Annotated in this window: 309 protein-coding genes, 1 tRNA gene and 2 pseudogenes (1 of these 312 cut by a window edge); 115 read left to right on the plus strand and 197 right to left on the minus strand. The window is 34.1% G+C overall.

The genetic code is table 11. The features are described 5' to 3' along the window. Together ACM55K_RS07565 and ACM55K_RS07570 are read right to left on the minus strand one after the other, a co-directional pair. Nucleotides 1-256, minus strand: partial view of a CCA tRNA nucleotidyltransferase gene (locus ACM55K_RS07565; RefSeq protein ID WP_416849625.1) — the start only. It extends 1,178 nt beyond the left edge of the window; 256 of the gene's 1,434 nt are visible here — the first part of the coding sequence; it begins with the start codon at nucleotides 254-256; its stop codon lies beyond the left edge, outside the window. 67 nt (nucleotides 257-323) lie between these two features. Beyond that, a complete protein-coding gene (locus ACM55K_RS07570) occupies nucleotides 324-890 on the minus strand; it encodes an L-threonylcarbamoyladenylate synthase (RefSeq protein WP_416849626.1) in 567 nt (188 codons plus the stop codon). A 173-nt stretch (nucleotides 891-1,063) separates the two neighbouring features. Here ACM55K_RS07570 and ACM55K_RS07575 point away from each other — a divergent pair, with 173 nt between their 5' ends. Beyond that, nucleotides 1,064-1,846 carry a DUF5672 family protein gene (locus tag ACM55K_RS07575; RefSeq protein ID WP_416849627.1) on the plus strand — a complete coding sequence of 261 codons (783 nt, stop codon included), beginning with the start codon at nucleotides 1,064-1,066 and terminating at the stop codon, nucleotides 1,844-1,846. A 27-nt stretch (nucleotides 1,847-1,873) separates the two neighbouring features. Then, nucleotides 1,874-2,638 carry a lipopolysaccharide kinase InaA family protein gene (locus ACM55K_RS07580; protein ID WP_416849628.1) on the plus strand — a complete coding sequence of 255 codons (765 nt, stop codon included), beginning with the start codon at nucleotides 1,874-1,876 and terminating at the stop codon, nucleotides 2,636-2,638. A 3-nt stretch (nucleotides 2,639-2,641) separates the two neighbouring features. On the opposite strand, the gene ACM55K_RS07585 is transcribed toward ACM55K_RS07580, so the two are convergent. The 4 genes from ACM55K_RS07585 to ACM55K_RS07600 are packed head-to-tail and all read right to left on the minus strand — an operon-like array spanning nucleotide 2,642 to nucleotide 6,361. Beyond that, complete coding sequence (locus tag ACM55K_RS07585) at nucleotides 2,642-3,412, minus strand: glycosyltransferase family 2 protein (protein ID WP_416849629.1); 771 nt, start codon at nucleotides 3,410-3,412, stop codon at nucleotides 2,642-2,644. Between the two features lie 31 nt (nucleotides 3,413-3,443). Next, a complete protein-coding gene (locus ACM55K_RS07590) occupies nucleotides 3,444-4,508 on the minus strand; it encodes a glycosyltransferase family 9 protein (protein ID WP_416849630.1) in 1,065 nt (354 codons plus the stop codon). 20 nt (nucleotides 4,509-4,528) lie between these two features. Beyond that, entirely contained in the window at nucleotides 4,529-5,509 is a 981-nt protein-coding gene (locus ACM55K_RS07595) for a glycosyltransferase family 2 protein (protein ID WP_416849631.1), read from the minus strand. Nucleotides 5,510-5,545: 36 nt separating this feature from the next. Then, the gene (locus tag ACM55K_RS07600) at nucleotides 5,546-6,361 is read right to left on the minus strand and encodes a 2,3,4,5-tetrahydropyridine-2,6-dicarboxylate N-succinyltransferase (protein WP_039109614.1); all 816 of its coding nucleotides are present in this window, start codon (nucleotides 6,359-6,361) and stop codon (nucleotides 5,546-5,548) included. 146 nt (nucleotides 6,362-6,507) lie between these two features. Between ACM55K_RS07600 and ACM55K_RS07605 the strand changes: the two genes are divergently transcribed. From ACM55K_RS07605 to ACM55K_RS07615, 3 genes are all read left to right on the plus strand, one after another. After that, nucleotides 6,508-7,242 carry a class I SAM-dependent methyltransferase gene (locus ACM55K_RS07605; RefSeq protein WP_416849632.1) on the plus strand — a complete coding sequence of 245 codons (735 nt, stop codon included), beginning with the start codon at nucleotides 6,508-6,510 and terminating at the stop codon, nucleotides 7,240-7,242. Between the two features lie 23 nt (nucleotides 7,243-7,265). Beyond that, entirely contained in the window at nucleotides 7,266-7,682 is a 417-nt protein-coding gene (gene ruvX / locus ACM55K_RS07610; protein ID WP_416849633.1) for a Holliday junction resolvase RuvX, read from the plus strand. Between the two features lie 120 nt (nucleotides 7,683-7,802). After that, on the plus strand, nucleotides 7,803-9,299 hold the full coding sequence (locus ACM55K_RS07615; protein ID WP_416849634.1) for a malate:quinone oxidoreductase: 1,497 nt from the start codon (nucleotides 7,803-7,805) through the stop codon (nucleotides 9,297-9,299). A 67-nt stretch (nucleotides 9,300-9,366) separates the two neighbouring features. On the opposite strand, the gene ACM55K_RS07620 is transcribed toward ACM55K_RS07615, so the two are convergent. Beyond that, a complete protein-coding gene (locus ACM55K_RS07620) occupies nucleotides 9,367-11,580 on the minus strand; it encodes an FUSC family protein (protein WP_416849635.1) in 2,214 nt (737 codons plus the stop codon). A gap of 193 nt (nucleotides 11,581-11,773) precedes the next feature. On the opposite strand from ACM55K_RS07620, the gene def reads away from it, so the two are divergent. The 3 genes from def to mazG all read left to right on the plus strand — a co-directional run bounded on the left by def (nucleotide 11,774) and on the right by mazG (nucleotide 13,809). Then, on the plus strand, nucleotides 11,774-12,361 hold the full coding sequence (gene def / locus ACM55K_RS07625) for a peptide deformylase (RefSeq protein ID WP_416849636.1): 588 nt from the start codon (nucleotides 11,774-11,776) through the stop codon (nucleotides 12,359-12,361). A 92-nt stretch (nucleotides 12,362-12,453) separates the two neighbouring features. Next, complete coding sequence (locus ACM55K_RS07630) at nucleotides 12,454-12,954, plus strand: DUF5606 family protein (protein ID WP_416849637.1); 501 nt, start codon at nucleotides 12,454-12,456, stop codon at nucleotides 12,952-12,954. Between the two features lie 81 nt (nucleotides 12,955-13,035). Beyond that, nucleotides 13,036-13,809: a nucleoside triphosphate pyrophosphohydrolase gene (mazG, locus tag ACM55K_RS07635; protein WP_416849638.1), complete on the plus strand. Its 774-nt coding sequence runs from the start codon at nucleotides 13,036-13,038 to the stop codon at nucleotides 13,807-13,809. 132 nt (nucleotides 13,810-13,941) lie between these two features. Here mazG and ACM55K_RS07640 read toward each other — a convergent pair whose 3' ends face one another. Then, entirely contained in the window at nucleotides 13,942-14,622 is a 681-nt protein-coding gene (locus ACM55K_RS07640; protein WP_416849639.1) for a Crp/Fnr family transcriptional regulator, read from the minus strand. Nucleotides 14,623-14,732: 110 nt separating this feature from the next. Between ACM55K_RS07640 and ACM55K_RS07645 the strand changes: the two genes are divergently transcribed. The 8 genes from ACM55K_RS07645 to ACM55K_RS07680 all read left to right on the plus strand — a co-directional run bounded on the left by ACM55K_RS07645 (nucleotide 14,733) and on the right by ACM55K_RS07680 (nucleotide 23,456). Then, nucleotides 14,733-17,138 carry a heavy metal translocating P-type ATPase gene (locus tag ACM55K_RS07645; protein WP_416849640.1) on the plus strand — a complete coding sequence of 802 codons (2,406 nt, stop codon included), beginning with the start codon at nucleotides 14,733-14,735 and terminating at the stop codon, nucleotides 17,136-17,138. Nucleotides 17,139-17,255: 117 nt separating this feature from the next. Next, entirely contained in the window at nucleotides 17,256-17,447 is a 192-nt protein-coding gene (gene ccoS / locus ACM55K_RS07650; RefSeq protein ID WP_416849641.1) for a cbb3-type cytochrome oxidase assembly protein CcoS, read from the plus strand. 2 nt (nucleotides 17,448-17,449) lie between these two features. Continuing rightward, complete coding sequence (ccoN, locus tag ACM55K_RS07655; RefSeq protein WP_416849642.1) at nucleotides 17,450-19,639, plus strand: cytochrome-c oxidase, cbb3-type subunit I; 2,190 nt, start codon at nucleotides 17,450-17,452, stop codon at nucleotides 19,637-19,639. A 5-nt stretch (nucleotides 19,640-19,644) separates the two neighbouring features. After that, nucleotides 19,645-19,815 (plus strand): CcoQ/FixQ family Cbb3-type cytochrome c oxidase assembly chaperone, encoded by a 171-nt coding sequence (locus ACM55K_RS07660; RefSeq protein WP_416849643.1) that lies wholly within the window; start codon nucleotides 19,645-19,647, stop codon nucleotides 19,813-19,815. A gap of 27 nt (nucleotides 19,816-19,842) precedes the next feature. Continuing rightward, nucleotides 19,843-20,763, plus strand: coding sequence for a cbb3-type cytochrome c oxidase N-terminal domain-containing protein (locus ACM55K_RS07665; RefSeq protein WP_416849644.1), 921 nt, complete (start codon nucleotides 19,843-19,845; stop codon nucleotides 20,761-20,763). A 74-nt stretch (nucleotides 20,764-20,837) separates the two neighbouring features. Then, a complete protein-coding gene (gene ccoG / locus ACM55K_RS07670) occupies nucleotides 20,838-22,256 on the plus strand; it encodes a cytochrome c oxidase accessory protein CcoG (RefSeq protein ID WP_416849645.1) in 1,419 nt (472 codons plus the stop codon). 39 nt (nucleotides 22,257-22,295) lie between these two features. Beyond that, nucleotides 22,296-22,745 (plus strand): FixH family protein, encoded by a 450-nt coding sequence (locus tag ACM55K_RS07675; protein ID WP_416849646.1) that lies wholly within the window; start codon nucleotides 22,296-22,298, stop codon nucleotides 22,743-22,745. Nucleotides 22,746-22,754: 9 nt separating this feature from the next. Beyond that, nucleotides 22,755-23,456, plus strand: coding sequence for a sulfite exporter TauE/SafE family protein (locus ACM55K_RS07680; RefSeq protein WP_416849647.1), 702 nt, complete (start codon nucleotides 22,755-22,757; stop codon nucleotides 23,454-23,456). A gap of 294 nt (nucleotides 23,457-23,750) precedes the next feature. Here the strand turns inward: ACM55K_RS07680 and hemN are convergent, their stop codons facing one another. From hemN to ACM55K_RS07720, 8 genes are all read right to left on the minus strand, one after another. Continuing rightward, on the minus strand, nucleotides 23,751-25,115 hold the full coding sequence (gene hemN / locus ACM55K_RS07685) for an oxygen-independent coproporphyrinogen III oxidase (RefSeq protein ID WP_416849648.1): 1,365 nt from the start codon (nucleotides 25,113-25,115) through the stop codon (nucleotides 23,751-23,753). A 137-nt stretch (nucleotides 25,116-25,252) separates the two neighbouring features. After that, on the minus strand, nucleotides 25,253-25,726 hold the full coding sequence (locus tag ACM55K_RS07690; protein WP_416849649.1) for a hypothetical protein: 474 nt from the start codon (nucleotides 25,724-25,726) through the stop codon (nucleotides 25,253-25,255). A gap of 115 nt (nucleotides 25,727-25,841) precedes the next feature. After that, nucleotides 25,842-26,189: a hypothetical protein gene (locus ACM55K_RS07695; protein ID WP_416849650.1), complete on the minus strand. Its 348-nt coding sequence runs from the start codon at nucleotides 26,187-26,189 to the stop codon at nucleotides 25,842-25,844. A 144-nt stretch (nucleotides 26,190-26,333) separates the two neighbouring features. Beyond that, the gene (locus ACM55K_RS07700) at nucleotides 26,334-28,355 is read right to left on the minus strand and encodes a DUF349 domain-containing protein (protein WP_416849651.1); all 2,022 of its coding nucleotides are present in this window, start codon (nucleotides 28,353-28,355) and stop codon (nucleotides 26,334-26,336) included. 325 nt (nucleotides 28,356-28,680) lie between these two features. Next, a complete protein-coding gene (locus ACM55K_RS07705) occupies nucleotides 28,681-29,430 on the minus strand; it encodes a shikimate dehydrogenase family protein (RefSeq protein WP_416849652.1) in 750 nt (249 codons plus the stop codon). Further along, on the minus strand, nucleotides 29,430-30,824 hold the full coding sequence (locus tag ACM55K_RS07710; RefSeq protein WP_416849653.1) for a tetratricopeptide repeat protein: 1,395 nt from the start codon (nucleotides 30,822-30,824) through the stop codon (nucleotides 29,430-29,432). The genes ACM55K_RS07705 and ACM55K_RS07710 overlap by 1 nt, the downstream gene beginning before the upstream one ends. Before the next feature lie 225 nt (nucleotides 30,825-31,049). Next, nucleotides 31,050-32,237: an aspartate aminotransferase family protein gene (locus ACM55K_RS07715; RefSeq protein WP_416849654.1), complete on the minus strand. Its 1,188-nt coding sequence runs from the start codon at nucleotides 32,235-32,237 to the stop codon at nucleotides 31,050-31,052. Nucleotides 32,238-32,328: 91 nt separating this feature from the next. Next, nucleotides 32,329-33,960, minus strand: coding sequence for an OstA-like protein (locus ACM55K_RS07720; protein WP_416849655.1), 1,632 nt, complete (start codon nucleotides 33,958-33,960; stop codon nucleotides 32,329-32,331). 274 nt (nucleotides 33,961-34,234) lie between these two features. Between ACM55K_RS07720 and ACM55K_RS07725 the strand changes: the two genes are divergently transcribed. Further along, on the plus strand, nucleotides 34,235-36,103 hold the full coding sequence (locus ACM55K_RS07725) for an alpha-amylase family protein (protein ID WP_416849656.1): 1,869 nt from the start codon (nucleotides 34,235-34,237) through the stop codon (nucleotides 36,101-36,103). A gap of 122 nt (nucleotides 36,104-36,225) precedes the next feature. Here the strand turns inward: ACM55K_RS07725 and ACM55K_RS07730 are convergent, their stop codons facing one another. The 7 genes from ACM55K_RS07730 to rsfS all read right to left on the minus strand — a co-directional run bounded on the left by ACM55K_RS07730 (nucleotide 36,226) and on the right by rsfS (nucleotide 41,838). Further along, the gene (locus ACM55K_RS07730) at nucleotides 36,226-36,996 is read right to left on the minus strand and encodes a superoxide dismutase (protein WP_416849657.1); all 771 of its coding nucleotides are present in this window, start codon (nucleotides 36,994-36,996) and stop codon (nucleotides 36,226-36,228) included. 8 nt (nucleotides 36,997-37,004) lie between these two features. After that, entirely contained in the window at nucleotides 37,005-37,274 is a 270-nt protein-coding gene (locus ACM55K_RS07735) for an acyl-CoA-binding protein (RefSeq protein WP_416849658.1), read from the minus strand. Continuing rightward, complete coding sequence (locus tag ACM55K_RS07740) at nucleotides 37,274-37,927, minus strand: phosphatidylserine decarboxylase family protein (protein WP_416849659.1); 654 nt, start codon at nucleotides 37,925-37,927, stop codon at nucleotides 37,274-37,276. The genes ACM55K_RS07735 and ACM55K_RS07740 overlap by 1 nt, the downstream gene beginning before the upstream one ends. Continuing rightward, nucleotides 37,917-38,807, minus strand: coding sequence for a phosphatidate cytidylyltransferase (locus ACM55K_RS07745; RefSeq protein ID WP_416849660.1), 891 nt, complete (start codon nucleotides 38,805-38,807; stop codon nucleotides 37,917-37,919). Before ACM55K_RS07745 ends, ACM55K_RS07740 begins: the two co-directional genes overlap by 11 nt. A 1-nt stretch (nucleotide 38,808) precedes the next feature. Continuing rightward, nucleotides 38,809-39,411 (minus strand): lactate utilization protein B/C, encoded by a 603-nt coding sequence (locus ACM55K_RS07750; protein ID WP_416849661.1) that lies wholly within the window; start codon nucleotides 39,409-39,411, stop codon nucleotides 38,809-38,811. Between the two features lie 114 nt (nucleotides 39,412-39,525). Beyond that, nucleotides 39,526-41,451: an ATP-dependent zinc metalloprotease FtsH gene (ftsH, locus tag ACM55K_RS07755; protein ID WP_416849662.1), complete on the minus strand. Its 1,926-nt coding sequence runs from the start codon at nucleotides 41,449-41,451 to the stop codon at nucleotides 39,526-39,528. A 15-nt stretch (nucleotides 41,452-41,466) separates the two neighbouring features. Beyond that, entirely contained in the window at nucleotides 41,467-41,838 is a 372-nt protein-coding gene (gene rsfS / locus ACM55K_RS07760) for a ribosome silencing factor (RefSeq protein WP_039109645.1), read from the minus strand. A 97-nt stretch (nucleotides 41,839-41,935) separates the two neighbouring features. On the opposite strand from rsfS, the gene ACM55K_RS07765 reads away from it, so the two are divergent. Then, nucleotides 41,936-42,664 carry a biotin--[acetyl-CoA-carboxylase] ligase gene (locus ACM55K_RS07765; protein WP_416849663.1) on the plus strand — a complete coding sequence of 243 codons (729 nt, stop codon included), beginning with the start codon at nucleotides 41,936-41,938 and terminating at the stop codon, nucleotides 42,662-42,664. A gap of 90 nt (nucleotides 42,665-42,754) precedes the next feature. Here the strand turns inward: ACM55K_RS07765 and ACM55K_RS07770 are convergent, their stop codons facing one another. Together ACM55K_RS07770 and pyrE are read right to left on the minus strand one after the other, a co-directional pair. Continuing rightward, a complete protein-coding gene (locus tag ACM55K_RS07770; RefSeq protein ID WP_416849664.1) occupies nucleotides 42,755-43,147 on the minus strand; it encodes an SRPBCC family protein in 393 nt (130 codons plus the stop codon). Between the two features lie 29 nt (nucleotides 43,148-43,176). Next, nucleotides 43,177-43,824: an orotate phosphoribosyltransferase gene (gene pyrE / locus ACM55K_RS07775; protein ID WP_416849665.1), complete on the minus strand. Its 648-nt coding sequence runs from the start codon at nucleotides 43,822-43,824 to the stop codon at nucleotides 43,177-43,179. Between the two features lie 7 nt (nucleotides 43,825-43,831). Here pyrE and ACM55K_RS07780 point away from each other — a divergent pair, with 7 nt between their 5' ends. Both ACM55K_RS07780 and ACM55K_RS07785 read left to right on the plus strand, forming a co-directional pair. Then, on the plus strand, nucleotides 43,832-44,437 hold the full coding sequence (locus ACM55K_RS07780) for an NUDIX hydrolase (protein WP_416849666.1): 606 nt from the start codon (nucleotides 43,832-43,834) through the stop codon (nucleotides 44,435-44,437). Between the two features lie 367 nt (nucleotides 44,438-44,804). After that, on the plus strand, nucleotides 44,805-46,151 hold the full coding sequence (locus tag ACM55K_RS07785) for a DEAD/DEAH box helicase (protein WP_416849667.1): 1,347 nt from the start codon (nucleotides 44,805-44,807) through the stop codon (nucleotides 46,149-46,151). 131 nt (nucleotides 46,152-46,282) lie between these two features. Here the strand turns inward: ACM55K_RS07785 and ACM55K_RS07790 are convergent, their stop codons facing one another. The 6 genes from ACM55K_RS07790 to ACM55K_RS07815 all read right to left on the minus strand — a co-directional run bounded on the left by ACM55K_RS07790 (nucleotide 46,283) and on the right by ACM55K_RS07815 (nucleotide 49,719). After that, nucleotides 46,283-46,861, minus strand: coding sequence for a PhnA domain-containing protein (locus tag ACM55K_RS07790; RefSeq protein WP_416849668.1), 579 nt, complete (start codon nucleotides 46,859-46,861; stop codon nucleotides 46,283-46,285). A 79-nt stretch (nucleotides 46,862-46,940) separates the two neighbouring features. Further along, nucleotides 46,941-47,396, minus strand: a complete 456-nt coding sequence (gene coaD, locus ACM55K_RS07795) for a pantetheine-phosphate adenylyltransferase (protein ID WP_035673314.1) — start codon at nucleotides 47,394-47,396, stop codon at nucleotides 46,941-46,943. 2 nt (nucleotides 47,397-47,398) lie between these two features. Continuing rightward, nucleotides 47,399-48,013 (minus strand): zinc ribbon domain-containing protein, encoded by a 615-nt coding sequence (locus ACM55K_RS07800; RefSeq protein ID WP_416849669.1) that lies wholly within the window; start codon nucleotides 48,011-48,013, stop codon nucleotides 47,399-47,401. Nucleotides 48,014-48,143: 130 nt separating this feature from the next. Continuing rightward, nucleotides 48,144-48,485 carry a DUF5615 family PIN-like protein gene (locus ACM55K_RS07805; protein WP_416849670.1) on the minus strand — a complete coding sequence of 114 codons (342 nt, stop codon included), beginning with the start codon at nucleotides 48,483-48,485 and terminating at the stop codon, nucleotides 48,144-48,146. Next, nucleotides 48,482-48,706 carry a DUF433 domain-containing protein gene (locus ACM55K_RS07810; RefSeq protein WP_416849671.1) on the minus strand — a complete coding sequence of 75 codons (225 nt, stop codon included), beginning with the start codon at nucleotides 48,704-48,706 and terminating at the stop codon, nucleotides 48,482-48,484. Before ACM55K_RS07810 ends, ACM55K_RS07805 begins: the two co-directional genes overlap by 4 nt. A gap of 38 nt (nucleotides 48,707-48,744) precedes the next feature. After that, nucleotides 48,745-49,719, minus strand: a complete 975-nt coding sequence (locus ACM55K_RS07815) for a D-alanine--D-alanine ligase (protein WP_416849672.1) — start codon at nucleotides 49,717-49,719, stop codon at nucleotides 48,745-48,747. A gap of 119 nt (nucleotides 49,720-49,838) precedes the next feature. Between ACM55K_RS07815 and ACM55K_RS07820 the strand changes: the two genes are divergently transcribed. Then, complete coding sequence (locus ACM55K_RS07820; RefSeq protein ID WP_416849673.1) at nucleotides 49,839-50,462, plus strand: PASTA domain-containing protein; 624 nt, start codon at nucleotides 49,839-49,841, stop codon at nucleotides 50,460-50,462. Next, entirely contained in the window at nucleotides 50,452-51,498 is a 1,047-nt protein-coding gene (locus ACM55K_RS07825; RefSeq protein ID WP_416849674.1) for an RluA family pseudouridine synthase, read from the plus strand. The genes ACM55K_RS07820 and ACM55K_RS07825 overlap by 11 nt, the downstream gene beginning before the upstream one ends. A 206-nt stretch (nucleotides 51,499-51,704) precedes the next feature. On the opposite strand, the gene ACM55K_RS07830 is transcribed toward ACM55K_RS07825, so the two are convergent. Further along, a complete protein-coding gene (locus tag ACM55K_RS07830) occupies nucleotides 51,705-52,511 on the minus strand; it encodes a transglutaminase domain-containing protein (protein WP_416849675.1) in 807 nt (268 codons plus the stop codon). Nucleotides 52,512-52,737: 226 nt separating this feature from the next. After that, a complete protein-coding gene (locus ACM55K_RS07835) occupies nucleotides 52,738-54,159 on the minus strand; it encodes an adenosine deaminase (protein ID WP_416849676.1) in 1,422 nt (473 codons plus the stop codon). 321 nt (nucleotides 54,160-54,480) lie between these two features. Between ACM55K_RS07835 and ACM55K_RS07840 the strand changes: the two genes are divergently transcribed. Beyond that, entirely contained in the window at nucleotides 54,481-56,004 is a 1,524-nt protein-coding gene (locus tag ACM55K_RS07840) for a SulP family inorganic anion transporter (protein WP_416849677.1), read from the plus strand. A gap of 40 nt (nucleotides 56,005-56,044) precedes the next feature. Here ACM55K_RS07840 and ACM55K_RS07845 read toward each other — a convergent pair whose 3' ends face one another. Beyond that, nucleotides 56,045-57,295 carry an ATP-binding cassette domain-containing protein gene (locus ACM55K_RS07845; RefSeq protein WP_416849678.1) on the minus strand — a complete coding sequence of 417 codons (1,251 nt, stop codon included), beginning with the start codon at nucleotides 57,293-57,295 and terminating at the stop codon, nucleotides 56,045-56,047. Between the two features lie 179 nt (nucleotides 57,296-57,474). Continuing rightward, complete coding sequence (locus ACM55K_RS07850; protein WP_416849679.1) at nucleotides 57,475-58,005, minus strand: GNAT family N-acetyltransferase; 531 nt, start codon at nucleotides 58,003-58,005, stop codon at nucleotides 57,475-57,477. Between the two features lie 174 nt (nucleotides 58,006-58,179). On the opposite strand from ACM55K_RS07850, the gene yaaA reads away from it, so the two are divergent. Then, nucleotides 58,180-58,938, plus strand: coding sequence for a peroxide stress protein YaaA (gene yaaA, locus ACM55K_RS07855; RefSeq protein ID WP_416849680.1), 759 nt, complete (start codon nucleotides 58,180-58,182; stop codon nucleotides 58,936-58,938). 34 nt (nucleotides 58,939-58,972) lie between these two features. Here yaaA and ACM55K_RS07860 read toward each other — a convergent pair whose 3' ends face one another. From ACM55K_RS07860 to ACM55K_RS07880, 5 genes are all read right to left on the minus strand, one after another. Continuing rightward, a complete protein-coding gene (locus tag ACM55K_RS07860; protein WP_416849682.1) occupies nucleotides 58,973-60,559 on the minus strand; it encodes an MDR family MFS transporter in 1,587 nt (528 codons plus the stop codon). 1 nt (nucleotide 60,560) lies between these two features. Next, a complete protein-coding gene (locus tag ACM55K_RS07865) occupies nucleotides 60,561-61,640 on the minus strand; it encodes an HlyD family secretion protein (RefSeq protein ID WP_416849683.1) in 1,080 nt (359 codons plus the stop codon). An 11-nt stretch (nucleotides 61,641-61,651) separates the two neighbouring features. After that, nucleotides 61,652-62,977 (minus strand): TolC family protein, encoded by a 1,326-nt coding sequence (locus ACM55K_RS07870; protein WP_416849684.1) that lies wholly within the window; start codon nucleotides 62,975-62,977, stop codon nucleotides 61,652-61,654. After that, a complete protein-coding gene (locus tag ACM55K_RS07875; RefSeq protein ID WP_416849685.1) occupies nucleotides 62,967-63,599 on the minus strand; it encodes a TetR/AcrR family transcriptional regulator in 633 nt (210 codons plus the stop codon). Before ACM55K_RS07875 ends, ACM55K_RS07870 begins: the two co-directional genes overlap by 11 nt. Before the next feature lie 150 nt (nucleotides 63,600-63,749). Further along, nucleotides 63,750-66,482, minus strand: coding sequence for a family 78 glycoside hydrolase catalytic domain (locus tag ACM55K_RS07880; RefSeq protein ID WP_416849686.1), 2,733 nt, complete (start codon nucleotides 66,480-66,482; stop codon nucleotides 63,750-63,752). Between the two features lie 350 nt (nucleotides 66,483-66,832). Between ACM55K_RS07880 and ACM55K_RS07885 the strand changes: the two genes are divergently transcribed. Continuing rightward, entirely contained in the window at nucleotides 66,833-67,390 is a 558-nt protein-coding gene (locus ACM55K_RS07885; RefSeq protein ID WP_315177322.1) for a DUF4494 domain-containing protein, read from the plus strand. Between the two features lie 119 nt (nucleotides 67,391-67,509). On the opposite strand, the gene ACM55K_RS07890 is transcribed toward ACM55K_RS07885, so the two are convergent. The 18 genes from ACM55K_RS07890 to ACM55K_RS07975 form a co-directional block, all read right to left on the minus strand. Beyond that, a complete protein-coding gene (locus ACM55K_RS07890) occupies nucleotides 67,510-68,025 on the minus strand; it encodes a GNAT family N-acetyltransferase (protein ID WP_416849687.1) in 516 nt (171 codons plus the stop codon). A 454-nt stretch (nucleotides 68,026-68,479) separates the two neighbouring features. After that, nucleotides 68,480-68,833 carry a hypothetical protein gene (locus tag ACM55K_RS07895; RefSeq protein WP_416849688.1) on the minus strand — a complete coding sequence of 118 codons (354 nt, stop codon included), beginning with the start codon at nucleotides 68,831-68,833 and terminating at the stop codon, nucleotides 68,480-68,482. A gap of 4 nt (nucleotides 68,834-68,837) precedes the next feature. Beyond that, on the minus strand, nucleotides 68,838-69,608 hold the full coding sequence (locus tag ACM55K_RS07900) for a TIR domain-containing protein (protein ID WP_416849689.1): 771 nt from the start codon (nucleotides 69,606-69,608) through the stop codon (nucleotides 68,838-68,840). A gap of 243 nt (nucleotides 69,609-69,851) precedes the next feature. Then, complete coding sequence (gene trpA, locus ACM55K_RS07905; protein ID WP_416849690.1) at nucleotides 69,852-70,613, minus strand: tryptophan synthase subunit alpha; 762 nt, start codon at nucleotides 70,611-70,613, stop codon at nucleotides 69,852-69,854. Nucleotides 70,614-70,670: 57 nt separating this feature from the next. Continuing rightward, entirely contained in the window at nucleotides 70,671-70,919 is a 249-nt protein-coding gene (locus ACM55K_RS07910; protein WP_416849691.1) for a hypothetical protein, read from the minus strand. Continuing rightward, nucleotides 70,894-71,211, minus strand: a complete 318-nt coding sequence (locus tag ACM55K_RS07915) for a gamma-glutamylcyclotransferase family protein (RefSeq protein ID WP_416849692.1) — start codon at nucleotides 71,209-71,211, stop codon at nucleotides 70,894-70,896. The genes ACM55K_RS07910 and ACM55K_RS07915 overlap by 26 nt, the downstream gene beginning before the upstream one ends. A gap of 142 nt (nucleotides 71,212-71,353) precedes the next feature. Then, entirely contained in the window at nucleotides 71,354-72,535 is a 1,182-nt protein-coding gene (trpB, locus tag ACM55K_RS07920) for a tryptophan synthase subunit beta (protein WP_416849693.1), read from the minus strand. A 58-nt stretch (nucleotides 72,536-72,593) separates the two neighbouring features. Then, complete coding sequence (locus ACM55K_RS07925) at nucleotides 72,594-73,229, minus strand: phosphoribosylanthranilate isomerase (RefSeq protein ID WP_416849694.1); 636 nt, start codon at nucleotides 73,227-73,229, stop codon at nucleotides 72,594-72,596. 50 nt (nucleotides 73,230-73,279) lie between these two features. After that, a complete protein-coding gene (gene trpC / locus ACM55K_RS07930) occupies nucleotides 73,280-74,059 on the minus strand; it encodes an indole-3-glycerol phosphate synthase TrpC (protein WP_416849695.1) in 780 nt (259 codons plus the stop codon). Between the two features lie 58 nt (nucleotides 74,060-74,117). Then, entirely contained in the window at nucleotides 74,118-74,486 is a 369-nt protein-coding gene (locus ACM55K_RS07935) for a four helix bundle protein (RefSeq protein WP_416849696.1), read from the minus strand. A 47-nt stretch (nucleotides 74,487-74,533) separates the two neighbouring features. Continuing rightward, a complete protein-coding gene (trpD, locus tag ACM55K_RS07940) occupies nucleotides 74,534-75,526 on the minus strand; it encodes an anthranilate phosphoribosyltransferase (protein ID WP_416849697.1) in 993 nt (330 codons plus the stop codon). Nucleotides 75,527-75,646: 120 nt separating this feature from the next. Beyond that, a complete protein-coding gene (locus tag ACM55K_RS07945; protein WP_416849698.1) occupies nucleotides 75,647-76,213 on the minus strand; it encodes an anthranilate synthase component II in 567 nt (188 codons plus the stop codon). 94 nt (nucleotides 76,214-76,307) lie between these two features. Continuing rightward, nucleotides 76,308-77,708 (minus strand): anthranilate synthase component I family protein, encoded by a 1,401-nt coding sequence (locus tag ACM55K_RS07950; RefSeq protein WP_416849699.1) that lies wholly within the window; start codon nucleotides 77,706-77,708, stop codon nucleotides 76,308-76,310. 273 nt (nucleotides 77,709-77,981) lie between these two features. Next, nucleotides 77,982-78,548: a YceI family protein gene (locus ACM55K_RS07955; protein WP_416849700.1), complete on the minus strand. Its 567-nt coding sequence runs from the start codon at nucleotides 78,546-78,548 to the stop codon at nucleotides 77,982-77,984. 297 nt (nucleotides 78,549-78,845) lie between these two features. Beyond that, nucleotides 78,846-80,123, minus strand: a complete 1,278-nt coding sequence (locus ACM55K_RS07960; RefSeq protein ID WP_416849701.1) for a hypothetical protein — start codon at nucleotides 80,121-80,123, stop codon at nucleotides 78,846-78,848. A 221-nt stretch (nucleotides 80,124-80,344) separates the two neighbouring features. Beyond that, on the minus strand, nucleotides 80,345-80,911 hold the full coding sequence (locus ACM55K_RS07965) for a YceI family protein (protein WP_416849702.1): 567 nt from the start codon (nucleotides 80,909-80,911) through the stop codon (nucleotides 80,345-80,347). 27 nt (nucleotides 80,912-80,938) lie between these two features. Beyond that, entirely contained in the window at nucleotides 80,939-81,571 is a 633-nt protein-coding gene (locus ACM55K_RS07970) for an NAD(P)H-dependent oxidoreductase (RefSeq protein WP_416849703.1), read from the minus strand. A gap of 13 nt (nucleotides 81,572-81,584) precedes the next feature. Beyond that, entirely contained in the window at nucleotides 81,585-82,037 is a 453-nt protein-coding gene (locus ACM55K_RS07975) for a MarR family winged helix-turn-helix transcriptional regulator (RefSeq protein WP_416849704.1), read from the minus strand. A 510-nt stretch (nucleotides 82,038-82,547) separates the two neighbouring features. On the opposite strand from ACM55K_RS07975, the gene ACM55K_RS07980 reads away from it, so the two are divergent. The 4 genes from ACM55K_RS07980 (at nucleotide 82,548) to ACM55K_RS07995 (ending at nucleotide 96,991) form a co-directional block, all read left to right on the plus strand. Next, on the plus strand, nucleotides 82,548-84,701 hold the full coding sequence (locus tag ACM55K_RS07980) for a catalase (RefSeq protein ID WP_416849706.1): 2,154 nt from the start codon (nucleotides 82,548-82,550) through the stop codon (nucleotides 84,699-84,701). Nucleotides 84,702-84,943: 242 nt separating this feature from the next. Then, nucleotides 84,944-90,991 (plus strand): PAS domain S-box protein, encoded by a 6,048-nt coding sequence (locus tag ACM55K_RS07985; RefSeq protein ID WP_416849707.1) that lies wholly within the window; start codon nucleotides 84,944-84,946, stop codon nucleotides 90,989-90,991. Between the two features lie 449 nt (nucleotides 90,992-91,440). Next, nucleotides 91,441-94,758: a chemotaxis protein CheB gene (locus ACM55K_RS07990; RefSeq protein WP_416849708.1), complete on the plus strand. Its 3,318-nt coding sequence runs from the start codon at nucleotides 91,441-91,443 to the stop codon at nucleotides 94,756-94,758. 88 nt (nucleotides 94,759-94,846) lie between these two features. Then, nucleotides 94,847-96,991 carry an ATP-binding protein gene (locus tag ACM55K_RS07995; protein WP_416849709.1) on the plus strand — a complete coding sequence of 715 codons (2,145 nt, stop codon included), beginning with the start codon at nucleotides 94,847-94,849 and terminating at the stop codon, nucleotides 96,989-96,991. Nucleotides 96,992-97,050: 59 nt separating this feature from the next. Here the strand turns inward: ACM55K_RS07995 and ACM55K_RS08000 are convergent, their stop codons facing one another. The 13 genes from ACM55K_RS08000 to ACM55K_RS08060 form a co-directional block, all read right to left on the minus strand. Beyond that, the gene (locus ACM55K_RS08000) at nucleotides 97,051-97,422 is read right to left on the minus strand and encodes an LOG family protein (protein WP_416849710.1); all 372 of its coding nucleotides are present in this window, start codon (nucleotides 97,420-97,422) and stop codon (nucleotides 97,051-97,053) included. Continuing rightward, nucleotides 97,308-97,799, minus strand: a complete 492-nt coding sequence (locus ACM55K_RS08005; protein WP_416849711.1) for an LOG family protein — start codon at nucleotides 97,797-97,799, stop codon at nucleotides 97,308-97,310. The genes ACM55K_RS08000 and ACM55K_RS08005 overlap by 115 nt, the downstream gene beginning before the upstream one ends. Before the next feature lie 12 nt (nucleotides 97,800-97,811). Further along, a complete protein-coding gene (locus ACM55K_RS08010) occupies nucleotides 97,812-98,936 on the minus strand; it encodes an ABC transporter permease (RefSeq protein WP_416849712.1) in 1,125 nt (374 codons plus the stop codon). Nucleotides 98,937-98,977: 41 nt separating this feature from the next. After that, the gene (locus ACM55K_RS08015; RefSeq protein ID WP_416849713.1) at nucleotides 98,978-100,084 is read right to left on the minus strand and encodes an ABC transporter permease; all 1,107 of its coding nucleotides are present in this window, start codon (nucleotides 100,082-100,084) and stop codon (nucleotides 98,978-98,980) included. A 17-nt stretch (nucleotides 100,085-100,101) separates the two neighbouring features. After that, nucleotides 100,102-100,836: an ABC transporter ATP-binding protein gene (locus ACM55K_RS08020; protein WP_416849714.1), complete on the minus strand. Its 735-nt coding sequence runs from the start codon at nucleotides 100,834-100,836 to the stop codon at nucleotides 100,102-100,104. A gap of 43 nt (nucleotides 100,837-100,879) precedes the next feature. Beyond that, a complete protein-coding gene (locus ACM55K_RS08025) occupies nucleotides 100,880-101,776 on the minus strand; it encodes an ABC transporter ATP-binding protein (protein ID WP_416849715.1) in 897 nt (298 codons plus the stop codon). After that, nucleotides 101,776-102,066 (minus strand): cupin domain-containing protein, encoded by a 291-nt coding sequence (locus ACM55K_RS08030; RefSeq protein WP_416849716.1) that lies wholly within the window; start codon nucleotides 102,064-102,066, stop codon nucleotides 101,776-101,778. The genes ACM55K_RS08025 and ACM55K_RS08030 overlap by 1 nt, the downstream gene beginning before the upstream one ends. 13 nt (nucleotides 102,067-102,079) lie before the next feature. Then, nucleotides 102,080-102,955 (minus strand): HlyD family secretion protein, encoded by an 876-nt coding sequence (locus ACM55K_RS08035; protein ID WP_416849717.1) that lies wholly within the window; start codon nucleotides 102,953-102,955, stop codon nucleotides 102,080-102,082. Nucleotides 102,956-103,050: 95 nt separating this feature from the next. Further along, complete coding sequence (locus ACM55K_RS08040; protein ID WP_416849719.1) at nucleotides 103,051-104,301, minus strand: TolC family protein; 1,251 nt, start codon at nucleotides 104,299-104,301, stop codon at nucleotides 103,051-103,053. Continuing rightward, complete coding sequence (locus ACM55K_RS08045; RefSeq protein WP_416849720.1) at nucleotides 104,298-104,891, minus strand: TetR/AcrR family transcriptional regulator; 594 nt, start codon at nucleotides 104,889-104,891, stop codon at nucleotides 104,298-104,300. The genes ACM55K_RS08040 and ACM55K_RS08045 overlap by 4 nt, the downstream gene beginning before the upstream one ends. Nucleotides 104,892-105,162: 271 nt before the next feature. Next, nucleotides 105,163-105,480, minus strand: coding sequence for a thioredoxin (gene trxA / locus ACM55K_RS08050; protein WP_416849932.1), 318 nt, complete (start codon nucleotides 105,478-105,480; stop codon nucleotides 105,163-105,165). A gap of 13 nt (nucleotides 105,481-105,493) precedes the next feature. Beyond that, nucleotides 105,494-106,132 carry a methyltransferase gene (locus tag ACM55K_RS08055; protein WP_416849721.1) on the minus strand — a complete coding sequence of 213 codons (639 nt, stop codon included), beginning with the start codon at nucleotides 106,130-106,132 and terminating at the stop codon, nucleotides 105,494-105,496. A gap of 5 nt (nucleotides 106,133-106,137) precedes the next feature. After that, a complete protein-coding gene (locus ACM55K_RS08060; RefSeq protein ID WP_416849722.1) occupies nucleotides 106,138-107,553 on the minus strand; it encodes an MBL fold metallo-hydrolase in 1,416 nt (471 codons plus the stop codon). Nucleotides 107,554-107,777: 224 nt separating this feature from the next. On the opposite strand from ACM55K_RS08060, the gene ACM55K_RS08065 reads away from it, so the two are divergent. Together ACM55K_RS08065 and cydB are read left to right on the plus strand one after the other, a co-directional pair. Continuing rightward, a complete protein-coding gene (locus tag ACM55K_RS08065) occupies nucleotides 107,778-109,109 on the plus strand; it encodes a cytochrome ubiquinol oxidase subunit I (protein WP_416849723.1) in 1,332 nt (443 codons plus the stop codon). A gap of 3 nt (nucleotides 109,110-109,112) precedes the next feature. After that, on the plus strand, nucleotides 109,113-110,189 hold the full coding sequence (gene cydB / locus ACM55K_RS08070) for a cytochrome d ubiquinol oxidase subunit II (RefSeq protein ID WP_416849725.1): 1,077 nt from the start codon (nucleotides 109,113-109,115) through the stop codon (nucleotides 110,187-110,189). Between the two features lie 57 nt (nucleotides 110,190-110,246). Here the strand turns inward: cydB and ACM55K_RS08075 are convergent, their stop codons facing one another. Beyond that, nucleotides 110,247-111,035 carry a sulfite exporter TauE/SafE family protein gene (locus ACM55K_RS08075; RefSeq protein ID WP_416849726.1) on the minus strand — a complete coding sequence of 263 codons (789 nt, stop codon included), beginning with the start codon at nucleotides 111,033-111,035 and terminating at the stop codon, nucleotides 110,247-110,249. 71 nt (nucleotides 111,036-111,106) lie between these two features. Next, nucleotides 111,107-111,733, minus strand: coding sequence for a Crp/Fnr family transcriptional regulator (locus ACM55K_RS08080; protein ID WP_416849728.1), 627 nt, complete (start codon nucleotides 111,731-111,733; stop codon nucleotides 111,107-111,109). Nucleotides 111,734-112,028: 295 nt separating this feature from the next. Here ACM55K_RS08080 and ACM55K_RS08085 point away from each other — a divergent pair, with 295 nt between their 5' ends. The 4 genes from ACM55K_RS08085 to ACM55K_RS08100 all read left to right on the plus strand — a co-directional run bounded on the left by ACM55K_RS08085 (nucleotide 112,029) and on the right by ACM55K_RS08100 (nucleotide 121,344). Beyond that, nucleotides 112,029-112,340: a rhodanese-like domain-containing protein gene (locus ACM55K_RS08085; RefSeq protein WP_416849729.1), complete on the plus strand. Its 312-nt coding sequence runs from the start codon at nucleotides 112,029-112,031 to the stop codon at nucleotides 112,338-112,340. Between the two features lie 60 nt (nucleotides 112,341-112,400). Continuing rightward, nucleotides 112,401-113,981 (plus strand): NADP-dependent glyceraldehyde-3-phosphate dehydrogenase, encoded by a 1,581-nt coding sequence (locus tag ACM55K_RS08090; RefSeq protein WP_416849730.1) that lies wholly within the window; start codon nucleotides 112,401-112,403, stop codon nucleotides 113,979-113,981. Between the two features lie 249 nt (nucleotides 113,982-114,230). Continuing rightward, nucleotides 114,231-120,338 (plus strand): PKD domain-containing protein, encoded by a 6,108-nt coding sequence (locus ACM55K_RS08095; RefSeq protein ID WP_416849731.1) that lies wholly within the window; start codon nucleotides 114,231-114,233, stop codon nucleotides 120,336-120,338. A gap of 10 nt (nucleotides 120,339-120,348) precedes the next feature. Next, on the plus strand, nucleotides 120,349-121,344 hold the full coding sequence (locus tag ACM55K_RS08100; protein ID WP_416849732.1) for a PorP/SprF family type IX secretion system membrane protein: 996 nt from the start codon (nucleotides 120,349-120,351) through the stop codon (nucleotides 121,342-121,344). Nucleotides 121,345-121,452: 108 nt separating this feature from the next. On the opposite strand, the gene ACM55K_RS08105 is transcribed toward ACM55K_RS08100, so the two are convergent. After that, nucleotides 121,453-122,361 (minus strand): DUF6268 family outer membrane beta-barrel protein, encoded by a 909-nt coding sequence (locus tag ACM55K_RS08105; protein ID WP_416849733.1) that lies wholly within the window; start codon nucleotides 122,359-122,361, stop codon nucleotides 121,453-121,455. Between the two features lie 283 nt (nucleotides 122,362-122,644). Here ACM55K_RS08105 and ACM55K_RS08110 point away from each other — a divergent pair, with 283 nt between their 5' ends. From ACM55K_RS08110 to ACM55K_RS08130, 5 genes are all read left to right on the plus strand, one after another. Further along, nucleotides 122,645-123,364 (plus strand): hypothetical protein, encoded by a 720-nt coding sequence (locus ACM55K_RS08110; protein WP_416849734.1) that lies wholly within the window; start codon nucleotides 122,645-122,647, stop codon nucleotides 123,362-123,364. Between the two features lie 327 nt (nucleotides 123,365-123,691). Further along, complete coding sequence (locus tag ACM55K_RS08115; protein WP_416849735.1) at nucleotides 123,692-124,504, plus strand: PH domain-containing protein; 813 nt, start codon at nucleotides 123,692-123,694, stop codon at nucleotides 124,502-124,504. Nucleotides 124,505-124,659: 155 nt separating this feature from the next. Then, complete coding sequence (locus ACM55K_RS08120; protein ID WP_416849736.1) at nucleotides 124,660-125,115, plus strand: hypothetical protein; 456 nt, start codon at nucleotides 124,660-124,662, stop codon at nucleotides 125,113-125,115. A 241-nt stretch (nucleotides 125,116-125,356) separates the two neighbouring features. Further along, nucleotides 125,357-126,025 (plus strand): potassium channel family protein, encoded by a 669-nt coding sequence (locus tag ACM55K_RS08125; RefSeq protein WP_416849737.1) that lies wholly within the window; start codon nucleotides 125,357-125,359, stop codon nucleotides 126,023-126,025. A gap of 182 nt (nucleotides 126,026-126,207) precedes the next feature. Then, on the plus strand, nucleotides 126,208-126,663 hold the full coding sequence (locus ACM55K_RS08130) for a hypothetical protein (protein WP_416849738.1): 456 nt from the start codon (nucleotides 126,208-126,210) through the stop codon (nucleotides 126,661-126,663). Nucleotides 126,664-127,220: 557 nt separating this feature from the next. Here ACM55K_RS08130 and ACM55K_RS08135 read toward each other — a convergent pair. Genes ACM55K_RS08135 through ACM55K_RS08155 form a run of 5 tightly spaced genes read right to left on the minus strand, consistent with a single transcriptional unit; the run spans nucleotide 127,221 to nucleotide 137,124 of the window. Next, nucleotides 127,221-129,029 carry an alpha/beta hydrolase fold domain-containing protein gene (locus ACM55K_RS08135; protein WP_416849739.1) on the minus strand — a complete coding sequence of 603 codons (1,809 nt, stop codon included), beginning with the start codon at nucleotides 129,027-129,029 and terminating at the stop codon, nucleotides 127,221-127,223. Then, the gene (locus ACM55K_RS08140) at nucleotides 129,010-131,988 is read right to left on the minus strand and encodes a glycoside hydrolase family 2 protein (RefSeq protein ID WP_416849740.1); all 2,979 of its coding nucleotides are present in this window, start codon (nucleotides 131,986-131,988) and stop codon (nucleotides 129,010-129,012) included. Before ACM55K_RS08140 ends, ACM55K_RS08135 begins: the two co-directional genes overlap by 20 nt. Beyond that, entirely contained in the window at nucleotides 131,988-133,112 is a 1,125-nt protein-coding gene (locus ACM55K_RS08145) for a glycoside hydrolase family 88/105 protein (protein ID WP_416849741.1), read from the minus strand. The genes ACM55K_RS08140 and ACM55K_RS08145 overlap by 1 nt, the downstream gene beginning before the upstream one ends. 22 nt (nucleotides 133,113-133,134) lie before the next feature. Further along, entirely contained in the window at nucleotides 133,135-135,873 is a 2,739-nt protein-coding gene (locus tag ACM55K_RS08150; protein ID WP_416849742.1) for a glycosyl hydrolase, read from the minus strand. 3 nt (nucleotides 135,874-135,876) lie between these two features. Then, complete coding sequence (locus ACM55K_RS08155; protein ID WP_416849743.1) at nucleotides 135,877-137,124, minus strand: oligogalacturonate lyase family protein; 1,248 nt, start codon at nucleotides 137,122-137,124, stop codon at nucleotides 135,877-135,879. A gap of 981 nt (nucleotides 137,125-138,105) precedes the next feature. Between ACM55K_RS08155 and ACM55K_RS08160 the strand changes: the two genes are divergently transcribed. The 19 genes from ACM55K_RS08160 to ACM55K_RS08250 all read left to right on the plus strand — a co-directional run bounded on the left by ACM55K_RS08160 (nucleotide 138,106) and on the right by ACM55K_RS08250 (nucleotide 174,542). Continuing rightward, nucleotides 138,106-141,222, plus strand: coding sequence for a SusC/RagA family TonB-linked outer membrane protein (locus ACM55K_RS08160; RefSeq protein ID WP_416849744.1), 3,117 nt, complete (start codon nucleotides 138,106-138,108; stop codon nucleotides 141,220-141,222). 26 nt (nucleotides 141,223-141,248) lie between these two features. Beyond that, nucleotides 141,249-143,192 (plus strand): RagB/SusD family nutrient uptake outer membrane protein, encoded by a 1,944-nt coding sequence (locus ACM55K_RS08165; RefSeq protein ID WP_416849745.1) that lies wholly within the window; start codon nucleotides 141,249-141,251, stop codon nucleotides 143,190-143,192. A 678-nt stretch (nucleotides 143,193-143,870) separates the two neighbouring features. Next, nucleotides 143,871-147,011 (plus strand): SusC/RagA family TonB-linked outer membrane protein, encoded by a 3,141-nt coding sequence (locus ACM55K_RS08170; protein WP_416849746.1) that lies wholly within the window; start codon nucleotides 143,871-143,873, stop codon nucleotides 147,009-147,011. A gap of 7 nt (nucleotides 147,012-147,018) precedes the next feature. Continuing rightward, nucleotides 147,019-148,533 carry a RagB/SusD family nutrient uptake outer membrane protein gene (locus ACM55K_RS08175; protein ID WP_416849747.1) on the plus strand — a complete coding sequence of 505 codons (1,515 nt, stop codon included), beginning with the start codon at nucleotides 147,019-147,021 and terminating at the stop codon, nucleotides 148,531-148,533. A gap of 176 nt (nucleotides 148,534-148,709) precedes the next feature. Further along, nucleotides 148,710-150,242, plus strand: a complete 1,533-nt coding sequence (locus ACM55K_RS08180; RefSeq protein WP_416849748.1) for a sialate O-acetylesterase — start codon at nucleotides 148,710-148,712, stop codon at nucleotides 150,240-150,242. Nucleotides 150,243-150,284: 42 nt separating this feature from the next. Beyond that, entirely contained in the window at nucleotides 150,285-151,355 is a 1,071-nt protein-coding gene (locus ACM55K_RS08185; protein ID WP_416849749.1) for a glycoside hydrolase family protein, read from the plus strand. A 260-nt stretch (nucleotides 151,356-151,615) separates the two neighbouring features. After that, entirely contained in the window at nucleotides 151,616-153,757 is a 2,142-nt protein-coding gene (locus tag ACM55K_RS08190; protein WP_416849750.1) for a hypothetical protein, read from the plus strand. 649 nt (nucleotides 153,758-154,406) lie between these two features. Beyond that, nucleotides 154,407-159,179 (plus strand): rhamnogalacturonan lyase family protein, encoded by a 4,773-nt coding sequence (locus ACM55K_RS08195; RefSeq protein ID WP_416849751.1) that lies wholly within the window; start codon nucleotides 154,407-154,409, stop codon nucleotides 159,177-159,179. 278 nt (nucleotides 159,180-159,457) lie between these two features. Beyond that, nucleotides 159,458-160,720: a sulfatase-like hydrolase/transferase gene (locus ACM55K_RS08200; RefSeq protein ID WP_416849752.1), complete on the plus strand. Its 1,263-nt coding sequence runs from the start codon at nucleotides 159,458-159,460 to the stop codon at nucleotides 160,718-160,720. An 18-nt stretch (nucleotides 160,721-160,738) separates the two neighbouring features. Beyond that, on the plus strand, nucleotides 160,739-161,761 hold the full coding sequence (locus tag ACM55K_RS08205; protein ID WP_416849753.1) for a family 43 glycosylhydrolase: 1,023 nt from the start codon (nucleotides 160,739-160,741) through the stop codon (nucleotides 161,759-161,761). Beyond that, nucleotides 161,751-162,077: an L-rhamnose mutarotase gene (gene rhaM, locus ACM55K_RS08210; RefSeq protein WP_416849754.1), complete on the plus strand. Its 327-nt coding sequence runs from the start codon at nucleotides 161,751-161,753 to the stop codon at nucleotides 162,075-162,077. The genes ACM55K_RS08205 and rhaM overlap by 11 nt, the downstream gene beginning before the upstream one ends. Nucleotides 162,078-162,317: 240 nt before the next feature. Further along, nucleotides 162,318-164,750 carry a DUF4982 domain-containing protein gene (locus ACM55K_RS08215; protein WP_416849756.1) on the plus strand — a complete coding sequence of 811 codons (2,433 nt, stop codon included), beginning with the start codon at nucleotides 162,318-162,320 and terminating at the stop codon, nucleotides 164,748-164,750. A 326-nt stretch (nucleotides 164,751-165,076) separates the two neighbouring features. Continuing rightward, nucleotides 165,077-166,471, plus strand: coding sequence for a glycoside hydrolase family 28 protein (locus tag ACM55K_RS08220; RefSeq protein WP_416849757.1), 1,395 nt, complete (start codon nucleotides 165,077-165,079; stop codon nucleotides 166,469-166,471). A 14-nt stretch (nucleotides 166,472-166,485) separates the two neighbouring features. Next, entirely contained in the window at nucleotides 166,486-167,598 is a 1,113-nt protein-coding gene (locus ACM55K_RS08225; RefSeq protein ID WP_416849758.1) for a PKD domain-containing protein, read from the plus strand. Between the two features lie 29 nt (nucleotides 167,599-167,627). Beyond that, nucleotides 167,628-168,920, plus strand: a complete 1,293-nt coding sequence (locus tag ACM55K_RS08230; protein WP_416849759.1) for a DUF4861 domain-containing protein — start codon at nucleotides 167,628-167,630, stop codon at nucleotides 168,918-168,920. Between the two features lie 29 nt (nucleotides 168,921-168,949). After that, entirely contained in the window at nucleotides 168,950-170,311 is a 1,362-nt protein-coding gene (locus ACM55K_RS08235) for a glycoside hydrolase family 88/105 protein (protein WP_416849760.1), read from the plus strand. Continuing rightward, entirely contained in the window at nucleotides 170,308-171,648 is a 1,341-nt protein-coding gene (locus ACM55K_RS08240) for a TolB-like translocation protein (RefSeq protein ID WP_416849761.1), read from the plus strand. Before ACM55K_RS08235 ends, ACM55K_RS08240 begins: the two co-directional genes overlap by 4 nt. A gap of 45 nt (nucleotides 171,649-171,693) precedes the next feature. Then, entirely contained in the window at nucleotides 171,694-173,022 is a 1,329-nt protein-coding gene (locus tag ACM55K_RS08245) for a rhamnogalacturonidase (protein WP_416849762.1), read from the plus strand. Between the two features lie 80 nt (nucleotides 173,023-173,102). Continuing rightward, nucleotides 173,103-174,542, plus strand: coding sequence for a family 43 glycosylhydrolase (locus ACM55K_RS08250; RefSeq protein ID WP_416849763.1), 1,440 nt, complete (start codon nucleotides 173,103-173,105; stop codon nucleotides 174,540-174,542). A 125-nt stretch (nucleotides 174,543-174,667) separates the two neighbouring features. Here the strand turns inward: ACM55K_RS08250 and ACM55K_RS08255 are convergent, their stop codons facing one another. The 6 genes from ACM55K_RS08255 to ACM55K_RS08280 all read right to left on the minus strand — a co-directional run bounded on the left by ACM55K_RS08255 (nucleotide 174,668) and on the right by ACM55K_RS08280 (nucleotide 187,401). Further along, on the minus strand, nucleotides 174,668-177,559 hold the full coding sequence (locus ACM55K_RS08255; RefSeq protein WP_416849764.1) for a glycosyl hydrolase 115 family protein: 2,892 nt from the start codon (nucleotides 177,557-177,559) through the stop codon (nucleotides 174,668-174,670). A 47-nt stretch (nucleotides 177,560-177,606) separates the two neighbouring features. Further along, nucleotides 177,607-179,715, minus strand: a complete 2,109-nt coding sequence (locus ACM55K_RS08260; RefSeq protein ID WP_416849765.1) for a beta-galactosidase — start codon at nucleotides 179,713-179,715, stop codon at nucleotides 177,607-177,609. Nucleotides 179,716-180,222: 507 nt separating this feature from the next. Beyond that, nucleotides 180,223-181,563, minus strand: a complete 1,341-nt coding sequence (locus ACM55K_RS08265) for a right-handed parallel beta-helix repeat-containing protein (protein WP_416849766.1) — start codon at nucleotides 181,561-181,563, stop codon at nucleotides 180,223-180,225. Nucleotides 181,564-181,667: 104 nt separating this feature from the next. Further along, nucleotides 181,668-183,179, minus strand: a complete 1,512-nt coding sequence (locus ACM55K_RS08270) for a rhamnogalacturonan acetylesterase (RefSeq protein ID WP_416849767.1) — start codon at nucleotides 183,177-183,179, stop codon at nucleotides 181,668-181,670. An 18-nt stretch (nucleotides 183,180-183,197) separates the two neighbouring features. Next, nucleotides 183,198-186,065, minus strand: coding sequence for a glycoside hydrolase family 2 protein (locus ACM55K_RS08275; protein ID WP_416849768.1), 2,868 nt, complete (start codon nucleotides 186,063-186,065; stop codon nucleotides 183,198-183,200). A gap of 22 nt (nucleotides 186,066-186,087) precedes the next feature. Beyond that, nucleotides 186,088-187,401 carry a rhamnogalacturonan acetylesterase gene (locus ACM55K_RS08280; RefSeq protein ID WP_416849769.1) on the minus strand — a complete coding sequence of 438 codons (1,314 nt, stop codon included), beginning with the start codon at nucleotides 187,399-187,401 and terminating at the stop codon, nucleotides 186,088-186,090. A gap of 265 nt (nucleotides 187,402-187,666) precedes the next feature. Between ACM55K_RS08280 and ACM55K_RS08285 the strand changes: the two genes are divergently transcribed. The 3 genes from ACM55K_RS08285 to ACM55K_RS08295 all read left to right on the plus strand — a co-directional run bounded on the left by ACM55K_RS08285 (nucleotide 187,667) and on the right by ACM55K_RS08295 (nucleotide 194,674). Continuing rightward, nucleotides 187,667-189,142: a glycoside hydrolase family 28 protein gene (locus ACM55K_RS08285; RefSeq protein WP_416849770.1), complete on the plus strand. Its 1,476-nt coding sequence runs from the start codon at nucleotides 187,667-187,669 to the stop codon at nucleotides 189,140-189,142. A 28-nt stretch (nucleotides 189,143-189,170) separates the two neighbouring features. Continuing rightward, on the plus strand, nucleotides 189,171-192,773 hold the full coding sequence (locus ACM55K_RS08290; protein ID WP_416849771.1) for a DUF4450 domain-containing protein: 3,603 nt from the start codon (nucleotides 189,171-189,173) through the stop codon (nucleotides 192,771-192,773). 98 nt (nucleotides 192,774-192,871) lie between these two features. Continuing rightward, the gene (locus ACM55K_RS08295; RefSeq protein WP_416849772.1) at nucleotides 192,872-194,674 is read left to right on the plus strand and encodes a rhamnogalacturonan lyase; all 1,803 of its coding nucleotides are present in this window, start codon (nucleotides 192,872-192,874) and stop codon (nucleotides 194,672-194,674) included. A gap of 155 nt (nucleotides 194,675-194,829) precedes the next feature. Here ACM55K_RS08295 and ACM55K_RS08300 read toward each other — a convergent pair whose 3' ends face one another. Next, a complete protein-coding gene (locus tag ACM55K_RS08300; protein WP_416849933.1) occupies nucleotides 194,830-195,870 on the minus strand; it encodes a GntR family transcriptional regulator in 1,041 nt (346 codons plus the stop codon). A 732-nt stretch (nucleotides 195,871-196,602) separates the two neighbouring features. Here ACM55K_RS08300 and rhaT point away from each other — a divergent pair. The 9 genes from rhaT to fbp all read left to right on the plus strand — a co-directional run bounded on the left by rhaT (nucleotide 196,603) and on the right by fbp (nucleotide 208,013). Continuing rightward, nucleotides 196,603-197,652 carry an L-rhamnose/proton symporter RhaT gene (gene rhaT, locus ACM55K_RS08305; RefSeq protein WP_416849773.1) on the plus strand — a complete coding sequence of 350 codons (1,050 nt, stop codon included), beginning with the start codon at nucleotides 196,603-196,605 and terminating at the stop codon, nucleotides 197,650-197,652. A 52-nt stretch (nucleotides 197,653-197,704) separates the two neighbouring features. Then, entirely contained in the window at nucleotides 197,705-199,846 is a 2,142-nt protein-coding gene (locus ACM55K_RS08310; RefSeq protein ID WP_416849774.1) for a bifunctional aldolase/short-chain dehydrogenase, read from the plus strand. 177 nt (nucleotides 199,847-200,023) lie between these two features. Then, nucleotides 200,024-201,298, plus strand: coding sequence for a sugar isomerase (locus tag ACM55K_RS08315; protein ID WP_416849775.1), 1,275 nt, complete (start codon nucleotides 200,024-200,026; stop codon nucleotides 201,296-201,298). 13 nt (nucleotides 201,299-201,311) lie between these two features. After that, complete coding sequence (locus tag ACM55K_RS08320; protein ID WP_416849776.1) at nucleotides 201,312-202,673, plus strand: FGGY-family carbohydrate kinase; 1,362 nt, start codon at nucleotides 201,312-201,314, stop codon at nucleotides 202,671-202,673. 1 nt (nucleotide 202,674) lies between these two features. Next, the gene (locus ACM55K_RS08325; protein ID WP_416849777.1) at nucleotides 202,675-203,427 is read left to right on the plus strand and encodes a (Fe-S)-binding protein; all 753 of its coding nucleotides are present in this window, start codon (nucleotides 202,675-202,677) and stop codon (nucleotides 203,425-203,427) included. A gap of 34 nt (nucleotides 203,428-203,461) precedes the next feature. Beyond that, nucleotides 203,462-204,832, plus strand: a complete 1,371-nt coding sequence (locus ACM55K_RS08330; protein WP_416849778.1) for a glycoside hydrolase family 28 protein — start codon at nucleotides 203,462-203,464, stop codon at nucleotides 204,830-204,832. 70 nt (nucleotides 204,833-204,902) lie between these two features. Continuing rightward, the gene (locus ACM55K_RS08335) at nucleotides 204,903-206,303 is read left to right on the plus strand and encodes a lactate utilization protein B (protein ID WP_416849779.1); all 1,401 of its coding nucleotides are present in this window, start codon (nucleotides 204,903-204,905) and stop codon (nucleotides 206,301-206,303) included. Then, on the plus strand, nucleotides 206,296-206,883 hold the full coding sequence (locus ACM55K_RS08340) for a LutC/YkgG family protein (RefSeq protein WP_416849780.1): 588 nt from the start codon (nucleotides 206,296-206,298) through the stop codon (nucleotides 206,881-206,883). Before ACM55K_RS08335 ends, ACM55K_RS08340 begins: the two co-directional genes overlap by 8 nt. Nucleotides 206,884-207,005: 122 nt before the next feature. Then, entirely contained in the window at nucleotides 207,006-208,013 is a 1,008-nt protein-coding gene (gene fbp / locus ACM55K_RS08345) for a class 1 fructose-bisphosphatase (protein WP_416849781.1), read from the plus strand. Between the two features lie 222 nt (nucleotides 208,014-208,235). Here fbp and nagB read toward each other — a convergent pair whose 3' ends face one another. The 18 genes from nagB to ACM55K_RS08435 all read right to left on the minus strand — a co-directional run bounded on the left by nagB (nucleotide 208,236) and on the right by ACM55K_RS08435 (nucleotide 235,245). Beyond that, nucleotides 208,236-210,173 (minus strand): glucosamine-6-phosphate deaminase, encoded by a 1,938-nt coding sequence (gene nagB / locus ACM55K_RS08350; protein WP_416849782.1) that lies wholly within the window; start codon nucleotides 210,171-210,173, stop codon nucleotides 208,236-208,238. Between the two features lie 51 nt (nucleotides 210,174-210,224). Further along, entirely contained in the window at nucleotides 210,225-211,346 is a 1,122-nt protein-coding gene (gene nagA / locus ACM55K_RS08355) for an N-acetylglucosamine-6-phosphate deacetylase (RefSeq protein ID WP_416849783.1), read from the minus strand. Beyond that, nucleotides 211,343-212,581, minus strand: coding sequence for an AGE family epimerase/isomerase (locus ACM55K_RS08360; RefSeq protein ID WP_416849784.1), 1,239 nt, complete (start codon nucleotides 212,579-212,581; stop codon nucleotides 211,343-211,345). Before ACM55K_RS08360 ends, nagA begins: the two co-directional genes overlap by 4 nt. A 121-nt stretch (nucleotides 212,582-212,702) precedes the next feature. Beyond that, entirely contained in the window at nucleotides 212,703-214,799 is a 2,097-nt protein-coding gene (locus ACM55K_RS08365; RefSeq protein WP_416849785.1) for a GDSL-type esterase/lipase family protein, read from the minus strand. A 136-nt stretch (nucleotides 214,800-214,935) separates the two neighbouring features. Beyond that, a complete protein-coding gene (locus ACM55K_RS08370; protein WP_416849786.1) occupies nucleotides 214,936-216,180 on the minus strand; it encodes an MFS transporter in 1,245 nt (414 codons plus the stop codon). Nucleotides 216,181-216,266: 86 nt separating this feature from the next. Next, nucleotides 216,267-217,439 (minus strand): galactose oxidase, encoded by a 1,173-nt coding sequence (locus tag ACM55K_RS08375; RefSeq protein WP_416849787.1) that lies wholly within the window; start codon nucleotides 217,437-217,439, stop codon nucleotides 216,267-216,269. 30 nt (nucleotides 217,440-217,469) lie between these two features. After that, the gene (locus ACM55K_RS08380) at nucleotides 217,470-218,390 is read right to left on the minus strand and encodes a dihydrodipicolinate synthase family protein (RefSeq protein ID WP_416849788.1); all 921 of its coding nucleotides are present in this window, start codon (nucleotides 218,388-218,390) and stop codon (nucleotides 217,470-217,472) included. A gap of 80 nt (nucleotides 218,391-218,470) precedes the next feature. Then, a complete protein-coding gene (locus tag ACM55K_RS08385) occupies nucleotides 218,471-219,922 on the minus strand; it encodes a RagB/SusD family nutrient uptake outer membrane protein (protein ID WP_416849789.1) in 1,452 nt (483 codons plus the stop codon). A gap of 18 nt (nucleotides 219,923-219,940) precedes the next feature. Beyond that, a complete protein-coding gene (locus tag ACM55K_RS08390; protein WP_416849790.1) occupies nucleotides 219,941-223,390 on the minus strand; it encodes a SusC/RagA family TonB-linked outer membrane protein in 3,450 nt (1,149 codons plus the stop codon). 551 nt (nucleotides 223,391-223,941) lie between these two features. Beyond that, nucleotides 223,942-225,174: an ROK family transcriptional regulator gene (locus ACM55K_RS08395; protein WP_416849791.1), complete on the minus strand. Its 1,233-nt coding sequence runs from the start codon at nucleotides 225,172-225,174 to the stop codon at nucleotides 223,942-223,944. 129 nt (nucleotides 225,175-225,303) lie between these two features. Continuing rightward, nucleotides 225,304-226,548: an RNA polymerase sigma factor gene (locus tag ACM55K_RS08400; protein ID WP_416849792.1), complete on the minus strand. Its 1,245-nt coding sequence runs from the start codon at nucleotides 226,546-226,548 to the stop codon at nucleotides 225,304-225,306. Between the two features lie 63 nt (nucleotides 226,549-226,611). Next, nucleotides 226,612-226,950 (minus strand): YciI family protein, encoded by a 339-nt coding sequence (locus ACM55K_RS08405; protein WP_416846514.1) that lies wholly within the window; start codon nucleotides 226,948-226,950, stop codon nucleotides 226,612-226,614. A gap of 109 nt (nucleotides 226,951-227,059) precedes the next feature. Beyond that, the gene (locus tag ACM55K_RS08410) at nucleotides 227,060-227,509 is read right to left on the minus strand and encodes a carboxymuconolactone decarboxylase family protein (protein ID WP_416849793.1); all 450 of its coding nucleotides are present in this window, start codon (nucleotides 227,507-227,509) and stop codon (nucleotides 227,060-227,062) included. A 195-nt stretch (nucleotides 227,510-227,704) separates the two neighbouring features. Beyond that, nucleotides 227,705-228,121, minus strand: a complete 417-nt coding sequence (locus tag ACM55K_RS08415) for a (R)-mandelonitrile lyase (RefSeq protein ID WP_416849794.1) — start codon at nucleotides 228,119-228,121, stop codon at nucleotides 227,705-227,707. A gap of 6 nt (nucleotides 228,122-228,127) precedes the next feature. Continuing rightward, nucleotides 228,128-229,186 carry an NAD(P)-dependent alcohol dehydrogenase gene (locus ACM55K_RS08420; RefSeq protein ID WP_416849795.1) on the minus strand — a complete coding sequence of 353 codons (1,059 nt, stop codon included), beginning with the start codon at nucleotides 229,184-229,186 and terminating at the stop codon, nucleotides 228,128-228,130. A gap of 309 nt (nucleotides 229,187-229,495) precedes the next feature. Then, a complete protein-coding gene (locus tag ACM55K_RS08425) occupies nucleotides 229,496-230,578 on the minus strand; it encodes an efflux RND transporter periplasmic adaptor subunit (RefSeq protein WP_416849796.1) in 1,083 nt (360 codons plus the stop codon). Beyond that, nucleotides 230,568-233,852, minus strand: a complete 3,285-nt coding sequence (locus ACM55K_RS08430; protein WP_416849797.1) for an efflux RND transporter permease subunit — start codon at nucleotides 233,850-233,852, stop codon at nucleotides 230,568-230,570. The genes ACM55K_RS08425 and ACM55K_RS08430 overlap by 11 nt, the downstream gene beginning before the upstream one ends. 10 nt (nucleotides 233,853-233,862) lie before the next feature. Then, nucleotides 233,863-235,245 (minus strand): TolC family protein, encoded by a 1,383-nt coding sequence (locus ACM55K_RS08435; RefSeq protein WP_416849798.1) that lies wholly within the window; start codon nucleotides 235,243-235,245, stop codon nucleotides 233,863-233,865. A 164-nt stretch (nucleotides 235,246-235,409) separates the two neighbouring features. On the opposite strand from ACM55K_RS08435, the gene ACM55K_RS08440 reads away from it, so the two are divergent. From ACM55K_RS08440 to ACM55K_RS08465, 6 genes are all read left to right on the plus strand, one after another. Next, a complete protein-coding gene (locus ACM55K_RS08440; protein WP_416849799.1) occupies nucleotides 235,410-236,447 on the plus strand; it encodes a sensor histidine kinase in 1,038 nt (345 codons plus the stop codon). Further along, nucleotides 236,447-237,154, plus strand: a complete 708-nt coding sequence (locus tag ACM55K_RS08445) for a LytR/AlgR family response regulator transcription factor (protein ID WP_416849800.1) — start codon at nucleotides 236,447-236,449, stop codon at nucleotides 237,152-237,154. The genes ACM55K_RS08440 and ACM55K_RS08445 overlap by 1 nt, the downstream gene beginning before the upstream one ends. Before the next feature lie 171 nt (nucleotides 237,155-237,325). Then, on the plus strand, nucleotides 237,326-237,721 hold the full coding sequence (locus ACM55K_RS08450) for a hypothetical protein (RefSeq protein WP_416849801.1): 396 nt from the start codon (nucleotides 237,326-237,328) through the stop codon (nucleotides 237,719-237,721). A 170-nt stretch (nucleotides 237,722-237,891) separates the two neighbouring features. After that, nucleotides 237,892-238,974, plus strand: coding sequence for an efflux RND transporter periplasmic adaptor subunit (locus ACM55K_RS08455; protein WP_416849802.1), 1,083 nt, complete (start codon nucleotides 237,892-237,894; stop codon nucleotides 238,972-238,974). 116 nt (nucleotides 238,975-239,090) lie between these two features. Continuing rightward, entirely contained in the window at nucleotides 239,091-242,261 is a 3,171-nt protein-coding gene (locus ACM55K_RS08460) for an efflux RND transporter permease subunit (protein WP_416849803.1), read from the plus strand. Then, nucleotides 242,254-243,684 (plus strand): TolC family protein, encoded by a 1,431-nt coding sequence (locus tag ACM55K_RS08465; protein ID WP_416849804.1) that lies wholly within the window; start codon nucleotides 242,254-242,256, stop codon nucleotides 243,682-243,684. Before ACM55K_RS08460 ends, ACM55K_RS08465 begins: the two co-directional genes overlap by 8 nt. 110 nt (nucleotides 243,685-243,794) lie before the next feature. Here the strand turns inward: ACM55K_RS08465 and ACM55K_RS08470 are convergent, their stop codons facing one another. From ACM55K_RS08470 to ACM55K_RS08505, 8 genes are all read right to left on the minus strand, one after another. Then, nucleotides 243,795-244,901: an NADH:flavin oxidoreductase gene (locus ACM55K_RS08470; RefSeq protein ID WP_416849805.1), complete on the minus strand. Its 1,107-nt coding sequence runs from the start codon at nucleotides 244,899-244,901 to the stop codon at nucleotides 243,795-243,797. A gap of 86 nt (nucleotides 244,902-244,987) precedes the next feature. Continuing rightward, nucleotides 244,988-246,406: a TolC family protein gene (locus ACM55K_RS08475; RefSeq protein WP_416849806.1), complete on the minus strand. Its 1,419-nt coding sequence runs from the start codon at nucleotides 246,404-246,406 to the stop codon at nucleotides 244,988-244,990. 129 nt (nucleotides 246,407-246,535) lie between these two features. After that, nucleotides 246,536-249,703, minus strand: coding sequence for an efflux RND transporter permease subunit (locus ACM55K_RS08480; protein ID WP_416849807.1), 3,168 nt, complete (start codon nucleotides 249,701-249,703; stop codon nucleotides 246,536-246,538). Nucleotides 249,704-249,713: 10 nt separating this feature from the next. Further along, nucleotides 249,714-250,931: an efflux RND transporter periplasmic adaptor subunit gene (locus tag ACM55K_RS08485; protein WP_416849808.1), complete on the minus strand. Its 1,218-nt coding sequence runs from the start codon at nucleotides 250,929-250,931 to the stop codon at nucleotides 249,714-249,716. Between the two features lie 201 nt (nucleotides 250,932-251,132). Next, complete coding sequence (locus tag ACM55K_RS08490) at nucleotides 251,133-251,726, minus strand: TetR/AcrR family transcriptional regulator (RefSeq protein WP_416849809.1); 594 nt, start codon at nucleotides 251,724-251,726, stop codon at nucleotides 251,133-251,135. Between the two features lie 574 nt (nucleotides 251,727-252,300). Continuing rightward, entirely contained in the window at nucleotides 252,301-253,377 is a 1,077-nt protein-coding gene (locus ACM55K_RS08495; protein ID WP_416849810.1) for an alpha/beta hydrolase, read from the minus strand. 29 nt (nucleotides 253,378-253,406) lie between these two features. Beyond that, nucleotides 253,407-253,982 (minus strand): sugar O-acetyltransferase, encoded by a 576-nt coding sequence (locus ACM55K_RS08500; RefSeq protein WP_416849811.1) that lies wholly within the window; start codon nucleotides 253,980-253,982, stop codon nucleotides 253,407-253,409. Between the two features lie 84 nt (nucleotides 253,983-254,066). Then, the gene (locus ACM55K_RS08505; protein WP_416849812.1) at nucleotides 254,067-254,942 is read right to left on the minus strand and encodes a helix-turn-helix domain-containing protein; all 876 of its coding nucleotides are present in this window, start codon (nucleotides 254,940-254,942) and stop codon (nucleotides 254,067-254,069) included. Between the two features lie 694 nt (nucleotides 254,943-255,636). On the opposite strand from ACM55K_RS08505, the gene ACM55K_RS08510 reads away from it, so the two are divergent. From ACM55K_RS08510 to ACM55K_RS08555, 10 genes are all read left to right on the plus strand, one after another. After that, complete coding sequence (locus ACM55K_RS08510) at nucleotides 255,637-256,665, plus strand: rod shape-determining protein (protein WP_416849813.1); 1,029 nt, start codon at nucleotides 255,637-255,639, stop codon at nucleotides 256,663-256,665. Nucleotides 256,666-256,987: 322 nt separating this feature from the next. Next, complete coding sequence (locus tag ACM55K_RS08515) at nucleotides 256,988-258,316, plus strand: phage integrase SAM-like domain-containing protein (protein ID WP_416849814.1); 1,329 nt, start codon at nucleotides 256,988-256,990, stop codon at nucleotides 258,314-258,316. An 84-nt stretch (nucleotides 258,317-258,400) separates the two neighbouring features. Continuing rightward, entirely contained in the window at nucleotides 258,401-259,639 is a 1,239-nt protein-coding gene (locus tag ACM55K_RS08520; protein WP_416849815.1) for a hypothetical protein, read from the plus strand. Nucleotides 259,640-259,730: 91 nt separating this feature from the next. Next, entirely contained in the window at nucleotides 259,731-260,018 is a 288-nt protein-coding gene (locus ACM55K_RS08525; protein WP_416849816.1) for a helix-turn-helix domain-containing protein, read from the plus strand. A 4-nt stretch (nucleotides 260,019-260,022) separates the two neighbouring features. Further along, nucleotides 260,023-261,636: a DNA primase family protein gene (locus tag ACM55K_RS08530; RefSeq protein ID WP_416849817.1), complete on the plus strand. Its 1,614-nt coding sequence runs from the start codon at nucleotides 260,023-260,025 to the stop codon at nucleotides 261,634-261,636. Beyond that, nucleotides 261,636-262,715, plus strand: a complete 1,080-nt coding sequence (locus tag ACM55K_RS08535; RefSeq protein ID WP_416849818.1) for a DUF6371 domain-containing protein — start codon at nucleotides 261,636-261,638, stop codon at nucleotides 262,713-262,715. The genes ACM55K_RS08530 and ACM55K_RS08535 overlap by 1 nt, the downstream gene beginning before the upstream one ends. Before the next feature lie 190 nt (nucleotides 262,716-262,905). Beyond that, nucleotides 262,906-263,313, plus strand: a complete 408-nt coding sequence (locus tag ACM55K_RS08540; RefSeq protein ID WP_416849819.1) for a hypothetical protein — start codon at nucleotides 262,906-262,908, stop codon at nucleotides 263,311-263,313. A 130-nt stretch (nucleotides 263,314-263,443) separates the two neighbouring features. Then, a complete protein-coding gene (locus ACM55K_RS08545; protein ID WP_416849820.1) occupies nucleotides 263,444-264,460 on the plus strand; it encodes a type I restriction enzyme HsdR N-terminal domain-containing protein in 1,017 nt (338 codons plus the stop codon). A 170-nt stretch (nucleotides 264,461-264,630) separates the two neighbouring features. Further along, the gene (locus ACM55K_RS08550; protein WP_416849821.1) at nucleotides 264,631-264,945 is read left to right on the plus strand and encodes a hypothetical protein; all 315 of its coding nucleotides are present in this window, start codon (nucleotides 264,631-264,633) and stop codon (nucleotides 264,943-264,945) included. Between the two features lies 1 nt (nucleotide 264,946). Then, a complete protein-coding gene (locus ACM55K_RS08555; protein ID WP_416849822.1) occupies nucleotides 264,947-265,198 on the plus strand; it encodes a hypothetical protein in 252 nt (83 codons plus the stop codon). A gap of 169 nt (nucleotides 265,199-265,367) precedes the next feature. Here ACM55K_RS08555 and ACM55K_RS08560 read toward each other — a convergent pair. Further along, nucleotides 265,368-265,441: transfer RNA gene (locus tag ACM55K_RS08560), tRNA-Arg, on the minus strand. Nucleotides 265,442-265,544: 103 nt separating this feature from the next. On the opposite strand from ACM55K_RS08560, the pseudogene ACM55K_RS08565 reads away from it, so the two are divergent. After that, nucleotides 265,545-266,056 (plus strand): annotated as a pseudogene (locus ACM55K_RS08565) (adenine phosphoribosyltransferase). Here ACM55K_RS08565 and ACM55K_RS08570 read toward each other — a convergent pair. The 4 genes from ACM55K_RS08570 to ACM55K_RS08585 form a co-directional block, all read right to left on the minus strand. After that, a complete protein-coding gene (locus tag ACM55K_RS08570) occupies nucleotides 266,053-266,193 on the minus strand; it encodes an SsrA-binding protein (protein ID WP_416836875.1) in 141 nt (46 codons plus the stop codon). The pseudogene ACM55K_RS08565 and the gene ACM55K_RS08570 sit on opposite strands and share 4 nt — an antisense overlap. Before the next feature lie 80 nt (nucleotides 266,194-266,273). After that, the gene (locus tag ACM55K_RS08575; RefSeq protein ID WP_416849823.1) at nucleotides 266,274-268,058 is read right to left on the minus strand and encodes a M56 family metallopeptidase; all 1,785 of its coding nucleotides are present in this window, start codon (nucleotides 268,056-268,058) and stop codon (nucleotides 266,274-266,276) included. Nucleotides 268,059-268,129: 71 nt separating this feature from the next. Then, nucleotides 268,130-268,498: a BlaI/MecI/CopY family transcriptional regulator gene (locus ACM55K_RS08580; RefSeq protein WP_416849824.1), complete on the minus strand. Its 369-nt coding sequence runs from the start codon at nucleotides 268,496-268,498 to the stop codon at nucleotides 268,130-268,132. 298 nt (nucleotides 268,499-268,796) lie between these two features. After that, nucleotides 268,797-270,014 carry an MFS transporter gene (locus ACM55K_RS08585; RefSeq protein ID WP_416849825.1) on the minus strand — a complete coding sequence of 406 codons (1,218 nt, stop codon included), beginning with the start codon at nucleotides 270,012-270,014 and terminating at the stop codon, nucleotides 268,797-268,799. A 96-nt stretch (nucleotides 270,015-270,110) separates the two neighbouring features. On the opposite strand from ACM55K_RS08585, the gene ACM55K_RS08590 reads away from it, so the two are divergent. The 5 genes from ACM55K_RS08590 to ACM55K_RS08610 are packed head-to-tail and all read left to right on the plus strand — an operon-like array spanning nucleotide 270,111 to nucleotide 273,734. Then, nucleotides 270,111-270,713: a DUF1684 domain-containing protein gene (locus ACM55K_RS08590; protein ID WP_416849826.1), complete on the plus strand. Its 603-nt coding sequence runs from the start codon at nucleotides 270,111-270,113 to the stop codon at nucleotides 270,711-270,713. Further along, a complete protein-coding gene (locus tag ACM55K_RS08595; protein ID WP_416849827.1) occupies nucleotides 270,713-271,357 on the plus strand; it encodes a TatD family hydrolase in 645 nt (214 codons plus the stop codon). The genes ACM55K_RS08590 and ACM55K_RS08595 overlap by 1 nt, the downstream gene beginning before the upstream one ends. A gap of 37 nt (nucleotides 271,358-271,394) precedes the next feature. Next, complete coding sequence (locus tag ACM55K_RS08600; protein WP_416849828.1) at nucleotides 271,395-272,111, plus strand: tRNA threonylcarbamoyladenosine dehydratase; 717 nt, start codon at nucleotides 271,395-271,397, stop codon at nucleotides 272,109-272,111. Between the two features lie 49 nt (nucleotides 272,112-272,160). Next, on the plus strand, nucleotides 272,161-272,835 hold the full coding sequence (locus tag ACM55K_RS08605) for an HAD family hydrolase (RefSeq protein WP_416849829.1): 675 nt from the start codon (nucleotides 272,161-272,163) through the stop codon (nucleotides 272,833-272,835). A 53-nt stretch (nucleotides 272,836-272,888) separates the two neighbouring features. Beyond that, entirely contained in the window at nucleotides 272,889-273,734 is an 846-nt protein-coding gene (locus ACM55K_RS08610) for a DUF2911 domain-containing protein (RefSeq protein WP_416849830.1), read from the plus strand. Nucleotides 273,735-273,798: 64 nt separating this feature from the next. Here ACM55K_RS08610 and ACM55K_RS08615 read toward each other — a convergent pair whose 3' ends face one another. The 11 genes from ACM55K_RS08615 to ACM55K_RS08665 all read right to left on the minus strand — a co-directional run bounded on the left by ACM55K_RS08615 (nucleotide 273,799) and on the right by ACM55K_RS08665 (nucleotide 284,942). Beyond that, on the minus strand, nucleotides 273,799-275,526 hold the full coding sequence (locus tag ACM55K_RS08615; protein WP_416849831.1) for a sodium:solute symporter family protein: 1,728 nt from the start codon (nucleotides 275,524-275,526) through the stop codon (nucleotides 273,799-273,801). 123 nt (nucleotides 275,527-275,649) lie between these two features. Beyond that, nucleotides 275,650-278,181 carry a PIG-L family deacetylase gene (locus ACM55K_RS08620; RefSeq protein ID WP_416849832.1) on the minus strand — a complete coding sequence of 844 codons (2,532 nt, stop codon included), beginning with the start codon at nucleotides 278,179-278,181 and terminating at the stop codon, nucleotides 275,650-275,652. A 317-nt stretch (nucleotides 278,182-278,498) separates the two neighbouring features. Beyond that, a complete protein-coding gene (locus ACM55K_RS08625) occupies nucleotides 278,499-278,624 on the minus strand; it encodes a hypothetical protein (RefSeq protein WP_416849833.1) in 126 nt (41 codons plus the stop codon). 126 nt (nucleotides 278,625-278,750) lie between these two features. Then, nucleotides 278,751-279,422: an NAD(P)H-binding protein gene (locus ACM55K_RS08630; RefSeq protein WP_416849834.1), complete on the minus strand. Its 672-nt coding sequence runs from the start codon at nucleotides 279,420-279,422 to the stop codon at nucleotides 278,751-278,753. 3 nt (nucleotides 279,423-279,425) lie between these two features. Next, nucleotides 279,426-280,064: a flavodoxin gene (locus ACM55K_RS08635; RefSeq protein ID WP_416849835.1), complete on the minus strand. Its 639-nt coding sequence runs from the start codon at nucleotides 280,062-280,064 to the stop codon at nucleotides 279,426-279,428. Beyond that, on the minus strand, nucleotides 280,061-281,161 hold the full coding sequence (locus tag ACM55K_RS08640) for an aldo/keto reductase (RefSeq protein ID WP_416849836.1): 1,101 nt from the start codon (nucleotides 281,159-281,161) through the stop codon (nucleotides 280,061-280,063). Before ACM55K_RS08640 ends, ACM55K_RS08635 begins: the two co-directional genes overlap by 4 nt. Nucleotides 281,162-281,183: 22 nt before the next feature. Then, entirely contained in the window at nucleotides 281,184-282,017 is an 834-nt protein-coding gene (locus ACM55K_RS08645) for an SDR family oxidoreductase (RefSeq protein WP_416849837.1), read from the minus strand. 12 nt (nucleotides 282,018-282,029) lie between these two features. After that, nucleotides 282,030-283,010 carry an aldo/keto reductase gene (locus ACM55K_RS08650; RefSeq protein ID WP_416849838.1) on the minus strand — a complete coding sequence of 327 codons (981 nt, stop codon included), beginning with the start codon at nucleotides 283,008-283,010 and terminating at the stop codon, nucleotides 282,030-282,032. A gap of 27 nt (nucleotides 283,011-283,037) precedes the next feature. Continuing rightward, complete coding sequence (locus ACM55K_RS08655) at nucleotides 283,038-283,463, minus strand: nuclear transport factor 2 family protein (RefSeq protein ID WP_416849839.1); 426 nt, start codon at nucleotides 283,461-283,463, stop codon at nucleotides 283,038-283,040. Nucleotides 283,464-283,488: 25 nt separating this feature from the next. Then, the gene (locus ACM55K_RS08660; RefSeq protein WP_416849840.1) at nucleotides 283,489-283,920 is read right to left on the minus strand and encodes a nuclear transport factor 2 family protein; all 432 of its coding nucleotides are present in this window, start codon (nucleotides 283,918-283,920) and stop codon (nucleotides 283,489-283,491) included. 35 nt (nucleotides 283,921-283,955) lie between these two features. Beyond that, nucleotides 283,956-284,942 (minus strand): aldo/keto reductase, encoded by a 987-nt coding sequence (locus tag ACM55K_RS08665; RefSeq protein WP_416849841.1) that lies wholly within the window; start codon nucleotides 284,940-284,942, stop codon nucleotides 283,956-283,958. Nucleotides 284,943-285,128: 186 nt separating this feature from the next. Here ACM55K_RS08665 and ACM55K_RS08670 point away from each other — a divergent pair, with 186 nt between their 5' ends. After that, a complete protein-coding gene (locus ACM55K_RS08670) occupies nucleotides 285,129-286,025 on the plus strand; it encodes a helix-turn-helix domain-containing protein (RefSeq protein WP_416849842.1) in 897 nt (298 codons plus the stop codon). Between the two features lie 238 nt (nucleotides 286,026-286,263). On the opposite strand, the gene ACM55K_RS08675 is transcribed toward ACM55K_RS08670, so the two are convergent. The 11 genes from ACM55K_RS08675 to ACM55K_RS08725 all read right to left on the minus strand — a co-directional run bounded on the left by ACM55K_RS08675 (nucleotide 286,264) and on the right by ACM55K_RS08725 (nucleotide 295,374). After that, nucleotides 286,264-286,815 carry a hypothetical protein gene (locus ACM55K_RS08675; RefSeq protein ID WP_416849843.1) on the minus strand — a complete coding sequence of 184 codons (552 nt, stop codon included), beginning with the start codon at nucleotides 286,813-286,815 and terminating at the stop codon, nucleotides 286,264-286,266. Between the two features lie 179 nt (nucleotides 286,816-286,994). Further along, entirely contained in the window at nucleotides 286,995-287,312 is a 318-nt protein-coding gene (locus tag ACM55K_RS08680; RefSeq protein WP_416849844.1) for a hypothetical protein, read from the minus strand. Nucleotides 287,313-287,554: 242 nt separating this feature from the next. Continuing rightward, entirely contained in the window at nucleotides 287,555-288,067 is a 513-nt protein-coding gene (locus ACM55K_RS08685) for a hypothetical protein (protein WP_416849845.1), read from the minus strand. 174 nt (nucleotides 288,068-288,241) lie between these two features. Next, entirely contained in the window at nucleotides 288,242-288,559 is a 318-nt protein-coding gene (locus ACM55K_RS08690; RefSeq protein WP_416849846.1) for a hypothetical protein, read from the minus strand. Between the two features lie 166 nt (nucleotides 288,560-288,725). Then, nucleotides 288,726-290,396, minus strand: a complete 1,671-nt coding sequence (locus ACM55K_RS08695; protein ID WP_416849847.1) for a BamA/TamA family outer membrane protein — start codon at nucleotides 290,394-290,396, stop codon at nucleotides 288,726-288,728. Between the two features lie 195 nt (nucleotides 290,397-290,591). Then, nucleotides 290,592-291,791 (minus strand): AI-2E family transporter, encoded by a 1,200-nt coding sequence (locus tag ACM55K_RS08700; protein ID WP_416849848.1) that lies wholly within the window; start codon nucleotides 291,789-291,791, stop codon nucleotides 290,592-290,594. A gap of 183 nt (nucleotides 291,792-291,974) precedes the next feature. Further along, complete coding sequence (locus ACM55K_RS08705; protein WP_416849934.1) at nucleotides 291,975-292,505, minus strand: mechanosensitive ion channel domain-containing protein; 531 nt, start codon at nucleotides 292,503-292,505, stop codon at nucleotides 291,975-291,977. Between the two features lie 12 nt (nucleotides 292,506-292,517). Beyond that, entirely contained in the window at nucleotides 292,518-293,102 is a 585-nt protein-coding gene (locus ACM55K_RS08710) for a Maf-like protein (protein ID WP_416849849.1), read from the minus strand. Further along, nucleotides 293,095-294,015: a geranylgeranylglycerol-phosphate geranylgeranyltransferase gene (locus ACM55K_RS08715; RefSeq protein WP_416849851.1), complete on the minus strand. Its 921-nt coding sequence runs from the start codon at nucleotides 294,013-294,015 to the stop codon at nucleotides 293,095-293,097. Before ACM55K_RS08715 ends, ACM55K_RS08710 begins: the two co-directional genes overlap by 8 nt. A 74-nt stretch (nucleotides 294,016-294,089) precedes the next feature. After that, the gene (locus ACM55K_RS08720; protein ID WP_416849852.1) at nucleotides 294,090-294,617 is read right to left on the minus strand and encodes a KdsC family phosphatase; all 528 of its coding nucleotides are present in this window, start codon (nucleotides 294,615-294,617) and stop codon (nucleotides 294,090-294,092) included. Beyond that, nucleotides 294,601-295,374 carry a Rossmann-like and DUF2520 domain-containing protein gene (locus tag ACM55K_RS08725; RefSeq protein WP_416849853.1) on the minus strand — a complete coding sequence of 258 codons (774 nt, stop codon included), beginning with the start codon at nucleotides 295,372-295,374 and terminating at the stop codon, nucleotides 294,601-294,603. Before ACM55K_RS08725 ends, ACM55K_RS08720 begins: the two co-directional genes overlap by 17 nt. A 199-nt stretch (nucleotides 295,375-295,573) precedes the next feature. Between ACM55K_RS08725 and ACM55K_RS08730 the strand changes: the two genes are divergently transcribed. Then, nucleotides 295,574-298,717: a cytochrome c biogenesis protein CcsA gene (locus ACM55K_RS08730; RefSeq protein ID WP_416849854.1), complete on the plus strand. Its 3,144-nt coding sequence runs from the start codon at nucleotides 295,574-295,576 to the stop codon at nucleotides 298,715-298,717. Nucleotides 298,718-298,816: 99 nt separating this feature from the next. Here ACM55K_RS08730 and ACM55K_RS08735 read toward each other — a convergent pair whose 3' ends face one another. Next, on the minus strand, nucleotides 298,817-299,551 hold the full coding sequence (locus ACM55K_RS08735) for a helix-turn-helix domain-containing protein (protein WP_416849855.1): 735 nt from the start codon (nucleotides 299,549-299,551) through the stop codon (nucleotides 298,817-298,819). A gap of 1,721 nt (nucleotides 299,552-301,272) precedes the next feature. Here ACM55K_RS08735 and ACM55K_RS08740 point away from each other — a divergent pair. The 6 genes from ACM55K_RS08740 to ACM55K_RS08765 all read left to right on the plus strand — a co-directional run bounded on the left by ACM55K_RS08740 (nucleotide 301,273) and on the right by ACM55K_RS08765 (nucleotide 314,047). After that, on the plus strand, nucleotides 301,273-301,755 hold the full coding sequence (locus tag ACM55K_RS08740) for a T9SS type A sorting domain-containing protein (protein WP_416849856.1): 483 nt from the start codon (nucleotides 301,273-301,275) through the stop codon (nucleotides 301,753-301,755). Continuing rightward, the gene (locus ACM55K_RS08745; protein ID WP_416849857.1) at nucleotides 301,752-302,372 is read left to right on the plus strand and encodes a hypothetical protein; all 621 of its coding nucleotides are present in this window, start codon (nucleotides 301,752-301,754) and stop codon (nucleotides 302,370-302,372) included. The genes ACM55K_RS08740 and ACM55K_RS08745 overlap by 4 nt, the downstream gene beginning before the upstream one ends. 2 nt (nucleotides 302,373-302,374) lie before the next feature. Continuing rightward, on the plus strand, nucleotides 302,375-307,663 hold the full coding sequence (locus ACM55K_RS08750; protein WP_416849858.1) for a beta strand repeat-containing protein: 5,289 nt from the start codon (nucleotides 302,375-302,377) through the stop codon (nucleotides 307,661-307,663). A 183-nt stretch (nucleotides 307,664-307,846) separates the two neighbouring features. Continuing rightward, nucleotides 307,847-309,649 (plus strand): Lcl C-terminal domain-containing protein, encoded by a 1,803-nt coding sequence (locus ACM55K_RS08755; RefSeq protein WP_416849859.1) that lies wholly within the window; start codon nucleotides 307,847-307,849, stop codon nucleotides 309,647-309,649. A 92-nt stretch (nucleotides 309,650-309,741) separates the two neighbouring features. Beyond that, nucleotides 309,742-311,022, plus strand: a complete 1,281-nt coding sequence (locus ACM55K_RS08760) for an OmpA family protein (RefSeq protein ID WP_416849860.1) — start codon at nucleotides 309,742-309,744, stop codon at nucleotides 311,020-311,022. 277 nt (nucleotides 311,023-311,299) lie between these two features. Beyond that, complete coding sequence (locus ACM55K_RS08765) at nucleotides 311,300-314,047, plus strand: fibrinogen-like YCDxxxxGGGW domain-containing protein (protein ID WP_416849861.1); 2,748 nt, start codon at nucleotides 311,300-311,302, stop codon at nucleotides 314,045-314,047. Nucleotides 314,048-314,376: 329 nt separating this feature from the next. Here ACM55K_RS08765 and ACM55K_RS08770 read toward each other — a convergent pair whose 3' ends face one another. Together ACM55K_RS08770 and ACM55K_RS08775 are read right to left on the minus strand one after the other, a co-directional pair. Then, a complete protein-coding gene (locus ACM55K_RS08770; protein ID WP_416849862.1) occupies nucleotides 314,377-315,162 on the minus strand; it encodes an anti-sigma factor in 786 nt (261 codons plus the stop codon). Then, nucleotides 315,162-315,692: an RNA polymerase sigma factor gene (locus ACM55K_RS08775; protein WP_416849863.1), complete on the minus strand. Its 531-nt coding sequence runs from the start codon at nucleotides 315,690-315,692 to the stop codon at nucleotides 315,162-315,164. The genes ACM55K_RS08770 and ACM55K_RS08775 overlap by 1 nt, the downstream gene beginning before the upstream one ends. Before the next feature lie 240 nt (nucleotides 315,693-315,932). Here ACM55K_RS08775 and ACM55K_RS08780 point away from each other — a divergent pair. The 4 genes and pseudogenes from ACM55K_RS08780 (at nucleotide 315,933) to ACM55K_RS08795 (ending at nucleotide 321,592) form a co-directional block, all read left to right on the plus strand. Next, nucleotides 315,933-317,162 (plus strand): annotated as a pseudogene (locus ACM55K_RS08780) (DUF4331 family protein). A gap of 94 nt (nucleotides 317,163-317,256) precedes the next feature. After that, a complete protein-coding gene (locus ACM55K_RS08785; protein WP_416849864.1) occupies nucleotides 317,257-318,552 on the plus strand; it encodes a tetratricopeptide repeat protein in 1,296 nt (431 codons plus the stop codon). Between the two features lie 8 nt (nucleotides 318,553-318,560). Further along, nucleotides 318,561-320,774: a TonB-dependent receptor gene (locus ACM55K_RS08790; protein ID WP_416849865.1), complete on the plus strand. Its 2,214-nt coding sequence runs from the start codon at nucleotides 318,561-318,563 to the stop codon at nucleotides 320,772-320,774. A gap of 230 nt (nucleotides 320,775-321,004) precedes the next feature. After that, nucleotides 321,005-321,592, plus strand: a complete 588-nt coding sequence (locus tag ACM55K_RS08795; RefSeq protein WP_416849866.1) for a glutathione peroxidase — start codon at nucleotides 321,005-321,007, stop codon at nucleotides 321,590-321,592. Nucleotides 321,593-321,655: 63 nt separating this feature from the next. On the opposite strand, the gene ACM55K_RS08800 is transcribed toward ACM55K_RS08795, so the two are convergent. Next, entirely contained in the window at nucleotides 321,656-322,606 is a 951-nt protein-coding gene (locus ACM55K_RS08800) for a tRNA dihydrouridine synthase (RefSeq protein ID WP_416849867.1), read from the minus strand. 87 nt (nucleotides 322,607-322,693) lie between these two features. Next, nucleotides 322,694-323,191 carry a GNAT family N-acetyltransferase gene (locus ACM55K_RS08805; RefSeq protein WP_416849868.1) on the minus strand — a complete coding sequence of 166 codons (498 nt, stop codon included), beginning with the start codon at nucleotides 323,189-323,191 and terminating at the stop codon, nucleotides 322,694-322,696. Between the two features lie 94 nt (nucleotides 323,192-323,285). On the opposite strand from ACM55K_RS08805, the gene menD reads away from it, so the two are divergent. From menD to ACM55K_RS08855, 10 genes are all read left to right on the plus strand, one after another. Further along, nucleotides 323,286-324,947, plus strand: a complete 1,662-nt coding sequence (gene menD, locus ACM55K_RS08810) for a 2-succinyl-5-enolpyruvyl-6-hydroxy-3-cyclohexene-1-carboxylic-acid synthase (RefSeq protein WP_416849869.1) — start codon at nucleotides 323,286-323,288, stop codon at nucleotides 324,945-324,947. An 88-nt stretch (nucleotides 324,948-325,035) separates the two neighbouring features. Further along, complete coding sequence (locus ACM55K_RS08815) at nucleotides 325,036-325,377, plus strand: DUF2853 family protein (RefSeq protein ID WP_416849870.1); 342 nt, start codon at nucleotides 325,036-325,038, stop codon at nucleotides 325,375-325,377. 110 nt (nucleotides 325,378-325,487) lie between these two features. Continuing rightward, nucleotides 325,488-326,342 (plus strand): CvfB family protein, encoded by an 855-nt coding sequence (locus ACM55K_RS08820; RefSeq protein ID WP_416849871.1) that lies wholly within the window; start codon nucleotides 325,488-325,490, stop codon nucleotides 326,340-326,342. Nucleotides 326,343-327,071: 729 nt separating this feature from the next. Then, nucleotides 327,072-327,902, plus strand: a complete 831-nt coding sequence (locus tag ACM55K_RS08825) for a 1,4-dihydroxy-2-naphthoyl-CoA synthase (RefSeq protein ID WP_039107299.1) — start codon at nucleotides 327,072-327,074, stop codon at nucleotides 327,900-327,902. Nucleotides 327,903-327,986: 84 nt separating this feature from the next. After that, on the plus strand, nucleotides 327,987-328,502 hold the full coding sequence (locus ACM55K_RS08830; RefSeq protein ID WP_416849872.1) for a PH domain-containing protein: 516 nt from the start codon (nucleotides 327,987-327,989) through the stop codon (nucleotides 328,500-328,502). Beyond that, a complete protein-coding gene (locus ACM55K_RS08835; protein WP_416849873.1) occupies nucleotides 328,502-330,016 on the plus strand; it encodes a PH domain-containing protein in 1,515 nt (504 codons plus the stop codon). The genes ACM55K_RS08830 and ACM55K_RS08835 overlap by 1 nt, the downstream gene beginning before the upstream one ends. Nucleotides 330,017-330,087: 71 nt before the next feature. Continuing rightward, a complete protein-coding gene (gene menA, locus ACM55K_RS08840) occupies nucleotides 330,088-331,038 on the plus strand; it encodes a 1,4-dihydroxy-2-naphthoate octaprenyltransferase (RefSeq protein WP_416849874.1) in 951 nt (316 codons plus the stop codon). 33 nt (nucleotides 331,039-331,071) lie between these two features. Continuing rightward, nucleotides 331,072-331,749 (plus strand): metal-dependent hydrolase, encoded by a 678-nt coding sequence (locus ACM55K_RS08845; protein ID WP_416849875.1) that lies wholly within the window; start codon nucleotides 331,072-331,074, stop codon nucleotides 331,747-331,749. A 134-nt stretch (nucleotides 331,750-331,883) separates the two neighbouring features. Continuing rightward, on the plus strand, nucleotides 331,884-333,092 hold the full coding sequence (locus ACM55K_RS08850; RefSeq protein ID WP_416849876.1) for a tetratricopeptide repeat protein: 1,209 nt from the start codon (nucleotides 331,884-331,886) through the stop codon (nucleotides 333,090-333,092). A 144-nt stretch (nucleotides 333,093-333,236) separates the two neighbouring features. Next, nucleotides 333,237-334,283, plus strand: coding sequence for an o-succinylbenzoate synthase (locus ACM55K_RS08855; RefSeq protein ID WP_416849877.1), 1,047 nt, complete (start codon nucleotides 333,237-333,239; stop codon nucleotides 334,281-334,283). Nucleotide 334,284: 1 nt separating this feature from the next. On the opposite strand, the gene ACM55K_RS08860 is transcribed toward ACM55K_RS08855, so the two are convergent. The 53 genes from ACM55K_RS08860 to uvrA form a co-directional block, all read right to left on the minus strand. Continuing rightward, the gene (locus tag ACM55K_RS08860; protein WP_416849878.1) at nucleotides 334,285-335,373 is read right to left on the minus strand and encodes an AI-2E family transporter; all 1,089 of its coding nucleotides are present in this window, start codon (nucleotides 335,371-335,373) and stop codon (nucleotides 334,285-334,287) included. A 125-nt stretch (nucleotides 335,374-335,498) separates the two neighbouring features. Next, the gene (locus ACM55K_RS08865; RefSeq protein WP_416849879.1) at nucleotides 335,499-335,945 is read right to left on the minus strand and encodes a DUF1572 family protein; all 447 of its coding nucleotides are present in this window, start codon (nucleotides 335,943-335,945) and stop codon (nucleotides 335,499-335,501) included. Further along, nucleotides 335,935-336,414, minus strand: coding sequence for a nuclear transport factor 2 family protein (locus ACM55K_RS08870; protein WP_416849880.1), 480 nt, complete (start codon nucleotides 336,412-336,414; stop codon nucleotides 335,935-335,937). Before ACM55K_RS08870 ends, ACM55K_RS08865 begins: the two co-directional genes overlap by 11 nt. Before the next feature lie 242 nt (nucleotides 336,415-336,656). After that, on the minus strand, nucleotides 336,657-338,690 hold the full coding sequence (locus ACM55K_RS08875) for an OmpA family protein (protein ID WP_416849882.1): 2,034 nt from the start codon (nucleotides 338,688-338,690) through the stop codon (nucleotides 336,657-336,659). Nucleotides 338,691-338,695: 5 nt separating this feature from the next. Next, on the minus strand, nucleotides 338,696-340,387 hold the full coding sequence (locus ACM55K_RS08880) for an Ig-like domain-containing protein (protein ID WP_416849883.1): 1,692 nt from the start codon (nucleotides 340,385-340,387) through the stop codon (nucleotides 338,696-338,698). Between the two features lie 475 nt (nucleotides 340,388-340,862). Then, nucleotides 340,863-341,744 (minus strand): diguanylate cyclase, encoded by an 882-nt coding sequence (locus ACM55K_RS08885; RefSeq protein WP_416849884.1) that lies wholly within the window; start codon nucleotides 341,742-341,744, stop codon nucleotides 340,863-340,865. A gap of 188 nt (nucleotides 341,745-341,932) precedes the next feature. Beyond that, on the minus strand, nucleotides 341,933-342,271 hold the full coding sequence (locus tag ACM55K_RS08890; protein ID WP_416849885.1) for a hypothetical protein: 339 nt from the start codon (nucleotides 342,269-342,271) through the stop codon (nucleotides 341,933-341,935). Nucleotide 342,272: 1 nt separating this feature from the next. Beyond that, nucleotides 342,273-342,620, minus strand: a complete 348-nt coding sequence (locus ACM55K_RS08895) for a hypothetical protein (protein WP_416849886.1) — start codon at nucleotides 342,618-342,620, stop codon at nucleotides 342,273-342,275. 53 nt (nucleotides 342,621-342,673) lie between these two features. Further along, entirely contained in the window at nucleotides 342,674-343,006 is a 333-nt protein-coding gene (locus ACM55K_RS08900; protein ID WP_416849887.1) for a YtxH domain-containing protein, read from the minus strand. 58 nt (nucleotides 343,007-343,064) lie between these two features. Next, entirely contained in the window at nucleotides 343,065-343,217 is a 153-nt protein-coding gene (locus ACM55K_RS08905; protein WP_416849888.1) for a lmo0937 family membrane protein, read from the minus strand. A 150-nt stretch (nucleotides 343,218-343,367) separates the two neighbouring features. Beyond that, complete coding sequence (locus tag ACM55K_RS08910; protein WP_416849889.1) at nucleotides 343,368-344,006, minus strand: porin family protein; 639 nt, start codon at nucleotides 344,004-344,006, stop codon at nucleotides 343,368-343,370. 213 nt (nucleotides 344,007-344,219) lie between these two features. Beyond that, nucleotides 344,220-344,684 (minus strand): sll1863 family stress response protein, encoded by a 465-nt coding sequence (locus tag ACM55K_RS08915; protein WP_416849890.1) that lies wholly within the window; start codon nucleotides 344,682-344,684, stop codon nucleotides 344,220-344,222. A 158-nt stretch (nucleotides 344,685-344,842) separates the two neighbouring features. After that, nucleotides 344,843-345,025 carry a CsbD family protein gene (locus ACM55K_RS08920; protein ID WP_416849891.1) on the minus strand — a complete coding sequence of 61 codons (183 nt, stop codon included), beginning with the start codon at nucleotides 345,023-345,025 and terminating at the stop codon, nucleotides 344,843-344,845. A 205-nt stretch (nucleotides 345,026-345,230) separates the two neighbouring features. Continuing rightward, a complete protein-coding gene (locus tag ACM55K_RS08925) occupies nucleotides 345,231-345,623 on the minus strand; it encodes a low affinity iron permease family protein (protein WP_416849892.1) in 393 nt (130 codons plus the stop codon). 77 nt (nucleotides 345,624-345,700) lie between these two features. Then, nucleotides 345,701-345,922, minus strand: coding sequence for a hypothetical protein (locus ACM55K_RS08930; RefSeq protein ID WP_416849893.1), 222 nt, complete (start codon nucleotides 345,920-345,922; stop codon nucleotides 345,701-345,703). Nucleotides 345,923-346,094: 172 nt separating this feature from the next. Beyond that, nucleotides 346,095-346,862: a DUF4382 domain-containing protein gene (locus ACM55K_RS08935; protein ID WP_416849894.1), complete on the minus strand. Its 768-nt coding sequence runs from the start codon at nucleotides 346,860-346,862 to the stop codon at nucleotides 346,095-346,097. A gap of 138 nt (nucleotides 346,863-347,000) precedes the next feature. Further along, nucleotides 347,001-347,672, minus strand: coding sequence for a ferredoxin reductase domain-containing protein (locus ACM55K_RS08940; protein WP_416849895.1), 672 nt, complete (start codon nucleotides 347,670-347,672; stop codon nucleotides 347,001-347,003). A gap of 36 nt (nucleotides 347,673-347,708) precedes the next feature. Next, nucleotides 347,709-348,599, minus strand: coding sequence for an MlaD family protein (locus tag ACM55K_RS08945; protein ID WP_416849896.1), 891 nt, complete (start codon nucleotides 348,597-348,599; stop codon nucleotides 347,709-347,711). A gap of 31 nt (nucleotides 348,600-348,630) precedes the next feature. Then, nucleotides 348,631-349,407: an ABC transporter ATP-binding protein gene (locus tag ACM55K_RS08950; RefSeq protein WP_416849897.1), complete on the minus strand. Its 777-nt coding sequence runs from the start codon at nucleotides 349,405-349,407 to the stop codon at nucleotides 348,631-348,633. Nucleotides 349,408-349,409: 2 nt separating this feature from the next. Next, entirely contained in the window at nucleotides 349,410-350,168 is a 759-nt protein-coding gene (locus tag ACM55K_RS08955; RefSeq protein ID WP_416849898.1) for an MlaE family ABC transporter permease, read from the minus strand. Nucleotides 350,169-350,441: 273 nt separating this feature from the next. Beyond that, nucleotides 350,442-350,912, minus strand: a complete 471-nt coding sequence (locus ACM55K_RS08960) for a PA2169 family four-helix-bundle protein (protein WP_416849899.1) — start codon at nucleotides 350,910-350,912, stop codon at nucleotides 350,442-350,444. Between the two features lie 135 nt (nucleotides 350,913-351,047). Then, entirely contained in the window at nucleotides 351,048-351,260 is a 213-nt protein-coding gene (locus ACM55K_RS08965; RefSeq protein ID WP_416849900.1) for a hypothetical protein, read from the minus strand. Between the two features lie 52 nt (nucleotides 351,261-351,312). Continuing rightward, nucleotides 351,313-351,696, minus strand: coding sequence for a hypothetical protein (locus ACM55K_RS08970; RefSeq protein ID WP_416849901.1), 384 nt, complete (start codon nucleotides 351,694-351,696; stop codon nucleotides 351,313-351,315). 146 nt (nucleotides 351,697-351,842) lie between these two features. Beyond that, the gene (locus ACM55K_RS08975) at nucleotides 351,843-354,245 is read right to left on the minus strand and encodes a glycosyltransferase (protein WP_416849902.1); all 2,403 of its coding nucleotides are present in this window, start codon (nucleotides 354,243-354,245) and stop codon (nucleotides 351,843-351,845) included. Next, nucleotides 354,238-355,281: a glycoside hydrolase family 130 protein gene (locus ACM55K_RS08980; protein ID WP_416849903.1), complete on the minus strand. Its 1,044-nt coding sequence runs from the start codon at nucleotides 355,279-355,281 to the stop codon at nucleotides 354,238-354,240. Before ACM55K_RS08980 ends, ACM55K_RS08975 begins: the two co-directional genes overlap by 8 nt. A 271-nt stretch (nucleotides 355,282-355,552) precedes the next feature. Further along, on the minus strand, nucleotides 355,553-356,926 hold the full coding sequence (locus ACM55K_RS08985; protein WP_416849904.1) for an OmpA family protein: 1,374 nt from the start codon (nucleotides 356,924-356,926) through the stop codon (nucleotides 355,553-355,555). Nucleotides 356,927-357,171: 245 nt separating this feature from the next. Further along, on the minus strand, nucleotides 357,172-357,339 hold the full coding sequence (locus tag ACM55K_RS08990; RefSeq protein ID WP_416849905.1) for a hypothetical protein: 168 nt from the start codon (nucleotides 357,337-357,339) through the stop codon (nucleotides 357,172-357,174). A 30-nt stretch (nucleotides 357,340-357,369) separates the two neighbouring features. Then, nucleotides 357,370-357,843: a Dps family protein gene (locus ACM55K_RS08995; RefSeq protein WP_416849906.1), complete on the minus strand. Its 474-nt coding sequence runs from the start codon at nucleotides 357,841-357,843 to the stop codon at nucleotides 357,370-357,372. A 338-nt stretch (nucleotides 357,844-358,181) separates the two neighbouring features. Continuing rightward, complete coding sequence (locus ACM55K_RS09000) at nucleotides 358,182-359,243, minus strand: class I fructose-bisphosphate aldolase (protein ID WP_416849907.1); 1,062 nt, start codon at nucleotides 359,241-359,243, stop codon at nucleotides 358,182-358,184. A gap of 60 nt (nucleotides 359,244-359,303) precedes the next feature. After that, the gene (locus ACM55K_RS09005) at nucleotides 359,304-360,392 is read right to left on the minus strand and encodes an alkene reductase (RefSeq protein WP_416849908.1); all 1,089 of its coding nucleotides are present in this window, start codon (nucleotides 360,390-360,392) and stop codon (nucleotides 359,304-359,306) included. 634 nt (nucleotides 360,393-361,026) lie between these two features. Next, the gene (locus ACM55K_RS09010) at nucleotides 361,027-361,362 is read right to left on the minus strand and encodes a DUF892 family protein (RefSeq protein WP_416849909.1); all 336 of its coding nucleotides are present in this window, start codon (nucleotides 361,360-361,362) and stop codon (nucleotides 361,027-361,029) included. A gap of 287 nt (nucleotides 361,363-361,649) precedes the next feature. After that, on the minus strand, nucleotides 361,650-361,937 hold the full coding sequence (locus ACM55K_RS09015; RefSeq protein WP_416849910.1) for a hypothetical protein: 288 nt from the start codon (nucleotides 361,935-361,937) through the stop codon (nucleotides 361,650-361,652). A 24-nt stretch (nucleotides 361,938-361,961) separates the two neighbouring features. Next, nucleotides 361,962-362,954, minus strand: coding sequence for a 2-hydroxyacid dehydrogenase (locus ACM55K_RS09020; protein WP_416849911.1), 993 nt, complete (start codon nucleotides 362,952-362,954; stop codon nucleotides 361,962-361,964). Nucleotides 362,955-363,529: 575 nt separating this feature from the next. Further along, nucleotides 363,530-363,724: a hypothetical protein gene (locus ACM55K_RS09025; RefSeq protein WP_416843371.1), complete on the minus strand. Its 195-nt coding sequence runs from the start codon at nucleotides 363,722-363,724 to the stop codon at nucleotides 363,530-363,532. A 111-nt stretch (nucleotides 363,725-363,835) separates the two neighbouring features. Then, complete coding sequence (locus ACM55K_RS09030) at nucleotides 363,836-364,021, minus strand: Thivi_2564 family membrane protein (protein WP_416849912.1); 186 nt, start codon at nucleotides 364,019-364,021, stop codon at nucleotides 363,836-363,838. A gap of 340 nt (nucleotides 364,022-364,361) precedes the next feature. Further along, nucleotides 364,362-364,814 (minus strand): ferritin-like domain-containing protein, encoded by a 453-nt coding sequence (locus tag ACM55K_RS09035; RefSeq protein WP_416849913.1) that lies wholly within the window; start codon nucleotides 364,812-364,814, stop codon nucleotides 364,362-364,364. 333 nt (nucleotides 364,815-365,147) lie between these two features. Beyond that, the gene (locus ACM55K_RS09040) at nucleotides 365,148-365,981 is read right to left on the minus strand and encodes an ice-binding protein (protein ID WP_416849914.1); all 834 of its coding nucleotides are present in this window, start codon (nucleotides 365,979-365,981) and stop codon (nucleotides 365,148-365,150) included. Nucleotides 365,982-366,205: 224 nt separating this feature from the next. Then, nucleotides 366,206-370,384 carry a CheR family methyltransferase gene (locus tag ACM55K_RS09045; RefSeq protein ID WP_416849915.1) on the minus strand — a complete coding sequence of 1,393 codons (4,179 nt, stop codon included), beginning with the start codon at nucleotides 370,382-370,384 and terminating at the stop codon, nucleotides 366,206-366,208. A 206-nt stretch (nucleotides 370,385-370,590) separates the two neighbouring features. After that, nucleotides 370,591-373,041 carry a response regulator gene (locus ACM55K_RS09050; RefSeq protein ID WP_416849916.1) on the minus strand — a complete coding sequence of 817 codons (2,451 nt, stop codon included), beginning with the start codon at nucleotides 373,039-373,041 and terminating at the stop codon, nucleotides 370,591-370,593. A 94-nt stretch (nucleotides 373,042-373,135) separates the two neighbouring features. Then, on the minus strand, nucleotides 373,136-376,996 hold the full coding sequence (locus ACM55K_RS09055; RefSeq protein ID WP_416849917.1) for a response regulator: 3,861 nt from the start codon (nucleotides 376,994-376,996) through the stop codon (nucleotides 373,136-373,138). Between the two features lie 5 nt (nucleotides 376,997-377,001). Then, on the minus strand, nucleotides 377,002-377,574 hold the full coding sequence (locus ACM55K_RS09060) for a chemotaxis protein CheB (protein ID WP_416849918.1): 573 nt from the start codon (nucleotides 377,572-377,574) through the stop codon (nucleotides 377,002-377,004). A gap of 2 nt (nucleotides 377,575-377,576) precedes the next feature. Next, entirely contained in the window at nucleotides 377,577-378,401 is an 825-nt protein-coding gene (locus tag ACM55K_RS09065; RefSeq protein WP_416849919.1) for a CheR family methyltransferase, read from the minus strand. 93 nt (nucleotides 378,402-378,494) lie between these two features. Beyond that, complete coding sequence (locus ACM55K_RS09070) at nucleotides 378,495-378,932, minus strand: response regulator (protein WP_416849920.1); 438 nt, start codon at nucleotides 378,930-378,932, stop codon at nucleotides 378,495-378,497. After that, the gene (locus tag ACM55K_RS09075; RefSeq protein WP_416849921.1) at nucleotides 378,932-382,198 is read right to left on the minus strand and encodes a PAS domain S-box protein; all 3,267 of its coding nucleotides are present in this window, start codon (nucleotides 382,196-382,198) and stop codon (nucleotides 378,932-378,934) included. The genes ACM55K_RS09070 and ACM55K_RS09075 overlap by 1 nt, the downstream gene beginning before the upstream one ends. A 16-nt stretch (nucleotides 382,199-382,214) precedes the next feature. Next, nucleotides 382,215-382,769 (minus strand): helix-turn-helix domain-containing protein, encoded by a 555-nt coding sequence (locus ACM55K_RS09080; RefSeq protein WP_416849935.1) that lies wholly within the window; start codon nucleotides 382,767-382,769, stop codon nucleotides 382,215-382,217. Between the two features lie 411 nt (nucleotides 382,770-383,180). Continuing rightward, nucleotides 383,181-383,708, minus strand: coding sequence for a hypothetical protein (locus ACM55K_RS09085; RefSeq protein WP_416849922.1), 528 nt, complete (start codon nucleotides 383,706-383,708; stop codon nucleotides 383,181-383,183). Nucleotides 383,709-383,731: 23 nt separating this feature from the next. Beyond that, a complete protein-coding gene (locus ACM55K_RS09090) occupies nucleotides 383,732-384,205 on the minus strand; it encodes a hypothetical protein (RefSeq protein WP_416849923.1) in 474 nt (157 codons plus the stop codon). A 3-nt stretch (nucleotides 384,206-384,208) separates the two neighbouring features. Beyond that, nucleotides 384,209-384,886: a peptidoglycan DD-metalloendopeptidase family protein gene (locus tag ACM55K_RS09095; protein ID WP_416849924.1), complete on the minus strand. Its 678-nt coding sequence runs from the start codon at nucleotides 384,884-384,886 to the stop codon at nucleotides 384,209-384,211. 100 nt (nucleotides 384,887-384,986) lie between these two features. Further along, nucleotides 384,987-385,250, minus strand: coding sequence for a hypothetical protein (locus ACM55K_RS09100; protein WP_416849925.1), 264 nt, complete (start codon nucleotides 385,248-385,250; stop codon nucleotides 384,987-384,989). A 141-nt stretch (nucleotides 385,251-385,391) separates the two neighbouring features. Further along, nucleotides 385,392-387,800 carry an alpha-ketoacid dehydrogenase subunit alpha/beta gene (locus ACM55K_RS09105; RefSeq protein ID WP_416849926.1) on the minus strand — a complete coding sequence of 803 codons (2,409 nt, stop codon included), beginning with the start codon at nucleotides 387,798-387,800 and terminating at the stop codon, nucleotides 385,392-385,394. Nucleotides 387,801-387,985: 185 nt separating this feature from the next. After that, entirely contained in the window at nucleotides 387,986-390,733 is a 2,748-nt protein-coding gene (locus ACM55K_RS09110; protein ID WP_416849936.1) for a gluzincin family metallopeptidase, read from the minus strand. Nucleotides 390,734-390,920: 187 nt separating this feature from the next. Further along, a complete protein-coding gene (locus ACM55K_RS09115; protein WP_416849927.1) occupies nucleotides 390,921-391,649 on the minus strand; it encodes an LOG family protein in 729 nt (242 codons plus the stop codon). Between the two features lie 142 nt (nucleotides 391,650-391,791). Then, on the minus strand, nucleotides 391,792-394,623 hold the full coding sequence (uvrA, locus tag ACM55K_RS09120) for an excinuclease ABC subunit UvrA (protein WP_416849928.1): 2,832 nt from the start codon (nucleotides 394,621-394,623) through the stop codon (nucleotides 391,792-391,794). Between the last annotated feature and the right edge of the window lie 616 nt (nucleotides 394,624-395,239).

Here is a 395,239-nt window from a genome sequence, read left to right on the forward strand (position 1 = left end):
ACATCGCTGTTCCATAGGTTTTGAAAACCTGAACTTTTGGTTTTTTTGGAAGTAATTGGGAAACTTTCAAAGCCAATTCGATTCCACTGCCAACGGCAACAATATCAATATCTTTTTTGAAATCTCTATTCAAAAGCAAATCTCTCACAAAGCCACCAATTACATAACTTTCAATGTTAAGTTCTTGGGAAGCTTGAGAAATGACTTCGAAAATTTTATTATTTAGGGCTTCTTTATAGGAAGTTTTGATGCTCATCTTAAAAATGTTTAAAGTCTATAGTCTAAAGTTGCTAAACTGAAAACTGAAAACTGAATACTGCAAACTATTTACGGATCACTTTTACCTGCGAATCATTCGTCAATTTTATAATTGTTGAAGATTTTGCGGTGATTTTTTCGCGATGCAAATTTACAACATAGTCGACGCCTTTTATAATTTCGGGGCTGATTTCTTTGAAACTTTTTGGAGTAGGTTGTCCAGAAATATTTGCTGATGTTGAAACCAATGGTTTTTTCATCTTTTCCATTAATTTGAAGCAAAAAGGTTCTTTCACGATACGGATTCCTAAAGTGTTATCTGGCGCAATTAAATTAGGAGCCACATTTCTTGGTTTGTCTAAGACTAATGTCGTAGGATTTTCGGATAAATCAATGATTTGCCAAGCGACTTCTGGGATATCTTTGAAAACGTTATACATCATTTTTTCACCATTCATCAAAACAATCATGCTTTGGGTTTCGGCTCTTTGTTTGAGTTTATATATTTTGGCGACAGCCTCAGGATTTGTAGCATCACAACCAATTCCCCAAACGGTATCGGTAGGATAGAGGATTATTCCGCCGTTTTGTATTACTTCGTAGGCTTTCTGGATTTCTTCTGTTGTGTTCATAAAATGGATTGTCAATGTAATTTCTGATGCAAAAATAGTTATTCTAGCCGTTATAAGCCTTAAATAAAAATTACAATAATTATAGTTTTATTAATTATAAGATTATTTTTGCCTCTTTGATATCCATTACCTCAAGGATTGTTTGAGGTTTAAGTCTCAATAAATTTATTAAAATGGAAAAATCAATAAAAATACTCATTCCAATATGCAAGTCTTATTTTGGAGAATTAGAAGAAAAATCTTTTTTGCAGTGTATGAAGCTGCTCAATAGATATGATATTTGTTTGGTTCAGCCAGAAGGTTTGGATACTTCATTTATTACTGAAAAGTATAATACCATTGCAGTTGAGTGTTTTGAAAAAAAGTATTTTGATAGTATCGCAGGATATAATGAATTGCTTTTGACATTCTCTTTTTATGAAAGATTTATTGACTCAGAATTTATTTTGATATACCAATTAGATGCTTTTGTTTTTAAGGATGAGCTTAGTGAATGGTGTGAAAAAGGGTATGATTATATTGGAGCTCCATGGATTGCCACACTGGAAAATTCTATTGGGTTAAAAGTTTTTAATACAATTGCTAGAAAGTTCAGATCAAAAAAGAAAAATGAGCGGGAAAAGATTTTTTTTAAAGTTGGAAACGGAGGTTTTTCTTTGCGCAGAACGGCTTCTCATTATTCAATTGCTCAACAACAAGAGGGTTTTATTTTTGACTTTTTAAATGCAAAAGAGCACCCTATTTATGCAATTGAAGATGTTTTTTGGTCTATAAAAGTACCAGAACTATATCCTGATTTTAAGATTCCAGATTATATGGAGGCTTTAAATTTTGCTATGGATCGTAAGCCTAAATTAGCTTTAAAGTTAAATAATAACAAACTTCCTTTTGGTTGTCATGGGATAAATAAGTCGAAAGTTATAGACTTTTGGAAACCCTATTTGAACTTATACTAATACACTTATAACTATAATACTGCTGCTATGATTGAAACCTTCCAATTTTCTAAACCTTCCAAAAACGAACAAGAGATTCATTCCTTGATAGAAAGTTTCAGTCATTCAGGAACTGTTTTTGGAGATGGTAAACGTAATGTAATCAAATTATTTGTACTTGACAACAGAACGATTAATGTGAAATCTTTCAAAATACCACATTTAATTAATAAAGTGGCCTATAAATATTTTAGAAAATCTAAAGCCAGACGCTCCTTTGAATATGCAACTATTTTGTTGGAGAAAAAAATTGGTACACCAAAACCGATAGCTTATTTTGAAAAAAATAATTGGCTGGGTTTGAACGATAGTTATTATGTGAGCGAACATCTCAAAACCGAGTTAACTTTTAGAGAATTGGTGCTTGACCCAGATTATCCAGATCATGAAAATATATTGAGACAGTTTACAAAGTTTACTTTTGATTTACATGAAAAAGGAATCGAGTTTCTAGACCACTCACCAGGAAATACTTTGATTAAAAAAGGTTCTCAAAATCAGTATGAATTTTTCTTAGTAGATTTAAACAGAATGAATTTTCATGAGATTATGGATTTCAATTCTCGCATGAAAAATTTTCATAGGCTTACGCCAAAAATAGAAATGTTGGCCGTAATGAGTGATGAATATGCTAAACTTTACAATAAAGAATATGATGAAGTTTTTAGTAAAATGTGTTTTTATACTAATGATTTTCAAGTAAAATTTCATAAAAAAATCGCCCGGAAAAAGAAACTGTTATTTTGGCGATAGAGATTATTTTTTATTCCAAAGTTGTTCTAGCTCTTGATATCTTATATGAATGCAATACGCATTTAGATAACAAATAATCACTCCTTTTTTTCCATCAAGAAACCCAAAACGGACAAAATAATTATATAAATAATTATAGGCTGGATGAAAAAGGTGAAGTAAATAGTAAGGTTTTTGTTTTTTGATATACTTCTCTTGAGCTTTAAGCTTTCCGTAACGAATTATTTTTGATTTATAGGATTCATAATTTGTATAGGAATAATGAATGAGTTTATTTTTAAGGATGCCAATTTTTCCATCTACTTTTAATTTCTCATGAATCAGTCTGTCTGATGTATATTCAGCAAGCTTTTTATGGAAAAGCCTAAATATTTTATCGTTTTGATTTCCGCTGAAACGCAATACTTTGTTCTCAAACATAAAAGTTCTGCGAAATAGAAATGCAGCGTATGTTTCATTACTTTTTACAGTAATTAAAATTTCATTTTTTAATTCAGGAGTTAATCTTTCATCCGCATCCAGAAATAAAATCCAATCATTTTTTGCATGTGAAACAGCAAAATTTCTCTGAGAAGAATAATTTTCAAACCTGTTTTGAATGAATTTTACGTTTTCAAATGATTTACAAATAACTTCAGTATTATCTGTGCTGAATGAATCTACAACAATAATTTCGTCAGCAAAATCCAAATCAGCCAAAAGTGCTTTCATTTGATTCTCCTCGTTTAATGTAATTATTAAAACTGAAATGTTAGTATTGTGATTGTATTTCATTAATTTTTGGCTGTTTTACAAAAATATAGCATTATTTCAAATGTGTTTCTAAAAAAGCATTTAATGCAGGGAAAATCAACTCAGGAGTGAATTCCTTATAAAATAAAACGGTTTCTTTTTTTATTGTTTTAGCCGTTTTACCTTCAAATAAATTCGGCTTGAACTCTCTTAAATGTAGCGAAACATGATTAATTCCATCTTCAAAAGTAGCCCATCCTTTTTTATCAATCCAGGGTGAAAAAATAATGAATGAGGGTTTTTCTAATGCTTTTGCCATATTTATTGCCCCACCATCGTTGCCAATTATCATGTCACAATGATTCATTATGGCAATAAACTCTCTGATATTTTTTCCTAAAACAGAGAAATAAATCTTCTGTTTGGTGCTTTCTTTACATTTATTGTAAATCGTTTTTGCGTCTTCAATTTGCTTTGGAAAATAATTAAAAAGAATGTTTACGTCATCTTTATTTGCAATGAAATCTACTAATTGCGACATGTATTCCAGCGGATAGGTTTTATCTGGACTGCTTCCAATTATGCTGAACATAATCGTTTTTTTGGATTGGTCTATTCCATGGGATTCAAAAAGAGAAGTAGCAAAATCATTCTCTTCTTTCATGACATAAATTCTGGGAAATGTTTCTAATTCAATATCCAGATGCAAAGGATTTAGCAATGCTAATCGCTGTTCGATTATTAAACCTAAATTCGCATTGGTCGTTTTTTTTCTAATTACAGTATCCGTATAAAGAAAGTCTCTCCCTTTTTTCCAATACGATATTTTTTGTTTTGCACCCGAAAATAATACGACAAGCCAGCTTTCTAATTTGGAATACGCATCAATAACAATGTCATATTTTTCAGCTCGAATGGATTTCAATAATTTAAAATATTCCCATTTGCTTTTTTGATGCTTTTCCTTGAAAAGGAGGAGATTATCAAAACTTGTATTTCCTTGTAAAACTGCAATGGTAGATTCGTAAACCATATAATCAATTTGCGCTTTTGGATAGGCTTTGCGCAAATTATCGCATAATATGGAACTTACTAAAACATCTCCAATCATTTTTTGTTGAATTACAAGTATTTTCATTCGAAGTAAATTTGAAAAAATTATGCTTTTATTTTCAAGTAATTCATTGCACGAGGACTAATCCAGGTTTGTTTTTGTATTGCATTGAAATAATAAATGGATAGGTTTTTCAGCATCAACCGATTCACTTTTAATTTTGGAATAAAAAATAAAAATAAGCTTAAAAGGGACAAAATTATTTTCTCACTAAGTACTCCTAAGATTAATAAACTATGTAAATAGAGTTGTATTGCTGCTGGGAATTGATTGTTGATGTAAACGTGTTTAGAAATAATAACTTCTGTTTTTGTGAGTGCTTTTGTCTTTACGTTTAATCGGGATGCACCTCCGTGTTGATGAAAAATAGTAGCTTTTCGGGTAACGGCAACTTTTCCTCCTTTATCAGAAACCTTTTTGCAAAGATCAACATCTTCAAAATACAACCAATAATCTTCGTTCCAACCTTTAATTTTGTTAAACCAATCCCTGCTTATAAAAATGACCGCTCCGGTAACCCAATCTGGGTAAAATAAATTATCAGTATTGTTAAAACGTTTCTCCAGATTTGCTTTGTTCCGTTTTCTAAAAAGAGATCTTGAGATTCCGAAAAAGCGTCCTAGAGCCGGAAATAAATTATTTTGTTTGTAAAAAACAGCGTTTTCATTTATTTGCAAACAAGATAAAATTCCAATTTCAGGATGTGAAACAGCCGTTTGTAAAAGGGTTTTTAGGGCTTCAAAAGTAAGTTTTGTATCTGGATTTAAAAAAAGGAAATGGTTTCCCGTAGCAATGCTTGCACCAAAGTTGCAACCATTTGAGAAACCATTATTACCAGAATTTTCTATAAATGTAAACTTGGAATATTTTTGTTTAAACACATCAAATTGTCCGTCATTAGAAAAATTATCAACAATGATAACTTCGAATGAGACTGTTTTCGAAATGATTACATCAATAGATTCTAAACATTCGTCTAAGGCTTTCCAACCACGGTAATTGACAATAATTATTGAAATATCCAATAGGTCTTTTTATAAAGATTTTTAAACGAAAGCGGATTATACCGCTACGTCATATTCGCGCAAAGCATTGTTCAATGATGTTTTTAAATCAGTTGAAGGTTTACGGGTTCCAATAATTAAAGCGCAAGGCACTTGGAACTCACCAGCTGCGAATTTTTTAGTATAACTTCCAGGAATTACAACGGAACGTGCAGGAACATATCCTTTCATTTCAACTGGAGTGTCACCGGTTACATCGATAATTTTTGTAGAGGCAGTCAAACAAACATTGGCACCAAGAACTGCTTCTTTCCCAACATGTACCCCTTCTACAACAATACAACGAGAACCTACAAAAGCACCGTCTTCAATGATTACCGGTGCAGCTTGTAATGGTTCTAAAACACCACCAATACCTACACCACCACTTAAGTGTACGTTTTTACCAATTTGAGCACAGCTTCCTACGGTTGCCCACGTGTCCACCATAGTTCCTTCGTCAACATAAGCACCAATGTTTACATAACTTGGCATCAAAATAACGCCACTTGAAATATAAGCGCCGTAACGAGCTACTGCGTTAGGAACTACACGAATTCCTTTTTCAGCGTATCCTCTTTTTAATAACATTTTGTCATGGTATTCGAAAATGCCAGATTCCCATGTTTCCATTTTTTGAATAGGGAAATACATCACTACCGCTTTCTTAACCCATTCGTTTACTTGCCATCCCTCGCCAACTGGCTCGGCAACACGTAATTTTCCGGTGTCTAATAATTCAATAACTGCTCTGATAGCATCAGTTGTTGTTGTTTCTTGTAACAAAGCACGGTTTTCCCAAGCTTGTTCTATAATAGTTTGTAATGGATTCATTTTAATTAGATTTTTGACAAAGATATGTTTTTTACCGAAAAAGCAAAAAGGTTAATTGATTTGAAAATGTTATAGATTTAACTTGCTTTGTGTTTAATGTTTTTTAAATGTTGTAAATTTGATAAATAAATGAAAATCTTTAGAATATGAAAGATAATTTCTCCAAACAAGCTTCTGAATATTCAAAATTTAGACCGCAATATCCAGATGAATTGATTGATTATTTGGTTTCATTTGTCAAAAATAAATCGGTCGCGCTTGATATTGCAACTGGAAATGGGCAAGTGGCACAAAAACTTTCTAGATTTTTTGAAACGGTTTATGCAATTGATATTAGTCAGAATCAATTGGATAATGCAATTCCTTCGGATAATATAATTTATAAAGTGGCAGCTGCTGAAAACACCTTTTTTAAAAATAAGGAATTTGATTTGATAACTGTGGCGCAAGCGGTTCATTGGTTTGATTTTGATTCGTTTTATAAAGAAATCTACAGAATTTTAAAACCAGAGGGGATCTTTGCTATTTTAGGATATGGATTGTTTTATACCAATACAGATTCGGATAAAATATTACGAAATTTTTATCACAATATAGTAGGTGCTTATTGGGATGCCGAGCGAAAATACTTGGATGAAAATTATAAAACGATTCCATTCCCATTTGATGAAATTGTTGCTAAACCTTTCGAAAATCATTTTACTTGGACGTTTGAAGAACTTATCGGGTATCTAGAAACTTGGTCAGCGACACAACATTATATTTCGAAAAATAATAAAAATCCTTTGGACTTGATTTATGATGACTTGAAAATTTCTTGGCAAAGGAATGATAGGAAAGTGACATTTCCCTTGTTGCTAAGAATTGGGAAATTAAAATAGTTACCTTTGAAAAAAATAAACAAATGCCAAGAATACTCTCCATAGATTACGGACAGAAACGAACAGGAATAGCCGTTACCGATGAAATGCAAATTATAGCTTCTGGATTAACAACCATTCCATCTGAAACAGCAATTGCTTTTTTGAAGGATTATTTTGCCAAAGAGAAAGTAGAAGCAGTGCTTATTGGTGAACCCAAACAAATGAATGGCGAACCCTCAGAAAGCGCTTCCATCATTAAAGGATTTGTAACACATTTCACGAATCATTTTCCGGATATGAAAGTCATTCGGGTAGATGAACGGTTTACTTCAAAAATGGCTTTCCAAACCATGATTGACAGTGGTTTGAACAAAAAACAGCGTCAAAATAAAGCACTGATTGATGAGATTTCGGCAACGATAATGCTTCAGGATTATTTGACTCGAAAAATATTTTAAAATTATTATTCCTAAGACGTTAAAAAGGCTGCGATATTTTCGTGATTTCCTACTTTTTAATAATAATTTGTTATAATTTTTATGGTTATATAAAGTATCTTTGCGCTTTAAAATTTTGTTATGCCTGATACAACCATTCGTTCAAATAGTGATGTAGTTCTTATAGGAGCTGGAATAATGAGCGCCACACTTGGCTTAATCCTCAAAGAATTACAACCAGATATAAAAATTGAAATTTACGAAAGATTAGATATTGCTGCTGCCGAAAGTTCTGACGCATGGAATAATGCAGGAACCGGACATTCTGCTTTTTGTGAGCTTAATTATACTCCTGAAAGTGAAGATGGAAGTATTAGTCCTAAAAAAGCAATTAGTATTGCGGAATCTTTCGAAGTTTCTCGTCAGTTTTGGGCTTATTTAGTCCAACAGAAAAAAGTTTCATCTCCTGAAAATTTTATAAAAAGTATTCCACACATGAGTTTTGTTTGGGGTGATAAAAATGTGGAGTATCTTAAAAAAAGATACGAAGCTTTACATGTTAATCCGCTTTTTAAAGAAATGCTTTTTAGTACTGATTTTTCTAAGTTAAAGGAATGGATGCCTTTAGTTATGGAAGGTAGAAATGAATCTGAGAAAGTTGCTGCAACTTCTATGGCAATTGGAACGGATGTAAATTTTGGAGAATTGACCAGAAGCATGTTGAATTATTTAACTCAATTAGATGGTGTTACCATGCATTTTCACCACGAAGTTCAAAAATTGAAACAGCGTGAGGATAAATCTTGGAGAATAAAAATTACAGATTTGGCTACAGGCCAAAAAAGAAAAGCATATACCAAGTTTGTTTTTATAGGAGCTGGTGGTGGTTCTTTACCATTATTAGAAAAAGCAGATGTTCCTGAAGGAAAAGGTTTTGGAGGTTTCCCGGTAAGCGGACAATGGCTGAAATGTACTAATCCTGAAGTGATTGCAAAACATCAGGCCAAAGTATATGGTAAAGCTAGTGTGGGCGCTCCACCTATGTCTGTACCACATATTGATTCCCGAATGATAAATGGAGAAAAAGCATTGCTTTTTGGACCTTTTGCAGGTTTTTCTACTCGATTTTTAAAAAATGGATCGTATTCAGATTTGCCATTGTCTATAAAGCCAGACAATATTATTCCTATGATTGCTGCTGGTATTAAAAATATTCCACTTACAAAATATTTGATTGAGCAAGTACGTCAATCACCTAAAGATAGAATTAATGCGTTAAGAGAATATGTTCCTGGTGCAAGATCTAAAGACTGGAAATTAGAAAGAGCAGGACAACGTGTACAAGTTATAAAGAAAGACGAAAAGGAAGGTGGAATATTAGAATTTGGTACTGAAGTAATCACAACAGCTGATGGTTCATTATCTGTTTTGCTTGGTGCTTCTCCAGGTGCTTCAACTGCAGTTTCGATTATGATTGATTTAATAGGAAGATGTTTTAAAGAAGAATTTGAAACTCCGGAATGGCAGGAAAAATTAAAAAGAATGATTCCTTCTTATGGACAGGAATTGAATAAGAATCCAACATTATTAGCCGAAATCAGAAAAGATACTGCTGAAATTCTAAAACTGAATAATTAGACATTTTTAAATAATATAAAAAGCGCTGGTTTTTAGATATACGATCTAATTCCAGCGCTTTTTGATTTTAGGAATCCATTAATTCTTTTGTTGTCTTGAGAATGTTTTCGGATAAATTCGTTAACCAGATTAGCTGTTCTATAACTAATTGTGCTTCCTGCATTTTCAATTGAAATGCTTCCTCATCTATTGGAATACCTTCTTTTAATTCTTTTTCTCGAATGTTTTTTAACTCGGTAAAACGCATTGCTAAATCTTCTTTTGGCAGATTTTCTTTTATATCTAAATCATTTTCTTTCAAAAGTGCAATGGCATTATCCATATTTTTAATAACGGTATCTACCACAACATTAAACGCCTCAGAAGCCGATGTCGTTTTGTGTGATTGAATATAAGTCCCCAAGGATGCTGAAGAGGAAAGTAGGGAATGATTGAGTATGGCTAGTTTATATACTTGTGGTAGTTGTTTTTGTTTTGATTTGGGTTCTTGAACCATTCTTTGAAAAGAGGCCATTAAATTGCCTATTTCGATAAAAGCATTCTTTCTGGCTAATCGGTATGAAGTGGAAATAGTCCCCTTCTTATTATATAAAATAGAGATTTCCTTCAAGTAATTTTCATTTGCTTTTATGGATTTTTCCAAATAAATGGGAATGTTTAAAAACTCCCATGATGGCCATAAAAAATGATTGGCAAGAAAAGCCAGAGCAGCACCAACGATGGTATCTAAAATTCTATATTGAATTACATCACTAATATTCGGAGTCAATATTCCATAAATGAAAACGATATACATCGTCACAAATGTTGCGCTGACTTTATAATTTGTTTGTGTAAAGGAGAATCCTAAAAGCATGCAAAGAATAGAAAAAACACTTATTACAATACTATTATGTATGAATGTAAGAACTCCAAATGCAATTAATCCGCCTAAAATAGTACCAAAAATTCGATGAAAGGAACGTTGTTTGGTTAAACCATATCCAGGTCGCATAATTACGATGATAGTCAATAAAATCCAGTATACGTTGTGAAAAGGCAGCACATTACCAATGATAAAGCCAATCAGAATAGTGATGGTTAATCGTAGTGAATGTCTGAAAATAGTAGAAGAGAAACTGAGATTTTGAATCAGCGTACTTAAAGGATAATATTGTGGCGTTAGAAATTTTTCCAAGTCTTTGTCTTTTCCTTTAAAATCGAGTGAATTGATAGCTAGCGTAAAAGCACGTTCTACAATTTTTATTTTTTCAACCTGTTTTTCGGCATATTGAAGCATAGTTGTCAGCATAAAAACACCTTCGGAAGCGGTCCCTTTTCCTAAATCATTTTCGTATTCCGTTATTGCAAGTTGTAAGGCATTCAAATCACCTAGTAAATTATGTTTAGAAACATATTTGGTTCGGTTTTGTACACTTTTATATACTTGCTTTAAACTTGCTGCAAGATTGTAAGCTAAGCTTTGATATGTTAGCAACACCTTTGGATGATCGTCAAATTTTTGATGCAGCTTATCATGGTCGAAAGAAGTAGATAAGGCCAGTTCTAAAATTTCTATCAACGAAATAAAAACAATAAGCATCTTGCGATTTTGATTAGAAGATCCGGAGGTAGTATGACTACTAATTAGCACTTCTCTAATGTTTTCCCGAATGGTATTGAGTTCTACCTGTAGATGCAGTTGTTTTTCAATAATTGCTTTTCTATCAGCGTCAATTGTCCATAAATCACCTCTTAGTTTTAAATACTTTGCCGTGAGTTTGATACACTCGGCAATTTGTAATTCGATATAACGATGAGGGCTTACATAATGAAAAATAAGCGAGATTAGGAGGTAAAACAAACCACCAGCCAAAATTAATCCTGAATATTCAATCATTTCCCAGCCGGTATGCAAATGTGCAAATGCTAATGAAACTGCAAGTAGTGCCGAGAAAGAAACTGCAGTAGCTCTTTTTTCATACACAGAAAGCATGGATAATAAGAAAATCAACAGGGCTAAAAAAGGATAAAAGATCCAAGAATAGGGATGCAGAGTATTCACTAACAAATTGAGACCAGCAACGAGAAAAGCCGTAACCAGAACACCATTTATTTTATGTTTTAAGCTACTTGGAATATCGCTTGGATAGGTAAAAAAGGCCCCTAGTGCTATTGTAAATCCCATTTCAAAATTCCCAAGAAAAGAAAACAACAAAACAGGTATAACGGCTGCTATTGTTACTTTTAATGCATTATTGAAATAGGTGCTGTCGGTAAATTTTCGGATTCTGTAAATCATATAATTGGATTACAAACAAAGGTAAGAATTGTATGAATTATTCAAAGGATAAATAGCTGTGTTTTGGACATAAATGTAAAATAACACTAATTATCAATTCAGGATTAATCATTGTCTATTTTTTTACTATTTTTGCACACTGAATTAATGGAAGCATATTCAGTTTTAGTAGATAATACTTAATACAACAATAATGATTTTACCAATTATAGGATATGGTGATCCTGTTTTGAGAAAAGTTGGGGAAGTTCTTTCACCGGAACATCCAAACTTGAAAGAAATAATTGCCAATATGTACGAAACGATGTATAATGCCTATGGTGTGGGACTTGCTGCACCGCAAATAGGATTAGCAGTTCGTTTATTTGTAATCGATACGACTCCTTTTAGTGAAGATGAAGATTTAGAAGATTCTAAACAAAAAGAATTGAAAGGTTTCAAAAAAACTTTTATCAATGCAAAAATGATAAAAGAAGAGGGGCCAGAATGGAGTTTTAATGAAGGATGTCTGAGTATTCCAGATGTTCGTGAAGATGTGTATAGAAATCCAACTATAACTATTGAGTATTGCGAAGAGGATTTTGTTATGAAAACCGAAGTTTTCGAAGGATTAATCGCCAGAGTAATTCAACACGAATACGATCACATTGAAGGGGTTTTGTTTACTGATAAAATTTCGACATTAAAAAAACGGTTGATTCAAAAGAAACTCAAAAATATCTTGGAAGGGAAAACATTCCAAGAGTACCGAATGAAATTTTTCGCCAAAAAAGGAAGGTAAATTTCCATTTATAGCTTTACCTTGGTATGGTTCTTGGTCTTAAAAGAAAAAATAAATAAGTCAAATTCTTAATAAATAATTTACAAAAAAACATGAATTTAGAAAAAATATTATCCATTTCTGGGAAACCGGGTTTATACATTTTGAGAGTACAAACACGCACTGGGTTTGTTGCAGAATCGTTAGTGGACGGAAAAAAAATCACAGTGAATTTAAAAAGTAATGTGAGCTTATTGTCGGAGATTTCGGTTTATACTTATGAAGGCGAAAAACCATTATCTGATGTCATGCAAAAAATTGCAGATAAAGAAAATAAAGGACAAGCGATTTCACATAAAGAGGATAATGCTAAATTAACGGCTTATTTTAAAGAAATTCTACCTGATTATGATGAAGAAAGAGTATATCCATCTGATATCAAGAAAATTTTAAATTGGTATAATATGCTTCAGGCAAAAGGGTTGGTTACTGATGAAGTAGCGGTTGCAACAGAAGAAGCACCAGCTGCTGAAGAACTTGTTGCTGTTACTGAAGAAACTCCAATAGCGGAAGTGAAAGCTCCGGCAAAAAAAGCAAAAGCTACAAAAGAGTAGTTTCTATTTTAATATATTATTTAATCCTGTTCAGCTATTTTCCTGAACAGGATTTTTTATTTTTACAAAAAATCATTTTTTATGAATTCAAGACAAAACCAACTGCAAGCTTTCGAAAGACTATTAGATATTATGGATGATTTGCGTAAAAAATGTCCTTGGGACAAAAAGCAAACCATGCAGACTTTACGGCATCTTACTATAGAAGAGACCTACGAATTAGGCGACGCTATTTTAGATAATGATTTGAACGAAGTCAAAAAAGAATTAGGGGATTTGTTATTGCATATTGTTTTCTATGCCAAAATAGGAAGCGAAACCAACGATTTTGATATGGCAGATGTATGCAATGAAATTTGTGAAAAGTTAATTCACCGTCATCCACATATTTACAGTGATGTTATTGTAAAAGATGAAGAAGAGGTGAAGCAAAACTGGGAAAAACTAAAACTGAAAGAAGGTAAAAAGTCCGTTCTTGAAGGTGTTCCAAAAAGTTTACCTGCATTAGTAAAAGCCAGTCGAATTCAAGATAAAGTTAAAGGAGTAGGGTTTGATTGGGAAGAATCCCATCAGGTTTGGGACAAAGTTCAAGAGGAATTGGAAGAATTGCAAGTTGAAGTTGAAGCTGGAGATCAAGATAAAATTGAAGCTGAATTTGGAGATGTTTTATTTTCGATGATCAATTATGCCCGATTTCTTAATATAAATCCCGAAGATGCTTTGGAACGAACCAATAAAAAATTTATTAAGCGCTTTCAATATTTAGAAAGTAAAGCGGGAGAATTAGGAAAACCATTGATGGATATGACTTTGGCTGAAATGGATGTTTTTTGGGAAGAAGCGAAGAAACTTTAAGCAGTAGTCAGTCTCAGTATTCAGTAAAAGAGATAATAGTTTTAGTTTTTATATTTTCGATCTTTGGAGGAGGAGGGTTGGAGTAAGGTTTATTTATTTTCTAAAGAATTTATAGTAAACGTGTTAGAGAACCTACTCTGCTAATTTTTTTAGGGCATTCATTTCTTTTAAAATAATCTTTTTACCAGTCAATTCAATCAATCCTAGTTTATTAAAATCTGATAGTAATCGAATACAGCTTTCGGTGGCAGTACCAATCATACTGGCTAATTCGTCTCTTGAAAGTTGGACTTTTAAGGAGTTGTCTTCATTTTTTCCGAAAGTATCGTGTAAATAAAGTAGTGTTTCTGCTAATCTTTCTTTGACTGTTTTTTGTGCCAAATTGACCATATGATCATCGGCTTCTTTTAGATCACCGCAAATAGTTTTCATCACATTCATCGAAAACTGATTGTTTTTGTCAAAGTATCCCATCACTTCCGACTTTGGAATAAAACAAACCTCCATGTCTTCAAGAGCTACTGCACTTAGATTTACAGGCTCGTCACTGATCATGGAACGTTGCCCTAATAACTCTCCTTTTGTAACTAGCTTAACAATGTGGTCTTTACCGTTTGGACTCAGTTTTGTGAGCTTGCAAATACCATCCTTAACGCAATAGATACCATTGACGTTTTCTCCTTCTTCAAAAATCACTTCACCTTTTTTAATAGTGTGAGATGTTTTGCAGTCAGAAAGTTTTAGTAATTCGTCTTTAGTAAGTGCTTTCAAAGAGCTAAATTCTCTAACGATACATTGTTCGCATTTGCTCATCTTGTTTGTTCTTTTATTGGTATTACAAAACTAACTCTTTAATATGATAAATGTCATATTTTTAACGTATTCAATTTGTCACCTTTGTTCAAGGTAAAATGAGCAAAGTTATGGACACACAAAACTGTTTCCATTGTGGGTTAGATGTTATAAAAGAAGATGAAATTATTTTTGATGCCAAAAAATTTTGTTGCAATGGTTGTAAAACCGTGTACGAAATTTTTAGCCTCAATGATTTGACTTGTTATTATGATTTTGAAAAATCCCCTGGAGCAACCCCGCAAGACATTAATGGTAAATATGATTTTTTAGATAATGAAAATATCGTTTCAAAACTTTTGGAATTCCAAGAAAATTCAACCGCTATTATTTCACTTAATATTCCTCATATTCATTGCAGTTCGTGTATTTGGATTCTGGAAAATCTACAGCGTCTTCAAAAAGGAATAAGTACTTCTCAGGTTAATTTTCCTGAAAAGAGCGTTCGCATCACTTTCAATCCAGAAGAAGTCTCAATAAAAACGATTGTTTATTTATTGGGTTCCATTGGTTATGAACCCTATATCAGTCTCGAAAATTATGAAACTGGTACAAGCAATATCGATAGAAGTTTAACCTATAAATTAGGTGTTGCATTCTTTTGTTTTGGGAATATCATGCTGCTTTCATTTCCCGAATATTTTGAGGTTAAGGAATTTTGGTTAGACCAATACCGTGATTTTTTCAGAGGTGCGATTTTTGCTTTGTCATTGCCAAGTTTCTTCTATTCGGCTAGTGGTTATTATGTTTCGGCTTACAAAAGTATCAAATCTAAAATGCTCAATATCGATATTCCCATTGCTTTGGGAATTATTGTCATGTTTGTGCGAAGCACATTCGATATCTTAATGGATTACGGTTCTGGTTTTTTTGACAGTTTAACAGGATTGATTTTCTTTATGCTTTTGGGTAAAATGTTCCAAATCAAAACCTATAGTTTTTTGAGTTTCGAAAGGGATTTTAAATCTTATTTTCCAATAGCAGTTACCAAAATTAATACAGATGCTTCGGAAGAAAGTGTCGCTGTTTACGAAATTGAAAAAGGAGACCGATTACTCATTAGAAACCAAGAACTCATCCCTGTTGACGGTATTTTAATCTCAGAGAAAGCTGAAATAGATTATAGTTTTGTAACTGGAGAAGCGATTCCTATTACCAAACAATCAGGCGATAAAGTATTTGCAGGCGGAAAACAAATAGGTAAAGTGATAGAGATGGAAGTCTTACATTCGGTTTCGCAAAGCTATTTGACGCAATTGTGGAGTAATGATGTGTTCCAAAAAAATGTAGAACAAAAACACAAAACGATAACAGACAGAATTTCTCGTTATTTTACTCCGATACTTTTATTAATTGCTTTTGCGGGATTTGGATATTGGATTTTTATTGACGCAAATATCGCTTTCAATGTGTTTACGGCGGTATTGATTGTTGCCTGTCCATGCGCTTTGGCATTGACAGCACCATTCACTTTTGGGAATGTATTACGAATTTTAGGGAAGCAGAAATTCTATCTCAAAAACGCTTTAGTTATTGAACAATTGGCTAAAGTCGACACTATTGTTTTTGACAAAACGGGAACAATTACAACCAATAAAAAATCGAATATATCTTATGAGGGTGCTGTTCTTTCTGATGAAAATTTGTTGTTGATTAAAAATGTACTTCGGGCTTCAAATCATCCATTGAGCAGAATGTTATATGATTATTTGCCAGTTCCGATTTTACAAAACAAAGTGACAAAGGAAACCAAAAAGTTAAAAGTTGATGCTTTTGAGGAAATTACAGGAAAGGGAATTCAGGCTCAAATTTTTGGATACCAAATTCAAATTGGTTCAGCAGCTTTTGTAGAAAAAACAGAAGAAAAGAACATTCAGCAAACTTCGGTTCATATAAAGATTAACGGTGTTTATTACGGAAAATTCATTTTCAATAATCAATACAGAGAAGGGTTAGGGGAGCTTTTCAAAAATTTAAGCAGTAAATATCAAATTAAGGTTTTGTCTGGTGATAATGAAGGAGAACGGTCAACTCTGGAAAAACTTTTGCCGAAAGGCACTGAATTAATTTTCAATCAAAAACCGGAAGAAAAATTAGAATTCATTAAAAAATTACAACAAAAAGGTAAAAATGTGATGATGGTTGGTGACGGATTGAATGATGCTGGAGCTTTGGCACAAAGTAACGTTGGAATTTCAATTTCAGAAAACGTCAATGTTTTTTCACCGGCATGTGATGCCATTTTAGATGCCAATGAATTTCAAAAACTGAATTATTTTTTAAAACTATCAAAGAAATCCATTACTACTATTAAAATGAGTTTTACATTATCATTATTGTATAATGTGGTGGGATTATCATTTGCTATTACCGGAAATTTATTGCCTTTGGTTGCAGCCATTATAATGCCTTTGAGTACCATAACGATTGTTAGTTTTGTGACGATAATGAGCAATTATTATGCGAGGAATAAATAGAATTAGGTAAGCTTTAAAAATGAGAGTCCGGTAATTTTAGCCTAAAAGAGTAAGTATGATAAATGTCATACTTTTTAAGAAAACAGCAATGTAATTTTGTTTAACACAAATTAAGGTATGAGTGTCATTTATTTATTAATCTCCATCAGTATAGTCGTAGCTCTTGTTTTTTTTATTGCATTTATTTTTGCAGTAAAAACAGGACAATATGACGATGATTACACACCGTCGGTCAGAATGCTTTTTGACGACGAAATTAAGAAAGTACCCCAAAAGGAAATACAAACAATAGAAGAAAAACAAATTTAATTATGGAAATGCAACAGTTTTATTATGACAACAAAATTGTAAAAAAATTCATTTACGCAACCATTGTCTTTGGAGTGGTAGGAATGTTAGTTGGGCTTACTTTAGCCTTTATGTTTCTTTTCCCCAATATAACCGATGGAATTTCGTGGTTGAGTTATGGTCGATTAAGACCTTTACATACTAATGCCGTTATTTTTGCTTTTGTAGGAAATGCTATGTTTGCAGGGATTTATTACTCTTTGCAAAGATTGCTGAAAGCCAGGATGTTTAGTGATTTTTTGAGTAATCTGAATTTTTGGGGTTGGCAATTAATTATTGTTGCCGCAGCCATTTCCTTACCAATGGGTTATAGTTCTTCCAAAGAATATGCCGAACTGGAATGGCCTATAGATATAGCAATAGCATTAATTTGGGTTGTTTTTGGAATTAATATGATTGGAACTATCCTGAAACGTAGAGAGCGTCATTTGTATGTTGCGATTTGGTTTTACTTGGCGACATTCGTTACTGTTGCAGTTTTGCATATTTTCAATAGTTTATCATTACCGGTTTCTGCTATGAAAAGTTATTCTGTTTATGCGGGAGTTCAAGATGCTTTAGTTCAATGGTGGTACGGTCATAATGCGGTTGCGTTTTTCTTGACTACGCCTTTCTTAGGATTGATGTATTATTTTGTTCCAAAAGCGGCTAATCGTCCTGTATATTCTTATAGATTATCGATTGTTCACTTTTGGTCATTAATATTTTTGTATATCTGGGCTGGACCACATCATTTATTGTATTCAGCATTGCCTAACTGGGCACAAAATTTAGGCGTTGCTTTTTCAATAATGTTGATTGCGCCATCTTGGGGCGGAATGATAAACGGACTTTTAACGTTGAGAGGAGTTTGGGACAAAGTACGTGTAGATCCAGTTTTGAAATTCTTTGTTGTAGCGATTACAGGTTACGGAATGGCTACTTTTGAAGGTCCAATGTTGTCTTTGAAAAATGTAAATGCAATTGCGCATTACACGGATTGGATTATTGCTCACGTTCACGTTGGTGCATTGGCTTGGAATGGATTTATGGCTTTTGGTATGATTTATTGGTTGGTTCCTAGAATGACCAAAAGTAGTTTGTACTCTCTTAAATTGGCTAATTTTCACTTTTGGATTGGGACTTTAGGGATCATATTATATACGATTCCCATGTATGTTGCCGGATTTTTACAGGCTTCTATGTGGAAACAGTTTAACCCCGACGGAACTTTAACCTATGGTAACTTCCTGGAAACAGTAACTCAAATCATGCCAATGTATTGGATGAGAGCTATTGGTGGAACTCTTTACTTAACTGGAATGTTTGTTTTAGTTTATAATATTATTCAAACAGTAAGAGCAGGTTCTAAAATTGAAGATGAATTAGCCGAAGCTCCTGAATTATTGAAAATTAGTGCAGGAAGAGTAAAAGGAGAGAAATTTCACCCTTGGTTAGAAAGAAAACCTATCCAATTGACAATTTTAGCTACAATAGCAATTTTAATTGGTGGTGTGATTCAAATTGTACCAACGATTATGGTTAAATCCAATATTCCAACAATTGCAAGCGTAAAACCATATTCTCCATTAGAACTCGAAGGACGCGATTTATACATTCGTGAAGGTTGCGTGGGTTGTCATTCGCAGTCTGTCCGTCCGTTCCGTAGTGAAGTGGAACGTTATGGACCACAATCTAAAGCAGGAGAATACGTGTATGACCATCCATTCCTTTGGGGTTCAAAACGTACAGGCCCGGATTTATTAAGAGTGGGAGCAAAATACAATGACAATTGGCATTTTAACCATTTTTGGAGTCCTCAAAGTATATCTGCCGGATCAATTATGCCGGGTTATAAATGGCTTTTTGATAATAAACCAATGGATATTTCTTTAACCAAAAAGAAAATGGAAGCCATGGTTACATTGGGCGTACCTTATACAAAAGCTCAGGTTGCAAGTGGTTTGGATGATTTAAGAAAACAAGCTATTGCAATTGAAGAAAACTTGAAAAACGACCCTGACTTTGTCAAAAGTTATAATGAAAGCAAGAAAAAAGCAGCAGCCAGAGGAGAAAAATTTGTTCCAATGAACGAAAGGGAAATCGTTGCCTTGATTGCTTATATGCAAAGACTTGGAACCGATATTAAAGTAAAAGATTTAGCTAAAAAATAAAAGTCATGTTCGAACAAATAAAACACAATATGGAAACTATCGACGGAGTTGCGATATATCCAATCGTATCGTTATTAATTTTCTTCTTCTTTTTTGTAGGACTTGGTATGTGGGTTTTCTCATATAAAAAAGAGAAGATTAATGAATTGAGCCAAATTCCTTTGAACGACAATTAAATAGTATAATTTTTTAAAATTTAGAAAATGAAAAAATTAATTCCAGCATATGTTAGAGTCCCAGTTATTTTCTTTGCTGTATTTGGGGCAATGGAATATTTTATTGACTCCGGAGATAAACCGGCATTTATAAAATTCCCAATGGTTTCCGTCTTTTTGTTTGTGTTTCTTTTCCTTTTGATAGCAATAGAAATTACAATGAGCGCCGTTGATAATATTACCTATCAATTGTTATCAGAGGAACAAAAACTAAAATTAGAGGAAGTTAATTCTTTGGGTCTAAAAGAAAAAGAATGGTTTAAAAATCTGATGAAAAGTTTAACAAATACAGTACCATTAGAAAATGAAGGCGAATTATTGTTAGAGCATGATTATGATGGAATCAAGGAATTAGACAATAATTTACCGCCTTGGTGGGTATATTCATTTTATGCCTGTATTGCTTTTGCCTTAATTTATATGGTTCGATTTGAATTATTAGGAGCAGACAATCAAGAAATGGAACTTAAAAAAGAGGTTGCTCAAGCCAAAATTGATATTGCCGAATATATGAAAACTGCTCCGGATTTAATGGATGAAAAAACAGTTGTTTTATTGACGGAACCCGCTGATTTAGCGGCTGGAAAAGAAATTTTCACAACGAATTGCGCAGCTTGTCACAGAGCGGATGCCGGAGGACAGATAGGACCTAATTTAACTGATGCAAATTGGATTTTGGGCGGTGGAATTAAAAATCTATTCCACACCATTACAAATGGAGGCCGTGATGGAAAAGGAATGATTGCCTGGAAAGGTACATTAAAACCAAAAGAGATTCAGCATGTTGCAAGTTATATATTGTCTTTGCAAGGGAGCAATCCTAAAGATCCAAAAGCACCCGATGGCGAAGTTTGGGTAGATGAGAATGCACCTAAAACGGTTGCATTAAGCACTGAAGTTAAAAAATAATAGGTAGTCTGTTAACTATGTCAAAGGCTAAAACTTTGACGTAGTTTTTAGATTAAATATTTAAAAATAAAAAAATGTCAAAATTACCAGACGAAGCTTTTAGAGATACCATCGGAACGATTGATGAAGAAGGGAACCGAAAATTTATTTTCCCTAAAAAACCCTCAGGTAAATTTTATGAATATAGAAAGTGGGTCAGTTACTTTTTGTTGACTGTACTTGTCGCGAATCCTTTTATAAAGATTAATGGCAATCAGTTCATGATGTTCAATATATTGGAAAGGAGATTTAATATTTTCGGATTTCCATTTTGGCCTCAGGATATTTATCTTTTCGTTCTTTTTATGATTGTTGGCATCGTTTTCGTCATCCTTTTTACGGTAATTTTTGGACGTATATTTTGCGGATGGATTTGTCCGCAGACTATCTTTTTAGAAATGGTTTTCCGAAGAATTGAATATTGGATTGAAGGCGATCGTGGTGCCCAAATTCGCTTGGAAAAACAAGAATGGAATGCGGAAAAAATCAGGAAAAAAGGAATTAAGTGGTCGATATTTTTAATTATTTCTTTTTTTATTGCCAATGTCTTTCTGGCCTATCTGATCAGCAGCGACAAGTTATTTTTAATGATTGAGGAAGGACCGGAAAACCATGTAAGTACTTTGGTTTCTTTATTGATTTTTACAGGAGTTTTCTATTTTATTTTTGCATGGTTTAGAGAACAGGTTTGCATTATCGCTTGCCCTTACGGAAGATTGCAGGGCGTTTTATTAGACGATAAATCAATAAATGTTGCGTATGATTTTGTTCGCGGTGAAAAAGAAGTTGGCAGGGCTAAATTTAATAAACAAGAGGACAGAGCTGCAACAGGAAAAGGAGATTGTATTGATTGTAAACAATGTGTGAACGTTTGTCCTACCGGAATTGATATTCGAAACGGGACGCAAATGGAATGTATTAATTGTACCGCTTGTATTGATGAATGCGATACCATTATGGACAGGGTGGGTTTGCCAAAAGGACTGATCCGTTATGCTTCGGAAGATGAAATCGAGAAAAAAGTGAAGTTCAAGTTCACACCCAGAATGAAAGGCTATTCCGCTGTATTGTTTATTTTGACAGGGATTTTAATAGGATTATTGTTTTTACGTACGGATGTAGAAGCCAGTATTTTGAGATTGCCAGGACAATTGTTTCAACACAAAGGGGATAATATTAGTAATATCTATACTTTTAAAATTATCAATAAGACCAACAATGATTTTAATGACATTCATTTCAAATTAGTTGGCATAAAAGGAACTTTAAAAGTTGTGGGAAAACAAGATATCAAAATCCCAAAACAAGGAATGGACAATGGGACTTTGTTTATAGAAATCAATCAGAATTTATTGGAAAGTGATAAAACTAAATTAAAAATTGATGTTTATAATGGACTGAAAAAAATTGAAACCAGCACAACCAGTTTTTTAAGTCCGAGAAGTTTTGATTAGCAGATCCGTTTTTTAGATTAAATATATAAATAAAATAATATGAAAATTAACTGGGGAACGGGAATCGTCATTGCTTTTGGGTTGTTTATAACCTTCATTTTATATTTTGTTTTTACGGTGCAATCCGATTCAAAATATGACAACGAGTTGGTTGTGGAAGAGTATTACAAACATGATGCTCATTTTGGAGATGAAATGATACGCATTCAAAACGCGCAAAATTTGGTTCAAAAACCATTAGTAAATGTTACTTCAGATGGAATCACAATTGTATTTCCTAATGTGTTTGTTCCAAAAGATATTAAAGGAAAAGTATCCCTTTACAGGCCGTCGAACAAAAAATTAGATTTTGAAACTCCAATTTCGTTATCTGATTTTACTTTGCTCATACCTAAAAAAAGTTTGTCAGGCGGTCGTTGGGATATTAATATGGAATGGCAATATGAGGGAAAATCATATTTAACCAAAGAAACGATATACATAAATTAGATTTAAACAATGCTTTACACGGCTTTCATTTTCGGTTTAATAAGTAGCTTTCACTGCATTGGAATGTGTGGTCCTATTGCTATGATGTTACCCGTGGACAGGTATAATCAGGCCAAAAAAGTTACTCAAATAATTACATATCATTTAGGAAGAGTAACGGCGTACGCCACGATTGGTTTTGTTTTTGGGCTACTTGGAAAAGGGCTTTTCATGGCCGGTTTGCAACAGAAACTTTCCATATTCATAGGTATAGCCATCATCATTGTGGTTTTGACTCCTGAGAAAATTTTTGCTAAATATAATTTTTCAAAACCAGTTTTTAAATTGATCTCTAAAATTAAAACAATTTTAGGAAATCAGTTTAAAAACAAGAGTTACCAATCATTGTTTACTATTGGTTTACTCAACGGGTTTTTACCTTGCGGAATGGTCTACGTTGCTTTATTTGGCGCCATTGCCATGCAGAACGAAGGCCTGGGAGTTTTGTACATGATATTATTCGGATTAGGAACTATTCCTATGATGAGCAGTGTCGTGTATATTAATTCATTTTTGACTATCCCTGTTCGAAACAGAATCCAAAAAGCAATTCCTTATGTTGCGATAGTTATTGGTGTTTTATTTATTTTGAGAGGATTGGGATTGGGGATTCCTTATATTTCGCCATCCAATATGAGTTTGTTTGTACAGGCGAACCCTAATTGTCATTAATTTTTAAATAATAACCTGAATTCGATTATTATTTTGCCACTAATAAATTGTATATCATTAATTTGCGGTTAACTTGTTTTCCTGCAAGGTCATTTTTTGACCTTGTAGGTATGTAAATCTAAAAAATGATACCTACAAGGTTTTGGAAATCTTGCAGGTATGAAAATTAATACTTTAATAATCGAACTCAGGTTAATAGTACATAAAAAAGCACGCTGAAAGTCCTGCTGTCTTGACGCAAATATCGTGTTTAACTTTTTAATGTTATTTTAAAAAATAATGTTAATCTAATCCCTAGATTGTCATCGAAAACAATTCGGTTTCTGGAGCTTTTCTTTTTAAACGCAAATCAAATGCCATACAGATATTACGAACATAAGGTTTGCCTTTTTCTGTAACCTGAATAGTATTGTCATTTATAATTACTAATCCATCTTGTTCCATTTCTTTTAACTGAATTAAAACTTCAGGAATTTCATTAAAATAACCAGCGTTATTTTCCCAGAAAGTTTCAAATTGGCACATTAAATTTAGAATATGTTTCCTGATGATGAGGTCTTCATCAGTCAATAAATGGCCTCTGAAAAGAGGTAATTTATTCCATTCTAGGATTTGATAATAATCTTCCAAATTTTTTACATTTTGAGCAAAACTAAACCAACTGTCACTGATGGAAGAAACACCCAATCCGATCATCAATTTTGTTTTTGAGGAGCTGTATCCCATGAAATTTCGATGCAGTTTCCCATTTTGAAAAGCTTCAAATAAACTGTCCGTTTTTAAAGCAAAATGATCCATTCCTATTTCATGGTATCCATTTTCATGCAATAATTTTTTGCCCGTTTCATACAGCATTCGCTTTTTATCATCTTTTGGAATGTCTTCGTCATTAAATCCGCGTTGCCCGTTCCCTTTAATCCAAGGTACGTGCGCGTAACTATAAAACGCCAATCGATCGGGCTGCAATGATTTTGTTTTCTCAATAGTATCGATTATATCTTCAATTTCCTGAAACGGCAAACCAAAAATGATATCATGACCAATCGAAGTATATCCAATTTCTCTGGCCCAGAACGTAACTTTTGCCACATTGTGAAAAGGCTGTTCTCTGTGAATTGCTTTTTGAACTTTTTCAGAATAATCCTGAACGCCAAAACTCACTCTTCTAAAACCTAAATCGTATAGTTTTTGTAAATGCTCATGTGAGGTATTGTTTGGATGGCCTTCAAAACTAAATTCATAGTCTTTGGCTTTATTAGCATGACTAAAAATGCCATTTATTAAATCTTCCAAATTTTTAGGCGAGAAAAATGTGGGAGTTCCACCGCCTAAATGAATTTCTTTGATGGTTGGTTTTGCTCCGAGCATTTTACAATATAAAGTCCATTCTTTCAAAACAGCATCTATATATGGATTTTCAACAGCATGATTTTTTGTAATACGCTTGTTACAGCCACAAAAAGTACATAAGCTTTCGCAAAAAGGCAAATGGATATACAAACTGATTCCTTCGGAATTATTACTTGCTGTAAATGATTTTTTTAAAGTTTCGGTCCAAATTTCATACGAAAAATCAGTTTCATCCCAATAAGGAACTGTTGGGTAACTGGTATATCTGGGGCCTGGAACATTGTATTTTTGAATTAAGGAGTTTTTCATGGCAAATCATTTATCAGTATTCAAAAGTAGCATTACTCCTAAATATTTAAAATGATAATTATCATATTAAAAAACAAGCATAAAAAAAAAGAGACTGTCTTTTTAAAACAATCTCTTTCAGTGAATAATGAGTAAATTTAGGAAATACAATCGGTAATAATTTTTGTCCATTTTTGTGCCATTACATGGTCTTCGTACAAACAAACCTGATCTATTATTTCGTTTTCAATAGTGTAGAATTGAACTAATTCTTTTTTATGGGCTTCTTTGTATCCAAATTCAAATTCGATTTTTATGATTTTAGCAGAATTGTTTTCCGTTGTAGCAACCAGTTTGCAAGACGCAATATCATTTAAATTAACAAAAGTGACTACTTCTTCTGGAGCGTTAAAATCCATTAAAAGGAAGCCTTTGTTTTTTTCGTCTAACGCCAATACTTTTTTGTTTTGTGTTTCAGTCAATTCAAAATTTGAATGATTATTACGACTGTATTTCTTCTTTATCTCCTTGATTTTATTTTTGTTAATGACATTAGAGCGAAATACAAAGAATAGTGGAATGCCTATTAAGATTGTTATTATAAGGCCTATTATAGTTACGGATGTATCCATTTTTTTATTTTTTTGAGTTATTTGTAAAGCATGATAAATTCGATTGAAAACCAAATGGAATCCATTCAAAAAAGAAAGATAAGTGTATCTCTAATTACGGAATCAGCGCTTTAAATCACCAAAAATAATGGAAAGGAAAGAGTAGGAGCGAAACCATTTCACATCGATTGATGTCTTGTTTCGCATGACGAGAAAAGATTTTTAGGACTTTAAAATCCGGGATTGCAACTAGAAAATTTTCAAGATATTTTGCAATTGTATAATCGATGGTTTTATAATGGAATCCAACTATATTGTTTGCATGGGTTTGAATAAAAACCGAAGAATGAATCGAGTCAGGAGAAAAGGAAGAACTGGTTTTTTCTATTTTAATTTTTTCAATAGGTGATTGGTTTGCATTAAAAGCAAATAATAAAACTATTGAAAGTCCAATAAAAATAACTGTTTTCCGAATCCAATTCATTTGGCAAATTTAAAATTAACAGCCGACTGTAGGTAGTTTTTTCTGATAAATGAAAGTTAAATTTTTAAATTCGGAACCTCTTTTGCATAAAAAAACCTCGTACTATTTAAGAACGAGGTTTGTAATTTTAAAAATTGCTGAAAATTATTCTATTTTCAAATTTCTCAATTGTTTTAGTTTTTCTTTCCAAACATCAAGACTTTCTTTGTGAATAGCTATGTTTTTACGAACTTCTAATACAATGGAATTTTCTTTTTTTGCATTTCTTGTGTTGGTGAAAAACTGAATGTTATTCTCTAGTTGGAAAATTTCATTCTGCACTTCCTCAATTTTACGCATCAGGAATATCTTTTCGTTATCCAATTTGCGAATATCGTTGCTTTCTGATAAGTTGTCCATTCTATTGGCAAAACGAATCATATCAGTGTCCTTTTTACTCAAACTTAATTTTTCAAAAAGGGCATCTAAAATTTTATTGAATTTTCCTTCGATATGTCTTCTTGGAAAAGGAACTTTTCCAAAGTTTTTCCAAGTTTCAATATGTAATTTTATGGAATCTAAATCCGTTTTATGATCGCCGGTCAATTGGAATTCTCTCAACGTTTCTAAATAAGCTTTTTTATTATCAAAAGCTTCTACTTCTTCGCCATTTTCCTCATTCTTTTGCTCTTTTAATTTGTCAAAATAATGATTACAAGCATCTTTGAACTCTTTCCAAATTTTATCGGAATATTTTCTAGGGACATGTCCTATTTGTTTCCACTCATCCTGAATTTGCTTCATGATAGGTGTAGTCGCAGCGAAATCAGTGCTTTCCTGTAGTTCTTTGGCTTTAGCAACAAGAACTGTTTTTTTGCTTAAATTATCGTTTTGATCTTTCTTAATGTCTTTATAAAATGAATTTTTGAAAGAATTAAAATTTCTAACGGCAGTTTTAAAACTTGCCCAAGTTTCTTCATTTACATCCGATGGGACTTTTCCGGCTGAAAAGAAAGCAGTTCTTAAGGCTTCTATTTTTTCTATTTGAGTCAGCCATTGCGAATGAGCATTTACTTTTTCGGTCGCTAAAACTTCAATTTTGGCGATAATTTCTTTTTTCTTTTCTAAATTTTCAAGTTCTGTTCCTCTTTGATTTTCAAACAAAACTTCACGTTTATCATGCATTTGCTTAGTCAAATCACTAAACTTGTTCCAGATTTCATCACGATGTTCTCTAGAAACAGGTCCAATATCTTCTTTCCAGATTCTATGTAAATCTTGTAATTCTCGGAACGCTTTATTAACATCGGCTTCTTTTACCAATTCTTCAACGCGCGCTACAATTTTTTGTTTTTGTTCTAGATTATGTTTGAAATCCAAGTCTCTAGCTTCTCGGTCAAGATGCAAATAATCATAGAAATTTTCCACATGAAAATGGAAATTATTCCAAACGTGATTGTATTTATCTTTCGGAATTGGTCCCGCATTTTTCCATCGTTCTCTTAAATCATTAAAATGTTTTAAGGTGTCTTTGATGTTTTCCTGTGGATTGATTAACTCTTTTAATTCCTCAACAATAGCCAAACGATTTTCCAAATTGGTTTTTAAATTCGTTTGTAAACTCTTGAAATGTGTATTTTTAGTATCTCTAAAAAGAGAATAATATTTGTCAAATTGGGTTTTTAACGGAGAATGATATTGAAATTCTTCATTTAGATCTTGATTTTCAGCGAGAAATTCCTCTTTTTTCTCTTCAAGAAGATGATTGTATTTTGCTAAGAATGCTTTTTTTATCTCTTCGATATGATCCTTTGCTGACATCACTTTCTCACTGGTAACTAAACTTTTAAGTTCTTCAACCAATGCCTCAAGAGACAATGTATCATAATCCTGCATCGGAATATCGTGACGCTCCTTCAACGTGTCATCTTCGCTTTCTTCAGCATTAGCTTCCGTAATTGCGTTTAATACCGATTGGTTTTCAGTTTCTATAGTAGGTTCATCATGTGTCAACTCTTCCCCTGTTAGGGTTACAACATTTTCGTCAATAGAATGAACAGCTACGCTATCGTTATTTTCGTCAATTGTTTCAGTTTCCATAATAGTATCTGATTGATTTAATTCAAGTGAATTATTTTCTAAACTTCCATCTGCTTCCAGCAGGTTATCATTCTTTTCTTCTAACATTTTTTCAATGTATAAGGTTTTTATTTTTTGTATCGAACACGAAAGATAGTGAAGGAGCATGAAATTACAAAATAAATCCTTTATTTAGAGTCGTTTTATGTTAAAATTTTCTTTTTTTTGAAGCAATTTCCTGCTATTCGCTGTATCTTTTTTATCCGCCGAAAAAGCTGATAAAAAAGGATGCCGCTGTTATCAGGGCTAGGGTTTTGGGAATTAATCAGGATTTTTTTATTTACTGCAGTTCAATGTTTTAAACAAAAAGCCACTCTTTTCAAATGGCTTTTTTACTTACATAAGTGCGTGTACGAAAAATGAGGTTTTTCTATTATTTATTCCAAATCTTCCAGGCTTTCTCCGCTTGAAAAATAAGCATATCCAGTCCGTTTTTTATTTGGGCACCTTGTTGTTTGGCTTTTTTAAGAAATTGAGTTTCGGCTGGATTGTAAATCAAATCATAAGCAATATGCTTATCCGTGAAAAATTCATACGGGATTAATGGAAATGCATCCACATTAGGGCTCGTTCCTACCGGAGTAGAATTTATTATGATTTGGTAATTATCAAATGTCGTCGCATTGATTCGGTCATAATCGATAGCATTTTCTTTGGCTTCCCTGGAAACAAATGTGTATGGAATATCCAGTTCATCTAACGCAAAAGCAACCCCTTTAGAAGCGCCTCCTGTTCCTAAAATCAAGGCTTTTTTGTGGTGTGGCTGCAATAAGGGTTGTAATGATTTTTTGAAACCATAATAGTCCGTATTGTATCCTTTCAATTTTCCTTTTTTAGTAATTTTAATCGTATTAACAGCGCCAATTTGTGCTGCGTTTTTAGATAATTTATCGAGAAATGGGATTACTGTTTCCTTGTACGGAATGGTAACATTCAATCCTTTTAAATCCGAAGTGTTTTTAATTACCTCAGGAAAAGAGGATATTTCAGGAATATCAAAATTCTCATAGGTACAACCTGTGAAGTTTTCGTTATTGAATTTATCTGTAAAATATCCTTTTGAAAAAGAATAATTAATGTTGCGTCCTAATAAACCAAAGCGTTTTCTAACTATGTCAACCATTATTTTTTATATTTTGCTATGTAATTTTGTACCATTTTCTTTGTCCAAACAACAGGGAATAAATCTTCTAAAAGAATATAGTTGTCAAAATTCAATCGCAAAGCATTACTTAAATGGAATTTTGCTTTAGTGTTTTGTCCAATCATAAAATACAATCCAGCCAAACGGTATTCTACTTCATTCTCTTCCGGAAAATATTCAGAGGCTTGTAATAAAGTTTGAATAGCACTTTCGAATTCGCCTAAAAACTGAAGAATATCTACCCAAAATAACCAAGTGTCTAACCCGTAATCACCAAATTCTACCGCTTTTCTATAGCCAAGTTCGGCTTCTTCAAAGAAGTTCATTTGTTTGTTGATGGTTGCAAAGCGTTTCCAATACAAACGATTTTGGTTGTCAATTGCTAAAGCTTTGTTGACAAAAAACAACGCTTTTTGGTAATTTTTTTGACGTACGTAAAAGTCAGTTATGGCAATCCATCCTTTATCTAAAAGGGGGTCTTCATGAACGGTTTGATTGAAATATTTTAATGCTAAAACTTTGTTTCCTAATTTTTCATAACATTTACCCATTCGAAGTAATGCATAGGATGTCGCATCATCTAATTCGATGGTTCTGCTGTAACTTTCGATGGCTTCGGCGTATTTTTTTAAACGTTCGTAAGCTTTGGCTTTCTCCATGAAAGCACCAAGGAATTCATCATCGATTAAAGTAGCATAATCAAAGGCGCGAATCGCATTTTCATATTCTTTTACACCGTAATGCAAACGACCTAGTTGATGCCAGGCGATTTCGCTATATGGATTTTGGTCAATGTATTTATTCAAATAGGCAATAGCCTCTTGATTCTGATCTAAAAATTCAAAACAATACACAACGTTGTATAATGCGGATTGGTCTTCCAGATCTTCTTCCAGACACTTGATAAAGCTTTCTTTGGCCATTTCAAGATTATCCATAAAAAGATATTCCATGCCTATTAAATTATAAACATCGGCGTAATCATCAGTGTATTGTAATGCTATTTTCAACATTTCTACGGCCTTCTCATGCTGGTCTCTTTTAGAACAGATGTTGGCTTTTTGAATGTAAATTTCTTCATTGGTTGGTTCAATGGCGTACAACTCATTCAATAGCTTTTCGGCTAATTCGAGTTTATCATCATACACAAGCATTTCCACTTGGACTAGTTTTAGTCCGGTAGATTTTGGATGTTGTTCCAATGCCAGTTTGAGTGCTTTTTTTGCCAAAGCGGCCTTACCCATATCGAGATAATGAAGAATAATTTCTTCAAATTCTTCGGAGTCAAAAAAGAGAACTTTGTTGGTTTTCAACATGGACTCAAATTTAGACAATGATAAGTTATAGTCTTCTTCTTCGTTGCTTAATTGCATACTGTGTGTTTTTAATTTGGCCTAAATAAATTTAGGGAATCGTGCGTGTACTGTGAGGGAAAGTTAGAATTGTTGTGAACAATTTAATTAACAAAAAAAGCTTTGGTTTAAACTGATGCCATAGCCCCGATAAGAGTAGAAATCCTTTTACTTTTTTTCTTTAAAAAAGTAAAATATTGCAACGGATAGCGGGAAATAGCTCCCAATTGCGATATTTTAAAATAATTAATTCTTGTTCAAAATTTCATCCATTACTTCAAGCATGATGCTACAACCTTCTCGTATTTCTTCTTCAGAAATGGTTAGCGGAGGTGTTATTCTGATGGCACATCCTTCAAATAATAACCAAAATAAAATGAGTCCTTTGTCTTGACATTTGAGAATCACTTCGTTTGTTATATCGGCACTTTCTGTCATTGCGGCCAGCATTAATCCTTTTCCTCTTATTTCTACTATCAAAGGATGTACCAAAAGTGTTCTGAATAGCTTTTCTTTCTCCATTGCTTCGGGCATGAGATTGGTCTCAGTAATTTCCTGCAAAGTCGCCAAACAAGCTGACGCAATGACAGGGTGACCTCCAAAAGTCGTGATATGTCCCAGTTTAGGATTATCGCTCAACAAATCCATCATGGCAGATGAAGCGGTAAAAGCACCTACAGGCATGCCGCCGCCCATTCCTTTTCCCATTACCACAATATCTGGAACGACATCGTAATTTTGGAATCCAAATAGTTTTCCTGTTCTCCCAAAACCCGGTTGGATTTCGTCGAGAATCATAATCGCACCCACTTCAGTGCAGCGTTTGCGCACTTTTTTAAGAAAATCATTGTGTGGCTGAATAAAACCGGCGCCACCTTGAATGGTTTCCAGAATTATTCCTGCGGTTTTGGTCGTTATTTTTTGTAAATCTTCTTCGTTGTTGAACGTGATAAAATCAACATCAGGAATCAATGGGCGAAAAATTCTTTTGCGCTCTTCAAATCCCATTACACTCATGGAACCCATAGTATTTCCATGATAGGCGTTGTGACACGAAATTAATTGGCTTCTTCCCGTGGTTCGTCTGGCGAGTTTTAAGGCACCTTCAATAGCTTCTGTTCCTGAATTGACCAAATAGGTTTTGTCTAAAGGCGCTGGCAGGAGTGAGGCTAATAGTTTGCAATACTGAACTGCGGGACTTTGGGAATATTCGCCATAGACCATGACGTGTGAATATTTGTCTAACTGATCTTTGATGGCTTGATTGACTCTAGGATGCTGATGCCCTAATGCGCAAGCGGAAACTCCCGCCACAAAATCCAAGTATTTTTTATTATTGGAATCGTAAATATACGAACCTACTGCATGTGATACTTCCATACCCAATGGATACGGGGATGTCTGTGCTTGATATTTTAGGAAATCGTTATTCACGGTTATTTGTTTAATCGTTTAATTGTTTATTCGTTTTGTGAATTGTTACCTGAAACCTGTTATCTGGAATCTGAATAACTGCGAATGACTACTATTTTTTACCCTTTTTCTTATCATAGTTCAATGTTTCCTTTCGGATTTTTATTGGAACATCTTTCTTTGCTTCTTCGGCTTTAGTTGCTTTGGCTATTTTATCGTTGTCTTCATTTTCTTCCGGAGGAAAAATATCGTCTTTGGATTTTATTCTTTCGTCACCACGCCAGACCAAACCCCGAAGTTTTCGTGCGTTTTCAGGCAAATCTTTTTCGGGAAAAATATCGCCATCTACTTGCTTAAAAAAGGTGATGGTTTCTATTGTTTTTTTGTCAAAAATAATATTGATTTTACTACTCACATTTTTGTTGATTCCAATGAGTTCTTTGGCGTCGTTCCGCATATAATAAATCACTTCCGTGTTTTTTATGATGTCTACATCATGCAAATTTCCTTCTTCAAATTTCCCAAAGAGATTTTGTCCTTTTACCTGATTATAGCCCGTTCCCAGCGTATCTTTCGAGACTAGAAAAGTATTATTCAGGACTTTAAGCGAATCAAGCGCTTTGGTGTTGTTATTTCCAATAAGATGCATGATATCACCTGTAATCTGGTTTTCACCATTCCAAAGTATTGGATTTCCTATCAGTTTTGTCAAGGCTGTTTTGGAGCTCGAATGTATCGAATCACATTTGCCACTCATATCCGTTTTATAAAAGCGAACATTGTTGAAAGCCCGAATAATTCGGTTTCCTTCTTTACCGGTAACCATTAGTTTTTTTCCATGAATGTAAACCGAGTCATTTTCGACAAAGTTTACCGCCACAGCTCTTTTGGTGACAAACATAGAATCCTGATTTTTATATATTTCGGCGTAATTTCCTTTAACAATTCCGCGATTGATGGAATCCGTTATTTTTACATTCCGAGTTGCCGATGCAAATTCCCTGTTCCTGTCATAGTACAAGCTGTCTCCTTTTATAACCCGATCATCGTATCTAATATACGATTTATTAAGAAAATGCGCCAGATTTTTTTTGGTGTCATAAAATCCTTTTTCGGTATAAATATAATTGGCTTTACTGGTAACTGTCGAAGGCCCTAAAAGATAGGAATGTCCTGAATTACTGAAATAATCCAAATGATTTGTTTTTATTACATACGTTGGATTCGTAATAGTAACTGCCGTAATAAATTGGAATTTTTTTTGAGCTACATAATACCTTCCTGATTTGCTTTTTAAAGTATTATCCTTATTTACGATTGTTCCGGGTGAATTATAAAATACCTCCTGTGTGTTTCTGTCAAAATTGATGGTGTCTGTAGCCAATGTCGCATCCGGGGAACTCATCACTGCATTTCCAGTAGCCAATGCTTTTTTTACATTTCCGTTATATTCAGCATATTTACTGTTTAAAAATAAAGTGTCTCCTTGAACTAATTGAACATTTCCAAATGCCTTAATGTAATTTTCCTTTTGAAAATAGTAGGCTTTATTACAGGTCAAAACTACTCCGTCATGATTTACACGTACATTTCCGGTAAGTAAAAAAGCATCCGGCATTTCAACTTGATTTACATCTGCGAAATCGGAATGTTCGACAATAATTTTTTTGGGAGCTTGCGCCAAAACCAAATTAGTACAAAGTAAGAGTAAACAACAACGAATGAAAAATAGCGTTTTCTTCAAGGGATTTATTTTTTGTCAAATTTATGAAAAAGGAGACAATCCTAATCCATATTAGGATTTATTTATACTTACATGATATGACGCCGAAAACCACTGGTGTTTACTTTTAAAGTTATCAACAAATAATGATACTCTTTCGAGGTAGTGTGCTTTATTAAAAAGGAATTCATTTTAATTTCAAATGATAGCGGCATCTTTATTCTAAAAAATATTAAATTTAAAAATTGATTTATAAATCACAAAAAAAGACAAAAATCAGCATAAATAATTTTGTATGATAAAAAAAATAACTATTGTTGCAGGAATGAGCGTGGTGCTTTTGGCGACGGCTTGTAAAACGAAAGATTTAAAAATGAACGCAGCACAGAAAGAGATTGTCTCAAACAAAAAAGAAGTTGTATATCAGGTTTTTACACGGTTATTCGGAAATAAAAACACCAATAATAAACCTTGGGGAACTCTTGAGGAAAATGGGGTTGGAAAGTTTGATGATTTTACCGATGCCGCATTACGGGAGATAAAGGATTTAGGGGTTACTCATATTTGGTACACAGGTGTCCCACATCATGCTTTGATACGGGACTATACAGCAATCGGAATTTCTAACGATGATCCAGATGTAGTCAAAGGCAGAGCAGGTTCTCCTTATGCCGTAAAAGATTATTACAATGTGAATCCTGATTTGGCAGTGAATCCAGCCAATCGATTACAAGAATTTGAGGCTTTGATTGCTAGAACCCAAAAAGCGGGATTAAAAGTGATTATAGATATTGTTCCCAATCATATTGCTCGTAAATACGAAGGGAAGAATAATCCTAAAGGAGTTAAAGATTTTGGTGCCAATGATGACGTAACTGTCGAATACAAAAGAGATAATAACTTTTATTATATTCCAAATGCCCGCTTTGAAGTACCTGATACTGATAAACCATTAAACGGAGAAAAAAATCCGCTTGTCGATGGGAAATTTGAAGAATATCCTGCAAAATGGACTGGTAACGGCTCTCGTTTGGCAAAACCAGATCGTAATGATTGGTATGAAACGGTAAAAGTGAATTACGGAATTCGTCCTGATGGTTCGAAAGATTTTCCAGAACTTCCTGCTGGTTTTGATGCAAAATCATACAAAGAGCATTTTGATTTTTGGAAAGGAAAGGATGTTCCGGATTCTTGGAAAAAATTCAGAGATATTGCATTGTTTTGGACTGCCAAGGGGGTTGATGGCTTTCGATACGATATGGCCGAAATGGTGCCTTATGAGTTCTGGAGTTATATGAATTCAGCTATTAAAGTTAAAAATCCAGATGCTTTTTTATTGGCGGAAGTCTATAATCCGAATGAGTATAGAAATTATATTCGTTTGGGTAAAATGGATTATTTATACGATAAGGTAGAAATCTATGATAAATTAAAAGATGTAATTCGAGGCAAGTCATTGCCAGATGGATTATCGGACATACAAAACGGTATGGCTGATATTGAGCATCATATGTTGCATTTTCTGGATAATCATGATGAACAACGTTTAGCAAGTCCAGAATTTGCAGGAACGCCAGAAAAAGGAAAACCTTTAATGGTAGTTTCAACCACAATAAGCACTTCGCCAACTATGATTTATTTTGGTCAGGAAGTAGGAGAGGCAGGAAATGAAAACGGAGGTTTTGGTACGCATTCCAGAACTTCAATTTTTGATTATATAGGGGTTCCTAGTCACCAGCGCTGGATGAACGGAGGGAAATTTGACGGGGGTCAATCGACGAAAAGCGAAAAAGACTTGCGTGATTTTTACAAAAGATTGCTAAATTTTTCTCTTAAAAGTTCGGCCTTGATGGGTAAATACCAAGAAATTCAATCGGTTAATCGTCATGAAACTAAAGGGTATGATTCAGGGATTTATGCTTTCACTCGTTGGTCAGATACTCAAAAATTAATAGTAGTGACTAATTTCTCGTGGCTTACCACTAGCAATTTCGAATTAAAAATTCCTTCGGATATTATTCAAAAATGGAATTTGAAAGACGGAAATTATACAGTAACGGATCAGTTGTATAATAAGAGTTCCGTTCAGTTACAGGTTTTAAATGGGGAAGGAAAAGCCCATATTACAATTGCTCCATCAGAATCGTTTATTTATCAATTATAGAAAATAAAATAGCCAAATCATAGTTAGTTTTATTAAGATTTTAAAATGCCGAGAATGTTTTTAAAAACAAAAAATGCTGATATAAACATATCAGCATTTTTTTATAATTAAATTTTAGAATATTATTTTTTTATAGCTGCATCATAATTTTCAGTTACTTTTTTCCAATTGATTACATTAAAAAAAGCATCGATATAATTTTTTCTTTTGTATTGATAATCGAAATAATAAGCGTGTTCCCAAACATCTAAAGCTAATATTGGTGTTCCTGGGATAAGTGCATTTTTCATCAAAGGATTGTCTTGGTTTTGAGTACTTGTCACTTGGAGTTTACCAGTTCTATCAACCACAAGCCATACCCAACCCGAACCAAATTGTTTTGTAGCTTCATCTTTGAATAAAGTCACAAAATTTTCAAATGAACCAAAATCGTTTGTAATCGCTTCGGCTAAAATATCTGTGGGCTTTCCACCGGCTTTAGGAGCCATAATTTGCCAGTATAAAGTATGATTGTAATAACCACCAGCATTGTTTCTTGTATTGATATCATTCAAATCTAGCTTTGCTAATACTTCCTCAATCGTAAGGTTTTCTAATAAAGTTCCGGCTACAGCCAGATTCAAGTTGTTAGTGTAGGTCAAATAATGTTTAGAATAATGCATTTCTAGCGTGATAGCCGAAATATTTGGTGCTAAAGCATCATAAGAATAGGGTAGTTTTTCCAGTTGAAAAGAACCTTCATTAGCCTTTATGTCATCAGGAATTCCTACTGATATTTTTTCTTGAGCTGTTGGTAGAGGAACTTCCACAACTTCAGTGAGTTTTTTGTTATTGCAAGAGAGTAAAAGGGTTACTAATACTAAACAAGGGATACAAAAATTAAACTTTTTCATGAGTTACATTATTTTTTTACAATAGAATTGATGATTTCGATATACTGTTCTTTAGCTTCATCTGTAGTAAGATGACTTATTTGCATCCAAGCATTTATTTTGAAAGCATCTCTTAAATGATAATTTGAGGTTTGTTTTAGATCTAAAGTTCCCAGAGAAGCCTGTTTATAAAAGGCATAAAGCCTTAGCTGAACATCTTGTGGTAAAGATGCTTGAGTCATTTCAGAAGCTATTTCAACTGCTTCTTGAAATCGGATATCTAAATCTTTTTCAATCATTATCCTTTTGTAGCAATAATTGTTTTTCCTCCAATTGCTTTTTGATTAAGAACTACATTTATGGGTGTTCCTAAAGGTAAAAATATATCTACTCTTGAACCAAATTTTATAAAACCGGCATCAGTTCCCTGAATAACTTGCATTCCTTCTTCGGCATAGTTTACAATTCTTCGGGCTAAAGCGCCCGCAATTTGTCGGTATAGAATGGCACCGAATGTTTTATTTTCAATGACTACTGTTGTTCTTTCGTTTTCTTCGCTTGCTTTTGGATGCCAAGCCACTAAGAATTTCCCAGGATGGTATTTACTGAATTTTACAATTCCGCTTAGTCCATAACGCGTTACATGTACATTTATTGGAGACATGAAAATCGAAATTTGCAAACGTTTGTCTTTGAAATATTCTCCTTCATATATTTCTTCAATAACTACTACTTTTCCATCAACTGGAGCAAGTATTACATTATCATTAAGTATGGCAGTTCTTTTTGGATTTCTAAAAAACTGTAAAATGATAATCAAAAGTAAAAAGGCACTTAATTGAATTAACATTTTAAGCCAATTGGTGTCAATAAATTTGTCGGACAATAAAAGGACTACAGCAGTAAAAATAGTACCTAATAAAATTGTTGGGGTTCCTTCTTTATGAAACATAGTTTAAGATTTGGTAAAATAAAAATATAATTGGTGCTACAAATATAACACTATCTAATCGATCTAGAATGCCTCCATGGCCTGGCATGATACTTCCGCTGTCTTTTACACCAGCTATACGTTTGAATTTGGATTCAATTAAATCTCCGATGGTGCCTACAATTCCAACAATTACAGCTATTGAGGTCCAAATTAAGATAGATCTGTCACTAAATTGAGGTTTGGCTCGGATATAGTATTTTGATATTAAATAACCCGCTAAAACCGCAAAAACGATTCCGCCGAAGAATCCTTCTATAGTTTTTTTAGGTGAAATTTTTTCGAATAATTTGGTTCGACCTATAGATTTCCCTACAATGTAGGCAAAGGTGTCATTAGTCCAGATTAAGATAAATAAACCAATTATAATTTTAGGATTATAGTCATTTATTCCAAATGAAATTTTAGTTATAAATACAAATGGTAGTATAATATACCCTAATAAATACAAGTATTTTGATGAAGTACTTATTTTTTGAATATTATCATAAAACAAGAAAAGGATGCATTTTATGGATACCACCAATGCTACCACCAATAAAACTACGTCTAATTGTTGTATGTTTATCGAAATTTCTAAATCAGTATTGAATATCTGATTGATAGTATCTGTAGTAATTTTATTGTAATGGGTTACTAAAGTTACTATAGTATATAAAACTGTTCCGAAAAGAATTGGAAATAATTTATGTATTTGAATTAAATTGCAAAATTCATAAACTGTAATTATAAGAAAGATTCCAAATAGAATAAAAAAGCTTTCCGTTGAATATAAAATAGAAGCGAGTAATAATATGATATAAATGGCTCCTGATATACCTCGTTTTAGAGTTTCATTCATTTTAAAGATCTTCTAAAAGCAATAAATATAGATTTTTTGCCGAACTTCCGTATTGTGTAAAATCTTCCTCTTTCGCTTTTTCGAAATATTTTATTGTAGTTATATTGGTAGGGTAATCGGTTTGGTATTTCTTTTTTATAGCACTTAGCCCGTCACTTTTAGCATCAAGGATCTGACTTGTATATGCTAAAATGATGATATTTGCAGGTAATTCGTTTGGTTTGTTTTGTTTAATCTGTTTTGAAGAGAATAATATAGATCCTTCTTCAGCAATTAAATTTTCACAACTTGCAAGAATAAATTTTGGATTTTTAGGTTTGTCATAATTAAGCTTATTGTCATCCAGCATCCCAAAAAGAGCAGGCTCATAACATAAAACTTCACTTTCAAACCAGTCATTTTCCTCAAGTATGTTTTCGAATTGTTCTTTTACTTCTTCAGAGTTCTCACAATATAAAAATTTACCACCATTTTTTTTAAAATTGTAGATAAATTTTTCATCTATAGAGGTAGCTTTACCAGCAAAGGATTTATTAAATTCACTTTCTTTATCTTCCTCAGAAGCCGGATTGCTAGAACCAAAAATTTTTCTAAAAAGACTCATATTTTTGTAAACTACTTAATTTATTATTTGAAAACGTCCAAAGATAAAAAAATCTTAATTCAAAAAAGGTTTTTGAATTAAGATTTTAAAAATAATTAAATAATATGTGTGTTTTTAGGAGACTACTTCCTCAAGATTTTTGTCAAAAGTTCTTTTTCCAAAAATAGCTTCTAAATCATCTTTGAAAATAACTTCTTTTTCTATTAGAATATTTGCAAGTTGATCTAGTTTGTCTTTATTTTCTTCTAATATTTCAATAGCTCTTTGGTACTGACTTTCAATAAGTAATGAAATTTCTTCGTCAATTACTCTAGCTGTTTCTTCAGAATATGGTTTTGAAAAACTGTATTCACTTTGTCCGGTTGAATCATAATAAGTAACATTACCTATTTTTTCATTCAAACCATAAATGGTAACCATCGCACGAGCTTGTTTAGTTACTTTTTCTAAATCACTTAATGCACCTGTTGAAATTCTGTTGAAAGTTACTTTTTCTGCAGCTCTTCCGCCCATAGTAGCGCACATTTCGTCTAGCATTTGATCAGGACGAACAATTAATCGTTCTTCCGGTAAATACCATGCTGCACCTAAACTTTGCCCTCTAGGAACAATAGTTACTTTTATTAACGGAGCTGCATGTTCAAGCATCCAACTTACCGTTGCGTGACCAGCTTCATGGATTGCAATTGCTTTCTTTTCTTCTGGAGTTACAATTTTATTTTTCTTTTCAAGACCACCTACAATTCTATCAACTGCATCAAGGAAATCTTGTTTGTCAACTGCTGTTTTGTTATGTCTTGCTGCAATCAAAGCGGCTTCATTACATACGTTGGCAATATCAGCACCAGAAAAACCTGGAGTTTGTTTAGCTAAAAAGTCAGTATCTAATCCTTCTATTTTTTTCAAAGGAGCTAAGTGTACTTTAAAAATTTCGGCACGCTCACGAATATCTGGTAAATCAACAAAAATTTGTCTGTCAAAACGACCCGCACGCATTAACGCTTTGTCAAGAACATCAGCTCTATTTGTTGCTGCCAATACAATTACATTTGAATTGGTTCCAAAACCATCCATTTCTGTAAGTAATTGGTTTAGTGTGTTTTCACGTTCGTCATTTCCACCTGACATATTGCTTTTTCCTCTGGCTCTACCTACAGCATCAATCTCATCAATGAAAATGATAGCTGGAGATTTTTCTTTGGCTTGTTTGAATAAGTCACGGACACGTGAAGCACCTACACCCACAAACATTTCGACAAAATCAGAACCTGATAAAGAGAAGAACGGTACTTGCGCTTCACCGGCAACGGCTTTAGCTAGTAACGTTTTTCCTGTTCCTGGAGGCCCTACGAGTAAAGCTCCTTTTGGAATTTTACCTCCAAGATTGGTGTACTTTTCAGGGTTTTTCAAGAATTCTACAATTTCTTGTATTTCTTCTTTCGCTCCTTCAAGACCAGCTACATCCTTGAATGTGGTTTTGATATCGGTTTTTTCGTCAAAAAGTTTCGCTTTAGATTTTCCAATATTGAAAATTTGTCCGCCGCCGCCGCCGCCGCCGCCTGACATTTTTCTCATGATAAAAATCCAAACACCTATAATGATGATGATTGGCAATAAACTGATTAAGATATCAGACCAATTATTTTTTGGCAAGAAGTTAAAATCTTTTAATTTTCCTTCAACAACAGCTTTTTCAAGTTTAGTTTGAAATATTTGATCATTACCAATATCGAATGAATAATGAGGACCTTTGTTAGGTCTGTCAAAAACATCTTTGGCAACTTTTTTGTTTGCAGGATCTTTCAAAGCTGCTGCGTTAAGATATACTTCAGCCTCAGTTTTATTGTAAACGATAACTTTTTCAATTTGACCTTTTTCTAAATAATTATTAAATTTAGAAGAAGTTAATTGAGCTGGTTCGCTTAAAGTTGAACCTCCAGTTATGAAACTTATAAACAAGAAAATTAAAAGAATTGCTGTATAAATTAACCAAGGACTTATTTTAAATTTATTCGAATTTGGATTATTCTCTTTAGCCATTAGAAGTTTGTTTCTTTAGTATTTATTTTCGATTGTAGTGATTTTTGCATCACCCCAAAGACTCTCAATGTTGTAATATTCTCGGATGTGTTTTTGAAAAACATGAACCACGATATTTACATAATCCATAAGAACCCATTCTGCATTATCAGTCCCTTCAACATGCCAAGGCTTGTCTTTTAATTCTTTTGAAACTGTTTTTTGGATAGAGTTTACAATTGCGTTAACTTGCGTGTTTGAATTTCCATTGCAGATGATGAAATAGTCGCAAACTGCCGTGTCTATTTCTCTTAAATCAAGAATATCAATATCATTTCCTTTTACCTCTTCTATTCCTTTAATGATGTTCGCTAATAGCACGTCATTGTTTATAGTCTTTTTCGCCATGAATTATTTTTATATATAAGTTTGTAAAGTTACCATTTTTTGTGATTATTTTTGAACCTTAACATAATATTAAATTCTGTTTCACAAAAAAACGTATATGAAAGTTATCAAACTCGATGCCATAGATTCTACAAATGAATTCCTAAAAGGGTTATCGAACAAACAAGAACTAGAAAATTTTACTGTTGTTACTGCAGAAAGCCAAACAAAAGGCAAAGGACAAATGGGTGCTGTTTGGGCCTCTGAGGCTAGTAAGAACTTAATAATGAGTGTTTTGGTTAAAGATTTTTTATCAAATATTTGTCAGGTATACAATCTAAATATTGCAGTCTCTTTTGCTGTTATTACCGTTTTAGAATCCTATAAGATTCCCGATCTTAGTATAAAATGGCCAAACGACATAATGTCATACAATAAAAAAATAGGTGGCATTTTGATAGAAAATAGTATCAAAAGTGACGGAACGATTATTTCTATAGTAGGTTTAGGCCTAAATGTAAATCAAACTGATTTCGAAAATTTACCTAAAGCATCATCCTTAGCGGCTGTTTGTAATAAACAATTTGATAAGGAGGAGTTGCTTTTTTCTATTATGGATAAGATTGAATCTAATATAAAATTATGGAAACAAGAATCGGATTTTTTATGGTCCAATTATACTCAAAGACTATTTAAAAAAGGAATTCCAATGCCTTTTTCAGATCAGAATAATCAAAATTTCATGGGAATTATCCAAGGTATTTCTCCTATTGGAAAACTTCAGGTTCTTTTGGAAGATGATAGTATTTGTGAATTTGACATCAAGGAAATTCAGATGTTGTATTAATCTTGATTAAACTAAAGCCTTTCAAAGAATTAAATAAAAAAACCTTTCAGTTTGCACTAAAAGGTCCTTGTATATTTTGAAAACTGGTTTTTATAATTTAACCATGTTAATAGCCAATGTTTCGATAAATTTTCCAATAGGACCTTTTATCATCATAGCCATCATTGGATTAAAATCTCCTTCAAAATCGAGTTTTACATCGCTTGAATTATCTGAAACAGCATCAATATTTGCGATTAAAGTAAAAGGAAGTTTATCACTTGCAGCACCCAAAACAATTTTGTTTGGCGCTACTTTTTCTTTCATTTTCAATTTTATTTCCGGCATGCCTTTCAATCCAAAAATGAATGCATCGTCACCAATAATTTCGAATTTAGCAATACTTTCCGGCATTAATTTTTCGAAATTTTTAACGTCACTCAATAGATCAAATAATTCTTGAGCTGATTTTGGAACAGTAACTTTTGGACTTTGTAAGTTCATAGTTTCGCGGATTTGTATTTTTAAATTTTTTAAACTTCAATATTCCAAGTTGACGGACTCACGTTCCATTCTCTCAAGGTTTGTTCCTCTTCTTCAGTAATATATTTTTTGGCAACAGCCAAATTCAACAAATTTTGATAATTACTAAGGGTAAACAAATCAATATTTGCAGCTTTGAAATTTTGGTCTGCAACATCAAACCCATAAGTAAATATCGCTGCCATACCTTTTATGTTTGCTCCTGCCGCGCGTAAAGCCTCAACGGCAAGTAAACTACTGTTTCCAGTACTGATCAAGTCTTCTACAACGACAACATTCTGTCCTTTTTGTAAAAAACCTTCTACTTGGTTTAATCTTCCGTGTTTTTTTGCTTCTGGGCGAACATAAACAAATGGTAACCCTAAACTCTCGGCTACGAGCATCCCAATTCCTATTGCTCCTGTGGCAACTCCGGCAATAACATCGGGTTTGCCAAATTGTTTTTCAATATTTTTGGCAAACTCATCCCGAACATAATTTCTTATGGCTGGAAATGAGAGTATTAATCGGTTATCACAGTAAATAGGAGATTTCCATCCAGAAGCCCATGTAAAAGGATTTCCTGGATTCAATTTAATTGCATTTATTTGCAAAAGCAATTCGGCTGTTTTTTCGGCTGTTTCTTTATTAAAAATCATAGTACAAATGTATAAAGTTTTTGTTAACGACAAACCACTTTTTTTGACAAATCACATCTCCAAGGAGACTGATTTTCAGCTTTTTTTATTAGAAAGTATTGACATAGAGCAACTTATAGTAAAAATATTTCAAAATAAAATTCAAAAAGCGTACTTATATCATCCTGATGAAAGGGAGATTATGAAGACTTTGAAAGCAAAAATTCCTGTTAACAAAGCAGGAGGCGGCTTAGTTTACAATAAAAAGGGGGAGGTTTTATTCATTTTCAGAAACGGAAAATGGGATTTACCTAAAGGCGGAATCGAAAAAGGAGAAGAAATTGAAGCCACAGCCATGCGGGAAGTAGAGGAGGAGACTGGCGTAAATGGTCTGACAATATCCCATAAACTTCAAAAAACGTATCATATTTTTAGACGCAATGGAAAATATAAACTAAAAATCACACATTGGTTCGAAATGCAATCTGATTTTGAAGGTACCCCACAAGGACAATTAGAAGAAGGAATCGAAAAAGTGGCTTGGATGAATCCGGAACAAATTAAGGAAGCTTTAAAAAATTCCTACGAGAACATTAAGTTATTGTTTGAAGAAGAAAAGAGTCTTCATTCGTAAATTAATGCCATTTTGGGCGTGCCACCAGTAATAAAAAGGGGCTAATCATCGTAAAATGCTGATTAGCCCCTTTTTTTACTGCTGTCAGGCTATCCGCAGCACATGGTGCTTAGCTTTTATCCTTCACGCAGGCAGCTGTGTTCATTATTCAGTTTGTAGCTGTAATATACTGCGTACTTTGTCTTGTAGATTATTTTTTTTCGTTTTACTTCTTTATCAAATTAGTATCATAAAATCGCTTCTGAAACTCTGGGATTCTCCTCTGTCAAACTGATCACCGACGACTGACGACTAAAAACTGAATATTTTTTACTTTAGTACGGACAGTTCGCGAACTGTCCCTTCATTTTTTAATTACCTTTGCAAAATGAATAAGAAACACCATTCCAACAATATACTTTTGAATTTAGGCATCGAAAGCCTGAATGAAATGCAGGAAGTAGCGCAAGATGCTATCTTGAATGATAATAATGTTTTATTGCTTTCTCCAACAGGTTCCGGGAAAACCTTGGCTTTTTTGTTGCCGGTTTTAGAAATGTTACAACCCGAAATCCAATCGGTTCAATGTTTAATTCTGGTTCCATCTCGTGAATTAGGTTTGCAAATTGAGCAGGTTTGGAAAAAAATGGGAACCGATTATAAAGTAAATGTATGCTACGGCGGACATTCCATTGATACCGAAATTAAGAATTTAAGCAATCCACCAGCAGTTTTAATAGGAACGCCGGGAAGAATTGCAGATCACATCGACAGAGGAACTTTCCGAGTGGATAAAATCCAAACGTTGATTCTGGATGAATTTGACAAATCATTGCAATTGGGTTTCCATGAGCAAATGTCATTTATCATTGGGAAATTAACCAAACTGAATAAACGTGTTTTGGTTTCAGCCACTTCCGATATTGAGATTCCAAGATATACAAGAGTAGTAAATCCAACAATTTTGGATTTCATTCCAGAAAACGTGCAAGAAACGAATCTTTCCATGAAAATGGTCGTTTCTAAAGAGAAAGACAAAATAGGAAGTTTGTTTAATTTGATTTGTTCGTTGAAATCGCAATCGGCAATTGTTTTTTGTAATCATCGTGATGCTGCAGAACGCATTAGTGACACGTTGAACGAAAAAGGGATTTATGCCACGTATTATCATGGCGGAATGGATCAGGATGAAAGAGAACGGGCTTTAATTCAGTTTAGAAATGGAAGTGTGAGCTATTTAATCACCACTGATTTAGCTGCTCGTGGACTTGATATCCCCGAAATGAATCACGTAATTCATTATCATTTGCCATCCAAAGAAGACGAATTCACCCATAGAAACGGTCGTACCGCACGTATGTTGGCTTCTGGAACGGCGTATATCATTGCTCATGAAAGTGAGAAAAAAATGGATTACATCGATTACGGTATGGAAGCTTTGAAAATCGAAAATTCGACTTCATTGCCAAAACCACCTGAATTTCAAACGATTTACATCAGTGGTGGAAAGAAAAATAAACTGAATAAAATTGACATCGTAGGTTTCTTTTCCCAAAAAGGAAAATTAGAAAAAGGCGATTTAGGATTGATTGAAGTGAAAGATTTTATCTCTTTTGCGGCAGTGAAATTCAATAGAGTAAAAGATTTATTGCACGCCATTAAAGACGAAAAAATGAAAGGCAAAAAGTTTAAAATTGAAGTAGCCAGAAAAGTGATTAAGAAAGAAGAGGAGTAATTAGTGTTCAGTTTTTAGTGAGCAGTAAAAAATTTTAACAATAAAAAAATAGTTAATAGTAAATCAAATTTACTATTAACTATTTTTTGCTATGATGAAGTCACTGACCACTAAAAACTGGCTACTGATGACTATATCTTTTTCACGTATTGTGTAATAATTACAATCTGTTGGCCATCAACTTTTCCTTCAATGTATTCCGCATTTTCGTGGTCTAGTCTAATGTTACGAACTGCAGTTCCTTGTTTGGCCACCATGCTTGAACCTTTTACTTTCAAATCTTTGATTAAAACTACAGAATCTCCATGCTCTAAGATTACTCCGTTACTGTCACGGTGAATCACTTTGTTTTCATCGTCTTCACCTTCGCCTGTAGCTTGCGCCCATGCTAAAGTATCCTCATCTAAATACATTTGGTCCAATAATTCTTGAGGCCAACCTGCCGAACGAAGACGACTTAACATTCTCCATGCTACCACTTGTACTGGAATATGTTCACTCCACATGCTGTCATTCAAACATCTCCAATGGTTTAAATCTACATTGTCCGGGTTTTCAATTTGATCAATACAGGTATTACAAGCTAAAATACTTTCGTCAATTCCACCTTTTTTGGTAGGTAAAACTTGATATACTTTTAAGTTTTCAGTTGCAGCACAAAGTTCACATTTCGATTCGCTGCGTTTATTTAATTCTCTTTCTATACTCATGTCTAATGGCTTTTATTTTCGGCGAAAATACGGCTAAATAGCGCTTTTCACAAATTTATATCTTTTGTTTCGGAAAGTATTATTTAACCCTAACCGCATCAGGAACTAGCATTTCGTACTGTCCTCCATTACGGATTACATCTCTCACAATACTGGAACTAATATACGAAGTTCGTGCTGCAGTCAATAAAAATACGGTTTCAATTTTTGATAAGCGTCTGTTGGTATGAGCAATAGCTTTTTCAAATTCGAAATCAGCGGGATTACGCAAGCCACGCAGGATGAAATCAGCTTTAATTTTATGGCATAAATCAATGGTTAAACCTTCATAGGTAATCACCGAAACTTTAGGTTCGTTTTTGAATGTTTCTTCGATAAATCGTTTTCTTTCTTCGAGTGTAAACATGTATTTTTTTTCGGCATTGACACCAATGGCAATAACGATTTCATCAAATAAAGAAATGCTTCTTTTGATGATGTCTTCATGACCTAAAGTGATTGGGTCAAATGAACCTGGGAATATGGCTTTTCTCATTTTTATTTTCTTGTTATAGAAAAGATCTCCTCTTTTTGATGAAGATCTAATATATCTTTTTTTGAATAATTTGCTTTTCTATCGGTATAGTTCTCAGGTTTATCTATCTCATCAACTTCGTAAGGCATATATGCATTGTAATCATTTTGAGTTACATAAACACTATCTCTAGTTACTTTATCAATACGCATTGTTGAATAATAACCATTTGAAAATTTTAAATTATAAACATCTCCAAAAGTTGGATTTTGAACAAAGACTTTTGTTTTATCGTTTGTCTGAATATAGGTATAAATCCAAAAAATAATAAATCCAGCAAGAATGATAAGTCCAGAAAACATCCAAATAGGTGTTTTTAGTATATTGATTTCCTTTTCATTTTTAAGTTTTGTTTTAATCTTTTCAGGTAAATCCTTATATTCAAATATTTCTTTACAATGGTTACATTGTGCATTTATAATTTTGCCAACTGGAAATATTGGAATTAATGTGATATGTATGTATCGAGAATATATGCTGTAAAGTATAGAAGTTTTTGATTCACATTTTGGACATTTGAAATCTACAATTTCCCCGTTTTTTATTTTTGAATTTCTAGTTCCAATAAGTATCATCATGAATAGACAAAATTAAGATATTAAAGTAAATTCTATTATTTTTTGTCATTCCGAAGGAAGGAGGAATCTCATTGTGTTGTTTTTCTCCTTCGTCGAAATATCAATTTTATGCTGAAATAGTGTCCTTAAATTATTTAATTTCTAAACAAGCAATTTCGGAATAAACAGCGGAACTAATAAAATCTTTAATAATTGAATTTCTAGAGTTTATAATATCTGCCAGAAAATCAGTTTTTGTATTACCAAAACGCAACCAAATTATTTTTGGCGGATGACCTTTAAAATTTGATAAGTCAAAAAAATCGGCATCAAAAGTTACAATAGTAAATTTGTTTTCTTTGGCATATTTCCATATTTCAACATCTGAATAATTTTCAATTCCAAGTTGTCTGACTTGTTTTGCTTCAGGGAAATTTGCTTCAATCTTAGCGATTATTCTAAAAGAAATGTTTTGGTCAAACAATAAACTCACGATGCAATTTGAATTTTATGTTCCCTATCTGCAGCATAGGCTAAACAAGCTTTGATTTGATTGTCGTTAAGTTCCGGAAAGTCTTCAATGATTTCATTTGTTGTCATTCCATTTGCTAGCCAATTCAAAACATCAAAAACTGTAATTCGGGTACCAATTATTGTTGGTTTACCAAAACGAACTTCGGAATTTATTGCTATATATTGTTTATAATCAATCATAATGATTTTGTTTTATACAAAGTTAACGAAATAATAAGTTATTCAGGCAACGCCAATTCTATCGCATTCGTAAACAAATCTTCTAAAGAAATTCCGGCTGCTTTGGCTTGTTGCGGAATCAAACTTTCGGTGGTTAGACCTGGAATAGTGTTCATTTCCAGCATGTGTGGTTCACCATCTACAATGATGAATTCGCTTCTGGAGAAACCTTTCATTTTTAGGACATCGTAGGCGCGTTTGGCTATTTCGTTTACTTTTCGAGTCATTTCATCTGAGATTCTTGCCGGCGTAATTTCTTGGGATTTACCCAAATATTTGGCTTCATAATCGAAGAAATCATTATCAGAAACGATTTCAGTTATTGGTAAAATAATTACTTTTCCTTTGTAATTGATGACTCCTACAGAAACTTCGATTCCATCAAGGAAACTTTCTATGATGATTTCATTGTCTTCTTTGTACGCCATTTCGATTGCGATTGGCAATTCGGCGGCAGTTTTAACTTTGGAAATTCCAAAACTGGAACCCGCTTTATTGGGTTTTACAAAACATGGTAATCCTACTTTAGTTACAATTTCTTCGGTATTGATAATGTCCCCTTTGTTTAAGTAATAGGAAATGGCCGTTTTTATTCCGTATGGTTTTAAAACCGACAATAAATCACGTTTGTTGAACGTTAAAGCCGCTTGATAATAATCGCAAGATGTTTGTGGAATTTGCAACAATTCGAAATAAGCTTGCATTAATCCATCTTCGCCCGGAGTTCCGTGAATGGCATTGAAAACGCAATCGAAAGAGATTTTAGTTCCGTTTATTGTTACTGAAAAATCATTTTTATCGATGGGGAATTCGGCATCATTAGCATCAACATAAACCCATTTTTCTTTAAAAATATGGATTCGGAATCCGTTGTATTTAGTTTTGTCAAGAAATTGATATACGACGTTTCCGCTAATAAGTGAGATTTTGTATTCGCTGGAATATCCGCCCATGATGATGGCAATGTTTTTCATTTTATACGTTTAATCGGTTAAACGTTTAATCGATTAACCGATTAAACGTATTCTAAACAAAATTATCATTTTTTTTGAAACGAAATAGCTTTATCTTTGCCGCATATAAAAATAAATTTATGACTTTACGTAAGTATCTTACAAGCCGTGTCTTTTTTGGGCAAGTATTCATTGCTCTTGCCATTATTGCCGTTTTGGGCTATTTGTTTATGCATTGGTTGACGTTTACAACGGATCATGGTCATGAAATTGCTGTTCCGGATTTGCGCAAGCTAACTGAGGAACAAGTAGAGGATAAGTTGGATGAATTGGATTTAGACTATGTGCTTTTGGACAGTGTGGATTTTAGAAATGATTTCCCTAAGTTTAGTGTGGTGGAGCAAGATCCATTGCCAGGAACGAAAGTAAAAGTAGGTAGAAAGGTTTATATAAAAATCAACGCTTCGGGATTTTCGTCTGTACGAATTCCTGATTTGATTGAAAAAACATATCGTGAAGCAGTCCCAACATTGAAAGCTTTAGGCCTTGAAGAAGGAACTATTACTTACGTTCCAAATCTTGGAAAAGATATGGTACTGGAAATGCGTTACAAGGGCAGAAACCTGAAAGTAGGGGACAGAGTATTGAAATCATCCAAAATTGATTTGGTTTTAGGAGACGGAAAAATGAGTTATGAAGAGGAAAGTGCAGCAGTAGACAGTCTTGCAACACAGTTAGAACCAACACCAGCAGATGAACAATAATATCGATACAATAGATTTAGAAGAAGAGTTATTTGAACACTTTAGATTTGAAGTTCCTAAAGGGCAAGCGCCTTTGCGAATTGATAAATATCTGATGGGTTTGATTCAAAATGCAACTCGGAATAAAATACAGACCGCTGCAACAGAAGGAAATATTTTTGTAAACGACGCCACAGTGAAGTCAAATTACAAAGTAAAAGCCAATGATGTGGTTCGTGTTATGCTTACGCATCCTCCTTATGAAAACCATATTAATCCGGAGAATATTCCGCTTGATATTGTTTATGAAGATGATGCATTGTTATTGATAAACAAATTGCCAGGAATGGTGGTGCATCCCGGTCACGGGAATTATACAGGAACTTTAGTGCATGCTTTGGCCTATCATTTTGATAATTTGCCAATGAATAGCAGCGAACGTCCTGGACTTGTGCATAGAATTGATAAAGACACATCTGGTTTATTGGTTATTGCCAAAACAGAAGTAGCAATGACGCATCTTGCTAAACAATTTGAAGCAAAAACTTCCGAAAGAGAATATGTTGCTTTGGTTTGGGGAAATGTAGTCGAAGAACAAGGGACGATTGAAGGAAACTTGGCGCGTCACCTGAAAGATCGCATGCAAATGGCGGTTTTTGCTGATCCGGAAATAGGGAAACCTGCTGTGACACATTATAAAGTGTTGGAGCGTTTTGGTTACGTGACTTTGATTTCGTGCCAGTTGGAAACAGGAAGAACACACCAAATTAGAGCGCATTTAAAACACATAGGACATCCACTTTTTAATGACGAGCGTTATGGCGGTCATTTGATCCTAAAAGGAACTACGTTTACCAAATATAAGCAATTTATAGAAAACTGTTTCAAAGCCTTGCCAAGACAGGCTTTACACGCCAAAACTTTGGGTTTTGTACATCCTACAACCGGCGAGATGATGCGTTTTGATACGGAACTTCCGCAGGATTTTCAGAATTGTATCGAAAAATGGCGAGGGTACTCGAAATCCCATAGCAGTGATGAAGAAGAAGAAAATTAAAAATATGAAAGCCCCGATTTGGGGCTTTTTTTGTGGGGTTTATGTGCTTCGGGCATGCGGATTATAGTTTGTAACTAAAGTTTTATCGCTCTTTTTTTGCAGGGCGTAATGCATCGTTCTTCGTTCAATCGTTTCGATGTTATACAATCGACTTGGATTTGTAAATAAATTTGTAAATAAATTTGTATTTTCAAATGTAGTCAAATTTACAGTTTTGAAAATTTATTTATATTTGGAAACTCAAAAGCATAGCTTTTTCCAAGAAGAAATAGTAATCCATGAACAATAGACTCCGGTAGAAAGTTTAGTTTATTTAAATAGGAGTCGTATGTTTTATTGCAATAATTAGTGATTAAAAAAGGAGAAGAATTAGAAGTTATATAAATATCCGTTATCCTTTTACAATCAGGTACGGTATTTTCGTTAAAACACGAGAAGGTTACTTTTTCATTTTCATTTTTTAGAGTAACTAAATCAAAAATGGACAATGGAATCGTTGGATTTATAGGATAGAAAAGTAGTGATTTGGAAACATCAATTATAAACCATTTTTGCAATTCTTTGGAATATACTTCGTTAAATGCATGACCGCCTTTAAGACTGGGGTCATTTGAAATTACTTTCAGTCCCCATTCTTTTACTTTTAAATCATTAATCACACAAAAATTATTGAAGACTTGCGAAAAATCACTGCAAACCCCTCCTTCTCCGTTCATCATTTTTCTTAAAGCGATTTCTGATGATTTCCCTAATCCAGCTCCGCCTTTTATGTTGTTTCTAAGCCAAATAGCTATTTTTTTTGCTTTATCAATATCACTTAAGGCGACTTTTATTTTTTCGAAAATTAAAGGATTTAACTCAAAATAAATTTCAGGAATATCGGCTGTTTTATTAATGTTGTTGTAGCAAAAATTTTCTACACGATCAACAGATGCGTTTTTAGATAATAATCTAAATCGTACTTCGTATAGTAAAGGATGCCTTCTTAAATACCAAATTATAGATCTACTCATTATTCAATAATTTATCCTGTTTTTAAACAATTAAAATAAAGAAATGAAATGTAAAAAAATGATTTTTTGTAATTGTAAATATATAGTAGTTAAGTAGGTATATCAAATATAGTGAAATTAACTATTTAAAAAATATTTTTTCGGGTTAACCGTTTAAGACTGAATAAAAAGCTCCAAATGGGACTTTTGAATTTGTTTTTAAATGAATTCTAACGAGTTCCGAAAATTATTTTTTTAGAGGATAATTTGCTTCGAAAGTTTTAAATCGAGTGTCGAGATTTTTAAGTAATTGTTTTTTTACAGAAGTGTCTTTTATAAAACTATACTTGATGCTATTGTAAACAAACTGTTTAATATTAGCGTAAGTTATGTCTTTGTATCTTTTTGCTAATAGCACATATTGCTCTGTCATATTGGTTCTTAATATTCCAGCATCATCGGTGCTGATGACAATTGGAACGCCAAATTCTTTATACAATGTCAACGGATGGCGGTTTTCTTTTACTTTTAAAATGAATTCATTACTCACCAGATTTATTTCGATAGGAATTGTTTTTTTAGCCATGTACCGCAATAAATCATAAGAATTTTGTTCATACGCCATGTCCACACCATGACCAATACGGTTTGCTCCGGCAATATAAACAGCAGCATTGATATGCCAAGTCAGGTCTTCCGGCTGTACTAATCCCAGAGTAAGTTCACCGGCATGTAGCGTGTATTTTACATTTGGATAACGAGAATGGCAATATTTAAACATCACCATATGCAGCCAATAATCTTTCATGGATGTTTCGCCATCTTCCGGAGAAACAATGTTTACTCCAGCCATAAGCGGACTGTTATCTGCCGAGATAAAAGCAATGACCAGATTTTTAAATAAATCTACAGGTTCCATGAAACGCAATACAAAATTTTGATAACGCATTGTGAAATGGGCATCATCAATTTTAAGGTCATTGTGAAGATTCGTTACAAAGTTAGTATTGAAATCATTGGCGTAAGATGCAGCATCTTTTAGTAATAATGCATTGTAAACGGAATCCAGCGATTTTATAATTGCTTTTTCATCTTTTACTTTTGCTAATTGTCGCAATCGGGTATTGAATTGGGTCAAATCATCCGTGTTCATAGCACAAGGAATCGTAGCTAATTGCGTTTCAATATAACTCACATTCTCAGTAATGGCTCTGTTTTTTAGTTCCAATACTCCTTTTCCAAAATTACCTCTGATTGCTGGCTCAAACTTCATAAAAGATTCAAAAAACAACTTGTCTGATGGATAATCCACATAATTGTAATCTTTCACAGACCATTTTTGCATGATTTTTTGTTTATAGACAGCTAGTTCCCCACGACTTTTCAGTGTAGAAAATTGTTCCCAGTTTCCAGTGGATGGTTTTTCTTTTTGCACTTGCATGGTTTCGGTATTGAGATAAAGATTATCTGCAATGGCTCGTTCTAATAGTGGTTCTGCATAAATCGATCCAGAATAGTGGTGGTGTAAATCGCCGCCTTTAGGCATTTGAGAAAAGAAAGCGGTTAATTTGGCTTCATTATTTCTAATCTTTTCAAAATACTCGTTAGTAGATTGTGAGTAACCGATATTTAAAAGAGCAGAAAAGAGTAAAGTATAAAGTAATTTCATATTGTAATTTCAATTGAATGGTTTGTATATTGATCTTTGCTAAATCGTCAAAAATGAATTTAGCTTATAAAGTAAGAAGTTTAATAAGCATTTTAAACGAAGATTTATTTTTTTCAAATTTAAGCAATTCCGTTTTCTATTTTATGCATCGAATAAAAAGTTTTACTTTTGCCATTCGATAGAAAAGTATTTTGCCATACTTTGGTTTAGTCTTTTATACTGATTTATTTATACAATTTCGTATTGTGGGTATTGACTTCTTTCGGGATTTTAATTTCATGAATCCTGATGCTAACATTTTACACACCTAGTAAACAACCCATGAAGAAATATTTTGATTTTACGCAAGCTGTAAATTATAAAACTGAAATTTTAGCGGGTTTAACCGTGGCCATGACCATGATTCCTGAATCACTGTCTTTTGCTATATTAGCTGGTTTTCCACCTTTGTCAGGTTTATATGCCGCTTTTATTATGGGTTTGGTTACCGCAATATTAGGAGGTAGACCAGGAATGATTTCCGGAGGAGCAGGGGCAACGGTGATTGTATTAATTGCCTTGATGAAATCAAACGGTTTAGAATATGTTTTTGTAGCAGTTGCTTTAGCGGGAATTTTGCAAATTTTAGTTGGTGTTTTTAAACTTGGGAAATTCATACGTTTGGTACCACAACCGGTAATGTTTGGGTTTGTCAATGGCTTAGCGGTTATTATTTTCATGTCGCAGTTGGAACAATTCAAAAAGGTAGTCAATGGTCAAAGTGAATGGCTTTCCGGTGGCCAAATGTTGATTATGCTTGGTTTAGTCGCATTGACAATCGGAATCGTTGTGTTTTTGCCAAAAATTACTAAAGCTGTTCCGGCATCATTAGCAGCAATTATAGTAATTTTTGTATTGGTGTTTTTCTTAGATATTGAAACCAAAACAGTCAGAGATATTGCTTCAGTAAGTGGTGGTTTTCCACCATTCCACATTCCGAATATTCCAATGAATTTTGAAACTTTGCAACTGATATTTCCTTATGCTTTGATCATGGCATCGGTAGGATTGACGGAAGGTTTATTGACATTGAATTTAGTCGATGAAATCACCGAAACAAAAGGAAATGGAAACAAGGAATGCATCGCACAAGGAAGTGCAAATATCCTAAATGGGTTTTTCTTCGGAATGGGCGGTTGTCCCATGATTGCGCAAACATTAGTGAATCTTTCCGCAGGATCCAGAGCCCGTTTATCAGGAATTATTGCTGCGTTGACAATATTGATGATTATTTTATTTGGTGCTCCAATAATTGAGCAATTACCCATGGCTGCTTTGGTTGGCGTCATGATTATGGTTGCTATTGGAACATTTGAATGGGCTAGTTTTCGCATCATCAATAAAATGCCAAAGCATGATGTTTTTGTTGGCGTGGTTGTGGCGTTAATTACTATTTTATTACATAATTTGGCTTTGGCAGTTTTAATTGGAGTTATTATTTCTGCTTTGGTTTTTGCTTGGGAAAGTGCCAAAAGAATTCGTGCCAAGAAATATATTGATGAAAAAGGAGTGAAGCATTATGAAATATATGGACCTTTATTTTTTGCATCTACAGCAGTATTTACCGAAAAATTTGATATTTCAAATGATCCAAACGAGGTAATTATTGATTTTAAAGAAAGTAAAATTACCGATATGAGTGCTATTGATGCCGTCAACAAAATCACGGAGCGTTATGCCAAACTGAATAAAACAGTTCATCTCCGTCATTTAAGCCCTGATTGTCGTCAGCTATTAAAAAATGCTAATGAAGTTATTGAAGTTAATATTATTGAAGACCCAACTTATCAAGTGGTTAGTGAATAATTTAGAATAAAAATAGATTTCGGTATCTATTCAAGGCCATTTAATTAAGCTCCGAATGGAATTTTATTTTACCAATTGATCCTGTTTCCGTTGGAATTAATTCAAAAACCGAAGTTGGTTTCAGTGCAGGTTCGATTCGATGTGAAACATAGATAATCGTCATATTGGTTTCTTGCATTAAGATATTGATGAGGTGTATTACCAAGGCTACATTTTCATCGTCTAAACCTTCCACCGGTTCGTCTAAAATGACTAATGGGGGGTGTTTTAGAACGGCACGAACAATTAGCGCCACTCTTTGTTGACCAATAGAAAGTTGATTAAACATTTTATTCTTTAAATGGCTCATCTGAATTACCTCAAGCCATTGGGCTACAATTTGTTTTTGTAAATTGGTTGGTTCGGTGTATAATCCGATAGTATCAAAAAAGCCAGACAAAATCATTTGTTCTAAACTATTATTTCTTTGGAATAATTCCATCATTGCCGTGGAGAAAATACCAATTTGTTTTTTGATTTCCCAAACACTTTCACCGCTACCTTTTTTTCTTCCAAAAAGATATAATTCTTGTCCAAATCCTTTCGGGTTGTCCCCTGTAATCATAGATAAGAGCGTACTTTTTCCAGAACCGTTTGGCCCAATAAGTTGCCAAAACTCCCCTTGTTTGATAGTCCAGGAAATTCTGTCTACAATTTTTCGATCCTCATAACTCACGGAAATTCCATTCATTTTTATAAGAACACTTTCGTTATAATCAAAAGGTTTTAAAGATTTAGGTATTTCAGGCTTTACTGATATTTTTTGATTGGTTTCAGTTGCATTGATTTTGTTTAAAGCAAAAGAATTATCAATTATATGCCCATTATTTTGAATAAAAGGAAGTAAATCAGTGGCACGGTTTACCAATTGTATGATGCGAACAGAAGCCGATAATTTCTCAAGTGAATTAAATAATGTTACTCGGGAGGATTGATCTAAATGATCAAACGGATTATCAAAAATAATATAATCTGGATTTTGATTGATACAATAGCGCAAAAATTCCTTTTTTTGTTCGCCAGAGGAAAAAGTACGTAGTTTTCTGTTTGATTCCGGAGCGGCTTCCACAATATCATATCGATTTTCTTTTTCGATGAATTTTTCAATAGCAATATCCGAAAAAAGAATTCCTTTCAGTTCATTAAAAGTAGTTAATTCTCCCTTGGCTTCTCCTGAAATCAAGGTTTCAATAAAGATTTTTTTATTTACCTGATTCGATAAAAGGATGTTCCAATGTGTGTTTTTGTACATTTTTAAATAAGTAATTTGTGGTGCTAACATGCATGTGCAAAATTAAACGTATCCTTTTTCAAACACAAATTTTATAGCTTTTATATCCTACTACTTTCAGTATTATTCAAATCAATAAAGGTTTTCTTTTAAATTTTCCACGAGCTAAAATTGAATTACTGATAAAGAAGTATTGCTTATCAATGTTTTTTATTCAATATAAGCTGCATCAATAAGTCGGTTTGTTCTTCATTTCCTAATATGAAAACATGTTTGTCAAATTCGACAAAACCATTTTTCGAATAGAATCTTAGCGCTCGGTGATTTTCTTCCCAGACACCAAGCCAAATGTAATCAACACCCGTTTCTTGTCCAATTTTTTTTACTTTGTCAATTAATAATTGACCCACATTCTTTCCGTGAAATGCTTGTGAAACATAAATTCGATGTACTTCCAAAGCATTTTTATTAATGGTTTCGGTTTGGGCGTCGCCAAAATTTATTTTCAAATAACCAAGTATTTCGTTGCCTGAAGTGGCCAGATAAAACCGGGAATTTGCATTGTTTAATTCAGAAGCTACTTGTTCTGAATTAAAATTTTCCGCTACATAATTAGCAATATTTTCGGGTGTATTTACCGCGGCAAAAGTTTCCATAAAAGTTTGGGTAGCTATCTTTTGTATTGCTTCAAGATCGGATAACGTTGCTTTTCTGATTTCTATTGGATTCATAATAGTAAATGCTCTTTTGGTTTTTTTCAAAAGTCAAAAATACACAAAAATTTTTGGTGGCAATTTTCATTTTCTATTATACTATTAAACAAATCAATTCATAGATTCTTACTTTGTTGTTTTCAATTTGTACTTTTGAAACAATTAATAAAAGAACTTGAAAGAGTATAGTATATGAAAATTGTTATATCACCGGCCAAATCCTTAAATTTTGAAAAAGAGTTGCCCACACCACTTCACACGGAACCCCATTTTTTAAAAGAATCGCGACAAGTTAATAAAGTTTTAAAAGAAAAAAAGCCTGCTCAGTTGTCTGATTTAATGAGTATTTCGGATAAACTCGCTGATTTAAACTGGAAACGCAACCAAGAATGGAAAACACCTTTCACAACAGAAAATGCTCGTCCGGCAGTTTTTACTTTTGACGGAGATGTATATACTGGATTAGATGCTTATTCGATTCCGATAGAAAAATTAGAAACATTACAAGATAGTTTGAGAATATTATCCGGTTTGTATGGCCTGTTGAAACCATTGGATTTGATACAAGCGTATCGATTGGAAATGGGAACAAAATTACCTATTGGCGAAAGCAAAAACCTATATGAATTTTGGAAAGCAACGGTTACAAAAGCATTAAATAAAGAACTTAAAAAAGGAGAATTGTTTATCAATTTAGCCAGTACCGAATATTTTTCGGTGATTGATGTTAAAGCCTTGAAAGTTCCTGTAATTACTCCTGAATTCAAAGATTATAAAAATGGAAAACTAAAAATAATCAGTTTCTTTGCCAAGAAGGCGAGAGGAATGATGGTGCGTTATATCATTGATACCAATGCAAAAACAATTGATGATCTACAAGGTTTCAATTATGAAGGCTATCAATTTGATGCTAATTTATCAAAAGGAAATCATTTGGTTTTTACGCGATAGTGTAGAGATGCGATTTATCGCGTCTCTACAAATATTAATGCATTGCATCTGCAGGATTTATTTTGTTCTTTCCTTTTTTAATTAAAAAAACAATAGGAATACAACATAAAAACATAATTCCAAGGTAAAGAAATATATCCATGTAAGATAAAACGGTACTTTGTTTCATGACTGAATAATCAATGACTTGATACGCTTTTTTCAAAGATTCGTTAGTCGAAAATCCTTTGGACATAAAACCTTTTTGCAACATCATTACACGTTGTTGTACTTCTAATCTGCTTCCGTCTAAATGGGAAACCAAATTTACCCGATGTTCCTGACTGAATCTAGTGATGAAAGTAGTGATAATGGCAATTCCGAATGAACCTCCAAGTTGTCGCATCATTCCGGTGAAAGCAGCTCCTTCACCAATGTTTTTTCCTTTTAATGTGGAAAGAGAAAGTGTCGTTATAGGTACAAAAAGCAATCCTAATCCAATTCCTCTTAAAATCAATCCCCAATAAAGATGTTCCACTCCAGTACTTGGTGTCATACTATTATGCATCATCAGCGTAAAGAAAAAGAATATTAAAAATCCAATACCTACCATATACCCTTGAGGAACGCCTCTTTGAATTAATTTACCAATAATAGGCATCATAATAGCGGTGGTAATGGAACCTGGAATAAGCAATAAACCAGCATCTGTGGCGGTCCACCCTAAAATGGATTGCGTGTAAATTGGAATAATTAAAGTGGAACCATAAAGTCCAAACCCTAAAATGAAGCACATTACTGTTCCAATTCGTAGATTTCCATCTTTTAGAACACTTAGATTTACAATAGGATGTTTATACGTTAATTCTCTCCATATAAATAAAATCAAACCAAAAACTGATACAACACTTAAAAATGTAATTACTTTATTGTTGAACCAATCATCTTGTTGACCATGTTCTAAAACAAACTGTAAAGAACCAATGAAAGCCGTCAAAAGAAAAATTCCCAACCAATCGACTTGTTTAGCTTTTAATTTTTCACCAAATTTAGGGCTTCTTACAAAACTCAATGCCAAAATAGTGGCAATGATTCCAAGGGGAATATTGATGTAGAAAATATAAGGCCAGGAAAAATTATCAACAAGATAACCTCCTAATGGTGGACCCAAAGTAGGTCCCACAATTACACCCATTCCATAAATAGCCTGAGCCATACCACGTTTTGCAACTGGATAACTTTCGGTTATGATTGTTTGTGCTGTAACTAATAGAGCACCACCACCCAGACCTTGTATAAATCTAAAAGCGATAAGTTCCCATATATTATTGGCATTACCACATAAAAAGGACGAGATCGTAAAAATAATGATGGAAGTCACAAAATAATTTCGTCTTCCAAATTGTTGTGAAAGCCAGCTCGTCATTGGAATTACAATAACATTTGCAATAGCATAAGCAGTAATAACCCAGGCAACATCATTTAATGTAGCACCAAGACTTCCTCTCATGTTCGTTAAAGCTACATTGACAATAGTAGTATCTACGATTTCCAACAGTGCACAAAGTACCGCTGTAATCGTAATTAGAACTCGTCTGTAACCGTATTCTACTAAATCATCTTCTACTTTTACTTGTGCCATTTTAGTTTAAATGTACGTCAACATCAACATTCATTCCCGGTCGTAATAATTTTATTTTTTCAACATCGTTAGATGCATTCAAGTTAATTTTTACAGGTAATCTTTGAATGGTTTTTACAAAGTTACCAGTAGCATTATCCGGAGGCAATATAGAAAAACGAGAACCCGTTGCAGGAGAAAATGAAGTTAATGTCCCTTCAAAATCATAATCAGGATAAGCATCTACTTTAATAGTTACTTTTTGTCCAATAATCATTTTGTTCAATTGTGTTTCTTTGAAATTAGCAATTATCCAAGCATTAGAATTATTGATAATATAAAAAAGAGATTGCCCCGGTTGTACCAATTGTCCTGGTTGGATATCAATTTTTGAAACTTGACCATCGATAGCCGCGGTAACAGCAGTATAGGATAAATTTAATTTTGCAGCTTCAAGCATCGCTTCTGCTCTTTTTATATTGGCTGCAGCAACTTCAGTTTGTTTACCTGAAACTTTAGATTTGGCTACAATAACTGATTTTTGATAGGAGCTTGCTTTTTCTTGCTGTTGCAAAATACGGATTTGACTCTCCGCTTCTTGTTTTGCTGCTAAAGCTTGCTCATATTGTTGTTTCGTTATCGAATGATTTTTATATAAATTTTCATAACGATTGTAATCACTGGTGATTCTGCCTAATCTAATTTTTGCAGTTTCGATATTGCCACCTGCTGATTGTACATTAGCATCAGAGACAGAAATGTTAGCCAAAGCGCTACCGATATCAGCTTTTGAAACTTCAAAATTCCCTTCAGCAGCTAATAGTGCAGCACTTGCTTCATCAATTTTTAATTGATAATCTCTTTTGTCAATCGTAAAAAGCGTATCGCCTTTCTTTACAAAATCATTGTCTTTTATGTATACTTTGTCCACATATCCCGAAACTTTTGGGATAATTGGATTCATGTTTTTTTCTATCTGCGCATCATCGGTTTCTTCGTGGGATAAGGAATGCATGTATTTATATGTTCCATAAGTTCCGCCTAATACGATCAAAGTCACTAGGATAATAATAAATTTTGTATTTGTTTTTTTCTTTTCCATGTGATTGGTGATTATATTTTTGAAAGATTGAATGATTGTGATAATTGTCCGGTAACAGAAAGCAATTCGTAGTATTTCTGTATGATATTTGCTTTAGCTAATGCTTTATTGATTTTTGAACCCAATTGTTCTACATCGGCTTCTAATAAATCATTAGTGTCTGAAAGTCCGTTGTCGTACTTGTCTTTTATGATTCTGTAATTCTCTGTTGATTGTTCTACAGCTTGAACATAAACTTCATTTTGTTTTAATGCCAAATCATAGTCTTCTATCGCTTTTTGAACTTGCATTTTGATATAATCCGTAAGTACTGCTTGCGAATTTTGTACTTCTAATGATTTGCTCTCGGCTAGTTTTACCATAGTTCCATTTTTAAGAATAGAGCTTATATCATAAGAAATACCAACACCAAAATTCATTGCGTTTTGAACTGTTATTACATTTTTTAAGTCTAATGCAGTATAACCGCCAATAAGGGAAATAGCAGGATAATAGGCACTTTTTGCCATTTTTATATTAGCCTTGCTCGCTTTTTCCTGAAATCGAATCGCTTCTAAATCTTTACGATTTTGTAATGCGGGCTCCTCATTAGTAGGGATGTTATCCATTTGAAAATTAGCAAAATCACTTTCTCTAATTTCTAATTTGGTTTCAACTGGTAGTTTTAAAAGTGTCACTAAATAGAAATTTACAACATTCAAATTGTTGTTTTCTTCGTCTATTGATAATTGAATTTTTGAAACTTGTAATTGTGATTTTAGTAAATCGTTTCTTGGAATAACACCGTTTTTTTCCAAATCGCTAAAATCAACGACACGTTGCTGTGCACTTTTCTGATTTTCTTTGAGTAGTTCAATCGTTTTTTGCGATTTGTATAAATTAGCGTAGCTATTGATCACTTTCATCGCAATTTCTTCTTTTGTTTGGGAAGCTGTTGCATTTTCAGCCTGATATAAATTCTCAGAAAACTTTATGCCATTTTGGATTTTAAAACCTGCAAAAACGGGTACGTTGGCATTAACTTGACCAATCATCAATTGATCTACAACAGGCATCGGTTCCGCATTACTGCTTTTATTAATTTTTAAATTTACTGAAGCCTTCGCCAATCTTTGATATTGTCCCGAAACTTTTAAATCAGGATATTGACTGTTTTTTACCGATTGTAATTCGTATTTTTTAGTCGCCACTTTGGTATTGGCTAAACTAATTTCATTACTTTTTAACCAAGCCATATGAATGGCTTCATCGAGAGTAAGACTCGTTTTTTCTTGTGCTTCTACTGAAGAAATTCCTATAAAGAAAATCCCAAAGAGCATTAATTGACTAACTTTCATATATTAGAAGGGCTTTTATAGTTTGTTGGATGTGCTTTGTCAAATTGGTTCTTATGTAATTATTATATAGATCCTCGGTTTTCAAATTCAGTAAATTTTGAAAGAACGGTTTATTCATATGAAAATGAAAAAAAGTTCCCAGTATTGTCGGTGTTATCAGCGGAATTATGATGTCTTTTCTAAAAACGCCTTTCGTTTGGCCTTCTACGATTATAGCTTCAAGGGATTTTAGATTTCCTTTTTTTAATTCGATAAAGGATTCAAAATTTAAATCTCGTTTGTTTGTGGCAAATTCAAAATGTATAATTCTATAAATTCCTTTATTACAATTGATTCTATTGATATACAGCTCGATTAATTTATTGATTTTTTCAATAGGTTCGAGGTTTTCTTGTATTAATGAATCTAGTTGAGATTTTAAATCGGAAGTTCTATATAAAATCAGGGATTCGAGCAAACGTTCTTTGGATCCAAAATAATAGGAAACCATCGCAATGTTGATTTTTGCTTCTTTTGAGATGTTTCTGATTGAAGTACCATCAAAACCTTGTTCAGCAAATAGCGTTTCCGCTACCTGAAGTATCTTAATTTGTTTTTCGTTAAAATCAGTATTCAATCCCATACATTTTAAATATGGAACAAAATTAAACAACTGTTTAATTTAAACGGTTGTTTAATTTTATTTTAACAATATATTAACATTTATAAAAGTGGACTACAACCGTTGAATAACCTTTTTTTTATACAAAGGTGTTAGCCACTGGCATTCCAATTATCTTTCGAAAATATGTTCTCCTGATCCAATATTGTCTAAATAGATATAGTCTCCTTCTTCAATACCATTGGTTTCTTTTTTGTCGAATTGTATTGTGGTGCCGTTTTTGCCACATTTTGGAACATATACTTTGGCGGTTACATTATCGGGTATCGTTATTTTCAAAATATAACCCTTGTCGTTTTTATTCCAAGCAACAGCGATGTCGCCCTTATCCGTTGGATATATCCCTTTGGCATAGCTCAGTTTATTGCCAAACCACAAAGGTTTAATTTGAATCTTTTCGTGTTGTGGGCTTAATGCCTTTATGCCTAAAATGTAATTTTGCATAGCCAATAGGCCGGAGGCGCCCCAAGGATGCGACATACTCTGATTGGTTACATTAGCATCCCATGATTCCCATGTGACTGTTCCTCCCAAGGAAACGGTTTTTGCCCAACCATCCCATGTGGTGTTGGTATATAAATCGATTAAATGTTCTCCTTCATCGGACTGACCAAGCGATTCGGGTAACCAACGCAGACAAACCATTCCGACGCTCATCTTTCGTTTTTTTATTTCGTTAACGACTTGTTTTTTATTTTCTTCGGGTACAATATTTAAGGCTAACGGAAGAATGTTGGCATGCTGCGAAACATGTGAACTGGGTGTTTGATCGCTATGTAATCCATCAATATAAACACCGTCTTTATTTAGCAGCAGCGTATTCATCGCTTTTTTGATAGCGTTGGCTTTGGTTCTGTATTTCTCTTTGTCATTTGTGTTTCCTAATACATCAGCAATTTTTGAAATAATTTCGAAATTCGCAAAGGCATACGCATCGATAACGGTTCTGGATTCAACGGTCATGTCATAACCATAGCGCATCACTTCTGGCCAATCGATAATTCCATACTCATATGGACCTTTTCCTCCTTTTAATTTATAAATTAATCCGGTAGCATCATTTTTATAGGTATCCACATAGTCGGCAATTTTTTTCAATCGGACATAATTCGATTGAAGAAATTCCAAATTCCCTGTTTGCATGTAGTAATCCCAAATCCAAACTAGGTACGATTGGGTAAAGTCAGGGATATCTCTGCCACCATCAACATTAGGATATACCGCGTTTAAACGGCCATCAGGCCAATATTGATCCTGCGAATCGAGGAATTCATTCAATACTCGCATGTTCATGGTTCGGTCGTACATGACGCTCATGTTGGGTACTGCCTGTGACCAGCCATCACTCAAAAAAGCCCCTTTTTCACGGGTTGGCGTATCTACAAAACCTTCTTGCGCACCAACAGTCAGGGAATGCTTCATCAACTCCCATACGTTGTTGAGCATAGAATCAGAAGATTCAAATGACGAGCGGCTCGGATCAAGTTCGAAATGTCTCGAAATGAAACTTACATTTTCTTTGGTCAGTACATTGGTTGAATTGTCGACTTGTAAATACCGTAATCCCAAATACACAAAAGGATTGAAAACGGCAGCAGTGCCATTATGAATAAAATGAAATGCTAAGTTGGTGGACTGATTGAGTTTAGTCGAAACGGTACGGTCGTCATTCAAAACAAATCCGCCCATCATATGAATGGTATCTCCGGCTTTACCACCATCAAAACGTATTTTGAAGCTGCCCGCATATATTTTTCCCAGATCAATAATATATTTCCCATTTCCCATATCTTTTACGGCAACGGGTTTAATTTCTTTTTCAATAACCCTTGTCAAATCAGATCTTAAAGTGCCTGTCCAAGGAGCTACTGGTTGTTTTCCTATTTCAGATGCATTAGTCCAGCTGGTATCGTTAAAGTTTTTCGCATTCCATTGCGGGATGATTTTTTGGCTATCAAATTTTTCTATTCGTCCGATTCCTTCGCCATTGCGTTGCGGCTGGTCGGTAATCCATTGTGCTGCCTGAACTTGTTTCCAAGATTTATCGGTGCCAATCATCATTTTAGTTCCATCGTCATATTCTATAATTACCTTTAAAAGCAATCCACGGGCACCTGTGGCACGACCCTGACCTCCGCCATACCAATGGGTCAAACAACCAATTAAATTCTCCTTATTTGCAGATACAAACGAACTAATATCCCAAGCATTGTAGTAGCTGTACTGCGGGTAATGCATGTTAAATCCTTTTCCAACAAATTTTCCATTGATATACAACTCATAACTATGACAAGCCGAAATATAGGCTATGGCACTTTTTATGGTTTTCTTCGGGAGGCTAACTTTTTTTCGGAAATAAGTATAATCGTCGCTGTCTTTTGAGTCTCTTTTTATCCAAAATGCCCCTGACCAATCGCTATTAGTTAACAATCCTGTTTCAAAAGTGGCTCTTGCAGCGTACGAACTGACATTCCCATCTTTATCCCAAGTGCGGACTTTCCAGTAATATTGAGTTGCTGGTGCCAATGGTTTTCCTTTGTAATAAACATAGTTTTGCATTCTGGAAATTGTTTTCCCGCTATCCCATACATCTCCTTTATTCATGTTAAGATTCGAAGGATTGGAAGAAACGATAATCTGATAGGCAGATTGAATTTCATTAGTGTCCGGATCAGTTACAGACCAACCAAAATAAGGTTTGTCATTAGTTCCTATCGGATTGTGTTTATCAAAACTTCTTAAATTAAATGGTGCATTCGGATTGGAGGCAAATCCCTGTAAAAAGGTAAAGTTCAGCAGCAGCACTATAATCGCATAGCGTGCTATCGATATTTTTTTATTCATAGTTTGTTAATTATACTAAATAACGGAAATTGGTTTGAAGGTAACTTGTTTATAGGTAGGACAAAAAGCATACTTTATTTTTCTCAAAAATATATAAAAATAGCTGCAAATAATCAAAAGGACTATATATTTTATGAGTTGAATCTTGCTTTAAAATTAAATAAGAACGTATAATAATGTTTCTTATTTAATTTTATGGGAATCCAAATCTATTCAAAGGAAAATAATGACTCAAAAAGATAAAAAAGAGCAATAGGAGAATCCATCTGAAATTGTGAATATCTATTTTATAAATTGTGAATTTATTTTCCCTTTAAAATCTATCTTTGACATCCTTAAAAAAAAAAGAGATGAGCACAATTTGGTATGAATGCAAAGTAAAATATAGAAAAACAGATGAAACTGGAGGACAAAAGATTACAACAGAACCTTACTTGGTAGATGCGTTGTCTTATACAGAAGCGGAATCCAGAATTAATGAAGAGATGTCGGCTTATATCAGTGAAGAATTTAAAATCACGAATATTAAAGTGGCCAATTATGCTGAGATTCATCCTTTCGAAAATGCGGACCGTTGGTTTAGATCAAAAGTTTCATTATTAGCGTATGACGAAGAAAGTGGTAAAGAACGCAAGACCAATATGTATTTATTAGTGCAAGCTAACGATGTAAAAGAAGCTTATGATAATACCACCAGTGTAATGAAAGGCACGATGGGCGACTACACGATACCAGCTATTTCGGAATCTCCTATTATGGATGTTTTTCCTTATTTCAGTGGGGAAGAAGGGGAACTTGAACAATTAGAAAGATTCAATGCGCTCAAAGGTTCTAAACCGGAAGCAGCTGTAGAAATAGTGGATCATATGGAATTTGAAACGGCTCCTGAAGAAGAAGCTGCAGTTTAAGATAAGTTGTTTTTAAAAAATTCACCGCAAATTCGCAAATTATCGAAACAGTTGCTAGCTGTTTTTATTTGCGAATTTGCGGTTTTTTAATTTTAACCCTAAGTTTTTCATAATCTGAATTAGTCCTGTTTCGCTAAGACTTTCTCGTATGCTTTTCTGGAGCTTCCTCTAAAATATACTTCGCCACAGTACGTATAACCCGAACTTTCAAAAATTTTCATCATGGCGATGTTGTCAAAATTGGTGTCTGCTTTTATGCTGTAGATGTTGTTGCTTAGCGTAAAATCTTCTATGTGTTTGAGTATCATTTTAGCCAAGCCTTTACCCAAATACTTTTCAGAAATGGCTACGCGGTGCAGTACTACAAAATCATCATTCGTTAGCCAGTTTCCTTCAATTTTTTCGTAAGCCGGTTCGTCATTTATTAGTACCGCACTATAACCGATGATAGTTTCTCCATTAACTAATACAAATCCTTCTCCTTTTTCAATATCTTTTTGTACGATTTCTGGATTTGGATAACCGTCTTGCCATTGGGTACTACCGTCTTCTTTTCTTCGCAGTATAGCTTGTTGTAGTATTCCCCATATTGGAACTATTTCAGATAGTTCCGCTTTTCGAAAGTGATAATTCATTATTGTAATTTAAGTTTTTCTTGGTTAATTAGTATGCTTTAAAAGTACAAAACAAACTTTAAATTTTGCAAATTCAAATTACAGGATGTATTTATTTTTTAGAAGAGTATTTTCAATCTCGCTTTCCACATTATATGTTGTGAATGCTAGCGCGAGCGTCCCGCTCGTGAACACTAACTAAAAGTAAATAACTATAAATTTGTAATAGGCACGAGCGGGACTCTCGCGCTAGAGGGGGGTAATGCGTTTGTTTTAAAAGTACAAAACAAACTTTAAATTTTGAACAAACCATATTGTATGATGTATTTATTTTTTAAAAGAATATGTTGCTGAGTAGAAGTGTTTGTTGTTTATGCTGCTATTGCTAGCGCGAGCGTCCCGCTCGTGAACACTAACAAAAATAACTATAAATTTGTAATAGGCACGAGCGGGACGCTCGCGCTAGCGGAGGCTATTATTCACTATCTAACAAACTAATATTCTCATCGATTTCTCTATTAGAATGTTTGTCAAACTTTTCAGTGATAACAACATGAAATCTTTTAAACAATTCAAAGAATTCATCCTTTGTTATATCAAAATCGAATTCAACAATATATGGTTTGATTTCAGTTGTTTTTAACTTGTCTCTGCATATTATTGAAGCGGTAAAAAAGTCGCTATATCCAGAATAAAAGCTTGCGCCAAAGCTTTCATATCTTTCTGTGTCAACACCTCTTTCTGTTAAGAATTTATCTAAATCTGTGTGGTCACTAATGTCTGCTGCTGAAGTGCCTATGTAATCGTTATATTGAACGTCTGCTTTCATTTCTTTATTTTTTAATTGTAAATTCTCTTCTTAAAGTTGCTAGAACATCTCCAAAAACTTCTTTTATATTTCCTTTTTTAAAACGTAATTGTTGAATTCCATTGAGATTTGTAAATTCTTCAGTTTCATCTTCCAATAATACAATTGCTCTGCTAAATCCTAGCTTACCTTGAAATAGACCTATTTCGTGAATTACATTTGGTCTAGCTTTTAACTTTCCATTTTCATCTGAATCTTCTCCAGTCATAACTAATATAGCGAAAGAACTTTTTGCAGCCATTTCTTCTAAAATATCTCTAATTGTATGCCCAGCTCTTGCACCTGTTTCATATGCTTCAATTTTATAATCATGTTTATCCGAAAGATGATCTTTTAAATCTCTCCATTGTGTACTTCTACCATGACCAATAAAAATCACAGGTGCTTTGGACTTTGTCGATTTTACAATTGAGCTTTCATAATTTTTTTCAAATACTTCAAAAATATTTTCTATCTCTCCTCTTGTTTTCGCTTGAACTGTGATATTGGTGCTTTCATCTTTGTAGTAGTATGCATCAATTTCAATTTCAGAATTTGACTTACTCACAGATGAACTATTATGTTCTTTTCTATACTCTGCAAAAAATTCCCTTTCATCATCAAATTCCCAAGCTTCATTATCTCTTTTCAGCCTAAAGGATTTTTTAATTTTATCTCCAGTTATGTTTTTATCAAAGACTTCTTTAATCACATCTGCTGAAAAATATGCATTTTCATATATTTTTGATTTTTCCATTGTTAAAGGTTAGTTTTTATTAAGAGATATAAAATAGTTTCTGCTAACTAGTATATAGGAGCCATAAAGTGGCTCCAATCTACCGGTTTTTGGTTGGTCTTGTGCCATAAAATGGCTTTTTGTTATTGTAAATATATAAATAAATTATTACAAATAATTTAATGTTTTTATAAAGTGTGAGTATAAAAAAACGGCGTTTAAAGTTCATTTAAACGCCGTTTGATATTATATAAAAGAAGTTGTTTATCGAATCGCTTTCACAAACTCTTCAATTTTTCCTGTTCCGTTTTCGGTTAAATGCTGAATGAATGCACTTCCTATAATCGCTCCTTTGGCAAATTGCGTGGCTTGATTAAAGGTTTCCGCATTGTTGATTCCAAAGCCAATAACTTGAGGATTTTTTAGATTCATTGCGGCAATACGTTTGAAATAATCTTCTTGGATGCTTCCAAAACCAGATTGTGATCCTGTAACACTGGCAGAACTCACCATATAAATGAATCCATCAGAAACGCTGTCAATAAAATGGATGCGCTCGTCAGAAGTTTGTGGCGTAATCAAGAATATATTCTTCAATCCGTATTTTTCGAAAGTAGCTTTGTATTCATCCGCATACACATCAACGGGAAGATCAGGAATAATTAATCCGTCGATACCAATCTCCGCACATTTCTTGCAGAAATTCTCCACTCCGTATTGCAACATCGGGTTGAAATAGCCCATAATCACTAACGGAATAGATACCGTTTTACGAATGTCCTTTAATTGGTCAAACAAAATTTGTGTCGTCATTCCGTTATGCAACGCTTGTGTCGAACTCGCTTGAATCGTTGGTCCATCAGCCAATGGATCGCTGAACGGCAACCCTATTTCAATCATATCGATACCGCTTTTTTCTAAATCCTGAATGATTTGTACGGTATCATTTAGGTTAGGATATCCCGCAGAGAAATAAATGGAAAGTATCTTTTTGTCTTCTTGTAATTTTTGATTTATTCTGTTCATTGTTTTATTTTTTGTCTTAACAGGTTTTTAAAAGCTGTTAGGTATATTAGTACGTTTTTATTTAATTATCTGACTTGCCCAATTATCATTTTGATTTTCCACAAGTAATAATCCAGAATCTGAATCATTCATTTGAGAAACCAATTCTCCTTTATTATTCCAAAAAGCACTTTTTCCGTCAGAAAGATATCCCCAAAATTCACCATCATTTTCATTTCTATTATTTATTCCTGCAAGGTTTTCAAAACCTTGTAGGTGTATGTTTTTATATTTACAATTATTAATTTTCCATATAAATCCATGCAACTATTCCAGATTTCAATGTTATTTGAACTCTTTTATACGCATTAGATTCGAATTGATCTGCTTTAGTCAGATCTTCACTGGAAACAGTAAAAACAATACCATTTATTTCATCCAAAGGATTTTCGCTTGGTGTTGCTACAAAATAATCTGCCATTCCAAATTCTTCTTCTATTTTTAGATCTTTTAGTTTATAGCCTTTGAGTTGGTCTAGTGTTCCAGTCAATAGCTTGTTAAAAACCTGTATTTGAATTTTTTTAGACTGTAATGTTCCGTAAGAGAATATATGTTCCATAATACTATTTTTTCTCGTTATTTATTTGCGTTAGGGATAGGAACGGCATCCTTTTTTGTGGTTTTTTCTACCACAAAAAAGATATAGTGTACAGCCCGACCCGACTTTTTTTTGGGAGGGTAACGCCCAAATTATTCTTCTATTATAATTTAAAATAATCGATATACGTATTCAAATCTTTGTCACCACGACCGGAAAGATTGATAACTACAATGTCCTGTGGTTTGAATTTCATTTCGTCTAGAACGGCAAAGGCATGCGCACTTTCAATAGCTGGAATAAGTCCTTCCATTTGTGATAGTTTTAATCCCCATTGCATGGCTTGGTCATCGGTAATCGAGATGAATTGCGCTCTGCCAGTAGCGAATAAATTAGCGTGCATAGGACCTACACCCGGATAATCCAGTCCTGCCGAAATGGAATATGGCTCGGTGATTTGGCCATCAGGAGTTTGCATCAACAAGGTTTTACTGCCGTGAATCACGCCTACTTTCCCTAATGCTGATGTTGCGGCACTTTCGCCTGAATCGACTCCTAATCCTGCTGCTTCGACCGCAATAATAGTCACGTCTTCGTTATCCAGAAAATGATAATACGCACCGGCAGCATTGCTACCACCACCTACACAGGCAATCACATAATCAGGGTTTTCACGGCCTTCTTTTTCTAATAATTGTTCTTTGATTTCTTTAGAAATGACACTTTGGAAACGCGCCACCATATCCGGATAAGGATGCGGACCCACGACAGAACCGATGATATAATAGGTGTCAACGGGGTTGTTAATCCAGTCGCGAATGGCTTCGTTTGTGGCATCTTTTAAGGTTCTTGAACCCGAAAGCGCCGGACGCACTTCGGCACCCAACATTTTCATACGAGCTACATTTGGCGCTTGACGTTTGATGTCAATTTCACCCATATAAACGATGCATTCCAGTCCCATTAACGCACAAACGGTTGCTGTTGCAACGCCATGTTGACCAGCACCGGTTTCGGCAATGATTCGTTTTTTACCCAAACGTTTGGCTAACAAAATTTGTCCAATGGTGTTGTTCACTTTGTGCGCGCCAGTGTGACATAAATCTTCTCTTTTTAAGTAGATTTTAGTGTTGTATTGTTCTGATAGCCGTTTTGCAAAATAAAGAGGCGTAGGGCGACCTACATAATCTTTAAGCAGTGCATCAAATTCAGCCTGAAATTCTGGTTCAGCTGTGATTTTTAAATAATTTTGACGTAATTCTTCCACATTTGGATATAACATTTCAGGAATGAAGGCGCCTCCAAATTCTCCGTAATAGCCTTTTTCGTTGACGTTGTATGACATAATTTTATTTTTTTTATTTATAGATATGCTGTACAGACGCGATTTATCGCGTCTCTATTTATTTATCTTTATTGGACGAGACGCGATAAATCGCGTCTGTACATAATTGTATGTTTTTTAATCCGGGTTCTATTTCAAATTTACTGTTTACATCAATGGCGTAAAGGGGTAAATTGGTTTTCGAAATTTCATTTACGTCCTCCATTTCATTAATTCCGATTCCGCCACTCAAGAAAAACGGTTTGCTTGACGGATAGTTTTCTAATACTTTCCAGTCGAATGTGGTTCCGTTTCCGCCGGGTAATTTTCCTTTGGTATCAAAAAGAAAATAATCACAAACGGCTTCAAATGGTTTTAATACCTCAAAATTAAATGCTTCATCAACAGAGAATACTTTTATAATTTCAATTTTACGATCCATTTCATCCTTTAAATCCAAACAAAATGCAACCGATTCCTGTCCGTGCAATTGAACGGCCTGCAAATCGTATTTTGCTATTTTTTCAAGAATCTCATCTTGTGAGGCATTTACAAAAACCCCCACTTTCTTTATTGATTTTGGTAAATCTGGAATACTATCCTCAAAATATCGAGCTGATTTCTCCCAGAATATAAAGCCCATATAATCGGGTAGGAGCGAAGCTACTTCGAGTATATTTTCGGGATATTTCATGCCGCAGATTTTGAGTTTCATATCGTTTTTTATTTATTCCTGTTAGGGTTTTAAACCCTAACAGGAATGTTTTATAGTTGGCTAATAAATTCCGTTGCAGCTTTACCGGCATTGTCCGTTTTCATAAAGTTTTCTCCAATTAAAAATCCTTTATATCCGTAGGGCTTTAATTCATTAATCGCTTCAATAGATGAAATTCCGCTTTCGGAAACTTTTATAAAATCATTCGGAATTTGCGCTGCCAATTGCTTGCTGAAATCCAAACTTACCTCAAATGTTTTTAGGTTTCTATTGTTCACACCAATCATATCCAATGTTGGCATAATCGATTTTTCCAGTTCTTCCTGATTGTGGACTTCCAGTAATACTTCCAATCCTAAACTTTTAGCAAATTCAGATAATGATTTGATTTCGTCTCTCGTTAAAACCGCTGCAATTAGCAAAATTAAATCGGCTCCATGTGCTTTGGCTTCCAATATTTGGTATTCATCAACAATGAATTCTTTTCTCAATAATGGAATGTTGACTGTGGCTCTTGCCAAAAGTAAATCGTCTAACGAACCACCAAAATATTTTCCATCCGTCAATACCGAAATTCCACAAGCACCAGCATTTTCATAGCCTTTCGTTACTTCTTCAACCGTAAAACTATAATTTATTTCTGCTTTGGAAGGCGAACGGCGTTTGTGTTCAGCAATAATTCCGGAGGTGCTGTTTCTTAAATTATCGCTCAAAGAAATAGTCTTTTTTTCAAAGAAAACCGAAGCTTCCAATTGTGAAACAGGAATGATGGATTTCTTGAGAATAACTTCTCTTTTTTTGTCAACTATAATTTTATCGAGTATGTTCATTTATTTTAATTTAAAGATTGAAAAATTTAAAGATTGAAAAATTCCAATCTGAATAAAATTAGTCTTTGATTTTAGTACTTAAGTATTTAATAAAATTGGATAAGTTTTGAGATATCTCTATGCTTATTTTATAGCTTTCTTCAATTTCTGTTTGAGAACAAAAGCCAAGTTCCCGAGACAATATTAGCATACTTCTAACTTCTGCGCAACTTCCCTTTGAGATTTTCAAATATCTAATGAGTTGTTTGTTGTTATTATATTCAGAACCTTCGGCAATATTATTGGTTATTGAAATAACTGCTCTTTTTATTTGGTCTTTAAAACCAAATTCTTTTTCAAAAGATGAATTGCTTACTAATTTAAAAATTAATTGTGCTAAATTAATTCCCTTTTTATAAACTTCAAATTCTTCGAAAGACTTAGTCATAATCTTTTAATTTTCAATCATTCAATTTTTTAATCATTCAATTTTTTTTACTTGCTTAAATCTTGCAATGTTTTCAAAGCTACAAGTCCTTTACCAGAAAATAAACTTTCTTTTGCTATTTGAAATCCTTCTAAAGGAGAACATTTTGTAACGGTCGCAATTGCCATTGCAGCATTGGCACAAACCACATTATTTTGGGCTTCGGTTCCTTTTCCTGAAATGATATTCGTAAATATTTGAGCGGATTCTTCGATGGTTTTCCCACCTTCAATTTCGCTTTGCAATAAAAGACGAACACCAAAATCTTCCGGATTTAGCATTCCTTCCATTGAACTGGTAATCGTTTTTGTAGGTCCTGTCAAGGAAACTTCGTCATAGCCGTCAAGCGAATGCAAGATGGTAAAATTCACATTGGTATTTTGGTACAAATATGCATACATTCTGGCCATTTCTAAATTAAAAACACCGACCAATTGATTTTTTGGAAAAGATGGATTTACCATTGGTCCTAACATATTGAAGAAGGTTTTTACTGCTAATTCTTTTCGAATTGGTCCCACATTTTTCATAGCCGGGTGAAATAACGGAGCGTGTAAAACACAAATTCCGGCTTTATCGATACATTTTTCCAAGAAATCAGTGTCATTACTGAACTTGATTCCCATTTTTTCCATCACATTACTAGAACCAGAAATAGAAGAAACACCATAATTCCCGTGTTTTGCCACTTTTATTCCTGCTCCCGCAGCCACAAATGAAGCCAAGGTTGAAATATTAAAAGTGTCTTTGCCATCACCGCCGGTACCACATAAATCGATGGTATTGTAGGCTGATAAATCCACGCGGATGCACAATTCCAACAACGCTTCACGAAAACCGGCAAGCTCTTCTATGCTAATGCTTCGCATCATATAAACGGTAAGGAAAGAAGCAATCTGACTGGTATTATAACTTCCGTTGGAAATATTTACCAATACGTTTTTTGCTTCTTCTTGCGAAAGTATTTCGTGATTGATTAATCTGTTTAATATATTTTTCATTTTATATTTATATTTTTTTTGCCGCTAAGGCTCAAAGACGCAAAGTTTAGTATTGAATATTGTTATTTAAATTCAGTCGACTGATTACTGCTCCCGAAGCTTCGAGATGAACACTGAATACTATGATTTCACCCAATTCTCCAATATCTTTTTTCCATTTGGAGTTAACACACTTTCCGGATGAAATTGTACACCGCGAACATCGTACGTTTTGTGGCGCAACGACATCACTTGTCCATTTTCATCGAATGAAGTCGCTTCCAGAACATCAGGCAAATTGGTGTCAACCACCCAAGAATGATAGCGTCCCACTTCAAATTCGTTACCTAATCCCTCGAATAAAAGCTCATCATCAACCACGGTTTTTACCATCGTTGCTACACCATGATATACTTTATCTAAATTCGAAAGCGTTCCTCCATAAACTTCCCCTATGGCTTGTTGGCCTAAGCATACACCAAAGATACTTTTTGTTGGGCCGTATTTTTTAATGACTTCTTTCAATAATCCTGCTTCGTCTGGAATTCCGGGTCCGGGAGAAAGAAGAATTTTATCGAAAACTGCAATTTCATCAATATCAAATTCATCGTTTCTGTAAACGGTTACTTCGCAATCTAAATCTTCGAGATAATGTACCAAATTATAAGTGAAACTATCGTAATTGTCTATTACTAGTATTTTTTTCATTTTTTTTTATTGAAAAATTGAAAGATTTAAAGATTGAAAAATTCTTGCGTTTCAGCAATCTTTAAATTCTTAAATTATTGAATCTTTAAATTATTTATATTGTCTCGGCTAAATCCAAAGCGGCATTCAACGCTCTCAATTTATTATATACTTCCTGCATTTCGCTTTCTTCATCGGAACTGGCTATAATTCCCGCTCCGGCCTGACAATGCAATTGATGATTTTTACTCAGGAAAGTACGAATCATAATAGCATGATTAAAATTACCTTCGAAATCCATAAACCCGATAGCGCCACCATAAAAAGTCCTATTCGTTTTTTCATAATCTTCGATCAGTTGCATCGCTCTGTGTTTTGGCGCACCGCTTAATGTTCCTGCCGGAAAAGTATCTGCTACGACTTGCATCGTTGTTGCGCTTGGGTGCAAATGCCCTGTCACTTTTGAAACTAAGTGAATAACATGCGAAAAAAATTGCACTTCTCTATATTTTTCAACATTAACATTATGACCATTTCTGCTCAAATCATTTCTGGCTAAATCCACCAACATGACATGCTCGCTATTTTCTTTTTTATCAACCGATAATGCTTTGGCGAGGATGGCATCTTTTTCGTCATCACCAGTTCTTTTAAAAGTTCCTGCGATAGGATGAATTTCTGCTTTACGGTCTTTTACAATAATTTGGGCTTCTGGCGAAGAACCAAATATTTTGAAATCCCCGTAATCAAAAAAGAATAAATAGGGGGAAGGATTGATGCTTCGCAGCGCGCGATATACATTAAATTCATCGCCTTTAAAGCCTTGGGTAAACCTTCTGGATAAAACTAATTGGAATACATCACCACGAAAACAATGCTTTTTGGCCAAAGCCACATTATGTTTGAATTCGTCGTCTGTCAAATTAGAAAAGCCATCTCCTTCTTTAGAGAATTTATAAGAAGCAATATTTCGGGATTGTAATAATTGTTCGATTTCTGAAATATTGTTTCTTCCGTCTAAACTGTGACAGAAAATGTAAGCTTCATTTTTGAAATGATTGATGGCAATAATATTTTGGTACACTGCATAATAAACATCAGGAATAGAAATGCTATTGTCTTTTTTGGCAATCGTTACTTTTTCGAAATAACGAACAGCATCGTACGAAATGTAACCAAACAAACCATTATTGATGAATTTGAAATTATTCTTTTCGGATTTGAACTGATGCGAAAATTCTTGAATTACCTGCGGAATATCGGTAGTTTTATCAATATTAATTTTTTCAAAACTGCCATCAGGAAAAGTCTTGTAGATAATTTCATTTTCTATTTTTATAGAAGCAATCGGATTGCAACAGATATAAGAAAAACTGTTGTCATTACCATGATAATCACTACTTTCCAGTAATAAACTATTTGGAAATTTATCACGAATTTTGAGATACACACTTACTGGAGTAATAGTATCTGCAAGGATTTGCTTGTAATTTGTATTTAGTATAAAAGGTTTCAATTTGTATGTTTTTTAGTGTTGTGTGATAGTGATAAAATGGGCACAAAAAAAAGGCCTGTCGTGATGACAAGCCTTTTATATTTATAGTTTAATAATACTATAGGAAGCTTAGTTCACGACGATTGACGTAAATTGTTCCACCACCAAGTATTGTTTATTTTTGTTTTCATCATTTTTTTCTTGTTACAAATATATAAATGAATTTCGATTATTCAAAAATAAAAAACCAAAAAAAATATTAAATTTCACGATTTTTTGTTAAATAAATTTTGTCTAAAACACTAAATCAATATTTAATTCAAATTCATCGTAAATTGTTTTGTCTCCCAAATCATCAAAATAACTTCCGGAGCCGTATTTTATATCATATTTTGTTCGGTCAATTTTCAAAGCTGCTGTTGCTGTATTTCCTTTTACAATAAAATCAAATTTTACGGGATTAGTAACTCCTTTTATCGTTAAGTCAGCAGTGACAGCATAAATATTATTGCCTTTATCTCCAATGCTTTTAAAAACCAAATTTGAGGTATTGTATTCATCAACACCAAAAAATTCATCTGATTTCAAATGGCCCTCCAGTTTTATTTTTGACTTTCCTGTTTGATCTGTATTTATTAGTGATTTCATATCCGAAGTGAAATTTCCTCCAACCACTTTATTATTTTTGAAAATAATGTATCCGTCTTTTAGTTTTACTGTTCCTTCATGTTGACCAGTTACCTTTTTTCCAACCCAATTAATTTTACTTTTAGTGACATCAATTTTATTGGTTTGTCCTTCTACTTTGATAAGTGTAAAAACGAGTATTAGAACGAGACTAATTTTTTTTAAATTTTTCATAATGATATTTTTAAGTTAAAAGTCAAAGTTGAATAATAAAATAGTGATCCAAATTTATTTATTCAAAATCAAAGTTACAAAATCAATTTCAAGTTTAAATAGTTGATAAGCTATATCTTAGTTAATTTTCATAATGATTTTAAGATGTGGAATTATAAATTAAATGCATTCCAATAACACAATATTTAAGGGACTTTTAAAGTTGGTTTATTAAAAATTCATTTGATTGCAAAAAGAAATCCCAGCAAGATTTGTTGGGATTTATAAGAATTAAAAAATTGAACTCTAAAAAGACGTTTAATTTCTGAGGGTTATATTAGCATTTGCTTTTAGTCTAAAATCAGGTGCTTTTTTAATATTTGATTCTATGAATAGATCGGAGTTATTGATTTTAGAATACTCCAGAGAAAAAGAATCATTAGCATACCAATTCATTATTTCGATATTATTTGTTGCTACCTCACTTTGGATTTTATCCATGCAATTGTTAATGAGTAAATTATGAAGGTTTATTTTTGCTAAATTTTCTGAAAAAGCACCTATTTTTCCATCTAACAAGGCACAAAGTTTAAAACCTGAAATAACACTGTTACGGAGGCTAAAATAGCTTTTGTCTTTAATGTAAACAGCTTCTTTAACTAAGCCTTGATTGTTATCTTCTAGGTTTGCCAAAGTTATATTTGTGGCAATTATTTTGGTTAGTTTTTTAGACAGGTCAGTGTTTTCAATTTTATCGAAAGAATCTATTTCAAAACATCGAGAACCGGAAATATCAGAAGAAAACGGATAACGAATAGCAATACTGTTACTCATATTACATTGCGCACCTTGTGTAAAATCAAAATCGTCATCAGTTGCTCTGTATGAAATGAGATTTTCAAAATTTATGTCTCCACCATAACACTCAAAGGAATCATCATTGGAGAAGCTGATTTGAATAAAATTAAATTCAGTTTTTCGGCCGACACCAGCTAATGACAATCCGTTAAGTTCTTTCAACGCATTTAGTTTTCTTCCTGAGAATTCGATACGAACATATTTTAATATTCCTGAATTGCTATCTTGATTTTCTCCTCCATAATGGCTAAGTGTGGGGTCTAAATTAAAATCTAAAAAACCAACCCCTCCAATTTTATTTATAGGAGCTTCTCCAAGTAGGATGATACCTCCCCAATCTCCGGGTTTTCTGGATGAAATTTCTCTATTAGAAGTGAAAATTATAGGATCTGTTTCTTCGCCTTCTGCCATAATTTTTGAGCCTTTTGTTATTACGAGTGTACCACATGTTTCAACATCTCCTCTTATAACTGTTCCCGGTTCAATAGTCAATACCGAATTATTAGTGATGTAAACAACTCCAATTAATCGATACGTGTTTTTTTTATACAGCTTAAGATTGGTATCTATTATACCAGTTAAAATATTTGTTGCTTCAGGATATTCTTCAGAAGCAGGTTTAAAATTTGTCCAGTTTTTCATCCAATTAGTTTCACCAATGGTTCCTTTTATTTGTTGTCCATTTATGGACAGGTTGCATAGTAGGCTAATGAATATAACAAATAGGGCTTTTTTCATAATTAAAGTTTTTTGAGGTCAAGTCTTTTGATAGGTATGTTTTTATTTCAAAATTACTTCGGATGTGTTAAGGAATTTATGCCTGTATGTTATTTGATTGTTACTATAAGTTATGGGATAAAGAATTTGTATTTTGTCTGTAAGAGTATTTTTCATTTTTATTATAAAAAGAAACCCCAACAGTTTCCTGTTGGGGTTTTAGTATATTTTAAAAAAAAATATTAGAATTTCAATGCTACAGCTAATTCAAAATCATCAGAAATTGCTTTGTCTCCAATGCTACTGAAGATACTTGCAGAATTATATTTGATATCATATTTTGTTCTGTCCACTTTAAATGTAGTTGCAGCAGTATTTTTTGTTGTTGCAAGATCAAAAGTAATAGGATTAGTTATTCCTTTTATTGTTAAATCACCAGTTACAGTGTAAACATTTGGCGCTTTTACTGCTATTTTTTTGAAAACTAATGTTGCAGTTGGAAATTTTTCAGTTCCAAAGAAATCTTCTGATTTCAAGTGACCGTTTAATTTTCCTTGGTATTCACCTTGAAGGTCTGTTGCAGTCAATGATGTCATGTCAACAACAAAAGTTCCACCTGCTAATTTTTTTCCTTTGAAAACTAATGTACCTGATTTAAGGTTAACAGTTCCGTTGTGTTGTCCGGTTACTTTTTTCCCAACCCAGCTGATTGAACTGTTTGCAGCATCTACTTTTTTAGTTTGTGCTGAAATTGATACTGTAGATAAAACTACTACTAATGCTAATGCAATTGATTTTAAATTTTTCATGTGTTTAAATTTGATTTTAATTAATAATTATAGTGTAATAAATAATTCTTCGTTTGATTTTCTAACTTTTTTGTAATGTTGAGTTGCGTCCTCTTCATGTCTGTACCCTAATGTTGCAATCAATGTTGCGTTCAGGCCTAGTTTGTCTAATCCTAATATTTCATTTACTTGTGCAGGAATGAAACCTTCCATTGGAGTAGCATCAATTTTTAGTTCAGCAGCTGCATTCAATAAATTTCCTAAGGCTAAATAGGTTTGTTTTGCTGTCCAAATGTTTTTAACTTCAGTTTCTAATATAGAAATTTTAGATTTCATAAAATCGCCATAACCAGACAAAGCTTCAATTGGAGTATTTCTTGTTTCACTAATGTTTTTCAAATAACTATCAATTGTTGTGTTGTCAACGTTAGTTTCATTTGCAAAAATGATTAGGTGAGAAGCCTCAACAATTTGAGATTGTCCCCAAGCCGCTGGCTGAAGTAGGGCTCTTAATTCTGGATTTTCAACGATTATTACTTTATAAGGTTGTAATCCGTAAGAAGATGAACTCAAACGAATGGCTTCTTTTAAAATATTTAAATCTTCGGTTGTTATTTTTTTGGAAGCATCAAATTTCTTTGTAGCATATCTCCAGTTTTGATTTTCTAAAAAAGTATTCATAATTTTAATGTATTTAATTTCTGTATTTTTCTAATAAATAATTTAATTGTTCTAATTCTTCGCTGTTTAATTTTTTCGAAAATAATAGTTCGTGTGCTATTACTTTAGGATCTAATTCAGTTAAAATGTCTAATCCTTTTTGCGTAATTTGAACTTCAATTTTTCTTCTGTTTTCTGGGCAAACATTTCGTGTAACAAATTTTTTTAATAATAATTTATCTACTAATCGAGTGGTGTTACTAGTTCGGGCTAACATACGTTCCTGTATTAAACACATATTTGCCGGATTCCCTTTTTGACCTCTTAATATTCGTAGTACATTATATTGCTCTCCGGATATGTCATATGGCTTCAATATTTCATTGAAATTATCTGTGATAACATTTTGAGTATATAAAATGTTCAGCGTAATTTTTTTTGAAATGTCCAATGCTATTGTACTTTTAATTTCATCTTCAATTTTCATGCCTTTATCTTTCTCATTTGTCGATACAAATGTAACACTTTTTATATTTGTATATACAAATGTACGTTATTTTTATGTTAAAATAATTTTAAGGAACAGTAAAAGATTTATTTTTAGATTTTAAATCATTGACAATCAATTATTTGCTTTTATTTTTAGAAAATAAAATTTCATCTGTTTTTTAGATTTATACTGACTATTGAAAATATTTAAATCTGTTTTTTTGAGTGATTTGTCAAAATTTATGCCGCTAAATCTTTGAAGTTGAAAATATAACGTAGATAAAGAGGGTATAATGAATCTGTGCCATTATCCTGTGCCTTAAGTTTTCCTCTCGGAAAGTATTAGAAGATTTGAATAAAAAAATATAATTCACTGTAAATCAAAGTTATATAAATTTAAAATTCAGGAATATTGTAAATTTAAAATACAATTGTGTAAAAAAATTTAGCTTTAATAATGTAAATTTATAAAACGTTAGAACGGGTTACAAATCAAAAAGCTATTAAAATGAAAAACAGCAAGAAAAATTTAGATGATTCTGAAAATCAGAAACAGCAGGATTTGAAATTAAATAAATCCGATGGTACGAATCAGTTTATGACTACGGACCAGGGTTTAAAAATCAATGATGATACTAATTCCCTTAAAGCTGGCGAACGCGGACCTTCGTTATTGGAAGATTTTATCTTAAGAGAAAAAATCACCCATTTTGACCACGAAAGAATTCCGGAAAGAATTGTACATGCACGAGGTTCAGCCGCACATGGTTATTTTCAGGTTTATGAATCGATGGAGAAATATACTAAAGCGGGATTTCTTCAGGATCCTAGTGTCAAAACTCCCGTTTTTACCCGATTTTCAACTGTAGCAGGGTCAAGAGGCTCAACAGATTTGGCACGTGATATAAGAGGATTTGCAGTAAAATTTTATACAGAAGAAGGCAATTATGATTTAGTGGGAAATAATGTACCTGTATTTTTTATTCAGGATGCCATTAAATTTCCGGATTTAATCCATGCCGTAAAACCGGAACCGAATAATGAAATGCCACAGGCAGCTTCAGCCCATGATACTTTTTGGGATTTTATTTCCTTAATGCCAGAATCGATGCATGTCATTATGTGGGTGATGTCGGACCGGGCAATCCCGAGAAGTTTGCGAATGATGGAAGGTTTTGGTGTGCATACTTTTCGTTTTATAAATAAAAAAAACGAATCTCATTTTGTGAAATTTCATTGGAAGCCAAAATTAGGAACACATGCGGTAGTCTGGGATGAAGCTCAGAAAATATCAGGGAAAAATTCAGATTTCCACCGTCAGGATCTTTGGGAAGCTATAGAAAATGGAAATTATCCGGAATGGGAATTAGGCGTTCAAATTATTCCTGAAGCTGATGAGCATAAATTCGAATTTGATTTATTAGATCCAACTAAATTAATTCCTGAAGAGTTGGTTCCTGTTACCATAATTGGAAAAATGGTGCTAAACCGCAATCCTGATAATTTCTTTGCTGAAACGGAACAAGTCGCTTTTCACCCTGGGCATATTGTTCCGGGAATCGATTTTACAAACGATCCTTTGTTGCAAGGGCGTTTATTTTCTTATACCGACACACAATTATCGCGTTTAGGAAGTCCAAATTTTCATGAAATCCCTATTAATAGAACAATTGCACCAATGCATAATAACCAACGTGATGGCCACATGCGTCAGGAAATTAATGTTGGTCGGGTGAGCTATCACCCCAATTCTCTTGGTGGAGGTTGTCCTTTTCAGACCAAAATTGATGAAGGAGGTTTTACCAGTTTCAATGAAAGGATTGATGCCCAAAAAGTGCGTGACCGCAGCGAAAGTTTCTCGGATCATTTTAGTCAGGCTACCTTATTTTTTAATAGCCAAACCCAGATTGAAAAAAATCATATTATAAAAGCATTGCGTTTTGAATTAGGTAAATTAGAAACTCTTGCCATTAAAACCCGCATGTTGGGTTTATTATCGCAAATTGATAAAACCTTAGCAAATAAAGTAGCCCAAGGTTTAGGTCTGAAAGTTCCTGCTACTCCGGAAAAACCGATGAATCATGGTATTGGAGCGAATGCTGACAAACAAAAGTATGAACCAAAAAAAGTTATACAAAGCGTGACATCTTCGGATGCCTTGAGTATGCTTAAAAATAAAACATTGTCCAACACAATTGCCACTAGACAAGTTGCTTTTTTATGCTCAGAGGGAGTTCACCAAGCCTCCGTTAATGCAATGAAAACTGCATTGGAAAAAGCAGGTGCTACTGTAAAAGTTATCGCACCTCATTTAGGAATTATAAAAACAAGTGAAGGGAATGAACTTGCTGTTGATCAGAGTTTCTTAATCGCCTCATCTGTTTTATTTGATGCGGTTTACATTCCGGGCGGAAAAAATGCTGGTTTTTTGAATTCTAATGCAGAAGCAATAGAATTTATCAATGAAGCCTACAAGCATTGTAAAGTAGTAGGTGCCGATGAATTTGAAATATTGAGTAAAACTAATATCGATGTAAAATCAGATAAAAATGCAGAGCAAGGGATTGTAATAAATTCAAAAACTACCGATAAAAATTTCACAAATGCTTTTATAGATGCTATGGGACAGCACCGTTTCTGGAACCGTGAAGCAGAACTGTAAATCTATTTGTTACATCATAGTCTATTAAAAAGACTAATTAATTTAAAATAGAATTATTTGCATAAAAGAAAGCCGAAACATTTGTTTCGGCTTTCTTAGGTTTGTAAAGTGACTCTAATCTATGCGAACTGACGAAAATTATCATCAAAAACTAATTACACCCAACGGGTAAATAGATTTAATTTGTTAGGGTATTTTTATTACATTTAAGAAATCTAATAATATTGATTAATATTTGAATTATGAGCATGAAAGAAGCAAAACCTACATATACCGATCTGCTCAATAAATTAAAAGATAAGAAGTTAGAAATAGATCGATTGGTAAAACAAGAAGAATCATTAGCTAGTTTCAAGTTTTTTATTGAAGAGTCTAATGATTTAGTATGTATTGTGGGAATTGATGCTTTTTTCAAACAGATAAATCCCGCTTTTGTTGCAACATTAGGATATTCAAAAGAAGAGTTACTTAATAATTCTTTACTACATCTTTTACATCCTGATGATCTTGAAAGATCGTTAAAAGAGATTGAAAAACTTTCTACGGGTGTGCCCTCAATAAATTATGAGAATAGATTCCTGAAAAAAAATGGCGAATTTGTTACTATTCAATGGACTGCAAACAGTATTTCTTCTGGAAATATTTATGCAATAGGAAAAGATATTTCAGAGATAAGGAATACTCAAGAAAAATTAATTAAAAGTGAAAACTTATTAAACCATGCACAAAAAAATGCAAAAATGGGTACTTGGGAATTCAATTTTAGAACTAAAGAAATAATTTGGTCTAATGAATTGTATGCTATTTTTGAAATTGAAAAAAAGAACGATCAAGATTTATTCCAAGAATATTTAAAGAATTTTTCTAAACAAGATAAAACGTTATTTCAAGAAAAAATAACACAATTAATGGTTGATAAAAAACCTTTTGAAATCGAACAAAGTGCCACTTTTTTTAATAAAAAAGTAAAGTGGTTTAACCAAACTATTTTTCCGCTATTAGATGATAATGATAATGTATTTGGAATCAGGGGTAATACTCAAGATTTTACTTTAAAAAAACAAATAGAGGTTGCAGTTAAAGCTAAAGAAAAAGCAGAAGTTGATTATAAACTAAAAGTGATTGAAGAAGAAAGCAATGCTAAGTTTAAAAATTATATAGAATGTGCACCAGATGGAGTTTTTGTATTAGATGAAAAAGGGCATTACCTGGACGTAAACCCTGCAGCAACCCTGTTAACTGGTTATTCTAAAGAGGAACTATTAACGATGAAGTTTGGTGATTTGTCTTCTGTAGAATCACTAGAAGAATACTTTAAGGAATTCCGAAATCTTTTGAATAATGGAATTGCAAAAAAAGAAATTAAAGCGATTCATAAAAAAGGAGAAATTAGATGGTGGTCAGTTGAAGCGGTAAAACTTTCAGAAAATAGATTTTTGGGTTTTGCAAAAGATATTACTGAAAGTAAAAAGACAAAAGACAAAATTGCCCAAAATGAAAAGCGTTTTCGTGCCATGTTGGAAAACAATGATGCAGTTGTTTCTTTAATTGATGAAAATTTAAATACTATTTTCCGCAGTTCTTCGGCAGCACGAATTACCGGATGGACTCATGAAGAATTTGAGAAAATTTCTGTCCAGGAATACATACATCCAGATGAAGTAGAATGTATCCAACAAATAATGAAAAAAGCTTTGGCTAATCCTGGATTCCCTTTTCCTGTTTCGCTAAGGGTAAGACATAAAGGAGGATATTATATCTGGATGGAAGGTGTTATCAATAATATGTTACACGATCCTGAAATAAGAGGTGTTATAACTAATTTAAGAGATGTTACCGAAAGAAGAAAATCAGAAGAAATACTGAGTGTTGAAAGAGATAAGTTTATTAAAATTGCAGCAACTTCCCCAGGTCTAATTTATTCGATGCGTCAAAATAAAGATGGGTCTTTATGCTACCCTTATGCCAGTAATGCTGTTGAAGAAATTTATGGATTTACTTATGAAGAAATTGAATATGATGCCAATACCGTTTTTTCATTGATTCACCCTGATGATTTAGATTATGTTATGCAAAGCATTTTTGAAACAAAGTCTGAGTTAGTTCCTCTTCAAGGAAAATACCGTTACCTGCACCCAAAAAAAGGGTTGGTTTGGCACGAAATGAACTCTTTGCCAGTAGTTGAACCAGAAGGAACTGTGATTTGTCATGGAATAATTACTGATATCACCGAAAGGGTTGTGGCTGAACAAAAACTTATTAAAGCGAATCGGCTCTATTTATTTATTAGCCAGATAAACCAAATGATTGTTCGTACAACTGATGAAGAAACTCTTTTTAAGGAGACTTGCGCTATTGCGGTAAGCTTAGGAAAGTTTAAGTTGGCATGGATTGGTATGATTGATTCAGAAACTAAAAAAGTAGTTCCTGTAATGTTTGCAGGAGAAGATCAGGGTTACCTTTCGACAATTAAAACCATTTCAATGGAGTATATACCACCAGAAGGTAGAGGTCCAACTGCAACAGCTATTAAAGAAGGGAAGAGCGTTATTTGCAATGATATTGAAAATGATTTGCGAATGCTGCTATGGAGAGAAGAAGCCTTAAAACGAGAGTATTTTTCTTTAATGGCGATTCCAATAATAAAATTTGGTGAGGTAATTGGAGCTATTACTTTTTATGCCAATGAAAAGGACTTTTTCGATGCAGAGGAAATCGCATTATTAGAAGAAGCAACGGGTGATGTAGCTTTTGCGTTGGAGGTTTTTGAGAAAGAAGCTTTGCGCAAAAGTGCAGAAGAGGCCGTTTTTGAAAGTGAAGTGCGCTATCATACACTTACTGAAGTATCTCCGGCAGGTATTTTTCGTACTGATGCAAATGGACTCACTACCTATGTTAATCCCCGCTGGTGTCAAATTTCGGGGTTATCTTATGAGGAGGCTTTAGGAAACGGTTGGCTTACGGCTGTTCATAATGATGATAAAAAACTATTGTTTAGTGGATGGGAAAATGCAACTTATAATCAGGAAATTTCCTTGTCAGAATATCGTTTTGTTCAGCCAAACGGTTCGGTTTCATGGGTTATGGGACAAGCAATTCCCGAAAGAAATGTAAAAAATCAGATTGTGGGTTATGTAGGTACAATTACTGAAATTACAGAACGTAAAATTGCGGGAGATATAATTTTAAAAGAAAAACAGCTTTCAGAAACAATAATCAATAATCTTCCAGGTGTTTTTTATCTCTATGACGAATTTGGGAAGTTTGTGAAATGGAACAAAAATTTTGAAGATGTAACGGGTTACAATAAAGAGGAGATAGCCCAAATGACTCCACTTGATTTTTTTGATAAAGAAGAAAAGGAAAAGGTTAGAATTAGGATAAAGACTGTATTAGAAAATAAAGCAAAACAAGTTGAAAATAAATTGCCAGGAATAGAAATTGAATTTTATACCAAATTGAAAAATAAAATTCCTTACTATATTAATTCACTTGCCTTAGAATATGAAGGTGGAAAATGCGTATTAGGAATGGGCTTAGATTTAACTGAAATCAAAAAAGCAGAGGAACAAATTAAAAATGCCAATGAACGATTTGAGAGAATTTCGGTTGCGACAAATGATGCTATAGCTGAAGTAGATTTAGTTACTGGCCAAAGTTGGAATAATAAAGCATTTATAGAGCTTTTCAATTTTGGTAATAGTAGTGAATCAAAGACAATCAATAATAAACAAATATGGCGCTCTAGACTTCACCCTGATGATAGGGAAAGAGTTATTAATAAGCTTGAAGAAACCTATGCGGGTACTACTGAAATATGGTCAGACGAATTTCGTTTTCAAAAAGGGGATGGTACTTACGGATACTTTTATGACCGTGCTGTTATCATTAGGGATCAATCAGGAATAGCATCACGTTTTATTAGTTCTATGACTGAAATTACAGAATTGAGAAATATAAAAGAGCAGCTTGTTAATAGTGAAGAAAAATACCGCATCCTAATAGAGCAAGCTTCGGATGCTATTTTTATTAATGATGTTTCAGGGAATTTACTAGAGGTGAACGATAGTGCCAGTATAATGCTTGGTTATACGAAAGAAGAACTTTGTACAAAAAAAATAACAGATTTATATACCGTTGATGAGCTTTTATTGAGACCCATAATGATCAAAGAATTGCTTGGTGGTCAGCAAACTCTTATTGAGCGTAATATGTTACATCGGGATCAATCGTTGATTTCTGTAGAAATTACTGCCAAAATGCTTGTTGATAAACGTATTGTAGCAATAGTAAGAGATGTAAGCAAACGTAAAAAAATAGAAGACGAGTTTAAAAAAATGCATAAAAAACTGGAGGCTGTATTAGAAGCGATTCCTGATTTAATGTTTGAAGTTGATGTCGACGGCAGAATTTATAATTATCATTCTCGTAGAGATGATTTATTAGCATTGCCTGCAGAACTGTTTCTAGGTAAAACATTTTCGGAAGTATTGCCAGCAGATGCTGCAAATTTAGGATTGTCAGCAATACAAGAAGCTGCTGAAAAAGGGTTTTCTACAGGGAGACAATATTCTTTGCAATTACCGGATGGTTTACATTGGTTTGAACTTTCAATAGCACCTATGCAGGAAAGTGAAGAACATGAGATACATTTCATTTGTTTATCACGTGATATTACCAGTGCCAAAGAATCAGATTACGCGCTCCTAAAAAGTGAGGAAAGATACCGCGGTTTGTTAAATAATCTTGATGCAGGTGTAGTCGTTCATGCTCCGGATACATCCATTATGGTTAGCAATCAAAAAGCGTCAGAATTATTAGGATTGACTGACAGCCAAATGAAAGGAAAAACAGTAATTGATTCAGCTTGGAAATTTTTGAATGAAGACAATTCTGTTATGCCGATTGAAAAATATCCAGTAAACCAAATTGTAGCTAATAAACAAGCAATCAAAAATTTTAGATTAGGCGTAAATAGACCTAAAACGAATGATATAGTTTGGCTCTTAATTAATGGCTTTCCCGAAATTGATTCCAATGGTGAAATATTTGAAATCGTAATCAGTTTCATTGATGTTACAGAACAAAAACTGACGGAAATGGAGTTGGTTAAAGCTAAAGAACAGGCTGAAGCCGCAAACAAGGCCAAGACTGATTTTCTTGCTAATATGAGTCATGAAATCAGGACTCCATTAAACGGAATAATTGGTTTTACTCATTTATTGATGAAGTCAGATCTGAAGAAAAACCAAGCAGAATACATGACCACAGTCAACGAGTCTGCAACTTCATTGATGGAAATTGTCAATGATGTTTTAGATTTTTCTAAAATAGAATCTGGAAAATTAGAGCTGGATATTGAAGAAATAAATCTTTTTAAATTAACGAATCAGGTTATTGATTTGTTTAAATATCAAGCCAATCAAAAAAAGATAGATTTAACGCTCCATATAGATGAAAACGTTCCACAATATATTCTTGCGGATTCTGTTCGATTAAAACAAGTAATAGTAAATCTATTGAGTAACGCCATAAAGTTCACCAATTTTGGAGAAATACGGCTGGATATCAATGAAATAGCGCAAGAAAATAAAAAATGGTCAAACATAAAGTTTTCAGTAAAAGATACCGGAATAGGTATAAAAGGAGGTAACAATGAAAAAATATTTAATTCTTTTGTGCAAGAAGATAATTCTACGAATCGAAAATTCGGAGGTACTGGATTAGGTTTGGCTATTTCAAATCAGCTTTTAGCACTGATGGACAGTAAATTACAATTAATTAGTAAATATGGTGATGGAAGCGATTTTTTCTTTAGCATTAGATTTAAAAAGTCAAAACACAAGAAAAATATAGAACTACTACCTAGTGATATAATTAATGAGAATGCAATTATTTCCACCGAAGTTCTAAGTGATAAAAAGATTTTAATAGTTGAGGATAATAAAATTAATATGCTTTTAGCAAAAACACTAGTGAAGAGGATAGTGTCTAATTGCACTATTTTTGAAGCTAAAGATGGAAATGAGGCTATTGAACACTATATAAAAGAGCAACCGGATGTCATTTTGATGGACATTCAAATGCCAAATAAAAATGGATATGAAGCAACTGATGAAATCAGGAAATTAAAAGATTCTGAAAACATTCCAATAATTGCAATAACTGCCGGAATAATGGTTGGTGATAAAGAAAAATGTTTTCAAGCAGGAATGGACGATTATCTGCCAAAGCCAATTATTCAAGCTGACTTAGAAAAAATACTGCATAAATGGTTGCTTAAAAAATAATTTTATTTTTGAAATTGAAAAAAGTGTTTATTAATTTAAACACTTTTTTTGTTTTAAAGAAGTACAGTAACTCGTTTTGTTTGATGCGTATTGAATTTAATTTATTTGTTAAAAATGTTTATTTTCACTAAATTTAACATTAATTACAGGTGAAATCAGTTAGATGTTTAATTAACAATAATAAAGTGTTGGATTTAATGTTGATAAGCTATTTTTAGTAGTATTGAATTAAATTTTATTATTTGAAAAAAGCTAATCAATTGTTAAAAAACACTTATTTCTTTGCGAAAGAGTAAACATATTTTTACCTTTTTTCCTTTCGTAAAAGCAATTAAAGCAGCAATAACATATTAATTTAGCAATATGATTATTGCTGAAATAAAAAAAATAATTGTGCATGAAGAAATACGACTCAACAAATAAAAGATATAGAAAATTCTAATTTAGTGATGATAAACAAAAATCAAATCAGTCGGGAGGAAGACAAAGTTTTAGATTTGAAACCAGATTCAATCTTGTCTGTAACTGATAATGATGATTTTCCTGTTATTGGTATTGGAGCTTCGGCAGGAGGATTGGAGGCATTAGAATTATTTTTTAAAAATATGCCTAATAACAGCGGTATGGCATTTGTTGTTATTCAACATCTGGATCCTACACATATTGGAATAATGCCTGAGCTATTGCAAAGAATGACACAAATGATAGTGCTACAAGCTACAGACGCTCTTAAAGTAAAACCAAATCACATATATGTAATTCCGCCAAATAAAAGTTTATCAATTTTAAAAGGACGATTGCATTTATTTGCTCCTGTTGAATCTCGTGGCTTACGCTTACCGGTGGATGTTTTTTTTAGATCTTTGGCGTTAGACCGAATGGAAAAAAGTATAGGAATCATTCTTTCCGGAATGGGATCCGATGGCAGTTTAGGCTTAAAATCCATTAAAGAAAAAAATGGAATTGTACTTATTCAAGAACCTACTTCGGCAAAGTTTGATAGTATGCCACGCAATGCAATCGAAGCTGTTATTCCAGATATAGTTGCTCCCGCAGAGGAATTACCCGCTAAACTGCTTGCCTTACTCAAATATTTCCCTGAAATAAACATGGATTCTGAAGTCCTTGTTAAAAGTAAAAGCAGTATTGATAAAATTATAATCTTACTTAGAGAACAGTCGGGACATGATTTTTCGATGTATAAAAAAAACACTTTAATACGACGTATTGAAAGGAGAAAAGCAATACATCAAATAGATAAAATACAAACCTATGTTCGTTTTTTGCAAGAAAATCCAAAAGAGGTTGAATTACTTTTCAAAGAATTATTAATTGGTGTTACCAGTTTTTTTAGAGATACTGCCGTTTGGGAAAAACTCAAAGAGGAAATTATTCCTAATTTATTGAAAGATTTGCCGGATGAATATACAGTTAGAGCATGGGTTCCAGCTTGTTCAACAGGAGAAGAGGCGTATTCCTTGGCTATAGTTTTTGAGGAAGCTCTTGCCAAAATTGGAAAAAAGAAAAATATCAAATTTCAGATTTTTGCCACTGATCTAGATCTTGTGGCGGTAGAGAAAGCCAGAAAAGGCATTTTTTTATCTAACATTATAAAAGATATATCTCCGGAGCGAATCAGTAAGTATTTTTATACTGAAAAAACGGGTTACCGTGTGAATACATCCATTCGCGAAATGATAGTATTTGCTCCTCATAACGTCATAAAAGACCCTCCATTTACAAAGCTAGATTTATTGACTTGCCGAAATATGTTAATATATATGGAGCCACAGTTGCAAAATAAATTGATAATGTTATTTAATTATAGTCTTAATCCAGACGGGATAATGGTATTGGGAACTGCAGAAACCGTTGGAAGCAATATCAAAGGATTTGAAGTAATTGATTCCAAATTAAAAATTTTTAAACGTACTTCAAAATCAGTTGTTCCTGAATTTACTAATTTCCCAAGTTCTTTTTCCCAAATTAAAAGATTAACTACCGATATTATGAAAGAAACTAAAGTTGTGGAAAACATACAAATCCTTGCAGATCAAATTTTACTTCAACGTTTTTCACCGGCAAGTATATTAGTTAATAATAGAGGAGACATTATTTATATTACCGGAAGAACCGGAAAATATCTAGAGCCTGTAGCTGGTAAAGCAAACTGGAATATACATGCGATGGCTCGTGAAGGTTTGAGAAATGAATTACCTGTCGCTTTCCGTAGAGCATTGCAAAGCTTTGATCCTGTAAAAATTGAAAATGTAAAAATAGTTGAAAACGGGAGTAAATATTTTGTAAATTTAACACTCCAACAAATCGAAAGTCCAGATGCTTTAAAAGGGATGATTATGTTGGTATTCAGTGATGTACCGGAAAATGAAGAATCAGATGATAACATATTAAAACAAAAAAAACAAAGTGTTTCCAGAAAACAAAAAGAACTAGAAGCTGAACTGATGCGTTGTAATGAAGATTTAAACAGTACTCGAGAAGAGATGCAAACCTCCCAAGAGGAACTGAAATCGACTAATGAGGAGCTACAGTCAACTAATGAGGAACTGCAGTCCACTAATGAAGAATTAACTACTTCCAAAGAAGAATTGCAAAGTCTAAATGAAGAATTGCAAACGGTTAATGCAGAACTTCAAAGTAAGTTAGTTGATTTTGAACAGGCTAACAACGACATGAAAAACCTGCTCAATAGCACTGAAATAGCTACTCTTTTTCTGGATAAGGGATTGAATATTCGCAGATTTACAGATCCGGTAACTAAAATATTTAAATTAAGGGCAGCTGATACAGGAAGACCTTTTACCGATTTAGTTTGTGATTTGAAATATCCTGAAATGGAAAGTAATGCTCTTGAAGTTATTAAAACGCTCACATCTATTCAAAAGGAAGTGGAGACAAATGATGGCAGATATTACTATGTTAGAATAATGCCCTATCGCACTCTGGACGATCGTATTGATGGAATTGTGATAACTTTTACTGATATTACAACAGCAAAACAGGCAGAAGAATCCCTTAAAATGGAAAACCGATATCGTCGTCTCTTTGAATCTGCAAAGGATGGAATTCTAATTCTGAATTCAGACACAGGAATGATTATGGATGTAAATCCCTATTTGGTTGAAATGTTAGGCTATTCATATGATCAATTTATCGAAAAATCTATTTGGGAAATTGGTTCTTTGAAAGATATAGTTGCCAATAAAGATAAATTTTTAGAACTGCAAAAAAAGGAATTTGTTCGATATGAAAATTTACCGCTTGAAACGGCAAATGGAAGAAAAATAAATGTAGAGTTTGTAAGTAACGTATATTTAGTAAATGATAAAAAGGTGGTACAATGTATTATACGGGATATTTCTGATCGAGTAGAGGCTCAAGATGCATTAGTCTTTTCAGAAACACGTTATAATCATCTTTTTAAATCAGTCAAGGATGGAGTTTTATTTTTGGATCCCAAAACAGGAATAATAACTGCCTTAAATCCATTTTTGATAGATTTATTAGGTCTCACCAAAGAAAATTTTGTAGGGAAAGAAATTTGGAAAATTATTTTCTTTAAAAATATTATTCCAAATATGGAAAAGATTGAAGAATTAAATCAGAAAGAAATGGTTCATTTTCAGCATATCGAAATTGAAACAGCTGAGGCAAAAAAAATAAACATTGAGTTTATCAGCACAATGTATTTTATAGGAAGTCATAAGGTGATTCAATGCTTTATCCATGAAATCCCGAATCGCTAAGTAAAAAGTAAATTCAAATAAGAGTAGAACATATATAATTCCCCAATCATATCTTCAAAAAAGACAATATTTAACACAGGCGGAAATTATGAAAAAAACTAAAAATAAATCAGAAGCCATGATAATTCTTCGGGAAAAAGCGGAAGAATTACAAAAAAATCAACAGTTAAAGTTAGACTCTAATCTTTCTGAAGCCGATACGTTGAAACTTATTCATGAATTTGAAGTTCATCAAATAGAACTTGAAATGCAAAATGAAGAACTTATTCATGCGAAAGAACAGGCCGAAGTTGCTACTGAAAAGTACACGAATTTATATGATTTTGCTCCGTCTGGCTATTTTACACTAACAAAAACAGGAAAAGTTACAGCACTTAATTTAACGGGGTCCCAAATGTTAGGCAAAGAAAGATCGCGATTAATGGAGAGCCAGTTCGGATTTTTTGTCACCAATGATACAAAGCCAATTTTTAATCTTTTTTTAGAGAAGGTATTTAATAGTAATGTTAAAGAATGTTGTGAGGTTAAGTTATTGTTAGACAATAATACTATAACGAATGTTTATCTCACGGGTATAGTTACTCAGGATAGAGAAGAGGTACTTATTTCAGTTGTGGATATCACATCATTAAAATTAGCTGAAATGGCACTTAGCGAAAGTGAGGAAAGATATCGCGGATTATTAAATAATATTGATGTTGGTATTATTGTTCATGCTTCAGACACTTCTATTATTTTATCTAATCCTAAAGCGTCAGAATTGATTGGTTTAAGTACCAATCAAATGAAAGGGAAAATAGCAATTAATCCAGTATGGAGATTTGTAAATGAAAATTATGAAGCTTTACCAATTGAAAATTATCCTGTAAACCAAATTATTAGCCATAAAAAACCAATCAAAAATTTTATCATGGGGATTAAAAGACCGGATAATACTAGAACAATATGGCTTTTATTAAATGGATTTCCCGTTTTTGATTATCATGGTGAAATAACGGAAGTAATTACCAGTTTTATTGAGATTACGGAAATGAAAATGTTGGAAATAGAATTGACAAAAGCAAAAGATCAAGCCGAAGCTGCGAATAAAGCGAAGTCAAGTTTCCTTACTAATATGAGTCATGAAATTAGAACTCCATTAAACGGAATAATTGGTTTTACTGAATTGTTAATGAAATCAAATCTTGATAAAAATCAGTTAGAATATATGAATACCGTAAATGAATCGGCAACGATATTAGCTGAAATTGTAAATAATATTTTAGATTTTTCAAAAATAGAATCAGGAAAATTAGAACTAAATATCGAAGAATTAAATCTCTTTGAACTTGCACGCCAAGTTGTTGATCTTTTCAAATATCAGGCATCTTTAAAAAATATAGAATTAGTTTTAAATATTGATAAAAACGTCCCGCATTATGTCTTTGGGGATTCCATACGATTGAAACAGATTCTAGTAAATTTAATTGGTAATGCATTAAAATTTACAAAATCGGGTCAAATTATATTAGACATTTATAATAAATCTAACTCAGGAGTTAATACTGCTAACTTACATTTTTCAGTAAAAGATACCGGTATTGGTATAAAACTACAAAATCAAGATAAAATATTCCAGTCTTTTGTTCAAGAGGATAATTCTATAACACGTCTGTTTGGGGGAACTGGCTTAGGATTAGCAATTTCAAATCAACTTTTAAGTTTGATGAACAGCAAATTAGAGTTAATAAGTAATTACGGACACGGAAGTGATTTTTTCTTTACCATTGAACTTAAAAAATCGAAACATTTGATAGAGCCAAGTCATAGTGAAAGTAATCTAAAAGAGGAAGATGAAATTATACCTACTGAAATTTTAAATCCCATCAAAATATTAATTGTTGAGGATAATAAGATTAATATGCTTTTGATAAAAACACTTCTTAAAGCTATAATTCCTAATTGTATAATTGTAGAAACTTCGGATGGAATTGGGGCAATAAAACTGTGTAAAAAAGAGCAACTGGACCTCATTTTAATGGATATACAAATGCCAATAAAAAATGGATATGAAACAACAGCCGAAATCAGAAAATTACAAAAAGCTAAAAACATTCCTATTATTGCCTTAACTGCCGGAATAATGATAGGAGAAAAAGAAAAATGTTTTGAGTCAGGGATGAATGATTACATTGCGAAGCCTATTGTTAAATCAAATCTAGAACTAATTCTGCATAAATGGTTGGATAAATAATTTTTAAATCTATTGCCGAAACCAAATGAAGATGAAAAAAAATTAGCTATGAGTTATATTCATCTTTTTCTTCTTTCCCCAAACCACCATTTGGATTTATAGGGTTGCTTTTTTAAAACAAATTGTTTAATGGTATGTTTTTTTATGTGCGCTATTAATTCATCTACGGAATCAGTTACAAATATAAGCTTCATATCTTCCGGACTGATACTTTCATTTTCTGACATCATTTGGATATGGTGAATTAGCTCTTCGTGATATTTTTTATCAAAAATTACTATCGGAAAATTATTTATTATTTTATTCTGAATGAGTGTTAAAGCTTCAAATAATTCATCCAAAGTGCAATTACTCCAGGCATAACAACAAATGCATAAGAGTATTTTATTAGAATTACTTTCCGTACAAAAAAGTAGGGGATATAAATCCATTTGTGTAAATAAGGGTTTGGTTTTTGTTCAACACTTAGGACAATATTGCAACCTACGGAGTAGCCGCCGGCTTCATAAGAGCCTTTATTTGCCGCTTCCATTATTCCGGGACCTCCACCTGTCATTACTGTAAATCCTAGTTTGGCTAATTTTGCTCCAATTTTTACTGCATCTTGATAATGAGTTGTTTCCGGACCAAAGCGAGCAGAGCCAAAGACGGTTACACAAGTACCAATAGAATGCATTTTACGAAATGCATTAACGAAGTTATAAAGGACTTTACATAAGAAAACTAAGTTTTTAAATCGTGATAATGGTTCCCTTACAAACAAAGATTCGGATTTTGAAAGCCTGTAGTATTGAGGAAATTTTTTCATAATGACATAAAGTTAATTAACTTTTTTATAACTCCAAACAGCTAAACCATTTAAAATAAAAGCATAAATAATAATGACAAAAAATTGAAATGAAATATCTGAAAAAGTAGCGCCTTTGAGCATTACCATTCTAATAATTTCCACAAAATACCGAATGGGGTTAAACAAAGTTACATTTTGAGCCCATTGCGGCATACTTTCTATAGGTGTAAATAAACCGCTCATTAAGATGAAAATCACTGTGAAAAACCATGCAATAAACATGGCTTGCTGTTGGGTTTCCGTATGGTTTGATATGAATAATCCGATCCCCAGAATAACAAATAAATATACTGATGTGAACAAATATATCAATCCAATATTGCCTAAAATGGGAACATTAAAAATCAGTTTTGCAATGAGTAATCCCACAGTTAAAATCACTAATCCCAATATCCAAAAAGGAAATAATTTTCCAATGATAAACTGGTATTTTTTTATGGGGGTAACGTTGATTTGTTCCAGGGTTCCCATTTCTTTTTCCCGAACAATATTCATAGATGACAGAAATAACGTAAGCATTGTAATCAAAAGAACCAAAATTCCAGGTACCATAAAGGTTTTATAATTCAAGGTGTTGTTGTACCAAAATGAAGGTATTGTAACAATATTTTGAGGTTGTACAAAAGTGGCATCGTTGTATTGAAACAGTTTAGTTTGTATGTTTTGATTGAATGCAGTGATGATTTGGGTGATATACACATTTTCAATTCCGGCCGAAGCGCCGTCGATGGCATTGATGCTTACGGAAAGACTTGATTTTTTTTCTTTGATGAGGTTGCGTTCAAAATGGTTTGGAATTTCGAGAATGATGTCTACTTTTCCTTTTTGCATTTCGAGATTGGCTTCGGTTTTTGAAGTAAAGCTTTGGACTACTTTAAAATAATTGGAAGCTTGGAACTTAGAAATTAATTCTCGTGAAGCAGCCGAGTGGTCGTTGTCGACATAGGAAAATTGGATGTTTTTTACTTCAAAACTGGCCGCGTTAGATAATATCAATAATTGAAGCAAGGGCAAAATAAATATAATGGGAAGCATTGCTTTATTTCTAAAGATTTGCCTGAACTCCTTTTGGATGATGAATAGTATTGTTTTCAATTTTATGGTATTAAGATTTTTGAATTAAGTATTAAGACAAATTATTCTAACCTTATTTTATATTGTCTAATACTTAATGCGATGAAAAACACGGTCATTCCCAGTAAAATCAAGGTTTCTTTCCAAATCACCGCAATCGATGCACCTTTGAGCATGATGGCTTTGATGATGATGATAAACCACTTCGCAGGAATGATATTACTGATGATTTGCATTGCCTTGGGCATACTGGAAATTGGGAAAATAAATCCTGAAAGGATAATGACGGGTAACATCAATCCCATCAGGGAAATCATCATGGCGGTTTGTTGCGAATTTGAAATGGTTGAAATCAATATTCCCAATGACAGTGCCGAAATAATGAACAAGATACTTTCGAAAGCCAATAAAAACAAGCTTCCTTCAATGGGCATTTTGAATACAAAAAAGCCTAAAAGCAATATAATTGTGGTATTGATAATCGAGAGAAAAATGTACGGAAATACTTTGCCAATAATCACCTGAAAGGGTCTTAGAGGCGAAACCAAAAGGACTTCCATGGTGCCTAGTTCTTTTTCCCGTGTGATGGAAATTGAGGTCATCATGGCGGAAACGAGCATCAGAATGATGGTCATGACGCCAGGAACAAAATTGAACACACTTTTCAATTCGGGATTGTAATACAATTGGGTCTGCGTTTGTATTTGGTAACTGGACGGGTTGTTTTTATTGATTTCCTGCGTGTGATTTTGCAAAATAGCATTGACGTAATTCGTAATGGTATTGGCAATATTGGGATCAGTTGCATCCGTTATTACCTGAACTTTGGCTTGTTTTTTAGTTTGGAGGTTTTTTATAAAATGATTTTCAAAAACGAGCACTGCTTTTACTTTTCCTTTTTTGAAAACGGATTCTATTTGGCTTTCACTGCTGATTTCCTGTTCTATATTAAAGTACTGAGAAGCATTGATTTTGTTGATTATTTTTTGTGTTTCAGCATCTTTTGATTGGTCCAAAATGGCAATATTCACATTGTTGATTTCATTGGTAATTGCAAAGCCAAACAACATAATTTGGGCAATGGGCATTCCAAAAAGGATAAACATGGAGCGTTTATCACGAAATATGTGATAGAATTCTTTTGTGACAAAACCGATGAATCTTTTCATTTTAAAACTTTTAGTTTTTACTCCACATTCCTCGCTAATTTTAAAAACACATCATTCATAGACGCTACATTATACTGTTTTTTTAAGTTTTTTGGAGAATCCAATGCTTCGATTCTGCCTTCAACCATGATGGAAACGCGATCACAATATTCGGCTTCATCCATATAATGTGTGGTTACAAAAATGGTGGTTCCTTTGTGGGCTTCGGCATAAATCATTTCCCAGAATTGTCTTCTTGTTATGGGATCTACACCACCCGTTGGCTCATCCAGAAATACTATTTTTGGCTCGTGCAATAGAGCAACCGAAAACGACAATTTCTGTTTCCATCCCAATGGCAGTGCGCCAACCAACTTATCGGCCATTTCTTCGAGTCCTAATTTACGAATCAATTCAGCTGTCTTTTCTTTAATTTGAATTCGGCTTAAGCCATAAATTCCACCAAAAAAAGTGATATTTTCCTTGATAGTTAAATCATCGTACATCGAAAATTTTTGACTCATGTAGCCAATGCTTTTCTTCACCATTTCGGATTGCGTTTTCACATCGAAACCAGCAACTAAAGCGTCGCCGGAAGTCGGTTTCGAAATCCCGATAAGCATTTTCATAGCGGTGGTTTTTCCGGCGCCATTGGCTCCCAGAAAACCAAAAATTTCTCCTTTATTTACGTCGAAAGAAATACTGTTGACCGCGGTGAAACTGCCAAATGTTTTGGTGAGATTTTGTACGCTTATGATTTTTTCCTGGTTCATATTGTCATTGTGAGGCACGAAGCAATCGCATTATTTTTTAATCTTATAAATCCATAAATACGTCTTCGATTGTTGGATTTGAAATGTGAATTTCTATTTCAGCATGATTTTTACTTTGAAGATAATTCAGCAATTCAGCGCTATTAAAATCTTCTTTTTTATCGATATAATGGATGTATTCTCCAAAGGCGAAAACGCTGTATTGACTTGGATAATGCTGTAAATCCTGAATGAGTTGATACGTATTTTTGGCTCGAACATCATAAATAGTTTTATCATAGTTGCTGATGATATTTTCGGGACTGTCTATTTTTAGGATTTTCCCTTTTTGGATTAGCGCAATTCTGTCACACAAAGAGGCTTCATCCATATAGGGAGTAGAAACCAGAATTGTGATTCCTTTTTGTTGCAACCGCTTGAGCATTTCCCAAAATTCTTTTCTTGAAACAGGGTCAACGCCCGTGGTGGGTTCATCCAGAAAAAGCACTTTTGGTTTGTGAATTAAAGCGCAGCACAAAGCTAATTTCTGTTTCATTCCTCCCGAAAGCGCACCCGCTCTTCGCTTTTTGAAAGGCTCAATCTGAATATAAATATCCTTGATTAAATCGTAATTTTCTTCAATTGTTGTTCCGAAAATAGTCGCGAAAAAGGTCAAATTTTCCTCAACTGACAAATCTTGATATAAGGAAAACTTTCCGGGCATATAACCCACCGAATTTCGAATCGATTTATAGTCTTTCACAACATCAAAACCTGCTACAGTTGCCGAACCTTCATTGGCTAGTAAAAGCGTTGTCAGAATCCTGAAAATAGTTGTTTTTCCTGCGCCGTCCGGTCCAATTAATCCAAATAATTCCCCTTCTTTTACTTCAAAAAAAATTCCTTCAACAGCTTTAATTTTATTGTAGGATTTGGATATATTTTGGACTTGGATACTCATTATTTAATCAGTATAAAATTGCTGTCTTCTTTAGCGTCTACCCAATGTTTCACATTAGCTTCGATATGTACATAATCACCGGTTAGTAATCCTATTGATTTTCCTTTTTCATCGTGAAAAACGGCATTTCCATTGACACAAACTAGCAGTGCCGGAACTTTTGTAATATGTTCTTTTAGCTGTTCGCCTGCTGCAATCTGCAAGGAAATCACTTTTCCTTCTTCTGTTGAAAAAAGTACGTTTGTTTGAACAGGTTTATTTTCTGTATGCAAGTTTTTTAAGTTCATCATTTTGTTTTTTAAATTATTTAATCCACATTTCGGCTGGCATTCCTATTTTTAGACTTCCGTCATTTTTAACTTTTACTTTCATGGCATAAACGAGATTGGCTCGTTCTTCTTTTGTTTGAATGATTTTTGGTGTAAACTCTGCTGATGAAGCAATCCAGGAAATAATTCCGGGATACGATTTCATGTCTTTTTGGGAATCTATTTTCACAGTAACATTTTGTCCGACTTTTATTTGAGCCAACTGGGTTTCACTCACATAAACGCGCAAAGTCATTTCAGAAATATCGGCAATTTTATAAAGTGGTTTTCCAAAAGAGGTCACTTCATTTGGTTCCGAATATTTGGCCAAAACCGTTCCTTTTATCGGATTGATGATTTTGCTTTTCTGAATTTGATCCTTAATTTTTTCGATTTGAACATCAATCGATTGTACTTCGTTTACGATGGGCGCATTTTGAGTTCCTACACTTTTTATTTGTTCATTCAGCACATTTACTTTTCCAATAATTTCATCCACTTGGCGTTTGGTTGCAGCGTTTTCGGCAAACATATTTTGAATTCTTTTTTGCTCAATCAAAGTAGTTTTTAGCTGTTCTCTCAATACATTGGTTTGGGATAAAACGTTTTTAGATTTTGAAAAAACCGTACTCTTAGAAGCTGCCAATTGTTGTTTGCCAAAATACAATTGGGTTGTATCAATCAATCCTACTTGAGTATTGGGTTCGAGTACATCGCCTTCTTCCAATTTTAAAAAGTCAATTTTCCCATTGGCTTCCGCCGAAATCGTAACTTCGGTTGCTTCAAAATTTCCGTAGCCATCTGCTTTTTCATTGTTTTTAGTACAAGAAATTAGACTGGTAAGGATTAAGAATGTAACTATTGTTTTCATATTTTTTTATTAAAGATTTTAAATCATAAATTTTTAAATGATAACGAGAGTTCCGAACCATTTAAAATTTAAAATTCACCATTTAAAAATTAATTTTAATACCCTTTATTAACTTGATAATTCGCTTTGGCCAAAGCCAACTGAATTTCATGTAATTTTTGATTGTTTTTTGCTTCGTATAAATTGGTTAGTTCTACCAAATATTCGGAGGAAGTGATAACGCCATTTCGCAATTGAGCATCCGATGATTTGACCACATATTCCCGTAAAGTGATAATTTCAGAATCAGTTTTAATTATTTCTTCCGATTTTTTTATTTCATTTTCCATCTCCTGCACTTGCAAATTGTTGTTCAGTAAAAACGTTTCTTTTTCGGTTGTTATAATGTTTTCTGAAATGGAAAGTACTTGTTTTTCGATTTTCGATTTGTCCCAGTCAAAAACATTCCAGTTCGCTTTTAAGCCTACCATATAAAAGGTTTGGAACGAATTGTCTAGCATATTCAATCCAGGATTTCCATAACCGGCCTGACCAAATGCATTTACTTTTGGTAAATTGTTTTTTGAAATTGCTTCTTTTGAAACTTCTATTTGTTCGTTTTGCAAATCGAATAATTTCAATTCTGGACGATTATTATTTTTTGTGAAATCTGTAGCAATATTTGGTTTTTGCAAAGTGGTATTTTCATCTAGTTGAGAAAAAATCAGCGTGGATAAATTATCCAGCATTCTTTTTTTGTCAAATTGAATTTCGGTGAGTTGTTGTTTTATTTTTAAATTTTCGGCTTCCAAAACTTTCTCCGATGCGGGAAGAATAGCGCCAAATTTCACTCCTGTTTTTACCTCTTTGATTTTAGAATTCAGTTGTTCCTGTTTCGAAATCAAAATAGCTTTTCGTTCCTGCAATGACAAAACCGAGAAATACAAGTGATTGATTTTGGTTTTAATCTGGTACAGATTCACTTCAACTTGTTGCTGTTGCGTTTTGGTTTGTGCGGCTTTGAGTTTTGTATTTGTATCAATCATGCCGCCATTGTAAAGCAATTGATTCACATCCAAAGTTGCGCGATATTGGTCTTTATTTAATGGAGTTACATTAGGCATCACAATTGGTAATCCTGTCACATCAGATTGATAAGTTGCTTGAGCGTTCAAGTCAATTTTAGGTAGTTTTCCTTTGTTGAGCGCATCAATTTCATAAATTGATTTTTGTTGCAGAAGTTCTGTCTGTTTGTACAATGGATAGTTCTTATTTGCCAAAGCATAACAATCCTCTAGCGAAACTATTTGTTGTGCATTAGTATAAAAAACGATTAGTAAAAAAATGGGGATTAGAATTCGTTTCATCTTTTTATCGAATTAATAATTTGTTCCGCAATACTGGTTTTTCGTTCTTCCATCAACTGATTAAATTCTGAATCGGATAGTTGTAAAATTCCTTTGACCATCATTTGTGCTGCAAACGGAAAAACGGTCATCGAAAAAATATCCAATAATAGTTGTTTTGGAGAAATGGGTTTTATTATTCCCGCTGCAATCTCTTTTTCGATTTGGGAAATCAACAGGTTAGGGTTGGGTCTGTTTTCATGATTTAAAAAAGACATCACAAATTCCGGATTATTGTTCATTTCCTGAATGACAAATTGAGGGAGATATGGATTGTCAATGACAAATGAAATATAGTTAGCCGTGAATTTTCGTATTTTATCAAAAACTGTCTCATCCGAATTAAAAATGGCATTGATTTGTGGTGCTAATTGTCCAAAAGCATTCATGAAAACGGCTTTAAAAAGCAATTGCTTGTTTTTAAAACAGTAATGTAGCATAGCTTTATTTATTCCGGCTTCATCTGCGATTTCCTGCATTCTGGCGCCGGCAAACCCTTTTTGCTGAAATACAATCCTCGCGGCGTTGAATATTTTTTCTTCAGTTGTCATATTGGGTTTAACTATACGGTTTAACCATTTGGTTAACAAAGATAACAAAAAAAAGTATCTCATATTGAGATACTTAAAAAATTATTTTTTAGTTGTATTTTACAAACATTCTAAGGAGTAATTTACCCATTAAACTGCTAAATACTCTGTATTTAATGGTTTTGCCGTGATGTTGCATGTTCCTGAAGCGCAACCTATATAGTAATAAACAAATAGCCAGCCAGAGCTCCAACAACTATCCCTAATCCAGTGATGAGGATTGCTTTTCTAGTTATGCATTACTTTTTTCTATAATAGTTTTAATTATTTCTTCTTTAGTCAATACGCCTGATTGTCTCCAGAGTTGTTTTCCGTTTTGAAATAAAATCATAGTTGGAACGCCACGTACTTGGTATTGACTAGAAATTTGTTGGTTTTTATCCACATCAATTTTGATGATTGAAACACGGTCTCCTAAACTGTCTTTCACTTCTCTTAAAATGGGGCTCAGCATTTTGCATGGTCCACACCATGTTGCAAAAAAGTCTATTAAAACGGGCTTTTCTGATTTGATAATAGTATCGAAATTACTCATCTTTATTGTATTTATTGTTTGGGTCTTACTAACTTATTTTTTTTAATTCGAAAAATAATTCCGAATTCGCTCTTGGTGCAATCGAATTTAGACTTAAATCCATTTTTAAAAATTCAAAATCTATTGCGAAAAGCTTTTCGTATTCCTCTTTGTTTCCGCCAAAAGGAGGGCTTACTTCAAATGTTCTATTAAATAATAATCCTGCCAATTTTCCTTCATCAGCCAAAAGTTGATGCATTTTATAAACGTATTTTTGACGTAGGGTAGGAGGCAAAGCACAGAAAAAAGTCTGTTCAATAATCAAATCGTATTTCCCCTGATGTTCAAAAAAATCACCTAATATGATTTGGATATTGGAATTGTTTTTGAACTTCTCTTTTAAATCAGCAACCGGTGTTGGCGCAATATCTATAACGGTAATATTCGTAAAATCGTGTTCCAAAAGATATTCCGCTTCATAGCTGTTCCCACAACCGGGAATCAAAATAGCGATGTTTTTATTTTCTAATGTATCTATATAGGTTTGTAAAGGAGGGGATATTTTACCTAAATCCCAACCCGTGGCTTTGGTTTTGTATTGGGATTCCCAATACGCTGCATCAAGCTGTTTTTCACACGAAGTTACACAACATTTTACATCTTCCATAATTTGTTTTTTTGATAGCATTTCTTTTATTTCAAAACTTTGCTTTGGCAAACGAAATCTGTTTTTGGCAAATTTGTTTTTGCAATAGCATTGAACCCCCCTTCAATTTCAGTAAAATTTCTAAAACCGCGTGCTTCTAATATGGAAGCGGCAATCATGCTGCGATAACCGCCGGCACAATGCAAATAAAAATGTTCTTTTGGATTAATATCTTTAATCCAATCATTGATAGTTGTTAATGGCTTGCTAAAGGCTTCTTCAACATGTTCCGCACAATATTCACTTTCTTTACGGATATCGATTACTTTGCTTTCACCAATTTTCACTTCTTTGGCAAATTGTTCGGCTGTAATTCTATTTACGGTGTCAATTTCTTTTCCCGCTTTTGCCCAAGAATCAAAACCACCATCAAGATGACCTATTAAGTTATCAAAACCCACACGACTCAAACGCGTAACGGTTTCTTCTTCTTGTCCTTCTTCGGAAACGATTAGAATTGGTTGTTTGACGTCGGCAACTAAAGCACCAACCCAGGGAGCAAAATCGCCATCAATTCCAATATTTATAGATTGAGGAATAAATCCTTTGGCAAAATCAGTGTTTTTTCTGGTGTCTAAAATTAAGGCACCAGTTTCTTCGGCAGCAGCTTCAAATTCAGTTACCGATAAAGCGCGCATTCCCAAGTGTAATACATTCTCGAAACTTTCATATCCTTTTTTATTCATGGCTACATTCATTCCAAAATAGGCTGGAGGCGGCAATAAACCTTCGGTTACTTCCTGTACAAATTCGGCTTCAGTCATATCCGCTCTTAAAGCATAATTAGTTGCTTTTTGGTTGCCAATGGTTGAAACGGTTTCTTTACTCATGTTTTTACCGCAAGCACTTCCTGCACCGTGAGCCGGATATACAATAACATCATCAGCCAAAATCATCACTTTGTCTCTTAACGAATGAAATAATATAGCGGCTAATTGTTCCTGAGTCATGTGTGCCGCTTTTTGGGCTAAATCCGGTCTTCCGACATCACCAATAAATAAGGTGTCACCAGAGAAAATAGCATGATCTTTACCGTTTTCATCAGTCAATAAAAAGGTCGTGCTTTCCATCGTATGTCCGGGTGTGTGTAATGCTTTTATTTTGATGTTTCCAATGGTGAATTCCTGACCATCTGTAGCAGAAACGCATTCAAATTCACATTTTGCATTTGGACCATAAACAATTGGGGCGCCAGTTTCTCTGCTTAAATCAACATGTCCGGAGACAAAATCAGCATGAAAATGGGTTTCAAAAATGTATTTCAGTTTTACCTGATCGCGTTCCAGTCGGTCTAAATAAGGTTGAATTTCACGAAGCGGATCAATTATAGCGGCTTCACCATTTGAAGTAATGTAGTAAGCGCCTTGTGCTAAACAACCCGTATATATCTGTTCAATTTGCATGATTACAATTTTTTTATTTCTGTACAAATGTACTTCTGTTTTTAAGAAAAATTGGTGACTAAAGTTACACAACTTTTTTTAATTTCAAGAAAAAAGACGCCAATAGTATTCGCTGCATTTCTATATTAAAATCTACTAAATTGAAGAGAATAAAGTTGGTTTCTGTAAAAGAAATGTTACTTATAATGGGTAAATTTGCAAAACCGCTGATAAAATATATTTGAATGGAAGAAATGCTTTTTTACGACCGAATGCAATTTGCATTTACGATTACCTTTCACTACTTGTTTCCTCAATTGACAATGGGACTTTCCTTAATTATTATTTATTTCAAATGGAAGTTTTTGCGTACCCAAAACGAACAGTACAATCAGGCTACCCATTTTTGGATGAAAATCTTCGCACTTAATTTTGCGATGGGCGTGGTAACAGGAATTCCGATGGAGTTTCAGTTTGGAACCAATTGGGCCAAGTTTTCTGAATTAACCGGAGGAATCATTGGACAAACGTTGGCCATGGAAGGCATGTTTTCTTTCTTTTTGGAATCATCTTTTTTAGGTTTGTTTTTATTTGGAGAAAAATTAATTGGACATAAATGGCATTTTGTCACCGGATTACTCATTTTTATAGGTTCCTGGGCTAGCGGATTTTTAATCATTGCCACGCATTCCTGGATGCAATATCCGGTCGGTTATGAAATTTTGGCCAATGGTAAATTTGTCCTGAATAACTTTGCCGCGCTTTTTACAAACCCTTGGTTGTGGCCTTCCTATTTTCACAATCAGGCAGCTTCAATGGTAACCAGTTCTTTTGTTGTGGCAGGGATTGGCGCTTTTTATATTTTGAGTAAAAAGAATGTGGCTTTTGGGAAATTATTTGTGAAAACGGGAGTTATTTTTGGATTGGCTTCAAGCCTTATCGTTGCAGTTCCCACCGGAGATTTATTAGCCAAGAATGTCGTAAAATACCAACCCGTTACTTTTGCGGCTATGGAAGGAATATTTCACAGTGAAAAAGAGGGTTCCGAAATTGTTTTGATTGGTCAACCTGACGTAAAAGATAAAAAACTGGACAATAAAATTGCTGTGCCAAATATTTTGAGTTTTTTGACTTATGGGAACTGGCATGAAGAAATTAAAGGGTTAGATCAATTTAAAGAAGAAAATCATCCTACTAATATTTCAGGATTGTATTACGCTTATCATATTATGGTGGGGCTCGGAACGGTTTTCATCGGATTGATGGGTTTTGCGGTTTTTCAGCTCATTCGAAAGAAATTATTCGAAACCAAATGGATTTTGTGGTCGCTACTTTTTATGCTCCCATTTCCCTATATCGCGAATACAACAGGATGGTACACCGCTGAATTAGGAAGACAGCCTTGGTTAGTCTATAATTTATTACGCACTGCCGAAGGGGCTTCTCCAACAGTTTCCTCCGGAAATACGTTGTTTACCTTGCTTGGATTTATAGGATTGTATCTCTTATTAGGCATGTTGTTTCTACTCTTGGTAGGTAAAATTATAAATAAAGGACCTCAAACAGAAAATAAATAAAGTATGGAATTCTTTTGGTATGTAGTTTTAATGGGAATTTTGGCCGTTTATATTGTACTGGATGGTTATGATTTTGGAGCGGGAATTATTCATTTGTTTTTTGCGAAAACAGAGAAAGATAAAAAAGCAATAACCAGCGCCATTGGTCCTTTTTGGGATGCCAATGAAGTATGGTTAATTGCTGCCGGCGGTGTTTTGTTTTTTGCTTTTCCTACATTGTACGCTTCTTCGTTCAGTGGTTTTTATTTGCCTTTGATGATGATTTTATGGTTGCTCATTTTTAGAGCCGTAGGTTTGGAATTGCGTGGTCAAATTCATCATCCCATGTGGGAAGTTATTTGGGATAAAGCCTTTGGGATTGCGAGTTTATTATTAGCGATATTTTTTGGCGTGGCTTTGGGGAATATTGTTCGCGGTGTAAATCTGGGAATGGTAGAAAATAGTGTTTCAACTCAGGAAGCTCATTTTTTCTTTTTGCCTTTGTGGAATCCAACTTTTAGTCCAAAAGCGGATCAATTGGGAATTATAGATTGGTTTACCTTATTTTTAGGCGTGGTTAGTGCCGTTACGCTGACGATTCATGGTGCCAATTGGATTATTTATAAAACGAATTCTTCCTTGAATGCAAAATTAAAAGAGGTGGTTTTTAAACTCAATTTTGTGTTATTGGGATTGGTAATTATTTCATTATTAATTTGGCACAGAATCGAACCCAAACCGTTTCACAACTTTGTTGAAAATCCATTTCTTTGGATATTTCCATTGATTGCATTTATAGGCATTTTTGGTTTGTTTAAAGTAAAAACATTTAAAAAAGACGGACTTGGATTCTTGTTTTCAAGTATGTTTCTCGTAGGAGGATTTGCGGCAACAACGGCTTCTATTTTTCCGAATGTCTTGCCTTCGACCAATGCAGTAAATCCGTCATTGACTATTTACAATACTGCTGCAGGAGAATATGGATTATCAGTAGGCGTGTATTGGTTTGTTATCGCTTTACCTTTAGTTATTGTGTACTTCATAATTCAGTATAAAGTTTTTAGCGGTAAAATGGACGACATCGGGTATGGCGAACATTAGCATTATATTCAAATTAAAAAACAAAAAAGTATTCCAACTCGGGATACTTTTTTGTTTTTAATGAAAGAAAATCTCTTTAGTAATGATGTAAATTCCCATCACTAATACAAACCAGCCAAAGATTGGTTTTAGTTTAGCACCGTCAATTTTTTTCGAAAGTTTGATTCCTATGATCATTCCTAAAAACGCTATGACAGTAATCCCCAGTAAAAAAGGATAATTTATAGGTGTGCCAATGTATAAATCACCTCCAAAACCAATGGAGGAGTTGATGAAAATAATGAGTAAAGAGGTACCAACGGCTTGTTTCATTGGCAAATTAGCAAAAAACAATAAAGCTGGTATGATTAAAAATCCACCACCAGCACCTAGAAAACCAGTTACAATTCCAACTATAAATCCAATGATTCCCAGTTGTGTGTAGTTTGTTTTTGGAGTGCCTGTTACCGGTTTTGTTTTGCGTATCATGGATATAGCGGCGGCCATCATCAATATTGCAAAAACAATCATAATCAGAAAACTTTTTGATACTTGGTAAGATGCAATGGAGAATAGGGTTGCCGCTATTTTTGGAAAAATAACTTCCCTGATTATAAGTATCGAAAAAACCGATGGAATAGCGAAGTATAGCGCGGATTTAATTTTAAGATTCCCCATTTTATAATGGCTAATACATCCAAATAAAGCGGTAACTCCCACGATGAATAACGAATAACTGGTAGCTAATTCTGGTTCGATCTTAAATAAGTAAACTAAAATGGGAATGGTTAGAATTGATCCGCCGCCACCTATTAAACCTAATGAAAGTCCTATGATAATTGATGCAAAATAGCCTAAATATTCCATTTTATAATTTTTATTGCAAAGGTTGTCTGTAAATTTTAGACAAACAGTAACATTTATCACATTAGGAAGATTTATTTCAAAAGTTCAATGTTATTGCGCTGTAAATTGACCAATCCTCGTTGTTCCATTTTTTTTAGTAAACGGGAAATGACTTCTCTTGATGTATTCAGTTCGGATGCGATTTCCTGATGGGAAAGTTTTAAATGGTTGCAGCCACAAGCATCGGCATGGCGTTTTAGATAAAATTCTAAGCGCTCATCCATTGCTCTAAAAGCGATACTGTCAACAACTTCCAGCACTTCCTCAAATCGACTTCGATAAGTATCAATTACAAATTCATACCAACTGCGGTGTTGCATCATCCATTTATCCATCAGCGGTAAAGGAATCATTATCAATTCTACGTCCTCAACAACTTTGGCCAAGATTTGGCTTTTTGCATTCTTTGTAGCGCAAATCATGGAAATGGCACACGCTTGACCGGGTTGTAAATAATACATGAAAAATTCACCACCATTTTCATCTTCGCGGTAAATCTTAATCTTGCCACTGATAACCAAAACGGTGTTTTTTATGTACTGTCCGGTTCGCATAATAATATCGCCCGCTTTGAAGGATTGAACAGTAGCATTGGCATCAATATCTTTGACTAATTCAGAAGAAAATGAAGGGAATAGTTTCTTTATAGGATCAAGCATTTTGGAATTATTTTAAATTTTGGCAACAGTTATATTGTAAAAGTAGTCTAAAAACTCAAAAGATTATTGCAATTCTAGTATTGAAAAAAGAGATTGATTCCTCAATTATCAGGTGTTGTGCTTTATGTATTTCCGATGGATTTAATAGACTATTTTTCGCAAAAATAAACGCCGAATTTATAGTTTATTGATAGTTAATGTTTTGCGAAAACGTTTTCTTTAGAATATTATCTAATTAACAAAAGGGAGGTTTATTGTTTGGTAAAATCTTCGTATTTTTACAAAAAAAGATACTATGAATTTAACACAAGAAGATTGGGTTGCTCAATTCGAAGCTGATGAAAATGCAGTAATACTTGACGTGAGAACCGAAGACGAAACGAATGATGGAATTATAGCTAATGCCATACTTATTGATATTCACAAGGGACAGGGTTTTATAGACGAAATAGAGGCTTTGGACAAAAGTAAAAATTATTACGTGTATTGCCGTTCCGGTATGAGAAGTGCAAAAGCTTGTGAAATCATGAACGAACTGGGTTTTGAAAACACCTACAACTTATTAGGAGGAATTATAGAATGGGATGGCGAAGTCGTTGCACCATAAAACTATGCAGGCAAGCACCTCTTTTTATTAAATTTTAAATTAAAATACAACCAAGCTATAATGAGTTTTATACCAGAAGAATTTCAAATTAATACGTTACTAAATCAGGATACTTATTTAATTAATGGGGAATTAAATAAATGGACCGGTCAAACCACTCCAGTTTTTTCTACGATTTCATCTACTGAAAAATACGAACCTACCATCTTGGGTTCTATTCCATTTATGGGAGAAGCAGAGGCTATGGAAGCTGTTGAAGCGGCATCTGCGGCTTACAATAACGGACAAGGTTTATGGCCTACAATGAAAGTTGTGGATCGTATTAAATGCATGGAAAATTTTGTTGCCCAAATGAAAACAACTCGAACAGAAGTTGTTAAACTTTTGATGTGGGAAATTGGAAAATCATTGGGTGATTCTGAAAAAGAATTTGACAGGACTGTAGAGTATATCTATGACACTATTGAAAGTTACAAAGAATTAAACGCACGTAGTGCTCATTTTTCTAAAGTACAAGGGATAAATGCCATGGTTCGTAGAGGACCGCTTGGTGTTGTATTGTGTCTAGGACCATACAATTATCCATTGAATGAAACTTTTTCGTTGCTTATTCCTGCCTTAATTATGGGGAATCCTGTAATTTTTAAGCCAGCTAAACATGGCGTTTTATTACTTTCTCCTTTGTTAGAAGCTTTTAGAAGCAGTTTTCCAAAAGGAGCTATCAATATTGTGTACGGTAGAGGACGTGAAGTGGCTTCACCGATCATGAAATCCGGAAAAGTTGATATTTTGGCTTTGATAGGAAACAGTAAATCAGCGATTGCTTTGCAAGATCAACATCCAAACAAAAATAGATTGCGTTTGGTATTAGGTTTAGAAGCAAAAAATCCTGCGATAATCCTTCCGGATGCCGATTTAGATTTGGCTATCCAAGAATGTATTGCTGGATCTTTATCTTTCAACGGACAACGTTGTACTGCTTTGAAGGTATTATATGTGCATGAATCAATAGCGGACGAATTCAACAGACGATTTGCTGCCAAAGTGGATGCATTAACTTTTGGAAATCCATGGGACAAATCAGTATTTCTTACTCCTTTACCAGAAAAAGAAAAACCGGCTTATATCCAGGAATTAATAGATGATGCTACCACTAAAGGAGCAAAAGTTATTAATGCAAAAGGAGGAGAGCATTCTGATAATTATATCTTTCCAGCAGTTTTGTTTCCTATAAACAAGGAAATGCGTGTGTATCATGAAGAGCAATTTGGTCCGGTTGTGCCTATTATTTCTTTCAAAGACATTCAAGAACCATTGAATGATATGGCCGAGTCTAATTACGGACAACAAGTAAGTTTGTTTGGAAAAGATATCAAAACCATTGCGCCGCTTATCGATACTTTAGTGAATCTTGTTTGTAGAGTAAACTTGAATAGTTCTTGCCAAAGAGGACCGGATGTTTTCCCATTTACAGGAAGAAAAGATTCAGCGGTTGGGACTTTGAGTATTCACGATGCATTGCGTTCGTTCTCGATCAGAACTTTTGTTGCTTCGAAGGACAATGACTATAACAATGCAATTTTGCAAGAGTTATTGAACAGTAAAGAATCCAATTTTATTAATACGGACTATATTTTGTAAGTATTAAATAGTTAAAATTGAAGCCGTTTCGTTTTTTCGAGGCGGCTTTTTTTTATGAGATTCGGATATTGAATTCTGGTTTTATTTTCCGTAAATTAAATATGGAGTTGTATTTTTTAAAATAATGACAAAAATAACACAGCTTTACGGGAAACCGCAACATAAAGGAAAAACATTACATTATATTTGTTAAATTTTATTTTACCGGATGACAATGATGGTAATCGTTGACTAATTTAATACGCAATTATGAAACACCTTTACAAGATTATTTTTCTTTTTGTCTTGATAATTTCAGGTAATAATTTAAATGCTAAAAGCAATTACCCACATGTAGGTATCGATAAAATAATAGTAGCGGAGAGTGCCAATAATTTAGTATTACCAACTGCTACAATAACCACGAATGCAACTTCAGTTTGTACTAATGGAACCCAACCTGTAATAACTTTTACAGGAATAGGAGGGACTGCTCCTTATACGTTTACGTATAAAATAAATGGTGGGCCTGATATAATTACTTCTCAATCGACAGGAGATATTTTAACATTGAATGTGCCAACGTCTACTGTAGGAAGTTTTGTATATACATTAGTTAGTGTCAAGGACTCTACTAATTCAACTCAAGCCCAAACTGGATCAGTAACGATACAGGTTAATGCTTTGCCAGTTGTAGATTTTACGTTTACCAATGACAATTCTTGTTCGGGAACAGCTGTTCAGTTTAATTCTAATGTTTCTGGATTTGGTACTTATACTTATGCTTGGGATTTTGGAGATGGTTTTACATCTACAAGTCAGAATCCAAGTCATTCATTTATCTCATTGGGTTGTAGTACAGCTCCATTTACAGTAAAATTAATTGTAACAGACATCAGTGGAGGCTGTTCAATTTCCATCTCACATAATGTGACAGTAAAACAAAAACCAGATATTAATTTTAAAGATAATAACAGTTCATTCTCTCCATTTAGCAACTGTCAAAATGCTTCAGCATTAAATCCTACATACACTATATCCGTTGGAAATAGTTCTGTTTCGAGTTCCTGTATTACTTCTTACACTATAGATTGGGGAGACGGGAATTCGACTTTAAATTTTACTGCTTTTCCACAAACACATGCTTACCCTCAATTGGGAGCCTATAATATGATTATCACAGCTTTAGGGACTAACGGATGCAGTAATTCTAAGACTTATGTTGTTAAGAATGTTACAAATCCCTCTGGTGGAATTGTAAGTCCGGGTAGTACAACTAATCTATGTGCTCCAACAGTAAATATTGATTTTGCAATTTCAGCTTGGGGAAATAATTCTATTGGAACTGTTTATGACATAGATTATGGCGATAATTCGGCAATTGTGCATCTTACCCAAAGTCAATTAGAAAGTTCTTTGCAATATAACGCCGCAAATCCTTCCGCATCAGCTAATTATTTGATTCCACATTCATACACAACTACAAGCTGTCCAGGTAGTGAATTTATAGTTAAATTAACGGTTACGAATGCTTGTGGTTTTACAACAGCTACTGTGTCAAATATTAGTGTATTTGTAAAACCAGTTGCAAATTTTACAGTACCAGCAAACGTTTGTTCGAATGCAAGTGTCTTGTTTACAAATACTACAATATCTGGTTTTAATCAGAATTGCAATCAAGATTCTATTTATACTTGGAATTTTGGAGATGGTTCTCCTGAACAACAATCGGTTAAAAATAGCAATCATACATATACAACCCCTGGAAATTATACTGTAACACTAACAGCTGAAGGCTATTGCGGTAAATCCACCAAAACCCAACCAATTTGTGTCGAGACTCCACTAGTTCCACAATTTACCATAGACGTAAATTCAGGTTGTACACCATTAGGGGTAACTACAAACAACACCACTAATCTTGTTGGTTCCTGTGCCCCGCCAACTTATCAATGGAATGTTGCTTATGCTGGTGGTTTTTGCGGAATTAGTCCAGCGGTTTGGAGTTATACAAGCGGAACGGCAACTTCAGCAAGTCCTTCTTTCAATTTTGTAACTCCGGGAACTTATAGTATCAGTGTAACTATCACAAATTCCTGCGGCTCTGTAGTTTCTCCTGCTCAAATCATAACTGTAAAAAAGCCTCCAACAGTCATCATAAATACTATTCCAAATGCTTGTGGGACAGCAGCTATTTCACCAACGGCTGTAGTACAAGGATGCGCACCTGTTTCTAGTGTATTAACCTATGCTTGGAGTTTTCCTGGCGGTACTCCAGCAACTGCAACCGCTGCTATTCCGGGAACAATTACTTATAATACTTCTGGAAATTATACGGTTTCATTAACAGTAACTAATGAATGTGGTATTTCTGCAACAGCCATCAAAACATTTTCGGTCAGTACAACACCAACTTTAACAAATACATCCTTAACCGAAACTATTTGTTCCGGTTCACAAACGACTTTAGTAAACTTAACGGCTGATACTGTTGGAACTACTTTTTCTTGGACTGCAACAGCAACTTCAGGAATCACTGGTTTTACGGCTTCAGGGACTACGAATACAATTCCTGTACAAACCATTTCAACAACAAATACTACAGTAGGAACAGTCACTTATGCCATTACTCCCCTATTAAATGGATGTTCAGGAGCAGTTGTAAATTATGTTGTTACAGTAAACCCCGCACCAAATATTACAACCCAGCCCGCTTCAAATACGATTTGCCAAAATGGAACACTTAATGTATTAGCTGTAGTTTTAAATACTTCAACAGGAATACCTACGTACCAATGGTATTCAAATATAAGTAATAATACAACTACGGGAACACCACTTTTTGGAGAAACAAACACTACTTATGCGCCGCCAAGTACAACAATTGGAACAATTTATTATTATTGTATTATTACATTGGGTGGTTCTGGAGGTTGTTCCAGCATTACTTCTGCTGTAGCAAATATTACAATTACTGCAGGTGCAACAATTACTTTACAGCCAACAGCATCACAAAATCTCTGTGTTGGAAGTACTATAAGCCCGCCATTAAAAGTAAGTTATTCTGGCGGAACAGGAATTCCGAGTTACCAATGGTTTTCAAACACAACCAATGCAAATAGTAGTGGAGCCCTAATTTCTGGAGCTACTAATTCAAGTTACACACCAACGGTTTTCTCCGTTGCAGGAGTAAATTATTTCTATGCAGTTATAACATTATCAGGAAGCGGATGCGGTCCAATAGCAAGTAATCCAGCAGAAATTAAAGTTGTTGCCGACCCAATTGTTACTTCACAACCATTGCCAACCCAAACTTTATGTCAAAATGTTGCTCCAACAGATTTATCTATGACTGCCTCTGGAGACAGTAGTGTTGGAGCATTATCTTACCAATGGTTTTCCAATGGAACAAACTCAAATAGCGGAGGAACTATATTGCCAGGAGCAACAAATACTACTTTTACGCCGCCTACAACAGCAATAGGAACAATTTATTATTACTGTGAAATTTCACAAAGTGGCTTGGGCTGTAATGCCAAAAGTAATGTAGCTGCCGTTATTATAAATCTTGCGTCCACAATTACTTTGCAACCCTCCTCAAGTACGTTATGTTTAGGAGGAACACCAACACTTTTAAAAGTAGCTTACAGTAATGGAGTTGGTACACCACAATACCAATGGTATTCTAATGCAACTAATTCTACAATAGGAAGCACTTCAATTTCAGGAGCGACAACTGATAGTTTCAATCCGCCCGCTGTAACAGTTGGAACAACGTATTATTATTGCATTATTACATTGTCTACTGGAGGATGTTCTGTTTTAACATCCGCAATTGCAGCGGTTAAAATCAATCAAAATCCTGTAATTGCAAGTAAAAATGCAGTAGTATGCAGTGGCACAGCTTTTACGGTAGCTCCTGATAATTCAAGTGGTGATATCGTGCCAGCCGGAACCACCTACACTTGGGCAACTCCTGTAATAAATCCTTCGAATGCTGTTAATGGCGCTTTTGCGGTAGCGATTCCTCAAAATAATATCAGCCAAACGTTGATTAATACAACAACTAATCCGGCAACGGTTACTTATACCGTTACTCCAACTTCAGGAACTTGCGTTGGAACTAATTTTACAATTGTTGTAACTGTCAATCCATCGATAAGCCCAAATAGTATCGTAACAAATAGTACTTGTTTCGGTATTAATAATGGTTCAATACAAACTAATTTAACGGGAGGAATTCCTTTTACTACTGGCGCACCATACGTAGTTTCATGGGTGGGACCAAACGGATTTACATCGAATGCACTAAGTATTTCTAACCTGTCGCCGGGAGATTATACACTTTCAGTTTTAGATAATGGAGGTTGTCCTTTTTCAAAAATTTATAAAATTACAGAACCTGATGTCATCGTTATTACTACCGATTTAGAAAAGGATATTACCTGTTTTGGTAATGCCAATGGAGCGATAGCAATTACAATAACCGGGGGCACTTTAAATTATAAATATACTTGGATTAAAGATAATTTGCCCTTTGCAACCACTGAAGATTTATCGAATTTAAGTCCGGGCGTCTATGCTGTTTCGGTTTCGGATACTAATAATTGTGGGCCAGTAACAACCACTTTCACAATTACTGAGCCGCCTGTTTTAGTTTTAAATTTAGTAAGTCAGACCAATGTTTTATGTTTTGGAACTGCAACTGGAGCGATCGATATTAATGTAGTGGGAGGAACACCAATCCAGATTTCTCCTGGCGTTTTTGATTATAATTATGCTTGGACGGGACCAAATGGATTTACAAGTTCCAATAAAAATCTTAGGGCTATTTTCGCTGGGACGTACGATTTGACTGTAACGGATAATTCAGGCTGTGCCAAAAAGCTATCGGTTCTTGTAACACAATCTTCAGAAATTATAATAAAGGCAACCACTACTGTAATCAACTGTTATGGTGATAATAATGCATCAATTAGCTTAGTTGTTTCCGGTGGAATTGCACCTTATAAAATCGCATGGAGCACTTTAGCAACTGGATTATTTCAAAACAATCTTTCGGCAGGAAATTATCTGATTACAGTTACTGATGCTTTGAATTGTGTTAATACGCTAAATGTCAACATACCCGAAGCGCCCATTTTTACCATCAATCCGGTAGTGAAACAAATTTCTTGTTTTGGAATGAATGATGGTAGTATCAATCTAAATTTAGTAGGAGGAATTGCTCCACTAAAACTGGTATGGAGTGATGGAAGTACAGCAGGTTTGACTAGAAATAATCTAGGCCCCGGTTCTTATACTGTTACCATAACCGACAGCAAACCGTGTATTATAAACAGAACTTTTATAATATTGGAGCCTCAAAAATTAGTGCTTTCGGCAAATGTTACCCATGCATTCGACTGTAATGATACTAATAGTGGCGCTATCAATCTGCTAGTTGCCGGTGGGACGCCACCTTTCACGTACACTTGGTCAAACGGAGCTACAACCGAAGATTTAACTACTATTCCCGCAGGAAATTATTTAGTTACAGTCACTGACAGCAGAGATTGTTCAAAAACGGCTCAATATGTTATCAACAGGCAACCACCAATAGTAATTGGAGTGGAAACAAAAACCGATTTTAACTGTGAAACTAAATCGGTCAAACAAACTTTTGTGGCGCAAGTTTCAGGTGGAGTTCCTCCTTATCAACTGACTTGGTCCAGCGGAACGGTAAGCGGAGTCAATAACGAAATGATGAACACGAATCAAAACGGAACTGTTATTCTTGGCGTTACGGATAATTTGGGTTGTAGTGCAAATTATACGTTCAATGTGGCTATTCCAAAATTAGGTACGCCTTCCTTCACAACCAGTTCGTATTCGTATGCTACGTTTGGTACTTTTTCAATTAGTGATCCAATACAATTCACCAATACATCTACGGCAGATTATAGCAGTACTGCTTGGGATTTTGGTGACGGAAGTGTTTCCAGTGAAGAAAATCCAACTCATACTTTTGTCAAAGAAGGAAGTTATGTCGTGACACAGACCGTTACCTATCCTTTTGGATGTATTTATACGCATTTTGTAACATTGCTTATTGACAAAGGGTATAAAATGGTAATCCCAAATGGGTTCACTCCCAATGGAGACGGAATTAATGAAACTTTTAAACCGGTTTTTGTTGGATTAAAATCACTTCAACTCGATGTGTACGATACTTGGGGAGAATTAATATATTCTGAAAAAGGAGAGACCTTACAAGGATGGGATGGGAGAATAAAAGAAAGAGAATCGGAAAATGGGAATTATTATTACAAAGTAAAGGGAACCACTTTTTATGGAAAAATAATAAATGGAAATGGTCCTTTTACACTAATCAAATAAGAATAGCATAATGAAAATAAAAATAGCAACTTTTATAATTTTGTTTGTTTTTTCTTTAACGGTTAAGGCACAAGATCCCATTTTTACACAGTATTTCATGGTTCCCGAAACGTTGAATCCTGGATTTACAGGATTCCTCGAAACGACTAACGCTGGAATATTGCACAGAACGCAATGGCCTGATTTGAATTTTAGAGTCGATTCAGATTTTGGTTTTATAAATACTTGGTTAGAAAATGCCAACAGCGGAATAGGGGTAAATGTTTTGAATCACAGGGAAAAATTCACGAATTATAATTTCACTCAGGTTAATTTTAATTATGCGTATCGGGTTCAATTAAATGATGATTGGTTTTTTAGGCCTGCAATCGAAATGGGTTTTGGAAACAAATCTTATGGTTTTCAGAATATTGTTTTAGAAGACCAAATCAATATTGGACAAGGAACCATAAACACATCCAGTGTAGATCCACTTTTACTAAATGAAAAAGTAACTTTCTTTGATTTTTCGGCAGGAATGCTGTTTAACAATGAAGAAGCATGGTTTGGACTTTCTCTAAAACACATTAATAAACCTAATATCTCATTTTCAAACACCGGAAATGTGCCGTTAGGGATGTTTTTCTCTGCCAATGCAGGATATGAATTCTTACTGGGAGATTATATTGACATTACCTATTTTCCTTATGAAACCAAAATGCTTTTAACGTCTAATTATATGCATCAAGGACTATACAGCCGATTTGATTTAGGAACCGGGCTTGTTTTTAAGAAGTTTTTCTTCGGGGTTAGTGCAGCTACAAATCCAGGGAAGAAAGCGGATAACAGTCATTTCTTGACTTCGGTAAATGCCTTTGGAGGATTGCAATACGAACATTTTAAATTTGGTTATTCCCATGATTTTAGCACATCAAAAATAGGTCAGACAGGTGGAATTTATGAACTCTCCGTAACCTACCAATTTGATTTGAAAGTAAAATGTTTCGGTTGTCCCAATTATTATTAAGTATTAGGAAATCTATTAGACTGAAAAACCGTCTCGTTTATAATAACGAGACGGTTTTTTATGAATTAGAATCGGTGAAAAGTGTTGTGAAAAAGGTTGAAAAACTAGTTATTTTTTAACCTTACTTAAATCAAAGCGATAAATTGCTTCCATCTTAAAAAGGATAGTATTAGATTTGTTTTCGAGTAATTTTGTACGGTTATCACCAAATTTTAATGCCAGAATTTGTAAATCAAGTTTTTGGTCGATTGGATATACTCTAAATTGGTTTAAAGAATATCCCATTTTTAGGCGTAAGAGTACTTTTTTGTCGAGCACGCTTCGTTGTACGTACGAAGAAAAATCTATCGAATTGTTTTCGACATAATTGGAACGGATATTATCAGTTGTCACTTTGTAACTGTTTCCATGACCCAGAAAATCAACACCTATTTTTGTTTTATCAGTCAAACTATAATTGATATCAGCATCATTTGGCATAAAGAAATTCATTTCGAAACGCTTATCCGGACTGTGATAATAGAGACCAATAATTGGCACCATAGACATACCATACGCTTCACTACTGCCGTAAAGTCCAAAACTATAACCAAAGTTTTCGTTTCTTTTATATTTTAATAAGGCTAGTCCGCCTAAATAAATATCTTCACTGCTCAGATGGATATAATCGGATGCGGCTTTTGGGAGAAATAGATAGATTCCGCTCCAGTGTTCAGAATGGCTTATTCTTAGACCGGCTCTTAAATTTGTGGAATATAAATGACTGTTATTGGAATCAGGAAATAATTGTAAACTGTAGCTGCTGAAATTTACTCCGGTGATAACCGTGTATTTTTCATTTAAAACAACAGGTAAAGTAAGATTCGTTTGAAATGTGGATATGGTGGTGTTAATCGATGAATTTTCAAAAGTAGTTTTTTGGGATTTCCCATAGTTCACGGAAAATAGATCGATGTATTCTTGAGCGTTACATAAAAAAGGTACTATCAAAAATAACAATTGTATTATTTTTTTCATTTTATAAATTTTGATATTATTTTATTAATCCAAAATATTCATTCTTAAAATTAGTATAGCAAACCCTAATCCGCTTTAAACAAAGGGGATAGTGATGATTAATCACCCTAATTATTTGGCGAATATAATGATATTGTGCTTCTGTGAAATTGGTATTTAATGAATTCAGTGAATTTTACAAGTAAACGGGAGATAATTTCGAATCAAAATAAATTGTAACAATCTCATTATCAGTATTTATTGTTATATTTACGTAATAAAAATAACTTAAAAAAATAATAGTATGAGAAACATTAAAAAATTTTTAAAACCAGTTTTGATATTAGTTTTTACCGTTACATTTTTATCTTGTAAAAATAATAAAACTGAGAAAACAGAGCCTGAAGAAGCTAAGGCTATGGATACCACTTCTGCTGTTGCGGTCTTTGAACCTTTTAAAGTGATAGTGATTAAGCATAAAGTGGCTGATTATGAAAAATGGAGAAAAGGATACGACGCACATGATTCTATGCGAATGGCTTATGGCATTACCCATCATATCGTAGGACGAGGAATTGATGATGCGAATATGATTGTGGTAATAAATAAATTTAATGATGTACAAAAAGCAAAAGATTTCAGCGTGCTTCCGAATCTTAAAGACGTAATGAAAAAAGCTGGAGTAACCGGTAAACCTGAATTCTCTTATTATGATGTAATACGGAATGATTCGACCAAAATTGACCAGAAAGATCGATTAATGGTGAGCCACCGTGTAAAAGATTTTGATGCGTGGCTCAAAGTGTATGATGCCGAAGGGACTGCCAAAAGAATGGAAGAAGGACTCATTGATAGAGGAATGGCCCGAAGTATAGATGATCCGAACATGGTGGCTCTGGTATTTGCCGTTACCGATATTAAAAAAGCAAAAGCAAGCATGACCTCTGAAGCAAAGAAAAAACTAATGATGGATGCCGGTGTAGAAGGCGCTCCACAAATGTTCTTTTATAAAATTGTGGATTAGTCTGCACGTTTAAAACATATAAAGAAACCGTCTTGTTCATGGAAATAAGACGGTTTTTTTATGGAGATTTTTTAATAAAAAAGATGGTTTACGGGAAACCGTAAAGTAATGAATAAGTTAAGGTTTAGATTTGTAGGAATAGGATGGTTTGTGGTTAAGTATACATGAATTAGCAAAAGTATAAAGAAGCTTTTTATTACACAAAGTCAGTAATATAATATGGATTGGAGCCATTTTATGACTGGTATAAAATAAGTTAAGCGGTAATTTTATTTCAAAAAAAATATAAAAATAATACACAGAAAACTAACATAAACAAAATATAAAATGGCAAATTGTATAGCTTGCAATAAAAGATTAGGGATGCTTAATACACCAATGTTTAGTAAAGGTCAAACTAAAGATTCTGGAACTATTTGTACTTCGTGTCATATGAGTTTAGCAATGAATAATGCTTCTCATATATCAAACAAAATGAAACAATTTACAAATCAAGAAGTTATTGAAACCCTTCAACAAATTAATTCAACAAAAGAGCAAATAAAAAGCGATAAAAAAGAAGAGTTTGAAAGAAAAGTAGAACAACATAAAAATCAAATTAGCTCCAATAATGAAAGGCTTCAAAAAATCAAATTAACTATCTCTAAATTAAACCCAACTGTTGTTAATAAAATAGAAGTTTCAGAATTACCAACAATATTAATGGAAGATGAAAATATAGAAAAAATAAATTCGGGATTTTTAGATGAAGGTAAAGGTTCAACTGGTAATGGTTTATTAGTAGCAACAAATTATAGAGTTATATTTATAGATAAACCAGTGTTTGGTTTTGGAATAAAAATGGAAGATTTTCCATATGACAAAATTTCATCTGTTTCCGTTGAAACTGGGTTTTTAAAAGGTGTATTGAAAATTATTTGTTCTGGTAATACTGCTAAAATAAATTTAGTAACTGGAGCAAAAGAATTTTCAGAATTTATTAGACAAAAAACAATGGTAAAACCAATCGTTCATCAGCAAGTAAATATTGAACCAGATATATTAGGACAAATTGAAAAACTTGCAGAACTTAAAGAAAAAGGAATTTTGACTGAAGAAGAATTCAATGAGAAAAAAGTAATTTTACTAGCAAAATTATAAAACTACCGCAAACATGTTTGTGGCAATTACTTAGTTTTTTCCTGCGAAAAAGCACACATAACACTATAATTTAGTCTTATGTTTAAAAATCAGATATTAAAGAAACAGGCTCTTTATTGGCAAGTAAAATTTCTCACTAAATAAAAAATATTAAAATGAAAAACTTAATCAAAATATTATTAGTTGCTTTGACATTAGCATCTTGTGTAAACTCTAAAAAAGAAATTATAATTGATGTTTCTAGTATTATTGGGAAAAACAAAACTGAAATCGAAAAAATATTAGGTAAACCTGATAATGTTGAAATGATAAAACCAAGTAACACGCCTTGTTTCAATGTACCTTGTGAAAAAGCGAATTACCAATCTGATAAATTTGAAATTGTATTTATAAATGATAAATCTGATTGGATAACTATAAATAAACTTTCAGAATTTGAAATTAATAATGAAAATATTGAATTATTAGGATTAGAATTAAGCGAGCCAAGCATTATTAATCCTGGAAACGTAACTAGATGGAATAATATTGAAAATGTTAAAGAGATAAGTATTTTCGATAATGGTTCTGGAAAAATGGATTATATTTACATTAAAAGCATAACAGAATAGAATACTAAATATAAAAAATTATATCTAAAATATAATTCCAAAGCATTGTTTTTTAGGTTATTGTTTTTTTTGTAAAGTTTTATGTTCGTTTTGTTTCACAACAAAGTATTGAAATTACTATTTATTGGACTTTCTATTCTTACACTTTTTGGAATATTTAAGGACATAAATACTTCATCTAAAAACTGGAATTAAAAAAGAAAAACAATATAAACCTAAAACATAGAATTCAGAATTGAATATGGAAAATATAAAAACAAGTGGAATTGATGATAAATTAGGCTATTTTAATATTATAATTTTAGTATTAACTATTTATGTTTTAGGAGCCTTATTAGTAGAAACTGTTTTTGTATTACCAACTGAAACATCAAAACTTCTCAATTTTATTGATAAAGTAATTTGCCTGATATTCTTTATAGATTTTACAGTCAGGTTTTTTAAAGCCAAGAATAAATTAAAATTTATGCGTTGGGGTTGGATTGATTTAATTTCAAGTATTCCAGTTGTAAATTATTTTAGAGCGGGAAGGTTATTGCGTTTAATTAGGCTCTTAAGGATTATTAGAGCGTTTCGTTCTTCAAAACAATTATTAAATCACGTTTTCAAAAATAAAGCAAAAGGTGCGTTTACATCAGTTTCTATATTTGCAATTTTATTAATCATATTTTCTGCAATTGCAATTTTGCAAGTAGAAAATACAAAAGAAGGAAATATTAAAAGTGCAGAAGATGCAATTTGGTGGGCTTATGTAACAATTACAACAGTTGGTTATGGAGATAAATATCCTGTAACTACTGAAGGACGGTTAATTGCTGTGATTTTAATGACAGCTGGAGTTGGACTTTTTGGAACATTTACAGCTTATGCTTCCTCCTGGTTTGTTGAAGACAAGGTATCGAAGGAATAAATTCGAGAATAATAAATTGGTTATAATTATAAATTTATTACTGATAAAATCGGTTTCACTCGATTTGGATATCAGTTTTTAATTCAAACTTGTTCTTATGCTAAACCATCAAATGATAATTTATTCCTAAGGCGGAGCAATGTGTGGAAAGGTTCGCAGTAACTTTAGCAAAAAAAACAAATATGAGTTTATCTGATAAAGTTGAAGAAAATAATAATGCTGCCTTAAATCCCGTAACCTCAGAACTGGAAGCTTGGGTTGGAATTTTATATTCTTGTATTTCCGCGGACAATCTAATTAAGGATTCCGAAACAGTATCATTATCCAAATTGTTATATTCTAAAGATAAATTTGTTGGAATTGATATTGCACCTCTTTATGCAAAATCTTATCATTTAAAAACGGAACTTGGACAATTAAAATATATTGCTGCTTGTTGTGAATTAATTAATGAAGCAGATAAAGAAACGGTATTTGCCCTTGCTTTGGAAATTTTACTTTCGGATGGCTTACTAGGGGAAGAAGAAAAAAACGTAATTGAAGTTTTGTCAAACCAACTTAAAATAGATACTGGAATGACCAGTAAAATGATAGAAGTTATCTTCTTGAAAAATAAAGGGAATATTAAAGAAATATAAATAACTGCAGCAAAGATCATTCTTAAAAAGAGATGAAATCCAAAATTACTATTTTTTAGAAATAGCAAGCACAACTCAAAAGAGAATTTCCATGCGGCATTCTCTTTTTCTATTTCATACCCTCTTTATATTAATTTTATTACGTAATTTAGAGTGATAAAATTGCAAACCACAATCCGTGTAAATAATCCATAACGTTGTCTTTAAAATCATTGAATTATCAAAAAGAAAATCAAAATAGCGAAACAAAATATTCATGAAAGACTGCATCGGGAACCGTATTTCACGCATCCCAGATTGAAGTTTATTCCTAATATCGTTGTGAACCTGGTTAGCTTTTTATTTTCCTTAGCCGTAGTGGCTACGTTACTTTATTTTGTTCTGAATTATTTGGTTAAAAAGTTTTACCATTTGGATTAAAAAAGAACTGGGATTTTATCTCTTGAAGGTTTTCATAATCACGTTCCCCAGAAATTTAATCAAATAAGGATAAGTTTTCTTTAAAATAAAGAATTGAAGGCATTAAAAAGCCCTAATAAATAGGGCTTAATAAGAAATTATTGTTTTTTTAATTGTGTAAGCAAAGCTTCCGGAACCTTTAAAACAGTACCGTGACGCGTTCCTAATGGAAAACTGATCTTGTCGGAAATATCCTCCCAGCCATTTGCCGTTTCTTTTACAGCACCATATTTTTTCTGGGTATATTTATCAAAGTAAACTACCCAATTTCCATCTATTTTGACAGCGGTAGGTCCTTCAGCCCAATAATTCCCTGTAATAGAATTACCAGCTTTAGTGTAGGGTCCCGTTAAATGCTTGCTGTAGGCTATTTTTATGTTTTTCTGTATTGGTTTTCGGGTTTCATCCTTTAGATACATAAGAAAGCCCTTATCTTGTTTTAAAATAGTGGCATCTATGACATTAAAACCAGGCTCATAAAGAAGTTTAGTACGAGTGAATTTTTTAAAATCTTTTGTAGTGGTGTAATAAATTCTATGATTGTATCCTTTTTCCTCCTCTGATTGAGTTTCCGTAAATTTTCCTTCAATGGTCGATGCCCAATAGATCATGTATTTATTCGTTTTTTCGTCGAAAGTGATTTCTGGTGCCCAAGTATTACGTGCATTTTTTTCATGGGCCATAACGGGAATAAATTCTTGTTTAGACCAATGAATTAAATCTTTTGAGGAAGCATATCCTATTCCCTTATCCGTCCAACTTACTGTCCAGACCATGTGGTACAATCCATCACCGCCCTTTATAATACAAGGATCTCTCATTAATTTATCTTTCCCTACTTCAGGAGTCAAAAAGGAAGTGTCATTTTTTAAAGTATTCCATTTATACCCATCTTCACTATAAGCTAAATGCAAACCATCTTCGCCATTTCCTTTAAAATAAGAAAAAATATATCCATCTGCTTTTGGAATTAATCCGTTGGCAACTAACCATTTTTCACAAGCTTTTGGCCATTCTTTATTCGTTCCTGAAGTACCTAAACCAAAACCATGTCCGCCATTTTCATACAGATGCATTTCAGTCGGTACCTTGTTTTGTTTTAAAGCCAGATAATAATTGATGCTATTCTCAACAGGAACCGCCTTATCGTCTGTAGCATGCACTAAAAACGCTTTTGGTGTATTGGAATCAACCTGTTTTTCAGTGGAATATTTTGCAACCAATTCACTGTTTGCATTTTTACCCAAAAGACTTTCTTTAGACCCATTATGGGTAATTCCGTCTTCCATAGAAATCACAGGATATATCAGGATGGAAAAATCCGGGCGGGCACTTATATTGTCTTTCGAATCATAAACCTTGTCAGAATAATGTGTGGATAGGGTAGCGGCCAAATGTCCTCCGGCAGAAAATCCCATAATTCCTATTTTACTGGAATCTAAATGCCACTTATCAGCATTGCGACGTAATACTCTTACTGCTTCTTGTGCATCTTGCAAAGGGCCAATGGTTTTGTCTTTCATAATGACATCACTTGGCAATCTGTATTTAAGAACAAAGGCAGAAATCCCAATAGATTGAAACCATTCAGCTACTTTATCGCCTTCTTTTTCATGAGACAAAAGCGCATATCCACCACCTGGACAAATAATTACTGCTGTGTTTTTGGAATTATTATTGTTTGCCAAAAAAACTTTCAAAGTAGGCTCCGTCACTTTTCTAATTCCCGTTATTTTTCCCTGGGAATCTAATCTTGGTTCTTGCTTATAGGCTTCATTATTTATTGCTCCGGGAATCTGGTCCCATAATTTTATTTCTTTGTTTTGCGAAAAAACGGTATTTGTTAATCCGAAAAACAATACCAATCCCCAAAATAATACTTTACTTTTATTCATTATGTTTTTCATAAAATTCTATTTCAACTATACGCAACTGCCCTTTAGCATCTACTGCTGTTTTATCCTTGAATAAATCTAATTCTTTATTTGCCTCGACTTCAATAATTTTGTCAAAAGCATCTTTTTCCGAATTGATTCCTGTTAATTCAATAGTTATTTGTTGTGCTAAAACGGGGTTTAAAGGCAGTGTAATATATCCCAAACTTTGCATAGTATCCCCTTTATACACTTCTTTGCCATCAGCTAAAATCCGAATAGGATAACTTTTAGTTCTCCATCCCGTAAATTTAATCACACATTCATTTAGTACAGAAGGTTTGGCCAAGGTATATACTATTCGGCCCGTACTTATTTTTCCATCATTAGACCATTCTGTCAGTTCATTATCATCATAACTTTTATAAACGTCTTCATTGTTCGACAAAGCAGTGGCATGTGAAATAAAAACAGGATTTCTTTTTATGGTATAAGAAGCCGTTTCAGGAGTTGGTCCTTTTTGTAAATTAGATAACAAATCGGCTCCCGGCAATTGTTTCGAAAGTCCGTTTTCAGTTGAAACTGCAGTTGCATTCCATACAATTTCTGACGATTGTAAGCCTTCAGATTTGGCAGTAACACGTATTGCCCCGGATTTCAGGGTAGATTGTAACATGATTCTATTTACTCCGTTTTCTACAGGCAAGTTCTTTGAAAGAATATAGTTGTCCGGTCCTTGAGCGATTCCTCCTAACCATGTAGCATCTCCAGTAACAGAGAATTCAATCATTGTATTGTTTGTTGGACAACGAATACCGTCTTTATCGACTACTTCCACATCCACCAAAGCAACATCGGCACCATCCGCTAACATTCCGTTCGGGTTGGTGTGTTTAGATAGTTTAATAGCAAATGGTACTCCGGAAGTTGTTTTTGTAGCTTCGCTGAGTATTGCTCCTTTAGCATTATAACTTACTGCTTTTACAGTTCCAGATTCCCATTGAATATTGTCAAAAGTAAAGAGAAAAGAATTGCTTCGTGTTCCAAATCCTTTAGATTTACCATTAACAAAAAGTTCCACTTGGTCTCCTGTTGAAACAACATATTCCTTTTTTGCAGTGGTATTGGTATAATTCCAATGACCTAAAATATGTGTTCGGTTTTTTTCTATATCTACCCAACCATCCCATATCACTTGATGTGTGAAAAAACCATCTTTCGGAATGCGCATCGCATCCACTTCGCCGCTAGTTCTGTAATTTGATTCGCCCCTGTGATGGGTATTGGAATCCGAAAAAATAATATTTACACCTCCGGAGTTTACTCTTTTACCAGTCCCAGGGCGTTCCTTATAATAATCATTCCATCGAACAACATTTTCAATGGCATGTCTATCTTGATTGTGATTGTAATCAGAAGCATTTTGTCCGCGATACAATGGACCTTCGCCTTCTTTATGATAAGGAGGGGAGTATTCATCCCAATATTTACGCAATCCTTCATCTCTGGAATATTCCGTAGCCCACAATGGTTTTTTTGCACTTTTATTGATGTAGAGCATTTCACCTCCGTATTCGGCTTCTTGACTGTCTAACATTTCACGGGAACCAATGGCTCTTCCGCCATAAGGATCATAGGTATTTCTAAGGCTTTTCATTTCTTGCATATGGGGTTCACTGATAACTTCGTTCCCACATTCATAAAAAATAATACTCGGATTATTTCGATTGTAAATAATGGCATCCCGCATCAGATTGACACGATGATTCCATTGCTCGCCTTTAGCGTCTTTTTCGGCATCTCCAGCTGGCATTGCTTGCATTAGTCCAACTCTGTCGCAAGATTCTATATCTTGTTTCCAAGGTGTAACATGCATCCATCGCAGTAAATTACCATTTCCTTCCACGACTAATTGATTGCTAAAATCACTTAACCATGCCGGAACTGACATTCCTATTGCTGGCCACTCATTACTCGTTCGTTGTGCGTAGCCTTTTATTTGTATCACACGGTCATTGAGTACAACTTCACCGTTTTTAAATTCCGTTTTGCGAAATCCAGTTTTAGTTTGTACTTCATCTATAACTTTTCCCTCAACTTTCAAGATGGTTTTTACGGTATATAAATAGCCGTATCCCCAACTCCAAAAATGCAATGATTGTACTTGCTGACTCGCTTTGATTATTTTTGTTTCTCCCGGAGCAATTATTGTTTTTTCTCCAGAAAATTCAGCTACCTTTTTATTTTCCATATCCAATAATTCTACCTGATATGAAAAAGTTTTAGGAGCTGTATATTCGTTTTTTACCTGAGATTCAGCCGTTATTAATGCTGATTTTGTTGGAATATTAATTTGGGAAGCATGAATATAAGTTCCTGTTGTTTCCAAGCTTGAATACAACGGTAAGGTCTGGTATAATTTGTCGGTTATATGTAGAAAAACATTCTTTGGAATCCCTCCATAGTTTGCATTAAAATTGTTGTTATTCCATTGAAAAGTGGATCCCGTTTTTTGTTCTTTGTATTTCCAATCGTTATCAATACGAAGTGCCACCGCATTCTGAAAAGGATACGGTTTTATGAATTCACTAATGTCTAAACCAAATGCCATGACTCCATTTTCATGCATGCCGACCTTTGTTCCATTCACATAAATTACACCACCTTGACGGATGCCTTCAAATTCTAAAAAAATCTTTTTATTAGAAATTCCTTGAGGCAGCTTGAACTTTTTACGGTACCAAACAATCCCTGTAGTTAGATCTTCAATAGATTTTTTAAAAGCCTCATTCTGGTTATAAGCATGTGGAAGCGTAACCGATTCCCAATTTTTATCATTAAAATTGATGTTTTTTGCCTCCACGAAATCTCCTGATTTCAATTTCCAATCTGCGTTAAAATTGTATTTATTTCTAACAAATTCCTGCGAAAATGAAATCGAAACAGTCAATAATAAGAACCAGAAACATAAAGCTTTTAAATATTTATCCATTATTTCATTTTATAAATTTCTGATCCAGCCAATAAGAAACAGCCTAATCCGTAATCTTCAAAATCAGGGATTTTATCATAAGATAGCGGTTGTCCGTCTTTTGGTTCTTTACCAGTAGATTGCAGGAAGCCCAAAAAACCATTTTCATGTAAACTTTCTTTTGTCAAGGCATTCCAAGCTTTTTGAATTACTGGCAAATACGTTTCTTTTTTCAAAATTCCGCTATTAATACCATAAGCGATTCCGTAAACGAATAGTGCTGTGCCTGACGCTTCTTTTTCGCCATAATTAGTTGGGTCATGCAAGCTTACATTCCAGAAGCCATCGGCTCTTTGAATTGGAACTAATGCAGTTGCCATAGCTTTCAAATCTTTTACATATTGTTCTCTGTGAGGTGCATTTTCTGGAATTATGGTCAGCACTTTGGCCAAAGCCGCAATTACCCAGCCATTGCCACGACTCCAATAGCAATCTTCTCCATTAGGTTCTTTATACGGCGGATCAAAATCGGCATCACGCCACCATAAGCCATCTTTAGGATTATAAAGTCCATGGTCTCCATGTTTATTTCTGGAAAACATATACATTTCATACATTTTTTCGAAATAACGATTGTCTTTTTCAAGTACTCCCATTTTTGCAAAAACAGGCATTCCCATTTGTATGGCATCAATCCAAGACCAGTCGTTCAATTGAGGAGTATTAAGCAACATATTGATATTTGCTTTTGTATTCTTCAATTTTTCAGCATCCGGTTCTAAGTTGTATAGATCGATATAGGTTTGAGCTGCACAATAATTGTCAGCATTTCGGGTAGTATTTCCGCTATTAAATCCCCATTTATGAAATTGGGACCAGGAATATGCATAATTATAATAGGCTTCTTTTGGGTAAATTTCATGTAAGGCCATTAATCCTTCATAATACACCCCACGAGTCCAAATATTGCTGGGACGTTCCTTGTTGGTAATTATAGTTTTACCGGTATCTGGCCATTTGTCCATAAAATAGCCATTTGCCAATTGCATTTGTTTCAATACCAAGTTTCTGTCAAATGTTTGTTGTGCCATTGCTGTTCCCGAATATATAAGGGATATAGCGAAAAATAAAAGTATTTTTTTCATTTTTTGGAATCGTTAATTAAAATTAATTGTTTTCTTTTAATGGTGTAATAGTAACTGGACCTAACAATCCTGATGGAGTAGGATCCCATTTCGTGGCATCAAATTTTTTATAATCCTTATCTACCATATTTATCTCGTAAAAAATCTTCCATTCTTCTCCTTTGAGTTCCATATCTCTAACTCTGTTGGCTCCAAGATTAGTGACTTTAACGGTCAATGTATTTTTTCCTTTTTTCAGTTTTCCCAGATTAATTGTAAAAGGTGCCGACCAAGCGGTTCCAATATACGAATTATTCAACCATACTTCGGCACTTTCGCGAACATCTCCAAGATTCAAATTCCAATTGTCCGCTGCTGTATTTGGAGCATCAAATTGTAAAGTATAGGTTGCGGTTCCTGAAAAGGCTTCTGCTTCTGGACTTAATTTTGTCCAGGATTCTAAAGTTGAAACTTTGGCATTCGAAGGTAATTTAGGTCCTCCTTTATCAAAAGACAATTCCCAATTTCCTTTTAAGGCAATGGCATCGGCTGATTTTTGATAATATTTCCATTCCTGTTGTGACGCTTTATCTTCCGTTTTAAGTATAAAAGATTGTCCGGATTCAAGGTGAAGCTTAACCAATGTTGCATCTGATTTTTTTTGAACAATAGCATTACCGTATTCTTTGGTTAACGGATCAAAAATTACCACTTCCTTGTTGCCAATTTTTAACGGAATAAAACCATCGATTGCTTTAGAAGTATGATTAACCAAATAGTAGATTTTTTCTCCGTCAATAGTTCTTCGGATGTATTTTAAACCTGAGTTAACTAGTGTTTCAGGATATACTTGTGCTTCATCTAATGCTTGGAATAGGTCAGCAACAGGTTGAATACTTTTTTTGTTTTCTTCAATTAAAGCAGCTAATTTTTTGTTCTGTTTTTCATATTCATTATAACCGGGAACTGATGATGGAAGCCCTTGGAAAATAATTGCTCCTCCAGCTCTTTTCAAGGCTATTAATTTTTCTAAAGTTGCCATTGGCATTTTATCGCAGGCTGGAACAATCAAAGATTTAAAAGTTCCTCCCGGTAAAACTATTTTTCCGTCTTTAACCTGTGCTTGAGAAATAAAATTATCCGAAATAAAATCTACTCCATAGCCATTCTTCATTAGGTTTTGGGTAGTATCATAAAAAGCAGTTCCTTTTAACCATTCTGAAAGGGAGTGTATTTTAAACTGAAAAAACAAAGTTCCGCCTTGGTACTTGTTCCAAGTATCATAAATAGGCCAATACAATAAGGTTTCATTATCAGATTTGCCCTGTTGAAGCATCGACTGGCAACTGGCAATATAAGAAAATAGGGAAGGAGCATCCTCCCAAGTGGGATCGGTTTCATTAAAATTTGCAGAAGCATAAAACTTCCATCCCGGCCATTTTGCTCGCTCTGGCGAATAAGTAGAACCATGAAGAAAAATATGGTTGACTCCATTAAGCAGCAACTCTTCAGCCTCTGGTTTGCATTGTGACAATGCTATTTTGAAATGATCGCGTAACCAAGTAAAAGTCTCTGAAGAAACCAATGGTTTTCCTGCAATATGCGCTGCTGAGGAAGAAAATTTAAGCATGACAGGATCAGCATCACCTTCTCGAATGTCTTGTTTTTCTCTTCTTAAACCATTAATATCAAAGGGCATAGAACCAAAGGTTTCGCATTCTGGAATATCTGCGGAAGCGTATAAATCAATCAGATTTCCTGGAGATCCATGTGCCTGAAGTCTTGTTTTAAATTTTTTGGTATGCGCCCAATTGGTCCACGGTTTATCAAAACGGTTCAATAATAAATCAGAAAGGGTTTCACGATAATCGCTTTTAATTCGGTTGTCCGTTTCATTATCTGTTTTGCTTAATAGTTTTGGGAGTTGTTTTTTAAGATCATAACCTCTTCTGCTTTCAAATTCTTTCAGGAATTGAGGCGTAAAATCAGTGTCGTATACTTCATAACTATCATTAAAAATCGAACGTACTTTTCCTTCAAATCCTTTGAATGCTTTATCAAAAGGAACCACATAAGCGTTAAGGGCTTCTTCTGAATAATGATCTAAAGTGTAGCCTTTTCCTCCTGGGGCTGCTCGTTTTACCTGCTGTCCTGTTTTTCCGCTAAAAATGGCATACAGCGTATAATCTGTTTTTTTGGCTTTCCATTTCAAGAGTTTTCCCTCCAATTTATCCGTCAGGTCAATATAGGTGCCATCAGCGCCATAACCCACTACATTTAAAAGTTGGGCAGGTACTTTTTCTTTGGTACTGTCAGGTTTGATTTCTTGAATGATTTTTGCTCCTTTTTTTACACTATATTTCTCTACCACTAATTTTGTTGCGGCATAGGGTAAGGTTACTTGAGAACCTCCATAAGGCCAACCCGTACCTAAAACCATATCAACTTGCATGCCAGTACTATCTGCAATATGAATTGTATAATCCAGCATTTCCATCCATTTTGGGGAGAGGTAATCTATAAAATTTCCTTCTTCACCTTTTACACCATAAATAGGAGTTATTTCTACACCACCAATACCGGCCTTGTGTAAATCGATAAGGTTTTTTTTAAGATTAGGCTTGTCAACGGCGCTTCCCATCCACCACCAACGGGCCCATGGCTGATTTGTATTTGTTATTTTTGGCCATGGCGAAACTGCTTTTGTTTGAGCAGAAGATTCATGAGAAAAAAGAATCCCTATTGCAATAAGGATGTAATATTGTTTAAATTTCATGGACATATATTATTGTTTAACTTTATCAATTTCTACGGCATAGATTTGGGAATTCCCTTCAAAATTAGCCCTAAAAATAATCAATTTTCCGTCTGGAGAAAAATGTACATTGGGTTCTAATTTATAATTATGGTTTTTCATGTTCACTAATTTTGTGGAAACCATCTTATCTCCTTTAGGTATGAAGTGGTAAATCCATCGGCCATCTTTGGCATGAGCGACTTGTCCATCGTTGCCACCATCACCGGCAAAGGATTTTAAATTTGGAGCAATGTTGTAATGAATAGACCATTCATCGCGTTGTAATGCGTATCGTTTTTCTGCTCCATTTTTAAGATTTTTTCCTGCAAGATAAAAAGTTTCTCCTCTGGGTATTTGAAGGTCAAACCAAATTGTTTTACCGTCAGGACTGAAAAATTCATGTCCAGCAATTTCCCTTTCAACTGTTCTTTTGTGAATGATTTCCTTATTTTTTGTATCAATATTCACATTCCATATCCTATCCACCTTATGCCAAGGCCCTTCGTGGCAGTACATCAATAATTTAGGATCAGTTGGAGAGAATTGCTCATGGTTCAACCAAGCTTTTTCAGAAAATAATTCTTTTAGGCTTCCATTTGCTACATCAATTGTAATTAAAGTGCGCTCTAACTTTGCATCATATATTCTGTCGAAAAAGTCCTTTTTCTCAGGGTATTTTTTCATTATCTCTTGTTCTTCTTTGGAGGATATAACCCCACCAAGCATAGTTTCATCAGCATTTAAAGTAGTTATTGATCCCATTTTGTCTGTTGGGAATTTAAAGATAAATGTTGTTTTGTGTGTATCAATGTGGGTAGCGAAAATACTGTCATTCATTCGGTAATACACTTTACGTGTTTTGTCACCTACAATTTCGCCACTTTTATTTCCGAATTTATTTGTGATTTGAACAATATTTTTTGTTTTCAAATCTATTGTAAATAATTGCGACCCATTAGGAGTACTTCCGTAAAAAACCATTAACCATCCTTTTTTGTTTTTTGTGGGTAAAAATGGATTGTTGTGAAAATAAAAACTGCTATTGTTTCCTTTTCGGTCAATCAACTTTTCTATTTTGTGTCCAGTCTCTGAATCTATCCAAACGGCAGCCAATGAACTTTCTTTGGAGGTTTCCAAAACTGGAATCTTGCTTTGATTGCTAATAGTATTCTGTTTTTCTTTACAGGAAAAACAAAATAGTATTACAATAGCCAACACTAATTTAAGAGTTCTCATTTGCTATTTAAATAAAAAATTTTAAAGTAAAAATAGAATCTCTCTTTAGAAATGCTATCCTGTTGCATCCTGTGTTTTCGAATATAGCGTCATCAATGTCGTTTAATTCAAATAAATCCATTCAATTTTTCCTTTTCATGACTATTATTTATAAATTTTTAGTTTTAAAAATTCCCAATAACCATGATTTTTTTGGTCTTGTTTCAAAACGGGAAACCTTTGAATTTATTTACTGTTTTCTAAGGTGGGGGAATAGGAAACTGCATCAGGATTTATTTTTGAAATAATATAAAAACGAACAATTGCATTGTGATTTTATCTCTCTAATACTTCCCAAACTTTTTTTTTAGCATTTCAGATGTCGAAATTTCACACAAAAACTTTAAAAATTGTATAATTGTCATATTTACAAATAATAAATTATTATAAATACAAAAAATTAAGTTAAAAATTCAAAATATTGAATTGCAATCGATTACATGCTAAATAAAAATCAATTTTACAAAAAATCATAAAATATTGAAAATAAGCAGGATAGTACAGGATAAGTATAGGGTGACGTATAAATAGTTTTGAATAATTTACTAATTTAAATCTTTAAGAAAACAAAATTAATCTTTTTGATAAGCTTAATCATGTATTCTATGTTGATTACCTGATTTGACTAATGTTATCAAAGGTTTCAGAATTTTTATTAGAAGTGTTTTTTTTTATTGTTTTTTTTGTATTTATAATAATTTATTTGAATTTACTTTGGTGAATTGAAAATTATTATATAGTTTTGTGTAATCGATTACATTTATTTAAAATTGGTATATAAACGTATTTGTTACAAAAACAGCATTAGGCACAGAAAATCAAAACTAATTCAGCATTTTTTTTCTATGATAGTCTAATCATGTACAAATTAGGTAACACTAGATTATCAGCTGTTTTGACAAAACAATTTATTTGAATATTAACTAAACTAAATACTATTTCATGAAAAACAAACTTAAAATTTTGATGAGCACCATCATATGTGTATTATTATACACATCTGGTTATGCTCAAGGAAAAACAATTACGGGGGTAATAAGCGACGCCTCAAAATTCCCTATACCAGGAGTAAACGTCCTTATTAAAGGAACCCAAAAAGGAGTAAGTACCGATTTTGATGGTAAATACAGCATTGCAGTTCCAGATGGAGCTACATTAGTTTTTTCTTATATTGGTTTTAAAGCAAAAGAGCAAACAGTAGGTGCTGCAAGCTCCTATAATATTACTTTAGAATCTGAAAGCGCAACACTAGATGAAGTTGTTGTAGTAGGTTACGGTGTAAAGAAGAAAAAAGATCTTACCGGATCTATTGTAAGTGTAGGTGCTGAAGAAATTGCCTCTAGACCTGTACAAAATGCGGTGCAAGCTATGCAAGGAAAAGCTGCTGGTGTAGATATATCATCTAACGAACGCCCTGGACAAGTAGGAAGTATTACCATACGTGGGGCGCGCTCTATTTCGGCTTCCAATTCACCACTTTATGTTGTTGATGGAATTCCTTTAAATTCAAGACTAGTTACCGATTCAGCAGGAAAAATTAGTGTTGATCCAAATTCGGGTGGGATCGATTTTTTAAACCCTAATGACATTGAAACAATTGACGTGCTAAAAGACGCTTCGGCTACTGCTATTTATGGTTCTCGTGGTGCCAATGGGGTTATCATTGTAACAACCAAAAAAGGTAAAAACGGAAAATTCACTTTAAATTACGATACTTCTATAGTTACAGAAACGATACATGAGAATGCTCCAATGATGACTGCGGGAGAATACATTGACTTTCGTCGTTGGGGAAGACATTACTCAAATCCAACTGCTTTCCCAAAAGGAGATGCGCCAAATATCGTGAATGATAAATTAATTTTCTTGGAATCTGCTGATCCATCAGCATGGGCAAACATCCAAAAAGGATGGGCTGGAGGTACATGGGATGGTTCTAAAGTGGCGACCACCGATTGGACTAAGTTTGTTACTCAAACTGGGATTACGCAACAACACAACGTAAGTGTTAGTGGTGGTACAGAGAAAATGAAAGCGTATGGTTCTTTTGGCTTTTTGGATAATACAGGAACATTAAAAGGTCAAGGTTACAAACGCTACAATGGTACTGCCAGTATTGATATTACACCAACTAAATGGTTCTCTATGGGAGCTAATCTTAATACCAGCTATAGTATAAACGAATTCGGACAATCTAACGTGGGTAGATCTGCCACTACAAGTTCTGGAGGGATATATCAAACAGCTCGTGCTAATCTTCCGTACGCAGTTCCTTACGACAGCAATGGAGTACGTATTGATAATCCAGGAGGAGATACAACTATTAGAACCGTTGTCGACGAAGACAAATTCTCTCAAGACCAACGTATAACATTACGTGCTTTTGGTAGCTTTTATGCGCAGTTAGATTTTGGTTCATTTTCTCACGCACTTGATGGTTTAAAATACCGTGTCAATTTTGGTCCGGATATTACGTCTTACCGCGACGGGGTGTTTTTAGATGGTAAATCAGCGATTCGTTCCGGTACAAGTTTTGCTTCATTGGCAAAAGAACAATCCATTTCTTATACTTTAGACCATTTACTTTTTTACAATAAAACAGTAGGCAACCATAATTTTGGCTTGACTTTATTGCAGAGTCAAACGCAATACCACAATGAAGGAAGTGCCATGTCTGCCAATGACATTAAAAATGTGGCAAACAAATGGAATGCTTTAACTCCTGCAAATGTAACGCTTGCCAGCTATTCTTCTGGCCTTACAGATACTGGATTGTTATCTTATATGGGTAGAGTAAACTATGGCTATGCCGACAAATACTTACTTACGGCATCAGTTCGTCAGGATGAAGCTTCTCAGTTAGCTCCGGGAAACAAAGCGTCGATTTTTCCTAGTGCTTCTGTAGCATGGCGTTTAGATAGAGAGAATTTTTTGAAAGATGCATCTTGGATTAACCAATTAAAACTAAGGGCAGGTTACGGAGAAACCGGAAATGCCGCAGTACCTGCTTACGCTACCCAACCTCCATTAACAGGAATAGTTTACGCAACAGGATCGGGTGTAACAAATAATACCTCTTTAGGTAATTTAGAATTGGGCTGGGAGCAAACGGCACAGTTTAACTATGGTATCGATTTCTCTATGTTTAACAGCAGGTTATCTGGTGCTTTAGAATATTATACAAGTCAAACTACTGATTTATTATTAAGAAGAAGTGTTCCAACGGTTATTGGAGTTACTAATACGTATCAAAACGTAGGGGAAACAAAAGGAAATGGAGTAGAACTTACTTTGAATACTATAAATGTAAGAACGAAAGATTTTGAATGGAGTTCTAGCTTTAGTGGTTCCTACCAAAAAAGCCGTATTGTTTCTTTACAAAATGGTAAATTTGATGACATCAACAACAACTTATTTATCGGACAATCGCAAAATGTGATTTATGGTTTTGAATCAAACGGAATTTGGAAACCAGAGGATGCTGTCGAAATGGCCAAATTCAACGCGTTTGCAACCACTCCTGTGTTTTCATTCGGAAATGCCAGACCGGTAGATCAAAATGGTGACTATAAAATTGATGCTAACAACGACCGTGTGATAATAGGTAGTGCTGATCCAAAATTTATAACAGGATTAACGAATAGTTTTAGTTATAAAAATATCGAATTATCTTTCTTTGTATATGGACGTATGGGATACACTTATAATACAGGAGGAGAAAACGAAGGTGCAAAAGCGAGTCAAAGAGCTATTAATTATTATAATGATAATAATACCAATTCAGAATACCAAAAACCAATCTTTTCGGCAGGTACTGGTGATTCCTTTTTTCCTATTTTAGGGTATCGTAATGGTTCGTTCTTAAAAATACGAAACATCTCTTTAGGGTACAGCTTCACAGAAGAATTGGTAGAGCAAATTGGTGTTTCTAAAATGAGATTTTATATTCAAGCAAGCAATCCAGGTATGATTTTTTCTAAAGTTAAATGGACTGATCTAGACACACAAACGACTGCTTCTAATAGAGGATTTACTTTAGGAATGAATGTACAATTCTAAAATTAAATTTTAATAAAAAATAAATTATGAAAAATTATAAAAAACTATACATCAATTTGATGCTAGTAGCTACATTGGGTCTTAGTACATCCTGCAACCAAGATTACCTGGACGAAGAATTAAATACTGCGTATAGCAAGGATTATTACACCACCGAAGTAGGAATTCAAGCTTTGGCTGTTGGAACTTACTACCAAGTATTTGCAGCAGAATTGAGTAGCGAAGTACCTCTTACGGCAACACAATCAGGTACAGATGAATTTCATGCCGGTGGAGATCCCTCTAACTGGACATGGAACTCGTATTCTACCGGTCTAAAAGCTTTTGTAACAGTATCTAATGCTAACACTGTTGCAGCTAACACTAATTGGGATAATTTGTATATTGGAATTGGTAATGCCAATCAATTAATTGAATCAGCTACAGCAATTGTTTCTACTAATGATGCTATCAAGAAAACAGCATTAGGGGAAGGATACTTTTTGAGAGCTTTCAATTACTTAAAACTTGTGAGCCAATATGGAGGTGTACCTATAAAATTGACTACAAGTTCTACTGTAGAATTAGAATTTACCAGAGCGACTCCAGAAGAAGTCTTGAAACAAGTAATTGCTGATTTTACACAAGCATATAGCTTATTAAGTAATACAGGATCACCTGCTAAAATTACTAAAGATGCGGCTGCCCACTATTTAGCAAAAGCTTATTTAAGTCGTGCCAGCGAAATTAATGACAGTTGGAACTCGACTACAAAAGCTGCTGATTTACTGCAAGTAGTTACCTTGTCAAACCAAGTTATTGCTAGCCATCCATTAGCAGCAAACTTTGGCGATTTATGGAACTATACCACTGCAGATGGTGCAAATGAAAAACTACCGGAATTAATCTTGTCGGCCCAGTTCAATGCCAGTGCTTTGACTTCCGGAGGTAATCAACAACACTTGCATTTTCTTTCGACTTATGACCAGTTACCTCAAATGAGACGTAACCTGGCAGGGGGAAGACCGTTTAGCCGTTTGGCACCTACTTATTTTGTTTTTGATGTATTTGACCAAGTAAATGATTCTCGTTTCTGGAAAAGTTTTCAAACAAAAAGCATCGTCAACAATAAATCAGGAACTTATTATGTAAATGGTGATTTAGGTATTATGTACGTTATCAATAACGCTACGGACACTCGCTTTGCAAAAACTAAAAATACAGATGCTATAATCTATTCAAAAACCGGAAAAACAATTCCAAGTGTTTATGTAGCTTATGCAGCAGACAAAGTTGGCTTAATGGCTGATGTAAGATTTCCATCTTTAAGCAAACATCTGGATGGTAACAGAGTAGATGTAGCTAACACAAAAGGATCTCGTGATATGGTATTAGCGCGTTCGGCAGAAACCTATTTGATGGCCGCTGAAGCAAAAGTGCGTTTGGCTAAATTAGGAACAGCTACTTTTGCAGATGCTCTATCTTACATTAATACAGTTCGTACACGTGCTAATTACAAATCTGGAGAAAATCGTGCTGCTTATACTGATGGTTCAGCTGCATGGACAGTTGCTGGACAAGTAGGGATTCCTATTTCTTTTATTCCAGAAAACTCGTATTACGAATCTAATAACATTGCAACTACAACTGCGGCAACTAACTTAACAATCGCTAGCATTAGTGCCTTGCCTGCAGCGGATCAGGCTGTAATTACAAAACTAGGATACTCTAGTGATTACGACCGAATGCTGTGTCTAATATTGAATGAGCGTACTAGAGAACTTTGTGGAGAGTTTCACCGTTGGGAGGACTTAAGTAGAACTAAAACTTTGGTAGCTAGAGCAAAAGCTTACAATCCTGAAGCAGCTCCAAATGTTCAAGATTTTCATAACCTGCGTCCTATTCCTCAAACTTTTTTAGATGGAATATATGCAAGTGGAAAACCATTGACGGCTACTGAAAAACAAGCAATGCAAAATCCTGGTTATTAATCTAAAGGATCTATTATTAAATATTTTTTTAAGCGCTATAGTTTTTACTATAGCGCTTTTTTTATATGCTTCTTTCTAGATTAAAGGTTAACAAAATCTATTGTCATAACCAAAAATAAAATAGGTGTAAATATTTAACTCTTTTATTAAATATTCTTATTTAATAAAGTTTTTTCCTGTTCTGATAACAACAAATGAGGCAGAAGTGTCTCTTTATAATTCTGAAAAATTGCTGTATGAAAAAGGAAATAAAACAAAATTAACTTCTAGAAGTATTTGTAACTACAGTTGTTTTTAGACTGACTACTAATTAACTTCATAATTATATGTTTAGTATACTATCTATTCAAACTAAACAAAAAAATACTATCCTCAGTAATCTGTTTAATTTTTAAGATAGAAAGTTAATGTATCATGCATTTATATGGTATCAATAAATTATTTTTTTAGGATAAAAATTCCGTTTTTTTTAAAATATGTTTAAAAATTAAAAAAATAAAATAAACTTTTCGCAAACTTTATATTTAAACAATTCAAAATCAATAACTTATGATTTGTAGGAATTATATATAATTCAAATTATAATATTATGTTAAAAAACTACAGGGAGGCACAGGATAGAGGATGTTTTCCTTATGGATATATTTGGATTGAATTAATAATAAAATTTAATGTAATATGAAAAACAAAATTATTCTTTTGATGAGTATAATCATGTGCACTTTGATGTGTACATCAGGTTTTGCTCAGGAAAAAAATGTTACAGGGACAGTTAATGATCCTTCAAATCTTCCTATTCCAGGAGTTAATATATTTGTTAAAGGAACAAAAAAAGGAGTAATTTCTGATATTGATGGGAAATACAGTCTTTCAGTATCTACAGGAGAAACTTTAGTTTTTTCTTTTTTGGGTTTTAAAACAAAAGAGCAAAAAATAGGTAATGCAAATTCCTATAATGTTTCTTTAGAATCTGAAAACGCTAGCTTAAATGAAGTTGTTATTATTGGTTATGGAACACAAAAGAAAAAACTAACGACAGGAGCTATTTCTGGAATTAAAACTGAGAATTTCACGGAGCGACCAATGTCAAGAGTTGATCAAGGTATGATTGGACAAATTGCAGGGGTTAGGGTAAAACAAACTTCAGGTTTGCCTGGACAACCTTTTAGTGTTGAAATTAGAGGTGCAGGATCTATTACTGCTGGAAACGAACCTTTATATGTAGTAGATGGATTTCCTATTTATACAGAGGGATCTAATGGTTCAGGAGGATTTACAAATGGTAGTCCATTAGACAATATGAACCCTAATGATATTGCTTCAGTAGAAGTGTTAAAAGATGCGGCAGCAGCTGCGATTTACGGTTCTAGAGCTTCAAATGGAGTTGTTTTAATTACAACTAAAAAAGGTAAATCAGGAAAAGCAAAATTCTCTTTTAATACTTATTCTGGATTGAATATGGAAGCCAATAGAGTGGATGTGTTAGATTCACAACAATGGATTGATAGAGCAAAAGTTTTTATTGATGCACAATGGTTAGCTTCTGGAATCCCTGGAGCGACAGCTACTCAAACCACCGCACAGAGAACTGCTGCTTATAATGCAGTAAATCCTTCGACTCCGCTTACCCCAAGTAATGCTAGATACCCTACCTATCTTTATGATGATAGATGGGATATGCCAGGTCATCCAGGATTAGATTATATTAATTGGCAAGATAAAGTATTCAGTACAGGAGAATTTCATAATTATCAATTAGCTGTTTCTGGAGCTACCGATGCCGTTAATTATTATGTTTCTGCAAGTTACCAAGATAACGAAGGGTATATGGTTGGCACTGGTTATTCCTTGTTTTCCGCAAGAGCCAATATTGACATCAAATTATCCGATAAATTTAAAATGGGAATTAATTTAGCTCCTTCTTACTCTATTAAAGATGACCCAGGAATAGAAGGAAAAGACAACATATTGCACAAAGCACTTGGTGCAACTCCAGTTTTTGAAAATACACCCAATATTGATGGAGAAAAATATACTGTAAAGTATCTATGGGGAAGCACTACGACAAGTATGCTTAATTTATTGGATAGAAAAGGACAGAACTCTATGTATAGAAACCTTGTTTCCTCTTATGCAACTTATCAGCTTACAGATGGTTTAACACTTAAGAGTACTCTTAATTTTGACAATACTGACAATACTGCTGAAAATTATACGCCAGGTAGTAAATTGACGGATATTCGTGGATCTTATAATACCTATAGAAGACAAAATGCGGTGATTGAAAATACTTTAAATTATATTAAGTCATTCAAAAATCATAATTTCAATGTACTTTTAGGTCAGTCTTTCAACTCTTATAAAATTACAAAATCGACGCTTTCTTCTGGTGCTCTATATACTAATTTTGTTACCGAAACTTTACCTAGTGGATCACTTGGTACTACTACCGCAGAGAAAAATACGTTGCTTTCTTATTTTGCCAGATTGCAGTATAATTATAAAGAAAAATACTTGTTTTCTGCCAGTTATAGACGTGATGGTTCTTCAAAATTTGGATCAGAACAAAGATGGGGTGAATTTCCTTCGTTGTCATTGGGGTGGAGAGTTAAGCAGGAAGGTTTTATGGAGAATGTAGATTGGATTAACGATTTAAAATTGAGAGTGAGTGCAGGTGTGAATGGTAGTAATAATATTCGTAGCTATCCTCAACCAGTACTTGGAAATTATAATTATACCGTTGGAGGAGTTCTTGCTATCGGACAAGGTGTTTCATCAATTGAAAACAAAGCAGTACACTGGGAAGAATCCAAAAGTATTGATTATGGTGTCGATTTTTCGATATTAAAAAATAGAATATCTGGAACATTTGAAGTGTATAGAAAAGAAAACAAAGAATTACTATTAAATGTACCTATTGCAAGTGCCTCTGGATTTAGCAGTTATCTTGATAATATTGGAACTGTTTTAAACCAAGGATGGGAAGCAGAACTAAATACAGTCAATGTTGCCAGTAAAGATTTTCAATGGAAAACTTCCATGAATTTTAGTCATAACGAAAATAAAGTTTTGGAATTAGGATCAGGGCAACAAAAAATTGAAATTGCAGCCAGTGGTCTTAGCGGCGTTCCATTTGTGAAATTAGAAGTAGGAAAACCAATGTATACCCTATTTATGTTAAAACAAGATGGTGTGGTAACTCAAGCTGATATTGATACTGGTGGTACTACTATCGGAGGAAATAAATTAGTGCTTGGTGATCCGAGATATGTAGATCAAAACGGTGATAAAAAAATCACTACTGATGACCGTGTTGATGTTGGGAATCCAATACCAAAATACACTTGGGGAATTACCAATACATTCAAATACAAAGATGTTGATTTGAATATTTTAGTTCAAGGTCAAAATGGCGGTACCGTTTATGGATTAATAGGAAGAGCTATCGATCGTACAGGACAGGCTTCAGTAGAAAATACACTTGATGTTAACCCTGCGGTTAGAGGTAACTGGAGAACTTCTTTTGGATTTCAAGCGAATACGGATTGGTTATATTCTTCAGACTATGTTAGTATCAGAAGTATAACATTGGGTTATGATTTAGCCAAAGCTGTAAAATCGTTGACAAGAATTGACAAAGCAAGATTATACATAACTGGAGAAAACTGGTTTTACTGGAATAAATACAAAGTAGGTTTTAATCCAGACGCAGTAAACACTTCTGCAAGTTCTGATGGTAACTTCTCGCTTCCCGTTGATTATGGAGGAGCTCCAATAGCTAAATCAATAGTTTTAGGACTTAACATTAATTTTAATTAAAATTACGATGAAAAAATATATTTATTTCGCTGCAAATATCTTTATGCTATTTGCTCTCGGATCATGTGAAAATCAACTTGACCAACTTCCATTATCTCAAGCGACTGCCGAGAATTTTTATGCTACGCCAGGTGACTTTGTTCAAGCTAGAAATGCAACTTATTCATGGGCTTTTCACGGTGCTAACGAATATGGTTATGCGAACAGAGTGTTGAATTTAAGTGAAACCAGATCCGACAATTTGTATGCTACTACAACGGCTTCAAGAGAATGGGAAGGTATTAACAGTTTTTACACTTCGATAAGTTCTAATTCTTATATTAAAGAGGCTTATGTAAGTAATTATAAAGCTATCTTTTATGCTAATCAATTACTGGAAAAATTAGATGAAAAAGGAAGTGTTATTCCTCTTCCTGCTGATAGAGTTGTTATGACTGCTGAAGCTCATTTTCTTAGAGCATTCTGTTATTTTGACCTGATAAGATGGTTTGGTCGTGTTCCCTTAATTGATAAAACAGTAACAGCTCAAGAAGCTGGTAAAATAGGAAGAACTCCTGTTGCTGATATATATAATTTAATTTTATCCGACTTACAAATAGCAACAACTGATTTACCAGCTTCTTATTTAGCTGCAGACTATGGAAGGGTAAACAAATTTGCTGCCAAGGCGTTTTTAGGGCTTGTGTACATGACTCGTTCTAGTCCAACTTACGGCATAGACGGATCTACTTTGGGACTTAACGAATGGGCTAAAGGGTATCAGCAATTAAATGATGTAAAAACAAGTGGTTTATATGCTTTTGGAGCTGATTATGCCACCATATTTACAACAGAAGGACTTACTAACAAAGAAAACGTTTTGACTATTCCTTATACTTCAGGAAATGATACAGGTGGTAATTTCGTAATTGAAGTTGGATACGAGCCTTATTTTACATCAATTGGTATATCAGCACAAGGATCTTTGGAAGCCAGACCAATTTCAACTGGACTTGTAAGTAGTTTTGCCACTGCTGACAAAAGAAAAACATTTGGTATTGCTACTAGTTACACCGCTACAGGTCTTGCCTATACGCTTCCTGTTTTCAAGAAATATATAGACAAAACGAGATATGGATTATCTCGAACTGATTGGGGAGTAGATTTTATGGTTATGCGATATACTGATGTATTGATGTTGATGGCCGAATGTACACTTCACGGTGGTGGTGGAACTCAAGCAGACGTTGATGCAATCATGAATCAAGTGAGAACTAGAGCGGGTATCCCTGCAAATGCTGTAAATACAACTTTGAGCCAATTATTTGACGAAAGAAGAAAAGAATTCTTTTCAGAAGGTACAAGATGGTTCGATTTAATAAGATCAGGTAATGCTTTGACTATCATGAATAATTGGAAAACTTTAGAGGATACTCAAAAGAAAATACTTACGATAGATAAAAACTCTTTGCTTTATCCATTTCCATTACAAGAAATATTAGCTGCTCCAGGTCTTTACACACAAAATCCTGGTTATGATTAATTTTTAGTTTTTAGTTAAATAGAAAGCGCTATGATTTTTGATCGTAGCGCTTTTTATCTTTTAGGACAATAGCGTAATTTTTTTGTTTTACAATTATTCCTTGTACAGGGAAGCACAGGATGCTTTTGCTATTCAACTCTTTTATCTTTAATGTTTAGTACTAAAAATTAAATAATATGATTCATTTAAAAAAACTTCTTATAATTCTAATTGTTTTAGGTGCAAAACTGTCTTTGTCGGCTCAAGTTAAATTACCTGCCTTGGTTAGTGATAATATGGTTTTACAACAAAACGCAAAAGTGAATTTATGGGGATGGGCAGCGCCAAATGAAAAAATAAATATTCAATTGGGGTGGCAAAATTCTCCTTTAGAAATTATAACGAATCTGGATGGAACTTGGAAAACAGTAGTTAATACCCCTCAAGGCAGTGAAAAAGCCTATGACATTACTATTGAAGCTACCAATAAAATCATTCTTCACAATGTGCTTATTGGCGAAGTTTGGATTTGTTCAGGACAATCGAATATGTATTTTCCGGTAGGAAAAGAAGAAGGAACTTGGAAAACGGGTGTGAAAAATTACGAAGAAGAAATTGTAAACGCCACCTACCCGAATATTAGAATATTCACTGTATTGACTAAAGCCTCTCAAAAACCATTAAATGATGTTACTGGAAGTTGGGCCGTATGTTCCCCAAACAATGTGAAAACATTTTCTGCTGTCGCCTTTTTTTTTGGAAGGGATTTGTATCAAAATTTAAAAATTCCGATAGGATTGATTTCGTCTTCATGGGGTGGAACAAAGGCCGAAGCCTGGACTTCGCAAAATGTTTTGGAAGAGAATCCAGATTTTTTGTCCATTTTGGAAACCGATGCAAAAAATGAAAAATTATTCCAAGAAAAACTGGAAAACTACTATTTGAATTTAAAAAAAGAACGAATCGCTAACAACAACGATGCATCTAAAAGTGAATTAAAAAAGCCTAAAAAAGAAGAAAACAAAACCTCTTATGTACTTTATAACGCCATGTTACAACCTTTAACGAATTACACTATGAAAGGCGTAATTTGGTATCAGGGAGAAAGCAATGCTGAGCAAGCCTATCTGTATCGCAGCTTGTTTCCGGCAATGGTTAAAAATTGGAGAAGTGATTGGAAACAAGGTGATTTTCCATTTTATTATGTGCAAATTGCTCCCCATAAAGGACAAAATCCAGATATAAGAGAAGCGCAGCTACTTTCCTTAAAAAATATTCCAAATAGTGGAATGGTTGTGACAACAGATGTTGGAAATGCGACAAACATTCACCCAATAGATAAACAAACTGTAGGGAAACGACTAGCCTTGATAGCGCGTGCTAAAAGCTATAATGAGCCAAATTTAGTGTACTCAGGACCTATTTATAACCACATGAAAATCAAAAAAGAACGAGTTCAATTGTTTTTTGATTATGCCAATTCTGGGCTTGTAAAAAACGGAGACGTTTTGAAAGAATTTGAGATTGCAGGAGAAGACCAGTTGTTTTATCCGGCTGATGCCAAAATTGACGGTAAGACCGTTGTAGTTTTTGCTGCAAAAGTAAAAAAACCAGTAGCAATTCGTTTTGCATGGAAAGCGGTGCCGGAACCTAATTTATTCAATAAAGAAAATTTGCCGACTTCCCCTTTCAGGACAGATAATTGGGTAAGTCAAACCGTCAAAAATTAATTATAGATAAGAAGTTTTGTATCAAAATCTAATATATAGGAAATGAACCGAAGAAAATTTATAGTTGGAAATTCCCTCGCTCTTATGAGTTTATGCCTCCCGTTTGCAACTAGAGGTAGTGGTTTTATGAGTGATCCAAACCTTTCTGATTTTGAAAAGAAACTTCAACCAGTTGGTCGTGTATTAGAATTTGAAGATTATTATGTGTGGTGCAACAGTCCTATTGAAGGGCCTGACGGCAAAATTCATGTGTTTTTTTCGCGATGGCCGAAAGCGAAAAGTATGAGTGGATGGATCAATAGTTCCGAAATTGCTCATGCAACAGCCGATAGTCCCGAAGGGCCTTATACTTATGTAAGTACTGTTTTAGCTCCTCGTGGAGAAGGTTTTTGGGATGCAACCACATGCCATAACCCCAGTATTCATTTTGTGGATGGAAAATATGCGCTGTTTTTTATGGGTAATTCCAATGGTAAAATGAATACGAAACGTATTGGATTAGCCACTTCAGATTCACTTTATGGACCTTGGGAAAGACCGGGTAAACCCTTATTATTACCCGGAGAAGAAGGCTCCTGGGATGATTTATTAACCACAAATCCTTCTTTTTTAAAACACCCCAATGGAGAATATTGGCTCTATTATAAATCATTAGATATCGAAAATTATGTCCATCCAAAATTTCCAATTAAAGGAAATAGAAAATATGGATTAGCCATATCTAAATCGCTGCACGGCCCTTATGAAAAATACGTAGGTAATCCAGTGGTCGATTTCTCTACATTGGGAGATAATAAACAATGTGAGGATGCTTTTGTTTGGTACGAAAACAAAAAATTCAAAATGTTAGCTAGAGACATGGGAGTTTTTGGTATGGACAATGGTCTTTATATGGATTCTGACGACGGAATTCATTGGAATAGCCCCTCAATATCCTATCAACCATTGAATAAATATATAAATCAACCCGAAGCACCCAAGCATTTAAACCGTTATGGTCGGGCAGAACGGCCACAATTATTATTTCAAAACGGGAAAGCAACATATTTATTTACAGCTTCTCAAGGGGGAAAATTTGAAACGGCTTCAGGATTTATTTTTAAAATATCCTAAAAAGGCTTTATAAACTGGTACAAATTTTGACAGCAACTGCTAAAGAAATGTTTTCATCTAAGGTATCGTCTAAAGCTAAAATGATAATTATATTTTGTTTTTATAAATATATTATAAACAGGGAAGCACAGGATGCCGCTTTTGTTCAATTCTTTTATCTTTAAACTTTTAGTGCTAAAAATTTCCTTCTTTTTTCCTTACCGATTATTGGCCTGAAAAAAACTTTTTGAATTTTTAATTTATTTACAGAACATAAATATATGAATGCTATTTACACCGTTTTTAAAATGCCATTTTTAATTGTTTTACTACTTTGTTTTCAATTGAATGGACAAGAAAAAATTGATCGAAAACTTTTGGTTTCCAGACATAATATTGAAATTAAAGCGATAGATACGCTGGCTTCATTAAGTGTAGGAAACGGGACTTTTGCGTATACTGTTGATGTTACAGGATTGCAAACTTTTCCTGAAGTGTATCAACATGGTATTCCTTTGGGAACGCAATCAGAATGGGGTTGGGATAGCTACCCGAATACCGGAAATTATAAATTTAGTGAAACGCTAAAGGAGTTTGATCAGTATAATAGAAAAGTTTCTTATGCTGTACAATTAAAAACACCGGGAAGACAAGTGGATGCTGTTAATTATTTTCGTGCTAATCCACATCGATTACAACTGGGAAATTTAGGATTGGAGTTGTATAAAAAAAATGGGGAGAAGGTGAAACCGGAAGACCTCAAGGATATAAAACAAACCTTAAATTTATGGAGTGGTGAAATTGAAAGTCATTTTTCAATAGAAGGAATTCCAGTAACGGTTTGGACGGCCTGTCATCAAAAGGAAGATGTTGTTGGTGCTCGCATACAATCGGATTTAATTAAGAAAGGACAATTAAAAATTCGTCTTAGATTGCCTCAGCCAACTGGTGAATGGGCCGATTTTGGTACGAAATGGAACGATAAAATTAATTACCCAAGCAGTATTTCTTCTAAAAATAAGCAAAAAGCTGTAATTACCCGTAAAATGGATTCTATAACCTATCATATAGGATTATCGTGGGAAGGACAAGCAAAAATAAGCGTAAAAGAAGAAAATTATTATATTTTAACTCCTTCTAAAATGGATTCTTTTTCATTTAGCTGTACGTTTAAAAATCAAAAAATTGAAGCGATTCCATCCTTTTCTGCTGTAGAAAAAAGTAGTGCCACAGGATGGAAGAATTTTTGGCAAAGTGGTGGTGCCATAGATTTTTCAGGAAGTACTGATATTCGGGCTAATGAATTGGAACGCAGAATTATTCTTTCGCAGTACCTTACCAAATTGCAATGTACCGGAGCTATTCCTCCTCAGGAAACAGGCCTGACCTTCAACAGCTGGTATGGTAGACCTCATTTAGAAATGCATTGGTGGCATGGGGTACATTTTGCTTTATGGGGCAGATTGGAATTATTAGAGAAAAGTTTACCATGGTATCAAAAAGTATTTGATAAAGCAGCTAATATCGCTAAAAGACAAGGTTTTGAAGGTGTCAGATGGCAAAAAATGACAGACCCTGATGGAAATGAAGGTCCGTCTTCAATTGGTGCTTTTTTAATTTGGCAACAGCCACATTTTATAACATTCGCAGATTTAATGTACAGAGCGAATCCTACAAAAGAAACCTTAGAAAAATATAAAAAAGAAGTCTTTGCTACTGCAGATTTCATGGCCTCTTTTGCAAATTATAATAAAGAAAAAGACCGATACGAGCTAGGACCGGGTGTGATTCCGGCACAAGAACGCTTCAAAGCAATGGAAACATTTAATCCCACTTATGAATTAGCGTATTGGAATTGGGCGCTGGGTACAGCCATAAAATGGAAAGAACAATTGCACGAAAAAGCACCTTCAAAATGGGGAGCTGTTCTTGAAAAATTATCCGAATTACCAGTACAAGATAATGTCTATTTAGCAACAGAAAGTGCTAAAGATTCGTACACCAATCCAGAGTTTAAAACAGATCATCCTTCTGTTTTAGGAACTTACGGAATGTTACCAGCCACTTCTTTATTGAATAAAGAGATTATGAAAAATACGTTTGATTTAGTCTGGAAAACTTGGTCTTGGGAAAAAACTTGGGGTTGGGATTTTCCTATGACAGCGATGGCAGCAGCACGTTTAGGAATGCCTGATAAAGCGCTTGATGCATTATTTATGAAAGTACAGACGAATACCTATTTAAAAAATGGTCATAATTACCAGGAAGAGCGTTTGCCTCTTTATTTACCTGGGAACGGAGGTTTATTAACCGCTGTTGCAATGATGTGTGCAGGATGGGACGGAAGCACAGGCACAAACCCTGGATTTCCTAAAGATGGCTCTTGGAAGGTAAAATGGGAAAGACTAAAAAAAATGCCCTAAAATTTTGAGCCACATCAATTTGTAAAAAAGTTTAAACTAGAAATAGGAAAGCATCAGGATTTATTTTCAAAATGACATAAAAACAACAAATGATATTATAATTTTCTGCTTTCAGCAATCCACAAACATCCCTAGCTATTTTCGATTCATTTGATCGAAAATGACTAGGGATGTTTATTTATAAATACTCCTGAAAATTAGTTTTTCTGGTATTTTAAAATAAGAAACCGCCTAAAAAACACTTATAATTCTTACTTTGAATAATTTCGTAAATAAGATGTTATAAATTAATATAATTGTCATTATAACAATAAATAAATTAGCAAAAACATATAAAATTAAGTTAAAAATTTAAAATACTGAATTCCAGTCAATTATATTTTAAATAAATGTAAATTTTGCACTTAAAGCTTAATCTTCTGAAAACTAACAGGATAGGGCAGGACACTATTGAATAGACATCCCAATATATTTGAGACAACCAACCCTAATCTCATCACTATGAAATATGTTTATTGAATGCTATGTTGTCCCTTTTACTTATTTATCACCGCAATAAATACTTAAAAATCTACAGGTAACTGTGGCTATCAAAGTCGCAAAAAAACAAATTACATTATTTTTTTAATTCTTAACCATTGATTGTTATATGAAAAAACAACTACTTTTTGGGTTTATACCGTTTCTTTTCAGGAAGATGCTCTTTAGACTTACTTTTTTTACTGTTTTGTGCCTTTTGACTGCACAGACCTCGTTTGCACAGCAATGGAATATTTTGGGCAATGAAACCCAGATAGCATCCGTTGCGGCTACGTACTCTTCCATCACGGTTTTGGATAATATCCCTTATGTAGCGTTCAGAGAAGGCACTATTGCAAAAGTAAAAAAAAGAAATGCTGCTACAGGGGCATGGGAACAGCTGGGTAATGATATTGGTTCCAATCTCTCGTATACAAGAATATATCTTGATAAGGCGAGCAATCTTTTTGTTACCTATGTTGATGCTTCCAATGGAAACAAATTAGCAGTAAAAATTTATAATACTGACACACAGATTTGGGAACCGCTGAACGGCGACAGTAACAACTTATATGTTTCGACTGGTTCGGTTACCAATACCGTGTCTCAATACAGTTCAACACCCCGCAGTTCATTGGCATTCGATTCAGACAACAAGCCCTACATTGCCTTTGGTGATGGTGCGAACCTGACCCCATATGTGAAGAAGTTTGATGGTACCTCTTGGACAACGGTAGGTTCCGCTCCTGTGAATGCTTCCGCAAAAGCTGTAGCAGTAAGCTTGGTAATCGACGAGGCGGATGTGCCTTGGCTTGTCTATTGCAACTTGGCTGCAACTAATTCTACTACCGGGACTATGGCGCTTTACCAATGCAATAGCGGTACATGGAATTATATTACTCCCACCGTAACCGCAGGTATTCGTCATACCAGTATGGCACTCAATTCTTCGGGGAATCTGGCGATTGCCTATTTCAATACGGGCAGCTCTAACAAGGCCAATGTCATTGTTTACAACAAAACAGCCGGAACTTGGAGTGCTGCAACAAACCTTTCTTCTCGGGATGCACCAAGCATCAGCTTAATCAGAGATGTTTCAGGCAACTTGTATTGTTCCTTTATTGATAATGTTAACAGCACCGCTACCTTCTCAGCACGCGTGTTTAAGCAAGCTGCAGGCGCAACTGCTTGGACTGAAATGAAAGATCCTTTAGTAGCACGTGGCATTGACGAGCCTGTAGGTAACCTAACCATTGCCTCAGGAAGTGAATATCCTCTTGTAGTGTACACAAAAAATAATTCAAGTAGCATCAGCACTCCTATTGTCCGAATCTATACACCACCACCACCACCGGCTGTACTTAGCACCTTGGCTGTGACCAATATCACTACCACGTCGGCAGAAACAGGAGGAAACATTACCTCTGATGGTGGATCAGCCATTACGGAAAGAGGAATTGTTTACAACACTAGTGGAAATCCAACAACGGCAAACACCAAGATTGTTTCTGGCTCAGCCGGTTCAGGATCATATACTGTGACTATTCCGGGTCTTAATCCGACAACCTTGTATTACATTAGAGCCTATGCCATTAACAGTGGTGGTATTTCTTATGGTGACAATGTGAGATTAAACACCTTGGTGTTACCTGATGCGGTGGTAACCACTCCGAAGCAAATGGAATTCCTAAATCGTGGAGTAGTTGCGGTGCGTAAATCGAGCAGTCAGGTATTTATTAGCTGGCGCTTGCTGGGTAATGACCCTTCCGGTATTGCTTTTAATATTTACCGAGATAATGTGAAGCTTAATACAGCACCTATCACGACTTCAACAAACTTTCTGGACAATATTGCCGTTAACGGTACCTATACAGTGAAAGTGGTGAACAACAATGTAGAAGGACCAGCTTCAGCTCCTATTTCAGTATGGGCAAATAATCAATTAACGATTCCGTTACAAATTCCTGCCGGAGGAACAACTCCCGATGGTAAAGTCTATACTTACACGGCGAATGACGCCAGTGTGGGTGATGTAGATGGTGATGGAGAGTATGAAATTTTCTTAAAATGGGAGCCTACTGCAAAAAATGACAATGCAGGAGGGTATAGCGGTAACCAAATCTTCGACTGTTATAAGTTGAACGGAACCAAATTATGGCGTATTGACTTAGGTATCAATATGAATGCAGGTCCGCATTTTAATCAATTTATGGTATATGATTTTGATGGAGACGGGAAGGCTGAAATTATACTAAAAACTGCCGACGGCAGTAAGGATGGAGCCGGAGTAGTTATTGGTAATGCCAATGTTGATTACCGCAATACTTCAGGATGGGTGCAACAGGGACCTGAGTTCCTGACTGTTTTCAACGGATTAACCGGTGCTGCTATGGCAACGATCCCTTATCAGCCCGCCAGAGGTAATACTTCGGATTGGGGAGATAATTATGGTAACCGTCAGGATCGTTTTGTATCAGCTGTGGCTTACCTTGATGGTGCCCGTCCAAGCCTGATTGTAGGCCGCGGATATTATGACAAACTGGTACGTGCAGCATATGACTGGCGCAACGGACAACTTACGCTACGCTGGATTTTCGATAGTAAAGACCCGAGTGATCTGGCCAATAATGCAATATCAAGCCAAGGGAATCACCAGATGACTATTGGTGACGTTGATGGAGATGGAAAAGATGAAATTATTAACGGATCAAGTGCTATTAACGATAATGGTAAACGCCTTTGGACTTACGGTCAGGGCCATGGTGATGCGCTGCATATGTCGGACATGGATCCGGATCGTCCGGGGCAGGAGATTTGGCAGTGTCTTGAGTCTCCGGGTCAATACAGTCCGTATGGTATACGACTTAATGATGCCAAAACCGGTGAAATGATTTTTGGTGCACCAACCACAGGGGATGTTGGTCGTGCTTTGGCCGCAGATATTGATCCTAACCACAGAGGATATGAGATGTGGAGCTCTTCTGGGAACCTTTATAATGTTCAGGACGGTGAAATTGGTACAATCAAGCCAACTAACGGTAGTCAGTCCGTTAACGGTGCTGTATGGTGGGATGGCGATTTAGGTCGCGAATTATTGGATGGTACAATCATGGATAAATGGAATCCGGCGACAAAATCACTGAACCGTTTGTTCACTATATATCAGGCTGCACCAGTTTCGTCAAATAACGACACTAAAAAGAATCCTGCTCTTACTGCTGACCTTATGGGCGACTGGAGAGAGGAAATTATTCTTCGCCGCTCAGATAATACAGCGCTAATTCTTTTCACTACTACTATTCCTACAGAAAATCGAATTTATACCTTGATGCATGACCCTCAATATCGTACCGCTATAGCATGGCAAAATTCAGGCTATAATCAGCCACCACACCCAAGTTTTTTTCTGGGTTATGACATGGTTGCAGCGCCAGTGCCTAATATTGAAGTAAAATACATCTCGACACCAGAGGTTATGAACACAACTAAGAGTACACGTGCTGATGGATGTGATACAAAAGTCGATTATGCTACTGAAACTCTAGGTTTTCCTATACCAAATTACACTTATGTTTTCACAGGAGCCACTACAGGTTCTGGAGACGGGACAGGTTCTGGTAGCGTATTCAATAAGGGAATTACAAATGTGACGGTTACAGCGAACAACTCTTCGGGTTCTGTTAACTACAGTTTTGATGTTACTGTAATTGATTCAATCTCTCCCGTTATTTCAGTAGATAACTTAACAGTTGCCACTAATGAGGGATGCACTGCAACAGGAGTAATATTGACACAGCCAAGTATTTCAGATAATTGTACAAATGCTGCTGCATTAATACTAACGAATGATGCACCTGCGTCTTATCCTATTGGTACTACTACCGTTACCTGGACAGTGAAAGATGCGCAGGAAAATGTGGTCACAGCAATCCAAATAGTAACTGTTACAGATAACCAGGGTCCTGTTTTAACGACTCCGGCTGCTCAAGTTCTATGTTACAATGCAACTTACAGCATTCCTGTTCTAATAGCTAATGACAATTGCGGTATAGCTTCAGTTGCCTATAAAATAACAGGAGTAACCGAAAGAAATGGTTCTGGTAGTGATGCAAGCGGAAATTTCAATGTTGGTCTATCCACTATCACTTGGACAGTTACTGATGTTAATGGGAATCAAACAACCGGTAGTACCCCCGTTACGGTAGGCACTCCTTTAACTGCAAGAATCCCTGATGTATATGCTTTAAGCCAAACTATTGTTCAAAAGAATACACTTTATTTGGGTTATGGTCCTACATCATTTACTATAGGTGCTATACAAACAGGCGGTACTTCTCCTTATACATACAGTTGGAATACCGGACAAACATCCTCATCCATCAATGTACATAGTGCCGGTACTTACACCGTAACTGTAACCGATGCAATAGGTTGTACTAGTGAAGCATCAATGGTGATTAATGTGATAGATATTAGCTGTGGTAATAAAAATGATAAAGTTATGATCTGTCATAACGGAGTCGCGATTTGTGTTACTTCTTCTGCTGTTCAGGCTCATCTTAATCATGGTTGCAAACTGGGATCTTGCGCAACAACAGCTAAGACAACTACCACTTCATTGAAGATTGACGGAACAAGCGTTTCAATTGTACCTGAGGTATTGGTTTATCCAAATCCATCAGCAGGACAATTTACAGTGCAACTTAGTGGCTACAAATCGTCAAAAGCGGATGTTATAATTATGAACATGACCGGACAAATTGTAACGCAAAAAGAAATCAAACTAATTGATGGTAAGCAAACAGTCGCATTTAATATATCCAATCATGCTCATGGTATATATCTTTTAAAAGTACTTAGTGTAGATGGGGTAAATACCCTAAAAATCGTGCTTGAAAAGTAATACGATTATTATCTTAATGAGGAGGCTGTCTTTTTAGACAGCCTCTTTTTTTATGCCTAAATCAGTTACCCTATAGCACAGGACAGTATTGAAACAATAAATAAATAAATTTGAAATAAAATACTCATCTTCTTTTCATGAAATGGACTTCCATACACCCCCTTAAAACCTTCTTTTTAAGAACTTCAAAATGTTTGTTTTTAATATGCTTGGTCATCCCATTGGGAGTTTACTCTCAAATAATAAACAAGAAAACTTTAGAAAAAAAGCCCAACATTTTGGTAATCATTGCCGATGATGCAGGCTGGAATGATGTGAACTATAATGGCTCTGAAATACAAACGCCAAACATTAATTCCTTGGCAAAAAAAGGAATTCAACTCAACCGATTTTATACGAGCCCAACCTGTTCTCCATCAAGAGCGTCTCTTTTAACCGGAAAGCCGTCCAGTAGAATCGGAATTGTGGCACCCATTAGCGACAAAAGCAAACTAAGCTTACCCGATTCAATAACGACTCTTCCACAAGCTTTGAAAAAAAAGAATTATGAAACGGCCTTATTCGGCAAATGGCATTTAGGGCTCAATACGTCAAGCGGCCCTAATGTTTTTGGTTTTGATTATTCCTATGGTTTTCTTCATGGACAAATTGATCAATACACCCACAAATACAAGAACGGAGATGCAAGTTGGTATAGAAACGGCACATTTATTACAGAAGAAGGACATACCACCGATTTAGTCACCAAAGAAACGATAGATTGGCTGACGAATAAAAGAGATTCCTCTAAAAATTTCTACATTCAGCTGGCGTACAGTGCACCTCATTTCCCATTGCAGGAAGAAGATAAATGGAAAAAACGGTATTTAAAAACCATCAAAAATAGCTCCCGAAGAGATTATGCCGCTGCCATGACCCATATGGATTATAGTATTGGATTGGTGATGGAAGCCTTAAAAAAAATGAATTTAGAAGACAATACCCTTATCGTTTTTCTAAGCGATAATGGCGCCATGGAAAATTGGGATTCTAAAAATGAATATGGAGGAGTACATGAATCAAATCCTGTACTAGGAAGCAATTTTCCTTTGCGAGATTGGAAAACATCCAATTATGAAGGTGCCATTCGAGTTCCAGCTATTGTGTATTGGAAAAACCATCTGACTCCTAAAAAGAATAGCAACTATATCGCCATCACAGATCTTATGCCTACCTTTCTGACCCTTGCAGGTGCTGAAATACCAAAAGGAGTTGAAGGAGAAAACATATGGCAAACGATTTTCAATTCTAAAACAACAACGCATGACATATACATCAGGGGACACATTCAAGAAAGCCTGATACGCAAACCTTGGAAAATAATTCGGAGCCGTCATGCCGATGATTCTCCTGCATTATTTGAACTTTACAATGTTGAAAAAGACCCAGAAGAAAAACAAAATGTAATTTTGGATAATGCTACAATTGCTGCTCAAATGAAAACAGCACTGGAACAGCAGTTTTTAAAAGACGACAAAAAAGTCAATGCAGATTTAAAATAAAAAAATGACTCCAATAATATGAAGCTTAAAAAATCATTTATCCTATTATTAATGCTGTGTTGCCTCCCTGTTTTTGCTCAAAATAGGGAACAAAAAGAGGAAAATACTATTGCTGACAAACCATTATTTCGGGACACAATTTATGATGGTGCTGCAGACCCTACTATAATTTGGAATAAAAAAGAGAAAAAATGGTTTCTATTTTATACCAATCGCAGAGCTAATATAGGAGGGAACGGTGTAAGCTGGGTTCATGGGACTCCCATTGGCATTGCGGAATCATCCGATGGTACCCATTGGACTTACAAAGCAAATTGCACAATCAATTACAGTATGAAAGATGTAACCTATTGGGCTCCAGAGGTAATTGAGCATAAAGGAAAATACCATATGTACTTAACTATTGTTCCTGGTATTTTCGAAGATTGGTATCATCCCCGTTATATCGTTCACTTAACCAGTAAAAATGGAATAGATTGGAAATTCGAATCCAAGTTAAATCTCGCATCTGAACGTTGTATTGATGCTGCTGTATTTCGTTTACCAAATGGAACTTGGCGCATGTACTACAATAATGAAAACGATGGTAAATCGATATATTATGCGGACAGCAATGATTTATACCATTGGGCTGACAGCGGTAAAAAAGTAGTAAAAGATCGTGGCGAAGGCCCAAAAGTATTTCAATGGAAAAACAAAAACTGGATGATAATCGATGCTTGGAAAGGCTTGGGGGTTTTTTCTTCTAATGATTTTGTAAATTGGACCCGACAAGAGAAAAATATTTTACAAATCCCAGGAACAGGCGAAGATGATAAAGTAATTGGCGGCCATGCAGATGTTATTGTAAAGGGTGACAAAGCGTATATTTTCTACTTTACACATCCTGGACGCACTCCCGAAAATAAAGGAAAAGATACTTTTGAAACCAGACGAAGTTCCATTCAAGTAGCCGAATTAGAATATAACAACGGTGAAATTATATGCAACCGTGACAAACCTGTAACTATTAACCTAAAACCAACAAAAAATGGAAAATAAAATGATTCGCAATGCTTTTAAAATGAAATTAAAACCAGGTTTTGAATTGGAGTATAAAAAAAGACACGACGAAATTTGGCCAGAATTAGAAAGCTTACTTTCTGAAACCGGCATTCAGGATTATAGCATTTTTCTGGATGAAGAAACGCTGATACTTTTTGCTGTTCAAAAAATAAGCGAAGATTTTGATGTGGATTTTTTACCCAACCATCCAATTGTCAAAAAATGGTGGGCGTATATGGGGGATATTATGGAAACAAATCCAGATAATTCGCCAGTTGCTAGTTCGTTAAAAGAAGTTTTTCACATGGATTAACTAAAGTTTTCCCAAGTGTTTTTATTTCAAAAAAGGACAGTAAAATCTAAAGCTACAAAAAGTGTCGATTAGATTTTACTGTCCATTTTTTCAGGGTAGAGTGAAAATTTTCCCTTATAAACGGTTAAAAGGAGCTTGTCTTAAATTAGAAGAAATAAACTTTTCTCTTATATTTGAAATTTTAATATTTAATAAAAATCAAAGGAAATAATCCGTACGATTATTAGACAAATAACAACAATGAATACTATGAAATTTACACTTTTAATATTAACTATTTTACTGATATCTTCCGGTATCCGTGCACAAGAAAGGGTCGTTACTGAACTAACCAAGGGATGGAAATTCTCAAAAGGCACTAACGAAAAGGCTTTCGAAAATGATTTTAATGATTCGAAATGGCAGACTGTAACCGTTCCACATGACTGGGCTATTTACGGTCCTTTCGACAAGCAGGTAGATATTCAAACTACTGCTATTGTCCAAAATGGAGAAAAAGTAGCGACTGAAAAAACAGGTCGAACCGGAGCTTTACCTTACATTGGAGAAGCTTGGTATCGAAATCAGTTTTCAGTACCCAATTTTGATAAAAACAAGAAAGTGCTTATCGTTTTTGAAGGTGCCATGAGCGAACCAAAAGTCTTTGTAAACGGCAAAAAAGTGGGAGAGTGGAATTACGGTTACAATTACTTCTATTTTGATATTACAGATTATGTTGCTGCCAACGGAAAAAACAGTCTGGCTGTTCATTTATCAAATCTTGGATTGTCATCGCGTTGGTATCCTGGAGCTGGTTTGTATAGAAAAGTAAAAATTATAGTTAAAAATAAAGAGAGTATTGATCAATGGGGAACTTTTATTACCACGCCATTTATTTCTTCTGATTTGGCTAAAGTGACGATTAAAACAAAAGTTTCCGGAGAAAACCTTCGCATCATCACCGAAATAAAAGATGCCAAAGGAATTGAAGTAGCGACTAACGAGAATTCGACTCTTTTCGGAAATGAATTCGAACAAAATATTGCCGTTAAAAACCCGCATTTATGGAGTCCGGAAAACCCTTATCTCTATACAGCCACTTCTCAAATATATGTTGGCGATGTCCTGAAAGATGAAACCACCACGCGATTTGGTATTCGAAGCATTAAATACGAAGCAAACAAAGGTTTTAGTTTGAATGGTGAAGTACGCAAATTCAAAGGGGTTTGTTTGCACCACGATTTAGGGCCTATAGGAACTGCAATCAACAAAGCTGCTTTGCGCAGGCAATTGACTATTTTAAAAGATATGGGATGCAATGCCATTCGCAGTTCACACAATATGCCGTCATTGGAACAACTGGAATTGTGTGACGAAATGGGATTTATGTTTCTAGCCGAAAGTTTTGATGAATGGGCTAAGCCAAAAGTAAAAAATGGCTACAATCGTTTTTTTGAAACAGATGCTGAAAAAGACATTGTAAATTTAGTTCAAGCAACCCGCAACCATCCATGTATCGTGATGTGGAGTTCCGGGAATGAAGTTCCGGATCAATGGGGTGCTGAAGGGGTGAAACGAGCGAAGTGGTTGCAGGATATATTTCATCGTGAGGACCCAACCCGACCAGTAACTGTAGGAATGGATCAGGTAAAAGCGACATTGGCATCAGGATTTGGAGCCTTGTTAGACATTCCGGGGCTTAATTATCGCGTTCATTTGTATCAAGAAGCTTTTGAGAAATTTCCGCAAGGCTTTATTTTAGGATCTGAAACGGCATCAACAGTAAGTTCACGCGGCGTCTATAAATTCCCTGTCGTGAAAGCGCAATCCAAACAATATGCTGATTTTCAAAGTTCTTCTTATGATTTAGAATACTGTAGCTGGTCTAATTTACCTGATGATGATTTTGTTCTGCAAGATGACAAGTCTTGGGTAATTGGAGAATTTGTATGGACCGGTTTTGATTATTTAGGCGAACCTACGCCTTATGATGAAAAGTGGCCTTCCCGAAGTTCTTATTTCGGGATTAGTGATTTAGCTGGTTTACCAAAGGACAGATTCTATTTGTACCGAAGCCGTTGGAATACCAATGATAAAACGTTACATATTTTGCCACATTGGAATTGGGAAGGAAGAGAAGGACAAACGACACCCGTATTTGTCTACACGAATTATGAAAGTGCCGAACTTTTTGTGAATGGAAAAAGTATGGGAATTCAAAGAAAAAATAATGCCACTCCACAAAATCGTTACCGATTGATGTGGATGGATGTCAAATACGAACCCGGAACGGTAAAAGTAGTTGCTTTTGACAAACAAGGAAATCGGGTTGCCGAAGAAGAAATTCATACTGCAGAAAAGCCATACCAAATAAAACTCGAAGCTGACAGAACGAACCTGGAAGCGAATGGTGAAGACTTGGCTTTTGTTACGGTTTCTGTAGTAGATAAAAAGGGTAATCCTTGTCCAAATGCTACCCAACAACTCCATTTTAATGTAACCGGAAAAGGAACGTATCGCGCGGCGTGTAATGGAGACGCTACCTCTTTAGAACAGTTTCATTTGCCTACGATGAAACTATTTAGCGGTAAATTAGTTGTTTTGGTTCAGTCCACTTCAAAAGCGGGTGAAATAGAATTAGAAGTTACGGGTAAAGGACTTAAAACTGGAAAAATACCTTTGAAATCAAATTAATTTCGGGTCGCAGTCGCAGTTTAAAAACAAGTTAGGAAACAGTCAACCCCGATTATAAAGAGTGTCCAACAAAATACACTTTTTAAAATCTTTAATTCATCTTTATAACAATCGTTGTATTGCGAATTAATTAATTTTAATCTTCGAAAGTCTGCTATATCTGCGTGCAATTTTTCACACAGATATAGCAGATTTCCGAAGATTTTTTTTTAAACATATTTTAAAAGTTTAATTTATCCTGAACCCTATACTACAGGACAGTATAACTATTTTTATTGAATATATTTGAAAGTTGTCGGAACATTACAATTTAAACGAAAGTACCAATGAATAACAGCTTTAAAAATATATTTTTAGTATTACTTTTAATTAATTTCGGAGCTATATCTGTAAAAGCTCAGAAAGTAGTAACCGTTATTGATGTTACAAAGTACGGCGCTATTGGTAATGGAAAAGCGTTAGATACAAAGGCAATCCAAAAAGCAATTGACGTAGCTGCAAAATTAGGGAATGGCACAAAAGTTTTACTTCCTAGAAACCACCAATATCTTATTAGTACGCTGGTTTTAAAAAGTGACATCGAATTTTATTTAGAAGGAAACGCCCAACTTTTGGTAAGCACTAAAAAAGAAGATTATTCGGTTGAAGGTTCCATAATAGCTAATGATGTTAAAAATCTAAAAATATCAGGAACAGGAAGTATTAATGGACGGGCATTAGAGTTTATGACGCATTACGATACTGTTAAGGAAATTTGGATGCCAAAAGACTGGAGACCAAAACTATTTATTCTTACTAAATGCATAGATTTAGAAATAACGGATATCACTATTGAAAAAGCACCTTCCTGGAGCCTGCACCTTTTGGGTTGCGAAAATGTATTAATCGATGGCGTGAAAATCAAGAATAATCTTGACGTACCTAATTGCGATGGAATTGATCCCGATCATTGCCGAAATGTTGAAATACGCAACTGCGAAATAAGTTGTGGCGATGATGCGATAGTAGTAAAAGCAACACAACAAGAAATTGATTACGGTCCATCTGCGAATATTTGGGTTCACGATTGTAAATTGGAAACTCAGGATTCAGGATTAAAAATAGGAACAGAAACAGCACAAGATATTTACAATGTTGTTTTTGAACGATGTGAAATAAAAACCAGTTGCCGTGGATTGACAATCCAATTGCGTGATGAAGGAGATGTATATAACATCGTTTTTAAAGATATAAATTTTACTTCCCGCTATCATTCTAATCCGTGGTGGGGGCGAGGAGAGGCGATTTCATTAACTGCGATACAGCGTAATCCGGAGACTAAAATTGGAAAAATTCACAATGTTTTAATTGAAAATGTAAAAGGAATAGCCGAAAATAGTATTCGTATCAATGGCACAAAGGAAAGTAGAATCACCGATATCCGCCTTTATAATGTTGACGTTACATTAAACAGATGGACAAAGTATCCCGGTAATGTCTTTGACAACCGCCCTACAAAAGCGTATGATGGTATTGAAACCCATGATACTCCGGGGATTTTTATTCGATATAGCGATCGTGTAGTATTAGAAAACTGCAGCATAGCTTGGGGAAATTCGATTCCGGATTATTTTACAAATGCAATTCAGGCCAATAATGTGACAGGAATCGAACTGATTAATTTTAAAGGAGAATCAGCTAATCCTGCAAAATATAAGGCCATAGATATTCCCAAACTGTAATTAATTTATAAAATATGACTTTAAAATTTAAAAATAAATATTGGTTAAAACGATGCAAAAAATCATTTTTGTCATTGCTGATACTCTTATTTTTTGGAGTTCAGACTTGGTCACAAGAAAACCAAAGTTTTAAAATTTTTCAGTTTCCAGCCAATAAAATCCCTACGGTTGACGGAAATGCAGAAGATTGGAAAATAGTTCCTGAAAGTTATGCTGTTGGAATGGGAGAGTTATGGGATGACAGTGGAAAACAGACTAAAGCAGATCCGAAAAATCTGGATGTGAGTGTGAAAGTGGCTTGGGTAAAAGGATTGAATCGGTTGTATTTTTTATACGAAGCCTACGATAATTATTGGGATTTTTCTTTGACGGGTTTACACAACGATATCTTTGAAATCACTGTAGACGGCGATCAATCCGGAGGTCCATTTATTGATCGTTTTCATCCAAATAAATCATTGACAAATACGATGGATGCCTATTTCTCCTATCATGGCGTTCATGCACAAAACTATCATATTTTTACTCCTTCGGAAGGAAAAGATTGGGCTTTAGCTTGGGGAAGTCAGCCCTGGATAAAAGAATTGCCATATTCCAATGCTGCGACACATTATAATTTTAAACCCGGAGAATCAGGAAAATTGACATTAGAGTTTTGGATAACTCCTTTTGATTATGCAGGAAATGATCCTGAAAGAGCTATTGAATCCATATTGGAAGAAAATAAAAACATAGGACTTTGTTGGGCAATAATTGATTATGATGATGTGAATAAAGAGGCCAATAACGGGTTTTGGAACTTATCAAAAGAACATACCATGTACGGAAATGCCAATTATAGTTTGCCTTTTAAATTAATGCCTCTTGAGGAACAATTCAAAAAAGGAATAGCTGCAAAATGGTCTTTTAATGTGGTTGATATGAATCGAAGAATGGTTGCTTTTATTGATAAATCCGAGGGGGAAATCAAATCGTGGAAATGGGATTTTGGGGATGGAACAACTTCTTCAGAGCAAAACCCAATACATCAATATAAAGAAGCAGGAAAATATATCGTGGTTTTAAATATTGAAGGCCCAAAAGGTAAATCCAGACTTTCCAAAGTTTGGGATGTTGCAGTAAAATAAAAAATAATAGCATAAAATATAGTAATCTAATGAGAAATAAATTCAATTTATGTTTGCCCGCAGCCTTTATGGCGCTACTATTTGTAGGCTGTAAAACGTATAAAAATACTACTGAAACAGGCATAGTATTAACCAATAATTCTAATTTAGAATTAACGGATAAACCAATTTCTATCGCAAGAAATCTTTTGCCAGTTACTAACGGTTTAAATAATTATCCAATATTAGTCTATGAAAATGACACGATCCCTTCTCAAGTTAATGATTTAGATGGCGATGGAAAATGGGATGAACTATTTGTAGTGACCAATTTTTCGGCCAGTGAAAAGAAAAACACACAACTTGTCTGGGTAAAACAAGCACCTAAATTTACGATTAGAACTAGCGCAAGATTTGGAAAAAGAGAAACCGAAAATGAACCTTTACAACCCGCAACCGAAGAAACTGTAAATGCGAATCAAGTCTATAAAAAACTAGGTTTTCAAAAATACCAAACCGATGGTCCTTCTTGGGAAAATGACAAAGTAGGTTTTAGACATTATTTTGACGGTAGAAATTCCAAAGATGTTTTTGGAAAAAAATTACCCGCGATTACTCCGGAAAATGTTGGTATTAACAGTAAAGGAGCCGTAGAAGATAATTATCATGTGATGTATGATTGGGGAAGAGATGTTTTCCCCGTGGGTAGTTCAGCTGGCCTTGGAGGGTACGCGTTACTTGTAGGAAATGAAATTAACAGACTTGGAATTCTTGGAACCGATACTTTGAATAATATCGAAAAGACAACTTTCAAAATTGTGAGCGAAGGACCAGAAAATTCTGTTTTAAGTTATGATTACCACAATTGGAATGCATCGGGAAATAAGTATCAGGTAAAAGAAATTACGTCTATTTGGCCCGGAATGTACGGCTATAAAAACACAATTAGTTTGGATGGACTTAAAGGAAACGAAATGTTACTTATTGCTTTATCAAACATTAACAATCAAAAAGGATTAAAAGTTATAGAAGTTGGAGATTGGGTTTGTCTTATCCAACACGATAATCTAGGCTATAATCGCGAATGGATTATGGGAACAGCAATAATAGTTCCTAAAAAAGGGTACAATGGCTATATGGAAGCACCAAAAAAAGGACAATTAACGGATTCTTATTTGGCGAAATTTAAAATAGAAAACAATGAGCCAATCAGTTATTATGCAGTTGCTGCTTGGGAATTGAGTGCCGATAAAAATTTCAAGGATTCGGACTATTTCAATAATTATGTTATCAACTTAGCCAAACAACTTTCTACCGAAATCACTGTTAAAATCAATAAATAAACCTTATTTCTATTTCTAAAACCGATAGTATGAAACATTCTTTTTCTAAAATCGCAACTCTTTTGTTTACGAGCGTGCTAGTATCAACAGCTACAGTACATGCACAAAAAAACGATGCAACCGCACCACTGCATTTACTTCAACCGGATTACCCAACTCCTTATGGAACTCCTCAAAAAGATAGTATCAAAAAGGTATTGGATAGAGTTTATAAATTTCTGGATGCAAATTCAGCTTCCAAAATTATAAATGCAACCACAAAAGCGGAAATCACGAATTATAAAAAAGGCAATGAAGACATCATGTTTGAGCCAGGTGCTTTTAGACTTACCAGTTACGAATGGGGAGTTACTTATGCGGGAATGCTTTTAGCTTCTAAAGCTACGGGCGAAAAATATTTTGCCGATTATTCCAACAAGCGAATCAAATTAATTGCCGATATCGCCGAAAACTATAAAGAGAAAAATATCAAAGACAAAGACATGATCAAAACCCTGCATCCTGAAGCATTAGATTTTGCAGGAGCACTTTGTGCAGCCTTTATAAAAGCAAAGCAAGATGGACTAAAAGCAAATGTAGATCCGCTGATTAATAATTATATTGACTTCATTAGCAATAAACAATTTAGATTGCAAGATGGAACTTTGGCCAGAAACAGACCTCAAGACAATACGCTTTGGTTAGACGACATGTTCATGAGCGTACCGGCACTTGCCCAAATGGGTAAATATACAGGCGATGTTAAATATTTTGATGATGCCGTAAAACAAGTCAACCAGTTTTCGGGGAGAATGTTTAATAAAGAAAAAGGAATTTACATGCACGGTTGGGTGCAATCTATGGAAGATCATCCCCAATTTCACTGGGGTAGAGCCAATGGTTGGGCAGTGATGACCATGATTGAATTATTGGAAGTTTTGCCAAAAGACCACCCAGGATATGCGGGAGTTTTGGCGCAATTGCAAGCACATATCAAAGGATTGGCAAAATACCAAGACGGAACTGGTTTTTGGCACCAATTATTGGATAGAAATGACACTTATTTAGAAACTTCGGCAACAGCCATTTATACGTATTCAATTGCCAGAGCCATTAATCGTGGTTATATTGATAAAATGACTTATGCACCAGCAGTTCTATTGGCTTGGAATGCAGTAGCTTCAAAAGTCAATGCCAAAGGACAAGTAGAAGGAACTTGTGTAGGGACAGGAATGGGATTTGACCCTGCATTTTATTACTATCGACCAATAAATGTATTTGCAGCTCATGGTTATGGGCCAGTTTTATTGGCTGGATCTGAAGTGATTTTGTTGTTGAAAGACAGCCAATTCGAAATCAACGATAGCTCTATCCAATTAAAAATAGAAGGTAAAAACAACCAACACAAATGAAAATTAAAATCCTTTTAAATACCATTATACTATTCGTTACCGCTACTGTTTTTGGTCAAATTGGTACTCGCTTTCCATCCGAAAAGAAAATAGTTAAAGATCCTGTAACAGGACAAAAATTAATATTCTTGACTACGAAATCGGCTGGGGATTCTAAAACCTATCCCACGCATCCACAGTGGACCTCAGATGGGAAATGGTTGATATTTCGATCAAACCGAGCTAAAGGGGAAGCCATTGCGGTTAATGAAAAATCTGGTGTAATGGTTCAAGTTACTGAAGGTGGTTATAACGGAACGCTGTGCATAGCGCAAAAGTCGATGAAATTGTACTTTATGCGTAAAGGACAAGAAGACAAAATGCAAATCATAGAAGTAAATTTGGGCACTGTATTTGAAGACAGTAAATCGGGGAAAATGAAACCTGTTTCTGCTTACGAAAAAGTTTGTGGCACTACGAATCCAGAAATGGGAGCCTCTGGTGATATGGCATTAGATGCAGATGAAGAAAGGGTTTATTTTAGAATTGGAAAAGAAGAAGCTGCCAAACATTTAGATTCTGGAGTCACTATCGAAAAAAGTTTTGGTCCCCGCAATATGGGCGCAGGGCCTGGAGGGATTGGCAGCATGAATTTGAAAACAGGCGAGTTAAAGCATGTCATTTCGGTTCCTTTTCAAATTGGGCATATCCAATCAAATGTATGGAATCCTGGTGAGATTATTTTTTGCTGGGAAACAGGAGGGAAGTCACCCCAACGTACGTGGACTGTTATGGCAGACGGTACGGGTTTACGCCCTTTGTATCCTGAATCCAATTTTGAATGGGTTACACACGAAGCCGTAATTTCCAAAGACGAAGTAGCCATGGCGATTATGGGACATCGAAAAATTGATATTGAGAAAGATCCCCTTGTGGAAGTTGCTGCGAACGGTGAAATCAAAAATCCTGTCAATCCGGGGCAAGAGAGTAATTGGGGAGCCACGGGAACTAGAGAAAAACCAACAGGTCTTGCCATTGTAAATCTTAGAACCAGAGAGATGATTATTGCCGGACAAACTAAAAGCGGTAGCGGTTTATGGCACGTACATGGTTCAGCTGATGGGCGATGGGCCGTGGGCGATGATTTTTCGCGAAGTTTATATCTAATTGACCGAAAAACTAATGAAATGATGATGCTTACAACGGGGCATAAAGAAACAGCCGCAGATCATTTGCATCCTACTTTTAATAGTGACGGGACAAAAATAGAAATACAATCGGCGATGCTTTCAGAAGACAATCGCACCATGAATATATGCATTGTAAATGTGCCGAAAGACTGGTTGAAACGTAAATAATAGAATTAAATATAATAGTAATAGAATATAATAAATAAGAACATAATGAAAAATATTTTTAGATTGTTAATTTGCCTTATCGGATTTTCGCAAATAACATTTTCGCAAAAAAACAATAAAGATACCTTTCCTGATGGGACTTTAATCCCAAATTGGTTTAAAGATTATACTAAAATTGAATTAAAAAATTTAGGCAAAAAATATAGTATTACTGATTATGGTGTAAGTAATGACAGTACAAAAATTCAAACTCTCGCCATACAGAAGATTATTGACAAGGCATCCGCAAATGGTGGAGGTGTCATTGTGATTCCGAAAGGCGTTTTTCTGAGTGGAGCTTTGTTTTTTAAACCTAAAACAAGTTTATATATTTCTGATAAAGCTACTTTGAAAGGTTCGGATAATATTTCGGATTATCCAATCATGCCTTCACGAATGGAAGGTCAAAATTTAGATTATTTTCCTGCTTTAGTAAATGCCTATGGAGTTGATGGTTTTTCAATTTCAGGCAAAGGAACTCTAAACGGAAATGGTTCAAAGTATTGGGAAGCTTTTTGGGCAAGACGCAAAGAAAATCCAAAATGCACCAATCTAGAAGTTTCAAGACCAAGATTAGTATTTGTTTGGAATTCTAATAATGTGCAACTTCAAGATGTAAAATTGATTAATTCAGGTTTTTGGACCAATCATTTTTATAAATGTAATAATGTAAAAATATTAGATGTTTATATTTTTTCTCCGCACCTAGAAGCTAAAGCCCCAAGTACAGATGCTATCGATATTGATATTTGTTCTAATGTTCTTATAAAAGGCTGTTATATGTCTGTAAATGATGACGCTATAGCATTAAAAGGAGGCAAAGGACCTTATGCAGATCAGGATAAAAATAATGGTCCAAATTCTAATATTATTATTGAAGATTGCCATTTTGGATTTTGTCATTCGGCATTAACAAACGGAAGCGAATCGATACATAATAGAAATGTGATCATGCGTAATTGTCAAATTGACGGAGCTTCAAGATTATTATGGCTTAAAATGAGACCTGATACGCCTCAAAGATATGAGTTTATTAGGGTTGAAAATATAAAAGGAGAAGCTAAAACGTGTCTTGCTGTTTTTGCATGGAAACAATTTTTTGACTTAAAAGGGCGACCAGACGTACCCTTATCATACGGGGATAATATTACGTTAAAGAATATTGATCTTAAATGTGATACTTTTTATGGAGTAGAAAAAGATCCTAACGTTCGTTTAACCAATTTTACATTTGAAAATTTGAATATTGAAGCTACTAATGCGGCTATCGATAAAAGCATAATAAAGGGAGTAACTTTTAAAAATGTTTACATTAACAAAAAACGAATAGAATAATTATCCATGCTATTTATGCTGATGCTACAGGATGCGATAAAAACCGAAAGGAGATTTAGATTTTTTTTAAATTATTAAACATGTTCAAAAATAATTATTCCATTTTTAGATATTTTAGTGAAAAAATAGTGTGTATTATCTTTTTAATCCACTCTTCCTTTTTATTTGCACAACTAACCGGAAAAACGGATGCAATCTATTCTGGAACCCCTTGGTTTGATCAAAATGGAAATGTTGTAAGTGCCCATGGAGCCAATATTATTATGGACAACGGTAAATTCTATCTTTTTGGCGAAGCCCATAGTGATACCAACAATGCTTTTGCCGGTTTTAACTGTTATTCCTCAAAGGATCTTTATAATTGGAAATTTGAACGAGTAGCACTTCCTGTGCAAAATTCGGGTAAATTAGGTCCTAACCGGGTTGGTGAAAGGGTTAAAGTAATGAAAAACCCTAAAACGAAAGAATATATTATGTTTATGCATGCCGATTCGCTTACCTATAAGGATCAGTTTGTGGGCTATGCTACTTCAAAAACAGTTAAAGGCCCTTATAACTTTAAAGGTCCATTGCTTTTTAATGACAAACCTATAAAAAAATGGGATATGGGAGTTTTCCAAGATAAAGATGGTTCCGGATACATACTTATTCACGGGGGTGAAATTTATAAACTTGGTGAAGACTATAAATCTGTTGTTGAACAAGTAAATGCAAATATGACATCAGGATTTGAATCCCCTACCATGTTAAAAAAAGACGGTCTTTATTATCTTATTGGCTCAAACCTTACCAGTTGGGAACGTAACGATAATTATTATTACACCTCTAATTCTATCAGAGGGCCATGGATCTCCAGAGGGCTTATTGCTCCAGAGGGCTCATTAACTTGGAATTCACAATCAACCTTTGTCTTACCAATTGAAGGAACAAAGGACACAACCTATATGTTTATGGGCGACCGATGGTCTTTTCCAAAACAAGCCTCTGCGGCAACCTATGTATGGCAACCTCTTTTAATTTCAGGAACTTCACTTTCTATGCGAACATATCAGGAAGCATGGCAAATAAATGTTTCAACCGGACTTGCATCGCCAATAAAAACTGGTGATAAAATTATAGAAAACACGGATAAACAAATTCTATACAGTGGCAATTGGAAACATCTCAATAATGGAGATGCCATATCTGAGAGCAAATCTAACGAAAAATGCGCTTCGTTTTCAATCAAATTTAGTGGTCAGCAAATCGCTTTATATAGTTATGTTGGTACAGAAAACGGCTATGCACGAATTGTACTATCTGACAAAAAAGGAAAAGTAATAGTAACCTCGTTGATTGACATGTACAGTAAGTCTCCCCTATCAACACAATTATTCCGGTCTCAGCTTTTGAAAAAAGATACCTATACATTAACCGTTTATGTAACCGGGGAAAGATCTAATTGGTCCGATAAAAGAAAATCAAATTATGGCAGTACTGGAGACTTCGTTTCTCTGGATAAGATCATAATTCAAAACTAGACTTTTCCAAAAACAATAAATCAATTTATCCGATAACCATAGAATAGTTGAGACGAAAATAATCAGAGTACCAAACATAAAAAATGAGGCTTTATCGCCTCATTTTTTTATCCTTTAAAATCCATTTATCTAACCGTTTCAGGTAAAATCGAATACGGTACAGGATTATTTTTATTCAAATTGATGTAAAAATAATCCAATGCAACTCCCTCATCAATCATGTAGATTTTTAACGTATTCTTTCCTTTAACAGTTGATTTAATGGCTACTTTTTTAGTTGCTTTATTCGATAATACGTTTTGTTTCCATTCTTCACTTCTTCCAATAGTGGCAAAATCAATTATTTGAATAGGCTCATTATTCCATTGTACCCCAACACGAACACCATGTTCATTCGTTAAAGGAAGTGTAGGTATGGCATGTACAATTAATTCCGGTGCTACGAAAGCATCCGAATTACTCAGATGAATTTGATACTCCAGATAAGGAGCCTCTTTGGTAAGATTGTCTGTTTTTAATGGGCTTGCCGTCAACGGATAGGACTGCATCGCGGCTTTACTATATCCTAAGCCGTCAATTTTTTTCCACTGATACGGTTCTTGATTTTTTATTGCCGTGAAATTTTGAGCATAGATAACGACCCTTTCTTCCATTGCTATGAATGTTTTTTTAGCCACAGCAATACTATTTAAATCGACAGTAAGGTTTACTACTCTTGTTTTATTCCCATAATTAATAGTAAACTGGGCTTTTTGAACTTGCTTTTTGTTCCATTTATTCCAATCAATATTTAATTCTATTCTTTCATTATCGATAGCATTTTTACCTAAAATACCTTTTGTTTTATTGGCTATTAACCAATTAGGAACATTTGATAATTCCCAGGAAATCGTCGCTTCTTTTTTTAGGAAAATATCAATAAAATGAGATACTGATGCATTAGGATGATAAGTAGGCAATGTCAGCTCTGAGGCATCCGTCTTAGCTGAGTTTTCCACCATTAGTCCAACAGGCTCAATTTCACTTTGCGCAACAGGAATTTCGATATTTGCCTTATCAAAAACAGGCAACTTTCTAGGACTCATATCCATCATATGATTCCACTTTCCATCAGCCATTTGATTGTATTTCTGAGTAATTGATTTTATTTCATTGAATGCCTTTTCCGATTTCAAAGCATATTCCTTCGCATTCAGACGGCCTTGTTTGCCATATATATTTGCTTTATCAGCATATAGAAACTTTTTATTCATCAACGAAGCTGCTTTTGCAGGATAATATACCAACTGAAAATAAGGATCTTGCAAGTCTTTTGGTAACTTGTCTTTTAAAATTGTAACCTGATTTTCTAAATTTTGATACTTGTTAATTCGTGTTTGATTTTCATCCCCGAAAAATAACGGATTGTAGGCTGTTTGCTTGGTTTTTGTAGTCGGTTCGGTCTGACTCCAACCCATAAATTCCGGTTTTCTTTCAAAAGCCAAATCAAAATATTCCCATTTTATATCCGCAATTGACTTCCCGTACCTTTTCCCAAAAATCGACGAATAAAAATCAGCCATGTGCGTTTTGACCTTGGTAGGCTTTTCAAAAGAACTGGCATCATAAGCCATGTCCATAAACAATTGTGTTGTATATTCAATAGGCTTTATATCACCTACATTCAGAATCCAAATTTCTTTACAGTTAGCTTGGTAAGCCTTAATCATTTCTTCCCGAATCAATGCAGGATGAACTGAATCCACCCAAAGATAATCGTGAGGTCTTCCCCAGTAAGAAGCGTGATAATAAACCCCGCCGCCTCCGGAACGTTTTTGTTCTTCGGCATTACTCAACCTTCGGATATAGCCGTAGTTATCATCTGTCCAAACTAAGGTAATATCATCTGGAACTTTCAGGCCTTCATCATATAAATCCAAAACTTCTTTATACACAGTAAAGGCTTGTGGCACTTTAGTCGCATCAGGATTGATGTATTTTTCAATTAATTTTCTCTGATCGTCTAAAATATGTGTCAATAGCTCAGCTCCTTCTTTATTATTTTTCACTCCTTCCATTCCGCTATCATGCACCCCACGCATTCCAATTGTGTAAATAGCATCGACATTTTTGCTTTCTTTTACCCGGTCTTCCCAATATTCATGTACCTTTTTTTTATTTGTTACATAATTAAAATGTCCCATTTCTTTTTCCTTCCATTCGTCAACATTGTTACGCAACATCGGTTCTGCATGAGAAGACCCAACAACAATTTGATACCCCTCAGCTATTTTAACATTCCCCGGAATTTTAAAAAAACCGGTCGTTCCTTCGTGCATTGCCGGCCAAATCGTATTGGCTTTCAATCGCAATAATAATTCAAATATTTTGGCATAGGTTTTAGGTCCAATATTCCCCACTTCAGGTTCAAAAGTTTTTGAAGCCCAAGGACGCAATCCCCAATCTTCGTCATTTAAAAAGATTCCTCTGAATTTAACGGATGGCGCTTTGGACTGAAACTCCTTTTGCGTCAGTACCAATTCATTTTGTTTTGCAACAGGTACATCCGCCCACCAATACCAAGGCGAAACCCCGATTCGTTCCGAAATGGCATAAACCCCGTAAGCAGTTCCTCTTGGATTCGTCCCAGTAATAATAAATGCTTTTTTAATCTTGGACGTTGGTTTGTCAATAATCTTGAGAAGATAACTTTCCCATTGCTTTTCGAATCCTTTAAAATCGCTTTTTTTGTTTAAAAAAGATCCGATTAACGCTGATTGAAGCTGTCCAATAACAATTACATTGCCCGATGCAGTTGCACTGTTTTTTGTAACCGATGGTTTAAAACCCGTAATTTTAAAAATATCATCCGATAAAGAGTAGGCCAAGATTGAATCTAATGCTGTGGCATTATCATATAAGATAGTTGCTTTTTGGTCTTTGGTAAACACCTCAAATTTTAATGCAGCATCATTTTGAGCCTTACTTTTTTGAAGGAACAACAAAATGAACAAAAATGATAGAATAGAATTTTTCATATATGATTTAAAAAAATGAAATGTAATGTTTGTATGTTATGCCTAAATTAGTTTTCTTCCACAACTTGAACGCCCCAAGGTTCAATGTCTAATTTTTCGCCTTTCTTGACTTTACGGTCGGAAGTTAACTCTTTTCCGTCAGGGTAATCATAAAGCACTGAATCTGTTTTCGAGGAATAATTATAATAGAAATGCACTTTTTTACCAAAATCATTTATTCCTTGTTTGGTAATTAAAGGCCAATGAATGTTTTGGTCACTGGTTCTAATACCAGCACGTTCTATGGCCGACATCACTATTTTTTCCTGCAAAATATCGGAAGGGCGGCAACCTTCGTAAACCAAAGTTCCTTTTCCAAATTTATTGCTCGTAATGGCAGGATATTTTCCGTAGAAAGGATGGTCATAAAAAGCCAATGGTTGGGCAGTTTCCGGGATAATCAATTCAGCCCATTCCGAAACGGTATTTTCCTTGTCGGCAACACTGAAAGGATTTCCTTTTAGGTTCAGATTTTCGATGTTAGCAAACTCTTGATAGTAGAATCCGCAAGCTTTGCGAAGCGGTCCTGGTGCGACTTCAGTTCTAACCATTGAGTTTTGATCGGTAAATCCACTTTTGAACATCATTACTACTTGGCCGCCCTCTTTTACATAATTGGAAATAGCTGTCAATACAGCATCCGAAGCCACGTATAAAGGGGGAACAATTACCAGTTTATAATCTTTTAAATTTAGATTCGGTTTTTCCGCAAAAACATAGTCCACTGCCACGCTGTTGTTGTACAAAGCACGGTGCAGCTGGTCGGTTTGCGTGCGATAGGCATTGCTACCTTCTTTATAGGGCATAATGTTTAAGGCATGATTAGAATCGTAGCTAAAAAGTATGGCTACTTGTGGCTTGATTTTTAAATTAACTAGATTAGGACCAAATTTTTTAAGTTCTTGTGCCGTCTTTTTCATTTCATCATACACTCGGTTAGGTTCCAAATCGTGTGACAGGATTCCTTTCCAATAGGTTTCCTGCCCGTAATGGATGGAATGCCAATGCCAATAGGCCACCATATTAGCACCAGAACCAATATTGGAATACATGTTAAGGCGTAATTGTCCATCATAAGGAGGATGTTGGTCTTTAGAATCCCATCCTGTGGTTTGTCCCGTGGTTTCGGTAACCAGATAATTGGAATTTTTTACCGAGCGAATATAATCACCAGCCATGGCATATTCGGCTCCTGTGCATTTGTCCTGTACTGGAGGATATTTGTTTAATCCCAGAATATCCATAAATTGACTCGTTTGAGGTTTGTCAATTTCGGGAGTCGTCATAAAACAATGCGTAACAAATTGATCGGGACGCTTGTATTCATCCACAATTTTGGTTTGCCAAGTCAGAAAGTCTGCAATCACTTTCATTTTATATCGTTCCCATTCTAGTTTATAACCTGTATTGGTAGCCCCGTCCCGGTCTGGGAATTCACTCCAATCGTTCATGGCCATTCCCCAGTAATTCAAACCCCATATTTTGTTTAGTGTTTGTACGGTTCCAAATTTATCTTTCAAATAATTGACAAAACCTACCTGAAAATCGTGATTATTGGCACCACGGGTAAGGGTTTCATTGTCCACCTGAAAACCAATCACGGCAGGATGTTTTGCATAACGTTCAGCAATTTTTCGGATAATGCGCTCGGAATAAAACAAGTAAGAGGCATTTGTTAAATCTACATTTTGACGAATACCATAACTGGCTTTTCGACCTCCAGCATATTCAATAAGCATTTCAGGATATTTGAGGGCCATCCACGCAGGAATAGAATAAGTAGGAGTACCAACAATTACTTTTATTCCCGCTTTGTGTAAGCGGTCGATGATTCGATCCATCCATGCAAATTCGAATTTGCCTTCTTGGGGTTCAAAACCACTCCACGAAGATTCGGCCAGACGAACTACGGAAACTCCTGTTTCCTGCATCATTTGTACATCTTTTTCGAGTCGATCAGTAGGCATGTATTCATGGTAATAAGATACGCCGTATAGAACGTTATTGAATTTAATTTGGGCAAAAGAATGTTTCGTTAAACTAAGCATAACCACTAAAAAAAGCAGCTTTATGCTTCTGGAAAACCTTTTTGTAAAAGCAATATATACGTGTTTCATTTTATTGAAATATAAATTATTAAATTATTTTTTGATGGAAATAAGTTATACCGGCCCCAAAAGTCCTGATTTCTGCAAGGAACTTTTGGCATTCAAATTAGTATTCTCTGAGAGATATGATCGTTTATCCAGTAATAATAAGCCCCTGTTTTAACACTATACTGTGGAGCAACAAAACCGTTTTCTATAAAATCACAATTGTCATTCTGTTTATCTTGGGCGAATGTTACAGCTGACAGTACTAGCGTTAATGTAGTTAGGATGATTTTTTTCATAAAAAAGCTTTATTTATTTTTGCCCATACGGGTTACATTAATCTTTTTTAATGTTTGCATTTTTTAAAACTACATTTTTAATAAAATGGGTGTTTTCAATAGGCCCCTTTGATGTTTGCAACTCAATGTTCTCAAAAGTAAAATCTGTCCTTATGAAAAACAACATTGCTTTCTGTCGAAACCGGATTTAGAGAATTAAATGTCCCTTTATTGATTAATGAACTCTTGCATCCTAACGTCCTCCATCAAATTCAAAACTTCCTAAATCTGGTGCTGTTCCTTTAAAAGGGAATCCAATATTGGTTCCTACGTTTATCAATTTACTTGTGGGAGTTAATTTTAAAAAGTTAGTATTGGGCAGGCTTCCATCAGCTTGTCTTGGAGCTGTTAAAAAAGCTTCATCAAGACTTAAAAAATCAGATGAAGTAACGTTTATATTGAGGTCAAAATAATTATTTTTCAAGATGCAACGTGACTTATCAATGTGGGCTAATTCCTTTACTTTAGCTGCAAACCCTAAGTTGTTGACCATTTCGTGATTCCAACCTGGGCCATCAGTACCAAAATCAGTGGGGTTTAATGCCAAGCAGTTCAGCATATCATAGTTTACCCTGTTCTTATAGGCCGTATTATTGTGCCAATAGTTTCCTTCTAAATGATGATTGGCATAAAAACCACCTTGTTTATTTCCAACTGCCAAACAAAAACGTATTATGTTTTTTGGGATTAGGGTGTAATTTGCGATAACATTGTCATAAGGATTTCGCCCTTTGGCATATCCACCTGTTTTAAATCCATTTCCATCACCACGACTTACAAAATCAGAAGAATAACCATTGTAAAAAGCCCAGCAATTTTCTATTAAAACAGCTTCTGCATTATTGATTAAATCGAATCCATCATCACTATTAAACCAAGACCGACAACCCCTGAAAATATTATTTACACTCCCTTTTTTAAGATGTGCACCAAAACCATCCGTGTTTCCTCCTTTTGCTCCTTCTGAAACAGAATCCCAGTTATTGTAGGCATCACAATTTAATATGAGATTATTGGAACCGGACAGCATATAGACTCCAATAGCCATACCGTCGTGCAGTTGCAATCGTTCCAGTGTATTATGGTTGCCTATAACCTCGAAACATTCGGATTGGGTATGTCCCTTTATGGTTACCTGAACACCTGTAATTTCAATGCCTTTAATGTGAATGTTATCTCCTTTGACCAAAAAAGCGACAATACGATAATTGGCGGGTTTGATGTTTTTGTAATCAAACACGGGAGTTTCGTTTGGAAACGCCAAATAGCTAATGCCTTTTTTGTCCAGTTGGGTTACATAAGCATAGGCACGTTGATAGGTCGCTATTTGTTCTTCTCTCATCGTATAAATACCGCCCCTGATGTAAACGGTATCTCCAGCATTGGCCAATTCTTGGGCTCTTTTTACAGTTTCAACGGGTTTGTCTTTACTTCCAATATTGGAATCATTCCCATTTGGAGCAACATAATATTCAGCGGCAAAAGAATAAAAACCACTTAGAAGCAATGTGAGGATTACAATTTTATGTTTCATAAGGTAAAATTTTTTGAATTGTCTCCAGCTTTAGCTGGAGGCAATTCAAATTTTAAAAACAAATTGGCCGGATAGATTATAATGGAGTTAAAACAGAAATCGCACTATTTTTTTGCAGGAATTTCGATGTACTCTTTCAAGGCACATTCTTTTATTTTTTTGAGGCTTTCCGCAACGGTAAGTGCGTTAAGATCTGCACCTTCAAAACCTGTGTGGGTGTGATCTTTTGGGAAAAAGGACTTAACTTTTTCTTTACCTAAATCTTCGTATTTCAAGGCTACTATTTCGTTTAAATCGATATAAAAAGCACCTGTATTTGTTGCCGCTATTTTCGACCATCCTCCATAAGTATCCGCTCTGCGTTCTACTTTGTCGTTTGGCCATTCGTTTCTTGGAGTTTGACTCAAAACGATAGGAATCGCCCCTTTTGCTTTGGCTTCTTTAATAAACGTTTCCATATACCAGCCAAAAGTATGCACGGTTTCAGTTAAACTGTCCCGAACCACTTCTTGGGTTTCATTACCGTTTCCTTTAAGCGAACCCCTGAATTTTTCTTTGTCAATCGCTCCAGCATCGTTATGACCAAATTGGATCATTACAAAATCTCCCGGTTTTAATTGATTTTTTACGGCATCCCATAATCCTTCCTTGGTATAGGTTCTGGTGCTTCTACCCCCACGGGCTTTATTGATAACTTCAATTCTGGTGGTATCGCAATAAGTAGGAAAAGCAACTCCCCAACCCACAGCATTAGGATTGTTACCATTATTAGCCATGGTAGAATCGCCAATTAAATATACTTTTTTCTTTACAGGAAGTACAATTTTAGGATTTTCTAAAATATAATTTTTTAAAGAATTGTCACTTTTTTTCAATTCATTGATAATTACCGAAGCTGAAAGTACCGCTCCTTTTGCCGAAGTATGCGTATGATCTCGTTTATAGAAATAGTTTCCGGTTACTTTTGTTTCACCCAACTTTTCCATTTCAATGGACATCATATCGTTTAATTCGATAAAAGTTACTTTCTCTTGTTCTGCAATTTGTTTGGCCCATAATCCATAGGATTTATTGTTACGAGGCACTTTTCCTTCCTTCCAATCGTTTCTTGGAATCGAAGAACAAATGATAGGAATAGCACCTTTATACTTAGCATCTTTAACTATCTTTCGAATATACCAACCGTAGCTGTGCACGATTTCGTGTTTCTTGGTCAGTATGTTGTCTATTTCCTCTGTTTCTTCGCCAATGCCTTTGATCGTTCCTCTAGCTCTGGAATCATCATTTAAAGGGCCGTCATCATTATGTCCAAATTGAATTAGTACATAATCACCTTTTTTGAGTTTTTTATACACTGCTTCCCACAAGCCTTTGTCCTGAAAAGTTCGGCTGCTGGTTCCTCCTAAAGCATGGTTTTCAAGCTTAACTTTTGAAGTATCCAAAAATTGGCCTATGTAATCTCCCCAGCCCCAAAGTCCACCGCCACCTTTGCCACCGCCATTTTTTACGGTTGAATCGCCTACGGTGTAAATAGTGGGTTTGTCTTGCTTTTTATAAGTAAAATTTAAAAACAATAATGCTAAACAAAGAATCGAAAATATTTTAATCAATTTCATATTTTTAATGTATAAATTTTATTTTTCAGTTAATGCTCTAAAATCGAACCAAAGATTCATTTGGATGCCGTCATCTCCGCTTTTGATACGAATATTGGTTGGCTGACTTTCTGGCCCTTGGTGCTCTAAAGGTTTGAAATCTCTCATTGCTGGAATTTCATACATAAAAGAGATGTCTCCTTCCGGGAATGCTGGCTGAGGATAACTTCCCGGAAAACCGTTTTTAGGCAAATCAGGGGTAAATAATCGTAAAAACAAATTTTCTGATTCGCTAAAAACTTTAAATGATGACGCTCCGGCTTTTAGGTTTGCACCCAATAAATTAGCGTGATATCCTTTGAATTCCGGATAAATCAGATTTTCAAAACTTTCTCCGGTAATGGTCGTATTATAATCTTTCTCCCAAAACCCGTAAGTGGTTCCTTTGATTCTGTTTTTCCAAACATGGTAAGGCCCTCTTCCGAACCATTTGATACCGGTTACCCCTTTTTCAGGGAAACTGAACGTGATTCCGAAAGCACTAATTTTATCTTCAAAAGCGGCACCATCAAATCCACCATTGTTTTCTGAATTTTTCAACGCCACTAATTCCATTTTGAATCTTCCATCAGCTTCCATAATCCATTTTATAGACGACAAACCACCAACATAGGACACTTTACAAACCGCTTTGTCGCCTTCTTGCGAAACCTGCACGTCTTTTAGTTTAGCCTTCATTCCGATGGGACGAGGTCCATTAGTCAATGGAATTACTGAAGTACCGTTTTTAACGCTCAGGATTTCTCCGGTAGTTTTATCTAAAGTAACACTAACACCACTACCTTTTAAAGTAACTTCATTTTCACTTTGGGTTGCTGCCGCTTTTGTTTTAGTTTCTTTAGCTACTAAAAATTTAGCGGCATAAAATTTAGCTTTATGAATAGGCCAGGTCCAGGTGTAGATTTCTTTATTGTATTGATCATAAGCCTTTATAGACAAAACATCGCCTTCATAGAAATTAGCCGGAACTGCAAATTTAATTTTACGGGCTTCACCGGGATCAATACTCGGAATCTCAATTTTACCCGAGCTTATTTCTTTTGCAACTGCATTGGTATAAAGCACGTCTTTATCAGATTTCATTACTTTGTATTCCATTTTACAGGAATTCAAATTACTGAAAAGATAATCGTTCGTAATCAAAAACGATCCATCAAAAGCAGCTGTAACTTGTTTTGGTGCAAATTGAATCGGTGCCCAAACTTCTTTTACGGTATAATAACTGCCTTCTCTTTCTCGATGCGGTCCTAAAATTCCGTCTGCCGCCAAAGAACCTTTAGAATCAAATTTCGCTTCTCCTTTCCAATCCGAACGAAAAACGGCTTCGTCGAGCATTGCCCACATAAATCCTCCGGCAAACAAAGGACTTTGTTTGTAGCGGGTCCAGAAATCTTCCAGTGCTGCTCCGTGTCCGTTGTCGTAGGTACCGTGCATAAATTCCGTTGGAAAAAACACGTTTTCTCCACTATTAAATCGGTGCATTCCCGTTAAATAAGTAGGGTAGTGGTGTGTATCCCAACCATTGAAATCAGCCCATGGGTGAATAACAATTCTTTTTTGAGGATCATTTTCTGCAAAAACTTTATCTACTTCGGTATTCCAACCGCCTTCGTTACCATTGTCCCAAATAATTACCGAGGGATGATTGACATCGCGAGTTACCATTTCGGTAACTAATTTTGTTCCTAATTTTGTATCATAAGAATTTTGCCAACCCGCTAATTCATTCAAAGCAAAAAGACCCAAAGAATCACAAACTTCCAAGAAATGTTCATCTGGCGGATAATGACCACGTACCGCATTCATGTTCATGTCTTTCAGCAATGTGGCATCTAACAAACTAATGCGTTTGCTGGTACTTCGTCCGCCTTCTGGCCAAAAGGAATGACGATTGATTCCTTTCATTATAATTTTGGTGCCGTTTACATAAATTCCGTCTTTCTTTTTGAACTCCAACGTTCTGAAACCAATTCTTTTTTCCACTTTATGAATGGTAATTCCATTTTGTTTCAAGACCAATTCCAAGTCGTATAAATTTGGGGTTTCGGTATTCCAAGGTTTTACGTTTTTCCATTGGGCAGCAATCGTTTCTTTGGTGCTTTTGGCTTTTATTGGAAAGGAAAAAGTTTCGAATTTTTCTCCATCCAAACCTTTTAAAGTGCCTTCGACAGTGGCATTTTTGGCAATATTTTTAAGGTTCATGTCAATAGTGATTGAACCATCCATTTTTGGGTTTACCGCAATATGTTGAATCTGTGTTTTAGGAGAAACCTCTAGCCATACCGGACGATAAATTCCGCCAAACAGCCACCAATCCGCTCTTCGTTCTGCAGCATTTACTGATTTATTGCTCGAATCTTTCCATACGTGAACTTCCAAAATATTTTTGGCACCAAAGTTCAACAGTGAAGTTATATCATACTTGAATTCATAAAAACCGCCTTGATGAATTTCTCCAGCCAACTTTCCGTTTACTTTTACTTCCGTATCGGTCATCGCACCACCAAAAGCGATTACGACATCCTTGCCTTTATAATCGGCGGGAATTTCAAATTCATATTTGTATAAACCTTCTTCTTTGCTGGGTTCTTTTTGGTTCAATTCTTTGTACCATCGACCATAAGTGTATTCTCCAAAACCTTCCAATTCCCATTGCGAAGGAACATTGATTTTGGTCCAAGTCTTACTGTTGTTGCCGCCGGTGCAATAAAAATCCCATTGCACGGGATGTTCAAAGTCTTTTCCGGAAAGATATATTTTGTCGGTTTGTTGTGCAAAACTATCTAGCGCAGAAAATGTAGTAAGCGCAACAATAGCAATGAATAGAACGTTTTTTTTAAGTGACATAATTTGGTTTTTCAAAAGGGATTTAATTACCATCAGGTTTAACAATTTCAAAGCGGGCACTCATGGGCAGTGTCCAAGTCGAAATGTAATTGGGTTGTGTTGGGTTGTAAGCAGGAGTTTCTTTGCGGATGTATTTTTTCAAAGGAAGGTTAAGTTCACGAATTCCTTTAATCACGCAAAGTGCAATTTCGTTAGCCCCAAAACTATTGAAATGGGTGTTGTCCTCCAATGCTTTGTCTTGTCCCGGAAAAGTATTTGCAGGGTATTGCACGAAAGCTTTTCTGGACATTTCATCCCCCCATTTCTCGTACAATTGGGTAGTTATTTGGGTAATGTCGATAAGCGGCACATTCATTTTTTTAGCTACCGCTCGCACCGCATCGGGGAAATCGCCGTGGGTTGGTTTCAAAGTTCCGTCGGTATTAAAAGCTCGGCGTTGTGTTGGAGTAACCAAAACTGCAATTGCTCCCTTTTTTCTGGCTGTTTCAACGTATTCCGTTAAATATTTTGAGTAGGATTCCCAAGCAGTGTTTTCAGGGCCTTTTAGTTTTTCGTCATTATGTGCAAATTCAACAAACAGATAATCGCCTGGCTTTAACAATGCGCTTATTTTTTTTAAACGATTGCTTCCTTTGAAAGAGCTCAAAGCAGAACCTGAAACTGCGTAATTGGCAACTACTACTTTATCATCAAAATAGTTGGTTATATACTGTCCCCATGATGCCCAAGGCTCTACATCTTGGTCTGTAACAGTAGAATCGCCAGCTAAATATACGACGTAGAGATTTTCGTCAGGAATGATTTTAATACTTTGGATAGATACAGTACCTAAAAATTCAAGAGTTAGTTTGTTGTCCCAATTGAATGTGTCTTTTTCTCTGTCTTTAAGACTAATATTGGAGGTAGCATCAATTTTGGCATTTCTAATATTTACATTGAAAATCTTGGTTACTTGGCCTCCTTTTTTTATAGAAAATTGGTTCAGCATCAGCCTTCTGGATTCTGCTTTTATGGTAATATTTGATGCTTTTTCTTTGCTTCCCATAGTTACTTCAATTCTATAATTTCCTTCGGGAACTGCTACTGAAAAGTAAGTTGGTTTTTCTGCAATAAAAGCAGTCGTATTGATTTTTATATTTTGAGCAGTATTAAAATCAAAACCATAACCTCTTTTTGAATCAAAGATCAATTGGGAATCAATGAGCGTTCCTTTCTGAGATTTTTTCTTACTCCCGAAACAAAATAATTGGGTCTTAGCTGAATTTCCAACAGAAGATGGAGTCTTTTCTTTAGAGATGGGGTTTTTATGCTCTTGTAATAAACAAGTTGAATGCATAGAGAAAAGTTCGCTAGGTACATAACATAAAAAAATAACTAATAATAAGCTTCTAATATTTGCCAACGCTTTGAGATTTAATTTTAATAGATTTTCAAAAATAATGGTTACTTTTTAATATAGTATCCTGTACTATGATGAAGAAAAATAATTGTAGAATTACGCTGATGCAGGCATTATAGCTATTTATAAAATCAGGTAGGTACAGGATAGTATACCAATAAAAAACAAAGAACTTGCCTGATAATTACCGAATTAAAACATAATGAGATATATTTTTATTTTTTGGGTATTGTTAGCGAATATTAGTCTCTATTCTTGTGGAGTAAAGAACACGAATAATACAGAAAAAGAAAATGGTACAAGCAGTACTAGTTTGCCTTCTTGGATTAAAAAAGTGGGATCTAAATTAACTGTTTTTAAAAAAAATAGTTATTCTGTAAATGAATTTGGAGCAATTCCAGATGGAAAAACACTAAACACAATAGCGATTCAAAAAGCAATAGATGCCTGTTCAAAAAATGGAGGGGGTGTTGTTACTTTTCAAAAAGGGATTTATTTAACAGGGTCTTTATTTATAAAAGAGGGAATCCATTTTAAAGTTGACAAAGATGTTGAAATTAGAGGAAGTCAGGATATTAAGGATTACAAACAAATAGATACCAGAATCGCAGGAATTGAAATGAAATGGCCAGCTGCCTTAATCAATGTGCTGAACCAACAAAATGTTATGATTGATGGTGAAGGAATAATCAACAGTCAAGGAAAAGTATTTTGGGATTACTACTGGGATCTGCGCAAGCAATATGAACCTAAAGGATTACGTTGGATTGTAGATTATGATGCGCAACGTCCTAGAACTATTTTGATCTCTGATTCTAAAAATATTACATTAAAGAGTCTGAACATCCAACAAGCTGGTTTTTGGACAGTACAAGTGCTATATTCTCAATACATAACCGTTGATGGTATTACAATAAGAAACAACATTGGAGGTCATGGTCCAAGTACTGATGGAATAGACATTGATTCTTCGAAATGGATTTTGGTACAAAATTGTGACATTGATTGCAATGACGATAACTTTTGTCTAAAAGCGGGAAGAGATTGGGATGGACTGAGAGTAAATAAACCTACTGAGTATGTAGTTATTCGAGATTGTATCGCTCGCAAAGGTGCAGGACTATTGACATTAGGCAGTGAAACTTCAGGAAGTATTCGTCATGTATATGCTTCAAATATAACAGGAGACGGAACTAAAAATGGATTGAACATCAAATCAGCTTCTAATAGGGGAGGTACTGTAGAAGATGTGCTTATGGAAAATATAAAAATGGAAAATTGCAACACCTTTATACAAATATCCATGAATTGGAATCCAAGCTATAGCTATTCTAAACTTCCTGATGGATATACTGAAGAAAACTTACCGAAACATTGGAAAAAAATGCTTACCAAAGTAGAACCGGCTTCTAAAGGAATACCACATTTTGAAAACATCACACTTAAAAACATTCATGTAAAAAAAGTGGGTAAGGCCATTAATGTGGAGGGAATGGCGGCATCTACTATTGAAAATATCACTTTGGACAATGTTCATATCGAAGCGGAAACTGCGGGAAAAATTTCTTATAGCTCCAATTGGACTCTGAGAAATGTGTCAATCAAAACAAATGATGGCTCGAAAGTTAGTATAGAAAACGCAACCAATGTAAACTTTTCGGAAACCTATGGGGATTAAAAAAATAAATAGTCAAATTCTAGTTTTCATGCTTTTTCTATCATCAATAGTAACAATTGGTCAGGAAAAAGAGCTTTGGCATGGTGTTTCCCGTAAAATACACTATGCTCCGGAAGGCAATAGTTTTGTGTTAAAAAACGGCTCCCGAAAATTTAATCGAGCACTTTATGGTACCAATTCCGGATTTAGGGTTGAAGCGGGCGATTTACCTGAATTTGCCCTTTACATGCCCGGGATGGGCGGGAACTTCAAACTTGGTTTTGCCAAAGGAGAAAACAGCAAATGGATTACGGAAGCTAAAACGATAGACACTCGGTACACGCTGGGAATCATGTATTATACAATTAAAGATCCCCTTTTAGTAAATGGAGAACTTCATATTGAGCTAGTTGCTTTAAAAGAAGGAGAAGGTTTCGCACTAAAAGTTACCGGAAATAATATTCCAAAAGACGTTTCCTTGATTTGGGCTTTTGGCGGAGCCACTGGAAAAAAGTTTAGCAGAGACGGCGATATTGGTGCTGATCCAGAATCAGTATTCTATTTACAACCCAATTATTGCATCAACAATAAGTATTCTCTAAAAAAGGAAACATTCTTATTGGAATATGGTTCAGAGAGTAACAAGGAAAAAACAGGCAATAATAAAATTCTAATTGGTATACATCCTGATTCCAAAACGCATTTGGCAGCTGCTACTAAACAAAAAACGCCAATCGATCTTTACAATTCAACTCCAGATTCATTAGCTGTTATAACTGGAAAAATAGATGTCATTCCGCAAACGGGGTTGTATTGGATGTTGGAAACCAATATAAATACGAAAAGCAAGAGTCAAAAGGCAATAGCTGATGTTTTTAAGAAATCCGTTGCAGCAACACACCTGTTAGCTAACCGTGTTAAAGTGGTTACACCTGATCCTTACATCAACACTTTGGGAGGAGCATTGTCAATGGCAGCAGATGCCATTTGGGAAAGTCCGGCTTTTCTGCATGGAGCTGTGGCTTGGCGCATGTATTTAAATGCTTGGCGGGGAGCTTATGTGGCAGATCCCTTGGGATGGCACGACAGGGCAAAAACGCATTTTACGAGTTATGGTAATTCACAAGTAACAGAGCCTTTAAGTGGCCCTGTAGTATTTGATACGGTCAGAAATTTAGCGAGACAAAAAGAAGAAATGGGAACGTCGATGTTTAGCAGTGGCTATATCAGCAGACAGCCAAATAAAAACACCGTTGCCCATCATTACGATATGAATTTGGTTTTTATTGATCAATTGTTACGTCATTTTAAATGGACTGGCGACACCGCTTTTATAAAAGAAATGTGGCCTGTAATTCAAAGGCATTTGGCTTGGGAAAAAAGAAATTTCGACGCCAACAACGACGGACTTTATGATGCTTATGCTGCCATTTGGGCGAGTGATGCACTGCAATACAGTGGCGGAGCCGTAACCCATTCTTCGGCTTATAATTATTATGCAAACAAAGAAGTGGCGGCTGTTGCCAAAATTCTAAACCAAGATAATGCTCCTTTTTTGAACGAAGCAAAAAAGATTTCGACTTCCGCCAACGCTCAACTTTGGATACCGAGAAAAGGAATTTTTGCCGAATATAAAGACGCTTTAGGGAATAAACTTTTACATGAGGCTCCCGGAATTTGGAGCATTTACCACACCATCGATTCGGAATTGTCGAATCCATTTCAGGACTATCAAATGCTTCATTATGTAGATTCTAAAATTCCTCATATTCCAATTGCTGCCGAAGGATTGGACAAAAAAGATTTGTACGCCATAAGCACCACCAATTGGCAACCCTACGATTGGTCGCTCAACAATGTGGCTCTTGCGGAACAATTGCATACTTCATTGGCTTTTTGGCAAGGTGGACAATCCGAAAAGGCTTTCAAAATGTGGGAAAGTGCCTTGGTGGACAGCATGTATTTAGGTGCTTCTCCGGGCGGATTTGAGCAGCTTTCGTTTTACGATGCAATGCGTGGCGAACTATACCGTGATTTTGCCGACCCGATTGGAATGACGGCAAGAACCTTGGTCGAGGGACTTTTTGGCATTCAACCCAATGCGCTTGAAAACACCTTGACAATTCATCCCGGATTTCCTGCGCAATGGGATAATGCGGCTTTAGAAATTCCCGATGTTTCCTTTTCGTTTAAAAGAAATAACAACACCGATTCCTACCAAATCAAAACTCATTTTACAGCAAAAATGAACTTAAAATTGGTTGTAAATATTCCTTTCGACAATATTAAATCCGTAATAATTAACGGCGAAAAAACGACTTGGAAAACCAGTTCAGATGCTGTTGGAAACCCTCAATTGATTATTGAAAGTCCTTTTAAGGAGAATTATAACGTAGTTATTACTTGGGAAGGTGAAAAATTGGAACAACCTAAAATAGAAAAATCCTATTGCATTGGCGAAAGCATTCATTTTGAAACTACAAAAGCCAGAATCATTGAAGTTTATGACCCGCAATCTGCTTTAGGTGAAATTTCTAAAACGAATTCCGAACTAAAAGCGAATTTGAAAACCAAAGAGAATGCCACCTTTTTCATAAAATTACAACAAGGAAACACGATTTGGTGGAGTCCAATCAACCTGATTGTTAAACCAGAAATCGAAGCAATAGCCACTCGAATAGAAAACAACAACTTGCTTTTTTCCATAAAAAATAGCAGCGCAAAAAACATCGAAGGCAATTTGGTTTTCAACCCTTTTGGGAAAGAAATTTCACAAAAAGTAAGCTTGCAGAAAGATTCAGAAACTACTATTTCCATTCCGTTTGAAAATTTGGTTTCGGGGACAAATGCTTTGGAATTAAGAACCAATGAAGGAAAAATACTTCCTATTTCGTTTGCCAATTGGGACATTCCTTTGCCAAAAGAAACAAAATTAGAAACGATTTCAATTTCACAAAATTTCAATTCCAAAGTAACCGATATTTTTAAGCAAGAATATTTGTCGCCTAGATCGAAAACTGTCACTCTGCAGCTTCCAAAACAGGGAATAGGGAATTGGTGTTATCCTAATTTGGACGTAAAAATTGATGATTCCGGCTTGCGCCAAAGTGCGAAAAACAACAACCAAATCACAAGTCCGCAAGGCATTTTGTTTCAAACGCCTTCTGATGCTAATTCGAAAAACATTGCTTTTACATCAATGTGGGACAACTTTCCAAAGAGTATTTCTATTCCCATTTCGGGAAAAGCTTCGCACCTGTATTTGATGATGGCGGGAACCACAAACACGATGCAAAGTCGTATGGTGAATGGTGAATTAGTTGTCAATTATACTGATGGAACTTCGGAAATTCTACAGCTTAAAAATCCTGAAAATTGGTGGCCAATAGAACAAGATTATTATTCGGATGGTTTTGCATTTACTACAAATGCTCCAAAACCGCCAAGAGTGTACTTGAAATCAGGAATGATTACCCGAAGTTTTGATGACTTTAAGCCAATAAAAGGATACAGTAATTATGGTATCGACGGTGGTGCTGCAACTATTTTGGATCTTCCATTAGACAGCAGTAAAACACTGGAAAAGCTTACTATAAAAACAATCGCTAACGATGTGGTGATAGGGCTAATGAGCGCTACTCTTATCAGATAATAACAACAAAATAAACAATGATGAATTCTACTAAGAAACGATGTTTACTACTTTTTTTATTCCTTTTAGCAGCACCTGCTGTATTTAGCCAAAGGCAAATGGAAAACCTGGATCGAGGCGTGATTGCCGTAAAAGAAAAAGGCCAGTTTTATATTGGTTGGCGAGTTTTAGGGACAGATCCAGACCATCTGGCTTTTAACCTTTATAGAAAAAGTGGTGTTAAAAATGCTGTACGTGTCAATATCAGTCTCATAACTGGTGCTGCTAATTTGATAGATACCTCCGCTAATCCTCAAGAAGAGAATACTTGGTTTGTAAAAACGGTCATAAATGGTGCAGAAAAAGAAACATTAGGAAGTTTTACCATTGCCTCGAACAGCCCCGATAAACAATATTTGTCTATTCCGATAAAAGAAAAAAAAGGCTACATGCCTAATGATGTTTCTGTTGGCGATCTCAATGGTGATGGTCAGTATGAATTAATAGTTCATTTAACAGGACGAGGCCGAGATAACGCTTCTACAGGAATTACAGATCCGCCCGTTTTTCAGGCTTACACTTTAAATGGTACTTTTCTCTGGGAAATAAATCTTGGTATTAATATCCGTGAAGGAGCACATTACACGCAATTTATGGTCTATGACCTGGATGGCGATGGTATTTCGGAATTTGTGTGTAAAACAGCAGATGGATCCATGGATAGTACCAATAAAATAATTGGGGATGCTTCTAAAGATTGGAGAGATACAAATCCTGAATCCAGAACCTTTGGGAAAATTTTACAAGGACCCGAGTACCTTTCTGTTTTTAATGGAAGAACCGGAAAAATAATAACAACGACGGACTACATACCTGAAAGAGGTAATATTGGTGCTTGGGGCGGAAAAGGCGGAAACGGTAAAAATGATGCTACTGGAAATAGGGTAGACCGTTTTACAGCCTGCGTAGCTTATTTAGATGGCGTGCATCCAAGTGTAATAATGTGCCGCGGCTACTATGGAAGAACCGTTTTGTCTGCTTGGGATTTTAAGGATAATAAATTAACTTCCCGATGGGTATTTGATAGTAAAAACGGTGATAATCCATATTCTGGAATGGGATATCATAACCTTTCCGTAGCTGATGTAGATAATGACGGCAAAGATGAAATTATTTTTGGTTCGATGGTTGTTGATGATAATGGAAAAGGGTTATACACCACTGGTTTTAGGCATGGTGATGCGTTACATGTAAGCGACCTTGATCCGGAGTTACCCGGTTTGGAAGTTTTTGGGGTACACGAAATTGAAGAAGGTACAAAAGGTCCGGGAGTTGCTTTATTTTCAGCAGAGACGGGAAAAGTATTGTTTACCGAAGCTCTAAATGAAGATGTTGGCAGAGGTGTCTCAGATAATATAGATTCAACAAGAGTTGGAGCTCAAATGTGGTGGTCGGGCGCTTCTTCTCTATATGATATTAAAGGAAATAAAATTGGGAAAGTTCCTAGTTCGACTAATTTTTTAATTTATTGGGATGGTGACGCTACCAGAGAGTTGCTCAACTCTAATTATATAGACAAATATGGTAAAGGTCGATTGTTTACTGCTGACGGAGCGGTATCCAATAATGGGAGTAAATCAACACCTGCGCTGTCCGCAGATATTTTTGGAGATTGGAGAGAAGAACTTATTCTGAGAAGTTCAGATAATACGGAATTACGCATTTATTCCACTACTATTCCAACTGACATCAGACAGTATACGCTAATGCATGACCCGCAATACCGAATGAGTATTGCTTGGCAAAATGTTGGTTATAACCAACCGCCACATACCAGTTTTTATATGGGTAAAGGAATGAAGCCTACTCCAAAACCAAACATTGAACTGGTGCCTTTTCCTAAAGCTATAAAAAATAAATAAGCCTTTTTAGTTGATTCAAGGATTTAAGCAGGAGCCATAATTTATTTTTGGAGCTCCTGTTTCAAACATGGAATAGTTTGTTTAAAAAATAAGGAATGTTATTAATTATGCTCTAAACATTGAATCAAATTATGTTTCTCTAGCATAAAAAAAGCTTAAATAGAATTCCTGTCGATGAAGTTGAAAGGTACTTTTATTTTGCCTTTTTCTTTATTGAGAATCATTCTGGAAGCAGTTTCTCCCATTACTTTAAAATCTGTTGAAATAACGGTTATTCCAAGCAGTTCCTTTAGTGGAGTATCATTATAGGAAATAATACCAATGTCTTTTCCCAAAACAAACTCATCATCCCTAAGTTGTTTTACTAAATTGACTAAATCAGATTCTTCAATGGTAATAAATAAATCTCCTTTTTTAAGAATCATATCGTCATAAACCTCATTAAGAATTTCAAAATTTAAAGAATATTCTATGCAAAACTTCTTAAATCCGTGTAAAATTCTTCTTGGATAAGGATATACTGCATTTTCAGGATAAATTAAAATTAATTTTTCATAGGTAACTATTTTCGAAAGTCCTTCCTTTAAAGCATTATAAATATCATTTTCAAAATCTTGATAAATTTCAACAATTTCACCGTCCATTCCAAGCTTAATATTGTCCATAATAATCAGCTTTTCTTTCGGCAGTCTTTTAATAGCCTTAACTACTTCTTCAGTATAGCTGACATGCTTTAAATCGTCTGTTTTAAAATGTGGCATTATAACATAATAATCATAAGCTCCTTTATTTTTATCCAATAAATTCAAAAACAAGGTTTCATCGCAATGATAAATTAATAAATCAGTGTGGGAATTTGCACCTATACTATTGACAAAGGAATTGTAAGTTGTCATTTTATAAGAACTCAACTTATTAATTAAAAATAGAATATTTACTTTCGAAATTAGTTTTGTTCGTGTAATATAATAGCCCTTACCTCTAATGGATGAAATTACTTTTCGCTCCTTTAGAATATTGTATGCTTTTTCTACGGTATCCCTGGAGATATAAAAATCCTCACTAAACATATTAATTGAGGGGATTTTTTGATCTATTTTGAGATTTCCTATAGAAATATTAAAGATGATAGAATCTACAATCTGCTTGTATTTAGGTACTCTCGAATTCTCATCTATCTTAATAAACTTAATCATATCCATGTCAAATAAATTATATCCAAAATAGGCATTAATTTTTTAATTAATTAGGTATTCTATTTAAAAACTAGTTTTTGGGCTAAAAAAATTAAGTATTGCTAATTCTTAATTATTCCCCATTTATGAGTTTTAATTTAATAGGGTAATTTAGGAACTAAATCTTCCACTATTAATCTCTTCGTAAATAATATTTTCTATAAGAAAAAAATAGACCACTATATTTGCGCAATCGATTACACAAATATAGATTTTTAAAATTAAATGGCTATGGGAATATGAGTATTATTTTATTTTTTTTGATTAAATAAACAAATAGTATAAAAAAAGTATTATTAAATTGAGATATTCTAAAGTAATTACATCCTCAACAATTGATTTTTTAAATGTCAATTTGACAAAAAAAACAATTGTTGAGGATGTGATATTTAGTTGAACTATTTTATATAGTTCAAAAAACAACAAACATCAAAATCTTCTAATTCACTGCAATATTTTCTATATAAAAGGGTGTTTATGAGCTTAAGGCAAGAGTTGATATTAAGTTAATTTATCGAATTGTTCGTTTCAAGGTATTAAAAATTGAAAAAAATAGTGTTACATTATTTTGTAAAATTTATTTTTTTAGAATAGATGCTTTATCTACTAAAGGATAGTACAGGACAGTTTTGTTTTAGAGATTCTTTTATTTTACATCACTAGAACTATTAACCCTATAAATTAAAATATTAAATGGAATCATTACTCGGTATTCTTTTTCACTCCATCGGAGGTTTTTCCTCAGGAAGTTTTTATATGCCTTTTAAAAAGGTTAAAGGTTGGGCTTGGGAAAGCTACTGGATTGTTGGTGGATTTTTCTCTTGGTTAATCGTTCCGCCAATTGCGGCTTATTTAACTATTCCGGGTTTTGTAGAAATTATAAGTGCAGCAACTCCATCTATAAAAACAGTTACCTATTCAATGGGTTTAATCTGGGGAATAGGCGGATTAACATACGGACTTGGTGTTCGCTATTTAGGAATGTCGTTAGGAAACTCAATTACCTTAGGTTTTTGTTCTGCTTTTGGAGCATTAGTGCCTTCTATTTATTATAATTTTTATCCAACTGCAGGTAAAGTTTCATTTACCGATATGTTATCTAATACCGGTGGTCAATTAGTATTATTTGGTGTTTTAGTTTGCCTTATAGGAATTGCCTTTTCTGGAAAAGCAGGAATGCTTAAAGAAGCTGATTTTGCTACAGGTCATGAAGATAAAGACAAAGATTTTAGTTTAGTAAAAGGATTAATTATTGCTATTATTTCTGGAATTCTGAGTTCTTTTTTCAATTTCGGAATCGAAGCTGGAAAACCAATGGCGGAAGAAGCTGTTAGGCAAGGTTTCAATCCTTTGTTTCAAAACAATGTTACCTACATCATTATACTTTGGGGTGGATTGACAACTAACTTTATTTGGTGTATGTACCTTAATTTCAAAAATAAAACTTTCGGAGATTATACCAATACGAATACTCCAATTGCTAAGAATACACTTTTCTCAGCCATTGCAGGTACCATGTGGTTTTTGCAATTCTTCTTCTACGGAATGGGCGAAAGTAAATTAGGTAATGGGGCCAGTTCATGGATTTTACACATGGCTACTATTATTTTAACAGCCAACTTTTGGGGATTTTATTTAAAAGAATGGTCTGGTGTATCTAAAAAGACTTTTAATACATTCCTTTTGGGTATTGGTCTGATTCTTCTGTCAATTGTATTGGTAGGCATTGGGAATTCGCTTTAACATTTATAACATTCACTTTCAAACTTTTTATAAACACTTTCAATTTAACACTATGTCAAATATAAATACAAATAACATGACTTTTCAGCACGTAAGCTATCTTTGGGATGACGCAAAAGCTGCAGCATTAGCAGGAGATGAAGTAGCACTTTTCATTTATCGTTCTAATTTATTAGGAGCCGATTTGAGATTAACGAACTATGGAGGTGGAAACACTTCGGTAAAAATTACTGATAAAGATCCATTAACAGGAGCTGATTCTGAAGTAATGTGGATCAAAGGTTCTGGTGGCGACATTGGAACATTAACAAGATCAGGTTGTGCAGCCCTTTATTTAGAAAGACTTCTCAATCTTGAAAATGTATACAGAGGAATCGAATTTGAAGACGAAATGGTGGAGTTATTCAATCACTGTATTTTTGACTTAGCGTCAAAAGCACCTTCTATCGATACGCCTTTACACGGTTTCTTACCTTTCAAACACATTGATCACTTGCATCCTGATGCGGCTATTGCTATTGCTGCTGCAAAAGATGGAGCAAAAATCACCGAAGAGTTATTCAACGGAGAAATTGGTTGGGTGGGATGGCAACGTCCAGGTTTCGACTTAGGTTTACAAATGCGTGCTTGTCTTCAAGAAGCTGAAGCAAAAGGAAAAAAATTAAAAGGTGTAATGTTGGGCTCTCATGGTTTATTTACCTGGGGAGACACCTCTTACGAAAGTTATGTAAATACGCTTGAAGTAACTGAAAAATGTGCTGCCTATTTAGAAAGCAACTACGGAAAAAAACGTCCAGTTTTTGGAGGTCAAAAATTGGAAAGCCTTCCAGAAGATGCTCGTAAATTAAAAGCTGCCAAAGTAGCGCCGATATTACGTGGTTTCTGTTCTTCAGAGCGAAAAATGATTGGACATTATACAGATGATGCCAGAGTGTTGGAATTCATCAATTCGAATGATTTAGAAAAATTAGCTCCTCTTGGAACTTCTTGTCCAGACCATTTCTTGCGTACTAAAATCAGTCCTTTGGTTTTAGAATTAGATCCAAACGAAGATTTATCAGATGTAGAAGCTATCAAAGCAAAATTAACTCCTGCTTTTGAAGCCTACCGTGCGATGTATGCAGAATATTACAATACCTGCAAGAAATCGAATTCACCAGCGATGCGTGACCCAAATCCTGTGGTGATTTTATATCCGGGAGTTGGTATGTTTACTTTCGCAAAAGATAAAACGATGGCGCGTTTAGCATCAGAATATTACATCAATGCGGTAAACGTGATGAAAGGTGCTGAAGCAGTTTCAGAATATACTTCATTGCCGCGTCAAGAAGCTTTTGATATTGAATATTGGTTATTGGAAGAAGCTAAGTTACAACGTATGGCTAAACCAAAAGCCTTGTCAGGAAGAATCGCTTTGATTACAGGTTCTGCAGGAGGAATTGGAAAAGCTATCGCAAAAAGATTTGCAGAAGAAGGCGCTTGTGTTGTCATCAATGACATCAATGAAGAGCGTTTGCAAAGTGCTACTGCTGATTTCATCAAGACTTTTGGAAAGGATGCAATTTCAAGCACTTTATTGAATGTAACAGATGAAAACAGTACTGAAAAAGCATTGGATGCTGCCTGTTTGGCTTTTGGTGGAGCAGATATTATCGTTAATAATGCGGGAATCAGTATCTCAAAATCTATTGCAGAACATACTTTAGAAGAATGGGATAGATTGTATGATATTTTGGTAAAAGGACAATTTATTGTTTCTAAAGCTGGAACTGAAGTAATGCGCAAGCAAGGATTTGGTGGTGATATTGTAAATATCGTATCTAAAAATGCAGTAGTTGCAGGACCAAATAACCCTGGTTATGGTTCAGCTAAAGCTGCGCAAGCGCATTTAACACGTTTGATGGCTGCCGAATTAGGTGCAGATAAAATCCGTGTGAATACGGTAAACCCCGATGCAGTAATCTCTGATTCCAATATTTGGTCAGGTGGTTGGGCAGATGGTCGTGCTAAAGCGTATGGTATTACAGTAGCAGAATTGCCTGCTTACTATGCGAAACGTACGTTATTAAATGAAATTATATTGCCGGATGATATTGCTAATGCTTGTTTTGCATTCGTAGGTGGCTTGTTGAATAAATCAACAGGAAATGCCTTGAATGTTGACGGTGGAGTAGCAATGGGCTTTTATAGATAGGTTTTTAGATGTTTGTTTTTTAGATTGATTTTTCTAACGTCCGTATCTTTCGGGCGTTAGATTTATCTAAATTTGTAATCAAGTTCTTTTATAAAGAACTAAGTTGTTTTTAAAAATATATTGCATCCACAAACTTCTTTTAAAGAAGTTTTTTATTTAATTTTAAAAAAAAATATCATGTTAATTGAATCATACAAAATAGCTTCCCATAATGATGACCTTTTAAAGGCTCATAAAAATAAATTGGTTTTCACAGCATCCGAAATTGCAGAAACCGAAAATATTATCCAAAAATTAATTGATTTCCAAATCGCAATTCCATCTTGGGCTTTAGGCACAGGAGGAACTCGTTTTGGTCGTTTTCCAGGAGGCGGAGAACCACGTTCTTTAGAAGAAAAAATTGAAGATGTAGGTTTGTTACACGCTTTAAACAATGCTTCTGGGGCTATTTCTTTGCATATTCCTTGGGATATACCGACGGATTATCAAGCAATTAAAGTATTAGCTGCACAACACAATTTGAAATTTGATGCAGTTAATTCAAATACATTTCAAGATCAGGCTGATCAGGCACATTCGTATAAATTTGGGTCTTTACAAAACGTAAATAAAGCGGTTCGTAAACAAGCTGTTGACCATAATATTGAAGTAATTCAACAAGGAATTGCTTTAGGTTCTGAATCATTAACGGTTTGGCTTGCTGACGGTTCTTGTTTTCCGGGACAATTGAATTTCCGTAAAGCCTATCAAAATACACTAGAAAGTTTAGAAGAAATTTACGCAGCATTGCCATCAAACTGGAAACTGTATTTAGAATACAAATGTGCGGAACCTAACTTTTATTCTACCACAGTTGCTGATTGGGGACAATCCTATTCTTATGTAAAAAAATTAGGAGATAAAGCCTTCACTTTGGTTGATTTAGGTCACCATTTACCAAATGCCAATATTGAGCAAATTGTTTCTTTATTGCTTATGGAAGAAAAATTAGGTGGTTTCCACTTCAATGATTCTAAATATGGCGATGATGATTTAACTGCTGGTGCCTTAAAACCATACCAATTATTCTTGATTTTCAACGAATTGGTGGAAGGAATGGATGCCAGAGGAATGAATCACGCTAAAGATTTAGGCTGGATGATTGATGCTTCACATAATGTAAAAGATCCGATGGAAGATTTATTGCAATCGGTAGAAGCGATTATGGTTGCTTATGCACAAGCACTTTCAGTTGACCGAAAAGCATTAGAAATTGCACAAAATGAAAATGATGTCGTTACGGCGCAAGAGATTTTACAAAACGCTTTCCGTACGGATGTTCGCGCCTTAGTTGCTGAAGCACGTTTACGCTCTGGAGCTGCATTAAATCCAGTTGGATTATACCGTGATCTTGCAGTGAGAAAAGGGCTTATCAATGAAAGAGGATTTAAAACAGTAGCTACGGGCTTGTAAAAACCAATCAAAAATGAATGTAGTAGCGATTTTTGATATTGGTAAAACAAACAAAAAAGTCTTTCTGTTTAATGAAAACTATCAAATTGTTTGGGAAAGATCAGTGAATCTTCCTGAAACAGTGGATGAAGATGGTTTCCCTTGTGAAGATATTGCAGAACTCAGAAACTGGATCGTTTTTAGGTTGTCAGAAATGCAGGAATTAAAAGAATATATCCTAAAAGCGGTAAATTTTAGTACCTATGGAGCCAGTTTTATTTATGTGGATGAAGAAGGTAATTCTTTAACACCATTGTATAATTATCTAAAACCATATCCCGAAGCGCTAAAAAAGAAGTTTTATGACAAATATAAAGGAGAAGAAAAGTTTGCGTTAAAAACAGCTTCTCCTGTTTTAGGGAGTTTAAATTCCGGAATGCAGATTTACCGTTTGAAAGAGGAAAACCCTGATTTATTTGCGAAAGTGTCTTACTGTTTGCATTTGCCACAATATTTAAGTTCTCTTTTAACTGGAAAATATTTTGCGGATATAACCAGTATTGGATGCCATACTAATCTTTGGAATTTCAAGAAGATGAAGTATCACAAATGGCTTAAGAAAGAAGCTATTGCGGATAAAATTCCGCGTATTCATGATGCGGGACATACTATAAATATAATAGGAGATATAGCCGTTGGAGTAGGATTGCATGATAGTTCTTCGGCAATTATTCCTTATATGATAAATTTCACGGAGCCTTTCGTTTTATTATCTACCGGGACTTGGAGTATTTCTATGAATCCTTTCAATGAGACCCCATTGACTTTTGATGAAATGCAATACGACTGTTTGTGTTATTTGCAATACAAAGAAAAGCCTGTGAAGGCTGCTCGTTTGTTTGCCGGTAATGAGCATGAAGTGCAAACCAAAAAGTTAGCGAGTCATTTTGGATTGCCATTGGATACTTATAAAGAGATTCTTTTTGATAAAAACATCATTTCTAAATTGAGAGAAATTAACCTAAAAAGGTATTCTTCCAGTGAGGATAAATATAAAATTCTTCTGGAATCTCCGTTCGAAAAGAGAAATCTTAGTGATTTTAAAAATTATGAAATTGCGTATCACCAATTGATGTTGGATATCGTTGCACAGCAAATACTTTCAACCCAATTAGTGATTCATAACAGTCCGGTGAAGAAAGTATTTGTGGATGGTGGTTTTAGTAAAAACTCGATTTTTATGAATTTACTGGCAGAAGCTTTCCCAGAAATGGAAGTATATGCTGCTTCTATGGCGCAAGCCAGTGCTTTGGGTGCTGCCTTGGCGATTCATAAAAACTGGAATCCGAAACCGATTCAAAATGATTTGATTGATTTAAAATTTTACAAACATTAATATGAAAATTGGACTTTTTATACCGTGTTATGTGGACCAATTTTACCCAAAAGTGGCTATTGCAACCTATGAATTATTACAGAAATTAGACTGTGATGTTCGTTTTCCAATGAAGCAAACCTGTTGTGGTCAACCAATGGCTAATAGTGGGTACGAACATTTGACAAAAGGTTGTGATACTAATTTTATTGCCAATTTTGCCGAGTTTGATTATATAGTTTGCCCTTCGGGGAGTTGTGTGTTGCATGTCAAAGAACATTTGCATGATGAAAATAATGAAGCATTGGCTTCTAAAATGAGAAAAAGAGTTTTCGAATTAACCGAGTTTATCACCGATATTTTAAAAATCGAAATGATAGAAGGAAATTTTCCTCACAAAGTAGGGATGCATCAAAGTTGCCATGGACAACGTGGATTGAAGCTTTCGCAAATGACGGAGCTGAATGCACCATTTTTCTCTAAACCGGAACAATTATTAAGTAAAATAAAGGGAATAAATCTGGTTTCATTAAGCAGAAAAGATGAATGTTGTGGATTTGGGGGTACTTTTTGTGTAACCGAAGAAGCGATTTCTGTAAAAATGGGACAAGATCGTATAAAAGACCATGAAGACCATCAGGTAGAATACATTACTGGCGGTGACATGTCCTGTTTAATGCACTTAGAAGGTATTTTGAAAAGACAAAAAAGCCCGATAAAAATTATTCACATTGCAGAAATATTAAATTCTTTAACAATGAAAATAAATAGTTAGTAATGAATTTATTAGTTCGAATAAAAACTTCGTAATGAAAAATATAACGCTGGGTCTAGTTTTGTTTCTTTCGCTTATTTTCTTGTCATTCAAGAAAGATAAATTTTCTGTAACTGTAAAAGAAATAATTGTTGAAGCTCCTTTTAAGATGCCAAATATTAAAATTCCAGATTTTACTAATTGTAAAAAAGTGTCAATTGTTGATTTTGGAGCAGTACAAGGGAATAAGGATAAAACATCCCTCGCTATTGCAAAAGCAATTGATAAAGTTAATAAAATAGGAGGAGGAACAGTCATTATCCCTAAAGGCGAGTGGCTAACTGGAAAAATTCACTTTAAAAGTAATGTAAATCTCCATTTGGATAAAGGAGCCATCCTTCTTTTTTCGGAAGATCCAAAGGATTATCTGCCTGCCGTTAACAGCTCTTGGGAAGGATATGAGTGTCTTAATTATTCTCCGTTGATTTATGGGTACCAATGTAAAAATATCGCCATTACGGGTGAAGGAGAATTGAAAGCCAAAATGGATGTTTGGAAAGAGTGGTTCAAACGACCAAAAGGCCACATGGAAAGCTTGAAACGTTTGTACAATTTGGCTTCTTACAATAAACCAATGGAAGAACGACAAATGGTGAATGACAGCGCGAATTTCCGTCCTCAATTTATACAGTTCAATCGTTGCGAAAATATTTTAATGGATGGCGTTTCCATAACCAACAGCCCTTTTTGGACGATTCATCCTTTTCTTTCCAAAAATATTGTGCTTCGAAATCTAAAAGTGTATGCCCATGGCCACAACAATGATGGAGTTGATCCAGAAATGAGCCAGAATATGTTAATTGAGAACTGTGTTTTTGATCAAGGGGATGATGCTATTGCAATTAAATCGGGTAGTAACCAAGATGCTTGGAGATTAAATACTCCTTCCAAAAATATTGTCATTCGAAACTGTGTTGTTAAAAATGGGCATCAGTTAGTGGCACTTGGCAGTGAACTCTCTGGTGGTATCGAAAATGTATTTGTTGATAAATGTCGTGTAGTTGATGGAGCAAAATTAAACCATCTTCTTTTTATAAAAACAAACGAACGAAGAGGTGGATATGTTAAAAATATCTATGTCAGTAATATAGTATCGGGTAAAATTGACCAAGGAATTCTTGGGATCGAAACGGATGTTTTGTATCAATGGCGTGATTTAGTTCCGACTATTGAACGAAGACTTACCCCAATAAATAACATATATCTTGAAAATATTAGCGCTACTAATTCCAAGTTTATTTCTAGAATTTTAGGTCAAAAAGAACTCCCAATAGAAAATGTATTTCTTAAGAATGTGAGAGCGGATAAAATTCAAGCGGATAATTACATACATGAAAATGTATTGAATTTTGTAGATAAGAATTGATAAAAAAAAATTAAATTAGAAGATTTCGGTATAATTATTTATAATTATTCAATTTTCAAACTTATAAAAGATGACTTCAAAAAAAAATATTGAACATAGCGAAGCCGCAGCGATTTTTAATAAAGATGTTAAACGAGTAGATTGGCATGACGAAACCCTATGGTTTGTTCGTGAAAAAAGAGATAAAGCAGCTTTTCAAATTCCAGAATGGGAATTACTCAGAGAAACTGCTTCAGACATAAAAAACAATGTGCTTTCGAATATTCATGATTATTTGCTTGAATTTGAATCGAAAGCCCAGAAAAACGGCGTTATTATTCATTGGGCTGCGGATGCCGATGAACACAATAAAATAGTGCATTCCATAATGGAAAAACATGGCGTGAAGCAGATTGTGAAGTCTAAATCAATGCTTACCGAAGAATGCCATTTGAATGAATATTTATCCGAAAGGGGAATTGATGTAATCGATTCAGATTTAGGGGAACGTATTGTTCAACTTAGAAAAGAACCACCAAGTCATATTGTTTTACCTGCAATTCACCTCAAAAAAGAAGATGTAAGTGAAACTTTCCACGAACACCTTGGAACAGAAAAAGGAAATAACGACCCACAATATTTAACCGAGGCAGCAAGACTACATCTTAGAGATACTTTCCTTACGAGAAAAGTGGCTTTGACGGGAGTTAATTTTGCTATTGCTGAAACCGGTGAAATTGTAGTTTGTACCAATGAAGGAAATGCGGACATGGGCGTGCATCTGGCTGATGTACATATTGCCTGTATGGGTTTTGAAAAAATAATTCCGCAGCGTAAACATTTGAGCGTTTTCCTTAGATTATTGGCAAGAAGTGCAACGGGACAACCGATCACCACTTTTTCAAGCCATTTTAAAACGCCCAGAGACGGGAAAGAAATGCATATTGTTATTGTCGATAATGGCAGAACGACCCAATTAGGCAGAGAGGATTTCAGGAGTTCATTGAAATGCATCCGTTGTGGAGCTTGTATGAATACCTGTCCGGTTTACAGACGAAGTGGAGGACACAGTTATCACAATGCGGTGGCAGGACCTATTGGTTCTATATTGGCACCGAATCTCGATATGAGTAAAAATGCTGATTTACCTTTTGCCAGTACCCTTTGTGGTTCTTGCACTAATGTTTGTCCCGTAAAAATTGATATTCACGATCAATTGTATAAATGGCGTCAGGTATTGGTAAAAGAAGGACATACTCCACTAGGAAAAACGGTCGCAATGAAAGGAATGGCAACCGTTTTGGCTAATCCTATGGTTTTTGATTTTGCTGGAAAAGCTGGACGATTTGTGATGAAAAACATACCGATTTTGGTCAATAATAGCCTTAATCCTTGGTATAAACAAAGAGAAATGCCTGCACCACCCGAAGAATCATTTAGAGAATGGTACAAGAAAAATGCAAAGGAATCTAAAGACAAAAAAAATGAGTAGCAGAACCACTATTTTAGAAAAAATAAAACAAAACCAACCGACGACAACCAGTGAATTACCCGATTTGGATACTTTAGGATTGGAATCTTTTGAGATACTCGATAAATATAAGACGGTTTTGAAAGGAATAGGAGGAGACTTTATAGAAGTTTCTAATTATGATGCCATAATTGCATTTGTCAAAAAAAATTATGCTACCGAAAAAAGAATGATTACCACCATTCCAGAACTTGCAGAACTTGCAATCACTGATTGGTTTAATGATGATCCCCATACTTTAGAAAATGTAGAATTGACTTTGGTTAAAGCTCATTTTGGAGTTGCCGAAAACTCGGCGCTTTGGGTAACGGATGATTTGTTAGGGCAACGCGTGTCGGCATTTATTCCTCAATATTTGGCAATTGTAGTACATAAAAAAGATATTTTGGCAACGATGCATCAGGCTTATGACCGTATTGGAAATCAGGAATATGGTTTTGGTACTTTCATAGCAGGACCTTCAAAAACTGCCGATATTGAACAATCGTTAGTTTTAGGCGCACATGGTGCCAGAGGATTGACGGTGTTTCTTATGGATTAAGTCTTTTGTTTTCTTAATGACGCATTGATTTATGAGCAGAAGGAATTAGAATAAATTTTAATGGTTTTACAATACGAATTTTGTCAAAAATAAAATATTAACCTAATTACTGAAAATTCATCATGGAAGAAAGAAACAAAACCTTAGGAGAATTTATTATCGAAAATCAAAAAGATTTTCAATATTCATCAGGCGAATTATCTCGAATTTTCAACTCTATCCGATTGGCTGCAAAAGTAGTCAGCTATAAGGTGAACAAAGCTGGATTAGTAGATATTATTGGATCAGCAGGGGATAAAAACATACAAGGTGAAGACCAACAAAAATTAGATGTATATGCTAATGAAACGTTTATTCAAACCTTAATAAATAGAGAAATTGTATGCGGTATTGCGTCAGAGGAAAATGATGATTTTATCACCGTAGAAGGGAGCGATAAAAGTAATAATAATAAATATGTTGTTTTGATGGATCCTTTAGATGGATCTTCAAATATAGATGTGAATGTTTCAGTAGGAACTATTTTTTCTGTTTATAGAAGAATATCACCCTTAGGAACGCCGGTTACACTAGAAGATTTTTTACAACCTGGAATCAATCAAGTTGCGGCAGGTTACGTGATTTACGGAACCTCAACTATGATTGTTTATACCACAGGTCATGGCGTAAATGGATTTACTTTAAATCCTGCTATTGGAACTTTTTACCTGTCACATCCCAACATGAAATTTCCAGTCGATGGGTCTATTTATTCAGTAAATGAGGGGAATTATGTTCATTTTCCACAAGGAGTTAAAGACTATATTAAATATTGCCAATTGGAAGAAGAGGATAGACCTTATACCTCAAGATATATTGGGAGTTTAGCTTCAGATATGCATAGAAATATGATTAAAGGAGGTATTTATTTGTATCCAACAAGCTCTGGTGCGGCCAAAGGAAAATTAAGACTGTTATATGAATGCAACCCTATGGCATTTATAGCTGAACAGGCTGGTGGTAAAGCCTCAGACGGAGTTTCCAGAATAATGGAAATTTTACCTACTGCATTGCATGAGAGAACTCCTTTCTTTTGCGGTAGTGCTAATATGGTTGCGAAAGTGGAAGGATTTATTGGTAATGCAGAATAAAACAATCGTTAGTATAGGTACTATGGAGTAAGAAAATAATCTTTTTCATAGATTAATAGTTCAGTAAAAATGTCACTTCCCCTTAAAGGTTGTGACATTTTTTTATTTACTAGGATTTCTTCTAAAAAACTATTGATATAATAGAGAAAACAAAACTCAATTTGGAACCCATTTACTATGGTTCTCAAACTGAGTTTTGTTATTTGAATTTACTATTGTTTTTTAATAATCAAAACGTTTAAAAGCTTCAATAGCTTCATATTCAGCAAGACCTAAATCGTCGTAAATCTTTGCGGTATTTTTGTTGCGATCTTCGGCTCTAACCCAAAATTCTCTGGAGTCGTTTCCTTGAAACATTACCCTGTCTTTTTGGGATTGGTGGTATAAAATAGCATGTCTTTTTAATAAAACTTCATCAGGACTTAAAGGAACAGCCATATCTATTTCATGAATATCCCATTCGTGCCAAGCACCTCTGTACAACCATAACCAACAATCATTCATGTAAGGTTTTGATTTAAGTTGTTTCATTGCTGTAAATATGGCATTCAAACAAACTTCATGAGTACCATGCGGATCTGCCAAATCTCCTGCAGCAAAAACCTGATGTGGTTTTATTTTTGCAATTATGGCTGCAACTATGGCTATATCTTCAGGACCCAATGGGTTTTTCTTTACTCGGCCCGTTTCATAAAAAGGAAGGTCTAAAAAGTGCGTGTTTTCATCTTTTAATCCAATGTATCTTGTTGCGGCATACGATTCGCGACGTCTGATGAGACCTTTTAATTTTCGAACTTCAAGAGAATCAATTTGATTTTCGGTTTTATTATTAATGAAATTGATTACCGCAGGAAAATCAATATTACAATCGGTTTCTCCAATAAAATCATTGCAAACTTCTGCAAATTTCAATGCTTCATCATCTGTAACAGCAATATTTCCAGAAGTTTGATACACTACATGAACATCATGACCTTGTTTTATCAATTTCGAAAAAGTTCCTCCCATAGAAATCACGTCATCATCCGGATGTGGACTAAAAAGGATGATTCTTTTTTTGGAAGGATTGGCTCTTTCAGGTCTATGGGAATCATCTGTATTGGGTTTTCCTCCCGGCCATCCTGTTATGGTATGTTGCAATACATTGAACATATTAATATTCAAATCATAAGCAGAACCTTCTTGTGCCAAAAGATCCGACATTCCGTTATTGTTATAATCCCTGTCGGTTAGTTTTAATATCGATTGTTTTGTTTCTTGGCAAAGCCAAACAATGGCTTTGTTTTTTAATTCTGTTGTCCAAATGCATTCTCCTACCAACCACGGGGTTTCAAATCGGGTTAACTCAGAAGCGGCAGATTGGTCTAAAACAAAAGTAGCGTTGGTATGATTTTGCAAAAATGTAGCAGGAACTTCGGAACTTATTTCCCCTTGAATGGTTCTCTTTATGATGGAAGCTTTATTTTGGCCCCAAGCCATTAATACAATTCTTTTAGATCTCAAGATGGTAGAAACTCCCATCGTAATCGCTCTTTTAGGAACGTTATCAATACCATTAAAATCTGAAGATGCATCTATTCTTGTGATATGATCCAAAGTAATGATTCGGGTTCCTGAATTGATGTGGGATCCCGGTTCATTGAACCCTACGTGTCCCGTACGTCCGATTCCCAATAATTGAAAATCAAGTCCTCCGGCATTTTTAATTTTCATTTCGTAATCAACACAATATTGATTCAGTTCGTCAATCGCTACCGTTCCGTCGGGAACATTTATATTTTCCGGTTTAATATCGATATGATTAAAAAGATGCTGATGCATGAAATAATGATAGCTTTGGTTGTTTTCTTTTGTCATTGGATAGTATTCATCCAAATTGAAAGTCACTACATTACTAAAGCTTAAGCCTTCTTCTTTATACATTCGTACCAATTCTTCATAGACCTTTATAGGAGAAGAACCAGTAGCCAAACCAAGTACACAAGATTTATTTTCGGCTTGTTTGGATCTAATTAATGCCGCTATTTCTTGTGCTACAATTACAGAGGCTTCTGTTGAGTTTTTGAAAATTTCGTTATGAATTTTTTCAAATCTCGTTTCTTCAAATTTACCGGCACTTTTATAGCTGATGTCAGGTTTAATTTCTAAGACACTTTTCATTTTAATTTTTATTTGAGTTAGTTGTGTAGTTGTTTTTTTAATATTGATTGTTTAAATCGGATTATAGTTTACGGTTTCTATCCTTGACAAATTATCATTGAAAGTGACAAAACTTGCCGGGAATCCGGCTTTTATTTTACCCAATTGATTTTCCATCTTAATTGCACTTGCCACTCGGCAAGTCGCCATTTTAATCGCTTCGTCAGCCGAAACATTCAAATGATTGAAAGCATTCTGAACCGCTTCTTTCATCGAAATACTGGCACCGGCTAGATTACCTTCGTCATTTCTGTAAAAACCATTATCGAGATGGGCATCAAAATTTTCCCATTTAAAACTGGAAACTTTACGTCCTAAAAAAGCAGCGTCACTGATTAAAAAGAATTTGTCTTTCTTTAGTTTATATGCTAATCTAGCAGCGGCATAATCACAATGTGCACCATCTAAAATAACAGGAGCATAAACAGATTCATTTTCGAATGTTGCACCAACTAAACCGGGTTCCCGATGCCCAAATTGAGTCATCGCATTAAACAAATGGGTAACCAGATTAATTCCTTTAGAAAAGTAATATTGTGCATCTTTGTAGGTCATCGTCGAATGTCCCGCAGAAATGACGATGTCGCTTTCTAAAAGCATATCCAATTGCTCGTCTGTAAAACATTCCGGTGCAATTGTGATTACTTTTATCACCTCTTTACCATAACGAATAATTTCTTCTAATTCGGAATTGGTAGGCTTACGAACCTGATTAGTACTATGTGCCCCTCGTTTTAGAGGATTCAAAAAAGGACCTTCCAGATGCATTCCCAATACTCCGTTATTGTATTTAGCTTTATAATTGCGAATGGCTTCAATTCCTTGAAGAATGGTTTCTTTGGAAGACGATATCAAGCATGGAAGTACATGAGTGGTACCATATTTCAAACTGGTTTCATAAATATCTTGAATGGTTTCTTCTGTTGGAGTTTGGCTGAAATAAAGTTGCTCTCCACCATTTATTTGGATGTCTATGAAACCAGCAGAAATGTGTTCTCCTTTTAAATCAATGAGAGGAATAGTATTGGGAATTTCTTTTTGAATAGAAATAATTATTCCATTTTCTATAATAATGACATCATTATTTATTTCATCGCCAGTATGTACAATTCCGTTAACAATGGCTTGTTTCATTTTTTATAATTTAAATGTGTTACATCTAGGTTACTACTGACAACATTCTTATTGTCTTCTAAATACTCATTAAGTAGTTGCAAACAATACCATTCCTGTCTTGGCAAGTGAAACGGACCTTTGAACATATTTCCTTTAGCAGTTTGGGCGATGGATCCATCTTTATGTAAATATCCAAACCATTCTCCATTTGCTGCATCATGGAATTTACTGTATGCATAATCATGTACCATTTTGTGCCAAGTTGCATATTTTTCATCGCCTGTCATGGTGTAGGCCAGCAGCGTTGCGATAATCACTTCGTTATGAGGCCACCAAAACTTCATATCCTGCCAGTATTCCTGAACAGGTTTGTCATATACATCACGGAAGTATAAAATTCCACCATGCTTTTTATCCCATCCACGTTCCCACATATAATCGAGCATTTTGCAACCCAATTCAATTAAATGAGGATCGTTATTGCGATATTTCGCTTCATGCAAAATAAACCAAGCTCCTTCAATAGCATGACCGGGATTCAATGTGCGCCCATCAATGTGATCGATAATTGAGCCATCTGGTGCTACTTGTTCCATCACACATTTAATATCATCTTTTACAAAATCGGTTTCAATTTCAGTAATCCAAGTATCAATCCATTCATCACAACGCGGGTCGCCTATATTTTCCCTTAACTGTTGGGCTGTGTTTATCATAATCATAGGAGTGCCAATTCCTTTTGACGGTCGGGTAGCGGTGAATTTAGGTTCTAATAAACTAGATGAAGTTGAATATTCGATGCATTTTCCGAATAAAAAACGCGCTTTTTCGGCAGCAGCCTCATCACCGCTTGCTTTTGCGTAAGCTGACATTGCTATAACCGCAAAGGTTTCCGAAAAATAGTAACGGCGTTTGCGTATGGGTTGTCCGTCGCGTGTTACGTGAAAAAACATTCGTCCATCAGTATCAAAACAGTGGTTGTTTAAAAAATCGATACCTGCCTTAGAACCTGCTAACCATTCTTGTTTTGGTTCGACTGTATTGTAAAGTGTAGCCAATAACCAAGCGGCACGCCCTTGTATCCAAACGGCTTTGTCATCATCAATCAAACTTCCATCTTGATCACGCATTAATAAATAACCCCCAAACTCGGTATCAATAGAACGTGGAAACCAAAATGGTACGGTATCATTTAATAGTTGATTCTGATAAAAATCTTTTAAGCGGAGAAGATCTGTTTTTGAATAGCTCATTTTTTAATATATGTTTTGTAACTAGTATTTTGTACTAGATGTTAATTTAGATGTCATTTAGCCAAAGACATTTGGCTATTTATATGCGTTTGTCTTCCTTACGGAATCTCATTTTTAATTTTCAGTAATTGCGGAGTTCAAGTTTAAAAGTTGAACTTGGAAGTCCTGCTTCATTCACCAAATTGGCTGTAGTAAACGGTTTCCATGCATATAAAACGGTTTTTATTTTTTCTCCTTTCGGGATAACAATTACTACTTTATTTTTCAGGATAGCAGCTTTGCTTTGAATGTGAATTCCCTTGTCATTTACCAATTCAAAACCAATTAGTTCTTTTTTGTCCGAAGTAGTTAATTGTTTTGCAAATGCAAATGAAACTAGAATGTTGTCGCCTTTTTGTATGGCTTTCAAAGCGGAAGGACCATTCGCAATTATAGCTTTTCCATAGGTATAGCGCAAGGCCAAAAGCGCCAAACGATCTGCCACTTCTTTTTTCTTAATTGGATGCACATTTAGAGCATCTCCATAATCCATGCTGACAGCCATACTGCTGTTTGGAATCTTATTTTGCAATCTATTTTGGACATCTCTGAATGCAGGCCAAGTTGGTCGCTCAATACTTGATAATTGCACATAATAGAAGGGTAGGTTCGCACCCCAGGCTTTGCGCCAACTTTCTACCAACATTGGCATGAGATGTTCATACAATTCAACATGGTGTGCATTGCTTTCGCCTTGATACCAAATCACACCCTTTATCGGGAATTTTGTAAAGGCATCCACTCCAGCTTCAAAATTGTAACAGGGATCATACGGATGACGTTGTTTTGCATTGGTAGCTTTTTTTAAATTTAAATTGGCACGTTCTCTGACCCAAGGCATAATAAAATCCGATTTTCGCCAGTTGGTTAATACATCAACTACTTTATCGTCGTGTTCCAATGTATATCTGTCAATCCAGGATTCTATTGGTGATCCGCCAACGGCAACTTGAATTAGACCCACGGGTACATTTTCTTCATGAGCAATATTTTTACCAAAGTAATAGGCAATGGCTGAAAAATCTTTGGCACTTATTGAATCACATACCGACCAACTTCCGGAAAAAAATTGCAGTTGATTGGTTTTCGCCAAAGTGAGAGAATCCCAAGCTATTTCATCAGTATCACGGATCGCTTTGGCATTGAATAACCGAATAGTTGTATTAGCAATTGCTTTTTTTACTTCTGCCGAACCATTTTCTGAGTTTTGAAGTTGAAATGCCATATTCGACTGTCCGGAACAAAACCAAACATCGCCAACCAAAATATTCTTTAAAACAAGGTTTGTTCCTTTAGATTGAATGGTCATTTCGTAAGGTCCGCCCTGAGTCATAGCTGGAAAAGTAATTTTCCATTTTCCGTATTGATTAGCTATGACGGTCTTTTTTTGTTGTTTAAAAGTCACTTCAATTGCATCACCTCCATTAGCCGTTCCATAAACTGGAATGGGTTGATTGCGTTGCAAAACCATATTGTCAGTGAAAACAGCAGCTAATTTTAGTCCACCAAAATCTTGGGTGATGTTTTCATAAACGGTTTTGGCCAGAATAGTTGCTCCTTCTTTCGTTGGATGTAAAGCATCAGGAAAAAGATCGGGACGATGGTATAACTTTTCATGTAAATCAATTAAACCCACTTGATTTGCTTTTGCAATGTTGGGTATATGAGATTGAATTTGCCAAAACCAATCTCTGGTTCCCGATTTAAACCGAGGATGCTCATTAAATATGGGCGTCAATCGACAGATGTAAATTTTTACAGCCGGATTTTGTTTTTTTAAGGTATCTATTAACCAACTGTAATCGGCATCAAATTCGGCATTGTAATTCGGCCAATTTCTAGGATCTGTATCATTTAAACCCAAATGAATAATAGCTATATCAGGTCTGTATGCAATGGCATCGGTGCATTCCTTTGTATTAAAATAGGGTGTGCTTCCTTTTTTCAAAAGTGTTGCTCCGCTATGCCCGAAATTCTTTACCTCATATTGTCCGCCCATCAAGATTTGAAGTTGCGAAGGATAGGATTCATTTGCAGCATCAGATAAGAGATAACCCGCTGTAACGGAATCTCCAATGCAGGCCACTTTGAGGGTTGATTTTTGCGCAACTGATTCAAAATGAAAGGCTATTGAAATGAAAAAGACCACTAAAAATAGATTCCTTTTTATCGTATTCATGTTTTTATTTTTTCAGAAATTATTACAAATAGGCGTAAATTATCCCCAAGGCGGAACACAAGGCTCCGCCTTAAAAGATAAAAAACAAACCCAACTTAAAACAATTATTTGAACTAGTAAACGATACTAATGGATTTTAAGCATCGACAAAATCATTCACTTTTGGACGCAGAAAACTGATTTGGACTACTAATGCAATTATAACAACCCCCGCCATTAAAGCAAAACCGGAACCTAAAGTTCCACTATCCGAGGATTTACCTAAAAGGGAAGTTACTAATGCACCACAACCAACTCCAGTCATATTTAGAATACCATAGGCCGTCGCCCGGTGTTTTGAAGAAACAAATTGACATATAATTGGCATGTTATTGGCATCAAACATTCCGTAACCGATTCCGAAACAAAGCGCGGCACCGACAACATTGAATAATGAATGCCCAAAACCAATTAGCAATAAAGCAGGAATCGTTAAACTCAGGCCAATCGCGCTGGTATAAACTCTGCCTTTTATATTTTTTTGTACCCATTTATCAGATAGAATACCACCAAAAATTACGCCCAATAAGGATGAAAAGGAGATGGCGATGGTTGCTAGCGGACCTGCCTCTTCCATAGGTATTCCTAAGTTTTCTGAAAATAGGGTAGGCAACCAGTTTTTTGTAGCCCAACCCGGTAAACTTATTATGGCAAAATAAAATAAGATAACCCAGAAAGAGATGTTCGTAAATAACAAAGCCATGCCTTTGAAGAGTGAACTTTTTTCTTTTATTGGCATTAAATCGGAATCAATAGTTTTTACTTCGGCAACTTTTTTGTCTCTTAAAAAGAAAACCAAAACGAATGCATAAAAAACACCAACTATTCCAAAATAGTGAAAAGTAGTATGCCAAGAGTAGGCAGCGGCGATAGTAGCTCCAAAACCCCCTAATGCTGAACCCACATAAAGTCCTGTCATATGAATACCAATCGCAAGTGACCTTGTTTTTTGCTGATGGTAATCGGCTATTAGTGATAAACCGGCAGGAATATATAAAGCTTCACTTACTCCCATCAGGGCTCTTAACCAATACACCTCATTGTAAGTTGTTGCATAACCCATAGCATATGTTACAGCTGACCAAACAAATAAACTGCCAACAATTAGCCATTTTCTGTTTAAGTTGTCTGCTATAATTCCGGATATAGGACTCATTAAAGCATAAATCCAAAGAAAAATAGCCATCAAACGTCCAAAGTTCTCACCGGATACTAATTCAGGAATATCTGTTTCCATTGAAGGACGCATCGTTGCCAGCATTTGTCTGTCCATATAGTTTAGCAAGGCTACAAGCCATAACAAGCCTACTACTACCCAAGGATAATACTTTGTGTTTTTCATATTTTGATATACTTTAAAATTTCATTTGTGATTTTACCTTCATTTTTCAATAGGAGAAAATGGGGTTAAATCTATTTTGAGCACAATTATTTTATAGTTCCTAGCCTGACATCAGGGGTACGAATACCTGGTTTTATTTCCCCATTAGACAAAACAATTTTATCGTTCCACATCGTAGCAGTAGTCGTCACATGAGCAAGAAAGGGCAGTTCGCCAATGGTAGACCAGGAATTGGTATGGGTATCGTATAATAAGATTCCTTTGTAAAACCCGTCATGATTCGTGTTCAATAGGTTCTTCTCAGCAGTCAGTTTGGCCTTTTCCTCAGGAGAATTAGTTTGTGCAATTTGGGATAAATACGTTTCGATTTTATGAAAAACGATACCATTATCGCCACCAACGATTAAGATGGAATGATTCCCCACTGCCACACCTGCACCCGCTGAAAAGTTGGTTGTGTTTTCTCCATTGGAAATATTAGCACGACTTTCCCAGATTTGTTTTTTTATGTTAAAAGCAAAAGTGGTGTTGTGCAAATCACTTATTCCTGAAGGTGTTTTGGTTCTGCCACCAATCACATAAATAGTGGTTCCATCCTTGTCTTTCTGAACTACCGCAACTGAATTAGCCAAAGCGATGGGTAATTTTGGTAATGTTTTCCACTCCGGATTACTACTGTTTAAATCAAGACTTACAAATAAATCAGAAGATTTAGTTGCCTCGTCACCGCCAATCGCATACACTACGTTGCCAATATGTGTTAGCGCTATATTGGTAATATGTAATGGAAAATCAGGTAGGGAAGTGGCTTCAACTTCAGTTGTAGCAGCATTCCATTTTAGAATAAAAGCTTTATTCGAAAGTCCATTTTCATTTTCACCCCCTACATATACCACTCCTAAATCAGTTGAAGTTGAACCACAGTAGGCAATAGGCTCTGGTAAGGTGCTGCGTACATTTTTATTCCAATTATAAGTATCGTTGCATTTTTGCAATACATGAATTTCATTTGAATACTGTTTTTTTCCACCTTCCCAAGGCATTTTATCTTGGAAATTGGCACCTCCGGTAACTATTAATACATCGTTACTGATACCATTAATGGCACCCGCAAAACCTAATGATATACTTCCATCAGCATTTTGTAGTTGTGCTGCCATTTTCCATTCCACATGGGTTATAGCTTTTTTTTGAGAAAGGGCGTCAGTTGTCGGCATAATAAGTAAGGAAAGAATTAGAGGAAAAATATATTTGTTCATAGTGCTTTTTTTGAAATAAAACGAACGAAGCTATTTTGATTTGAAATCTTCAAAATTTAGACTTTCCACATCTTTTTTAAACAATTCAAATTGGTCGGCACTCATGTTTTTGACAGGCAATCTAAATTCACCTAAATCAAATCCGACCATTTTCATGTAGGCTTTCCCCACTGAAATTCCGCCGTATTTACCCAATAAACGAATCATGTTGATTGATTTTTGCTGTAAAGCACGCGCTGTAACTAAATCATTGGCATTAAAAGCCGCAATCAAATCATAGTATAATGGAGAAGCATAATTGAATGTACTTCCTACAGCACCTTTGGCTCCTAATACTAATGCTGATAACATATTCTCGTCGCGCCCCCAAAGCATGTCGTATTTACCGTCTTTGTAACTCATGCAACTTTGGTAATCCATAAAATCCTCATGTGTATATTTTACCCCTGCAAAATTTGGAAGCTTTCCGTCTAAGGCTTGGATTAAATCAAACATCGGCACGTTTACTCCTGTCAACACCGGAATGTGGTAGTAATATAAAGGCATATGAGGAACACTTTCACCTACTTTGATGCAGATTTGCGCAAGGGTTTCTGCATTAGCAGGTTTGAAATAAAACGGAGCAGTCAATGAAACGGCATACAAACCAATTTCATAGGCATGTTTAGCCAAATCAATACAATCTGTAAGACAAGTTCCTCCTAAGAATACCATTACTTTAAAATCAGCATCAGTATTGGAACAGTCAGCCCAAGCTTGAGCCACGGCTTTTTTCTCTTCTAAAGTAATAGAAACGCCCTCTCCGGTGGATCCATTAATAAAAGCACCTGTAATTCCGTTTCGTTTTAGAAAAGTATAGTAGGCCGGAATTAGGCTAACATCTAATTTACCATTGCTGTCAAAAGGTGTAAAAGGAGCTGAAATAAGCCCTTGTAAATGTTCAATTTTCATGAGATATCTTTTTATTGTTCTTTTTTTATGCTTTAATTAGACCGGGAATTTGTAAAACTCCCGGCTTAATTTAAATTTCATTATGGATTTTGAGTGATTTTAGGATTAAAGTTAATGGTATTTTGAGATATTGGAAACAATATCTTTTTACCGGCCATAGAAGGCACAAGATTCGTTTTGTTGAAACGAACTAAATCCCACCATGCTTTACCTTCAAAAGCTAATTCTTTCAAACGTTCATTTAAAATGACATCATTATTAGCTGACTGAGAACCATTTGTAAATGAAGAAGAAGCATCGGCTCTTTGCATTACCAGATTCATTTCTGAAGATGGATCTTGGCCTAAAGCATTTTTAATTTCTGCTTTCATCAACAATATATCAGCCCAACGGTAAATAATGATATCGCTTACAAATCTTCTAGTAGCACCATCAACTGTTCCGTTGTATTTTACTAAACCTGTTACTACCGGAGTAGTCCCATTGTATAAAGTTAAATAAGTAGCTGTTTTTCTAGTATCTGTACTGCTAAAGTTGAAACGGGTAATATCCGGTTGTACTCTTGAAATACCTGCATTTCCTGTACCAACTCCCAAGGTTCCAAAAGTTGCCGTCGCTGTTGCTGCTGTTAGCGGTGCAAAGTCACTAGGTCCAACAAACATGAAAGAATTCCAATTATCAGATAGCGCAGACGGTACATCCGCCAAAGAATATCTAACCGCAAAAAGCACTTCAGTATTTCCTTTATTGGTGTAACCAAATACGTCTTTAAAATTTGGTAATAAAGATGGTGCTGTAGGAATAGCGTTAATTGCAGCCAAAGCCGTGTTTAAATCAGTACTTCCACCACCTAATTGTTTTGCGGTCCATAAATTCACATCTGCTTTTAAAGCATAAGTTGATGACAAAGATAATTGTGTTTTATTGTTTGTTACATCAGGATAATTAGCAATAGCCAATTCAATATCAGACTTTATGAATGCAAAAGTTTCTTCAATAGTATTACGCGGAACAATATATTCAGATTGATTCGTGTTTTCGGTTGGTGTAGTTACTATTGGCACACCACCCCAAGAACGGGCCATAATGAAATAAGCCAAAGCACGCATAGAATAGGCTTGTGCCATATATCTTTTTTGCTCATTCACAGTTGTTGGACTAAATTGAATAGTCGGAACATATTTCAAAACCAAATTCGCCTGCTGAATCACCGTGTACAAACCCGCCCAGTCCACATCGATGTTTTGTGCCGTTAGGTTGTTGTTGTAATAATTTGCCAAACTCAGGGGTGATTGAACACCACTGGTTATTTCCGCACTTCTTGCACCTCCCAATAAATAATAATTTTGTTGAGTTTGAGTTCTAAAATTGAAGTACATACCGTTTACACCTGCTTTAGCATCATCTTCTGTTTTCCAAAAACTGGCAGAAGTAATTACGCTTTCAGATTGTAAGTTTAAATCGTCTTGACAGGAACTTACTAATGAAAGTCCGGTGAAAAGTATAGTGTATAAAAGAATTTTATTTTTCATGATATTTATTATTAAAATTTACAAACCAATGTTTAAACCAAGGATGAAGTTTTTTGGAACAGGATAAGTTCCTTTTGCACCTGCATCATTTAATCCAAGACTTGATCCACCATCAATACCTTGTACTTCAGGATTTAAACCGCTGTATTTAGTGAAATAGTGTAAATTGCTTCCTGTTACATATACGCGTACTGATGCTAATCTAATTTTCTCAATGAGTGATTTAGGAATAGTATAGCTCAATGTAATTTCTCTGATGCACAGATAATCTCCACTTTCGTAGTAGCGGCTATTTCCTTGGAACATATTAGTATTATAACCTGCACCACTTGCTTCAGAACGGAATAAGTTGTTTTGGTTGGTTTGATCCGCCCAACGGTAACGTGGCACATTAGTAATATCACCTTCTTTTTGCCAAGATTGTAAGCTTTCGGCCAATAGTCCGTAATTTCCTTGAAATTGACCAACAAAACGTGCTCTGGCCTCGTTATAAATAGTAGCTCCTAAAGAGTAATCTGTTCTTACGGTTAATGAAAATCCTTTGTAACTGGCGTCAAAATTAAAACCTCCTACAAATTTAGGGAACATATTACCCATGAAAGTTCTGTCTCGGCTGTCAATTACACCATTGTTATCTGCATCTAAAAATACGGCATCTCCAGCAAATTTCTTGCCTGTTGGATTCCCACCTGCGGCTGCGGTTTTAGTTACATAATTATCCTGCGTAGTTAAGTTATAAGCATCAGCTTCTGCTTGGGTGGAAAGAATAGACAATTGTTTATGCGCATAAAAATCTCCAATTTTTTGACCTTCTTGTAACCCACCAACATATTTATAAGTTCCGCTGGCTGCATCCCAAATTTCAGTTCCACCAATTCTATTGTTTCCATTTCCATTGAAAGGAAGTTTCTCAATCACGTTAGTATTGTGCGAAACATTAGCACCTACATTAATCTTTAAATCATTTTGATTGTACACATTGGCGTTCAATTCTAATTCAAAACCTTTGCTTCTTAATCCGCCTAAGTTTGTTAGCACTGTAGAAAAACCACTATTAGAAGGCAGTGTAAGATTTGTTAATAAATCAGAAGTCAGTTTATTATAAAAGTCTCCAATTATTCTAATCTTATCATGATTAAACCCTAAATCAAAACCTCCATTTATAGTTTGTGATTGCTCCCATTTCAAACCTGGATTTGCAATTTGAGAGTTTATAATTGCAGATTGTCCATTGTAACTATTGGCAAATCCATTAGCAGAACCAGAATATAATCCTCCAGATTGAAAATCACCCAAAGTACCTAAGTTCCCATTTACACCATAACTTCCACGAAGTTTGAAAGAGGAAATAACTTCTGGCATTACTTTCCAAAACTTCTCTTCATGTGCATTCCAACCTACAGATAATCCTGGAAAAAAACCGTATTTATTATCTGGACCTAAACTGGAAGAACCATCATAACGGAAAGAGGCTGTTGCAAAATACCTGCTTTTGTAATCATAATTTACACGACCAAAAACACTGTTCAGCACTAATCTGGTATTGTTACTATATACAGAAACTGGTATTGGTGATGAATCTAAGGTTTGTGCAAGATCCGAAGGACTTCCTTTTCCAGAAGCATTAAATGCTTTTATGGTTCTGTCGAATTTAGAGGCCCCCAATTTTGCCTGAAAATCACCTACATTATCCAAAGATTTGGCATAAGTAAAGACCCCTTCGTATTGCATTTGTGTTATTTGGTTGCTTAATCGGGTAGCGGTACGCGTGTTATCTACCAAACCATTACTTCCACTTAAAAAAGCTTGTTGAAAAGTATTATCATTTTCATTTTCACTGTATAATGACAATGAAGGGGTAAAGGTTAAATCTTTAGTAATTTTTAAATCGCCATCAACACCCATCTGCAATTTATTATTCTCATTTATCCCTTTTACTTTACCCATTTGGTACAATGGATTTCCATTGATGTTATTTTGGCCAGGTGCTAAAGTTCCGTCCTCCAAATATAATTTTGTAGTAGGGGAGTTTCCTAAATATCTGTTGAAAACAACACTATTGGCAACAACTTGATTGTTACTTGATTTTGAATATAAAACCCGACCGTTAATTGTAAAGTTATCCGCTAATTTCAAAGAAGCATTTAATTTACTTGTAAAACGTTGGTATCCAGTAAATATAGTAACGCCATCTCCTTTTAGATACCCTAAGCTTAAGTCAAAAGTACCGGCATCTCCACCGCCGCTAAAACCTAAAGTATGATTTTGGGTAATTGCATTTTGAAATAAAACATCATTCCAATTTGTGCTTTTATACATAATAGTATTATTAGCATTAAGAGGATCTGCCATTTCTTGCCATCCTTTAGCTTGTAGACCCTGGATAGTGGGTGCATCCAAATTTGATTTCAATAATGTAGCAAAAGGCGTGTTATTTAACAAATTATTTCCAGTACCGGCTGGAGTAGCTCCTGTTAATTGTCCTAATCGTGCAATACCGGTGGTAGTTGAAAGTCCAGCGATTTCGGCAGCGTTATACAAACCTAAACGTTGCAGTCTAATAAAGTCTCCGCCGTCCAAGAAATCATATTTCTTGCCTACTCGGCTATTTTGAGTGGAAACATTATAAGTGATTTTAGTTTTACCTGCTTTACCGGTCGATGTTGTAATAATAATTACACCATTAGAAGCACGGGCTCCGTAGATTGAGGTTGCAGCAGCATCTTTTAATACTTGTAATGAGGCAATGTCAGCAGAGTTAATATCATCAATTTGGGTACGAATAACTCCGTCAACAATATACATAGGAGTTGCACCTGCCGGATTATCAATAGATGTACCTCCACGTACTAAAATATTAGATGCTTTACCAGGTTGTCCTGATGCGGTACGTACCACTAAACCAGTTACATTTCCTTGTAATGCTTGCGTTACGTTTGAGTAAGGAACATTTTCTAACACTTTTTTGTCTAATTTAGAAACTGAAGTACTTAAGGTTCTTCTATTTTGCGAACCATAACCTACTACAATAACTTCATTCATTTGTTGTCCCACCTCTTTTAAAACTATAGTAAGTGGCACATTTCCAATAGTTACTTCTTGCTCTTGAAGACCTATGTAAGAAACAACTAATGTGGTAACATTGTCGGGCACTTCAAATGTGAAATTTCCATCAAAATCTGTTTGTGTTGAAATAGTAGTGCCTTTGGCAATAATATTTACTCCAGGTAACGTCTCTCCTTTTTCATTAGTTACCTTTCCCGTAATTTTCTTTTGGCTTAGGGCTAATTTGGTTGTTTCTTTTGTAACGGTATTGTTTTTTTCAAAAAAAACAGCCGTTCTCAAAGATACTGAAGCTGATGCTTGCACGGTAAAAGCTACTAGAAATAAGGATGTTAATTTCATAGCTTTCCCAAAGTTAGGGGTAAGCCAATAATTTTCAGGCTTGCTTTTTGGTAATAAATACATACTTTTGTAATGGTTAGTTAATAATAATTCTTCCTTCTTGGTTTATTTATTTGTTTTCCAATCACAGTTCTTTTTATTAAGAACCAGCCAGCAATGTTTACAGCATGTGCTGGCTTTTTTTATGGATAACAAACGAATATTTTATAAAAAAGGGCATTCCCAATTTTGTTGTTTTATATGATAGCAATCTTAAAATCGTCACTTATATTTTAAGAACTTCAATTCTTGCTTTAGTTTTTATGGGTAATCTTTACCATTAGAAAAAAAAAAATTTAATAGAAAACATCACAGTCAAAATAGATGCGGAGATTAGTAATCTTAAAAGATAAAATCTCTTTTTTTGTGATAGTAATTTTGTACGGAGTTTTCTCTGGAACTAAAGTATTTTTCTTAATCTTTTGTAGGAGAGAAAGTAAAAAATTAGCGTAAAAGAACAATTTTAAATATATTTTTTCCGTGTTATTTATTATCACGTTGTAAATATATAAATAAATTTAATAAATACAATGTAATTATTAAATTATTTTAATAACTAAAATTTAGAAGTAATTTTAGTTATTTATTAATGGGGATAACATCTTTTCTTTTATAACACAACATGCCCCAATAACACCGGCGCGACGACCTAAAGTCGATTTTTTAAGTTTCATATCCCTGTTCACTAAACCTAATGAATATTTTTTTAATGCAGACTGAATAGGTAAAAGAGTATAATCGCCTAATTGTGCAAAATCACCACCAATCACCAATAAATCAGGATTAAAGATATTGAGTAGAATAGACAAATAACGTCCCATTTTTTCACTCTGCTTTGTAACCAGGTCAACACACAGCGTATCTTCTAGATTAAAGGCTCCGGCAATAATGCTATGATGTTGCAAAGCGGGGGAATTTTCATCAAGAACTACTTTTGATTGTTTTCCTTCTTTTAGAGCTGCCTTGAACTGGTTTACTAAGGACCAACCTGAAATTTCAGTCTCCAGACATCCAAGTTTACCACACTGACACATAATTCCATTATCAAAGATCGTACTGTGACCGAATTCTCCGGAGTAACCGGATTTTCCATAATAAAGTTTACCATCAGTGATCATTCCTATAGCAACACCCCAACTATAATTAACAAATATTATATTTTGTTCGTCATCAACCACACCTTCGCAATATTCACCAAAAGTCATTGCTCTGGTATCATTTTCCAAATGAACCGGTAGGTCTAACTGATCTGAAATGATTTCCGTTAAAGGTCTGTTTTCGCTAAAGAAATAATTATAGCTAAATCCTTCCATCGAATTAATACGGCCTGAAAAGTTGATGCAGGCACCCACAATCATCTTTTTTTCGACAGAACTGTCTTCTATAAATGAATTTATCAAATTGCAAAATTCCAAAAGAGACTCTTGTGTATTTTCTAAAATAAAGGAAGTTCCTAATTCAATACTGACAAATTCGTTTTTAATATTTTGTAATCCGATAGACATACTGGCAATACTGACTTCAACCCCTAAAAAGTAAGCACAAGTTGGATTGATACTATAGAGTGAAGGACGTCTTCCGCCACTATTGGTAATTTTCCCCAGATCTACCACATAGCCTTCTGGCAATAATTCGTTAACGGCTTTAGTTACCGTTGGAACACTAGATTGTAGTTCAGAACTTAATTCTGCTATTGTAGCATTACCGGCAGACAATAATCGTTTTACGATTGCTTGTCTTAGCATATGCCACTTTTGTCCAGAAAGGCTTTTGTCTTTACTACTATCTAATAAATCTTTTAAACTCATTATTATTACTTTTTAAAAAATTGCAATGGGATTGATTTACAAACTTACTATAATTTTTTTTACACAATGGTTTAAATCTTATTTCAACATTAAATTGATTATTTATACACTATGATTGTTCCCAATGGGTTATATTTCATTAGCATTTATACAATCAATATTTTTGAGAATAATTTTCTTATCGGATGCTGATTTGGCCAGGTTTAGTGCTGTTTGAAAATTTTGCAGTGCCTTTTTATTGTCGAAGTCAGTATAGAGATTGCCTAATAAAGAATAGTAAAAATGGTTGTCTTTCAGATTAAGCTTTTCTGCTTCAGCGATTGCTTCTTCTTTTCCCTTTATTTTGGATAAGGCATACGTTCTGTTTAAGGCTACAATAGGAGAGTACTCCAGAATGATCAAATTATTGTATAATTCCAATATATGTTCCCATTTCTCGAGAGTATCTTTTTTTTGCGTGTGCCAATAGGCGATACCTGCCTCTAAGTGGTATTTTGAAAGTGTATTTCCTGTTGAAGACTTGCTTAGGAAATAGGTTCCTCTATCAATTAATTCCTTATTCCAAAGGCTTTCATCCTGGTCCTGATATAAAACAATCTCGTCATTTTCGTTTGTTCTGGCTTCAAACCTGGAGGAGTGAAAGCATATCAATGCCATAAGAGCGTTCGTCTCAGGAAGGTTCGTCGTTTGATTCTGGGTTAATAAATAGGTAAGGCGCATAGCTTCAGTACAAAATTCCTGACGCAAAGTGGTGTTTTGTGAAGTGGAGTAGTAGCCTTCCGAAAAAACTAGGTAAATCGTCTTTAAAACATTGTCCAGTCTATTTTTTACTTCATTAGCGGTTGGCTGCTGAATTTTGATATTTTCCTCTTTCAACTTTTCTTTGGCTCGGTTTATCCTTTTATAGATAACCTCTTTGCTTGTGAGGAATGCATCGGATATTTCATTTATTCCAAAACCGCAAAGCAGATTAAGAGCAAGCGCAATCTGAGCTTCATTAGCATTACAGGGGTTACAGATGGTAAATATCATGGCCAGCTGACTGTCAGCAATGTTTTTGTCGGATAGGTCAATCTCAATTTCTTCTAGATTTATAGCGGAATTGTATTTTATTTCAGTGACAATTTTCTGTTCAAAAACTGAATTTCGTTTGAAATAATTCTTGGTTTTGTTTTTGGCCACCGTGTAAAGCCAGGCTGTTGGGTTTTCGGGTACGCCTTTAATGCTCCATGTTTCCGTAGCGGCAAGAAATGTATCACTAACAATATCTTCGGCAATCTCAATATGCTGAATACCAAATAAACGGCAAAGTACCGAAACAATTTTTTGATATTCTGTTCTAAATAAGCGAGGTATAAGTTCTTTATTGTCCATATAAAGCAAATAAAATGCCTATGTAAAGATACAAAGGCATTTTTAGTTATATGAATACTATTCTTAAATAGCCATTCTGATTTCTACATTTCCGCCAAGTTGAATTATTGGGCAGTCTTTTGCGATATGGACTGCTTCGTCATAATCTTTTACTTTAATTATAATCAAGCCACCAATAGATTCTTTAATTTCAGCGTATGGGCCGTTAGTAATACTTTTGGTATTGGTTACAATTTTTCCTTGTCCATCCCAGCGCTGCAAAGGTCTGGCGAGTTTGTCCTGAGCAGCAAGGCTACCAAACCATTCCTGCCATTGCTTTAAGTGCTGCTGCAATTCCTCTGGAGAAGGCTGAACTTCTTTGGTTGCGTAATCCCTGCGAAAAATTAATAAGAACTCATTCATTTTTTTAAATTTTAAAGTTGCTATTGTTTATATCTTATTTATAATGGACATTTTGTATTAATGTGTAAATACATCCACAATGTATAAAAAAAATCCAATTTTTCATTTATTAAAATTGCCCCACTTTGTAAGTACCAGGAGTATTTGGAAATGCCAGATTGATCCGGTTCCAAGTGTTAATTGAGGTAACAGCAAGAGTAAGGTCAATCATTTCATCATCTGAGAATTCTTTTTTAACCTCATTGTAAATTTCGTCCGGAACAGTACAAGCAGTTAGTGCTTCTGCCCAAGCCAATGCAGCTCTTTCGCGTGGACTGTAATATGGTGCTTCACGCCATGCGCTTAAACCATAAAGGCGTTGTTCTGTTTCCCCTATTGCACGAGCTTCTTTAGCATGCATGTCTAAACAATAAGCACAGCTGTTGATTTGTGATACCCTGAAATCGACTAATTCCAAAAGCTGTTTTTCGATTGAAGATTTTTTTAAATAACCGCTAATTCCAAATAATGTGCTTACCGCTTTTTGTCCTTTTTCGAATACATTAATTCTAGTTTCCATTGTATTAAATTTTAAATGTTATACCCTAATGACAACTGAACTTCCGGAATTGGACAAAATATTTAAAAAAAAATAAAAAAAATAAAAATTGCTATTTTTGAGCGGAGTTTATTACTTCTATGCCGTCTAGTAAAAATAGAAAAGCCCGTAAATCATGATGTTTACAGGCTTTTATATTTTTATTTAAAAATCTTCTTATTGTTTGTAACTGTTGTATTCTGCATCGGTTACTCTTTCCAGCCAATCAATCGAACCTTTTGGAGTAACAGCGGTAATGGCGATATGCGTTAACGCACTATCGGTTGCAGCACCATGCCAATGTTTAACATCAGCTGGTATTTTAATGACATCGCCTCTTTGAATCAATTGAATCGGCTTCCCTTTTTCCTGATAGTAGCCAGTCCCATCGGTTACAATAAGGATTTGACCTCCCGGATGGGTGTGCCAATTGTTTCTGGCTCCCGCTTCAAAAGTTACGTTACCAATTACACTATTAAATTCATTTTCATTTACTAATAATTTAACCCAGGCATTTCCCGTAAAATAATCAGGATTTGCTTTATCACCTTGAGCGAAAATTTGATTTTGCTCGTTTTTATCTTTTGCGTTCATATTTTTCTAGCTTTTAAGTGATGCCATATCAATTACAAAACGGTAGCGAACATCACTTTTGAGCATTCTTTCATACGCTTCGTTGATATCCTGCATTTTAATAACTTCAATTTCAGATACAATATTGTGTTCCCCACAAAAGTCAAGCATTTCCTGAGTTTCGGCAATTCCGCCAATTAAAGAACCTGCCACTGATTTTCTTCCCATTATCATAGGAACCGTATTTAAAATAGGTTCCAAGCCACCCAAATAACCTACTAAAACCAAAGTTCCGTTAGTATTTAAAGTCCCTACATAAGGATTTACATCATGAACATAAGGAACGGTGTCAATAATTAAATCAAATTTTCCGTTTACAGCATTCATTTGATTTTCGTCAGTCGAGATAATTACGGCATCTGCACCCAATTCTAAAGCGTCTTTTTCTTTATTAAGTGATCTGGAAAAAAGGGTAACTTCCGCACCCAAACCTTTGGCTAGTTTTATGGCCATATGTCCTAGTCCGCCTAAACCTACAACAGCAACTTTACTCCCTTTTCCAACTTTCCAGTAGCGAAGTGGTGACCAAGTGGTAATTCCTGCACATAATAAAGGTGCTGTAGCAGCCAAATCAAGATTTGCAGGCACTTTTAAAACGAAGTGTTCGTCTACCACAATTTTTTCCGAATAGCCTCCAAGAGTCATGCCGCCCAAATGCTTATCAGCACTATTGTAAGTCCCTGTAAACCCTGTTGAACAATATTGTTCCAGGTCTTGTTTGCAATTATCGCAGGTCTGGCAAGAATCTACCATGCAGCCTACTGCAGCAAAATCCCCCACTTTTAGTTTAGTAACGTCGTTTCCTACTTTGGTCACTTTTCCCACAATTTCGTGACCAGGAACGGCAGGGTAGGTCGTAAATCCCCAGTCATTTCTGGCAGTGTGTAAATCAGAGTGACAAACACCACAATACAAAATTTCGATTTCAATATCTTTAGCCGTAATGTTTCTGCGTTGAATATCCATTTGTTTTAAAGGGGCATCCACCGAGACTGTCCCGTAAGCTTTTACATTTGTTGTTTCCATTCGAATAAATTTTTAAAATTTGTTATTGTATTTAATTTTTTTTATTTGGGCGTGCCCCTTCGTAAAAACTACGGGTCGTGCTGTACGTTCCCGCTTTTTTTCTTTATCAATTGCCACGGGTTTAAACCCGTGGCAATTGATAAAGAAAAAAGAGCTCCACTGACATCACTCACGCAAAACTAGTTTTACTATTGAATTATATATTTGCTTGGACTCATTTTCCTGCAAGGTCTCTTTTTTTGACCTTGCAGGATTACAAACATTTGTAAATTTATAGAATTAAGCGATTTGTTGTTGAAAGAATAGGAACTAATTGATATCAGAGCCATCCTTAATCTCCTCATTTGATTTGCTAAGCAAAATATCATTTTGTTGTAATGAATCACTAAAAACTTCGATTTGGTCATCAACTTCAAGGCCAAGACTTACTTTGATACGTTGTGCTTTTTTGTTGACTACTTTTATCAAAAAGATACCTTCAGCACTATTCACAACTGCCGATTTAGGGACTACAAAAGTTTCTTTTTTGCTATTAAGTGGCAGGAGCACTTCCGCAACCATTCCAGGAAGTAATTTTCCGTCGGAATTTATCACATCCAATTCGACACGTTCGGAACGCAGTTTGAGGTCTAGCGCTCCAGACATTCTGCTGATTTTAGCCTGGAATGTTTCGCCTCGCAAAGATACTACATTAAAGGTAATCACTTCACCTACTTTGAGATAACCGGTATATGCTTCAGGTACCGATACCGATAAACGAAGTTTCTTTTGGTCTTGTATGGTGAGAAGCGGAACCTGAGCTCCTTGTCCCACATAGGCGCCCGTATTGACATTACGTGCTGTTACTTTGCCATTAAACGGAGCTCGTATCTGCAAATAATTTTGCATTATCTTAATTTCCCTTTGTCCCGCACGAGCCGCTGCTAATTGGGCATAGTCTGAACTTTTTTTGGATAGTGCCAATTCCAAATCATTTTTAGAAATCGTTCCCTCGACTTTACTCGTTTCAAGTAATCGTTGATAAGTGCTGTTGCTGGCTGTATAAATGGCTTCCTGTGAATGCAGGCGGGACTCCGCTGCAGCTAACTGCGAACTGATCTCTGGTGCTTCCAGTTCAATAAGGAGTTGCCCTTGCTTTACATCAGAACCAATATCTACTTTAAGTGTTTTTACATAACTATTCACTTTAGCAAATAAATCCACTTGACTAAAACCAGATAATTCGGCGGGTAAACGCAAGTCGGTGGTCAGTTTTGCTTTTGCCAAAGAAAAGGTTTCCATTTTAGGTTCTATTTCAGCAACAGGGGCTTCTTTTTTATTCGAATTGCAACTGCTTAGAAAAAATAGTGCTACAAAAAATAGCGCGGTCGATTGTAGTATTTTATTTTTCATTTTGTGATTTTAATGATGAGATATAATGGATGCTTTCTTCGTCTTCTGGGTCTAAAGAAATAGATTGTGTACCTGTTTTTTCTTGTGCCCAGGCAAAAATTAAAGGCAATATCAGCAATACGGCAAAGGTCGAAAATAATAATCCGCCAATAACGGCTCTTCCTAATGGAGAAACTTGGTCGCCTCCTTCGCCATGACCAATAGCCATAGGTAACATTCCCGCAATCATAGCCACACTGGTCATAATGATGGGACGAAGACGCAACGCGGCAGCTTCTCGTGCTGATTCTAATGCATTCCCATTTATTTTTCGCAATTGCTCCGCATTGGTAACCAATAAAACAGCATTCGCAATCGAAACTCCAACTGACATGATGATTCCCATATACGATTGTAAGTTGAGGGTAGAACCCGTAATGGTTAGCATTAATAGCGCCCCTAAAACTACCGCAGGAACCGTGGTTAAAATGACTAAAGAAACTTTGAACGATTGAAAATTAGCAGCCAACATTAAGAAGATTACAAAGATGGCAACTAACAATCCGACTTGTAAACTGCTTAATGTTTCGCTCAGTACTTTACTCAAACCAATAGGTTCAATGAATAAACCACGAGGCAATTCGCCCAATGAATTTATCGTTTTAGCAACATCTTTTGTAGCCGTACCTAAATCGGTTTGGTGGATGTTAGCGGTAACTGTAATGTATGGCATAGCTCCTAAATTGTCATTTTCACCGCTTACAAATCCGGGTGTGATTTTGGCGACATCGCTTAAAACAGGACGCAGCGAATTTTTCAATACAGGAATTTCACCCATATCCGTTCTACTTTTCATTTTATTCAAAGGAACTTGTACCTGTACGGCAACTGATAAACCTGTTTTCTCATCTATCCAAGTGTTTTTCTCCGTATATCTGGAAGAAGAAGTGGAAGCAATTAACGAACGCGAAATATCATTCATATCCACACCTAATTCGGCAGCGCGAGTTCGGTCAATATCGATATTCATTGCAGGATAATGAATCGGTTGCCCAATTTGGACATCTCTGAAATACGATATTTTCTGAAGTTTCTCAACAATTTGATTGGCATAGGTTTCATTTCGTTTTTTATCTTTTCCAGCAACTCTAATTTCAATAGGCGTTGGCGATCCTTGGCTCAAGACTTTATCCGTAAGTTCAATAGGTTCAAAAGTGACTTTTACATCAGGAAGAATTTTTTTAATTCGAGCTCTAAGATCATCTTTAAAATCATCCATATCGGCGTCATAATCTTTCAAACTTACTTGAAAAACGGCTTCATGCGAACCTGCCATGAATAAATAGATTGGATTGATGGAGAATAAGGAAGGATGTTGTCCCACATATACCGATGAAATTCCGATATGCTCTTTACCCACCATTTTGTTTAATTCTTTCAGCACTAAAATTACTTTTTCTTCAGTGCGTTCTAAGCGTGTTCCGTCGGGAGCGCGCATTCTAAGTTGAAACTGACTCGAATTTACTTTAGGGAAAACATCTTTTCCAATAAAAGTAATAAACACCAGTGCAAGCAGTGTAATTCCGATAAGATACCCCAAAGTAGCGGCTTTTTTGTAGGGAAAAAGACGGTCTAAGGTTTTCATAAATCGGATTCTGAATCTTTCAAAAGCACCTATTTTTCCATCTCGATTAAAATCATCTCTTTCAATCATTACTTTTTTCTGACTGATCAAGTCTTTTTCAGATTCAGGAGTTAATCCACAAGCATTAAACTCAGCTTCATCATCTGTAATGTTGGGTTCATGTTCTGTTTTTGGATGTTCTTTCATCAACCAATTTGCCATAACGGGCACAAAAGTTTGGGAAAGTAAAAACGAAATTATCATTGAAAAACCAATCGCCAATGCTAAAGGTAAAAACAAGGCTCCAGGAATTCCAACCATTGTAAAAGCGGGTGCAAAAACGGCAAGGATACAAAGTAGAATCAATAATTTTGGTAAAGCAATTTCCTGACAGGCATCCCAAATAGCCAGCGCCTTGGGTTTTCCCATGTCGAGATGTTGGTGAATATTTTCAATGGTTACGGTACTTTCATCCACTAAAATCCCGATTGCCAAAGCCAGTCCGCTCAAGGACATTAAGTTGATGGTTTGCCCGAATAATTTCAAAAATAAAACTCCGGAAATAATCGAAATCGGAATGGTCAAGATAACGATTAATGCCGCACGTCTGTCTCCAAGGAATAATAAAACCATTAATCCCGTTAACACCGCTCCGATAATTCCTTCCGTAACCAAACTTTTAACGGAGTTGATTACATAAACCGATTGGTCAAACTCGTAGGATAATTTTACATCTTCAGGAAGTGTACTTTGAATTTTGGGTAGTTCTGCTTTTAATTTCTGAACTACATCCCAAGTCGAAGCGTCTCCCGCTTTGGCAATACTAATATAAACCGAACGTTTTCCGTTTACCAAAGCATATCCAGCGGTAATATCGGCACCATCTTTTACAGTTGCGACATCACCAAGAGTCAAGTTTTGAATGCTTCCTTTAAACAACGGAATTTTCTCAAAATCTTTAATTTCTTTAATCGTATTATTGGTTGGCGTAATGTAGTTTTTATCCCCAATTCTCACGTTTCCGGAAGGAGCCGTTTGATTATTGAGGCGTATCGCTTCCACAATTTGGTCGGGTGTCATGTTATGGGAACGCAATAGATCAGGATCTACGTTAACCTCAATAGTTCTTGGGCTTCCGCCAAAGGGAGCCGGAGATAATAAACCTGGAATGGAAGTAAAAGAAGCCCGAACATACACGTTTGCCAAATCCTGTAATTCGTTGTTAGACCTAATTTTACTACTTAAAACCAATTGCCCGATCGGTAATGACGAAGCATCAAAACGAATGATAAAAGGCGGTTGTGTACCCGGAGGAAATGCCGCTTGAATCCTATTGGAAAGCGCACTCAATTCGGCAGCTGCTTGCGCCATATTGGTGTTTTCATAATAGGTCAATTTCATAATCATCAACCCTTGAATATTCTTGGTTTCTACTGATTTTACGCCATTGGCAAAAGGAAGAATATTGACATAGTTTTTGGCAAAATAAGCCTCCATTTGGTCCGGAGTGTAACCACCAAAAGGATGTGCAATATAAATTACAGGCAAATTCATTTTAGGGAGAATATCTACCTTAATGTCTTTGATGGCACTAATTCCGAAGAAAAATAAACCAGCAACCAATACCAATATGGAGATGGGTTTGCGGAGTGCAAAACGGATTAAATTCATATGGTTTTAATTAAAATTCATTTATAAATAAGTCAAAATTGCCTGTGGCTGCTACTTTTAGTAAAAAGGATTGCCATACATTATTGTTGACGATATCCCGATCAATTTCGGCACGGTTTAAAGTGAATATAGTTTGTGTCAAATCAGTCAAATTAGTCAACCCATTTTTATATAAAGTCGATTTTTGTAAATACGCTTGAGCTGCCGCATTTACCTGAACAGGCGCTTCGGCATAATTCTCTAGTGTGATTTTGATTTTATCATCGGCAAAATTCAATTGCGATTTCAATTCTCGGTCAGCCTGATTGTACTCTTCTTGCAAAGCTTGTGAAACAAACTTTTGAGCACTCACTTGTTTGCTCATTCTGAACGGAGTAGTTAAATTCCAAGTAATTCCAACTCCAACCAGATAATTGCTGCGATCAGGGTTTACGCCATCTAAATAATTTCTGTTAAAAGACGCCTGATTAGTTCCGTAATCCGAATTAAATCCGGAAGCCCTAGTTTGCAAAACGCCAAATGCGCTCATCGTTGGATAATAAAAACGTTTGTATAATTTGACTTGCTGGTTGCTGTAATCAATCTTCGTTTTATAATATTGAAGTAGCGGATGCAAGCTGTCAGAAGCAATTCCAGTTAATAATTCTTTCGGAATTTGATTTACAAAAATCGTATCGGTTACAAAATCCTGTGGCGCAACGCCCATCAAATCAACTAATTTATTGTTTTGCTCTTTGACGAAATTTTTAGCCAGATTCAGCGCTATTTTGGCTTTCGAAACTTCGGCAGTGGCTAATGTAGAATCCACTCCGGCGAGTAAACCGTTTTTCACTCTTGCTGCAGCTGTTCTTTTGAAAACATTTGCACGATCTAAATTCTTTCGCTGCGAAATCAATAATCGTTGACTCGCCAATAAATTAAGATAAGCAGCAGAGATTTTAATTTGTTGTTGGAATTTTTCCTGTTGCAAATCATTTTCACGGCTTTGAACATCGATTTTGGCCAAATTAATTTTTTCCTGAGTTTTACCAAAAGTAAAAAAGTCCCAATTCATGTTGACTAAATACAAGGCACCAAAAGCAGAATTCCAGTTTTGCTCTGGAAGCGGAAGTCCGGAAGAAGCAACTCCAAGTCCTCCAAAACCGTAAAGTGGTCCATTTTGTCCGTTGACAGTTCCATAATCTTGCTGTGCAGACAAATTAAGATTAGGTAAATAATCGCGGCGAGACTGTTTGAGCGTTTCTCGCGAAGCATTACTGTAATTGCTTTTTGCCCTTATAGAACCATAGTTTTCTAAACCTGTTTTTATAGCTTCTTTTAGAGACAAGGTTTGTGAAAAACCAGTAGCAGCAAAAATCAAGAAAAATAATAAAGTAATTTTTTTGAAATACATAAAATTGGTTGTGTAATATTATCAAACAAAATTATTTCACTTTAACCGATATAAGGCTTCTTAAATGATGTAATACGATTATAAATGACCAATTGAATTTGTCATTTATTGGAAATAAAGACTAAATAATTGTGGTTAATTTGCATACTGTTTAAGTATTAAAAATGAATAAAAAAATTGACAATATAATGGATAACAAATGGTGGCAAGAAATTGCCGTTGTTATCTTTTCATTTACGCTTTTTACCTTAAAAAATGATTGGATGTTATTTAGCTCTTTAGCTTCCATTTTGATGGGTATTTTTCTCTATTTGATTTTGTACATGCACGCTCAATTCAACCGATTTTTACTGTTGCCAATACTATTTAAGGGACAAAAACCATTGGCTTATTTATTTCTGACACTATTGACTGTACTAGTATTTTCGGTAGTTTTATATGAAATAACGACTTTCGAAATGTTTAGTAAATGCCGTTTGTTTCAAAACTCGCATCAGAGAAGTTATGTATACCAATTAGCTAGTGTTTTGGGTACATTGGTGTGTATTTTGAGTCCGATAATAGTTTTTAAATTCTACCGAATTCATAAAAAACAAACAGATGAAACGTTACTGTTTAATCAAATGCAATTGAATGCACTTAAAGGGCAATTGAATCCTCATTTTTTATTCAATACCTTCAATACACTTTACGGAATTAGTTTAGAATTTCCTGAAAGAACACCAGACTTGATTATGAAAGTTTCGCAATTAATGCGGTATCAATTGGAGAGTAATAGTAAACAATGCGTCTCTCTTGAAGATGAACTGGAATTCATAAATAGTTATGTGCAGCTTGAAAAAGAGCGTGTTTCATATCGTTGCGATATTACTTACGATAGTAAAATTGATAATGAAAATGCGTATAAAGTATCTCCGATGCTACTCATTGCTTTTATCGAAAATGCTTTCAAACACGGAACTTGTGCTATCGAAAAATGTTTTGTCAGGATCATTATTACGGTCGAAAACGGTTTGTTGCATTTGCATGTTGTCAATTCAATTCCGAAGAAAAAAACAGGGGTTGTTTCGACTAAAATTGGTTTAAAAAATACCATTGAACGGTTGAAGCTAATTTACGGAGAAGACTATAAATTAGACATTCAAGACGATAAAAATACGTATATTGTTGATTTGAAATTGCAACTTAAAAAGTTTGTATAATGAAAGAACCAAAAAAGTGTATTATTGTTGATGATGAGCCAGCAGCACATTATGTTTTGGCGAATTATATCAAACAAAATCCGCAGTTAGAGTTGGTTTTTCAGGGGTATAATGGCATTGAGGCGATGGATTATCTTCGAGAAAATAAAGTCGATTTGATGTTTTTGGATATCAATATGCCAGAAATTACAGGATTAGAATTACTAAAAATCATTCCAACACATCCTAAAACTATTTTAACAACAGCCTATTCTGAATTTGCTCTCGAAAGTTATGATTTTGGCGTTATTGATTATTTGCTAAAACCCATTTATTTTCCTCGTTTTTTAAAGGCAATTGAACGGTTTTTTTCCACTGAAAACACAATAAAAGGGGAGGAAGTTGCTATCAATTCGGTAAGCGTAAAAGTGGATGGTTATTTTATTGAAATCGAATTAGACCAGCTTCTGTTTGCACAAAGTTTTGGTAATTATGTGAAATTGCATACCATTAAAAGAACCTATTTGGCTTCGATTACCACAAGTGAATTTGAGAAATGCCTTCCAGAAAAAAACTTCCTGCGCATTCATAAATCCTATATCATTGCTTTGGACAAAATTGATGCCTCCGAAAAAGATTTTGTCATTATTAAAAAAGAAAAATTACCAATTGGAATTACGTATCGGAGAGAATTAATCGATAGATTGAAGAATAAAATAATTTTATAAAAAAAGAGAGAAATTTAGAATTTCTCTCTTTTGGGTTTGACTATTTATAAAATATTTCAAATTTCAGATTAATTACTGAAAACGTTTTCGTTGCTTTTACTTGTTAAATCCAACATAATTTCTTCCCCTCCTTTCAATTTTTTCAATTCTTTTATTACTTTTGGCTCCCAAATGAGAGTAGTTGTATTTTTTGTATGTCTGTGTATCCATCTGCTAGGCGGAGGGAGTTATCTTCATGCAGAAACAAATCATAACCACGTTAGCTACTCCTCAACTCCAAATCTTGTTAAAAACCAGCAAGTAAAACTTAAAAATGAAAATCAAGGTAGCATCGTAATTGAGTATACCGACTTAGATTTAGATGAGGAATACTCCAGCGGTGAAGATATTAAAAACGGAGTTTCAAGTAAATTTTTTGCAGGAAAAGATAGTTTGCTTAATAGCTGGTATTTGCCCGTTTCTCAGTTGTCTATTTCAAATTATTACTACAAACGTTTTAAAATCTTCATGCCCTTTTGCGGTAATTCATCTCCTATTTATATCACAAACAGAGTTTTAAGAATCTGATAAATATCCATTGGTTACCAAAGGTGTGTTTATAAATACCTGATGTGGATGTATAGTAACCTTATTCCTTTTGCATGACAGTTTAGGTCTCGCCCTGACAATCTATGCCTTTTCCCATCCAATAAATTTCCGAATTCACTGCGTTAAATCGCGCCAATTTTATTTATACCATGAACAAAAATGCCGTTTTCACAGGCTTTATTGCCCTGTTGTGTCTAATAAGCTGTACAACTAAAAAAGAAGAAAAAGAAGAAGCCGGTAAGTTTACCGTTACCAATGCTGTAAGTATTGATACTTCGTTTACCAAGGAATATGTTTCACAGATTCGTTCTGTGAGAAACATCGAGATTCGGGCTCAAGAAAAAGGATTTTTACAAAATATTTACGTTGATGAGGGGCAATTTGTAAAAGCCGGGCAGTTATTGTTCCGAATTATGCCAAAAATGTATGAAGCAGAATTGCTAAAAGCAAAAGCCGAAGCGAAAGCTGCCGAGATAGAACTGCAAAATGCAAAAACGCTAGCCGATAAAAATATAGTTTCCAAAAGTGAACAATTTATCGCTCAAGCAAAGCTAGAACAAGCAAAAGCCGAAGTGGCATTAGCAAAACTTCATTTATCATTTACTGAAATCAGAGCGCCATTTGCTGGAACGATAGATAGAATTCCAAAGAAATTAGGAAGTCTTATTGAGGAAGGAGAACTACTAACCAGTCTTTCTGATAATAGTAAAATGTTTGCTTATTTTAATGTTTCTGAACCAGAATACCTCGACTATCAAAATAATGTGAAAGGAAGAGGAAATAGTACGGTAAGTTTACTTTTAGCCAACAATCAACCATTGAAATACAAAGGTAAAGTAGAAGTTATCGAAAGTGAATTTGATAGCGAAACAGGTAATATTGCCTTTAGAGCAAGTTTTCCAAACGCTGATAAACTATTGAAAAATGGTGAAACAGGGAAGGTGCTCATGACTGTGCCAGTTAAAAATGCCTTAGTTATTCCGCAGAAAGCGACTTATGAAATTCAAGACAAAAAGTATGTTTTTGTAGTGAACAAAAATAATGTGGTGAATTCAAAAGAAATTACTATTACTGGTGAAATACCTGATTTATATGTGGTAGCCAGCGGTATTACTGAGAATGACAAAATTCTGTTAGAAGGTGTTCAAAAAGTAAAAGATGATGAAAAAATTAAATACGAATACTTAGCACCTCAAAAGGTTATCAATCATTTGCGATTAAAAGCGGAATAAATTCAAGTGGTCAGTTTTCAGTATTTAGTGTTCAGTTATTTGCTGAAACTAAAATAAATATAGTAAGCTGACAACAACAAATTCCAATTTGGTTTAATCATTAAAAAATAAAATAAATGTTTAATAAATTTATTCAAAGACCTGTTCTTTCGATAGTAATATCGCTTATAATAGTCTTTTTGGGAGTCTTGGCCGTAACTAATTTGCCAGTGACACAATTCCCTTCTATTTCGCCACCAAAAGTTAATGTTACAGCTGATTACCCTGGATCGAATGGAGAGCTTATGATCAAATCTGTAATCATTCCATTAGAAAAGGCGCTAAATGGTGTTCCCGGAATGAAATACATGACTTCGGATGCGGGTAATGATGGTGAAGCGAGTATTCAAGTAGTCTTTAATTTGGGTACAGACCCAAATCAGGCTGCGATAAATGTTCAAAATCGTGTCGCTTCGGTAGTTAATAAACTGCCACCATTAGTGGTAAGAGAAGGGGTAAAGATTACTCGTGAAGAATCAAGCATGCTGATGTATGTGAATCTTTATAGTGATGATAAAAATACAGATCAAAAGTTTCTTTACAACTTTGCCGAGATTAATATCCTTTCCGAATTAAAAAGGGTAAATGGAGTAGGGTTTGCAGATGTTTTGGGTACTCGTGAGTACGCAATGAGAATTTGGTTGAAACCAGACAGAATGTTGGCTTATAAAATTTCTACTGATGAGGTGATGGAAGCATTGGCAAATCAGAGTTTGGAAGCATCTCCGGGTAAAACGGGTGAAAGCTCTGGTAAACGATCCCAAGCATTTGAATATGTATTGAAATATTCTGGACGATTTACTACAAAAGAGCAGTACGGAAATGTAGTTTTAAGAGCTAGCGCCGACGGTGAAATTTTGAGATTAAAAGACGTTGCCAATATTGAGTTTGGAAGCTCGATGTACGATATTTATTCGAACCTAAACGGGAAGCCTTCCGCTGCTATTGTATTGAAGCAATCGTACGGTAGTAATGCAAGTCAGGTTATTAAAGATGTAAAGGCAAAATTAGCTGAAATCAAGAAAAATTCTTTCCCGAAAGGAATGGATTACGAAATCAGTTATGACGTTTCTAAATTTTTGGATGCTTCTATCGAAAAAGTAATTCACACGTTGATTGAAGCTTTTATTCTGGTGGGTTTGGTAGTGTTTCTTTTCTTAGGAGATTGGAGATCCACAATTATACCGGCAATTGCAGTACCTGTTTCACTTATCGGAACGTTTGTTTTCATGCAATTCTTTGGAATTACGCTAAACCTTATTACCTTATTTGCACTGGTATTAGCGATTGGCGTCGTGGTCGATGATGCTATTGTCGTTATCGAAGCCGTGCATGCTAAAATGGAAGAAGAGCATCTATCGGCTATAAAAGCTACCAAAAAAGCCATGCATGAAATTGCTGGTGCTATTATAGCAATTACCTTTTTGATGGCTGCAGTATTCGTTCCAGTTGCGTTTATGTCAGGTCCTGTGGGGATATTCTATCGTCAGTTTTCGATCACTATGGCAACTGCAATTATTCTGTCAGGTATTGTAGCGTTAACGCTTACACCTGCGCTTTGTGCTATGATGTTGAAAAACAATCATGGTAAACCTAAAAAGAGAACTCCAGTAAACAGATTTGTAGATGGTTTTAATAATAAGTTTAATACTACGGCTGGGAACTATCAAAATGCTTTGAGTCATATCATAAATAGAAGAACAATTACTTTTATCACGCTTATAGGTTTCTGTATAGGAACATGGATAATAAGCAGCAACGTGCCTTCTGGATTTATCCCAAATGAAGATCAAGGGATGTTTTATGCTATTATTCAAACTCCTCCCGGCTCCTCATTAGAAAGAACTAATAATGTTGCCGAAAAACTTCAGAAAATCGCTGAAACTGTTGATGGTGTTCAATCGGTTTCGGCTTTGGCGGGTTATGAAATTCTTACAGAAGGTACGGGTTCTAACTCGGGTACCTGTTTGATAAACCTTAAAGATTGGAGCGATAGAAAACATTCTGTACAAGAGGTTATGGCAGAATTAGAAGAAAAAACGAAAGACATTCCAGGGGCTAATATTGAATTCTTTCAGCCGCCTGCTGTACCAGGATATGGAGCCGCAGGAGGTTTCGAACTTCGTTTGCTTGATAAAGCGGGTTCAGGGGATTATAAAAAAATGGAAACGGTTAATGCTGAATTCGTAAAAGAATTGAATAAACGTCCGGAACTATCCTCAGTATTTAGCTTCTATAGTGCCAGTTTCCCGCAGTTTATGATGAAAGTTGATAATGATTTGGCACAACAAAAGGGAGTATCCATTGAAAACGCCATGAATACGTTATCTACACTTGTGGGTAGTAATTATGAAATTAGCTTTATTAAGTACGGATTTAATTATAAAGTAATCGTGCAGGCAGCTCCAGAATATAGAGCTTTACCGGAAGATATTTTAAAATTATATGTAAAGAATAACCGTGACGAAATGGTCCCTTTTTCCGCTTTCATGAAGCTGGAAAAAGTATATGGACTTTCGGAAATTACTCGACACAATATGTATAATTCTGCTGAAATTAGTGGAGCCGCAGCCGAAGGATACAGTAGTGGTGAAGCCATTAAAGCGATTCAGGAAGTGGCAGAGAAGAAACTACCCAGAGGTTTTGGTATTGACTGGGCGGGTATTTCTGCCGATGAAGTTGCACAGGGTAATCAAGCCATTTGGATTTTCCTTATTTGTTTAGGTTTTGTTTACTTAGTATTGGCGGCACAATATGAAAGTTTTATTTTGCCATTGTCGGTAATTCTTTCTTTGCCGGCAGGTATTTTTGGAGCGTTTCTTTTATTGAAGTTAACAGGCTTAGAAAATAATATCTATGCTCAGGTTGCGATGGTAATGCTTATTGGTTTGTTGGGTAAAAATGCCGTTTTGATTGTCGAGTTTGCTATCCAAAGGCATGCAGCAGGAAAATCAGTGCTAGAAGCAGCCATGGAAGGTTCTAAAGCGAGGTTTCGTCCTATTTTGATGACTTCATTTGCCTTTATTGCAGGTTTAATTCCTCTGGTGTTTGCATCTGGACCTGGTAAAATTGGTAACAGAACTATTGGTACTGCCGCCGCCGGTGGGATGCTTATAGGAACTATTTGCGGTGTATTTATTATTCCTGGATTGTATTACGTTTTTGGTAGAATCGCAGAAAAATATAAGCTAGTGAAAAAGGAAGAAGAAAATCCATTAACTGAAGAAATTGATAATAATCATGTATAAAATTAAACTACATAAATATATTATCCCGCTAGGCATTTGCTTGGCGGTGGTAAGTTGTACTCCGGCTATTGCACCGTTGACCGCAAGCAAACCGGTTCCTGAATCTTTCGAGAAGAGTACTGATACGACTAACATTTCGACTACGCCTTGGCGTACCTATTTTAAGGATCACAATTTGGTAAATTTGATTGATACAGCCTTGAAAAACAATCAGGAGTTGATGATTACTTTGCAGGAAATTGAGATTGCAAAGAATGATATCCGAATCAGAAAGGGTGCTCTGTTGCCAAAGGTTGGCATTGGAGCGGGAGCAGGAGTTGAAAAAGTAGGAAGGTATACCAGCCAAGGAGCTGGTGATGCTTCTACCGAAATAATGCCCGGTAAGGAAATGCCAGACCCATTGAACGATTTCAAACTCGCGGCGTATGCGAATTGGGAAGTAGATATCTGGAAAAAACTGCGCAATTCCAAGAAAGCAGCAGTGAGCCGATATTTATCAACTGTAGAAGGTAAAAACTTTGTGATTACGAGCCTTATCGCTGAGGTTGCCAGTTCTTATTACGAATTATTGGCTCTAGACAGCCAGTTGGAGATTGTAAGAAAAAATATAGCATTGCAAACTAACGCTTTGGGAATTGTGAAAATTCAGAAAGAAGCCGCAAGAACAACCGAATTGGCAGTTCAAAAATTTCAGGCTGAGGTAATGGCTTCCAAAAGTATGGAGTTTGATATTCTTCAAAATATAAAAGAAACGGAGAATAAAATCAACTTCTTGCTAGGGCAGTATCCGCAGGAAATAAAGAGAGACAAAAGCAATTTTATAAATTTGATGCCATCGATAATCAATTCAGGGATTCCTTCGCAATTGTTGTCCAATCGTCCGGATATTAAACAGGCCGAGCTAGAACTGCAAGCGGCAAAGCTGGATGTAAAAGTGGCCCGTGCAGAATTTTATCCTTCATTAGATATTTCAGCCGCGATAGGATTCAATGCGTTTAAACCATCGTATTTATTTACGTTACCCGAGTCGTTGCTGTATTCGTTAGCCGGAGATATTGCCGCACCAATGATTAACAGAAATGCAATCAAAGCCGAGTATAGTTCTGCCAATTCACGACAAATTCAAGCTTTGTATAACTACGAGCGTACCATTCTAAATGCGTATTTGGAAGTTTCTAGCCAGCTTTCTAAAATCAGCAATCTAGAAAAAAGCTACGATCTAAAATCGCAACAAGTGGCCGCTCTGAACAGGTCTATCGATGTTTCGAATGATTTATTCAAGTCGGCAAGAGTCGATTATTTCGAAGTGCTGATGACGCAACGGGATGCCTTGGAATCTAAACTTGAACTGATAGATACCAAAAAAGAACAACTCAATGCTGCAGTCCATGTTTACAAGGATTTAGGGGGCGGTTGGAAATAAAATAATAGGTTAAACTAAAGAGCCAGTCAATTTTTGACTGGCTCTTTTTTATTGATGCTAACGGTAATTACTGGAAAACTTTCTTGTGAAAATCATTTGGTTTTTAAGTTTTATTCCAATACTAATTCACTTAGAGCTTCTTTGCTAAAGCCTTTAAGTTGGTCATTTTTTCCTGCTTTTATTTTGGCAACCCAGTTCGGATCTGATAAAAGTGGTCTTCCGACAGCCACGAGGTCAAAATCGCCTCGATCTAAACGTCTTGTTAATTCATCCAAAGACGTAGGTTGTGAACTTTCGCCCGCAAAAGCTCCAAAGAAATCTCCAGAAAGCCCAACAGAACCTACTGTAATAGTTGGTTTTCCTGTCAGTTTCTTAGCCCATCCTGCAAAATTAAGATCATTGTCTTCAAATTCTGGTTCCCAAAAACGGCGTTGTGAACAATGTAAAATATCAACTCCAGCATCAATCAAAGGACTTAACCAAGCTTCCATTTCTTGAGGCGTTTTTGCCATTTTGAGAGTGTAATCTGATGGTTTGAATTGAGAAAGTCTCATAATCACTGCAAAATCTTCGCCTACTTGTTTTCTGATTTCTTTAATCACATCTACAGCAAAACGAGTACGTTCAGCCAAGGTTTTACCACCGTAATTATCGGTACGCTGATTTGTTGCCTCCCAGAAAAATTGATCTATCAAATAATCGTGAGCCCCGTGTATTTCTATGCAGTCAAAACCTAATCTTTTGGCATCCGCTGCTGCTTTTCCAAAAGCTATAATGGTATTTTCAATATCATTGGTAGTCATGGTGGTACCATTATTAAAACTAGGTCTGTTTAATCCTGATGGCCCTTCAAAAGGTACTGGTGGCACCCAGCCTGAGTGATGATTGTCCATAATTCCCATGTGCCATATTTGTGGCCCCATCTGTCCGCCTGCTGAGTGAACGCTATCAATTACTTGTTTCCATCCTGTCAAGGATTTATCGCCATAAAAGTGAGGTACATTGGGATCATTTGATGAAGAAGGTCTATTAATTACAGTTCCTTCAGATAATATCAAACCTACTTCCCCTTCAGCTCTTTTTTGATAATAAGCTGCTACTTCATCAGTAGGTACTCCATTTGGAGAGAAAGAGCGCGTCATAGGCGCCATTACAATTCTGTTTTTAAGATTTAGCGTCTTCAAGTTGAAAGGCGCAAATAAACTGTTTGTATTCATAATGTTTTATAGATTAAATTTAATTATTTTGTTCCGTGTTGTAAATGTTTTACCAGTGAATTGGATGCTATTATTTAAAAAAAAGCTTATTTCCAACCTCCGCCTAATGATCGATACAATTCGATATTTGCGATTAATTGTTCCCGCTTGATATTGGCTAATTCCAACTCACTTTGCAATATATTAGCTTGCGCTGTTATTACTTCAAGATAATCGGCCATTCCGGTTTTAAATAACATATTCGAATTTTTTATTGCTTGTTGCAATATTTTTACACGTTCCTGCAGGAAAAAATGTTGTCTTTCCAGCTTTTCAATTTTTACTAAAGCATCGGATACTTCGCTAACAGCGACCAGAACAGATTGTCTAAAATTCAGTACCGTTTTTTCTCTTTCTAATTTAGCAATATTGTATTGGGTTCTTATCTTTTTACTGTTCAGTAGCGGTTGTGTTAATCCACTAAGTGCAGTTCCAAATAATGAAGCAGGAATGTTAAACCAATTGCTTGTTTCAAAAGAATTCAAACCGCCGCTTGCCGTAATTTTTAATGCTGGATATAAATTTGCTTTTGTAATTCCGACATTTGCATTGGCTGTTGCCAAAGCCAATTCGGCGCTTTTCACATCAGGTCTTCGGCTCACTAATGAAGATGGAATTCCTACTTTTAAATTATTGTTAAGCTGAATTGCATTTAGGGTAAGTGTTCTTTCTTTCGAACTTGGAAACGAGCCTGTCAATACACTTAAAGCATTTTCCTGAATGGCAATATTTTGTTCCAATAAAGGAATCAATTGTGCCGCAATTAATTTTTGTGCTTCCGATTGTTGTATGGCCAAAGAAGTAACTTGACCGGCATCATACTTTAATTTAATTATAAAGGTTGTGCTATCGTTTAGTTTTAGATTTTTTCTGGCAATTTCTAATTGGGAATCTAGCATTAAAAGATTATAGTAGCCTTTTGAAATTGTGGAAACGATAGTGGTTTGCAATGCTTTTTTTACTTCTTCTGACTGAAGATATCCTGTGAAAGCTCCTTTTTTCTGACTGCGGATTTTACCCCAGATGTCTGCTTCCCATGAAAGTCCAATACCAGCCGAGTAATCTTCAATGTGATTTTGATTTAAAAACTGATTCAGGTTAATTCCGTTGAAGCTATTTTCGGAAGGACGATTCGTACTCATGTTAACAAAAAGTGATGCTTCAGGAATATTTCCCCACCTTGCCTGAGTTAATCGATATTGTGCGATTTCAATATTTTTAGATGCAATCTGCAAATCATTATTTTTTGCAATAGCACTGTCTATCAGTTTTATGATGTCTTTCTCCGTAAAGAAATTTTTCCATTCCAGATCAGCAATACTTGTAGTATCATTAGAAGTTGATACATTCCTGAAATTTTCAGGAAATGCATCTTTAGGAACTTCAATATCCTTTGAAACTTTACAGGATATGAATGTTGTGATAAAAAGTACTATCGCAACAGATTTGGTTATATAATTTTTCATTTTTTTATTTTTCTTTATTTTTCTGGACAGGAATCTTCTGAAGTTTCAAGAGCCTTTGAAACTTTAAATGATATTAATGTGATGACAACAAAAATTATCATCAGAATTGTGGTTATATAATTTTCCATTTTATATTTCTTTTTCTTCGTTATGAATTACGGCTACTGGTTTTCCAGAAACCTTTTCTTGTAAATGTTGGAATACGATAAATAAAACCGGGATGATTAACAACCCAAGAATTACTCCTGAAATCATTCCACCGGCGGCACCAATACTAATAGAATGATTACCCATTGCAGACGGTCCTGTAGCAGTCATCATCGGGATTAATCCTACTACAAAAGCCAATGATGTCATGATAATGGGACGTAATCTTAGTTTTGCGGCTTCTATAGATGCTCTAACTAATGCCTGGCCTGATTTTCTTCTCTGCAAGGCAAACTCCACAATAAGAATGGCATTTTTTGCCAGTAATCCAATCAACATCACAAGAGCAACTTGCACGTAAATGTTGTTTTCTATACCGGTCAAGCCGATGGCTACAAATACACCAAATATTCCTGCTGGGATAGAGAAGATTACCGCTAAAGGCAAAATGTAACTTTCATACTGTGCTGCAAGCAGGAAGTAAATGAAAATTAGACACAATAGGAAAATTGTTGCCGATTGTCCCCCAGAAGAAATCTCTTCACGCGTTTGTCCTGAAAATTCATAGCTATAACCTGCAGGTAATTGTTGTGCTGCAACTTCCTCGATCGCTTTGATGGCATCTCCGGAACTAAAACCAGGTTTTGGAATCGCATTAATCGAAATTGAATTGAATAAATTATATCTCGATGCCGTTTCTGAACCATAAATACGAGTCAGTTTTACCAAAGTATTGATGGGTACCATTTCGCCTGTTTTGTTTTTTACAAAAACGCGGTCAATTGATGACGGGTCAGCTCTATCAGCAATATCTGCTTGAACAATTACCCTGTAATATTTACCAAAACGATTAAAATCAGATGCCTGGGCGCTACCAAAATAAGCCTGCATAGTTTGCAGAATATCTTTCACATTCACACCCAATTGATCTGCTTTTGCATCATCAATATCCAGTTGTAGTTGCGGATAATCGGCTTTGAAACTGGTAAAGGCTACTGCAATTTCAGGACGCTTCATTAATTCTCCAATAAAATTTTGTGAAATTCCACTGAATTTATCCAGTTTGCCACCCGTTTTATCCTGAAGTACTAAATCCAAAGCTTCCACGTTACTGAAACCAGGAACGGTTGGGAAACTGAATACGAAGAAACTACCACCCGAAATGGCACCCAATTTTCCACGAACCTGATTCATTATTTCATCGATATTTTTGATGTCTCCACGCTCTTCATTTGGCTTAAGCAAAACAAAAACTACTGCCGAAGATGGACTTGTCGAGTTCGTTAATAAATTGAAGCCCGAAATTGCGGTAACGTCTCTTGATGCATCTAATTTACTTAGAATGTTTTCTGCCTCAGTCATTACTTTTTGAGTTCCATCCAAAGATGTTCCTGATGGTGTGTTAACCGCAATTGCAACAAAACCTTGATCTTCGGTAGGTATAAATCCTGAAGGAGTCGTTTTTACCATTAAAATTGTTGCCAAAGTAATTAAGGCTAGACCACCCAAACTGACCCATTTATGGCGAATCAAAAATTTCAAACCACCAATATAACGGTCGGTTAAGGAAGTAAAACTGCTGTTGAATCCGTTGAAGAACTTCTCTTTAAATCCTTTTTTAACTGCTGGATTTGCTCCATCTGCAGCGTGATTGTCTTTTAAGAATAAAGCGGCTAGGGCAGGACTTAAAGTTAACGCATTAACGGCTGATATTACAATCGCAATCGCCATAGTAAAGGCAAATTGACGATAGAAAACCCCTGTAGAACCTTCCATAAAACCAACAGGTAAAAATACCGCTGCCATAACTAAAGTAATCGAAATAATAGCTCCGGTAATTTCGTGCATCGCTTCATGTGTCGCGATTTTTGGCGACAGATGTTTGTGTTCCATTTTTGCATGCACGGCCTCGACAACAACAATTGCATCATCGACCACAATACCAATTGCTAAGATTAAAGCAAACAAGGTCAAAAGATTGATCGAAAATCCGAATAACTGCATGAAGAAAAAGGTACCCAAAATAGCTACAGGAACTGCAATGGCAGGAATTAATGTCGATCTAAAATCCTGCAAGAAGATAAATACAACAATGAAAACCAATATAAAAGCCTCTATCAAAGTATGTTTAACCTGATCAATCGATTGGTCCAAGGAAACTTTTGTACTGTAGAAAATATTGTGTTTGATTCCCGCTGGGAAGTTTTTTGCGGATTTTACCATCAGTTTATTAATCGCAACCTGAATATCATTGGAGTTGGAACCCGCTAACTGAATGATTCCGATTACAACCCCTTTTTTGCCATTCAAACGTGTTAAACTGTTGTAAGAATAAGCGCCAAGTTCGACTCTGGCAACATCTTTTAAACGAAGGATTGAACCATCGGCATTAGCACGTATGGCAATATTTTGATATTCTTCGGGTTTGGTTAATTTGCCTTTGTATTTGATCACGTATTCAAAAACTTCTGTGCTTCTTTCTCCAAATTTACCCGGAGCGGCCTCCAAACTTTTATCCTGGATAGCGGCCATTACTTCATTTGGTGTAACCTGATGCGTAGACATTTGTGCTGGATTTAACCAAACACGCATCGAATAATCTTTTACACCACCAAAAATACTGGCAGAACCCACACCCGGAATACGTTTGATTTCAGGAATAATATTAATTTGAGCATAATTGGCAACAAAAGTCTGGTCGTATTTCGATTCATCCTCGGTGTACATACCGATTGCCATAATAAAACTATTTTGTTGCTTTGCGGTAGTTACACCTTGCTGAACCACCTCAGCAGGCAACTGACTTGTTGCTTGCGCCACCCTATTTTGAACGTTAACGGCTGCTTGATCTGCATTTGTACCCAGTTTAAAGAAAACCGTAATAGCTAGCGTACCGTCGTTACTGGCAGTTGAGCTCATGTAAGTCATGTTTTCCACACCGTTTATAGATTCTTCCAGTGATGGTGCTACCGAACGCAAAACCGTTTCTGCGTTTGCTCCTGGATAAACTGCCGTTACCAAAACCGATGGAGGTGCAATATCAGGAAACTGTTGTAACGGTAGTTTTGTGAGTCCAAGTATACCCAATATCACCAATAATATGGAGATAACGGTAGCCAGTACAGGTCTTTGTATAAATATTTTGAACATTTTCGTAAAATTATTTTTTGTTAATTAATTGGGCAACTTCTATTTTTGCTTTTTCAGGTTGTATCACTTGTCCTTCCTGGAGCTTGTCTATACCGCTTAATACGATTTGGTCACCAGATTTAACACCGTCTTTGATAAGATAGTTTGTACCGCTTTTACCGATAACCGTGATTGGCATTTTGCTCACCTTGTTTCCTTTGTTTAGCGTAAAGACGAAAACTTTATCCTGCATTTCTATTGTGGCCGATTGAGGAACCAAAATGGCATCGTCATGTTGAATACCTAAACGAATTTTTCCTGTATTTCCAGAGCGTAAAGTGCCGTTTTTATTTGGGAAAGTGGCTCTCAAAGTAATGGCTCCGGTATTTTTGTCGAATTGACCGTCGACCATATCAATTTTTCCAAGTTGAGAATAAGCGTTACCATCGGCTAATATTAAAGAAACGGGAGGTAGTTTTTTGATTTTATCACCAATTGTATTTCCGGAATATTGTGCTTTAAAGTTGATGAAATCGGTTTCTCCTAGTGAGAAATAAGCATATACTTCATGAACATCCGAAAGTTTTGTCAATGGTTCAATATCAGATGCAGAAACTAAACTCCCTTGTTTTTTTGGAAGTCTTCCAATGTAACCGCTTACGGGAGCTGTAATTGTGGTGTAACTCAAATTTATTTTTGCAGATTCGACCATTGCTTTGGCTTGCTCAATATTTGAAGCAGCAATTCTGTGAGAAGCTTTTGCCGTTTTTAATTGATAGTCTGAAACTACTTTGTTTTGTACAAGAGGGGTAAGTTTATCAATTTCTAATTGCGCATTAAGCAACGCAGCTTGGGCACCATGAAGATTGGCAAGCGCATTGTTTAATTGTTCGCGGAAAGGACGTTCGTTTATTTTGAATAAAGATTGCCCTTTTGAAACGTAAGCACCTTCATCAATAAAAACTTTGTCAAGATTACCACTTACTTGTGGGCGGATTTCTACATCAACCGTTCCTTGTATTGAAGCAGGATACTCGGCATCTGTAATAGCATTTGTATTTTTAATTGCAAGAACTGGTAGTAATGGGGCAGCGGCAATTGGTGCCTGAGTCTTATCTGCGCATCCTATTACAACTAAGGCAAGAATGATACTGGTTATGATTACATTTTTCATTTTAGTATTGATTTTAATTTGTTGAACATTTGATTTATTTAAATTCGGATTGGGTTTTGTATTATTTTGATTCATGTTTATCTATATTAAATTTTCTAACATCGTTAAGTGAATTGGTATGAAAAGCATATAATTGTTTCTTACAATAGTAAGTCATATAATTGGTATTAAATTATTTATCAGTGTTAAGTAAAAAGGCAAAAAAAACATTTTTTTTGTGATTTCAAATTACTGCATTAAATTATTTATCACTGTTAAGTAAAAATTAAATTTTTTTTATTGTATTGATTTTATGATTCCGCCAATGGCATCTTTTAAAATTTGGGTATTGATTGTTTCTAATATTTCACTTTTATTAATGATATTAATAGAAATTAGACCGTGAATAACGGAAAAAAAAGTAAAATACTTTTGTTTTATTACTTCTTCAGATGGATTTCTATCTTTCATTATTTCGGCAATAACAGCAACAAATAGTTTATAAGGAGCTTCGGCAGCAGAACATCGCTCAGAGCAACAACTCATCTGTACTCCAAACATTACCTGATACATTTCGGTATCGGTAAATGCAAAATCCCAATAGGCCATCCACATAGCTTCAAGTTGTTCTTCTGGATTTTCGTGTTTGTTTCTTGCTTTTTCTAGTTCGATTGCTAATTTAATAAAACCTCTACCAGTTAATTCTTGTAATATAGCTTCTTTATTAGAAAAGTATTCATAGATAATTGGAGCAGTGTATTCTATTTTATCCGCAATTTTTCTCATACTAAGACCTTGCCAACCATCTTCTTTTACAATAGCATAGGCAGCATCCAGAATGTTTTTTCTTGTTTCTTCTTTTTGTCTTAAAATTCGATCTTTGCTTGCCATTTTGATAGAGTATTAAATTGTTTAACACCGTTAGGCAAATGTATGACGATTTTTAGAAATAAAATAATTCTTTCATAGTTTTTTCTTATTGTTATATAAAAAATTTTCAGTTTTAGGGTTTCTAAAAAAAGAAAGAAAAAAAATAGCATCTTAATCTGCCATTTTTAATTTGATAGAAGAATATTCTCTAGAACATCGATGGATTTATAATCGCAAAATGAAAAGTAATAGTAGGGAATAATAATCTTTATATTTTTAAATTACTTCACTTTGACTTCTAATCATTACATTAAATATAATTCTTGATTTCAGTACACTTTTCGATAGAAAACATAAAAAAACAACATCTGTTGCCTCTTGATTTTAGATTCTTGCTAATGTTTAGTAGAGTATTTGTTTGTGAAAAGATTTGAAAAGGATTTATCAGTATTATGTTAGTACTCACTAAACCAGTCTACTGAATAAATTTTCTTCTGGAAGCCTATTCATTGTTATTTTTCATTTGAATTTCATTTTAAATCTACCGTTTTTTAATAGAATGGAAAACAATATTAAACTGTCCCTATCTAATAAATTACTGTAAATATTTTTTAAAGAATATATCCAACTTATCAAATGGAATTAAATCGGTTTTGTCATATAAATCCACGTGACCTGCATTTGGAACATAATACATTTCTTTAGGTTCTGCAGCGCGTTTGTAAGCATCCTCACTAAACTCTTTTGAGTGAGCTTTATCTCCGGTGATTAAAAGCAAAGGACGAGGTGAAATTGTTTCTATATCATTAAAAGGATAAAAATTATTAAATTTTGTATTACTGCTTAAAGTTGGGTGAGTTGTAGTTTTAGGCGACCCATCTTTAGGAATATATTCTCCTCTTGGTGTCCGGTAGAAATCATAAAATTCGCGCTGAATAGGATGCGTGTTTTCGTCCAGTTTATGTACGGTTCCACCCGTATATTTAGTTTCTCCACCAGTAAACTCTATATAACGTTGCTCCACTGCTTCCTCTTGAATCTTCTTTCTCTGCTCAAGAGTTTGAGAATGATTAAGTGCATTGCGACTAGCCGAACCCATATCATACATACTCACAGTTGCTATAGCTTTCATTCTTGGATCGATCTTGGCGGCACTGATAACAAAACTTCCACTGCCACAAACTCCTATGACTCCAATATTATTTCTGTCAACAAATAGACGTGTCCCCAAAAAATCTACTGCCGCACTAAAATCTTCGGCATAAATTTCAGGTGCTACCACATTTCGCGGTTCCCCTGCACTCTCGCCCCAAAAAGATAAGTCAATTGACAAAGTAATAAACCCACGGTCAGCCATATTGGAAGCATAAACGTTAGCACTTTGCTCTTTGACAGCTCCCATAGGATGTCCAACGATTATAGCTGCGTGTTTTGCATTACGGTCTAAATTATTAGGTATAAAAAGATGTCCTGCAACATCCATTTTGTATTGATTTTTAAAAGTAACATCGTACATGGTAACATTATCGTTTACTCTAAAGATGGTATATCCCTTTGGTGATATTTGTTCCATTTTTGTCGTTTTTTCGGTTTGATCTTTTGTTTTTTTCTGTGCGGAAGCACCTCCAAATAACATAATAGATGCAATTGTTAAAATTCCTAGCCTTTTCATTTGTTTATATTTTAATGATTATTTAAATATTAATTTTCTGTAATTGATTTGATGAATTTGGCAGGAATTCCGCCGACAATAGTGTTATCAGGGACATTTTTAGAAACTACTGCTCCTGCAGCCACAATGGAATTTTTACCAATAATTACTCCTGGAAGTATCGTTGCCCCCACCCCAATCCAAGCTCCCTTTTTTATAACTATGGGTTGAGAAATTGTCGCCCTTCTTTCAGCAGGATTTATTGGATGATTGGTTGTAATCAGATTTACTTTTGGGCCAATAAGCACATTGTCTTCAATGGTAATACCACCTCTGTCCATAAAGGTGCAGGCGTGATTTATAAATACATTTTTACCGATGTTAATGTTTTCTCCAAAATCAGTATAGAAAGGTGGAATAATAAAAAATGTGTCATCTACTTCTTTACCTATTAGTTCACTAAAAACAGTATTGACTTCTTGTAAATCATCCGTAACAAGATTGTTTAGCTTTGCGGTAGTACGAATAGCTTTTTGAATAACCTTAAATAATTTTGGATATTCAGGATCATCAAGTTGAATAGTTTCGCCTAATTTTTCTCTTGTGAAAATAGTTGTAGTTTCCATATTTTTTTGCATTTATTACCAATACAAAATTATATTGAAACTTGGTTCGTGGGGTAACAACAATCAAACCTATAGTTAAGAAATTCAAACCAAATCTAAACGGAATTTTTTAGGATTTGTCCCCGTATTTTTCTTGAAAAAGTTATTAAAGTAAGTTGGGTACTCAAAACCTAGGGCATAAGCTATTTCTGCAATATTCCAATCAGTATGTTGCAAAAGCGCTTTAGCTTCGCTAATAATACGTTCAGAAATATGAGTAGTGGTTGATTTTCCTGTTACTCCTTTCACAGCACGATTAAGATAATTTACGTGAAGAGATAATGCGTTAGAATAATCCTGTGCCGTTTTTAACTCTAGTGGTCGTTCATTGGTTTCAATTGGAAATTGTCTTTCCAATAATTCTAAAAAAACCGATGCAATTCGGGATTGAGCATTATTACTATTTATATAATTTTCAGAAGGTTGCATCTTCAATGCCTCGTGAATTATTAAATTAACATAGTTGCGGATTAAATCATCCTTATAAGCATAATCAGTTTGTTGTTCATCTATCATTTTCTGGAAAAGTGTATTTAAAAACTCCCGTTGCGGTTCTGATATTTCCAAAATAGGTGTCCCTCCAATCTTAAATAGGGAAGAATTTTGTAGACTTTCGGAGCGGTCTGATTTTAAAAACTCTTCTGAAAACAAGCAAGTGTAACCTACATAGCTTGTTGAGATTGTCTCCCATGAATAAGGAATGTGTGGGTTGCCAAAAAACAAAATAGTTCCTTCTGCATTAAAACTTTTGTCAGCATAATGAATGATACTCTTTCCAGTAGTGAGACAAATTTTATAAAAATCCTTTCTGCTGTAATTGCGTGTTACATTACCATCACTTTCTATTTGAAAGACATTAAACCCCTTTAGCTTTAATTCATTATTGAACTCTGAAACCGATCGTATATTCTTGCTTTCCATTTAGCAAAATTATAAAAAACAAACCTTCATTCGGAATTATTTTTTTGTTTTTACTTTACTCGCAATATCGAATTAGTTTCGTTTTGGAGAGTTTATTTATGAGGTATGTAAGATTCGAACCCCATAACCTAATCACGGCAGGACGTGTTGAACCAAATATAAAAAAATCAACTTAAATTATAAAATAATGATTATTAATTGTTTACGTAATATTTATGAAATTATACTGATTTAACTCCAATGACAATCTGAAAAATTACAAAATAGAATCTCTTATTAATAATTAGTCAAACGTCTAAAATTCAACATTTTATATTTATAGACCGTCAAAATATACTTGTATATTTTGATGGTTTTGTGACCCTGTCGGGACAATTTCCGAACCTTTTTATGGATGATTTGAGAAAATTGAGTAGAACGTACGTGCCTCATCTGTCACACATACTTCAGACTCTGGGCTTTTGCTTGAAGTATCATTCATCTTTTTCTGCGCTCTTCGACCACCTCAGTTGATACATTTAGATTAATCGCATTATTTAGTGCATCGATCTCGATCTAATTGTTATCTTCCACTAATGCGATCAACTCGCCTTCGATGTAAAGCGAAATTGGGACTTTAATTGCGACATTCGAATTTTCATCTGTATAGAGAATAAAACAGCAACAATAACGTTTTTAAAAACAAAACTATATTATGGGCTTATTTGATTTTATGATAGTGGAAATAGCTATGGATTTAGGGACGGCTAATACTTTAATAATTTATGATGGAAAAATAGTAGTGGATAGTCCTTCTATGGTGGCCAGGGATATTAGAAACGGGAAAATTATTGCCGTAGGTAAAGAGGCCAGTTTAATGCAGGGTAAGACACACGAGAATATTAAAACAATCCGGCCGTTAAAAGACGGGGTTATTGCAGATTTTGATGCTTCAGAGAAAATGATCAGCTGGTTTATAAAAAATATACCTGAAATAAAGAAAAACTTCTTTACTCCCGCACTGCGAATGGTTGTATGTATTCCCAGTGGTATTACCGAGGTAGAAATGAGAGCGGTAAAGGAGTCCTGCGAGCGGGTAAACGGGAAAGAAGTGTATTTAATTCATGAGCCTATGGCTGCTGCTATTGGAATGGGTTTAGATGTGATGGAACCCAAAGGAATTATCGTTGTTGATATTGGAGGAGGGACTACGGAAATTGCGGTTATTGCCCTTGGAGGAATAGTTTGTGACAAATCTATAAAAATTGCTGGGGATGTTTTTACCAATGATATATTGTTTTATATGAGAACGCAGCATAATTTGTATGTTGGAGACGCTTCTGCTGAGAGAATAAAAATTGATGTTGGCGCTGCAATGGAAGAACTTGAGAATGCTCCTGATGATATAACGGTTCGTGGAAGGGATTTGCTTACCGGAAAACCTAAGGAGATCAGAGTTACCTTTAGGGAAATTGCAAGAGCTTTGGATAAATCAATACAGAGAATCGAAGACGCTATTATGGTAACGCTTTCATTGACACCACCAGAACTGGCTGCTGACATTTATAATACGGGCTTGTATCTCGCAGGAGGAGGTGCAATGCTGCGCGGTCTTGATAAAAGGATTTCGCTGAAGACGGATTTGCCAGTCTATATTGCAGAAGATCCTTTAAGAGCCGTGGTTAGAGGTACTGGTACTGTCTTAAAAAATATACCTAAATATAAAAGAGTACTGATAAAATAAGTTCGTTTTTGCATCCGTACAATTGAACTTTTGCACTGATCCAACCAAAGTTTGTTGAATATACTTAAAAAGACATAAAAAAATCCCATTTCGTTAGAAATGGGATTTTAGTTTTGTGACCTTGACTGAACTACAATTGTTGCAATCATTTTAAATCAATTACATTTTAATTATTGCAAATATACCAATAAACATAATACTTACAGAGATTTGTAAAAAATAGATTTATGTAGCAGATTGCTTTAAAATGTAACTAATTGTAGTTAATCGTACGGTTATCGTACAAATTGATTATTTTTGTATTGTTCAAAATATCAATAGTATGGCAACAGTTAATTTTTTATACCGTTCAACAAAAGACAAGGCAAATTTGCAAGTAAGATTACTTTATCGATTCAATGATAAAGATTTTGTCTTTGGAGCAAATACAAAGTTTGAAACCACAAAAGATTACTGGAGCGAGCAACACAAGCAAAGGAAGTTTAAAAAGACAAATGATGTTATTGAATCAAACAAAATTCAAGATATTAAGGCAAAACAAACCCAAGTTGATACTGAACTCAATAAAATTGAAAACCTCATTTTAAATGCGTTCAATCTTGTTAATCCTGATGAAGTAAATAAAGAATGGTTACAAACACAAATTAACCATTATTACAATCCACCACAGGAAGCCGAACCACTACCAAAAGGACTTTTGCAATACTTTGATTATTTTATTGAGTGCAAAAAAAGTGAAATTACAATTGGTACACTAAAAAAGTATAATGTTTCTAAACACTTATTGCAACGGTACGAACTGGAGAAAAAAACACCAATTCAAATAATTGATGTAAATGATAAATTCAAATTAGATTTTGAAAAATATTGCTTAAAGCATAATTATGCACTAAACACCATTTCAAAAGATTTAAGGACTTTAAAAACCGTTTGCAATCACGCAAAACATAACGGAATACAAATAAGCCACCAATTAGAAACAATTAAAACCCCGAACTATAAAACAGAAAAAATATATTTAACCTTTGAGGAACTTCAAAAGATTGAAGAAATTGACAAAAGGCGGTTAAATGATAATTATGACAATGCTAAAGACTGGTTAATTATTAGTTGTTACACAGGGCAAAGAATTTCAGATTTTATGCGTTTTACAAAAGATATGATACGTTATGAGAAAAATAAAGACGGAGTTTTAAAGCCGTTTATTGAATTTACTCAAGTTAAGACTGATAAAATTATGACCGTTGCATTGCATCCGAAAGTGATTGAGATACTGGATAAAAGAAGCGGTAACTTCCCAAAGGTAATTTCGGACCCGAAATATAATTTGTACATAAAGCAAGTTTGCAGAATTGCCAAAATTACCAAAAAGATAAAAGGCAGTAAATTAAATGACCTCAATAAAGAGGAAGACGAAAAGAAAAATAAAAAAGAGGACGTTAAACAATATCGTAAAGAATCGGGAATGTATCCTAAATGGGAATTAATAACCTCGCATATTGGAAGACGTTCATTTGCAACTAACTTTTACGGAACTATTCCCACTACTTATTTAATCAATGTTACAGGGCATAGCACTGAAGCAATGTTTTTAAATTATTTAGGTAAAAGTAACAAGGATTTAGCAATGGAAATAACTAACTATTTTTAGTACTATAAAAATAAATGTTTTATTTTAGGTGCATATTTTACACCTTTAGCACCAACACAGGCAAACACTAAATCTTTTACTCTAATGAAACAAAGTACCAATAGACTGTTTAAGGATTTGGACCAAGTATTTTTGAAAGCTAAATTCACAAGAATTGGTTTTGATTGCGGTAATATTGATGAAATTTACAATAACAATTTAAATATATGGTATTATTTTCAAAGTGATTGCGTTACAAAAAAAGATGGGAATACAGAGGTTAATTCAAAATTAGATACAATTAATAACGTAATACTTTTAAATCCTGAAAATTTTATTTTTTGTAAAACCCAAAAAGGATTTTCTTTAACTGAAGTTAAATTTATTGAAGCTGAAAGAAAAAGTTTATTATTAATTGACGTGGACAAACTTTCATTTTCTGAACAAAATCAGATGCAATTTTATAGCGAATATTTAAGTAAAACATATAATTACATCATAAAGCCACAAGAAGAAGACAAGATTTCTGATACTAATATAATATTAAAAATTGCGAAAGAAATTGAATTTTTCAATCAGAGGATAGCTATTGCTCTTGCTTTACAAGAAAGACAAAATTATTTAATATTGTCAAAAAAACCTTTATTTGATATTGACGCTTTAAAACAATTTCTTATTGAAAATGAGTTAAATGTTTTCGCTAAAACTGAGATTTCTCAACTTTGCAAAAGAATTGATAACATTGAAATTTTAAAAAGTCAACACAATAATTTACCGCAACCATTAAATTTTAATGAGTACAATTATAGCGGAATAAATGGAAAGAATTCAAAAGGTTGTGTTAGTGGTAATTTATTTTATTTTCTTAATATCAGCAAAAAAATAGTGAGAATAAATGAAAAAGAATTTATAGAAAAGTATGATAGCATACCTTTTTTTAATAGTTTAAATGCTGGTACAATTTGGATTAGATGTAGCGAGATAAGAGATTTATTTAATGAAAATATTGAATCTGAACAAATGCTAATCCATAAAACGGAAGAGTTAAAAAAAGAGCTTCATAACGATTATTTTAAAGGCAATGCAATTGAAATTTGGCAAAGTATGTTTAACGAATTTAAAATAACAAAGAGCCAAAGAACCGACATAGATTTTATGTTTCAAGTAATGAAATATAACAATCTTATACACAAACATATTGGTTTCGTAGATATTCAAGACTGGATTAATAAAGAGTATGATATAAACTTCGATAAAATCAAATATACCAATCCAAACTCAAAATCGAACGTAAAAAGAATGAGTACTTACAATCTAATAAACTCTAATAAAAAAAAGGTATAAACCATACCTAAAAAGGTACAAAACATAGTCTTTTAGGGTACAATTCCAAACCAATATTTGCAATGTTATTAACTTAAAAAACATTGTAAAAATGAACACAAATTCAATCTTACTTCAAAATCTAAGTACCGAACAATTGACGGACTTAATCGGAAATGTATTTGATACTAAATTCAAAGACTTTCAAAACACTAAAAACAATCAAACCGAAAATGATGACCTGATGACAAGGGAACAGGTTTTGGAACTATTACAAATTAACGCATCGACTTTATGGCATTGGACAAACAAAGGACGTATTACCGTTTATAAGTTTGCGAATAAATGCTATTACAAGCGAAGTGAGTTAATGGCTACCATAACACCGTTAAAAAAATAGTGTTATGAAAGATACAGGCAACAATGTAAACGACTTAAAAAAGCTAATTACAAAAGATATTGTAAAGCTTACTAATGGTTTAGAAATGCATCAAAAATCAACTGATGACATTTTACACGAACTTTCAAAAAATATCGGAGTAATAGACTTTCAAATATTGGCTTTTCAAAATATTGAGGAATTGAGAGAGACCGATTCGAAATTAAAACTTGAAATATTTGGTAGTATTTCGGATGGCATAGAACCAATTTACACCGATATACAAAGTAATGATTACAAAGCAGTTTTTAAACAATGGCAGAAAGTAGCTAAGGAATTGAGTAAATGTACTTTAAAAAAAGACCATTATTTAATCCTTTGTATTGAGCAACTTCTTAAAATTGCAATTGTAAATAAATGGGGATTGTGCAAAAAAAACGGTTTTATTTATTTGTATAATGGCAGTTATTGGACAGAGATAGACAAAGAAAGGTTTCAATTCTTTTTGGGTAATGTAGCTTTACAAATGGGAGTTGAAAAATTCAAAGGCAAAATTCACACGTTCAAAGAGGAACTATTTAAACAGTTTATGGCTGATGCATATTTGCCAACACCAAACACAAAAAAAGATTGCGTATTAATCAATTTGCAAAACGGAACTTTCGAGATAACACCCACTAAAAGAGGTTTACGGAACTTTGAGCAAAGAGATTTTATTACTCACCAATTGCCTTTTGAATACGAACCTGAAGCAACTGCACCGCTATTTCAAGCGTATTTGGATGAGGTATTGCCCGACAAAGACAAACAAAAAGTATTTGCTGAGTTTTGCGGTTACATTTTTATTAAACCAAGTGTTTTAAAACTTGAAAAAATGTTAATCTTATACGGTACTGGAGCAAATGGCAAAAGTGTATTTTTTGAGATACTTAACGCCCTTTTAGGGACTGAAAACATAAGCAACTATTCATTACAAAGCTTGACTAATGATAACGGTTATTTTCGTGCTAAAATAGGTAATAAGCTTGTAAACTATGCAAGTGAGATAAACGGCAAACTGGAAACCGACATTTTTAAACAAATGGCATCGGGAGAACCAATTGAAGCACGTTTACCGTATGGAGAACCTTTTATATTAAATGAATACGCAAAGTTAATTTTCAATTGTAATGAATTGCCAAAAGACGTAGAGCATACAAACGCATATTTCAGACGGTTTATGATTATTAATTTTGATATAACAATTCCTGAAGAAAAACAGGACAAACAACTACCAAACAAAATAATACAAAACGAATTATCGGGAGTTTTCAACTGGGTTTTACAAGGTTTGGACAGGGTACTGGAACAAAAGAATTTCAGTAAATGTGAAGCAATAGAGAACGCTCGAAGCGATTACGAAAAGCAAAGTGATAGTGTTCAGTTATTCGTTAATGAATATGATTATAAAAAGTCAACAAAGGAATATGTTTTGATTTCAGTATTGTATCCGCAGTATAAAACCTTTTGTATTGAAGACGGTTATAGAGCCGTAGGAAAGACGAAATTTATACAACGACTTAATCATTATAAAATATTTGTAAATCGTTTAAATGTGGGTAATGTGGCTTACATAACTACTGATAGAAGTTTTAATTAATGGAAGTTTTTAAATACACACTGGACAAGGGAAGCAAAAAATTCCTTTGTCCTAATTGCACCAAGAAAACATTTGTTAAGTATATTGAAACTGATACAGGGAATTATTTAACCGATGACTTCGGGAAGTGTGACAGGGAGCAAAACTGTAATTATTACAAAGCACCTCCCAAAGGCAATAAATGTTATTTAGTACCTATTTTATCATTAAAAAGTATTTCAGATAAAGCAACTAAAATAACTGATGCAAACGGAATTATAAATATTATTCCAAAGTCACAGATATTGGAGCAAACAAAAAATGATTGTTGGATTACTGAGTGGTTTTTAAAAAACAGTTCCATTCAATACACATCAAATGAAGTTAAATATTTTTATTCAACCGTATCCAATTTTGTAAATGAAGTTAAAGAAGCGGTACAACCTCAACAGGCAAAATATAATTTTCATTCGTTGGAATTATTGAATGAAATTTATTTTGAAAAGCCACAAATTGACAATTTAACCGAATATTTGAAATTACGGTTTTCTAATGATGAGGTTACTGATGCAATGCAAAATTATTTTATTACAGGTACGAACCATTTTTGGAACAACTCAACAGCATTTTGGCAAATTGATGACAAAGAGAAAATTCACGCTTGTAAAATAATGCAATACGATAGATTTACAGGAAAAAGAATTAAAGAACCTTACAATCACATAAACTGGCTACACAAAGCCACAGAACCTGAATTTAATCTTAATCAATGTTTGTTTGGTTTGCATCGTATTAATGAAGACTATCAAAAAACGATTGCTATTGTTGAGAGTGAAAAGACGGCAATAATAATGAGTATTTTGTTACCACATTACATTTGGATTGCCACAGGGAGCAAAGGTAATTTTAAATTTGAAATGCTTAAACCAATTAAAAAACGAAATATTGTTTCGTATCCTGACAAGGGAGAGTATAACAATTGGTTAAACAAAGCAACAGAATTAAATGCAATAGGTTTTAAAATTGCAGTTAGCGACCTGATAGAGCAAACAGACTTTGAAAACGGTTATGATTTAGCAGATTATTATTTGAATTTGTAATTTTTAAAAGGCGTTCCTTTATGGTTCGCCTTTTTTTTAAATATCACTAAAAGTGGGTATTGTAAAAATCTTTTAAATTAATTAATATTGACAATAAGCGGTAAACTTGCTTTAAATGTGGGAAACCATAAACTAAAGGAATTTTAATGTTTTATTATTGTTTTTTATAAATCAAAATCTTAGCAATAACATGAAAAAATTAACTATTATTTTATTATCGGTAATAAGTTTTATTAGCTGTGAAAAGAAACCGCAATCTATTGAAAAGAAACTACAACCATTTATTGCTGAAAAATCTCAAATCGTCAGTGTAGCAATTGAAGATGTGATTACAACTTTAACGCTTGAAAATAGAACATTACTTATAAATGAATTAGAAAAACCACATAAACACAATGACTTTGTAACGATTGAAACTGTAAATAAAAATTCACCTATCACTATAATATTTGAAAATATTCAAGGTAAGAGTGTTTATACTGGAACGCAAACTATTTACAATAAGAACAATGAAAAAAAGGATTATATTTTCACAACTTTAACCGCATTTCAACTTAAAAAGTTAAAAGAAACTTTCGAATCGGGTTGGAAAGATTAATTTCATTAAAGTTTAATTTGTGAAATTGAAAGAGTAAAATAAAATAACATATCATATCATATCATATCATTTTCGTTTTTAAGTAACTTATTATTTACGATTAGATTTCTAAAACCAAACCAAAAAAATTATGGAAACAAACATTCCTAAACAAGCAGTCAATCAATTAAAAAAATCATTAGATAATTTTAAACTTAATGATGCAATTGAACTAAGTACAAATGAAGCACAAACAAGAAAATTTTTAATTGAACCTTTTTTTGAGATATTAAACTATGTTTCCAATGATTTAATTCCTGAATACAACGCTGATTTTGGAGAGCGTGTTAGTCAAAAAATTGATTATGCTATCGTTTTAAACAAAAAAGATACTATTCTAATTGAAGCTAAAAAGCAAAGTAGTAAATTAACAGATAAGGAAGCTGGACAATTAAACGGATATTTCAATAATACTAAAAATTCGAAAATTGCAGTTTTAACAAATGGTATTGAATATAGATTTTATTCGGACGTTTTAGAACCAAACGTAATTGATGGTAAACCTTTTTTTATTTTCAATTTGAGTAAGTATATAGACAAAGATTTAGATACGCTTATAAAATTTGATAAACGATATATTTTAATAAAAGAGATTATTCAAACTGCGCAGGAATGTGTTTTTATTGAAGATTTTGAAAGTGCATTGTTTAAGGAATTAATAGCACCTACAAAAGACTTATTGAAAATAATACATAGAAATATGAATTTTAAAACTAAGTTTAATGAGGATATACAAGTTAAAATGATAAGCTTAATTAATTCTTCATTATTAAAATCATTATATGATAAGAAAGTTATTGCTGAGGCAAACTCAAACTCGTTAGGTGTTGTAACTACTGAGTTAGAAATTCAAGCATACCACACAATAAGAACTTTGTTAATACAAGACAAAAAAATTCCTAATGAAAGATTAGGTTATAAAGATTTCAAAAGCTTTTTCAATATAGGTATTGACGACAATTCTAAAAAAGTTATTTGTAAATTAGTTTTCAGTGATTCTAAAATGAAAATGATTATTGAAAACAATGAATATATTTTAGAACACATTGACGATGTTTTAAAGCATAAAAAGGAATTGACGAATAGAACACTTGCTTTAGTTGAATAATTAAATTCTAACCAAAAGAAAAAAAAGGCGAACCATAAAGGAACGCCTTTTTTTATTCAAAATAGTCAAACCACAGGCAAGCGGTAAACCTGAACAAAGATAATTATAATTAATAACTATCGAAATATTTTATTACATTTGTTTTACCTATAATAGAAACATTTAGACCAATGGCAACAGGAATAAAAACAGGCGGGAGAACCAAAGGAGTAGTGAATAAAACTACTTCTGAATTAAGAGAGAGGTTTACTTTATTAATTGATAATAATTTTGATAAGCTTCAAACTGATATTGATTTACTCGAGCCAAAAGATAGAATAAGAGTAATTTTAGAACTTGCTAAATTTGTTGTTCCTACTTTAAAGGCAACAGAATTAACCACAGGAAACGAAAACGGATTTAATCCAGTAGTTATAAATTTGGGAAATGGCTTAAGTCCTGATGAGGTACGGAAGATAAGCGCTAAACTTGAAGCAAAGTATTAAAATGATAATAGCAAACATACAGGACTTAAAAGAATTTATACTTAACAATGATTTAAGTAAAAATGATATTCACGAACTAATAAGAACAACTTTAAAAGTTTGGATTAGTGATGAATATAACAAAATAGATTTAATAAATTTGATTGAAGACTTTTACTATAAATATCCAAACATAAAAGACCGTCCATTATTTTTAGATATTCCAAACGATAAAATAAGAATAAAGGATTTTGGATACACTGTATTTAATTAGTTCCTTTGAGTGTAAAAAGTGTAAAATGTGAAGCTAAAACAAAACATTTATTTTTGTTGGAAAACATCACTTTTAAAGAATACTTAAACCACCATACAAAAATCGTACAGATTAATAAATAAAAAATCCTTAAACTACTGATTAACAGTGTGTTTAAGGATTTTTAAAGTGACCTTGACTGGATTCAAACCAGTAACCTCTTGAGCCGTAATCAAGTGCGCTATTCAGTTGCGCCACAAGGCCTTTTTTGCTATTGTAAGAGCTTATTAAAGCGCCTTAATGCGGGTGCAAATATAGGGATAATTGTGTAATTTGCAAGTCTAAATTTATAAAAAAATAAAAAAATATGCCTCTTAAGAATTACATACGTGATATTCAGGGTTTTCCAAAAGAAGGAATTTTATTTAAAGACATTACTCCTTTACTAATTAACCCCGAAGCAAGGAATAAATGCCTTGAAATATTGGTTTCAGCACTTAAAGATAAAAAATAGACAAGGTAATAGGAGTGGAGAGTCGGGGTTTTTTCTTTGGGATGCTCATTGCGCAAGAATTAAATGTTGGTTTTATTCCGGTTCGAAAGCCTAACAAGTTACCATATAAAACTATTTCAGCGACCTATGATTTAGAATATGGAACGGATACTTTAGAAATTCATGTTGACGCGATTCAAAAAGGAGACCGAATTCTAATTCACGATGATGTTTTGGCAACCGGAGGTACAGCAAAAGCAGTATGCGAATTGGTGGAAAGATTGGGAGGTGAAATTGTACAATGCAATTTCTTGATGGAATTGGCTTTCCTAAATGGAAGAGCAAAAATTAAAGGGAATGCGATTTTTGCAGCAATAACATACTAATCTAAAGCCCGTGTGGTTACATAATAGCGATACCCAATAATTGCCATTTGCCATTTCTTGGCTTTAGCCAAATCCAATCGCTGCTTCGTGAAACTAGGAAGAATGACTTTGTTAATTTGAGCTAAGATTTTAAACATATATGATTTTTTTCAAAGATATAAAAAAAGACGGTCTTGATGAATGACCGTCTTTCTTAATGATTTTCAAAAAGATAAAATTAATTATTACTTTTTTCCATGGCTTCTCTGTACTTTTCCATGGCCTCTTCGTATTTAGCCATTTCTTTTTCAAATATTTTTTCGCGTTTAGCCATTACTTCTTCCACTTCTTTTTCATAAGCAGTCATGTCTGGCTCTAAAGATTCCATCTTTTTTTCGAATTCTTTCATTTTTTTCTCAAACTCAGCCATTGCTTTTTTATCTTTTACGTTCGATGGATGTGCAGGTGGCGCAGGTAGTTTTGACATATCAATAGGAGGAGCTACCGGCATTGGTCCTTCAGGAAATTTTGGAGGAGTTGGGGGAGTTGGAATTTCTAAATCACTTGATGTTTCTGTACTAGTTTTAGTTATTATTTTAATGATAGATTTTTTGTCTTTTTTATCTACATCCATACTTTGAATCATCGACGGATCTAATTTTTCCATTGTTTCTTTACTAACTTTCTTACCATTAATATATATATCTGCATTGGTTGAAATAGAACCGACTGATCCATTTGGAGAAGAATTTGCTTTTTTAATTTTTACTTCGTTAAAACTAATCTGAACACTGTCATTGTTTTTTATATTTTCAATATCTTCTCGAGATAAATTACCTAGGTTCTCCTGCTCTGAGGTAGAAAAAGTTTTTTTAGGTTCTCCGAAACCAATTTCGTGATCCGTCTTAAAAAAGCGAATAGGCACTATAGCTTTGTTTCCGTTGAATTCAGTAATTCCAAAATGTCCTTTTGTATCCTTAAATTCTACTTTAATTCCTGTAATTTCATTATTCGAATTTCGTTTTAAATTCGAATATGTAATGGTAACACCTTGCTCTTTCAACGTATTAATATCCTTGTTTATTTCTTCGTCAGAAGTGTTTTTGTCCCAAGTCATAAAAGTAGCATTGGTTGTGTCATTTTTTTTAGATACTTTTTCCTGGGCAATGGTTTTGATTTGGAATAAGAATACAAACGCGACTAATACAGGAATGACTAAAGCATATTTCCAGGAATTCCATTTTTTTGATTGATTTTTGTTTAACATAACGATTCGTTTTTTGATTAATGATTGATAAAAATGATTGGTGATGGCAACACAATTCTCGTGTGTTGTTATTTTTAAAAGCGTGATTTGATAGGCTTTTTTGTCGGATATTTTCTTTGTAGCTTCGTTATCTGCAATGAATTCAAGGTTTTGTAAAATTGCTTTTTTGTACCACCAAATGAATGGATTGAACCAAAATACAATACAGAACAATCTCGAAATCAACACATCAATGGTATGATTTTGTTCGCTGTGTACTTTTTCATGCTCCAAAATATTTTCTAATTCGGAAGCAGTGTATAAAGCCGAATTGTAAACGATCGTATTGAAATAGGAAAATGGCGCTACATTTTCTTTGATATCTATAAATTTAAAATCGGCTTGTTGCTGGATGGTTTTTCCTTTGAGAACAGCATTCAAACTATAAAAATCAAAGGCAAATTTGGCCAGTAAAAGCAGTGTTCCCATTCCGTAAGCAAGAGCTGTAAGCATTGGTAAATAATCTTCAAATGTTTTTTCTTGCGTATAATTTGTAACAGGAATAGTAGACCAATTAATAGGGGTTGCAGCCGGTTCTACCCAGATTATTTTTGTGATAAAAACAAATGGTAAAAGAACTGAAGTGATTAGTCCAGCCAATAAAAACCAGCGATTACTGTTGAAAAAGGTTTCTTTTCTCAGCATAAAAAAATAAGCTAAATAAAATAGGACGATTAGTCCACTGGATTTGATGAGATAAATAAACAGTGCTTCCATACGCTTTATATTATATTTATTTTAGTTTATCACTTTTTTTCTGCTGTTACAAAACTATTCTTCGTAAAGAATTATTTCTCTTCTTCCTGATTTTCAATCATGGTCAGAATCTCCCGTAATTCGGCAGCAGAAATTTTCTCTTCTTTGGCAAAAAAGGAGACCATGTTTTTATACGAACTATTAAAGTAATTGTCGATTGCCGTATTCATGAAACGCTTTCTGTACTCTTCTAAACTAACGATAGGGTAGTATTGATGCGTATTCCCAAAGGCATTGTGAGAAACAAAACCTTTTTCTTCCAGATTGCGCACAATAGTGGAAAGGGTGTTGTAATGAGGCTGCTCTTCGGTAATTTCGGCCATGACTTCTTTTACAAAAGCTTTTTTGAGCTTCCATAAAATGTGCATGATTTCTTCTTCTTTATTGGTTAACTTTTGCATGAGTTTTTTATTTGAATCAAATGTAAAACTATATTTTTAGTTTTACAACTATAAATATAGTTATTTAACTAATTTTTTAGTTTTTAAATGGTGTTGTCTTGTTTTTAACGTTAATTTGGAAAGATAAAAGCGCTGATTTTCAGATGCGTTGTTCTGAAAATGAGTCTGCGTGAAGGATAAGAGCAAGCTACCGAAGTAGCGCGTATAGCCAGACCGCCTTGATAAAAGGGGCAGTACAACCAGCTAGTTAGTTTGCCCGTTTTATCAAGGCGGTCACGCCCAAAGTATTAATATAGAATTATTTTTGTTCTATTTGAACGAGTTTTTGCAGCCAAATACAACCTAAAACGGAGAGAACTCCTAAGCTGCCCATGAAAAACCAGTTGGTCTGGTACCCAAAATGCCCAATAAGTTCGAGTCCAGTTTTGGAACTCGCAATGTGAGCTAAACTAAAACTCATAGTAAACAACGCCATGTAACGCCCTTCATGCCCTTTTGGAGCTCTGCTTAACGCAAAAGAATTGGAGAAAGGAAAGATGAACATTTCCCCAAAAGTGATTATGATGATGCTGATTACTAATATTCCTGCCCAAGTGTTGATCAAAAGGAGATAAAAACTAATGGACATGAGTACGCAACCCCAAAGGATAATTTTGAGTTTTTCTATGCCTTTTCTTTGGCTGAAACTGACAATGGGCATTTCTAAGAAGAAAATTAATAACCCGTTTAGGGATAATAAAAGTCCGCTTTGAAATTCCGTAAGTCCAAATTTCTCATTGTGATACAACGGTAAAGTGGTGAAAAGTTGGAAGAATAACATGGCTGTGGCAAAACATACAAACAGGAATATCCAGAATATTTTGTCTTTAAAAACGGAAGCCGGTATTTCGGTTTCATGATTAATGGTGTTTAAATCAGCGGGTTTTTTTCGTTCTTTTACCAATAATGCAAAAATCAAAATGGAGACAATACACGAGCTTCCATCGATCCAAAAAAGTCCGCTATATCCCAAATTCATGATGATTAAACCTCCCAAAGCCGGTCCGGCAGTTAAACCTAAATTTACCGCTAATCGCACTAAAGTCAATGCTCTGGTACGATTTTCAGGTTTGGCATAGGTGCCAAGGGAAACAAACATTGCGGGACGAAACATATCGGCCACGGTCATGATAACAAACATTCCAATACACAATCCTAAAAAAGTCTGGATGTATTGGACTAAGAATAATAGTATTCCACTGGTAAATAAACTGAAAACCATGATTTTATAAAACCCAATTTTATCAGATAATTTGCCGCCAAGCCAAGAACCCAACATGGATCCAAAACCAAAAGCGACCATAATCCATCCTACTTGTGCATAGGAAAACTGTAAATCTTCTTTCAAATATTTAGACAAAAAGGGCAAAACCATCGTCCCGGCGCGATTGATAAAAGTGATCAAGGTGAGAATCCATACTTCTCTTGTGAATCCTTTAAAATTATTAAGGTAGCGTTGGAAAGCGGTTTGGATCATCTATAAAGTTCTAATTTTGTAAAGGTAGAAAACTTTGTAGCGATACGTCTTTGTAGCATTGTAACTTTTAAACTATTTTTGCTTAAAATTATAAAAATGAGAACGCTATTCGCTTTGTTTTTTTTAGTGCAGTTTAATTTTGGCTTTGGCCAAGAAAAATTTGATGTTTCGGCTGTTGCCAAATTTCAAAAGGACTTAAACACAGAATATGCGGATGCTAAAACGAGTCCTTTGACAACCGAAGATTTGGCTGTATTCAAAGCGTTGGATTTTTACCCGGCTAATGAAAAGTTTTTTGTGATTGCTAAATTTGTAAGAACAAAAAAAGAAAAACCATTTGAGATGAAAACCTCTACGGGCAGAAAACCGTTGTATGTAAAATACGGAGAAGTTCTCTTTACGATTGATGGAAAAGAACTAAAATTGAATGTGTATAAAAACATTGAACTTTCGAAAAAAGCCTCCTATAAAGACTATTTATTTTTACCATTTTCTGATTTGACTTCGGGGAATGAAAGTTATATAGGTGGAAAATATATCGATTTGAGAATACCAAAAGGAGATACAATTGTAATCGATTTCAATACTTCCTATAATCCGTATTGTGCTTATAACCATAAATATTCCTGTCCAAAAGTGCCTTTGGAAAACGATTTGAATATCGAAATAAAAGCAGGAGTTAAAAAATTTCACGACTAATGCAGTACTTTAATTTACATACTCATAAATTTACAAATCAACCGGAATTATTAGAGTTAGTCAATCAATACCCATGGGAATTTGATGCAACGATCCCTTTTTATTCCATTGGAATTCATCCTTGGTTTATTGTTGAAGAGCGTCTTGAATCTGATTTTGCGATAATCGAGCGCCAATTACAAGAACCAGGTTGTCTAGCTATGGGCGAATGCGGACTAGACAAACGAATAGAAGTTCCAATGGAATTGCAACAATTGGTTTTCGAAAAACAGTTGCTTTTGGCACAGAAATACCACAAACCAGTTGTAATTCATTGTGTTGCCGCTTTTCAGGAATTGATTGAGATTACAAAAAAATTAAATATTACCGTTCCAATACTTATTCATGGGTTTTCCAAAAGTGAACAGTTAGCGAAACAGTTATTGGAAAACGGATTTTATATTTCGTTTGGAAAATATTTATTGTTGAATCCCGAGCTGGAAACGGTTTTTAAAAGCATGCCGAATGATCGATTTTTCTTGGAAACGGATACTGCAGAAGAAAGTCTGGCAACCGTTTATGCTTTGGCAGCAAAATACAAGGGTGTTTCGGTGGAAGAAATTCAAAAACAGGTGAATAGTAATTTTGATACTATTTTTAAATAAATAAACAGATAACCAAATTAACGAATAAACTTTTATTATGGCAGAGTGGACAGAAAGAGCCGAACTTTTATTTAAAAAAGAAGGTTTAAATAAATTGCAAAATGCAAATATACTAGTAGTAGGACTTGGTGGTGTGGGTTCCTTTGCAGCCGAATTTTTGGCGAGAGCTGGAGTGGGGAAAATGACAATTGTAGATGGCGATGTAGTCGATATTACCAATATAAACCGACAATTACCTGCCTTGCATTCTACAGTAGGACAACCAAAAGTTACGGTTGTTGGTGATCGATTGATGGATATTAATCCAGAATTGAAATTGACCCGCGTGCAGGAGTTTCTTTCGCCGGAGCGCGCCTTCGAGATTATTTCGGAGGAATTTGATTATGTTTTGGATTGTATTGACAGCGTGACTCCAAAACTGAATTTGATTATTGCAGCCAAAAGAAAAAGAGTAAAAATCATAAGCAGTATGGGTGCTGGCGGTAAGATGGAAGCTTCCAAAGTAAAAGTGACCGATATTACGAATACCGTGAATTGTTTCTTTGCAAAAACAATCAGAAGACGATTGAAAGAAGTGAAAATTGATAAATTGAAAGTGGTATTTTCTTCTGAAATTCAAGATGAATCCAGTTTAAAAATGACCGACGGTTCTAATTTTAAAAAATCATTTTACGGAACGAACAGCTATATGCCGGGATTATTTGGTTTATATGCTGCAGAAACTGTGATTCGATATTTACTTAAAAAAGAGTAGTCAGGTAGCAGATAGCACAAAGCAGATTTTAAAAAAACTAAAAAACAAAATGATACAAACAGTAATTTTCGACATGGATGGTGTAATTGTCGACACAGAACCAGTACACCGCTATGCTTATTTCAAACAATTTGATGAATTGAACATTGCAGTAACCGAAGAATTATACACTTCATTTACAGGAAATTCCACTCGGAATATATTCCAGAAATTGAAAGAAAAATTTAATCTTCAGCATGATGTAGAGGATTTAATTTTGAGAAAAAGAGCTATTTTCAATGATGCTTTTGATAGCAAAGAAGATTTAGAATTATTAGAAGGTGTTGAAAAATTAATAAAAGAATTACACGAAAACGGAATCCAATTAATTTTAGCTTCCTCAGCTTCAAAAGTTACTATCGAGCGTGTTTTTCGTCGCTTTAAACTGCACGAATATTTCACCCATGTTGTGAGTGGAGAAGATTTCCCAAAATCAAAACCGCATCCTGCTATTTTTGAGCATGCTGCGAGTTTATCTATTGCTCCAAAAGAAAACTGTATTGTAATCGAAGACAGCACGAACGGAATTAAAGCTTCAAAAGCTGCCGGGATTTTCTGCGTGGGGTACAATAGTGTTCATTCAAAAGACCAAGATTTATCGGAAGCTGACGTAGTAATCAATCATTTCAATGAATTAGGTTTTGATGAAGTAAAAAACATTGATTCCAAATTAAGTAATAATTAACATTTAAGAATACCTGAATTTGTAAATTTGGAAAACATAAAAAAATCGATACTATGAAAAACATTCTAATTGCATTTGCTATTATCATTGCAAATTTTACCATTGAGGCACAGGTGAAAACACCACAATCGAGTCCTAAAGCTACAGTTACACAAGCAGTAGGTTTAACAGATGTAGAGATTAATTATTCAAGACCAAGTGCAAGAGGAAGAGCTGTTTTTGGTAATTTGGTTCCTTTTGGAAAAGTATGGAGAGCCGGAGCAAATGAAAACACAACGATATCATTTAGCGATGATGTGGTGATTGATGGTAAAACTTTGAAAAAAGGAAAATATGCTTTGTATATCATTCCAAAAATTGAAAGTTGGGATATCATATTTTATTCAACTATTGACAACTGGGGTAATCCAGCGGAGTGGAATGAAGCTAATGTAGCGCTTAAAGCTACTGTTAAACCGGAAACTTTATCCAAAAGTGTTGAAACATTCACGATAGGAATAAGTGGTTTAGATAACAATTTTGCTTTTTTGGAAATGTATTGGGAGAATTCCTATGCCGCGGTAAAATTTGAATTACCTACAGAGAAAAAAGCCATGGCTAACATAGAAAAAGCTTTGGCCGGTCCAGCTGCAGGAGATTATTTCTCTGCAGCACAATATTTATATCAATCTAACGGAGATATAGTTAAAGCGAGAGCTTATGTGGATAAAGCATTAGAATTGAACCAAGACAAACCATTCTTTTATTATCGTTTAAAATCTTTGATTCAAGCCAAACAAGGTGATATAAAAGGGGCTATTGAAACGGCTAAATTATCACTTGCAGCTGCGGAGATTGCTAAAAACCAAGACTATGTAAAAATGAATAAAGATAGTATATCGGAGTGGAGTAAGAAATAATTCATCTTACTGTTTCAAAAAAATTCCGTCTTGAATCTTTCAAGACGGATTTTTTTTTTTTGAACTAACCAATAATTAAGTCTTTTTGCTTTCTGAAAATGGTCCATTGCAATAAGAGCGATATTGCAATCGTTAAAATTGCTCCAATGAAATTGAGCCATAAATAACCCAGTTTTTCTTCTCCACTTGGGTAAATATAAATGGCGAAGTAGTAGATTATAAAAATGGCTAATTGGCTAAAAATGGCGCTGCTGAAAATTGCTTTGGCGTGAACCTTTTTGATATAGAAACCAACCAGAAAAATTCCTAAAACGGTACCGTAAAATATGGAACCAATGATATTTACCAATTGGATTAAATTCTCGAATAACGTTCCGATACAAGCAAAAAGAATGGCAATAATACCCCAAACCAGCGTGAAGAATTTCGTAGCATTGAGATAATGCTTTTCTGATTTTTCTTCTTTTAGATTGCGTTTGTAAATATCTATCGCCGTAGTGGATGCCAATGCATTCAGTCCGGAAGCCGTAGATGACATGGCAGCCGAAATAATTACCGCAAGCAATAAACCAATAAGACCTTTGGGCAAATAATTAAGGATAAAGTGAAAAAACACATAGTCTTTATCGTTGGTTTCACTGTTGCTATCGGCTTTTAGGATAATTTCTTTAGCACGATCTCTCAAATCTTTTTCTTTATTTGATAACGCTACTAATTCTTTTCGAAGAATCGGATTGTCATAATCCTGATTCAGCTGATCGATATACAATAAATTAATTACTTTTTTATCTTCAGATAGTCCATCTAACTTTTTTTCCAGTGTATGATATTCTCCTTTGTACTGGGATTTCTCCACAATTATTTTATTATTGGGATTAAAATTTAAAGGAACCGGATTGAATTGGAAAAACACAAAAACCATTACTCCGGTAAGCAGAATGAAAAATTGCATCGGAACTTTTAAAAGCCCGTTCATTATCAATCCCATTTGGCTTTCACGAACTGATTTTCCTGATAAATAACGTCCCACTTGAGATTGATCAGTACCAAAATATGCTAATGCCAAGAAAAAACCTCCCGTTATTCCGCTCCAAAAAGTATATTTTTCTTCAGGATCAGTTGAAAAACTAACAATATTCATTTTATCATTTGCTCCAGCAATATGCAAGGCATTAGTAAAAGTCATATCATTTGGCAGATAATGTAAAATCAGGAAGAAGGTGATTAACATTCCGGACATGATTACAAACATTTGTTGTTTTTGAGTTACGTTTACTGCTTTCGTTCCTCCAGAAAAGGTATATATAATTACCAATACACCAATAATAATATTCATTATAGTAAGGTTCCAACCCAATATAGCCGACAAAATGATAGCTGGAGCATAAATTGTTAGTCCTGTTCCCAAACCTCTTTGAAACAAGAAAAGTAGTGCTGCAAGCGAGCGCGTTTTTAAATCAAATCGTTCTTCTAAGTATTCATAAGCGGTATAGACTTTGTATTTGTGGTAAATTGGTATAAAAGTGACACAAATTACTACCATGGCAATAGGCAATCCAAAATAGAATTGTACAAATCCCATTCCGTCATGATACGCTTGTCCTGGTGTTGAAAGAAAGGTAATAGCGCTGGCTTGTGTGGCCATAACCGAAAGTCCAACCACATACCACGGCGTTTCATTACCGCCTAAAATAAAATCTTCGACATTTTTACTTCCTTTTGTTTTCCAAGCACCATAAATTACAATAAATAGTAAAGTGGCTATAAGTACGACCCAATCAAATAGTTGCATAATTTAAGAGTATAATTCCATTATTAGATAAAAAATCAAAATATAGATGGCGTTAGCTACAAGAACCCATGTATAGTTTTTTTTCCAAGTTTTTATTTTTTTTGTTTCCATTTTTGGATTATTTTAATTCTTGATTTTTTGGGCAGGAATGGTCACAGGTGATTTTAGCGAAATCATATTTGATAGTAATCTAAAAGCACCCGGAACGCCTTCAGGTAATTCCCTGAACAAACTTAAACCGGTATAAATATAATATCCTTTTCCATAAGGAGCGACTAACAAAGCACCATTTTTTGGGGTTTCTCCTTTATCATTTGATGATAAAATAGGAGTGAATGTTTTATCGAATTCATTAGGATAATACAATCCTTGTTCTTGTTTCCAACCTTCAAAATCTTTTGAAGTGATTTTGTTTGGAAAATTCATGACAGGATGATTAGGTGCTAAAAATCGAACTTCGGCATTTTCTTCGGTAACTCGGTCGCGTGAAATTTTGAGTGAAAACGGAGCAATAGTAGCCAAAGCAATATCATCTGGCGTGTTGTATTGTACCAGCATCGTTTTTCCTTCTTTTACAAAATCCAAAAGAATGCTTTGCTTGTATGCCAATGCTTGAACTGTATTGTAAGCTCGGACTCCGGTCATAATTACATCAAAATCAGCTAATTTTTCAGGCGTTATTTCTTCGGGTTTTAGCAGCGTTACTTTATACCCCATTTGCATTAAGCTTTTAGGAACTTCATCGCCGGCTCCCATGATATAACCAATGCGTTCGTCTTTCGTTTTTAAATCCAGTTTCATGAATTTTGCTTCAGCAGGCTTCAAAACTTGTTGCTTGGTGATATGATTGAAATCGATGATGATTTGGTCTTTATCATATTCTATATTATCAATGACAGCAATACTTTTAGCGACAGCTTCATCGGGTTTATTTGGTGGAGTTACCTCAAAATAAACGATTTGTTCCGTTCCCTTTTTTTCTAAATTAAAAGGAATTAATTTTGGAGAAACCATCCAATTATCTGGCAATTCCAATTTTAAATTACCTTTCACCGCATCTTTTCCAGCTTTGATTTTTACTGCTACGGTTTTGTTTTTGTTATCCTTAAAAAGGGCTACATTGTCCAGAATACTAGTCGTTATCACTGGAACAATATCTAAATAATTATACATTTCCCCTTTTACGCCATCGTTGTATTTATAGACAACGGTTCGTTCAAAAGGAATGTCAATTCCATTGATTTGGATGTTAAAAACTACTTTTACCTCCCGAATAATATCAGGAATCCCAATGTTTTTTTGATCATCTACCGTGTATATTCCTTCATTGCCTTTTTCTTTTAACCAATACGGTTGTGTGTATTCTATGGTTTTAGGCAATTGTAAATCAAGGTTGATGTTTTTTAAAATATTAGTATTTAAAGCTGTATTTTGAGGCGTGCTTTTTTGTTCCGGCAAAGTGGTGACACTCATTAATTGCATCGGAATAGCACTTCTGTTTATGGCCTCAAGTTTTAGTTTTACAATACTGCCGGGAGTAGCTTCCTGATTTTGGGCTACTGCTTCAAGATACAATCCGGAACAAGCAGCAATAATTTCCTTAATCGCAGACGATTTTAATGTAGTCCAATGTTTCTCTTCCAATGCTTGCATCATGGTGTAGGCTTTAGCCAAATTTGAAATACTGGCCGAAGGATTTGTATAATCAAACTGAGAAGCGATGATTGTCAATAATTCTCCGATAGGTTTTCCGCCTTTTACTCGGTTCCAACTCGTGTCAACTCCTTCAAAAATGGAAGATTTATTTTTTAATGGTTCTCCATTTATAAATTCTAAATATTCAGTTTCCTCACCACGACTTCCGGTACTTCCAAAACCCTGCGATTGATGACGACTGCGGCTTAAAGCGGCAATTTCCTGATTTGATTTTCCAATAGCAGGAAAATAAGCGCCTATTTGCATCTCCAATAAATTTGATTTGTCTGCGGCATCAAATTTTTCTTTGCTGCCATAAAACCACCATGAAGTATTAAAAAACTGGCGTTTGGGTTGCCAAGGCTGAACTAATTTTAATTGTTCCGGAAAAATGGTTGGATTATTGGCTAAATCAAAACTTTCTGCGCTTAGCATTGCCGATGCGGTATGATGACCGTGCGTAGTTCCCGGAGAACGATGATCAAACCGATTGATGATTACATCAGGTTGAAATTTTCTAATAGCCCAAACAATATCAGAAAGCACTTTTTGTTTGTCCCAAATTTCTAATGTTTCAGTTGGATTTTTAGAAAAACCAAAGTCATTGGCACGGGAAAAAAATTGTTCACCACCATCTATTTTCCTAGCTTCTATAAGTTCTTGAGTGCGAATTACACCTAATAATTCGCGTAACTGTGGACCTATTAAATTTTGTCCGCCGTCACCACGCGTCAAAGATAAGTAGCCAGTTCTTGCCTTAGTCTCATTTGATAAATAAGAAATTAAGCGGGTGTTTTCATCATCAGGATGAGCGGCTATATAAAGAACTGAGCCTAAAAAATTAAGCTTTTGAATTTGATTATAAATTTCAACAGAATTTAGTTTTGGAGGTTGTTGAGCAATTGTTATTTGAAAACAAAAAAGAAATAATAGAATCGCTTGCAGGTGTTTTTTTTGCATTATTTTAAATTTAATTTGCAATAGCTTCAAATGTAGCAATTAAATAATTTTTTATATTGCTTTAAAGGTGTATTTTTTAGTACTACTCACAATTATCAATTTTTAATTGGCTCACAAATATAAGCAATTCCACTACAAAATTATTTGTGAATTAATTTTTGGCTTTATCAATTTTAAAGTAAAATCCCAAACATTTAAAAATTAATTAAAAGGATTTGGGATTAATAGATGTATATAATTTTTATTTTTTTATAGATGTCCTATCAATTACAAAATGGTATTTTACATCACCTTTTTCTAATCGGTCAAAAGGTTAATTATACTTCTTGAATTTTAATTAATTCAATATCAGCAGTAATATTATATTCAGCACAAAAATCCAGCATTTCTTCTTTTTCAACAATCCCACCTATGTTTGAACCAGCAAAACTTTCTCTGCCCATCACGACATTGAAAGCACAATTTCTAATGGTTCAGGAGATAAACCAACTAATATAGCCGAAGTTCTAATACCATTATTGTAATTGTAATGGCATATACTCCATCTATTTTTTTCCATATACAATCTTTTAAGGTTTACTTATACCCAAATTTTCGTTTTTATGTAATTCCGGATTTTCAACAAGGGTGGCTATAAAAGCGGCAATACTCTTTCTTGAAATGGCTGAACCCTTTTCTGGTTCGCCTTTAAGTGTAATGGCATAATCAATTTCGTTAGTATTGGTAAACCAATCGGGACGTAAAATAGTATAATCCAATCCCGAACTTTCAATCACGTCTGCCAACTTTCTGTAAGGTACTAAAACGGGTTTCAAAGGTGTTTCATAAATACCAATGGAACTGATGGCTATAATTCTTTTCACTCCGGTTTCTTGCATCGCTTTTACAATGTTTTGGGTCATGACTTCCAAGTTTCCTGCAAGGTTTACATATACAATGTCTTGACCTGCAACTGCATTTTTTAGCTTGGTATAATCCATTACATCAGCTTCTACAACCGTACAGTTGGTGGTATCATTTGCTATGCGGCTTTTACTTCTTGCCAATAGTGTTAGGTGTACATCGGATACATTTTTCAACGTATCTATTACATATTTGGCAAGACTACCGCTTGCTCCAATCACTACTACTTTTTTCATGTTTTTATATTTATGGTCAACCACCGATTTGTTTTGGGCATTGGAAAAATTTGAAAACAAACTGATAGCTATTATTAATGAAATAATTAATTTAAATTTCATTTTTTACATTTTTGATTTAATTTTGCTAAGCCATTTTTTTACATCTTGTTGTACCTGCACTTTTTTTTCGCCATGCATCACAAACAAAATTCCATCTCTTTCTATACCGCCTTTTACTGAAAAACCTTCCAGAATTTTACTTTTTTTGCAAAGTTTATTTACAGTTTGAAAACTACTTCCAATGCCATAACCTGCATTCGTGTTAAAAGGAATTACCGTTTTGCCACTTAGATTATATTGGTTTAAAAAACTCTTCATTGGCGGTGGCAACTGCATACCCCAAGTTGGAAAGCCTACAAATACCACATCATATTTTTCAATGTTGTCAATCTTCGTTTTTAATGGCGGTAAATAGCCTGTTTCATTTTCTTTAGATACCTGCTCTACAGTTTCTTTGTAGTCTTCAGGATAAGGCTTTTTTAATTCTATCACCACCAAATCGCCACCTATGTTATGCTGAATCATTTCGGCAACAGCTTTTGTATTGTTGGTTCGGGACAAATACACAATCAGTGTTTTTTTGTCCGTCCCAATTTGCTTTACTTCAACAGAAGCTGTCGTTTCCTGAGCATTGGAACAGGATGATAACAAGCAAAAGGCCATCATCATCATCATCATCATAGTATTTGTTGTCTTTTTCAATATCTTTTTCCTGTTATTTTAATTTCTGAAACGGACTGTGTTAATTGTTTCAACTCTTCAGCAGTAAATTCATAATTTGCTGCCCATAAATTTTCCTGAAGATGTGCTTGTTTCGTAGTGCCTGGTATAGGAACAATCCACGGTTTTTGTGCAAGCAACCACGCCAAAGCTACCTGTGCTGCGGTAAGTCCTCTTTTGTTTCCAAATTCTGCCAATACATCAATCATTGGCCAATTGGCGATTACAGCTTCTGGTGCATAGCGAGGAAGTGATCCACGATTATCGTTTCCAACAGTATATTTTGTTCGTTCATTAATATACCCAGTCAAATATGCTCTGCAAAGCGGACTGTATGGAACAAAACCAATCCCTAATTCTTCACAAACAGGAAAAATATCTTTTTCGGGATCTCTCGACAGTAATGAATATTCTGTTTGAATGGCTGTAAGTTGTTGTATCTCGTGTGCTTTGCGAATGGTAGGTGCGTCGGCTTCACTTAATCCAAAATTCAAAATTTTGCCTTCTTTTATTAAATCTTTTACTGTTCCTGCTACATCTTCAATAGGTACATTGGGATCAACTCTGTGTTGATAAAGTAAATCTATTCTATCTGTTTTCAATCTTTTCAAGGATTGTTCAACAACTTCTCTTATATGCTTTGGTTGACTATTAAGACCTCCTGTAAGTTTTCCGTTTTTTATATCAAAACCGAACTTACTGCACAAAGTTATTTTATCTCTAAAAGGTACGATGGCTTCTCCTACTAATTCTTCGTTTGTAAAAGCTCCATAGGCTTCTGCTGTATCAAAGAAATTTACCCCCATATCATACGCTTTTCTAATTACGTCTACCATAGGTTTTCTTTCTGGTATAAAGCTTCTGTTCCAACTCATTCCCATACAGCCTAAACCAAGAGCAGATACCTCAATGCTGTGATTCCCTGTACCCAATGTTCGTTGTTTAATGGCAATTTTATTTTTCTTTTTGTCAGCTACTGCAGTTTGTGTTTGTGCTAAACCTAATGAAGGTGAAAGCAAAAGCGAACCACTTAATACGGCACCTACTTTCAGAAATTTTCTGCGATCATGATTTTCCATAGTATATTTTTTTAAGTTGTTACTAATTAGGAGCTAATTCACCATACCAATAGGCTGCGGTTACACCGCCATCCATTAAAAAGTCGCTTCCTGTTATAAAGGCACCGTCTCGTCCCATCAACAAAGCGCCCAAAACTCCAACTTCATCAGGTGTTCCGGCTCGACCAGCAGCGGATATTTCGATCATTCGGCGATAGCCAGCACCTAGCGGTCCCTCTAATTCATCTTTTGCAAGAGGTGTAAAGATTATTCCCGGACTAATGGTATTGATTCGGGCACCCCGTTTACCCCAACGCACTGCTTCTGCCTTTACTCGCAGGGAATTTCCTCTTTTGGATAATTGATAGGCGTGGAGTGAATCTTTCACCTGATCAGGTTGAAGCATAGCAAGGGATAACAATTGATCAGTAGGCGTGGTGGCAAGAGCTTTATCTTGTTCTGGCGTAAGTGATGGTAGGCGATGCCCTGATTGTGAAGCTATCACTACACCGGAACCGCCGTCCTCAATGACGTTCCCAAATTCTTCCAATACCAGAGCTGTTCCATATAAATCAACGTGTAGAATTGTTGATGGAGAGGCTTGGGAAGGTGAAACTCCAGCGGCATGAATGAGTCCGGTGATATTTCCAATTGCTGTAGCAGTTTCAACAAGAGCTTGAACCGATTCTCTCGATGATACGTCAACAATTGTAGTGCTCACTACGAAGCCCGCTTCGCTGAGTACTTTTGCAGCTGCATCACTATTTTCTTGGAGAAGATCAGCGAGAAGCAGATGATTTCCTGCTCCAACACGTCTGGCAATTGCCTGGCCAATTGATCCGGCACCAATAACTACTATTACATTTACTTTTTTCATTTTTTTTATTTTTTATTTCCCTACTCTTTGTTGTAAATGAGTAGGATATCTGTCACCCTGAATTTTGGTTTTAGTAAAGGCATCATCAATTGCTTTAATATCACTGGCAGATAAATCAATAGATGTACCTCCAATATTTTCAGTCAATCGATGTGATTTTGTAGTTCCGGGAATGGGAACAATCCATGTTTTTTGTGCCAACAGCCATCCCAATGCAATTTGTGCAGGAGTCGCTTCTTTTTGAGAAGCAATCGTACCTAATAAATCTATTAGTTTTTGATTGGCTTTTCTATTTTCTTCACTAAAACGAGGAACAATATTTCTAAAATCAGTAGGGTCAAATTTTGTATTTTCATTGATGGCACCGGTCAAAAAACCTTTACCTAATGGGCTAAAAGGAACAAAGCCAATTCCTAATTCTTCCAGTGTTGGTAAAATCTCTAATTCAGGTTCTCTCCACCAGATGGAGTATTCGCTTTGTAAAGCGGTCACAGGTTGTACCGCATGGGCTTTACGAATAGATTGAACACCCGCTTCTGAAAGTCCAAAATGTTTTACTTTTCCTTCTTGAATTAGGTCTTTAACTGTACCTGCAACATCCTCCATAGGTACATTATTGTCTACTCTATGTTGGTAAAATAAATCAATCACATCTGTTTTTAGTCGTCTTAATGATTCTTCTGCTACTGCTCTTATACGTTCAGGGCGACTGTCTAGTCCTTTACTTGAATCTCCTTCTTTAAATCCAAACTTGGTAGCAATAACGACCTCTTTACGAAAAGGCGCCAAGGCTTCGCCAACTAATTCTTCATTCTCCTTGCCATAAGCTTCAGCCGTATCAAAAAAGGTAACTCCTTGTTCGTAGGCGCCCCTGATTAATTGTATTGCTTGTTGTTTATCTGTAGCAGGGCCATAACCAAAATTTAAGCCCATACAACCCATTCCAAGAGCTGAAACTTCTAATCCGTTATTTCCTAATATTCGTTTTTGCATGATTTTATGTTTTAATTTGAATAGTTTTTAATAACCTGAAGTGGTATGTAGGTTTACCAACTTCCATTTATCGTTTTTCTTGGTATATACTTCGGTGTAAACTAAATGATACACACTTCCGCCATTTATAGTAAACTTTGCTTTACCTACCAATACCGCTGTATCACGATATACTTTTACTGATGCTTCTTTTTGTTCAATTTTATTGTAAACAAAACTTCCGCTTCTCAATTGGTTCATCCAATCCTTTTTTGTGGTGATATGTCCAGTAATATGGACAAATACCAATTCATCATCAAATAGATTTTCAATGGCATCAAAATCTCCTTCAGTTTTCCAATGGAATTTTTCTAAGGATAAATTGAGGATTTCTTTTTCAGCTCCCGATTGAGCAAAAATAGTAGGGGTAGACATGGCACACATGATACTTATTAGTTTGATTAAAAATTTCATATAATTTCCAATGTAATTTGGACCACTATTGAATAATACTTGCTTTCATAGCCAATACTTGCCAAGGTTTTTTATGATTTACCCTAGTGAAAACTTCAATATATGAAAGACGTAATGCCACTTTTTTACCTGAAATGCTAACTGCAAATTTACCTTTACCTGTAACAATGGCTGTATTACCAGTAACGGTAGCCGCATTTTCCTCTACATCTATACTCTCATGAATAAAATTACCACTTTTTAATCTATTTAGATAGCCATCTTTAAATTGACTGCTTCCATCTGAGCTGAGGACGACGAACTTTTCATGAAAAACGTTTGCTAAAGAATCAATTTTATTGTCTACTTCCCATTGGAAAATTTTTGCAGACAATTTTAATATTTCTTTTTCAGAAGATGTTTGTGAAAAAGATTGAAAGTTGATGAAAAGAACAATAAATAAAAGATAGGTTTTCATATTTATATAATTATTGATTATTATTTTAAAATTCATTATTCAGACATTGAAAGTAAACCTTCATCTAATCTTGCTCCCTGAATTTTTATTTCTGATAATTGATTATCAATGTAGTTAAGGTCTTCAGTAGTTAATACAAGATCAACTGATTTGATGTTGTCATCAATGTACTCTACTTTGTCTATTCCAGGAATTGGTACAATCCAAGGTTTTTGTGCCAGCAACCATGCAAGTGCTATTTGTACAGGTGTTGCATTTTTTTCTTTTGCAATTACTCTCAACATATCGACAACTGGCATATTGGCTTTCATTGCTTCTTTTGTAAATCGAGGGAAACTAGCTCGTAGGTCTGTAGCACTGTCGAATTTAGTATCAGGAGTTATTGTTCCTGTAAGGAAACCTGTTCCCAGTGGTCCCCAAGGCACAAAACCAATTCCTAATTCTTCACATAAGGGTAACACTTCTAATTCTGGTTCTCTTGTCCAAATAGAGTATTGGTTTTGAACAGCAGCAACTGGATGAATGGCATGAGCTTTTCTAATGGTTGAAGCCCCAGCTTCTGAAAGTCCGTAATGAAGAATTTTACCTTCGTTGATTAAATCTTTAAGTGTTCCTACCACATCCTCGATTGGAATAGTAGGATCCACTCTGTGTTGGTAAAATAAATCAATATAATCTGTTTTTAAACTTTTTAAAGAGGTTTCCGCAACCGCTCTAATGTTTTCTGGGCGACTGTCTGTTCCGGTAATAGCTCCATTTTCTAATTTGAAACCAAATTTAGTAGCAATTATTACGTTTTTTCTAAAAGGGACTAATGCTTCTCCAAGAAGTTTTTCGTTTACGTAAGGACCATAACCTTGAGCGGTATCAAAAAAAGTAATGCCTCTTTCTACACCTGCTCTAATAATTTTGACACCTTCACTTTTTTCAACAGCTTTACCTGTTCCAAAGCTTAAGTTCATAACTCCCATTCCTAAAGCGGATACTTCTAATCCGCTATTTCCTAATTTTCTTGTTTTCATTTTTACATGATTTTGTTCAATTCTTTTCAGTAGAATTTTTGATAATACAAAGTTCCTTCAATAGCAGTTTCTATTTGGTATATGGATTACTGTAGTTCTAACCATTATTACTGATTTGAATAATGGAGTTAACGTATTAACAATCTGCGTGCTATATTTGCATAATAAATCTAAAGTTATAGGATTATGGAACAGATCATAAAACTCGAAAAAATTTCTCAATACAATGAACTGAAAGAAATTGAAACTAAACATCCGTTAATAAGTGTTTTTGATAATTCGAAAACAAAGGCACTACCCAATCACAGTCGTCTGCATTTTGGGTTTTATGCTGTTTTTTTAAAAGCTGGAAATTGTGGCGAATTGAGGTATGGACGTAACAGCTATGATTATGATGAAGGAACGCTCGTTTTTGTTGCTCCCGGACAAGTTATAGAAGTTAATAATGAAGAGAATTATCAACCTTCAGGTTTGGCACTTCTTTTTCACCCTGATTTAATAAAAGGAACAGCATTAGGGAGACACATGAGTCACTATTCTTTCTTTTCGTATGAGTCACATGAAGCACTTCATTTGTCTTTAAAAGAACAACAAATTATAAAAGACTTGTTTGGTAAACTGGAATATGAACTAAGTCAATCTATTGATAAGCATAGCAAAAGTATCATAGCGAATAATATTGAGTTGTTGTTAAACTATTGTGTTCGGTTTTATGACAGGCAGTTTATAACCCGAGAGAATATTAATACTGATGTTTTGTCAAAATTTGAAAACTTATTGAATACCTATTTTCAGTCAGAAACACTTCAGGATTTAGGGCTTCCTTCTGTTGGATATTTTGCTGATTGTTTGCATCTTTCTCCTAATTATTTTGGAGATTTAATCAAAAAAGAGACTGGGAAATCAGCTCAGGAACATATGCAATTAAAATTAATAGATGTAGCGAAAGAAAGAATTTTCGATACCGAAAAATCGATAAGCCAAATTGCATCTGAACTAGGTTTTAAATACCCTCAGCATTTTAATCGAATGTTCAAAAAGAATACTGGTTTTACACCAAATGAGTATAGAAGCTTAAATTAAAAATAGTAAACCCCTTAAAATTTGATTGTTTTAAGGGGTTTAATTTAAATCTACTAACCAACTGATAAGTATTTATTGAATTTAGTTTTATAATAGGTAACTAGAGTTAAGATTGCGTTTGTCGATTATTACGTTTGGTTAATAATAGTGTGAATATTCTATTTCAGGACGGGACAATATTATCAAAAAAAAGAGAGAACCAATTTGGCTCTCTCTTTTTTTGATAACTTATAAAGTATTAGTCTCTTCCATGACCATTTCCTCTGCCGTTTCCGTTTCCTCTTCCATTATTATGTCCTTCATTTCCTCTTCGGTTATCATTGTCTCTTCGATTATCGTATTCTCTACGATTATCATTTCCTCTACGATTATCAAATTCTCTACGGTTATCGTTTCCTCTGCGATTGTTGCTATAACCTATGTTTCTTTGTTCTCTACCTTGGTAACCTCTATAATACCTAACTCTATCATTATTGAAGTTTCTGTAAGGTCTTGAACCATGATAATCATTCAATACTACTTTGTAGCCACCGTACAAATCATAATTTCTATATTGTCCTGGTAAATATCTTGATCGGATCCATCTTCCTCCACCAAAATAAATAAATTGAGTGGCTCTTATATCATAATAGGCTTCTACATCCGGCAAATAATAATATTCGGCTTCTGCATATCCTACCGGACCCCAAGAAGGTGGTGAACCTATGTTTAAACTTACTGAAACTTGTGCATGTATTGAACTAGATGCAAAAAGTATTATTCCTACGGCGATTAATTTTAATGTTCTCATTTTTCAAATATTTAATAGATTTATAATTTTATATTTACTCTTTATGGTAATACTTTTTTATAAAACCAACAACTGTGCCAGTATAAAATAATTAACATTTAATTAAAATATTTGCGTCTTTTCCAAAAAAAAAGAGAAGCTAAAATAGCTTCTCTTTTTTTTTTTATTTAGAAATTGGATTATAGTAAAAGAATCAATAAAAGGATAACGATAATGATTGCTCCTACAGATAAATAAACACCATTTCCAGTTGATCTTAACTCAGCATTAATAGCGCGTACTTCTTTACGAAGTGCTTTTTTTTCCGATGATTTCATGGAAGACTTGTCCATTGCTTTGATTTCATCTAAACGAGAAAGCATTTTTTTTACATTTTCAGGAACTTCTTTAGTATTGCTTGTTACTGTAATTGGATTTTTTTCAGCAGCAATAATTGTGGTTGGGATAACAGTTAATGACAATACCATCATCATTAAATAAAAGGTAGCTTTTTTCATCTTGGTTGTGGTTTTATGGTTTAACATTATTGTTATTGTAAATATAAGAAATAATTAATAATAAATTTCATATAATTGAATAGCAGAATTGTATTATTAAAAACTTCAAAAATAAGCATACCAATAATAAGATGCTTGAAGTTAAATTAGAAAAAAAAAATTTAAATCATTTTGTTCGAGTTTATATAAAAAAAGAGAGTCCCAAACTTTTGGGACTCTCTTTTTGATTGCAGGAATTCGGATTAATGTTTTCCATTTCCATGACCACCACCTTGGTTGCCTTTTCCGCCACCTTGATTACCATTACCACCGTGGTTGTCGTTTCCACCGTGCTTGTCATTATTACCCTTATTTTTATATACTTTATTATTCCCTTTTGAACCTATTGATCTTTGAGGTGCACCGTGATATCCTTTATAATATTTTACTTTATGATTTTTAAAGTTACTATAAGGTCTTGAACCATGATAATCGTTTAATACAACTTTATATCCACTATACAAATCATAGTTTCTATATTGTCCAGGCAAGTATCTTGAACGAATCCATCTTCCTCCACCAAAATAAATAAATTGAGTGGCTCTTATATCATAGTATGCTTCTACATCTGGTAAATAATAATAGTCTACGTTAGAATATCCTACAGGACCCCATGATGGTGGTGTACCTATGTTTACGTTTACGGAAACTTGAGCGTGTATTGCACTTGATGCTAAAAGGATTATTCCTACTGCGATTAATTTTAATGTTTTCATTTTTCAAAAATTTAATTAATAATTTATTTAATAGTTACTCTACATGCTACTATTTCTTGTGTAAATTCAACAACTATGCCAATTAATTTCTCTACCATTTAAATAGAGACTTTGTTTTCATAAAAAAAAGAGAAGTGTATAGCTTCTCTTTAAAATTTTATTTTTGAACCCTGATTACAATAAAAGAATCAATAAAAGGATAACGATAATGATTGCTCCTACAGATAAATAAACACCGTTTCCTGTTGATGCTAGTTCAGATTTAATAGCACGTACTTCTTTACGAAGCGCTTTTTTCTCGGATGATTTCATGGAAGATTTGTCCATTGCTTTTATTTCATCTAAACGAGAAAGTAAAACCTTAACTTCTTCAGGTACTTCTTTAGGGTTATTTGATACTGTTGTTGGATTTTTTTCAGCAGCAAAAGTTGTTGTTGGGACTACAGTTAATGACAATACCATCATCATTAAATAGAAAGAAATTTTTTTCATCTTGTTTTTTTAGTATTAGTTAGTCTTTTTTACTACTGTAAAGATAAAAAGATACTTTGAAAATGACTTATACAATTACTGCTTAAAATTATATAATTCACACCTTATCATAAAATATTGAATTTACTGCAATGTATTCTAAAATAGAATATTAAAAGATGCCTTTTTATTTATAAATCACAGTTCTAGGTTTAGCTAATTCAAAATCCTGAAATCCAAAATCGGTGGTTTCAAAGGAATTGGTTTTAAAAACATTTTCGCCAGCACGAGGAATGGAAGGGTAGTAGGATAACGATATTTGGAAAGAACTAAATACTAAATAATCGTTATTAATAATACATCCGATGCTAATTTTAGAATATGCTTTACTTTTACTAATTTCTTTTTTAGCAGTTCCCAGCATTGCAATTGAATAGTTGAAATAAGGATTTACGCGGAATCCCCATAAATCCCAAGGGGAATAAGCCTGAGTTTGTAAAGTCAATACCGCTTTCTTGGTCCCATATTCGGCACTATTAAAACCTGAAATCCCATAATTTTCGTTAATTGTGAGTTGGTCACCAATAGAATTTAAACGGTTTATACCCAAAATAAATTGAGGCTTAATAAACTGTCTTAATTTCCATTTTCCAATAGTAATTAAATTAGTAAAATAATTTGCCTGAAAAGAAAAAGCAGTCTGGTTTGTTTTCGATTTATAAAAAAAGGAACCTAATTCAAAATTAACGCTTAAAAACCCCCATTTATAAAAATTTCCGAATGCAGCTCTACCCCCCAAATAGTAACGCCCAGTACTATTCTTATATTGATAACCTCCAGTAATTCCATAAATTTTCCCAATTGGAACATCCTCTATTATTCCATTTTTAAAAATATATTTGTCTTCCACAAATTTTCGAGAAGTAACACCAATTCCGGTAAGAAAAAATTTTTCTCCGGAATAGAAATCAATTGGATCGTATGCTACTGTAGGACTTTCAATGTATTTTATATTTAAAAATCTTCCGGATAAAATTAGATTGGTAGTTCTGTCGCCTTCCGTGTTTCCTTTAAATAAACGAAAAGCATGTCCTACCCATAAATCTTGCGAATTGTATTTGAAATTTTGGTTAGCATATATCAAATTAAAATCTTGAAGGGTATCTTTTCTAAATTGCTGATCGACATAAATTCCGGCCGCCCATTTTGCAAAAGGGGAATAAAAAGGACGGTCAATATTGATACTTTTTGCATAATAATTATCCAAATCAATATGATATCTCAATGTTGTTTTGATAAATGTATTTTTGATATTGGGAATGATATAGGCGAAATGATACGCATTTTTCCCGTCACTGAACCTGTTTTTGAATTCATTGTCAATTTCATGTCCTGAGCCCAAAAAGTTACGTTCATTCAGTTGGAAACTAACTCTCGAGTTTGAAATGGAGCCTTTTGGTATTATACTCCAAGTGTCTAATACACGAATATAAACGTCAACCGAATCTGGATTATTTTTAATTAATTGAGGCGTTATACTAACTCTGCTTACGAATCTTTGAGTTCTGATTAAACGTTCGGATTCTTTAACTAATAAGGAATCTAAAGGTTCATTTTTTCTTATCAGCAATAAATTCTGGATAGCCAGCCTATTGGTTTTAATGTGAATTCTGTTTCCGCTTCTTTCCGCCCAATTTCGAGGTCCTCTGGTAGTATCAATTTCTGAAAATCCAAAAGGGTCGAGCGTAACGATTTTGATATTTCGGATAGTTCTGCTTTCAAAAGCGAAGTATTTTTTTCGAACTACTTTTTCCTTTTTAACTTTTAAATTAACAGGTCTAAAAATTAACTTATGCATTAACTTAGTGAATTTTCTTTTTTTTGAATAGGTTTGAATATCCTTATATACTTCAGTAGAATCTTTTTTTGGCTTGTTTACCTGTGAAAAAGAAATCTGACAGCAGCAGAAGAGTAAAAAAATTAAAATCAGTTTTTGTTTTTGAAACATGTTAAAAAATTAGCTTTGAAAGATAGATTTTGAAAATTTAAGCAATTAATTTTCAGAACGATTGATATCATTTTCGGTGGTTGTTTCTGTAAACATAGGCACTGTAATATCTGTTTTGATTATGATTTTTTTTGCGGATGTTTCCGAATCAAAAAGAGGTAATTTAATATTGCGCCAAGTATATGTTTTTGGTAAATCATCTCCCATCAAATAACCCCAAGGTTCTAAATATTCTATTCTGTCAAAAATTACTTTAAGAATGGCAATTATGGGAATAGCCAAAAACATTCCTGAAATTCCTGAAATTGCACCGCCTATAATAATCCCAACAATGGAAACAAATGCATTTATTTGTACTTTTGAACTCACAACCAATGGCACTAAAATATTGTTATCAATTAATTGTACAATTATATTGACTACAATTACACCAACAATTATGGATAAGTCGGGTGATCCAGTTAGCGATGCTATTATACTTAAAGCACCTGCAAACAATATTCCAACATAGGGGATTAAATTTAGAATACCCGTAATAATTCCCAATAAAATAGCATACTTAACGCCTATTATCATAAATCCAACCGTTGTTAATATGGAAACCATAATCATTTCTATAATTAAACCAACAATATAACTTTTTACGGCTACTTTTATCTGAGATAAAATATCCTGCAATTTAGGGTGATACTCTTTTTTTATCAATTTAGAAAAGAACAGCATAAAATGGGTTCTGTACAAAAGGATTAAAAAAGTATAAATAGGAATTAAAATCAGGTTTAGGAGCGTATCCGTAAAGGACATTAAGGTCGTTCCTATCATTTCTTTTCCTTTTTCCATTGAATCTTCAGTAGCAGTGTCCAAATATTGTTTTTGTTCCCTGGAACTTATATTGAAATGTTCCCGGATATATTGTTGAATGTTATGAATGTGGATGGAAATGTTTCTTTCTATTTTATTAAAATCATTAGCCATTTCACTAATCTGAATGGATAAAAATGCAAAAAGTCCAATAAAGAGTAAAATAAACAGCAGAACAGTTATCATAACTGCTATGACATGTGGAAAACGGAGTTTATGTCTTATAAAATGGGCAATTGGTCTTAATATTATAGCAAATATAAAAGACAATAAAATTGGAATTAAAATTTCCTGACCGATATAAAAAATATATCCAAAACTAATCAAGCTCAATAAAATAAATGCAAGTTTTGCGTAGAATGGAAGTTTTATGGTATCATTCATATTTTCGTTGTATTTATTATTTATTAAAAATTAAGTATGGAAATTTAAAATTTAACAAGCAAATATGATAGAATAATAAATTTAAACCGTTACATATTTTTAAAAAATAGTTATATAATTTCCACTTAATAAAACTATAAATTTAGCCATAGATAAATAAGAGCAAGGTATTTAAAAGAAAAATTAATCTACGAATTCTTTATCTTCAAAATGGGTTTTTAAAATTGAAATCCCTTTTTGCAAAAGCAAATTATTAGGAAAAATTACCATTTCCCCATCATTGGTTTTTAAGAATACATGAAAAGCACCAATATCTTCAATTTCAGCTTCAATAGGAAAATCTTTATCATGAATTTTTATAACATCACCAATTTTAAAAGGAAACGAAAAGAACAAAATAATGCCTGATGTAATGTTACTCAAAATAGACCATTGGGCAAACATAGCGACGCCTACAACAGTGGTTATTGAGGTAAGTCCAATAAAAATATCTTTGGTCTGAACTCCCCAAATTATGATTAGAGCACTTATTGCCAGTATATTAATGAATAAATGAATGTATTTGATGACTAAATTAGTTCGATGTTCAATAGTCCGACTTGATTTAGCATAGCGTCTTACCAGTTTTGAAGTGATAATACGCAATAAAACGAACAAAATAACTAGTATTCCAGTTGCAATTAGTTCTTTTGTGTATTGTTGAAATAAAATCATATCCATAATTAATTATGCTAATTTACTTAAATATTCATAAACTTTATCAGTTGGCATACCCATAACATTAGCATAAGACCCTTCAATTTTTGTAACACCTATAAAACCAATCCATTCCTGAATTCCATAAGCGCCCGCTTTGTCAAAAGGCTTGTAATTTTCAAGATAATATAAAATGGCTTCGTCGGTTAATTCATTAAACGTAACTTTAGTCAATTCATTAAGAACGGTTGTTTCTAAAGTCGTTTTAAAACAAACCGAGGTAATCACTTCATGGGTAGTATTAGATAATGATTTTAGGATTTCAAAAGCATCCTGCTTATCTTTTGGTTTGCCCAAAGCTTTGTCATTATGCCAAACAATAGTATCACTTGTTATGAGAATATCATTGGGTTGCAATTCGCCTTCAAAAGCGCTGGCTTTCAATTCAGCCAAGTAATTGGTAATTGCTGCAGCTTTTAATTCTGCAGGATAAATTTCTTCAATTTCTTTTAGCTTGATTTCAAAATCCAAATCTAAATCTTTAAAAAATTGTTGGCGTCTTGGAGAACCTGAAGCTAGAATCAGGTTGTATTTTTTTAATTTATTTCTAAGCATTATATTTCATATTTATAGTGATAACTCCAATGGAGATAATTCCGAAAAGAAGAATCCATTTCAGTAGTAAGCTCAATTTGTGAAAGTCATTTTTTGTTTTTGCGCTCCATGTTTTTATCGTAAAATAGAGAAGTGGCCCCGTTACAAAAGTCAATAAATAAACGGTTGTATACGTCAAAAGAAACAAATAATTATAGGTGTAAAAAAGAATTGCTATTAGAGGGATAAAACTTAATGCAAAAACTATTTTTGTGGTTTTGTTAACTCCAATAGCTACCGGTAAAGTATTTATTCCATGATTAGAATCTCCCTTTACATCTTCTAAATCTTTAACGATTTCCCTAATGAAATTAAGAAAGAAAGTAAAAATCGCATAGTCTAAAAGAATAGAAAAAATTACAGCCATTTGTGCCTGATTCCCTTCATAGGTAGCAGGGTATAAATCAAAAATTCCTATGATAACAACGCTGAAAGAAAGTAATAAAGCCACAATTACATTTCCGATGAGAACCATTTGTTTTAAGCTTGTAGCGTAAAGATAAAGTGTAGCGGCTATCAAAATAAAAATAGCGGCAAATCCTGGTTTCTGTATGACATTCGACAAATAAAAACCAATGCCAACACCAACACAATTAAGCGCAACATATATATTGTAAGCCTTTGCTTCAGAAATACTGTTACCAACAATTATGTTGTTGGGTTTGTTATCGTTATCCGTATTTTGGTCAAATATATTATTTATTACATAACCACCCGCTGCGAGTAAAACGGTGGATAGGACTAATAATAAATATTGCCAATCTGCTAATGACAATGGGATATTTTGAAATTTGAAAAAGCCATATCTGAAAACGAGTTGCATAAAGGCAAGCATCAGTAAATTTTGATATCGGATGAGTTTTAAAAAGTTCATTATTAAAAATTAAAAATTTTAGAAAAAAGAATAGTTTATTTTTAGATTAAAATCTAAATTCTGTAATCTAAAATTTAATCATGTTTTCCATCAAAATACGCCATCCATTTTCCTTGTGCTTTCATGACTTGTTCGATTACATCGCGAGCAGCACCTTTTCCACCATTTTTATGTGAAATATACCTTGAAATCGCCTTGATTTCCGGGCTTGCATCTTGTGGACAAGCAGGTAGTCCCACTAATTTCATCACATGATAATCTGGAATATCATCACCCATATACAAAACATGTTCTGGATTTATTTGGTAAACATCCGTATATTCATCGAATGTTTCCACCTTGTTTGGTACTCCTAAATGAATGTCAGTAATTCCAAGATTTCTAAGTCTTACCCGAACACCTTCATTGCTCCCTCCTGAAATAATACAAACATTATAACCGCTATCTACAGCAGCTTTCATAGCATAACCATCACGAATATTCATGGTACGCAGAATTTCTCCTTCGTTGGTTATAAAAACAGAGCTATCGGTAAGTACGCCATCTACGTCAAATATAAACGTAGTAATATCATTCATCATTTCTTTATAACTTTTTGCCATTATGCTGTATGGATTGTGTTAGTGTTTTATAAATTGTTAAGTAATTTTCATTGGATAGAAAAGCTTCATGCGCTTCAATAGTTGCGGTATCATTGCGTTTTGCCGGTCCAGTTTGCGCTTCTTCCGGAGTAAGCACCATTATTTTATCGGCAGTTTCTGCAATTAAAGGTTTTAGAATTTCGAAAGGAACCTGATGCTCCTGGCAAATTTCGCTTCCTATTTCATACAAATGATTTACAAAATTATTGACAAAAACCGCTGCAACATGCAATGCTTTGCGTTGTTCCGAATTGATGGCGGAAACTTTGTCGGAAATTGCTTTTGCCACTTTATCCAATAATTGAAAATCAGTTGCATTTTCGCTTTCTAAACAAATTGGTATGGTTTTAAAATCGACGGCTTTGTTTTTACTGAATGTTTGTAACGGATAAAAAACTCCTTTTCGGTTATTGTCATCCAAAGCATTCAAGGAAACACTTCCAGAAGTATGAACCACTAAACGGTTTTTGAACGGAAGTTGGGAAGAAACATCGGCAATCGCATCATCAGAAACTGCTATGATATACAAATCAGCTTCTGCCAAAGTATTCCAATCATCAGTGATTTTATCATAATCCAGTAAGTGCGATAGATTCGTGGTTTGTCTCGAAAAGACTTGAACCAATTCGATTTCTGATCCCAAATTTTGAGAATCTTGAAATGCCGCAATCAAATGTTGCGCTACATTTCCTGAGCCAATAATAATTACTTTAATCATTTGACAAAATTAGCAAAAAAATATTAAGGGTTTTATTCAATTTTTGAACGGCAAATAAACCGCAATTAGCATTAAAATATGCTTTTTTATCGAAAAATAGAAAGGGGTATTTTTGGATTTAATTAACAATTGTACGAATATAGAAGTCAAGATTTTTAAGTACTTTTGTCGCACTTTTATTAAACGCAATTCCTTACAAATGATTAAAAAAATATTCTCTATTTTGTTTTCTACACGATTAATGGCTATGCTTTTCTTAACATTTGCAATCGCAATGGGTACCGGAACTTTTATCGAAAGCAAATACAATACTGACACTGCAAAAATTTTGGTTTATAATGCTTGGTGGTTTGAAGCCATAATGGTGTTTTTTATGATTAATTTCATTGGAAATATTAAAAGATACCAGCTTTTGAAAAAAGAAAAATGGGCTACTTTATTGCTTCATTTGGCTTTTGTTTTTATCCTTTTCGGAGCCTTCGTAACCCGATATATCAGTTATGAAGGAGTAATGCCCATTCGCGAAGGCGCAGCAGAAAATCAAGTTTTTTCAGATAAAACCTTCCTTACTGTTTTTGTAGATGGGGATTACAAGGGGGAAATGAAACGTAGAGTTTTTGAAAAGCCATTGTTACTTTCGCCGGTTACCAATAATAATTTCACCATTTCAGATAAATTTGCCAATACTAATTTTGAAGTAAAATACAAAAACTTCATCATGGGCGCTAAAGAATACATAAAACCAGATCCAAAAGGTTCTTTATATTTCAAAATTGTAGAAGCGGGAGATGGCGGACGTCATGAACACATGCTCAAAGAAGGTGAAGTTCAAAATATTCATAACGTTTTATTTTCATTGAATAAATATACCGAAGGAGCTATAAATATCAGTATTAAAGGTGATACTAGTACTATTCAAACACCATTTGAAGGTAATTTTATGCGTATGGCTGATAAAATGCAAGGAAAGGTGATTAAAGACGCTGCGCAACCATTAATGATGCGATCCCTATATACTATTGGTGAAATGCGATTTGTATTTCCCGATCCAGCTGTAAAAGGAGTGATTGATTATGAATCTAAAAATGATTTCAAGGCCAAGAATCATGATGATGCTTTGGTTTTAAGTGTGATTGCAGACGGAAAAGAAAAAGAAGTAACAGTTGTTGGTTCTAAAGGTAAAGTTGGAGAATCAAAAACCGTTAAAATAGGGAATATTGATTATACTTTTTTCTACGGAAGCAAAGCTTATGTATTGCCATTCAAGATAAAACTGAATAAATTTATTGCCCAAAAATATCCAGGAACGGAAAAAAGCTATTCTTCGTTTGAAAGCAAAGTTACGGTTCAGGATTCCGCAAACTCATTTGATGCCCGAATTTATATGAATCATGTTTTAGATTACAAACAGTTTCGCTTTTTTCAATCTTCATTCGATCCGGACGAAAAAGGAACGGTTTTATCCGTAAATCATGATTTCTGGGGAACCTGCATAACTTACAGCGGTTATTTTATGTTGTTTTTTGCTATGATGTCGATTATGTTTACCAAATATTCTCGTTTTGCTGATTTGAAAAGAAAACTGGAAATAGTAAAAACGAAGAAGGCTAACCTGCTGACTATTTTGGTTTTGCTATTCAGTTTTAATGGTTTTTCCCAAAGTCATGAGGAGCATCAGCATCAAGTTCCAAACGTGAAACAGATTGATTCTTTGTTGAATAAATACAAAGTTACAGAAGAACATGCGGCTAAATTTGGGCGATTGATTATTCAAGATGGAGGAGGAAGAATGAAGCCTGTTAATACTTTTTCATCTGAATTGCTTCGAAAAGTAAGCCATATGGAAACCTATAAGGGCATGAATTCTGATCAGGTATTGTTGTCTATGACGCAATATGCCAAGGTTTGGATTGAAGTTCCCATCATCTATATAAAAGCTGGAAATGATAGTATCCGTAAAATTATCGGAATTGATAAAGAAGCACAATATGCTCCTTTTATAGCTTTTTTTGACGAAAAAGGAAATTATAAATTGTCACCCTATCTTGATGATGCTTTCAAAACAGCTAATCCAAATCAATTCGAAAAAGATTTTATCGAAACGGATAAGAAGGTAAACCTTATGGAATCGGCGTTAAGCGGAAGAATTTTAAAGATTTTCCCTATTCCGAACGATGCGAATAACAAATGGATTTCCTATTTAGAATTGAATGAATCAGGAATGAAAGGAATGGACGCCACATATACTAAAAGTGTACTGCCATTATATTTTGGAACTTTGACAAATGCAGCTGATACCAAAAATTATAAAACGGCAAACGAATTATTAGAAAGTATAAATGGTTTTCAGAAAAAATTTGGAGCTAAAGTAAGGCCAAGTGAAGACAAAATATCACTGGAAATTGTATATAATAAATCTGATATTTTCAAGAATCTTTTCATAGCTTATTTAACAATTGGCTGTTTGATGCTTGTTTTTACTATACTTAACATTATTTTCGAGAAAAAGATATTGCGTATTGTGATCAATTCCTTTCATGTAATCATTGGAATATTATTTGGTTTGCACACCCTTGGATTAATAGCCCGTTGGTTCATTTCTGGTCACGCACCATGGAGTAATGCTTACGAATCTATAATTTATGTGGCTTGGGCGACGATGTTCTTTGGTTTAGCTTTTGATAGAAAATCAAAACTTACGGTTGCGGCTTCGGCTTTTGTAACTTCTATGATTTTGTTTGCGGCTTTTATGAATTGGATCGATCCAGAAATAGCTAATTTGCAGCCTGTTCTTAATTCATATTGGTTAATGATTCACGTAGCGGTAATTGTTGCGAGCTATGGACCATTTGCATTAGGAATGATTTTAGGTGCTGTTTCTTTATTGTTAATTTTATTTACCAATGAAAAAAACAAAACCAAAATGGATTTGAATATTCAGGAAATCACGTATATCAACGAAATGTCATTGACTATTGGTTTGATTATGCTTACTATTGGAAACTTCCTTGGCGGACAATGGGCTAATGAAAGCTGGGGACGCTATTGGGGTTGGGATCCTAAAGAAACTTGGGCTTTAATTAGTATTATGGTTTATGCCTTTGTGATTCATGCCAGATTTGTTCCTTCTTTACGCGGAAAGTGGGTTTTTAACCTGATGAGTATGTTTGCTTTCGTATCGATTTTATTTACCTATTACGGCGTTAATTTCCACTTAGTAGGATTGCATTCTTACGCAAGTGGTGAAGCGAAATCATTGGATTGGATTTGGTATTCATTAGGAACAATAGCTTTATTTGGAGCTATTTCCTATCCAAAATACAGAAAGTATTATAAGAAATAATAGCTTAGTTAATTACATAAAAAAGGTTCAACTTGAACTGCCCCCAAATAGTGTCTAACTTTTTGGGGGCAGTTCACTTTAAGGTTGGACCTTTTTTTATTAATCAAATTCCACTTTACCCTTTTTATAATATTCTAATGGAGAAACACCTGAAATTTCTTTAAAACTTGTGAAAAATGGATTGTATGAAGTAAATCCAACTTTTTTGGATAAGGATTCTAAAGTGTTATTTTTTAGATAGTTTAATTCGATATACTTCATTGCATCACGAATTCGGATTGCCTTTTTATACTCCGAAAAGGAAATTGTTGAATGGTATTTAAATATATAAGAGATATGACTTTTAGGTATATTTAGTTTACTTGCTAAATCGGAAATTGTCATTTTTGAGTCTCTAAATAATTCATATTCAAAAGATAACTTTTCAATTTCTTCAATATATGTTAAAATATTTGTATCAATTTTCTCTTTTAAAACAAGGTGTTGGGCATTGTTTAAATTGATATTAGGAGCTATTTTCCAAATTTTATTTAAAATTAAATTAGTATTCCTATTTTCATTTATTTTCCTATTAAGAGCATTATAGCCATATAGTATTTCTGGGGAGATTAATATTTTAATTAAAATTAATAGCCAAATAAAAGAGGATATCCATTGATAGCTATGGCCCTTTGTATTTTGATTATAATACACTTCTATAAAAAGTGATGAAAGAACTCTAATTGATACTAATATAAGTGAGATAAATAAAAACAATGTCCATTTACTAATTAATTTTTTTTGGTTTTTAATTGCTTTTATTTCCCCTTTTTTTGTCCAAACATTAATTTTCAATGTCCGATAGGATAAAATATTATAGGACAATACAAAAACAAAAAAAAGAATATAGAGAAAAATTTTTGTGTTTTGTAGAGGGAGTTTTTGATAATTAAGTATACTTCCTAATAGAAAAAAGGATACAGGAAATATAAAATGCAGTAGCTCTTTTGTTTTAAATGCTTTTTTCTTGGTAAATAGATTTTTGAAATACAAGTAACAAATTGGAATTACAACTAATGATAGGTTAGAATATCTAAAGTATATGCTTTTAAATGAAGAATCTGTTATGAAATAGGTTAATCCATTAAAAAAAAAACGCAAAGACATGATAAAGATCAATAAGATCATATAAAAATTCATGATCCTATTTGATTTATAATTTGAGTAAATTAAGATAATTGTCAGTAAGCCAATGAGACCGGTAATGATGAAAAGTAAATTTGTCAGCATTTTAATGATTTAATTTTAAGTTTTAAAAATAAATAATTAAAGCACGAATATCTAATTATTTCTACATTTTAATATTAATAATACGAATCAAGGGTTAAAATAGCAATTGCGAAAATAACTAAATAGAAAGAAATATCTTTCAAGTTATTTGTTTTAAATTCTGGAAATCAGTACATTTAAGGTGTGTTCAAAGCACTTTTAACATATGATTATTCAGCCTAAAGCCGCAAAATTAGTACAAATTTATTCAACAATTTGTGAACAATTTGGAAAAAAATTAAATATACATGTCAGCGATTCAGCAATAAAGAGAAGCAAGATTTAACAGATCGATAAATTATGACAATTTACTTGTTTGCATCAGAAGAGGAACAGCGAATCACGCTAGAGTAAATCCATCAATTCACTGCCGAATATTTGCATTGCTGGTTTCAAAACTCGGCTCTTATTCTACGCTTTCTATTCGCTTGAATCGCTTGTCAGAAACTTTCAGGGAATTAGTAACTAGCTTGATTTGTGATTACTGTCTTGACGATTGTTTTTTAGATCAAAGCCGATTATTACCTGTTCCGAAAAGAGTTCCTGAAAATAGCCAAAGACATTACAGATAAAGAATATTGTTCTACAAAAAGCATGTATTGTTATGGAGTTAAACTTCATGCATTAGCTTTTAGACGAGAAAACAGAATTCCTTTTCCCGAGGAGATAGAAATTACCCCGTATCTGTCAATGATTTAACCGTATTCAAAGAAGTAAGGTCAACCAAAAAAGACAGATTCTTTTTTGGTGATAAAATCTATCAAAATAAAGAGTTTTTCTATGATTTTGAGAAAGAAAAAGCGCTGTAATGATGACGCCTCTTAAAGCAGTAAAAGGAAATACCAAGAAATTAGAAATAGAGATAAAGCTTCAAACGATTTGTATTCAACAGCGGTATTAAGAGTTAGACAAACTATAGAACCCCTTTTTAATTGGTTAATTGAAAAAAACAATATTCAAAGAAAATACATAGTTAGATCCACAAAAGGATTATTAGTACATCTGTTTGGGAAGATAGCAGCTGTATTTATAAACTTAATATTTTAACCTTGATTCGCATTAATAGTTAAAATGAATTTAATTAACATTTAGATTTTGTGTTTATCTCAATATAAATAATTTATTAGATTATTTTTTATTTACTAAAAACTGAAAAGTTCTTACTGATTGTTTCTGTTAGACGTTTAAAGACGAGTTATGCCGATTAAAGATAATAATAATAGTTAATATTGGCTAAAATAAATTTTATGAAGTACTTACTTATATTTTTTACTGTGACTTTTCAAGGGCAAGTATTGCACCATCAAATGCTTTCTTCGCAGGCACAGTCAACAAAAATTCCAGATGGTTTGATAATAAAACAAACTATTGGCCAGCAAAGTTTGACAGGAACTTCCGCGAATAAAAATTATGTAGTAATGCAAGGATTTCAGCAAAGTCTTTGGGGTAAATATATCGCCTCAAATAATATTGATGCAATCGAAGATATTAAAACGTTAACCTATCCTAACCCATTTAGAGAAATTATTAATTTTCAATTTTCAAAACCTGTTGTTGAGATTATATCCATTTCTATTTTTGATATATTGGGGCGTTTGGTTTATGAACAAAAGGAAAAAGTTGACAGTAATATCCTCACTATAAATTTGGCACGATTGCCCACTTCTGAATATCTAGTACGATTAAATACCACCAACCTCAATTATTACACTAAAATTATTAAACAATGATTAAAAACTACCTACTATTCGCTATGGTAATCACGTCCTTTCAGTTATTTTCCCAAGAAGCATATTTTTTGACCGGGAGTAATATTTCTAAGTATTCTTATAAAACTTCTGGTGAGGCTATGACTACACAACTTCAAAGTGGCACGGGTTCAAGTTATGAAATAGGATATTCAAGCCCTTTTAAAAACAAAAAAATATCTTATAATATTAGTATTACATTGAATGATTATAATGCTGTTGCTGGTTCTCCAGCAAATAGTTATAGATGGGAAACTAAATATATTGGAGTTCAAAATGCTTTAAGTTATAATTTTAAGATTTCGAATAATTTTCAATTCAAAGTAAATGGAGGTCTAAATCTTTCTACAATAATTTATGGTAAGCAAAATATAAATGGAGTTGTTTATGATTTGATTAATCAAGATGAGTTTTCAGGAATAGTATTTTCACCATTCATTGGAGCCCATATACGATATAAATTAAATGACTTAGGTTATTTAAGCCTTGGATATGGTTTTTCAAAAAGCCTAAATCCTTTTTATATTTCTCCAGAAAAATTATCATTTTGTACTGATCAAATACTATTCGGTATTCATTTTAATATCAATAAAAAATAATTATGAAAAAGATAACTTTACTTTTACTTTTGTTTGTTTCATCTGCAATTTATTCTCAAACAAACGGGATAACCTACCAAGCACTTATATTAAATCCTAATGGAGAAAAAGTTCCTGGAGCAAACAATACTAGTTCTCCGTTGGCAAATAAAAACATTTGCCTGCAATTTACAATTGTGGATGGTTCATTTCAAACGGAATACCAAGAAACTATAAATGTAAAAACGGATGAATTTGGTATGGTGAATACTATAATCGGTTCTGGAACTCAATCAGGCGGCTATGCCTCAACATTTTCAGATGTATATTGGGATGTAAATAAAAAGAATTTAAAAGTAGCATTAGATGCAAATGGTCAATGCTCGAATTTTATTGAAATTAGTGATCAATTTTTAACTTATGTACCTTTTGCTTTTTCTGCAAAAAACGCTGAAAATGTTACTGGTGTTGTGCCAATTGAAAATGGTGGGACTAATGCCACTACAGTTTTGGGAGCAAAAACTAATTTGAGTCTTGAAAATGTTGATAATACGAGTGATTCAAATAAACCTGTAAGTTTAGCAAACCAAAAAGCCTTAAATTTTAAAGAGGATTCGGTTAATAAAAGTATAGATATAACGATTGATGGCGCTTCGAATGTTAAATATCCAACTGTAAAATCGGTTAAGACATATGTTGATGCAAATTCTTCAATAGGTTCGGCAGCATTAGCTTCTGAAGTGGCTAGAGCCAAAGATGCTGAAAGTGTATTGACTACTAATTTAAATACAGAAATTAGCAGAGCTGTTGGAGCTGAAGCTACTAAAGAAGTTTTAGTCAATAAAAGTTCAAGCGTAATTGTTGATGGAAATTCAGATGTAAAATACCCAACAGTAAGATCGGTTAAGACTTATGTCGATACCAATATGACAGCCGGAGCGAATGCCTTATCGGCAGAAGTTACAAGGGCAATTACTGCTGAAAACAACTTATCTACAGAGCTAACTAGCGAGATTGCCACTCGCGCTGCAGCAGATGCAGAGTTGGTGTTAAATTTAGCCTTAGAAAAGTCAAGAGCAACTATAGCCGAAGGAACTTTGACTACTAATTTAGTTGCAGAAGTAACCCGTGCTACAACTACAGAAGCTACAAAAGAAGTTCTTGTAAATAAAAGTACAAGTGTTACATTCGATGCAACTTCAGATATAAAATATCCTACTGTAAAATCGGTTAAAACCTATGTCGATGCTAATACATTGGCATCAACAAATGCATTGGCAACCGAGAAAAACAGAGCCGCTGTTGCCGAAGAAGCAATTGCTTCAGATTTAGCTACAGAAACTTTAATCCGTGCGCAAGCAGATGCAATATTAACGACAAACATAACATCAGAAACGAGCACACGATCAGCAGTAGATGTTCTATTGACAAATAATTTAAATGCAGAAACCACAAGAGCTACCAATATAGAAGGACTTATAACCACAGCTTTGTCATCAGAAACAACCAACAGAACCAATGCTGATTTATTAAAAGAAAATCTTTCTAATAAAAGTGTTAGTGTGACAACCGATTTTGAATCGGACATTAAATATCCATCAGTAAAATCGGTAAAAACCTATGTAGATGCAAGCACTTCATCAGCTACAACAGCCTTGAATGCAGAAATCACCAGAGCAAGTGGAGCTGAAACGATAATTGCAAATAATTTAGCATTAGAAACAACAAGAGCTACTACAGCCGAAGGAGTAAATGCAGCCGCAATTGCAACCGAAAAAACCAGAGCAATAGCAGCCGAAGGAACCTTAACTACGAGTTTAACATCAGAAACCAGCACACGATCAGCAGCCGATGTTACTTTAACCAATGATTTGGCAGCGGAAAACACAAGAGCTACAAATGCAGAAGGACTTTTAACCACAGCTTTGTCAAATGAAACTACAAGAGCTACAAATGCCGAAGGACTTCTAACCACAGCTTTGTCAACGGAAGTAACCAACAGAAGCAATGCTGATTTATTAAAAGAAAATCTTGCTAATAAAAGTGTTAGTGTGACTACAGATTTTGATTCGGACACTAAATATCCATCGGTAAAATCGGTGAAAACCTATGTAGATGCAAGCACTTCATCAGCTACAACAGCCTTGAATGCAGAAATCACCAGAGCAAGCGGAGCTGAAACGACAATTGCAAATAATTTAGGATTAGAAACAACAAGAGCTACTACAGCCGAAGGAGTAAATGCAGCCGCAATTGCAACCGAAAAAACAAGAGCAATAGCAGCAGAAGGAACCTTGACTACGAATTTAACATCAGAAGCCAGCACACGATCAGCAGCCGATGTTACTTTAACCAATGATTTGGCAGCGGAAACCACAAGAGCTACCAATATAGAAGGACTTATAACCACAGCTTTGTCATCAGAAACAACCAACAGAACCAATGCTGATTTATTAAAAGAAAATCTTTCTAATAAAAGTGTTAGTGTGACAACCGATTTTGAATCGGACATTAAATATCCATCAGTAAAATCGGTAAAAACCTATGTAGATGCAAGCACTTCATCAGCTACAACAGCCTTGAATGCAGAAATCACCAGAGCAAGTGGAGCTGAAACGATAATTGCAAATAATTTAGCAGTAGAAACAACAAGAGCTACTACAGCCGAAGGAGTAAATGCAGCCGCAATTGCAACCGAAAAAACAAGAGCAATAGCAGCCGAAGGAACCTTGACTACGAATTTAACATCAGAAACCAGCACACGATCAGCGGCGGATGTTACTTTAACCAATGATTTGGCAGCGGAAAACACAAGAGCTACAAATGCCGAAGGACTTCTAACCACAGCTTTGTCAACGGAAGTAACCAACAGAACCAATGCTGATTTATTAAAAGAAAAGCTTGCTAATAAAAGTGTTAGTGTGATAACCGATTTTGATTCGGACACTAAATATCCATCAGTAAAATCGGTAAAAACCTATGTAGATGCAAGCACTTCATCAGCTACAACAGCTTTAAGTGCAGAAATCACAAGAGCAACTGCAGCAGAAGGAGTTTTGACTACAAATCTAAATACAGAAGCCGCTACAAGATTGGCCAACGACAATGCTTTAACAACAAGTATTGCAGCAGAAGCTACAACAAGAGGAACAGCTGATACAGTTTTGACAACAGGATTAGCTTCAGAAATAACTAGAGCTACAACAGCAGAAAATACAATCGCTACAAATTTAACGACAGAGAGTACAAGAGCTTTAGCAGCAGAATTATTAAAAGAAAATGCAGCTAACAAAAGTACTGACGGAACATTTACATTAAATTCTGATGTAAAATTTCCATCAGAGAAAGCAATTAAAACTTATGTAGATGCCAAAGTGTTGACAAATTCAACAGCATTAACCACAGAGATAAATAGAGCAAGCGCAGCAGAAGGAGTTTTGACTACAAATCTAAATACAGAAGCCGCTACAAGATTGGCCAACGACAATGCTTTAACGACAAGTATTGCAGCAGAAGCTACAACAAGAGGAACAGCTGATACAGTTTTGACAACTAATTTAGCTGCCGAAGTTACTACTAGGTCAGCAGCCGATGTTACTTTAACCAATAATTTGGCAACAGAACTTGTAACTAGAGCAACTGCAGTGTCAACTTTGACTGCCAATTTAGCAACGGAAACCACAAGAGCTACAAATGCCGAAGGAATTCTAACTACAAATCTTTCATTAGAGACAATTAGAGCAACAGCCGCAGAAGCTACAAAAGAAAATACAGCAAACAAGAGTGTAGATGGTACTTTAGCATCTATTTCAGATGTGAAATTTCCAACAGAGAAAGCAGTAAAAACGTATGTTGATGCCGCAACAGCTGGTACTTCTAATGCATTGACTTTAATTGCAGCGGAAACTTCAAGAGCAACAGCAGCAGAAACAACAATTACTTCGAATTTAAACACAGAGAAATCGAATAGAATTCTAGCAGTTAACACGTTAATAACTAATTTACAAACCGAAGTTGATCGTGCTATAAGTGCAGAAGCCACGAAGGAAGATTTAATAAATAAAAGTACAAGTATTACAGCTGATGCAACATCAAATACTAAATATCCAACAGTTATGTCTGTAAAAACGTATGTGGATAACCAAGTATCAGTTATAAATACCTTGGCAGACGGAAAAGTATATATTGGAAACTCCAGCAATGTAGCTACAGAAGTTACTTTAACGGGAGATGTTACTATAAACAACACAGGAGTGAGTATTATTGGCGCTAGCAAAGTAGTTAGTTTAATGATCAATGATGGAACGATTGTAGATGCCGATGTAAATGCTAGTGCAGCAATAGCAGGTACTAAAATAGCTCCAAATTTTGGTTCACAAAATATTAGTACTACAGGAAACACTACCGTAGGAGGCACATTGGGTGTAACAGGTGTAGTCGCTTTTGCTGCACAACCAATACTTTCTTCTTTAACGGCTTCACTACCGGTATTTACAAACGCATCAAAAGGTTTAGTTTCTAATCCTATTACAGGAACAGGAAATGTAGTTTTATCAGTTTCACCAGAGTTAACAGGAACTCCAACTGCACCAACAGCAACGGTAGGAGCAAATACTACTCAACTGGCAACAACAGCTTTTGTTACAGGAGCTATTACATCATCAAGTGCAAACTTTGTAGATTTAACTACTGTACAAACGGTTTTGGGTGCTAAGACCTTTACTTCTAATTTTACTATTGGAACAGGGCCTCTATCAAATACATCTAGTACACGATTAAACGTAAAAGGCGGTGTTGAATTTGAAGGGATCAAATTTGATTTTCCTGGAGGAACATATAATAATGTACTTTCTTTAAATTGGTATTCGACTGCTTGGAAAATAAGAACCGAAAGAATCGCAGCAGATATAACAGATTTGTCTTTTGCAAGATATAACGGAACAACTGATACGGAGTATATGAAATTATCTCAATTTGGAAACTTAAATGTTGCTGGATCTATGACAGGAACTTCATTCATAAAAACTGGTGGAACTTCTGCTGAATATTTAATGGCTAATGGTACTGTTTCTACAGGTGCTGCAGCGGTTAGAGAAATTGCGGATGAATATACTGCAACTGCAGCGCAACTTAGTTTTACATTAGCACAAACACCTTCAGTAAATAGTAAAGTGAAAATGTATATCAATGGAGTGAGAATTAGTAACACGGCTTATAGTGTAAGTGGAAGTACTTTAACCTATTTACCTGCCAACAATGGAGCATATGCTTTGGTTGGAACCGAAAGAATTCAATTAGACTATTATTACTAAATCTTTCTATAATCATTTGGAGATTCTAAGTAATATCAACTACAAATCTATAGCAACGTATGCTATAGATTTGTTATTTTTAAACAGAACACAATAACAAGATTATCAATTATTTTACACATGTAGGTTCAATAAATGATGTTTAAAGACATTCAGACTAGATATATTCTTAAATAGAAAACTATGAATTCAAAATTACTATTATTATCTTTTTTAATGCTATTATCTGTTGAAGTAAATTACGCACGAAATCCATTTAAATCATCAAATAGCAATTTGGTTGTCTTTAATTCTCCAGCTTTATTAGCGACTTTAACCACTACTGTTTCATCCACTTATACGAGTGCTATACTCGGAGGAAATATTACTAATGATGGAGGAGCAACCGTTACAGAACGAGGGGTTGTGTATAGTTTAATAACTAATCCTACTACTTCTGATACTAAAGTGGTAATTGGTTCCGGAACAGGGGCTTTTTCACAAGCAGTATCTGGACTAACGTCTAGCACTACTTATTATGTTCGTTCTTATGCTATTAATTCACAAGGAACTTCTTATGGCTCAGAATTAAGTTTTACTACTGCAGCATTTTGTGGTGGAGATATAATAGGTTCGGGTTATGGAACCAATCCATTTCCAACTTCTGGTATTGATGGGAATTGGAAAGTAGTTGCTTTACCACAAGGATATACGTATTCAGAAACTTTACCTTATAACGCTTATGTGCCCAAAACAACTTCCTTGGCTCCAGTATATATATATGTGAACGGATATACCGTTTCGGGATCTACTTATTATTGGATCGCTCCTAGGACTGATGCCGCTCAGTTATTGGGATCAGGAGTGTTTTACAACTGGATTGTACAACAAACATTTAATGTTGCACAATCGGGTTTCTATGATTTAAATTTCTCTGGTGCGGGTGATAATGCCATTTCATTTTATATTAATGGTGTAATTGATACAACCAATCCAGTAAAACCAAAAATTACGGGAGGAACTCAAATAGGGGCTAGATTTGACAGTTTTACGTCGGTAGGAACTTTTTCAGGGGTTACCTATTTAAATGCAGGAATAAATACAGCCTCTATGGTAATGGAGGATTGGGGAGGAGCCACAACAGCCTTAATTTCAGGCTCTACATTCACTTGTAATACGAGTTATATAAACGTTTATCCAACACTTTCATCAATAAGTGATGCCACTATTATTGAAGGCTCATTACCTACACCAATTGCATTTACTATTAGCGATCAAGAAACGCCGTTAAATAATTTGACAATAACAGCCAGTTCAAGTAATACTGCATTAATTCCCAATGGCAATATATCCTTACAAGGAAATACGGGAAGCAGAACTATAACACTAACCCCTATTTCAGGAGAGATGGGAACTTCAACCATTACAATCACATTAGATGATAATTCTGGTGGTGTGGTAACAAAATCTTTTGTTGTAACAATGAATCCATTAGTGTTGAATAGATATGGAAAATTAATCGTAGAACCTTTGCAAGCAATTAATGAATATGGCGCTGAAGGTGCTGGTAAAGGACAAAATGTATTTGGAAAAAGTATAGTTAAACCACTTCCTCCTAAAATTGGAGATTTTTATCAGGGGGGTATTATTTTCTTCACTTCAGTTGATGGTTTAGGAATAATACATGGTTTAATAGCCGCAACTGCTGACCAAGGTAGAAGAAATACAACTTGGGGTAATGCAGCTGCTTTGGCCACAGCCTATACCGGTGGCGGATATACGGATTGGAGATTGCCTAATTATGATGATTTGACTAAAATGTATGGTAGAAGAGGAGTAATAGGTACTGGTACTTTTGACACTGCTAGTTTACCTTATGGACTTTATTGGTCCACTCAAACTGCTGGTGATCCAAATTATGGACTTTGTATATCATTTTCCAACGGTGGTGGTGTTCAAGGCTTAAAAAGCTCCAACAATTCAGTTAGAGCAATTAGGTCTTTTTAATTATCAATTTCTATAACATAAAGTAACATTTTCAAACAACTACTAATTTTAGACCTAAAATTACTTGTTATTATTTAAATAAAACACATAAAATGAAATACACATCAGTATCAAGAATTAGTTTTGGATTTATACTTTTCAATATAGGAATAATGTCACTTTCAGCTCAAGAGATAAATCCTGAAATGGTAACTAAAACCGAAGCGCAAGTTAATAAATGGTCTTTTGAGTTTGGCTTTGGTTCAAATATAGCTGTGCGTCCTTTTGGAATAGGTTATAATTCGAGTGCAAATTTTTCAAGTTTGAATCATTTTGATTTCGGATTTCGTTATATGTTGAACTCTAAATTTGGAATAAAATCAGATATAGCCTTTGATGGTATTTCCAATAAATTAGAAGAGGCCTCTTTCTCATATCGTTCCATGCAATACCGAATAGGATTTCAAGGTGTCTTTAATTTAGGAAAAGTATTTGAATTTCAAAATTTTTCTAATTCAATTGGATTGTTGGGACATGCAGGTTTTCAATTCTCAAAATTTAAATCCAAAATAGGAAACGGCAATCAAGAAGCAGTTGTAGATTCCAATAAAGGATTTATAATGGGAATCACGCCTCAAATTAAACTTTCGGAACGAATAGCATTGATAGTTGATTTTTCAGTACTGTCAAATATTGGACAAAACCGTAATTGGGATGGAAGTACTTCTGCTCAAGAGAATAATTTAACCGGTATGTTATACACTACTTCTATAGGTATGACAATTTATTTAGGAAAAAAAGATAGACATTCAGATTGGGCAAATCCAAAAAATGTTCCTGAAGGCGATTCGGTTGCTAACTTACTTTCAACAGAAAATAAAGAGCTAAAAATTAGTGCTGATAAAAAAGAAGAAGTAGTAGATAATTTAAACACACAAAATAATACTCCAAGTGGTTTAATGGGCAATAAAAAAGAAAACAGTATTGACACAAATAATAAGAGAAATCTAGAGGAGTTAGAACCTAAAACAATTGAGGGGAATTATGACTTCAAATCTTTGTTGGAAAACGGATTAGTAAATGTATTTTATGATGTAAATGAAGATAAACCAAACAGTGGCTCAACGAATAGTGTATATAGTATTATTTCATTATTAAAGAAAAATCCATCCGTAAATATAAAATTAGTTGGATACTCTGATAAAAGTGGTAGTGAAGAAGCAAACCAGAAACTTTCTGAAAGTCGTGCAAAAAAGCTTTATGAATTATTAGTGTTGTCAGGAATTTCAGAGTCAAGGCTAAAAATAATTGGTTATGGCGAAGATAGTTCAATACCTTCGGATTCAAAGATTACTTTTCGACTAGCACGAAGAGTTTCGGTGTTATTGGATTAATTTTAGGAATACAATTCAATTTTTTAAATATAAAATAGATGCAATATGATTTCAAGAGAAAATAAATTAATAATGCTTTCAATGAAAAGTGATTGGTAGAAAATTGAGGAGAATTATACAGTTTTAAACGCTAGTTTTATATTTTCTTTAAACCGTGAAACTCCTTTTTTACTTTTTAATCATAAAAAAAATGAAGCGCATTAGCAATCCTATTTAGCAAAAATATAAAACCTACAATACCCTAAAACTAAAATAAATAATCAGTTTAATTTTTTCTATGATGATGAGACATACACTATATATATTATTAATTGTATTTTGCTTTGCAAGCAAGGTATTTTCACAAGCTACAACAGTAAATGTGGCAGGAGCAAGCAGTACACTAACCATAACTAATAATATACAAACTGTAGTAGATCCGTCGCTGACAATAACCGCTGATGGAAATCTTACTGACTTTATAGTGTCAATCTCGGGTAGTTATACTGCTGGTGATGTTTTGTCTTATACAGGAACTTTGCCTTCTGGAATCACTGTTGCGGCTTTTGATGCGACCACTAAAAGTTTGGTCTTTTTAGGAACAACTACAGCTGCTAATTGGCAAGCATTGTTGAGAACAGTTACTATTACAACTGTTTCTGCTACTTGTTTTCAAGAGCAAAGACAGGTAAGTTTTGTAGTAGGAAATAAGTATTACAATAATTTGAATGGTCATTTTTATGAAAAAGTGTCAGGAAATATAAATTGGGCAACTTCACTCGCAAATGCTGAAACAAAATCTTATTTTGGTCGTCTAGGATATTTAGTTACGATGACTTCTATAGCCGAAACTAATTTTATTTGGAAAATCATGCCAGCAGATTCTTGGATGGGTGCCTCAGATGATTATAATTATATTAATGCTGCTACCGGAACAACCACCTATGCAAATCAAGCCGCTTCAGAAGGGCAATGGTATTGGGTTTCTGGTCCAGAAAAAGGCACTAAATTTTCTGTAGGAAATGTCTGGACAACAACGCAACCTGGTCAATTTGCGTATTGGAATCCTGGCGAGCCTAATAATAGTAACGGGGAACATTACGGGGAATTTTATGTAGCCTCTGAAGGTAAGTGGAATGATTTATCTTTCTCAAGTCAAGTTCCTTCATATATCGTAGAATATGGAGGAATGTCTACAGATTATGTAGGTGCCAATGTTGTTTTTACTAGGAATTTAATTCTGTCAGGAGCGCCATCTGGAACTATTACGGGTGGAAATACAACGGTTTGTTCTGGTGCAAACAATACTACATTAACTCTTACAGGATTAGTCGGTGGTACCGTAGTGAAATGGCAATATTCGTATGATGACTTTTTGACTGCTGGTATTGATATTGCTAATACTTCAACCTCTAACACAGTGACTAATATCACTCAAAACACTTATTATAGGGCTGTAGTAAATACTGCAAGTTGCACTGGTTTGACTACATCATCTACAAGAATTAATATAAGCAGTGCCATTTCGGGAAATATTGTAGCAGATAATAATACCATTTGTGTTGATGCTAATGTTAGTTTTATCTTGAATGGATATAGTGGTACTATAACTAAATGGCAAGTTTCAACCAGTAGTACATTTGCAAGTGGCATTACAGATATTGCAAATACCACAGCAGCAATGTCATATCAATTAACTGTAGCGGGCACATATTATTTTAGGGCAGTTATAGTAAACTGTTCCAATACGGTTTATACAGCTGCTTATGCTGTTTCCTGTATTGCAGGTACAGCACCTTCTGGAGGAACAATCTCCAATGCAAGTTTTTGTAACGGCTCCAATTCAGGAATATTAACATTAAGTGGGTACACGGGTACAGTATCAAAATGGCAATATTCTATTGACGGAGGATTTGTTTGGACCGATATTAGCAATACCGCTGCTACTTATAGTTTTTCAGGTATAACCTCTACAAGAAAATTTAGGGTGCTTTTAACCAGCGGCTCTTGTGGTACTGCATGGAGTCCAGTAGGGGTAGTTTCGGTTATTAATCAAGTACCCTCGATAAGTTATTTGGATTCAGGGTTGAAAGATTATCTATTGAACTCACCAATTACAAATTTAGTAATTACAAATTTAGGAGCAGCAGTGGGAAGCTATTCGGTATCTCCAGCTTTGCCTACAGGCTTAATTTTAGGAACGGATGGATCCATAAGCGGAACGCCAACTGTAACTAGCGTTATTACAACCTATACTATTACAGGTACCAATGCCTGTGGGAATAATACAACTGTAGTAATAATAGCTACTGGATACCTGTTAAATAAATATGGAAAATCAGTTTCAGACCCTTTACTAGCAATTAATAAAAATGGTGCTGTAGTTACTGGTAAAGGATTAAATAGTTTTGGAAGAACTATGGATGCTCCACTTCCCAAGGACGGAATATCATCTGCAAGAGCTGCATTAAATGTCTTAAATATTAAACAAGGTTTTCCATTATCTCCAGATGGAATTTATTGGATAACCAACCCAAATATTAATTCGGGAACCCCTTTTCAGGTATATGCCGATATGACAACCGATGGCGGTGGATGGACATTATTGAGCGTTGGAGGAAACTCTTCAGCTGCGACTCAAGTTAGTAGTTTAACATCTCCTACAACTAAAGGATATTTACCTCGTACTACAGTAATTGAGTTGGCTAATACCTGCAGCACCGTTCAATTAAGAACAGGTAGTTCTTATACTTCTATTGAAAATAAAACAACATCGACTGATCCATTAGCCATTGGAGCATTGAGGAGTAGTTCTACCGTCCCTGGTGGGGCAGGAACATGGCATAATGGAAATTTAACGACTGCAATATTTATTACAAATACAGGTTATTGGTGTTGGAATAATTGTTGCGCGCCTGTTGTCACTGGTTGGCCACAAATGTACCATTCAAATAATTCCTCTAGTTGTGTGCATTGGTTTGTTAATACTACAATGGGAAGAACATCAACAAGTGTAGAAGCCTGGTTTTCAACTTGGATTCGTTAAAAAAAATAATTAGCAGCTATATTTATAAACTATTTTTGTACTAATGAGTATGATTGGGTAAATTATGAGGAAGTGGGGGCTGCCAATAAATTTTAAAAGGCAAATGGGGCCTTGAATAGTACGGTTTTAACGGAAGAGTTTGCTTTCTTGGTTGGTGTAAAAACTCCTATATAAAATCAATTCAACGCATTGAATTCATTTTTAAATGAACAAAATTAGTATAATAGTTTAAACAAAAAAGGTTCAACTTTGAACTGCCCCCAAAAAGTTAGACACTATTTGGGGGCAGTTCAAAGTTGAACCTTTTTTATATCAAGAATAAGTGATTTTTAAACTTTTCCTAAAGTATACAATTGTTCCATTGTAGGCGTTAAACTTCCGCCTTTAGGTTCTAGCGTTATACCAAAAGCTTCAGCTTCCGTTGCATTATCTACAGCAAACATTTTTTGATCATTAACCTTGAAATTTTCCAATAGTCCAATACTTGTAGGAGTCAACGGATTCAATTTTAAGGACCAAACTTGGTATACCATTCCTTCTGGTGGTTCCGGTAATCCTGCGGCATCAACATAAACCACTTTGGTTGTTTTATTCCAATATACTTTCGCAGAGGATTGTGGCGCAACGGCTTGTCCACCAAGTGATACAACGGTATTGTTAGCATCTCTTACCACTGCTAAATTGGTTTCGGTTGCCTTATTTTTTAATTGTAAAGCATCCAAATCTTTTTCTATTTTTGCTTTCTCCTCTTTGGCATTTACTACCTGAGTATTGGTTTGCTCCATCTGATTGTATTGGTAACCAATACCTACTAACAATAGAATTGCTGCAGCCCAACCAATGTATTGAGCCCAATTTCTTGTTTGTTCTAATTCGATTACTTTAGCCTGTTTTAGTTCTAATTTGTCTTTTATTTTTTCAAAATTTTCTACAGAATGAAACGGTGAAAAGCTGGAAGACAAAGCTACAATGGCCTTTTCTATAGCAATAATTTCATCGTTTATTTCTGGATTATTTTTTGCCATGGTGTTCACTTCTTCATTTTCGGTTTCACTGAGTAAACCGTAAACGTAGAGTTCTAAAATACCGGATTCTATATATTCTTTCGTATCCATTATAATTTCAAATAATTTCTTAAATCATTAATACAGTTTCGATTGTGAGTTTTAACGGTTCCCAAAGGAATTTCCAGTTCCTCTGAAGCTTCTTGTTGGGTATAGCCTTTAAAAAACAGTAAATCTATTATTTGAATACACTTGGGTTTTAGTTTTTTTACAAACTCTTGAATCCCAATAGAATCAATTTTATTGACCAGTTTGTTACTGTCGTCTAACAGATGTACGAAATTATCTGAAGAAAGGTTTTTTTGACTGTTATTAAAATTTTTCGAACGCAGTTTATCGATCGATGTATTTCGGGCAATATTTAGAATCCAAGTATAGAAGCGCCCTTTGCTTTCATGGTAGGAATCAATATTTTTCCAGATTTTGACAAATACATCCTGAAGGACATCTTCGGCTTCTTCTCTATTTTTCACAAGAACATTGATTACTGCAAATAAGCTTTTTGAATACATATCATATAGATGTGTAAACGCCTTTTCATCTTTCTTATAAATTAATACTAATAATTCATCTTGGGTCATAACTTTTTATTTTGCTATTACAAACTTATACATTCTTATTTACAATTGGCATATTTTATGAATAGCTGCTTTAAAATAAAATAAAAATAAAAATAATTGTATTTTATTTAAGTGTTTAAAACGCTGTTAATTAATTGGTTATGAATTAAATTAAATTAATTTTTATTTTTTTTATGATTTTTAAAACCAAACCGAATACAATCCCGTAAATGATTTTATAACCTTTTAATTTTAAACAAAATGAAAAAAACAAAAATGATATTAGGTCTATCGCTAGTGGCGGTTTCGGGCTTAATTTTAGTAGCTGCTGATCACGTTGATGCTCCAGCAGTAACAGGTAATGCAGCAGATATTACTGATGTGTACACTTTTCAAGGGCAAGATACCAACAATCTTGCATTTGCAGTAAACACACAAGGATTGTTAAGTCCTAATGCTACAGCCGCGGCAACATTTAATGAAAATGTTATGATTGAAATCAATATTGATAACACAGGTGACAATGTTGAAGATTTAGTTATTCAAGCCATCAAAAGAGACGACAAAATGTATTTCTTCGGGCCTTACGCTCCAACTGCCACTGGAACTTCAAGTATGATTAAAACGGCTGCTGCTTCAGGAAGTGTTACTATTTCTACTTATGGATCAACTCCTTTAATAGCGGAGAAAAACGGAATGAAATTTTTCGCGGGACCAAGAGACGATCCTTTCTTTTTTGACTTAGGTCAATTCAAAGCAATCCTTGGCGGAACTGCTTCTGGATTCAAAAATCCGGGTACAGACACTTTTGCAGGAACAAATGTACTTTCACTAGTAGTTGAAGTTCCAAAAGCAATGTTAGGTACTTCAAGTACATTGAATGTATGGGCAGAAACTAAGAAAAAACAATAACTAATTTTATTTTAAAAACGTAAAGACATGAAATCTAATAAATTCAAATTAATAGCTGTAGCAGTAGTTTGTGCAGTTGTTTCAGTAAGTTGTGATAATGATGATTCGAATACAGATCCTGTAGCAAGTCTTGATTTTTCAGGAACTTTTGTTCAACAAGATCAAATGGCAAGACCGGCAATAAATACCGTATTTATTGCAGCAGGAGCACCAAAAGATGAGTTCAATGCTGCTATTCCATCAATGATGGGATCTAAATACCAACCTATTTTCAAATCTAGATTATTAGCTTTAAATGCGGGTTATACTACTAATGCACTAGGACAAACTGCAGATCAATTAACAGGTCTTTTGGCTACCGATGTTTTAGGTGTTTCAAAAACTGCAAAAACAACTTTTTTTGATGGAACTAATGTTCTTACAGGTAGAGCTTTGGCTGATGACGTTATCGATGTGGAATTGTTATTGATTTTTGGAGGACCAATGGGAACTTCAAACGCTGCACTTACTTCGGATCACGTAAATGCAAATGATAAAGCATTTGGAACTTCTTTTCCTTATCTGGCAACAGCCTGGTAATATTCATAAAAAAAACAGAGTTCGATATATTTAATTTCAACTCTGTTTTTTTCTTTTCAAAAACAAACAAACAAACAAACAAACAAACAAGATTATGAAAACTTTAAAAATAATTCCATTATTGGTTTTTACAATCCTATCTCTTTTTAGTTGCGAGAAAAAACCAAGTCAAATTACAAATACTTCAGATTACAATAAATATCTGAATGTAAAAGGAAATAAATCATTGACTTTTGCAAATAACGAAATTGATTTCTGGCAAAAAAAATTCGATGCAGCTCCTAATCAAATTAGTTATTTAAGCATGATCGCGTCTAATTATGCGACTCTTTTTGAATATACCGGCGATATTAAAAACCTATATAAAACAGAAGAATTATTAACAAAATCGAATGAAGCGTATGATTATTCAAGAGTTTCTACCATTCGATCTTTGGCAAGGAATTATATTGCGCAACACCGTTTTAAAGAAGCGTTAGTATTGGCAAATAAAGCTTTTTCTATAGGTGAAGGTTTGAAAGAAACAGAAAAACTACTCTTTGATGTTCAAATGGAATTGGGGAATTTTCCTGAAGCCGTAAAAAATTTGAATGCCATGCGAGATATGAAAGATTATGATTATCTCATTCGTTTGGCAAAATGGAATGATCACAAAGGCGACTTGAAAACGGCTATAACTTTTATGGAAAAAGCCAGAGATATTGCGGAGAAAGAAGACAATAAAGTACTTAAAATCTGGTCATATTCTAACTTAGGTGATTTTTATGGTCATGCAGGGAAAATCCAAGAATCTTACGATAGCTATTTAAAAACATTAGCAATAGATCCTAATTATTCGTATGCTTTGAAAGGAATTGCCTGGATTGTATTCTCTCATGAACGAAACACAGTCGAAGCTAAAAGAATTGTTGAAGCGATTGAAGTGACGCACAATACACCAGATTTTTATTTGTTGAAATCTCAAATAGCCCAATTTGAAGGAAATAAAAAAGAAGAAATTAGCAATAGAAATGCCTATTTTTCTATGTTACAGAAAAATAATTATGGTGCGATGTATAACAAATATAATGCTTTAATTTATGCGGATGATGAACAAACTGCTTCTAAAGCATTAGAAATTGCAAAAATTGAAATTGATCACAGACCAACTCCTGATTCCTATGATTTATTGGCATGGTCGTATTTTAATTTAGGCGAAAATAAAAAAGCATTGGAAATTGCTCAGAAACATGTAGTTGGACAATCATTTGAACCTAAAGTACAATACCATTTGGCCATGATTTATAAGTCTAACAAACAAGTAGAAAAAGTACAACCTATTAAAGTAGAATTGCTTTCCAGTTTGTATGAATTAGGCCCAAATTTAGAGAAAAAGGTAAATCAATTATAAATTTCCAAATGAAGAACTTTTTTATAATCCTGACAACTCTTTTGGGTTTGACTACGTATGCCCAGATTCAAAAAGGAATAGTAGTTGATAACGATGGGACTCCTATAGAAAATGCATACATCAATAATATAAGTTCCGAAAGTCATGCACATACGAATGAATTTGGGATGTTCAGTATTGATCAAACAGTTGTAGGAAACGTTTTGAAAGTAAATGCGCTTGGATTTAAAAAAATGGATTACACAGTTTCTGGTTCTGAACTTAGAATTGTTTTAGAAGATGCTGTTTTTAGATTGAATGAGATTGTAATTCAAGCAAAACTTTCGGCGATGAATGTAATTTCCAAAATAGATTTGCAAACAACTCCCGTAAATTCTTCGCAGGAAATTTTACGAAAAGTACCTGGTTTATTCATCGGGCAACATGCCGGTGGAGGAAAGGCAGAACAACTGTTTTTGAGAGGTTTTGATATTGACCATGGAACTGATATTGCTATTTCAGTAGATGGAATGCCAGTAAATATGGTTTCCCATGCGCACGGTCAAGGCTATGCCGATTTGCATTTTGTAATTCCGGAAACAGTGGAAAAAATAGATTTTGGAAAAGGAACGTATTATGCTAACAAAGGGGATTTTGCTACTGCAGGATACGTTGCTTTCCAAACTAAAGATAAAATTGAAAAAAACAGTATTGGACTTGAACTAGGGCAGTTCAATACGCTAAGAACAGTAGGATTATTTAATCTTTTGGGAAATCAAAAAACACAAAGTGCTTACATTGCAACGGAATATATCCTGACAGATGGTCCATTCGATTCCCCTCAGAATTTTAATAGAATCAATCTGTTAGGGAAATATTCAGGCATTTTAGCCAATAACAGTAAATTTTCCGTTTCCGCCTCTCGTTTTTCTAGTCGTTGGGATGCTTCGGGTCAAATACCGCAACGTTTGGTTGATAACGGAACAATTTCTAGATTTGGTTCAGTGGATGATACAGAAGGAGGAAGCACATCAAGAACAAATGTAAATGCATCCTTGAGTAAACCAATTGACGAAAATACATTCGTGAAAGCCAATGCTTTTTATTCAAAATATGATTTCGAATTGTATTCTAATTTTACTTTTTTCCTCGAAGATCCTATTAATGGCGATCAAATTAGACAGAAAGAAAATAGAACGATTTATGGTATGAATGCCGAATTGAATAAGAAAACGAAGCTGAATAATGTCAATGTCATGCTGCAATATGGCATGGGTTTTCGTGCCGATGCTACAAAGGATACGGAGCTTTCACATACATTAAATAGAAGGACTACTTTGCAGCAAATTAAATTAGGGGATATTGATGAGTCTAATTTATTCTCGTATGTGAATTCAGAATTCAGTTTTGGAAAATTAATGATTAATCCTGCAGTGCGATTGGATTATTTTAAATTTAATTACCAAGATAAATTAATTACTGCTTATAAAACGCAAACGGAAAGCAAGGTGAAAATTTCACCAAAACTGAATTTTATTTATTCGCAAAATAACAATTTGCAGTTTTATATAAAATCAGGAATGGGATTTCATTCGAATGATACTCGCGTTGTGGTTCAAAATAGTGGCGAACAAATTTTACCCACAGCGATAGGAACGGATATTGGTACAATTTGGAAACCATTCCCAAAGCTAATTGTCAATTCTGCTTTGTGGTATTTGTACCTTAAACAAGAGTTTGTTTACGTGGGTGATGCCGGAGTTATTGAACCAAGCGGAAAATCAAAACGTATGGGATTTGATTTAGGATTGCGGTATCAACTGAATGATTGGTTTTATTTAGATACAGATGCTAATTATACCTATACCAGAAGTATTGATGAGCCAAAAGGGCAAGATTACATTCCGTTAGCACCTGATTTTACTTCTACCGGCGGTTTAAGTTTTCAGAATCTAAATGGTTTTTCGGGAGGAATTCATTATCGCTATTTAAAAAGTCGTCCAGCAAACGAAGATAATTCGATAGTTGCCAAAGGATATTTTGTTTCTGATTTTAACATCAATTATAAACTTAAAAATATTTCTTTCGGAATAGCAATTGATAATTTATTTAACACCAAATGGAATGAAACCCAGTTTGCTACTGAATCAAGATTAAAAAATGAGCCAACAAGTGTAGAAGAAATACATTTTACACCGGGAACACCTTTCTTTATGAAGGGGAAAATTACCTATACATTTTAGTTTTCTAAAATGAAGATTAGTTTGTTTTGTTTGGAAGCCTGGTATTTTGTTTGATATCAGGCTTCTTTTTATTTAACTTGTGTTTAACCAAAATAAATTTTTAAGCAACAATTAATTGTTATAATTTTATAAAAAATATAATTGCAAAATGCGCATAGCTGAAATACAGTAAAATACTGATATCGATATGCAAATTCCATATTCAAATAAAAAACTAATATTATCTATTTATGAAAAACCTATTATTCTTAACGTGTACTATCCTATTTCTTTTTAGTTGTCAAAACCAGGCACAAACTAAAAAAACAAAATTAAATAAAAGTAATACTGCTATGGGCAAGGAAACTATTTATCAATTTAAAGTAGAAGATTTATCAGGAAAGATTTTTGATTTTGCTTCCTTGAAAGGTAAAAAAGTAATGATTGTGAATACGGCTTCAAAATGTGGTTTGACTCCCCAATACAAAGATCTTGAAGCTATCTATAAAGAATACGCAGCTAAAGGTTTTGTTATTGTAGGCTTTCCAGCTAATAATTTTGCTTCACAAGAACCGGGAACGAATGAAGAAATTGCGACTTTTTGTCAATTGAATTATGGTGTAACATTTCCTATGATGGACAAAGTTTCAGTAAAAGGAGACGATATGTGTGCAGTATATCAGTTTTTGACTCAAAAATCAAAAAATGGTTTGCAAGATTCAGAAGTGAAATGGAATTTTCAGAAATACCTAATCAACGAAAAAGGAGAATTGGAAAAAGTGATTGATCCAAAAACGTTACCAACAGATGCTTCAATCGTAGATTGGATTAAAGCATAGTTATAAAAGCAAAATAAAAAAGCGATTTTCGGGAAACTGAAAATCGCTTTTTTATTTTAAAAATTAAATTTTCTCATTTTTAAAAATTGCTGTAACAGCCGCTTCATAATTTCTAATACTCTGTGCTTTTTTTATTTGTTTTAATACTTTATGTGGATTTGAAAACGTAGCAGAAAAGTATTCCCATAAATGATACATCTTCAATAAAATATGTGTAGAGCCAGATAGTGACTCACTATATATTCCGTATAAGGTGTCGTGAAATGCACTGAATAATTCCATTTTGTTTGCAGGGTATTCCATAGTATTGCTTTTTATCATACTTGGTAAAAAAGGATCGGAAATTAATCCTCGCCCAATCATCCAGTGGTCTATGGAAGGAAAACGCTCTTGCATTTCATGAAATTTAGCTACCGAAGTAATATCACCATTGTAATACAGTTTGTGAATTGTGTTATCAATACATTGTTGAAAAGCATCAAGATGTACGCCACCTTTATACAGTTGTTTGCCAATTCGAGCATGTATGGCAATATTTTTAATTGGATAAGTATCCAAGATAGGCAAAACATCAAGAATTTCTTCGCTATTTTCATACCCTAAACGCATTTTCATAGACACAATAATGTCAGATTCAGAATGTGCTCTGTGAAGGATATTATTAATTTTCTCAGGATTGCTTATAAGACCGGAACCCATACCAGATTTTGTAACCATGGGATACGGACATCCTAAATTCCAGTTTAATTCTTTGTATCCCAATTCGCGAACATATTTGGCTACAAATAAAAACTCATCGGCATCGTTTGTTATAACTTGTGGAATTACCTCTAAACCAATATTATTTTCTGGAAGTAGATCTCTTTCGTAAGACGGTTTAATGACAAGCTTTCCATTTAAACGGATATAAGGGGAATAATAGGTATCAATCCCTCCAAAATATTTGTTTAATGCATTTCTAAAACGAAAATCGGTAAATCCTTGTAGAGGTGATGAGAGTAAGGTGTAGTCCATGAAATTTTTAATTGTGCAAATATACCATTCTTTACACAGTTAGGGTTTTCTTGGAGCAATTATGTTTTTAGTTTAATGAAAAGCATCTTATTTTAGAATCAATTGCATAAAAACCAAATCGAGCCAATGATCAAATTTGTAACCTACTTCACGAATGGTGCCCACCACTTTGAAACCAAATTTTTCATGAAAAGCGATGCTTCCTGAATTTTCAGCATCAATAGCGCCGATCATAACATGGTATTCTTGCTCTTTTGCCAATCGAATGAGTTCAGCCAATAGTTGTTTTCCAATGCCATTTCCTATAAATTCCTGGGCTACATAAACGGAATGTTCTACTGTGAATTGATAGCCTATTTTTTGTCTAAATGGACCGTAGCTTGCGAATCCAATTGCTCCGTTTTCAAATTCCGCTACAATTACTGGTAAATTTTTTTCCAATTTGTCTTCAAACCATAATTTTTGGGTTTCAAAATCGTGTGGCTCATAATCATAATTAGAAGTACTATGAAGTATTTCGTGATTAACGATTTCTAGTATTGTGTCAATATCGGCAAAAACAGCAGGTCTTATCTTGATTTTCATATAAAATCTATTTTCCTTCAAATTTAAGAAAACTATTTAAGATTAGAGAAAAACCTTTGCAACTTTGTATCTTTGTTCCTTTGAAACAAAAACAATGATTTACCCCAAAATACCTTTAGCGCAAAGCATTATCCAAATTTGTTTAGCCAAAGGAATCACCACCATAATAATTTCCCCGGGTTCACGAAATGCTCCGCTAACGATTGGTTTTGTGAGTAATCCCGCCTTTCAATGTTATAGTATTGCTGACGAACGTGCTGCTGCTTTTTTTGCACTTGGAATTGCACAGCAAACCCTGCAACCTGTGGCTTTAGTTTGTACATCGGGTTCCGCATTACTGAATTATTATCCTGCTTTTGCGGAAGCATTTTACAGTCAGATTCCTTTAATCGTAATCTCTGCGGACAGACCTCAAAGCAAAATTGATATTGGTGACGGACAAACCATCCGACAGGAAAATGTATTTATAAACCATTCTTTATACAATGCCAATTTAAATGAAGTTGCTTCAAAAGCAAATGATTTCAAAATTAATGAAGCGATAGATTTGGCCTTGCATAAAAAAGGACCCGTTCATATCAATGCACCATTTGAAGAGCCTTTATACGAAACCGTTTCAGAACTTTCAGTTGATGTCATGGTTAATGGTTTTGCAAACTTGAATGCACTGAGCACCATAGAAAATATTTCTGAGTTTGCAACTATTTGGAACAATTCAACTAAAAAAATGATTTTAGTTGGCGTGAACGAGCCAAATTTGATTAACGAAAAAACAATCGCAGCATTGGCTCAAGACGAATCGGTTGTTGTTATGACCGAAACTACGTCCAACTTGTATCATCCTGCATTTACAAACAATATCGACACTATAATTACTCCTTTTACCAATGAAGAGTTTGAGGATTTCCGGCCGGAAATATTGGTAACTTTTGGCGGAATGATAGTTTCTAAACGAATCAAGGCTTTTTTGAGGAAATACAAACCAAAACACCATTGGCATATTGACACTTTAAGGGCGTACGATACTTTCAATGCATTGACGAAACATTTTGAAGTGAATCCCAATACTTTTTTCGAAGCATTTTTGCCTTTAACGGAAGTGGTAAAAAGCGATTATTTTGAGAAATTAGAAGCTGTGAAACTTTTGCGAAAGCAAAAACATGAAAACTATTTGGCAAAAATTCAATTTTCAGATTTTAAAGTTTTCGAAAAAGTAATTCAAAGTTTACCAAAGAATAGTCAATTACAAATCAGTAACAGTTCAGCCATTCGTTATGCGCAATTAATAGCTATCGATTCTTCTATTGAAGTATATTGCAATCGTGGTACCAGCGGAATCGACGGAAGTACTTCCACAGCTATTGGTGCGGCTGTTGCCAATAAAAAACAAACGATTTTCATAACCGGAGATATTGGATTTTTATACGATAGCAATGCTTTGTGGAATAATTACATCCCAAAAAACTTCAAAATAATTTTGATTAATAACGGTGGTGGCGGGATATTTAGAATTTTGCCCGGACATGAAGAAACGCCTGTTTTTAATACTTTTTTTGAAACATCACATGGTCTTACTGCAGAACATTTGGCTAAAATGTATGGTTTTGAGTATAGTATTGCCAATGATGAAACGAGTTTAGTAAGGGAACTGGATGCTTTTTATAGTCAAAATGAAAAACCAAGTATTCTGGAAATTTTCACACCAACATTAGACAACGACAGAATTTTGTTGCAATATTTTAAAGAATTAGTCTAATTTATTTTATTTATTCGTTAAAACATATGATTAAATGTTTAAATTTGAGAGAGTTAAAATCTATTAATCAAATATTAAACTTTTATTTATGAGTGCTAGAGACGAATTAATTGTAAAGTATGTAGCCGATTTGAAAGACAAATGTGGCGTTAATCCTGATATGGATTTGTTGACAAAAGTAACTGTTGGTTGCGGTCCGTCAATTTATAATGCAGATTCGGCTACAGTTGCCGGAACCCAACAATCTGAATTGGACACGGTGAAAAATAATTTTCTAATTAAGAAATTAGGACTTGCTGACGGCGCTAATTTAGATGCTGGAATTGATGCCGTAATGGAAAAATACGGTCGTTCCAACAAAAATAAATACAGGGTTGTGGTATATTATTTATTGGCGGTTCATTTTGGAAAAGAGAGCGTATACAATTAATAATAGATATAAAAATGAAAAGCGCCTTTGTTGGCGCTTTTTTTATGAAGTGATTTTTCGTTTTACCATTTTCAAACTTCGTACCTTTGCGCTTTAGAAATTGAAAGAAAATGATTGAAATAGGAAAATACAATACGCTTACCATTTTACGCGATACCAAAGTGGGTTTGTTTCTGGGAAATCCAGAAGAAGATCCGGAAGGAATACATGATATTCTTTTACCTAACAAATACGTTCCAAACGAATTTGAAATAGGTGAAGAGTTGATTGTTTTTGTGTATCTGGACCACGAAGAAAGACCCGTTGCCACAACATTAGAACCTTATATTTTATTGAATGAATTTGCACTTTTGCGTGTGAATTATACCAATCAGATTGGTGCTTTTATGGATTGGGGAATGGAAAAAGATATTTTGGTTCCGTTCAAAGAGCAGGCGCGTCCTATGGAAAAAGGGAAACGCTACTTGGTGTATCTTTATATGGACGAGAAAACCAATCGTTTGGTTGCTTCAAGTAAATTGAATCAGTTTTTAAAAAATGACCACCTTACAGTTGAAAAAGGAGAAGAGGTAGATTTAATCGTTTCCCATATCACTGAATTAGGAATTAACGTTATCATCAACGAAAAACACAAAGGCCTGTTGTATAAAGATGAGGTGTATGATGATGCGATTCGTACGGGAGACCGCATGCGAGGTTACATAAAAACGATACGTCCTGATAATAAAATTGATGTGGCATTGCAAGTTCAAGGATATCAAAGTATCGAACCAAATGCCGAAAAAATTCTGGATGAGCTAAGAGCCAGTAGAGGTTTCTTACGCTTGACGGATAATTCACATCCGGAAGATATTAAAACGGTTTTGAAAATGAGTAAGAAAACCTTCAAGAAAGCCGTTGGTGCTTTGTACAGGGAGAAATTAATCGAAATCAAGGATGACGGAATTTATTTGGTTAAGGAATAAAAAAAAGAAAGACTAATCAGAACGATTAGTCTTTCTCTTTTTATATTGTTTTGAAATCTTGAAATTCAAAACAAAAATAAATTTGATTCATTCTTAAAAGTATATTTATTCACTTTTATAATTGATAGCATCCTTAATACTACTTTAAAAAACATTGAATTAAGCGTAAATTACTTTTTTAAATGGGTTTGTCTTTAAATGTCCAAACACTTGCTTGGTAGCTAAGAATTAATTTCACATTAAAGCCATTGGTTTTGTATATATATTGAAAGATTATCTTCCTGAAATAACTGTATTGTTAGTGCTCAACTTATTTATTGAGTGGGAATGCGAATCTTTATTTTAAACCGTAGGTGTTACTCTTTATTTTTACTATTGGGGCAAATGGCCTTCTCATTAACTCACTTATCTTGGTTTCTGTAAAAGTATTATAATTTATTACCATCGAAAAAGGAGCGACAAAATTTTTAATTGTATTCAAAAAAAACATTTTTTAGGTTAATAAATCAGTGAAGTAATCAAACTAATCAAGTTATATTCTCCTGATTAGCAATATTTAAAATTAGGGATTATTTTGATGTGCAACTGTTAATATTCTATTTTTTTTTCATTTTTTAACATTTTCGATTGTTTAATCAGAGAAATATTACCGCAAGCTTCTCTAAAATAGAATAGATAAAATGTAAAAAATGATTTAATTTTACACTGAAATAATTTAAATCAATTGTAATGGATTGGATCACTGTCAAAGAATACGAGGATATAACCTATAAGAAATGCAATGGCGTTGCCAGAATAGCTTTCAACAGACCGGATGTGCGCAATGCTTTCCGACCAAAAACGACTTCGGAATTGTATAATGCATTTTACGATGCGCAGGAAGACACTTCGATTGGAGTAGTTTTACTGTCTGCCGAAGGACCTTCGTCTAAAGATGGAGTGTATTCTTTTTGTAGCGGTGGCGATCAAAACGCACGTGGTCATCAAGGCTATGTGGGAGAGGATGGACAACATCGTTTGAACATTTTGGAAGTACAACGTTTAATCCGATTCATGCCAAAAGTTGTTATTGCCGTAGTTCCAGGTTGGGCTGTAGGTGGTGGACACAGTTTACATGTAGTTTGCGATTTGACTTTGGCAAGTAAAGAACACGCCATTTTTAAACAAACCGATGCTGATGTAACGAGTTTTGATGGTGGATACGGTTCTGCCTATTTGGCTAAAATGGTAGGGCAGAAAAAAGCGCGTGAGATTTTCTTCTTGGGACGCAATTATTCAGCTCAGGACGCTATGGATATGGGAATGGTTAATGCAGTGATTCCGCATGATGAACTTGAGGATACTGCTTACGAATGGGCGCAGGAAATATTAGGTAAATCACCTATGGCTATCAAAATGCTAAAATTTGCAATGAATCTTACTGATGATGGAATGGTGGGACAACAGGTTTTTGCCGGTGAAGCAACACGTTTGGCTTATATGACTGAAGAGGCCAAAGAAGGAAGAAATGCATTCTTGGAAAAAAGAAAACCGAATTTTGAAAAGAAATGGTTGCCATAAAAAAGTTTGATGCTTAAAGTTTAAAGTTGTTTTACCAATAACTTTAAACTTTTTAAAACTTAAACTTTAAACTAAATTTTATAAATGGAAAACTTCAGCAACGAAACTATAGATATCACGCAGCTTCCTAAATTTGAGGAAGTGCCTTTTTTAAGTTTGAAAAAATCGTACTGGAAAGTGATTTTGATTAATTTGTTTGTCGTGTTTCTGTTGCTGGCAATCGGTTTGGGATTTGCGCTGGTAAAGATTGAGGAATTAGTGGCGTATCAATTGGAAATTGGTAGTGCTTTTGGATTCTTTATCCTGATTTTTCTTTTCTTTTCATACCTAGGTTTCAAGAAAAAAGGGTTTGCTTTCAGGGAACATGATGTGCTTTTTAGATATGGAATTATCGCTACTAATACTATTGTAATTCCTTATAATAGAATACAGCATGTAGCATTGCATGAAGGAATGGTTTCACGTTACTTTGGATTGGCTAAAATTGAAATTTTTACTGCAGGAGGTAGTTCCAGTGATATAGAAATTCCTGGAATTGAAAAAGAGCAAGCCGAAAATATCAAACAACTCTTGATGGGTAAAATACAAAAACAACTGTAATGCGAGCGGATTTTAGTCAACCGCAAAGGCAGTCTATTGTTGGTATTTTGGTACTTTTTTTTGACACCATTCGTCATTTTGGGAAAGCGCTTTGGCCAATATTAGTAGTTTGGATTTTTAAATTTAAAGAACTCAATCCGTTGTATTTGGTACTGGGGATAGGGAGTGTTTTGTTAGTTTTTGGAATTATTGCCTATCTTAAATATTTGAATTTTACTTTCTTTTTAGATGAAGAAAATCAAGAGTTTGTGATTACTGAGGGCATTTTAAATAAGACAAAAACAACTATTCAACTCAATAAAATACAGCAAGTAACGATTAAACAGTCCTTTATTCAAAAAATTATTGGAGTGCATACACTTGATGTGGATACTGCTGGAGCTAATAAAACGGAAGTGGCAATCAAAGCCATTTCGCATGATTTAGCGTTAGAGTTAAAAGCGCATTTGTTAGAAAATGAAACGAACAAAATAAGAGTGGTTTCCGATGAAATTGATACAGAAATACAAGCAGGTTCGATTCAGATTGAAGAATTACCTTTTATAAAAATCAGTTTTTTGAGTTTGTTAAAAGTTGGAATTTCCTCTAATTATGTGAAGAGTTTCTTTATTTTGTTGGCGTTCTCTATTACCTTTTATGATAATGTAAAAAGAATTTTTGGTGAATCGACCATCGATGAATCTAAAATTGATTCGTATTTTAAGGAAAATGTGATGTTAGAAATGATTCCAATATTGATTCTTCTTCTTTTTAGTGTGATTCTGGTTATGAATGTCTTTAGAATGGTTTTTAGATATTTTGATTTTAGAATCACAAAACAAACGGGTTCCTTATTGCTTTCCTTTGGTTTGTTGAATACAAAAAGTACGATTATCAAACCAGAAAAAGTTCAAATCGTATCCGTTTCCAGTAATTATTTTCAAAAGAAAATGAATATACTAGAAATGAAAATCAAGCAGGCAACCAGCGGAGAGAAAGAAGAACGAAAAGCTGGAATAGAAATTCCTGGTTGCAATGAATTCGAACAGAATGAAATTTTGAAATTACTATTTAATAAAATCCCTGAAAAAGGATTGGTATTAAAACCTAATTTCCGGAAGCTTGGATTTTCTATATTTCTTACAATTGGTTTACCTTTGTTTGTGTTTTATTTTTTGCGGGATCATGTAGTTTCAGAATTTCCTACTTTAGATATCTTGACTGTTTTCTATGTTGTGTTTGTTGGGGTTATTCAGTTTTTTAAATATAGAAATAACCGTCTTTTTATCAATGATCATTTTATTATTAAACAAAGTGGTGCGTGGGATATTAGTAATGAAATTATAGAGCCAAGTAAAATTCAAGCGGTTACGACATCGCAACTTTTTTGGCATAAAAACCTGAATATAGGTTCAATAACGTTACACACTGCTGGAGGAAATATCGCTTTTCAGTTGGGAGATTATATAAAAATTAAACAATATGTCAACCTTTGGTTGTACGAAATAGAAACGTCTGATAGTAATTGGATGTAAATAAAGGAGTTAGATTGTTGATTCTTTTGACCAAATCAACAATTGACCAAATCAACGATTAAATAAAAAATATGAAACACTGGATTGAAGCTGCACGTTTACGAACATTACCATTATCTGTATCGGGAATAATTGTTGGAAGCATGTATGCTTTGGCACACCCAACGGACGCTATATTAACCCCAACAGAAGTTTTCAATTGGCGGCTTTTTGGCTTTGCCATATTGACCACACTTGGATTGCAAATACTCTCAAATTTTGCCAATGATTATGGTGATGGGATAAAAGGAACAGATAATGAGGACAGAGTAGGTCCAAAACGCGCCATACAAAGCGGTGTGATTACCCCGGAAGCCATGAAGCGTGCTATTATCATCACATCTGCACTGACGTTACTTTCAGCGATGCTGTTGATTTATTATGCCTTTAAGGATACTAATTTGTGGTATTCCTTGTTTTATTTAGTGTTAGGGATTTTATCCATTGTGTCTGCAATTCGCTATACGGTTGGGAATACGGCTTACGGTTACCGAGGATTTGGCGATGTCTTTGTCTTTGTTTTTTTTGGGCTGGTAAGTACTTTAGGGGTGAATTTTTTATATTCAAAACAACTGGATTTTGAATTGGTTTTACCTGCAATAGCCATTGGATTATTGAGCGTTGGTGTTTTAAATCTGAATAATATGCGTGATGAAGCTTCGGATAGGAAATCAAATAAAAACACGATTGTTGTAAAAATTGGCGGAGCCAAAGCTAAAATATACCATTATTTTCTGATTGTAACAGCAATGGTTTTGGTATTGGTTTTTGCAATTGTAGACCATTTTCACTTTGATCAATACCTATTTTTACTGGCTTACATCCCTTTAACTAAACATTTAATTACCGTTTATAAAAACAACAACCCTAAGGAATTAGATCCCGAATTAAAAAAATTGGCACTTAGTACTTTTGCACTTTCTGTGCTGTTGGCGTTGTGCATGATTTTCTTCTTTTCGGATTTGATCGTGAATAATTATTAAACTCAAATTAGTCTATTTTAAAATTTAATTCAAATGAAAATAACATTTTACGGTCACGCCTCAATTGGTATAGAAGTTGGTGGCAAACACATCATTGTAGACCCTTTTATTTCTGCTAATCCAAAAGCGGCTCATATTGATATTGATACCTTAAAAGCCGATTATATTTTAATAACGCATGCACACGGAGATCATATTCTGGATGTGGAGGCAATAGTCAAAAGAACCAATGCAGTAATTGTTTCTAATGCTGAAATTGCAGGTCATTACGCAACAAAAGGCTTTCAAGCGCATCCCATGAACCACGGTGGTAGCTGGAATTTTGACTTTGGAAAACTGAAATATGTAAATGCCATTCATTCCAGTTCCTTTCCTGACGGCAGTTATGGGGGAAATCCAGGCGGTTTTGTCATTGAAGGGGAACATAAAAACATCTATATTGCCGGCGATACGGCGCTTACCATGGATATGAAACTCATTCCTATGCGCACCAAATTAGATTTAGCGATTTTACCAATAGGTGATAATTTCACTATGGATGTCGAAGATGCTATTGTTGCTTCTGATTTCTTGGATTGCGATAAAATTCTTGGGTATCATTACGATACTTTTGGTTATATCGAAATCGATCATGAAGCTGCTATTCGCAAATTTTTCGATAAAGGAAAAGATTTGATGCTACTGGAAATAGGAAGTTTCATCGAATTGTAAATTTCATTACTGTAAAAAGAAGAATTAGGAGCTAATCCAGCTTTCCACTGTATCTTTCCTTATCTCGTTTAAAAAAAAACGAGATAAGGAAAGGATGCCGTTTCAATCTGGGCTAAAAAACGTTAATCAAGAAAATGAACATTCAAAAAACAGCTTTTATAGTATTAACAATTATTTCATTTCAATCTGTTTTCTCTCAAAAAGACGGCTATTGGGACAAAGCTCGCGCTACATCAGAAGAAATTACAGTTTCCGCCAGAGACAGAATAATTATTAAAACCCAAGATTTCCCTGAAGGAACCACTGAAGTAGTATATAGAATAACACTTTTGGATAAAAATCAGCAAATGGCGGGTAGTTTGGTTTCGGTTTTAAAAGCCATTCCGGATCCAACGGGAATCAGTCAAGGTTCAGCAGGAGCAGTTTTTATCTTATCTAAAATATCAGGAGATGATAAATGTAAGTATGCCGTTTTTACAAGCAGTGATTTAGCTGCAAAATACAAAGAAAACGGAAAAACCGATGAGGCTTGTCTGGTTCAGGATACGCCGGTTAGTAAAGATGCCAAAAGGCTTTCTACAGAGAAATCGGCTTGTATGAAATCAAATTCGGGGAATTTATGGTTTGGTTTCGAAAGTAAAAACTGGATCATGAATCAAAAGATCATACTCGAAGTCGTGCCGTGGGTCGATAACAAACTTAGTCGTGGTTGGACGCTTGAAAACAGAAAAGCAATCATTGAGCAATGTAAAACATCGAATATGGCTCAGAAAATGACCAATTCAGATGATTTTTGTGTTTGTATTTTGGATAAAATACAATCTAAATACAAGTTCAAGGAATTTCAAAAATTATTGACAATAGAGCGTTCTAAAGCTTTTAAGGATTTTGGGAATAGCTGTTTCAATGAAACGGGCGCTTCTAATGTAGTTTATAATAGTTTGCGTAAACAAGCATCAGATTTAGTAAAACAAGGGCTTTATGGCGCTGCAATAGCTAAATTGAATGCGATAATTAACAACAATAAGGCAAATGCTTTGGATTATAATGCAATTGGCAACAGTTACATTCTAACGAAACAATACGGTAAAGCAATTAAATTCCTAAAAGAAGGCGAGAAACTCGATGATGCAGAGTTGTTGATTAAGCTGAATTTGGCGCACGCCTATTTATTAAATAATAACTACTTATCAGCGAAAGCTATTTATAAAGAATACCAATCTCAAAACGTAACGGATAGTTTGGGTTGGACTGAAAAAGTAAAACAAGATTTTGAGACTTTCAAAAAAGTAGGTATTAAAAATGATGATTTTGAAAGAATTTTGAAGTTGATTGAAAAGTAATTTTGAGGTTTTAAACCTTATGTTTTCTTAAATTTATTATATGGTTTGAAGAAAATATTTTTTTACCATATAAGAAATATAAGGGCATTTAAGCTCAAAAAATATACAAGTTTGTCAGATTAAAAAATCATAACTCATAACTTCTTGAAAGCAACGTACCATAAATACATTCTTAATTTCAAACGCCCATCGGGAACATCCCGTGGTGTCATGACCGAAAAAGAAACTTGGTTTATCGTCTTGGAACAAGACGGTAAAAAGGGAATTGGGGAATGCGGAATTCTTCGCGGATTGAGTGTTGATGATCGGCCGGATTATGAAGAAAAATTGCAATGGGCCTGCGACAATATTCATCTTGGTAAAGAGCAACTTTGGGAAGCTTTATTAGCTTTTCCATCCATTCAATTTGGAGTCGAAATGGCATTCCAATCTTTGGTGAGTGAAACTCCTTTTTTACTCTTTCCTTCGGACTTTACAAATGGTGCAAAATCGATACTGATTAACGGCTTGGTTTGGATGGGTGAAGAGGTGTTTATGAAGCAACAAATTGAGGAAAAATTAGCTCAGGGTTTTCGATGCATTAAACTTAAAATAGGAGCGATAGATTTCGATAAAGAACTACAATTATTGCGGTTTATTCGAGAACATTTTACTCCGGAACAAGTCGAAATTCGTGTGGATGCAAACGGCGCTTTTGATAAAAATATAGCTTTAGATAAATTAACACAACTATCTGAATTTAAATTACATAGTATTGAGCAGCCGATACTAAAAAATCACACTGACAGGATGGCAGAGTTGTGTAAAAGCAGTCCTTTTCCTATTGCTTTGGATGAAGAGCTGATTGGTGTGTTTTCTTTGCCAGAAAAAGAACAATTATTAGAGAAAATCAAACCACAATACATTATTTTGAAGCCTAGTTTTGTAGGTGGTTTTCGAGGCACACAAGAGTGGATTTCGTTGGCTGAAAAGCATAAAATTGGGTGGTGGATTACCTCCGCTTTGGAGAGTAATATTGGCCTAAATGCGATTGCGCAATGGACCTTTTTGCAACACAATTCCATGCCCCAAGGATTAGGAACCGGAGCATTGTATACGAATAATTTTGAATGTCCGCTAGAAGTTTCACAGGGGCAATTGTGGTACAAAAAGGAGTTGGATTGGGCGTTTGATTTTGCCCTTTTGAAATAAATTATTTCGAAGATTTCTTTTGTTCTCCATCTCCCAATAAAACAGATAACGTCTTTAAACTTGGTGTGCGGTCTGCAATCAGTTTTACGATACTAATGAACGGAATGAACAATATCATTCCTGCAGCACCCCATAAAATGCCTCCTACAATTACCACAATAATGATTACAAGTGTGTTTATTTTCAAACGGCTTCCTACTGCAAAAGGAAATATAATATACGCTTCCAGTGCTTGAACAATAGAAAAGACTAGAATGACACCTAACGGATACCAAATTGAATTATATGTTATCCAAGAAACTGCAATGGGCAAAAGCGAAGATATCATTATTCCCACATAAGGGATAAAAGTTAGAATTGAGGCTATAAAACCAAACAAAAATGGGTGTGGCACTCCAATAATCAATAGTCCGATGCTGTTTAATAGCCCAACTATTAAATATACTATCAACATACCTTTTATGAAATTATAATAGGCATGAATGGTTTCAACGAGAATTTCATGAATGGTACTTTTTTTCTCTGGAGGAAAAAGTTCATAGAGCGCATTCGATAACATTTGGCGGTGATAGAGTATCAGCGCAGAAAAAACGGGAATCATTAATAGAATAAATAATGATTCTGATAGGGAATAGGCGGTGTTGCGTAATATTGAGAATGCTTGTGAACCAGAATTATCGAGCGTATTTTTAATGAATTCTGATTGTTTCTCAATACTGATGTCAAATCTTTCAAAAAGAAAAATACTCAATTGATTTATGGTGTCCGTTAGTTTTGCCCGTAATGATTGCCATTCCTGCAGGAACTCCGAGAATTGTGCAAACAATAAATAAATAACGGATCCAACCAGAAGTGTCACTCCTAAAATGCTAATAACAATAGCAATACCTTTATTGATATTTTTTGTTTCCATCCATTTACAAATGGGATACAGAATAAAGCTAATGAGTAATGAAAAGCTTAACGGAATAAAAAGCGTTTTCCCAAAATACAGAATCAAACAAGACAATACTATAAATTGAAGAATTTCTAAAACAGAATACTTTCTGCTGGATTGAAATGGAGCTGGTGTTTTAGAAGATTGTATCATACAAACTTGTATTATAACTGTTATTTCTTGCCCTTCTTTAACTTTTTTATTCTAAATATTTGTTTTGATTAAAGGAGTAATTAAAACGAATAGATAGGAGTGAAAATTGGTTGTTATTCTAATTTTTAAGCGTCCAATAAACGCCTATGGTAATTGATTTGACCTAGATGATAGGCTAGGTGAGTGGTCAAATGTAGGAGCATAAACTCAGTTGAAGTCTTGGTTTCGAAAACTAAAAGTGGAAATTCCATTTTTAATTCTTCTTCTGAGATGTTGTTTAGCGCATTGTTGACGACAACAATGGTTTCTTCGATTTTGGTTATTAATTCTGCTCTCTGAATCTCTTTTTGCGAAAATTCAAGTTCTCTGTTTCTGATATAGCCGGTTTTTCCCAATTCGGCTCCAATATAGGAATTAAGATTTCCAACCAAATGCAAACAAAGATTCCCGGCTGAATTAGCTATCCCTTTTTGAATGTGCCAAATTTGAATTTCATTTTGATATAGCTCCATTTCTGCTTTAAGGCGATTTAAATCTCTGTTGAATAGCGATTTTAAAGTTTCAATAAGCATGTTTAGTTTTTTTATACTTCTTTAATGATAACAACGCTTGTTGTTGTATTTTATTTTGGAAATAACCAGTCCAACCAAATAAATAACCTTTGATTCCGAATGCTTGTTTGGACCATTTCCAGATGTCAAAATCATCAGTATGTTTGATAATTAAACCATCTTTAAACTGAAATTGTGCCTGAATTTCATTTACAACTGTTCTATTGGTTTTACTAAATTTGTAAGTGGCAATCCATCTAACGGAACCAATATATTGATCAGCTTTTATATCTGAGAATTTAATTTTTGTATTTCCTTTGCCTTTTTCAATTAGCATTTTCCACATTTGACAAACATCATTTTCTTTTAATAAATCAAATATTGGATCGCGAAACTTAATTTTTGGATGATAACATTCACACATTGTTGAAACATCACCATTGTTAAAAGCAGTGTAGAACTTGATAAGGGTTTTCTCGTTGGGAGTCATATTTACGGAAAATGAATAGTAAATATAATATTTTTTCTGTTAAAATTCAGATTTTTAAATGGTAATCTGAAAATAACAAATGAGATAATTCCTAATTAAGAAAAGCGAACAGTGTCGATTGCTTCCGATTCATTGATTTACACTGACTAATAGATTTTAAATTTGAAATAAAAAAGAGGATAGACCTTTAAGTTTCTATCCTCATTTTTAATTTATAAAAGTGAATTCTCTATTGTTTTGAGTTATTTAGCAACAGGAATAATATCAATTACTACGGTACGATTGTAAAAACGTTCTTCTGGAGTTTTGTTTTCAAAAGGAGATTTGTTTTCATTCTCACCATATCCAAGTACTTCAAATTTTACATCGTTTCTACTTGCTTTAGACAAACCACTTTCGATAATGCTTTTTACATCATTGGCACGCGCAAGAGATAAATCTTGATTGTGAACTTCTTCACCAATAATATCAGTGTGACCATGAATAATAACTGTTGCTCCAACAGGAATTTTTGGTGTTACTATTTCAATAAGATATTTTTCATAGATAGCTATCGCTTTCGATTTATTAAATTCATAAATTATGCTGTATCTCATTCCTTCTTCCATTTTTGAAGGTGTCCAAAGTACCATATGTACAGGAGTTTCTTTCTCTACAATTTTGCCACTTTTGGTTTGACCAATCATTTTTACTTTGTAGTCACCTTCTGGTCTGCTACCTAAAATTGATTTTCCAGGAATGCTTACTTCGTCTTGAGTATAAGGTCCAAAAGATTGTACTTTTCCTTGTTCATCGGATATTTGTAATGACCATGTAGATAAAGCTTCATTCGCCCCTTTGTTGTTGAAGGTAACATAACTTTCAACAGGTGCTTCTTGTAGCGGAACAATTTGTACCGGTTTTAATTGAGCATCAGGACCACTCTGAAATTCCATCAATAAATCTGGGGAAGTACTTTCGATAGAAACTCTACGATCTCCTTCACGTAACAATTCCAATTCAAGTGTTCCACCTGGTTGTTCTGATGGTATATTCGGTTTGTTTTGACCTTTAGTAGTAATTCTGGAAGGATTTATTGCAAATATATTTACCAAATAGGTTTTGATTGATTCTGCCATTGCAAGACCATCTTCGGGACCTTTTTCTGATGAACCTACCAAAGTAATAGTTGAAGAAGGATTTTTTTGCATACGATCTCCAAGAATGTTTAAAACATTATAATAAACAATCATTTGTCTTTTGGAACGATCTGACAAATTTTTTGGAGGAAATACTTCCAATTGATCTTCTTTGAAGTCTTTCACTTGATTTTTTGTCAATAAAACATAACGATTTGGGATTTCAGTTGATCCAACATTGAAAAACACATAGTTTCTAAGTGGGAATATTTCAGTAATTCTTCTTTCTCCAGCAACATTACTAGGAGAATTTACAGAAAATTGAACTTCGCGATCCGCTAAAACATCTGTAGATTGTTGAATGTTATGCCCTTGTCCCATTTTAAGTGCAATACCAGCTCTAAGGGTAGTTATATTCCAGGTTTCTGTTGAACGTGGATTTTGACCAAAATAAGGTTGAAAAGCAACAAAAGGAGACAATACAAACTGTGTCTTGTTGCTGTCTGAAGAAAGCGGAATATCATATCCAGCTCCAATTTGCATTGAAAAAATAGTTTTTTTGACATCACTTAAATCACCTGTTACTGCAGGACTAGGTGCTTGATCTGGATATGCCGGATTGATACCTAATTGATACGTAAATGATTTATCCATATTGAAAGCCAAACGTGGACCACCATAAAGATAAAAATTAGATTTAAAAGGAGCAAAACGTAAGCTTGGTTCCACAGTGATGTAACTTATATTCGTAGATAAATCTGCCGGACAGTCACATGGAGTAACTACTTGGTCAAAAGTACCTTTGCGATTATCATATCCAGCCTGAAGCATTACACCCCATCTTGAATCAGCAGGACGATATTCTAAAAGTGGCGCAATGAAAAGTCCAACACCATCTCCATCATGAAAAGTAGCCGGAGGAGTAAAAGCATCATTTAGTTGGTGCGTAGAACCACGGTAAAAATTAAAATTGGCACCACCCGCAACACCAAAGTACCAAGAAGGTTTAGTGTATTTAACTTCTATTGTTTGCTGTGCTTGAACTGGAGTTTGAATACTTAACCATCCTAAAGCAATTATTGCAATACTTTTAATAGTTAGGTTATTATGAGACCATGCAACGCATGATCCCATTTTTAAATTAGTTTTAGTTTTCATTTTTTTTACGGCTTAGTGATTATGTTAGTGTGTGTCATTACTACAGCTCCATTTCGAGCAAGCATTCTACCTCTTGCAGTTGAATGTGATCCCATTGTTATGGATTGCAAGGCTAATATATTCCCTTCAAATGAAGTATAATCTCCAATAGTTGCAGAACTTCCCGTTTGCCAAAAGACGTTTTTAGCAAGGGCTCCTCCAGTAAGTTTTATATTTCCACCAGCTCCACCTACAGTGGTGAAAGCAGATGCTACTTGAAAAATCCAAACATCTGTTGCGCTACCGCTAAGTGTCAAATCACCATTTTGTACTAAAAGTGTAGATGTTGATTTATAAATACCTGCAACAAGAGTTTTTCCACCTTGATCACCTGATACCGTTATTGGTGCACTATAAGATGCCCCTTCTGCAAAAAGATATGCATTGGTAAGGTCTAGTTTAGCTTGCGTTAACATGGCTGGCACACCTGGGGGAGCAATGTCATCAGAAGCATAAATTGCACCATTCACTATAAGTGCAGGAGGAAATCCTGTAATTGAAGAACGAACCCCTGGGCTTATACCAACATCCATATTATTAATTATACTAAAACCAGCGTTGTTACTTACTCCGACTCCTGATAAAATTCCAAATCGTTCAGCTGATCCAAGATTTACCATATTTCCAACTACAGTTGAATTAGTATTAAAGTTCCAAACATAGTCATTTGCTAAAGCAACACCAGCTACATTTTTAGCACCTGTTGTAATTGTAGCAGTATAAGTAGTTCCTGGTGATAGATCACTATTTGGATTAAATGTTGCTGTTGTACCTAAGTAAGAAACAGTTCCGGTAATCATTGTTGCCCCATTTTTTAAAGTGAATGTCGTAGTGCTAATTGTCAAAGGATCCATTGGCATACTAAAATTCGCTGTAATGTTTTGATTAAGCGCAACTCCTCCGGCATTGTTAGCTGGGTTAGTGGCAGTTACATTAGGAGCAGTAACAGACCCTGTGGTAAATGTCCATATATAGTTATTAGCTATAGTTGTACCTTGGAGATTTTTGGCTCCAGTTGTAATCGTACCTGTATAAACGGTATTAGCTGTCAAAGGAATACTTGGACTAAAATAGGCTGTTGTTCCAATGTATGAAACTGATCCTGCAACTGATGTCGCTCCTTGTTTTAATGTAAAAGTTGTTGTGTTAATAGTTGCTTGATTCATTACCATATTAAAATCTGCAGAAACTATTTTGTTAAGAAATACATTTGTAGCATTGTTTGCTGGATCTGTTGAAACCACCATAGGAGTTACAGTCGAACCGGTACTAAATGTCCAAACATAATCAGCTTGTAAAGCATTACCCATGATATCTTTAACTGATGTTTTAATTCTACCGGTATAAGTAGTATTTGCAGCAAGAGGATTTGTTGGCACAAATAAAGCAGTTGTTCCGCTAAATGAAACTGTTCCCGCTACTAAACTTGAGCCTTGTAAAGTAAAAGAAGATGCGTCAAAAGTTGATGCATTCATTTCCTCGTTAAAGATTACTGTAATAGTTTTGTCCAGAGGAACGTTAATGGCGCCATTATCGGGGCTTGTCGATGATACAATTGGGCATACACCATCGATTTCTACGAAATCGTCTTCTGCACAACCAGTGATTAATGCAATAAAGAGTATTGCAAATGTTAGTAGTAGATTTTTAGTTTTCATTTAATTGAATTTAGGGGATTAATTATTTTGTTCAACAAAGGTTGTTTAGTTATCAGCTATAAGTGTTACACAATTAAAAACGGAAGTTGTAAAATTCACACATTTAAAATGTTAATTTATAATATAAGTTGCTGTATATAAGCAGATTGGTTTTTTAAATATGTTAAATATGTGTTATAGTACTTAATTTTTTTTTTCTGAAAAAGGTTAGGAATCGCTAATTTTTTTTGTGGCAAAAAGCATTATAGAGGAAATACTTTTGAAGAAAAAGAATAATATAAATACAGGAAAAGCAGCTAAAATAGTTGATGCAACCATGTTTTAGGATTAATTTCCCATTAGGTCTTAGTTGTTAAAAACGAATAGGGTTTGACTTTAATTAAAGTCAAACCCTATTCGTTTTTAATATATACCCATTGAGGGATATTATCTGTAATATTTTCTTTTAGGAGCTAATTATACTAAATGATTTTAGTCAAGCATGTTTTTTATTTTTACCTTTTTGTTCCAAATGGGAAATAAATAGCGTTAATTCTTTTGTGAAAGAATCGAGCATTAAAGCAGATTGCTTTATATGATTTAAAAATTGGATATGTTCATCAGGTGAATTTATTGTTTGATCAAGCAAATAAGATAAACCTAAAATATTGGCTACAGGCTGTCTAACTTTGTGAGAGGTCATAAACATCATTTCCTCCAAACCTTTTATATATTCTTTTTGGTATTCTTCGGCTTTTTTAAGCTCCAAGTTAGCCATTATTAACTCAGCTGCCTGTTTTTCTTTTTCTTCGTTTTGAAAAGCAAGCTCATTATTGGCAACAATTAATTCAGCGGCGCGTTTTTCTTTCTCCAGGTTTTGAAAAGCAAGTTCATTATTAGCGATAATTAATTCGGCAGCTCTTTTCTCTTTTTCTTCGTTTTGAAAAGCAAGTTCATTATTGGCTATAATTAATTCAGCAGCGCGTTTTTCTTTCTCTTCATTTTGAAAGGCAAGTTCCTTGTTAGCAATAATCAATTCAGCAGCACGTTTTTCTTTCTCTGTATTTTGGAAGAGAAGTTCCGTATTAGCAATAATTAATTCAGCAGCTCTTTTTTCTTTTTCTTTGTTTTGAAAAGCAAGTTCCGTATTAGCAATAATTAATTCAGCAGCTCTTTTTTCTTTTTCTTTGTTTTGAAAAGCAAGTTCAGTATTGGCAATAATTAATTCAGCAGCACGTTTTTCTTTCTCTTTGTTTTGAAAAGCAAGTTCAGTATTAGCAATAATTAATTCAGCAGCACGTTTTTCTTTCTCTTTGTTTTGAAAAACAAGTTCCTTATTCGTAATTATTAGCTCTTCCTTTTTTATTTTCGTGTTCATTTTCTTTCGATTCAAAGTTTTTAAGAAAAAATTTTGCGAACTTTTAAAAACACAAATTACTTTAATTAGAAAGTCTATTGATTCCTTAGAAGGTAAAAGTAATTAATAGTTTTTCATTCTGGCGATGAAAAATAAACTAAATTATTTATTACCAGAATTTAATTTGCAATTAAAAGAGTTATAAACTTTTAAGATTTTAAAGTATCAGAATGTTTTGTGGCAACATTAGTTACAACGAATTGTAATAGTGTTCCTAATATTTTTTTGAATGGATTATGGGTTGATCCTACTAATACTTTTTTTGTTAAATATCCTGCTGCCATCCCTACAATATTATTAACTACATTCCCTTTTAAATTAGGAGAGGTAGTCATTTCGGCAAAAGCACTTTTGATAAGGTTTAAAGGCTTTACACTTTCATAAGTTATGTTAAACTGTTCCTTCAAAGCATAAAATTCTAAAGTCTGTCTGTATTCTAACTGGATGATAGTTTCATTAAGTAAATTGGTTTGGTTTATCTTTTCCATACTATTTTTTTTTAAGCAGTTTAGTGATAATGAAGTTACTGATTGGAATTTTAATCCACTGATCTTTAAAATAATATAATATGATGGAAACAACTAAATAAACACTGGCTACTATAAAAAAGCCCCAATAGGGTTTTCCTACTATTTCACCTATCCATAAGGAAAGTCCAATATTAATAAGTAGAACAAACATAACAGCAACAATAGCAACGGTTAATCTGGAGAGCAGAGAAGATAAAACATCCGCTGATTTGTCTATTGCTTTTAGCTTAACTAATTCGGCGCTTGTTCTGGTATAGTCTTCGGCTCTTTCAAAAAGCGTTTCTATTGATGCTGTAAAGTTGTCCATAATTTAATTTTTAATCGTACTTAAAATTGAAATTTTAATATTGAAGTGCCTCTTTAGATACTTGTATTTTTGATTTCGTTTTTCGCATCATAAAATTTTGATTTCCCTTCAGCGATTAAATTTTCGCCTTCGTTTTTTGCATCATAAAATTTAGATTTTCCTTCAGAAATCATATTTTCACCTTCACTCCAAATTTTTTCATATTTTTTGTTTATGCTACTCAATAATGTATCCAATTTGTCTTTCAACTCATCAGCATAGTCATTACTTTTATCCATTATTCTCTTTCTTGTTTTATCGCCTTTATCTGGAGCCAACATAATTCCTAATATTGCACCTGCTGCAAGACCACCTAAAACTCCTAATACTATTTTATCTGTTTTCATAATTGATTTTTTTAATGTTTAATTTTTTTAATGTTTAATGTTTAATTTTTTTATTAATTTATAATCTTCGCCCTTGAATAAGTCTCAATAATATAGCTATAACTGCTATAACAAGAAGTACGTGTATTATAGATCCTACGCTGAAAGCAAAGAATCCGATTGCCCAAAAAATGATTAAAATTACTGCGATTGTGTAAAGTAGATTGCTCATGATTTTTATTTTTTAATGATTAGTTATTTAAAGTAATATTTAGTAAAGTTAAAAATAAAATATATCATACAGTGCTGTTTTACAGTATATTGTGATATTAAAAAAATATTTATTTTAACTTTTTATGAAATTTATGCTGTTGGTTTTTAATTAAAATGCAAAAGCAGCATAGAAACTCAAGACACTGTTTTTAGCATCTGGAGAAGTAAAGTTATTTGCTGAATTATCATCTTTTCCAATTTTAGTTAATCCATAATTGTAACGTACTCCAAAACTAACAGGTTCTAAATCCAAACCAAGGCCTCCAGCAAGACCTGCATCAAATCTGTTGAAATCATCTGTGTTGATATTGTCTTCGAAGTTATAATTACCATTATCGGACTTATTTGTAGTTTTACCACTAATTAAATATGCAGCATATGGACCAGCATGAATATTGAAATTCTTTGTGACATTTACCACCAATAAAAGCGGCACTTCGATATAATCTAATTTAAATTGTGCAGTTCCGCTTACAAAAGCGTTGTTGTAAACCAGTTCCGCCCCTTTTCCAGTATAAGAGATTTCCGGTTGCAAAGAGATATTATTTGCAAGAGGAACTTTAGCATAAAGACCCACATTAAATCCAGTTAACACATTATTGTCATCAACATTGTCAGTGTATAAGTTAGAGAAGTTTACACCACCTTTTATACCAAATTTTGCTACATCTTCTTGTGCTTTAGAACTATTAAAAGCCATGAAAGTCAATACTAGAGAAGCGTAAATTAGTGTTTTTGATTTTTTCATTATTTTTTTATTAGAGTTAATTTATTGTAGATTTAATACCTTACAAAGGTGAGAATGATATAGAAGAAAAGTGTTACAATACTTTTTGTAAAATTTATATTATTCACACCTTTTAATCATAATGTGTTTTTTATCAGGAGGTTTGTATATAAAAAAAGAGGTTTAACAAAAAAGACGAGTTAGAAAACTCGCCTTTTTAAATATGATTTAGTGTTACTTTTTATTGTCAACAGTAACATCTCTTAAAGCATTTCCCAATTCATTCATGTCGTGGTTGTATTCACGTTTAAAAGATTCCCAATCACTGTTTCTGTCATTTTTATAGGTTTCTACTTTAGCTTTAATATCCTTATTTTTTTGTTCCAATTCATTAACTTTTTTTGCATACATAGCATCAATTGAATTTTCGGTTTTTTTCATTTTTGCTTTTAAATCAGCTATCCGCATTTCATTTTCATTGATTGTTGCATTTGTTTGATCTTTGAATGCTTTCCACTCTTCTGTAGTTGCTTCTTTTCGGGCATTCATTAATTCTTCTTTAGCATCTTGTACATCTTCTCGAGCATCAGCTACTTTATCTTTAGCTTCTTCTTCTTTTTTAGTAGAAGTCTGACATCCTATTAATATTGTTCCTGCTATAAACGTTGTTAAAGCAAGGATATAAATTGTTTTCTTCATTGTTATATGTGTTTGATTTTTTGAAGGGATTAAAAAGTTTTTTCTCTTTTACTATTTACTAATTCAAGCTAACACAATTTAGGTGTGTTAGCTTGAATTAGTAGCGGTATTAAATTAAATAATCGATTTTGGAAAAAAGTTATAAATAAATTGAATATTTATAATGCAATAATTTTAAGTAATTCCTCTTTGGTTTTACCTAATTTGATTTGAAGTTTTTCAATCATTTCTTCTTTTTTGCCTTTTGTGAAAAATAAATCATTTTCAGTTAAAGCGGCAAATTTTTCTTTTAATTTCCTTTTTTGCTCTTCCCAATTTCCTTCTGGTTCTTTACTATTCATTGCGGTATTATTTATGTTGTGAAAATATATTCACTACACTACAAAGTTGAAGGAAAATGTTTTAAAATGCCTTATAGAATTTATGACAAGACTTGTGTTATTCACACATTTGAAGAAAATAAAATACTTTAAAGAAGTACAAAAAAACAGTAAAATATATAATTAATCGGATAGAAAAACAATTGATTTTTTTTTAAATAATAAATTATATTTCTTCGTCTAATTCTTTTAATTTTTCCGCTAATTCGCTGTATTCTTTTGAAAGTTCCGTTATTTCTCTTTCCGTTTTTACATCGGCGTTCAATACGGCATTGCTGGCTGTTTTATGTGATGATACCAGTTCGTTTACTTTTAAATGCAGTGAAGCTGAAAATCGGTTAAATGATTTTTGAATAATAAATAGACTTAAAAATGTAACTCCAAAAATAATATCTCCGATGATTTGATGTACATCCCGGGTTGTAAATAGATTATTAATCCACCACCAAAGTACTAAACACAGCGCGACAATAAAGGTAATAGGATTACCAAGTATAACTGTTGCAGTTGAGGTTAACTTTTCAAAAAGTTGCTCTAAAGTGTTGTATATCTTTGTCATGAAGAAATTATTTTAGGTTCATTTATTAAAAATAATAATTTAATTGGATTAAAAGTAGTTTTAATAAATGAATATTATTATTTATCTTCTATGATAGTATGATTTGGAGCATATTTTTTTAGTATTGAATTCAATGATTCATAATAATCTTTCAATATTTTAATATTAATTTCGGGGCTATTGTTGTCAGGAATTGTAACTGGCATTTCTATCAAATATTTTGACAGTTCAGGATATTCATTTCGTATTTTCAAAGTTAATTTTAAGATAGCATCGTTAAGCTCTTTTTCGGTTTCCATGATATTATTTTTAGTTGATTTAATTATTTGTTTTTTTGAATAAAAAAAAATTAAACTATTAGAAGTGTCGCTCAATGAAAGGATCCTTCTAATAATTTAATTTTTAATGATCTTCTAATAAAACGGCTTATTTTTCATTAGAAAATCGAGTGTTCCACAAAACTGAAATCTTTTATAGAAGAATTACAGTTCCTAAATCAGTTGTGTTGCCTGTTGTCACTACAATAGTGCTTTTAGTAACAGGGGCTAAAGGCAACACAGGAGTGATAGTTAGGTTATACGTCCCTGAAGGAAGCCCCATAACTAAAAATTCTCCACTTGTATTTACGTTTGTGGAATAAGATAAATTGGTAAGAGCATCAACAGCTGTAACTACAGCCAAACTACCTACAGGAGTAATTTTACCTTTTATGGAACCGCTTATAGCAGCCTCAATTGTTCTGATAACCGGTTTCAATTTATAAGCTCCATTTCCAGTACTAACAATGGATTTGTTTGCGTCAAAATCAAGAAGAACACTATATAATATACCTTGTTGAAGTGTTTGGTGCACTTGAAGTTTCAATCCGGTTTGATCAGCGCTTGGTGTGCTCAAAGGATAACTTACATTATTAATCACTACGGTATTGTTTGTTCCTAGTATAAGTCTTATTTGTTCTACTTTAGAAATTTCTAATGAATCAGTAGCAATAAGTGTACTTACACCGTTAGAAAAATCAAGTAGGTTGTAAATTCCTTTCTTTACATTCAACGTTACCGTTTGTCCGGCATCTCCAGTTACTTCTACACCTTGTAGGTCTACATTTACTTCATCATATGGACCTGGAGCATCAGTCATTCTCACAGCATAAGGATAACTGGATTTTGTATCATCATTGTTACATGAAATTATTAAAAATCCAAGCATGATAAAAGACAGAATAATTTTCATTTTTTTCATTTTCATTTTTTTTTAAAGATTATAAAATATTTTATTAATTATGTAAAGATAATAGCGACTTTAAAACGAAATGTTACATAACTTTAGTATAAAGTTGTAGGATTCTCACTTTAAAAAATGAAGTGTTTTTATTATGTTTTAAAATTTTTCTTTAACTATTGATTTTTTACTGACCTTTAAGTCTATTAATTGCTTTTCAATTGCTTCCATCATCGGCGGTGGTCCGCATAAATAAAATAGTTTATCGCTTGTATCACTGTTCGTTTTAATGAAATCCTTAGTGATTTGTCCATTCGCATATCCATCCAATTTTTCTTCAGATAAAATAGTAATAAAATTAATACCTAATATTTTTTTGAATTCGGATTCTAATATGATGTCGGCTTTCGTTTTATTTGCGAAAATGAGGGTATTGTTTCCTATTTTATTTTTTGATTGGAGATCTCTGAAAATAGATATGAAAGGAGTAACTCCTGCACCACCAGCAATAAATACACCTTCCCCTTTATAGGCAATATAGCCAAAGACTTCGTGTACAATCAATTCATCGTCTTTTTTTAGTTTCAAAAGTTCATTAGTTACACCTTTGTGTGAAGGATATGTTTTTATGGTAAACTCCAGATAATCGTTCTCAGGCAAACTGGTAAAAGTAAAAGGATTCTTTTTATCGTTCCATGCCGTTTTATTTATTGAAATTTCAGTGGCTTGACCCGGAGAAAAAACATAATTTTCAGGCTTAGTAGTAACAATTTGTAATACATCGTGTGTTATGTTTTTTACAGATTTTACTTTAACAATATGCTTTTCCATAACTGTTATGTTTTACTATTAATGTTGTTAGTAAAGTTATTTTTTGGCTGCAGCAGCACTATCTTCAGCCATCTTCATAGCCTTTTTCATTTCCGCTTCTTCTTGATTGTCTAATTCTTCCTGTTTTTTATCTTCGGTTTTTTCCTTTTTCTTAAAATAACCTCTCAGTAAAAAATTATGTTTTGCAGCTTCAGTAATTTCGGTAAATCCTTTGGTAGTTTCTTGAATATTTTTCATTGTAGAGTCTACCATTTTACCCATTTTTTTATCCGTCACTAATTTTGATAAAGCCCCATTTCCATTATTCATTTTAGTGGTGAAATTGGCAAATTCATTTGAGCTGCTTTCTAAGTTTGCAAGTGTGTGTGTAATACTGTTAGCAAATGCTTTGTCTGTCATCAATTTAGATACCATACCATTTCCGCTATTCATATTGGCACTAAATTTTGCGAGTTCAGCAGTAATGATTCCGGCATTATCGACGCTTTTTTTCACACTGCCCATTACATCTTCCATATCGATGGGTCTTCTTGAAGCAATGATGTCATTATCTTCAACAATTTTCGTGGATTTAGTTCCCGGAGAAATAGTTAATACTTTATCTCCCATTAAACCATCCGAGCCAATACTGGCTATTGCATCCGTTTTAATAAACTTACGAACCTCATCTTTGATTAGAATATTCACTACCACAGAAGAGTCTGTAATTAATTCGATTTCGCTTACAGTACCAATATTGATTCCTGAAAATCGTACATTATTTCCCACCTCAAGACCGCTTACGGATCTAAAGTTTGATCTTAAATGAAATGTTGAACCAAATAAATTTTTCTGTTTTCCTACGAAGTATATTGTAGCAACAAAAAGCACCAATCCGATTATAACAAACATTCCCAATTTCCATTGGAACCCCGGTTCTTTATTCATAATTTTTAATTTATTTTTTTTAATTTTCTTTCTAAATAAAAAAAGAACGCACCCATTCGTCGTCGCTTTTTTCTAATGTTTCATAACTTCCTTCAGCATGAATTACACCGTCTTTTAAAATCACTACTCGGTCACCGGTGTGTTTTGCACAAGCCATATCATGAGTAATAATGATAGAACTTGTTTTGTTTTTTTTCTGAAGTTCTAATATCAATTCGCTTATTTCTCTTGATGTAATAGTGTCTAGACCAGTTGTGGGCTCATCATACAATACTATTTCAGGTTTTAAAATAAGCGTTCTTGCAAGTCCAACTCTTTTTCGCATACCACCAGATAATTCCGAAGGCATCTTATCAATGGCTTCAGCTAATCCAACACTTTCCAATACGTCTACAATTTGAGCTTCTAACTCTTGTTCCGATATATCCTTTACATGTCGTTTCAAAGTAAAACCTAAATTTTCACGAACACTCATCGAATCATATAAAGCAGCATTTTGAAAAAGAAACCCAATTCTTACCCTGATTTCATTAAGTTCAATAGTATCTATTTTGGTAATATCAGTATCAAAGACATTTATTTCGCCTTTCTCGGGAATTACCAATCCCACTATACATTTGATAGCTATTGATTTGCCAGACCCTGATTTGCCTAACACTACTAAATTCTCTCCTTTGTTAACAAAGAGATTAACTCCTTTTAATACTTCATTATCCCCAAAGGCTTTATGTAGATCCTTTATTTCAATTATAGGAGTGTTTTTAGTCGTTGTTTTATCAGAAACTATATTTGTTTTTTCTTGTATCATTTCTAGAAGAATAAATCAGTTAATTGTACTGCAATCATGTCTATAATGAATATAGTAAGTGATGCAGTTACTACTGCGGAGTTTGCCGCTAAACCAACGCTTTCTGTACCATTTGCTGCGGTGTAACCCTTATAACATCCTATCATCCCGATAAAAAATCCAAAGAAGAATGTTTTAATGGTGGCTGGTATAATATCTAAAAAGGTCAACGATTCAAAAACTTGTGACGTATAACGCGTTAGGTTAACATCACTATGCATATTTACGCCTATATATCCTCCAAAAATTCCAATACCATCTGCGAAAATCACTAAAACCGGAACCATAAGTGTAGTGGCCAAAATCCTTGTAACTACTAAGTATTTAAAAGGATTGATGGCTGCAACTTCCATGGCATCAATTTGTTCCGTTACTTTCATAGAACCTAATTCTGCACCAATTCCAGAAGAAATTTTTCCCGCGCAAATTAAGGCTGTAATCACTGGTGCAATTTCTCTAATCAAGGAAAGCGCAACCATACCCGGTAACCACGATTCGGCACCAAATTTTGCTAATGTTGGTCTCGATTGAAGCGTCAGTACTAATCCCATTATGAAACCAGTTATAGCTACTAATGGTAAAGATTTATAACCAATTTTATAACATTGCTTAATAAACTCTCTCATTTCATATGGAGGTTTAAAAACTTCACGGAAAAATTGTGCTGTAAACAGCGTTACTTTGCCAACATCGTTAAAAATATTTTTTAAGTAAATAATCAAAATGGTATGTTTTAATTTAGATTAATGAATGGTATGCAGTGGATCGATTTTTTTTTTGCGTAGCATAAAATCAAACTTGTATTTTCCATAATTTGTAATTTGCTAAACGCAAGAAGAGTTGTATTAATGCTGGGATTGAATATTGTATAACCAATATTTTTTATTCGCATTGAGTCCTGGAAAGAATTTTTTATACTAAAAAAACAACAGATGTTTTTTCTTATTTATAGCATTGTATTTTCAAAGAAAATTAGTGCCTAATTTAAATACTATTTAATTCAAATGTTTGTTTTCTAATAAAATAGCGCTCAAAACCCGTACTTTATTGTTGTCTAAATTGATTAAAAGAGAGTGCTTTCTTAACATAATCTGTTGCTCAAAATTCAGGTTTTCAAGTTTATGGATTAATACATTATTATAATATTGTTCTGCTCTATGTTCATTAGACTTACATGAATTAATTATGTCGTTACTGTCTTTACAAATAAATGTAGCCTTTAGATCAATCCAATATTTAAAGAAAACAGCATTAATTTTAATTGCTTCTTTTGGAATTCCTCCTAATTTTTTAATTTCCTTTATCAGTTCTGATTTGCACTTTTGACTGGTTTGTTGAAATTCAAAAAATAAGTTTTTTAATCCGTGTTTTTCTGTCGCTCTTGAAGCAGTTTTATAACTTTCGATTCTATCGTTATTAATTTCGATTAGTGTATTTAACACTTCAATTGATTTATCTATATTCATTTTTTTAATTTTAAATTGTTGATTGTCAATTTTATCTATTCTAATTAAAACTAAGTAAAGGTCAGAAGATAGAAAACAAAAAGTGTTACATAACTTTATAAAGAAATTATATTATTCACGGGTATTTTAGTCTAATTACTTGTTTTTTCGGATAATCAAGACAACGCCAACTACAGCGAGTACAACGCCTACGATAGGTGACCATTCCAATGGATGATTTACTTCTTTATTTATTTGGATTTGACCTATGTCAACCACCTTTTCTGTAATTACATAATTGAAACTATTATATAACAGCATAATTATTCCTATTACGGTCATAATTATTCCTATGGTTCTTGTTTGCATTTTGTATTATTTAAAATTAGTTATGTTTAAAAGTGATTTTGTGAAAATGAAATCAGGCTCTTGAAAAATATTCTTTTACAAACTCATGTTGCTGATTTTCGGACATTTTATCGGTATTTTTAATTTCGAATTTAATTTTTAAAAAGCGCTCATCTTCACTCAAAATATCAAATAACTCCACTTTTGCATTGGTAGGACCAAAGAGAATTACACGTTTGTAATTTTTTATCGCTTCACCTATTTTTTTGTAATAATCAGAAAGTTGTTGCTTCTGTTTATTATGCATCAGGCTGTCGCTTTTAGCTAAACTTTTATTTTTATCCTGATTTGTAAACTTTGATTCAATAGTCTCTATTTCAAAATGCTTTGATGTAAATTCCATTAAATGAGCAATGGAATGATCCATCCAAATGCCTAATTTTTTTGTTGTTCCCATAATGATTTTTAGATAATAGATATTGTGTTGTTTAGCAGCTAATTATAATCAATAATTACAATATGCTAAATTTCAGTAATCTATTGCTAAAAAGCATTACAAAACTTTAGGTTAAAATTATAAAATTTACATGTTTGTAAATTTTATTAATGGGCAATATTCATTTTTAATGAAGGAAATTTTGTTAACTTATTTGGATTTCCAATGTGTATAGGAATATTTTTTTCTTCTTTTTTTAAAGATTCTTCTAATGTTAATCGTGCCATCAAATAGCTTACTGTTGACTCCGCACCTTGATTTAGATTGATATAATCCTCTTCTAATCCATCATAACATCCGCCGGTACAAGGATTGTAAATAATCTGGTGCAAATGATTGTTTCCTAAAAACCAACTAAATGCAGTTTCCATTTTTTCTAGGTATTGTTCATTTTTAAAAACAGTACCAAATTTGCTTAAAGCAAGAATAGTATACGCCACATCAATAGGTTGTTCGCCGCCTATAGGACTTGGAGCCAATTGATTTTCTTTGTCAAGCCATCCTTTATTAGAAATTACCCGAATCTTATTTTCTATGAAAATTTTAGAAAGGAGAAAATCAAAAGATGTCTTTGCAATTTCCTTATAAATTAATTTTCCTGTAGCTAACCAGGCACAAAGCATCGCCTCTGGCAAAATACTGTTACCATAAGTAAGATAACTTTCAAACCAGTTCCATTTCTTCTCTGCTTCGTGTTTATACATTTGTACTAGCCTGTTAGCTAGTTTTTTAATTGTAGAAATGTTTTGTTCTGAAACTCTTTTTATATTATAATAATACAGCCCTTTGATTATAAACGCCATAGCTCGCGTGGAATGAATTTCGAGCACTTTTAACAAGGCATTTTGCATGGTAACATCGGCATCTTTTGCTAACTCTTCGGGAAGAATAGCACTAATTGAATTTAGATAGCCTAAAGCCCAAATCGCTCTTCCATTTGAATCTTCAAGGTTTGTAGTATTATTTTGTGCCGTAAAATGGTGCTCTTCATCGACATAATTCAGAAAGTATCCGTCTCTTTGCAAACAATATTTTATAAAATTGAAATAGATCTGAATGTATTTTAAATCTTCTTTTTCTTTTGTTAATTCATATTGTTGGCATAGGGCTACCATAGCTCTGGCATTGTCATCTAAAGTATATCCCGAATCAATATCCGGTTGATTAATATTAGAAAATTGAATCATTCCAAAAGAAGTGGTTAGTTTTTTTATATGATCAAGATTGACTTTTGGAAGTTTATAATGCAAGCGAAAGTTTTCTTCTCCAATTTTTTCAAATAATAGGGCATGAGCAATTGCCGCATTTTCCCAAGCTGTAGGAGCTATTCTATGCAATCCGTTTGAGCCCATATTTTTTCTTAACTGCTCATCCAGCAATAACCTATTTGTTTTTTCAGCCAATTGTTTGGGATTGTCAAAATCAATAATAATTCCCACATCATTCTTCAATACTTCACAGGCATGGGGAATAGGGGTTGAAATAATTGGGCAACCGCAACTAATAGCATACGAAAAAGTTCCGCTTACTGCTTGATTTGGGTCTTTGGAAGTAAAAAGATAGATATCAGTTAGTTGTAAATATTCTAAAAGATCGGGTAAAGGCAAAAAATGATTTATAAATTGTACATGCTCCTGAAGTTGTAAGTCTTCAATCTTAGCTTGAAGCATTAAACGGTATTTTTCGCCATCTTGTTTTACCACAGACGGATGAGTTTTACCAATAATTAAAAAGAGCACATCTTTGTTCTTTTTTACTATTTCGGGCAATGCTTCTAAAGTAGTTTCAATGCTTTTTCCAGAGCTTAATAATCCAAAAGTCGAAAGTATTTTTTTTCCTTCTAATTGGTATTTGATTTTCAATTCCTCTTTATCAGAATGAGGAACTAAATGGGTTCCGTGCTGAATTATTGTGATTTTATCTATTGCTACACCATAATCTCTAACTAATAGCTCCGCAGCTGAATTAGTCATTACAATAATAGAATGCGTTTCTAGTGCTATTTCTTGAACATTTGCTTTTAATGATGGATTGGGTCTGGGTAGTACGGTATGGAAAACAATGATAACAGGTTTTTCTAGTATTTTTATAAACTGTTTTAAATCAGCTTCATTGTTTTTAAATAATCCAAATTCATGCTGTATCAACACCATTTGTAAATTGATATTCGTATTAATTTGATCTGCCAAATTGATAAAAGCATTCGGATGATCTGTATTGAGAATGTATTTTATAGCATCATTATAAGCATGTTGCTCATTATTGGATTCTAAAGGACAAATTTTTATTTTAAAAGAATTTTTAAATTTATTATGCAATGCTTTAATCAAATCCTGGGAATACGTTGCAATACCACATTCTCTTGGAGGATATGTTGTGATGAATAAGATTTCAGGCAACTCATTTTTGGTGTCTGTATATAGTAAATTATTTAACTTATTTCTATACATGTTTTTTGGAACACGTACAGATTGTATATTTTTTCGTTTAACGTTGATTTTATTAATCATGATCTATTGTGTTTAGCATTAATTCTTTAAGTAATTCTGATTGATTAAGTGAGGCACAGCCTACACGCTCGTCTGCGGCACCATAATAGATGTACAGCGTATCTCCAAATAAGGCAGTACCGGATGGGAAGCATACATTATTCACTTCTCCTTTTAATTCCCAACTTAGTTCAGGTTTAAATAAGGGATAGGGCAATCGTGCAATTTCTTTCTGGGGATCATGTAAGTCAAGTAACGATGCACAGGCGGAATAAACATAGCCTTTTATGGTATCCTCTACACCATGATAGATTAATAGCCAACCAAATTCCGTTTCAATAGGAGGGCAGCCTCCTCCGGTATAACTTGATTCATGGTCATATTGTGGTGCTAAAACAATAGTCTCTTCAAAACCAATAAAATAATTTTCCCAGAATTCAGGAGTGAGTTCCACTAATTCATTTACTGCAACAACGATTTGGATATCGGGCTTTATTCGATGCAAAAAATAGAGCATTCCATTAATTCTTCGTGGAAAGAAAATTAAATTTTTATCCCAAAGGAGTACTTTTCCGCCATCTTTTTTACGAACGCCTTTCTGTCGATTATAACGAAAGTATTTTTCACTTTTTGGGTCATCAGATTCAGAAAGTTTAACAAATTCCTGATAGGTTATTTGTGCCACGATTATGCCTTGTTTTTCCCATTCGATTAAATCTTTAGATAAAGCAAGAGCACCTAAAGCATTTATGCCATCATAAGCGGTATAGGTAAGATAATATAAATCATCGATTTTTACAATGCGCGGATCTTCAACGCCATGAGATTCATAATCAAATTCAGAAATAAGAATGGGTGTATCGCTTCGATTTTCAACCCTAAGCGGACCATCTAATTTACTATAGCCAATACTAGAGTAATTACCATTGCTTACCGCCCTATAAAAGAGATGTACATTATTTCCTTCTTTTATTGATGCAGGATTTAAGACTCCTTCATTTTCAAAATCGAGTACTGTTTTTTGAATTATAATGCCTTCTTTTTTAACTGCTATCATGACAAATGGTGTGAAAAAATTATTTAATAATTCTTTAGTAAAACAATGTTTTTGAGTAATACATATGATTCACTAAGGATATAAAGGTCAGTTTCTTATCCTTTAAATGTGTTATATAAATTTTTAAATTATTTATACTATTCACAGTTTTAAATACTAAGGTTCTATTTGTTGCGCAAATAGCTAACTTTAATTATTGACCACAAAAAAAGGGCTGTTGTCACCAACAGCCCTTACCTAACCAAAAAAATCCAACCTAATCTTATTGTCTTTAGTAGTTCATTTTCAACTCTACTCTTCTGTTTTTTGCACGGCCTAAAGCAGTTTTGTTACTAGCGATTGGTTTGCTTTCACCGTACCCTATTGCTGTCAATCTAGAGGCTGCAATACCTTTTTCCATCAAATAATTTTTAACAGATTCCGTACGTTTTTGAGATAATTCTAAATTGAATGCATCACCACCATTGCTATCTGCATGTCCTTCGATAACCAAGTTAGAAGCTTGATATTTATTAATTAAGGTTACCAATTCGTCCAATTGTACTAAAGAAGCAACTTTTAATTTTTCACTATTATTTTCGAAGAAAATTTTACTACCTAAATAGGTAATTCTTTGTACATCTTGTTTTGTGATTTCAGGACATCCTTTATTTTCGATAGTTCCTTTAACGGTAGGACAACGATCATCCATATCAGCTACACCATCACCATCAGAATCAGGACAACCATTTAAACTCAATGGACCCGCAACATCTGGACAACGGTCTAAATCATTTGTTACTCCATCTTTATCATTATCCATTGGACAACCCGTTGCATCAACTTTAGTTCCCATTTTAGTATCTGGACATTTATCATTAATGTCAGCTACACCATCATTATCAGAATCTGGGCAACCGTTTAAAGCAACCGTTCCCGCAACATCTGGACATGTATCTAAATAATCAGCAACACCATCTTTGTCTTTATCTAAAGGACATCCATTTGTATCTACTGAAACACCTGCTGGAGTTCCCGGGCAAGTATCATTACGATCCGAAACACCATCGTTATCAGCATCTTTTTTGTCTCCAAGATTGAAAGTCAAACCAGCCATGTGTGATAAGTAAGCATCTTTTTTACCTGCGATAACACCATCTCTTCTGTCTTTATTTGAAAAACTGAAGGTTTCTTGTAAATTAAGCATGATTCCTGGACTCAATCTGAAATTTAATCCACCACCTGCAGTAGGTAAAGCGTAATCAATTCTATCTTGGTCAAAGTTTAAATCTTTGTCAAACAACATAGCACCAACTCCTACAAATGCATAAGGTCTTACTATAGATTCTGGTCCAGTCATATTAAATCTTAAATTTAATGCTACCGAATTGAAATCACTCTTGAAACTTCCTGAAGGACTATTGTAACCAATTGTTCCTTTTGAAGCCAGAAAATTTAAATCAAAATAACGACCTAAGTATCGCGATACAGATAAACCTCCGAAACCATAAAATGCTTTATCAGTTTTGTAAAAATTATTACCAAGATCCCCTTGATATTGTGTGATACCACTATGAAGACCAATGTTCCATTTTTTGTCTTCAGTTTGTGCTTTTGAGGCTATTGTAAATGCTAAGCATGTACAAAGTAGTAGGATTTTTTTCATTTTAATTTATCTTTTATATTAATTAATGCAAAGGTGGCTAAGATGGAATCCTTTAATGTTATAGAACTTTATTAATAAGTTGCATCATTCCCACATTTTGATTACTGTGTTTTTATTTCAAAAAAAGGACTATTAAAAAACTAATTTTCTATTAACCGCTCTGGGAGAGAAGTTAATAAGAAGGTTTTTTAATAGTCCTAATTTTATAGATTCAAAAAAAAATAGAATTTGAATTAAGTAAATAATTATAGCATTTTTTTATCTAAAACTGCATCAGATCTTTTAATATTTTCTGTTTTACAGTCGGTTTCTGGGATTAATTTATCGTCTTTAATATGTTTTCTGGAAGTTATTTTTCCAACTTTACAATAACTATTTGAGGCTAAGTAAACTTCGTTTTCTGATTTTTCCATTTTGTTTTTGGGTTAATTTTTTAATTTAAGTTAGTCTAAATATCTCCTTAAAGTCCAGGACATTGTTTCGTGTAGTTCCATTAAACCAGTTAGGAAATCAGCAGTTCCTGCGTCTTTATTTTCTTGAGCACTTAGGTCAATATCTTTTCGTAGATGAACAATAACCGTTTCATGATCTTGTAATAATTCCTTTAGCATGTCTTTTTGGGCAGGATATTGATGTGGAGATTCTTTAAGTATCGTTAAATCTGAAAACTCTTTCATTGTTCCAATAGTTTTTCCCCCTAATTTGCTGACACGTTCCGCAATTTCATCGATTGACTCTTCTAATTGTTTGTATTGACCTTCAAATAATTTATGAAGTTCCATGAAACTTTCGCCTGATACGTTCCAATGAAACTTTCTTAATTTGATATATAGTGTCATTTCATTTGCTAATATTGAAGAAAGAATCGCAATACTTTTTTTTAAATGATCTTCTGTAATTCCAATTTGTGGTTTCATGTTTTTTAATTTTATTTAAATTAGTATACTTTTTTAGTGATTTCAATCAAAAATTCTATGTTTATAATCATCAAAGCAGTGGGGGACAATTAAAAAGAATTTTATTTTACAAAGTTCATTTTATTTCTACCGACAAGTATTATAAAATTAAAAAAATAAGTTACATCATTCACACTTTGTATTTGTATTTAATTGATAATTAATTGTTTAATTTAATTTTGATTTATATTTTACAATTTTTTTATCTTTAAATAGGGATATTTTTAAATATAATCATCCTAGATTATTACCGGGCTTTATAATTTTGGCAATAATCGAAAGGATATAAATATGGAGCATTAAGCTATTGAAACTTCTTTTGCGAGGTAAATTTCCTGTACGGCGTGTATGAGATTTACGCCTTCCCTAAAGGGACGCTGGAAAGCTTTTCTCCCCATAATCATTCCGGCTCCACCGGCACGTTTGTTTATCACGGCAGTTTTTATGGCTTCCGCCAAATCCGTATCGCCTTTTGATTCTCCACCGGAGTTTATCATGCTAATACGTCCTGAATAACAATTCAGTACCTGATAGCGGCATAAATCGATGGGATGATCGCTAGCTAATTTAGTGTACATGTTAGGATTTGTTTTGGCAAATTTTATCGAAGTAAAACCCCCGTTTAGCGTTGGTAATTTTTGTTTAATAACATCCGCTTGAATTGAAACCCCTAAATAATTGGCTTGACCGGTAATATCAGCAGCCGTATTGTAATCGATACCATCTTTTATAAAGCCATCATTTCTGGAATAACACCAAAGAATAGTCACCATGCCTAAATTATGTGCTTCTTCAAAAGCTTTTGCTATTTCTATAATTTGCCTGTCTGATTCGGCTGAGCCAAAGTAAACGGTTGCGCCTACAGCGACTGCTCCCATATTCCAAGCGTCTCGGACACTCCCGAACATAATTTGATCATATTTATTAGGATAGGTCATCAGTTCGTTGTGATTGAGTTTTACAACAAACGGAATTTTATGGGCATATTTTCGGGATAACATTGCCAGTCCGCCCATTGTAGAAGCGACTGCATTACAACCCGCTTCTAGGGCTAATTTTACGATATTTTCCGGATCAAAATAAATAGGATTTGGAGAAAATGAACTTCCTGCAGTATGCTCAATGCCTTGGTCAACAGGTAAAATAGAAATATAGCCTGTGCCATAAAGCCGTCCGTGATCGTATAACTGTGTCAAACTTCGAATCGTTTGTTCATTTCGATTACTTTGCAAAAAAACACTATCTATATGAGATGGATTAGGCAAATGAATTTGATCTTTCGAAATAGTTTTACAGACATGATTCAACAAGGAGTCTTTTTCATCACCTAATAAAGCTAATAATTGGGATATATCTTTCATTTTAACTTTGATTTAAATGAATTTCTAAAAGATTGTTTTAAAAGACAAGCCTATTTTTAATTAACCTTTATAAACCGGATAATCAGTATATCCTTTCTCATCAGCAGTATAAAATAAATCCATATCGAGGTCTTGTGATAAAGGCCAATTGTTTTTGAATCGTTCCACTAGATCAGGATTATTAATAAATGGGCGACCAAAAGCGATGAGGTCCGTAAGTCCGCTTTCGATTTCCGCTTCAGCACTTTCCTTGTCATAGCCACCACAAAGAATTAAGGTGTTTTTGAAATTATGACGTATCAATTTTTTAATTTCCAAAGGAACTGGGGGCGCTCCCATAGCGGAATGATCTACAAGGTGAATGTACGCGATGTCCAGTTTATTGAGCTCTTTTGATAAGTAATCGTAAGTAGCATCGATTTCAGGATAATGAGGCATATCACTAGCCACTCCATAAGGGGATAAACGAATACCGATTTTTTCTTTTCCAATAGCATCGGCAACGGAGGCTACTACTTCGATCACAAAACGACATCTATTTTCAATACTTCCACCATAATTATCGGTTCGGATGTTGCTTACGGGCGAAAGGAATTCTTCTAATAAATAACCATTAGCCGAATGTAATTCGACACCATCAAATCCTGCAAATAACGCATTTTCGGAAGCAGCTACATATTCTGTTCTGGCATGTAAAATTTCTTGAGGTGTCATTTCTTTTGGAACAATAAAGTCCTGTAATCCTTTTAAGTCAGTCCACATTTGTCCAGCTGCTTTTACTTGGGAAGGGGCAAGGATATGAGAATCTTTATGCATATTAAGCGGATGACTAATTCTTCCGGAGTGCATTAATTGGACAAATATTCTTCCTCCGTTTTTATGAACTGCCGTTGTTGTTTTTTTCCACCCTGCTACTTGAAGCTCACTAAATATTCCAGGGATTCGGGCATATCCAAGGCCATTAGGGGATGGTGAGGTGCCTTCGGTTATGATTAATCCAGCGCTGGAACGTTGATTATAATATTCGGACATCAGCTCATTAGGAATATTGTCAATCGCTCTGCATCTTGTCATGGGTGCCATAACAATTCGATTTTTCAATGTTAGGGAACCAACTTTTTTGGGTATAAATAGTTCGTATGTTTTCATGTTTGTTGTTCTTAAATTGCTATTATAAAGATAATTATATTTAACGACTTACGTATTGAAAAAACTTCCGAAAATGTTATATTATCCATTAAATAAGCATATTACAGTTTAAATAAGCCTTCTTTGGAAATGTTTTTAAAATGTTTTTATTTTGAAAATAATCTAAGTAATGCTTTTATGAATCAGTCAAACTAAGCTCAATCGGTTCTCTAAATTTTAATGTAGTGTATTCTGTTACCTATTTGTATAAGTATTTTTTAAATACTTTCAGGAAACTCGCTTGGTAATTACTAACGATGAAGCCTTGCCCCAGCATACCTCTGGTTAGTAAAATTATTTTAAGCGAGATCCCTTAAGTATTCAATAATAAAATTGTCTCAAAAAATTAAGTTAGATAACATTATTTTTTTATGTTCTGATTAACGGTTATCAAGCTCGTGTACCACTTCGTTGGTCATAGGCGGAAGATTGGAAAACCCCTATGTTCTTGATGCCGTTACGCCAATCTGGCAAACCAGAAAAATGTTATCCAACAAAATTTTAGGATTGTTGATTCTACCAGACTATTCCCAATTCTACTTCTTTTCCTTTGTTAGTGGTTTTGAGAGGCATGTTTTTTGTTATTTAGAATAATTTATTTTTCTGGTGTAATTAATCCATACATCGCTTCGTATTTTAGCATAATATCCGCTTCGCCAATCGAAGTAAAGAAAAATTCTAAGCGTTGTATATGTTCTTGTGTAAATTGTAAATGTACTTTGAGGGCATCTACTAATTCATCTGTAGCTGCATTTTTAATCATTATAGGAATGGAGATCATTAGTGCTTTTTCAGAAAAGTAAATTTCTTTTAATTCCTCTACAAAAATATTGCGACAACCTCGTTTTGTTTCTGATATAGTATTTTCTGAATTTCCTTTACCTTCTTGCAACTTTACTTTTTTATTGGTTTTGGTGGCTGTACTTTTCATCAGTTTCTATTTAATTGATTAGTATAATTCTAATAGTGTAAAGTTGAGGTTTAATACTTTTTAATCTCTTACACAATTTAAGGTATGACTTGTAACTTTCACATATTTGCATAAAAAAAGGTTGTAAAAAAAGAATTTGTTTTTTTATCACAAATAAATCGCTGTCATTAGTAAAGTTTATATTATTCTGATTTTTAGTAAAAACCGCTACAAACTTATTCCATTGCATTATTGATTTGTGGTCAAATTCTTTTTTTAAACAACCTCTTTTAAATTAAAGAGTTATTCTATCTTCTACTTTCTTTCCAACGATATCCACGTTGCGATTTTTGCCAATGACCTTTTTTATGGCCACGTCCGGTATTTTGTGTTGTCCAATAACCGTCTCTTTGTTGATAGGTTCGGCTATTACTTCTCCATACCCAGCCACCATCAATCCAAATATAATCACTGCTTGGTCGTGGTGCTCTATTCACTTCTATGTAAGAAGGTTGTTCAGAAACATACCCTGCTGAACAAGCATTTAAAAACAATGTAAATCCTGCTAAAATTGTAATAAAAATGAGCTTTTTCATACTATTATTTTTTAAATTTTTGAGTTAAAACTTAACCTCATTTTCTAATGGTAATCCATTTTCAAAATCGGTGAAATTTTTCAAAGTCGTTAGGGCAATTTGGTTTAATGCTTCATTAGTAAAAAAACCTTGATGTGGCGTAATCAAAACATTATGAAAAGCCATTAATCGTTCTATTAAATCATCTTTAATAATACTTTCAGACAAATCTTTAAAAAATAGATTTTCTTCCTGTTCATAAACGTCAATTCCTAAATAGCCTAGTTGTTCATTTTTTAATGCTTCAATTGCATCCGATGTATTAATCAAAGCCCCTCTGCTGGTATTAATAAGCATAGCTCCTTTTTTTATTTTAGAAAATGCCGTACGGTTAAAAAGATGTTTTGTATTTATATTAAGAGGGCAGTGGAGGGAGATTATATCAGAGTTTTTAAATAGTTCATCCAATGTTTTATATTCAACCCCTTTTGCTATTAATTTCTCAGATTCCTTAACATCATAAGCGATTACTTTACATCCAAAACCTAACATTATTTGGCAAAAAGCGGCACCTATTTTTCCTGTTCCAATTACACCTACCGTTTTTCCATAAAGATTAAATCCGGTAAGATTTTCCAAAGAAAAATTACTCTCTCTAACTCTATTATAGGCTTTATGCGTTTTTCTGTTCAAAGTCAAAATTAATGCTACTGCATGTTCTGCAACGGCTTGTGGAGAATAAGCAGGAACTCTCAGTATTTTAATATTCTCTTTTGCAGCAGCCTCAACGTCTACATTGTTAAAACCTGCGCAACGTAAATCAATAAGTTTAATTCCAATCTCCGATAATTTATCGATAGCTTTTTTATCTATTTTGTCATTTACAAATATACAAACGCCTTCAAATCCTATAGCCAAATTTGCAGTGTCAGCATTTAAAGGAGCTTCAAAATAGATTAGTTCGTGTTTGCTTTCAATATTAAACTTATCAAGATATTTGCGATCATAGGGTTTAGTACTGAATATGGCTATTTTCATAATATAATTTTATATTTTATTCTCTTTAGTTCTTTCTATCAATTAGCCCCTTTTATTTTGAAACATTTTCTGAATTAATATCAATCTGTTTTGGCTTTTATTATAAATATTTTCAATAAGTGGATAAACAGGATATCCCGGAAAATTATTTCTTTCTTTCCTTTTAAGGGTAACTATGTTTACTTTCGGTATGTTGATTATTTTTTTCATTTGCCTAATATTCAGAACACTAAGTTGATGATAATTTTCGTAAAATGTATTATATAATTTCTATAAAGAGTTATATGATTTACGTTTTTTGTATTGATGTTTTTTTAGTAAAACTTCAATAAATAGAAGGCAGGAATAAATGAATTTTCAGTAATCGAATTTGACAAAGAATCAAATATTTGATAATTTCTCTCTGAATTTAAAAAAAATTCAGAGAGATTTATTTAGCACAAAACCCATAAAGATAGAAGTATACTGCTTTACATGAGTTAGGGAGGAGTTCTTCTTAAAATTACATTTGGAAATTTTTATGAAGGTCTACTCAAATGCGTTTTTGCATTATATAGAACAAGATAGGTAGAAATTTATGATTCGTCTTTTGTTGTACGAACTAAACTAATTCCAGAAACGAAGAAAATAATACCAAGTACACCGTAAATAATTAGGGATTTAACGTCTCTCATTTCACCTGATGTACTAGAAAATAATACAGCTGTATAAATAAGTCCACCAATTCCGAGGGCAGTAAGTAATGCCCCAAAGATTCTTTTAAGATTCATAATTTTTTAGTTTTTAAAGATTTATTAATATTAATTTAATTTTTAGTAAGGATTATTGTTTTGAAGGCTATTCGATTTCAGAAACAATATTTGAATAATGCTACATGATTTTTATACATGTATTCCCATCAAGTCATTGAAAAGCCCAAAAACCTTGAGAAGCCAAATTATCACAACAATCACAACAACAATGTTAAATATTTTTTTGATTGTACCATCCATAGGAACATAAGTATTGACAAGCCAAAGAAGAAAGCCTACAATAATTAGTATAAGTAATACGATGAATATTGACATAAAAAAATGATTTAGAAGTTAAGTAAAAGTATTTCAATTAGTTCCGGAAAGCATTACATAATTTTAAAAATAAGTTGCATTATTCACGGCATTTAATTGCAGTGGATAATTTGGTTTTAACTAAATCTTTCACATTTTTCCTTGCAAGACAAGAAGCAGGTTGGTTCTGGTGAATGTTGCATTATTATCAAAATCAGTTGAAGCATACATACATTTAATAAGAGGAGGCTAATGTTATTATATCAAATGATATTATTAATTATAAAGGGAAGGTAATAGTGGTAAGAGAAAAACTCATCTCATGTCACTATTTAACCCTATTTCACAAAATTTATTAATGCTAGGAAGACATATCTCGTAAGTCTTTTACTTTATCATGGTCAGCTTTTATTAATGTGTATTGTGCTTTTAACAGGTCTTGTTGTTCGGGAGTTATGTCTTCAATATCATTTTTTAATATTTTAGTATACGTAGAAACAGCAACATCCTCACCAAACTCACATGAACTGAGTATTGCTTTACGGTCCTTACCGGTTAATGCGGCTTTGACATCCATCCAAACTCTAAAAAACTTGCCGGTTGTTCTGGTTCCTTCAACTGGTTTTCCTCCCAATTCCCGAACTTCATTAACAAGTTCCATTTTACATTTTTGACTAGTTTTCATTAATTGAGAGAACAAAGTTTTTAAATCTTGTTCTTCCGTCTCTTCTGAAGCGGTTTCGTACCCTTCAATTCTATCATTGTTGATTTCGATGAGTGTGTTTAACACGTCAATTGATTTTTCCTTGTCCATTTTATTTATTTTTAAATTGTTAAGAATGATTATTATTTATTGGAAAGTTTTATGCGTTATAATTGTTGAAAATATTATTTAATAAATGCTCTGCATCGGAATCACTCTCAAAAATAAAATAAAGCGCTGCAATTATATTTAATTCCTTAGAAGAATAAATTTACGAAATAATTTAACAATATGAAAGTAAGTAATTTATTTTAAGGTAGTTATGTGTTTTTAAAAGTATTTTAGTACTGTAAACCTCTGGTCTTTGTAATGACATTTTGTCCCGTCCTGAAATAAAAAAAGCTGTCCTCACGAACAGCCTCTTTGAAAATTATTTTTTTTGATCTATTGTGGTTGTGTCACGGCATTCATTTGAAGGGTTACTGCTGTTTGTGCTAACAGCCTTCCGTTTATCGTTGCTTCAGTTTGTAAATTAATACCTGTCATTCCTAATATGTTTCCTTCAAAATGACTTGTGGTTCCGCAGGTAACTGCATCTGAAACTACCCAGAAAATATTTTTGGCTTGTACTCCTCCTGTTAATGTCATTCTAACAGCAGAACTCAATTTAAGCGTCCCAGCTATTTGAAAAATAAAAACATCAGTTGGACTACCGGAAATAGTTATATCAGTTGGAATATTTAGCGCACTGGTCCATTTGTATAAACCTGGTGTAAGCGTTTTTCCACCAATATTTCCAGCACCTAAATTCAGAAAATCAGGATTAGTTCTTCCAGCTGCGTCAGTATATGCGGTTTGCATATCACCAATCGCTGTTGTTAATCTTGTAGCGTTAGTTACACTACATGGAAGAGGACCTGCGGCATCAACTGTGTATATTGTTCCTACTACTTCTGTACATGTAACTAGTACGGCAGCACCACTTATTGGGCTTGAACCAATATCACCTGTAATAGTTGATTTGTACACATCTGTAATTCCTGTTTTTGATAGAATCGCAAAATCTCCTGCTATACCAAGATTTACTCCAGTCAGTGAACCAATTTTTGGCTCTATATTATAAGTTTCATTAACTGCATATATATCAGAAGCTGAACTATCTGATTTTCCAATTGCAGACATATTAGTGGTTAAATCCTCATCCATTTCGTTATTGCAACTAGACATAAAAACTACAAGTAGTAAGGCTAGAGTAGGTAATGCATTTTTAAATTTCATAACTTTGTTTGTTTAAATAGTGACTTATTTATCACTAAACAAAGATGAACTCTTGATCTTTAAATATGTTATAAGATTACTGACAAAAGTTATAGCATTAACCTTTTGTTTAAAAAAAATGTATTATTTATAATCGAAAGTAGTATTAACAGGCTGTTAATATGAAGATTTATAGGCTGGAATTTTTATAAATTTAGGTCTGTTATATTCGTCAGACACCATTTTTAGTATGCTTTTTTAGTTAACTCAACAATTTTATTGAATAATAATTTTTCATCAATGGGTTTAGCTATATAATCATTAATTTTCACAGCTTTACATTTTTCCAAATCAACTGTTGTGACATCAGCAGTTAAGGCAATAATTGGAATTTTTGAATTCATTGTGTCACGAATGTATTTTGTGGCTTCAAATCCATTCATTACGGGCATTTGCAAGTCCATTAAAATGATATCATAGGATTTGGTTTGTAGCATTTCGATAGCAATTTTTCCATTTTCAGCAATATCACGCTCAAATCCAAAATCATCTAATATTGTTTTCATCAATAGTTGATTAAGTGCCATATCTTCTACAACTAATACTTTTATGTTTTTTTGAGACATGTGTAATTCGTTTAAATTAGTTTCTAACTCAGCAGGGTTTTTTGTTTTCTGAAAAGGCAAAGTAAAACTAAAAGTAGAGCCTTCATTAATTTTACTTTTAACACGAATACTTCCTCCTTGGGATGTTACTAATTGCTTGACAATGGCCAGTCCTAAACCTGTTCCTCCATAAAGACTGGAAGCCCCATTAGGAGCCTGTTGAAAATTTTCAAATATTAAATCGATATTGTCCTCTGGAATACCAATTCCGCTGTCTGTAATTGAAAATTCGATAATTACTTTATCTTCATCTTCAAATAATAAATGGGTATTAATCGCAATTTTGCCTTCAGAAGTAAATTTTACTGCATTACTTACTAAATTCAAAATAATCTGGTGTAACCTAATAGAGTCTCCCACAAGAACATCAGGTATTTTATTGTCATAATTTGTGACTAATTTTAAATTTTTTTCTTGAATTTTTGTTTCAAATAATTGAAGCATTGAAGCTATAGACACGGCCATTTTGAATGGTTTTTTTTCAAAAGTCATTTTGCCGGCATCCACTTTGGCTAAATCGAGTATGTCATTAATCAATGCAATTAACGTATCACCACTCAATTTAATTGCATTTAAATATTCTTTTTGTTTATCTGATAAATCAGTTTTTAAGATCACTTTGGTAAATCCAATAATTGCATTCATAGGAGTCCGGATTTCATGACTCATATTTGACAAAAATTGTTGTTTTGCTTTCATCGCATCTTCAGCAATTCGTGTGGCTTCTTCTGCTTTACTTTTTGCTTCTTCCGCTATTAAAGCAGCCAACTCCGCAAATACTTTTGCTTCTATTAATTCGGATTCAATTCTTTTCTGATCCGTTATATCTCTGGCAACAATAACCACACCCAACACATTTCCATTATCATCTTTGTAAACTGATCCATTTAATAATACATCAGTCAATCTACCGCTTTTGTGACGCAATTTGAGCGGTGAATTGGTAATGAAGCCTTTGGCAAATACTTCCTGATAAACAGCACGGGCTTTTTCTGGTTCCGTAAAATACCCAAAGAAATCAGAACCTTTTAATTTTTGACGGGATATCCCTGTAATAATCACAGTTGCCTGATTCATATCCGTGATTTTTCCTTCATTACTTATTGTTGTCAAGGGATCAAGACTTGCTTCAATAAGACTAAGAGAATATTTTTCTTTAAGATAATAACGAGAACGATCTGTTATGTCTTCAATCGCAAGAAGAATTAATTGTTCTTTATTTGTTTTTTGAATAATTAAATGAGCGTTAAGCAACATTATTTTTTCTCCAATTCCAGAAAAAGTGTGGGTAACTTCAAAATTTTCGAAACTATTATTTTTGGAAATTATTTCATTTAGTACCTGACCGAGTTTTGGAATATTCCATTGTTTATTTCCTAAATCAAATAATAATTTTCCTTCGGTTTCCTCTTTATCAACCAGAAACTTTTTATAAAAGGATTTATTAGCTGATATTACATGAAAATTTTTATTCAGAATAAGCATTGGCTCATGAATAGTAGCAATAATTGCTTCTGAATATTCATGTGATTCTGTTAACAAATCATGGCGCATTTGTAATTCCTGGTTAGTAGAAATAAGCTCTTCATTAGTGGCTTCAATTTCTTCTTTTGAGGTCTCAAGCTCTTCATTCAATGTTTGGAATTCTTCATTTGAGGAAACAATCTCCTCATTTGCGGCCTGCAATTCCTCATAAATAGTTTCTTGCGTTTCAATGATAGCAATCATCTCTGTGCGCGTAATATTCAGCTCCTCAGTTAGTTTTTTTATTTTTAAGTCTTTAAGTGTATTTTTTTTATCTGAATCAGATTCAATAAGTTTTTCGATTTGTTCCTGAGGTTTAAAAACAATAAGGAGTAGTGGTTCTTCCCACTCAATTTTCAAGGGGCAAACTTCAAAAGACATTAATCGTAAAACAGATTCGATTTTTATTTCAATACCCGATTTGTATACACATCGCTTTGTTTCGATTGCTTTAGTAATAGCATTACGAAGTTCAAAAGCAAATTCTGGCCGGGCCATTTTTAAAATATTAAGGCTGGCTTTGCCGGATGCATGCTCTAGATAAGAGGATACCGGACCTCTAAACTGGAGGATTTCCATGTCTTTGTTGACTACTGCACAAGCAGGCATATAACTGGAAAGAAGCGTTGAATCAATAGCGTTTTCAATACTTTCTTGATTTAAACTTATGTTTTTAGAAGGAGTATTTGTTTTTTTACTTGACATATTTGTACGTGTAAAACGAGGTGTTAATTCAAGTATCTTTCTCACTCCCAAATTATTTTTTCGGGAATAGATTTTAAATTTATTATTTATTAAAGTGAAAAGTTGTGATGACGTCCCAATACTTTCTGCTTTGCCAAGCATTAAATATCCTCCATCATTCAATGCAAAATGTAGGGATGCAAAAACTTTTTTCTGGGCAGCTGAATCGAAATAAATAAGAAGATTACAACAACTAACAAAATCCATACGCGAAAAAGGCGGGTCACGTAAAATATTGTGAGGTGCAAATATGCACATTTCACGAAGTTCTTTAACAATGCGATAATTCTCTCCCTCTTTAGTAAAAAAACGGGACAAATACTTTTTGGGAAGAGACTCCAAATCACTTTGGGAATATTCTCCTTTGCGGGCATCATTGATTGCCCGTTCGCTAAGGTCAGTTGCAAAAATTTGGACCGGTATTTTGTTTGGTTTATTATCCTGCAGTTCGGCTATAATCATTGCAATAGAATAGGCTTCCTGTCCTGTAGAGCAGGCTGGAACCCATATTCGCATTGTTTCGTCTGTGGATTTACTATTTAAAAGCTTTGTTAAGAGATCAGTTTTTAGAAATTTAAAGGTTTCTGTTTCCCTAAAAAAACTGGTTACATTAATTAACAAGTCTGTGTAAAGAATTTCAATTTCGTTATTCTTTTTGAGCAAAAGCTTTACATATTCCTGTATTGTTGTTATTCCATATTGCTGCATTTTATGGTTAATTCGCCTTTTAATGGTAGGCATTTTATAGTGGCTAAAATCCACGCCGGTCTCTTTGAGTAAAAGTTCAAAAATGGAATTTATATCGAAGTTATTATTTTCAATAACAACTTCTTTCTTTTTTTCTTTTTCTTTACCATCATTTCTAGGAAAACCATTTTTGCTGAGACGAACTAATTCGGCGGCAATTTCTTCTGGTGATAAAATATAGTCCACAACTCCTGAAGAAATAGCGGATTTAGGCATACTACTGGCTTGAGCAGTATCATCTTGTGCAAAAGTGATTCCTCCAGCATCTTTAATGGCTTTGAGTCCAATCATACCGTCACTGGCATAACCGGAAAGCACTATGCCAATAACATTTTCTTTATGTGTTTCAGCCAGTGAGGAAAAGAGAACATCAATGGTGAGATTAGGAATGTTTTTTTTAATGCGGGGAAGCAATTGAATATGTCCGTTAACTACTTCAATTACTTTATTTGGTGGAATTACATAAATATTATTTGGTTCCATTTTTTCCATGTTATCAATTTCCTGCACTTTCATTTTAGTTATCTTGGATAAAATTGAAGTCAGTAAACTTTTATGGTCAGGGCTTAGGTGTTGCACATAAATATATGCCATACCGGTATCAGCTGGTAAATTTTTTAATAAAATGCTAAAAGCTTCGAGTCCCCCTGCCGAGGCACCTATGGCTACCACAGTAAAAGATTTTTTTTGGGCTTCTTTTTCCAGTGTTAATTTATTCGGAGCGGATTTTTTAGCTAATTTCATAATATTAAATATGTATTTTAATTTATAGGATTAACTATAAATTTTTTGTTAAATCCAGAACTTCATGATACCTTACTAATTAAATGTGATATAAATATTTGTTTAAAAGTAAGGAAATATGTTTTGTAAATTTATAAATAGTAAATGATTTATGACTTATTCCATAAATGAATATGGAATGTAAATGGGTAACATATTGACAACATTCATGATATGATATTTTTGATTATTTGAAGTTCTTCTTCTAATTCGGTACAGGCCTGCAAACAAACTTCTTCAAGTTGTTGTACTAAGTCATGTATTCCTTCATTTTTTTCTTGTGCTGTAGCAAATTCCTGAATTCTTTTCGCCATGTTTTCAAAATCAGAACTGATTCCCATTATTGAAAAAGACGGAATCATTTTATGTGCCGCAGCACCTAACAATTGCCAATTTTGCTCCTCTAAGCTTTGTCTTATCGTACTAATTAAAGGAGGAGTTTGTGCTAGATATAGCGAAATCATTTCCATCATTAATTTTGGATTAGATTTTGTTCTTTGATTTAAATAAACCAAGTCAATGCATCTTAGTTTTTTCTCTGTATTCTGTCCTTCTTCTAAAATTTCATTAACTTCTGCAAGCTTAGGTTTCGTTAAGATGTTTACTATTTTACTATATAATAGTCTCTCATCAACTGGTTTTGCAAGGTAATCATTCATTCCCACTGCTTTACATTTAGCTAAATCAACGGTAGTGACATCAGCCGTTAAAGCAATAATTGGGATTTTTGAATTCATAGTCTTCCGAATGTATTCTGTAGCTTCAAATCCATTCATTTCGGGCATTTGCAAATCCATAAGAATGATATCATACTCTTTTTCTTTAAGTTTATCAATAGCTATTTTACCATTTTCAGCAATGTCACGTTCAAATCCAAAATCATCTAATAGTGTTTTCATGAGCAATTGGTTGAGAGCAATATCTTCAACCACTAACACTTTTATATTTTTCATTTCTGAATCTAACGCTATCAACTCATTTTCCAATTCTGCACCGACATTTGTTTTTTGAAAAGGTAATGTGAAACTAAATGTTGAACCCTCGTTAATAGTGCTTTTTACACAAATACTACCTCCTTGTGGCTCTATTAATTGTTTTGCAATAGCAAGACCTAGTCCAGTTCCACCATACAATCTTGAAGTTTCGCTGGTCGCCTGTTGAAAATTTTCAAATATGGTCCCAATTTTTTCATTGGAGATACCAATTCCGGTATCGGTTACAGCAAATTTGAGAACTACTTTATCATCCTCTTCCTGCAATAAATCAACGCTCACCGTAATTTTTCCTTTTGATGTAAATTTTACAGCATTGCTTACCAGATTTAAAATAATTTGGTGCAAACGAACAGGGTCACCCACAAGTACATTAGGGATTTTACTGTCGTATTCCGTAACTAATTTTAAATTTTTTTCTTGAATTTTTGTTTCAAATAAATGAAGCATAGCCGAAATGGAAAACTTCATTTTGAAAGCTGTTTTCTCGAATGTCATCTTACCTGCATCTACTTTTGCTAAATCTAAGATGTCGTTAATGAGTACGATTAATGCATCGCCACTCATTTTTATTGCGTTTATATATTCTTTTTGTTTAACTGTCAAATCTGTTCTCAGTACGACTTTTGTAAATCCGATAATTGCATTCATCGGTGTACGAATTTCATGGCTCATATTCGACAAGAATTGCTGTTTTGCTTTTACGGCATTTTCAGCTATGATAGTGGCATTTTCCGCGTTTATTTTTGCTTCTTCTGCAATTTCAGTGGCTAATTCAGCAAATACTCTCGCCTCAATTAATTCAGTGGCAATTCTTTTTTGCTCTGTAACATCTCTGGCAACAATTACTACTCCCAACACTTTTTCTCTATCATCTTTATATACTGATCCATTAAATAATACATCAATCAGCTTGCCTTTTTTATGACGAAGTATTAGTGGAGAATCAATAACAGATCCTTTTTCGAATACTTTTTGGTATACCTCACGAGCCTTTTGTGGTTCAGTGAAATAATCAAAAAAATCGGTTCCAATTAATTTTTTGCGTGATATACCGGTTACTTTGACCGATGCATTATTCATATCGGTTATTTTCCCTTCAGGGCTTATAGCAAATAAAGGGTCATGACTTGCTTCAATAAGACTAAGTGAATATTCAGAAAGTAATTTTTGAGCGGTAAGATCGGTGTTGAGCTTTTTCAGTTGTTCTGCCTGAACTAATAATTCCTGGTTTTTTTTATGCAAATCGACAAAAACAGCCACTTTTGCTTTTAATATTTCCGGCGAAAGCGGTTTAATCATATAATCAACGGCACCAGCCTGATAGCCTTTGGAAATTTGTATAGAATTATCCATGCTGGCCGTTAAAAAAATAATCGGAACATGTTTAAGTTTTTCAATTTGGCGAATTAGTTCTACGGTTTCAAATCCATCCATCATCGGCATTTGTACGTCTATTAATATGATGGCAAAATCTTGTTGGTGAAGAAGAATTTTTAAGGCTTCATTACCGGAATTTGCTTTTACGCATAAATAGTTTTCATTAGAAAGAATTATTTCTAAGGCAAACAAATTTTCGGGCAGATCATCTACCAATAAAATTTTAACAGGGCTATTTATTTTCATTTTCAATTGTAAAATAAAAGTTTTGAATGTTGAAATAGCAACAAACAAGTTTAAATTAATGACATTGGGTATAACACCTCGCAATGACGTTCTATTATTTACTTAACCATACGCGCATCAATGATAATAATCGTTCTACATCAATAGGCTTTGTGATATAATCGTTGGCACCGGCATCAATACATTTTTGTTTGTCGTCTTTCATGGCTTTTGCGGTGAGCGCAATTACGGGTAAGTTTCTGAATTTTATTTGAGCACGAATCCGTTTCATTGCTTCATAACCGTCCATTTCCGGCATCATAATATCCATTAATACCATATCAATGTCAGTATGTTTATCTAGCATTTCTAATGCATTTTTTCCGTTCTCGGATTTTATAACTTCCATTCCGCGCTCTTGTAATATTTTGGATAATGCAAAAACATTACGCATATCGTCATCTACCAATAATATTTTTTTTGAATGAAATATAGCTTCTTTATCATGCAAACTATTAATAATCATTTGTTTTGATTTCGGTAAGTTGCTGATGGTTCGGTGAAGGAAAAGAGCGGTTTCATCCAGCAATCGTTCTTCGGATTTTATACCTTTTATAATAATACTTTCTGCATATTTGTGAAGCATATTATTTTCTTCTTTTGTAAGTTCTTTTCCGGTGTAAATGATAATAGGGGGCATGTTATGGCCTTTTATATCCTCCAGTTTATGGATAAGGTCAAAGCCACTCATGTCAGGCAATCCAATGTCCAGGATAATACAATCAATGTGATTCTGTTCATACAATTCCAATGCTTCTTTACCGCTTGCAGCTTCTAAACATTTTACATCACCATTGCCAATGAGAATTTTCATTGCTTTTCTGGAATTTTCATTGTCTTCTATAATAAGCAGGTTTTTTATCTTTCTATTGACAAAATTTTCAATTCGGTTAAAAGCCTCTTCCAGAGCATCTTTTGATATCGGTTTCATCAGGTATTCTACCGCACCTTCTCTTATAGGTTCCAGCGAACGGTCATTTGCCGAAATAATATGCACCGGTATATGCCTTACGGAAGGATTTACTTTTAACTCATGCAATACTTGTTTTCCTTTGATTCCTGGTAAACCCATATCAAGAATAATTGCTTGGGGTTTGTATTTTGAAGCAAGCAATAGACCATCTTCTCCAGTTGCTGCCGACAAACATTTGAATCCTTTTTTGTTGGCTTGCTTTAAAAGTATTGAAGCAAAATTATGATCATCTTCAATAATGAGTACTATTTTATCATTTGTGTTTATTGAATTTCTATCATCTTCTATGGTGGGATAATTTAGATAAGTTAATTCATTTTCGGAACGTGGTGTATACAAAACAGGTTTTACGGTTACTTTACTGACAGACTCCTGTTCAGGATGTATTTCCAGCGGAATAATGAGTGAAAAAGTTGATCCTTGGTTTAGTTTACTACTCAGCTTAATTTCTGCTTCTAATAATTTTGCTAGTTCCCGTGAAATAGAAAGGCCTAATCCCGTACCGCCATACTTTCTGGAAGTACCGCCTTCGGCTTGTTGAAAAGCTTCAAATATGGCTATTTGTTTGTCTTCTGATATTCCAATACCTGTATCAGTAACAGAAATGTTCAAAGTAGTTTCTGTATTTGGAGTAATGCTTATAGTTACACTTCCTTTGTCGGTGAATTTTATGGCATTGGATATTAGGTTTTTCAATATCTGATTCAAACGTTGTAAATCGGTATAAATGAATTCGGGTAAAGCTGTTGCTAATTTGCAAACAAGCTTCAATTCTTTCTGTTCCGCCTGATGTCTAAAATCGCGAAGGAGATCATCTGTGAAAAATTTCAGTGATACTTTTTCAATGGTTATAGACATTTTTCCTGCTTCAATTTTAGAGAGATCCAGTACTTCATTAATTAATACAAGAAGGTCATGCCCGCTTTTATAAATTATTTCTGCACTTTCAACTTGAATATCATCCAGGTTTTTCTTTCTGTTTTCTGATAAATCTTTAGATAGAATAAGCAAACTATTAAGAGGCGTTCTTAATTCATGCGACATATTTGCAAGGAATTCCGATTTATACTTGCTGCTAATTTCAAGTTGTTTTGTTTTTTGTTCAATGTCATTTTTCGAAGCTTCAACTTCTTTGTTTCTCTCTTCTAATGATTGAGTTTGTTCTTCCAATTCTTCATTGGTCATTTGTAACTCTTCCTGCTGTTGTTTAAGATCTTGTGCCTGTTGTTCTAATTCTTCATTCAGTTGTCTGAGCTCTTCCTGCTGTATTTGAAGTTCTTCAGCTTGATTCGATAGCTCTTTGTTTGCAAAACTTAACTCTACAGCTCTTTTTTCTTTCTCATCATTTTGATAGGCAAGTTCTTTGTTGGCAATTCCTAACTCCGCTGCCCTTTTTTCTTTCTCATCATTTTGATAAGCAAGTTCTTTGTTGGCAATTCCTAATTCTGCAGCTCTTTTTTCTTTTTCGTCATTTTGATAAGCAAGTTCTTTGTTGGCAATTCCTAACTCTGCTGCCCTTTTTTCTTTCTCATCATTTTGATAGGCAAGTTCTTTATTAGCAATCCCTAATTCTGCTGCCCTTTTTTCTTTCTCGTCATTTTGATAGGCAAGTTCTTTATTAGCAATTCCTAATTCTGCTGCTCTTTTTTCTTTCTCGTCATTTTGATAGGCAAGTTCTTTATTAGCAATTCCTAATTCTGCTGCTCTTTTTTCTTTCTCGTCATTTTGATAGGCAAGTTCTTTATTGGCAATGGCTAACTCTGCGGCTCTTTTTTCTTTTTCTTCTGCTTGTTGAACCGTATTTACGCTGATAGCTATACTGTTCATGGAAACACAGATGAATTCCTTCTCTGTTTCGTTGAAATCAGTAAGCTTGCCTATTTCTATTACGCCAATCGTTTTACCCTCAAGCAAAAAAGGAGTAATGAGCAAATTTTTTGGTTTTGCATCCAAAACGGCTGAAGTGATGCGTATTTGATCTTCGGATATATCGGTTAAAGAAATTTGTTTCTGTTCCCAAGCGGCCTGACCAATTAATCCTTCATTTAATTTAAAATTTTCTGTAGTGTCTTTAGCAGACGAAAAGGCAAATTTACCACTGAGTATCAGGGTATTTTCTTTGTCATTTAATAGGTAAACAGCTCCTATATTGGCTTTCAGGTAAGTACACAAAAAACTAATGGTATTGTTTGCCAACTGTGCTATACTTTGGTCTCCTATTAATTTTTCATTAAGTTCTGAGTTGCCTGTAAGCAGCCAGTTTTTGTTGGCATTTTCTGCCTCGGAACTTTTAAGAGCTTTTAAATTTTCAGCAACTATAGTGTATACAACGATAAGAATCATAACAATGATTAACAATAAAACAGCAAAAACAATATTGAACTTGCTGGCATCGTTTTCACTGATTTGTATTCTTTCGACAAGTAAAGTTTGTTCAGATTCCTGCGCTTTATCAATTGTTTTTCTTAGATCATCTTGTAATTGTTTTCCTTCCCCTGAAGCAACAAATTCTCTGGCTTTTTCAAAATCCTTTTTGCGAAGGGCTATGCATTTGTTTAAATTATCAAAACGCATTTTAAGCTGTTTCGCAAGTTCCTCAATGTTCTTTTGCTGATTGGGATTGTCTTTTGTTAATTCCTTTACTTTATCAAGTTGCTCGATTGCTTTTATATTAGCAGATGCAAAAGGTTTCAAAAAATCATCATCACCCGTAATGACATAACCTCGTACGCCTGTTTCGGCATCAATGGTAGACATCAATATTTGTTCGAATTCATATAATACCTTATTGGAATTATTTACCAACGCATTTGAAACGACAAATTTTTCACTGTTTTTAAAAGAGAAAATCGCAACTCCTAAAAGTACAAAAGCACAAGCAATAAATCCTAATACTATTTTTCTGCCAAGGGTCATATTCATTTTGTCATTTGTAAAGTTCATCCCGATTATTCTTTTTGTCGATCAATTTTTATTAGTAATTCAACTATATTCTCCAATGATAAAATATAATCAGGTACAATCGCAGCAATTGCTGAGTTTGGCATATATGCGGATTCTGCTGTTTTTGGGTCCTGAATAATAGCTAGACCCCCACATTCTTTTATTCGTTTTATACCTTTTGTCCCGTCATGATTAGATCCTGTAAGCACAATTCCAATTAATTTATTTTTATAGGCTTCGGCCGCCGATTCAAACAATACGTCGATTGATGGTCTTGCAAAACTTACACGTTCGTCTATCGTAAGGGAAAAGGTTTTATCCTTTTCAATTAGCAAATGATAATTAGGCGGAGCAATATAAATTTTGCATTTTTCAATTTTCTCTTTTTCGTCCGCTTCTTTTATATCAAGATGACTTTTTTCATTTAAAAGTTTTATCCATTGGCTATCGGAATGCGCTCCTACATGCTGGACTATAATAATTGGTATATTGAAATCTATCGGCAAGGCTGAGAATATAATTTTCAAAGCATTCATGCCGCCAGAAGAAACCCCTATTACTATTGCTTCATAATACATTTTTAATATTTCTTTTTAAATATTCGTTGTTTTGCTTCCAACTCAATGTATTCCTCATGCAAATCGGTAAATCGTAAACTTTCTTTGGATCCCAAACATAAAACGCCTCCATTAATGAGACTATTGTAAAAAAGAGTCTGGACTTTATTTTGTAAATTTTTATCAAAATAAATCAGCACATTTCGGCATAATATCAAGTTTACTTCAGCAAATACACTATCGGTTACTAAATTATGATTGGCCCAAACAATATTTTTTTTCAAGGATTGATTCATAATGACGTTATCATAATTAGAAGTATAATAACTGGAAAAAGATTCTTTTCCTCCCGACAATTGATAATTTGTTGTGTATTCTTTTATCATTTTGTTTGAAAAAATTCCATCTTTTGCACGATTCAAAGCCATCTGGTTAAAATCAGTAGCATAAATGGTGGTTCTGTCATACAAGCCTTCTTCTTGCAAAAGGATAGCCATAGAATAAGCTTCTTCTCCTGTTGCACAGCCAGCATGCCATATTTTTATAAAGGGATACGTTTTTAAAATAGGGATAATCTTTTCCCGTAATGCCCTATAAAAGGAAGGGTCACGAAACATTTCGGTTACTGTTATTGATAAATCTTGTAAAAGTTCGGAAGCAAATGGCTCATCATTCAGAACCTTGGATTGCATTTGAGAAACATCTTCGAATCTAGATACCGCCATTCTATTCATAATCCTGCGCCTGATATGGGCTTGGGAATACTCTCTGAAATCATATCCATATTTTCGATAGATAGCTTCCAATAACAATGAAATTTCCAGATCTGATGTGTCTTTATACCGCATTTTTTTATAATAAATTTGGTGATTTTAACCAAATCAGGAGTGATTAATAGTATCTATTGATGAAATTTAAACAAAGAAATTTTGTAAAATACATTACATGCGATCCATATACCAACTTAATTCTTTTTCCATTTTTTGGTATTTAAAAATGGTAGTGATTATTTTTTGCAGGCGAACAAATGCAGTTTCACTTTTCACAACGTAATCAAATGCCTTGTGATGCATACAGTTTATGGCCACTTCAATTTTATCTTGCGAAGATAGCATTACAACTGGAATTTGTGGATTGAATTCTTTTATTTTATCCAAAGTTTCAAGACCGTTCATGGCATTTTCTACAATACCATCAAGTTGATAGTCTAATATTACTACATCTGGATTATGAGATAAATTTTCAATACAGAGTTCCCCAGTCGGATAGGTTTCCATTTCAAAATCCCCATTTTCCATGAATTCAATTTCTAAAGATTTTAAAAATAAGGCATCATCATCTACCAGGAAAATTTTTATTTTTGTTTCGTTTTTTATCATTATGTGTTTTTAATTATGTTAAGTTCTTCTTCTAATTCGTTGCAGGCTTGTAAACAAACTTCTTCAAGTTGTAGAACCAAGTTATGTATTTCCTCTGATTTTTCTTGTGCACTTGCAAATTCCTGTATTTTTTTTGCCATGTTTTCAAAATTTGGACTGATTCCCATTATTGAAAAAGACGGAATCATTTTATGTGCCGCCGCACCTAATAAAGACCAATTTTGATCTGCTAAACTTTGTTTAATTGTGTCAATTAAAGGTGGGGTTTGTGCTAAATATAGTGAAATCATTTCCATCATTAAAGCTGGATTAGATTTTGTTCTTTGATTTAAATACACCAGATCAATACACTTTATTTTTTTCTTAGTATTATCTTTTTCTTCCAATTTCTCTTCTAATTTTTCATTAAGTTTTGCACTAAGTTTTGCAAGTTTTGGTTTCTTTAAGATACCAACTATCTTACTATACAATAGTTTTTCGTCAATTGGTTTTGCAAGGTAATCATCCATTCCCACTGCCTTACATTTTGCTAAATCAACAGTAGTAACATCAGCAGTTAAAGCAATAATTGGGATTTTAGAATTCATTGTTTTACGAATGTATTCTGTGGCTTCAAATCCATTCATTTCTGGCATTTGTAAATCCATCAGAATGATATCGTAATGCTTTTCTTTTAGTTTTTCTATGGCAATTTTTCCATTTTCGGCAATATCACGATCAAAACCAAATTCGTCCAATAGTGTTTTCATTAATAATTGATTGAGAGCAATATCTTCAACCACTAACACTTTTATGTTTTTTATTTCGGTATCTAATTCCATCAGCTCATTTTCTAATTCAGCATTGGCATTTGTTTTTTGGAAACTTAAGGTAAAACTAAATCGGGAACCCTCATTGACGTTGCTTTTTACACGAATACTGCCTCCTTGTGGTTCAACTAATTGTTTTACAATGGCCAGACCTAATCCTGTTCCTCCATATAATCTTGAAGTTCCGCTGGAGGCCTGTTGAAAATTATCAAATATTGTTTCTATTTTTTCCTCGGGAATACCAATTCCTGTATCAGTTATGGCAAATTCGATAACTACTTTATCTTCATCTTCAAGCAGTAAATGAACACCTACCGTAATTTTTCCGTCTGTAGTAAATTTTACAGCATTACTTACCAGATTTAAAATAATTTGGTGTAAACGAACTGGATCACCCACAAGAACATTAGGGATTCTATTGTCATATTCTGTAACCAACTGTAGGTTTTTTTCTTGAATTTTTGTTTCAAATAAATGAAGCATAGCTGAAATGGAGCACTTCATTTTGAAAGGTGTTTTCTCAAATGTCATCTTACCTGCATCTACTTTTGCTAAATCAAGTATGTCGTTAATGAGCACGATTAATGCATCACCACTCATTTTTATTGCGTTTAAATATTCTTTTTGTTTAATGGACAAATCCGTTTTTAATACCACTTTTGTAAATCCAATAATAGCATTCATCGGAGTACGAATTTCATGACTCATATTGGACAAAAATTGCTGTTTTGCTTTTACCGCATTTTCAGCAATGATAGTGGCACTTTCTGCTTTGAGTTTGGCTTCTTCTGCAAGTTCGGTAGCTAATTCAGCAAATACTCTAGCTTCGATCAATTCAGTGGCAATTCTTTTTTGATCTGTTACATCTCGTGCAACAATCACAACACCAACTACATTCCCGAGGTCATCTTTATAAACCGAACCGTTGAACAGTACATCGGTTAGTTTACCATCTTTATGGCGAAGTGTAAGTGGAGAATCAGCAACGGAACCTTCAGCAAATACTTCCTGATAAACTTCACGTGCATTTTGTGGTTCAGTGAAATAATCAAAAAAGTCAGAACCAAGCAATTTTTTCCGTTTAATGCCTGTTATATTTACCAAAGCCTCATTCATGTCAGTAATCTTCCCTATGGTATTTATTGTGACCAAAGGATCAAGGCTTGCTTCAATCAAACTAAGAGAATATTGAGAAGCTAATTTTGCTGCGTAGCTTAATTCTTCCAGTTCTTTATTTGCAATTTCCCGCTTAATTTTTTCTTTATTTTGAAAGAGAAGTTCTTTGTTTGCAATGATTAATTCATCAGCGCGTTTTTCTTTTTCATCGTTTTGAAAAGCAAGTTCTTTATTCGCAATTACTAATTCAGCAGCTCGCTTTTCTTTTTCATTATTTTGAAATAAAAGTTCTTTATTGGCGATAATTAATTCGTTTGCTCGTTTCTCTTTTTCATCGTTTTGAAAAGCAAGTTCTTTGTTAGCAATTGCTAATTCAGCCGCTCGTTTTTCTTTTTCATCATTTTGAAATAAAAGCTCCTTGTTGGCGATTATCAATTCGTTAGCGCGCTTTTCTTTTTCATCGTTTTGAAAAGCAAGTTCCATGTTCGCTACTGCTAATTCTGCAGCCCGCTTTTCTTTCTCCTTGTTTTGAAATACTAATTCATAATTAGCAATGATTAGTTCAGCAGCACGTTTTTCTTTTTCTTTATTTTGAAAAGCAAGCTCTTTATTGGCAATTTGTAAATCCAAAGCCCATTTTTGTCCGGCAATATCTCTTGCAACAATAACGACTCCTAATACATTTCCTTGATTGTCTTTATAAACGGAACCGTTGAATAATACATCGGTCAATTTTCCATTTTTATGTTTAAGTGTAAGCGGAGAATCAGCTACAGAGCCTTTTTCAAATACTTCCTGATAGACTTTGCAAGCTTTTTGTTTTTCGGTAAAATAATCGAAGAAATCAGAACCCGTAAGTTCTTTTCGGGAGATACCCGTAATGTTCACTAACGCCTCATTCATATCGGTAATCTTGCCTTCGGTATTTATGGTAACCAATGGATCAAGACTTGCTTCAATCAGACTTAGCGGATATTGAGAAGCTAATTTTTCAGCAGTTATATCCCTTGCTGCTGCAAAAATTCCAAGGACATTTCCTCCTTCATCTTTATAAACAGAAGCATTATATAACACATCGGTTAATTTTCCGTTTTTATGTTTTATCGTCAATGGATAATCTGCAATAAATCCTTTTTCAAAAACTTGCTGACACCCTTTTTTTGCTTTCTTTTCCTCAGTAAAATAATCAGAAAAGTCAGTGCCTATTAATGCTTCTCGTGAAACTCCAGTAAATTTTATTGACGCCTCATTAACATCAGTTATTTTCCCTTCGGAACTAATAGTAACGAAAGGACCAAAATTGGCTTCAATTAAATTTCTGGTATATTGAGATTTGTGCATACTCGTACTTTACAATTTATTCATTTACATTCCCAATTTCTTCAATTGGATTTCGTCTTTTATCTTTCAATTGTTTAAAATGAGAAGGGGAGAGTCCCGTAACTTTTTTAAACTGACTAGAGAGATGAGCGACACTGCTATAATTCATTTTCCATGCGATTTCAGTAATGTTCAATTCGCCGTAGATAATTAATTCTTTTATTCGTTCCGTTTTATGGGAGATGATAAATTGCTCGATTGTTGTTCCTTGCACTTCCGAAAATAAGTTGGACAAGTACGTATAATCGTGGTTTAATTTCTCACTTAGATAATCAGAAAAATTTACTTTTATATTTTCAGTGGAATGATGGACCATTTCAATAATCACATTTTTTATTTTTTCAATAAGCATGGCCTTTTTATCATCCATTAATTCAAGTCCCGAATCCAATAGTGACAATTTAAGTTTACCCCGTTGATCCATAGAAATATTTTCCATAATTTCAACTTCGCCTAAATCAACAACAATGAAGTGGAGTCCAAGTTTTTTTAATTCCTCTTTTACCGCCATTTTACAGCGATTACTTACCATGTATTTGATATATAGTTTCAAATTATTTTTTTTAAAAGATTATGTAAAAATCGAATAAAAGCAATTAAAAGGACTTATATAACTTTCAAAAAAAGTTGCATAATTCACACATTATTAATTTCAATGTATCTTTAATAATGGAGTGTTCGGAAAAAAAAGAGTAATTAACTGCAGCTTGTTTTTAAGACAGATACACTCGGTTACTATTTTTTATAGTATAAATTTACGAATAAACTCCGAAAAAGAGAGGCTGTTTTAGCATTTAATAAAAGCAGTACTGTTGTGAAATAGTACTGTTCTTGAAATAATCGCAAAGAAATTGACGCCCAAGATTTATCAGAATTATGAATTTTTTGGGTAGAAAAGCAGGAGGAATTATTTCAGATAATTAGTTTTTGGTCTGAATTCCTATTAGTATAAAGCTGTTATTTCTGCTGCCGTAGCATAATTTTTTTTGGTTTTATCAGAAGTTGCCAAAAAGTATGTTTTTCTATTAACAGCAGTAAAATTGCCTGTTTGACTATTAAATTTACTGGCATTCCCTTTTATATTGAAACGAATAGATTGAATATCAGTAGTTTTTATTTTATTCATTTCTAAAGCAGAAAAGGAGTAATACGATACAATTTGATTTTCTGTATTCTCCCGAATTCCTTTGTCAGAACATATAATAACGATATTGTCAGTTAGATAAACATAAACTATTCCTGCGATATTGAATGCCGGGTTTGTAGTTTCAATGGCTAATTTAAGGATTCCTCCTTTTTCTGTTTTTGCAATTTGAATAGTTGCAGCTCCAGTCAAAGCATAGTTTTCACAAATAAAATTCCAAGAATTCGTAGCTCGATAGGATTTGGAACCTTTAAAACTCAATTCTTCCTGACTTGTTGCAGAAATGGTTGCGATAAATAATAAAAAAAGTAGGACTTTTTGATTCATGAATTTCGTTCTATTACTTAAAGTTATTTGTTTTGAAAAGCATCTACCCAATCCAGTGATTTAATAGCCGAAACTTTGTTTTCTTGATTGATTGAAACGCGGAGTTCTTTGTTGGCAACTTTCTTTGTATACAATGCTTTATAACGAAAAATAGTAATTTGATCGGTATTATTTTTGTAGATTTCAACTAACTGTAAGTCTTTAAAAGTCCCATAATATTGACGGAATTTGGTGCAAGTTTTTGTCAATCGTTCTTCGGTTGTATTTTTAATTACCGAAGTTGTTGCTTCACTTTCGTTAAAAGGTTTAAACTTGGAAGTGTTACACGTCATTAAAACTCTTTTTCCTAATTCATAAGCTTTATCTTTTTGAGATGCACTGACTTCAGAAAATGTTAGTTTGATTATCTTAGCCTCTTCAGGTACAGGAGCAACAACGTTTTTAGATTTACAACCAATGAGTAAAATGATGCTTAGAATGAGAATTATCTTTTTCATAATTTATATAATTTTTAATAATAAATTCGGATCTGGACAGTTTTCTAAATAATAATCCAAATCACTTTTACTGCAAACTCCCGGATAATCTCCAAAATTATCTCCTATGTTTTTTATAATTTGAAAGTGTAAATGAGGTGAATAATCCCCATTAATTACGAAATTACCCAAAGTCGCTATTTGTTGCCCTTTTTCAACAAAATCCCCAATTTTAATTTCAGTAATGCTTTCTAACGAAAGATGACCATATAATGTGTAAAAAATCTGATTTTCTATTTTGTGTTCTAAAATAATTGTTGGACCATAATCTCCTAGACCAACATTGTATTTAAAACTATGAATAGTTCCATCAAGCGCAGCTAATACAAGAGTTCCTGCTTTTACCCATAGATCTAATCCTATGTGAATATTTCTTTCTTCCGTTTTTGAATCATTAAAAACGGCACTCCTTTTGTACAAATTGCGTTCTTCATTGTATCCTCCAAAAGCTACTTTGGCTTTGCTTGTTGTTAAATAATTTTCAATGTATTTTCCGAAATTAATTGAATTGCTAATGTCCAATTTTAATAATTCATGATTAAAAATTGATAAATCTAAAGATATATAGTTTTTATAATCAATAGAATCATCTATCACTTTGACATTTTGTATGCTTTTTAAAATAGTTTCCAAAGCGTTCATTTTTATTATTTTTTAATAAAGTTTAAATTTAAAATAAAAAATGCCAACATAAATAATTTATGTTGGCATTATAACTTTTAATTAAGAGAATAATTGAGTGTTATTTTTTAATCTCAATTTTTGCTTCTCCACCCGAAACATTTACACTAGTTTTAGTGGCTCCATCTTTAGTGGTAACATTTACACCATCAGTGCCAACTTTTATAGAGGTACTATCTTTCGCTTCTTCTGAGCCTGGTGTTATGGAAGTAGTAGGTTCGCCATTTGTTTCTACCTGTGGAGCAATAGGATTGTCATCTTTTTTCTTGCAGGAAACTATCGTCATTATCGAAAGTATTCCTAAAATCAGTATTGTTTTTTTCATATTATATTTTATTATGGTTATTGACTAATTAATTGATTACCAATTTAGTATTTTAATTGTTAAAAACAAACTATTAATTAGAATTCAAAAAAAATCCCAACCTTATTTAGATTGGGATTTCAATTTAGAAAAAATTATGTTTTAATACAAACTTGGATATTGAACTGGATTTACTTCATTCATCATTCCATATACTTTTTCAAATATATCTTCGATAGATGGTTTAGAGAAATAATCACCGTCTGTGCCATAAGCAGCTCGGTGTGCTTTCGCAGTTAATGTCTGAGGTTTGCTATCTAAATAATTATAAGCATCTTGTTGTTCTATAATTTGTTGTAAAATATAGGCCGAAGCGCCTCCCGGAACATCTTCGTCTATTACTAAAAGACGATTTGTTTTGGTAATACTTTTTACAACATCTTGATTAACATCAAAGGGTAATAAAGATTGAAGATCGATAATCTCGCAATCAATACCTACTTCAAGTAATTCTTTGGCTGCTTGCTGTATTAATCTTAAAGTGGAACCATAAGAAACCAGTGTGATATCAGTGCCTTCTTTCAACGTTTCCACCACTCCAATTGGTGTTTTAAATTCACCATAATTCAGCGGCATTTTTTCTTTCAATCGGTAACCATTCAAACATTCGATTACTAAAGCAGGCTCATCACATTCTAATAAACTGTTATAAAAACCAGCTGCCTGGGTCATATTTCTAGGAACCAAAACATGAATTCCTCGTACCGCATTTATAATCATTCCCATAGGGGAACCAGAATGCCAGATTCCTTCCAAGCGATGACCACGTGTTCGAATGATTAAAGGTGCTTTTTGCTTTCCTACAGTTCGGTATCTCAATGTTGCTAAATCATCACTCATGATTTGAATAGCGTACAATAAATAATCCAAATATTGAATTTCGGCAATAGGGCGCAAGCCTCTTAATGCCATTCCTATACCTTGACCAATTATGGTTGCTTCACGAATTCCAACATCGGCAACACGAAGTTCTCCATATTTTTCCTGCATTCCTTCTAAACCTTGGTTTACATCTCCAATGTTCCCGGCATCTTCACCAAAAATTAGTGTTTCAGGATATTTTGTAAAAATAGCGTCAAAGTTATCACGCAAAATCATACGTCCATCCGTATCTTCTTTTGCATTTTCTGAATACTCAGGTAAAACTTTCTCTACTGAAAATACATTTAAATCCGTCTCCGAGAATAAGTTACTGCTAAATTTTTCTTGGGTTTTATTTGTGTAAGAAGTGATCCACAGCGATAGTTCTTCTTTACCTGTTTCGTTCATTATTAAACGCAGTACTTTTCTAGCAGTTACAAGAATCTCCTTTTTCAAAGGCGATTTTATGCTGTTTAAATCAGCAATCAGTTTTAATATTCTTTCTTTATTTTTACTTGTTTCTGCTATTTTTTGCAATAAAGAAACCAGTTCTTTTTGTTCTTCAACTATAGGTTCAATGAAAGCATTCCATGCCGCTTTTTTAGCTTCAAAAACATCTTTCTTCGCTTGTAAATCAATTGCTTCAATTTCTTCTGAAGAGGCAATATTGATGGCAATCATCCATAATTTCATTTGACGGAGACAATCAAAATCTTTTTCCCATGCCAATCGATTCGAGTCTTTATATCTCTCATGAGATCCTGAACTGGAATGTCCTTGTGGCTGAGTCAATTCGTTTACATGAATTAAAACCGGAATGTGTTTTTCACGAGCAATAGTAGCCGCTTTTTCATAAGTAGCAACTAAGTCGGCGTAATCCCAACCTTTTACTTTTAGTATTTCGAAACCATTCGTATTATTTTCTCGTTGGTATCCTTTTAATATTTCAGAAATACTTTCTTTGGTTGTCTGATGTCTTGCATGAACAGAAATTCCATACTCATCATCCCAAACACTCATAACCATAGGTACTTGTAATACCCCGGCAGCATTTATAGTCTCAAAGAATAATCCTTCAGAGGTACTTGCATTGCCTATTGTTCCCCAAGCAATTTCATTACCATCTACAGAAAAATTTGCTGCATTGGTAATTCCTGAAACTTGACGGTATATTTTTGATGCTTGCGCTAATCCTAATAATCGAGGCATTTGTGCTGCGGTAGGAGAGATGTCAGCACTTGAATTTTTTTGTTTGGTTAAATTTTTCCAAGATCCATCTTCATTTAGACTATGTGTTGCAAAATGCCCACCCATTTGTCTTCCTGCTGACATTGGTTCTTGTTCAATATCAGTATGTCCGTATAAACCCGCAAAAAATTGTTGTATGGTTAATTCACCAATGGCCATCATAAAAGTTTGATCGCGATAATAGCCAGAACGGAAATCTCCATTTTTGAAGGCTTTTGCCATAGCTAACTGTGGTACTTCTTTACCGTCACCAAATATTCCAAATTTAGCCTTTCCAGTCAATACTTCTTTGCGTCCTAGCAGGCTGCATTCCCTGCTTATAGTAGCTAATTTATAGTCACTTAATACTTCAGTTTTGAAATCTTCAAATGTCAGGGTAGTATTGATTTTTTCTTTTATCATAATTGAAAGTATAACTTTGTGGTGCAAATTTAATTAAAAACTAGCTATTTTCATAATTCCTTAAAAGAAATATAATTTAATTATTAGTAGTCAATTTGAATTTAGTGTATGTATTATTTTATTATATGTACATAAATAGCTATTTTTTGAAGAATAGTGCAATTTATATTGATTTTTATCTTGGATTAGAACCATTTTCGATTAAAAAGATTGATTAATGTTTTTGGAGAGAATGTAACTATAAATCGAATTTTTTCGTTGTAATTATTTTGTGCAACTTCCCATCCATTGTTGGAATAAATTGGAAAATACAATTCGAAATAGTCCGTTACCAGATTCAGACGAATTCCACTATCATATACGAATCTCGCATTTTGGTTTTTATTTTTAATAAGACCGATGTCACCGTATACTTCCATCCAATTCCAAATATTAAAACTTCCGTTTAAGGTAGTAATCCATTGATTGGCAAATGGGGTGTTCAGTTTTGATTTAAAACCACCTTCAGCTAATATAAATTGTTGGCTATAAAATCCTTTGCTTTCAGACCTGCCATAATAGTTATAATCGAATAAATAATCGGTTGGGCGGTCTAATGCAAAACTAAAAAAATCTGAAGCGGTTGTGTTGTATAAAAAACTACCGGCATACAATCTTAAATTAATCTGAAGATTGTTTTCAAATAATTTTCGGTATTCTATTTCACTCGCAATTTTTCCAAATTTACCTGATAGTTGTACATCAGACATGAAACTAAAATGATTGGTTACCTCAGTTCTTGTATTAAAGTATTTGGCATCAAAAACCGAATAATTTTCAGTTGAGTTATCAACAATTAAAGCACTCTTTTCTCTATTCACCAATACTTGACGAAGTATTATAAGTTGTTTTCTATTGTCTCTAAAGTTTTCTTCACGGATTCGCAATTGCACCATAGGATTTATTTTAAGATAAGATGCATCCGGCGCATAATGAAAATAGGAGCCAGATACAGAATATCTTACGTTGTAAAGCGTGCTGTTTCTATAATTTTGATTTGCTGAAAAAGATGCGGAACCAGAGAGATTATCAGTTTTTGTAGAATAAGCGGGATTGATATCAAATATAAAAGGTTTGTCCAAAATAGTTTTGTTATGAAGTCTTAACCCTGGACTCAGTCCATCATAATAATTGTAAGTAAGTGTAGGAACGTAAAGGACTTGATTGTAATACGGATCTTCCAAATCCTTCATAAATACAAATTTAACGGGACGATTATTTGGAAAAAAACCTTCCAATTTTTTCCAGTTATTTCTTAAATTGTATTCTGGAACTTCATTATTGTAATTTAAAATGATTTTATCTGCATTTTTTCTTCCAATGGTAAAAGTACTGTCTGTTTCATTGGCGTCAAGCCATTTTTTAAAAACTATTTCCCCTTTTTTTACTCCATAAACCGGAACCGGAACCAGAACATTGGTTTTGTTTTTTACTGAAAAAGTAATGCTGTCTTTCGTTTTTGTAACATTAATAAATTTATAATCAATGATTTCGCGTGAACCAACTATTGTTTTAAAAAACCAGTTAATATCTTTAGTGGTATTCGATTTTAGTATGGTTTCAAAATCAGTTCTCGAAACTTGTTTTTCCTTATTTTCAGCGTAAAATTGGCGAATGCTATTGTTTACTTCATCATGCTCCAGATAATCATCCAGAAATCTAAAACTCAATCCGGCACGATATTTACTGGCAATTTGTTCGTTGAATTTTATTAAACTGTTTTTTGGGTCACCAAGTGGCTGGTCCAGGTTTTTTCTGGCCATCAACATATAAAAATAGCTATATTGCTCATTAAAACTTAAGTTGGTTAAGTTATAGCTTTTTAATAATCGAAGTTTAGAAACACTGCCAAACATCTTTGCATCTGGATGATTTTCATCAATGTATTTCATCATGGCATACACTTGAATCCCATCATAAATCCAGTTGTCTTTTCGAGGATCTAAACATAAACTAGTCTTTAAATAGGAATTCAAATAGGTTTTCAAAAATTTAATCTCGAAAATAAATTCGTCCGAAAACGGACTTAAAAAAGAAGGCAATTGGTTTAATCCATAAAAAGGATTTCTCTCATAATCAGTTTGAGAAACTATTATTTTTTCATGAGGATATTTACCAACAAGCGTATTTACATAATCCATCACACGATCAACAATAACCGCTTTTTGAATGGCACTTATTTTATTTTCTTTGAGATTAGTCAGTACTTCAGTATTCTTATTTTTAAAACTGATGAAACTGGATTTTGGTTCTACAAAAAGGCTAAAATCGGTTCGGTTATTTCCATACAATTTATAGTTGGAAAAATTTCCTGCCTTGTTTGGCAAACTACTATTTAAATCAGAAGTAATTTCTAAAGTAGCAGGTGTTTTCAGGTCGATATCATAACTGGAAACGGCATTGGCAATGTCATCTAAATTATTGTTGCTGTTTCGAATAAAATCATGGTTCTCATAACGGGCAGGAGTAAGGAACCAGTTTTTAAGATTCATTTCGCCTTTATTATTAAATCCGTATTTGGTAAATTTATCACTTGGGATTTTTGTAATATAGGTGAGATGTAAAGTAGTTTTTTGATTTGGAAGTAGTTTCTCCCTTAATTTAACTTCAATATAATCTGGATTTTTCTCTGTTCTTCCCCATGAAACGAATAGTAGATTCGCATCAATAATGGTTAAATTATTCGTGCTTCCTCGTTCTTCCTCTTTAGCCAAATGAAAACCTCTATAAAATTCATCCGAAAAACGTTTCGCCAAAGGAGTATTTTTATCAGAATACGCATGGTTCCAATCATTCAAAACTATGGAAGTCAACGTATCATCTGATTGGTTGAAAAAAGTGATTTCTTGTTGAATATTCAATGTTTTGTCCGCTGGATTCAACTCAACAATCATTTTGGAATGATGTTGTGCATATTGTTTTACCGAAACTAATAAAACAAGGGTATAAAAGGCAATTTTATAGAATGATTTCAACTTTTGGGGCTCAATTTATTAAAAAAATAAATATACTTATTATTGGATAAAAATGGAATAAAATCTGATAAAATATAAAAAAGCTGTTGGTTAGACAGCTTTTCAATTAAAAATTCGGAGTTAAATCATATTTTTTATAGAATTTATCTAACACATCAACGACTTCATCTTCGGTGTCGACAATTTTAAATAAATTCATGTCTTCAGCGCTTACAGTACCTTCTTTTTCTATTAAAACCGTTTTTATCCATGCGATCAATCCGGCCCAAAAGCTGGTGCCAACTAATATTATTGGGAATTTTGCAATCTTTTTCGTCTGAATTAAAGTCATCGCTTCAAACAATTCATCCATAGTTCCAAAACCACCCGGCATCACCACAAACCCTTGGGAATATTTGACAAACATCACTTTTCGAACAAAGAAATAATCAAAATTCAAGTTCTTATCTGCATCAATATAAGGATTGTAATGTTGTTCAAATGGCAATACTATATTCAATCCCACAGAGGTTCCACCGCCCAGATGTGCGCCTTTATTTCCCGCTTCCATAATTCCCGGACCACCGCCAGTAATCACGCCATAACCGGCTTTACTGATTTTGTAGGCAATTTTTTCGGCAAGCAAATAATATTTATCTTCCGGTTTTGTCCTAGCCGAACCAAAAATGGTCACACACGGACCTATGCGTCCCATGCTTTCGTACCCATTCACAAATTCGGCCATGATTTTAAAAATAGCCCAACTGTCATTAGTTCTTATTTCATTCCAGGTTTTTCTTTTCAGTCTGTCTTGGATTACTTTATCCTCGTCATTATCAAAATCTTCTAATCTCATATGCTATATTTTAAATCTTATTTTTTGAAGCTATTTCCTGCTGTACGCTGTATCTTTCTAGTTCTGAATTTGTTTCAGAATCCTGAAACAAATTCAGAACTAGAAAGGATGCCGCTTCCATCAGGGCTAGGGCTCCCAAATACTAAAGTAACTCTTTTTTCAAAAACTGCGCAGTATAACTCTTCTTAATTTTTATAATTTCTTCAGGCGTTCCTTTCGCAATGAGTTGTCCACCGCCTTTTCCACCTTCAGGACCAATGTCTATAATATAATCGGCCAGTTTAATTACGTCCATATTGTGCTCGATAATCAATATCGTATTCCCTTTATCTACTAGTTTATTGATTACTTCCATCAACACTCTAATATCCTCAAAATGCAATCCAGTAGTGGGTTCATCCAGAATATAAAACGTGTTTCCTGTATCTTTTTTAGATAATTCTCCAGCCAGTTTGATACGTTGTGCTTCACCACCGGAAAGCGTTGTGCTTTGTTGGCCAAGCGTAATATAACCCAAACCAACATCCTGAATGGTTTTTACTTTTCTATAGATCTTCGGAATCATTTCAAAAAACGGAACCGCTTCATCTACTGTCATATTCAACACATCCGAAATGGATTTTCCTTTAAATCGAATCTCCAATGTTTCCCTGTTAAAACGTTTCCCTTGGCAGGTTTCACATTCCACATAAACATCTGGTAAAAAGTTCATCTCAATCGTTCTTACACCCGAACCTTCACAGGTTTCACAACGTCCGCCTTTGACATTAAAACTAAATCTTCCCGCTTTATATCCCCGAATCAGACTTTCAGAAGTCATCGTAAAAAGGTTTCTAATTTCGGTAAAAACTTCGGTGTATGTTGCCGGGTTGCTTCTTGGGGTTCTTCCAATAGGACTTTGGTCAATATCAATCACTTTATCGATATGTTCCAATCCTTCAATTTTTTTATACGGTTGTGGCTTTTTGACACCGTTGAAATAATAGGCGTTCAAAATAGGGTAGAGCGTCTCATTAATCAGAGTTGACTTTCCACTTCCCGAAACTCCGGTTACACAAATCATTTTGCCCAAAGGCAATTCTATCGAAACATTTTTCAGGTTGTTTCCTGTTGCTCCGGTCAGTTTTAGGAATTTTCCATTTCCTTCCCGACGTTTTGCAGGAACTTCAATTTTCATTTCGCCGTTCATGTACATTGCTGTGATAGTATGATGTTTCAGAATTTCGGCAGGTGTTCCTTTACTGATAATTTCTCCGCCATATTTTCCTGCTTTTGGGCCAATATCAATCACATAATCGGCACGTTCAATCATATCTTTATCGTGTTCCACCACAATTACTGAGTTTCCAATATCGCGTAATTGTTCCAGAGAATGAATCAATTTATCATTATCTCTTTGGTGTAAACCAATACTTGGCTCATCCAAAATATATAAAACACCAACTAACTGAGAACCAATTTGTGTTGCCAAACGGATTCGTTGTGCTTCACCACCCGAAAGTGACTTTGAACTTCGGCTTAAAGCCAAATAATCCAAACCTACATTCATTAAAAAGTTCAATCGATCCTTAATTTCTTTGATTACTTCAGTAGCAATAATCTTTTGTTTATGAGATAAATGGTTTTCTAAATCAAGAAACCAAGCTGTCAAATCCGAAATGTCCATATCACACAATTCGGTAATGTTTTTTTCATTGATTTTAAAGAACATCGCTTCTTTTTTCAAACGGGAACCTTCGCAAACAGGACATTTTATTTCGTCCATAAACTCCTTTGCCCAACGTTTTATAGTTGTTGAACCACTTTCGTCATGTTGGTTTTTTATGAAATGCGAAATCCCTTCAAAATCAATTTTGTATTCTCGTGCAACGCCTAAATCTTTGGAGTTTATGGTGAATTTTTCTTTTCCGCCATTCAAAATCATTTCCATAGCTTCCTGCGGAATGGTTTCTATGGCATCAGTCAATTTGAAACCATATTTTTCTCCTATGATTTCCAATTGTTTAAAAATCCACGAACTTTTATATTCGCCCAAAGGAGCAAATCCACCACTTTTTATGGATAATTTCGGATTTGGAATAATCTTTTTTGTATTGATTTCGTTTACCGTTCCTAAACCGTTGCAATAATCACAGGCCCCTTTTGGTGAATTGAAAGAGAATAAATTAGGCTCGGGATTTTGATATGAAATTCCAGTACTTGGACACATCAAATTCCTGCTAAAAAAACGTACTTCATTTGAATCTTGGTCCAAAACCATCAATACATTTTCCCCATGATGCATCGCCGTATTGATGCTTTCAGTCAAACGTTTTTCATTTTCTGGAGTATCGTCAATCACCATTCGGTCCACAACAATTTCTATATCGTGTGTTTTATAACGATCTAATTTCATCCCTAAAGTAATGTCTAGGATATCGCCATTCACTCGAACTTTAAGAAAACCTTGCTTGGCAATTTGTTGAAAAAGCTCGGCGTAATGTCCTTTTCGAGCGCGAATAACCGGAGCTAAAATATTGATGCGTTTTCCGGTAAAATCCTGAATAATCAAATCTTTGATTTGTTCATCGTTATAACTAACCATTTTCTCGCCGGTATTGTAACTGTATGCATCAGCACCACGAGCATACAACAAACGCAGGAAATCATAAATCTCAGTGATAGTTCCTACTGTGGAACGCGGACTTTTACTGGTCGTTTTTTGTTCAATGGCAATTACTGGTGAAAGTCCGTCGATTTTATCCACATCTGGCCGTTCTAAGCCGCCCAGAAATTGACGTGCATAGGCAGAAAAAGTTTCTACATAACGGCGTTGTCCTTCGGCATAAATAGTATCGAAAGCTAAGGAGGATTTCCCAGAACCCGAAAGACCGGTAATTACGACCAGTTTTTCCCTAGGAATGGAAATATCTATATTTTTAAGATTGTGGACGCGAGCGCCTTGAACTTCAATGGTATTGTCTTTGTCTAGCATAATTTTTGCAAATTCCGAATGGTCGGAAGCAAAGTTACCATTTTGATTTATTCTTTCGATAGAACAGTTTAGAAGTTTATGTTAAAAAGGGGTATAAAAAACGCCAACCTAAGTTAGCGTTTTTTAGTTTTCATGATGTCATGACTTTTATTATTTCTAATTTTTAAATTTTATTTTACTTTTTGATAATTACTAATTTCACTAGCTTCCGGTCCATCCAGACTCTTATATCTCACTTGACTTTTTGATATGACTATTTCTCCACCACCATGCCAGTCTCCATCTTCTTCACCATCTTCACCAAAACTTAAAATTATTTTATCTCCTTTTATAATTTTCGTAAATTTATAATTTTCATTTTTATTGAAATAAATTTCATCATTTCCGGATATCTTTATTGTGAGTTTTTTTTTAATATTTAATGGTTCAAATGCATTTGTATTGTATAAAAAATAAGTGCCATCAACAAGATTATTTAGAGGAATTTTTTTTAATGAAGTGTCTAGTCCTGAAATAGTGATACAGGATTAATAAAAATAAAAATACAATTTTTAAACAGTAGTAAGCAACAGTTTACTACTGTTTTTTATTTTATAGGTTCTCATTTTAATTTGTT

Source organism: Flavobacterium arabinosi (assembly GCF_048158725.1).
In the GTDB taxonomy this organism is placed as follows: domain Bacteria; phylum Bacteroidota; class Bacteroidia; order Flavobacteriales; family Flavobacteriaceae; genus Flavobacterium; species Flavobacterium arabinosi.

What these genes read in the sequence shown, in the direction of transcription:
- ACM55K_RS07570 (WP_416849626.1), bottom strand. Translation starts at nt 890, where the DNA reads ATGAACACAACAGAAGAAATCCAGAAAGCCTACGAAGTAATACAAAAC.
- ACM55K_RS07575 (WP_416849627.1), top strand. Translation starts at nt 1,064, where the DNA reads ATGGAAAAATCAATAAAAATACTCATTCCAATATGCAAGTCTTATTTT.
- ACM55K_RS07580 (WP_416849628.1), top strand. Translation starts at nt 1,874, where the DNA reads ATGATTGAAACCTTCCAATTTTCTAAACCTTCCAAAAACGAACAAGAG.
- ACM55K_RS07585 (WP_416849629.1), bottom strand. Translation starts at nt 3,412, where the DNA reads ATGAAATACAATCACAATACTAACATTTCAGTTTTAATAATTACATTA.
- ACM55K_RS07590 (WP_416849630.1), bottom strand. Translation starts at nt 4,508, where the DNA reads ATGAAAATACTTGTAATTCAACAAAAAATGATTGGAGATGTTTTAGTA.
- ACM55K_RS07600 (WP_039109614.1), bottom strand. Translation starts at nt 6,361, where the DNA reads ATGAATCCATTACAAACTATTATAGAACAAGCTTGGGAAAACCGTGCT.
- ACM55K_RS07605 (WP_416849632.1), top strand. Translation starts at nt 6,508, where the DNA reads ATGAAAGATAATTTCTCCAAACAAGCTTCTGAATATTCAAAATTTAGA.
- ruvX (WP_416849633.1), top strand. Translation starts at nt 7,266, where the DNA reads ATGCCAAGAATACTCTCCATAGATTACGGACAGAAACGAACAGGAATA.
- ACM55K_RS07615 (WP_416849634.1), top strand. Translation starts at nt 7,803, where the DNA reads ATGCCTGATACAACCATTCGTTCAAATAGTGATGTAGTTCTTATAGGA.
- ACM55K_RS07620 (WP_416849635.1), bottom strand. Translation starts at nt 11,580, where the DNA reads ATGATTTACAGAATCCGAAAATTTACCGACAGCACCTATTTCAATAAT.
- def (WP_416849636.1), top strand. Translation starts at nt 11,774, where the DNA reads ATGATTTTACCAATTATAGGATATGGTGATCCTGTTTTGAGAAAAGTT.
- ACM55K_RS07630 (WP_416849637.1), top strand. Translation starts at nt 12,454, where the DNA reads ATGAATTTAGAAAAAATATTATCCATTTCTGGGAAACCGGGTTTATAC.
- mazG (WP_416849638.1), top strand. Translation starts at nt 13,036, where the DNA reads ATGAATTCAAGACAAAACCAACTGCAAGCTTTCGAAAGACTATTAGAT.
- ACM55K_RS07640 (WP_416849639.1), bottom strand. Translation starts at nt 14,622, where the DNA reads ATGAGCAAATGCGAACAATGTATCGTTAGAGAATTTAGCTCTTTGAAA.
- ACM55K_RS07645 (WP_416849640.1), top strand. Translation starts at nt 14,733, where the DNA reads ATGGACACACAAAACTGTTTCCATTGTGGGTTAGATGTTATAAAAGAA.
- ccoS (WP_416849641.1), top strand. Translation starts at nt 17,256, where the DNA reads ATGAGTGTCATTTATTTATTAATCTCCATCAGTATAGTCGTAGCTCTT.
- ccoN (WP_416849642.1), top strand. Translation starts at nt 17,450, where the DNA reads ATGGAAATGCAACAGTTTTATTATGACAACAAAATTGTAAAAAAATTC.
- ACM55K_RS07660 (WP_416849643.1), top strand. Translation starts at nt 19,645, where the DNA reads ATGTTCGAACAAATAAAACACAATATGGAAACTATCGACGGAGTTGCG.
- ACM55K_RS07665 (WP_416849644.1), top strand. Translation starts at nt 19,843, where the DNA reads ATGAAAAAATTAATTCCAGCATATGTTAGAGTCCCAGTTATTTTCTTT.
- ccoG (WP_416849645.1), top strand. Translation starts at nt 20,838, where the DNA reads ATGTCAAAATTACCAGACGAAGCTTTTAGAGATACCATCGGAACGATT.
- ACM55K_RS07675 (WP_416849646.1), top strand. Translation starts at nt 22,296, where the DNA reads ATGAAAATTAACTGGGGAACGGGAATCGTCATTGCTTTTGGGTTGTTT.
- ACM55K_RS07680 (WP_416849647.1), top strand. Translation starts at nt 22,755, where the DNA reads ATGCTTTACACGGCTTTCATTTTCGGTTTAATAAGTAGCTTTCACTGC.
- hemN (WP_416849648.1), bottom strand. Translation starts at nt 25,115, where the DNA reads ATGAAAAACTCCTTAATTCAAAAATACAATGTTCCAGGCCCCAGATAT.
- ACM55K_RS07690 (WP_416849649.1), bottom strand. Translation starts at nt 25,726, where the DNA reads ATGGATACATCCGTAACTATAATAGGCCTTATAATAACAATCTTAATA.
- ACM55K_RS07695 (WP_416849650.1), bottom strand. Translation starts at nt 26,189, where the DNA reads ATGAATTGGATTCGGAAAACAGTTATTTTTATTGGACTTTCAATAGTT.
- ACM55K_RS07700 (WP_416849651.1), bottom strand. Translation starts at nt 28,355, where the DNA reads ATGTTAGAAGAAAAGAATGATAACCTGCTGGAAGCAGATGGAAGTTTA.
- ACM55K_RS07705 (WP_416849652.1), bottom strand. Translation starts at nt 29,430, where the DNA reads ATGGTTGACATAGTTAGAAAACGCTTTGGTTTATTAGGACGCAACATT.
- ACM55K_RS07710 (WP_416849653.1), bottom strand. Translation starts at nt 30,824, where the DNA reads ATGCAATTAAGCAACGAAGAAGAAGACTATAACTTATCATTGTCTAAA.
- ACM55K_RS07725 (WP_416849656.1), top strand. Translation starts at nt 34,235, where the DNA reads ATGATAAAAAAAATAACTATTGTTGCAGGAATGAGCGTGGTGCTTTTG.
- ACM55K_RS07730 (WP_416849657.1), bottom strand. Translation starts at nt 36,996, where the DNA reads ATGAAAAAGTTTAATTTTTGTATCCCTTGTTTAGTATTAGTAACCCTT.
- ACM55K_RS07735 (WP_416849658.1), bottom strand. Translation starts at nt 37,274, where the DNA reads ATGATTGAAAAAGATTTAGATATCCGATTTCAAGAAGCAGTTGAAATA.
- ACM55K_RS07740 (WP_416849659.1), bottom strand. Translation starts at nt 37,927, where the DNA reads ATGTTTCATAAAGAAGGAACCCCAACAATTTTATTAGGTACTATTTTT.
- ACM55K_RS07745 (WP_416849660.1), bottom strand. Translation starts at nt 38,807, where the DNA reads ATGAATGAAACTCTAAAACGAGGTATATCAGGAGCCATTTATATCATA.
- ACM55K_RS07750 (WP_416849661.1), bottom strand. Translation starts at nt 39,411, where the DNA reads ATGAGTCTTTTTAGAAAAATTTTTGGTTCTAGCAATCCGGCTTCTGAG.
- ftsH (WP_416849662.1), bottom strand. Translation starts at nt 41,451, where the DNA reads ATGGCTAAAGAGAATAATCCAAATTCGAATAAATTTAAAATAAGTCCT.
- rsfS (WP_039109645.1), bottom strand. Translation starts at nt 41,838, where the DNA reads ATGGCGAAAAAGACTATAAACAATGACGTGCTATTAGCGAACATCATT.
- ACM55K_RS07765 (WP_416849663.1), top strand. Translation starts at nt 41,936, where the DNA reads ATGAAAGTTATCAAACTCGATGCCATAGATTCTACAAATGAATTCCTA.
- ACM55K_RS07770 (WP_416849664.1), bottom strand. Translation starts at nt 43,147, where the DNA reads ATGAACTTACAAAGTCCAAAAGTTACTGTTCCAAAATCAGCTCAAGAA.
- pyrE (WP_416849665.1), bottom strand. Translation starts at nt 43,824, where the DNA reads ATGATTTTTAATAAAGAAACAGCCGAAAAAACAGCCGAATTGCTTTTG.
- ACM55K_RS07780 (WP_416849666.1), top strand. Translation starts at nt 43,832, where the DNA reads ATGTATAAAGTTTTTGTTAACGACAAACCACTTTTTTTGACAAATCAC.
- ACM55K_RS07785 (WP_416849667.1), top strand. Translation starts at nt 44,805, where the DNA reads ATGAATAAGAAACACCATTCCAACAATATACTTTTGAATTTAGGCATC.
- ACM55K_RS07790 (WP_416849668.1), bottom strand. Translation starts at nt 46,861, where the DNA reads ATGAGTATAGAAAGAGAATTAAATAAACGCAGCGAATCGAAATGTGAA.
- coaD (WP_035673314.1), bottom strand. Translation starts at nt 47,396, where the DNA reads ATGAGAAAAGCCATATTCCCAGGTTCATTTGACCCAATCACTTTAGGT.
- ACM55K_RS07800 (WP_416849669.1), bottom strand. Translation starts at nt 48,013, where the DNA reads ATGATGATACTTATTGGAACTAGAAATTCAAAAATAAAAAACGGGGAA.
- ACM55K_RS07810 (WP_416849671.1), bottom strand. Translation starts at nt 48,706, where the DNA reads ATGATTGATTATAAACAATATATAGCAATAAATTCCGAAGTTCGTTTT.
- ACM55K_RS07815 (WP_416849672.1), bottom strand. Translation starts at nt 49,719, where the DNA reads ATGAAAAACATTGCCATCATCATGGGCGGATATTCCAGCGAATACAAA.
- ACM55K_RS07820 (WP_416849673.1), top strand. Translation starts at nt 49,839, where the DNA reads ATGACTTTACGTAAGTATCTTACAAGCCGTGTCTTTTTTGGGCAAGTA.
- ACM55K_RS07825 (WP_416849674.1), top strand. Translation starts at nt 50,452, where the DNA reads ATGAACAATAATATCGATACAATAGATTTAGAAGAAGAGTTATTTGAA.
- ACM55K_RS07830 (WP_416849675.1), bottom strand. Translation starts at nt 52,511, where the DNA reads ATGAGTAGATCTATAATTTGGTATTTAAGAAGGCATCCTTTACTATAC.
- ACM55K_RS07835 (WP_416849676.1), bottom strand. Translation starts at nt 54,159, where the DNA reads ATGAAATTACTTTATACTTTACTCTTTTCTGCTCTTTTAAATATCGGT.
- ACM55K_RS07840 (WP_416849677.1), top strand. Translation starts at nt 54,481, where the DNA reads ATGAAGAAATATTTTGATTTTACGCAAGCTGTAAATTATAAAACTGAA.
- ACM55K_RS07845 (WP_416849678.1), bottom strand. Translation starts at nt 57,295, where the DNA reads ATGTACAAAAACACACATTGGAACATCCTTTTATCGAATCAGGTAAAT.
- ACM55K_RS07850 (WP_416849679.1), bottom strand. Translation starts at nt 58,005, where the DNA reads ATGAATCCAATAGAAATCAGAAAAGCAACGTTATCCGATCTTGAAGCA.
- yaaA (WP_416849680.1), top strand. Translation starts at nt 58,180, where the DNA reads ATGAAAATTGTTATATCACCGGCCAAATCCTTAAATTTTGAAAAAGAG.
- ACM55K_RS07860 (WP_416849682.1), bottom strand. Translation starts at nt 60,559, where the DNA reads ATGGCACAAGTAAAAGTAGAAGATGATTTAGTAGAATACGGTTACAGA.
- ACM55K_RS07865 (WP_416849683.1), bottom strand. Translation starts at nt 61,640, where the DNA reads ATGGAAAAGAAAAAAACAAATACAAAATTTATTATTATCCTAGTGACT.
- ACM55K_RS07870 (WP_416849684.1), bottom strand. Translation starts at nt 62,977, where the DNA reads ATGAAAGTTAGTCAATTAATGCTCTTTGGGATTTTCTTTATAGGAATT.
- ACM55K_RS07875 (WP_416849685.1), bottom strand. Translation starts at nt 63,599, where the DNA reads ATGGGATTGAATACTGATTTTAACGAAAAACAAATTAAGATACTTCAG.
- ACM55K_RS07880 (WP_416849686.1), bottom strand. Translation starts at nt 66,482, where the DNA reads ATGAATAAAAAAATATCGATAGCACGCTATGCGATTATAGTGCTGCTG.
- ACM55K_RS07885 (WP_315177322.1), top strand. Translation starts at nt 66,833, where the DNA reads ATGAGCACAATTTGGTATGAATGCAAAGTAAAATATAGAAAAACAGAT.
- ACM55K_RS07890 (WP_416849687.1), bottom strand. Translation starts at nt 68,025, where the DNA reads ATGAATTATCACTTTCGAAAAGCGGAACTATCTGAAATAGTTCCAATA.
- ACM55K_RS07895 (WP_416849688.1), bottom strand. Translation starts at nt 68,833, where the DNA reads ATGAAAGCAGACGTTCAATATAACGATTACATAGGCACTTCAGCAGCA.
- ACM55K_RS07900 (WP_416849689.1), bottom strand. Translation starts at nt 69,608, where the DNA reads ATGGAAAAATCAAAAATATATGAAAATGCATATTTTTCAGCAGATGTG.
- trpA (WP_416849690.1), bottom strand. Translation starts at nt 70,613, where the DNA reads ATGAACAGAATAAATCAAAAATTACAAGAAGACAAAAAGATACTTTCC.
- ACM55K_RS07915 (WP_416849692.1), bottom strand. Translation starts at nt 71,211, where the DNA reads ATGGAACATATATTCTCTTACGGAACATTACAGTCTAAAAAAATTCAA.
- trpB (WP_416849693.1), bottom strand. Translation starts at nt 72,535, where the DNA reads ATGTCATACAACGTCAACGAAAAAGGCTATTACGGAGAATTTGGAGGC.
- ACM55K_RS07925 (WP_416849694.1), bottom strand. Translation starts at nt 73,229, where the DNA reads ATGAAACTCAAAATCTGCGGCATGAAATATCCCGAAAATATACTCGAA.
- trpC (WP_416849695.1), bottom strand. Translation starts at nt 74,059, where the DNA reads ATGAACATACTCGATAAAATTATAGTTGACAAAAAAAGAGAAGTTATT.
- ACM55K_RS07935 (WP_416849696.1), bottom strand. Translation starts at nt 74,486, where the DNA reads ATGACTAAGTCTTTCGAAGAATTTGAAGTTTATAAAAAGGGAATTAAT.
- trpD (WP_416849697.1), bottom strand. Translation starts at nt 75,526, where the DNA reads ATGAAAAATATATTAAACAGATTAATCAATCACGAAATACTTTCGCAA.
- ACM55K_RS07945 (WP_416849698.1), bottom strand. Translation starts at nt 76,213, where the DNA reads ATGAAAAAAATACTAGTAATAGACAATTACGATAGTTTCACTTATAAT.
- ACM55K_RS07955 (WP_416849700.1), bottom strand. Translation starts at nt 78,548, where the DNA reads ATGAAAAATTTAAAAAAAATTAGTCTCGTTCTAATACTCGTTTTTACA.
- ACM55K_RS07960 (WP_416849701.1), bottom strand. Translation starts at nt 80,123, where the DNA reads ATGAAAAAAGCCCTATTTGTTATATTCATTAGCCTACTATGCAACCTG.
- ACM55K_RS07965 (WP_416849702.1), bottom strand. Translation starts at nt 80,911, where the DNA reads ATGAAAAATTTAAAATCAATTGCATTAGCATTAGTAGTAGTTTTATCT.
- ACM55K_RS07970 (WP_416849703.1), bottom strand. Translation starts at nt 81,571, where the DNA reads ATGAATACTTTTTTAGAAAATCAAAACTGGAGATATGCTACAAAGAAA.
- ACM55K_RS07975 (WP_416849704.1), bottom strand. Translation starts at nt 82,037, where the DNA reads ATGAAAATTGAAGATGAAATTAAAAGTACAATAGCATTGGACATTTCA.
- ACM55K_RS07980 (WP_416849706.1), top strand. Translation starts at nt 82,548, where the DNA reads ATGAAAAACAGCAAGAAAAATTTAGATGATTCTGAAAATCAGAAACAG.
- ACM55K_RS07985 (WP_416849707.1), top strand. Translation starts at nt 84,944, where the DNA reads ATGAGCATGAAAGAAGCAAAACCTACATATACCGATCTGCTCAATAAA.
- ACM55K_RS07990 (WP_416849708.1), top strand. Translation starts at nt 91,441, where the DNA reads ATGATAAACAAAAATCAAATCAGTCGGGAGGAAGACAAAGTTTTAGAT.
- ACM55K_RS07995 (WP_416849709.1), top strand. Translation starts at nt 94,847, where the DNA reads ATGAAAAAAACTAAAAATAAATCAGAAGCCATGATAATTCTTCGGGAA.
- ACM55K_RS08000 (WP_416849710.1), bottom strand. Translation starts at nt 97,422, where the DNA reads ATGGATTTATATCCCCTACTTTTTTGTACGGAAAGTAATTCTAATAAA.
- ACM55K_RS08005 (WP_416849711.1), bottom strand. Translation starts at nt 97,799, where the DNA reads ATGAAAAAATTTCCTCAATACTACAGGCTTTCAAAATCCGAATCTTTG.
- ACM55K_RS08015 (WP_416849713.1), bottom strand. Translation starts at nt 100,084, where the DNA reads ATGAAAAGATTCATCGGTTTTGTCACAAAAGAATTCTATCACATATTT.
- ACM55K_RS08020 (WP_416849714.1), bottom strand. Translation starts at nt 100,836, where the DNA reads ATGAACCAGGAAAAAATCATAAGCGTACAAAATCTCACCAAAACATTT.
- ACM55K_RS08025 (WP_416849715.1), bottom strand. Translation starts at nt 101,776, where the DNA reads ATGAGTATCCAAGTCCAAAATATATCCAAATCCTACAATAAAATTAAA.
- ACM55K_RS08030 (WP_416849716.1), bottom strand. Translation starts at nt 102,066, where the DNA reads ATGATGAACTTAAAAAACTTGCATACAGAAAATAAACCTGTTCAAACA.
- ACM55K_RS08035 (WP_416849717.1), bottom strand. Translation starts at nt 102,955, where the DNA reads ATGAAAACAATAGTTACATTCTTAATCCTTACCAGTCTAATTTCTTGT.
- ACM55K_RS08040 (WP_416849719.1), bottom strand. Translation starts at nt 104,301, where the DNA reads ATGAAACGAATTCTAATCCCCATTTTTTTACTAATCGTTTTTTATACT.
- ACM55K_RS08045 (WP_416849720.1), bottom strand. Translation starts at nt 104,891, where the DNA reads ATGACAACTGAAGAAAAAATATTCAACGCCGCGAGGATTGTATTTCAG.
- ACM55K_RS08055 (WP_416849721.1), bottom strand. Translation starts at nt 106,132, where the DNA reads ATGCTATCAAAAAAACAAATTATGGAAGATGTAAAATGTTGTGTAACT.
- ACM55K_RS08060 (WP_416849722.1), bottom strand. Translation starts at nt 107,553, where the DNA reads ATGCAAATTGAACAGATATATACGGGTTGTTTAGCACAAGGCGCTTAC.
- ACM55K_RS08065 (WP_416849723.1), top strand. Translation starts at nt 107,778, where the DNA reads ATGGAAGAAATGCTTTTTTACGACCGAATGCAATTTGCATTTACGATT.
- cydB (WP_416849725.1), top strand. Translation starts at nt 109,113, where the DNA reads ATGGAATTCTTTTGGTATGTAGTTTTAATGGGAATTTTGGCCGTTTAT.
- ACM55K_RS08075 (WP_416849726.1), bottom strand. Translation starts at nt 111,035, where the DNA reads ATGGAATATTTAGGCTATTTTGCATCAATTATCATAGGACTTTCATTA.
- ACM55K_RS08080 (WP_416849728.1), bottom strand. Translation starts at nt 111,733, where the DNA reads ATGCTTGATCCTATAAAGAAACTATTCCCTTCATTTTCTTCTGAATTA.
- ACM55K_RS08085 (WP_416849729.1), top strand. Translation starts at nt 112,029, where the DNA reads ATGAATTTAACACAAGAAGATTGGGTTGCTCAATTCGAAGCTGATGAA.
- ACM55K_RS08090 (WP_416849730.1), top strand. Translation starts at nt 112,401, where the DNA reads ATGAGTTTTATACCAGAAGAATTTCAAATTAATACGTTACTAAATCAG.
- ACM55K_RS08095 (WP_416849731.1), top strand. Translation starts at nt 114,231, where the DNA reads ATGAAACACCTTTACAAGATTATTTTTCTTTTTGTCTTGATAATTTCA.
- ACM55K_RS08100 (WP_416849732.1), top strand. Translation starts at nt 120,349, where the DNA reads ATGAAAATAAAAATAGCAACTTTTATAATTTTGTTTGTTTTTTCTTTA.
- ACM55K_RS08105 (WP_416849733.1), bottom strand. Translation starts at nt 122,361, where the DNA reads ATGAAAAAAATAATACAATTGTTATTTTTGATAGTACCTTTTTTATGT.
- ACM55K_RS08110 (WP_416849734.1), top strand. Translation starts at nt 122,645, where the DNA reads ATGAGAAACATTAAAAAATTTTTAAAACCAGTTTTGATATTAGTTTTT.
- ACM55K_RS08115 (WP_416849735.1), top strand. Translation starts at nt 123,692, where the DNA reads ATGGCAAATTGTATAGCTTGCAATAAAAGATTAGGGATGCTTAATACA.
- ACM55K_RS08120 (WP_416849736.1), top strand. Translation starts at nt 124,660, where the DNA reads ATGAAAAACTTAATCAAAATATTATTAGTTGCTTTGACATTAGCATCT.
- ACM55K_RS08125 (WP_416849737.1), top strand. Translation starts at nt 125,357, where the DNA reads ATGGAAAATATAAAAACAAGTGGAATTGATGATAAATTAGGCTATTTT.
- ACM55K_RS08130 (WP_416849738.1), top strand. Translation starts at nt 126,208, where the DNA reads ATGAGTTTATCTGATAAAGTTGAAGAAAATAATAATGCTGCCTTAAAT.
- ACM55K_RS08135 (WP_416849739.1), bottom strand. Translation starts at nt 129,029, where the DNA reads ATGAAAAACATAATGAATAAAAGTAAAGTATTATTTTGGGGATTGGTA.
- ACM55K_RS08140 (WP_416849740.1), bottom strand. Translation starts at nt 131,988, where the DNA reads ATGGATAAATATTTAAAAGCTTTATGTTTCTGGTTCTTATTATTGACT.
- ACM55K_RS08145 (WP_416849741.1), bottom strand. Translation starts at nt 133,112, where the DNA reads ATGAAAAAAATACTTTTATTTTTCGCTATATCCCTTATATATTCGGGA.
- ACM55K_RS08150 (WP_416849742.1), bottom strand. Translation starts at nt 135,873, where the DNA reads ATGTCCATGAAATTTAAACAATATTACATCCTTATTGCAATAGGGATT.
- ACM55K_RS08155 (WP_416849743.1), bottom strand. Translation starts at nt 137,124, where the DNA reads ATGAGAACTCTTAAATTAGTGTTGGCTATTGTAATACTATTTTGTTTT.
- ACM55K_RS08160 (WP_416849744.1), top strand. Translation starts at nt 138,106, where the DNA reads ATGAAAAACAAACTTAAAATTTTGATGAGCACCATCATATGTGTATTA.
- ACM55K_RS08165 (WP_416849745.1), top strand. Translation starts at nt 141,249, where the DNA reads ATGAAAAATTATAAAAAACTATACATCAATTTGATGCTAGTAGCTACA.
- ACM55K_RS08170 (WP_416849746.1), top strand. Translation starts at nt 143,871, where the DNA reads ATGAAAAACAAAATTATTCTTTTGATGAGTATAATCATGTGCACTTTG.
- ACM55K_RS08175 (WP_416849747.1), top strand. Translation starts at nt 147,019, where the DNA reads ATGAAAAAATATATTTATTTCGCTGCAAATATCTTTATGCTATTTGCT.
- ACM55K_RS08180 (WP_416849748.1), top strand. Translation starts at nt 148,710, where the DNA reads ATGATTCATTTAAAAAAACTTCTTATAATTCTAATTGTTTTAGGTGCA.
- ACM55K_RS08185 (WP_416849749.1), top strand. Translation starts at nt 150,285, where the DNA reads ATGAACCGAAGAAAATTTATAGTTGGAAATTCCCTCGCTCTTATGAGT.
- ACM55K_RS08190 (WP_416849750.1), top strand. Translation starts at nt 151,616, where the DNA reads ATGAATGCTATTTACACCGTTTTTAAAATGCCATTTTTAATTGTTTTA.
- ACM55K_RS08195 (WP_416849751.1), top strand. Translation starts at nt 154,407, where the DNA reads ATGAAAAAACAACTACTTTTTGGGTTTATACCGTTTCTTTTCAGGAAG.
- ACM55K_RS08205 (WP_416849753.1), top strand. Translation starts at nt 160,739, where the DNA reads ATGAAGCTTAAAAAATCATTTATCCTATTATTAATGCTGTGTTGCCTC.
- rhaM (WP_416849754.1), top strand. Translation starts at nt 161,751, where the DNA reads ATGGAAAATAAAATGATTCGCAATGCTTTTAAAATGAAATTAAAACCA.
- ACM55K_RS08215 (WP_416849756.1), top strand. Translation starts at nt 162,318, where the DNA reads ATGAATACTATGAAATTTACACTTTTAATATTAACTATTTTACTGATA.
- ACM55K_RS08220 (WP_416849757.1), top strand. Translation starts at nt 165,077, where the DNA reads ATGAATAACAGCTTTAAAAATATATTTTTAGTATTACTTTTAATTAAT.
- ACM55K_RS08225 (WP_416849758.1), top strand. Translation starts at nt 166,486, where the DNA reads ATGACTTTAAAATTTAAAAATAAATATTGGTTAAAACGATGCAAAAAA.
- ACM55K_RS08230 (WP_416849759.1), top strand. Translation starts at nt 167,628, where the DNA reads ATGAGAAATAAATTCAATTTATGTTTGCCCGCAGCCTTTATGGCGCTA.
- ACM55K_RS08235 (WP_416849760.1), top strand. Translation starts at nt 168,950, where the DNA reads ATGAAACATTCTTTTTCTAAAATCGCAACTCTTTTGTTTACGAGCGTG.
- ACM55K_RS08240 (WP_416849761.1), top strand. Translation starts at nt 170,308, where the DNA reads ATGAAAATTAAAATCCTTTTAAATACCATTATACTATTCGTTACCGCT.
- ACM55K_RS08245 (WP_416849762.1), top strand. Translation starts at nt 171,694, where the DNA reads ATGAAAAATATTTTTAGATTGTTAATTTGCCTTATCGGATTTTCGCAA.
- ACM55K_RS08250 (WP_416849763.1), top strand. Translation starts at nt 173,103, where the DNA reads ATGTTCAAAAATAATTATTCCATTTTTAGATATTTTAGTGAAAAAATA.
- ACM55K_RS08255 (WP_416849764.1), bottom strand. Translation starts at nt 177,559, where the DNA reads ATGAAAAATTCTATTCTATCATTTTTGTTCATTTTGTTGTTCCTTCAA.
- ACM55K_RS08260 (WP_416849765.1), bottom strand. Translation starts at nt 179,715, where the DNA reads ATGAAACACGTATATATTGCTTTTACAAAAAGGTTTTCCAGAAGCATA.
- ACM55K_RS08265 (WP_416849766.1), bottom strand. Translation starts at nt 181,563, where the DNA reads ATGAAACATAAAATTGTAATCCTCACATTGCTTCTAAGTGGTTTTTAT.
- ACM55K_RS08270 (WP_416849767.1), bottom strand. Translation starts at nt 183,179, where the DNA reads ATGAAATTGATTAAAATATTTTCGATTCTTTGTTTAGCATTATTGTTT.
- ACM55K_RS08275 (WP_416849768.1), bottom strand. Translation starts at nt 186,065, where the DNA reads ATGTCACTTAAAAAAAACGTTCTATTCATTGCTATTGTTGCGCTTACT.
- ACM55K_RS08280 (WP_416849769.1), bottom strand. Translation starts at nt 187,401, where the DNA reads ATGCATTCAACTTGTTTATTACAAGAGCATAAAAACCCCATCTCTAAA.
- ACM55K_RS08285 (WP_416849770.1), top strand. Translation starts at nt 187,667, where the DNA reads ATGAGATATATTTTTATTTTTTGGGTATTGTTAGCGAATATTAGTCTC.
- ACM55K_RS08290 (WP_416849771.1), top strand. Translation starts at nt 189,171, where the DNA reads ATGCTTTTTCTATCATCAATAGTAACAATTGGTCAGGAAAAAGAGCTT.
- ACM55K_RS08295 (WP_416849772.1), top strand. Translation starts at nt 192,872, where the DNA reads ATGGAAAACCTGGATCGAGGCGTGATTGCCGTAAAAGAAAAAGGCCAG.
- ACM55K_RS08300 (WP_416849933.1), bottom strand. Translation starts at nt 195,870, where the DNA reads ATGATTAAGTTTATTAAGATAGATGAGAATTCGAGAGTACCTAAATAC.
- rhaT (WP_416849773.1), top strand. Translation starts at nt 196,603, where the DNA reads ATGGAATCATTACTCGGTATTCTTTTTCACTCCATCGGAGGTTTTTCC.
- ACM55K_RS08310 (WP_416849774.1), top strand. Translation starts at nt 197,705, where the DNA reads ATGTCAAATATAAATACAAATAACATGACTTTTCAGCACGTAAGCTAT.
- ACM55K_RS08315 (WP_416849775.1), top strand. Translation starts at nt 200,024, where the DNA reads ATGTTAATTGAATCATACAAAATAGCTTCCCATAATGATGACCTTTTA.
- ACM55K_RS08320 (WP_416849776.1), top strand. Translation starts at nt 201,312, where the DNA reads ATGAATGTAGTAGCGATTTTTGATATTGGTAAAACAAACAAAAAAGTC.
- ACM55K_RS08325 (WP_416849777.1), top strand. Translation starts at nt 202,675, where the DNA reads ATGAAAATTGGACTTTTTATACCGTGTTATGTGGACCAATTTTACCCA.
- ACM55K_RS08330 (WP_416849778.1), top strand. Translation starts at nt 203,462, where the DNA reads ATGAAAAATATAACGCTGGGTCTAGTTTTGTTTCTTTCGCTTATTTTC.
- ACM55K_RS08335 (WP_416849779.1), top strand. Translation starts at nt 204,903, where the DNA reads ATGACTTCAAAAAAAAATATTGAACATAGCGAAGCCGCAGCGATTTTT.
- ACM55K_RS08340 (WP_416849780.1), top strand. Translation starts at nt 206,296, where the DNA reads ATGAGTAGCAGAACCACTATTTTAGAAAAAATAAAACAAAACCAACCG.
- fbp (WP_416849781.1), top strand. Translation starts at nt 207,006, where the DNA reads ATGGAAGAAAGAAACAAAACCTTAGGAGAATTTATTATCGAAAATCAA.
- nagB (WP_416849782.1), bottom strand. Translation starts at nt 210,173, where the DNA reads ATGAAAAGTGTCTTAGAAATTAAACCTGACATCAGCTATAAAAGTGCC.
- nagA (WP_416849783.1), bottom strand. Translation starts at nt 211,346, where the DNA reads ATGAAACAAGCCATTGTTAACGGAATTGTACATACTGGCGATGAAATA.
- ACM55K_RS08360 (WP_416849784.1), bottom strand. Translation starts at nt 212,581, where the DNA reads ATGAGCTATTCAAAAACAGATCTTCTCCGCTTAAAAGATTTTTATCAG.
- ACM55K_RS08365 (WP_416849785.1), bottom strand. Translation starts at nt 214,799, where the DNA reads ATGAATACGATAAAAAGGAATCTATTTTTAGTGGTCTTTTTCATTTCA.
- ACM55K_RS08370 (WP_416849786.1), bottom strand. Translation starts at nt 216,180, where the DNA reads ATGAAAAACACAAAGTATTATCCTTGGGTAGTAGTAGGCTTGTTATGG.
- ACM55K_RS08375 (WP_416849787.1), bottom strand. Translation starts at nt 217,439, where the DNA reads ATGAACAAATATATTTTTCCTCTAATTCTTTCCTTACTTATTATGCCG.
- ACM55K_RS08380 (WP_416849788.1), bottom strand. Translation starts at nt 218,390, where the DNA reads ATGAAAATTGAACATTTACAAGGGCTTATTTCAGCTCCTTTTACACCT.
- ACM55K_RS08385 (WP_416849789.1), bottom strand. Translation starts at nt 219,922, where the DNA reads ATGAAAAATAAAATTCTTTTATACACTATACTTTTCACCGGACTTTCA.
- ACM55K_RS08390 (WP_416849790.1), bottom strand. Translation starts at nt 223,390, where the DNA reads ATGTATTTATTACCAAAAAGCAAGCCTGAAAATTATTGGCTTACCCCT.
- ACM55K_RS08395 (WP_416849791.1), bottom strand. Translation starts at nt 225,174, where the DNA reads ATGAGTTTAAAAGATTTATTAGATAGTAGTAAAGACAAAAGCCTTTCT.
- ACM55K_RS08400 (WP_416849792.1), bottom strand. Translation starts at nt 226,548, where the DNA reads ATGGACAATAAAGAACTTATACCTCGCTTATTTAGAACAGAATATCAA.
- ACM55K_RS08405 (WP_416846514.1), bottom strand. Translation starts at nt 226,950, where the DNA reads ATGAATGAGTTCTTATTAATTTTTCGCAGGGATTACGCAACCAAAGAA.
- ACM55K_RS08410 (WP_416849793.1), bottom strand. Translation starts at nt 227,509, where the DNA reads ATGGAAACTAGAATTAATGTATTCGAAAAAGGACAAAAAGCGGTAAGC.
- ACM55K_RS08415 (WP_416849794.1), bottom strand. Translation starts at nt 228,121, where the DNA reads ATGAACGCAAAAGATAAAAACGAGCAAAATCAAATTTTCGCTCAAGGT.
- ACM55K_RS08420 (WP_416849795.1), bottom strand. Translation starts at nt 229,186, where the DNA reads ATGGAAACAACAAATGTAAAAGCTTACGGGACAGTCTCGGTGGATGCC.
- ACM55K_RS08425 (WP_416849796.1), bottom strand. Translation starts at nt 230,578, where the DNA reads ATGAAAAATAAAATACTACAATCGACCGCGCTATTTTTTGTAGCACTA.
- ACM55K_RS08430 (WP_416849797.1), bottom strand. Translation starts at nt 233,852, where the DNA reads ATGAATTTAATCCGTTTTGCACTCCGCAAACCCATCTCCATATTGGTA.
- ACM55K_RS08435 (WP_416849798.1), bottom strand. Translation starts at nt 235,245, where the DNA reads ATGTATTTCAAAAAAATTACTTTATTATTTTTCTTGATTTTTGCTGCT.
- ACM55K_RS08440 (WP_416849799.1), top strand. Translation starts at nt 235,410, where the DNA reads ATGAATAAAAAAATTGACAATATAATGGATAACAAATGGTGGCAAGAA.
- ACM55K_RS08445 (WP_416849800.1), top strand. Translation starts at nt 236,447, where the DNA reads ATGAAAGAACCAAAAAAGTGTATTATTGTTGATGATGAGCCAGCAGCA.
- ACM55K_RS08450 (WP_416849801.1), top strand. Translation starts at nt 237,326, where the DNA reads ATGAGAGTAGTTGTATTTTTTGTATGTCTGTGTATCCATCTGCTAGGC.
- ACM55K_RS08455 (WP_416849802.1), top strand. Translation starts at nt 237,892, where the DNA reads ATGAACAAAAATGCCGTTTTCACAGGCTTTATTGCCCTGTTGTGTCTA.
- ACM55K_RS08460 (WP_416849803.1), top strand. Translation starts at nt 239,091, where the DNA reads ATGTTTAATAAATTTATTCAAAGACCTGTTCTTTCGATAGTAATATCG.
- ACM55K_RS08465 (WP_416849804.1), top strand. Translation starts at nt 242,254, where the DNA reads ATGTATAAAATTAAACTACATAAATATATTATCCCGCTAGGCATTTGC.
- ACM55K_RS08470 (WP_416849805.1), bottom strand. Translation starts at nt 244,901, where the DNA reads ATGAATACAAACAGTTTATTTGCGCCTTTCAACTTGAAGACGCTAAAT.
- ACM55K_RS08475 (WP_416849806.1), bottom strand. Translation starts at nt 246,406, where the DNA reads ATGAAAAATTATATAACCAAATCTGTTGCGATAGTACTTTTTATCACA.
- ACM55K_RS08480 (WP_416849807.1), bottom strand. Translation starts at nt 249,703, where the DNA reads ATGTTCAAAATATTTATACAAAGACCTGTACTGGCTACCGTTATCTCC.
- ACM55K_RS08485 (WP_416849808.1), bottom strand. Translation starts at nt 250,931, where the DNA reads ATGAATCAAAATAATACAAAACCCAATCCGAATTTAAATAAATCAAAT.
- ACM55K_RS08490 (WP_416849809.1), bottom strand. Translation starts at nt 251,726, where the DNA reads ATGGCAAGCAAAGATCGAATTTTAAGACAAAAAGAAGAAACAAGAAAA.
- ACM55K_RS08495 (WP_416849810.1), bottom strand. Translation starts at nt 253,377, where the DNA reads ATGAAAAGGCTAGGAATTTTAACAATTGCATCTATTATGTTATTTGGA.
- ACM55K_RS08500 (WP_416849811.1), bottom strand. Translation starts at nt 253,982, where the DNA reads ATGGAAACTACAACTATTTTCACAAGAGAAAAATTAGGCGAAACTATT.
- ACM55K_RS08505 (WP_416849812.1), bottom strand. Translation starts at nt 254,942, where the DNA reads ATGGAAAGCAAGAATATACGATCGGTTTCAGAGTTCAATAATGAATTA.
- ACM55K_RS08510 (WP_416849813.1), top strand. Translation starts at nt 255,637, where the DNA reads ATGGGCTTATTTGATTTTATGATAGTGGAAATAGCTATGGATTTAGGG.
- ACM55K_RS08515 (WP_416849814.1), top strand. Translation starts at nt 256,988, where the DNA reads ATGGCAACAGTTAATTTTTTATACCGTTCAACAAAAGACAAGGCAAAT.
- ACM55K_RS08520 (WP_416849815.1), top strand. Translation starts at nt 258,401, where the DNA reads ATGAAACAAAGTACCAATAGACTGTTTAAGGATTTGGACCAAGTATTT.
- ACM55K_RS08525 (WP_416849816.1), top strand. Translation starts at nt 259,731, where the DNA reads ATGAACACAAATTCAATCTTACTTCAAAATCTAAGTACCGAACAATTG.
- ACM55K_RS08530 (WP_416849817.1), top strand. Translation starts at nt 260,023, where the DNA reads ATGAAAGATACAGGCAACAATGTAAACGACTTAAAAAAGCTAATTACA.
- ACM55K_RS08535 (WP_416849818.1), top strand. Translation starts at nt 261,636, where the DNA reads ATGGAAGTTTTTAAATACACACTGGACAAGGGAAGCAAAAAATTCCTT.
- ACM55K_RS08540 (WP_416849819.1), top strand. Translation starts at nt 262,906, where the DNA reads ATGAAAAAATTAACTATTATTTTATTATCGGTAATAAGTTTTATTAGC.
- ACM55K_RS08545 (WP_416849820.1), top strand. Translation starts at nt 263,444, where the DNA reads ATGGAAACAAACATTCCTAAACAAGCAGTCAATCAATTAAAAAAATCA.
- ACM55K_RS08550 (WP_416849821.1), top strand. Translation starts at nt 264,631, where the DNA reads ATGGCAACAGGAATAAAAACAGGCGGGAGAACCAAAGGAGTAGTGAAT.
- ACM55K_RS08555 (WP_416849822.1), top strand. Translation starts at nt 264,947, where the DNA reads ATGATAATAGCAAACATACAGGACTTAAAAGAATTTATACTTAACAAT.
- ACM55K_RS08570 (WP_416836875.1), bottom strand. Translation starts at nt 266,193, where the DNA reads ATGTTTAAAATCTTAGCTCAAATTAACAAAGTCATTCTTCCTAGTTTC.
- ACM55K_RS08575 (WP_416849823.1), bottom strand. Translation starts at nt 268,058, where the DNA reads ATGGAAGCACTGTTTATTTATCTCATCAAATCCAGTGGACTAATCGTC.
- ACM55K_RS08580 (WP_416849824.1), bottom strand. Translation starts at nt 268,498, where the DNA reads ATGCAAAAGTTAACCAATAAAGAAGAAGAAATCATGCACATTTTATGG.
- ACM55K_RS08585 (WP_416849825.1), bottom strand. Translation starts at nt 270,014, where the DNA reads ATGATCCAAACCGCTTTCCAACGCTACCTTAATAATTTTAAAGGATTC.
- ACM55K_RS08590 (WP_416849826.1), top strand. Translation starts at nt 270,111, where the DNA reads ATGAGAACGCTATTCGCTTTGTTTTTTTTAGTGCAGTTTAATTTTGGC.
- ACM55K_RS08595 (WP_416849827.1), top strand. Translation starts at nt 270,713, where the DNA reads ATGCAGTACTTTAATTTACATACTCATAAATTTACAAATCAACCGGAA.
- ACM55K_RS08600 (WP_416849828.1), top strand. Translation starts at nt 271,395, where the DNA reads ATGGCAGAGTGGACAGAAAGAGCCGAACTTTTATTTAAAAAAGAAGGT.
- ACM55K_RS08605 (WP_416849829.1), top strand. Translation starts at nt 272,161, where the DNA reads ATGATACAAACAGTAATTTTCGACATGGATGGTGTAATTGTCGACACA.
- ACM55K_RS08610 (WP_416849830.1), top strand. Translation starts at nt 272,889, where the DNA reads ATGAAAAACATTCTAATTGCATTTGCTATTATCATTGCAAATTTTACC.
- ACM55K_RS08615 (WP_416849831.1), bottom strand. Translation starts at nt 275,526, where the DNA reads ATGCAACTATTTGATTGGGTCGTACTTATAGCCACTTTACTATTTATT.
- ACM55K_RS08620 (WP_416849832.1), bottom strand. Translation starts at nt 278,181, where the DNA reads ATGCAAAAAAAACACCTGCAAGCGATTCTATTATTTCTTTTTTGTTTT.
- ACM55K_RS08625 (WP_416849833.1), bottom strand. Translation starts at nt 278,624, where the DNA reads ATGGGCAGAGAAAGTTTTGCTGGTTCAAACATAGGTGGGATTGTTGAA.
- ACM55K_RS08630 (WP_416849834.1), bottom strand. Translation starts at nt 279,422, where the DNA reads ATGAAATTTAAATTAATTATTTCATTAATAATAGCTATCAGTTTGTTT.
- ACM55K_RS08640 (WP_416849836.1), bottom strand. Translation starts at nt 281,161, where the DNA reads ATGGAAAATCATGATCGCAGAAAATTTCTGAAAGTAGGTGCCGTATTA.
- ACM55K_RS08645 (WP_416849837.1), bottom strand. Translation starts at nt 282,017, where the DNA reads ATGAAAAAAGTAAATGTAATAGTAGTTATTGGTGCCGGATCAATTGGC.
- ACM55K_RS08650 (WP_416849838.1), bottom strand. Translation starts at nt 283,010, where the DNA reads ATGCAAAAACGAATATTAGGAAATAACGGATTAGAAGTTTCAGCTCTT.
- ACM55K_RS08655 (WP_416849839.1), bottom strand. Translation starts at nt 283,463, where the DNA reads ATGAAATTTTTAATCAAACTAATAAGTATCATGTGTGCCATGTCTACC.
- ACM55K_RS08660 (WP_416849840.1), bottom strand. Translation starts at nt 283,920, where the DNA reads ATGAAAACCTATCTTTTATTTATTGTTCTTTTCATCAACTTTCAATCT.
- ACM55K_RS08665 (WP_416849841.1), bottom strand. Translation starts at nt 284,942, where the DNA reads ATGAAAACAAGAAAATTAGGAAATAGCGGATTAGAAGTATCCGCTTTA.
- ACM55K_RS08670 (WP_416849842.1), top strand. Translation starts at nt 285,129, where the DNA reads ATGGAACAGATCATAAAACTCGAAAAAATTTCTCAATACAATGAACTG.
- ACM55K_RS08675 (WP_416849843.1), bottom strand. Translation starts at nt 286,815, where the DNA reads ATGAGAACATTAAAATTAATCGCCGTAGGAATAATACTTTTTGCATCT.
- ACM55K_RS08680 (WP_416849844.1), bottom strand. Translation starts at nt 287,312, where the DNA reads ATGAAAAAAGCTACCTTTTATTTAATGATGATGGTATTGTCATTAACT.
- ACM55K_RS08685 (WP_416849845.1), bottom strand. Translation starts at nt 288,067, where the DNA reads ATGAAAACATTAAAATTAATCGCAGTAGGAATAATCCTTTTAGCATCA.
- ACM55K_RS08690 (WP_416849846.1), bottom strand. Translation starts at nt 288,559, where the DNA reads ATGAAAAAAATTTCTTTCTATTTAATGATGATGGTATTGTCATTAACT.
- ACM55K_RS08695 (WP_416849847.1), bottom strand. Translation starts at nt 290,396, where the DNA reads ATGCATAAGTTAATTTTTAGACCTGTTAATTTAAAAGTTAAAAAGGAA.
- ACM55K_RS08700 (WP_416849848.1), bottom strand. Translation starts at nt 291,791, where the DNA reads ATGAATGATACCATAAAACTTCCATTCTACGCAAAACTTGCATTTATT.
- ACM55K_RS08705 (WP_416849934.1), bottom strand. Translation starts at nt 292,505, where the DNA reads ATGATTTTATTTCAACAATACACAAAAGAACTAATTGCAACTGGAATA.
- ACM55K_RS08710 (WP_416849849.1), bottom strand. Translation starts at nt 293,102, where the DNA reads ATGCTTAGAAATAAATTAAAAAAATACAACCTGATTCTAGCTTCAGGT.
- ACM55K_RS08715 (WP_416849851.1), bottom strand. Translation starts at nt 294,015, where the DNA reads ATGAACTTTTTAAAACTCATCCGATATCAAAATTTACTGATGCTTGCC.
- ACM55K_RS08720 (WP_416849852.1), bottom strand. Translation starts at nt 294,617, where the DNA reads ATGGCAAAAAGTTATAAAGAAATGATGAATGATATTACTACGTTTATA.
- ACM55K_RS08725 (WP_416849853.1), bottom strand. Translation starts at nt 295,374, where the DNA reads ATGATTAAAGTAATTATTATTGGCTCAGGAAATGTAGCGCAACATTTG.
- ACM55K_RS08730 (WP_416849854.1), top strand. Translation starts at nt 295,574, where the DNA reads ATGATTAAAAAAATATTCTCTATTTTGTTTTCTACACGATTAATGGCT.
- ACM55K_RS08740 (WP_416849856.1), top strand. Translation starts at nt 301,273, where the DNA reads ATGAAGTACTTACTTATATTTTTTACTGTGACTTTTCAAGGGCAAGTA.
- ACM55K_RS08745 (WP_416849857.1), top strand. Translation starts at nt 301,752, where the DNA reads ATGATTAAAAACTACCTACTATTCGCTATGGTAATCACGTCCTTTCAG.
- ACM55K_RS08750 (WP_416849858.1), top strand. Translation starts at nt 302,375, where the DNA reads ATGAAAAAGATAACTTTACTTTTACTTTTGTTTGTTTCATCTGCAATT.
- ACM55K_RS08755 (WP_416849859.1), top strand. Translation starts at nt 307,847, where the DNA reads ATGAATTCAAAATTACTATTATTATCTTTTTTAATGCTATTATCTGTT.
- ACM55K_RS08760 (WP_416849860.1), top strand. Translation starts at nt 309,742, where the DNA reads ATGAAATACACATCAGTATCAAGAATTAGTTTTGGATTTATACTTTTC.
- ACM55K_RS08765 (WP_416849861.1), top strand. Translation starts at nt 311,300, where the DNA reads ATGATGATGAGACATACACTATATATATTATTAATTGTATTTTGCTTT.
- ACM55K_RS08770 (WP_416849862.1), bottom strand. Translation starts at nt 315,162, where the DNA reads ATGGATACGAAAGAATATATAGAATCCGGTATTTTAGAACTCTACGTT.
- ACM55K_RS08775 (WP_416849863.1), bottom strand. Translation starts at nt 315,692, where the DNA reads ATGACCCAAGATGAATTATTAGTATTAATTTATAAGAAAGATGAAAAG.
- ACM55K_RS08785 (WP_416849864.1), top strand. Translation starts at nt 317,257, where the DNA reads ATGAAAACTTTAAAAATAATTCCATTATTGGTTTTTACAATCCTATCT.
- ACM55K_RS08790 (WP_416849865.1), top strand. Translation starts at nt 318,561, where the DNA reads ATGAAGAACTTTTTTATAATCCTGACAACTCTTTTGGGTTTGACTACG.
- ACM55K_RS08795 (WP_416849866.1), top strand. Translation starts at nt 321,005, where the DNA reads ATGAAAAACCTATTATTCTTAACGTGTACTATCCTATTTCTTTTTAGT.
- ACM55K_RS08800 (WP_416849867.1), bottom strand. Translation starts at nt 322,606, where the DNA reads ATGGACTACACCTTACTCTCATCACCTCTACAAGGATTTACCGATTTT.
- ACM55K_RS08805 (WP_416849868.1), bottom strand. Translation starts at nt 323,191, where the DNA reads ATGAAAATCAAGATAAGACCTGCTGTTTTTGCCGATATTGACACAATA.
- menD (WP_416849869.1), top strand. Translation starts at nt 323,286, where the DNA reads ATGATTTACCCCAAAATACCTTTAGCGCAAAGCATTATCCAAATTTGT.
- ACM55K_RS08815 (WP_416849870.1), top strand. Translation starts at nt 325,036, where the DNA reads ATGAGTGCTAGAGACGAATTAATTGTAAAGTATGTAGCCGATTTGAAA.
- ACM55K_RS08820 (WP_416849871.1), top strand. Translation starts at nt 325,488, where the DNA reads ATGATTGAAATAGGAAAATACAATACGCTTACCATTTTACGCGATACC.
- ACM55K_RS08825 (WP_039107299.1), top strand. Translation starts at nt 327,072, where the DNA reads ATGGATTGGATCACTGTCAAAGAATACGAGGATATAACCTATAAGAAA.
- ACM55K_RS08830 (WP_416849872.1), top strand. Translation starts at nt 327,987, where the DNA reads ATGGAAAACTTCAGCAACGAAACTATAGATATCACGCAGCTTCCTAAA.
- ACM55K_RS08835 (WP_416849873.1), top strand. Translation starts at nt 328,502, where the DNA reads ATGCGAGCGGATTTTAGTCAACCGCAAAGGCAGTCTATTGTTGGTATT.
- menA (WP_416849874.1), top strand. Translation starts at nt 330,088, where the DNA reads ATGAAACACTGGATTGAAGCTGCACGTTTACGAACATTACCATTATCT.
- ACM55K_RS08845 (WP_416849875.1), top strand. Translation starts at nt 331,072, where the DNA reads ATGAAAATAACATTTTACGGTCACGCCTCAATTGGTATAGAAGTTGGT.
- ACM55K_RS08850 (WP_416849876.1), top strand. Translation starts at nt 331,884, where the DNA reads ATGAACATTCAAAAAACAGCTTTTATAGTATTAACAATTATTTCATTT.
- ACM55K_RS08860 (WP_416849878.1), bottom strand. Translation starts at nt 335,373, where the DNA reads ATGATACAATCTTCTAAAACACCAGCTCCATTTCAATCCAGCAGAAAG.
- ACM55K_RS08865 (WP_416849879.1), bottom strand. Translation starts at nt 335,945, where the DNA reads ATGCTTATTGAAACTTTAAAATCGCTATTCAACAGAGATTTAAATCGC.
- ACM55K_RS08870 (WP_416849880.1), bottom strand. Translation starts at nt 336,414, where the DNA reads ATGACTCCCAACGAGAAAACCCTTATCAAGTTCTACACTGCTTTTAAC.
- ACM55K_RS08875 (WP_416849882.1), bottom strand. Translation starts at nt 338,690, where the DNA reads ATGAAAACTAAAACTAATTTAAAAATGGGATCATGCGTTGCATGGTCT.
- ACM55K_RS08880 (WP_416849883.1), bottom strand. Translation starts at nt 340,387, where the DNA reads ATGAAAACTAAAAATCTACTACTAACATTTGCAATACTCTTTATTGCA.
- ACM55K_RS08885 (WP_416849884.1), bottom strand. Translation starts at nt 341,744, where the DNA reads ATGAACACGAAAATAAAAAAGGAAGAGCTAATAATTACGAATAAGGAA.
- ACM55K_RS08890 (WP_416849885.1), bottom strand. Translation starts at nt 342,271, where the DNA reads ATGGAAAAGATAAACCAAACCAATTTACTTAATGAAACTATCATCCAG.
- ACM55K_RS08895 (WP_416849886.1), bottom strand. Translation starts at nt 342,620, where the DNA reads ATGGACAACTTTACAGCATCAATAGAAACGCTTTTTGAAAGAGCCGAA.
- ACM55K_RS08900 (WP_416849887.1), bottom strand. Translation starts at nt 343,006, where the DNA reads ATGAAAACAGATAAAATAGTATTAGGAGTTTTAGGTGGTCTTGCAGCA.
- ACM55K_RS08905 (WP_416849888.1), bottom strand. Translation starts at nt 343,217, where the DNA reads ATGAGCAATCTACTTTACACAATCGCAGTAATTTTAATCATTTTTTGG.
- ACM55K_RS08910 (WP_416849889.1), bottom strand. Translation starts at nt 344,006, where the DNA reads ATGAAAAAATCAAAAACACTAATTTACGCTTCTCTAGTATTGACTTTC.
- ACM55K_RS08915 (WP_416849890.1), bottom strand. Translation starts at nt 344,684, where the DNA reads ATGAAGAAAACAATTTATATCCTTGCTTTAACAACGTTTATAGCAGGA.
- ACM55K_RS08920 (WP_416849891.1), bottom strand. Translation starts at nt 345,025, where the DNA reads ATGAATAGTAAAGAACCAGAAGGAAATTGGGAAGAGCAAAAAAGGAAA.
- ACM55K_RS08925 (WP_416849892.1), bottom strand. Translation starts at nt 345,623, where the DNA reads ATGACAAAGATATACAACACTTTAGAGCAACTTTTTGAAAAGTTAACC.
- ACM55K_RS08930 (WP_416849893.1), bottom strand. Translation starts at nt 345,922, where the DNA reads ATGGAAACCGAAAAAGAGCTTAACGATGCTATCTTAAAATTAACTTTG.
- ACM55K_RS08935 (WP_416849894.1), bottom strand. Translation starts at nt 346,862, where the DNA reads ATGAAAAAAATGAAAATTATTCTGTCTTTTATCATGCTTGGATTTTTA.
- ACM55K_RS08940 (WP_416849895.1), bottom strand. Translation starts at nt 347,672, where the DNA reads ATGGAAAAGCATATTGTTAAAGTAAAATCTGTAAAAAACATAACACAC.
- ACM55K_RS08945 (WP_416849896.1), bottom strand. Translation starts at nt 348,599, where the DNA reads ATGAATAAAGAACCGGGGTTCCAATGGAAATTGGGAATGTTTGTTATA.
- ACM55K_RS08950 (WP_416849897.1), bottom strand. Translation starts at nt 349,407, where the DNA reads ATGATACAAGAAAAAACAAATATAGTTTCTGATAAAACAACGACTAAA.
- ACM55K_RS08960 (WP_416849899.1), bottom strand. Translation starts at nt 350,912, where the DNA reads ATGAATATAGATAAATCAATTGAAGTGTTAAATACACTAATCGAAATT.
- ACM55K_RS08965 (WP_416849900.1), bottom strand. Translation starts at nt 351,260, where the DNA reads ATGCAAACAAGAACCATAGGAATAATTATGACCGTAATAGGAATAATT.
- ACM55K_RS08970 (WP_416849901.1), bottom strand. Translation starts at nt 351,696, where the DNA reads ATGGGAACAACAAAAAAATTAGGCATTTGGATGGATCATTCCATTGCT.
- ACM55K_RS08975 (WP_416849902.1), bottom strand. Translation starts at nt 354,245, where the DNA reads ATGATTAATAAAATCAACGTTAAACGAAAAAATATACAATCTGTACGT.
- ACM55K_RS08980 (WP_416849903.1), bottom strand. Translation starts at nt 355,281, where the DNA reads ATGATAGCAGTTAAAAAAGAAGGCATTATAATTCAAAAAACAGTACTC.
- ACM55K_RS08985 (WP_416849904.1), bottom strand. Translation starts at nt 356,926, where the DNA reads ATGAAAAAAATCCTACTACTTTGTACATGCTTAGCATTTACAATAGCC.
- ACM55K_RS08990 (WP_416849905.1), bottom strand. Translation starts at nt 357,339, where the DNA reads ATGGAAAAATCAGAAAACGAAGTTTACTTAGCCTCAAATAGTTATTGT.
- ACM55K_RS08995 (WP_416849906.1), bottom strand. Translation starts at nt 357,843, where the DNA reads ATGAAACCACAAATTGGAATTACAGAAGATCATTTAAAAAAAAGTATT.
- ACM55K_RS09000 (WP_416849907.1), bottom strand. Translation starts at nt 359,243, where the DNA reads ATGAAAGATATATCCCAATTATTAGCTTTATTAGGTGATGAAAAAGAC.
- ACM55K_RS09005 (WP_416849908.1), bottom strand. Translation starts at nt 360,392, where the DNA reads ATGAAAACATACGAACTATTTATACCCAAAAAAGTTGGTTCCCTAACA.
- ACM55K_RS09010 (WP_416849909.1), bottom strand. Translation starts at nt 361,362, where the DNA reads ATGAAAAGTACAGCCACCAAAACCAATAAAAAAGTAAAGTTGCAAGAA.
- ACM55K_RS09015 (WP_416849910.1), bottom strand. Translation starts at nt 361,937, where the DNA reads ATGAAAAAGCTCATTTTTATTACAATTTTAGCAGGATTTACATTGTTT.
- ACM55K_RS09020 (WP_416849911.1), bottom strand. Translation starts at nt 362,954, where the DNA reads ATGAAAATAGCCATATTCAGTACTAAACCCTATGATCGCAAATATCTT.
- ACM55K_RS09025 (WP_416843371.1), bottom strand. Translation starts at nt 363,724, where the DNA reads ATGAATCTTAAAAGAATCTTTGGGGCATTACTTACTGCCCTCGGAATT.
- ACM55K_RS09030 (WP_416849912.1), bottom strand. Translation starts at nt 364,021, where the DNA reads ATGTCAATATTCATCGTATTACTTATACTAATTATTGTAGGCTTTCTT.
- ACM55K_RS09035 (WP_416849913.1), bottom strand. Translation starts at nt 364,814, where the DNA reads ATGGACAAGGAAAAATCAATTGACGTGTTAAACACACTCATCGAAATC.
- ACM55K_RS09040 (WP_416849914.1), bottom strand. Translation starts at nt 365,981, where the DNA reads ATGAAATTTAAAAATGCATTACCTACTCTAGCCTTACTACTTGTAGTT.
- ACM55K_RS09045 (WP_416849915.1), bottom strand. Translation starts at nt 370,384, where the DNA reads ATGAAATTAGCTAAAAAATCCGCTCCGAATAAATTAACACTGGAAAAA.
- ACM55K_RS09050 (WP_416849916.1), bottom strand. Translation starts at nt 373,041, where the DNA reads ATGAAAATAAATAGCCCTGTTAAAATTTTATTGGTAGATGATCTGCCC.
- ACM55K_RS09055 (WP_416849917.1), bottom strand. Translation starts at nt 376,996, where the DNA reads ATGAACTTTACAAATGACAAAATGAATATGACCCTTGGCAGAAAAATA.
- ACM55K_RS09060 (WP_416849918.1), bottom strand. Translation starts at nt 377,574, where the DNA reads ATGTATTATGAAGCAATAGTAATAGGGGTTTCTTCTGGCGGCATGAAT.
- ACM55K_RS09065 (WP_416849919.1), bottom strand. Translation starts at nt 378,401, where the DNA reads ATGCGGTATAAAGACACATCAGATCTGGAAATTTCATTGTTATTGGAA.
- ACM55K_RS09070 (WP_416849920.1), bottom strand. Translation starts at nt 378,932, where the DNA reads ATGATAAAAAACGAAACAAAAATAAAAATTTTCCTGGTAGATGATGAT.
- ACM55K_RS09075 (WP_416849921.1), bottom strand. Translation starts at nt 382,198, where the DNA reads ATGCACAAATCTCAATATACCAGAAATTTAATTGAAGCCAATTTTGGT.
- ACM55K_RS09080 (WP_416849935.1), bottom strand. Translation starts at nt 382,769, where the DNA reads ATGGTAAGTAATCGCTGTAAAATGGCGGTAAAAGAGGAATTAAAAAAA.
- ACM55K_RS09085 (WP_416849922.1), bottom strand. Translation starts at nt 383,708, where the DNA reads ATGAATCAAAAAGTCCTACTTTTTTTATTATTTATCGCAACCATTTCT.
- ACM55K_RS09090 (WP_416849923.1), bottom strand. Translation starts at nt 384,205, where the DNA reads ATGAAAAAGATAATTCTCATTCTAAGCATCATTTTACTCATTGGTTGT.
- ACM55K_RS09095 (WP_416849924.1), bottom strand. Translation starts at nt 384,886, where the DNA reads ATGAACGCTTTGGAAACTATTTTAAAAAGCATACAAAATGTCAAAGTG.
- ACM55K_RS09100 (WP_416849925.1), bottom strand. Translation starts at nt 385,250, where the DNA reads ATGAAAAAAACAATACTGATTTTAGGAATACTTTCGATAATGACGATA.
- ACM55K_RS09105 (WP_416849926.1), bottom strand. Translation starts at nt 387,800, where the DNA reads ATGATAAAAGAAAAAATCAATACTACCCTGACATTTGAAGATTTCAAA.
- ACM55K_RS09110 (WP_416849936.1), bottom strand. Translation starts at nt 390,733, where the DNA reads ATGATTGTTGAGTTGAATCCAGCGGACAAAACATTGAATATTCAACAA.
- ACM55K_RS09115 (WP_416849927.1), bottom strand. Translation starts at nt 391,649, where the DNA reads ATGAGATTAGAAGATTTTGATAATGACGAGGATAAAGTAATCCAAGAC.
- uvrA (WP_416849928.1), bottom strand. Translation starts at nt 394,623, where the DNA reads ATGCTAGACAAAGACAATACCATTGAAGTTCAAGGCGCTCGCGTCCAC.